Raw genomic sequence first — 456,411 nt, 5'->3', positions numbered from 1 at the left:
TGCGTCAGGCGCACCGCCGAGTCGGTGGTGTTGACGCTCTGACCGCCGGGGCCCGAGGACCGGTACACGTCGACCCGGATCTCGCCCTCGGGGATCTCGATGTGGTCGGTGGTCTCCACCACCGGCAGCACCTCGACCTCGGCGAAGGAGGTCTGGCGGCGGCCCTGGTTGTCGAACGGGCTGATCCGCACCAGGCGGTGCGTGCCCATCTCGACCGAGAGGGTGCCGTAGGCGTAGGGCGTCTTCACCGCGAAGGTGGCGCTCTTGATGCCCGCTTCTTCGGCGTAGGAGGTGTCGTAGACCTCGACGGAGTACTTGTGCCGGTCGGCCCAGCGGATGTACATGCGCATCAGCATCTCGGCCCAGTCGGCGGCGTCCACGCCACCGGCGCCGGAGCGAATGTTGACCAGCGCGTCACGCTTGTCGTATTCGCCCGAGAGCAGGGTGCGGACCTCCATCGCCTCCACGTCACCGTGCAGTGCGGCGCGTTCGGCGTCGGCGTCGGCGAGCGCGGTCTCGCGCGACTCGCCCTCTTCGCCCTCGGCCAGTTCGTACAGCACCGGTAGGTCGTCGAGGCGCTGCCGCAGTTCCTCCACGCGGCGCAGCTCACCCTGGGCATGCGAGAGCTCGCTCGTCACCTGCTGCGCGTGATCCTGGTCGTTCCACAAATCGGGATCTGCGGCTTGGTGCTCGAGCTCGTCGATACGTCGGCGCAGCTCCTCGATGTCGAGGACCGATTCGACCGTCTTGAGGGTGGCGTCGAGTTCGGCGAGATCAGCGGAAACGTCAGGATGCACGGTGGTCAAGCCTACTGGTTCGGCGTAGCCGCTATAGCAGTGGTGCGGCTCGAATGGGTTGCGTTCGTGGATCGATGATTTGGCGAGCACCCGAACGTGCGGACGGTGCCCAGGCTCGATGCGTCGCTTGGGTGCTGCTGCGGCGGGGTGCGTGGCTCCATCCGCCAGCCCGCGCGGCGTGCTCGGCCGGACTTACCGGCTAGACCGCGCGCAGGGCGCCGGGGCGGATACCCGTGAGCTTGTCGAGGGCGGTGGCGGTGGCTTCGTCGGCGGGCAGATGAACGATCAGGCGTTGATCGTCGTCCGCGGAGAGGTCGAGGGTCTCGAAGGCCAAGCGCAGTGGGCCTGCCTCGGGGTGGACGAGCCGGGTGATGCCGGTGGCGGCGGGCAGGCTGGGCACGGTCTCGACCCGATCGGTGAACTCCGGGCCGACGGTGACGGTGAGTTCGTCGGCGAGCGCCGCGATGTGCGGATCCTTGCGGAACGGACCATGTTTGAGAGTGGCGACCTCTTGGTCGGCGACGTGACTCCAGTCCGGGTAGGCCGTGCGGGCGCGGGGATCGGTGAACGCGAAGCGGGCCAGGTTCGCGGGACCGCTCTCGAACAGGCCGATCGGGGCCATCACACGGTGGTAGCCGGCCGTATAGGCGAGCACCTCGGTGAGTCGGTTCACAACCACTGCGGGCGCGGGTTCGAGGCGGTCGAGAATGGCGCGGACGGCGGGGCGTACCTCGCGCAGCGGTTGAGCACCGCCCATGCAGCTGAAGCCGAGGTCGGCGGATTTTGTGAGGCGGTGCAGGTGCACTCGCTCGCTCGGGGCGAGGCGCAGGGCGTCGGCGAGCGCGGAAAGCACCTGCGGTGAGGGGCGGCGGTCGCGGCCCTGTTCCAGCCGAGTGATGTATTCGACGCTGACGCCTGCCAACGTGGCCAGCTCCGCGCGGCGCAGGCCCGGCGTGCGGCGGCGTGCGCCGGTCGGCAGGCCGACCTGGGCCGGGGACACGGCCTCGCGCCGGGTGCGCAGGAACAGGCCCAGCTCGTTGTCACTCACCTCTCGAACCTAACAAGCGGCGGCGGCCGGAGGGTGTCCCTGCCACTACCACCCTTACGGCGGCCTTCCTGGTCGGCGCGGCGGCCAGCAGATTGGAGATGCGGCCGAAACCGGTCGCCCATCTGTTAGGAGGAAATCGATGTCGGCATTGAAACTCGCGGTGATCATCGGCAGCGTCCGGGAAGGCCGCTTCGGACCTGTGGTGGCCGAATGGTTCACCGAGCATGCCAGGAGCCACGGTGCGTTCGAGGTGGACGTCATCGATCTGGCCCAAGCTGACCTGCCGCTGGCGTTGCCCGCCGTCCCACCGTTGCTGGAGCCGAACCCCGAGCGGCCCGCCGGCATGCTCGATCTCACCGAGCGGCTCGCCGCGGCCGATGCGTTCGTGATCGTCACGCCCGACTACAACCGCAGCATCCCGGCCGTGCTGAAGGCCGTCATCGACTGGCATTTCACCCAGTGGGACGCCAAGGCAATCGGCTTCGTCGGTTACAGCGGCGGGAGCGGCGGGCTGCTCGCGATTGAGCATCTGCGGCAGATCTTCGGCGAGCTCAATGCGCATACCGTGCGCAACTACGTCTCGTTCCCGCGCTACTACCTGCTCTTCGACGAGGACGGCCGGTTGCGCGAGCCGGAGGAGCCTGCCGCGGCGGCGCTGGCGATGCTCGATCAGTTGCAGTGGTGGGCCGATGCGTTGGTCACCGCTCGCGCGGTTGCCGCGGTGGCGTGAGCCAGCACCACGGACTCCGTACCGCGGCATCCATTAAGGTGCGGGCGTGGCTGTGGACTCTTCTGACCTGGAACTTGCGCTGCGGTTGGCCGATGCGGCCGACGGCATTACCCGGGCCCGGTTCGGGGCGCTGGACCTGAAGGTGGATTCGAAGCCGGACCTGACGCCGGTCTCGGATGCCGATCTTGCGGTGGAGCAGGCGATCCGGCAGGTGCTCGCCGAGCAGCGGCCGGACGATTCGGTGCTGGGGGAGGAGTTCGGCGGGGACGCCGAGTTCAGCGGACGGCAATGGGTGATCGATCCGATCGACGGCACCAAGAACTTCGTTCGTGGGGTACCGATTTGGGCCACGCTCATCGCGCTGCTGGACGACGGCGTGCCGATGGCCGGGGTGGTGAGTGCGCCCGCGCTGTCGCGGCGCTGGTGGGCGGCGGCCGGGGCGGGTGCTTGGGCGAGCTTCGATGCCGAAGCGCCGAAACCGATTTCGGTGTCCGCCGTCGGCGAACTCGGGTCGGCCAGCCTGGGCTTCTCCAGCCTGTCCGGTTGGCGGGAGCGTGGGTTGCGGGAGAACTTCCTGGTGCTCACCGACGATGTGTGGCGAGTGCGGGGTTACGGCGACTTCTTCACCTACTGCCTGCTGGCGGAAGGGGCGCTCGATATCGCGACCGAGCCCGAGGTGTCGCTGTGGGATCTGGCTGCGCTCGACATTCTCGTCCGTGAGGCGGGTGGGCGGTTCACCTCGCTGGCGGGGGAGCCCGGTCCGCATGGTGGTGACGCAGTCGCGACGAACGGGTTGCTGCACGACGAGACGTTGCGTCGGTTGCGGGCCTGAGTCGTCCGCCGTGGCTGGCCGATGTAGCTCGCGTACCGTGCCACGACGATGGCCGCGTGCCGGTGCACGCGGCGGGCGATTTCGCGCAGCTCGTCGGCACCGTCGGGTGGCCGGCCGCCCAGTGGCGGGCCAGGTCGAGCTGCACCTGACCGCTCCGCACCTGCGTTTCTCAGAGGTGTAGCTCCGGTGGGTAGCCGGTCCAGCGCAGGTCCGGTGGTAGGTGACCGGTGTCGTTGAAGAACAGCACCGAATCGGGTCTGCCCGGGGCGTAACGGATCACCGTGAGCGCCGCATTGGCTGGGCTGATGCCTATCCACCGCCATCTCGGTGCGTCCAACGCGGCCCGCACCAGCCATCCGATGAGGAACGCGTGCGTCACCAGCAGTTCGTGCCGGGGAGTGTCGCCCGCGACCGGTCCGGTGAACTGCTCGACGGCTGCCTGCGCCAGCTGTGGTCCGCGGGCCCGCTGCTCGGCGGGGAACTGAGCGAGGAAGCCGAGGATGGCGTCTGCGGACGCTGCGGGAAGTTCGTCCTTGCGTGGCAGGTAGGGCAGGTAGTCACCGGCGGACTCGGTGGCCTGTAGCGGGACGCCTTCCAGGCGCTCGCCGATCAGCTGCGCCGTCTGCGTCACCTGGGGCAGCGGGCCGTGGTGGACCTGGGCGAGCGAACTCCCGCGCAACCGCTCACCGAGCAGCCAGGCCTGGCTGCGACCGCGTTCGCTCAGTGCACTCTCGTCCGGTGTCGCCTCGCCGTGCCGGGCGAGATAGAGATACCTGGGGGCCGTTCCGGTCATCAGGCCAGCATCTTCTCCATCAGGACGACGTGCGTCGTGCCGTGGAACTGGGGCGGCAACCGCGTCTCCCTGAGCTCGGTGAAACCCTGTGCGGTGTAGTACTTCCGGAGCACCGCGTTATCGGCGGCGGTGTCCAGGCGTTGCAGGGTGACGCCGTTGGCGAGGGTGTAGTCGGCGCAGAACTGGATGATTCGGGTACCGAGGTCGCGTCCGCGCTGTTCCGGCGCGACCATCAGCCCGTGGATATAGCCTGCCTCGGTGTCGTCGTCGGCGCCCCAGAAGTCCGGATCCCGCCAGACCACCCGGACCGCGGCGACCAGCGCGCCGGCCTCGCGCCAGACGAACCATTCGCCGCGTTCGGCTTCCGCGGCGACGAGCGTGCTCGGATACTCGCCCGGCACCCACTGGCCGATGCCGTTGTCGACCATCCACTGGGCGAGCCGATTACGCAGGTGAGCGATGTCCTCGGCATCGTCCGGGGTGGCGACGATCATGGGAGCCGGTTCCGGCATGCTGGTTCCTTTCCGCGCGGGTCCAACCCTTTTGTTCTACCGGCTCGGCGTGGCCGGGGTGAGGTCGATGCCCGCCGGTGGTCGTAGTCGGCGCAGCGTTCCGTCCATGCCGGTGATGTACAGCGCCCAGCTGTCGCCGTCACGGGCGATGCGTACCGAGGTGGTGCCGTCGGGTGGATTGCGCATCGGGCCGGGCTTTATCAAGCCGGTGATGATCGCGCAGGCGGCACCCGTCGCGGTGTTCACCTGGTTGATGGAGCCGAAGGCGTGGTCGGCGACGTACAGGGTGTCGGTGCGGGTGGCCTCCATGTCGTCGGGCATGGAAACGAGATTCGGCACCGCGGAGATGACCACCGGGCTCTCGGGAGCATCGAGGGGGATACGGAAGATCCGCATGGTCAGGTTGTCGGTGTAGATGGACTTGCCGTCCGGTGCGAGCGCGAGGCCGTTCGTCAGCGGCAGGCTGGACCAGGTTTTCGTGTAGGCGCCGGTGGACGGCCGGTAGCGTCCGATCCCGGTGGGCGCCTCGTTGACGCCGATCGTGCTGAACAGGAGGTCGCCGTCCGGCAGCAGTAGTAGTCCGTTCGGGCCGTTCAGCGCGGTCAGCAGGACCGTCGTCGCGCCGGTGGCGATCTCGTATCGCTGCAGAGTGCCGGGCTTCTCCGTGAGCCCGTCGCCGGTGAGGAAGTACACGTAGGGCCCGGCGACCCGGACCCCGGCCGGATGGTCGAGCCCGGTCAGGAGCTTCTCGAACCGGCCCGCGCTGTCGACGTGCGCGAAGTACCCGTCGAGGAGGCCGGTGACGTAGAAGCCGCCTTCGCCGTCGGAGTCGAGGTTCTCCAGATTGCCGACCCCCTCGACCAGCGTGGTCGCTTCCCAGCCGTCGGCGCACATCGACGGGACGGGGTCGGCGCCTGCGGTCGGTGCCGTCGCGACCAGCCCTGCGGCGACCGCGACCGCGAGCATCGCCGCGCGAATTCGATTACTCCCCAGCCCTGTTGCCATGTGCGTCAACCTAACAAAACCGCAATGCTCCGGCAGCGCGGCAAAATTCGGCTGTTGTGCGGAAAACCCAGGTCAGTGCGTCGGCAACGCGGATAGGCCTTCGATCTATCCACATGTGGAGCACTCGAGAACCGAGCTGGAGATTCTGACGGCGTACCGGTAGCGCCCTCGACACGCACTCGTAGGATGGGCCGGGTGACTCTCCCCGATGCATTCGCGGCCGCGGCGACCGACACCGATCCCGGTGTGGACGCCGGATCCGGTGCGGCGCAAGAGGTTCTACGCCGAGTCTTCGGCTACGACAGCTTCCGCGGCGACCAGCGCGACATCGTGGAGCACGTGGTCGCGGGCGGTGATGCGCTGGTGCTCATGCCGACCGGCGGCGGTAAGTCGCTCTGCTATCAGGTGCCCGCGCTGGTCCGGCCCGGCGTCGGCGTGGTGATCTCACCGCTGATCGCGCTGATGCAGAACCAGGTGGACGCGCTCAGCGCGCTCGGTGTGCGCGCCGGATTCTTGAATTCGACCCAGTTCCCGGACGAGCGCCGGGCCGTGGAGGCGCAGTTCGTGGCGGGGGAGTTGGACCTGCTGTACCTGGCGCCCGAGCGGCTGCGGCTGGAATCGACGGCACAGCTGTTCGATCGCGGCAAGGTGGGGCTGTTCGCCATCGACGAGGCGCACTGTGTCTCGCAGTGGGGCCACGATTTCCGCCCCGACTATCTGGCGCTGTCGATGCTGCACGAACGCTGGCCCGACGTGCCGCGCATCGCGTTGACCGCGACCGCCACCGCGAAGACCAGCGACGAGATCGTGCAACGCCTCGACCTCGGCAACGCCCGCCGCTTCGTCGCGAGCTTCGATCGACCCAATATCCAGTACCGGATCGAGCCGAAGAACAAGCCCGATCGGCAGCTGCTCGATTTCATCCGCACCGAGCACGCAGGCGACGCGGGCATCGTGTACTGCCTGTCCCGCAATTCGGTGGAGAAGACCGCGGCGTTCCTCACCGAGAACGGTGTCAGCGCGGTGCCGTATCACGCGGGCTTGGACAACCGCACCCGCGCGGAGAACCAGACGCGGTTCCTCCGCGAGGACGGTCTGGTTGTCGTGGCGACCATCGCCTTCGGCATGGGCATCGACAAGCCGGACGTGCGTTTCGTCGCACACCTCGATCTGCCGAAGTCCGTGGAGGGCTACTACCAGGAGACCGGCCGGGCGGGCCGCGACGGGCAGCCCTCCACCGCGTGGATGGTGTATGGCCTGAACGACGTTGTGCAGCAACGGAAGATGATCGACTCCTCGGAGGGTGACGCCGCCCACCGCCGCCAGTTGCAGCTGCACCTGGACGCCATGCTGGCGCTGTGCGAGACGGTGTCGTGCCGCCGGGTGCAGTTGCTCAACTACTTCGGTCAGCACGAGCAGCAGCCGTGCGGCAATTGCGATACCTGCCTCACCCCGGCCGAATCCTGGGACGGCACCGTCCCCGCGCAGAAGCTGCTGTCGACGGTGCTGCGGCTGAAACGCGAACGCGGCCAGAGCTTCGGTGCCGGCCACATCGTCGACATCCTGCTCGGCAAGAAGAATCCCAAGGTGCTGCAGCACGATCACCATGAGCTGAAGGTCTTCGGCATCGGCACCGATCTGCGCGATATCGAATGGCGCGGTGTGGTGCGGCAATTGCTGGCGGGTGGGTTGCTCGCCGTGCACGGTGACTACGGCGTGCTGACGCTCACCGACGCGAGCAACGAGGTGCTCTTCGAGGGCCGCCAGGTGCTGTTGCGCCGCGAGCGCGAACGGCCGATGAAACCGGCGCGGGCCGCCAAGGCGGGCAAGGCCGCGGCCGCCGCCGAGATGGCACCCGCGGATGTTCCGGTGTTCGAGAAGCTGCGCGAATGGCGGGCCGCGACCGCCAAGGAACAGGGCGTTCCCGCCTACGTCGTCTTCCACGACGCGACCCTGCGCGAGATCGCCGCCCGCAAGCCGACGAGCCTGGCCGAGCTCGGCACGGTCACCGGCGTCGGTGAGAACAAGCTCGCCAAGTACGGCGAAGGAGTGCTGGAGGTATTGGGCGCAGAGTGACATTCTGCACCTTCGACTCGATCCGGCAGACGGCTCGACCCGTCCGGCGGGTGGCATGAAAATCACTGCGTAGCAGTGATATTCGGCCACCCTGCAACGTGTTCACTTATGCGAACATGTGAATGAGTAATCGTGCGGTAACCATACGGTTGCTCGATGCACCCTTTTTGTTCAGACGGCCTCGTAAAGCTCCGAACATCCCATGTATCTACGAACAACGGAGTTTTCGCCGATGCCCTCTGTCTCGTCGCGTCCCATGCCCCGCCGGTTCCGTGCGGGTGCCGTGCTGGGTGCCGCCGTTCTCCTCGGAGCCCTGGCCGCCTGCGGTTCGTCCGACTCAACGAAGCAGGGCAACGGCGAACTGCTCAGCCCCGATGCCAAAGACACGCTGAGCGAGAACGGCGGCGCCCGCCGGACCACCGGCGACCGGACCGACGCCCTGCGCGCCTCGCTCAACGGTAACCAGGCCAAAAACGTCATCCTGCTGATCGGTGACGGCATGGGCGACTCCGAAATCACCGTGGCGCGCAACGTCGCCGAGGGTGCGGGCGGCTCCTTCAAGGGCATCGACGCCCTGCCGCTCACCGGTTCCTACACCCACTACTCCCTGGACAAGAAAACCGGAAAGCCGGACTACGTCACCGATTCCGCCGCCAGCGGCAGCGCATGGGCGACCGGAACCAAGACCTACAACGGCGCCATCGGCGTCGACCTGAAGGGCGCCCCGCAGACCAACCTGCTGGAGATCGCCAAGGCCAACGGTAAAGCCACCGGGAACGTCACCACCGCCGAGATCCAGGACGCCACCCCGGCCGTGCTCGGCGCGCACGTCACCGACCGCAAGTGTTACGGCCCGGAGGAGACGGCGCTCAAGTGCCCGACCAACGCGCTGGAGCAGGGCGGCCTCGGCTCCATCAGCGAGCAGCTGCTGAACACGCGCGCCGATGTCACCCTCGGTGGCGGCGCGAAGAGCTTCGACCAGAAGGCGGCCGCAGGCCAGTGGCAGGGCCAGACCCTGCGCGACCAGGCCAAGGCCCGCGGATACAACATCGTCGCCGACAAGGCGGGCCTCGACGGACTCACCAAGGCCGACCAGGATGCCCCCGTGCTCGGTCTGTTCACCCCCGGCAACATGCCGGTGCGCTGGACCGGCGACCTCGCCGTACCGAACGGCCTGAACCTGCCCGCGCAGACCTGCCGCCCCAACCCCGAGCGTGCCGCCACCCAGCCCGACCTGGCGACGATGACCCGCAAGGCGATCGACCTGCTGAAGCCGCGCAAGGACGGCTTCTTCCTCCAGGTCGAGGGCGCCTCGATCGACAAGCAGGACCACAACGCCAACCCGTGTGGTCAGGTCGGTGAGACCGTCGACCTCGACGAGGCCGTGCGGGCCGCGCTCGACTTCGCCGAGCAGGACGGCAATACCCTGGTGATCGTCACCGCCGACCACGCGCACAGCAGCCAGATCGTCCCGCTCGACACCAAGTCTCCGTCGCTGACCAGCAAGGTTGTCACCAAGGACGGTGCCGAGATGGGCGTCTCGTACGGCAACGCCGACGCGGGCGGCTCGCAAGAGCACACCGGCACCCAGCTGCGGGTAGCCGCGTACGGTCCGCACGCCGCGAACGTGGTCGGCCTCACCGATCAGACGGATCTGTTCTTCACCATGTCGGACGCGCTCGGTCTGGACCGGAGCAAGAAAGCGCTGGCCGCGGCAAAGTAGTCGAGTCCCGGCCCACCCGGCAGCGCCTTGGGCGAGGATGGTAGCCGGGTGGGTTACGGACTCTCGAGGACATCGCATGCATGACAACAGTTTTGGTCGCCGGGGCTTTATGGCCGGTGCGGCGGGGATCGCGACGCTGGTCGGCTTGACGCCCGCCCAGGCGGTACCGGTGGCGGACGGCGTCACCAAGTTCGGCTTCCCGACCGGAAATCGGTTGCGGGTGCTGGTGACCGGTGACGCCGGCACCGGAACGCGCACCCAGTGGGCGGTCGCCGACGCCATGCGTGCGTTTCACCGCCGGGAACCCGTCTCCCTCGCGCTCGGCCTCGGTGACAACATCTACGAGGCGGGCCCGAGCAGCGGCACCGACCGCCAGTTCGCCGACAAGTTCGAAAACCCCAATGCCGGACTGGATTTCCCGTGGTTGATGGTGCTCGGTAACCACGACACCAGCTCCGTCCTGCCCGGTGACGGCGGCTGGCTGCTGCGCGGCAACCACGAGGTCGAGTACCACGCGAACTCGCCGCGCTGGTGGATGCCGAGCCGGTACTACTCGGTGCGGGTGCCGGAGCACAACCCCGTCGTCGAGTTCTTCGTGCTCGACCTCAACCCGCTCGCCGCCTACATCCCGCCGATCTTCTCGCCTTACTGGGCGGTCGACGGACAGTTCATGAACGAGCAGCGGGCGTGGTTCGACCAGGCGGTCGCCGCGTCCACCGCCACCTGGAAGATCGCCTGCACCCACCACCCGTACCTCAGCAACGGCCCACACGGCGACGCCGGAAACTACGAGGGCCTGCCCATCGAACCGATCAACGGCATCCACGTGAAGCGCTTCATCGAGGACCACGTCGCCGGCACCTGCCAGTTCTTGCTGTCCGGGCACGACCATGCGCTGCAGGTGCTCGAGCCGACCATCGCCTCCAAGGGCACCAGGCAACTCGTGTCCGGGGCCGCCGCTAAGGTAGTCGGCGCCGAAGACGCCAGACACCGCGCCGGGAATCCCGCGCTGTTCGAGAACTATCACCAGCTCGGCTTCATGGTGCTCGATCTCACCCCGACCGCAGTCGACCTGCGCGTCTTCACCGTCGACGTCGCCAACGCGGCCCCCACGGAGGCCTTCGCCCGGCGTCTCGCCTGAGTACCAACTCTGTTGCGGCGCGCGGGAATTACGGCAATCGGCGGCAGCCCCCGCTACGGTGCTGGCTATGGCTACCGGTGATGGCCCTGACGATGCCGAAGCGTCGGGCAGTTCCCCTGGTTCCGAGGCCCCGGACGCACCGCCGAACGTCCGCAGGGAGACCGACCCGTCGGTGGAGAGCGTGTGGCTGCGCCATCGCCTGCCGCCGCGGCCCGGCAGACCTCGCGTTTCCACCGTCTTGCTCGTCGTCGCCTTCATCTCGTTGCTCGCGTTGTGGGTCGTCCTGCGCCCTGGCGGTTAGTGCCGCGCCGCGACCTGGGAATAATCCGGTTGCCGCGTCACTTAAGGTTGATCGTTATGAAGGAACAGGGGCGCAAGGTCATCGCGACCAACCGCCGGGCGCGGCACAACTACACGATCCTGGACGTCTACGAGGCCGGGATCGCGCTGGTCGGCACCGAGGTCAAGAGCCTGCGTGAGGGCAAGGCCTCGCTGGTCGACGCGTTCGCGACGGTCGACAACGGCGAGGTGTGGCTGCGTAACCTGCATATCCCGGAGTTCAGCCACGGCACGTGGACCAATCATTCGCCGCGCCGGACCCGCAAGTTGCTGCTGCACAAGCGGGAGATCGACCGCCTCGTCGGTAAGTCGCGCGAGGGCAACCAGACGCTGGTCCCGCTGTCCATGTACTTCTCCGACGGCAAGGTCAAGGTCGAACTGGCCCTGGCCAAGGGCAAGCAGGACTACGACAAGCGGCAAGATCTGGCAAAGCGCACCGCCGAGCGCGAGGTCACCCGCGAGCTAGGGCGGCGTATCAAAGGCATGCGCTGACCGCCATCCTGCTGTCGCTGGTAGCCGCCTTCGGCTACGGCGTCAGCGATTTCTTCGGCGGCGTCGCGGCTCGCAAGGTGACCGCACTGCGGGTCGTCATCTACTCCTACCCGATGTCGATCGTGCTGGTGCTGCTGCTCCTGCCGTTCGTCGACGGAACAGCGGACGCCGCGTCGATGGGCTGGGGACTGGCGGCAGGCGTGGCCAGCGGCGTCGCCGTCTGGTGGTTCTACGCCGCGCTCGCCAGCGGCCCGATGGCCGTGGTGTCGCCGCTGACCGCGGTGCTGGTGGCCGGCATACCCGTGCTCGTCGGCCTGATCGCCGGGGAGCGACCCGGGCCGCTCGCCTTCGTCGGCATCGTTTTCGCGTTGGTGGCGGTGTTGCTGGTCAGCCGGGAGTCGCCGGACGCCGTCACAGAGGAGATCACCGGCGGCCGCGAACTGCGGTTCACCAAGATGGTCGCCTTGCTGACCGTCGGATCCGGCTTGGCGTTCGGCCTGATGTTCGTATTCATGCACGAGACCGCCGCGTCCGCCGGGCTCTGGCCGCTGCTCGCGCAGCGGGTCGCGGCGACCGGTGTGGTGTGGGTGACCGCATTGACGCGCGGCGAGTTCAAGCGGTTACGTGGCGAACCCTTGCGACTCGCCTTCTACATCAGCGTGCTGGACGTGATCGGCAACGCGGCGCTGCTGTACGCCTTCCACGGCTCGATGCTCGCTCTGGTCAGCGTGATCGGCTCGCTCTACCCGGCGGCCACCGTGCTGCTCGCCATGGTGCTGCTCGGCGAACGCGTCGGCAGGCAGCAGCAGGCAGGCATGGTGCTCGCCCTCATCGCCGTCGGACTCATCGCCGCAGCGTGAGCCGGGTCGCCGGACACCGGCCCGATAATGGGAAGAAACGGTCCCTGGCCGGTGTTAATATGAACAGCCCGGCAAGGTGTCGGGACGTACGGGGCTGAACGGTTTCGACTTTGTACGTAGATTCAGGGGAAGCGTGTCGGTGCAGGCAAGAGACCACCGTAAGCGTCATTGCAACCAATTAAGCGCCGATTCCAATCAGCGCGAGTACGCCCTCGCTGCCTAAGTAGCAGGTCGTCTCTGTCAGCCCGGGTTCGTCCCTCGACCCGGGTCCTGGCATCAGCTAGAGGGACTTACCGTCCTGGCCGGTCGCGGACCAGGTTGGAACATCAAACAGCGACTGGGATCGTCATCTGAGCTTGTTCGCGAGACTCGGAGATCCAAGTAGAGACACAGCGAACTGCACACGGAGAAGCCCTGGAGACGCGGCGGAGGACCCGGGTTCGATTCCCGGCAGCTCCACTTCACTCGTGCGAGGCCCATGCTCATGGAGAGCATGGGCCTTGCTCGTTTCGTCGTGTTTTGTGGGGGCGCACCCCGCACGCCCCGCCCGGCGGGGGATCTTTCAGGAGCCGATGGCGACGCCGAACTCCGCCTCGATGAGCTCGAACATGAGGTTCCAGGACTTCCATTCCGTATTGGTGTGCGCGGCGAGTGTGTGCCGGTCAGCCGGGTCGGTCACCGCGAAGAACCAGGAGCCCCAGAGGCTGCCGCCGACGCCGCGCAGCGTCCGGCCGTCGGTGGCTGCTTTGTCGAACTCGAACAGGCCGAGACCGTAGCGGGCATGCGGCATCCAGTGACCACCTTCGGTGGAGACCGTGGTCCACATCTGGCGATGCTGATCCGGCGGCAGCAGGCTGCCGGTGGCCAGTGCGTCGATGAATCGGATCATGTCGCCGGTGGTCGAGACGACGTTGCCTGCCGAAAACCCGCCTGAGGTCTTGTATTCGGTGACGTCGAGCGGCTCGAGGCCGGGATCTTCCATCATCGACTCCCAGTTCTCCGGGGTGACCGCGGCCGGGTCCGCGCCTTCCTTGAAGAACAGGGTCGAGTACGCCCTCGGGTGCGGTTCGGGGTATCCGGTGTGTTCGGTGGGGCGCACGTAGGTGCCGGCCAGGCCGAGCGGCTGGACGACTCGGCGATCGACCTCGGCGGCGTAGCTGTTGCCGGTGACTTTCTCGATGATCGCCCCGGCAATGAAGAAGCCGCCGTTGGAGTACGCGAAGTGCTCGCCGGGCGCACCGATCGGTGGCTGCGAAACTGCAAGCCGCAGTAGCTCTTCGGTGGTGAACTCGTCGAGGCGGTGCTCGTCGAAGGCGGACCGGGTCGCGTAGCGGTAGCTCAATTCCGGTGCGAGGCCCGTGATGAAGAGACCGCTGGTGTTGTTGAGCAGGTGCCTGATGGTGATCGTGTTGCCGTCGTAGCCGTTGACGTTCAGCACGCCGGGGAGCCACTTCTCGACGGTGTCGTCGATGCTCAGGACGCCTTGGGCTTCGAGGGCCAGCAGCGTGGCGGCCGTGAATGCCTTTCCGGCGCTGCCGGTGTGCACGTGCTCTCCTGGCTTGCGCGGGGCGCCGGTCGCGCGGTCGGCCACGCCCGCGGCGCCGAACCAGGTCTGTTCGCCGTGCGTGACCTCGGCGACGATGCCGGGCACGTGGTACGTGGCCACCGCGCCGTCGAGAACTTGCTGAATACCAGTGTGGGTCATGTCGATTCGTCCTTGCTCTGGGAAACCTTTACGACATCACAAAAGTAGCGTTGCGTTCAGAGATGCTTCAATCAAACGTATCCATACAGGAAGGTGTATTAGCTGATGAGTCAGCGTATTTCATTGCACGACGACTGTCGCATAATGCAACGGTCTCGTTGCATTAAGCTGTAGCCCAGTCAGACAGCTGAGGAAAACTATGCCCGGTGCACGATTGACCGAACAGGATCGGCGACAGATCGCCGTAGGCCTGCGCGACGGACTGACCTACGCCGCGATCGGCCGCAGGCTCGGGCGACCGACCTCGACCGTGACCCGTGAGGTGATGCGTAACGGCGGCCCGAACCGCTATCGCGCCGAGCAGGCCCACCAGACAAGCACCCGATACCGGCGCAAGCGCCGGGGCGCTGCACCGACGCCGGGGACCGGGAGGGTCGAGGTCGGCGGCCGCGATCCACGCGTCGTGGAACAGGTCGCCGCGCAGACCATGGATCTGCTCATCGAGGCAGGGCTGCCGAACATGACGGCGCGGGTGCTGGCCGCACTCTTCACCACCGACAGCGGCAGCCTGACCTCGGCAGAGCTCGTGCGGCGCCTGCACGTCAGCCCGGCCTCGATCTCCAAAGCGGTGGGGTACCTGGAGGGGCAGGTGCTGCTGCGGCGCGAACGCGACCCTCGAGGTCGCGCGGACCGCTACGTCATCGATGATGATCTCTGGTACCAGACCATCATGGCCGGCTCGCGCGTCGATACCCGGATCGCCGCCGCCTGCATGGACGGTGCGCAGCGTCTCGGCGCCAGCACACCAGCCGGGGCGCGGCTGGCGAAGATGGCCGAGTTTCTCCTGCGCGTCAGCGAGGACCTGGTCCGCTCGGTGGAGCACTGGCGCCAGGTCTACGGCCTCGGCTCAGCTGTCGAGAGCGACGCCGACACGACCACCGATTCGTGACGCTGAGGAAACGACCGGGTGGTGGGCGCGCCGGACCCGCTGACCCTTCTCCCCAATCCCCGCGAAACCCTATGCACCCCAAAGAAATGCTTATTCTGGACCGATGTTCGACTCACGGCATGTTCGGGTGTTCGACGAGGTCGTGCGGACGGGCTCGTTTGCGGCGGCGGCGCGGAGTTTGGGGTATACGCAGCCGGCGATCAGTCAGCAGATGAAGGCGTTGGAGCGGTCGGTGGGGACGCCGCTGTTCGTGCGGGTGGGGCGGGGGTTGCGGTTGACGGATGCGGGGCAGGTGCTTGCGCAGCATGCGGCGGGAATTTTGGGGACGATCTCGGCGGCGCAGCAGCAGATGACGGCGATTACCCGGTTGAAGACGGGGCGGGTTCGGGTGTGTGCGTTTCCCAGTGCGAGTGCGACGTTGGTGCCGTCGGCGGTGGCGGCGATCAAGACGCGGCATCCGGGGATCCGGGTGGAGTTGTTCGATGCGGAACCGCCGGATTCGGTGGAGGCGTTGCGGCGGGGGGAGTGTGACATCACGTTGGCGTTCACCTATGACGCCTCGAGTGAGCAGCCGGAATCGGATGACCTGTACAAGGTTTCGTTGCTCGATGATCCGTTGATCGTGTTGCTGCCGAAGGGGCATGCGCTGGCTCGGCGGCGAACGGTGGAGTTGGCGCAGCTGGCCGACGAGCGGTGGATCGCCGGATGTGTGCGCTGCCGTAGCCATTTCATCGAGTCGTGCGCGACCGCCGGTTTCGAACCGCACATCGATTTCACGACAGACGACAACCTCGCGGTGCAGAGTCTGGTGGCGGCGGGTACGGGGATCGCGGTCATGCCGAGCATGGTGCAGTCGTTCATCCGCCATCCGAAGGTGGTGAGCCGTCCGGTGATTCCGGTGGACTCGCGGACGGTGGCGGCGTACGCACTGGCCGGTCACCACAACATTCCGGTCACCCGACTCATGATGGAGGCGTTGCAGGTCGCCGCCGATGAGATGAGCGGCAAGTAGCCGCCGCAACACATAACGGATCCTTTGGTTACGGCAACAAGGTCTAAGTAGACCGTAGCGTTGCCGCCATGCATGCTGGTCGACATAAGCCGACTCGACCACCTGGTAGTCAACGATCTTCCATTGCTGGACAAGGTGTTTCATGCGAGTCGGCCGCGCCGCTGAGTGAAGGGGCGGCGCGCGTTGGTCTACTTGTTCGATCGGAGTCGCCATGTCCATCAGTACCGCCGCCCCGTGTACGCCGGTCCTCACCGATCTGGTCGCCGCGGTGCGCGAAGTCGTCCGGCGTGAACGCCCACCTGCCGAGGCCGCACAGCTCGTCGCCAATCGGCTCGAAGGCTTTCTGGCGCAGCCGAATCTGCTGCCCGCCGAGTTCCGGGCGGGTTCGCCGGAGAAGTATCGGCAGCACCTCGTGCACACCGAAGACGACGGGAGTTTCTCCGTGGTGGCCCTGGTGTGGCTGCCGGGGCAGCAGACACCGATCCACGACCACGTGTCCTGGTGTGTCGCAGGGGTTTACGAGGGCGCCGAGACCGAATGGCGTTACGAACTGCGTGGTGAGGGCGAGTCCGCTCGGCTCGTCGCGGTGGATCACGTGGTCAACGCGGCAGGCACGGCTTGCGGTTTCGCCCCGCCCGGGGATATCCACCTGGTGCGCAATGCCGGTACCTCGACGGTGATCTCGATCCACATCTACGGCGCGCACATCGGCAAGCTCGGCACCAGTATGCGCCGCGAGTACCGCCTGCCCGTCACGGACGAATAGCCAAAGGCCCCAGCCGTTTTCGACCTCAGGAGATGACCCTTGGTACCGCGCTCGGCCACGCTGGCCCTCAACGAATCGATCAACGCACGCCGGGCGGCCGGCCAAGACATCCTGCATCTCGGGTTCGGTGAGGCTGGGCTGCCGGTGCTTCCCGAGATCGCCGCCGCACTGGCCGAGGGCGCGACGGAGAACTCATACGCCCCGGTGGCGGGGACCGTCCGGGCCCGCGAAGCCGCGGCGCGGTATCTCTCGCGGCGTGGTCTGCGCACGGACACCGAGCAGGTCATCCTCGCGCCGGGCAGCAAGGCGCTGCTGTATGCCGCCATCGCGGTGTTGCCCGGCGATGTGGTGCTGCCCATCCCGTCCTGGGTCACGTATCCAGCGCAGATCGGTTTCCTCGGCAAACGCGCCATCGGGGTGCCGATCCCGCGCATCGCGGGTGGCGTGCCGGACCCGGACCTGCTCGAACCTGCGCTGGCGAAAGCTCGGGAAGCGGGCGCCGACCCGCGGATTCTCATCCTGACCGTGCCGGACAACCCGACGGGAACCGTCGCAGGCGCGGACCTGATCGCCCGGGTCTGCGAGATCGCCGACCGGCACGGCATGACCATCATCTGCGACGAGATCTACCGCGACCTCGCCTACGACCCCGAGGCGATGCGCAGCCCGGCGACCCTGCTGCCGCACCGGACCATCGTCACCGGCGGACTGAGCAAGTCCATGGCGCTCGGTGGCTGGCGGATCGGCTTTCTCCGCACCCCGCCCGGCCGCGCGGGACAGGAGTTGGCGGCGCAGATCACCGGACTCGGCAGTGAAGTCTGGTCCTGTCTGGCAGGTCCGATGCAGGCGGCGGCGGTCTTCGCCTTCGACGCGCCTGCCGAGGTCACGGCGCATATCGCCGCGAGTCGGCGACTGCACGCCGCGGTGGCCCGCGCGGCACACACGGTGTTCGCGAAAGCGGGTGTCGCCTGCCGCGCGCCGCAGGCCGGGTTCTATCTCTACCCCGATCTCGAGCTGTTCCGTCCCGCATTAGCCGCCCGTGGCATCGAAACGGGCGTGGCGCTCGCCGACCATCTGCTCGACGAATACGGCATCGGCGTGCTGGCTGGCGAGCACTTCGGGGACACGCGGGACAGTCTGCGTTTCCGGGCGGCGACCAGTCTGCTGTATGGGCAGACGGCTGATCAGCGCTGGGAAGCGTTGGGTAGCAACGATCCGACGTCCCTGCCGTGGATCGCCGCGGCACTCGACCGGCTGCACACCGCACTGCAGTCGCTGGGCTGACCCCGACCGCCTCGCCGGAGTGGCCGCGACCCGAGGCTCGCCCCTCCGCCTGCCTCGCCTATGTTCGGCACTGACGTGCGACAAGGCGACTGGAGGTGCGGGTGGCGGGAGGCTTCGAGGCGAAACTGCGCCGCCGTACCGTCCTCGCTGCCGGGCTGGCCGCCACGTGGCTGGTCGCGGACAGCTCCTCGGCCGGCGTCGAAAGCCCGGATCCGGCGCACACCGACGTGTTGTTCATCGGTGCGCATCCGGACGACGAGTCGAGCAACCTGTCCACGTTCGGGCGGTGGCGCGACGAGTTCGGCTGGACCACCGGCGTCGTCACGGTCACGCGCGGCGAGGGCGGCGGCAATGCCGTCGGGCTGGCGGAAGGCCCCGAGCTCGGACTGATCCGCGAGACGGAAGAACGCAAGGCGAACGCTCTCGCCGGGATCGAGAACATCTACTACCTCGACAAACCGGACTTCTGGTACACCCTGTCCGCACCGCTGACCGCGCGCGTGTGGGACGAGCAGGACACCCTCGCGAGGCTGGTGCGGTTGGTCCGGCTCACCACACCGCACACGATCGTGGTGATGGACCCGCGACCGTTCGATCAGCATGGCGGACACCAACTCTCGGCGCGGCTCGGTATCGAGGCGTTCCGGCTGGCAGGCGATCGGCAGGTCTATCCGGAACAGCTCACCGACGAGGGACTGTCGGTGTGGCGGCCGACCAGGCTGCTCGCGCAGAACTACGGGTTCGGCTCGTTGCTCGGTCCAGAAGTAGCCGAACAGCGGCACACCGATCCCGGCACCGGGTTGCCGGTCATCGGCGTCTGGTCCGGTGTTCGCTCGCGCGCACACCACACGACCTGGGCGCAGGTCGAACGCGACGCCACTCGGCTATATCTGACACAGGGTTTCGCCGCGAAGCCTGCGCAGGTTCCGACCGATCCGAATCAGCTCGGTTCCGAGTGGTTCACGGTGCTGGCCGAGGACGGGCGATTCGTCGAGGTGCCGGTGCACCGGCAAACCGGATTGAAACCGCGCTACGCCGAGTTCGCGGCGTGGGCCGACCGAACCGGATTGCCGTGGTTGGCCAACCGGGTCCAGCCGGACTATCCACCGAACCCGAGGACTGTCGTCCCGTCTGTGGCGATCGCACCGATTCTGAACGGTATCGAGGGGCCAGGGGAGTACCCGGGACCTGAACTGCCGCTTGCTATTTGGCAGGGCGGCGGTGGGTGTGCAGCGACGGCAAAGCTTTCCAGGCACGACGATGACTTATACGTGCTGGTCAACGTGACCGATGACCGCGAAGGCGCTGCACTGGCAACCGACGACATCAAAAGGCATTGGCGCACAGACTCGGTCGAGATCGCCATCGACCCGAGCGGCAACTCCGACGACACCTCGACCACTGTCAAAACCGGCATCCTGCCGTACACCGCGGACCGCGGCGGGCCTGCCGCAGAGCGCGACGCCGACAACCACCAGGGCGCACCGCTACCGGGGATGCAGGTGGCTTCACTCGTCACCGAGCCGTACCGCGGCTACTCGATCGAGGTGAAAATCCCCCTCACCGCGCTGCCCGAACCGGTCGATCCCACCCGATTCGCGATGAACATCCTCGTCTACGACTCCGACACCGACGACAAAACCGGCCGAACTCGCCTGGCCTGGTCGCCATTCGGCAGCGCCCAAGCCGACCCCTACGTCTGGGGCACGGCAACCCTCGCCGACTACCGAGCGCACCCGGCCCCCGAGACGCCACCCGTCATCCCCCGAACCGCGGCCCGAAGCGCTGACTCGCCCGCCTCGTTGGCCCAGACCCGGCGCACCGGAGTACCGATCGCGGGCAACCCGAGACCCAAACCCGCACGCTAGCCGGCCGCGCTACCAGCGGCGGCGCACGGCTTGCCAAGCTCCACCCCGTTTCGCGCCGCCCGGGCGCACCAGGCAAGGTTTCTGCTGGCAGAAGGCCCAGAATCGGTCAACATCCAAGACTCACCACAACTTCCGGGTGCCGTCGAGACGGCTACCGGGGCGTGGCCCGGGAAGTAAGGTTTGGGGGACTGGACACTCCGAGCCTCGAAGGGGCGGCGCCGATGCTGACCGACGAACTTGTCGCGAAGGTTCACTCTGTCGATACGACCGCGCTGTGCGACGCGGACAAGTCGATGCGGGTGATGGACACCGGGATTCGGGCACGGTCGGCCGAGGTGCGGATTCTCGGCCCCGCGTTCACCGTGCGCTGCCGGGGCGACTTCTTCGCGGTACTGCGGGCGATCGAGTCCGCGACACCCGGCGATGTGATCGTCGTAGACGGCGACGGGAGCGAAATCGCCTTCGCGGGCGAGATTTTCGCGCGCGGCGCCCAGGTTCGGCAGCTTGGTGGAATCATCATCGACGGGGGATACCGCGACATCGGTTATGTCCGCCGCTGCGAGCTGCCGATCTACAGCCGATTCGTCACACCCATGGCGGGCACCACCGCGCAGCTCGGTGAGTTGCAGACCCTGGTGAACTGTGGCGGAGTCTCGGTGGCGCCCGGCGACGTGATCCTGGCCGACGAGGAGGGGGTCATCGTCATCGATCCGGATCGCCTCGAACACCTCGTCGATGCCGCGACGGCGGTCAAGGATGCCGAAGCCAAGGTGATCGCGAAGCTGGACGCCGGCGCGACATTGAGCGACGCGATCAACGTCGCCGCACACGCCGAGGCGCTCCGCAACGGTGAGCGCTCGTCCCTGCAGTTCCTGGTTTGATCGACGCTGAAAGCCTATAGCCCCGGCCCTATTTCGCGGATCACCTGAATCAGCAGGTCGGCTTCGGGCTCGGTGATGCGCCAGTTGACGAAAGTCGGGCGCAGAGCGGTCATGCCTCGATACGTGGTGGTGCCGACATAGACGCGGCCGTCATCGAGAATGGCCGCGCCGAGCCGAGCATTGAGAGCGTTCAGTTCGCCTTCCGGCACGCCCGGCGGCCGGTAGCGGAAACAGGTGACGCACAACTGAACCGGCGCCAAGAGCTCGAAGTCGGGCGCCTCATCGACAACCCGGCCGAGGTGCGCGGCCACGTCGAGGTGGCGTTCCACCATGTCGCGATAGCCCGCACGGCCGTAAGCGCGCAGTGTCGCCCAGATGGGGAATGCTCGTGCACGGCGCGAGGATTCGGGACCGTGCATGTTGTAGCTGACCTGTTCGTCATCGAGGGTCGGCAGGTAGGCGGCACCCCAGCCGCCGAAGGTCTTGCCGAGCACCGTGTTGTCCTTGACAAACGAAAATCCGCTCTCCTGCGGCACATTCAGCCACTTGTGGCCGTCTGCGGTGATCGAATCCGCGCGCTCGACGCCGCGGGCGAGGTGCGCCGTGCGCGGTGAGAGCGCAGCGAACAGCCCGAAAGCGCCGTCCACATGCAGCCAGGCCCGGTACTGCTCGGCCAGGTCGGCCAGCTCGTCGATGGGGTCGGAGTCGCCGGTGTTCACCTCGCCGAGGTTGCCGACGATCACCGCGGGCGCGCCGTCGAGCTCGATCAGCGACTGCTCCAGCGCGGCCAGGTCGATCCGTCCGGCATCGTCGCGGACGAAGGTACGCAAGGTATCTCGCCCGCACCCGAGGATCTGCAATGCTTTGCGGGTGCTGGCATGCACCAGTCCGCTGGTGAGCACCGGCAGCTGCGGTAGGCCGGCCAATCCTTGGGCGACCACGTCCACCCCGTGCCGATCGGCCCACCAGTAACGAGCCGCGGCCAACCCGGTCAAATTCGCGAACGTGGCGCTCGGGGTGAGCACCGCGCCGAAGTCTTGCGGCAGGCCGAACAGATCCTTCAGCCACCCGAGCACGACGGTTTCGGTGCGCGACGCCAGCGGCGAGGTGACCCACAGGCCCGAGTTCTGGTCCAGCAGTGCGGTTATCCAGTCCCCGGCCAGCGCCGCCGGTGTCGCCCCGCCTACCACGAGATGAAAGAAACGCGGCCCGGCCGAGTGCACCGACGCCTGCGTGCCGACCGCGAGCAACCGCTCGATCGCCGCCAGCGCACCATCGCCGTCTTCGGGCAGCGGACCGCCGAGGTCGTCGATCAGCGGGTCCTGGGTCGCATCGTGCACCGGTCGCTCCGGCAGGCTGTCCAGATACGGCCCCGCCGCCTCGTGTACTAATGCCAACGCGTGCGCCGCGACGTTCTGTTCTTTCCACGGATCAGCCATGCCCCAGCGAACCGCGCGTCGGCCGCCTTTGTAAATAGCCAGTCGGCCAAGGTGATCCGCCCTCGCCGTGGCCGAGACTCGCCGGGACTGTCTGCGCTCTACGGCCGCCGCCCAACCGGCACGGCCGCCGAAAACGCGGTTTCGAGGTTTGAGTGTCAAAGTAACTTCATAGGAGACTTCAAGTAGCTGTCTACACTGTGGTCCGTGACAGTGGACCTGCCTGAAGCAGACCTCGGTTATCGCCTGCTCGCCGAGCTCCGTACGGTTTCCGACCAGCTCGACGCCGCCCTCGTCAGCGTCCTGCGCGACCTGGATCTCACCGTGCCGTCGGCGAACATGCTCTGGCATCTCACCCCGACGGCCGCGCCGCCCTCGATGTCCGAACTCGCCCGCCGCACCTGTAGTGACCCGTCGACGGTCACCTTCATCATCGACAAGCTGGAGAAACGCGGCACCGTCGAGCGACTACCCGGCCCGGACGACAAGCGGGTGAAGGTGGTGGCGCTCACCATGGCCGGGGTGACGCAGCGCGAAAAGCTGGTCGACGCGATGACCCGGCATCTGCCGCTGCGCCGGCTGTCGGCCAGGGAGCAACGTCAGCTGCACCGGTTGCTGTCGAAAGCCACATCCAGCGCTTGAGCATCCGTGAGAGCTATTTGCTATCAATAGATTTCGTGATTGCCGGTGTTGTCGCCCATTAGCCGAACGAGAATCTTTCCGGCGCTTGAAGTTACGAAACCCCCGCTAATCTGAACCCATGATCACGCTCAAGAAAGAAGACGGCGCCGCGGATCTCGCCGGCGTCACCAAGCTCAGCGTCGGAGTGAGCTGGGATCCGTCGGCGGGTGCCAGCGGTGGGGCGCTCGGCTGGGCGCGCCGCAAGAAAGGCGTCGACCTGGACCTGATCGCCATCCTCATGCAGGGCGCCGAGCCGGTCCGGTTCGCCGGGCTCGACTCGCTCGACCCGCTGGGCAACGGCTCCGTGCTGCACAGCGGCGACGAACAGTCCGGCGCCGCCGCGGGCGACGACGAGACGGTGCACGTGACCTTCGCCGATGTGCCCGGCGGCATCGACGCCATCATCTTCGTCGCGGTGGCCTTCAAGAAAGGCAGCTCGTTCGAGAAGGCCAACAACATCAGCTTCAAGGTCTACGACGCCAGCGGCGGCACCAGTCAGCAGGTGGCCGACATCTGGCCGTCCCTGCTCGGCACGGACAACGCCAATGCCGTTGCCCGCGCGTTCCGTTCCGGCACCACCTGGCAGCTGGAGGTGCTGAACCGCAAGGGCAAGATCAAGCAGGGCGACAAGCAGGCGCTGCTCCGCTTCGCCATGGCGTAGGCCGTCGGCGCGGTCATGTGAGGTGCTCGGTGGTCGCGACGGAGACCGGGTCGCCCGCCGTGAAGACGTCGAGCAACATGTCTTCGTCGTGATACCCCGCCAATGCCGTCAAACCCTGGGTGGTACGGGCGATGGCGTGCACATGGTCACCGGAGAGCGGGTATTCGGGCACTTTGCGGCGCCAGTGCACGCAGAGCAGCGTGCCGCCCGGCTCGAGATGCTGCACCGCCTGCCCGAAAGCCGTACGCAGGGTGGTGGAGTCGAGGTAGTAGCAGACCTCGCTGAGCACGATCAGGTCGAAATGCTCGTTGGGCCATTGCTCACCGAGCGCCCAGCGGCGGAATTCGACTGCGCCGCGCTCGGATTCGGGCAGTCGATCGATGCGTTTGCTTGCCGAGTCGAGCGCCTGGGCTGCGATGTCGGTGCACACCAGCCGATCACAGCGGTCGGTGAGTTCGACCGAGAGGGTGCCGATCGAACAGCCGGGCTCGAAGGCGTTGTGGTAGCGGGCTTTCGGTAGCGCCCCCATGGTGAGTGCGCGTTTGCGCTGCTCGTACCAGCGGGTGGTGAAGCCCCACGGGTCGGGATCGTGGGCGTACATGTCCTCGAAATAGTCCGCTGCCAGCCCGGTCCCGTTCATACGAAGAACGTTTCCGTGTTGCCGGTGAACCGGTCGAGTACCGCGGCCGGCAGGATCGGCTGGTCGGCGGGATCGTCCGACATCGGCAAGATCTGGCTGCGGAATTGCGCGAGCGCGCGCACCTTGGCCTCGACCGCCGACCCGGGCAAGGTCAATGTTCGGGCCCGGCTGGCGGGCACCACCGGATGTTCCGGAGTTGCCCAGTGCCACATCCAGACCGGGAACTCCAATAGTCGGATCGCGGTGCCCGCGCAGGCCGCGGCGGTGGCCCGCCCGACAGCTTCGTGGTCCGGGTGGCCGTCGCGCCGCCAGGTCGTCGCGCACCAGGCGCCCGTGTGGCCGCACCTGGCGAAGATGTCCGACAGTGCGTCGGTGACCGCGGCCTCATCGGCGGCCACCCGGCCGTCGCCGATGCCGAGCCGGATCGGAGCGTCGACGCCCAGTTCGCGGGCCGCTCGACGCGATTCCCGCACCCGCAGATCGGCGAGCTCGGACGGCGAACAGGTGGGGGAGCCCGGATGCGACGCTTCACCATCGGTCACCGTGACTATGGTGACCGGCAGGTCGCGCGAGCGGGCCAGCGCGATCAGACCGCCGACCCCGAGCACCTCGTCGTCGGGGTGCGGCGCGACGACGATCAGGTGCCGCCAACCGGTCAGCGAGAGTTCCGGGCGACGGTGGCGCCAGCGGGCCCAGGTGCGCTCGGGTGTGCCCCGGGCGGCGAGATCGATCAGCGGTTCGGCAACCATGAGTACTCCCTTTCCGCGTAGTCACGGCCGAGCTGGGCCAGATCGCGCTCCGCGTGGCTCTGCCGGAGGTAGACGGTGAGATCCGCGACGCGTTGTGCGTGGTCGGCGTCGGCGCACAGCGGAGCAGCCCCGAGCGCCCGGCCGACCCGGTCGAGAGCTGCCGTCGCCGCGTCCTCGACCACGGCCCGGACCGTCCTGGCGCGCAGCCGTGCCGTTCCCGAGCGGTCGGTCGGGTCGGCGTCGGTCTGGTGCGCGGCCTCGGTCAAACACAGTGCGGCGGCTTGCAATCCGCTCATGACGGCGCCGAGGTGAGCCAATGCGTGCTCGTCGGTGGCGCGGTCGTGCAGGGTGCGGGCGACGGCACTGGCGCCGCCGTACCAGCACGCCGCCACGCCCATGGCGCCGTGCCAGAACCCGGGCCGGGCCAGGTACGTACCGGGGCCGCCGACCGGCTCGGCGGCGGCCGCGTGGAAGTCCACTGCGCCGGAGTCGGATTCCCGCATGCCGACGGCATGCCAGCTGCCGGGCACCGGCCGCACCGACGGCTGGCCGAGGTCGACGGCGAACAGCCTGCGTTCTTCCCCTGCGCGGGCGGTGACCAGGGCGTGGGTGCAGATCGTCGCGCCGGAGCACCACGGCTTACGTCCGTCCAGCGTCCATCCGCCCGGCCCGAATCGCGCTTGTAGCACCGGCTTCGGGGGCTCGGCGGCCCACACTCCCCAGATCTGGCCGCGCTCGACGACACCACCACCGAGCTCGGCCAGGATCGCCGCCGCGTCGGCGTGCGCCTCCACCATCCGCCCGACCACCACATTGCCGAAGGTGAAATCGGCGAGCGTGCGCCAGCGGTCGATGGTGCGGCCGGAGCCGGGAGGGGGGAGTTCGAGGCGTCCGGAATCGGCGAGCCGGCGTAGCGCGCTCGCCACCGTGCCGGTGGCCGCCGGTGCGGTCGAGTCCGCCGCAGCCGCTGACTGCAGGACCTCGGTCGGCGGCATCAGGCGCTCCTGCGCTCGGTGCTGGGCGAACTCTCGATTCGCCGCAAATGAGCAGCGAACCCTTGCGGTGCGCGTCCGGCCCGGCGCGCCGAAGTAGTGACACGGACGTCCTCGGCCCACGCGATCCGCGCGCCATCGGCCACCATGCGCGTCACCAAGTCGACGTCCTCACCGGTCCGCAGATGCTGGAAACCACCGACCCGCCAATAAGCATCGGCGCGAAAGCCCAGATTCGCGCCGTGTACGTGGCCGTGCGGACCGCTCGTGCGGTACTCGTCTTCGTAGCGTTGCCGGGTGGCGGTCGTATGTTCGGCCCAGTCGCGGACCTCGACGATGCCTGCGACTACATCGCTTCCGGCTCGGGCGTAATCGACCTGCCGCCGCAACCACAGCTCGTCCACTTGGGAATCAGCGTCGGTGGTCGCGAACCAGGTCTCGGCGCCACAGTGCGCACCGGCCTGCCGGAAGCCATGCGCACGGGCCGCACCGACATTGCGCTCCTCGACTCGGATGACCTCGATCTCCGGCGGCGGCACCCCCTCGGATTCGTCGGTGCAGGCGTCCAGCACCAGTTGGGTACGGACCGGGACTTCCACCTGCGCCGCCGCACGCGCCAATGCCGCCAGACAGTTCGGAAGCAGACGACCCTCGTTGCGTACCGGGACGACAACCACTATCCGGGCCACGGCATGGCCGGGCGCCGCGGCATCGTTCCGATCGGCACGCGGGATAGGGACCCCGTCGTCCGGACGTGCGTTGGTCATTGCTCCCGGCTACCCGGCAACGACCGGAGCAAACGGTCAGCGAGTCTCGATGTGGTGAAGCTCGCGGCGCTGCTTGGGCTCCGCTCGGCGGGGTATGACCGCCGCAGCGCGTTCTTTTCCGGCGTGCCAGAACCAACGTCAGGAGGACATCATGCTGGGTCTCGGGATCATCGGATGGATCATCATCGGCGGCCTCGCCGGCTGGCTGGCCAGCAAGATCATGAAGACGGACGCTCAGCAGGGGATTCTGCTGAACATCGTCGTCGGCATCGTCGGCGGTCTGCTCGGCGGCTTCCTGCTCAAGGCGTTCGGCGTCGACGTCGAGGGTGGCGGGCTGTGGTTCAGCTTCTTCACCTGCATCGGTGGCGCGGTGATCCTGCTGTTCCTGGTCAATTTGGTGACCGGACGGCGAGTGTCGCACTGATCGCCGAAACCGACTGACTAGAGGAGGAGCCGACGATGACCACTGTTGCGGAAATGATCGTCACTGCGCTGGCCGACCAGGGTGTCACCCAGGTCTGGGGCGTCGTCGGCGACGCACTCAATCCGATTACCGACGCGATCCGCCGAGAAGACCGGATCGAATGGATCGGCGTGCGACACGAAGAGGTCGCCGCCTACGCCGCGGGCGCACAGGCCCAGCTCACCGGCACCATCGGGGTGTGCATGGGAACCGTGGGCCCCGGCTCGATCCATCTGCTCGGCGGACTCTACGACGCGAAGAAGTCGCACGCACCGGTCCTGGCGATCTGCGGTCAGGTGCCGACCTCGGAGATGGGCAGCGAATACTTCCAGGAGGTCGACAACGACGCGGTCTTCCGCGACGTCTCCGAGTTCACCGCCACCGTCACCAGCGCCGCCCAGATGCCGCGGCTGTTGGAGCAGGCGGTGAACGCCGCGGTCTCCCGGCAGGGTGTGAGTGTACTGACCATTCCGGGTGATATCGGCGGTCTGAAGCTCGACTCCGACGAGCGTCCCCGGTTCGTCGCCCGCGATCGCACGATCGTGCCCGGTGCGGCCGAGATCGTGCAGGCCGCGGACACCCTCAACAAGGCGGACAAGGTCACACTGCTGGTCGGCATCGGGGCCAGGGAGGCGCGTGAGGAGGTGCTGCGGCTCGCCGAACAGCTCTCCGCGCCGATGGTGCTCACCATCAAGGCCAAAGAAGGGCTCGAGCACGACAATCCTTATGCGGTCGGCCAAACCGGTTTGATCGGCAATCCCGCCGCCAATTCGGCGCTCGAAGACTGCGACGTGCTGTTCATGGTGGGTACCGACTTCCCGTATCGGGACTGGTATCCCACCGGCAAGACCGTCATCCAGCTCGACGCCCGGCTCGACCACATCGGTCGCCGCACGCCGGTTGATGTCGCGCTGGTCGGTCACGCGGGTCCCGCACTGCGCGAACTGCTCTCGAAACTGGACGCCAAGTCCGCCGACAAGCACCTGAAGAAGGCGCAGACGGAGTACCAGCGCTGGTCCGGACTGCAGGATCGGCTGGCCGAGCCCAAGCATGATCGCAAATTCCTCGGCCGCATCCGCAAGCATCTGGACAACCCGGATCAGCTGATCCGCCCGGAAGCGGTTGCCGCCGCGGTGAATACGCACGCCGCCGACGACGCCATCTTCACCTCGGACACCGGCATGTCCACGGTGTGGCTGTCCCGATTCCTCAGCCTGCGTGGCACCCGCCGACTGCTCGGCTCCTACAACTTCGGCTCGATGGCCAACGCCATGCCGCAGGCGCTCGGCGCGCAGATCCTCGATCGCGAACGTCAGGTGGTGGCCTTCTGCGGCGACGGTGGTCTGATGATGCTGCTCGGCGACCTGCGGACGGCGGTCACCTACGACCTGCCGGTCACGTTGGTGGTGTTCAACAACGGCCGCCTCGGCATGGTCAAGCTGGAGCAGGAGGAAGGCGGCCTGCCCGAGTTCGGCACCGTGCTCGACAATCCCGATATCGCCGCCGTCGCGCAGGCGATGGGCCTGGAGTCACGGCGGATCACCGATCCCGATGATCTGGACGGGGCGGTCGCGGAGGCCTTCGCGCAGCGCAAGCCCGTGCTGCTCGATGTCGTCACCAACCCCGACGAGATCTCGATCCCCCCGAAACCGACCTTCGACCAGGCCTGGGGATTCGCCATCGCCAAGGTCAAGGAGACGTTGGAGAGCCGGACATAAGAGGTCGGCGCCCGCGGCGGCTCGCCGCGGGTCCGATCATCGGTGGATCCCATGACAACCGACGCCGGAATGGTTAGTGTCCGAGGACATTCCAAGGCAATCGGGTGGGGCCCCGATAGCCGGTTCGAAATCGGGAGAACGCGTGAGATTCACAAGAGCTGGTGCGCTGCTCGCGGCGGCACTGATGGCCACAAGCCTAGGGCTGACCGCATGCTCGTCGGATGACGGCGGCGACGCCGACATCGTCACGGTCAACGGCGGCGAGCCGCAGAACCCGTTGATACCCACCAACACCAACGAAAATATGGGCGGCCGCGTGGTCGACCGGTTGTTCGCGGGGCTGAAGTACTACGACGCCAACGGCGTGGCGCACAACGAGCTTGCCGAGTCGATCGAGTCGCCCGACCGCAAGAACTACAAGATCACCATCAAGCCGGACTGGAAGTTCTCCGACGGCTCACCGGTCACCGCGAAGTCGTTCGTCGATGCCTGGAACTTCGGTGCGCTGGCCACCAACGCGCAGTTGCAGAACTACGTGTTCGCGCCGATCATCGGTTTCGACGACGTGCAGGCGGAAAAGCCTGCGGTGCAGACGATGTCGGGGTTGAAGGTGGTCGACGACCGCACCTTCACCGTGGCGTTGAAGCAGCCCTCGATCGACTTCGAGGTCGGCCTCGGGTTCGCGCCGTTCTACCCGCTGCCCGAAGCCGCGTTCAAGGACCTGAAGGCGTTCGGGGAGAACCCGATCGGCAACGGCCCGTACAAGTTCGCGCGCCAGGGCGCGTGGCAGCACAACGTCCAGATCGACCTGGTGCCCAACCCGGAGTACAAGGGTGGCCGCGAGCCCAAGAACAAGGGCCTGCGGTTCGTGATGTACCAGTCCTACGACACGGCCTACGCCGATCTGACGGCGGGTAACCTCGACGCGCTCGACATCGTCCCCGACACCGCGATGTCCTCCTACGAAAAGGATCTCGGCGATCGGGCGATCAAGAAGCCGATCGCGTACAAGCAGGCGCTCGGCATCCAGACCAACGTCCCGCACTTCAGTGGTCCAGAAGGCGTGCTGCGGCGCAAGGCGATCTCGATGGCGATCAATCGGGAACAGATCTGCCAGAACATCTTCAACGGCACCCGGATTCCGTCGCTCGACTTCACCGCACGCACCCTGCCCGGATACAGCGACAAACTGGCAGGCAACGAATTCCTGAAGTACAACCCGGAAGAGGCCAAGAAGCTCTGGGCCCAGGCCGACGCCATCTCCCCGTGGTCGGGGCGTTACGAGATCGCCTACAACTCCGACGGTGGCCATCAGGCCTGGATCGAAGCGACGGCGAACAGCATCAAGAACACCCTCGGCATCGAGGCGATCGGTGCGCCGTACCCGACGTTCAAGAACATCAGGGACGCGATCACCGGCAAGACGATCGGTAAGGCGTTCCGGCACGGCTGGCAGGGTGACTACCCGACCATGCTGCAGTTCCTGACCTCGCAGTACTACAGCTTCTCGGGGACCAACAGCGTCACCTACGACAGCAAAGAGTTCGACGAGCTGCTGAACAATGCGCTGGCCGCGCCGACCCTGGAGGAGTCCTACCGGATCACCGCCAAGGCACAGGAACTGCTGTTCAAGGACATGGCCGACATCCCGATGTTCGACTACGTGGCCGCGGCGGGCCGGTCGGAGAAGGTGAAGAAGGCCGAACTCACCTGGAGTGGCCTGTGGGACTTCGAGGGTATCGAGAAGTAGTGCGCTGAACCGTGCACCCTAGGCCCGCTGACGCCGAATGCGTCAGCGGGCCTTCTACTTTCAGCCCTGCTGGGTCGGCACGACGATCACTTCGGCGACGTTCACCCGCGTCGGTGCCGTGACCGCGTAACCGATGGCGTCCGCGATGTCCTCGGAGACAAGGGTTTCCAGCGTGAGCTGGCCCGACCGGTGGTGCGGCGCAGGCGCACGCCGCAGCGGCCCGAGCGGGTGAGTCCCGGACTGCTGGCGCTGCTGCAGACATGGCCGAACACGCCTGCGCTGGTGCTCGGCAGGTATTTGGACGTGCTCGCCGCGAATCCGCTTGCGACCGCAGTCAATCCGTGTTCGGTGCCGGGTGCCAACCAGTTCAGGATGATGTTTCTGGATCCGGAGGCGCAATATCTATCCGGACTGGGCCAGCCACGCTGCGGAGACGGTAGCGAGCCTGCGCGCCACGGCGGGCGATCTCGACGACCCACGTCTGACCGAGCTTATCGGCGAGCTGTCGTTGAAAAGCGAGGACTTCCGGCGCTTGTGGGCGCGCCACGATATTCGGGGCAAGACCGGCGGCACCAAACGCTTCCGCAACCCGATGGTCGGCGAGTTGACACTGTCCTACGAAACGTTGTCCGTGAACGGTGCGCCGGGGCAGATTCTCATCGCCTACCATGCCGAGCCGGGGTCCGATTCCGAGCGTGCGCTGGCCTTGCTCGGGAGCATGGTCGCTACCGCGGAACCGGTCGTGCAGGACTCGAACGTGCCGTCGCTCGACTAGTACGTCGTTCGGCCGGCGCGGTCAGTCCAAGCGCTTGATGTAGCGATGCGCGGGTACGTCGACCGCGCCCGTCGGACCCGGCGCTGCATGGACGAACAAACCGTCGTCGGACCAGCCGCGCTTCTCATAGAACTTGCGGGCCCGAGTATTGCCCGGCACCACGGCCAGCCAGGCCCGCTGGTGACCGTCGGCGCGTATCCGGCTCTCCGCGGCGGCGAGCAGGCTTGCCGCGACGCCGGAGCCGCGGTGGTCACCGGAGACATAGACCTGGTCGACCTCGTCGCCGTGCACCATCACGAACCCGGCGACAGCCGCACCCACCGTCGCCACGGTGGTGTCCGGGACCCGTTGTGCCGCGCGCGTATCGAAGGATTCGCGCGGGCGGACCGTGATCAACTCGTCGGGGATGTTCCCCAGATGCGCGTCGCACCAGCCCGCGTACCAGATCTGGGCGATCGTCTGCACGTCCGTCGGGTCGGCCGACCGCAGCAGCACGGCCGCAACTCCCTCTGTCATTCGCGAACCTTAACAACTTCGGCAGGCGCGAGCGGGCCGAAGATTCCCTGACTCCCTGTCCGGTCTGCTGTCGGCAGACACAGCGGCATTCGGTGCTCGAAGGGCAGTAGACCTGAGTCATGATCGAAACATCGCACCTGGACTACCGGGGCCAACTAGCCGACCGATTGCTCCGGCATCGGACGATCCAACTGACCGGTGAGGTCGACGACGCGATGGCTGAGCGGGCGTGCACCGAGCTGGTGCTGCTCGCCGGCGAGAACGACAAGCGCGACATCGTCCTCTACATCAACTCCCCGGGCGGGTCGGTGCTTGCCGGCCTCGCCATCTACGACACGATGAAGCTCATCCCGAACGACGTGGTGACCGTGGCCGTCGGCTTCGCCGCGAGCATGGGGCAGGTGCTGCTTGCGTCGGGCACCAAAGGTAAGCGAATCAGCCTGCCGCACAGCAGGATCATGATGCACCAGCCGTCCGCCGGCATCGGTGGCACCGCCATGGATATCGCGATCCAGGCGGAGAATCTGGAGTACATGAAGTTGCAGTCGGAGCAGATTCTCGCCGCGGAGACGGGTCATTCGCTGGAGGAGATCAGGATCGACAGCGACCGGGACCGCTGGTTCACACCGGAGCAGGCGCGCGAGTACGGCATCGTCGACGAGATCGCCGCCAGCTTCGCCCAGATCGCACCATTCACCAACGCACACCGAGCGGGGTTGTGACCATGTCCCAGTACACGATTCCCCATGTCATCGAACGCACACCGAACGGCGAGCGCTCCTTCGACGTCTTCAGTCGGCTGCTCAACGACCGAATCATCTTCCTGGGCACCGAGATCGATGACGGCGTCGCGAATGTGGTGATGGCGCAACTGCTGCACCTGGAGTCGGAGTCGCCGGATCGCGAGATCAGTCTGTACATCAACTCGCCGGGCGGCTCGAACACCGCGATGCTGGCCATCTACGACACCATGCAGTTCATGCGCACGCCGGTCGAGACCTACGCCATGGGGCAGGCGGTGTCGGCCGCGGCGGTGCTGTTGGCGGCGGGCACGCCGGGGCGCAGGTACGTGCTGAACCACTCACGCGTGCTGCTGCATCAACCGTCGGCGCAGGGGCAGGGCACCATCTCGGATCTGGCGCTGCAGGCGGCGGAGGTGATGCGGGTGCGCGCGCAGACCGAGGCCATTCTCAGCAAGCACACCGGTCAGAGCGTTGAACAGCTGCGCAAGGACACGGCCCGCGATCGCGTGTTCACCGCGCAGGAGGCGGTGGAGTACGGCCTGGCCGACGAGCTGATCTTCACCCGCGACCGCTGACGGCTCAGGCCGCCAGCAGTTCGACGCGCGCTTCGGAGACCGGGCGGCGGCGCAGCTGCCGCTCTGCGCCCAGTTTCCGAGCGCCGCGAAAAAGCAGGGACTCGATGGGCAGCCCGAGCGCGAAGCAGATCGAACGCAGCATCTCCGAGGACGCTTCCTTGCGTCCCCGCTCGATCTCGGACAGGTACTGCTTGGACATGCCGACTTCGGTCGCCACATCGGCCAGTGTGCGGTCCTGATCCAGCCGCTCGTCGCGCAGCACTTCGCCGTAGACGGCGCGCAGCAGCGGCGACGCCGTTTCGACCCGGTCGCTGCGGGATTCGCCACGGCGGCGCGCATCGAGATCGACGACGACGCCATCTTCTTCTGCTGCCATACCGACGAGTCTGACACCCCGCCGCGCCGACCCGGACCATGTTCACGCAGGGCAGACAAACGCGGTCATGCCCCGTTGCTGCCGACGTATTCGATGCCGGTGATGATGTCCGGATCAATGACGATCAGCTGATTGTCCTGCGCGGCCGATGGTTGTAGGTGTGCCTGGTACTCGGCGAGTTCCTGACGGTCGGTGACGGTGTCGGCGACGCCGGTGATGATCACGCACCGGCCGAGCGTGGTCTGGTGATCGATGGTGTCGACCTCATAGGCGACGACCTGTCTGTGCAGCGTGCGGATCATCGCCGGGTCGGCGGCGATCACAATGCAGCCGTTGACGACTGTGTGCCGGACAGGCCGGATCGCGGGTAAGGCGTGCCGCGAGAACGCGATGCGGCCGAAGCAGACGCTGTGGAGCAGGTCCAGAGATTCCTCTACCGACAGCGCACGCGTCTCGCCTGCGTGGTTGGCGGGCATGCCTTCATTGTCCCACCTGTTGCGGATCGGTTTCGGGGCATGGACGCGATGGCGAAAATTGCTCGAGTAACCCTAAAATTAAAGATCTGGTCCGAGTCCCGAAGTGCGGCTCGCAGGCGTTTACCCACCTACCGACGAAGGAGGAGGACATGCCTGACTCCGCGCGACTCGACTACACCGGCAATTCCACGCGTGTGCGCCGCCCACAGCGATCCGACCTATTGTTCGAATCCCTCGGTGGTAACGCGCAATTCGCCGATGTCGGCGACCGGTTGGTCCGGCACCTGTTCGATGTGGGTCTGCGACTGCACCACGTACTCGACGTACTCGACCCCGCGACGCAACCCCAACTCCGCGAGACCATCACCGCTCTGGTCGATGACCTGGACATGTTGATCCGCGACACCGGTTTGGCCATGCTCGCCCTGACCAGTGCGCACAAGGGAGCGGCACCGGCCGGTGTTCGGCCCGCCAGAGTCCGGCTACGTCGCCGTTGACAGAAAATTCCGACAGCAGGTTTGCCTGTTGATGCCTGGGTATTCGATGCGCAGGAGGTGTGACATGCCGAAAGAGTGGAGTGACAAAAGGGAACGGCAGTACGAGCACATCAAGGACTCGGCCGAGGACCGCGGTGCGAGCACCAAGCGGGCGAAAGAAATCGCCGCTCGTACGGTCAACAAGAATCGCGCTCAGTCCGGCGAGTCGAAGACGGCGAGCCGGTCCTCGGTCCGGGACAAGTCCCCGCAGAGCCGGGGCGGGCAGCGGTCCGGTCGTAAGGGGCCCAGGGGGATGACCCGCGACCAGCTCTACAACGAGGCCCGTCAGCGCGGTATCAAGGGGCGCTCGAAGATGAACAAGGGGCAGCTCGAGAAGGCGCTGGGTCGGTCCTAGCACTGGTGCTCACGAGCTGAACGACCGCTTGAATACCTCGAAGACGGATAGGTAATTATTGGTGCGGTAGCCCCTGGCGCTCGCGCGTTCGCCGAATGTCCGCATCAGTTGTGGAAGGTCGGGCTGGATGCCCTGCTCCACACTGGTGCGGACGATGTGGGCGAGCCCGTTCAGGTTCATTTCCATGGTGCCGAAGTCGCCGGGGTAGTTCGCCTTGTCCAGGTTGGGTGCCTGCTCGACGAGGTAGGGAGTCACCACGAAGGGCAGGAACCAGTCGAGTGCGAGTTCGGCGAATGTTTCCGCGGTGACATTCGCCGAACCGACCAGCGCCGCGGCGTGCAGGAATCCGTTCATGGTGGCGTACATGAGGTCTAGGAGCGCCGTGTTGTAGAGGACGGCCAAGCCGGTATCAGCCCCGAGATAGCGGGGGTTGCCGAGCGTCGCGAGTATCGCGTGGTGTTGGTCGAAGACCTCGCGTGAACCGCTGTAGAGGAAGACTGATTCGGGATTGCCGACGAGGAAGGGCGGCACCATGATCGCACCGTCGAGGTAGGCGGCGCCTGCCTTCGCCGCCCACTCGGCCGCCGCGTGCGCCTCGCTCGGCGTGCCGGAGTTCAGATTCACCAGGACACTGCCCCGCAGCGCGTCGTCGGTCGCGTCGAAGATGTCATAGATGGTGTCGTAGTCCTTCAAGCACAGCAGGGTGACTGCGCTTGCGGAGATCGCCTCGGTGATGCTCCCCGCGCGGTGCACCCCGCGCGCGATGAGGCCGTCCGCCTTCTCTGGCGTCCGATTCCATACAGTTAACGAATGTCCTTGCCGCAGTAGTGTTTCGGCGAGCGCGATGCCCATCGGTCCGAGGCCGACGACGGTGACGGAACTGGTCGGTTGCGGAGCTGTCATACAAAAAACGCTAAAGTCTCACATAATGTGAGACTCAACCTCGAGACGATGTGGTGATCGACACGTGCGCATTGGAGCTCTGTCGCAGCGGACCGGCGTCAGCGTCCGCCTGCTGCGCTATTACGAGGAACAGCACCTGCTGAAGCCGGAGCGCAGACCCAGTGGCTACCGGGAGTACAGCGAGCGTGACGTGCACACCGTCCAGCACATCCGCATTCTCTTGTCGGCCGGGCTCGGGACACACACGATCGGCGAGTTGTTGCCGTGCATGGTCGATACCGGTGCCGGCCTGGCACCCGCCTGCCCCGACATGCTGCCCGACCTCTATCGCGAGCACGACCGAATCGCTGGTGCCATAGCGGATCTCGAAGCCGCCAAGGTGACGTTGGCGGCCATTATCGCGGCGACGCCGCCGGACGATATTCGGGTGGATGCCTGTCCCGCGGAGGACCCGCCGAACCTGCCCGCACGGCAATCGATCCGGGCGAAGTCGAGGTAACCGCAAGTGTTCTCGACGTAGCGGTGTTCGCGTCAAGCGGGGTGGGTCTGTACCCCTATGTTTTCTGGGTATCCGGAAAGGGGGAGGGTGCGGATGATGGGTAGTGGAGGGAGGGGATGTCGGGGTGGCGATCGACGTCGAGCGGGTGGGGATGGAGGGTGGGGCTCGGGGAGTGGTCGAGCGGGGGCTCAGCGGTGTGCCGCCTACTGCGTTGGTGCTGACGGGGATCGTCAGTGTGCAGGTGGGTGCTGCGCTGGCCAAGCAGTTGTTGTCCGCGACGGGGGCTGCGGGGGCGGTCAGTATGCGGCTGGTGTTCGGCGGGGTGGTGTTGCTGGTGGTGTGGCGGTCCGCATTGCGGGTCGGGCGGCAGGCGGTGCCGGTGGTGCTGGCGTGTGGCGCGGTGCTGGGGGTGATGAATCTGTTGTTCTATGCGGCGATCGATCGGATACCGCTCGGGATGGCGGTGACGATCGAGTTTCTCGGGCCGCTGGCCGTGGCGCTGGGCGGGTCGCGGCGCTGGATGGATCCGCTGTGGGTGTTGCTGGCCGGGGGTGGGGTGGTGTTGCTGACCCAGGTGGATGGGGCGGTCGACGGGGTCGGGGTGCTGTTGGCGTTCGGGGCGGGGGTGTTGTGGGCGTCCTACATCCTGTTGAGTGCGGCGCTCGGTGAGCGGACCAGCGGTGGGGGCGGGCTGGCGATCGCGATGGCGTTCGGCGGGGTGCTGATGGCGCCGCTCGGGATTGTCGACGCGGGGAATGCGTTGCTCGAACCCGGTGTGCTCGCAATGGGATTCGCGGTGGCGATGCTGTCGTCGGTACTGCCGTACTCGGTGGAACTGGAGGCGTTGAGGCGGATTCCACCTCGGGTGTTCGGGGTGCTGATGAGTTTGGAGCCTGCGGTCGCGGCGTTGGCCGGGCTGATCGTGCTCGGTCAGTTCATGAATATTCCGCAGTGGGTGGGGGTCATCTGCGTGGTGGCTGCTTCCGCGGGTGCGACACGCACTGCTGAGAAGCGTTGAGGGGCAGCAGTTCCGCGTGGGATGTCGCCCGCGCGGCTCGAGGATCCGACACACCTGCGGCGCGGGTATCGGTGATGTCGAAGGACGCCACCACGGTTCGTGGCTCGGGCCGGGTCTGCACGTGGACGGCGAGCGGATCGAGGACTGCTCCACCTACGCATCCGCTCGCCGTCTACACCAGATCCGCGACACCGTGGTCCGGGTGACCGATTCCACCGGTGCGGTCGGGGTCGGTCAGCCGATCAGCACCGGTGGTGACGAATCTCTGGGGTTGACCAAAGAGTCGTCCTTCATGTGAGTTCTAGGATCTGGACCGGGAATGCAGGGCCGGTCTGGCTTGCCGAGAAGCTACACCTCCCCAATCCACTGCACGCCGCTGTGCTGCGTGTTGAACTGGACATCATCGCTGAATGACACTGTCACGGTGCCCTTTCCGGGCTGTGACCACTTCATCCCTTCATCCGGCTCGACGGTGACTGTCCTGCGCTGCTCGGAGCCGTCGCACCCCTTCTCAGCGACTACGTCCTCCCCGGTGTCCGGGTCCTTCTCCGTGAGGTCGACGTCGGCCGTGCCCGTGCCTTCGGCAGGTGTATCACCCTCCTTGGCTTCTTCTTTCACAGCGACACTGATCATCGAGTGCTTCGCGCCTTCGGCGCAGGTGAAGACGACGTCGACCAGAAGGTTCTTTTTGCTCGAATCGAGAGCCACGGCGGCGACGGAGATGGACTCGTCGGCTGCGGACGATGCCGTTGCAACCATCCCGATCTGCAGTGCCGCGGCGATCGCCACCACGCTGCCGACCAAAACCTTTGATGTGCGCATAGAAACGCTACCTCCCATTGCTGTTTCGGCGACGCCGGTAGCCGAGCCCAGAGTTACCGGTACGTCAGGACTGCTGGCAGAACTGCCATCTGAAACGTGTAAAGCAGGCTCTTGGCACGCTCATGAGAAATGTGGAACAGCGTCCATCGCATTTTCCGGGGCCCCGAATACAAGCCGGAGTCGCGGCTGTATTCGGGGCGGGCAATGTGCGGCGGCCACATGCCTGACCATCGGAATGGAATGGATCGCGAAAAGGTTAGCGCATCGGGTCAGAGGCGGCAAAATGCCAGGTCGGCCGATGTTTTCAGGTCATGCATTCCGCACTCTGAAATTACCTGAAATTGCACCCATCCAGAACTGTCCTGGCAACGAATACATACTGTCGTTCGAATTGATTGCAGACTGACAGCTGTTCGTGGATTACTCTTCGCCGTTACGACACCGAGGGAGGTGCGGCGAGGGCTGCGCGAATCTCGTCGACGCTCGGATTCACCAGTTGGTGCCCGTTCGCCAGCACGGTAGGCGTGATCTCGTCCCCGCCGGTGATCGCCCGCACCTCGGCCGCGGCAGCCGGATCGCGAGTGATGTCCACTTTGCGGAAAGGGATGCCCGCCAGGCGAAGTCGGACACCTAGGCGCTGGCAGTACGGGCACCAGCGACGCCAGTAGATGGTGATCGGCGCGGTGCTTTCGGACGGTCCGGACTCGGTCATCGTTGGTCCCTGGTGCGCTCGTTGTTCGCGGGCGCACTGCGCCGCGCGGGGGTGTCATCCGAGCGTATACCTGCGGTCAGGCTCATGTCTGCGCTCGCGATTCTGGGTAGGCCGGACCTGATCTGCCCGGAAACCGCGCCGGAAATTCGGTCGATCCTGGCTCCCGCTGTATCTACGGTCAGGATGTGACCCGTCAGTTTTTGAGCGAGGCGCAAGCCACCAAAATCCTCCGTCCAGTGTGGCCGGATGTGGTCGTAGCCGACGTCTGCCCTCGGACGGGTGGGCAGTTGAGTTCGGTCTACGAGGTGCGCTGCGTGCAGCCTGCGGATGCGGTGATCGTGAAGATCTATGCCGAAGAATGGCGCTGGAAGCAGGCCAAGGAGGTCTCGGTGTACCGGCTGCTGAGTGCACACGAAGTCGACTCGGTCCCGCTGATCCTGCGGGTCGAGCCTGACACCGCCCTGTTCGGTTACGCCTTCACCGTCATGACCATGCTGCCCGGCGTGCCGCTTTCGCATGTCAGCGCTGATCTCGATGCTGCGCAGGTGACTCAGGTCTACCGTCAGCTCGGCGCGACGCTGGCGGCGATCCACCGGATCGGGCAGAGCTCCTACGGCTATCTGACGACCCGGATCTTGGATCCCGAGCCGGACAACACGGCCTATATGACGCGTCAGTTCACGAAGAAACTTGCCGAGTTCGAGGAGCTCGGCGGTGACCCGGAACTGCACGCCGGTATCCGGGACTTTGTCGCGAAACGGGCCCGCCTGTTCCGTCGCTGCGAAGCGCCGGTGTTGTGCCACAACGACTTCCATGAAGGAAATGTCCTTGTCGAACGCCAGGGCGACGGCTGGAAGATGAGCGGGTTCATCGATGTGGAGAATGCCGTCGCTGCGGATCCGCTCGTGGATCTCGCCAAGACCGATTACTACGCCGTACAGGGTGACCTGTTCAAGCGGACCGCGCTGGTGGAGGGTTATGGATGGCTGCCTGCGGATTGGTTGGCGAGGTTGGAGCTCTACCGGCTATATCACGCGCTGGAACTGTGGGACTGGTTTGCTTCTATCGGGGAGGGGGCGCCGTTGGCCGGGATCGCGGCCGACATTCGGCGGATGGTCTGAAACATTCGACGGTTTGTGTCACATGGCGGGGCTCGGGGGGTGAGGATGCTACGTACTCGCCGGGGTGCGGTGCTCCGGTGCCCAGGACTAGGACCGAATTCATGAAGGTTGTGCGGATGCGGGTGGGGGTTGTTGCGGGAGTTGTGGGGGTCGCGGCGGTGGCCGCGGTGGGGATGGCGCCGGGCGTGGGGGCGACGGTGACCCAGGTGGGGCTGGCGCCGGGGATCAGTTTCGGGTCGTCGACCAATTATGGGACGGGGTGCAGGTATCAGGCGCGGGCTACGGTGACCGACGTGGTGCAGCCGGTTGTGTTCTACGACAACGGGATTCCGTTCGCGGTGACACGGCCGTCCGGGGGGACGGCGTTGGTCGATTGGGTGCCTGCGACGCCGGGTTTGCACACGATCAGTGCGGTCCAGGCGCCGGATGACCGGATCGTCGCGGGGGTGGATATTCGCGTCGGGAACGGTATGCACGTGGGGAACGGCTGCGTCGTCGGCAACGGCTGAAACGGACAAACCGGCACTGCGTTCCGGGACAGTCGAATTGGGCCGCCGACCGAGTGGTGGGCGCGGCGTTGCGGGGCTACCATCTCCTCGTCGGGCGCCCGTGAGGAGGGCAGTGATGTGGGAAACTCCGTTCGGGACGGCCAGCGCCGATCCCGCTCGTGGCCCGCTGTCGCCGGGGGTACGGACATGATCAAAGTCGAACTCGACATCAATTCCGGCAGACCGAATCCGCGGTGGAAATTGACGCCGGGGGACGAGGCGCAGCTGCACGGATTGATTGCCGCAGCGCCGCGTGCGGCCGTCGGGGAGATCGAAAACCACAGTGAATACCGAGGTTTCGTCGCCCAGCTATCGGACGAGGAGACCCTGCGGGTGCATCGCGGGGTAATGGAGATCGCGCGCGGCGACCAGTGCTCATATCGCACCGACGGTGACCGCGCGGTCGAGCGGTGGCTGTTGGCGACCGGGCGACCGACGCTGGAGCCTGGCGACTACCAGACTGTTGTTGCGGCGCTGTGGGATTGAGGCGCGGAACGCTGCGGGACCGATGCGTGGCGCTGTGGGAATAATGTGCGGGTTGCTGTGAGGCTGAAGCGCGGGCCGGGCTGGGATTGCTCCTCGGGGCGCCAGGGGGGTTGCCGCCTGGGCGCCGTGAGATCGACGCGCGGTGCGTAATGGGATCGACACGTCGATATAGCCTTCGGTCGGCTCAAACCCTCGCCCGCTAACAGTAATGGGGCCGAATCGCCGACGGGGCCTGCACCTTTCGCGGTCGCTGCGCCACGCGTCCCGGCGCAGCGGACTCGGCTCATGGGTCCCGGGCACCCGGTAGGTGAACTTCATTTCCCGGCAACCGGTTCCGCCGCCTACTCTTGACGCTTTGAACACTTTGACGCAATATGTTCAACATGAGCAGTGCGGCGCAAGAAGCGCCCTGGGGTGCAGCACCCATCGAGCTGGTGGTCGGCGCGGCGGAATGCGTTCGACGATTCGGGGTCAACGGGTTTCGGCTGACCGAGGTCGCCAAGATCGCGGGAGTGTCCCGGGGCACGGTGTACAACGGGTTCGGCGACAAGGAAACCGCGATCAATGCGGGGCTCGCCTACCTGTGCAATGCCTTCATCGAGGGACTCGCGGCGGGGGTGCGCCCGCTGCCGAGTTTGCGCGAGCAGATCGGTGCGGCGGCGGCGATGATCTACCAGCACGTGCGGACACCGCAGGCCTTCTCGCCCGCGCTGCGCACCGAGAGCATCATCGCCACGCTGCTGGAACACTACGGCGACAACCTGTGCCACAGCTGGGCCGCGTTCTGGGCGGCCCTGGTCGCCGAGGCGCAGGACCGCGGCGAAGTCGACCGCGACCTGGTGCCGCTGCACGCGGGCGACTGGATCGTTCGTGTCTTGCTCAGCTTGGAGATCCTGCCGTTCGTGGTGGCCGGCTTCATCGACGCGGACGACGTGCGGGCGCGCACCGGCGACTTCCTGCTCAACGGGCTCGCGCCCCGCGCCGAGGAAGTGAAATCGGATGACAAGTGACGACTTCGAGGTCGCGATCATCGGTGCCGGGCCGGGCGGAATCACCGCCGCATATCACCTATTGCGTTCCGGCATAACGAATTTCGTCATCCTGGAGCGTGCCGGAGATTTCGGCGGCAGCTGGCGCGACAATGTGTACCCCGGCCTCGCCGTCGACATCCCGGCCCTCTTCTACCAGTTCCCCTTCGCCCGCAAGGCCGATTGGTCGCGACTGTTCCCGGAGGGGCCCGAGATCCAGGCGTACAACCAGCAGGTGGCCGCAGACCTGAACCTGGACAGGTACTTTCGCGGCAGCTGCACGGTAGAACGCGAAGTTTGGGACGACAGCGCACGAGTCTGGGTGCTTGACATCGCGGGGGACGAACCGGTTCGCGCTCGTTTCGTCATCAGTGCCGTCGGCGGATACATCAACGCGAAGTCGGCCGACACGATCGCGGGCACCGACGACTTCCGCGGGACGATCCTGCGCCCGAACTCCTGGGACCCCGAATACTCCTGTGGCGGTCGGCGAGTGGCGGTGATCGGCACCGGGTCGAGCTCGGTACAGATCGTCGCGGCGGTCGTCGCAGAGGCCGAGCGAGTGGATGTCTATCAGCGGACACCCTCGTGGATCCTGCCCAAGCCCGACTTCGCGTTCTCCCCGCGTGCGCAACGGGTGCTGGCCCTTCCGGGTGTCGCCGCCGCCATCAACGGAACCTTGTTGGCAGCCATGGAGATCCCGCTCCAACTGATCTGCCATGTGCTTGCACTGCTACCGCGCCGGTTGCTGGCCACCCTGCTGCCCCAGTACGACAAGATCTGGCGCGGTCTATATCGAATCTTGTTGCGGCACAAAGTCGGCAACGATGCCGATCGCAGAGCCCTGGTGCCGGACTACGGCATCCTCGCCAAGCGCCCTGTGTTGTCGAGTGGCTTCTTCACCGCGCTCGAGGCGGATTCGGCGGCGCTGGTCGTGAATCCGATCGAGCGAATCACCCCCGACGGTATCCGCACGGTGGACGGCACGGAACGTGCGTACGACCTCATCGTCCTGGCGACCGGCTACGAACTGTTTACCGACCCGGAAACCTACCAACTCGGTAAGACCATGGGCCCCAACGGTTTCGACCTTGCCGAAGAGTATCGCAAGAAGGGGCTGCGCAGCTACGGCGGCTCAGCACATCCCGGCCTGCCGAACCGCTGGTCGCTGGTAGCACCACAGGGCTTCGTCGGCGCAGCCTGGCACACCTTCGTAGACCTCACGGCTCGGCACGCGATACGGATCATCGCCGAGGCCGGCCGCCGCGACGCCGCTGTCGCACAGGTCCGTACCGAGGCGTTCGACCGCTGGGTGCGCAAGATGCACAGGCACAGCAAGGTCATCAGCACCTACACCGTCGACTGCAACCCCGGCCTGCGCACCTACTTCGTCAACTCGCATGGTGAGGCGCTGTACTACCGACCGCAAACCATCAGCGGCGCAGTCTGGTTCAGCCGGTTCTCCTCGCTCGACGACTACTCCTTCACGCCACACAATTGAATCCATCGAGAATCGAGGCACCCTATGACCGCACTCGCCGGAAAAGTCGCCCTGGTCACCGGAGCCGCACGCGGACAAGGCCGTTCGCACGCGGTCCGGCTGGCCCGCGCCGGCGCCGACATCGTCGCCCTCGACGTCTGTGCGCAGACCGCGACATTCAGCGGCTATCCGATGGCCGAACCCCAAGATCTGGCCGAGACCGCCCGCCTGGTCGAGGCGGAAGGGCGCACGGTGCTGACGAGTCAGGTCGATGTGCGCGACCTGGCCGGCCAGCAGGCCGCCGTTGCCGAGCTCATCGCCACTTTCGGTCGCCTCGACATCGTGGTTGCCAATGCGGGAGTGTGCAGTTGGGGCCGGCTCTGGGAGATCTCGGCCGAGCAGTTCCAGGAGGCCGTCGACGTCAACCTGGTCGGCGTCTGGAACACCATCAAGGCGACGGTCCCCGCGATGATCGAGGCGGGCAACGGCGGGTCGATCATCACCGTCAGTTCCTCCGCAGGGGTCAAGGCGCCGCCCGGCTGCGGTCATTACGCCGCAAGCAAATTCGGCGTCGTCGGCCTGACCAAATCGCTGGCCGTCGAGCTCGGTGAATACGGCATACGCGCGAATACGGTGCTGCCGTACGGGACCAACACCCCGCTGGGCAATGACACGTCGATGTACTCACTGTTCGAACAGCACCCCACCTTCGTCTACAGCTTCCAGCCGAACCTGTTGAAGACCGATGGACTGGTGGAGCCCGAGGAGATCTCCGAGGTCGTCGTCTGGCTGGCCGGGGACGCGTCGGGCGTCGTCACCGGTGCTCAGATACCGGTCGACAAGGGGTTCTTGGCCAGGTAGCCGATGGCTCGGCCCGGACCCATATGACCTCGACCACAGCTTCCGCGCAGGTAGTGTCGTTTTCGTGGAGTTTGCTACCTAACGGAATGGAGAAAGCTGTGCAGATCCAGATCAATACCGGAAGCGGCATCCACGGCGGCGAAGACCTGAATCGGTGGGCGGAGACCGAGATCGCCTCGGTGCTCGATCGTTTCAGCGATCAGCTGACGCGGGTCGAGGCCCACCTGACCGACCAGAACGGCGAGAAGGGCGGCCCGGAGGACAAACAGTGTGTGCTGGAGGCGCGGCCCGCCGGACAGCACCCGGTGGCGGCCACGCATCGTGCGGGCTCGGTCGAAGAGGCGGTGCGCGGGGCGGCGGACAGCATGGCGCACCTGCTCGACAGCAAGTTCGGGCGCCTGCACCACACCAAGGGCGGCGAGACGATCAGGCACATGCCCGCCCCCGATTAAGCCCCGGTCGTGGAGCCGGGCCGGACGATCATCAGCACGGTGACGACGACCCACAGCAGGTTGAAAACGCCTGTGTCCATGCCGAGTCGGCGGATCAGGGTGGGCGTCGCGCCGGGCAGGTCGGCGAGGATCTTGTGCTGGCCCGGCAGGATGAGCAGCGCGAGCACGCCAGCCGCGGCGGCGGTCAAACCGATGGAAATGATGAGCCAGGTGTCGGTGAGCACGCCGAGGCTGAGCGCGGTGAGCGCGCCGAAGATCGGGACGAGGATCCCGAGGTAGGCATAGACGCGGCAGATGCGGTGCAGCGTCGCGAGCACGGCGGGTTCGCTACCGTTGTCCGCGAGGGCACGGCGCGTGGTCGGCGGGAACATGCTCGCCGCGACCGTCACCGGTCCGACGGCGAGGATCACGGCCAGTACGTGGACCGACAGCAGAAACTTCGTCACAGCGGCGAGACTAGCCGCGATTCGATCGGCGAGGAACAGGCGAAACTGCCATACACCGGTCGATTCTGGCCAAAGGCTCTGAGCTCGTGCTTCGGACGATATGACCAGCTCATCGCTATTGGCGCGAATCTGCCAGCGACCTAGCATGGTGCCATGCATGTGGTGGCTGTTCTCGCACTGGACCGGGTCATCCCCTCCGACCTCACGACGCCCATCGACGTGTTCGGCTGCGCCAGGCTGCCCGACGGACGGCCCGCGTATCGGGTGCGGGTCTGCGGCGCCGCGCCGACGGTGGACGCCGGCGCGTTCACGCTGCAACCACCGTTCGACCTGACGGCACTGGCCGACGCGGACACGATCATCGTGCCCGGCCGCGCCGATCCCATGCTGCCGGTCGCCGACGACGTGCTCGACGCGCTGCGGCAGGCGGCGGCCGCGGGTACTCGAATCGCCTCCATCTGCGTCGGCGCCTTCGTCCTCGCCGCCACCGGCCTGCTCGACGGACAACGCGCGACCACGCACTGGGCCGCCGCCACCGAGTTCGCGGCCCGCTATCCCGCCATCGATGTCGACCCTGACGTGCTCTACGTGGACAACGGTCAGCTGCTCACCTCGGCGGGCGCCGCCGCGGGAATCGACCTGTGCCTGCACCTGATTCGCCGCGATCACGGCTCCGCGATCGCCGCCGACGCGGCCCGCCTTTCGGTCGTCCCACTGGAACGTGAAGGGGGACAGGCGCAGTTCATCGTGCACGACCAGCCGCCGACCCCGCGCGGTTCGGTGCTGGAGCCGATAACCCGTTGGCTCCAGGACAATTTCGCGAAGGACCTGACCTTGGAGGACATCGCCGCGCAGGCCGGGATGAGCACCCGCACGCTCAACCGCCGCTTCCGCGAACAGACCGGGACAACGCCGTTGCAGTGGTTGCTGCGGGCCCGCATTCGCCAGGCGCAGTACCTGCTGGAATCCACCGGTCATCCGGTGGACCGGATCGCGGGGCAGGTCGGCTTCGGGTCACCGACCGCGTTCCGCGATCGGTTCAAGCGAGTCGTCGGCACCAGTCCGCACAGCTATCGTGCGGCCTTCCACGGGCCGCAATCCACGGCTGACCAGCGCGGAAGTATGTCACGTCAACCGGAGTGACACGCTCCGTTTCTCGATAGAATTCATCCGTCGAATCCCGATCCACCATCAAGGCGAGGGACAGGTTAGCTATGACCGAGAATGACGGAACACCCCGAGTCGTCCCATCGACGATCGATTACGAACATGCCTATAGCAGCGGCACCCCCTTCGAGGGCGTGACCATGGACCGGCTCCCCTGGGAGATCGACCGGCCGCAACCATTGCTCGTCGAGTTCGAGCAGGCGGGCCGGATCACCGGCGATGTGCTCGACATCGGTTGTGGCCGAGGGGATACCAGTGTTTATCTGGCCGGCCTCGGCTACCGGGTCACCGGGTTGGATTTCGCGCCGACGGCGATCGAAGCGGCCCGCGCCCGGGCGGCAGAAAGTGGTGTGGCGGCGTCGTTCGCCGTCGCGGACGCCACCGTGCTCGCCGGTTACGACAACCGGTTCGACACCGTCGTCAGCAGCGCCCTCGCCCACTGCCTGGATCCGGAACAGCGCAAGGAGTACGTGGCGGCGCTGCACCGCGTGCTCCGGCCCGGCGGGCGGTTGATCCAATTCTGTTTCTGCGAAGCCGAATACAGCGACGCCTACGCCCCGTACGCGATCGCCGAGGACGAACTGCGCACCGCCTTCCGCGCCCCGGATTGGCAACTCACCGAGTTCCGCCGCGGCAAGCTCACCGCGATCAAACCGACCCCGACGTTGCAGGAGGTCTTCGAACGCGACGGCGTACAACTCGAGTACGACGCGGACGGCTCTATGCTGCTGCCCATCTGGGTGGTGGAGGCCGAACGGGTCTGAGCGCAGGCCGATGATTTTTCGATCGCCACCCCGTCAGATCAGGCAACACAGGCACTACTGATCCAGGAGTTGGACGATGAGGAAAATCACCGCAGGCTTGTTCGCCGCCCTCGACGGCGTTGTCGCCGATCCGCAGGACTGGCACTTCCCGTACTTCAACGACGAGATGGGCGTGGCGGTCACCGCCCAGATGGGCAACGCCGACACCATGCTGCTCGGCCGCGTCACCTACGAAGGTTTCGCGGCGGCCTGGCCGGACCGGGAAACCGCGGGTGGTGAGGACGCGGAGATGGCCAAGTCGTTCGGCGATGCTCGCAAGATCGTCGTTTCACATCAGGATCTCGACCTCACCTGGCGTAACTCGGAGGTGTTGAAGGGCGAGCTGATCGAGGCGGTGACCGCGCTGAAGAACGAGCCAGGCGGCGATATCGCCATGAGCGGGTCGGTCTCCGTCGTCCGCCAGCTGCTCGACGCCGGGCTGCTGGACGAGCTGCACCTGCTGGTGCACCCCATCGTGGTGGGCAAGGGCCTGCGGCTGTTCGAGGATCGGGACACGACGCTGCCGCTGCGGCTGCTCTCCTCGGAAACCTTCACCACCGGCGTGCTGCACCTGGTCTACACCAAGGACGAGGCGGCGCCCACCGGCGGCTACGAGGAAGCGAAGGCCAACCTGCCGCACGCGGATCAGTAGGTGATCCGCCGCGGGCCGTCCGGCACGGCCCGCGGCACGGGGGTGTCGAGCAGGTGCGCGAGCTGCTTGACGACCTCGCTGGCCAGGACGGCCTGGCTGGCGGTGGAGAAGTGAATACCGTCCGCGCTCAACAGGTTCGCGCGATCGTTCAACGGGTGGTCCCACATGTCGATCACCACGGCGTCGAATTCTGCGGCCAGCGCGCGGTTGATGTCGTTGAGTCGGCGGACTCGGTCGCGAAAGTCCGGAAAGACCGGCACGACATAGGCTTTGCTGAGGGTAAACGTGGTCAGCTGGGCACCCGTGCTCGCCGCCATCCGGTACATATCCTGCAGGATCTGCTCGATCTCACCGAAATCGGGTGTGCGGCGGACGATGTCGTTCGCACCGGAAGGCAGATGTAGAAGATCGGGGGCGAACTCGCGCATCCGATCCGCTTGGTGCCGCAGGGTTTCGGTGGTGGTCGCCCCGACCACCGCGGTGTTGAGATAGGCCAGGTCGGGCCGCACGCGGCGTAGGACATCGGCAACACGGTCGGGCCAGCCCAGGGTTGTGTAGCCAGGCGTCGGATCGCTGGTACCGGCGGACAAACTGTCGCCGATGACGGCAAATCGTTGCCAGGGTGCGTCGAAGAGCAGTGCTGCGGCTTCCAGGGGCGGGATGCAGAACGGATCGGTCTCTTCGGTGGTGGGGCTCGCCAAGGTCATGAACAAACAATACGTGCGTACGTATGTCTATATCAAGGGGTTGTCATCGCGTGCAGCAGGTCGCGTAGGGCTTGCTGTTGGGCGGGCGTGAGTGAGGTCAGCGGGGACTCGGCACCGAGCAGCTCGACCGCGCGGGCGCGCCGGCGCTTTCCGGCCGCGGTCAACACGATCTGCTTGGCCCGCCGGTCGCTCGGATGGGGTTCGCGGCGAATCAAATCCTGCTGTTCGAGCCGGTCGAGGACGAACGTCGCGTTGGACGGCTCGCAGGACATCCGGGTGGCCAGCTCGCGCGCGGTGATCGGCTCGGACAGCTCGCGCAGGGCGATGACCTGTGACGGGGTGAGGTCGAGCTGCTCGGCGACGCGGCGGACGTGCACGTCGAGCCGATGGGTGAACTGATGCACGAGTTTGCACACGTCCCGGTCGAGCTCGGTGTCGACCGTCGGGGGAGGCTGCCGCGTCATTGCATCGAGTCTAGCGCTCTTGGTTCGAACTGTGATAGTTCTAGTTCGGATCATTTGAGTTAGAACTATATGAGGGATGCTGTGATGCGGCCTGCCGTCTTTTCGTTGATGTTGGTGGTTTTCGGTCTCACCACCGGCGAGTTCGTGATCGCCGGGATTCTGCCGGAAGTTGCTGGGGGAGTGTCCGTTTCGGTATCGGCGGCGGGCATGCTGGTCACCGCGTACGCGATCGGCATGATCGTCGGTGGTCCGGTGGTCACCGTGCTGACGGCGCGGGTGCCGCGCAAACGGCTCATCGTCGGGCTGATGCTGGTCGCGGTGTTCGCCAATCTGGGGTCCGCGATCGCGCCGAACTACCCGGCCCTGTTGGCGACGCGGGCAGTCGCGGGGCTCGTGGTCGCCACGTTCTTTGCCGTGGCGATCGCTACCGCCGTGTCGACCGCGCCGCCCGGCAAGGAAGCAGCGGCGGTGGCGCGGGTGGCGCTGGGGATGAATCTGGGGATCGTGCTCGGGACGCCGATCGGCGCCATCATCGGCCAAAGTCTGGGCTGGCGGGCGACTTTCGTGGCCGTGGCACTGTGCGTGGCCGCCGCGCTGCCCTTGGTACTGCGGTTCATGCCGGATCGGCCGGGCACGGCGGCCGGATCGATCCTCGGCGAGCTGCGCGTGTTCGGCGACCGCGAGGTGTGGTGGGCGATCGGGCTCACCGCGCTCGGAAATATTGGTGTGGTCACTGTTTTCACGTTCATCACGCCGCTGTTGACCGATATCGCCGGCTTCTCGGCGCGTGCGGTGCCGGTGTTGTTGCTGGTGTACGGAGTCGGTGCGGTCGTCGGTAACCAGCTCGGTGGTTGGCTTGCCGACCGGTCACTGCTGGGGTCGGTGGCCGGTCTGCTCGCGGCGTTGATCGGCGCGCTGGCGCTGTTCTGGTTGGTCGGTGGGAATCGGATCGGCTCGACAACTTTGGTTTTCGTCATCGGTGCGCTCGCGTTCGCGATCATCCCCGGAATGCAGACGCGGGTTGTCGCCGCGGCGACCGTCGCACCGACGCTGGCTGTCGCGGTCAATGCGTCCGGCTTTCAGCTCGCCGCCGCGGGCGCGGGACGCCTGGGCGGCTGGGTGATCGACGAAGGGACCGGCCTGCGGTCGCTGCCGCTGGTCGGCGCGGCGCTCACGACAGTGGGCCTGGCCGTCGCGTCGGTGATGTGGTGGCGCGACCGCCGCAGGTCCCCCGAGCCGTTGGCGGAGATCGTCGAACAGCGTTAGCCTGCCAGTGCTTTGGAGACGATGCCGCCGGTGATCGCTTTTGTCAGGTAGTGCGTGGAGTCGTGTGGGCTCGCACCGTTGTCCAGCGGCTCCTCGGTGATCGGGGTGACGTCGGAGCCGGGGAACGGCGGGAAGTACGGGGCCAGGTCGAGGTGGGCGGCGACCAGGTCGTCGCGGTCGACCAGGTTGTACCAGTTGCCGACGGATTTGGGGACGGTGCACGGCTGGGGGCGGAGCCGGTCGTAGATGACGGTGCGCAGGCCGAGCGGCGAACCCATGGTCAGCAGGGTCACCTCCTGGTCGACCCGGTGCAGCGCCTCGTAGGCGACGACCGAGCCGAGGGAATGTGCGATGACGAGTTTGGTATCGGGGCCGACATGGGTGAGCACCTGTTGCTGGGCGTACTCGCGCACCTTTTCGTCGGTGAAGTAGCGGCTGACCTGGGAAAGCGCGCGCACCACGAACTTCTCGGCGAGCCCGACACCGAACGGCGCGAACCAGCGCAGCCGGACCAGCGCGTTGAGTGCCGGTCGCAGTGCGGCTTTGACGCCCTGCGGCCGAGCGTCCGGCGGGGGTACGGCGGTCAGCCGCTGGGCGGTCGCCCGGTCCCGCTGGTCGCCCGCGTGCTCGGCGGCGTTGGCCAACCACACCTCGGCGAGCTGCTCCATGAGCTCGAGCTGCTCGTCGTCGAGGTCGCCCACCGCGGTGCCCTGGGCGCCCTTGGCCAGGAACTGATTGCCGTAGTACGCCATTCGCGTCGAGATATCGCCGGGTAGGCCGTTGCGCCAGAGTCGATCGGCGAGCTCGTTGTCGCCGTGGTTGCGCACCCCGCCCGCCAGCCCGGGCAGCCATTGCGCTTCCAGTGTGTCCGCCGCGGCCTGCTCCTGCGCTATGCCGTGTACAAGGACGATAGTTGCCAACGTCCCCACCCCTTTCGTCGGACTTGTCAGGCCCTGTGACGTTGTCTTGCGATATTTTCGCCTACTCGGCGCCGCTTGTCGCGGGTGTTTCAGTCGGCCCGCCACTTGATCGAGCAGCCCATGCTGGGCTGGTGTGGTTCCGGTACGGGTTTCCCGCCGAGGACGGTTTCGATCGCGGTCCGTAAATCGTTTCCGGTCAATGGTTTTCCGTTGCCGGGCGTGGACTCGTCGAAGGCGCCGCGATAGGCGAGCGCGAGGGACGCGTCGTAAAGGAAGAAGTCGGGCGTGCAGGCGGCCTGGAAGGCGCGGCCCACCTGCTGCGACTCGTCGATCAGATAGGGGAACGTCCAGCCTGCGCGAATAGCCTGGTCACGCAGGTGGACCGGCGCGTCGTCGGGATAGGCCGCGGCGTCGTTGGTGCAGATCGCCACGGTCGGCATGGGCAGCGAGTCGACGAGCGCGCCGAGCGCCGCCTCGAGATGCTGGACGTAGGGGCAGTGGTTGGACGCGAAAACGACCAGCAGACCTGACCCGTTTTCGAAGTCCGCGCGCGAGTGCGTCTGCTGATCGAGGTCGGGCAGGGAGAAATCCGGTGCCGGGGTACCGAGGGGAACCATGCGGGATGCGAGCGCCATGGAAGTGCTTCCGTCGGGATCGAAGACGGTACGAGCGTAGCGCCGCGCGCTGGCGTTCGCCGGAAATCCGTGGGAGCAACGGCATCCGCAGCGGACTCATCGGGCGCATGACCGCCGGCTCGTCGGTCGCGCGACCGACGGCCGCGGACTGAGTGGCGCGGAAGTGCCTAGGTCGCCAGATCGGACGGGTCGGTATTCGCACCACACACCACGACGCACACCTGCTCGCCGGGCTCGGGCCGGTAAGCGGGCTGGTCGCCGAACACGGCGGCAAGTGCTGTCCCGGCACCGTATTCGACGGCGAGGCGGCGGTCTTCCCAACTGGCGCGGCGGGCTGCGACGATGTCCGCGTCGTCGACGAGCAGTGAGACGACGTCGTAGTTCTGCGCGGCATACAGCGCCAACTCGGTGGCCCGGCGCGCACCGAGGGAGTCGGCGGCGATCGAGTCGACGTCGACATCGACAAGCTGACCCGCCTCGATCGACGCATTGAGCGCACGGCAGTACCTCGGTTCCACCGCGACCGTCCGCACACCGTAATGGGCTGCGGCGGTGGCTACTCCAGCGAACAGACCGCCGCCACCGACGGCGACCACCACGGTGTCCAGGTCGGGCAGCTGTTGATGGATCTCGGCCATCAGCGTGCCCGCACCCGCGGCGATGAGCGGATTGTCGTAGGCATGGGACAGCAAAGCGCCTGTCGTGGCGGCGAATTCGCGACTGGCCGCGAGCGCGTCGGCGTACTGCGTGCCGATCAGCGTGACCTCGGCGCTGTAGGAGCGCAGGCGGTCCACCTTCACCTTCGGCGCGGTGGTCGGCAGGAACACGGTGGCGCGGACACCCTGTTCGCGGGCGGCCCACGCGCACGCCAGCCCGGCGTTGCCGCCGGAGGCGATCGTCACGCCCGCACCCGGCAGCGTGCCGTTCTCCTGGTGTGTCAGTAGGAAATTCAGCGCGCCGCGCGCCTTGAAGCTGCCGGTGTGCTGCATCGACTCCAGGGCCAACCACAACTGTCCCGCGCCGTCGTCGGCGGAGGCGACGGCGACCGGCCGAACTCGGCCTGCCACCCGCGCGACGGCGGCTTTGATATCGGTGTGGGTCAGTTCCATCGGCTTCCTCAGTGTTCGCGGCGGTGCGGTGCGAACTCCAGGGTAAGCAGCGCGGCGGCGGCGATGACGACCTCGCGCCAGCGGATCAGCACATACCGCTGGTCCGACAGCGCGTGGAACTTGCGCAGGAATCGATACAGCGACTCCAGTCGGATCAGCGGATCACCGAGGTGCACAAGCACATAGATGAGCTTCGCGGTGCGCGACTTGTGCTTGTCGGCGAAGAGCTCAGGAAAGGGCGCGAATGCCAACGAGATCCGGTGGATGTCGTGCTCGCGGGCGTAGTCGACCAGGTCGATGATCATCCGCTCGTCCAGGCCGTTCGGCGCGTCCTTGCGCCGCCACGGCACATCGAGGCTCAGTTCGCGGCCCCGGTTGGACATGCCGTAACGCTGGAAGCCGGACAGCGTTCCGTCCGCGTCCTTGGCCATCACCACCAGCATGTTCGGGTTCCGCCCGTCCAGCAGGTGATCGAGGATCATCGAGAAGCCGCGCGTCTGCCTGCCCCTGCCCCATTCGTCGACGATGGCGAGCAGGCCGTCGCGTTGCTGATCGGTGAGCGCGGACTCGTCCACGATCTTGGTGGTGACACCGAAATTGCGGGTGCGGCTGACGGCTTGGCGCAGATTGCGGTAGTGCCTGCCGACCATGGCGAAGTCGTCCACCTCGATGACCACGTCGCGACCGATCGGGACGGCATGCAGCCCACGGTGTTCCAGCGCGCGGCGCCGCCACAGCTCGGCCAGCGCCGGGCTGGCGCCGAGCACCGCGACGCGCCAGCCCTGGTTGACCGCGAAATCGGAGAACTCCGTGAGCAGTTCGGGGAACGCCGCGCGGTCACCGATCGGGTCGCCCGCCACCACGGCGATGCCGAAGCGGGTCCGGTAGCCGATCGCCGCAGTCGAATTCGAGTTGAAGAAATAGGTTTTCGAGGAATGCAGCGCGAACGGGGCCAGCGGGTCGCGTTCGGTGCGGCCGACCAGTTCGGCGACGCGATAGAGCTGGTCTGGCTGTGGCTTGCTCGACTGCGGCAGCACCAGGATGAAACCGCTGGCGGCGAGCAGCACGAAGCCGTAGCCCGGATGTTCCGCGCGGTAGGCGAGATGGGCGATCGCCAGCACCAGGATGGCGACCGTGAAGTGCGGCAGGGTGATCGGGCGCCGCAGATGCAGGCCGCGGGCCACGAAGACGCCGGCCACCGCGATACCGAGGAACCACGCGTGATCCGGCCCCTCCTGCGCCGCCGGGTGCGCCGCGTACACCAGCAGCACGCTGACGATCAGCGCGACGCCGATGAAGACTGGCCGGGTCGTGGTGGTGGTCGTCAGGGCTGCTTGGCGGTACCCGGTAAAAGCCGAGTAGCGCTGCGTCGCGGCGGCCGCGCCCTGGTCGTTACCCACGCGGATACTCCGCCCCGCCGTCGCGTTCCTCCATCCACACCAGCTCGGCCATGTGGTCCTCCCGATGATCGCCTGCCGACAACACTATGCGGAACCAGCGGTTCCGGGGATAACGCCCCCCGTAAACCGGCCGGTCGGTCGTGTGACGGCACAGCCGGCCCCGTGGCTGGAGTCGATACCGCCTCCAGCCGAAACATCGGATGATAGGGCCTTTATTCCGTGTCGAAGGCGCGACCGAGCAACGCCAGGAGATCGTGCAGGTGACGCTGGTATGCGTCCTCTTGATAGGTAGGCGTATCCCGCATGGTGAAACCGTGTGCGGCGTCCGGATAGGTGACCGACGTGTAGCGCACGCCGGCCTTGTCGAGGGCCTGTTCGAGGTGGGTGATCTGCTCCGGCGGCATGGACGAGTCGTGGTCGGCGTGCGCGATGAACAGTTCGGCGGTGATGTCGGCCGCGTTGTGGTGCGGGCTGTCCGGCCGGTCGTCGGCGGCGAGGAAACCACCGTGGAAGCTGGCCGCCGCGGCCACCTGCGCGCCGAACGTCGCCGCGGTGCGCAGCGCGAGCCTGCCGCCCATGCAGTAGCCCGTCGTCGCGAGCGCGCCCGGCGTCACCAGCTCGTTGCCGGACAGCCAGGCGAGGTAGCCGTGCGCGTCCTGCATGGCCTTGTCGGGCGTGAGGGCCTCGCGTATCGGCGCCAGCGCGGTGAAGAACTTCGCCTGGGCATCCGACTCGCTGAAGTCGGGCATGGGCAGGACCGGTGCGCGACCGGACCGGTAGAAGATGTTCGGCGCGAGCACGGCGAATCCGTGCGCCGCAATGGTTTCCACCATCTCGCGCAACCATGGCCGCAGGCCGAACGCATCGGGGTAGAACAGCAGACCCGGATGCCTTGCGCCGTCGTCGGGATGGGCGAAGTAGGCCTCGGCGGTGCCGTCGGGCAGGGAAATTTCGACCGCGTGGAACATGACAGGTGAAGTCATCAGGCGAGTCTCCGTGGGTAATGCGGACAACGAACGAGCCAACATTACTCCGGCAAATTACCGAATAAATTGGCGGTTTTCGGGCGCGTGTAGTCTCCATTCGACTCCGAAGTTGTCATGCTCTGTCTATTGGCGGCGTGCACGTGGTCAGGATGCGCACACCGCGGTGTTCGATCGCTGATCCGTACCAATCGCCTGGAGAGTGGGCGCGACGAGAGGGTTTGACCTGTGAAACTGATCTGGGTGTTGGTTCCGGCGCTGGTCGCACTCGTAGCGGGGTGCTCCGATGACAAGTCGGCGAGCCAGGAATCGACCTCGTCGAGTAACGCGGCGACATCCAGTTCGCCCGAGACCACACCGGCTTCCGGCGACGACAGCGAAACCGGCGGTGGCGTGCGGATCGCGCTCGGCGAGACCAAAAAGGTCGCCGTACCCGCCGACGCCGTGATGGATATTCGGGTGCCCGCCGACTGGGGTCAGGCCGCAAATGAGTTGCGCTGCACCGTGGTCGACAGTTCCGGCCGGAACGAAGACCTGCGGTCCTCGGACGTGAAAAAGACCGAATCGGTGAATGGCAAGGACTGGATGACGGTGTGGACGTTTTCCGCGGCGCCGATCGGTGATGTCACGGTCGGCTGCAAAGACCCGGAATCGAAAATCGCTGCCGCGCACCCCGATGCGTTCGTTCGCGTCGTCCCGCGCGGAGTAATGCCGGTTCCCGCCCAGCGCTGACCCGTTTTCCGGCGCCAGCGGTGGGACCGTGCCTACGGGCGATTCCGGGCACGGGATTACGTCGCCGGCGGCAAAGCGTGTCAGCGGGCGGAGGTAGCGTCGAGGAGTGGACGAGTCCTGGGATGGGCGGGGGTATCGGGAGCGGCCGTCGCGGTTCGAGCGGGCGGTGGTGTGGACGCGCACGGTGACCGGCGCGGACACCGCGCTGCCGGTGTTGCCGGACGGCTGCATCGACCTGCTGTGGGTGGATGGGGCGCTGAGGGTCGCCGGACCGGACACGCGAGCTTTCCGGCCGGTCGCGGCGATCGGGACACGGTATGTCGGGCTTCGGTTCGCGCCGGGGACAGCGCCCGCGTTGCTCGGAGTGCCTGCACACGAACTGCGGGACCAGCGGATCGAACTCGCCGATGTCTGGGCATCGGGGACGGTGCGGCGGCTGACCGAGCAACTCGGCACCGCCGACGATCCGGTCGCCGCGCTGGAACAGATCGCGCTGCGGCGGGCAGCCGAGGTGGCGCCCCCCGATCCGGTACTGCCGAAGGTGGTCGCGGCGTTGGATGCGGGCTGGTCGGTGGCGGCGACCGCCGAGGCAGCAGGGTTGAATGCCCGGCTGCTGCACCGGCGTTCGCTGGCCGCGTTCGGGTACGGACCCAAGACCCTGGCTCGGGTGCTGCGGATGCAACGGGCGCTGGCGCAGGCGCGTCGGGGCAGGTCGTTCGCCGATATCGCGGTGTCGACCGGGTTCGCGGACCAAGCTCATCTGGCGCGCGAGATGCGTGATCTCACGGGAATGCCGTTGGGGCAGGTGCTGAGTCGGTCTGCCGAGGCGCGAGAAGGGCTGTCGCTGGTCGGCTGACCGCCGGGTCCCTGGCCCGTGGGCTGCTCAGTCGGTGGCCGGAAGCGCGGCGTAGAGGTCGATGCCGTTTCCGTCCGGGTCCAGGACCACGGCATAGCGCTGCCCCCAGAACGTATCCCACGGCTTCATCTCACCGTGGTAGCCGGCCTCCACGAGGGCGGCGTAGACGGAGTCGACCTCGTCCGGGTCGGCGCAGCGGAAGGCGAGTCCGATGCGACCCGCGCTGCTCGGGGGTTCCCAGTCGGCATGGAACGACTTGATGGTGGCCTCGGTGTCGAGGGCCAGCCGGAAACCGTTGGGCAGGGCCGCTTCGGCGTGCGGCGCCTCTTCGGAACCCGCGGGGAAGTCGAGACCGAGGCGGCGGTAGAAGGCGACCGAGGCGCTCATATCGGTGACAACGATGCCGATGACGTCGAGTTGTGGAGTCATACCCGCACGGTAGTCAGCCGCGCCCGGCGCAGTCTTGAACGAATCGGACAGCGTTCAGCGGGCCAGCGCGGGGACCAGTTCGGCGATCAGGTTTTCCACGAGGATCCGGATGCGGTCGCGGATCGTGCGGACCACGTCGATGGTCTGGCCGGACGGGTCGGGGAGCACCCAGTCGCGGTAGCTGATGCCGGGGAAGAACGGGCAGGCGTCACCGCAGCCCATGGTGACCACCACATCGGAGATGCCCACCGCGTCCATCGTCAGCGGCTTCGGGGTGCGGCCCGAGATATCGATGCCGACCTCCGCCATCGCAGCGACCGCCGTCGGGTTGAGCGTGGCGGCAGGCGCGCTGCCCGCGGTGCGGACCTCGATCCGGTCGCCGGCGAGCGCGCTGAGAAACCCGGCGGCCATCTGCGATCTGCCCGCGTTGTGCACGCAGAGGAACAGCACGCTGGGCTTGTGGGGCATAGAAGCGCCTTTCGATGAGCGGAGCCGAGCAGGGTGTCTGTGCTGCCAGATAAGGGTTATCCGGCGTGTTGGGGCCGAAACGCTGTCGAAGCGTACGGGATACGTATACCAGCGCGGCGAAGATCGTTACTGCGGACAGGTGCTCGTCCGCATTGACACCTGTTCTGGGTCGGGCGCGTTACAGGTGCTTGATCTTGAAAAGTGTTGTTGCGCAGTGCATATGGGAAGCGTCAGCGATCTGCGCGGCGTATCGGGCGTGGGGCTCGAGCGAAGACCACTTTCGGACTGGACGGTTTGTCATAGCTGCGAGGCCCCGCTCGGATGGGGTGATCGAGGGCTGCTGAGAGATGTTGGCGCACAACGGCTTATGTCGGCGCCGCAGGTCAGGCATTCATACTGGTCGGTATCCGGAGCTGGGCCCGAGTGTGCGAGCAGTCGAAGCGCAGAGTTTCGCGAGCTCCTGAAAGCCGCTGCTGCACAACAAAAGGCGCTACGGCCGGGGTGGCCGCAGCGCCGTCGACGCCGAACGCTCAGATCGGACGGAAATCGATCATCTTGCGCAGCCGCGCCCGATCCCGCTCGAGCCGCCGCGCCTCATAGGCGATCGGGAAGTACCGCACGCGTTCCGGCAGCAGCGGCACCGCCCGGGCGAGCACCCAACCGAGCGCCCGCAGCTTGCGCTCATCGGACTCGCTCCAGGTCAGCCCGAGCTTGCGCCGGGCGACCTCGGGCGTCGTGCCCACGGTCACGAAGTACTGCATTCGCCCGACCGGTGCGATGGCGCGGCGCCAGAGCGGCGCGAGAACGCGCGGCAACTGCTTCGGTGGCGCGACGGACCGGATCACCCGCAGATAGTCGTGGGCGGTGCCGGTGGCCTCCAGGTGGTTGGCCACCATGTCGGCGAAGAACGTCTCGAATTCGGCGTAGCTCGCCGGAATCTCCTTGGGCGCCACCGAGAAGTTGCGCATCAGCTGCACCATCTCCTGGTAGACCGCCTCTTTCTCCGCCGGGGAGAGCGGGTTGCGGGCGAAGTACTTCGCGTTCTCGGCGAAGGCGAACGTCCCGGTGTGCAGCACCCAGGCCCACGGCCCCGAGGACAGTGCCGTGTGCCGGACACCGTGCGCGTCGGTGGTGTTGAGCGAGGCGTGCATGGTGCGCAGCCGGTCGGCCTCGGCGATGGCCTCCTCGCCGCCGTAGATCCACATCATCACCGAGGCGATGCTGCGCAGTGCGCGGCCCATCGGGTCGGTGCGGAAGGTGGAGTGCTCGTCGACCACGGCGGAGATGCTCGGCTCCATGGTTTGCAGGAGGAAGGCTGAACCGGCGGTCAGCGAGAAGGTGATCAGTCCGGTCTCGTCCCACAGGCGGGTGCCCGGCGCGAACGGACGTCGTGGTGGAAGCGTTCGGGCGCTGGTGGATTCGAGGGCGGCGGACGCGGTCATCGTGATCTCCTTTGATCAGCACCTCTAAAGCGATGAGATGATAACTGTAACATTCTCTCATCGTCTTGCGTAGGGTGAACGACGCAGTGGTTCAGTGCTGCCATGCGCCCTAGGCTCGGTGCTATGACGAGCGAGTGGCGCCGCCGCGACGGCCGCATCGGAGTGCTCACCGGGGCGGGCATCTCCACCGACTCCGGCATTCCCGACTTCCGCGGCCCGCGTGGGGTGTGGACGAAAGACCCGATCGCCGAACTGCTCTCGACCTACGACAATTACCTGGCCGATCCGGACCTGCGGCAACGCGCGTGGCTGGCCCGCCGCGACAATCCGGCCTGGCAGGCGCGCCCCAACGCCGCGCACGCCGCGCTGGCCGAATTGGCGCAGGCCGGTCGCGCGGTCACCATCATCACCCAGAACATCGACCGGCTGCACCAGCGCGCCGGTTTCCCGGACGACCGGGTGATCGAGATCCACGGCAACATGTTCGAGGTGGTCTGCGTCGAATGCGTCTACCAGACGACGATGGCGGCGACGCTCGATCGGGTCGCGGCGGGCGAGGCGGATCCGCCGTGCCCGGACTGCGGCGGCGTGCTGAAGTCGGCGACCATCATGTTCGGCCAGCAGATGGACCGCCGCACCATGATGAAGGCCATGCTCACCGCGCAGACCAGCGATATCTTCCTGGCGATCGGCAGTTCGCTCCAGGTCGAGCCCGCGGCCTCGATGTGCGCGATCGCGGTGGAGAACGGGGCCGATCTGATCATCGTCAACGCCGAACCCACGCCGTACGACTCGATGGCCACCGAGCTCGTCCGCGAACCCATCGGCACCGCCGTGCCGCGGCTGGTCGCCGAGATCCTCGACGGCCGCGCGTAACTCGGGTCAGTCGACCGGGCCGAGGACGCGGTCCAGATAGCCGTTGCTGAACCGGCCCTTCGGGTCGAAGCGGCGGCGCACCTCGGCGAAGCGGTCCCAATCGGGGTAGCGCCCGCGCAGTGTGTCCGCGGTCTGGAAGTGCCGTTTGCCCCAGTGCGGCCGCCCGTTGTACTTGTCGAACACGGCCTCGCAGGCCCGGAAGTACGGTTCGTAGGCCATGCCCCGGTACTGGTGCACGGCGATATAGCAGGTGTCGCGCCCGGTGGCGGGGGATAGGAACGCGTCGTCGGGCGCGACCCAGCGGACCTCGATCGGCATCGGCGTATCGAATCTCGTGGATAGTTCTTTGATCTCACGGATCGCCGCCGCGGAGTGTTCCCGCGGGATCGCGTACTCCATCTCGGTGAAGCGAATCAGGCGCGGGGACGCGAAGACTCGGTAGGAGCGGTCGACCTGGCGGCGGTAGCTGCCCGCGTACGCCGCGCCCCGGTGGATCAACGGCACTAGCCGCGGCTGCCAGCGGCCCAGCTTGCACAGCGCGTCGAAGGTGTAGTTCGACATCAGCATGTCGGCGAACCAGTCGACCGCTTTGCCGCGCGGCTGCTCCGCCAGTTCGACGGCGTTGTTGCGCTTGGTCATCGCCACCGGGCTGTGCGCGAACATGTAGAACTCGAAGTGGTCATTGGTGTCGATATGGGAGTCCAGATCGGCCAGGACGTCCTCGACGGGGACCGGCCGCTCGATCCCTTCGAGCACGAACGACGGCACCAGTTGCAGCGTCGCGGCGGTGACCACGCCCAGTGCGCCGACGCTGACCCTGGCCGCGCGCCAGCCCTCCGGATCGGTCTCGGCGTTCAACTCGACCCGGCTGCCGTCGGCGAGCATCAGTTCGATGGAATGCAGTGCGGCCGAGAGATTCTGTAGGGCGCCACCGGTGCCGTGGGTGGCGGTGGCGGTGGCCCCTGCCACGGTCTGCACGTCGATATCGCCCAGGTTGGGGAAGGCGAGGCCGTGCTCGTGCAGGGCGTTGCTCGCGGCGTTGAGGGTGATGCCCGCTTCGACCCGGACGCGACCGGTGGCGGCGTCCACGTCGAGAACCCGGTTGAGGTTGCGCAGGTCGAGCAGCACTCCATCGGTCAGCACGGCGTCGGTGAACGAATGTCCCGCGCCCGCGACGCGCACGGTCTGACCGGCGTCACCGGCCCGGCCAAGCAGCTCGGCGACCTCGTCGGCGGTGCGCGGGGTGGCGATGGTCGCCGGCGCGCACTGTTGATCCCCAGCCCAGTTCACCCACGAGTTGGTCATGTGTCCAACTGTAGGGGATCTGTGTGTGATCTGCGCTACCTATAACGCAGTTGTTACCTTCGGCGGCCTCCGCACGCGCCCTTGGCCTGCTCTACCTCGGAGTCGTTCAGTGGCGGCACCAACAGCTGCTGGGGTGGGGTGCCCTCGGCGCGCACGCCGTTGAGGACGATCGCCATGTAGCGCTGCCAGACGTCCGGGTTCACCGGCCTGGCGAACTCGGCGATGCCGTCGACCATGTGGATCAGCGCGAAGAAGTCCGACGGCTCGATGCCGGGGGCGAGCACGCCCGCCTCGCGGGCCCGGTCCACAATCGCCGTGACGGTCGGCTTGATCCGGTCGCGGACGACGACGAACCGGTCGATGTCGTCCTCCAGTTCGAGCATCACCTCGCTGAAGCCCCGGTTCTTCGCCATGTGTCTGCAGGCATATTCGAAGAACTCGACGAGTCCGAACCAGGGATCGGGATGCCGGTAGGCGGTGTCGGCCGCCTCGGCGAACTCGCCGATGCTCTGCTCGAAGACCTCGGTGATCAGTTCTTTCTTGTTGGCGAAGCGGCGATAGACGGTGCCGACGCCCACGCCCGCCCGTTCGGCGACGTCATCGAGGGTGATCTCGAGTCCGTGATCGGCGAAGAGCTCGCGCGCGGCGGCGATGATCCGCTGCTGATTTCGCGCGGCGTCGGCACGCAGGCGGCGGGGAGGAGAGACGGCCGTGGCGTGATTCACACCCACATCCTATCAAGTATCGGGATTAAGCGGAGGCGTTCTCTCCGTTATGGTGGTAGCTTCTAACGGTAACCGGAGGCGTCAACTCCGCATCAAACCTTGAGACAAAGGGGACAAATGACTACCACGTTCGACCGTGGGGCACCCGCCCCCGAAAAAACGGATCAGGGCCGTCGCGGCTCGCACGCCCTGCGTTGGTGGGTGCTCGCCGTCCTCGGCGTGGCGCAGCTCATGGTGGTGTTGGACGCCACCGTCGTCAATATCGCACTGCCTGCCGCGCAGCGCGACCTCGGCTTCAACGACGGCGACCGCCAGTGGGTGGTCACCGGTTACGCACTCGCGTTCGGCAGCCTGCTGCTGCTCGGCGGACGACTCAGTGACCTCTTCGGTCGCCGCAATACTTTCATCATCGGCCTGATCGGCTTCGCGGGGGCCTCCGCCGTCGGCGGCGCGGCAACCAGCTTCGAAATGCTGGTCGCGGCTCGGGTCGGGCAGGGCGTGTTCGGCGCGCTGCTGGCTCCGGCCGCCCTGTCGCTGCTCACCGTGACCTTCACCGAACCGGGTGAACGGGCCAAGGCCTTCGGCATCTTCGGTGCGGTCGCCGGTGCGGGCGGCGCGATCGGCCTGCTGCTCGGCGGCATGCTCACCGAATGGGCGAACTGGCGCTGGGTGATGTTCGTCAACCTGGCCTTCGCCGCCGTCGCGCTGATCGGCGCGGTGCTGCTGCTGGCCAAGCATGTCACCACTGATCGACCCAAGCTCGACATCCCCGGCACCGTCGTGGTGACCGCTGCGCTGTTCGGCATCGTGTACGGCTTCTCGCACGCGGAATCGACCAGTTGGACCAACCCGGTGACGCTGAGCTTCCTCATCGGTGGCGCGGTGCTGCTCGCGGTGTTCGCCTGGTTGGAGACGCGGGTCGCACACCCGCTGCTGCCGCTGCGCATCGTGCTGGACCGCACCCGCGGTGGATCGTTCCTGACCGTGTTCATCATGGGCATCGGGATGTTCGCGATCTTCCTGTTCCTCACCTACTACATGCAGCTGAGCATGGGCTACTCGCCGATCAAGACCGGCCTGGCGTTCTTGCCGATGGTCGCGGCGATGATCGTCTCCTCCACCACGGTGCCCTCGCTGGTGCTGCCCAAGGTCGGCCCGAAGGTCGTGATGGCAGGCGGCTTCCTGATCGCCGCGGGCGGTATGGCCTGGCTGACCCAGATCGGCCTGGACACCGGCTACACCTCGCACATCCTGCCCGCGCTGATCCTGCTCGGCCTCGGCCTCGGTGGCGCGATGTCGACCGCGTTCCAGGGTGCGACCTCCGGGGTGCACCACGAGGACGCGGGCGTGGCCTCGGCCATGATCAACACCAGCCAGCAGGTCGGCGGCTCGATCGGCACGGCGCTGCTCAGCACCATTGCCGCCTCGGCAGCCACGAACTACCTGTCCACCCGCACGCCGGACCCGTTGACCGTGGCGCAATCCGCAGTGGAGAGCTACACCACAAGCTTCTGGTGGGCGACCGCGATCTTCGTGGTCGGCGCGGTGATCATGGCGGCGCTGATGCCGAACACGGTGCCGGAGCCGTCGGAAGGCGAGCCGGTGCTCGCGCACTGACGTTCCGCTCGAACGACACAACGCCCCCGTTCAACGGTGAACGGGGGCGTTGTGCTGTGTGTGCGGTCAGCAGTTGCTCGGGGCCGGGAGGCCGGCGAAGCGGTCGCCGAGGTAGTTGAAGGCGTTCACCGAGCCCGGGGCGATCGCGGTGCCGTGGTCGGCCCCGGGGATTATGTCGAGCTGGACGCGCACGCCCTCAGCGCAGTACCGGCCTGCGACGTCGCGCACCAGCTGCGGGGAGACCTGATCGGAGCCGCCGTGCCATTCGTAGATCGGGGTGCGGGGGACGCCGGGGTAGATCTCGATGCTGTTCTCGTGCAGGATGCGGACGACGGTGGGGTCGGCGTCCATCGGGCCGTTGAAGACATCGCTGAAGCTCTTGTTCGCACCAGCATTGATGATTTCGTTGGTGCAGGCGTTGGCGATCTGGTCGCGCAGGGCGAAGCCGGCCGGGTTCAGGATCCGGTCCATCTGCAACTCGCCGGGGTATTCGCGCTCCAGGCCGATGGCGGCCGCGAAGCCGAGTCCGAACAGCGGGCTCCGCTGCATGCCGACGTCTTGGGCCAGCTTGCCGATGTTCATCGGGACGCCGCCCTGGGCCGCGCCGACGATCGGCAGCTCCGGCGCGTACTCGGGGGCGAGGGCCGCGGCGAATCCGGTCGCCATGCCGCCACCGGAGTAACCCGCCATGCCGACCGGACTACCCGCGAGATCGGCTGGGCCGAAGCGCTTTACGGCACGGATGCCGTCGAGAGTCAGCCTGCCGCCGAGGCGCGCGGCACCGTAGGCGCTGGTCGGGCCGAGATGATCGGGCACCGCGACCGCCCAGCCCCTGGCCAGCAGCAGGTTCAGCGCGGGCGCCTCCTGCATGGTGCCGTTGAAGATGCTGTGTGAGGGCGCGCACTGCATGCCGAGTGAATTGACGAACGGCTGGTACGACACGATCGGCCTGCTCATGCCGCCACCCGGCGGCAGCAGCAGCGTGGTCACCGCGCCGATCGGTTCGTCGGCCGAGTTGGTCGACCGGTACAGCAACTGCCATGCCGTGGCGCCCGGAAAACCGGCCGCGGGCACCGCCCTGCTGCGCATCACGTCGCCCGGCTGGAAGTTGGCGACGTCCGGCGGCGCGTTGTAGAAGCCGTCGCCGTCGGCGGCCGGATAGAGGGGTGCGGCCCCTGCGGGGGCCAGGTGACCGAGCCCGGCCGCGGCCGTCGCGAGTGCCACGATCGAGAATCGACGCAGAGTCCGGCCGACGGCTAGCCGCCGTCTGCCGTGGGTTTGCTGATGCCCCGGTCGGCGAGCTGCCGCCGTCTCCGGGTGCGCATTCGGTTGTGCCCGCTGTGCCGCCATCGTTGCTCCGACCTGAGTAAGGGGTGAATGGAGACGACTTCGGCCAAACCTTCAGGCCATTCGTACGCGGAACTCGCGCGGATGTCAATGAACAACGCTGTTCGTAGGGTCTCGACATGCGGGGTCCGGCGGACCGTACCGCGCGGTTCAACCGATAACATTGCGCAGGTGGCGTTCGGCGCGGGAGATCAGTGGGTGCGGCGCACCCCGCTCGTCGAACCGATGCTGCTCGCGGTGATCTCGGTCGGCGGTGGCCTCGGCGCGGTGGCCCGCTACGGCCTCGGCGTGTGGTGGCCCGTGCACGACGGGCACGTCCCCTGGTCCACGCTCACCGTAAATGTCGTGGGATGCTTTGCTATCGGGATTCTGATGGTTCTGAGCACCGAGGTGTGGGTAGCCCACAGACTGCTGCGTCCCTTTCTCGGTATCGGAGTGCTCGGCGGCTTCACCACGTTTTCCACCTACGGTCTCGAGATTCGTAGACTGCTCGAATCGGGCGCCGCGGTACCGGCGTTCGGCTATCTCGGGGGAACGGTGGTGGCGGCGCTGGGGGCTGTCGTGCTCGGCATCGGCCTGGCACGGTGGACAACTGGCATGGCTCGGCAGTCAACGGCAACGGCAGGACGGAAGGGGGCCAGGCGGTGATCGGTGCAGCGGGACAGTGGCAGCCTGCGGCGCGGCTGACGGTGCTGCTCGACGAGGACGACAAATGGCGGCACACGCCGCTGTACCACGAGATCGTCCGGCGCGCCCGCGACACCGGACTGGCCGGCGCGAGCGTGTGGCGCGGCATCGAAGGCTACGGCGCGTCCTCGCGCATCCACACCACCCGCATCCTGGACATGGCCGACCATCTGCCGCTGATACTGATGCTCGTCGACGAAGCCGACCGGTTGCGTTCGTTCGTCGAGCAGAACGCCGAACTGTTCACCACCATCAACGTCGCGCTCTCGCCACTGGAGCTGTGGCAGGGAGCCGCCCGATGACAGTCCTGCTCGTCGTGCTCGGCGGGATGCTCGGCGCGCCCGTTCGGTACCTCGTAGACCGTGTCGTATCAGCACGTTTCGATTCTCTGCTGCCGCTGGGCACGCTGACCGTTAACATTGTCGGTTCGGCGCTGCTCGGTGGATTGATCGGCGCGGGTGCGGGCAACTGGCTGCTGGCCGCCGCCGGTACGGGTTTCTGCGGCGCGCTGACCACGTTCAGCACGTTCGGTTACGAGACGATCCGGCTGGTGACGGACGGCGCTTACGCCTACGCCGTTGGCAACGTCGTGATCAGTGTCGTGGCCAGCCTGACCGCGGTCTTCGCCGCCGCGTCGACGACGCAGTGGTTGTGGACATGATCCTGATGACGAGCAGGGCACAGCCGATACGGAAGGGAGACCCGAGCATGGCCCATGATCGAGCCGGGCGTGTCGCGCGTCCCACCGACCTGGAAGACATCGCACATCTGGTCACGGCGTACTACAGCCGGATTCCGGATCCGTCGGATCCGGCACAGCAGGTGGTTTTCGGAACGTCGGGACATCGCGGCTCCAGCCTGGACACCGCGTTCAACGAGGCGCACATCCTCGCGATCACCCAGTCGATCGTGGAATACCGTGCGACCCGCGGGATTACCGGGCCGGTGTATCTGGCCAGGGACACGCACGCGTTGTCCGAACCCGCGCTGGTCACCGCGCTGGAGGTGCTCGCGGCCAACGACGTGACCGCGATGATCGACGCCCGCGACCGGTACACCCCGACGCCCGCGCTGAGTCATGCTGTGCTGCGCCACAATCGGGGCGGCACCAAGAACCAGGCCGACGGCATCGTGATCACCCCGTCGCACAATCCACCCCGCGACGGCGGCTTCAAATACAACCCGCCGCACGGCGGTCCGGCCGACAACACCGCGACCGACGCCATCGCCGCGCGCGCCAACGAACTGCTGCGCAGCGGGCTCAGCGGGATCAAGCGCACCACGCTGCAACACGCGCTGGAGACCAACGTGCAGCGCTACGACTACCTCGACCACTACATCGCCGACCTGCCGAATGTGTTGAACCTGGACGCGATTCGCGGCGCGGGCATCCGGCTCGGCGCCGACCCGATGGGCGGCGCGAGCGTCGACTACTGGGAGGAGATCGGGCAGCGCTACGATCTCGAGCTCGAGGTCGTCAACCCGTTCGTCGACCCGACCTGGCGTTTCATGACGCTGGACAGCGACGGCAAGATCCGGATGGATCCCTCCTCGCGCTACGCGATGGCCTCGCTGATCGCGATCAAGGACGACTACGACCTGTCCACCGGCAACGACGCCGACGCGGACCGGCACGGCATCGTCACCCCCGACGGCGGGCTGATGAACCCGAACCACTTCCTCGCGGTCGCCATCGAATATCTCGTCGCGAACCGGATGGGCTGGGACGCGCTCACCAAGATCGGCAAGACCGCGGTCACCTCGTCGATGATCGATCGGGTGGTCAGCGTGCTCGGCCGCGACGTGCACGAGGTGCCGGTCGGCTTCAAGTTCTTCGTGCCCGGATTGTTCAGCGGCAGCCTCGCTTTCGGCGGCGAGGAGAGCGCGGGCGCGTCGTTCCTGCGGATGGACGGCACCGTGTGGACCACCGACAAGGACGGCATCCTGCTCGCGCTGCTGGCCGCCGAGATCGCCGCGGTCACCGGCCAGAGCCCGTCGGCCCGCTACGTCGAACTCGAACGCCGCTACGGCAGTCCCGCCTACGCGCGGATCGACGCGGCCGCCACGACGGAACAGAAAGCGTTGCTCGGGAAGTTGACTCCGGACATGATCACCACCAAGGAGATCGCCGGTGAGCCCATCACGTCCGTGCTCACCAGGGCGAAGGGCAACGGCGCGCCGCTGGGCGGGCTCAAGGTGACCACCGAGAACGCGTGGTTCGCCGCCCGCCCGTCCGGCACCGAGGACAAATACAAGATCTACGCGGAATCGTTCCACGGTCCCGAGCACCTCGCGCAGGTGCAGGCGGCCGCGGAGGAAGTGGTGGGACAGGCGCTATCCGGTGAGTAGTAGATCGTCGGCAGTCGGCAAGGCACGGTCCAACGGCCGGGCGGAGCCACTGCCTATCGAGATCTGGGTGCTGGTCGGCGGCGCGTTCGTCATCGCCATCGGGTTCGGCCTGGTCGCGCCGGTGCTACCACAATTCGCGCGCAGCTTCGGGGTGGGCGTCGCGGCGGCCTCGGCGATCGTGAGTGCGTTCGCATTGATGCGGTTGCTGTTCGCGCCGGTGAGTGGCCGGTTGGTGCAGAAGCTGGGGGAGCGCTCGGTCTATCTGGGTGGGCTGCTGATCGTCGCGGTGTCGACAGGCGCCAGCGCGTTGGCCCAAAGTTACTGGCAGCTGATGGTTCTGCGGTCGCTCGGCGGGATCGGGTCGACCATGTTCACGGTGTCGTCACTGGCGCTGGTGATCCGGATGTCGCCGCCCGCCGCGCGCGGACGGGTGTCCGGGTTGTGGTCGACCAGCTTTCTGATCGGGTCGGTCAGTGGGCCGCTGGTCGGCGGGGCACTGTCCGGACTCGGGTTGCGCATGCCGTTCGTGATTTATGCGGTCGCCTTGCTCGCGGTGACCGTCGCTGTCTATCTGGCGCTGCGGAATTCGCAGCTGGCCGCGCCGGAACCCGTTGGCGGCGTGCGGATGATGTCGTTCGGGGAGGCGTGGGCGCGGCCGGAGTATCGGGCGGTGCTGTGGTCCAACTTCGCCAACGGGGCCGCGGTGTTCGGTGTGCGGATGGCATTGGTGCCGTTGCTCGTGGTCGAGGTGCTGCATCAGACGCCGGGGATGGCCGGGGTGGCGTTGACCGTGTTCGCGGCGGGTAACGTCGCGGTGCTTTTCCTGGCGGGCCGCTACTCGGATCGGTGGGGGCGCAAACCGTTTTTGATCGTCGGGTCACTGGTGTGTGCGCTCGGCACGGCCGGTCTCGGCATCTCCGACACGTTGCCGTGGTTGCTCATCACGTCGTTCGTGGCCGGTCTCGGGGCCGGTATGTTCACGCCGACTCAGCAGGCTGCGGTCGCCGACATCATCGGTCCGAACGCTCGTGGTGGGCCGGTGCTCGCCGGGTTCCAGATGGCGGCGGATCTGGGTACCGTGCTCGGTCCGGTCGCGGTGGGCGCGCTGGCGCAGCAGGCTTCTTATGGCCTCGCCCTCGCGGTCACCGGCGCGCTGCTTGCGGTGGCGGCCCTCGGGTGGGCGGTGGTGCCCGAGCCGTTGCGTAAGCGCGCGGAGCCTGCGGGCAAGCGTGCGGACGAGGCGGGTGCCGAATGCGAGCATCTCTGCGGACCGGACGGGGCCGATCATCAGTTGATGGCTCGCGATGCTCAGGTCGAGCATGCGGTGAACGATGCGGCGGGTGCGCCGGTGGCCGACAGTCCGGTGCCGGTCGAACCTGTTGTTGCCGAAGGTGAATCCGGGCAAGGTTCTGGACCGGCTGATGTGGATACGGAACCGACTTCGCGTGATTCGATCGCGCGGTAATTGACGGGGGCGTGCGCCGCAGAATGCCGAACCGGCTGTCGTGGACATCGGGCCCTACTGCTCGTGCCGACTGCGGCCGTCGCTTCGGGTCGGGCGCGGGTCGACCGTGGCTGCTGTGCGAGTCCGCGACCAGGTGTGTGGCGCGCCGCACCGGGTGGGGGTTGGCGGTGGGAGTGTGGCCGGGTTGCGGCAGAGTGGTGGGGTGAGCGAATCGCGTTCGAACTACACTCCTCGGCCCATGTCCAGCAAGACCACCTACGCGCTGGGCGCCGTTGCCCTCGCGTTGATCGCGGTGATCGTGATCGCGGTGATCGGCTGGGGGCACGACGAGCCGAGCGTGCGCAATGACGGGTACGGGTCCGCGCACGATCCCGGTGTGCGCGTGCTGCTGGAGCCGGACGGTTCGATCCTGCTCGGCAAGCCCAACGCCCCGAAGACGGTCGACTTCTACGAGGACCCGATCTGCCCCGCCTGCGGCAACCTGGAGCGCATCGCCGGCCAGGAGATCGCGCAGCGCATCGATGAGGGCAAGCTGGCCGTGCGCTACCGGCTGGTGAATTTCCTCGACAACCGTTCGCGGAGCAAGGATTACTCGACGCGCGCGGTCGCCGCCAATCAATGTGTCGCAGAAGGGGGCTCGGGTCCGGTCTACTCGAAATTCCACACCGAGCTGTTCACCACCAAACGGCCGAGCGAGGGCGGCGCCGATCTCGACAATGCCGAACTCGCCGCGATCGCCCGGGTCGCGGGCGCTGCGGAATCGGTGTTGCAGTGCATCTCAACCGGCGCCAGGGTCGAAGCGGCGCGGACCGACGCGACAGCCGCGATGACCGCTCTCGAAGCGGCGCTCGGCAAGTCCGCGGGTACCCCGTCCGTCTTCGACGGAAAGTCCAAAATCGATATCAGCAACGAGGACTGGGTGGACGCGCTCACCCGGTGATGTCGACTTGGTACAGATCGGGCAATAGCGCCACCCGCTATCCAACTACGTCGCTAGGCTTTTCGGTGGCGGTCAGGTGTCCGAGTATCGCGCGTTAGGGATGAGCGATGAAGAATTCCGAGTCGGCACATGTCGAGTTCGACGTGACCAAGCCGAGCATCTCCCGCGTCTACGATGCGATGCTCGGTGGCAAGGACTACTACCCCTCCGATGAACGGGTGCTCGATCATCTGCGCGAGGCCATGCCGGACGTCTACGAGCTGGCCAAACTGAATCGTGCGGTCCTCAAACGCGGGGTGCGCTACCTGGCCGGTACTGCCGGCTTGACGCAGTATATGGACCTCGGGGCCGGGCTACCCACGATGGAAAATACCCATCAGGTCGCGCAGGAACTGCAACCGGACGCCAGCGTCGTCTATGTCGACAACGATCCGATTGTGCTGGCGCACGCGCGCGCGCTGATGAGCTTGAACGGCCGGACCAGTGTCATCACCGCTGACCTACGTGACCCCGAGGGTGTGCTGGCGCATCCGGACGTCCAGCGGTTGATCGACCTTTCCCAGCCGGTGGCCGTCATGCTCGTCGGCATGCTGCATCACCTGCACGACGACGAAGACCCCGAAGGCGTTGTCGACGCGTATCTGGATGCCGTGCCCGTGGGCAGCCATCTGTTCATCACGCATTTCTTACACACCGGCGAGGAATCGCGGGCCTTGGAGAAGTCCTTCCTGGAATTCTTGGGCACCGGACGGTTCCGGACCTACGACGAGATCATCCGCTTGTTCCGCGGCTGCACACTGGTCGAGCCGGGTCTGGTGCCGTTATCGCATTGGCGACCGGACAGCATCGTGCGCGACAAGCTGACCCTCGTCGAAGAGATCATCGTCGGCGGGATAGCCGTCAAGTCCTGAGCTCGGGTGAGGGCTGGTCATTCGGTTGGCTCGGGGGCCGAGCCGACGATCGCGTCGTGGACTCGGCCCGCTCGGCGGGGATATCCGGCTACCCCAGTCGGCCGGACCCCGCCCGCCGAGCATTCGGTTGGTCAGGGGGCCGGACCGTCGCATCCACCACCCGACGGCCCGGCCCGTTCGACGGCGCGGCCCGAATTCCCCCTGGACCGCAGCGCGTCGTTTCGTGGGGCCGAGCCGCCGACTCCACCTGCCGGCGACTCGGCCCGTTCGACGGCGCGGTCCTGCTTCCCCAGTCGGCCGGGACCGCTGCGCGTCGAGTTTTCAGTTGGTCTGTGGGGGACTTGTGTGGTCCCCGCGGTGGTCTCGTTCAGTACGCGGTGTTGAGCACCGGAGTTGTTGTGTCGTCGGGGATCTCGTCCTCCGGCGCGATTCGGCACAGGTGACGGTGGACCAGCGGGTGGCCGCGGAACGGGTAGGCGAGATCGTCCGGGGCGTTGCGTGCGGGCTCGGTCTGCGGTGGGTTGTCGCTCCGGCAGGTGGGCGCGTCGATGTCTTTGTGCGGGAACAGATATCGGGCACCTTCACGCGAGGTGGTGTGCACATCGCCGGTCGGCGTGGTCCACTGCAACCGATCCGGATCGGCCAGCCAGGTTTCCCACGGGACTTTTCTCTTGTCCGCCAACGTCTTCAAGCGATGGTGTCGCGGGCACAGCACCGTCACTTCGGCGCGGGTGGCCGACTCTCGTTGATCCAGTTCGGATTCGGCGGCCGGCATCGTGCACCCCGGGAATCGGCACATGCCGTCCAGCGCCCGCACCTCTCGTTCCAAGCGTGCCGCACGCTCCACTCGTGCCGCCCGTGACCGCGCGACCTGTTCCTTGTCGACCGGTTCATCGGCATCCGGCTGCTCTGGAATCACTTGGAACCGAGCATTTTCCGCGAGCATCCGCGCCAACCCGGCATCGATCGGCCCGTACCCGGCCAGAAACGCGGGTGCGTCCTGCATGCCGAGCAAGCTGTCCGCGGGAATCCCGATCTGAATCAACGGCCGCCGCGGTGCGTCTCCAGTCACCTCCGCCTTCGGACATCGCGCACCGCGGCCACACCCGCACCGCAACCGCCCCGACCCATCGGCCAACGCCACCAGTGCATCGGCCCGCCGCTGCGGCATCGTCCGCGGATCCGCCGCGCACACCTGCGAGCTCATCTCCCGCAGCCGCATCGCCACCGTCTGCGCGCCCGGCGCAGGCAGCACACCGTCGAACACGGCCATACTGTCCTGCAACGCCCGAATCCGCACGTCCCGATCGTCCTGGCGCCGCTCCCGCCGCCGTTGCGCCCCACCGGGATCCAGCCGCGCCGCCCACCGCCGCGCCGCCTGCCGCAGCCGCACCGGCGTGGTCCGCCCCGCCGTCTCCAGCAACCGCGGCTCCAACTCGCCGAGCACGTCCCTGGCGACCGCACGCGTGCTGTCGATGATCACCCGCACCTTCGCCAGGTCGATCCGCCCCGCCGCGAACTCCGCCCGCGTGCGCGGCAACCAATCCTCCAGCGCCAAACCCACATCGATCATCGCCGCTGCAGACCCCTCATCGACCTGCAGCGCCACCGCCGCCTCCGCCGCCGCGAACTCACCCGCCCGCACTCCACCCGGCCCCGGCTCCGCACTCACCGCCCGATGTCGCCGATACAACTCGCGCACCGCGAACACCTCCGCCGCCTGCGCCGCCGCCGAAGCCCCATGTGCCGTCCGAAGGGCCTCGATCAACCCCTCATCGCTCATGGCCTGAAAGTCCAGCACCGAGGAACCGCTTCCTTCGAACATGCGTTCGATTCTACGACCGTCGGCCCCCCGCCGCTACCCCCGATTCAACGCGATTTGGCTGCCACCACACCCGTGGTGTAACTTCGTTCAGGCAGTCAGGGAAACCTGAAGGCAACCCACTCGGGGCTATGGCGCAGCTGGTAGCGCACCACACTGGCAGTGTGGGGGTCAGGGGTTCGAGTCCCCTTAGCTCCACTTTCTATACAGGTCGGGCCCGGCATTGCCGGGCCCGACCTGTTTCATTTGCCACATCCCCCATGTCTCGCCCTAGCGGAGCTTGTCGAGGGCGGCAGTAGAGTCGGGGCTTGCCGTGGCCGCTCGGTGATGTCGGCGCCGGTACTTATCACCGCGGACGTCTGGAGTTTGCAGCTGACGTCACCGAGTCCGCCGATGACTGCCACCGCGGCTCACCAAGGCTTCCGGTCGCTTTGCGGGGTCGGTCGAGAGCAGCTGAATTGCGGGCTGCCACAGGCGAAGCAGTATCGGTAGGTCGGGCACATCCGACCTGCATACGGTCGGTTCGTATGCCGGTTCGCCACCGTTTCCGGCGAGCTGGTCGGCCGCAATGACCAGCTCGGCGACCTGTCGTAGGTGTTCTTGGTCGATCTCGGCGACGGTGGTCTCGATCAGGTCGTCGATGGCGGCAGGCAGGGGACGCACGTATCTGGCGACGATCTGTGCCGCATCGTGGATTTCGATCCGTCGGCGGTGTAGACGCTCCTGCGATGATGCGTTCCAATCGTCGGCCCACTTCGGCCGGAATATGACCTGGGGTGCGGCGGCAGTCAAATCCCGCCAGAGCGGATACAGCCGTCGCGCGGTGCGCGAGTCGCGATCCAGTCGCAGCAGCTGCGCGACGGCCTGTGCCGTGGACCGGGCCGTCACCGCAACCAGCGCGGTGAAGAGAAACAGTCCTGGCTCGCCTGAGGCGAGTCCATCGGAGACGAGGTTGTAGGTGCGCTGCGTCAGCTCGCTGCTGACCCCTGCCGCGTCCAGCGCGGCGGAGACAACGATCGAGCACACGGGGAGAAAGTTGGCGACGCCGAAACACACCGTGGCGACCACCATGATCAATTCCCACCGCGTGGTCGCTCGCCAAGTTATAGCTCGATATCTCAGTGCACACAAGTAGCAAGAAACTACTAGCGGCAGAATCGAATACAACCCGATGTAGGCACCGTATCGCCAACCCCCGTAATCCGCGATCGATGCCATTCCGTGCGCTCGCGCCGGACTGCTCAACGCCAGGAATACGACGCCGACAACCACCGACAGCACGATCACGATCTTGAACCGGATTCGGAAATGCACCCGGCCGTATTCGCGGAACATCACTATCCCGAGTCCGCACGCCCAGGCCGTCACGGTCAGCCAGTGCCAGATATCGAAAACCGTGGGTAGGCCGCCGGGGACAACTCCGGCTATCCGGCGGGCGATGACCGGCTCACGCAGGATGGCTGCTGCCGCATCGAAGCCGAGCACGGTGTTGATCAGGCTGCCGAAAATGGTTGTGCGCGGTGTCAGGACGGGCCGAAGGATCGCGATGGCGACGATGAACACCGTCGCCGCCAACGTGGCCCAGGTCGGCAGGTGGTCGTCCGGCCACATGCACTACAGCTCTCTCATCATCGGGTCGCGGCGTGGTCCGATGCTTCGCGCCCGGGAGCCGATCAGGTTCGCGAACAGCTCCGCTTCATACTCTTCGCTCGAGGCGTAGCTGGATAGTCCACGGGCGGCGATGACTTCGGCGGGGTCGATCTCGTGGTCCAGCGCCAACTCACTGGCCAGTCTCGTCAATTCATCGGTGGGGATCGACGTGTCTTGCCCGTGGCCGAGCAGCATATGACCGACCTCGTGCAGAGCTACGTGCAGCTCTATAGCGGGATCGGACGACTGTCGAAGCAGGATCACGTCGCAGTCCACGCACGCCAGCCACAGCCCGCACAGCCCTACCGGGGCGGTCGGCGGGAGCAGCAATCGCACGATCCGGCGCCCGCGTGTGTGCTCGACCGACGCGATGAACTCCTCGACTGTCCAGTCCGCCGGCAGGTCTAGACGATAGATTATCGAATGCAGCCGGGCACGCGTAGAAATCTGACCTCGGATGAGTTTCCACTTGGCGGCGGATCGGGGTCCAATCACGATTTCCCCCTTACCCTTGCAGATCGGGTCTTACCAACCGCGCATCAACAACGGCGTCATTGCCGCTGGCACAGCGCTTATCGTAGAAGGGTCCATTCGACCGAACTCGACATCATTCCTTGTCCCCGAACTCAGGCTAGCACGTCGGTACCGGACGCGGTCTGTGATCTTGCGTCTGGTGGAATGGCTGTTTCAGCTGGTTGCCGCTGAGGTCGGTGATGTTGCTGGAGTGCGGATTTCGGCGCGCATGTACAGGCGTCGGGGGTGCAGCGTCACCGCAAGGGCAGGCCGCATATCGTTGCCAGGAAGCGCACGCAGGCGCCAGCGGGCGGCGATAGTGGCCAGCGCAATAGCGGCCTCGTCGAGGGCCAGCAGGTCACCGATGCATTTGCGGGCGCCGCCGCCGAAGGGGATCAGTGCGTTCTGCGGTGGCGGTGTGGTGGTATCCCAGCGGTCGGGGTCGAATCGATCGGGTTCGGCATAGACGTCAGGACAGTGGCCGACGAGGTAGCTGCTGTAGGCGACGATGGTGCCCTTCGGCAAGCGGCATCCGCCCAGCTCGGTGTCCTCGGTGACGTGCCGGGTGAGCAGCCACGCGGGTCCGCGCAATCGCAGTGTCTCGGTGATGAAGTGGCCGACGAGCGGCAGGTCGGGCAGATCGTCATAGGTGGCCGCGCGTCCCGCCAGCACACCGTCGACCTCGGCATGCAGGCGCCCGGCGATGTCGGGGTGCCGGTCCAGCTCGTACAGCGCCCAGGTGAGCGCATCGGCGGTGGTGTGGGTGCCCGCATTGAGGAAGGTGATCATTTGATCGCTGATCTCGGTGTCGGACAAGCCTTTTCCGTCGGTGTCGCGGGCATCGAGCAAGGCGGAGAGCAGATCTCCGTGGTCCACGTCCGCGGCGCGGCGGGCGGCAACGAGGTCGCCGAGGGTGCCGCGCAGCCGCTTGATGGATCGCTGGTAGGCGCGGTTGCCCGGGGTGGGCAGCCGGGTCAGCAGCTGCGGGACCAGGCTGCGGCGGAAGACTCCGACGAAGATGGCGTCGATATCGTCGATCGTCTGCGCCGCCGTGGATTCGGGCACCGCTCCGGAGAATACGACGGTCGCGGTCGCGTTCGCGAACTTCCCTGTCTCCATGAGGATGTCGAGATCCTGCCCGGATTGCCAGGCGCTGGTGATGGCATCGATCTGCGCCGAGATCGACGCCGCGTACGCGGGCAGCCGACTGCGGTGGAAGGCCGGTTGCAGCATGCGGCGCTGCCGTCGATGTCGGCTGTGTGGGCACGTGACAAGTCCGTCGCCGAGCGCGCGCCGACCTTGTTCGAACAGCGTTCCGCCGTCCTTGTCGAAGATTCGGTCGTGGCGCAGGACGTGCTGCACCAGCTCCCGGTCGCAGACCAGGATCGCCTCGAGCGGTCCCAGCTCGAAACGGACCAGCGCACCCTGGGCGGGGAGCGCGGAAAGGAACCCGAGCGGATCGCGTACCAGCGGCAGCAGATGCCCTATCAGCGGCAGCCGCCCCCGGGCCATGGGTATCGAAGCGATGGATTTCACTGTGCACCTGCCAGATTCGTGGTCAGAGCAAACTTCGGAGCGGGGTCGGCCGGCATTGTTTGCCGCGGGGTACGACGACGCTGAAACCCCGCTTGTCGGGCAAGGCCGTCAGGCGACGGCGGCAGGGCCGTCGCCTGACGAATCCGTTCGCGAACCTAGCTTTGCGAACCATAGCTGGCGAGGTGATCAGGATTGTCGACGAATTTGCGCATCTCGGTGAACATCTGCGCCGCGCCGCCGAGCGACCACCCGCCATCGACGGGAATGAGTGCGCCGGTGACGTAACTCGCCATCGGCGAACTCAACCAGAGGCAGCAGTCGGCGATCTCCTGCGCGGTCCCGTATCGGGCCAGCGGCACCGACTCGGTGATGACCTGCTCGATCTGTGGAGTTGGCGCCAGCCGCGCCATCCCCTCGGTACCGGTGATCGGACCGGGAATGACCGCATTCACTCGGACACCGGCTGCGCCCCACTCGATCGCGCACACTCGGGTCAGCATGTCGACCCCTGCCTTCGCCGAGCATGCGTGCACCTGCATCGGCATGGGGATCGATGATTGCGGTGCGGAGATGGTGATCACCGACGCGCCGGGTTTGCGGAGGTGCTCGTACCCCGCCCGCAGCACGTTGTACGTGCCGGCCAGGTCGATGCCGATGACGGCGTTGAATGCGTTCGACGACATGGCGGTGATCGGCGCGGGGAAATTGCCCGCCGCACCGGAGACAAGGACGTCCAGTTCACCGAATTGGTCCCGCGCTGAGGTCAACGCCGCGGCGACGGCGTCGAACTCACGCACGTCGGCAGCGAATCCGAGCACCGAGCCGCCGTGCTCGCGCAGTTCGGCGACGGCCGCGTCGACCTTCGCCTGTTTACGGGACAGCACGGCGACACTGGCTCCCGCCTTCGCATAGGCGTGTGCGATGCCGAGATTGATACCGCTCGTACCGCCTGCTACGAAAACGCTGCGGCCCGAGTAGTCGAACGGCTGACTCACAGTCATGGGGTTCCTCTGCATTACGAAGTCGGCACGGGCAGGACTTGCAACGTGCACGTCGCCGTCGCCACCAGCTTGTCGGATCCGTTGTGTGCTTCCGCGGCGAGGAAAATGGCCGTTCGTCCACTTTTGCGCACCACGGTGTGCAACCTCAGCCGTTCGCCGGCGAACACCGGGCGCAGGTAATGCGTCGTCATGTCCAAACTCGTCGTCGGACCGCGCGCGGTCAGGTAACTGAGCGCCCCGAAGAGGTCATCGATCATCGCCGAAAGAAATCCTCCCTGCAGCAGGCCGACGGCGTTCGCGTACTGCAGCGGCACTTCCACTGTCGCGGTCAACGATCGAGCAGGGACGTATTCTTCGAACTGCATGTCCAAGGTCTTCGTCGACGGCGGAGGAAGCAGGAGGTTGACTCCGGGTGGGGTCGGAAAACTGCGAAGCATTGCGAATGTGTGCTCGAGGATCTGTTCGTGCCCGTGGATTGCGTCATCGCTCATGAGTGCATCCTTCGTTATCGCGGCTGCGTTGCGCCGCTGTCAGAAATGATTCCAATATCGTGTTGAACCCCGTGCACGTGCGACGGCATGCCCGGCGCCGGGTACCTCGGCCCGCTGCGCACCAAGCCGCGGTGGCCCGGTCCCCGACCTTTGGATGAACAGGGGCGGCGCGGTGGATTCTGCGGTCATAGCCCCTCCTCACCCCGAACGATGGCGGCGTAGCGCTGTGGCATGAGCTCCTGGCCACCCCTTCCCGCAGCGCGAAACTTACGCTCCGCCAGCATGATCAGTTTAAGCGTCACTGTCGTTTCCAGTGCGAAACATCGACGAAGGAACTCGGGGCGGTTCTGCACGCCGTTCGCTTCCGGCCTGCCGTTACCGGACGACGGTCGCGGTCGGCTCCGGCTGGGGGAGGTCGTATCTCTTGGCGAGTTCTCGCTCGAACGACCCCGCCCACGATTCCAAACGGTCGACATTGCGCCGCATGTCGCGGAAGCACCGGTCGGCGGTCTTGTCGGTGATCAGGTCCAAGTGCAGCTGTGTGCAGATGGGTTCCTTGCTGTACTCGAGGAACATGTACTCGTCCGTCGGACGGGTTTGCGTCGCGAAGCCCCGCAGGTTCGCTTGCATGCGCTGCTGGATGCCATGGAATCGTTGTGCGATGGGATGGAATTCGGCGGCCGCGTCTTCGTCGGCGATCAGGCCGCGGAAGAGCAACTGGGCGGGCAGTGCCCAGTAGAACGAGGTGTCCCAAATGACCTTGGTGAACATGGCAGGAGCGTGTCCGAAGATCGGGTAGTTGTTCAAATAGACCGGAAAGTAGCTCTGCCAGAGATCTTCGAGCAGCAGCTGGTTGTACGTGTCGGCGACAGCCTCGGTCAGTTGGCCTTTGCGGTCGAGTTCGATCATCCGCGTGGTGATGGTGTTGGTGTAGGCGATCCAGTCGGAGCCCGGGCTGTAGAAGGCGTCGAGGAATACGGCTGCCTCGCCGACACAGGACCATCGATGGTGCGAAAACGCTTGCTTGGAAAAGTAACTCGCGTTGCGCACCTTGAGGAAGTCGATGATCTCGGCCTTCTCGACGAACTTGGCGAGCGTCGGTTCGTATTCGTCGAGCCAGCGGCGGGCCTTCGTCTCGGTCGAGTAGGTGCTGAAGGGGTGGACGTTCTCGTCGGTCACGATGCCGACGCTGGTGTTTCCCGACGACAGCGGGATCATCCACACCCAGTAGCCGGTACCCATCAGGTGATTGGTGGAAAACCACCGGCGCTCCTGGGTTTTCGGCGTCCAGGTCGGGCTGGTGGCCGCCGCCATCTTCTCTACGTCGTATTCACCGCGGAAGCGCCACCAGGCCGCGTTGATCTTGTGTGCGCTCGGCGTGCCCAGGCCGAGTTTGCGTTGGATCAGCCGGTGACGCCCCGAGGCGTCGACGATGAAGCGCGCCCGGACCGTGCGTTCGGTGCTTTCGCCTTCCAGTTCGTAGTGGACGACGTGATCCTCGTCGTCGCCGGCCAAGTCGACATCGGTCACCTTGGCCAGCTCGACGAGATCGACACCGAGTTCACGAGCGCCGCGCCGCAGCTCTCGTTCGAGGATGCCGCGGTCGATCTGATACGAGTGCACGCGCGGGAACCGCCGCGAACCGATCTCGGGCCGGGCCTCGAAGGGGCCGCGGGCATCGCCGAAGAACAAGCGCAGCCCGAGCTTGGGCAACTGCTGCCTGTTGAAATGCCCTCTGAGGCCGAGCTGTTCGGCGAAGTAGTGCGAACCGGCTTCGACCGCCGATTCACCCACCTTGTAGGCGGCGTCGGGGATGTCGCCGGTGCTGCGTTCCAGCACCAGCACGGTGCAGTCGGGCATGGCCCGCTTGATCTGCCTCGACGCGGTCAGGCCGGCTAAACCCCCGCCACATACCACGACGTCGTAACGTTCGATTTGATTCATGATTCTCCGTTCACGCTGTTCATCCCCGTTGGAGCTAGTCGGCGCCGACCACGAGACCCGTGAAACTCGGGAAGGTGTTCTCGGCAGACAGCTCCTCGGCGATCGTTTCCATCACTTGCGGGCTTGCGTTCTGGATGAACAGATGGCCACCGGGAACAGTCGTGAGCGAGAAGCCGCCGATCGTCAGCTGCTCCCAGCCGCGCAGCTGGGTCGGCTCGAACAGCGGGTCTTCGGCACCGCGCAGGACCGTGATCGGAGCCCGCAACGTGACACCGTTGTCGAAGCGATAGTTGCCGAGCATCTTGAGATCCGCCCGTACCGCCGGTATCAGCGGCTTGACCGCCGATTCGTCGTCGAAGTGTTCGGCGAACAGACCGTTGTCTCGCAACACTTCGAGTATCCGGCTGTCCGATTCGCGGTCCAGGTCGAAGCCGTCGCGGATGTGTTTCAGGTTCCGCACGTAACCCTCGACCAGCTCGGGCGAGGGCCATCCCCCGATGATGAGTTTCATCGGGACCTCGGCGAACTGCTGCTCGAGGTACTTGGTGAGCTCGTATGCGATCAGCCCTCCCATGCTGTGGCCATAGATGACGAAGGACCGGTCGAGGTACGGCAGCATGGCATCGGCCAGCTCCGCGATGAACGCGGGCATCGAGTCGATCGGAACCTCGTCGATGCGGTTGTCCCGGCCCGGGTACTGGATTGCCACCACGTCGACCGTGTCGGGCAGGCTGTTCGCCCACGAGGTGAAGGCCGAGGCGCTGCCGCCGACGAAGGGCAGCGTGAATACGCGCAGCGTCGCTGTGTCGGATCGGCCCTTCGTCGCGCGGATCCAGCGCTCCGGGCCTGCGGGTTCCGCCCCGGAGGCGGGGAGCGCCACGGACCCGGTGTCGAAGACGTGGGCGAGGACATCGGTGGCGAGCTCGACCAGGGTGGGCCCGCGCATCAGGCCCATGGTCGGGAAGTCGATGTCGAGTTGCTTGGCCAGCACGTTGCGGATCTGGCCTGCCATCAGCGAGTCCATGCCGAGGTCGGTCAGTGAAACGTCATGGGCCAGACGATCGACCGGCATGTCGAAGATCCGCGAGATCTGCTCGGACAGTGCCGTCACCAGCCGCGCTTCTCGCGCGTCCGGCGCAAGCTCGATGAGCTCGGCACGCAGGCTCTCGGTACCGAACGTGGTGGCCGAGCCCGATCCGCCGTCGACGGCGAGATGCGCGAGCCGTAGCGAGCTGCGGAACGACGGCATCACCTGACTCATCATCACGAAGTCCACGCCGAATACGCTTGCGCGGCTGACACCTTGCGCCAGGCACCGCCCGACGAAGCCGCACGCTGTGTCCGGTGAGATCGCCTTCCAGCCCATCCGAGCGAGCGTGTCGAGCTTGTTGCGCACAATGAACCCGACCTCCCCGATGGCGCCCCAGTTGATCGTCAGGGCAGGCAGTCCGAGGTCGCGGCGGTGTGCGGCAAGCGCTTCCAGGAACCCGTTCGCCGCTGCGTAGTTGGCTTGACCGGGCGTGCCGATGTACCAGCTCATCGACGAGTACATGACGAAGGCGTCCAGGTCCAGCGCACGCGTGTGGTTGTGCAGATGCCACGCGCCGTCGATCTTCGGCCGCACGGCGCGAAGGAACTGCTCCTCGGTCATCTGGGCCAGCGCCACGTCGTCGAGCACCATCGCGGCATGGAAGACGCCCCGCAGCGGCGGCAGTTCCGACAGCCGATCCAGCAGCCCGACGACCTCGGCCTCGCTCGACACGTCGGCCCGTTCGAGCACCACATCGGCGCCTGCCTCCCGCATCGCCGCGATCACCGACTCGTTCTCGGCATCGACCTGGGCCCGGCGCCCGACCAGCACCACGGTGCCCGCGCCCTTGTCGACCAGCCATTGGGCGGTCCACAGACCGAATCCCGTGTATCCGCCCGTGACCAGGTAGGTGCCATCGGCAACGAACGCCTGGTCCGCACTCGCGGCCGGATAGACGAGAAGCTCTGTCTCCGGCTCGAACTCGACAACGACTTTACCGATCTGCTTGGCGCCCGCCATGTATCGGAACGCGGAGACCACGTCGTCGGCGCCGAAGTCCGTGTGGGGGAGCGCAGGCAGCGTGCCCGCCGCGACACCGTCGAGCACCTTCGTCATGGACTCGCGGCACAGCGCCGGATCTTCCAGCAGCAGTCGGTCGATGTCGATCGCCGCGTAGATGAGGTTGTTGCCGAACGGCTTCAGACCCAGTTTGTAGTTGTCGTAGATGTCCTTCTTGCCGATTTCCACGAACCGCCCTCGCGGACGGAGCAGCTCGAGGCTCTTCGGAATGGTCTCGCCCTGAAGGGAATTCAGCACGAGATCGACCCCGTCGTAGCGCTGTCGAATCGCGTCGGCGAACGCCAGCGAACGGGAGTCGAAAACGTCCTCGACACCCAGCGTTCGCAGGTATTCCCGCTTCTCCTCGCTACCGGCGGTGGCGATGACCGTGGCGCCGAGCAGGTGTGCGATGTGGACCGCGGCGAGCCCGACACCGCCGGCGGCGGCGTGGATGAGAACCCGCTCGCCGCGGCGCAGCCTGCCCACCTCCACCATGCCGTACCAGGCGGTCAGGTACGCCATCGGCAGCGTCGCGGCATCGGCGGCCGAGAGGTCCGCCGGTGCCGCGAAGACCCGCCTGGCATCGGCGACCACCACCGAGCCGAAGCACCCGCGAGCAAAGGCGACAACATGATCCCCCGGGGCAATGCCCTCGACCCCGGATCCGACCTGCGTGACAACTCCGGCGCATTCGACACCGAGGTTGTTCTCGTAGAACCCGCCGAAGGTCGCGCCCTCCGACAGCACCCCGAGCGACAGCATGACGTCCCGGAAGTTCAGGCCGGTGGCGAGCGGCCGAATGGCGACCTCGCCCGGACCGATGACCGGCACGGCCTGCTTTTCGAACCGAAGCTGCTCGACCCCGGGCTCGGCGGGAGCGGCCAGCGTAAAGGGCGTCTCGTCCGCCACGCGGGCGAGTGTCGCCACCGACGCCTCGAACTCGGCGAGCGAGACGTGCTCGAGGCGGTCGATGAAGCGCTCGTCCGCGCGGAAGGCGACCTCCTCGTCTGCGGCCTGCACATGAAGTAGCTCATCGAAGAGCTGAGACGCGCGCTGCCCGGCGTCCGGCGTCGCCGGGTCGAAGTCGATGATCTTCGCGGGCAGGGTGACCTGCTCGTTCAACAGCACCCGGAGAATTCCCCAGCTCGGCAGCTGTGCGGGCACGACGCGGTCGGTCTCCTCGATGATCTGTGCCCCTGCTGTCGCCACCCAGAACCGCGGCGCCTTGGTCCAGTCCAGCTGCTGAACCGCCTGCGCCAGCGCGATCACGCTGTAGGCGCCATGAAGTTCCAGCTCGGGCAACAGCTCGGTGGTGAGATCCGACCCCGCGAAATCCAGGTTCCACAGATGCAGCACGCCGGCCACACCTGCGGTGTGTTCACGCACCTGCTCCAACACGCGCTGCATATCCGCGCTGCTCGTCGAGTGCACCCGGAAACTCCGCGCGTCGAGCTGCTCGAAGGCCGCGCCGCGCGTGACGACGACGCTCGCGGCGCCTGCCTCCCCGAGCATGGCGAGATAGCGTTCGGCGACACCGTCCGCGTCCGCGAGGACGACCCAGGCACCCGGCTCGGCGTGCGGCTGATACGGCTCGAGGTCCAGTGCCTGTCCGCGCGCCAGAATCACCGAGTTGCCGGACTGCTCCGCAGTGGCTCGCTCGGAGAAGACCTGGACGTGCTCGAAGCCCGCGGTCGGCAGAAAGTTGCGCCATGCCGCATCCGACAGCAGCGGGTAGTCCGGCCGCAGGTCGTGGTCGGCGAACCGCCACCACCCCTCGGTCATCCCGAAGGTCAGGTCGACCCAGTGCGGCGACACCGCTCCCTCGACGATCAGGAGCTGCCCCTGCGACGTCAGCAGACGTTTGACGTTGTCGAGGGTGGCCCGCAGACTCGCGGTGGCGTGCAGCACATTCGACGCCACGACGAGGTCGAAGTAGTGCGGATCGAAGCCCTGCGCCTCGATGTCGGACTCGATGTCGAGGATTCGGTAGTCCATGAAATCGCTGTCGGCGAACCGCTGGCGCGCCTTGGCAAGGAACAGCTCCGAGATATCCGAGTACACGTATTCCGCACGCTCGGCAGGCAGCTCGGCGAGCACATGGCCGGTCGTGCCGCCCGTGCCCGCACCGATCTCGAGCACGCGCACCGGTCGGTCGCCCGGCAGGGCCCGTAGCAACTCCGCGACGATGCGGCGGACGATGCGATTGGTCTTCTCGAACGAGAACGAGGTCCCGTAGAGATCGGCGACCGATTCGAACTCGTCCTCCGGGAAGATGAGCTCGACCGGATTGACCTCGTCGCGAAGGACGGCGGCCAGCTTCGTGCCACAGCGCTCCAGCACTGCGAACTCGCTCGCGCATTCCGAATGCTCCACGCGCAGCCGGGCAAGTATCGGTCCGGGATCGACCCTGGCAGGCGTAGTCAGCACCCGCCACGTTCCGGCGTCGTCTTCGATGATCCCCTGCAGCGACAGCAGCTCGAGTACGCGACCGAGGTACCGCCGATGTTTCTCGTGTACCCCGAGCTCCCGCGCGACCTCGTCCAGGGTGAAGCGCCGGTCGATGGAGAAGTTCATACCCAGCTGGTAAAAGGCCTCGGTCACATAATCGATGCACAGCCGGTCCATATCCACTTCCGTCACCGCGTGGTAGTGGTTGTTGACCGACCAGTCGCGCAGCTCGGTGATCAACGGATCGACGGCTACGTGCAAGTCTTCTTCCGAGGGCAGGAAATCGGCTGGGATGCGTGTCTTCGCGTGTACCGGTGCCGGGTGCCAACGGAAGTCGTAGAACGACTGCAGGAGGTCGTCGCTCGCATCGGTACTTTGAGTGATGGACTTGAGTCGCATGCCTTCGAACTCGGCCACGATCGTTCCGTCGTCGGCGACGATCAAGAAATCGCCCTCGCGATACATCGGGTCCCCGTGCAGGCGTGCGTTTCCGTAGCAGTACACGGTACCGCTGGGCTTGCGGTAATAGCTGAACCGTTTGACCTCGACCGGAAGGAAGAGCGTTTTGGCTTCGCCGTCGGGACGATTACTCGGCAGGACGTCGTCGTAGACCATGGCGAGCGAGGTGATGCACGAGTCGAGCAGTCCGGGATGGAACGCATGGCGCGGCGCCTCGTCCGCGGCCGCCGACGGCGTCTCGAGCAGCGCCAGCGATTGGCCGGGGGCGTGCGTGAACTTGATGGCCGCCTTGAACGTCGCGCCCAATGACAGGCCATTGTGTTCGAGGTCGGCGTAGAAACCCGCAGGATCGACCTCAGCGCTGCACTCGGCCTGGAGTTCCGCGAGCGGTTTGGGGAGCGCGGCGGCGGGAGCATCGCGGCGGAGGGTCCCCAGCGAATGCAAACTCCAGTCCTTGTCGCCGTCCTGGCGGCTGTAAACGGAAAACTGCAGCGCCGCGGTCAGCACCACCTGGACCAATGGGGCCGGGCGGTTGTCGAAAACGAAGAGGGCGCGCCGGAACTCGACATCCTCGAGCGAGTACGAGCCCGCGCCGAACGCATCTTCCGCGCAGCCGATCACCATGTCCAGGTGTCCCGCCGCGGGAAAGACGATGGGCCCTTGGACCCGGTGATCGTCGAGCCACGGGAATCGGACCGGGTCGAGCTTCAGTTCCCATACGTGTTTGCCCGGCTCGTCGGCGACTGCGACGCGGCTCCCGTCCCCGACGAGCGGATGCCCCAGCGACGGGAATCGCTTGCCGCGTGCGGTTGCCTCTTCCAGCCAATAGCTTTCGCGCTGCCACGGGTAGAAGGGCACCGGCACCCGTTCGGAGATACCGTCGAACAGGGTGTCCCAATCCGGGTCGAAACCTGCCACATACAGCGAAGCAAGCGAGTTCAACAGGGTGACGTAATCGCTGTTCTTGCGATTCAGTGACCCGACGACAGTTCCCTTGACTTGCCGCTTGTCGAGCAGCTCCGCAATGGCGGTCGCGTGAATGGGGTGCGGGCCCAATTCGACGAACGTCAGGTGCCCGTCTTCGATCAGGCGATCGATGGTCGGCGCGAATTGCACGGGCTCGCGCACGTTGTGCCACCAGTACTCGGCATCGAGCGCGCCGGTGGGGGCGATGGCTCCGGTGACCGTGGAGTACATCGGAATCGTCGCCGGACCGGACTCCAGCCCGGCGAGCGAGGAGATCAGCTCGTCCCGCAGCGGATCCATGTGGTGGCTGTGGAACGCCACACTGACCTGGAGCATGCGGCAGAAGATCTTGTCGTTATTGAGCTCACGCTCGATTTCCGCGAGCGCGTCGGGGTCGCCGGCGAGGGCGGTCGACTCCGGGCCGTTGAGCGCCGCGACGGCCACCCGCCCGCGATACGCGGCGATTCGGTCCTCCGCCGCGTCTCGCGGCAGACCCACCGCGAGCATCTTCCCTTTTCCGGAGGCTTTCTGCTGCACCCGGCTTCGATGGAAGATGACCCGTACCGCGTCCTCGAACGACAGCGCCCCCGATACGCAGGCGGCGGCAACTTCGCCGATGCTGTGGCCGACGACGGCCGCGGGGACGATTCCCCAGCTCTGCCACAACGCCGCCAAGCCGAGCTGCAATGCGAACACCGCGGGCTGGGCGATGAAGGTCTCGCCGATGCGGCTGTCGGCCTCTTCGCGGCGTAGCTCCTCGGTGACGGTCCAGTCGGCGTACTTGCCCAGCTCGGCATCGACCCGCTCGATCGTCTGCCGGAACACCGGACTCTGCGCGAGCAGCTCACGCGCCATGCCCCACCACTGCGGACCTTGACCCGAGAACACAAAGGTCACATTCGAAGCGACGTGCCCTTTGACACCGCTGCGAACCGACTCCGGCGACGAGCCCGCCGCCACGTCGTGCAGGGCGGTGCGCAGCTCGTCCACGGACGAGCACACCATGGCAAGGCGATGGTCATAATGCGAACGCGTCTGTGCCTGCGTGGCCGCGATGCCGGGCAGCGCCGCAGCTGCCGTGGGATCATCGAGGAAGTCCGCGTAGCTGTCGGCGTACGCGCGCAGCGCGTCCTTCGACTTGGCGCTGAGACTGAACAGCACCGGCTCGTGCGCCGCACGCTCCGTTACCTTGTCCGGCTTCGGCGCCTGATCCGGCGGACCCTCGAGGATCACATGGGCGTTGGATCCGCCGAACCCGAACGAATTCACCCCCGCCAGGCGCGGCCTACCGGCAGGCCACGGTTGACGGGCGGTAGCAAGCTGCAGGCCCAACTCGTCGAACGGGATCGCCGGGTTCGGCTCCGCCGCGTGAATGTTCGCGGGGATCTCACCTTTGCTGACAACCAGGCACGCCTTGATCATTCCGGCGATTCCGGCCGCAGGCTCGAGGTGCCCCAAATTCGACTTCACCGCGCCGACGATGCACGGCCCGTTCCCGTTACGCCCGGCCGACAGCGCTTTTCCGAGTGCGCGCGCCTCGATCGGGTCACCGACCGGCGTTCCCGTTCCGTGCGCTTCGACATAACCGATGTCGGACGGAGCAATACCCGCATCACGACAGGCATCCGCGATCATCTGCGTCTGAGATTCCTCGCCGGGCACGGTCATGCCATTCGTGCGACCATCCGAATTGGTCGCGCTACCGCGGATCACCGCGTAGATATGATCGTCGTCGGCAATGGCCGCGGACAGCGGCTTCAGAATAACCGTGCCCGACCCCTCGCTGCGCACATAACCATCAGCCGACCGACTGAACGACTTGGACCGGCCGTCGGGCGACAGAAATGTCCCCTGACTGAACGCAATGGTGGTCTCGGGCAAGATGTTCGCGCCCACGCCGCCGACGATCGCCATCGTCGCCTCGCCGGAGCGGATACTCCGGCACGCAAGGTGAACGGCGACCAATGACGACGAGCAGGCCGTGTCCACGATCATGCTCGGACCGCGCAGGTCGAGCAGATACGAGACGCGGTTGGCCACAATACAGTTGGTGATACCGGCCATGGTGTGGCCGCCGAGCAGGTAACGATTCTCGGGATTGAGCTGAATGATCCCGTAATCATGGCCGGAGACTCCCGCGTAGACGGCAGTCCTACTACCGGCGAGGCGTTCGGGAACGATACCGGCATCCTGCAGCGCTTCCCAGGTCGTCTCCAGAAACAGGCGCTGCTGCGGGTCGATCCGCTGCGCCTCGAGCGGGGTGATTCCGAAGAAGTGCGCGTCGAACGCCGTGATGTCGTCGAGGTATCCGCCCGCGCGGGTCCGAAGATGCCCCGGACGGGCCGCATCGCGGTCGTAGAAGGCGGCCTTCGTCCACCGGTCCGCCGGGACATCGCGAATGGCATCCCGCTCCTCGAGCAGGAGTTGCCAGAAGTCGTCGGTACTGGCGATTTGTCCTGGGAACCGGCAACCGATCCCTACCACGGCAATGCCCTCGTGTGCGGTCGCTACGTCCTCGATCGTGGAACTCTGCATAGAACTCATCGCGTTACCTTTGTTCGTAATACATGCATCAATGCGCCGAAAGGTATGGCCGATTTGCCGCCATCGACGGACGAAGCCATCCCCAACACGTCGTAGAAATCGATGCCCCTCGAGAAACGTCCAGCCGGCTCGGGAGGGGAAACATCTGTCGATGGCTCGAAATATCGGACACGACAGGCTTATTCGAGCAGCAAGCCGCGATACCGAACCAAGAAGCAGGCTTCCCTCGTCGATTCGCGTTGTTCGGGTGCCGAGGCCACGGCGAGGCAAGGGCAACGGGCCGATGGGGCTGATCAGCGCAGGCAAACGTAGTTACACCGGGACTCTGCTCAATCGTGCCGAACGTCCACATAGCCGATGTCTACCTCACGTCTGGTACCAAGACCTGCGCTCGTAGACGAACGTAACGACCCGCAGTGTCCATGTCAACGCATCAGTGTGCGTCGATGTGCACGATGCTCGGCAGCCTGCACTCTCACGCAGTCGGTACGCTGTCAGAAAACACCACTTGACCTGGGAAGATTGCATTGTGTCATTGGTTGAATGGAACGCCCTCCGGAGCTGAATTCAGCAGCTCGAAGCCAGCCACTTTGCACGTCTGCCGTGCAGTAGCGGCCTCGAATCGACCGAGGACGAGCGACGCGCGTGTGCATGATGACGCGGTGTGCATGTGCACGATGGGTAGCTCTGCGCAGCCAGTGGTATGGTGTTCGCCATGGGCGCCGAAGAGACCGCGAAGCGTCATAGCGTCGAGTCGGATGGACAACGATTCGGTCGGCAGTTGAAGGCGTTCCGGCAGCGCAATCTTCCCGATGAGCTGATAACCCACCAGCGCATCCACGACCTGGGTGGTCCCACCCGGAACGTCCAGTCTCGGATCGAGAGCGGGCAAGTCGACACCATCAGCTCCACCACGGCGGCCAAATACGACCGGGCACTCGAGGCGCTGGGATTACCGCCCGGGAGTGCGACTGCGGCTCTGTACCATGCTGCCCCGCTCGGATCGCCCTCCGGCGAGCAACCCGCCCCGGCGGCCGCGGACGACGACGTCGAGAGTGGCGTGAGCGCGCTGCAGAACCTGGCTCGCAAGCACAGGCCTGTCGTGGATCTCGTGACCGAGTTCGATCGGCTCGGCATCGAATTGAAGAAGGCCCGCAGCCACACAGAGGGCTATCAGCTGGTCTTCCCCAAGGCGGCGATCGAACAGCTGCTCCAGGCCCTGCAACATGTCGCTAAACCCGCACACACCAGGCTCGAATCGGACCCAGAAGATATCCGCCCACCCGATGAGAGCATCGAATGACGGGTGCTGGTCAGGGTTCCGAGGCCACCGACACCGACCCACCGGCACCGGTTCGACATTGTCGGGCTGCTACGCGGCGTCGATGGGCGCAGCCGACTCGCTGATCGCAGCGGTCCGACCGATCTTCGTCCTGAGCTGGAGACGACCCCGGCGGCGACCGTTCTGTCGCGGATCGAAAAGCGCTACACGACAGCAAATCTGACGCGTGCCGTGGCGAGACAGCTGCCGGCAACCCATTGCCGGATGTGCTGGCACGGCGAGGTACGCGCACGCCTACTGGAACTGATCGGCGACCGCATCGGCGCCATCAACAGCTATCAGCAGGCCGCGCAACTCGCCATGAGCGTCCCCGAGCAGCGGTACCTCAACTATCGTGTGCGTCGCCGCACCGACCCGGGTCGGCCGCGGACTACCCGTGCGGCGTCAGTTCCGCGCCGCCAGGATCTGGCTGAGGTAGTCCGGGGTGCCTTCGATGCGTTGCAGATGCGGGTAACGGAGGCCGTCGTGATAGTTCAGTTCGATGGTCCGTGTCTGATCGAAATCTTTCACCTGCAACCGGATCGGTGCGGGGTCGGTCTTGGCCGCCTCGATCGCGGCTTCCATGGTGGCTTGGGAATAGGGGGCGTCGTTGACCGAAACCACCGTCATCCCGGTGCCGATTTTCGCCTTGAATGCGGGTCCGTCCCATCGCACGTCGGTGACCTTGCCTGCACCGGATACGTTGAGACCGATCGAGTAGGTGTAGTTGACGGCGCCTTCAGCCTTCTTCATCTGCGCCGTGAGCAAGGCACCTGGGTTGTTGTCGTAGACCAACTTCCACCCCGTCTTCTCGACACTGGAGGCGAACGGTTCCTTTCCGTCGATGCGATCGCGCAGGTACTTCGCCCAATCGTCGGCGACCACGCCATTCAGCGTCGAGACGACTTCGTCGAAGTCGTAGGTGTTCTGTGACTCCCACTTACTGTCGTCGACACCGAAGAACGCGCGAGCGAAATCATCGAGTGACTTGGTGTTCCCGGTCAGTTCACGGATCCGCGCGTCCACTCCCAGCCACACCAGTTGCCCGCCCTGGTAGTAATCCTCGCTGAGCTGCCACGACCGATACGGCTTCGTACGCCGCTGAGCGATGATGGGATCGTTGGTGGTGTCCTGCAGAGTGCGCCAGGAGAGTCCGGGCCGGTTGTCGGTGTAGGCGGCGACTACCGAAGCCAACGCGTCACGCGAGACTTCCGCGGGTCGCAAGCCGGACCGGCCGGTGAGCACGTTGCCCCAATACTGCGTCTGTCCCTCGTAGACCCACAACAAGCTGTCTTCCATCGGGACGTTGTAGTTGGGTGTCCACAGGTCTGCCGGGCGTCGAAACTTGCCGTTCCAGGAATGGGTGTACTCGTGCCCGAGCAGATCGGCGCTGCCCACCGTGGGGTCCCAGCCGGTGAAATAGTCCGTGGGTTGGCCGTTCTCGCTGGATCGTTGGTGTTCCAGTCCGTTGGAGCTGAGCTGATCCGACAACGACAGCAGGAAGTCGTAGTGGTCGTAGTGTTGTGAGCCGTACAGTCCCAGAGCCTGTTGCACCAGCGCCTTGTGCTGCTCGATGTGCTCGGGCTTGGCTTCGAGCTGCTCCGGCGCGTCGGCGAATACCTGCAGCCGCACCGGGGTTTTCGCGCCGGGAGCCAGGTCGAACTCCTTGTGATAGCGCCCCGCATACACGGGCGAGTCGACGAGGATGTCCAATGGAACAGTCTTGTAATTCACCGTGTCGCCGTCCTTGCCGGCGACCTCCAGCGCGGTTCCGGCCTCGAATCCTGGCGGGTAGGTAACGCTCGCGGTGAAGGGAATCTTGCTGACCGGAGAACCAGCTGGATAGAGGACCACGGCATTCCACTGCAAATTCAGCATATTCGGCGTCATCACCACGCGCCCCTGAGTGGAATCGGTGGGGGTCATGTACTGGAAGCCCGCGTCGATCGATTCCACGCCGTCGGGCACAGTAACTTTGAACGCATATACGTTCCGCGGATCACGCTTCCACTCCAGCTTGTTCCCGGCGTCGGTGAAGGTGATGCCCGCGATCTTGTCGATCGGACCGGACGGAGAGTGGTTGCCGGGCAGCCACTGCGGAAAAAGCAGCTCGACCTCGCCCGGCTGAACGGGGATCGTTTGCTTCACCTGAATCACGCGTTGCGGGAGATTGGTCACGTCGACCGTCACCGAGATCGCCTTCTGATTCGCCGGGGCGTCATCGGGCTTGTCGCGCAAGACGAAGTAGAGCGAGCCGGCCAGGAGAAGGAGAACGACGACGCCGACAGCGCCGATAATACGAATCTTGGACAACAATACTCCCCGAGTCACAGACGATCTTGTCGACACTACGAAGTAGACGCAATGGCCGCCCCCCTGGCGGCTGGTGCTCATCGGCCAAGGATGGGAACTACCGATTGCCGTGATAAACAATGCAGCTTATGGCGGCAACAAATTTGCGTACGGTGCGGTCGCCGCGACCGCCTGCCCCATCCCCTCCTCCGGCGTCACGCTTCCAATACTTGTTCGGGTCGGCTGGCGACCCTTAGTTGCTGAACTGAGTGTCGATCCTACGAGGGTTGGTATCGCAGTGTGCGAGGAGCGAGTGTGGGCTGCGTCATACCTGTCGCATGGTGTGGTCGCCGACTGGCCGGGATCTGGCGTGGCCCGCTGGCAGACAACGGCGGTCGGGCTGCCGATGCCAACTGGGCGGTCGCGTCATTACTGGTCGCGCCGTGGGCAATCCGCGCCTGGCGTCGACGGCCGGAGGTATCGGGTCGATCGTGGCCGAGTCTGGCTGCCACCCCGTGACACGTCACGAAGGATCGGTGCGGGCGGGTGCGGGAGAACCTGGACGAGTTGCGCTGAGGTCGTTCGCAATGGTCACGCGAACTACCCGGCCGCGATAGACACCGACCGACAGATGTGGCTTCTACCGTGAATGGCGCTCGGGCCGTTAGTGGTTCGGCAAAAAGTCGGAGCCGGGCCGATATCCCGACTAATGTAACGTGTTGATGGACAACAGGCCTCAGTGTTTCAGATCGGTTGTCGTCTGTCCGTGCGGGAGTCCCCGTGCGGACTATCGGAGAAAGTCTGGAACCGAGGCCGGTTTGTCGAAGTTGTGAGGAGATCGTTGCCCGACACGCTGATCCAGGAGTTGGCTATGACCGACCTAGTCGGGGGGACCGCTTTTCGTAGCCGGGGCGTCCTGCGACATCGGCGGGGCAGTCGCCCAGCCTCGTGCCGCCGCCGAGTGATGGTGCATGGCAACAGCTGTGCCGTGGTGGTCGAGACACCTGCCTTTTCGGCACGAGCGCTCCTCCTGTGATGCTCGTCGGCAAGGTTGCTGCACAACCGGTCCACGCGGTCGACTGCGGTGAGGTCGCTGCTGTCCGTGTGGTGATCCGATCACTTGAAGTCTCTGGTTTCGAATCTGCCGAACGGAAGGCAACACGCAGTGGAACTTCGTGACGTCCCGAGTGTGCCCGGGCGTTTGCCGGTTCTCGGACACGGTTGGAAGATATCGCGTGACCCAGTCCAGTTCATGGTGGATCTGGTCGACGTCGGGAAAATAGTACGTGTCGATATCGGCAATCTCGTTGTCTACGTCATTACCGATTTCGAGCTACTCCACCGGGTGTTGGTCGAGAACTCCGAGGCCTACGAGCGAGGGCTCCTCTTCGAACGCATCCGTCTCATATTCGGAGATTCGCTGATCGTTGCGGATGGTCAGCAACACAGAGATCTTCGTCGTCTGCTGCAGCCGGCGTTCCACCGGACGGCGTTGGAAACCTACGCGCCCAACATAAAGCGCAACGCGGATGCGTTGGCGAGTTCGTGGCAGCCAGGCCAGATCATCGAGGCCCGTTCCGCACTGTTGGGGTTGGTGATCGCCAGCCTGCTCGGGTCGCTGTTCTCGCACGAACCCGATACCGAAGAGCTGCAACTCATCTCGGGTCTGATCGCGGACATAGGCGCGGGCGCCATAGTAGGCAGTGTGCTGCCCAAGAAACTGGCGAGCCTGCCATTGCCGGTGAACCGCAAATTCTTGTCGGCCGGAACGCAACTGCGGGACTACTGTCAACAGCTGATCGTCGCGCGCCGGGCCAGCGGCGAGCGTCGGAACGACCTGATCGACATCCTGCTGTATTCGTTCGGTGAGGAACACCGTAGTGACAAGTTCCTGGCAGAGCAGGCGGTGACCATCCTCTTCGGCGGGATCGACGCCACGACCGCCACGCTGACCTGGGCTATGTACGAGTTGGCACATCGTCCGGAGGTTGCTTCGAGACTGCAGCAGGAGATCTCCGCCGCCGGCGACCTCAGCCCACAGAGCCTCGACCAACTCGACTATCTGAACCGGTTCCTGAACGAGGTCACGCGGACCCATTCACCACTACTGCAGACGAGACGCACCGTCACCACGGTCGAACTCGACGGTTTCACATTTCCTGCTGGGACCGATATCGGGTACAGCATCGCAGCTATCCACCGCAACCCGCACATTTTCGCCGATCCGAGCACGTTCGACCCCGATCGGTGGCCGACCTCGAACAACTCCGGGTCGAAATGTAAGAGCTTCGTTCCGTTCAGTACGGGCAGTCAGATGTGTATCGGTAACAATTATGCCTGGATAGCGCTGCAAACTATTCTGCACAGTCTGCTGTCGAAGTGGGAGTTCCAGCCGGTCAAAACCAAGAAGCTGCCGCGAGCCCTTGGTCCGATCCCCGCGATGGGAAGGCTTCCGCTCGAGGTTCGGCCAGTCTCTGTGTTATCGCGCGACCGGAAGTTGTGACCCGCAGAGGGGCTCCGGACTTCGGTGCCATCAACAGGCTGGTTCATCGCTGCGCAGCGATGAACCAGCCAACGGGGCTCGGCTCAGGCTGCGCCTGATTTGCTGAGCGTCGTTCGGCGAAGTCCGGCCATCCGGCGAATGAGGACCGGTAGGACGGCTGTGATGACGAAGAGGCTCACGGCGACGAGGATGAAGTAGAGCAGAGATCCGTTGCGGCCGAAGCGCGGGAGGAAGGCAACTTCCTGACCGGTTGCGGCGACGGCGTTGAGGAACGGGGCGTAGGCCTGAATGGCGGACCCACGAGGCAGCAGATTGATGGAGTTCTCCGCTACATAGACCCAGAACAAGAGGACGGCGACAGCGGCGGACGGAGTGCGAATCAGTGACCCGACCGCGACACCCACTCCGCATGCGGCGAACGCGTAACACGGGACGGTCCAGAGGAAGCGGATGCCGGCGGAGTCGGTGATGTCCACATTCCCATAGATTTGAGGGAACAGGTTCGGCAGCGTGACCATCACGACGATGAGCAGCAGCACTGTCGAGAGTGCCGTGATGGCGCCGTAGTAGATCCACCGGGCCGACGCGACCGTCCAAGACCGGGGAAACAGGAAGGCATTGAGATCGCTTGTCTGACCGCGCCACTGGGTGGCGTGGGCGTAGGCGGTGGTAACCATCATGACCGACACGGACATGGTGATCACCCAGTACACGGAGTTGGTGGTGGAGACCGTGGCCAGGTAACTCTGGCCGGGGAGGCTGGCGAGTCGCTCCGCGACGGCGGCGATTCCGAAGGTGACGACCAGGGGCAGCACGAAGGTGAGTGGGACAGCTACGACCCACAGGAAGCTGCGTCCGGCGGTGCGGGTCCATTCGGCGGCGATGCCGCGGCGGATCAGGGTGGCCGGACCGGGGTTGGTCATGGGGCCACACCGATCGCGACGTCGGTGGGCAGGCCGGCGATGCGTAGGTAAGCGTCTTCGAGGTTGGTCTCGCCAGGACTCAGGGTGTTCATGAGGTGGGCAAACGGCTGGTCGGCCAGCACGCGCTGGTTTCCGACGATGACGATGTGGTCGGCGTTGCGTTCGACCTCATCGAGCAGGTGGGTGGCGACCAGGACACAGGTCCCGGCGTCGGCGAGCTGGCGCAGCAGCTCGCGTATCCAGCGGATGCCCGCGATGTCGAGGCCGTTGAGTGGTTCGTCGAGCAGCAGGGTTTGCGGCTCGGAGAGCAATGCGGCGGCGATGCCGACCCGTTGGAGCATGCCGAGCGAATAGTGCCCGAGCCGACGATCGGCGACTCGGCGGAGGTCGACGATCTCGAGGACGTCGGCGACCCGGCCCGTGGGTAGTCCACGAGCGCGGGCGATCCAGCGTAGGTGCCGACGTGCGGTGTGGCGTGGGTCGAAGGCTCGGTAGTTGAGGTGCATTCCAAGGGTTGCCGGTGTGGTGTGATGGGCCCGGATGAGGGTGCCGTCGACCCGGACGGTGCCGACCGCAGGCGCGATGACGCCACAGATACACCGCAGCAGCGTGGTTTTGCCGGTGCCGTTGAGACCGATCAGGTAGGTGAGTGCCCCGTCCGCCACGGTCAGTTCGGGTATTTCGAGGACGGTCACGCCCGGGTAGCTCAGGGTAAGGTCACGGATCTCGATCACGGCGCTCGGAGCCGGTCAGAAATCGCAGCCCATGGCCAGCCCCACGGCCCTGACGCCCTCGCACACGGAGCTGTTGGACAGCTTCCAGACGCCATCGATGCGCTTCCAGACCACTCGGGCAACCAGATCCGGCTTTCCCACTGACTTGCTGCGCAGCATAGCGGTGTGCACGTTGCCTTCGTGGGTCTCGGGACCGCTGATCGTGTTCGACCCTTGCGGAGCTCGGTACCAGCCGATGTTGTAGAGGGTGCGCGCGACCACGACCGCTCGCGTGCCGCCTTCCATATGGGCGGCCTTGGCGTCGTCGGAGCCGGGTAGTTCGATCAGGAACGCGACCTGGTCGTCGAGTTGGTCCACGGTGGGGACATCTGCGGTAATGAGGTCTCCGGGAGCGGCGGAGGCGACAGGGGCATTGACAACGGCGGCGCCGGTCGTAACCGCGGCGACCGATGCGATCGTCGACACGACACCAGCGACAGTTTTGAGGGTCTTCATTATTTCAACCTCGGATCGACTGGGACAGCACCTGACGCACGTTCGAATGTGCAGGCGGCCAACAACAAATTGGCGGGTTAGAGATTACTCCTGTTTGCGACGAATAATTCACGGTTTGCGGCCGATTGCTCCGAGCATGATCATTCGAGTGTCCGGTAAGTCGGGGCGGAGCCACTGCTGTACCGGCACGACGCCGGGTTCGAGCAACTCGAAGCCGGCCAACAATGCCTCTGCCTGCGCTGCTGACCGAAACTCGACTTGGGCGGAAGTGCCTTTGGTGCCGGCGAGCACCTGGAGTATCTCCGGGGCGGAATCAAGGGAGCCATGAGTCATCGCCAGGTAGCTGCCCGGGGCCAACTGATCGCGGAAGGCGGCGATGACCCCGGCGGGGTCCTCGGAGTCCATCACGTAATGCAGCACGCTGATGAGCGTGATGGCCACTGGCTCGCCGAAATCGATCAGGGAGCGGTTCTTCAACTGATCGAGGATGTCGTGGGGATGACGAACGTCGCCGAGCAGTGCGGTGACACCGTCCGGCTTGGCCAGCAGCGCGTCGCAATGGGTGTGCACGACCGGGTCGTAGTCGACGTACACCACCCGCGCGGACGGCACGATCTCCCGAGCCACCTCATGCACGTTGGGCGAGGTCGGGATGCCCGAGCCGAGATCGAGGAACTGACGGATACCGGCTTCCGCGGCCATCTGGACAGCTTTGATCCCGAAACTCCGGGTGAACCAGGCCAAGGTCTTGAGTTCGGGTGCGCGAGAGAGCATTTCATTGCCCATGTCTCGGTCGATCTCGCGATTGTCTTTTCCGCCCAACAGGTAGTCATACACCCGGGCAGAGTTCAGCTGACCATGCTCGAACGGTTGCGGCGTTCGGTTGTCGTCTGACACGGGCCCTTCGGTTCCTTCGACCACAGGTGTAACCGTAGCCGATCGATACCCCGGACGGGTGCTCCTCCGGAGATCTGGTGCCCAAATCTGGTGAAGTATGGGTTGTCCGAACGAGGCGCCGCGCCACCCGACCGAACCGGCCGCCCGGTCCGGGGCATTGATGAATCATGCTCCGAGACAACATGATCCAACCTTTTACGACAGGCCTACCAGCACTTACTCCCGCCCTCGGTAGCGGCCGAGGGCATCGGCGACGGCGCCGGCGAACTGTCGGCGCCGATACGGCTGGTCCGCACAGCGACCGACGCCGCCGTAGGGATCAGATGGGCCCATATGTCCGAAATATCCGCTGGTGCACACCGATTCGAGTCCGGCTGATCGTTCGGCGACTTTTCCTGCGCCCTTCAGGTCGCTGTTTCAGCCAAGGCGACTGCGTGTGCGACTGCGGACTGCGCCCGCTCGACGGTCTTATAGCGGCCCAGGCCGCACGGGGACGCGACGTCCAACCGGCCGCCGTAGGCCGACTCCGCCGCTGCCAGCCCCTGTCGTGCTTGCGCGATCGGCTGCGCCGGATGTGCAAGTCCGGCGACAACACGCGTAGTGGCAGGTAATTCGAGGCGGCCAAGGGGCGCGTAGTACCGCGGCCGAACCGGCGCCTGTTTGCCATCGCCGATGGGCAGATGAACGAAGTCGAGATGCCGTCCGGCGGGCCAGTATCGCGCTATCGCGTTGGCCAGCGCCACGACCGGGGCCGCCGATCTCGGCGCCACGACCGGCTTGTCTTCGAGGCTCCCGTAGCACAAGTGCACACCGAAACGGGAACCATGGGGCGCCCGTGCGACGAGGCGACCGATCGCTCGACCTGCCGCGGTAGCCGGGCCTTGCCGCAGCCCTGCGGGTAGCCCGCTGCAGAGCAGTGTCTCCGCGGCCAGCTCGAGCTGGAATACGACGTTGTCCTGCAACGCCTCGTGAATACGGACGATCTCCCTGACAGTGGCGTCGAGAATCGGACGGTAATAGGGAAAGCCTCGATCTCCCCGGCCCAGCGAGCCTCGACGCCACGTGAGCATCCGCGCCTCGAACGCGATGAAACCGATGACAAAGGGCGTCGGTATGCCCACCTGCAAGCGAAGTCCGGGATCGGTTCGGCGCAGCTCGGCCAACGCGTCCATGGCACGCCCGGCCTCCTCCGCATAGCCGAGCGCGGCGTCGACATCGGCTTCGGTCAGCGATCGGCCGGGCCGCAGGCGAAAGGTGTCGCGGGAACGCAGCGTCGACCAATCCCCGCGGCGCGCGGGAGCCAGCGCCGGGATGCTGTTGAACCGGTCGATGATGGGTCTGATGTACCACTGGGCGCGATATGGATCCGCTTCACCGCCCGGAACCATGCCGTCGAGGTATTCACCGGCTGTGTCGACGGCGAACGCCATTGCCTTCTCTGGGCTGTCCAACTGCGCGGGCAAGCTGCCCACGAAGTGGATCCTGCGCTTGGGCTGCACGGCGTCAGTGTCGCATATCGGCCGCCTCGGGACGTGGGCGTTCCCCGAGTGTCGGCTGGACGCACCGGGATTCGGGCGTTTCCTGGACAACGCGACCGACCGGCCTGTTCGCTACCGCTGGCCGCGGCACCCTGCGAGGGGCGGCCCTCCGTCGTAGGGGGTAGGTGCCGCTTCCTGCCTCAGTACACTGAATTCGCATGGCCGACACCGAGCTCGAGATCACCCCAGACCTGGTCCGCGACCTGCTGCGGGAGCAACATCCAGACCTTGCGGGGCTGACCATTCGCGAGGTGGCTGGCGGCTGGGGCAACCAGATGTGGCGTCTCGGTGACGAGCTGGCGGTGCGCATGCAGCGTATGGACCGAACCCCGGAGTTCCAGTTCAAGGAGCGGCGGTGGCTGCCCGTGCTGGCCCCGCGCCTGCCGCTGCCGGTGCCGCTGCCGGTGCGGTGCGGCGAACCGTCCGAACGCTTCCCCAAGCACTGGACCGTGATGACGTGGGTTCCCGGCGAGCCGCTGGACCATGGCACGATCAGCCGCAGCGTCCATGCGGCCGACACACTGGCGGGCTTCCTGCGGGCGCTACATGTGGCGGCACCCGCAGCGGCACCGATCGGCAGAGACCGCGGCGCCCATCCCCGGAACTGCACGGCCGGCTTCGAGAACTTCCTGCAGGCTGTCGTCCCCGACGACCTCGCTGCCGACGTCCGCGCCGTCTGGGATGACGCCGTGGCGGCGCCCGCGTGGGAGGGTCCGCCGGTGTGGGTGCACGGCGACCTCCATCCCGCGAATGTCGTCGTCCAGGACGGAACGCTCGCGGGCATTGTCGACTTCGGTGACATGTTCGCCGGCGACCCGGCGTGGGACCTCGCCGCCGCCTGGGTGCTGCTACCCGCGGGCACGGCCGCACGGTTCTTCGACCGGTACGCGCAGGCAGACGAGGCGGCGATCCGGCGCGCCCGCGGACTGGCCGCTATGAAGAGCCTCTTTTTGATGCTCATGGGGCAGAACGGAGATCGCGGCCTCCCCGGCGGCAAGCCGCACTGGGGATCTGCGGGCCGGGAGGCACTCGATCGTGTTCTGCAGGGCGTTCGATGAATGCCGACCAGCCCTGATTCCGCGTACAGGCACTCGTCGCACCACGATGGGGATACTGTCGGCAGATCGCCTCGGAGTTACCTGAGTCGGGTTGTGTGGTGCGTGGACGTGTCTGTTATCCGCGCACCGAAGAGAGGGACTCTCGTGCGTCGCAAACTGTTCGCCGCCGTCATGCTCACCATCGTCGCCGCCACCGGGCTCAGCGCCTGCGGAAGTGCCGACCCGAACGTGTTGAAGATCGGCACCGAAGGTGTTTACGCGCCCTTCAGCTACCAGGGCGCTGACGGCAAGCTCACCGGCTATGACATCGAGGTAGTGCAGGCGGTCGCCGAAAAGCTCGGCAAGAAGGTCGAATTCGTGATGATTCCATGGGACGCGATTTTCGCCGGGCTCGAGTCGAAGCGGTTCGACCTCATCGCCAACCAGGTGACGGTCAATGACGAGCGCAAGAACAAATACGCGCTGTCGCAGCCTTACACCTTCTCCGAGGGGGTGATTGTCACCCGAACGGACAACAGCAGCATCACCTCGCTCGCCGACCTCAACGGCAAGGTCTGCGCCGAGTCCGCGACAACCACCTGGGCCAAGGTCGCCACGAACGCAGGGGCGAAAATCGAGGCGGTGGAGGGCTTCGTGCAGGCCATCCAGCTGCTGAAGATCGGCCGGGTCGACGCCACAATCAACGACAACCTCGCCGTCGCCGAATACACCAAGAAGACCGGCGATACCAGCGTGCGGATCGCCGGCAAAACCGGCGCCGCCAGCCTGCAGTCGTTCGCGGCCCGCAAGGGCGATGCGCTGATGGCCGACGTCGACAAGGCGTTGGATACCCTGCGCGCCGACGGCACGCTGGCGAAGATATCCGAGAAGTACTTCGGCACCGACGTCAGCAAGTAGCCGTCTGCCGCCCGGACATCATGAACTGATTTCGAACGTCGCGTTCACTCCGGGCTGGCTGACCGCGGTGAATTTCGCCGAGTTGCTACCCGATCCGGTGTCGATCGCGCAGGGCAGGTTCGACTGGAAGTGGCTGGCGGACCTGGCAAAGACTCGATTCTGGCGGCATTGGGCAGCGACTCTTATGAACACCCGCCAGATCGCGATGCTCAACCGCCTGCTGGACGGATTCCAGGGCAAACTCACCACCCGCGAATGGTCGATCATCACGAAGTCCTCGCAAGACTCCGCGCTTCGTGACATCAACGAGCTTGTCGACCCAGGCCTTCTGCAGCGATCGAACTCCGGCGGTCGAAGCACCTCCTACGAGCTCGTCCGCCCCTGACCCGGCGGTCGTCTCGTCCATCTAGAGTGCCGCGGACCGGCGCGGCCCTCAGTCTCCGCTGAACCAGAGGTATCCGCGTTGCCGGATCGCGGTTTCGGCCGCATCGCGCAAGACGGTGAACAGTTCGCGCTCGTTGTCGTTCCTGGGCGTCAGGGCGGAAATTTCGTCGATAAAGGAGTTGAGCTGGGTGGTGTTGAACATCGTGTCTGCGTGCTTGTTGATGCCCCGTGTCAGTGAACCCATCGGCGCCTGCGAGATCACCTCGTCGAGCGTATGCGAGGCATATCCGGCAACTTCCGCAACGCGCTCATGGATCTGGTTCTGAATGAATACCGAAATTCCCACTGATTCTCCTTAAGGGATCGGATACATGGTGATGACGCCGCCGAAGCGATCGGTCACCACCTTGTAGCGGCTGGTCACGGCACCACCGAGTTCTTTCGACACGTTTCCAACGATGTCGGGAGCGGTTACTTCGCGTTCGAAATTGCCGTCGTCATTCGGGCCACGGGCCGGTGAGTTTTCAGCCGCTTCAACCAGGTCATCCAGATCCTCACCTGTGGTCCCGGCAGGCCAGGTGCCCTTCCTCGGGGTGTAGTCAGCAGCACCCTCGATATGCTTGCCCAGAATGTACTTTTCGGCCGCATCAGTGAGGCCTGGCGCGGGGTTGTCCGGTGCCGCGGGCAGATCGTCGAACGCGGTGGCTACGGTTTGACCCTCGTCGAGAAAGACCTTCATCACGATGATGGCGGAGAGCTCGAGGGCCTCTCGGGTGAGGTCGACGTCTTTGAACGCGGTGATCGCGGCGGCACCAGCGCCCGCTGCGGCCGCTGTCGCACCGATGATTCGGTAGAGCTTGCTGAGGTCGTAGGTGGTCTTGAGTACTCGGGCCGTGTTGCCGGCGATGACGACGACCCCGGCTCCGGCGGCGGCGGTGCTGAGGGCGGCAGTGATCCAGGCGGCGGCAATGCCGATGACGACGGTCGCTCCGGCCGCGATGAGTGCGTTGGTGACTGCTTCTTTGAATTTGTCGCGTACTTCGGAAGTGCCTTCGCTGTATGCCGCTACGGGTGCGGCGATGCTCGCTGATGCGGCGGCGAGTTGGGTGGCGCCACCTTTCAAGGTGGTCAGGTGTCCGAGAAGGCCTTCGAGGCCACCCTTTTTGTCCGTGATATCGGCGAAAAGGTTGCTGATTTCGGTGATACGGCCCGGGGCGCCGGTGATGGTGGCGTGTTCGGAGAAGGTTTTCCAGACGGACGCGGCCTTGGCAAGATCCTCTTTGTGGCCGTTCGGCAGCTTGCTTCCGAACTCTTCCTGGATCTTTCCGACAAGGGCGTCGTAGAAGCCGGGGACGCTGTTATCACCTTCGGTGATGCCGTCACCGTTGTTGCCGACCGAGGTCGGCAGCGACACCTTGTACTCGGTCATCGTGGTCACGGCCGGACGGTCGGGCATCGGGTTGGAGTTGTTGGACAATGCCCAGTTGTATCCGGCGGCCGAAAGCATATAGCCGAAATTGGTTAGTGCGTCAGCCAGATTCGTGCAGGTCTGCAACGTTCCCTGAACGGCTCGGTCATACTCCTTGCCCCAACTCTCGCAACCCGCAGTGTCGCCGGCCATGCCCGCGCACTCGCCTTTGAGTGCATTGTGGACCGGTTTGTCGGCGGTGCGGAGATCAGCGGCGAGGGCGTGGCATTTCTTGGCGGCGTCATAGTAGGTCTCCCAGTTGATGACGAGTACACCCATGCCGCTATCCCTGGTTGAACATTTTGTAGTTGGTATCGACCGCGCGCGTGTAACGGGTGTGCGCCGCCTTGGCTGCGTCGCTCATGTCCCGCACACCTTCGACGAATTCGCGTGCGCCGGTGACCCATTGCGAGTGGGCTTCGGCATATGCTTGCGCGGCGATACTTTCCCATCCAGTGCCGATCAGGGTGGCGACGCGGTCGTCGATTTCATCGAGATGCTCTCCGATGAATCCGGCCAACCCCGACAGCTTTGCCACGATCTCGTCGAGATGATCCAGGTCAACGGTGAATTCTGAACTCACGGCAGATCCAAACTCGAGGCATTCAGTCCGGCGGCATTGGATTCATCACGGGCCTGGTAGGTGTCGGCAGTGACGCCCAGCTTCCCCGCCATCCCGGTCAGGGCGCTCATGATCCGGGTGCCGCTGTCCCGGACTCCGTTCCAGCCGCCGGAGAACTCCGTTGCCGCGTCGCCAGTCCAGTTGCCATCGGTCAGCGTCGCGACTTCCTTCGCGGCCGAGTCCAGTGCATTGCCCAGTGCTTCGGATAGCTCGTAGACGTACTTGCCGACTTCGCGCACTCTGTCGGGCACCACCGATAGGTTTGGGCCAGGAGTGGGCGTCCCCCCGTCGTCACTCATGCGGCGAATGATAGTCGAGTGGCTTCGCCGCAGACCGCGACCGGTCCATGGCTGGCATCCCGACGCCGCGCGAGATTCCCCGCGCTACCGACGCGGTAGCGCCAACGCATAGGCGCGAATACGACGCCTGGCGGCGGTATCTGGGGAATCGCGCGATGGTCGACGACGCGCTGGTAGATGGTCGATCGCCGTGTCAGTGGGGGTGTCAGGTGGATGTCAGGGCCGTGTCAGTTGGTGCGGCGACAGTGTGTACATCGAACACAGCGACCGGGACAGACAAGGTTTCGGTTGGTGCCACAACCGATTTCGAGGAGTACACGACATGTCGAACATCATCACCCTGACCGATCAGGACAAGGCCACTGTGCGGACTGCTGCTTATGGGGCGGTGTCGTTGCTGGCGGCTGCTGGTGCGCCGCATAAGGGCAATGCGCAGGCTTCTATCGCGCTGACCTCGGCGACGGGGCTGGTGGGGCATGTGCTTTCGGCTAAGTCGAAAGACATTCGCCTGCCGGGTAAGTCGGTTGCCGAGCTGGCTGATCAGGTGCTGCCTGCTTTGACTGCGGCGGTGCGCCTGCTCGGCGAGCAGGATGGGAGTGAGGCCGACAACTTCCGTGGCACCGTGCTGGTCGCGGTCGAAGCCGTTGTCGGGTCGGGTAAGGGCGAGCCCAGTCCCGCCGTGGCGGCGATGGCTCGCAAGATCACCGCGGCTCTGGACGCCGCCTGACCGCTGCCAGCTGCACAACAGCGGGCACTGCCGGACGATCATCGAACCTCGGAGAGAGCATCTTGCCGCACCACTATTCAGTGTTACTATCTACTAGTAGTAAGTAACGCTTAGTAGCGGGAGGTGATCCGTGGGCAAGCAGATGACCGAGATGCTCAAGGGCACGTTGGAGGGCATCGTCCTGGCGATTTTGTCGGTGCGGGCCGCGTACGGCTACGAGATCACGGCATGGCTGCGGGAGCAGGGGTTCTCCGATATCGCCGAGGGCACCATCTATGCCCTGCTCGTCAGGGTCGAGAAAAAGGGGCTGGTGGACGTGGAAAAGGTCGCGTCGGAGAAGGGGCCGCCACGCAAGGTGTATTCCCTCAACACCCAGGGGCGGGAATACCTGGACGAGTTCCGCAGGACCTGGGATTTTCTCGCGCAACGGCTCGAACAGCTTCAGGTAGAAGGAGGCAGATGACCATGGTCGTCTCGAAGCTCATCGCAAATGTGGTCGGCGACATCGGCGAAAAGCGGCGGTGGTGGCAGTACAAGGCGCGCAAGGAGCAGCTTCCCGCGGGCTATCGCACAGCCGTCGATGCGCTCGAGCGATACCTGATGCATTTCGGTGTGGGAGGCGGGGTTTCGATGCTCGAGGACCTTGCCGATCTGTTCGAGCAGAGCGCGGCGGATCGAGTCCCGGTCCGCGACGTCGTCGGGGAGGACCCGGTCGAATTCATCGAGACGTTCGCGCGGAACTACGAGGAGTATTCGTGGCGAAAGCGGGAACGGGCACGGCTGATCAGTGCCATCGAGCGTGCTGCGGATGAAGGCACTGGAGAAGGAAGCTAGGGCCGTTCGATGACGACACGGCAGGCCGCGGCTGTCCACGTCGACAGCCAGGAGAAGCCCGGAAAGACGCCGAATGTGCGGGAAGGCTTCACGATCGACCAAGCGGCGGCGTTCGCCGGCGTCACGGTGATGACAGTGCGGGACTATCACCAGCGCCGGCTGGTCGATGAACCGGTATGTGACGCCTCCGGTCTTCGCCGGTACCGATCTGCCGAACTGCTACGGCTGGTGCAGGTTCGAACGCTGGCCGGGGCGGGCGTACCTCTTGCCGAAATCGGGGATCTCCTCGATTACCTCTCCGGCGTCGCGCACGTTCTCGACACTCGATAAATCTGCCTGGCGCATCACCGGGTGGTGTGGTGCGCAATCATGTTGGGCCCCAACCCTATACGGCCCGGTCTGCTCCAGCATTTTCAGATCTCTAGAAATGGATTCAGCAATGGTAGGCACAACGAACAAGACATCAGGGCAAGGAAACTTCGCCCGCGAGAACGGTGTCGAGGACGGCTGGGGGAAAGTCGCCGACGCGTTCCGGGCGAACTTCGACGCAAACCACGGTGAGGTGGGTGCGGCGTGCTGCGTTTATGTGAACGGCCGCCCGGTCGTCGACCTGTGGGACGGCCTCGCCGATCGGCAGGCGAACCGACCGTGGGATGAGAACACCATCGTCCAGGTCGCATCAACCACGAAGGGCGCAACCGCGATCTGTGCCCATATCCTGGCGGCGCGCGGTGAACTGGACCTGGACGCGCCGGTAGTCCAGTACTGGCCGGAGTTCGGCAATGCGGGCAAGGAGCAAATTCCGGTGCGCTGGTTGCTGTCTCACCAAGCCGGTCTGCCGGTTGTCGACGGCCCGTTGACGTTCGAGCAGGCGTGCGAATGGGATCCGGTCATCCGTGCACTCGAGGCGCAGCCGCCGCTGTGGCAGCCGGGCACCGAACACGTCTACCACGGCGTCACTTTCGGGTACCTGGTCGGGGAAGTCGTGCGCAGGATCTCCGGCAAGTCGCTCGGCACGTTCTTCGCCGACGAAGTCGCAGGCCCGCTCGGACTGCGCGCCTGGATCGGGCTGCCCGAGGAACAAGAGCAGTACGTGGCCCGGATCGAGTACGCCGCTCCGTTCAGTCTGGAGGAGCTGCTCGCGGGAATGGCCGAGGCTTCCGGGCTCGACAAGGACACGGTCACTGCGTGGGTCAATTCCGCATGGGGTCCCGACTCGGTTCAAATGCGCGCCGGTTCGCTCGGCGGTGCGTTGGACAACGCGGCCGACCCCGCGTTTGCGTACTACACCACGCGAGCCTGGCGCGCGGCGGAGTTCCCGGCGGCGAACGGAATTGCGGACGCGCACTCGGTGGCCCGGATGTATGCCGCCACGGTCAGCGATGTCGACGGCGTGCGATTGCTCGATCCGGCAACTGTCGAACGGGCGACGGCCGTCCAGACCGACAAGTCGCGGATGCACGGCCTGCCGCCGGAGTTGAACATCCCGGCAGACCGCTCGTTCAATATGTCGCTCGGGTTCTGGCGAGATTGCCCACCCATGCCGATGGCCGGACCGGGGTCGTTCGGCCACCCCGGTTCCGGCGGGTCGATCGGTTTCGCGGTCCCCGATGCCGGTGTCGGCTTCGGCTACGTCACCAACCTCTGGAACTTCCGACCCGACGACCCGCGGGCATCGAGCCTGGCCGAGGCCGTCCGATCCTGCCTCGGTTGAGGTCGGCCATTCAGGTGGGGTCGCGTTTGCGGCCCCACCTGACCGAATCCCAACCGGCGACTACTTTTCGACACCCTCGTAAGCGAAGAGACCATTCCAGGTCAGCTTCGCCTGCCGCACCTTGTCCGAATGTCCGGCGTTGTTGTTGTCGTTGAACACCGGAACATCAGGCATGTCCTGGAACAGAATGGCTTGCGCCTTTGCGATGTGTGCGTAGGACTCCTCCGGCGTGGGGGCGGCCAGCGCGGCGGTGATGTGCTTGTCGAATTCAGGATTGACGTAGCCGATGTCGTTGCTCGCCGAATCGGAGACATACTGCGGGATCAGGAAGTTCAGCATTGTCGGGTAGTCGCCCTGCCAGGCGTTACGGAACGCGGTGCGGATGGACTTGCTGGTGATCGCGTCGCGCAACGGCTTGAACGTCGGATACGGTGCGCCGATCGCCTCCACGCCGAGGGTGTTCTTGACGCTGTTGGCGACCGCCTCGATCCAGGCCTGGTGGCCGCCGTCGGAGTTGTAGGCGATCTCGAGGCGACCGGTCCACGGCGCGATGGCATTGGCCTGCGCCCACAGTTTCTTGGCCTCGTCCGGGTTGTATGCCAGCAGCTCCACTCCGGGGAGATTGTCGTTGTAACCGGGCAGGCTGGCGGAGGTGAAGTCGCGCGCCGGGACCTTGGTGCCGTGCCAGATGGACTCGGAGATCTGCGGCCGGTTGATGGCCAGCGAGATGGCTTTGCGGCGCAGCACGCCTTCCTCGCCGGCGAAATGCGGCACGGTTGGCTGGAATCCGATGTGCTCGTAGCGCGCGGTCTTCTTCTGGATGGCGCGGTCGCCGAGATCGTTCTTGAAGCTGGTCAGCGCGTTGTCGGGGATGGTGTCGAGCAGGTCGAGATTGCCGGCCAGCAGGTCGGCGTAGGCGGTGTCGAAGGACTGGTACATCACGAACCGCAGCCCTTTGTTCTTCGCCGGACGCTTGCCGCGGTAATCCGGATTCGGCACCAGATCGATCTGCACGTTGTGCTGCCAGGCATCCGGACCGGCGAACTTGTACGGGCCGTTGCCGATCGGGCGCTCGCCGAACGCCTTCATGTCCTGATACGCCACCGTGGGTAGCGGACGGAACGGCGTGAATCCCAGTGAGAGTTCGAAATCGATCGATGGGCGGGTGAGATCAACCGTGAACGTGCGATCGTCGACCACCTTCAGCCCCGACATCGTCTGCGCCTTGGGCGGAGCCGCCGAAACCTCGTCGTAGCCGACGATCGAGGCGAATATCCAGCTCTGCAACTGTGCGTTTGTGCTCAACGCACCGTAGTTCCACGCGTCGACGAACGACTTCGCCGTCACCGGGGAGCCGTCGGTGAACTTCCAGTCCGGCGCGAGGGTGATCCGATAGTGCTGCCGGTCGGTCGACTCGATCGACTGCGCCACCTCGTTGTGTGCCACGCCCTCGGTGTCGTAGTACTTCAGCCCGGCGAACAGGCGGTCGACCACGCGGCCGCCCTGGTTCTCGTTGGTATTCGTCGGAACGAGCGGATGTTGCGGCTCACCGCCGTTCACGGTGACCACGCCCTCCGCCGCATCACCTCCGCCGGAGGAACAGGCCGTCAAGCCCAGCCCGGTCGCCAAAACGACAGCCGCCAGTAACGCAGTCCATCTGGTGGATCTCAACACACTCTCCGTCCTCGAGTGGCCGAATCGAACGCGGCCCCCGTAATAAAGTCGGACAGTAGCTATTTCGTGCGGCGTTGTCCTCGAAATCCGCGCCCTGGGCTGGAGTGAAGGTTTAGTTCATGCCGTCCTGCGGCCACCGCAGCGGCGATCGTCCGGGTCGGCCATCATTGCGACACTGCAACCCTTTCGTCGCGTCTGCGTACGGTGCGCAGGCCGCATGCCTGCCCAACGCTCGCGCCTTCGAGGACGAACTGAAAAACGATGACCACGAAGCCGAACAACCACCGCCCCAGCGTCTGCCAGAAGCGCGGGCGGCGGCCGTCCTTCCAGCGCAGCACGCGCAGGCCGAACAGCAGTTTGGCGACGCTGCCGCGAAGCAGCAGCGTGCCGAAGACATGATTGACGAATGACGCTGCGAGCACACAGGGGATAAACGTAGCCAGAAACGCGGCGACACCATCGGTGGCGTGAAAAACCTTCTGTAACAACGTGATACCGATGAGGAGGGCTAGGAAGCCGTCGGTCATCGCCGCCAGTGCCAGCCGGTTGTCACTTGCCTGGTCCGGCAGCCACCCCTGTGCTCCGGCTCGTGCGGGGGACACTGCGGGTTCGGTATGCGGTGCGCTCATTCGACACATTGTGCCGGTGCGCGGCGGCCCGTTCCCAGCAGTGAAAACCAGTGGCTGGACAGATCATCGCTGCACGTCAGTTTGTCGCGGGGTTCAGAACTCCTTGAGGTAGATCTTGTCGTCGGTGCCGATGTGCAGCAGGTCCAGGCGGCCGCGGCCGCGACTGCCGACTGCCACTGCGTGGTCGGTGACTCCGCCCATGTCTTCCCAGCCGTTCCAGCCCGGCTCGTCCGCGTCCAACCATGCGTGGTAGATCGACGCGTCCGTGCCTCGGTGGAACAGGTCGATGCGGCCCGGGCCCCAGGAGCAGGCCGCGAGACCGTGTTCGGTGACGCCGCCGAGCGAGTGCCAACCGGACCAGTCGACGCCGGCGTTCTCGGTCCACTGGTGGTGGATTCCGTTGTCTCTGCCGACGGAGAAAACGTCGATCCGATCGGGGCCCCACGTGGTCGCCGCCGGGGTGCGGAATCCGTTATCGGGTGCGTCGTACCACTCGCCGCCGAGGGATTCCCAGCCCATGAATCCGTGGTTGTCGTCGTAGTACATGTGCAGCATTTCGAACGGTGGGCCGGTGGCCGACAGCGCGAAAATGTCCATCCGCCAACGGCTCCGGCACACCGCGGGTCCGGCGCCGATGCCTGCGGGCAGTGGGAAAACCGGCCCGAGGTCTTCCCATCGGGTCCACGACTGCGGCCTGGTGCAGGAGCGGTGCCGCAGCGAGAATCCGGCGTTGACGAACAGATCGCGCCGATCGGTGATGCAGGCCAAGGCAGGCACTCCGGACAGGCTCGCGCCGCCGGGTTGGCCGATGTTCTCGTTCGATGCCCAGTAGTTGTCGCCGAGGTACACCGCCTCGTGCAAGTCGTCGCGCTTGTCTCGGACTATGACGCGGAGTGCGTCTTCATCGCCGGCCGCAGTGATCCCCCTGGGCTGCATGTGCCACGCGACGCTGGTCTCTTGCCATTCTGACCATCCCATGGTCGATCTTCCTTCGCTGACGGCGACGTCGTCGCCGGGGATTCTGCTGCAATATTAGTCAGCTTATCTGACTAATATTGTCAGTCTCTCGTACTGAAGTCAAGAAGTGGAGAACGTCGAACGCATCTGCGACGTCAGCGGACTGCCGCTCGTGCCTCGTTCAGCTGACCGCTCGTAGGCGCAGCGGATCGAGCTCGTAGCGAGCCGCACAGGCTGGTCGGCGGCATAGAATCTGGACAACGCGCTACGGGATCGGGGGTACCGGTGGGGTTCTATTCGCGCAAGTCGGTGAATGCAGGTCCGTTTCGGGTCAACGTCTCCAAGTCGGGTGTCGGTGCCAGTGTTGGTGTTCGGGGATTCCGGGTCGGCAGTGGGCCGCGGGGGACCTATGTGCATGTCAGTGCACATGGTCTGCACTACCGGCGGATGCTGTCCTCGCGGCCTCGCGCGCAAGCTGATACGACGCCTAGGCAAGCGACGCAACTCGGCGGGATGGACCCGGCCGATGAAACCGGTTTCGACGCAACTCAACTGGTGCCCACGGGCCCTGGCGATCTGCTCGATCAGTTGAGCGCAGCGAGCCGCTACAACGCTCTATTGCCTTGGGGCGCAATCGCACTGGTGTTGACAGCCGCCGTCGCCGCAACATCGAAACTGCTGTGGATGCCGATCATCGTGCTCGCTGCCGGCGTCCCCGGATTGGTGTGGTTGTGGTGGTGGGACCGCCGTAATCGGACGGTCGCCGTGGCGTATGAGGTGACCGGCCCCATTTCGGACTGGTTCAACGAACTCATCGACGGCTACCGCTCTGTCGTGACACTCGGCGGAGCATGGCGCGTCGAGGCAGCTGTCTCTGTCGCAGGCACTTACGGATACAAGGTCAGCGGTGGCGCCGAAACTCAGATCAGCCGCAAGGCGGTGACGCGCAGCCTGAAACCGCCACGCATCCTTGCCACGAATATCGCCGTACCGACGATCTCCCACGACCGCCACACACTGCTGTTCCTCCCTGACCGAATCCTCGTCCGTTCCGCTGACCGCTGGAGCGACGTCGACTATCGGCATCTGCACGTGGAGTGCCACCGAAAGTGGGTGATCGAACCCGAACCACCACCCCGCGACGGGATTCAGGTCGACACAACGTGGCAGTTCGTGAACGTACGCGGCGGCCCCGATCGTCGATACCGCCACAACCCGCTCCTGCCGATCATGGAGTACGGGCACCTGACGTTGACCAGTCCGCACGGTTTGCACTGGATCATCGATTGCTCGCGCCCCGAGGTCGCAGAGTGGTTCGCCGCCGTGCTCGCACGCCGACCCTGCTGACACGGCCTACCTACTCGGCCGACGGATCGCCGTCAGTTGGCGTCCCTGCCTTAGGTTATTGAGTGGCTGGGTTGCGGTGTCGGTGTGAGGATCAGCGGCATGAAGTTGGAAAGGCCGGTGGATTGCCGTAGCCGTGAAGAGCTCGTTGCGGCGGTCCGCGGGGGTGCTCATCCGAAATGGCTGATGTTCTGGGACCATCGGCCTTCGAAGGGCGGGGGACTGGATGCGAACTGCTTGAGTCAGTGGTGGCCTGCGCCGTTCGTGATCGACGGAGTGACGTACCCCTGCGCCGAGCATTGGATGATGGCGGAAAAGGCGCGGATCTTCGGCGATGAGGAGACACGGCAGCGAATATCGACCGCGCGAAGTCCGGCAGCGGCGAAGAAGCTGGGTCGTGTGGTACGCGGTTTCGATGAGCAGACCTGGGCGGCTGAGAGTTTCGAGGTAGTCGTGGAAGGCAGCGTTGCCAAGTTCGGGCAGCATGCGCAGCTGAAGGCGTACCTTCTCGGCACGAGCAAGCGGGTGCTGGTCGAAGCCAGTCCGATGGACCGTGTCTGGGGTATCGGACTGGCCGCGACCGACGTACACGCGACCGACCCCGAGCGGTGGCGCGGCCGCAACTTGCTCGGTTTCGCCCTGATGGAGGCCAGATCACGGTTGAGTGGGTGACCGCCTGGTAAGAGCTGACGAGCTAGCGAAACCCGGTTTCAGACGGGCTGTCCTGAGTGCTCGGACGGTGCCAAACTGGTGCGATGAGGGGCGAAATGGCCGAGGCCGCTACGGATGTGGTTGCGTGAGACACAATGACAAGTCACTGGCCGAGAAGGTCGATGCCCTCTTTCTCGAGCGTTGGCCATGCGGGAGCCGTTCGGCAACTATCGAGGTGGCTGCGTTCGTTGCGAGCGAGACCGGCCGTGATATCGACCGGCAGTACATCTATCGGATTCGTGCGGGCAAGGTCCGGAAGGTCGATGGCCGCGTGCTCGAAGCCATTGCATTGTTCTTCGGCAAGCCGCTCGGGTACTTCTCCGTGAACGCCGATGACGAGATCGCCGCGGTATTACGCGAATCGAAGCTACAGTTGGCTGGCCTGCGTGCGATGCGGGATTTGACCCCGGAGGCGCACGCGGAGTTGCGCGAGTTGGTCGATATCGCGCAGCAGGTGCTCAGAGACGAGGAAGCGGGACCGGGGAGATAAATGAGCCCACAGTGGATCCGGATGGACGGCATTGTGAAGCACCTGGTGCCAAGGCCTTACACCATGACCGGTCTGCTGGAACGCGCGTCGGATGAGCTAGGAATCCGGCTGTTCGTGCTCCCGAAGGTACGACGAGGCACGCCGTTGACCGGGGTGGTGGTGCGCGATGGCGACCGCGGTGTCATTCTGGTGCCCGCCGACGCGGCCGAGGAGTTCCAGGTTCATATCGTCGCTCATGAGTTGTGGCATTTGTTCTGTGGGCACTCCTGTACGCAGCAGACGCTGAAAGGCTATAGGGCGACAACGCGATCGAGGTTTCAAGAAGCCTGTTGCGAGCGGTTCGCGCGCAAGGTCGGTTTGGAGATCAAGCGGCAGCGCTTGGAGCGCCGGGAGGCGATGCCGCAGGCCGCGCGCGGTTTGGCCGAAGCGTTCGGGATCCGCAGCTGGTGATACTGGGTAGTCGTTCGGAACTGATATCACGAAGCGCGGAGATCGCATAACTGGTGGGCGCGCAATGGGTTTCGGCCGTGTCTTGGCTCGGGTTCGGCGTAGGGGCGGTATTGTTCGGCCGCGGAATGTGGCGGGCGCGGCCGACCCAACAGCTACTCGGGGCCGGAATCGCTTTCTATGCATTGAGTTTGCGGATCTTCGCGCCCTTGGGCGTGGGCGGGGCGCGCGCGCCGCTGACCACCGACGGGCGCGTCTGGGCGGCGACGTTCGCGGTCGTCGCGGGGGCGGCGATGCTGGCGTTGCTGTTGCTCATCGAAGGGGCGCAACCCGCCGGGACCGGGACACATCGGCGCCTGCGACTGCTGTGCGGGGTGGCGGTGGTCAGCGCGGTGGTGTTGCGTGTGGTGATGTGGCTTCCCGGCCCGGATCTTCCCCCGAGCAGCGATTTCCTGAACGCATATGGGGGTGATGCACGGGTCGTGGTCTACGAGCTGGTGTTCGCCGCGTGGCTCGGGTTGCCGTTGGGGGCACTGGGAACGTTCGTGTTTCGTTTCCAGCGGGGTGTGACACGCTGGTGCACCTTCGCTGGGTGCCTAGCTGGAGTTGGATGGGCGGTTTGGAAGGTGGCCGGGGTCGCGGTGCGCTTCATAACTGGGGACGTGATTCCGTTGGCATCGCCGGTCAGTGTGGCCACGGGCGTGACTTCGCTGGCTCTCGTGGTGGGTGGGCTGGTGAGTGGGCAGTTGCGCGACGCCGTGCGGCAGGCTCGGGAGAATCGAGAATATGCCCTTGCCCGCCGCGCCGACGACGAACGTCATTGCACTCCGGCACCGGATTCGACGGATACGCCTGCGGCGTAGCGGTTTCGGATTTGTTGCTTGTAGACCTTGCCGCTGTCGTCACGCGGCAGGGAGTGCACGATCTCGATGTGGCGGGGCACTTTGTAGTCCGCGAGTTGGTCGGAAAGTGTTTCGCGGACGGCGTCTGCGGTGAGGTCCGCACCGGGGCGGAGCAGAATATGGGCGACCACGATCTCGCCGAGGTCACCCGTGTCGGGTATGCCGAGCACGGCCACGTCTTCGACACCATCCAAGGTGGCGATTGCGTTCTCGATCTCGGCGGGGTAAATGTTCACTCCGCCCCGGATCACCACTTCGGCGTCCCGGCCGGTCAGATACAGGTAGCCGTCCTTGTCGAGGTAGCCGAGGTCGCCGACCCACAGCATGCCCTCGATGGGCGAGTGTGGTGCTCCGTGGTTGAGGTACTCGAAGCGGGGCCAGTAGTCGGCGCCGCGTACCCACACGCGTCCGATCTCACCGACGGGCAGTGGGTTACCCTGCTCGTCGCCGATGTGCACCGCCGAGCCGTCCGTGGCGCGGCCGACGCTGCCGGGGTGTTCGAGCCATTCTGAAGCGCTGATCCAGGTGATCGTGCCTGCTTCGCTGCATCCGTAGAACTCCCAGAGCGCATCGCCGAACAGGTCGATGGCGGCCCTCTTCAACGCGGGCGGGCACGGCGCGGCGGAATGAATGACGTGGGTGAGGCTCGAGATGTCATAGGCAGCGCGTATGTCCGTGGGCAAGCTCAGAATTCGCGAGACCATGGTGGGTACGATCTTGACCTGCTGGATGCGGTGATGGTCGACCAGCTGCAGGAACTTGTGGGCGTCCCACTTCGGCATGATCACGATGTCGGCGCCCATGCGCAGCCCGAGAACGGCGACAGCGTTCGGCGAAGTGTGGTAGAGCGGCCCGGCGACCAGCATCGGCACACCCGGGGCGAGGCCCATCCGCTGTGCGGTAGCACCTGCGATGCTCAGCAGCTGCTGCGGCGTCATTCTCTCGCGCGCAACACCTTTGGGTTTGCCCGTGGTGCCAGAGGTATAGATGACGCCCATCGAGTCGGAAATCGCGCCTTCGATGTGCCCGACCGGCTCGGGGTGCGCGGCGATCCAGTCTTCCAGCAAGTCGTGGCGACCGGTGGGCTCGGCCAGGGCGAGATCCCATCCACCCTCAGCGAGAAGCTCTGGCGCCATGGCGATTTCGATGATCCGGGCATCGCTGCCTGCCCGTTCCTGAGCGGCCTCGAGAACCGGCACGAACTCGGTATGCGCGAAGATCAGGCGTACCTGTGCGTCGGTCAGGACGTGGGCGACCTCGCTCGCGGTCCATCGGGTATTGATCGGCAGCGGGTTACCTCCGGTGGAAGCGATGCCCACCGACACTTCGAGGAACTCGATGTCATTGCGCGCCATAATGACGCATTTGTCACCGCGGTTGATTCCCGCGGCCAGGAGAGCAGTCCCGAGCCGACCAGCGCGAAGCAGAGCTTCGGGTTGGGTCCGTGTGCGGGTGCCGCAGACGAGAGTGGGCGCTTTCGGCGGGGTGTCGGTCATGTCAGAGAGTCTGCCACCCCGGCGGTCATTTGTGATCGGGAGTTGAACCCTGCTGCGTGCGTGCACGAAATGCGTTCGGTGCCAACGGTAGTGGCTCGTCCGGTGTGAGGTCAGCATCCCTTCCCGTAGGAGGACGTCGACACTGCCTCTGTAGCAGTGGATTTCGTGCAGGATGAGCTTCCCTCGATGTTGCTGGATGTGATTTACTGTCTCTGCGATCAGAAATGATCGCGAATGTGTCACTGCCGGCTGGCCATCCTGCGGCGCAAGTGACCAAACGGATTCGGGTCCCAAGGAAGCGATTCGAATCCAGCTCCAGCTGATCTGAGACCCGATATGAAGGGGGTGTCGGGTCTCAGATCGGCGTGCAGCGAGGGGCGGGCAAGGTCGAGCGGGGCGTGCAAGTCCGCCTCACTGGGCGCCCGATTCGCCGTCGCATCGCTGGACAGGTTCGATTGCATCGGTGCCACCGTAGGGCACAGTGACGCAGGCCAGTGCGTACGTAACCCGCACGGGCTCTACGGTTTTCGATGAGTCGGGAGAGTCTTACCAGAGCGACCGGTTCGCCACCTGATGCGCGCCGGGCGCACATGGTGGATCCTGGCTGGATGGAGCAGGTGGGTAACCAGGATGAACGTGCGCGTACCGACTCGACTGGATACCGACCGCGTCAGGTGTCTTTTCTGGGGTGCCACTCGGTGGGGGAGTGGCCACGAAGTTGTATGGGCTTTCGGTTCCGGGGATAGCCGTTAGCGCGGAACTGGCAAGTGCTGCAGTGGAATTGGCTGCCGCTGCGTTTCCTGCGTCGGCGCGTTCGGATGGTCGGTATGCCGCCGGCTTTGTCATTGCACACCAGAGCACAGCGAGTTGCTATGTCCTCGTGCTGGTGGTCGGAGCACAATGAGGTGCACCAGAAGCTCTTCTCAGCACCGGGGTTGGAGACCGGCGAACTCGGCGTCCATCCCAGTCCGGCGATCGGATGTGTGTGGGAACTGGGCATTATCGACTTCGAGCGTCGCGCCTGGATCGAGCACGTGCTGGCACCGGCCGACGGGCCGGACCTCGAGCGCTACCTTGCGCGAACGCTGAATGGTGTTGTCTGACAACGAGTGCAGAGAATGCCTGCGTCATTTCGGTGATGGCTCACGACTGCTTTGCTTTGCGGGGCGAGGACATTTCTTCCCACAGCGGACCGAATACCAGCCACAGTCCGACGACGGTCCAGGACCGGCCGACCCACCACCACAGGCTGGTCGCCTGCTCGCCTTCCGCAACAGTGACGATGATCAATCCCAGCGCCACCGAGGCGATCGTCGCAGCGAGCACGGCGCGATTCCACTCCTGCCACAGGGCCGCCACCTTCTCGGGCGTACCCTTCGCCGGCTTCACCGGCGCCGGGCCTCCGGCGAATCGGTGTGCGAAACGCACGTCCGCCCAGCGCACGATGGCAGGACCGAAGGCGACACTGACACCGAGGTACACCCCGGCGAGTCCGTGGATCAGGCCCGGTTGCGCGCCGCGGTGCAGATCGACGGCGGCGGCGACGATAAGGGCGACGTCGAGCAGTGGAATTCCCCACAGCAGTGCAGCGCCCATCGACCGCAACCGCAACAGGTACCGCGCGATCATCCCCGCCGCCAGTAATACCCACAGCCCGACCTCGGATACCACAATCATGGTCGCGACCGGATTGTCACGAATAACGTCCAGCATTTCCGTCTCCACCTGTCGTGAATGTATTCGGCAATCGTGATGCCGCAGGCGGTATTTCGGGCCCGTCCTGCGCCGGGTCAAACGTAAGGCCCGAGCCGTTCCGACCGCGTCCTCCTATCGGAGGACGACCCCACCGACGTCCGGATGACATTCTTGGCATGCATAAAGGCTCATGCATGATGCGCATGAGCCTTCTATGCGAGCGGACGTGAACTGACCGGTCATAGACCTGCGGAACCTGTGGGCGGAGCCTCCGCTTTGCTGACCTCGACATTCCGGTCGAGCATCGTATTTCCGAAACCGCCGTTGATGCCGACGGTGATCACCACGCGGTGGCTACCTGGTCGGACATTCTTGATGACGTACGACGGGCCGACAATCCCCTCACCACCCGGCCCGAGCACGAAATCCTGGAGTTGATCGTCCACTTGCACCATCCCGACCCAGTATTTTTCGTCGGAATTCACCGACACCGTGATCTGCTCGGCGCCGCCGATGGCATTGGCGGTGGTCTCGGCCGCAGCGGTACTCGTCCCGGCCAACATGAGCGCGGTCGCGAAAACAGGGGCAACCCATAGGGAGTTTCGCATGATTCCTTTCAATGGATGACGTTGCGGACCGGCGCGTCCGCGGAACGCCTGTGACGAATCCATCAGCTCGACCGAGGATTGAGTTCGCCGACTCGGCGCCGGTGCAGTCGACGGGGTTGGCGACAACGTTAGGAAAGGCGGGGCGGCGGAGAAAGTCCCGAGTTGTCCTGCCCCTGATACTCGGGGGATACATGGATCGGCGCGATCAAGCGAATTCTGTTGGCGGAGTTGAACTTCAGAAGGGATTAGGTGGGGCTTAACTTGGCGCCGCGAGTCGGTTGTTTCGCTACGCTGACCCGTGAAACAACCCCGATACGCGATGGTGTGCGATCGGGGTGTCCGGCTGCGGTGAGTGGCGCTGCCACGAATGGTGTTATGTGGGAAGGGATATCGACTGATGTGGGCGCGGCGAATGGTGGCGGGGATAGTGTCGGCGGTGATCGGGGCGTTGGTGGCGGCGGCTCCGGCGCAGGCGGATCCGTTGCCGCAATTCACGACGATCGGCAGCACGCTCTACTCGTTCGGTGAGGCGAAGCTCTGTGCGGGCGCGATCGATATCGCGCTGGAGGCTGCGCCGGATCGTCCCGGTCATGTGCTGGCGCATGTGACGCCCCGGGGTTATCTGGGTGGGCCGTGCGGCAACCGGGTGAAGCTGGGATGGGTGGGTTCGGCGGGTCTGCGCACACAGGATGTCTACGTCCGGACCGGTGCGGCGCAGGGCGATACCGAAACGACTGATTTGTGGGTGGGGATGGGGCCTGCCAAGGTGATGGCGGTCTCCTGGCCCATTCGGGGCACGTTCGCGGAGTGGTATCTGCTGGTGCCGTAACGAGCGCTGATCACGGTGGTTACTTGCTGGGCGAGGATGGTGCGGGCCCGGCTTCGACAGCACTGGGGACAGGGCAGAAAACGCGGGCGACAGTTCTGAGGGAGAATACGGGCGTGAGCTATGCAATCAGGACGAAGTTCAAAGATCAGCTCGGGGTACCGGCGACAGTGGCGCTGACGAGTGCCACGGCATTCGTCGGCTGCTAGCTCGATGTCGGAGCGGGAAGTGCCTGGTCGCGACTCCTCGCCGGGGCCAGGTGAGAACAGATTCGATGCGGTGGAACGGGTGCGCAGAAAGCTGGAAGGTATGAAGACGGGTGAGACCGGTCGCTCCGAGGCGGGAGACGGCGCGTCGAAACTCATTCGGTTGCCGCATCGTCCGCGGCGGATGACGGAGGACGCGGGCGAGCGTCCGCGCAAAACGTGGCGTTCGGAAGGCGGCTCTGTCCACGATTCCGCCCCGACCAGGCCCGTTATGCGTTCAGAATTGCAGCGGGAGACCGGGGCATGGCCGGTCGACCCGGGCGCGACGTGGCACGCCCCGCCGGAGGGTGATCCGGGCAAAGCCGAACAGGACGCGAGTGTCATCGATCTCGGTGCGCTGCGGCGGAAACGAGCCGGCGACGATGCGCCGGCCGCAGGCGCGCGGCGCATGGTCAAGCCGCGCAGAATTGGTCCGGACAAACCGTAGAGCCCGCGCATCGCTACCAGCGCATGCGCTGAATTCGACCGAGCCTGAGCGTTCCGCCGTGGCGTTCCGTCTCTACCGGCACCCATCGAGCAGCAGTCGAATGGTGAGGCGCGGGTCGTACTGCGCGTCGACCATCTCCGCGCCCGCGCAGATGTCGCCGATCGCTCGAAGTAGCTGGTAGGCGGTGAATTCGGCAGTGACCTCGCCCGCGTTCCTTGCGGCGTTCAGCAGGTCGTCGAGCACCGGCACGAGGCGATCGAGGAACAGTGCGTGCAGAGCGGTGAAGGTCTCGGGGTCATTTCGCATCGCCGCGGCGAGCCCGTGTTTGGTGACCAGGAAGTCCGCGAAAAGTTCCACCCATTGACGCAGCGCGGTGAACGGAGACGCCGCTGACGCGAGCAGGGCGGGCCCGGCTTCGGCGCAGGCGTCGACCTGGTGTCGATAGACGGCGACGACGAGGTCCGCGCGGGTGGGGAAGTGGCGGTAGATCGTGCCCATGCCGACGCCTGCCGCGGCGGCGATCCGGCGAACGGGTGCGTCCACCCCGTCGGTGACGAAGACCGATGCCGCGGCATCGAGCAGCGCCTTCTCGTTGCGCCGGGCGTCCGCGCGTTTGCCGGTCGGCTCCACGCTGCCCTCCTTTTCCAGGGTTTCGAGTTCCTCTTGCTAAGCGGAACATCGCTCCGTATATTCGGAGCAGCGTTCCGATTAACACCTTATCCGGTGCTCCACGCCGTCGGAAGCTGCCGCGGCCCGGCTGCGGCATTCATCGTCGATCGAAGGAAACATCCCCATGTCCACACCTGTTACGAGCGCCGTCCCCGCTCTGACCACGCCGATCATCAGCGTCAAGCCGGTCGTCCTGTCCGCACCGCAGCGCGGCGTCGACCTCCAGGTGCGCGTGTCGGCGCCCACCGTCGGCACGGACCTCCCGGTCATCGTCCTCGCGCACGGCTTCGGCGAGTCGATGTCCGGGTACGACCCGCTGGTCGATTTCTGGGCGGGCAACGGCTTCGTCGTCCTCCAGCCCACGTTCCTCGACTCACGCACCCTCGGCATCACCCCAGCCGACCCGCGATACTCGGAGATCTGGCGCATCCGAGTCCAGGACGTCGGGCAGGTGCTCGACGAACTCGACCATGTCGTCGCCGCTGTTCCAGGCCTCGGCGATCGCATCGACCGCGAGCGCATCGCGGTCGCCGGCCACTCCTGGGGCGGGCAAACCGTCGGCATGCTGCTCGGCGCACGCGTTCTCGGCGCGGACGGCCAGCTCGGCCCCGACCTGACCGATTCGCGCGTCAAAGCCGGTGTGTTGCTTGCTACGACCGGTCTCGCCGGCGACGACTTGACGCCGTTCGCCGCACAGAATTTCGCCTTCATGCGGCCCGACTTCGATGCGCTGACTACGCCGACCCTCGTGGTCGCGGGCGACAACGACCAGTCGCACCTCTCGACCCGCGGCCCCGACTGGTTCACCGACGTGTACACCTACAGCCCCGGCGCCCAGAGCCTGCTCACCGTGTTCGGTGGCGACCACTCGCTCGGCGGAGTCCACGCCTACAACGCCAAGGACACCACCGACGAAAGCCCCGAGCGCGTGGCGCTGATTCGCACGGCGGCCTGGGCCTACCTCCGCAGTGCCCTCGGCATCGACGACACCGAATGGAAGCAGGTGCAGGTCGATCTCGCGGAGGCTGCCGACCCGATCGGGAAGATCGACAACAAGTAATTCCTACCCCCGGTGCGGGGTTCAGGGCTTATTGCAAAGCTTCTGGTGGAGTCTCGAACCCGAGGTTCATGACACGAAACGTGGTGTTCCCGCCCGCGCCCCCGACGCGATCTGCACGACGGCCAGCACCACCAACAGCACCAACACCGCAGTCCACGCATGGGTCAGATCGTGCAGCGCACCGGCCAGCACCGGACCGACCGCACACAGCGCGAACCCGGCGATCTGACTCATCGCAGTCAGCTTCGCCGTCGTCTGCGCATCACGCGACCGCAGCAGCGGCAGCGAATACCCGATCGCGGTGCCCGCCCCCAACCCCGCACCGAGCAGAATCATCCACACGATCGCCCCGCCGGTCGGTGAAATCAACAGTCCTGCAAAGGAGATGGCCAACACCGCCCCCGTCGACGTCGCGGCCCAGACCTGCCGTTCGCTCCGGTTCACCACAATGGACATGGCCAGCGCCGAGGGTACGGCGACCAGATTGGCCACCGAGAGCATGCCGCCCGCCCACGAAGCGTCCATGCCCGCATCTACGAGAATCGTTGGCAGCCAGGCGGACACGGTGTAGAACAGCAACGCGGGCATGGCGAAGAAGATGGTCACCGCCCAGGCCAGCGGCTGCAACCACAAGCTTCGCGGCGCGCCCTCAGACGCAGGACCGGCACCGGCATCGCTGCGGACCCGCACCTGGGGCAACCACACCAGCCACGCGACGACGACGGGTACCGCCCACAGACCCAGCGTCGCCCGCCAGCCGAGACCGGTGGCGTCCTGTAGCGGCAGCGTGATTCCGGACGCCGCGGCCGCCCCGGTGTACAGGGACATGGTGTAGAGCCCGGTCAACAGTCCGACATGTCCCGGGTGATCGCGCTTGATCGCGGCTGGAACCAGCACATTGCCCACGGTGATGGCCAGGCCGATGATCGCGGTCCCCGCGAACAGCGCCACCACGCCGGGCAGCAGCCGAATCCCGAAGCCCGCCAGCAATACCAGCAGCGCGAGACCGATCGTGCGGTTGAGACCCAGCTCGCGCCCGATACGCGGCGTGAGGCCGGAAAAGCCCACCCAGCAGGCGATCGGCACCGCCACCAGCAGGCTGGCCACGGTGCTGTTGAACCCCTCCTGCTGCTGCACCTGCGGCATCAGTGTCGCGATCGCCGTGATGGGCGGCCGCAGATTCAACGCGACCAGCGAGACGCCGACCGCCACCAACCAGATCGGCACCGCCACAGCGGATTTAGCCGCGAGCGCCGTAGTGTCACCCTCTGATTCGGCCCTCACTGTCCCTCGATCGTCACCGTGGACCAGTCGAACGTGAGCTCCTCGAGAATGTCCAGCTCGCTGCAGAACTTGTGCAGCCCACTGAAATTGGACAGCAGCCGCTTGGTCGACGTGTCGTGCTCGACCTCCCGCAGCATCTCGTGCCCGCCCTCCACCCCGACCAGATCGACGATGCGATGCCAGGTGGGGAAGTTGTTCGCGGCGAACGCTTCCAGCCCGTCGACCATCGCCTCCCGGAACAGCGCGCGTTGCGCCGGACCGAGCCGGTGGTACACGGCCTTGGCGACCTCGTCGGCGATCGAGGAGTGGCAGTACTCATCGCGGTTGTGCATGGTCGCGGTGACCTTGTTGATCGGCTGGATCTCGTCGTCCTCGGCGATCAGATCGAGGTAGGAGTTGATCGAGATCTCGGCGACCGTGGCGAAGGCGAGGGCGCTGAGATCGCGCTGCCAGCCCTCCTCGCTCCTGGCCATGCGCTGGCGGAGCCGAGCGGCCTTGTGCCCGAGCGGTAGTGCCGTCTCGGGCATCCGCCAGCCGCGGCGGCGCCGCATCACCGAACTGGCATTGAGGTGCATGAGGGTGTGGTACTGCTCGTCGAGCATCGCCTGCGTCATGGCGGTGGTCAGCATGTCCATGTCGAGGCCGGTGTCGAAGGTATCCTCGATGACCAGGGCGAAGGTGGGGTTCACCACGTGCTGTTCGGTGTCCATGATGTGTTTGTTGAAAGCCACCCAGCCCCAGCCGAGCATCCGCGCCTTGGTGTCGGGGTCCAGCGCACGGTAGGTCGGATGTTCCCGGAACGGGATCAGACCCTCCGGATAATCGGGGCGGGCGGGTTCGAACAGCTCGTCCAGGTCGGGCTCGGGGCGCTTCACCATCGCGCGCCGATGCCAGTTCCCGGTGAGCCTGCTGATCACCGCGTTCTCGACCGGGTCGTCGGGGTCGTGCTCCGGTAGCGACGGCATGGCAGGACCGCCTCCGGGATATTGCGGCAAAGTCACGGCTATCCCTCCATTTCTCTCCGGCCACCCGCATCCGGGTGGTCAGCGATGATCGCCTCGGCGAGGTCTTCGACGCTGGCGGCGAGCACCGCGCTCGACGAAATCTCGGTTCCCCACCGTTGTGCCAGCCTGGCACGTATCTCGACGGCGGCCAGCGAGTCACACCCGACGTCGCGCAAGGGCCGCCGACGCGGAATCCGTTGCGCCGGAAGGCCGAGTACCGCGCCGAGTTCGGCGGTCAGGGTGTCCAGCAGGCCGCCACCGGCCGGGACTTCCGGTGCCGGTGGGGCAGGCTGCGAGTGGACCGGTGTGTCCGCTACCGACTCGGCAGGAGTGAACCAGGTACGCCGCCGCTGCCACGGGTAGGTGGGCATCTCGTCCGGAATGCCGAGCGTCGGATAGATCGCGGACCAGTCCGGATCGACACCGGCGGTGTAGAGGCGGGCGACGATCTCGGCGAGGCGAGCGGTTTCGGAGGTGTCCCTGCGTAATCCGGCCACCGCCGTACCGGAGGCACTGTCGGCGAGGCATTGCTCGATGGCCTGCACCAGCACCGAATGCGGGCTGATCTCGAGGAAAACCGTTGGCCCCAGCGCATTTTCGGCGGTGATCGCGTCGGCGAACCGAACGGTGGACCGCAGGTTGTCGGCCCAGTACCGAGCGTCGAGATCAGGGCCGGACATGCGCGCACCGGTGACGGTGGACCGCAACGGTACAGTCACCGGTTCTGCCCGCAGCCCGGCTAACGCGGTGCTCAACTGCGGTCGCAGCGGATCCATGAACCGGCTGTGCGAGGCGAAGTTGATCCGCACCCGCCCGGCACGCACCCCGGTGTCGCGCAGGTCGGCGAGCAACTCGTCCAGCGCGTCACTTTCGCCGGACAGCACGGTCAGCCGCGGGCTGTTGCGCGCGGCCACCACGAGCCGGTCGCCGTAGCGCGCGGCCGCGGCCTGTGCCTCGTCGCCCGGCATTGCCACGGCGACCATGCCACCCAGGCCATCCGCCTGCGACGTGAGTTCGCCTCGGCGACAGATGAGTTCGGCCGCCGCGCGCAGATCGATGGCCCCGGCGACCGTGGCTGCGGCCACCTCGCCGAAGCTGTGACCGATGACTACATCGGGCTCGATGCCCCAGGAGCGCCAGTGTTGCGCCAAGGCGACCTGCATGGCCCACACGGCTGGTTGGATCACCGCGGTCTTCGCCAGCTCCGCCCCGTCGTCGTCGGCGAGCACCTTCAACAGGGACCAACCGGCCGCGGATTGGATTGCCGCGTCGCAGTTTTCGATCGTGGTGCGGAAGGCGGCGGAGCTGTCCAGCAGCTCGCGGCCCATGCCGACCCACTGGCTGCCGTGTCCGGGGAAGACGAAGGCGATGCGGACTCCGCCGGTCGGCCGCTGCGTGACCTCATCGGGCAGCTGGGCGCGTAACGCCTCGGCCAGCCCGTCGCCGTCGAGCGCGGTTACTGCCGAACGCCATTCGTGGTGTGCTCGACCGCGCGCGGCGACGGCGCACACCCGCCGCGCAGTGACCGGATCGGTGCCGTCGAGCCGGTCTGCGTAGGCGGCCGTAAGGACTTGTGCCGCATCACGATCGCGCGCAGACAGGGGCAGTACCAGGGGCTGTGGCTCGTCATCGTCGTCCGGTGTCGAATCAACAGGCGGCGCGGTGAGCACGACGTGCACGTTGGTGCCGGACAGACCGAAGGACGTCACACCCGCGACCGGTGCCGAACCATCCGGCCACGCAACAGGTTCGGTCGGCATCCGCAGCGGCGTGTCCGGCTCGAGCAGCACCGGATGCGGCTCGGTCAGCAGCGGATTCGCCGGAATCAGCCGATGATGCAGGCTCAGCACCGTTTTGATGAATCCCGAGATACCGGCAGCCCCCTCGGGGTGGCCGATATTGGTCTTCACCGAGCCGACCAGGCAGGGCCGCCCCGCCGGCCGCGTTCCAGCGAACACGCGGGACAGGGCCCGCAACTCGATGGCGTCACCGGTATTGGTGCCGGTGCCATGGGCTTCCACATAATCCACCGCGGCGGGATCGATCCCCGCCCGGTCCAATGCGTCACGCAGCAGCCGTTCCTGTGCCTCCTGCGCCGGAGCAACCAGCGAACCACCGCCGCTGCCATCGTTATTGCTCGCACTGCCCGCGATCACCGCGTAGACGCGATTCCCATCGGCGCGGGCCTGCGCCAGCGGTTTGAGCACCACCACGCCGACGCCTTCGGAGCGGACGAAGCCGTCACCGGTGGCGTCGCCGAACCGGCAGCGACCCCGCCGCGACATCAACCCGACCTGCTCGTAGATGGCGGCCAGCTCGGGCAGCAGCACCAGATTCGCTCCGGCCGCCAGCGCCAGGTCCGAATCCCCGAGTTGCAGGCTCTGCCAGGCTAAATGCACCGCGGTCAGCGATGACGAGCACGCGGTATCCACCGAGACACTCGGACCGCGCAGGTCCAGAGCGAACGAGATGCGGCCGGACAGGAACGAGGACAACCCGCCACCGGTCAGCGCGTGCAGGTCGAGTGAACTCTGCCGCGCCTGCAATTCCCAGTAGTCCCGGCCCATCTGCCCGACGAACACGCCGGTGCGCGTGCCTGCCAGCGCAGTCGGTGGAATCCCGGCGTCCTCCAAGGCTTCCCAGGCCACCTCCAGCAGCAGCCGCTGCTGCGGATCCATCCGGTCGGCCTCTCGGGGGGAGATGCCGAAGAAGGCGGCATCGAAACCCTCGACGTCGTCCAGGAATCCACCGAAACGGCGGAATCCGGACGGCACCGCGGGCAGCCTGCCGAACACAGCGGGGTGCTCGGTGCGCCGCTCCGGCACCTCGGTCACGGCATCCACGCCGTCGACGAGTAACCGCCAGAGTGCTTGCGGGTCATCGGCTCCCGGCAGCCGGCAGCCGATGCCGACGACGGCCACCGGTTCGATACGTCCGTGGCGGGCGGGCTCCGGGGCAGCGGCCGAACGTGGCCGGTCGACCGGCGGCAGGAAACGGCGCAGCTCGGCGGTGATCATCCTGGTCAGCTCGCGACGATGCGTCCGGACGAAGAAGTGGCCGCCCGGCAGCACGCGCGTTCGCAGAGTCCCGTCGGTGAGTTCACCCCACGCGGCGGCGGCGTCCGGTGCGGCCATGATGTCGTCCCGGCCGCTGAAGACCACGATCGGGCACTGCACCGGTGCGCCGGGCCGATGCTGGTAGGTGGAGAATATCGTGACGTCCGCGCGCAACGCGGGCAGCGCCGCGCGCAGCAGATCGCGCTCATCGCGCAATTCGGCTGGGGTGCCGCCCATCTCGAAGATCCGGTCGAGCAGCTCGTCGTCGGGCAGTTCGTGCATGGGGTCCGGGGTGAGCCGGTGCGGCGCGGCCAGACCTGCCACCAGCAGTGCGGTCGGTGCGGGTGCGCCGTCGCGGTGCAGCCGCTGCGTCACCCGGTACGCCAGCAGGCCGCCCAGGCTGTGCCCGAACAGCGCGAAGGGCGCGTCGAGATGTGGACGGAGCGCGTCGACGACCGCGTCGGTCAAGACATCCAGATCGGCCAGCGGCGGCTCGCCCGCGCGTTCTTCCCGTCCGGGCAGCAGCACCGGCAGCACGTCCACCCAACCCGGCAGCTCCTGATGCCAGCCACGGAAAACCGAAGCGCCGCCGCCGGAATGCGGGAAGCAGAACAGCCGCACCCGCGCCGAGCGGCGGGGCGGCCGCGACAGGAACGCGCTCATTTCGCCCGCCCCCGGCCGCCCAGCGAGCCCGCGATGATCATCTTCTGCACCTCGGAGGTGCCCTCGTAGATCCGCAGCGACCGGATCTGCCGGTACAGCCGCTCCGGCACGCTGTCGGCGACCAGTCCCGCGGCACCGAAGACCTGCACGCAGGCGTCCACGATGTGTTGCGCGTGTTCGGTGGCGTACAGCTTGGCGATGCTGGAGTGTTTCGCCGCCGCCGGATCGCCGCGGTCGGCCTCCCACGCGGCGCGGGCTACCAGCAACGCCGCGGCGTTCAGCTCCACCTCGATCTCCGCGAACGTCGCCTTCACCAGTTGCAGGTCGAACTGCCGAGCGCCGTACATCGACCGGTTCTTCGCGTGGGTCAGCGCTGCGTCGGTGGCCCGGCGCGCGAACCCGATTGCCGCGGCGCCCACGGTCATCCGAAACCGTTCGAGTACTTCCATCGCGATCACGAAACCGCCGCCCGGCCTGCCGAGCACGCTGTCCTGCGGCAGGTGGCAGTCCGCGAACTCGAGATCAGCGAAAGAACGGGGCGCGATCAGCGGAACTCGTTGCCCCACCGTCAGTCCCGGTGTGTTCGCGGGCACCAGGAACGCGGTCAAGCCCAGTGCGCCCGGACCCTCGCCGGTCCGCGCGATGACGCAGAACAGGTCCGCGATACCGCCGTTGGCGATCCACGCCTTGTTGCCGTTCAGCACATAACCATCGGCAACCCGCTCGGCCCGTAGGCCGATCGCGGCGACGTCCGAACCGACCTCCGGTTCGGAGATGGCGAACGCGCCGCACAGGGTGCCTTTCGCCATCGGCGCCAGATACCGCCGCTGCTGTTCTTCGTTGCCGTGCCGCATGATCGGCGTCGCGGCGAGGGCTTGGATCGAGAAGGCGAAGTCGGCGAGATCGTCGGCGTAGGCCAGCGCCTCGCGCAGCAGGCACAGCGAGCGGCAGTCGCCTGCCGCCAGGCCTTCCGGCCCCGCAGCGGGATCCAGCGCCGCCAGCCAGCCGTGTTCGCCCAGTGCCCGCAGGATCCGCAGCCCGGTCGCATCGGGATCGGCCGGGTCGTCCCACAGCTCGGCGTGCTCGGCGCACCAGCTCTCGATCTGCCTCGCGCGCTGCACATGTCGCGGCTCGTAGAAGGGGAGGGCGAGGATGCCCGCATCGAAGCTCATCGTTGCTCCTGGGACAGCGTGAAGATTTCGGTGGCGTGCACCGCGGGGTCACCCGGCCGCAGGTGCAGCCGTCCGCGACTCGGACACAGCACGACGGCGGCGACGGTGCGTTCGCGGCGGATGTCACCGTTGTCCGTGACGTTGATCGGCGGTGCGGACAGCACGGCGAAATGGTCTTCCGGGTCGGCGGGCACGGTGGCGAGCCGGGTGCGGCACTGCTCGAGTCTGCGGACCGACGAATTGCGGGCGAACACGTTGATCTCGTCCCGGGGTGCGAGGTCGGGATGCAGGAAATGATTGGTGTGCACGGTGTTCAGGCCGTACTCGACCCGGAAATCCGAGTCGAGCACCTCGACATAGGCGGCAGTGTCCTTGTCGCACAACACGATGTTGCGCGAACTCGCCAGCGGCAGCTTCCGCAACACGCGCACCGCTTCCTCGACGGAGCCCGCGTTGTCGAGCAGATGCCGGATGGCGAGGTAGGGCGGCACACCCGGATGCCACTCGCCGCCGAGCACGAGATTCAACCCGACCGCGAGACCGTCGCTGTTGAGGCCGAGGTAGCCGAGCAGGCCGCCGAAACTGAGCACGAGAACGCGCCGGGACGTCCCGGCACGCGCGATCTCCAGCACACTGATCTGATCGTCCAGATTGCCGTTGAGATCCACGGTCTGCGCCAGCACGGGCTCGGCACCGGCCAGCGCGTACGTGGTGCAGTCCCCGGCGGTCGGAATCTTCTGATAGCCGAGGATTTCGCGGCGCAGTTGCAGCAATGCGGCCTCGTACGGGTCGATAGCCGCCCCGGCGGCGAGGCCGCGGATCTCCTCGGCCAGATCCGGTGTCGCAGCGGTGATCTCGGCCAGATAGGCGTCGATCGTCGGCCGTAGCTGCGGCAGCGACACCGGCTCGGGCAGGATCCGGTTCAACCGGCACAACCCGTCGTCCAGGAAGGCCCGCAGGTCGGCGGCCCTGGCCTTGCCGTGCTGATAGCCGAGGGCGAAGGAATCACCCTCGGCTCGGACGAACGGAGTCCGCAGGACCGCGCTCATTCGACGGCGCCCGCCAATTGCACCTTCGGATACGCCGCCAATTTGCTTTTGACGCCGGGCCATTCGCCACGCAGCACGCTGTAGAAGATGGCGTCCCGGCGACGGCCGCCGGGCATCGGATTGAAGCTGCGCAGGACACCCTCCTCGACCGCTCCGATATTGCGCAGACCCCGGCGCGCCTGCTCGTTGAGCACGTCGGTCTTGAACTCCACCCGTTCCGCGCCGAGCCGCTCGAAGGCGTGTTCCAGCAGTAGATATTTCGCCCACCGGTTGAGCCCGCTGCCGCGGAAGTCTCGGCCGAGCCAGGACCAGCCGATCTCGAGCCTGCCGTCCCGCTCGGCCATGTTCCCGTAGCTCATGCTGCCCGCGGCCCGGCCGCTGGCCTTGTCCATGATGTAGAAGACCACCCGGCGCCCGGCCAGCTGATCATCCAGTGCCGCATCGAAGAACGCGTCGAAGTCCGCTTCGGTCTCCACCAGCGAGACGAAGTACCGCCAGATATCCGGATCCAGCGCGATCGCGCACAAAGCCGCCCGGTCCGTCGGCTCGATCGGCCGGAGCAGGACGTGGTCGTTCTCCAGCCGCGCGGGCGCCAGCTCAGCCCAGCCCATGTCAGACCGCGCTTTCGGAGTGGCGGGACAGCGCGGCCGTCACGTCGCGCAGGGTGCGCATGGCGGCCACGTCCTCCTCGGTGAAGCTCGCCAGCGAGATGCCCGTGTCATCGCAGACCGCGGTCAGGAACAGGACCTTGTTCAGCGAGGTGAGGCCGTAGTCGTCGACCATGTCGAGGTCCGGATCGAGCTCACCGGCTGCGTTGTTCGACGCGATCACCTTCCGGAAGTTGTCGTGCACGGCCTTGTCCAGATCAGGCATGTGTTCTTCCTTTCTCGCCGATTTCCCGTCGATACTGCTCGAGGATCTGCCGACGTTTCGGTTTGTATTGCGAACTGAGCAGCCCGTTTTCGATGCTGAACCGAGGTTGCGCGATCACCACCCTGGCGATGCGCTCATCGCGCTCCAGCGCTGCGTTGGTGCGCTCGAGGTGTTCGGTGATCGCCGCTTCGTCGGCGGGTTCGCTGGTCGGCGAGACGACCGCGACGAGTTGGGTCTGCGTCGGACAGAACAGCACGCAGTGCTCGATCGCCGCACTCGCGGCCATGCGTTCCTCGATCGGCCGGACGATGACCTTCTTGCCGTTCGCCAACACGATGACGTCGTCGGCGCGACCCTGGATGTACAGAAAGCCGTCGTCGTCCAGGTAACCGAGATCGCCGGTCCGGACCGTGCCATCCGCGGCGAACGCGCCCATCGAATGCGCGGTCGCGCCGTACTCGTACCGCCGTGCCACCGGGAAGTCGCTGCGCACACTGATGACGCCGTCGGCGTCGAACAGCACCTCCTTGCCGGGCACCACGCGTCCGACGCTGCCTTCCTTGCTCGCGCCCGGATAATTCTTGGCGACAATGCAGGTCTCGTTCATGCCGTAGCCCTCGTAGATGGGCAGGCCCAGGTTCGTGAAGAAACGCAGCATGTCCGGGCCGGCCGGCGCGGAACCGGTCCACAGGTACCGGATTCGGTCGCCGAACATCTCCTTGGCCGCCACCTGCGGATCGGTCTGTGCCGCCAGATGCCGTTTCACGGTCTCGTAGAAGCCCGGCACTCCCATCACTACGGTGGGCCGCACCTGTCGCATTGCCGTGAACGCCGCCTCGTAGGTGCTGACCGTGACGTCGTGGCCGAAACACAGCGCCGAGTAGATCCAGTACCGCTGCTGCAACAGGGCCAGCGGCAGGAAGACGAACAGGTGGTCGCCGGGGCCGTGCGCGAACATTGCCTGGACGGCGCGCAGTGAGCTGTCGATGCTGCCGACGCTGGCCGCCAAGCCCTTCGGCACGCCGGTGCTGCCCGAGGTGAACTTGAGGGTGGTCGCCTCTTCGCTGTCGTACCGGACCTCGGGCAGGGGGTCGGCCGGTTGTTCGGCGAGCACGCGCGCCTCGCTGATCGGCCGGACACCGGCGGCGGTGGACGGCTGATCGGTGAACAGCAGCTTCAGGTCGTAGCGGGCGAGCAGCGCCGCGTCGGGCTCGAACTTGCCGGGCTCGAGCCCCGCGGTCACCGCTTTGCACCGCAGCGCGGCCAGATCGAGCAGCACCCACTCCAGGCAGTTCGCAGCGAGGATGCCGATCCGATCCCCTTGCCCCACACCCAATTCGCGGAGCCGAACCGCCAGGCGTTCGGCACCGGCAGCCAGCTCACGCAGTTCGATGGATTCCGTCTTGCCCAGCCGCGCGAAGGTGGCGTGGTAGCCGGCCGGGGGCGGCGTCGCGACGATCTGGTTGATCACCGAATCCATCAAGCGCTCCCCACCCCGACCGGCTCCGCCACCTCGACCGAGGGCTCGGCGAAGAACTCGCGCACCAGGTCCACCCGGGTTCCGGCAGGCACGAGTTCCACGGTGTGTGGCCATTCGTTCGGGCGCTCCTCGTCGAGGGCTGCGCCGAGCCGCGCGGCGAACCGGGGCAGCAGCGGCGTGGCGCAGTGGGCGAGCAACCGCGCCGCGGCGAGTTCCAGCGCCACCGCGGTACGGGCCTCGTCGTGCCACTCCTCGGCCGTTGCCACGGCGCTTTCCTGGTCGACGAATCGGCGTGTGTCTGTGACGATTCCGTGCAGCTCTGCGGCCGCGACCGCGAGCGAGAACCCGTCTGGACCGAGGGCGGCGGTCACCGCGGACAGGCGCGCGCCCAGCCGACCGAGAAATGCCGTGTGCTCCGGGGTCCAGATGCCGGCGTCCGGGGCGTGGCCGCCGTATCGGGTCTGGATGCGGTGGCCCAGGTCGTTGAGCCACTGCTGCCAGGTGCCGATCAGTTCGTCGCGTACTGCGGCCGTATAGCTTTCGCGAGTGAAGTTGGTGCGCCTCGACTCCGGCCGCGTCCGGGAAAGGAAGTACCGCACTCCGTCCACGCTGTCCGGCGTCAGGATCTCCTTGCCCCAGACCGCGTGCCGTCGGCTGGTGGAGAATTTGCCGCCGTCCAGGAGATAGAACTCGTTGACGTGGTAGTCGATATCCGGCTGCCAGTCGGGGAAGGCCAGCCGGTACAGCACGGGGTACAGGATCGAGTGGTAGAAGCTGTTGTCGTAGCCGAAGAAATGCACGATCTTCCAGTCCTGCTCGGGCTCGTCCGCCCGCCAGTTCCGGCCGAGGCGGCGGCCCAGCGCCGAAATGCTGTGCAGGAAGCCGTAAGACATCTCCGGCCAGACCCAGATGACCTGTCCGGCCACGTCGGGTTCGGCGGGCGGCACGCCCCAGTTCGCGGGGTGGGTCATCGCCACATCGAGTCGGGGGCGAGCGAACAATCGGCCGGCCAGTTCGCGCAGCCGCGCCGGAACGCGGCCCAACCGGTGATGTGCCGCGAGTTCGGCGGCGAACTCGTGCAACGGGAGGGTGAACCTGGTGATCGTGTCGATGCGCGGGGTGTCCTGCGAGAGCTTCGACTGCGGATCGGTCAGGTCGACACAGGAATTGGGCTCGCCGCAGCCCTCGCAGATGTTTCCGCCGGTTACCGCGCCGCAGCCGGGGCAGCCGCCCGTCACGTCGGCCTCGTACAGGTAGTCGTGCGTCGTGGCATCGAAGAGCGCTTTACCTTCCTGCGGCGCAATAGATCCCGACTTCACGAGGCGGGAGAAGTACGCCTGCAGTCCGGCGCGGTAGGTGGGTTCCGTATCGGTCACCGTGTATTGGTCGGGCTCGATGTCCATCAGCCGCAGCGTTTCGGCGATCTCGGCGCTGTAGTAGGCCGCCGTCGCGGCGGGGTCCTTGCCCTCGCGCCTGGCCCGTTCGACCACGTAGCTCTGATAGTCGTCGCTGCCGGTGAGGTGCCAGGCCTGCGCACCGTTCATCCGCTGGAACCGGACGAAGACATCCGCCCCCAGATACGGGCCGGACAGATGCCCGAGATGCAGATCCCCATTGGGAGTCGGCGGCGTGGAGAACACGAAGATCGGCCGCTCGCCGAAACGCCGCCGGTCGCTGCGCCCGGTCGCCGCGCGGGCGGCCCGGCTCGGATCGCGCCAGTACAGGTCGAAGAACACCAGCTCGGTGGACCCGGTGTTCTCGACGACGTGGGTCTCGAACGGATCGAACAGCACGGCCATGCCCGGTGCGACGGGATGCCGGCCGCCGTCCACGATGACGTCGCCGTGACCGCTGACCACCAGGAACAGCTCGGTCTCGTCGTGCTGGTGCGGATCGGACCGGCCGCCGGGCGGAACCCGGACCCAGCCGGCGCCGAAGCCGAATCCATCGATCGAACTCATGTCGATGCCGAATGCGGAGTGCAGTTCGGCCGTGTCGAAACGATTGATGATCACGCGGGACTCATCTCCTTCGGTGGCTGACTTGTCTCCCCGTCCAGTTGCAGCAGGCCGACGGCCTCGGCCGCGATCGCCGGGGCGAGCCGGTAGCCCGACCCGTTGGCGGCACCGGCGAAGATCACCCGTCCGGCCGGGTCGAGCGCGCGCACCTGCGGCTCCCGATCGGCGCTGTAGGCGTCGCAGAACACGCGACCGCCTGCGGCGCGTTCGGCCAGCGTGGGTGAGTACCGGTGCAGCAGCGGCAGGGCCGCGTCGAGAACTTTCTCGTCGAGCCCGTCGGACACGGTGTCGGGGTCGACATCCCACTCCTGGTGGGTGTAGCTGAACAGCCAGTGCCTGCTGTGCCGCAGCGGCAGCAGGAAGGCGTCCTCGTCCTGGAACACGATGGCGCCGTCGTCGCGTCTCGGCTCCTGCTCGATGTGGATCGCGGCGACCTTCTTGACTCGCGCGTGCAGGGGGGCGACGAGCTCGCGCCATGCTGGATCGGCCAGCCAGGGGCCAGGGGCCAGCACCACGCGTCCGGCCGGGCACGTCTTCCCGGTGCTGAGCCGGATCAGCACCTCCGAACCCGCGTCTTCGACGGCGGTGACTCGCACGCCTTCCCGGAAGGTGACGTGCGGACGCAGCTCGCGGGCCACCGCCTGAGCGACCGCGGGTACGTCGGCGTAGTGGCATCCGTTGCCGCGCCAGGCGCGGGCGCCCGGTGGCAACCGGACGTCGGCAGGCACCGTTTCCGTCGGTGTCAGCGCGGCACGGTCGAGATAGACCGCATCGAGCTGTGCGGCGGTCTCTGTCGCCACCACGGTCATGCCGAGCGAATGTATGGGCAGGGCAGGATGTTTCGCGGCGAGGTCGGCGTAGAAATCGTGGCTGTACGCGGTCATCTGCCGCACCCGTTCGGTTGCGCCGCGCGGGAAATGCAGACCTGCGGAGCGTCTGCTGGCGCCGGTGCCGATCCCATCTCGGTCGAACACCACGACGGGGGTGTCGGGGGCGCGCGAAATCACCTCGCGCGCAACGAGGCAACCGACGATGCCCGCGCCCACGACGGCGACGGTGCTGTTCGTCATCGCTCTACGCTCCGGTCGTCGGGAGCCTTGGCCGACCATTCGAGAAACGAATCGTGTGGGTCGTCGGAGCGGATGCCGCGCAGGCGATCGGCTATCCGTTTGCTGCGCCAGGCGACGAGGCTCAGATTGGCGTCGGCCAAGCCGCGCTGCCGGCGGGCGCCGTTCTGCAGGAAAATGTTTCGGTCGGCGGGGCCGTCCCAGCACACCGCGAAATCCGAGTCGATTTTGTATTCGTCCCGATCGCGTTCCAGGCGGTCCGCGACGGGGGACAGGAACTCCATGTCGTCGGCGTGGAAACCGGTCGCCCAGACGATCACATCCGCCTCGGCATGTTCATCCACGCCCGGTTGGTCGTTGTGCGTGAAGGTGATATCCCAGCCCGAGTCGGGATCGCCTGTCACGCCCAGCACATCGCGGTTCGGGTACAGGGCTACCAGATCGGTGGCGCCGTCGACGAAGTGGTGCAGGTAGATGCGCTGGTAGATCTCGCGCAGCGTGGCCTCGGAGATGCCGTCGCTGGTCAGTACGTGGGCGGCGTTGAGCACGTCCCGGGATGCACCGGGTAAGCCGGCGAAGTACTCCGAGTAACCGGGCATGTAGTAGTCGTTCGTGAACGGCGAGTCGTCCAACGGAAAGTAGTTGCGGCGCCGGGATATCCAGCCGACCCGGCGCGGCAGCTCGGCGCGCGGACGGGAGATCAGCTCGAGAAATGCCTCCGCGCCGGACTGGCCGCCGCCGATCACCCACACCCGTCGTCCCGCGAGTCCGACTGCCTTGTCGGCGAATTCGCTGATATGGAACTGGGTCGGTCCGAGCAGCTTTTCGGCCACCGGAGGAACATAAGGCTTGCGGCCGACACCGATAACGACGTTGTCGGCCTTCACCGTGCGGTTGCCGGTGCGTAGCAGGAAAACATCATCGAATTCGATGGAGTGGACCTCTTCGCCGAATATCAGGTTCTCGTTCTTCGAGCTGACCCATTCGAGGTAGTTTCGGAATTCGCTGCGCGGCACCGCATCGAACTGCGCATTGAGGTAGTGGTAGACCCGGCCCTGGGCATGGAGATAGGACAGGAAAGAGAAGCGGTTCGTCGGGTCGGAGAGGCTGACCAGGTCCTTGAGCATGGAGACCTGGAGCGAGGTGTTGGGGAGGAGTTGCCCGTCGTGCCAACGGAAGTCGCGCCGCTTCTCGAAGAAACAGTTCGACACGTCAGGCTGTTCGTACAGTAATGAGGCCAGGCTCAAGTTTGCTGGTCCGATACCGATTCCCACGCATCGGTAATGTTCGCAATTGTCGGTGAGCGAGTTCCGGCTCATTACGCCTCCTGCCCCTCGGGGCCAGTCCCTCGGTGTGCATACCGAGTGAATCGTCGGTTGCGAATTCGCAATACTCGCCCCCGTGGGCGGCTTTGCTGCATGAATAGAACCCCCGTCGATCAGCTGGAGCCCTGTTTACCACTTCAGAATCCGCGGTAATATCCTCGAACTCAACGCTAGCGGGTGGGGGAGGCGTGCACAAGAACGGTGAAAGTTTTTGCCGGAGTTCGGTGCAACGCTGACGACGGTGCGTGTGATCGTCTAAGCGGTTGGCGCGGTAGGCCTTTGGGATGCGGCGGCGAAGGCGTAACCTTAGGCTCGAGCAACGACCGATGGGAAGCTGTCGGGGCCGCTGAAGTCTCCCCTCGTGCTGGCGCCTGTGCCTGTTGTCGCGGGGTGCCCAGGCAGCGGAAGGCATTGCCTGACAGCGTGTTTGGAAGCGCGTGGTTGCTGTACGAACGGCCGGGTTCGGCCCTCGAAGGCTCTTACGCGGAGAAGGCGCCGCGGGTGTGCTGCTCGAGTCGCTGTGCCAGGCGTTGCAGGTCCTGGGAGCGTCGCCGGGCGAGCTCGGCGACGCGCGGCGCGCAGTGACTCGGCACATTGCCGACGACGTCGTCCCATTCGATGTCGTCGTCGAACGGAAACTCCAGCCACCGCAGCAGTTTTCGCCCTGTTTCGGAGAAACGCAGCGACGGATCCTTGCGCAGCTGCTGCAGCATCTCCGCGGAGATCACCCGCTGCGGGGCCGGAGTTCGGGCATCGGACCGCTCGGCGGGTTCGGGTGTGGCCGTCGAACGCCGCGCCGAGCGGCGCAGCGGCACCGGATTCTGACCACTGTGCAGCCGTTTGCGCACATCCTTGGCGGTGGTGACCGAGATACCCGCTGCCACAGCCACTTTCCGCACCGACGCGGTGGGGTCGGCGGTGAACATCTCGGCGGCGCGTTGCCGGCCCTGCGGTCCGGACCGATGCCGCACGCCGTTGCGAGCAATCCGACCGGTCGACTGTGGAACTTCCACAGTCGACCGCCTGCGGATGGCGGAGACGGTCTTGGGCGAAACCCCCGCGATGGCGGCGATCGCTCGATCCGACCAGTCCGGATACGACATCAAAATCCGGAGCGCGGCGGCCTTCCGCTCGGCCAGCGACAGCGGCAGGCCGTGCGCCGTATTCAGCTTGACCGCCAGCACGAACGCTTCCTCGGGGCCACCCTCGAAAAACACTGCGGCGATAGTCTTTTCGCCGCGCAGCCGAGCCGCGCACAGTCGATGCCAGCCGTCGACAACCTGCATCGTCGCGCGGCGCACCACAATCGGCGCAAGCGCGGTCGTCGACTCGGCGAGAATGCGGGTGTGATCGGTGTTCTCGCCCGCCGTGCGTGGTGGCGAATCCGACGGCAGTAGCTCGCTGATCGGCAGTTCGACAATTTTCGAACAGTACGACGGCGAGCCCGTGAAGTTCGGTGCGGATAGGGTTCCCGCCCGGGACGAACCGACATTGCCCCCACTGGTCATAGATTCCCCTCCCGGGTTTCACATGCTTCCGATACGCCGCGCAGCCAAGTGCAGTCACGGCCACGGCGCAGGCAATCCGGTATCGAGTCCCACTTCAGGGTACTAGCGGCGCCGCCACCCTGGCTCCCCCGATCGGGGGTACCGCAGCACAGCGCCCACGCAGGTCATCGCCCTCTATCACGACCCCCTTCCGCATCGCCGCGAACCCCGACAACCCCTTCGGCGACGCCCGCTCGGGACGCCACACCGACTCTGAAAAGCTACCGCATGGAATCACTTAGGGGGTACGGAGTGGCGCATCTGTGACGGGTTTCCACGAAGGTATCGGCGTTCGTTGCGGTTGGGCGTTCAGCGCGTTTTGCCGGAGAGGCGGGCCAGGACGGCTAGGCCGGTGTCTCGGATCAGGCCGTCGAGGTCGTCGATGAGTTCTTGTACCTGGGCGCCTGCGGTGCGGAAGTGTTGGGGGGTGGGGTCGGGGTGGTCGAAGACTTCTTCGAGGTGGTGTAGGCGTAGACCTACGTCGAAGAGGTGTCGGACCAGGCGGGCGTCGAGGTCGTCGAATTCGGTTGAGTCGATGGGTAATTCGGCTTCGAGGCGCAGTGCCTGGCGAGGTGTCCGTTTCCGGGGCGACGTGGTGATGGGTCCACCGGGGTGCGGGGTAGTGGCCATCGGATTCTCCTGGTCCGGTCGAATCGACGCGACCGGTGTATGTCCGCGGCACGCTTTTCGACTCACGGACATACGGATCCCACTTTACGCCCACTCAGAGCTGGCGGCTATCAGTGGAGGTGACGAGTTCGCCGCTGTGCGTGAGATATTCGGCGACGTCGGCGAGCTTGATGTTGGTGCGCTGACTGGCCCGTACCAGCAGGGCGAAGGCTTGGTCGCTGGAGAGTTTGTGGCGTTCCATGAGGATGCCTTTGGCCTGGCCGATCAGGTCGCGGGTGCTCATCGCCCGGGACAGGCGTGCCCGTTGCTGGGCGTCGGCCATCGCGACCGCGGCATGCGTGGCGAAGAGTAGACCCACCTGCTCGGAGTCGTCGGTGAAGGCTTCGGTCCGGCGGGAGTACAGGTTGAGCGCGCCCAGGTCGTCGCCGGTGACGTAGAGCTGGAACGCGAGGATGCTGCCGATGCCGAGTTCGGCAGCGCGGGCGGCGAAATGCGGCCAGCGTTGTTCCTCCGCCATTTTCGGCAACAAGACGGTGTGCTTCTTGTGCAGCACATCCATGCACGGCCCCTGGCGGCAGTCGATCTGCGCCTGGTCCACCTGGTTGACCAGATCGGCGGAGACCGCGAGTGTGCGCATGGTTTCGCGCTTTTCGACGACCGACAACCCCGCGTATTCGGCGCCAGGTACGGTCTGCACCGCGGTATCGACGATGCACTGCAACGTCTCGTCGATGCCGCCCTGCTCCTGGAGGTAACGCGCCAGATCGCCCAACTGGAGGGCCAGATCGGCCAATCGCCGCGGTCCCGCAACGGAATCGCCCGACAACACGCGCTGGCCTGACCCGCTCTGCCCGTACTTCGCGTTGGTTGTCACATCTACTCCGTGTGTCCGGAGAAGCGCTGCGAGGGACTGTCGTGCCACGGTGTCGCGACAAGCCACTTCGGGTGAGAGTTTACGTGCTTCGCATGGCCTGCTTCGACGTTATCGCCCTGTTCGAGTAGTCGACCGGCGAGGGTGCCGTCTCGGAAATCGACTTCCCGTGGATTGCGTTGCAGCCCAGTTCCTTCGCGAGGACACGCTCACGAGGTGGCGTGCTCGGGCGGTGCGAAAACCAGCGGGCGACGAGCCCACCTGGCCGACATCTCAGCAGCCGCCGGTCAGATCGTCTCCCAGGCGAATCCGTCGGGATCGGCGAACGGGCCCGCGTTGCTGACGATGGCGAGGCGGTGCGAGCCGGTGCCTTCCTCGGGGACGCCCGCGTCCTTGGCGGCGGCGCGGCGGCCGTAGAGGGCGAGCTTGATCGCGGCGGCCGGGGCGTCGAACTCGACGTACTTGCTGCCGAAGCTCTTCGCCACGGTCAGGCCGTGGTCGACATAGAACTGCTTGGTCGCCTTGACGTTGTCCACGCCGAGCAGCACGACGAAATCGTCGACCTCGCGGGTGGCGGGTCCGGTGTCCTTCTTCGAGGAGGTCGCGATCTTCCAGAGAGCGCCGTCCGGCGCCTGGATGACGCCGCCGTAACCCCAGAAGCTCTTCTTGGCCGGCTTCACCGTGGTGGCGCCCGCCTCGAGCGCGGTGCCGATGAGGCTGTCGACGGTGCTCGGCTGCGACACCACGAGCGACAGGATGTAGCCGCGGAAACCGCTGGTCGGCGCCTCGGAGGTGCGGAAGCGGAGTTTGTCGCCGAGGCCGAACGCGGCGGCGTAGAAGGCCGCGGCGGCGGTGGCGTCGGGCACCTCGAGCAGGACGGAGTCGATGGTGATCTGTTCAGTGGTGGTGTTCATGGCACTAACGCTATGTGCTGGGCACTTCCTGGCGCTTCTCGATTCCTGACCGGTGTGCCGAGCCGGTTGCGGGCGTACCGGGTACCCAGTTGCGGCTGCGGTGGAAACCGCGCGGAGCTGCCACTAGCGTGGGTTGGCGCGAACGGAGTCCGATAGCTGGGAGTGGGTTTGTCGACATCGACGATCGAGCACACCGAAACGTCGTCCGCGCCGAACGTGCCCCGCAGCATCGCGCCGCCGGTGTGGTGGACGATCGTGCTCGCCGGGGTGGTCGCTGGTGGGTACTACCTGGTGCAGGTGCTCGAGCATCGGCAGGTGATGCTGCACCTGATCGATCTGAGCGTCTATCAGATCGCCGGCGATCGGGTGAGCCACGGGGTTTCGGTCTACGACAGTCCGCTGCTCGGGAACACCCGGGGCGTGTGGGAGTTCGTCTACACGCCCTTCGCCGCGGTGCTCTTCGTGCCACTGCGCTGGCTGCACGGTGACCTCTACACCCTCCTCGGCGGCTTCGGCAATTTCGCCATGCTGGCCGCGACGTGCTGGGCGGCGCTGTCGATGCTCGGCTATCGGCGAGAGCCACGGTCAGTGATGGCGGCTGTCTCTATCGCCGGATTACTGCTGTGGTGCGAACCCATCCGCCAGACCATGGCGTTCGGCCAGATCAATATCTTCCTGCTGCTGCTCGTCATCGCCGATATGGCGCTGCCCGACACGTCGCGCTGGAAGGGCGTGCTGACCGGTATCGCCGCCGGTATCAAACTGACTCCTGCCTTCTTCGTGCTCTACCTGCTGGTCACCCGCCGCTATCGCGCCGCGGCGACGGCGGTGGGTGCGTGCGCCGCGACGCTGGTCCTCGGTTTCGCCGTGCTGCCGAAGGATTCCGTGACGTTCTGGAGTGGCGCCTTCGTCGACCCGGACCGCGTCGGCGTGCCCGCGAACCTGTCCAACGAATCGCTGCGCGGCCTGATCGCCCGCTCGGTCGGCGTCGAGGGTGCCCACCAATTGCTGTGGCTCGCAGGCGCGGCCGCGATGGCGGCGACCTGCCTGTACCTGGCGCGGCGGTTGTCACAGGCCGGGCGCGAACTCGCCGCGGTGGTGTGCGTCGGTGTCACCATGACAGCGGTCTCGCCGTTCAGCTGGGTGCACCATTGGGTTTGGCTCGCACCCCTTTTGATCTGCCTGGGCGACCTGGCGCTGCGCCGCGGCGGTCTCGTCACACCCCTGGTTTTCCTGGCGACGGCCCTCGTCACCTCCGGCGGTGTCCTCGCCTTCCTCGATCCCACCCTGGTCAGCATCTTCGACTACGCCGCCCGCGCCCAGCCGACGGTGCTCTATCGCAATGCCTACATTTGGCTCACCGTCGCACTGCTCGCGGGCACCGCCCTAGCTCTGCGTCGATCGAGAGGTCCGGAGCAAGCACGTCCACCTCAGTCGCCTACCGGAGTCAGCGAGAGGTTCCAGAAGTCGGCGTAGCGTCCGCCGCGCTGTAGCAGTTCGTCGTGACTGCCTTGCTCCACGATGCGGCCGCCGTCCAGGAACACGATGTGGTCGGCGCGGCGCACGGTGCGTAGGCGGTGCGCCACCATCACCACGGTTCGGCCGGCCAGCAGACGTTCGATTCCCTCGTGCACGGCCGCCTCGTTCACCGGGTCCAGTGCGGAGGTGACCTCGTCCAGCAGCACGATGGGCGCGTTCTTGAGGAGGGCTCGGGCGATCGAAACGCGTTGGCGCTCACCGCCGGACAGTAGTGCGCCACCTTCGCCGACGTTCGTCGACCAGCCGGCGGGTAGTCGGTCGATCACTTCGTCCAGCCGCGCGGCGCTGACTGCTGCGCGCACCTCGGCCTCGTCGGCGTCGGGGCGGCCGAGGCGCACGTTTTCCTCGATGGTGCCGTCGAAGAGATAGACGTCTTGGAAGACGATGGCGATTCGCGCCATCAGTGCCTCGGTGCTGATCGAGCGGACGCCCACCCCGCCGACGCGCACTGCACCCTTGTCTACGTCGTAGAACCGGGCGAGTAACCGGAGCAGCGTGCTCTTACCCGCGCCGGATGGTCCGACGATGGCGAGCCGCTGTCCTTCGGGTAGGGACAGCGACACGTCGTCGACCAGGGTGCGGTTGTTCTGCCGGAAGGTGATCGACGCGAACTCCAGGTCATGGGTCACCGGCTGGATCGGGTCGTGGGGCTCCGGCAGCGGCTCGGTGCGCAACACCGTGTCGAGCCGGACCAGTTCGGCTCGCGCGCCGCGCAGTTTGCCGCCGATGTCCGACAGCGACAGCAGTGGATCGGCGCACCGGGCGGCGAGGACCAGGGTCGCCAAAAGCTCTGCGGCGCCGAGGGTTCCGCCGAGGGCGAGGTAGGTTCCGAGGATCAGCAGCGCGGTGAACATCGCCTGCACGGCGAAAGCGAGGCCGACTGCGCCGGGCAGCGCCGACAGAGTCGAACGGCGGGCCGCGCGCTGGACTTCGCGCAACGAGTGGTCGAGCAACTCGAAGCGTTCCCCGGTCCGGCCGCCGGCCCGCAGCACCGGTTGCGCCTGGAGGAATTCGATGACCCGCCCGGATGCGGTGTGGCTGCGTTCGGCGGCTTCGGCGTCGGTGACGGCCATCGAGCGGGCGGTCCAGATCTGGACCGCCACTACGACCGGAGCGGCGACCAATGCGGCCAGGCCCAGCTGCCAGTGGAAGGCGAGCAGTACGACAACGATCGTCAGCGGCGTCACCGAGGCGGAGACGAAGGGCGCCAGCAGATGTGCCGCCACGCTCATCGCTTGCAGCAGCCCGCGGCTGGCCAGGACGGACACCGCACCGACCCGGCCGCTGCTGTACCAGCCGATGGGCAGGCGGGCCAGGTGATCGCCGAGCCGGTGATACATCCCGCGCAACAGCGCGGCCCCGACACGGAAGCCGGACAAGTCACTGCGATAACGCAGGATCGCGTAGCCGGCGACTGCTGCCCCGAACGCGGTGAGCCAGGGCCACGCGTCCGCAGGCGTGCTCCCGAACAGGGCCCGCAGCACGGGAATCAGCAGCGCGTAGGACAAACCTTCGACCACCGCGGTGATCGTCATCAGCGCCACGGTGCGACGCATCGGCCGGGCGTACTCGTTGCCAAGCACCCGCAACAGCATTCGGATCATCGGAGCTCGTCTCCTTGTAGTGCGCCACCCGCGATCGCGCAGTGGTGGGATCGCCAGAACTCGGCGAACTTTCCGTTCTGGGTCAGCAATTCGGCAGGTCTGCCACGTTCGACGATCGCGCCGTCGGACAGCACGACGACCGTGTCCGCGTCGGCGACCGTCTCCAGGCGGTGGGCGATGACGAGAATCGTCCGATCGCCCGCCAGCGTCGCCAGCGCGCCGCGCACCGCCTGCTCGGTCTGCGGGTCGGCGAAGGCGGTCGCCTCGTCGAGCACCAGGACCGGCGCGGCGGACAGCAGTGCCCGGGCGAGCGAAACCCGTTGTGCCTCACCGCCGGACAGTTCCACATCGGTGCCGATCACCGACTCGTAGCCGCGCGGCAGCTCGAGAATCCGCTCGTGGATGTTCGCCAGCCTGGCGACTCGAACCACCTCGTCGAGGTCGGCCTCGGGTACCGCGAGCGCGATATTCTCCGCGATCGAGGCGCGCAACAGACGGACATCTTGGAAGACGAAGGAGACGGTCCGGTAGAGCTCGCGGCTACCGAGCTCGCGCAGATCGACCCCGCCCAGGATCACCGCACCGTGCGTCGGGTCGAAGAACCGCGGCAACAACTGAACCAGCGTGGACTTCCCACTGCCCGACGGCCCCACGATCGCGGTGACCGTCCCCGGCTCGAGTACCAGATCGATGCCGCGCAGCACTTCGCTGCCGGGTTCGTAACCGAATCGAACGTCCCGCAGTTCCACCCGGTGCCCGTTCGGCGCGACCGGGTGTGCGGGCTCCGGAAGTGGCTGTACCGCAAGCACATCCTTGACCCGGCCGAGTGCCCGCCCGGCGGTCTGCATGTCGTCGAACCCGTGGCCGAGCGCGGCTACCGGCGCGGTCAGCCCGAGGCCGAGCAGCAGGAAGGGCAGCAGGTCGGTGGGGGTCATCGAGCCGTTCGTGACCAGCGCCGTACCGCCGATCAGCACGACGAGCAACACGAACGGCGGCGAGAGCACCAACTGCATGCCCGCCGCGACAGCGGAGACGCCGCGCACCCAGCGCAGGAAGGTGTCTACGAAATCGTCTGCGGCGGTGCGGAACTTACTGTGTGCGCGCCCGGATCCGCCGAAGGCCTTCACCACGGAGATGCCTTGCACGAACTCGACGACCGAACTCGCGATCCGCCCCATCGCCGTATCGAACTCCGCCTGCTCACGCAGCCGGGTCGGCGTCATCAGCAAGGGCACCAACGCGATTGCCAGCAGCACCGGTATCAGCGTGATCAGTGTCAGCCGCCAGTCGATGGTGAACAGGTAGATCAGCGATACCAGCGGCACGACGAATGCGGAGACCAGTTCGCCGGGGGCGTGCGCGATGAACGGGTGCACGGCGCTGACATCCTCGCCGACCACCTTGGCCAGCTCGCCGGTGCGGCGCTGGGCGAACCAGCCGATCGGCACCCGGCCGAGCCGCGCGGCCAGCTGTCTGCGCAACGACAGCTGCACCTGGCTGTCGAGTAGGTGCCCGAGGCCGGACGAGGCGGCCGTGAACAGCAACCGGACGAACAAGCCCGCCGCGCCCGCGAGCACGACCGTCCAGACGTGGCCGTGCTCGATCGTGCCTGGCGACAACAGGATTCGCCCCAGTTCGACGATCGCGAGCAACGGCGCCAGGCCCGCGACCGCGCCGATCACCTGAAGGATCAGCACGGCGGCAAAACTCGGGAGATGCGGCCGCAGCAGCCTCGAAATGCTCGGGCCCGCTACGGAATCGGCATTCGAGGGTGGTCTGGACTGCTGTCTCGCCTCGGCAAGGTCGATCGCGGTCATCATGCTCCCGTTCGGTTTATATACGCGTATAAATAACCTACCTCGAGTACCCGCGACAGGCCACAGATCCCTCGTTCGAAGGGTTTGCGCGCAGACCTTTTGATAACTTGCGCTCGAGGAAGGGAAGTGGCCGGTGACCGATACGGACCAGCAGAGTTTCGACTACCAGGAACGGGCAGCGCTGGACCGACTACTCAGGGAGAGCGGCGACCCCGGCACTGTCCTCTCCTACGGTCCGGATCCGGACCAGCTGGCGGAGGTTTTCGGCGAACCCGGACCCACCGTGGTCCTCGTGCACGGCGGCTACTTTCGGGAAACCATCGATCGAACCCACGCTCGCCCGCTCGCCCGCGCCCTGGCCGAGGCGGGCGCGCACGTTTTGCTGATGGAGTATCGGCGTACGCCGGGCGACCCCACGACGGCGGTCGCGGACCTGGACCTACTCGAATCGCGCTTGACCGAGCCGGTGCTGTGGGTCGGTCACTCCGCAGGCGGGATGCTGGCGCTGACCCGGGCTTACGAACGCCAGGCCGCCGTGCTCGCCTTGGCGCCGGTCGCGGATCTCGCGCGCGCCTCCCGGCTGAACCTGGGCGACGGCGCGGTGACGGCATGGATGGGCGGGACTCCCGAACAGCAGCCGCGCCGATATGCGGACCTGGATCCGCAAGTGCGGCTGCCGCCCGAGCCGCCCAGTGTGCTCCTGGTGCACGGCAGCGACGATCAGACCGTGCCCGTCGCGCTCAGTCGGGACAGCCCGGCCGAATCGGTGGTGCTGCCGCACGTCCACCACTTCGATCTCATCGACCCCGAGGCCGAAGCATGGCCCGCGCTCTCGGAATTGGTGCGCTCGGCCTTGGCTCGGCTGCCCCGCGCCCGCTGAACTGCCGCGGCCGGTCATCGGAGCCCTTCGGCGTACCTCGGACCGGCGCGAACGCCGGCTCGTCGGCGCGGTGAAATACGGTGTCCATACGACGGCTAACGACAACGACGCAGGGAGACACATGCCGAGTCGGCAACCAACCACCTCGTTGACCAGCGCGGACGCCTTGGACCAGCTGGAAACGCGCTACCAGCGGTCCGTCGCCGCATTGCGGGATGCGATCCGGATCTTCGTCGAGAACGGCACGGTGCCCGACGACGCCGCCCGGGCCGACGGCCTGTTCGTCTATCCCGAACTGCGGATCAGCTGGGACGGCGACGCGCCGACGAAGAACCGCTCCCGCGCCTGGGGCCGCTTCACCAGACCGGGCAGCTACGCCACCACGGTCACCCGCCCCGACCTGTTGCGCCATTATCTGACGGAACAATTGGAGATGATCGAGGGCGACTACGACGTGCGGATCGAGGTGTCCCCGTCCCGGCAGGAGATTCCGTTCCCGTACGTCATCGACCGCAGCGAGCTCGCGCTGGACAGCTCGATGGCCGCGGTGATGGCGCGGTACTTTCCCACCACCGACCTGGCCAGCATCGGCGACGAAACCGCCGACGGCATCTTCAATGCCATCGACACCCTCCCGCTCAGCCATTTCGACGCGCTGCGGACCGATTTCTCGCTGGCGCGGTTGCAGCATTACACCGGAACGCCGGTGGAGCATTTCCAGCCGTTCGTGCTGTTCACCAACTACACACGGTATGTCGATGAGTTCGTGCGCTGGGCGTGCGCGCAGATCGCCGACCCGGACAGCCCGTACGACAGCCTCTCGTGCGCGGGCGGCACCGTGATCGATGCCGAAACCGTCGGCACGGCAAGCACTTCGGACGTCGCGTGGAAGAAGCATCAGATGCCGGCCTGGCATCTGCGCTCCGCCGACCGGCGCGGCATCACGCTGGTGAACATCGGCGTCGGGCCGTCGAACGCGAAGACCATCTGCGATCACCTCGCGGTGCTGCGCCCGCACGCCTGGCTGATGATCGGTCACTGTGGTGGCCTGCGGGAGAGCCAGGCGATCGGCGACTACGTGCTGGCCCATGCGTATCTGCGCGACGATCACGTGCTGGATTCGGTACTGCCGCCCGACATTCCGATCCCCAGCATCGCCGAGGTGCAGCGCGCGCTGTACGACGCCGCCAAGATCGTGAGCAACATGCCGGGTGAAGCGGTGAAGGAGCGGCTGCGCACCGGCACCGTCGTCACCACCGACGATCGGAATTGGGAGCTGCGGTACTCCGCGTCGGCGCTGCGGTTCAACCTCAGCCGCGCGGTCGCCATCGATATGGAGAGCGCCACGATCGCGGCGCAGGGTTATCGATTCCGCGTCCCCTACGGCACGCTGCTGTGTGTCTCGGATAAGCCGCTGCACGGCGAGATCAAACTGCCGGGGCAGGCGAACCGCTTCTACGAAGGCGCTATTTCCGAACACTTGCAGATCGGTATCCGTGCGGTGGAATTGCTGCGCGCCGAGGGTGATCGGCTGCATTCGCGCAAGTTGCGCACCTTCAACGAGCCGCCCTTCCGGTAGTCGCGCGGCTCGACCACTCGGTAGTCCACCGACGGTGCACTACCGAGTGGTCGAACTATGCCCGTGGTCGGTGGTCTCCGTCGTTGTGCAGCACGTCAGGTGCGGGTGCGGCCGGTCAGGTCCACCGCCAAGGCGGGCGTGCGGTCCGTCGGTTGTGATCCGATGTGATCAGGGTGTGATCGGTCCGTGATCGCCTGTGTCGCTGTTAATCAGCCCTCAACTCGATTTTAGAATTCGACTTAGAACTCGTGGGTTGCTGTGCCGAGTTCTACCCTCGAATGCGGGATCAACAATCTGGTGGCACCGGCGAGCAAGGCCACCCGACCAACGTTGCTCGGTGGTCCCGATATGTAGCTCGAACTCGGCAGCACCGAGCCTGTGCCGTTGGGGGACAGGCGATCCGACACGCGATCGACCACTCCGAAAGAAGCGTCTCATGGGTAAGCACAGCGCACCTAGCAAAAATCAAATGCCGGCCCGATTGGCAATTTTGTCGACGGCAACGTTGATCGGCTTGGGCATCTCGGCCAATACCGGTGCGGGACAGGCTGTCGCGGAATCGACGACGACCACCACGGCCAACCCGAGCGATCATGTTGCCAAGGTTCCGGCGAAGCGGGTCATGGCGGCGAGCGGGCAGCAGGTCAGCAAGCAGACCGGCCAGCACAGCCACACGGTTCGTGCCGCGAAGCCGCCGAAGAAGAAGCAGCCCGGCGCGGGCAAGCCGAAGGCCAAGCCGGCACCCTCGCAGGATCCGCTGGCGCTGCTGAACAGCGGCAGTGCCGCGCTCGGCGGGCTGGCGAAGAGCCTGGAGACGGGCAGTGCCGCGATCACGCCGCTGGCGAAGGCGCTCAGCACCGGCAGCTCGGCAGTCACCGGTAGCGCGGCGTCCGGCAGCAAGGCGGCGGGTGGGCTGGCCCCACTGCTCGGCCTGCTCACCGGCAGCGCCTGATCCCGAGCGCCACGCGGCGGCCAACCAGCAACCAGAAGGCATTTCATGGGTAAGCACAGTGCACCGCGAAAGATTTCGCCTTTTTCGCCGGCAACAATGCTCACATTGTCCACCGCTTTCGGAGTATCAGCTTTCGCTGTGACTATTGCTGGAGCTCCTTCGGCCTCGGCGGGCCCCGACGCGCCCGCCGATGAGGTGATCAGCCTGACCAACGCTGCACGCACCAAAGCCGGCTGCTCTGCTTTGAAGTCCGACAAGCACCTCACCGAAGCCGCGCAGGCCCACACCAAAGACATGGCGGCCAGCGGAAACCTGGACCACAACTCGTCGAAGGGCGACCCGGGCGACCGGATCACCGCGGCGGGCTACAAGGCGCAGACCTGGGCAGAGAACATCGCCGAGGGGCAGACGAGTGCGTCCGAGGTCGTCGATGCCTGGATGAACAGCGAGGGTCATCGCGCGAACATCCTGAACTGCGGGTTGAAGGACATCGGGGTCGGCTACGCCAAGAGCGGAGACGGAACCCCTTACTGGACCCAGGATTTCGGTGCGTCCAGTGAGTCCGACAAGGACAAAGACAAGGATAAAGAGAAGGACAAGGACAAGGAGAAAGACAAGGAGAAAGACAAGGGTAAGGAGAAAGACAAGGACAAGCCGTCCGGTGGTGATAAGGACAAGCCCTCCGAAGATGGTGGCAAAGATAAGCCTTCCGACGGAGGCGGCAAGGACAAGCCGTCCGACGGTGGCGGTGCGGACAAGCCGTCCGACGGCGGTGGCGAGGACAAGCCGTCCGACGGAGGCGACAAGCCTTCCGATGGCGGAGACGACACTTCCGAGCAACCTTCGGAGGAGGTCCCCTCGGACGGCGAGGGCGACTCGTCCGAGGATCCCTGGGGCGATGGTTCGGACGAATCTTCTGATGGTGAGGGTGATTCGTCCGAGGAACCTTCGGACGACGGTTCCGAGGTCCCCTCGGAAGGTGAAGATGATTCGTCCGAGGACCCCTGGTCCGACGGTTCGGACGAATCCTCTGACGAGGCAGGCGATTCGGCTGAGGATCCCTGGGGCGACGGTGCGGACGAGTCTTCGGATAGCGGAGGTGATTCGTCCGAGGACTCTTGGGGCGACGACTCGTCCGATGACGGGGGAGACTCGTCCGAGGACCCCTGGGCGGAAGATTCGGACGAACCCGCTTACGGCGCAGGCGATTCCCCCGAGGATTCCTGGAGCGACATCTTCTCCGACGATGCGGGCGAGGGGGCCGGTGACGGCGCTTCCGATGGCTTCGACTGGTTCTCGAAAGACGGCGGAGATTCGTCGTTCGACCCGTGGAGCAACGGATTCGACGCACCGACAGGGGATGGCCTCGACGCCCTGACCGGCGGCGGCGACGCCTTCGGCGGCTTCGGTGACCTCCTCGGCGGCCTCGGTGAGGCCGGCGATGCGTTCGGCGGACTCGGCGATGCCTTGGGCGGACTCGCCGGTGCGGGCGAAGGCCTCGGGGCACTGGCCGGTGGCTGGTAGCCGGTACCCCGACTCGATCGCCGAACAGGGTTCCTTCCACCCTGTTCGGCGATCAACGTTTATCAGCCGAGTTCGGCGAGCTGGGGGACTGCGGGTGCCATGCCGTCGATCCAGGCGGCGGGGGAGCCGGTGGTGGGGGTGACGATGACGGTGTGCGCGCCGAGGGCGGCGTAGTCGGCCATGGCGCGGACGAAGTCGTCGCGAGTGTCCGGGCTCGGACGGGGGTTGTTGGCCAGCAGGGTGATGCGGATCTGGTTGTAGTCGCGGCCGACATCGTCGCAGTGGCGGCGCAGTACGTCGAGCTTGTGCGCGACGTCCGCGGGGGAGGAGGCGAAAAGGTTGCAGGCGTCGCCGTACTGGGCGACCAGGCGCAGGGTCTTGCGCTCGCCGCCACCGCCGATGAGCACCTTGGGCTGGTTGATCGGCTGCGGCGAGCAGAGCGTCTCGGCCAGTTGGTAGTGCTTGCCGTCGAACGGCCCGTTGTTCGCGGGATCCCACATCTGCCGACAAATGCGCAGTGCCTCCTCCAGCCGCTCGAACCGCTCGGCGATCGGCGGGTACGGCACGCCGAGTCCGTGGTGTTCGCGCTCGAACCAGGCGGCGCCGATACCGAGCGTGGCCCGGCCACCGGAGAGCACATCGAGCGTGGTGACGATCTTGGCGAGCAGGCCGGGGTGCCGATAGGTCACGCCGGTGACCAGCAGGCCGAGCTCGATGCGGGAGGTGTGGGCGGCCAGGTAGCCGAGCGTGGTGTACCCCTCGAGCATGTTCGACTCGGCGGGCAGGCCGGTCGGCTCGATCTGAAAGTAGTGGTCCATAAAGGACAACCAGGTCGCACCGGACGCCTCCGCCGCGGCGCCGACCCTGGCGAGTTCGCCGGCGATCGCGGGGGTGCCCCCGTCGATGTCGAATATCGGAAGATGAAAACCGAGCTCCATGGCACGATCCCCTCGTAAGTCGGCAACGCGGATCCCTCACGCTACGACCTGGAGTGCACTCCAAGTCAAGTGCGCCGGACGCCCGCCGCAGTGCCCGTATGCCACGGTTCCGTGGTCGGCGAATGTACGTTCGTAGATGTTCCTGCCCCTGGGAGCCGGTCGACGAGGAAGTAGGTGCGATGCACTGGGACCAGATGACCGCCACGCCCGACGAGCTGCACGAGCACGCCACGCGGGTGCGCCGCGCCGTCGGGCAGCTCGGCGTGCTCGAATCGATCATCACCGCGGCGGACGGCCCGTGGCTCGGCGCGATGGACGCCGACGGGCGCGGCGCGGCGGAGCTGAAGATGCACCTGGCCGGGCGTTATCGGCTCACCGTCGTCGTGACGAGCGCCGGAAAAATCAGCCTGGTGCAGATGAACGCGCCCGCGGCGGGGCAGGCCGGCGAGCGGGTGCTCTCGTCGAAGCCCTCGATCCGGCGCGGCTGGGACGACACCGAGGAGATGCCCAAGCAGCCCGATTGGCTCGACTACGTGGTGGAGTGGGTCCGATCCGCGAGCGAGGACGTGGACCGCCGTGCCGTCGTCGAATGGCGGCTGACCGGAGCCGATCTGAAGCTGGCCGCGATGAACGACACCATCGACAGCATGCGCGCCAGCCTGGCGGAGCGGGAGCAGTTGCGCGACGAACTCGCGGCCGAGGTCGTGGACCTGCGGACCGAACTCGATGCGCTCGGCGCGCGGGAGTAGTGGGACGCGCCGCGTTCGATCGGCGGCGCGTCCGGTCGAGACCTACTGGGAGAGTTGCTTGATCAGCCGGTAGAGGAACTCGCGACTGGCCTCGAGGCCGGCGATCGGCGCTCGTTCGTTCACGCCGTGGATGCGACCGGCGTCGGCGGGCACCATGAACAGTCCGCTGATCCCGTACATCGGAATCCCTTTGCTGCGAGCGTATTTGCTGTCGGTGGCTCCGGTGGACATGAAGGAGCTCACTGCGGCGGTGGGGAACATTTCTTTCGTCAGCGACGTGATGGCGGACATGACCTCACCGTTGGTCGGCGAGATACCGCCTGCCGGATCCACTTTGGGGGTGATGGTCAACTTGGGCTCGGCGAGTGCCGCCCGGAACTGCTTGTCGATGTCGTCGGGGTTGTCCTGCGGCAGGATTCGGCAGTTGACGGTGGCCTTCGCCGTTTGCGGCAGCGCATTCTCGGCTTCGCCGGCCGCCAGCATGGTGGCCACGCAGGTGGTGCGCAGCTGGGCGTTGTAGTCGGGTGTCGCCGAGAGTCGATCCAACGCTTCCGGACTGGGATTGCCCGCGGCGACCGCACGCATGTCTTCGGCTTCCTGCCCGCTGCGCTGGGCCGCGAGCGCGCGGAAATTGTCCCGGGTCGGGTCACTGATCGAGGCTGGGAAGCGATACGCAGCAAGACGATTCAATGCGGACATCAGGGTATAAATGGCATTCTCCGGCGTCGGCACCGAACTGTGCCCGCCGGGTGCCTTGGCCTCTACCTGATAAGTGGCGTAGGTCTTTTCGGCCACCTGCACGCCTTGCAGCGCGGGCTTTCCGTCGACGAGTAGTGCCCGGCCGCCTTCATTGAGGCCGTACTCGGCGCTCATCAGGTCGGCTTTGTTCTCCATCAACCATTTTGCGCCGTTGTCTTTTCCGGCCTCTTCGTCGGCGGTCAAAGCGAGCACGATGTCGCGATTGGGCTTGAACCCTTCGCGCTTCATTTGGATCAGGTCGGAGATGAGGGCGGACACCATCGCCTTGTCATCGATCGATCCGCGGGCGGCGTAGAAGCCGTCGACCTCGGTCAGCTTGGCCGGATCGGTGGTCCAGCCGTCTTCCCGTTTGGCTTCGACGACATCGAGATGTCCCAAGAGCAGCAACGGTTTACGCTGCCCCGATCCGGTGAATCGGAGCACCAGGTTGCCCTTGCGCTGCACCGGCTCGAAGATCTGGATATCGGATTCGGCGAAGCCCGCGTCGAGCAGCCGTTGCTTGACGGCGTTCGCGGCCACCGTCGTGCTGCCGGTGGAGTGCGTGGTATCGGTTTCCACCAATTGCTTGTAGATGTCGTGGAAGAGTTTCGTATTGTCCTGCGTCGTAACGCTCGACGAGGCGGATGACGAGCTCGAATCGCTCTTCGGAGAATCGGAGTTACAGGCTGTTGCGGTGAGGGCCGCGATAAGTCCCAATGCGGCCACCGAAATGAGAGGATTGCGGCGACTTATATTAGACACGCTAAGAATTTAGCACGAAGCAGGGTTGCGTGGGCCCGGAATGAGTAGGCGGGTTCCCGAGTTCTGTTGTGCGCCGGATGGTTCGGCAATTAGGCCCGAGTCGCGTCGTATTGCCGATACCAAGGCTTACCGGTGCGTCGAGCCGCCGCCCCGCAACCAGCGGGCCGTCGGCGTGGACAGGGTCAACAGCAGCGTGAGCACCAGCAACACCAATCCCGCGACCATCGACAGCCCGGTGGTGCCGTCCGGGCTGTCGTAGTGGAATCTCACGGGAACCAAACTCACGAGAAAGCCCGCACTTCCCAAAACCACCATGGCGCGACCGAATCGCTTGCGGGCCAACAGGAGAACCGCGCCGCCGATGAGTAGGAATGCCGCACCCGCGGCCGCGGCACCCCCTGCGGCATACGGGGCGATGTCGAGGTCCCGATATCGGAGGACCACGCGGACGACGTGTGCCCGCGGATAGGCCACGACCCAGGCGGCCCAGCAACCGAAGAGGAGCGCGAGCACACAGGCTGCGAGCGCGGTGCCCCGGCCGCTGGGCGTGCGCCGATCGGTCTGTGGCGCACGCATGGGTGCAGGAGTATGGGCGGCAACCGGTGTCGCCGTCGCCTGGCTCTGACCGTGCGGCGCCTGACCGTGCGTCGACTGACCCTGACCGTGCGGCGACTGGCCTTGACCGTGCGTCGATTGGCCTTGACCGCGTGGCGACTGGTCTCGACCGTGCGGGGACTGGCTCTGACCCTGCTGATTGACCGCGGTCGCCGCCACCCGAACGGGTGCCACGGCGGTTCGAGCGGGGGCCGGTCGGCCGTGCCGGGCCTCCCACGCCGCCGAGGTGAACTCCCGGCAGCTGCCGAATCGTTCCTCGGGCCGCTTGGCCATCGCCCGGAAAATCACCTCGTCCAGCATCGGCGGCGCGTCGGGGCGAACGGCGCTCAGTCGCGGCACCGGTTTGCTGATGTGCCCGGCGACGACCTGGCCGGGATTGGTCGCCGCGAAGGGCGGATGTCCCGCCAGCAGCGTGAACAGCGTGCAAGCGAGCGAATACTGATCCGAACGGTGATCAACCTTTTCGCCGGAGAGCTGTTCCGGGGAGGCGTAGGCGAGCGTGGCATGGAAGGTGCCGCTCGAGGTGAGCTGGGTATTGGAGTCGAGCAGCCGGGCGATGCCGAAATCGGTGAGCACCGCGCGTTCCGCGCGACCGGTGTCCGGAGCGGCCAGCAAGATATTCGCCGGTTTGATGTCCCGGTGCAGCACGCCGCGGCTGTGCGCGTAGTCCAGCGCAGCACCGGTCTCCGCGACGATCCGCAAGGCGCGATCGATCGGCACCTCCCGCGGCGTCAACCTGGCGGCGTCGGACCCGTGAATATATTGCATGGCAATCCACAGGTGCCCGTCGTGCGTGCCCCGATCGTGAATGCCGACGATACCCGGATGATCCAGCCGCGCAACCACATTGGCTTCCTGCTCGAACCGCCGCCGCAGTTCCGGATCGGCGGAGACCTCCCGGTTGAGCAGCTTGAGTGCGACCTGCCGGGGTAGCCGAGGGTGCTGCGCCAAATAGACGGTGCCCATCCCACCCCGTCCGAGCACACCCTCGATGAGGTAGTCAGCGAACGACTCGTTCACTCCGAGCTGCTGCACCACGCCTACCCCTACTCCCTTCGAACACGACGATCCGCTGAGGAGTTAACCACCCCCGCCGACAACCCGCACCCAGCGAATTCGCTGCCCACCGCCGCGACGACGGCCGATTCGGTGCCGAATCGGCCGTCGAAGGGGCGCTGCGTGCGCCGTATTCAATGGCAAGCCGCCAGGTCAGCGGTCGCCGGCCGCGATCACCAGAGCGCCACCGACAGGCTGTTCGCTGCCGCCACCGGATCGGTTTTGACGTGCACGACGCCGCCGCGATCGTTCGGGTCGAACCACCAGCCGTTCGGTGCTCGATCCAGGTCCGCACGACTGGTCCGCTGCGGCAGCGCACCCGCCGACGTGTGCGCGGCCTTCGGCGCGGACTTGGTGTGCACCGTGAGTTCATAGCGACGGTCCGCCGGTTTGCCCGGATACGTTCCCGTGCTGGCACCGATGGTCACCTCGACAGCGCCCGGCGCGAGCGAGCGCACCGCGAAGTTCTGCGACGCTTGTTCGCCGCGCTGATAACCCCGGGTCACCCCGTCGTCCTCCACCAGCGTGAAGTTGCCCGCGGCCTGCGGGTAGACGTCCAGATTCAGCACGCTGCGGTCGCGGGTCCGCCACGACTGAGTGCCCTCCGGCCACATCGGCACCACCGCGCCGGCCCGCACGAACAGCGGAAGGGTGTCCAGCGGAGCGCGATAGCCGTTCACCGTGGTCGGCCCGGTCCAGGAACGGCCGGTCCAGTAGTCGATCCAGGTGCCCTCCGGCAGGTAGATGCCATCCCGCTGCTCGGCGTCGTTGTACACCGGCGCGACGAGAAAGTCTTTCCCGGAAAGGAATTCGTACCGGGCCTTGTCGCCCCAGGTCTCGGGATCGTTCGGGTACTCCAGTGCGAGCGGCCGGACCTGGCCTACTCCGGTGCGATTCGCCTCCACCGCATAGGAATAGGTGTAGGGCAGCAGTCTTTCCTTGAGCTCCAAGTACTTTCGGTTGATCGAGGTGTAGGGCTCGCCGTAGCGCCACGGCTGCTTGTCATTGGGCGCCCAGCCGTCCATCGACATGATGGTGGGCAGGAAGGCCTTCCACTGCAGGTCGCGGGTGTAGGTCTTCGGACTGCCGCCGAAGATGCCGTCGACGTCACCGGTGTTGTAAGCGATGCCGGACATCGTCGAACCCGCGTAGGTGGGGATCTGCCAGCGGATGTAGTCGTAGGACCCGGCCTGGTCGCCGCTCCAGAGCACCGCACATCGTTGCGCGCCCGCCCAGCTCACCGGGGTCCAGACGAAACCACGGGCATCGCTGTTCTCCTCGATGCCGCGGTGCGCGGTGTCGCAGCCGTCCAGCGCGAACTGGTAGCCGGGACCGACCCAGGCCACGTCCAGCTTGCGTACCCGCACACCGGCTTTGACCTCCTCGGCCTGATGTGGCAGTCCGTCCTCGGTCCACAGGCCGAGCTGCATGTTGTTCTTGCGCAGCCCCTCGCCGACCTGTTGCAGATTCTCGTACCCGCAGCCGTAGCCGTCGTTGACCAGCATCCAGCCGTTCGGCATCTTATTGCGCACATACCCCTCGGCAATGGCGACCGCGTCGAGGGTGTGCCGCTCGCCGCGATTGGCGTTGTGCAGGTAGCAATCGGAGTCGCCCATCTCCAGGCCGTAGATCGGCGGCAGGAACGGCCTGCCGACCAGCCCGGTGTAGGCGGAGATCACGCCCTTGGGGCCGTCGCCGACGACGTAGATCGCGTCGAAGCGGCGTTCCTGATGGGTGGTGCGCGCCGGATCGGTGAAGCTGTAGCTGCCCGGTGCGAAGGTATTGCGCAGCACGCCGTATCCGTTGCTGGACAGGTAGAACGGCTGGGAGTTCGGCGCGCCGCCGTCGTTCCAGTTGTAGTCGGCGAAGATCTTGATGGTCTGGTCGCGATGGCTGAACCGGCCGTTCTGCTCACCGCCGCCGAAGAACTGTTCGTGCTGACCACGGCCGAGGCTTTGTGTTGTCGCGTCCTTGGTCCAGGACAGCGGGGCGGTCTCGGCCCAGATCTGTTTCGTGTCGGCGCGGTCGTACAGGGCGAAGCGCAGCGGAGATTTGTAGGCGCGCAGGGTGAGATCGGTGGTGGCGATGGCCCAGTAGTCGCCCTTGTCGGTCCGTTTCGCGGTGGCGGGTGCGACCTTGGTCGGCAGGACGATCTTGTCCTTGGCCGGATCGGTGAACTGTCCGTCGGGCGCCAGTTGCACGCGCACCGCGCCGGGGTTGGGGAAGCTGACCCGGACCGCGGCCGCGCCGGAGCGCAACGTGGTTGTGGTGCCGTCGTCAGCGATGCCGCTGAGATCGGTGAGCCGACCGGACTCCGGCTCGGCCCAGGAGTTGGGGGTAGCGACGAGACTGCCGGCTACTACCAGCAATCCCAGGGTGATATGCGTGATTCTGCGCACTTCGGGAACCTTTCACGCGCGAATGAGCATGAGATGCCTTTCATGTATAGCTCGACGCCTGCCGCTGCGGAGCGAAATGCGTTGGGCGGCAATCAGATTCATCGACAATTCACTTGAACTCGCAACTACAGGTGCGGAAAAGTGTTGGGGCGCAACAAAATAAGCCTGTCGAAGGCGCGCTTCGGCCCCGGTGCGGACGATGGCACCGGGGCCGAATATCGGTTACTACTCCGACACGGCTGCGGCCGATCGTGTCGCACGCCGAGGTGTGCGTTGCATGATCAAGTAGAACCACACTCGCGCGGTCATTTCGACTGGCGCACAACTGGGGACGGATGGGGCGCCGGTCGTAATGCGCTACTCCGCGTAGGGCTGATCCTTTCCTTGGGCGCTGTAGCGGATGCCCCAGATGTATCCGTCCGGGTCGGCGAACGTGGCGCCGTATCCGCCCCACGGCAGCGCACCGGCGGGCATGAGGATGGTGGCGCCTGCCTTCTCGGCCTCCGCGGTGAGCTCGTCCACCCGTGCCTCGCTGCGCACGACATAGGTCAGGACCAGCCCGCTGAAGCCGTCACCCTCCGGGCTGACGCCCACCTGCTCGGCCAAGCCGTCCCGGCCGTAGAAGCCGATGGGAGTGGCGCCATCGGCGTCGAAGAACACCGAGACGCCGTAGTCGTTCTTTATCTTCCAGCCCAGCCCGTCGGTGTAGAACCGCTTGGCCCGCTCCATATCCCGGACGCTCAGCAGTATCGAGCTCGCGCGCGCTTCCATGGTGCATCTCCATCTTTTTCGAGGTGTTTGTGCTGTCGGAACCGGCAGGTCGGATGCCCGGACGAGCCCGGATGTCACATCAGCGGCCTTTCGCCGGTCAATGGGTATGACAGGCCGAGACGAAGGAATGTGACAGATGGACGAGCAAGACTGGCTGAGCGAGCGGTTCGCCGAGCATCGAAGCCACTTGCATGCGGTGGCATACCGGATGCTCGGCTCGCCCGGAGCAGCCGAGGACGCGGTGCAGGAAGCGTGGCTGCGGGTCAGCCGCGCCGACACCGGGCCGGTGGAAAACCTGGCCGGTTGGCTCACCACGATCGTGGCCCGGGTCTGCCTGAACATGCTCGAGGCCCGCCGCGCCCGGCGGGAGGATTCGGCAGGCGCGCTGCCGCCGGAGCCGGATGGGCTGCGCACGGCCTCGCCGGAAGACGAAGCGTTGCTGGCCGATTCAGTGGGCGTCGCGTTGCTGGTCGTGCTGGACACGCTGACGCCCGCCGAACGGCTCGCCTTCGTCCTGCACGACGTCTTCGGCGTCTCGTTCGCCGAGATCGGCACCATCCTCGACCGCTCTTCGGCCGCGACTCGGCAACTCGCCAGCCGGGCTCGACGCCGAGTGCAGGGCGCGGCGAGCGCCACCGACGCCGCCCGATCGGCGAAGCGGGAGATCGTCGAAGCCTTCCTGGCCGCCTCCCGCGGCGGCGACTTCGACGCCCTGCTGGCACTGCTCGATCCGAATGCGGTTGCGCTCGAGATCCACGGCGCGCAGGCGGTGGCGGCGTTCTTCGCCGGGCGGGCGCAGGCTGCCCGGCTTGCTCTGGTCGACGGTGTGCCTGCGGCCGTCTGGTGGCATCGCGGGCGGCCGAAGGCCGTCATCATGTTCACCGTCAGCGCCGGGAAGATCACCGCTATCACCGTCGACACCGAGGTGTACGACCTCGACATTGTTCTATTGCCCGCCGACAACCAGGAACGGCAATGAGTGGCTCTGCCCAGATAGCAGGAGTCGAGGCATGCACCCTCGCTGTCCACGATCTGGACGAAGCGCTCGACTTCTACTGCGGGGTGCTCGGCTTCGTCCTACGCGACGACATCGAAGCTCTGCACGAACAGTGGGCGAGCGTCGGCCCACCGTCGCAGCCGAGCATGCGGATCGTTCTCCATGCACCCGGTGCGGACCCGCATATCGCCCGGGCAGACCGGCAGACGATCGCGGACCTGATGAGCAAAGGTGTGCTCGGCCAGCGTCTGGTCTTCGCGACCGACAGCTGTGCCGCCACCTTCGAGCATCTGGAAGCCGCAGGCGCAGAAGTGGTCCAAGAGCCGATGAACAAACCCGACGGCACCCGCGACTGCGCCTTCTTCGACCCCTCAGGAAATCTCCTGCGATTCACCCAGTTGCGCTGGTAGTCGGCGTCGCCACGGCGGTCTAGCGTGAAACGCATGGCTGCGGTTCACTTCCCGCGTGTAGCGGAAGTATTCTCGGGTCTCGCCAGCGAGATGGCCGAACTGCCGGAGCTCGAGAATGAAGACAGATTGACGACACCGGAACGGATCTTGACGGCAGCGCGGAGGCTGTTCGCCGCTCGCGGCTACCGGGCCACGCCCATGCAGGCCATCGCCGATGAGGTGGGCATCACCAAGGCCGCGCTCTACTATCACTTCGATGCCAAGGATGCGATTCTGCATCAGCTCACGGTGCCGTTGCTCGACGAGCTGGATGCGGTTTTGGCCGCCGCCGAGTCGGCGCCGAGCGTCGCGGAAGTGCGCCGGCGGGCGATCGAAGGTTATGTCGATGTGCATCTGCGCCATCGGCACACCCTCACCATGCTGGTCCGGGACATGACCTTGCTGGTCCAAGCGCCTATTGCCGACCGTTTTCGTGCGGCTATCGCCCTGGCCAACGAACTGGTTGCCGGCCCGGGCAGCGGGCTCGAGGAGCGGGTGCGCGCTGCCCAGGTGGTCGCCGGTCTGGCCGATCCGGTGGTGTTGTTCCGCGACGAACCGGCCGAGGTATTGCGGCGACTGATCCTCGACGGCGCGCGAGCGCTGCTGGGCGAGCCGGTCGAGCCCCGGCCGCGGGGACGAGCCAGAGGGCGCAACGGCGGGCGGCGCGCGAAGCTGTCCGCCGAGGAGATCGGCCAGGCACGCGCTCTGGTCGCCGACGGCATCGGCGTCGAGGAGATCGCCGCCCGGTTCAAAGTGTCGAGGGCAACCATGTACCGGATTCTCAAGAACTAGAGTTTTTCGAGATCTGTTTCCAGACACGACCCGTTCCGGAGACTCGGCTTGTCGCCGTGGTGTACGGAATCCGGGCGACCAGCGCGTCGGCAGGTTCGTGGCCAGCCCCCGAGCATGCCCAGCAGTACGGCCACCGAGAGGGCTAGGCGCCGGAACACCATTGCGTCTCATACCGCTGCCGTGCTCCGGCGATAGAAGTCGATCTGGTCGGCGACCACACGGTCGCGGAAGCCCGGGTCGGTGTAAAAGGTGAAGTGGGTGCCCGGGTAGACCGACAGCTCGCCTCGTGGTGCGCGCTCGGCCAGCTCTCGGCCGGACTCCAGCGGTGTTTCTCGATCGTGTTCGGCGACGCACACCAGTAGCGGACACGCCAGCCGCGCCGCGGCCTCGGAGGGGCGATAGCGCATCATCCGCAGCAGCCCCCTTGGGGCTACGGTATTGCGCCACAGCGTGTTCCGGTCACCGGCCAAAGCCTGGATATGCTGATCGGCTTCAGCACTTGCGGCGACGGCCAGTTCGCCTGGGTGGCCCACCATGGGGATGTAGTAGGGGGTCGAGCCCAGGGCGCCCCGCAGCGCATCCCAGAGGATAGCGGCCAGCAGTTTCACCGTGGCGCCCGTCGATCGGCCCTCGACCTTCTTCGGGAATCCGTTGAACGGGATCTGCGCCACCACCGCCGCGATACCGGAATCGTCTGCGGCCACGGTGATTACGTGCGCACCGCCGAGCGAGTTGCCCCACAGCAGCACGCCGGCTGGGTCGACACCTGGGTGTCCGCGCGCGAAATCGACGGCGGCGGCGATATCGAGGAGTTGGCCGTTGATCTCGGGCAGTTGGCGCGGCTCGCCGTCGCTCTCGCCGAAACCTCGGTAGTCGAACACCAGAGCCGCGAAACCTGCGGCGACGAACCGCTCGGCATAGTCGAAGAGGCGGTCCATCGTTCCGCTGTATCCGTGGCAGAGCACGACACACGGCACGGGGGCGGAAGCATCGGGCAGGTAGAGATAGCCCCTGCACCGCACTCCGGCAGACGTGAATGACACCTTGGCTCGCATGACCACCAATCCCTGGGTATTCGACTGACTTTCAGTCGGCACTCTAGCTAAGAGACTTACCCAGGGTAAGTAGGTTCACGGCATACGCGCCGGGTTTTGGTGCGAGATGTCGCAATTCGCGGTCGTCTCGAAAACTAATTATGGCAAGACTTGTTTTTGATACAGAGACCGTGCACCGGGCATGCGGAGTTCGGGTATGTGCTATTCGAAAAGCACGCAGGTGGCGGCGGGGGCGTCCAGCGAGGCTGACGGTGCGGCGGGGAGGCCGGTGTTGCGGTGGAGGTTCAGCAAGGTCACCGAGTTCGACTTCTGGTTGGAGGCGTAGAGCCGCCGGCCGTCGGGGCTGAGGGTGAGGTCGCGGGGGAACTTTCCGCCGCAGGGGGTGGTGCCCATCGGGACGAGCAGACCGCCGAGGATGGCGAAGGTCGCGATGTTGTCGTGGCCGCGGTTGGCGAGGTAGAGGAAGCGGCCGTCCTTGGCGACCACGGGGGCGGACGGGTAGTTTCGGTCGCCGCCGCGATCGAGATCCGCGGGCACTGAGAGCCCGGCTCGCAATTCGCCGCGCTCGGACTGCCAATCCAGCACGGTGACAGTGGAATTCAGTTCGTTGGCGAGGAAGGCGGTGCGGCCGTTGGGGTGGAAGCAGAGGTGGCGTGGTCCGCTGCCCGGCGCCATGGCGACCTGCGCGTGCCGGTGCAGTTTGCCCGCGGCGAGACGGTAGACGTAGACCGAGTCGACTCCCAGGTCCACTGCGAGCACCCAGCGGCCGGAGGGATCGATCGAAACCTGGTGGGCGTGTGGTGCGGACTGCCGATCCGGATCCGGTCCGGTGCCGGTGTGTTGGGCGACGTCGGTCACCGTGCCGAGGCGACCGTCCGCGGCGACGGCGAGCACGCTGACGCTGCCCGATCCGTAGTTCGCGGTCAGTACGTGCCGACCGTCCGGGGTGACGCACAGGTGGGTCGGCCCCTCGCCTTGCACCGCAACGGTATTCAACACCGTGGGCCGCGGTGAGCGCAGGTCGATCGCGGTGGCCGTACCGGCCCCCGAGCCTTCGTTCACCGCGTACAGGTAACGCCGGTCGGGCGACAGCGCCAGAAAGGACGGGTCTGCTACCCGGACAACGCTTTCCACCGTCAGCCGACCGGTGCCGGGATCCGCAGTGGCGACGCCGACGCCGGAACCCCCTGCGCCACTGGAGGTATAGCAGCCCACGAACGCGCGCGTCCCGCTCGCCGCACCCGCCAGCGCGGGCTGGATCGCCCCGGTCGTCACTGCGACGCCGACGCCCACCGCGCCACCGAGCAGGCCGAGCAAACGCCGCCGTTCGAACTCACCATTGCGCACCGTTTTCTCCTTCCGTGCCGCGGCAGATCCCGCGTCGGGCCAGAATGTCCCACGTCACTTCAGTCCGCAAGTGGCGCAACTGATATTGCGCTGTTCGCAATCCGAGCTCCGGTGCGTTGCAACCCGTGCGCGGCAATCACGTAAAGACCTGCCCCCAGCTCCCCAGTCACAGTGGGGAGACCAGAGAACCTGCCGGTCTGCCACCGACATTCGCTGGAATAGGCCACTGCGGCACAACTTCCCCAGTTGAGCAGCTGGACGCGGCGGCGATCCCAGTGGAATCTGGTTGCTGCCAACATCAATAATCACGGGACCTGAGCTCAGGTGCTGTTCGGTGCAATACCGTTACAAGACAGGCGGTTTGAGACATGTCGACTCTCGTCAGCGTTATGGATACCGTTAACTTCATCGCCGCTGGTTCCGGGTCCAGTGAGGGCTCGGAATCGCTCAGCGGCGGCGGATCCTCGACCGGGTCACTCGGCACCGGACTGGATTTGCTCAAAGTGAGCCTCAAACTGCTCAGCTTGCTTGTCGGTAATTTGTCCTGACACGGATGCACGATATTCAGCGCGGCGCCAACGGTCGCCGCGCTGAATACGCGTAAACCGCTCCCTCGATAAATTCGCGATACCTCCTCGCCTGATTCCCCAGTTGTTCTCAGGTCGAGTCGGCCGACTCTGACGTTCGGCGATGAGCGACCCACCGAGCTCGGTAGTGAGGTTCACATGTCTGTCCTGCCTTTGTCCCATCGTTATGCGGTGGCAGTGCTGGTGGCCATGGGGGTGGCCGTCGCGCCCGTTACCGTCGCCGCCCCGGCTCTCGCGCGGTCCGCGCAGGCCGACTGCGCGCAGACCTTCAATCTGTTCATCCCCGGCACCTGGGAGACCAACGAAAAGGCCGACCCCGCAAAGCCGATCGGCATGCTCCGCCCGATCGCCGAGGCGATCCAACACCGGCAGGGCCCCAGCTCCGACATCTACTTCACGCCCTACATGGCGCGCGCCTTCGACAATGGTTACACCTACGCCGACAGCAAGAACACCGCGTTGGTCAACGCCCGCAAGGCGCTGCGCGACTACGGAAACCGTTGTCCAGAGGCAAAATTCACGATCACCGGCTATAGCCAGGGCGCGGACGCCGCGGGTGATGTCGCCTCCGAGATCGGCAACGATCGCGGCCCCGTGCCACCCGAGCGAGTGCTGGCCGTCGGGCTCATCGCCGATCCGGCTTCGGGTACCAAGGGCGAAACCGCCATCGGCCCGCACACCGCGGGCTCGGGTATCGCCGATCCGCGCCCGCATGGCATGGGCAAGCTCACCGGGCGAGTCAGCTCGATCTGCGACCCCGGCGATCTGTACTGCTCGATCAAGAAGAGCGACAACCCGCTGCTCGCGCGGCTCGGCTCGCTGCTGAGCAAGGCCGCCAGCAACTCCGGCTTCGCGAAGACGTTGGCAGTGAAGGACACCAAGATCGACCTCTCCGGCCTGGCCACCGCCGTCGACGAGCTGACCACCAGCCGTCATGCTCCCGGCGGCCTCGACCTGACGCACGTCCGCGACACCGCCGCCAAGTTGACCGACACCATCGAAACGCTCGCCGGTCTGCAAGACTCGGGGACCGCCGAGCGACTGGCCGCCGCCCCCGCCGGTACGGCCGAGCACAACGCGAGCCGGGTGCTGAGCAAGGCGGGGGAGGCCGATCTGGCCGGTGCCGCGTCGGCGGTGAACACCATCACCGACAGCGCGACTGCCTTGCTGAACAGGGGTATTCGCACAGTCCCAGCGGACTCACCCGATGCCACCGCACTGACGATCAAGGTCGACGCACTCATCGACCTGGTGGGACCGCTGGCCGAGATTCCGGCGGCCATCCTCGGATCGGCCACGAAGATCCTGGCGATGCTGAAACCCACCGTGCTTGTCGATCAGACCCTCGATGTCGTCGCCAACGTCACCGCCTTCGACTTCCGCGCGATCCTCGACAACCTCGCGTTGCTGTCGCAGAGGGTGGCGGCGATGGATGCCAAGGGCGCCCACCAGGTCGCCGGTGCGCTGAACAACCAGTTCCGGCCGCTGGTCGAACTCGTCGCGAGCGCCGACCTGAAAGCCGTCGCGCAGGTGCTCTCCACGATCCCGAACTCGCAGGGCTACACCCAGATCGCGACGTCGATGACCGCGATCCTGTCCAAGGCTGACGTCCTGCGGCTGGCCACCCTGGTCGGCCAGATCCAGGAAATCGCGTGGACGGTGCTGGAGAAGCTGGTCCCGCCGCCCGGGCAGGCCCCCGACCCGGCGGGCGCGGCGGCCGTGCTGTCCGGCCTGCTGCCGGTGGGTCTCGAGCTGGCCTCGGTCGCCACCGGATTGCTCGCCGAAACCAATACCGGCGACAACACTCAGCGCCTCGACCTCGAGGAGCTGACCGGAGCCCTCGCCAAGACCGCACCGGCCAAGGGCGGCATCAGCCTGCTCACAATGCTGCGCGACGGCCTCAGCGCCGCAAGCTTTTTCGCCTCGAGCGCGCACATCAACTACGGCGCCCTCATCGTCGACGACACGGGTCGCAACGCCATCCAGTGGCTCGGTGACTGGATGAACACCCAGATCGGACACGCCAACTGAACCACCGGGTGCGACGGCAAAGCCCTTGCGTATCGGGCAGTTTCGCTAGCATCGTGCCATGCGGATCGCTGCGGCCCAGGCCCGTCCTGCCTGGCTCGACCCCACGGCAGGCACGAAGATCGTCGTCGACTATCTGACCCAGGCCGCCGCGGCCGGGGTGCAGCTCGTCGCCTTCCCGGAGACCTTTCTCTCCGGCTACCCGATCTGGCTGGCGGACACCGGTGGGGCACGGTTCGACAACCCGGCCCAAAAAGCCGCCTACGCCCACTATTTGGACGCGGCGGTCACCTTGGACGGCACGCATCTCGCCACTGTGCGTGAGGCGGTCGCCGACCTCGGCGTGTTCTGCTACCTCGGCATCACCGAGCGTGTTCGCGGCACGGTGTACTGCACGCTGGTCGCCATCGACCCGGCCCGCGGCGTGGTCGGCGCGCATCGCAAGCTGATGCCGACCCACGAGGAGCGGATGGTCTGGGGGATCGGCGACGGGCACGGGTTGCGCGCGCACGACGTCGGCGAGTTCCGGGTCAGCGGACTGTCCTGCTGGGAGAACTGGATGCCGCAGGCCAGGCACGCGCTGTATGCCGACGGCGCCACCCTGCACATCTCCACCTGGCCGGGCGCGGTCCGCAACACCGAGGACATCACCCGGTTCATCGCCAAGGAGGGCCGGGTGTACTCCCTGGCCGTCGGCGCCGTCCTCGACTACACCGATGTGCCGTCGGACTTCCCGCTGCGCGACGAGCTGCTCGCACTGGACACGCCCGCGGGGTACGACGGCGGCTCCGCCCTGGCAGGCCCGGACGGCCGCTGGCTGATCGAGCCGGTAGCCGGCGACGAACGGCTCGTCATCGCCGACATCGATCCGGCCGCGGTCGCGCGGGAACGCCAGAACTTCGACCCCACCGGCCATTACGCCCGGCCCGACGTGTTCACGGTGAGCGTGGACCGTCGGCGCCGGAACGCGGCGACCTTCCTGGACGACTAGGCCCGGTGTCGAAGTCCCATCCGTCCGAGCTTCGACACCGGCAACCCGGCGCGGGTCAGACGCTGGACGTCAAGGACGGGGTCGCTTCCTGGCGGTCGGCCGGATCCGGTCCGGCTGCTTCTTCCGTCGGCTGCTCGTCCTCTGCGGGAACTTCCGAGCCCTGCCTGCGCTGTCGCAGAAATGCCCACTGCAACACGGCGATTCCGACGACACCGGCAACAGCGGTGCCGATGCCGACCTGCCAGCCCGGCGGGCGCCAGGTAGCCCTCAGATCGGCGCGGTCGGTGCCTGCCGGGATGTCGACGGCGAGGAAGGTGCTCGCCACCGTGGTCGACGGTATCTCCTTGCCGTTCAGAGTGATTCGGTAACCGGGCCAGGCGAGCCGGGAGAACACGATGCGTCCGCCGTTCGGTGCGGTGACCTTTGCGTCGATCGTGACCGAGTCACCCGAGGTGGCCGTGGCGCTGACATTCGCGGTATCGGCGATCGCCCCGTTGACGGTGGAGATCGGCCCGTTCTCCCGTTCCAGCACCCAGATGTAGCGCTCGTGGCCGGGGTAGCTCACCCACTTCCAGCCGGGCGGCGCCGGGTGGTTGCCCGCGTCGGGATATTGCGCTGTGTGCAGCACGACTCGGTCGACCTTCATCAGGTCGACAATCGTGCGCCCCGTGGATGGTTCGGCGGCGAAGGCCCGGCGGAACGCGTCGGTGCAGGTGCTGCCGTCCCAGGCCATGCACAGCATGCCCGCGAATGGGTAATGGCCGATGGGGGTGTAGCCGTTGACGTACTGCAACCCCAAATTCTTGGCGTAGTTGCCGATGGCGAGCGACCCGTAAGCACCTTCGAGGGTCTTGTCCTGCGGCGCAAGGATCGCCCGGTCCGCGAGTTGCAGGGTGACACCGGCGAAATCGGGGAAGACCGCGGTCATCTCCGACCGCCGTTCCGGGAAGTCATAGGACATCGGCGTCGGCGGCGCGGCCTGCACCTGGGCGAAGGCGATCGGGAACATGGTGACGATGATCAGCGCGCACGCCGCCGTTATGCCCTTGGTCCGGGCCAGCCACACCACCACGGCACCGATCGCGGCGACCACCGCCACCGCGACGAGGTGGCGCACCACGATCTGCGGGGCCGCCGAGAACGAGCGCAGGAACAGCACGCCGATCAACACGCCCGCGGCGATGGCCCGCCTGCGCAGCGAGGTGAAAGTGCCGTAGCGGCTGAGCAATACGCACACCAGCACGAGCAGCGCCATGGCGAGGATCGGCAGCACGCGGGCCGGCCAGCGCAGCGGGCCGATCGCACCCGGCCCCGCGGTCCACATCAGCACCGCCGCCGCGAACAACGCGATACTGCTGAACTCCCGGACCGACTTGCGGGCCGCCTGCCAGCCGACGAAGGCCAGCGCCGGAATCAGGAACCAGGCGATGTAGACCATCGGCAGCGGCTGGACATGCCCCCACCAGGCGGTGAACGCGGGCGTCGTGCTGGGCAGGCTGGCGTTGAGCGACTCCGACCACGGCACCGTCAGGAACGGATCGTTGTGAATCTTCGCGTTGCCCCGCCAGGTCACCTGCGAGGAGAGAATGCCGGGCAGGTTGGCGACCATGGCCGCGAGTGCCGCGCAGCTCGCCGCCGCGAGTAGTCGGGCCGAGGGCTGCCAGCGCCGCTGATAGATGAACTCACCGACGGCGACGCAGACCACCATCAACGCGGATTCGACCGCGGGGAAGGCGTATTGGACCGTGAGCGCCAGATACAGGAAGACGAACACCGAGATCGGGCTGCCGCGCCCGCGGGTGTAGCGCACCGAGGACGCCCACGCGTGCACCAGCCACGCGGTGGCGGTGTGCGAGGTCCACCAGCTGGCCTCGTCGAAGAACAGGAACCAACCGCTCAACGGGAAGGCGATGCCCGCGACCGCGGCCCACGGTGTGCGCGCGCCGTAGGCCAGGCAGACCCGGTACACGCCGAGCGCGGCGATGATCGAACAGACCAGCTTCACCACCGTGGCGTACACCGCGAGGTTGTCCATCGACGGCGCGAGCAGATGGACCAGCAGCTGGGGCGGGTTGTAGAGCCCGGCCTCCTCGAGCGCGTAGTTGCCCGCCATCCACTCGTAGGGCACAAGGGCGGAGAACTGACCGTCGCGCAGCCGGTTGCCGAGCATCACCCACATCGGGGCGTACTGGGCTTCGGTGTCGTCGGTGTAATAGTGCCGGGCGTCCGCAAGCAGGACCGCCACGTATCCGGCGATCACCCCCGCCGCGGTAATCAACCCCCACTTGAGTACATCTGTTCGCGATGCGATTACCGCACTAGGCCTCACGAGCGCGGGACCATATGCCAATGGAGTGAACAGAGCAAGTCTGCCGGTCGTGGTGTGCTCACTGCTGGGTCCAGTCCGGTTGGGTGAAGTGCGCGACCCGGGCGCCCGCGTGGTCGCGGCCGAGCAGCACGACCTCGCGGAACTGCCACAGCATCGCGCCCGTCGGGGCGTGGATGGTCATGTCGCCGCCGAGCCGCATCTGGAGCAGGCCAACGTCTTCGGGGACCGGCGGCGCGGTCCGGCCGCGGAGTTCGGGTTGCGGCACCGCCTCGTGCGGGGCAACCCAGTGCGGTACATCGTCGGCGGCCAGCCGCGCGAGCGGAACCAGGTGCGCGGAGTGCACCTCGTCGGGGCTCGGCTTCAGCTCGGCGGCCCCAGGTAGCGCCGCGACGAACGGGGTGATCACGAAGCCCGATGCCGCGGGAAAGTCGTCGAGTCGGCCGACCAGATCGGCCGGGGCGGCGCTCAAGCCGAGTTCCTCGTGTAGCTCACGCAATACAGCTTGCTCGGCGGTCTCGCCCGCGTCCAGCCGACCCCCGGGTAACCCCCATTGCCCGGCGTTGCGGCCACGGTAGGCGCGGCGGATGACGACCACCGCCGGTGTGCCGTCGTCCTGGGCGACGACGCACAGCAGCACCGCGGCCCGGCGGATACCCGGTGTGTCGGGAACTTCGGTGTGCGGAAATTCGCGCAGCCTGGTGCGCGCGAGAGCGCGGAAGTCGGCCACGGTCTCGGGAACCGGCGGTCCGGTGGTGGGGCCCATGGCCTCGATCTTGCCCCACCACCCGGCCGCTACATCTTGGCGTAGCGGGCCATGACGAAGCTGTAGAGGCCGTAGGTGATGATGCCGAGGCCGGCCACGATCAGCAGGATCACGCCATAAGGTTGTGCGCCAAGGGTTTTCAGTGCGCCGTCGAGCCCGGCGGCCTTATCCGGCTCGGACCGGGTCGCGGCAAGGATGACCAGCACGCCGATGGCGCCGACCGCGAGACCCTTCGCGAGGTAGCCTGCCATGCCGAGCCTGCGCACCAGATCACTGGTGTTGCCCTTCAGGTCTTTCAGGAATTTCTGGCTGATGCCCTTGTAGACGTGGTATCCGCCGACGCCGATGATGATCAGCCCGGCGACGACCAGCGCTACCGTGCCCGCGGTGTTCTGCATGAGTCGCGCGGTGATTCCGGCACTCTCTTGACCGCTGGACTTGCCTGCGCCACGGGCGAATCCGAACGCCGAGAACGCGAACGACGCATAGATCACCGCCAGGGCAAAGGCTTTGACCCGGCGGAACGCTTCGGATTTCTTGCTGTCCTTATCGGGTTTCGATGCGCTACCGAAGACCGTCTCGGCCAGTCGCCACAAGGCCATCAGCACAAACGCGACAACCGCCACCCACATGACGAAAACGCCACCCGGCTTGCTGACCAATTCGGCCATGGCGCCGGAGTGATCGGCATTGCCGCCCCGCCCGCCCAGCGCGATGCGGATGGCGATATAGCCGATGATCAGGTGCACGATGCCCGTCATCACGAAACCCGCGCGAGCAAACCGCTCGAACATCGGGTGCTGTGCGATCCGGCTGGCGTTGGCGGACGAAGTCCCCGACCATGCCCCTCCACCGCGGGTCCTGTCCGTACCAGCTGACAACCCACTCATCAGATTCCCTCATCTCCGTCGAACCGAACGTCGGGCAGATACCCGGCGGCGGCGTCTCGAAACAACCGTGTGGGCGGCGGATGGGGACCGTGTCGATGGTTCCGAGCAGGTGGGGCAGTGGATTTAACGGCATTTTGATGTCGCGGTGATCGTCGACATCCGCGCTCGGTGGTTACTCTTACGTAGGCGAAGGAATGCTTGCCTTCGCCGGGAGCTCGGCTCTCCAATCCGGCGGAGTGACAATCCGTGTCGGATGCGAATTCGTTCGGTGCACTCGCGCCGAATCCGCTCTGTGGGCATATCGCCCGAAATTCTCTATATCGGCGACGGCGGCGGACTCTATCGATCGCGCGGTCTGTCGCACAGGAGCGTTCATGGCAACCATCACTCGCGGCTTCCGGGCTGATCGGGACAGCACCGATCGATTCCATGCGCGCCCGTCGGCCAGCCCGGTGTATGTCAACCTCACCGACAAGGCCTTCCTGCGGCTGCACCACGGCTACGGACTGCCGGTGGTCACCCAGACGCTGACAATCCTGGGACGCCGTCCCGGACTCGATGAACTGAACGCGATGCACGCCCTACTGAAGGCCGGGCCGCTGGCGCGCCGGGTGCATCGCTCGGCGGTGCCGTTCGCGCGTGCGCGCTGGGTGCCCGCCGACACCGCACTGCCGCTCGCGGTGGACCCCGGCCCGATCGCCGAGACCGACGCGTTGACCTGGGCCAATGATCAGGCTCAGTACCCGCTCGCGCCCGATGCCGGATTCGGATGGCGATTGTCGGCCGTGCCGACCACCTCGGGCGGCATGATCGTCTGCCTGACCAAGTCGCATGCCGTCGCGGACGGTCACGCGGGACTGATGGCCGAGGCCGGGCTGGTCGATCCGGGGCTCGCCACGCAAGACGGCCTCGCCGCCGAGGTAAGCCGGTGGCGCGAACTCGCCGACGGTGCTCATCGCGGCATCGCCGTTGCGCGCCAGGCGGTTACGGAGCTGCGGCGGGCCTCGCACGATCCGGCGCACCGCGCGGCCTTGCGCGCGGCACTGTTCTCCCGCGCGCCGGAGCCCGAGCCTGACCCGCGCGGGTGGCGAGAACAGTCGGCGGTGCTCACTTTCGATGCGGCGCAATGGAAGTCGGCGGCTCAACGCGACGGCGGCACGACCAACACGCTGTATTGCGCGCTGACCGCCGACCTGCTCCGGCGTTGCCCGCTGATCGACAACATTCCGCCGGTCCTGACCCCCGCCGTGCGGATCCTGCGGGAAACCGATCAACCGGATTCGAACTCCTTCACCAGAGTGCCGATCGTGGTGCAGCGGGAATGGCTGGACGGCCACGACCTGACCACACTGCGCGCGGTGAGCAAGGCGGCGTTCGCGGCCGTGGCGACGGTCGGTTCCGGCGTGCTGTCGCAGCCGCGTCGGATGCCGCCCGATCTCCTCGACGTGCTGCCCGACAGCGTCGTGCACCGGCTGCTGGAAACGGTGCCGATCACCGTCGGAATGTGTTCCAACATGGGAGTTCTGGACGCTTTCGTCGCGCCGCAGCTCGCCGAGTTCGCGCCGTCGCTGCATATGAAGCGGGCCGTGGTGCAGGGCATCGACGTGCCGCGCACCGAACGCCAGCCGGTTGCGCTGGCGACCTGGCTCTCCGAATCCGGCGGCACCATGCACTGGGCGTTGGAGGCACTGAAACCGGAGATGGCGCACACCGCAGCGGAATTGGCCGACCTGGCGAAGAAGGTCGCCAGGTCTTGGGGCTTGCACCCGACGCAGATCTACACCGGTGACACGAACCTCTGATCGCGCTACTGGAACAGCTTGAGCAGGTTGACGATCAGGCGGTAGACGCCGTAGCCGAAGGGCGCGGCGACCCACAGCCAGGCGAAGACCAGTAGCGGAATGCGCCGCGGTGCAGCGGTTTCGGCGGTGCCGGGTTCGGTCATGCCGGGCTCCCCTCGGTGCGGACGTCCGGTGCGGCGGTCGGCCGGTGATGTTTCGCGGCGACCGGGCGAATCAGCTCGTTGGCGACGAAGCCTGCGCAGAGCAGCGTGATCATGACGGCGAACGAGGCGCCGTACAGTTCCGGCCCGGACTTTCCGTGCCCCGCACCGGAATCCGCGATGGCATTGACGATCAACGGCCCGGCCACACCGGCCACCGACCATGCTGTCAGCAGCCGGCCATGGATCGCGCCGACCTGGTAGGTCCCGAACAGGTCCTTGAGATACGCCGGTATCGTCGCGAATCCACCGCCGTAGAAGGACAGGATCACCATCGCGCCGAGAATGAACAGCGCCTTGTTGGTCTGCCCGACCGACCACACTACCGCGTAGGCGAGCGCACCGACACCCAGGTAGATCCGGTAGACGTTCTTGCGCCCGATCACATCGGACAGCGACGACCAGCCGATCCGCCCCGCCATATTGGCCGCGGACAGCACCGCGACGAAGCCTGCGGCGGCCACCGCCGTCACCGGGGTCGCGGTCTGTGCGAAGAAGTCGATCACCATCGGCGCGGCCTTCTCCAGGATGCCGATGCCCGCGGTGACGTTGCAGCACAACACGATCCACAGCAGCCAGAACTGCGGCGTGCGGATCGCGTCGTTGGCCGCGACGTCGTGCAGGCTGATCAGCTTGGCCGGTTTCTCCTGCGGCACCCAGCCCGCCGGCCGCCACCCCGGCGGCGGCACCCGCACGAGCAGCACACCCACCGACATGAACACCGCGTAGGTCAGGCCCATGACCAGAAAGGTCTCGGCGATGCCGACGTTGTCTCGGCCGAAGGTGGTGAGCAGCTGGGTCGTCCACGGTGACGCGATCAGCGCGCCGCCGCCGAAGCCCATGATCGCGAAGCCGGTGGCCATGCCCGGTCGATCGGGGAACCAGCGGATCAGCGTGGAGACGGGGGAGATGTAGCCGATGCCGAGCCCGATCCCGCCGACGAACCCGTAGCCGAAGACGATGAGCCAGTAGGCATTAGCGAACGCGCCGAGGGCCGAGATGAGCAGGCCGGAGCAGAAGCAGAGCAGCGAGACGGTCATCGCCCAGCGCGGGCCCCGGCGTTCGACGAGCGTGCCGCCGAAGGCTGCGGACAGTCCGAGCATGACGATGGCGATCTGGAAGGGCAGCGCGCTGCCGGTCCCCGAGATGTGCATCGAATTTTCCAGCGGCGGCTTGAACACGCTCCACGCGTAGGCCTGTCCGATGGCGAGGTGAATGGACAGCGCGGCGGGCGGAACCAGCCAGCGGCTCCACCCCGGTGGCGCGATGACGCGGGAATATCCGGTGGTACCGGCGGCGGCAACTGCGGTCATGCGGCGATCTCCACTCTCACTGTGTGGCGATCATAGGACCGGGACTGCCGCGCGATCACGGTTCTGTGGCAATAACTTTCACTCGCCGCCGCTGCATTGCCAGCGATGCGCCGAAACTGGGGTGCTACCTGCGGCGGCCGTGCCCGCCCAGCGTGGTCCGCGGGGCGGGCACGGTCCGCTGAGCGGATCAGGCGCCCGCGGTCACCGGGTAGTGGTCGGACAGGTTGGTGTAGGTGTACGAGGTGCCCTGACTGGTGACCGTCCACGCGGGAGCGGACTCCTTGACCACGTGGTTCTGCCAGCTCGTCGGCTTGGTGTGGCCTTTGCGGTGCAGGACGTAGTCGAGATCCTCCCGCGGGTCGCTGGGGTAGCGGTAGTTCGCGATCGAGTTCTCCTTGGTGTCGAAGGAGAACGGGTGTCCGGTGCGGGCGGTCGCGGGCTCGAGCCGGGCGTCGGCCAGCATCGACGCGTATTCGGCGCTGTGCGAGTCCACGTTCAGATCGCCGGCCAGCAGCACCTGCTCGGTCGCGGGAATCTTCTTCGCGGTGAGGAACGCGTCGATCTCCTTGAACTGCAAGGCGCGATCCTTCGCGGCCTCACCGTCCGCGCAGCCGGGGTCGGTCGATTGGCTGTGCGTGCCGACCACGTGCACCTTGCTGCCGTTGACCGAGAGCACCGCGTAGGCGATCCCCTTGTTCGCCCACCAGTCGGCGCCGCAGGCGTTGGCGAAGATGAACTGCTCCTGGCGGATGATGGGCCACTTGCTGAGGATGGTGACGCCGCCGTCCTCCGGCGTACCCGAGCTGTACTTGCCGCCGGTGGCGTCCCAGCCTTCCTTCGCGCGGCCGACAACCGGTGTCTGGTGCGGGTATTCGGCTTTGGCTTTGGCCTTCAGTGCGTCGGAGGCCTCGTTGTCGAACATCTCCTGCAGCACGACCACGTCGTTGCCCTTGAAGAAGGCGGTCTTCGGGATCTCTGCCGCGCGGTGGTCCTGACCCCAGTTCGGAAACAGGTTCTTGCTCATCAGGAAGGTGTTGTAGGTCAGCACCCGGAGCTCCGGGGTCGCTGCGGAGGCCTGCGGGGCATTCACCATGAGGGTGGTGGCGAGTGCTGCGATGATGCTGAGCCGGGTGGGCTGGGATAGCGGCATGGCACGTCCTCGGATCTCGTAGAACCTGGATATGGCAGAACTGATCGGACCAGGCGTGGATGACGCGCTCGTGACGTTTCCATGATCATTCGTCCGCTCGCGGACGTCGGATCGATGGCAGACTCGGCGAATCAGCTTGGCCCGAAGGGTTTCTCGGCGGTGGTTGTCGGACGTCAGCGCGGACGAACGTGGGAATAGGCCGCTCGCGCCGTGCCGTTCGCGGCGTCGACGGTGTAGGCGTCGAGGGTGACCGCGTTGCGGCGGATCTTCGCGATCATGAAGCCGAGGCTCGAAAAGTCTTGCCAAAACGCCTTATTGGTGACGGCTGACGAGCCGTCGCCCTGCTTGGCGGAGGCGCCGCAGACGATCTGCTGGGTGCCACCGGACGCACCGGCGGTATCCAGGATCTGCGAGGTGTGGTCGTGTCCGGAGAGGATGTAATCCGCCTTGCCGCAGACGAGTTCTTCGAACAGTTCCTTCAGATGCCGGCCGCTCATGTAGTCGCCGGTCGTGACGCCGTCGTAAGCGCCTGCGTTGCCGTGCTTTCCGTTGTTGCGGTAGGGGTGGTGGGTCAGCACGATCTTCCACGTCGCGCGGGACGCGGTCAGTGCGCGCTCCAGCCACTGGCGCTGTCCGCGCATGTACGGGCCGTTCCACTGGTAGTGCGGATCGGTCTGGAGGACCGTCGAGGAGACGGGAACGGTGTCCAGCGCGAAGAATTCGACCAGCGGTTCCGCTCCGGCGGGCAGCGCCACCTGGTAGTACCGGGACGGCATGTACCAGCGGGCCGAGCGCTGGTGGTAGGCGACCTCGTGGTCGCCCTTGCTCGGATTCCCGCCACTGCCCGCGAAGATCCCGCTGCAATCGTGATTGCCGAGCACCATCAACCAGGGCACATCGATGCCCGCGTTGGGTTGTTCGAACTTCGTGGCGAACTCGTCGTCGTCCGCGCTTTCCGCACCGTCCTCGTAGATGTTGTCGCCCAGCCCGACCGCCAGCGACACGCCCTCCGCCTGGCAGATCCGCTTCGCCGCGGCGGCCACCGCGCGTTGCCCGGCCTCGCCGGTTCCCGCGTCACCGGTGATCAGCACGTTGATGTCCGGGCCCGTCGGCATCGGAAACTTGCTGTCCGCGTTGGCGATACCGGGCAGTGCCAGGCTCCCGGCCAAGACACTCGCGCCGACGAGCAGCCCGCGCCTGGAAATACACAGCTGGTTGTTTCGGTCGTCCACTTACTGCCTCCCTGGGTCCGACAGATTGAAGTGACAACGTTTAACTGGGTCGGACGAACTGCGCGCGGTGAGCATGGGACGAATCCCCATCATTCGGGCAAACAGGAGGTGGTGTCCCGCTCGGACTCGGCAGTTGAGGTGTGCACCCACCCGCGCCTGGCGCAGTCGGCTACCGGATGCTTCGATCAAGACCATGACGGACAACATCGATTCATCGCGCACGGTAACCGCCAGCCGCGACATCGCGGCCGCATCGGCACAGGTCTTCGAGCTGATCGCCGACCCGGCGCAGCAGCCGCGCTGGGACGGCAACGAAAACCTCGCGACCGCCGCGGCCGACCAGCGGGTCCGCGCGGTGGGCGACATGTTCGTCATGACGCTCACCACCGGCGCCGACCGGCACAACCACATCGTGGAGTTCGACGAGGGCCGCCGCATCGCCTGGCTTCCCTCCGAGCCCGGCCAGCAGCCGCCCGGCCACCTCTGGCGCTGGGAACTCGAGCCCATCGACGAGAACAACACCCGAGTCACCCACACCTACGACTGGTCCCAGCTGACCGACGAGAAGCGCCTCGTTCGCGCCCGCGCCACCACTCCCGACAAACTCCAGGCTTCTCTCGACAGGCTCGCCGAAGTCGCCGAAAGCCGCTGACCTCGTATTTGGGGCCTTGCTCAAATTTGTTGACAGACAGCATGATTGATCTGGTCATGCGGAACCGTGCTGCGGTGGCGTCGACCTGTCGGAAAGAACCCGGCCCGGTAACAACCGGATCCGGGAGCACCTGCATTTCACGAGATATGTGGGTATGTCTGGGCGGAAGGCATTGCTATGAAACACATCGGCAAAGTATTGACAATGACCGGCGCGGTTCTTGTCGTGGTTCTCGGTACGACAGGTACTGCTCAGGCCGCGACCGGCGACTTCATCTACACGAGCCCTGATGGTACGCAGCAGCGACTGCAGGATCCGGAAGACGGCAAGTGCTACCGCATCGTAGGTGTCGACTACACCGAAAACGCCACCGACCGCGCTGCGGAAACGTTCCGGAACAGCGATTGCAGCGGAACATTCGGGGAGCTCTTTCCGCCCGGGACCCGCGAATACCGTTCGGACTTCCAGTCGGTGCGATTCGGACGTCCGATCTGATTCGGCCGACTCGTGGGCGGCCCCCGTTTGCCTAAGAGACGTCTTCGTCGGGGGTATTGCCCGCCGCCCAGATGCCGCGGACGTGGCCGATGTGTTTGCGGAGGAATTGTTCGAGTTCCTCGGCGCGGCCCTGCTCGATCAGGTCGATGATCGTGTGGTGTTCCTGGGCTGATTTGTCGAGCTCGCCGCGCTCGACGAGCGCGGCGAGACCGAACAGGCGGGTTTGGGCGCGTAGGTCGCCGACGATCTGGGACAGGCGCGGGTTGTGGCAGTAGTCGAGCAGCATCAGGTGGAATTGCCGGTCGGCATCGACGTATTCGACGAGATCGCCGCGCTTGGCCGCGTCGACGATCTTGTCGGCCTGCACCCGCAGACCCGGAATGTCGGACTCGGGAATGGTGCCGACGATCGCGCGGACACTCGGCGGCTCCAGCAGCATCCGGATCTTGGCGATCGAATCGAGGTCGGCATCGGAGATCTCGGTGACCCGAAAGCCCTTGTTCGGCACCGAGATCACCAAACCCTGCTTGACCAGATCCAGCATGGCCTCGCGCACCGGCGTGGGGGAGACCCCGAAGCGCTCCGACAGCCACGGCGCCGAGTAGAGCACGCCCGGCTCGAGCTCACCGGAGATGATCGCGGCACGCAGCGCGTCGGACACGTGATCGCGCAGCGTGGGCCGCTTGGGTATAACCAGCCGTTCGATCATCACTGCGCTCCGGGTTTCTCCTGTGTGCGAGCACCACTTCTATCAGATTAGAGAGCTGTCGCCGCTGTTCAGCTTCGAGTGCCGGTAGCTGAAGGCGAGGTAGACCCCAAGGCCGAGCAGCAGCCAGAGCACGAACCGGAGCCAGGTGACCCAGGTGAGGTGACTGATCAGCCAGATGGAGAAGACTATCCCGATCAACGGCACCACCGGCACCCACGGGGTCCGGAACGCGCGCTCGACCTCCGGGCGGGTCCGGCGCAGCCGCATGACGCCGAGCGCCACCACGATGAACGCCATCAGGATGCCGACATTGGTGAGCTCGGCGGCTTCCCGGATCGGCAGGAAGCCTGCGATCAGCGCCGACACGATGCCGACCGGCCAGATCACCCGGGTCGGCACCTTACGAACGGGGCTGGACTTGCCGAAGTAGGACGGCAGCAGGCCGTCGCGGCTCATCGCGAAACCGACCCTGGTCACCGCGAGCATGTTGGCGAACGCCGACGTGGTGACGCCGACCACCGCGCCGACCGCGATGACCAGGCCGAGGATGCCCATCCCTACCGAATCGAAGGCGCTGGCGAACGGCGAGGAGACGTTGATGTCGGTGTAGTTGACCATGCCGACGATGACGAGACAGACCAGCAGATAGACCAGCGACGCGATGCCGAGGCTGATCATGATCGCCTTGGGCATCAGCTTCTTGCCGTCCTTGGATTCCTCCGCGGCCGCGCTCATCGCGTCGTAGCCGTAGACCGCGAAGAAGGCCAGCGCCGCACCGGACACCGCGCCGCCGACACCGAACGGGAAGAACGGCTGGTAGTTGCCCGCCTTGATGTGGAACGCGCCTGCGACGACCACGATCGCGACGATCAGCATCTTCAAGACGACCAGACCCGTCTGCACCCTGGCGGATTCACGGGTACCCCGGGAGAGCAGGAAGGCCAGGAGCAGGCACAGCAGGACCGCGAAGAGATCGACCCGGTGCCCGTCCCCGGTGCCCGGTGCGCCGAGTGCCCAGGTGGGCAGGTCGAAGCCGAGATAGTGGGTGATGTAGTTGAGATAGCCGGACACCGCGATGGCCACGACGGACACGATGGCGGTGTACTCCAGCAACAGATCCCAGCCGATCATGAAGCCGATGATCTCGCCGAGCGCGACGTAGGAGTAGGTGTACGCCGAGCCCGCGCGCGGGACCATGCCCGCGAATTCGGCGTAGCAGAGCCCCGCCGCCCCCGACGCGATGATCGCGATGGCGAACGAGATCAGCACCGCCGGTCCCGCCACCTCGTTGGCCACCACACCGGCCAGTGAGAACACGCCCGCGCCGACCAGTCCGCCGAGGCTCAGCGCGACCAGTTGCCACAGCCCCATGCTCTTGGTGAAATCGCCGGTGTCGGCGACGACCACCGGCATTCGCCGCATGACTCCGCCCTTGGTGAGTGGTGGGCGGGCAGGTTTGGTGACGACGGTCTTCATTGACTGTGCCTTTCGGGGTGGAGCGGTGGAGCGGGTGGTTAGAAGACGAAGCCCTCGGGGAAAGGGTCGGTGGGGTCGAGCAGGTAGTTCGCTGTCCCGGTGAGCCAGGCCCGGCCGGTGATGGCGGGCACGATCGCGGGGCGGTCGCCGACCGTGGTGGCCTCGACGGCGCGGGCGTAGAAGGTGGTGCCGATGAACGAATCGTTCTGCAGCACTTGATCATCGGCGAGGAAGCCGCGGGCGTGCTGGCGGGCGAGCAGTGCGGAGGTGCCGGTGCCGCAGGGGGAACGGTCGAACCACCCGGGGTGGATGGCCATCGCGTGGCGGGTGTGCGCGGGCTCGGACGCCGGGTCGAGGAACAGTACGTGCTTGCAGTCGGCGATTCGCTCGTCCGTGAGATGGACGGGACGCTGGAACTCGTTGATGGCGGTCATGATTCGCAGACCGGCGTCGAGGATGCGGTCCTTGTGCGCGCGGTCGAACGGTAGTCCGAGCTTGCCCAGATCGGTGATGGCATAGAAGTTGCCGCCGTAGGCCATGTCGTAGCGGACGCGGCCGAGACCGGCCACCTCGACCTCGTTGTCGAGGCTGTCGCAGTAGGCGGGCACGTTGCGCAGGGTGACCGAGTCCGCGTGACCGCCGCTGACCGCGACCGAGGCTACGACGCGTCCGGCGGGGGTGTCGAGCCGGATCTCGGTGACCGGCTCGGTGACCGGCACCATGCCCGCCTCCACCAATGCCGTTGCGACACCGATGGTGCCGTGGCCGCACATCGGCAGCAGCCCGCTGACCTCGATGAACAGCACGCCGTAGTGGCCGTCGTCGGTGGTGGCGGGTTGCAGGACGGCGCCGCTCATCGACGCGTGCCCGCGCGGCTCGTTCACCAGCAGCTTGCGTAAGCCGTCGAGATGCTCGGCGAAGTACATGCGGCGCGCTGCCATGGTGTCGCCGGGGATGGTGCCGACGCCGCCGGTGATCACCCGGGTCGGCATGCCCTCGGTGTGCGTGTCGATCGCGGAAATGATGGTGTTGCTGCGCATGTCAGGACTGCCCTTCGGTGTCGAGTTCGGCGAGTTCACGCAATCGGACGGGCGCGGCGAGCGGTCGCCAGGCCGCGCCTGCCGCCGCGAGACCTGTTGTCGCCGTGAGTTGGTCGGCGTACGGCTGGTCGCGCAACGCCTCGATATTCGCCGCGCACATCCGTCCTTGGCACGGGCCGAGCCCGGCGCGGGTGGCCAGCTTGGCGGTGCGATAGCCGTCGCCCGCGGCGCCGGCCCAGGCGGTGGTCAGCTCGCCGCAGGTGGTGCCCTCGCACCGGCAGAGGACGGTGTCGGGCCGGGTCCAGGTGAGCACGCCGGGCCGGATCGGGTGCGCGGCGGCTAGGCGGGTCACGAATTGCCCGGCCGTACGGTGCCGCGCCAGCAGCGCCCCATCCGCGGTGCCGCCTGCTGCGGCCAGCCCGGCGACGGTCCCTTCGACGGCGGCGACCTGGGAGCCGCCGATGCCGGTGATTTCGCCTGCGGCCCAGACGCATTCAGCGCTGGTCTGTTGCTTGTCGTCGACGTATACGAAGCCGTTCTCGGTCAGTCGCGCCCCTGCCGCGACCGCAAGCTCCTGCTGCGGCGTGAATCCGTGCGAGACCGCGACCGCGTCCACCGCAATGGTGCGGTGGCTACCCGGGATCGGCGTCCAGTTCGCGTCGAGCCGGGCCACGGTGGCCTCTTCCACTCGGCCGTCGCCTGCTACCGCGACCACCGCCTGCGCGGTGCGCAATGGAATCCGATGCCGCACACCGCATGCCACGTACTCGAACAGTTCCAAAGCCTTACCCGTGCTGTGCCGCAGCTGCCAAGGGCGGGTGGCCCAGTGCCGCAGGATCGTGCGGCCCGGGTTGGCTTCCAACACCGCCCGCACCTCAGCCCCGTTCTCGGCCAGCGACTGTGCGACCGGAAGCAGGAACGGGCCGGTACCGGAGACCAACACGGAACGGCCGACCAGGAGGCGCTGGGTCTTCGCGAGCGTCTGTGCGGCACCGGCGGTGTAGACACCGGGCAGGTCCCACCCGGGGAACGGGCACACCCGGTCGTAGGCGCCGGTGGCGAGCACCAGCGCGTCGCCGCGGACTACCCGGTGCACCCGCCGGTCGCCCTCGGCGCCGATCAGCAATCGCACTGCGGGACAACCGCCTTCGGGGTGGCGCTCGATCTGATAGACGGCGGCCGAAGGAAGGTACTCGCAGCGCGGATGCTCGATCAGCAGGCGTGCGCGGCGTGCGGCCGCCGCGTAGCCGTGCCCGATATCGAGCGGTTGCCGGATACCGTACGCGGCCGGGATGCGCCGGTTGTACTGGCCGCCCAAGGCCTCGTTCGAGTCGATCAGCGTCACCGTCGCGCCGTGCCGCAGCGCGGATTCGGCGGCGGCGGTGCCTGCCGGACCACCGCCGATCACTACCACATGTCGGGTCACTGAGCGCTTCCTGTCAGTCGGGACTGGGTGGTGACGACGTCACCGTCCCGGGCCGGACGCCGGCACAGCCGAACATCCGGAACACCGTTGACGGTGGCGACGCAGTCGAAACACACACCGATGCCGCAGAACACACCGCGTGGGCCGCCGGTGGGCGCGGTGCGCCAGTGCGTGCGGCCGTCGGCCAACAGCACCGTGGCGAGGGTCTGACCGTGCACGCCCGCCACCGAGGTGCCGTCGACGGTGACCGTCAGCGGTCGATCGGCACGGCCGACCGGATCGGTCTCCGGTCGAATCAGATGGGGGCTCATCGGGATACCTGCTCCGGTGTGGTGATGACGGCGGGCCGGTCGACGGCGAAGGCTGCGAGGTCGACCTCGCCGGGATGACCCGCCAGCGCGGCGGAAATGAGTTGGGCGGTCCCGACCGACAGGCCGATGCCCGCACCCTCGTGCCCGGTCGCGTGCCACAGGCCGGGAAGGCGCGGATCGGGGCCGATGACCGGGAGGTGGTCGTCCACGTAGGGACGGAAACCGCCGTACGCCCGCATGATCGCGACGTCGGCCAGGATCGGATACAGCCGCAACGCCTTTCGCGCGATGGCGGCCAGGCTGTCGGGGCGCAGCCGGTCGTCGAAACCGCACTGGCGGCGCGACGAGCCGAGCAGCAGCGGGCCACCCCTGGTCGACTCGACAACCGCCGACGATTGCAAGGCCGCGTCCGAACTGCCCACGGCGCCCACATAATCCGCGTCGTAAACCTTGTGGAACACCGTCGGCGGCATGGGCGCGGTGATGAGCACGTCGCCTCGGCGCGGCTTGATCGCGATCGGCGCGCCGAGTAGCTCGGACACCACGCCGGACCACGGGCCTGCCGCATTGATCACGATGTCCGCGTGCCGTGGACCACGGGTGGTCGCTACGCCGATCAGTCGGCCGTCGCGGCAAAGCGCAGCGGTGACCTCGCAACGGGTCTCGATGATCGCGCCTCCCGCGATCGCCGCGCCGAGCAGTGCGGTCGCGGCACCCGCCGGTTGTACCTGCGCGTCCTCGGGGTAATACACGGCCGCGCACACGTCGCGGGTGAGAGCGGGCTCGGCGGCGGCCAGCTGAGCCGCGTCCAGGTGCTCGCACTGCACCCCGGCGCCGCGTTGGCCCGCGGCGAACGAGGCCAGGGCGGTGGCACCCGCGTCGGTGGTGGCAACGACGATGCCGCCCTTGGGTTCCCATTCGACGGCCGCCGCGTCGCGCGGTAGCCGCTCGGCGATCCGCGCGAGCACGGTGGGCCACAGTCGCCGGGACAGTTGGGCGAGCGCCAGTTCGGGACCCGGCCCCTTGTCCGAGACGAGCACATTGCCTTCGCCGTGCGCGGTGGTGCCCGAGGCGACCCCGCCCCGCTCGCAGACGCGGACCGAGGCCCCGGCGAGGGTGAGCTGGTCCGCGAGCGCGCACCCGATCATGCCGCCGCCGATGATCAGGACCTCTGTTCCCCGCAGGGGAGTGGCGCGAGGCGGGGCTGCCGTCATTGTGCGCGTGCTCCGTTCACCGAGCGCGGCACGGAAAGCGGGTTGTCCGTGCGCAATTCGAGTGGCAGCAGATCCTCGGGCACCGACTGGTAGGTCACCGGCCGGAGGAAACGGGAGATCGCCGCGGTACCCACCGAGGTCGCCGTGGGCGCCGTCGTCGCAGGGTAGGGCCCGCCGTGCTGCTGCGCGTAGGTCACCGAGAGCCCGGTGGGCCAGCTGTTCCACAGCACCCGCCCGGCCGCTGCGACCGCGGCGGCGGTGAGCGCGCGGGTGGTGTCGTCGACCTGGTCGCCGAAGATGGAGACGGTCAGCTGTCCGTCCACCGAGCGAGCCAGTTCGAGCAGTTCGGCGGTGTCCCGGTAGCTGACGAGCAGTGTTGCCGGGCCGAACATCTCGTGCATCAGCGCAGCGCGATCGGCGAGCACCGTGCGCGCGGTGGTGGCGAGCAGTATGGCCTCGCCTGGCCCGCCGCCGGCGAGCAGTTCCACGTTCGGGTGCGCGCGTACCTGCGCGACGGCGCGCGTGAAGCCCGCGGCGATGTCCTCGTTGAGCAGGTCCCCGGTCGGCACCGGGTTGCGCCGGATCAGCGCGGCCAGTTCGCTGAAAACCGGTGCCTCCTCGGGGATTGCGACCAGCCCTGGCTTGGTGCAGAGCTGACCGGCGCTGGCGCTCACCGCGGTCAGCAGTCCCGCCGCGATCTCCGTCGCCCGCGTCCGCGCGGCCGCCTCGGTGACGAAGACCGGGTTGATGGAGCCGAGTTCTCCGTAGAACGGGATCGGCACCGGCCGACGGGACGCCAGGTCGTACAGCGCCCGCCCGCCGGCGGTGGAGCCGGTGAATGTCGCGGCGGCGACCGCGGGATGGGTCAGCGCCTGCACTCCGGCGTCCCGACCGAAGACGAGTCCGAATGTGCCGCTCGGAGCGCCGTATTCGGCAAGCGTTGCCTCGACCAGGCGGCCGACCGCGCGGGAGAGTACGGGATGGCCCGGACTGGCTTTGACGATCACCGGGCACCCTGCCGCGAGCGCCGACGCGGTGTCACCGCCCGCGACGGAGAAGGCGAACGGGAAATTGCTCGCCGCGAAGTTGACTACCGGGCCCAGTGCGATATTCATCCGCCGCAGGTCCGGTCGCGGCGCACCCATCGGCCATTCGGCGTCGGCGGTGTCGATGCGCACGTCCAGGAAATCGCCGTCGAGCACCAGCTGCGCGAACAGGCGCAGCTGGAAACTGGTGCGTCGCAGCTCACCGGCCAGCCTCGGCTCGGACAGGTGCGTCTCCCGCATCGCCGCCGGGATCAGCTCGGCGGACTGAGCGTCGAGCCGGTCGGCGATGCCGCGCAACACCCCGGCCCGGTCGGTCAGCGTCATGGCTGCCCAGGGTCCCGCTGCCGCTGCTGCCGCGGTGGCAAGGGCATCGACCTCGTCGGCGGTGGTGTCGCGAACGGATTCGACCGCGCTTTCGGTCATCGCTAGCTCCTCGTCTTTCGTCTGCACCGATGATCTACCGACTGCTTACCGGTAGCCCTTGGCGAGCACGTCACGGGTGTCCTCGGTGAGCTTGGCGACCAGCTCGGGCGCCAGCGGAACACGCGGCGGGCGGCACTTGCCGCCTTGCCGTCCGGCCAGGTCCATCGACAGCTTGATCGCGTGCACGAACTGCGGCTTGGAGTCCCAGCGCAGCAGCTTGTGCAGCTCGCGGTACAGCGGAAGCGCCTTGTCCAGATCCCGGCTGACCGAGGCGTTGTACAGCTCGACCGTGGCCCGGGGGATGGCGTTCGGGTAGCCCGCGACCCAGCCGACCGCGCCGGCGATGCCGAGCTCGAGCAGTACGTCGTCCGAGCCGACGAGCACATCGAGTTCGGGTGCGAGTTCCTTGATCTCGTAGAAGCGCCGCACGTCACCGGTGAACTCCTTCACCGCGACGATCAGGCCCTCGCCGTGCAGTTCGGCCAGGATGTCGGGGGTCAGGTCGATGCGTGTGTCGAACGGGTTGTTGTACGCCACGATCGGCAGGCCGACCGCGGCCACCGTGCGGTAGTGATCGAGCACCGAGTCGCGCCCGCCGCGATAGGTATTGGGCGGCAACAGCATCACGGCCTGTGCCCCGGCCTCGGCGGCCTGCTCGGCCCACTTGCGGGCTTGCAGCGCCCCGTAGGCGGCGATGCCCGGCATCACCGTGAAGCCGTCCGGTGCGGCCGCGACGGCCGTGGTCACCACCCTGGCCCGCTCCTCGTCGTCGAGGGTCTGGTACTCGCCGAGCGACCCGTTCGGGCTCACCCCGTGGCAGCCGTTGGCGGCCAGCCACTGCACGTGCTGCGCGTAGGCGTCGTAGTCGACCGAGTAGTCCTCCGCGAACGGCAGGGTCGTCGCGACCAGGATCCCGTGCCAGGGCTTGGACCCGGCTGAGGTGATCGGTTCGGACATGGGAAGCCTCCATCTGCGCGAATGTTCCGGGCCGGGGAACCAGACCGAATGTCATGTGACGTGTGACATTGCACAAGGTAACGGAGTGACGGTGGTCACGCAAGAGGTGGGGAGTGACTGGGGATACGTTGGCGGATATCGGTGGAAGTTCTTGTAGCCCAGCTCCTTCCGTCCATCGGTGGGACGGCCGATGGTGCGGCTGATCGATTCACGATCAGCCGCACCATGGCAGAGCTGGGTTTTTGTTCGAGTGTTCGACTACTTCGGCACGGGGGTGACGGCGATCGGCGGGATGGCGTCCACGCAGGAGGTCGGGCCCGGGGCGCCGGTGCGGACGAAGCGGTTGACGATGCCTGCGATGCAGCCGGTGGGCTCCAGGTCCGGCACGTGACCGGTGTTGGGGACCGACAGGAAGGTCGCCTGCGGGAACCCGGCGGCTACGCGCTGGCCGTTCGCGTCGGGGGTGATGGCGTCGAGGTCGCCGGACAGCACCAGCACCGGAACATTCGGCAGGGCTTCGCGTGCGTGCACCGGTTGCGGGCGGGTGAACGCGGGCCACCGGATGCAGGCGTCGCCGCCGTCACGTTGTCCGGCGCTGAAGCCCGCGGCGCTGAAGGCGCCGACGCCGTCGGGGCCTGCCGCGGCGAGACCCTCGCGGTATTGCCGCTCGCGCTCGGGCAAGGCCGACTCGCGTGACCAGAGGTTGGGGTAGTCGTTGCAGGCGACGGTGATGTAGAGATCGATGCTCTCGGCGGTCGGCTCGGCGGCGGCACGTTCGGCCCACTGCCGCAGCGCGGTGTCATCGCCGTTCGCCGCCGTGTGCAGCGCGGCGGGCAGCATGCCGAGCAGGGTCGGTTGCCGCGGATCGGCGCCGACGCCGGTGGTCGCTACCTCGAAGGCTAGGGTGGCGAGCTTGCTTTCGCTGAGCTGCAAGGGATTCGGGCCGGTGATCGACAGGGGAGTGCCGGCCAGTCGTTGTGCCACCGTGCGCAGGTCGGCGACGGCCGTCGCGCCGTCACAGGCTCGGCTTCGGTCGCAGATGCGTTGTAGCGCAAGCGATACCGCTTCCGCGTTGGGTCGCGACAGCAGGTCGAAGTCGGGCGGGTAGGCGCCGGACAGCACGATGGACTGCACATGGTCGGGATGGCGTTCGGCATAGACCGGCATCAGGTAGGTGCCGTAGGAGATGCCGTACAGCACCAGCTTCGGGATGCCGAGCCGGGCCCGCACGGCGTCGAAATCATCGGCCGTCGCCGCCGAGGTGTATCCCGCCGCACGCGCGCCGAGCTGTTCGCCGCACGTCGCTACCGTCTGCTGCTGGTAGTCGCGGGTGCCGAGCTCATATCCGGCTTCGTCGGCGCCGCAGTCCACCGGGCTGGACAGGCCGGTGCCGCGCGGGTCGATGAGCAGCAGGTCGTGATCGTCGAGCAGCTGCGCGGCCAGTTGGGTGGCCTGTGCGGCGTGCGAGATCAGCGGTACCCCGGGGCCACCCGGATTCGGGGTGACGGTGCCCGCGGCGGGCACGTCCAGGTTGCTGCGCCGGATCAACGCGTAACTCACTGCGACCGTGCCCATTTCGGGTCGATCGGCCACCAGCGGTCGTGACTCCACGCCGCACTGGACCTGATGCCCGGGCACCGTCGGGCACCAGTCGGGACCGGGCGGCGGTGCACTGTCGCTGCCGCATCCGGTGACCAGCGTCGCGGCGGCCAGCGCGGCCAGCAAGCCCGCGAGCGACCGCATTCCCTTGCGCATCATCGAAATTCCCTTCGTTGGAGCATCTCCCGTATTCAGCGGAGTCGAGAGGAATCCTGCGTGGCAGACGTCAACGCTCAGCGAGGCCCGCGACAAAATTACGTAAGAATCCACCCGACCGAACGGCGCCGCACCCTCTCGCGGGATCCGCGCTGCCTAGGGGCCTCCGCAGTCGGTGCGGATCCCGCGAGAGGGTGCGGGAATTCTGGTCACTCGGCGGATGGGTGATGGCGGTCACGACGGGGGTGCTGGATCCGTTGGATTCGCTACTTACCAGCAACAATGTCAGCGTGACCAGATCGAGCTCGCCAGTGCCTGCCGCGTCCGTGCTCGTCGTCGAGGACGACCCGCATGTGCGCAGCACGCTGGATCAGTTGCTTCGCTTCGAGGGGTACCGCGTCCACCTGGCCGGTGACGGGCAGCAAGCGCTGGAGCTGCTCGAGCAGATACAGCCGGATCTGGCTGTGGTCGATGTGGTGATGCCGCGGTTGGACGGGTTGTCGCTGTGCAGGCTGCTGCGCCGACGTGGTGATCGGTTGCCGATTTTGGTGCTCACCGCGCGGCATCAGGTCGGTGATCGGGTGGCCGGGCTGGACGCGGGCGCGGACGACTACCTGGCCAAACCGTTCGCGACCGATGAACTGCTGGCCAGGCTGCGGGCGCTGCTGCGCCGCAGCACCCTGGACGAGGACGCGACCGTGCTTTCGGTCGCCGACCTGACGTTGCATCCGGCGACGCGCGAGGTGTTTCGCGGGCAGCGGCCGATCGAGCTCACCAAAACCGAGTTCGACGTGCTGGAGCTGCTGCTGCGCAATGCGCGAATCGTGTTGTCACGCAGCCGGATCTACGAGCACATCTGGGGATTCGACTTCGACACCGAGTCCCGCTCGCTCGATGTGTACATCGGCTATTTGCGGCGCAAGACCGAGCAGAACGGCGAACCGCGGTTGATCCACACCGTCCGCAACGTCGGCTACGCCGTGCGTCCCGCCTGATGTTGCGCGCCAGGATCACCCTCGTCGTCATCGTGGCCGTGGTGGCCGCGATCGTCGTCACCCTCGCCACGTCCTACCGCGGAGTCTCCGAGCTGGTCGCCGAGCAGATCGACCGCAGCCTCAACGACCGCGCCGACGCCGTGCTCGCGGTGTTGCCCGCCGTGCTGCCCGAGCGGTCCGACACCATCGAGCAACTGCTGTCGGCCGACGGCGCCGCACACCCGCTGATACCGGGGCACGTGTCGCTGCCGGTCGCCGAGGCCGACCGCGCGGTCGCCAGAACCGGCAGCGGCACCGCCGAGTACAACATCGAGCTGGACGGGCTGCCCTACGGCATCCTCACCAAGCCGCGCCCCGGTGGCGGCGCGGTGATGGTGGCGCAGCGGTACCAGGAACCCGAGCGCATCGATAACGAATTCCTGTGGCGCACCGGCGGTATCACCGCCATCGCGGTGGCGCTGTCGGCGCTGCTGAGCTGGCTGGCCATCGGCCGCATCCTGCGGCCGGTCCGGCGGCTGCTCGCCGCGACCGAGCAGATCAGCTCCACCCAGGACCTGTCGGTTCCGCTGCCACCCACGGGGCGAGACGAAATCGGCAGGCTCACCGGATCTTTCGACGCTATGCTCGGCGCACTACGCCGCTCCCGGGCCCAGCAGCAGCGGCTGGTCCAGGACGCCAGCCACGAGCTGCGGACCCCGCTGACCTCGATTCGCGGCAGCGCCGAATTGCTGCAACGGGCGCGGGGCCGGCTCGACCACGACGACGAGACCAAGGTGCTCGATACCTTGGTCAAGGAGTCCGCGGCGCTCGACGCATTGGTCGCCGAGCTGGTCGAACTCGCCACCGACCAGTACACCGCCGAAGAATCCACCGAGGTGGACCTGCCCACGCTGGCCGAGGACTGCGCGCAACGTTTCCGGCATCGCAGCGGGCGCGCCATCACCGTCACCGCGGACGATCCCACCCCCGTGCCGGCGCGGCCGCGGGCACTGGCGCGGTGTGTGGACAACCTGCTCAGCAACGCGATCAAGTTCAGCCCGCCGGACACCCCGGTCGAGGTGCACATCCGGCACACCGAGCTGACGGTGCGCGACCACGGACCCGGCATCGCCGCCGACGACACCACCGCGATCTTCGATCGGTTCTATCGCGCCGCGAACACCCAGGGCACACCGGGTTCCGGGCTCGGCCTCGCCATCGTCGCAGACATCGTCGCCGCGCACCACGGCACCGTTTTCGCCGAGCCCGGTCCCGGCGCGCGCATCGGTTTCCGGCTCCCGCCGATCGGGTCGTCCAGCGCGCACCGCCGCCGGCAGAGCTGAGGTCAGTCCTTGCGGCCGATGCCGCCGTAGATCACCAGCCGGGTAGCGGGCAGGCCGTCGACGAGCCATTCCTGCACCGGCGCCACACCGGGTTCGATCAGCTCGAACCCGTCGAAGAACTTCGCAGTCTGCTCCCGAGATCGGTAGACCACCTGGGATGGCGTGGCGTTGGTGTCCTCCTGCGACTGGCCGATGAAGTCCGGGTGGGTCTCGTTGGAGCCGTGGGTGATCGCGAGATAGCTGCCCGGCGCCATCACCTCACGGAGCTCGGCGACGATCCCGGCCGGGTCCTCGTCGTCCATCACGTAGTGCAGCACGCCGATGATCAGCACGGCTACCGGTTGGTCGAAGTCGATCTCGGCTTCGAGCTTCAGCCGATCGATGATCGTCGCCGGTCTGCGAATGTCGGCCTGCAACGCCGTCACGCCGGGCGCCGTGGCCAGCAGCGCGTCGCAATGCGCGTGCACGACCGGGTCGTTGTCGACGTAGGCCACCCGGATCGAGGAGTCGATCTTGCCGGCCACCTCGTGCACGCTGGGGGAGGTCGGAATGCCCGCGCCGAGATCGATGAACTGGCGGACACCGGACTCGGCGGCCAGCTCCACCGCCTTCACCAAGAACTGCCGGATGTACCGGGCCAGGGTTCTGGTGTCGGGGGCGATGGCGAGCATGCGTTCCGCGACCTCGCGGTCGATGTCGTAGTTGTCCTTGCCGCCGAGTAGGTAGTCATAGATCCGGGCCGAGCTCGGCACCTTCGGGTTGAGTCCTGGCGCTCGATCTATGTCAGACAAGGTTTCCTCCCGATCCTCGACCATAATCGTAGCGATCATCACCGCTGGATGGTTTGTCTAGTCTTGGTTCGACCGGCGTCGATGCGGGCCGGGTAGCGCGCTCGCGAATTACTCACTCGCCGTTAGTGTATTGGCTCGTGCCATCAGGTCGTCGGCCACCGCCCGTGGTCGGCGGCCGAGACCACAGGCGGTGGCCACGCCGTCGACCGGCCGGCCGAGTGCCTGCTCGATGAGCTGCAATGTCTGCCGCTGCTGCGCCTCGGTCGGCAGGTCGTGCACCAGGCCCGCATAGAAGGCGGTGCCCGCACGAAGCGTCAGCTTGCTAAGGGGCGCATAGAATTTCGGCTCGGCGGACGGTGGTTTGTCGCCCGCCGCGAACGGTCCGTGGAGGTACTCCAGGGTCCGGTCCGCAGGCCAATGCCGGACGACCGAGTTGGCCAGATCGACCAGCGGCCGGGCGGTGCGCAGGGTGGCCCTGGCTTTGTTGTTCATGCTGCCGAGACACAGGTGTACGCCGATGCGGGTGCCCGGCGGTGCCGCCGCCGCGAGTTCGGCGATGCCTTTGCCGAGGCCGAGTGCACCGTCGACCAGTCGGTGCAGTGGCTGAGTCTTGGCCATCAGCACCAGCTCCGCGGTGGCCTCGAGCTGGATGACGACGTCGTCACCGGCCAGTGCGCGGATCGCGACGATGTCGCGCACCGTCGCGTCGGTGAAGGCCTTTTTGTTCTGCAGCAGACCCGAAGCGCCCATCGCGATGAACGCCATGGTGAAATCGGTCGGCATGCCGATCTGTAACGCGAGGCCGGGCAAATCCCTTGCCGCGCGCAGCGATGCGAATATCGGTACCGCTTCCTCGGCCTCGCGGCGATAGCCGAGATCCATCATATCGCCGGTGAGCTTCTTGCCGCCTGCGGCGCGATAAATGGTGCGGTTCCGGCTGGTGTTCCACTGGCCGATTTTCTTCGTCTCCAAAGCGCCTTGCGTTACCAGATCTTCGATGATCGGGCGGATGTAGAACTCGTAGCGTCGCGTCTCGCCGGTGGGCAGTGTCCGTAGTCGTGATCCGGTGCTGTCGAGCATTGCTCTCATCGCTTCCGCAGTGCTCTCAGCCGGAAAACTTCCTACGAAGTGCACCGCTCGCGTACCCATGGGGCGGATACTAGACCGACGGTTTGCTGTGCGCGCTCCACAATAGGAGTCGTTGCCCTTCCGTTACGACCTACGCTGGGACGGGTGCGCAGGCGATCCGCATTACCACCTGGTCGCTGCGAAACCGTCTGCCCGGGGCCATCATTCGCCGAGTTATGGTGGACACGCCGACGGCGCGGGCCCCCCGAGGTCGACTTCGCGACTCTCATTCCACCGATGGCCGACTGAGCAACTGTCCAACTGGGTGGCGCGGTTTACCAAGTGGGGCAATGTATCTCCGTCGGTGTGGCCGACAGTGGGGGATCTCCCCCTAATCTCGGTGATAGGTATTGCGCATGGATGAGTTCGCGGGTTAGCCTCCGGGTTGATGACTCAACAATGGGTGCCACAATGGTTACCCTCGTGTATCTCCGAGGGGAGAGCGTCGCGTGCGGGCTTCGATCTGGTTATTTGTCGTATCAACAATCCTCTGTCTCGCGCCGGGCATCGCCCGTGCTGATCACCCTGCGTTATCCGAAAACTGCACTGCGATTTCCTTTCCGGTGCCACCGACCGGAAATCTAGCCGCCGACTTGTGTATGCCGGCCACGCCGACGGACATCATCATGGTGTTGATGCCGGGCTCCAATTACAACCACACCTACTGGGATTTCCCTTACGCCCCTGAGACTTATAACTTTCGGCGCGCGATGAATGCCGCAGGGTACGCGACACTGGTGGTCGATCGGTTCGGCAACGGAAACAGCACTCGGCCGCCGAGCGCGTCGCTGACCGCGACCGGTTCGGTGCAGGCCCTGCATCAGCTCGTCGGCGCGGTCCGGCAGGGGCTGCCCGGTGTGCAACCGTTCCGGAAGGTCATCACCGGCGGGCATTCGCTCAGCTCCGGCATCGCGGTCATCGAGGCCAGCACCTACCACGACGTCGACGGTGTGCTGCTGACCGGGTTTTCGCACAGTCTGAACATGGCCGGAACGCTCAGCGTGGTCGGCACCTATTATCCGGCGGCGCAGGATCCGCGCTTTGCCGGGCAGGGCTACGACCCCGGCTATCTGACCACGCGGCCCGGCACGCGGGCCTTCGATTTCTACGGTGAGGGTAATTACGATCCCGCGGTGCTCGCGACCGACGAGGCGACCAAAGAAGTCTTCTCACTGACCGAGTATCCGGACGGCCTGACCTCTACCCTGCCGCCGACAACCAACTTCATCGACGTACCGGTGCTGGTCACCAACGGTAGCGCAGATCGGTTGTGCCTCAACGCATGCGCGAACACCGCGGCCCTGGCCGCCGCGGAGGCACCGTACTTCGGCCCCGCCGCCAAGTTACGCACCTACGTGCTGCCCGGGAGCGGGCATTCGATGAATCTGGCCCGCAATACCGCTGAATATCAAGCAGCAGTCAAGGATTGGATGTCCTCGATGTTCAAGTGACGGGCCGGCCGGCCACGAACCGTGTATGCGGGCTCGTGGCCGGCGGGCCGGGCAGCGCCGCTCACGCGCTGGGCTCAGCGCCCGATCCGTTGCCCGGCTCGATGCGCGGGTCGGCGAAGATTTGGACATCGGGTCCATAGGTATTCACCCGAGCCGCCGCCGCATCGGTCACCCGCAGGGCGTACAGCCCGGCCTCCGGATCCACCGGGACCAGACCGAAGGCGATATCGACGTCGTCGACGGTGAGCTTCAGCTCGCGCAGCGCGGCGGTCAGGGTCGCCTCCCGGGGGAGCCGAATGGTGAGCAACGGCATGCCCCTACGTTACGCGCGGGACGTGGTTCGTTTCAGTTCCGCGAGGATCGCGGCCGCGTCGACGACGCCGTATCCGTAGTCGTAGTTGTACCCCCCGGCCTGCGCGGCCGCGGTCCGCTGCACCAGGGCCCGCAGCTGGGCGGGCGGCAACTCGGTCGCCGACCATTCGGTGCGGACGGCCGCGACCAGGCCCGCCGCGACCGGGCACGCCGCGGAGGTGCCGGTGTCCGGGTCGGTCGCGCCGAAGGCCGTCGACCCGAGGAAGTGGGTGTAGGCGCAGACGTCCGGCTTGCGTGCGGTCAACCGGCCCGGCCCCTGGGACGAGTAGCCCACCCGCTGGCCGGCGGTGTCGACGCCACCGATGGACAGGACGCTCGGATGCGAGTTGGCCCCGCCGATCGGCTTGTCCTTGTATGCGCAGCGGCCGTCCGGGCAGTCCCGCCCGCAGTTGCCCGCGGCGAAAAGGATGTCGGCGCCCGCGGTCTCGAGCGAGCCGACGATCACGTTGAACGGGTGGGATGGATTGTCGGAGTAGTTACCCGGCTGTCCGACCGGAAAATCCCAGCTGGGGGAGAACGAACCCCAACTGTTGCTGATCACCAGAGCGCGCGATGCGGCAGGCTGATCGGTGAGCACCGTGCGCAGGTGGGCGTAGGCGGCCAGCGCGTCCGACAGCAGCCCCTCCATCACCGTGCCGCCCGGTCGCCTGCTGCGCAGCACCGGAATGTCGATCAGCGCGGCCTTCGGTGCGCCGATCAGCGCGTCGAACGCGCACATCGTGCCGTGGTCGACGGGGAACTCTCCCGCAGTTCCGCTGACTCCCGGCGGGTTCCAGCTACGCGCCTTGTCGATCGTCACCGGCCCGCCCCGCACCTGCTTGACCCGTGCGGCATTGATGCCGGTGTCGACGATGGCCAGCGCCACCGACGCACCGTCCAAGCCTGCGGCCGTCAGATCGCCGTGATGCAGCAGAGTTTCGACATCGTGCCAGTTGCCGACGGCGGGCGTGTCGCCGCAGGTGAGATTGGTCTGAATGGCGGGATCGGCGAATACTCCGGTGACGCCACGCGAGGCAGACAATTGCGACAAACTTTCCGCGAGACCGTCGTCGTCGATCACCCCGCGCACCACGACCGACGCATTGTCCGGTGGCAATGCATAACTCAACTGATCGGATTCGGTCACGGCGGCAACACTTTTCGGTATCGCCACGGGCGCGAAGGAATCATCGAGCTCGATGCCGCGCAGATGCCCGGCAATGTCGGCGGAGGCGACCGGAACCGCGCGATCGGCCACTGCGGTAATCAGATCGACGGAAGGGCGAAGCTGAATAAGTACGCGCATGTCCGACATAATGCCGCCCTCCGGCCCGAAGTTCGCGTCGGCCACGCCACATACGGCCGAACTCGACACGGCTGTCCGGGCCGCCACGGCGAGAACCGCAAGCTGCCAGCAATTTCTCGGAACAGGGTGTCATATATCACAATACGCCGACCGCTACGCCCGACGGCGCCCCTGATCGAACCCTAGGGGCAGCGGGCGGGTGGGTTCCGAAGCGAGCGTCTCGCATCGTTTCCGCTAGTCATAGCCAGAACGGCTGTGGTGCAAACATATTGATGTCTTGTGGGCCGGGAAACCCTCTGCTAGCGCATCTTTCGGCGCCGAGCGACTGTCACGTCACCTTGACGATCGCTAGTCTCGAAGGGGGCGCCCGCCGCCGCTGGACCTATTGGCCGGTGCGGCAACCAGTTTGGACCAGTGCATCTCGATATTTGATGGGACGGTGTGATGAAATCACGAAAACTCTCAGGCTTATCGGTAATCGCCGCTATCTCGGGTATCACGGCAACGATGGTCGGTGCCCCCGCCGCCTTCGCCGCTCCGCCCGCGCCGTCGGACAAACTGTGCACCATGTCCTACCCCGTCCCGGCGGGCGACTTCACCACCCCGGCATCCAGCGATGTATTCGCGATCTCCAGTAACGGCACGCTCGATCTGAAGCTCCAGACGAATGCGGGAACGGATAACGCCTACGAACAGAAATTCTCCGTGGTCTGGGCGAATATCGACACCGGCAAGAGTGGCGTGGCGGATACCTCCGCCGTGGTGAAAGGCCCGGAGAACGTCCTGTCCATCCCCGCGGTCGAGACGAAACCCGGCCGACTTGCGTTGACCCTCAGCGTGTTCAACCACGGCGAGGGCCAGAACTACACCAACGGCGAATGCAGCGTCGAGTTCCAGGCGCAGTAACCGAACGGCCCGGCCGATGGTAGGCCGGGCCACTCGGGTCGAGGTTTCAGTCGGCCTTGATCTCGCTGCGGTCGCCGCTCCACAGCGTGTGGTACTTGCCAGGCAGGTCGATCCGCTCGTAGGTGTGCGCGCCGAAGTAATCACGCTGAGCCTGGGTGAGGGCGGCCGGGAGGCGCTCGGCGCGCAGGCCGTCGTAGTACGCGAGCGACGAGGCGAAGGCAGGCACCGGGATGCCGAGCTGGACGGCGGCCGAGACCACGCGGCGCCAGCTGTCGATCGCGTTCTCGATGGCCGCCTGGAAGAACGGGTCCAGGATCAGGCTCGGCAGCTGCGCGTTGGTGTCGTAGGCGTCCTTGATGCGGTTCAGGAAGCGGGCGCGGATGATGCAGCCGCCGCGCCAGATGGTGGCGAGGTCGCCGGGGCGCAGGTTCCAGTCGTATTCGGTGCTCGCCGCGGCGATCTGATCGAAGCCCTGGGCGTAGGCGACCACCTTGGACGCGTACAGCGCGCGCTCGATGTCCTTGGTGAACTGCTCGACGTCGGTGGGCTTGTCGGCGAGCCGGCCCGACGCGAGCCCGACGGCGGCGCGGCGCTGGCCGGTCGCCCCGGACAGAGCGCGGGCGAACACCGCTTCGGCGATACCGGTCACCGGGACGCCGAGGTCGAGGGCGGCCTTGACGGTCCAGCGGCCGGTGCCCTTCTGCTCGGCCGCGTCGAGGATGACGTCCACGAGCGGCTTGCCGGTCTTCGCATCGACCTGGTTGAGCACCTCGGCAGTGATCTCGACGAGGTAGCTCTCCAGCTCGCCCTGGTTCCAGCCGGTGAACACGTCGGCGATCTGCTTGGCGTCCAAGCCCAGCGCGTCGCGCAACAGGTGGTAGGCCTCGCCGATGAGCTGCATGTCGGCGTACTCGATGCCGTTGTGCACCATCTTCACGAAGTGACCCGAGCCGTCCGGCCCGATGTGCGTGCAGCACGGGGTGCCGTCGACCTGCGCGGCGATCGACTCCAGCAGCGGGCCGAGCACCTCGTAGGACTCCTTCGGCCCGCCCGGCATGATGGCCGGACCGTTGAGCGCGCCTTCCTCGCCGCCGGAGATGCCGGCGCCGACGAAGTGCAGGCCGCGCTCGCGCAGCGACTTCTCCCGGCGGATGGTGTCGGTGAACAGGGCGTTGCCGCCGTCGATGATGATGTCGCCCTCGTCCATGGCGGCGGCGAGTTCCTCGATCACCGCATCGGTCGGATCGCCGGCCTTGACCATGATGAGCACCCGGCGCGGCTGCTGCAGCGCGCCGACGAACTCCTCGATCGTCTCGGTGCGGACGAAATCGCCCTCGTCGCCGTGCGCCGCGAGCAGCGCGTCGGTCTTGGCGATGCTGCGATTGTGCAGTGCGACGGTGTGTCCGTGCCGGGCGAAGTTGCGCGCGATATTGCTCCCCATCACCGCGAGGCCGGTGACCCCGATGTGGGCGCGTGCGTTCGATCCCGCCGAAGACGTCATGCTGAAGGGCCTTTCACTCGGCGCGGACCCGGCCGCGCTCCACTGACTTCTCGACTTGTGAGCGTGCTGCTGATCGCCCTGGCAAGCGGTGCGCACCGAAGCCACAGGTAGCCGCTCCGGTGGTTCCGCTTGTGTCGCAAGAGAACCTGCCGTCCAACCTACATGGGTACCCTGCCGGGCTCGTCGGGTCGGCCCCGGTTCGAGAAGCTCGACGTTCGTGCAGGTCACCGGCGCGGCGCGGTGTGCAAGGGGCCTTGGCATAGGATCGCCGGGTGCCCCTACGTCGCTGGATAGTCGCGTTGACGGTGTTCACCACGGTCGCCATGACCGCGGGCTGTGGCGACGGGGGAAAATCCGCCGCGGACCCGGTCGAGGTCGGCGTGCTGGTCATCACGATGTTCGATCCGGAGACCGAACCGTGGTTGCAGCGGGAGTCGTTGCCGATCACCGTCGAGGTGCCTGCCGCGTATAAGCCGGTGCACTGCAACACCGACGGACTGTGCGTCGCCGAGACCGGGCAGGGCAAGACCAATGCCGCGGCCACCATGATGGCCCTGCTGGACAGCCCGAAACTCGACTTCACGAAGGCCCACTTCCTCACCGTTGGCACCGCGGGCGCGCCGCCGGACCAGGTCACCCTCGGCTCGGCGACCTGGGCCCGCTGGGTCGTCGACTTCGATCTCGGCAACCACCTCGTGCCCGCCGAGGCGCCGAGCCTGCCGCACGGTTACCGCCCCGTCGAGAGCTACAACACCGCCGCCTATCGGCTGAACGACAAGCTGGTCGACACCGCCTTCGGCCTGACCGAGCACGCCACGCTGGCCGACAGCCCCGAGGCCGCCGCCGAACGCGCGCTGTTCGGCCAGCCCGACCGCAAGCCGTCGGTGACCAAGTGCGACACCATGACCGGTGACGACTGGTTCTCCGGCAAGGAGCTCTCCGACACCGCCCGGCACATCATGGGTGTGCGCACCAACGGCCAGGGCAGCTACTGCACCACGCAGATGGAGGACAACGCGACGGCCGCCGTCCTGGACCGGCACGGCTACCTCGACCGTTACCTGACCCTGCGCACCGTCAGTAACTTCGACCAGCCCTACCCCGGCCAAACCGTGCTCGATCACCTCGAACAGCAGTCCGCAGGCTTTCGCCTCTCGCTGGACAACGGCTACACCCTCGGCCGCACCGTGGTGGACTACCTCCTGAAGAACCCGTACGAGCCCGCCCGCTGAGGCGCCGCTGTCCGAGGGCGCCGACCACCTTATTCGTCTCGGTCGTAGTCGGCGATGCCGCGCTTCCAGTACCCGGCGATCAGGTAGTCCTTCGCGGCGATGCCGAGGTCGTTGCGCACCCAGCGGCGCAGGGGTTTCAACACGCCCGACTCGGCGGCCAGCCACGCGTAAACCCGTTCTCCGGCAGGCACTTCGATACTGCGGACAGCCTTTTCGAAGGCGTCCCCGGTGCCGGGTTCGGCCGCGCCGCGATGCACCCAGCGCACGTCGACAGCGGCAGGCGCATCGAGGGGAATCTCCTCCTCGGATCCGCGCACCTCGATGACCGCCCATCCGGATGCCGTGCGCGGCAACCATTCCAACCAGCGAGCGATGGCGGGCAGGGCGGTGATGTCACCGGCGAGCAGATACTTGTCGTAGGTCTTCGGCACTACTTCACCGCCGGGCGGGCCCGCGATGTGAATCCTGGTGCCCGGCTGAACCTGCAACGCCCACTCCGAGGCGAGACCGCCGGGGTGAATGGCGAAGTCGATATCGAGTTCGCGGTCCTCGGCGCTGAAGCGGCGTACCGTGTATTCGCGCGATACCGGTCGCGGCGAGCCCCAGTGCAGGGAGAGCCCGTCCCTGCGGGGCAGCAGCAGCACACCCTGCTCGTCCGGAAAGATCAGGCGCACATGCTCATCCGGAACGTAGCTGTGGAATCCGGCGAGATCCTCGCCGCCGAAGGTGATGCGCAGCAGGCCGGCGCCGACCTTTTCCGTGCGGATCACCTCCACATCGCACAATCCGATCGGATATCCGACTTTGGCCCCGTGCTCACCCGACAGCACCTCGACGATGCGTTCGGCGTAGGCGGCACGATCCATCATGGCTTCTCCTTTCTCAACAGCGGCGCGGCGGCCAGCGACGCCAACGCGACGAGTACCAACACGGATAGCCCGTATGCCACGAGAGCGGTTCCAGGCGTGAAGAATTGGCCGACGACCCCGGCCACCATGGAGCCGATGGCGGCACCGGTGACGGACTGCACCATGAGCAGGCCCGAGAGGCGGCCGCGCAGCTCCTCGGGAGCGTCCCGCTGCAGAATCGCGTAGCGCAGCACCATGTTCAGCGCACGGGCCAGACCGAATCCGGCCAGGCCGAGGAATACGAGCGCGGCGTGCGGTGCGACCCCGGCGACGATGACTCCGATCGGCATGAGCGCCAACGAGATCAGCAGTGCGAGGCCCGGACGGCGAGTGCGGCCGATCCACCCGCTGGTGAGCGAGCCGAGTACCGCGCCGGCGCCGGGTGCGGCATAGAGCAGGCCGAGAGTGGTCTCCCCCACGCCGAGTTCGTCCTCGGCCAAGGCGGGCAGCAATACCAGCGGACCGCTCACCATCATGGCGATGGCGCCGGTCAGCAGGGCCGCACGAATAACCTTGTGCCGGGCCGCGAACGTGATGCCGACGGCCAGCTCACGCAGCGGATGCGCGATTTCCCGCACCGGCGGCGGCTGCGGCCCGATGGACCGGATGAGTCCCACGGTGGCCGCGGTAGCGCCCGCACAGAGGAAAAACGGCAGCGCCACACCGGTTTTCGCGATCAGCAAGCCTGCGATGGCCGGGGCGATCATGGTACCCAGATCGGTGGTGAGCGAGGTCAGCGCACCGGCAGCCGCCACCTTGTCCCGTCCCACCAGCATGGGGACGAGCGCCATGAGCGCCGATCCGCTGACCCCGCCGGCCAGGCCGTCGACCACGCCGGCGGCGTAGACGACGGCCAGCGATGGATGCGGCAGCAGCGCGTTCACCCCGAGCACGAGAAACCCGAAACCGGCCGCGCTGCGCGACCATTGGATGACGTCGCGCCGGTCGAACCGGTCCGCGATCACCCCGCCCGCCAGACTCCCGGCGAACAGGGCGATCGCGGTGATCGTGGTGACGCCTGCGACCTGCAGGGTCGATCCGGTGGCCTGGTAGACCTGCACGGGCAGGGCCACCATGAGCAGTCCGATACCGAGCACCGAGATCAGCCGGGCCGCAAAGGCATTGCGGAACTCCCGGCTGGCGCGCAGGGGCGAGGTATCGATCAGCAGGCCGCCGAGGGGTGTCACTTGAAGCGCTCCGCCAGCAGGTCGAGGGTGGACATGGCGCTGCGGTAATCCGGACGCTGGCTGGTGGTCGGCAGTTCGTAGACCTGGCCTGCCCGGAACGCAGGCAGTTGGGCCAGCATCGGGTCTTCCTTCAGCTGGGCGATGTTGCGGCCGCCGTCGAGCGTGACCACGAACAGCACCGGGGCGTCGACGACGGTGCTCAGCAGTTCGGGGCTGAAGCTCACCCAGTCGCCGGCCGCAGGGCGGGGCGGGTTGCCTGCCTTCGCCTCGACCTTGTCGTCCATGGTGATGCCGACCGAGGACAGCAGTGCGGCCAGCGGGGTGTTGGGGGCGACCAGGGTGGGCTTGTTGTCCTTGCGGGACTGCATCACCGCGGTAGCGCCCTGCGGCACCTTGATACCGGCCTTCACCTTCGCGACCTTGTCGTTGTACGCGGTGATCAGCTTGTCCACCTTCGCGGACTGGTTCACGATGTCGGCCACCGACTTCAACTGGTCCTGCCAGTTGGTGATGTTGGACGGCACCAGCGCGGTCGGGGCGATGGCGGTGAGCTTGTCGTAGTCGTTGATCGACTGCTGGCCCGGGTAGCCCGGTCCGCCGCCGATGATCAGGTCCGGCTGCTGGGCGGCGATGAACTCCAGGTTCATGCTGTCGCCGGACGGCACCGCCTCGGTGCCCTGTTGCTTGGCGTCGGCGGCCCAGGCCGGGGGGAACTCACCGGGCTTCAGCGTGACGCCGAGGGCGCGCGGATCCGCGGCCTTCACCTTCGCGCCGAGGTCGTAGAGGTATCCGGCGAGCGCACCGTTCACGACTACGATCCGCTGCGGATCGGCGGGCACGGTGACGACGCCCTTCGCGGTTTCCACCTGGCGGGTGCCGGACTTGCTCGACTCGTCGGAGGTCGAGTTTCCGCAGGCCGCCAGCACCGCGACCAGCGCGAGGATGAGCAGAGCTGCGGCGGCACGAACGCGTGCCGTCATTCGGTGAACTGACATGGATGGGTGTTCTTTCTGTCTTGTCGGGGGAGAGGTCATGCGCGAATCGCCGGATCCACGTCGAGTAGCGCCGCGACCTCGGTCCAGCCCTTCGGGGACACGATGTCGAAGTGCGAGTAGGGGAGTCGCCGTACCACCAGCCGGGCGCCGGCGGCCCGCCACCCGGTCAGCTGCGCCTCGACGCGTCCGGGTTCGGTGCCGGTGTCGGCGGCATACAGGGCCATCGGGCCGCCGTAGCACGGCGATTCGGACTCGGTGACCATACGCAGCAGCGCCGTCGCGGCCGAGCGGATGGCCGCCGCGAGCTCCGGCTGGTCCTCGGGAATTTCGGGCAGCAGCCGGTCCAGCTCGGCGGGGTCGGCGAGGCTGCGAACGGCCCGGTCGGTGAGATCGGACAGCGGATGCGAATCGATCAGGCCAACGTAGGCGAGTTCGTCGCCCTCGGCCGCCATGGCCGCGGCCAGTGCATGCACGATATTGCCGCCCAGTGAATAGCCGAGCAGATGGTACGGACCCTGCGGCTGGATGCGGCGGATGGTGGCCAGGTAGTGCCGCGCCAGATCATCGAGCGTGTGTGCTTGGAAATCGTTGTCGCTCGAGACCGGTAGCTGCAGACCCACGATCGGCCGTTCGGCGCGCAGCAGCCGGGCCAGCGGACCGAACTGCCATGCGGTGCCGCCCACCGGGTGGACGCAGAACAGCGGTGCGGCCGAGCCGCCCGTGCGCAGTTCCAGCACGTGATCGAGGCGCCGGCCCAGCATCGCGAGTCCATCGACCGACGGCGACACGCCCGGCGCGGCTGTGCCGAGGCGCGCCGCGAGCGCGCGCGGGGTGGGTGCGGCGAACACATCGTCGAGCACCGCAGCGATACCCGCACGACCGAGCCGTCCGATCAATCGCACGGCCGAGAGCGAATGGCCGCCCGCGGCGAAGAAGTCGTCGTCCGCTCCGATATCGGGGGCCGATAGCACAGCGGCCATGGCCGCGCGGACGACGTCGAGTCGGCCCGCGTTACGGACGACGGTCGTCGTCTCTACCGGCTCGGGTGCGGCGGAATCCGGCACCGGGAGCGCCTTGCGGTCGATCTTCTCGCTGGCGGTGCGCGGAATATGGTCCAGCACCAGGAGCGCGGCCGGAATCATGTACGCGGGCAAGACCGGACGCAGCTGTTCGCGCACCGCCTCGGTGTCGAGTTCGACCCCGGACCGGGCGATGAGATAGGCGACCAGGCGCTGATCGCCCGGGGTGTCCTCCCGCAGCAGCACGACGGCCTGGGCCACACCCGCGCAGGTGAGCAGTGCCGATTCGATATCGCCGAGCTCGATCCGCTGGCCGCGCAGTTTCACCTGGCTGTCGCCGCGGCCGACGTACTCGAGTTCACCGGCGGGGTTCCACTTCACCAGGTCGCCGGTGCGGTACATCCGGTCGCCGCGGCCGTACGGGTCGGCGAGGAATGAGCCTGCCGTGAGGTCCGGGCGGGCGAGGTAGCCGCGGGCCAATTGCACACCGGTGAGATACAACTCGCCGACCGTTCCGGCCGGGACCGGGCGTAGCCGCTCGTCCAGGACGCGAACGCCGGCTCCGCTCGCGGGGCGCCCGATGGGGACGGACAGGGTGTCGGCGTCGGTGGTCTCGTGGTAGGTGATGCACACGGCGGCCTCGGTGGGGCCGTAGAGGTTGTTGACGTGTGCGCCGGTGTCGGCCCGGACGCGGTGGGCGGTGGCGGGCGGGAGGGCTTCGCCGCCGGTGATGACGCAGCGCAGATCGTTGCCGGTGAGGTCGGTCTCTTCGGCCAGGACGGTGAGCATGGAGGTCGTCATCTGGACGGTGGTCACGTGCTCGTCGCGCATCAGCTGCGCCTGGTAGTACGGGTCCTTATGACCATCGGGCCGGGTCATGACGATGCGAGCGCCGACAAGCAGCGGAAGGAACAGTTCCAGCAGGGAGGCGTCGAAGATGGGCGGGGTGCGGTAGAGGACGGTGTCGGCCGGGCCGAAATGCTGTTGGCGCTGGAGCCATTCGAAGGTGTTGACGATCGCCGCGTGGGCGACCGTGACGCCCTTCGGGACGCCGGTGGAGCCGGAGGTGAACAGCAGGTAGGCGGAGTTCGCGGGGCGCAGCGGGGAAACCCGCTCGGCGTCGGCGATCTCGATGTCGGCGAATCCGGTGGTATCCAGCTGGTCGACGGCGACGACCTGGGCTCGGCCAGTAGCGAAACCATCGGCAGAGGTGCTGAGAACCAATGCCGGAGTCGCGGTTTCGAGGATGCTGTCGATCCGTTGCGCCGGCTGTTCCGGATCGATCGGCAGGTAGACGCCGCCGGATCGGATGATCGCGTGGGCGGCTACCACCGCGTCGAGGCAGCGATGCATTGCCACCGCGACCACTGTTTCGGGGCCGATAGCCTGTGCGATCAGCCAGCGAGCCAGGCGGTTCACCCGGGCATGGAAGTCGGCGTAGTCGACCGTGACGCCCTCGGCAGTGACGGCGGGAGCAGCGGGATCAATCACCGTCGTGCCCCAGGTTGCGAGGGTTTCGCCGTGGGTTTCCCGCGGCCGAACCGTCTCGGTGACCGCCGCAACGGTGGCATCGGGATCGGCGGTCAGCGCGGTGAGTACCGCGCCGAGTCGGTCCGCGAGCCGGGTGGCGACCGCCTCCGGCACTGCCGCCGGATCATGATGCAGCAGTAGGTCGAACGTTTCATTGGGCCGCGCGGTCACCACGATCGGGTAATGGGTGAGGCTGTGCACGGCGACATCGGTCACCCGCAGCTGATGGTGTTCGGGCTGTCGCAGACCGGATTTCGGGAAGTTCTCGAAGACGACCAGGCTGTCGAACAAGCGGCCGAGGCCGACGGCCCGCTCCACGGTGGCCAGACCGAGGTAGCCCCGGGTCTGCATCTCGAACGAGGTCCGCTGGAAGTCGGCGAGCTGATCCGGCAACGAGCGCCGCGAATCCAGGTGCAGCCGAACGGGAACCGTATTGCTGAACAACCCGACCGTGGTCTCGACATTCGCCAGCTCCGCGGGACGGCCGGAGACGACCGTGCCGAAGACGATATCGGTGCGGCCGAGATGGTCGGCCAGCACCATCGACCAGGCGCCTTGCAACAGGGTGTTCACGGTGAGCCCGAAGTGCCTGCTCACCTTCTCCAGGGCGGTGCCGAGGTCGTCGGGCAGCGGCACCCGCAGACCCACGGCGTGCGAGCGCTGTCCGGCGATGCCGACCAGCGACGGTGCGGGCAACCCGGTCAGATAGTCGCGCCAGCGTTGCAGCGCCGCCTCGGTATCGCGGGTACCGAGCCAAGCCAGATAGTCACCGTAATAGCCGGGTACCGGCAGTGTTTCGCCGTCGCCGTGGTACAGCGCGAGCGCCTCGCGCAGCATGATCGGCACCGACCAGCCGTCGGCGAGCAAGTGATGCGCCAGCAGGATCAGCCGCTGCGAGGTGTCGGTCATGCGAATCAGCAGGACCCGCAGTAGCGGTGGCGCGGAGATATCGAACCGCTCGCCACCGGCTTGCCGCTCCAGATCGCCTGCGGCCCGGTCGACCTCGTCGGCGGCGAGCGTGCGCAGATCCTCGACACGCCAACCCAATTCGGGCGAACTGGGTAGCACCTGCACCGGCTGGTCGAACTGCTGGTAGCAAAACGCCGCACCCAGATTAGGATGGCGAGCCAGCATCCGCTCGAAGGCCGTCCGCAGTCGATCCGGCTCGACCGCACCGGCCAGCTCGAAACGCGCTGTCATGGTGTAGATGTCGTCGTCACCATCGCGCAGCGCGTGGAACAGCAACCCTTCCTGCAATGGCGAGAGCGGCAGCACGTCGGCGACCGGGCCGTACCGCGCCGTCAGCTCGTCGATGCTCTGCTGCGGCAGCGCCATCGCGATACCGCGCGCCACCGCAGGGGCAGCGGGGGATGCAGTGCCGGACGCCGCCGCGGCAGCGGTGGCGGCGAGCTCGGCCAGCGGACGCCGAGTCAGCAGGTCCTGCGGCGACAGGATCAACCCCTGCTCGCGCAGCCTGCTGCTCACACTGATGGCGGTGATGCTGTCGCCACCGACACCGAAGAAGTCATCGTCGACACTGACTGCGTCATGGCCGAGCGCGGTCGAGACGACCGCGCAGACAGCCTCTTCGGCAGGCGTTTCCGGTGACCGCCCACCCGCATCGGACGGTGGTTCGGGCAGCGCCCGCCGATCCAGCTTCCCGTTGACCGTGTGCGGGAGCGCATCCAGCACGACCAGGCGCGACGGCACCAGATGGTCAGGCACCACATCAGCAAGCCGCGAGCGCAATTCGACGGAGTTCAACACAGTGGCGCCGACCGGCACCACATACCCGATCAAGGTGGGTCGCCCGGCGATCTCACGAATGTCGGCAGCAGCGGCCCGCACCTCGGGTAACGCGTCCAACGCCGCCTCGACCTCGCCCAACTCGACGCGATGCCCGCGAATCTTGACCTGATTGTCGACCCGTCCCAGGTATTGGTAGCCGAGCCCGGGAACCCACCGCGCCCGATCACCGGTGCGGTACATCCGCGCCCCCGGCGGACCGTATGGATCGGCGACGAACCGATCCGATGTCGCGTCGGGACGACCGAGGTAGCCACGGGCAAGCTGTTGCCCTGCCACGTACAACTCCCCGACTTGTCCATCCGCGACAGCCTGCAACCCGTTGTCCAGCAAGTAGATCCGCGCGCCGGGCAGCGGCTGCCCGATATACGGCACCTCGCCGCGCACCGAAGCCGCGATGGCATCGACGGTGGACTCGCTCGGCCCGTACAGATTGACCGCCGTGATCCCCGCTCGCTGAATGCTCTGCCACAACTCCGGTGAACAAGCGTCCCCGCCGAGCACCAGCAGCTGCGGCGCGATACCCGCTAGTCCATGCTCCAGCAGCCCGGCGGCAAAGGCGGGCGTTCCATCGATGACATCGATCCGATCCCGCCGCATCGCCGCGACGAGGCCGGCGGGATCCCGCCGAATCTTACTGTCGTACACCCGAACACAATGCCCGTCGAGGATCCACAGCAACGGATCCAGCGCCGCATCGAAGGCGAACGACGTCGTATGCGCCACCCGTAGCGCCCGGCCCCCGGCCCGCGCCGCTGTTTCGGCGTACATTCCGCCTCGATGTGCGGCCACCAAACGTGCCAGCGCACCGTGGTCCACCAGCACGCCCTTCGGCCGCCCCGTAGACCCGGAGGTGTAGATCAGATAGGCGCCGTGCTTCGAATGCTCTTGCGCCGCAACCTCGTCTACCGACCGAACGTCGGAATGCTCGGTCAGCTCGGCCTGGTACTCAGCGCTGTCGATATCCACCACGCGGACCTGATTTGCCGGGGTGAGGTCCACTGCCAGCGACCCGGCGCTCAACACCAATTCCGGTGCGGCGTCGTCGATCATGTCGAGCAATCGGGGTGTCGGATGTTCCGGGTCGAGGGGCAGGAAAATGCCGCCTGCCCGCCACACCGCGAACAGGGCCACCACGAACTCCGCCGAGCGCGGGAGGGCTACGCCGACGACCGATTCCGGGCGGATTCCGTTGGCGCGCAGGTAGTGCGTGAGGCGATCGACCCGGTGGGTGAATTCGGTGGCGGTCCACTCCACGCCATCGGCGGCGAGCACGATTGCGTCAGGGTGCTCGGTGACCATGCGGTCGAGGGCCTGCGGAACCAGCTCGATGGGCGCGGCGTCGGCCGGTACCGAGCGTGCGGCCAGCAGTCGGTCGCGCTCGGCGCGGTCGAGCAGCTCGAGGGCGCCGACAGGCGGCTTGTCCACGCCGGTGAAGGCGTCGATGACCCGCATCAGGCCGTCGACGCGGCGGCGGACGGAGTCGCCGTCGTTGGTGCGAGGGTCGGATTCGAAGCCCAGCAGGATCGTGTCGTCCGGAAGGGGAGTGACCACCAGGCCGAGGTCTTCGGGCGGGCCGCCTGCCACATTGCGGAGCACGCCCCTGGAGCCGTCGAAGTCGAGGGCGAAGTCGAAGATTTTGAGGTTCATCCCGACTCCGTGCAGGAGTTCACCGGCGCCGTAGCCGTGGAAGTCGCGGGCCAGGTCGTCACCGCTGTAGCGCTGATGGGCGCGGACCTCGCGCAGGGCGGCGGCTACTCGCACGGCGAGCTCGCCGAGGCGGTCGTCGGCGCGGACGGGCAGGCGAAGCGGGAGGACATTCACGGCCATGGCCGGAGTGGTCAGGGCGGCGCGGCCCACTCGGCCCATGAGCAGCATGGACAGGACCACATCGGAGCTGCCGAGCTCGCGCTGGAGATAGGCGGTGTAGCAGGCGATCAGGATGTCGGCCCAGGTGACGCCGTAGTTGTCGGCGCATTCCTTGAGGAGTGCGAAGGTCGCGGCGGAGAGGATGCCTTCGCCGCGGATCGTGTGCTCGACGGCGCCGCCGACATGGCGGCCGCGACCGTCCAGGTCCGGCCATGGCGTCAGCTGGCTGCGCCAGAACTGGCGGTCCTGTTCGAACTGTTCGCCCGCGCGATACTCCTGCTCCTCGGCGACGAGGGCGGCAATGGTGCCGAAAGTCTGTTTCGGAGGCTTGGTTCCGCGCCGCAGGGAGGTGTAGTGCCCGGCCACGCGGCGGGACAGCAGGGCAGCGCTGTAGCCGTCGACAATCAGGTGGTGGTAGAGCTGCACACACCAGACCTCGGTGTCGCTCAGCCGGATCAGTGTGTAGTTGTACAGCTGGCGATCGACCATGGCGCGGCAGTACTCAGCGGCGCGGTGGCGTTCGAGGGCTACCGCTTCGTGCGCAAGCGCCAATGGCTGGGCGGCTGCCCGCAGGTCGATGGTCGGCCGCAGTTCGGCTGCCGCATCGGTCACGAATTGCCGTGGGCCGTCGCCGGTTTCGCGGAACCGCAGCCGCATGTTCTCGGATTCGGCGACGGTGCGCCGGATGGCCTCAGCCAGCAGATCGACGTCGATGGTCGCCTCGCCGGAGATCTCGAGCACCTCACCGACGAGGTAGCGCCCGGATTCCGGATCGAATCGCTGGGCGTTCCAGATGCCCAGTTGCGCTCCGGTGAGCGGCAATCCGGGATGACCCGTGCTCTCGTCCCGTTCCACCACTCCCATGGCAACTCCTTCACCATCTACCTAGTGCGCCCCCCTCCCTCGGTCCACCCGGGCTCGATGAGAGTCCAGCAGGGAGGACTGAGGATAGGTTAACCTAAATTCAGTTTCAACAGAAAAAGGTGACCCTCCCCACCGGATCGGCCATTTCCCGGTGCCGTGTCAGCTCACGCCCGCCGCGTTCTCCGCAAGCGGAATCACGAGTGGCGCACCGGTTTCCGGGTCGTCGATGATCCGGCAGCCGAGGGCGAAGACCTCCCGCACCAGCTCGGCGGTCGCGATCTCGCGCGGCGCACCGGCGGCGATCACCCGGCCGTCCCGCATGGCGATGAGGTGATCGGCGTAGCGGAAGGCGTGGTTCAGGTCATGCAGGACGGCGACCACGGTCCGGCCGGAGTTGCGGTTCAGCGAGCGGCACAGATCCAGCAGTTGGATCTGATGCGCGATATCCAGGTAGGTGGTCGGCTCGTCGAGCAGAATGATCGGCGTCTCCTGCGCCAGCACCATGGCGACCCAGACGCGTTGCCGCTGCCCACCGGAGAGCTCGTCGACCGAGCGGGCCGACAGGTCGGTGACGCCGGTGGCCGCCATGGCCGCGGTGACCGCGTCTTCGTCCGCCTGCGACCACTGGCGTAGCAGGGTCTGGTGCGGATATCGGCCGCGCGCAACCAGATCCGCGACCCGGATGCCGTCCGGGGCGGTGGAGGATTGTGGCAGCAGACCGATGCGGCGGGCCACCTCCTTGGCTGGATAGTCGGTGATGGCCTTGCCGTCGAGCAGCACGGCACCGTCTTCCGGGGCGAGCAACCGAGCCAGCGCACGCAGCATGGTGGATTTTCCGCAGGCATTGGGGCCGATGATCACCGTGAAGGCCCCGTCCGGAATATCCACCGAGAGTTGGTCACTGATGGTCCGGCCGCGATAGCCGAGGCGCACCCGGTCGGCCCGCAATCGGACCCGATCCTGCTGTGCGCTGTGCTTGTCGTTCATCGTCGTTCCCCTAATTCCGTCGCGCCTCGGCGACCAGCACATATGCCAGATAGACCCCGCCTACCGAGACGGTGACCACGCCGACGGGCAGCGCGGTGGGTGCGAATATCCGCTGCGAGATCCAGTCGCAGGTCACCAGCAGCAGCGCACCCATGGCAGCGGCGGGAGCCAATGCGGTGGAGGCGGTGCGCGCCAGGCGGCGGCCCAATTGTGGTGCGGCCAAGGCCAGGAAGGCGATGGGTCCGGCGACGGCGGTGGCGACGGAGCAGAACGCGACGCTCAGCACGATCAGTAGTACGCGATCGCGTCCGACCCGGATGCCGAACGCCTGCGCCAGATCGTCTCCCAATTCCAGGACGTGCAAGCGGGACGCGGTGGCGAGAGCGGCCACGCCGAGGACTGCCAGCAGGATGAGCGTGGGCGCGACCTGCGCCGAAGTGGCCCTGCTCAGCGACCCCGCGCCCCAGGCGGCCGCCGACATGGCGGCGGTGAGATCGGCGCGCAGGATGAGCCAGGTATTGACCGAGGCCAGCATGGCGCTGACGCCGATGCCAACGATGATGAGCCGGAAGCCGGTGACATTGTGCCGGAAGGCCAGCAGCTGAATGGCGAGGGCGGCAGCCAGTCCGCCGACGAACGCGCCCGCCGAGGTCTGGAATCCGCCGCCGCCCAGCGTCAGCATGACGATGAGCGCACCGGTGTAAGCGCCGGTGTTGAAGCCGACCAGATCCGGGCTGCCGAGCGGATTGCGCGTCACCGATTGCAGAATCGCGCCGCTCACCCCGAGTGCCGCGCCCAACGCCAGGGCCAGCACCACCCGCGGAAGTCGCCAGTCCCACACCACGAGTCGGTCGAATCGCTGATCCCCGATGAACAGCGCGCGCAGTACCCGATCCGGTGGAATCGGGTAATCGCCGGTGCCGAGCGACAATACGGCCACGGACAGTGCCGCGACGACGAGAATCGCGCACACCACCACGGTGCGAACACTCACCCGAACGGCGAGGCGCCGGGTTCGGACCACCAGCACCGAGTGCCCGAAATCGATGGCGGTCATTGCTCGCTCACCCGGGTACGCCGCGCCAGCCAGATCAGGATGGGTGCACCGAGGAACGCGGTCACCAATCCCGCCGCCACTTCATCGGGCCGAACCAGTACGCGCCCCAGCATATCCGCGCCCAGCACCAGAATCGGCGCGAGCAGCATGGAGTAGGCGATGACCCAGCGCTGGTCGGGTCCGACGATCCAGCGGGCGATATGCGGCACCGCCAGGCCGACGAAGGTGATCGGGCCCACCGCGGCAGTCGCGGTGCCGCACAGCAGGGTCAGCGACGTGACGGTGAGCAGCCGGGTCCGCCTGATGTGCACCCCCAGTGCGTGGGCGAGATCGTCACCGAGGGCGACGGCATTGAGCGAGCGCGCGGCGATCACCGCCGCCACCAGGCCGAGGAGAATGAACGGCGTGGCACCGGTGATGACGTCGTAGCCGCGCCCGGTCAACGCTCCGGCATCCCAGTTCCGCATATGGTCGAAGGCCTTGGGGTTCAGCAGTATCAACCCCTTGGTGAGTCCGGACAGCACGGCCGTGATGGCGACCCCCGCCAGCGTAAGCCGGACCGGATCCGTCCCCTGCCTGCCCGCGGTGCCCAGCCGGTAGACCACGACCGAAGCCACTGCGGCGCCGATGAACCCGAACCACACGTACGACGTGATCTCGGTGACTCCCAGAAAAGCGACCGCCATCGCGATGACGAAGGCCGCCCCGGCATTGATGCCGAGCAGTCCCGGATCGGCCAGCGGATTACGCGTCAGCCCCTGCATGAGGCAGCCGGCCACGCCGAGCGCGAGTCCGGCGAGCAGCCCGAGCAGCGTGCGCGGCACCCGGTACTCAGTGATGACCAGCGCGTCCGCCGACTCGCTTGCGTTCCAGAGCGCATCCCACACCTGCCCGGCCGGAATGGCCTTGGTCCCGATCATGAGACTGAGCAAGCAGGCAGCGATCAGTACGGCAGCCGCCAGCAGCCACCCCGGCCAGCGCCTAGGCCGTACGCGCATACCTTCCATCTGGTAATTTCTCCACGACTTCCGAGCTGTAGCAGGGCCTCCGGAGCAGGTTTCGCCGGGCAGGCGCCGGGGTCTCCATCGAACAAGCCTTAAATTTAGGTTTGCCTACCCTAGCGTGTTATCTCGTCCGGCAGTAATCGCCCAGTAGGACGATCGGAGGGACCGAGGCGGCGGTAGCTGTCGATGGCGTGGCGCGGGTGGGCGGTGTCGCCGAGGGCGGCGCGGCAGCGGACGGTGCCTTCCATGGCGCTGGCCTGTTGGATCCGGCTGTCGATGTCGCGGGCTACGGCGAGCGCGTGGGTGAACATCGTCAAGGCCTCACCCGGCTCGCCGGCCGCCAGCAGCGCCTTCGCGGTGTTGTTCAATGCCTCGACTTCCTGGACGCGGTAGCCGGTCTTTCGCAACAGGGCCAGGGCTTGCCGGGAGAGGTCGGTGGCCTGCTCGTGGTTCCCGGTTTCGCGGCATACGGCGCTGAGGTTGACGAGTGCGTCGGCTTCCCCGATGCGGTTGCCGGTCTCCCGGAACAAGATCAGGGCCTGCCGGGAGAGGTCGGTGGCTTGGCGGTAATCCCCGGTGTCCCGGCGCACCTTACCGAGGCAGCTGAGGGCTCTGGCTTCGCCGACGCGGTCGCCGAGCTCCCGGAACAGCGTGGCGGCGCGCAGCAGCAAGTCGGCAGCGTGGTTGTAGTCCCTGGTGTACCGGCGCACGGTGCCGAGGAAACCGAGGGCGCTGGCTTCGCCGAAGCGATGGCCGGTCTCCCGGTACAGGGACAGCACTTGCTGGAACAGCTGCGCGGCCTGCTCGTAGTCGCCGTTGTCCCGGCGCACGCCGCCCAGGCTGGCCAGGGTTCTGGCTTCGCCGAGGAGATAGCCGGTGTCTCGATACAGGATCAAGGCCTGCCGGAGTAGGTCGGCGGCCAGGTCGTAGTTCCCGGTCTGCCACTGCACCATGCCGAGGTTGCGGAGCGTCTTGGCTTCGCCGAGGCGGTTGCCGGTCTCCCGGTACAGGGTCAGTACTTGCTGGAGCGGGTCGGCGTCTCGGTCGTAGTTCCCGCTCTGCCATTGCACGGTGGCCAGGTTGGTGAGGGCGTTGGCTCGGCCGAGGCGGTCGCCGAGACGGTCCGCGGCCGCGGCGGCGCGCTCATGCCAGCGAAGGGCCGATGACCACGGTCCCTCGCGCTCCAGAAACTCGGCCAGCACCTCGGTCAGCCCGACCATTCGCGCGGGATCGCGGTCGGCGGTGTATTCGAGGCAGGCGAGCAGGGTGGTCCGCTCCATCCGCAGCCACGCCAGCGCGTGCATCTCGGTGCCGAATTCCGGCAGGGCGGTACCGGTTATGCCGGAAATGTGCTGGTAGTCGGTGGGGTAGGGCTTGCGGGTCAGCCATTGGTCCGCCGCTGCGGCGGTGCTCAGGTAGTAGTCCAGCAATCGCCGCACCGGCGCGGTGTCGTCGCCGGACGACGCGGCGAGGGCGCGCGCGTATTCGCGTACCAGGTCGTGCAAGCAGTACCGGCCGGGGGTGGTCTCCTCGACGAGGTGGTCGGTGTACAGCGCATCGAGTTCGGTGCGCGCCTCGGCGAGCGGTATGTCGTTCAGCGCGGCGACGGCGTAGGCGTCGAAGTCGGTGCCGGGGTGCAGTCCCAGCGTGCGGAACAGGTGCTGCCTGCCGGGTGGCAGGCTTTCGTAGGACGCGGTGAACGCGGCACGCACTGCCCGTTGGCCGGCGTCGAGCTCACCGAGCCGGTCCTGGGCGGCGCGAAACTGCTCGGCCAGTCCGGCCAGCGTCCACACCGGATGGTGGGCGGTTCGGCCGGCCAGCAGCACGATCGCCAGTGGTAAGTACCCACATAGCCGGACGATCTCGGCGACGGCCGCGCTGTCGTCGCCCTGTGGGTTGCGTTGTGCCAGCCGGCAGAACAGGTCTTTTGCCTTGTCGGGATCGAGGGTGTCCAGCGGCAGTGGGACGGCGCTGTCGAGGGCGACGAGCCGGCGACGGCTGGTGATCAAGGTGAGGCAGTCGGGTCCGGTGGGGAGCAGTGGTTCGATTTGGTTGTGATCGCGGGCGTCGTCGAGTATCAGCAGCACTCGCTTGGCGGCGACGCGGTCGCGCCACAGGTCACGGCGGGCGTCGAGGGAGTCGGGAATGTGGCTGGGTGCGATGCCGAGGCCGGTGAGCAGGGTGGCCAGCACCTCGGCCGGATCGGCGGGTTCCTGCCCGGGTGTGTGGGTGTTCAGTTCGACGAAGAACCTGCCGTCGGGAAACGAGTCCGCGAGCAGGTGTGCCGCGTGGGTGACCAACGCGGTTTTCCCGACGCCGGGCATGCCGTCGACGGTGTGGATGGCGACCACCCGGCCCGGTCCTGCCGCATCCAGGATCCGCTGCACCTCGACGTCACGCCCGACGAAGGTGGGGACATCCCGTCGCAGCGAGGTCAGCACCGTGGGGCGGACCGGCTGGGTGCTGGCCGCCTTCCACAAATGTCGCCAGGCCGACCGGTTCGACAAGGGTGCGGGGACGGAGCCGGATGCTTGCCGGGCCAGCGAAATCAGTGTCACCAGAACCGGATCCAACGATTCGAAGCGGGAGGGCACGTTGCGCCCGGTCCGCCAATCGCTGATGCGCTGCATCAACGACCGATGGCTCTGTGCCGGTGTGCGGGTGGCCTTCCTGCGTTCCTCGGTCGCCGCCGCGACCCGCGCCAGCGTGGGATTGCCTGCGGCCTCCCAGAGTTCGGCGAACCTGGTCACGAAGAGCGCTCGTGGCGAAGGGTCTTCGCCGCCACCCCCGTTCCGACCGGTCTCGCTCGTCTCACCGCACACAACAACACGATAAGGGCATGAGCCGTTGCTTGTGGATCCGAGCTCGGCCGCCTTCGCTCCTGGATAGCGTCTGAGCCCGGCACAGCGGCAACGGCTTCCGTCGCCCGTCGCCCGTCGGCTTGGATCAGGTCGCGGCCGCTTGCTCGGTGAGCGCGGCCCGCAGCGTGCGCCTGCTGATCTTGCCGACGCCGGTCTGCGGGAAGCTGTCCACCACCTGGAGCAGATCGGGAATCTTCCAGGTGGCCACGCCGCGCTCCCGCACGAACTGGCGGATCTGCCCCAGTGCCGGGGGCGTCGCCGGGTCGGCGGCGAGCACGAATACGCAGCTGCGCTCGCCGAGTCGCTCGTCGGGCACCGACACGACGATGGCGTCGCGAATCAACGGATGATCGAGCAGATGCGCCTCGATCTCCTCGGCCGAGATCTTCTCGCCGCCGCGGTTGACGCGGTCGCCGAGCCTGCCCTTGACCACGAGGTTGCCGTCCGCGCGCAGGTTGACGACGTCGCCGGTGCGGTACCAGCCATCCTCGGTGAACGACGACGCGTTGGCCTCGGGATTACGGTAGTAGCCGCGAATCGTGTACGGCCCCTTGGTGATCAGCAGGCCGTCGGTACCGGGCGGGACGGGGTTGCCTGCTTCGTCGACCACCGCGACCTGATCGTGCTCGGACATCGGGCGACCCTGGGTCGAGAGCACCACTTCTTCCGGGTCATCGAGCCGGGTGTAGCAGACCAGGCCCTCGGCCATGCCGAACACCTGCTGGAGGGTGACGCCGAGGGCGGGGCCGATGCGCCGCGCCAGCTCGTCCGGGCAGCGGGCGCCACCGACGAGCAGCACGCGCAGGCTCGAAATGTCGTACTTGGCGCTGGCTTCCGCGCGTTCGACCCAGAGCCGGGCGAGCGGCGGGACCAGTCCGCTGATGGTGACCCCGAACCGTTCGATCGCTTGGAACGCGGTGGTGGGGGAGGGGTCGATCGCCAGCGCCACGGTGCCGCCCGCGTACAGCGCCCCCAGAATTCCCGGCGAGCTCATCGGGAAGTTGTGCGCCACCGGCAAGGCCGCGAGGTAGACGCTGGTGCTGTCGAGCAGGCAGAGCTCGGCGCTGCGGCGCACGCTGTAGAGGTAGTCGTCGTGCGTGCGCGGAATGAGTTTCGGTGTTCCGGTGCTGCCGCCGGACAGCTGCAGGAACGCGATATCGGAGGCGTCGACCGCAGGCAGGTCGCGCGGGGCGGCCCGCAGGTCGTCCAGCGCGCGGGTGCCGCCGGGCAGCGCGGTTCCGTCGTTGTCCGGGACAACGATCACGTGCCGCAAGGCCGGGGCATGGTCACGCAGAATCGCGGCGAGGGTGGCGTGATTGAACCTCTGGTGGTGATGACAGGTGATCATCGCCACCGCGCCGCTGGCCTGCGCGATCGGGACCAGCTCGGACTGCCGGTGCGCGGGCAGGCAGAAGACCGGCAGCGCACCCGCGTAGAAGAGTCCGAAGATCACCTCGACGAATTCGGCGATGTTGGGCAGCTGGACCAACACCCGATCGCCGGGCTGGATGCCGAGTTCGAGGAGACCGGACGCCAGCGATGTGGCGCGCTGCTCGAGCTCGGCGTACGTCCAGCGATTTCGGTCGTCTACCACGGCGATCGCGTTCGGCGTTGTGCCTGCGCGGGAGCTGAGCATGTCGCCGAAGGTCTCGCCGGTCCAGTACCCCAGCGCGCGGTATTGCGTGGCTTCGGTTGCTGGCCAAGGGGTTAGGTCGGATTGAGACGGCACTATCGAACTCCTTCTAGCCGAAACGTCGATGATTTACTTCTATCAAAAATTAAGGTTAGGCTAAGCATATGTCTAGGGAGAGTAAAGCCGGTAGCGGTGTGATAGTCACCGGCGCCGCCGGTGGTATCGGCCGGGCGGCGGCGGAGATCTTCGCGGCCAGGTCGGCGGCACCGGTCGTGCTGTGGGACCACGATCCGGCGGTGCACGACACCGCCGGTGCGATCCGCGCGACCCGGGCGGCGAGCATCACCCATGCGGAACAGGTCGATGTGACCGACGCCGACTCCGTCGACCGCGCCTTCGCCGCCGCTATCGATCGTATCGGCCCGATCGACGCCGTCGTCCATGCGGCGGGCGTCCTGGAAACCGGTGCGGTGTCGGAATTGACCGGGGCGCAATGGGATCGGTGCCTGGCGGTGAACGCCACCGGGACGATGAACGTCACCCGCCGGGCCGCCGCGGTGCTCGCCGCGAACGGCGGCGGCTCGATCGTGGTCGTCACCTCGAACGCGGCGACGACCCCTCGGGTCGGCATGGCCGCCTACGGTGCGTCCAAGGCGGCGGCGACGGCCTTCGCCATGGCGCTCGGCCTGGAGGTGGCCGCCGCGGGTGTCCGGGTGAACGTGGTGTCACCGGGCTCCACCGACACGCCCATGCTGCGCGGCATGTGGGCCGAGGACGCGGCCGAATTGTCCGCCGCTGCCCGCGATCACGTCCTGGCGGGTGATCCGGCGAACTTCCGGCTCGGCATCCCGCTGCGCCGGGTGGCACAGCCCGAGGACGTCGCCGAGAGCATCTACTTCCTGACATCCCCCGGTGCCCGGCACATCACCATGCACGATCTGCGTGTCGACGGCGGCGCCACCTTCGACGCGTGAGCGTCCCCATCATCGAACAGGAGAAAGACCGTTGGCCATCCCGCCGATAGCGCCGTATTCGATTCCGGCGCGCGAGGACGTCGAGGCGAATCAGGTTCCGTGGTCGCTGGATCCGTCGAGGTCCGCGCTGCTGATCCACGATATGCAGCGCTACTTCATCGACGCCTACCAGCCCGACCTCGACCCGATCGCGACCGTCACCGCGAACATCGCGCGCCTGCGCGAGCAGTGCAACGAGGCGGGCGTTCCGGTGATCTACACCATGCAGCCCGGCGACCAGCATCCTTCGCGCCGCGGCATTCTCGCGGATTTCTGGGGGAGCGGACTGAGTAACGGCCCGTCCGCCGCGATCATCGGCGAACTGACCCCCGGCCCGGCCGATATCCAGGTCACCAAGTGGCGCTACTCCGCCTTCCAGCGGACCGACCTGCGCGAGTTGCTCAATCACTACCACCGCGATCAGCTCGTCATCACCGGCGTGTACGCCCACATGGGCTGCATGCTCAGCGCCGCGGACGCGTTCATGAACGACATCAAGCCGTTCGTGGTGCTGGACGCGACCGCGGACTTCGGGCGCGACGAGCACGTGATGGCCATGAACTATGTCGCGCGCCGCTGTGGCGCGGTGACCACCACCGACGCGCTGGAATTCGCGCTGCGGCAATCGAATGCGGCCTGATCAGGCGCTGGAAATCTCGAGGAGAAACATGAGCGAGCCGGTTACCTTCGGCCGCCAGGACGTGATCGCCGATGTCGCGGCCGCGTTGGGTGTGGCACCACACGAGGTGCCTGAAGACGCGGATCTGACCGACGCGGGGCTGGATTCGGTGCGATTGATGTCGCTGGTCGAGAAGTGGCGTTCCGATGGCGCGGAACAGGCGGACTTCGCGACGTTGGCGGCCGAGCCGGTGCTGAGCGCCTGGCTCGAGGTTCTCGTGCCCGCCGATCAGTCATAACCGACGGGCCGGCGTTTTCGCTCGTCGCCATCGCGCGGATCGATCTCGGACTCCCGAAGTCGCGGACTGCCGCCCCGACTGGGCGCGTTTCCCCAGTTGCACCATGACAGGTTCGTCGTGAACGGACCGGGTAGCGGGTGGCAAGGAACACACTCACGGTCTTTCGTGCACCGCCATGCGACCAGGGGCGGAAGCGGACGGCGAAAAACGTACCTGTTGACAGGTTTAGGTCTGCCTAACCTAAGCTCAACGCATCCCGACCACACCTGAGAAGGAATTAAGAATGTTGATGAGGAACTTTGCCGCGACGGCCTCGCTGCTGATCGCCGCGCTAGGCGTCACGGCCGGCACGGTCAACGCGGCACCGGCGGCGGAAGCCGACGCGCCGATCAATTTCACCGCCGAGACCACCGACACCCAGGCCATCGTCTCCCTGGACGCGGGCTCGCTCGTGGTCGAGGACGGCGCGCTGAAGATCAAGGCCGCCAACGGCAATGTCGTCGCGGGCACCCCGCTGCAGTTCCGGCTCGACGACTTCACCTTCCCGATCGCCGCGGACATCTCCGGCCGCACCGCGACGCTGACCCCGCAGCTGGACATGGGCAAGGCCGTCTACACCCCGGTCGCCCTGCCCTTCGAGGACAAGGCGCCCTGGAAGACCGAGTACGACCGTGAGCAGGCGGCCTGGAGCCGGATGACGTCCACCATCAGCTTCGGCGCCAGCATCGCGACCCTGGTCGGCGGCCTCGGCGGCGCGGCCGTCGGCTGTGTCCTCGGCGGCGTCGTCGGCGGTGCCGTGATCGGTGGCACCATCGTCGGCCTGTTCGGTCCGTTCCTCGGTGGTATCGCCGCGGGTTGCCTCGCCGGCGCGGCCGCCATGGGCGCCCTCGGCACGGTCGCGGGCCAGATCTTCATCACCGCTCCGGTGGCGATCGGCGCGGTGATCCAGTACGTCACCACGATCAACCAGCCGTTCAACCCGCCGGCTCCGGCGAAGTAGTTCCGGCTAGCTCCACAGATATAGGTCAGGCCCCGCTTCGGCGGGGCCTGACTTGTTCTCCGCGCTGTCGCCGGAACCGGGGTCCGGAAACGCCGAGTGCGGCTGATCGTTACGAAGGCAGGGGGCCGACCGGCACCGGAGTGCGGTGCGACACTTCGGGTTCCGGGCGCCGGATCTCCAGCAGGCCCGCCGCGCCGAACTTCCGGACGAGTTCCGAGTCGCTGATGACCTCGAGGAACTTCTCCACATGCATCGACTTGTCGCGCGCGTGCACGGTCAATTCCCGGCGAATCGGACGGGACAGCCGAATGATGGACAGCAGCCGGGCCGATCCGTGCAGAGCCATCTTCGGCACCAGCGCGACGCCGACCCCGTGTTCCACCAGGCTCAGTGCGGTGGTCACATCGGGGGCGCGGACGGCGAACCGGACATGCACGCCGGCCCGGCCCGCCTCGCGCGAGACCGTATCGGTCAGATCGGAGTTCGCGCCGCACCGAATCCACGGCGCCTCGACCAGCTGTTTCCACGAGCCGTCGAAGCTGCTGCGCTGACTGGGATGGCAGACGACGACGAGTTCTTCCTCGCCGAAGCAGTGCACGACCCGCGAGCTGGTCTGCTCCAGCGGTCCCACGGCGAGATCGAGCGCGCCCTCTTCGAGCGTCGCGTTCAGCTCGCGCAGGTCGGTGAACGCCCTGACCTCGATGCTGTCGATATTCCGTTCGTGGCGCATCCGGTAGATCAGCGGCGGCAGCAGCTTCTGGGCAATCGTCGGCGTCGTGCCGACGGTCATCACGCCGTCGCCGAACGTCTGCCCCATGGCCATGGCCTGCCGGGCGGATTCGACGACATCGGAGGCCTGGGCGAAGAACTCTCTGCCGAACTTGGTGAGCCTCGACCTGCGCGACCGCGGATCGAACACCTTCCGGCCGAGCGAGGTCTCCAGCGCGTCGATCTGTTGCGACATCGCCGAGGGAGTTATTCCGAACCGCCGCGCGGCGGCGGACAGTGAACCCAGCTGCACTGCGTTCACAAAGTAATCGAACTGTCGGAGCGTGATCGTATTGGAAGTTAGCAAGGGGTAATCAGACATCGGCAACCTTTGTATCGAGCCGTCGGCTCATCCGCAGCACCTTCGGTCCATCACTGAAAATTAAGTGGCATTCCGTCACCGAGTCATGGCACGCGCCGGTCGACACGGACCGGCAATCACATCACATTCTTTCGTTAACTGTGCGTTCATCCGCGAATTGTGGCGAAGCCGGAATGGCTGCCATCGAGGTGTTGCGCCGACTTGTGTGCAAGCAGTATCTACTGCGGCGACTGCTACGTCAAACGTTACGCCAAGCTAAACCTCCGTGTAACCCAGATCACATTGTTGCTTCAATTGCATGACTCGGCCGCGCCCCGACCTGGGTCGATTGCGGACGAACGTTCCGTCTGCAACTGATGGCGTACGACCTTCCTTCGGGCTCGCAGGATGCGCGTCACGGAACCATTTTGACCACGAATGGCCTTGGTTTGGTGCTGATTCAAGGAAAATCTGAAGGGATATTAGCTCGCCTAACAACGCCTGTTGGGGGCCGTTATCGAGACCCTGCCGGAGCGTCGCGATGATTCGACAGTAGGCGTCGAACAGGGTTGCCGGGAGCCGTGCTGTGATCCGGAGGTGATCTGCGGAAGCAGTTCCTGTGATATGGCTGTGATCGGGTATCGGTACGACTGTTAATCGGACCTTGATTCGATGTAAGAATGTCCGTTCTGCTTGTTGGTCACACCCGCCGAGTTCTACGCTCCGAAATGGAAGCCGACAGCCCGCAGTACCGCGTAGATGACCGCAGAGCGGCGGTCGAACGGCTCCCGACCGGCAGTTCGGACCAGGTCGTACCCAGCGGTGGGCTGTCGGCTTCGCCAGCGATCCAGCATTTCGAAGGAAGGCATCTGATGGGGAAGCACAGCGCGCCGCGAAATAATGTCGTTCCCGCGCGACTGGCGGTGCTCTCGACGGCGACACTGATCGGCCTTGCGGTCTCGACCCAGGGCGGCGCCGGGCAGGCCATCGCGGAGGGGACGAACTCCGCCGCGGGCTCGGGTGACGACGTCTGGATCGCGCCGCCGAAGCAGGTGGTGTCCCCGGTGGTGGTGCCCGCGACCTATCAGCAGCAGGGACGGCCGAACGTCGTCGCGCCCGTCCGGGCCGAGCGACCGGCGCCGCGCAGCGAGCGTCCGGCCCCCAAGCCGGGCGGCACCGCGAAGCCGGGACCGGCGCCGAAGGGTGACGGGTCGCCGCTGGCCACCCTCGTGGACTCGCTCGCCACGGGCAGTGCGGCATTGCCCGCACCGCTGCGCACCGTGCTGGAGGCGCTGGCGAAGGAGGTCGGGCCGGTGCTGGCGAAAGGCTTGATCCAGTTGATCACCAGCAACAACGGGCCGAGCCCGAAGGGACGGCACGCGGCGCCCGCGCCTGCCGCTGATTACGCCGAGGATGCCGACTCCGATGTCGTCGACAACTCCGATGCCGTCGGCGACGCCGAGGAGACCGGCGACTCCGATGCCGGCGACGGCTCCGAGGAGACCAGCGTCGGCATCTACTCCGGCGCGGCAGGGGACGCCGAGACGGCCGAAGCCACCGATGACGCCGATGCCGCTGGTTACGCCGACGACACGGAGCTCACCGGTTACTCCGAGGGGCCCGACGCCGCCGGTTACGCCGAGGACGGCGACGACACCAGCGTCGCTGATTATGCCGACGTCGTCGACGCTGCCGACGCCGACGCCGACTGGAAACCGCTCGCGCTCGAGCCGAGCCCGGTCGGCTGATATTTGTTCTAAAAGTTCGACAACTCTCGAAGGAAATTGTGCGTTTCTCCCCCGCTACAATGCTGTCTTTTTCCACCGCTGTCGGCTTCTCTGCGGTCGCGTTCTGCGCCGTTGCCGGAGCACCCGCCGCGCAGGCGGCGCCCGAATCGCAGGCACCCGCCGACGCGGTCGTCAGTCTCACCAACAATGAACGTGCCAAAGCGGGCTGTCCCGCTCTCAAAGTTGAAAGCCGTCTTACCCAAGCCGCGCAAGGCCATTCGGAGGATATGGCCGCGGGCGGCTTCATGGATCACAACTCGTCGAAAGGCGATCCGGGGGATCGGATCAGGGCTACGGGTTATCGAGCGCAGACCTGGGCGGAAAACATCGCCGCCGGTCAGCGCAGCGCGACCGAGGTGGTCAACGCGTGGATGAACAGCGCGGGCCACCGGGCCAACATCCTCAACTGCGGCCTGCGCGATATAGGCGTCGGCTATGCCAAGAGTGGCAACGGCACGCCCTACTGGACGCAGAACTTCGGCACATCCAACGGATCGCCGGACGAGAAGCCGGCCGGTGGGGACAAGCCGGGGAAGCCGGGCGGGGAAAAGCCGGGCGGTGGCGACAAGCCGGGCGGTGGCGATAAGCCCGGTGGCGATAAGCCCGGCGGCGGGGACACACCCGGCGGGGACAGGCCCGATACGCCGTCCGACGGCGACGGCAATCCGCCGTGCGATCAGTGGAATCCCTGGGGTGACGGTTCGGACAATGGTGACAATTCGTCCTGGGACCCATGGGGCGACGGATCCGACAATGGTTCGGACAATGGCGACAATTCGTCCTGGGACCCATGGGGCGACGGATCCGAGACCACGCCGGATAGTGGCGAGGCGTCCTGGAACCCCTGGGGCGATTCGTCGTGGGACCCGTGGGCCGAGGCCAACGCCGGTGAATCCTCCTGGGATCCCTGGAGCAACGGCTTCGACAAGCCGGCGAACAATGCGGCATGGGACCCGTGGCGCAACGGCTTCGACGAGATCTTCGGAAAGCTCGTAGGTAAGGGCGCCTGGTAGCCCGCCACCCCCAGCGGTGCCGCCGGACTCGACGAGGAGTCCGGCGGCACTTTTTTGTCCGTGCGCGCTCGGCTCGGCTGTTGGTGTGCGCTCAGCTGTTGGGCGGGGTGCTGGTGCAGGTCGGGTGGGTGGTGTCGTCCGGGTCCAGTGCGTTCAACACGAGCTGGGCCACCACCTTGTCGTAGGGCAGCAGGAGATGGTCGGTCAAGTCGCCGGGGCAGTAATCCTGGACGACGTGGTTGGAAACGCTCGGCCCCTGCACGATTCCGCTGGAGTACGGCACCACGAACTCGTCGTGCTCGGTGACGATGTTGGTGTAGGTGACGCCGGGCACCGTGCTGCCCGCGCCGGCGAGCTTGCGCAGGAATTCCGAGCCGGTCTGAATCTGCAAGCAGGCCGCGCAGACCGGGTCCACGACGGCAGTCAGTGCGGGTGTCAGCCGCAGCCGGGCGGCCAGCGCGGTGAAGAGGGCGCCGAACCCGAGCGAGCTGGTGCCGTGCCAGCCCGGCCCGATCGAGATGAAGCGGTCGATCTTGTTCGCGCCACCGAGGAACTTGGCGTAATAGTCGGTGACCAGGCTGCCTTCGGAGTGCGCGACGATATCGACGCTCTGCGCGCCGGTCGCCGCCCGCACCTTGATGATGAAGTCGCGCAACTCCTGCGCGCTCTGCTCGATCGGCAACAGCCCGCCGAGCGCGCCGAGCGGTCCGGGCATCCCCGGAATCGCGCCATAGCTCAGGGCATACACGCAGTAGCCGTTGTTCGCCAGCAACGGCGCGAGCGCGCCCCAATCCAGGCGCACCGTCTCCGGGCCGCCGTGCACCAGCACGACTGGATTGGGGTGCAGCGCAGTGGGTTTGCAGGTCCAGTCGTTGGCGCCGACCGGCGCGGCACCGGGGTGGTCCATCTCGGCGTCCACCGCGTCGCTGAACAGGTAGGAGACGGGATACGGCGGTCGCGACCCGGCCGGACCGTTCGGCTCGCCGGTGGCGGCGGGCGCGGCCACCACCCCGGCGGCAATCGCGGCAATAGTCATCGAGACAATGGGATTACGGCGCATAACCTGGGCCCCTTTCTGCTGAATCAGTCCAGACCCAGCAGCTATCCGCGAAGTGACCACAACAGAACACCTCGGTGGACATCTTGTTGTGTTTGTCTCCGCTTGTCGACGAACATCACCGCGGCTTCATATGGTTAAGCGCGACAACGGGTTTGAGCGCGGATCCGCCCCAGCATCCGCCGTCAGGATCCGAGGAAGGCGAGTAGTTCGTCGGTGACGAACTTCGGGTTCTCCTCGGCCAGCCAATGCCCGGCCCGCGGCACGTCGACCGCGCGGGTCACCGTGGCAATCCGCGGCGCGACGGTCGCCATGGTCGAGTCGACCAGTCCGGCGGCGGTCAGCACCAGGGTCGGTGTGGTGATGGGCGACGCCGCGATATTGGCGGCGACGTCCTGGTCGAGGGTGCGATACAACTCGAACCCGCCGTGCAGCACCTCGGGACGCCGGTAAGTGCGGGTGTACTCATCGATCTCGGCGTCGGTGAACGGTGCCGCGGCACCGGAACCGCCGAATGCTGTGCCGCCGAAGGCGACTTGCGGATAGAACAAGCTGAGGTACTCGCGCACATCGTCGCCGACCACGGCTTCGGGGACTTGCCGCTGCGCGTGGAACGCGATGTGCCAGCTCATATTCCGATACTGCGCACCGCTGACCGCAGGTCCGGGTAGCGGCAGGTCCAGATAGCCGAGTTTGGTGATGTCCCGCGGGAATTGGGCGGCGTACTGGAACGCCACCGCCGCGCCCAGATCGTGTCCGACGACCCTGGCATCGCGCAGTCCGAGCTGTTCGGCGACGAGGGTGTGCACGTAGCGGGCCAGGGTCGCCTTGTCGTAGGACGGCGGCGATCCGGTGCTGTCTCCGAGACCGGGCAGGTCGAGGGCGTACACGGTGTAGCGCTCGGCCAGGGCGGGCATGATGGCGCGCCACTCGAACCAGGTCTGCGGCCAGCCGTGCAGCAGCACCAGGGCGGGGCCGGAGCCGCCGGTGACGTAGTGCATGCGCACGCCGTCGACGTCGGCGAACTCGTGCCGGAAGGTGCGGTTGAACTCCGCGTCGTCGCGGGTGGCGGCGTCGAAGCCGGACGTCTGTGGTGCGGCCACCGGGTCAGGGGTCGCCGGGTCGGTGGTGGATCCGCACCCGGTGATCAGCACGAGCGCGGCCGCGGCGGCCGCGATCAGGCGGACAGGATGTTTCGGGTGATGCATGGGTATCTCTCTGCTACAAGGGGTTTCAGCGCCCGGTGGCGCCATCGATGAGTTCACGCAGGATGTCGGCGTGCCCGGCGTGCCTGCCCGTCTCCTCGAGCAGGTGGGTCAGCGTCCAGCGCCAGGACGGCGCGGCGCGGCGCCCACCTGGACGTGGACCGGGTGCGGTGAGGTCGGCGCATGCTGTGATGACCTCGTTCGCCGCGGCGTTGGTCTGCCGGTAGGTGTCGAGGAGTTGCTGGGCGCTCTCGTCGGGCGTCGGGCGGAAGGTGGCTGCCCAGTCGGTGACCGGGTGCTCGAGCAGCCAGTAGCGCTCGACCGCTGTGAGGTGCTTGATCAGGCCGAGCAGATTCGTCCCGGAGTCGACACCGGGAGTGCGGATCTGCGGTTCCGGCACGCCGTCGGCCTTGGCGAGTACCGCGTCGCGCAGGTAATCGAGAAAGCCGAGCAGCACCTCCCTTTCCCCGGGGCCGGTCTGCGGCGGGCCCGCGTCGCGGCGGCGTCGTGGTGTGGGCATGGTCGGTCCCTCCGTTCAGGGTGAAAGTCGTTGGGGTCGGGTCAAGTTGCGCTGCGGCGGATGACCAGGACGTGGTCGACTACGGTCGCGGTCTGGCCGCCGGGGCCGGTCGCCCGCCGCCGCGGCATATCCGCGCGCTCGGTGGACCATTGCGTGGGATCGAGGGCCAGCTCGGCGGACACCTCGTCCGGGGTGGGGTAGCGGACCTCGGGATCCTGATTCCAGGACCACGGCGCGGTGGATCCGTGGTCGACGACCAGGAGCCGGCCACCGGGGGCCAGTGCGTGTGCCGCGGTGCGCAGGACGCGCGCCCGGCGCAGCGCGAACGGCGTGTGGAAGTACTGCGCCGACACCAGATCGAACGTGCCCGCCGGAAAGTCGTCGGCCAGGTCGATGCACTGCGCGGAAATCCTGGTGTGCAGGTCCAGCGACCGGGCCTTTGCGGCCAGGCGCCGCACTGCGGTGACCGCGATGTCGACCGCGGTGACCTGCCAGCCGCGGGCGGCGAGCCACAGCGCGTCGTCGCCGGGTCCGCAGCCCAAATCGAGCACGGTGCCCGGGGCGAGTGCGTCCGCGATCTCGGTGAGCACGGGGTTGGCCCGTCCGGTGCGGATGGGCCGTGGCGTGCGGTAATGCTCGTCCCAGAAGCGGGCGGCGTCGGTGTCGGTGGCGTGCGTGCCCATGCGGCCTCGTCCTTTCGAAGATCAACAGGAACCGTTTTCACTGTGGCTCCGGACCGCTCGTGATTGCACGCAAACTTGCCGTCTCGGCAAGATGGGGACATGGCCGATGACATCGATGAAGTACTGGATGCGGTCGGGCCGCGGCTGCGCGCGCTGCGCAGGCAGCGCGGCATCACCCTCGCCGAGCTCGCGGCGAAGACCGCCATCTCGGAGAGCACGCTGTCCCGCTTGGAGAGCGGGCGGCGGCGGGCCACCCTGGAGTTGCTGCTGCCGCTGGCCCGCGCCTACGACGTCCCGATCGACGACATGGTCGGCGCGCCACGCACCGGCGACCTCCGGATCCACCTGCACCCGATCCATCGCCACGGCATGACGTTCATTCCGCTGAGCCGCAGGCCCGGCGGCACCCAGGCCTACAAGATGCTCATTCCGGCCAGGAAGCAGCCTGCCGAAGTGACGCTGAAAACGCACAGCGGTTTCGAGTGGCTGTATGTGCTCAATGGAAAGCTGCGCTTGATAGTCGGCGATCAGGACATCACGCTGCCGCCCGGTGAGGCCGCGGAGTTCGACACCTCGCTGCCGCACTGGCTCGGTTCGGCCGACGGGCAGGCGGTGGAGCTGCTCATCCTGTTCGGCTTGCAGGGTGAGCGCGTGCACGTCCGTCCCCGGCACGCATGAAAAGACAAGGTGGACAACGTGACCGACCGTGACGTAGAACTCGCCCGCCGCGCCAGGGGCTGGGACGAGGCGGTGACCGGGTACGAGGCGTACTACGTCCCACGCTTCGCACCATGGGTGGCCGCGGCCGTGCGTGCGGTCACCGTCGACCCCCTGCCTGCGGGGCCGGTTCTCGTCCCGTGCTGCGGGACGTTTCCCGAGCTGGACGCGCTGGTCGAGCAGTTCCCGGAGCGTGAGCTGGTCGGCATCGACCTGTCCCCGGGCATGGTGCGCCGGGCCCGCGCACGCGCCGCCCCATACCCGCAGGTGCGCGTCGTAGAAGGGGACGCATCGACCCTGGATTCCCGTTGGACACAGCGGTGCGCGGCGGTGGTATCGGTCTTCGGACTCCAGCAGCTGCCCGAGCCCGACCAGGCGATCCGATCCTGGGCGGCGGCCCTACGCCCCGGCGGACGGCTGTCAGTTGTCTTCTGGCCGAGCGCAACCGAGACCGAAGGCCCGTTCGCCCTGCTCTCCAAAGTCTTGCGCGCCGAGGTACCCGCAGGCGACAGATCCTGGGAACAACGCCTCGCTCCCGCCCTGACCACACAGGGCACCCGTATCGAACGCGACGAGCACATCTCCTATCCGATGTCCCACCCCGACGCGGCAACATTTTTCGACACCCACACCACCTCCGGCCCCCTGCGCCCCCTGGCCACCGCCCGCGGCGCCACCTTCATCGCCCAGCTACGCGACGAATTCCTCCGCCGCGCCCCGACCGGCGAATGGCACCACCAACCCCGCGCCCGCCACCTCGTCGCCGACGCCGGACCGGCACCTATCCATCGGTCCGAAAGCTGCGGCGGATCAAGGTGATACCAATCCCGGTCACCCAGATCGTGGCGGCGCCGACGAAGGGGAGGACGACCTCGAACCGGAGGTCGTCCACCCTGGCGATCAGTGCCGCGCCGCCCAGAAACCATCCTGCGGCGCCGATGATGCCCAGCCAGCACAGGATTCGGGAGAATTCGCGTGTCAGTAGCAGCGCTGTCGCGTAGATCGTCAACCCGAGGCCCAGCAGTGCCTGGGACAACATCGAGGTGGCACCGACCAGTATCTCCAGCACCCTGGCGTCTGCGACGGCGTCGTTCGCGGTCAGATCGCCTGCGGCCCAACGCTCTGCGGTGACGCCGATGCTGAAGCCGTCATGGGCGTAGTCGACCGTGAAGACCGCGACCGCGACGATCAGCACCGGCTCGCCCATCCGCGCGACCACTCGGCCGATCGGGTCGCGCAGTGTCCGGCCGACCGTCGAGAACGCCACCATCCAGGCGAGCATGGCCAGAATTCCGGCCAGCCGCATCACGTACCAGGGACGTTCGTTGACGTGGTCCAGCACCGCGAGGTATTCGGTCCGCGGCACGTTTCCCAAGAGTGCGTTGACGAAGACGATCAGGACCACCCCGGTCAACGCCGCGATGCCGGCGACACGCAGTTGTAGCCAACGAAACTGTTCAGCGGCAACGGGTTTCGTGGTAGCGAGATCGGACATCGGCTGCCTCCCCGGTAGATTGATCGCACCAGGAAGTATCCGTCGACCCGCACCTGCCGCACATCGGGGAAACCACTTAAGGGCCGTTCCCGACCCCGCTGTCGATGGCTCGACAGCGGGGCCGGACTCAGCCGGCGAACAGACCGGTGTCGCCGAAGGCCAAGTCGGCGAAGCGTTCTCCGATGCGGCGGTGCGTGGCGGGGTCCGGGTGCAGGTGATCGGGCAGGGGCAGCTCCTGGAAATCCTTTTCGCCGTAGAGCGAACGGCCGTCGAGGTAGTGCAGGTTCGGGTCGTCGGCCGCGCGCTGCTTGGTGATGCGGGCGAGTTCGTCGCGGATGATGTTGAGGGTCAGCCGGCCGGTGGCGCGGTCCGCCGGATCGCCGGTGGCGCGGAAAGTCACTCTCGTGCCGTCGAATTCGAGGGCGCCCGGGCCGGGCGTGTCCTCGTGGATCGGACAGAGAATGGGGGAGACGACCAGCAGCGGCGTGCTCGGGTGCCCGTCCCGGATGGTATCGAGGAAACCGTGCACCGCGGGCCCGAAGGCTCGCAGCCGCATCAGGTCGGAGTTGACCACATTGATGCCGATCTTGAGACTGATCAGATCCGCGGAGGTATCGCGGATGGCGCGCGCGACGAACGGATCGAGCAGGCAGTTGCCGCGCAGACTCAGGTTGATCAGCTCGACCTCGCCGCGGGCGGCGGCCAGGGCGGGCCAGGTGGCCGTCGGGCGGTCGGCGTTGGCACCGTGACTGATCGAACTGCCGTGGTGCAGCCATGTTTTGCGGCCACGGTCCGGCGTCGGCTCGACCGGTGCGTCGGTGCGCAGGGCGATCAACTCGGTGATTTCGGTGTGCGGCAACCAGATTTCGATGTCCTTCGGATCGGCGGACAGTCCATCGAAGCGGAGCGTGCCTGCCGAGCCGGTCTCGGTGACCTTGGCCTGGGTGGCCATGTCGACGAGGTGGCGGGTGCCGCCGGGCACGGTGCCCCGGCCGGCCGGGCGGCCGTCCACGAGCAGCTCGTACACGCCGTTCGATGGCGCCGGGGCGCCTCGGTAGACGGTCCGAATGGGCAGCGTGTCCAGCTCGACGACGGTCGCGCTGGTTCGGAAGGCCAGCCGCACACCGGCGGGCTGGGCCTCGACCATCGCCAGATAGTCGTCGGGGAACTGCTTGCGCGCGCTCGCCGGAAGGCGATGCGGCAGCAGCCCTTTCGCGGTGCGCTCGAAATCGATTGCGCCACGGATAATTTCGGGTCGAATGGGGATGGTGATCATGGGGATGTTCCTTAGGAAGATCGCGGCGGCTACAGCGCCAGCCGGTACGTTCGGCGGGCGGTTCCCGCGAACAGCGCGGCCAGTTCGGTATCCGAGGCGCCGGCGGCAAGCCGTTTGAAGGCGTTCCACAGCGTCGCGTATCGGGTTCCCATTTTGTCGACGGGAAAGTTGCTTTCGAACATGCAGCGGTCCGGACCGAAGGCCTCGACGCAGGTGTCGAACCACGGACGCCACAGGGCGGCAAGCTCTTCCGAGCTCGGCGGCGCCGCGGCGGTGCGGTAGTCGAAGGCGGCGGCGGTGGCGAGCAGGCCGCCGAGCTTGCAGACGACGTTCGGTCGTTGCGCCACCTCCCGGATGCCGCGCGCCCAGGTGGCGAAGTGCGCCGCCCGGTCGGTGGCATAGGGTCCGAAGCCGAGAGGTGCGCCGCAGTGGTCGAGCACCAGGCGCAGTTCGGGCATCGCCTCGGCCAACTCGGCGGCGTCGGCGAGTTGGGGGGACAGGATCCACAGGTCGAGGGCCAGGTCGCGGTCGGCGACCACGCGTGCGCACGCCCGCACCGCCGGTTCGGCGAGCAGGTGCGGCCGGCTGTCCGGATGGCTGAGCTTGATGTCCGCGCTCGCGTCCCAGCTCGCCGCGAAGCGGAGACCACGGAAGCGGCCCTGCGCCGCGGCGAGGTGATGCTCGATGACGTTGTCGACGATGTCGGCCCCGAGGGCGAAGTCGGCCCGCCCGACGATTCCGGCGGCGACCCTGGTCGGGCCGCCCGCGGCGTCGTCGGCCGCGGCCAATGCGGCGATGCACTCGGTCTCGCCGACCGGTCGCAACTCGGTCGGCCCATCGGTGCGGTACGCCGACATGCACTCGATGTGGACGGTGCCGATCACGTTGTGCCCACTGCCGGTATCCGCCGTGAACTCCTCCAGCAGATAGCGGAATCCAGGGTGGTACCAGAGGTGATGGTGCGGATCGATGATCGGCAGGTCGGGCAGCAGGATCTCCTCTGGCCGCTGCCGCGCGAGCCAGCTGTCGTCCGGCGGGAAGATTCGGCCGAACTCCGTCGGGCGCGTCGGATGGGAAACCTGGGCGTTCATGGTGGAGGTCTCCCTTCGGTCGTACTCGCTAGCTGATTCAACAAGTAGATACGGTAAAGTACCTAGAGATATTAGGCAAATGTTTTAGGCTCTCGGTCGATGAGGAGAACGGTATGGCACGCGCACGGATGACCGACGAGAGCCTGGTCCAGGCGGCGGCGGAACTGGCCGACGAGATCGGCTTCGACAAGGTGACCGTCCCGGCGCTGGCCCGCAAACTCGGCGTGAAGGACGCGAGCCTGTACTCCCGCCTGGAGAACGCGCGTGACCTGCGGGTGAAGGTTGCGGTGCTCGCCCTGGCCGAACTCGCCGACCAGGTCGCGGACGCGCTGGCCGGCCGCGCCGGGAAGGACGCGCTGGTCGCGTTCGCCAACGCTTACCGGGACTACGCGAAGCAGCATCCGGGCCGGTACGCCGCGGCGCAGCTCGATCTCGACCCGGCAACGGCCGCCGCCAGCGCGGCCATGCGGCACGCGGAGATGACCCGCGCGATCCTGCGCGGCTACGACTTGGCCGAGCCCGACCAAACCGACGCGATCCGCCTACTGCACGGCACCTTCTTCGGCTACGTCAGCCTGGAAACCACCGGCCGCTACGACAGCCACCCGCGCAGTGTCGAAGACTCCTGGTCGCGGACCTTGGACGCTCTCGACGCGGTGCTGCGGAACTGGCCACCGGCCTGAGCGCGATCACCGGGCGTGCAGTTGCTGCCAGAACTGGCCGAGGGCCGCGGGATCGGCCCGGATGAGGTCGCGGAAGCGCTCGATGAAACGTAGTTCGGCTTCGAGCAATTCGATCCGGTAGTGGTATTCGATCTGGAACAGCGGTTCGACGTCGTCGGCGGCGTGCACGAACGCATGCTGCTGGTCGATCTGCTCCGCTAGCGCGCGTTGTCGCCGGTCGAGTAGGTCGGCCACGTCCGTCGGCGGCAGCACCACGATCAACGACAGAGCCGCCTCGAACTGCCGGTACTCCTTGGCGGGCACCGAAACCAGCTCCCGCATCCGCTCGTACAGGCGGGACTTTCCGGATTCGGTGGGCCGGTACACCGTGCGTTCCGGACGCTGACCCTCGCGTTCGGTGTGCTGCGGCGCGATGTATCCGGCCCTGGTGAGCTGCTCGACGACCATGTAGAGCGAGGCGTGTTTGTAGTCGATGCTGCGACCGGCGTTGCGCTCCTTGAGTAACTTGCCCAGTTCGTACGGGTGCATGGGTCGTTCGATGAGGTACGCGAGCACGGCGAGGGCCAGCGGATTGTGCAGCGGGTCGCGCCTGGCGGCCACCGGCCCTCCTTCGACTCCTACACGTCGAGCACGATGCGCTCGCCGCGTGCGCGAGATACGCAGGGGTAGATGATATCGACGCGATCGCGCTCGTCGGCGCGCAGGACATCGTCACGATGGTCGGGCGTCCCGGCCAGCACCCGGGTGGCGCAACTGCCGCACACGCCGTCCTCGCAGGACAGGTCGACCGTGGGATCGATGTCCTGGATGGCCGAGAGCAGGGTCCGATTCGCGGGCACCGGAACCACCACGCCGGACCGTCGCAGTTCCGCCTCGAACGGTGCATTCGTCCGCTCGGCGGCGCGATTGCTGGCGGCGAACCGTTCGGTGTGCAGGGTTGCGTGCGTACCCATCGCCGATTCCACTGCGCTGATGAGTCTTTCGGGCCCGCAGCAGTAGACCGCGACACCCTCGGTTGTGTTCCGGAGCAGCTCACCGAGGTCCGGTCGCGGATGGGTGTCGGCGGGCAGCAACGTCACGCGGTCCGGGTATTGCCGGGTCAGTGCGGTGGCGAAAGCCATTGTCGGCAGCGATCGCCCGCGATAGATCAACCGCCAGTCGGCACCCGATCGGTGCAGCCGGTCGATCATCGGCAGGAAAGGCGTGATGCCGATGCCACCCGCGATGAACAGGTAGGTGTCGGCGGCGACGAGCGGAAAGTTGTTGCGCGGTCCGCGAATACCGATTCTCGTGCCCACCCGTAAGGCGTGTATCTCGGCAGAGCCGCCACGTCCGTTGGGCTCACGCAGGACGGCTACCCGGTAGGTGCCGGTCTCGGCCGGGTCACCGTACAACGAGTACTGGCGCACCAGGCCGGACGGCAGCACCAGGTCGATGTGTGCGCCCGGTGCCCAATCCGGCAGTGTTGCAGCGCCATCGGGGGCAAGGGTGAGGGCAACCGTCCCGTCGGCGATCGGCCGCGTGTCGACGATGGTCGCTCGGATCTGTGGCTGTCCGCCGCGCCCCCCGGTCAGCACCCGACGACCGCGCCTGGTCTTGCCGCCGGGCTTGTACAGCGAAAGCAGCACTGCCGCAACGAGGCTGAGCATCGAGCCGCCGAAACCCCAGAACGCCACCTCGGCGGCCGCGCTGAGCTCCGCGGTCGTTGCGCCTACGGCAGCGAGATGCTCGGTTTCGGCGGCAGCCTGCTCCAGTGCGTCGTGCAGAAATCCGAACGCCACGAACAGAATTCCCACCGCGATGGTGAGCTTGGTGGCCACCCAGTAGTAGCGGAACAGGCCCCAACTCGTGGTGAGGCCGAGGGCCAGGCCGGTGAGGAAGGTGGCGAAGTTCGCCCACGGCAGCAGTGTCAGGTCGAAGATCGCCATCAGCTCATAGGTCACCCGGCTGGTGCCGATATCGCCGGTCGTCATCGCGACCACCGACATCGCCGCGACGGTGAGGGCGATACCGACCCAGCAGGCCGAGGCAACTACATGCGCGGCAACCAGTGCTTTGCGCGGCCTGGGCGTCAACTGGCCGGCCAGCAGCGCCAAAATCGGCACCACCAGCCACGTCGAGAACATCGCGGTCAGGTCGCCGACGACGAACGCCTGCAACACGGTCGCGGTGACCAGCAGCCAGCCGAGGCCGAGCACCACCGCGCGGGGCGTGGCCGGCCGCACGGTGAGGAGCGCGGCGAGCCCGCCGCTGAGCACGGCGAGCAAGCACCACATCGGAACTCGGGCCGCGGGCATGCTCGGCGGGAAGACCGACGGCAGCATGGCGGCGGCGACCGCGAGCAGCGCGAAGCCGGCCAGCATGATTCGGGCGCTGCGCGGCGGAAGGTGGGGTGTCCGTGCGTGATTCGGCAAGGGACGGGTCTGAACTGACATAAGACGTCTCCGCATGACTCATATAGTCGATATCGACTATATGAGTATGTAGACGCGGACCCCGTCGGCCATCAGGGATCACCCTGAATTCGGGCAACCGGTTCACCTGCGGCGCAACAGCACTCCCCGGATGAAGGCCGCTTGGCCCGCGTGCTGGATGTCGTCGTCGATGACACTGATCAGCCGGACACCGAGTGTCACGGGCGGATCCCACTGGGTGTCGACCACGCGGGGGAGGTCGGCGTCGGTGAGCTTCGAGACGTATTCGATGGTCTGGGCGTGCACCGCGTCGTAGTAGCCGAGGAGCAGATCCGCCGACGCGGCGGCGAGCTGGGCCACCTGGTCCGGGTTGTCGCCGTAGCCGGTTGCCGTGTCGTCGAACGGCAAGCCGAAGCGCTCGGCCCAGCCCGCCGCCGTCCACACCTGCTCGATCTCCGCGACGTCGGCGATGTGGTCGTCTTGTACCCGGGTGAGATGCCAGATCAGCCAGGCGATGGAGTTGGCGCCCGGATCGAGCCGGGTGGCCAGCTCGTCCCGGGTCAGGCCGGACACCGCCGCGTGCACGTGCTCCTGGACTCGGCCGAAGGCGTCGATCAACAAGTCAGCGCTGGTCATGATCGGGTCCAATCGTGGGGAGTGGTTCATTATTCCCGCCCGGGTACCCCGAAATCGTGTGGTGGCACAGCGATCGAAGAGGCGGGCTGGGGCTCCGCGTTCGCGCACGCCACCGACGCGCCATGAATTCCGGCGGAGCGCCGCGTTAGGGGCACATGAATTCTTCGCATCGGCGTGCGCACGGACAGACCGATTCGGTCTCCGTCATTACGCCGGTCGAGCAGCAGTGGCCGGGGTAGACAAATCGGTAGTGTGCGGTGTTCGGGTAATAGCCGGTAAACACGGGAAAACCTCTCAAGGAAAACTGAACGCGCTTTTAAGTCGCACTGAAAGGCTGTGTAGTTCCATTTGCGCCGGCGCGCCTGTGAGCCACTATGCTGACCAAATCGCCTGGCCAGCAAGCGCATTGCCGCTGGCGGCGACCCCGCCGGGCACCGTCGCCAGTGCGGGCGAGGCACTTGAGCACAACTGTAATCGGATGTAAGAGCGGCCATGTAATCTGCGACACTTCCACCCAGGATCGGCCGCGACAAGAAGCGAGCCGATGACTATTGTCGTTTCGCGCCCGTGAAATGCAGTTCGCCGGACACCTGAAAATTATCGCGATGCAGTGGAGGTACAACCCAGTGGGTAGACGACTTTTTCGGCAGGCAACCGGTGGCCCGAAACTGAGACCGATTCTCGCGGCCCTCGGTGCGCTGACGATCAGCGCGGTCATGGCCTCCGCGGGCACCGGCACCGCCAACGCCCAGCCGATCTATCCGAATCCGGACCCGGATCCGTTCTACGCCGCCCCGGCCGACATCGCGGCCAAGGCCCCCGGCGACGTGCTGGACGCCCGTCCGATGCCGCCGCTGTTCTTTTTCCCCGGCGCCTCGGTCACCCTGATCAAGTTCCGCTCGACCAACTCCCTCGGCAAGCCGATCGCGGCGACCACCACGGTGGTGACCCCGATCGGGCACCGGCCGGACGCGCCGCTGCTGTCGTTCCAGCACATCATCAACGGGCTCGGCACCCAGTGCGCGATCTCGCACTCGCTCTACGCCAACGATCCGAACTTCATCGTCCCGTTCGCGCCGATGCTGAACGTCGCGCTGCTGCGCGGCTGGTCCGTCGCGCTGCCCGACCATCTGGGCCCGAACAGTGCTTACGGCGCAGCGAAATTGGGCGGCCAGATCACCCTCGACGGCATCCGCGCCGCGCAGCGGCTGCCGCAGCTCACCCTCGGCAAGAGCCCGGTGGCGCTGTCGGGCTACTCCGGCGGCGGCATGGCGACCGCCTGGGCCGCCGCGCTGGCGCCGAAGTACGCGCCCGAGCTGAACATCGTCGGCGCCGCCGAGGGCGGTGTCCCGATGAACCTGACGACGATGGGCTGGGCCATCGGGCACAACCAGCACCCGGCGTTCGGGCTCGGCATGGCCGCGGTGCTCGGTATGGAGCGTGAATACCCGGACCGGATCCCGATCAGCAGCGCGTTGAACGAGAAGGGGCTCGCGGCGGCCAAGTCGATCGCCAACAGCTGCACCAACGATCTGCTGGCCCGCGGTGTCGGCCACAGCCTGCCGGAGTACGCGAAAGACCTTGTCCTCGCGCACGACCCGAAGGCCTGGGCGGTGGCGGACGAGAACAGCGTGGAGCTCTACGACGGCGTGCCCGAGACGCCGATCTTCGAGTGGCACTCCCCGCAGGACAATGTCATCCCGCTGGATGCCATCGCCAACACGATGCACCGGTATTGCCGGGCCGGCGTGCGGGTGGAGTCGGAGATCTTCCCCAGCCCCGACCATCTGACCGCCGCCGTGCTCGGCTTCCCGTCGATGCTCAACTGGCTCGACGGCCGCTTCGACGGCAGGCCCGCGCCGAGTAACTGCGCATAACAACCGACCCATGACCGACGGGGCATGGTGACGGGACGCCCACGGGCTACCGCCACCATGCCCCGTTGATCGTTCCGCCCCGCCCAGCTCCGGTCTAGAAATGTATGAGACAGACTGTTACGGTTAATCTGTGTCACATTAACCTCGACTGGATATGAGGTAGACGTCATGGCTACAAAGTCGGCAACGGCGCCGTCTCGGACCGCGGCGCACAGCGCGTACGCGGGGATCCTGACGACGCTCTCCGAAGGTTCGGTGAACAAGCACTTCGATCCGTACACCGAGATCGATTGGGATGCCCCCGAGTGGGCGGTCACACCGAACGACCCGCGCTGGATCTTGCCGCCGGACAGCGACCCGCTCGGCGCGCACCCGTGGTATCTCGCGCTGCCCGAGCAGCGCAAGATCGAGATCGGCATGTGGCGGCAGGCCAACATCGCGAAGGTCGGCCTGCAGTTCGAGGAGGTGCTGATCGGCGGAGTGATGAACTATCTGTTCGCCGTGGTGCCCAACGGATCGGCCGAATTCCGGTACCTCAACCACGAGGTCGCCGAGGAGATCAACCACACCCTGATGTTCCAGGAGATGGTGAACCGGATCGGCGCGGACGTGCCGGGCATGGGCCGGATCATGAAGGTGCTCGGCCCGCTGGTGCCGTTGCTCGGCCGATTCTTCCCGACCACCTTCTTCGTCGCCGTGCTCGCGGGCGAGGAGCCCATCGACCACGTGCAGAAGCAGGTGCTGCGCACGGGCCGCGACGTGCACCCGATCATGCGTGACGTGATGCGGATCCACATCGCCGAGGAGGCCCGGCACATCGCCTTCGCGCACGAATACCTGCGCCATCGGGTCCCGAAGCTGGGGTGGGTGCAGCGCGGCACATTGTCGCTGGCCTACCCGATCATCATGTTCATCGCCTGCGACCTGATCGTGAAGCCGCCGCGCTCGCTGTTCCGCGAGTTCGACATCCCGCTGAGCATTCGCCGAGAGTTGTTCTGGCGCAGCCCCGAAGCCCGCGCGCGCCGACGCGACTTCTTCGGCGAGGCCAGGATGCTCGCGGCGGACATCGGCTTGATGAACCCGGCAGCGAAGCTGACCTGGCGGCTGCTGCGGATCAACGGCGGACAGTCCAGGTACCGCGGCGAACCGGTGCGCAGCCGCTCCTGACCGCGCGGGACTCGGCGCTCACCCCCAGGCGCGCCGAGTCCCCGGCATCCCGGTGCGCCCCTGCGCATCCGGCACCACACCGAGCACCTGGTGCAGCCCCAGCCCGCCGTCCTCGAAGCCCAACGCCGAGGCGGCCATGTAGAGCCGCCAGATCCGGGCGCGGCCGGCACTGGTGAGCGAAACCGCTTGATCCCAAGCACTTTCCAGGTTGGCGACCCAGGCGCGCAACGTCAGTGCGTAGTGCTCGCGCAGTGCTTCGACATCGCGTACTTCGAAGCCGGCGCGTTGCATCGCCAACGCGACTGCACCGACATCGACCAGCTCACCGTCCGGGAAGACGTAGCGGCCGACGAACGAGTTTCTGCCCATGACCGATCCGCCCGCAGACGAAATCGCGTGATTGAGTAGTCGGCCTTCGGGGCGAAGCAACGCGCGCAGGGTCTCGAAGTACTCCGCGGCGCGTTTCGTGCCGACGTGCTCGAACATGCCGATCGAGGAGATGGCGTCGAACTCCTCGCCACGCAGATCGCGATAGTCGGCCAGCCGGATCTCGACGGCCGCGGCCAACCCCGCCTCGGCCACCCGCGCACGCGCCAGCTCCACCTGGGCACTGCTGATCGTCACGCCGACCACCCGCACGCCATAGGTAGCCGCCGCGTGGATCGCCATCGAGCCCCAACCACACCCCACATCGAGCAACCGCATCCCGGGCCGTAAACCGAGCTTGCGGCAGATCAGATCGTGCTTGGCGCGCTGGGCGTCCGCCAACGACACTCGCCCGTTCGCACCGCCGCTACCGTCGTCGTCCGGCGCGACGAACCGTGCGCACGAATACGTCATGCTCGGCCCGAGCACCAGCCGATAGAAGTCGTTGCCGACGTCGTAGTGATGGCTGATCGCCGCCGCGTCACGGCGTTTCGTGTGCAGCGGCCCGCGCAGCGGACGCACCTCCTCGGGCGGTGGCTTCGGCCGCCGCCCGAGCGCACCGAGCTGCCGAGCCGCGCCGATGGCCTGCCAGGCCGCACCGACACCCAGCGCGGCGTCGCTCGGCGCGGTCGAGGCCAGCGATCGCAGAATCGCGAAGATGTCGCCGTCGAGGTCAACCAGGCCGGACACGTAGGCCCGGCCGATCCCGAGTTCGCCCGGCGCCCAGACCATATGGCGCAACGCGTCTTTCGACCGGATGCGAATGGTTCCCGCGCAGGCACCCTCGGGTTCGACAGTGCTGCCGTCCCAGAATTCGAAACGCACCGACGAATGGGGCCCCAGCGCGGCCCGCGCCAGGGGTTCGAGCACGGCCGCAACCGTCGTCTTGTCGCCCATATGACCACTATGGCCCGCGCCGCCCGCCGAGGGCGGCAACGACTGGCCGCGCGGCGCGGGTTCGCTGCCACGAGTTCGCGAAGCCCGCAGGTTGCTTGGTGTTTCGGCCTGGGCCGAAACAGGGTGACCGCGCCACCTGCTCGTTCCTAGGCTGCTGAACAGCGACAACGAGGAGTTCGACATGGTGAAAGACGTAGCGGTGCAGGGTGAGGGTGGTGTCGCGCTGGCGGTGGCACGGATGACCGACAGCGTGCAGGCCGAGTGGCAGCGCGGACGGCAGCGGTGGCAGTCGAGGTGGTCGCGCCGGGACGAGCCGGTAGCGAAGGAGTCGCTGCTGCCGCCGAACGCCGCGGAGCTTTTGGTGCGGATGGATCCGCTCGTCGCGGTACGGTGGCGGGGTTCCTGGTGATCGGAGGTGCCGTGGTGCGGTATCGGGTGGACATGGTGCGCAGCGGGGGATCGGGCGCGGCCTGCGACGGCGCGGCCGCGCGGCGGCAAGGTGGCCGGGAATGAAACGGATCATCTGCACGCCTGACGATTTGATGCGGGTGCGCATCGGCGCTCCGCTCGGCGCCATCGCGGAGACAATGCTGGCCAGCCGGGTGGTGCAGCGCCGCAACGTCGCCGGTTTCGCGGGCTGGCGCAGCCAGATCCGCGGCGCGGTCCCGGCCAATTTCGGGGTGCTCACCGACATCCTGCCCGCCGACGATTCGTTCCTCGATCTGATCACGCCCACCCGCGGGGCTCGCACGATGTCCGCGGGTATCGAGGCACTGCACCTGGCCTCGCGCGACGAACTCCGGATGGAAGTGGAGAGCGTGCTCCGCCGCCGGGCGGGGAAGGGGCAACGGCCGCTGCCCTCGTGGACGGCGGAGCTGGCCGACCGAGATGGCACCGCGCGCCGCAATGTCGCCGACGCCGTCGAGGCCTTCCACTCGGTCGCGTTCGCCGGCCGCTGGGCGCATATCCAGTCGTATCTGGAGGTGGCCGCCGAACGGATGGCGCGCACCCTCGCGACCGAGGGCGTCGAGCGGTTGTTCGCCGGACTGCACCCCTACGTGAGCTGGCGCGCGCCCGTGCTCGAAGTGCACAGGACGACTCCCTGCCACGACGAGCACCTCGACGGCCGCGGGCTGATCATCATCCCCTCCATGTTCGCCTGGCCGGAACCGCTCACGCTGTACTCGTTGGTGGACAAGGACGCACCGATGACGGTGATCGTCCCGGTGCTGCGCGACATCGGCGACTTCGCGGCCGTCTGGGGTCCGCGCGCGCCCAACGAGGCGCTGACCGCCCTGCTCGGCCGGACCAGGGCCGCCGCCCTGCAGGTGATCGCGGAGGGGTGCAGCACCACCGAACTCGCACGCCGACTGGGTGTTTCACCCGCGACGGCCAGCGAGCACGCGTCGATTCTGCGCGAAGCCGGGCTCATCGAGAGCTGGCGGCATCGCAATGCGATGCGCCACGAGGTGACCACCCTCGGCGCCGCCCTGCTCGACGGCGATCTCACCACCAGCAGTCGCATCGCGTAATGGGCGACGTCCGAAAACCGCGTGAGTTCGCGCGACCGGTGATCTAGCGTTCGGTAAATGGAGCTAGTCGTTCGATCCAGCGATCGGAAAGCCGTACTCGCGGCCGCGGTCACCGTCGTGCTGTGGGCCTCGGCCTTCGTGTTCATTCGAGCTGCGGGAGAGGACTTTTCGCCGGGCGCGCTGGCTTTGGGCCGGTTGGCGACCGGGGCTATCGCGCTGGTGCTGATCCTGGTCGCCACGGGGGAGGGGATGCCTGCGCGGGCTGCCTGGCGCGGCATTCTGGTGTCCGGGGTGCTCTGGTTCGGGGTGTACATGGTGGCGCTGAACTGGGGTGAGCAGTACGTCGATGCGGGTACTGCCGCGATGGTGATCAATATCGGGCCGGTCATGATCGCGGTGCTGAGTGGACTGGTGCTGCGGGAGGGGTTTCCGGCGCGGCTGATGGCCGGGATCGCGGTGGCTTTCGCGGGTGCGGTCGTGGTCGGGCTGTCGAATTCGGGTGGTGGTAGTGCCGCGGCGCTCGGCGTGGTGCTGTGTATCACCGCCGCGGCGGCGTGGGCGGTAGCGGTGGTCGCGCAGAAACCCGCGCTCGCCCATGCGTCGGCGTTGCAGGTGACCACGGGTGGGTGTGTCATCGGTACGGTCGCCTGCTTGCCGTTCTCGGGTCAGTTGGTCAGCGAGGTTGCCGCTGCGCCGCTGTCCGCGACGTTGAGTGTGGTGTATCTGGGTGTGTTCCCGACCGCTTTGGCGTTCACCACGTGGGCTTACGCGCTGTCGCGCACCACGGCGGGGAAGATGGGCGTGACCACTTATGCGGTGCCTGCCCTGGTGGTGCTGATGGCGTGGATCGCGCTGGACGAGGTCCCCGGGCCGCTGGCGGTGGTCGGCGGGTTGCTGTGTCTGTCGGGTGTGGCGATCACGCGGTCCCGCGCGGACAAGCCGGTCGCCTCGATCGTAGAGGGCGAGTCCGGTGTGCCGGTCGGGCCAGGTATGCCGGTCGAGCAGACGGAGCCGGACGAGCCGGGTGACGCGGAAGGCGTTGCAGCACAACAGGTAGCGAACCCGAAGTAGTAGCCCGTCACTGCCTCGCGCGCAAGCCGCGATGCGCTGAGCTCACGGTGGCGTGGCGGCCGTCGGCGGTGACCGGCAGCGGCGCCTCACCTACGATTGTCGCGGCCGGCAACCCAGCGCCGCAGGCGTTGCCGGCCCGTGCACTGTCGGACCGACTGGAAGAGGTTGCCGTGGTAGACGACAGGACGCCACGGTCCGAGGGCAGTCGAAAGCGGCGATGGGTGCGCAGGCTGCTCCGTGCGACCGTCGCCGTGGCAGCGGGGCTGGTGCTGATCGTGGTCGGCGCGAATGTCCGGCTGTGGCTGGTCTCCGCCGGCCACCGGTTCGCCCCTGAGGCGGCGCCGACGGCTCCGGTGGTGATCGTGCCGGGTGCGAAGGTCAGCCCGGACGGTGCGCCGATGGCGTACCTGCGCGGGCGACTCGATGTCGCGATCGAACTGCTGCAAGCGGGCAAGGTCCGCGAGATCCTGGTGTCCGGCGATGCCGCCGGGACCTCGGGCGACGAAATCGCCTCGATGACAAAGTATCTCGCCGACCACGGAGTCGATCCGGCGCGCGTGCGCTCCGATGGCGATGGCTTGTCGACCCGCGCCACCTGTGCGCGCGCCAAGGAGCTGTTCGGCATCGATCGCGCGATCATCGTCACCCAGTACCGGCACGTGCCGCGGGCCGTCGCGCTGTGCCGCGCCGAAGGTATCGACGCCGACGGCGTCACCGCCTACTGCGACTGTCGGCGGATAACGCTGGTACGCAACAACATCCGCGAATGGCTCGCCGCTCCCAAAGCGGTCGCCGCCTTGATCGGACGCTGACCGGACCCGCTGGCAACCACCGAACGGAAAAGCCTCTGCACCTTCGATCCTGAAGGTGCAGAGGCTTTCGCGCTACGGCCCTACTTGTCCGGGTCCGGCGGGAACTGTCCCTGCGCCGTCACGGTGGTGCCGTTCAGGGTGTATGTCACGACGGTGGGTCCGCCGGACGGGCAGCACAGCGCGTCTTCGGGCTTCACCCAGCGGTACTGCACGGAGACCGTGTTCTTGGTCTTGCCGAGCACCGTGGTGTAGCCGTAGTACTTGGACGTGGCGGTGCCCAGGTACGTGCCGTTGGTGAAGAACAAGACGTGGTAGCCGGGATGGCTGCCGTTCCAGTTCACCAGCATCCAGGACAGGACGCCGGCACAGCCCGCCGCGATCGGGTCGTTGCTGGCCTCCAGGATGACCCAGGGGTATCCGCCCGCGTTCGGCGCCAACCGGCCCACCGCGTCGCGGGCGAGCTGGGAATTCGAGTCGAAGCACAGCCCGTGTCCGCTGCCGTTGGGTGGCTGGTTGGCCGGGGGCGGCGGCGGGCCAGGCGCGGGTTCTTGTCGATCGACCGGCACGGTGGCCGGCGGCGCCTTGGTGGTCTCCGGATTCGGTTGCGCCTGCGGTGGATTGGCGGGTTTATCGGTGTCGCCCGGCTGCTCGGGGGCCGGTGCGTTGCTCGGCCCGGCGGGCGCCGACGGAACCGCCGACGGGATCGGCGTCCTGGTCGCCTGCGGTGCCGAGCTCGAGTCGCACCCGCTCGCGCCGAGTACGACACTCGCGGCCAGTGCGGCAAAAGCCCATGACTTGACGTTCATTGAACCCCCGGAATCGGTGTGGTCGGGTATGGAGTTGTTGCGTCGTCTCCGCAGTCGCTCCGGTTGCCCGAAGCACGAACGCGGTCCTCCCTCCGCGCGCCTGCGACGACTAACTGAACATCGGGCTACTCCTTAGGCTTGTTACCGAGTTTCCGGCGAGCTCGGCCACGAGAAAGTTGGTGCCCCCACTGTCGGGGGCACCGGCGTGACGGCGTGAATTGCCGCCGCTGCCGAGTGTCGGGTTGCTCGGGTGTGCGCGGCTTGCCAAGATGGGCGAACGTCTAGTACCGCCGTTGACCTGCGTTTTCCGTCTGACGACACTGCGAAACGAGGGCGTTCATGCGGAAGTCGAGGTTTCCGGTGGTGCTGTCCGGTCTACTCGTCGCGGGCTCGCTGGTCGCCGCCGCCCTGATGCACGAGCCGCGTGGCGCAGCGCGCGCGAACCCGGTGCCGGAAGGCCCGGCGCGCGCGGCGATCGGTCCGTCGCCCGATTTCGATCCCGCGTTCCAGGCGCGGATCGCGCAGGCCGAGGCGTATGCGAAGAGCCGTCCCGGGTTCACCGGGATCGTGGTGCGCGACCGGCGCACCGGCGCGGTGTGGCGCAATGCCGATGCGGCGACGCCGATGTGGGCGTGCTCCACCCCGAAGCTGGCGATGGCGGTGGATCTGCTGCTGCGCGAGGACCTCGGCACGATTACGCTGACCGCCGAGGACCGCGAGCTGATGCACCGGATGCTGCATGCCAGCGACAACGACGCCGCGACCACGCTGTGGGACCGCTACGGCGGGGAGCAGGTATTCGCGCCGAGGTTCCGATCATTCGGCATGGCGGGCATCGAGTTCGCCGACCAGCATCCGGACTCCTGGGGGTGGATCCTGGCCACCGCGAACGACCTCGAGCACCTCATCGACTTCGTCCTGGAGAAGTTGCCCGCCCGGCACCGCGATTACCTGGTCGGCGAGCTGCGCACGGTCGACGGCGGGGAGTCGTTGGACACCGACCAGCGATGGGGCGTCTGGGGCGCCGGCGATAAGGCCTTGCCGGGCAACAAGAACGGCTGGGCCGACGACAACGACGACGGTTCGTGGCTGATGAACTCGGTGGGATTCGTCGGTCCGCGTGAGCGATTCACCGTCGCCATCATGAACAACACCCAGGTGGTCGAGGACGGCTACCAGGTCGGCCGGGAAACCGTGACCAAGATCAGCGAGATCCTGTTCAAGGATTACTTCGGCTAGGTCACGGCCGATACGGCGGCGCGACGCCCCAACCCCAGTGCGGCATAGGCGCTTCCAGCGGCGGCGTGGCATCCGGCTGAGAATTCGCGTGCGCAAGCCGGGTGCCCCACTCGATGTAGGAGGCGAAGGCGGCACGGAACTCGGGGTCGTCGGGCAACCCGACCTCGTCGGCGGCGTCCATCAGCAGGTTCACCCAACGGCGGCGCTGCGGCTCGCTGATCGCCTTGCCGAGGTGTTGCCGGACCATGTGCGCGTAGCCGCCGCGTTCGGTGCTGTAGCTGTCGGGTCCGCCGAAGACCTCGGCCAGCCACATCGCCACGTACTTCGGGTGTCCGGGATCCATGCCACGGAACAGCGGGCCGACCAGCTCGTCGCGCAGCACCTCCCGATAGAACACCTCGGTCAGTTTCTCGAAAGCCGCGGTGCCGCCGGCCCATTCGTACAGGCTCGGCACCGCGTCCACGGCCGCCGTTGCTTCGCTGGTTGTCTCCGACATCGACGACTCCGCTCGAGAACTCTGCTGCCCACGATCAGGCGAACGTCATCCTAACGGGCACAGTCGATTCGCGTCGGCTTGTCGGTTGTCGCTCAGTTCCACTGGGACTGCGTGTGCGCCCGGCCGGACGATCCGGTGTTCGCCATCGTCTCGAGGTCGTCGAGGAACCGCTCGACGGCGTCGGACTTGATCTGCGGCGACTGGACCTGATCGCGCACGCTGTCGCTGGTGTGCATCAGCACCTGCTGCGAGAAGTCGGCCTTGAGGTCGCGGATCAGCTGCCTGCGCATCAGCTCGATCTGGTCGCGACCCTGCTTGCGCACCCGTTCCACCTCGGCGGCGGCCGTCTCGCGCATCTTGACGACGATGTCCTCGGCGTCGGCGTGCGCGTCCTCGAGCAGTTGCGCGAGTTCGGCTTTCGCCTCGGCCAGCCCTTCGTCGTAGACCTTCTTGGCCTTGACGAGCCGGTCGGCCGCCTGCTGGTTCTCCTCGATCTGCTTCTGGATCTCGCCCTGCGCCTTGGTCATCATGCGCTTCACCGGTGGCGCAACGTATTTAACGATGACCCAGACGATGACCGCGAAGCCGAACAGCTGGCTGACGAAAACCTGCCATTCGAAATGGATCTGGTAAATGCCCTCGGCAAGGATGTCGCTACTAGGAGTCATGACGACGCCCGTCCTGTCTGCTGGCCTCGGCTCGTGCCTGCCCGCCGATCATCGACGCCGACCACTCGGTTGGCCAGTGACCGCGCGAGTGGTTCGACTGTTTCGCGCAACTCCGCGGCGACCTGATCTGCCTGGGCCCGCAATTGCGCCTCGGCCTCCGCGACAATCGCATTGGCTTCCTGTTGGGCCTGGCCGCGCATCTCCTCGAGAATTTCCCGGCCCTCGGCACGTGCCTTGCTCCGGATAGCAGCCGCTTCCGACCGCGCTTTCTCCAGTTCCGCTCGATGCTTGGCTTCGGCCTCGGCGAACAATTGCCGCGCCTCTTTGGTCGTCGCCATGGTCTCTGCGGTCCGCTCTTCGCGTTCCTCCAGCACCTTGCGGATCGGCGGAACCACGAAGAACCAGATGACCCCGAGCACGATCAGGAAGATCAGTAACTCGACGAAGAAGGTGCCGTTGGGGATAAGAAAGTTCCCCTCGGCCACCACATCGGTTCTGGGAGACATGCCCGGTTACTTGCCGGGAGTCGCGAATACGAAAAGGGCCATGAAGGCTAGATTGATGAAGTACGCCGCCTCGACCAGACCGACGGTCAGGAAGAAGATGCCGCGCAACCGACCCTCGGCCTCCGGCTGACGGGTGACACCATTGATCAGCGCCGCGCCCGCGAGGCCGTCACCGATGCCTGCGCCGATGGCACCGCCTGCCATGATGATGCCGCCGCCGATAAGGGCGCCCTGGATGATGGACGCGGTGGTTGGGTCTGCCATTTTCTACTTCCTATTCTCGGATGTGGACTCGATCGGCACTCGCCGATCAGTGGTGTTCGTCTTCCAATGACATCGACTGGCTGAAGTACAGGACAGTCAGCAGCGAGAAGATGAATGCCTGAATGGCGCCGACGAACAAGTCGAACAGCTTCCATACGGCATTGGGGCCCCAGCTGATCCAGAAGGGGAACAGCGTGATCACAGAGAGCATCACGCCGCCGGCGAACATGTTTCCGAACAATCGCAGTGACAGCGACAGTGGCTTGGCGATCTCTTCGATGACGTTGATGAACACCATCGGGCCCCAGCCCGTGTGCCCCTTGAGCAGCTGCTTCACGTGCCCGAACGGGCCGCGCCGCGCGATGCCCGCGGACTGGTAGGCGATGAACACGAACAGGGCGAGTGCATAGACGAAATTGACGTCCGCGGCGGGCGGTGCGAGCAACTCACCGTCGCCGACCTGTACCGGCAGCACCGAGAGCCAATTCGACAGCAGGATATAGACGAACAGGGTGACCGCGAGCGGCAAGGCGAACGGCGCGACCTTCATGCCGATCGCGCTCTCCACCTGATTGCGCATCTGCACCGTCACGGCCTCGAAGAACAGCTGCACGCCGTTCGGCACCCCGGAGGTGATCTTGAGCCGCAGGTAGAAGGCGAGACCGAGGACGATGGCGGCGGCGACCGACGTCGACACGATGGTGTCGACGTTGAAGGCGATGCCGAAGACATGGGCGACCGCGTGATGGCCGACCCGGATCTTCGGCTCCTCGGCGGGCGCCTCCTGGGCGAGCAGCGTGATGCTCGAGGAGACCTGGGCTAACGAAATGGCTGGGATCGTCATGGCGTCTGGCGAAGCCCTTTCAATTCAGGCAGGACGGTGTTGAAGACCAGGGCGACTTGAAAGAGCGCCAAGCCGAAGAAGATACCGACGCCATTGGGTCGCGCGAGGAAAGCCACCAGCAGGGCGACGGCGGTAATACCGAGCAGTCGTAGCGCCGAAGAACCTACCAAACGCTGCTTGCTCGGTGCCTCGGCACTGGCAATGCGGGTGATCGCCCACAGGGTGAGTTGGGCATTCAACCAACCGACCGCGAGCCCGGCACAGATGAAGGTGCCGAGCAACAGTCGATCGATCAGCCCGGTAATACTCAGGGCCAGCACACCCAGAGCGACTGCGGCAATGGCCGCGCGCCGTATCTGGAGCCTATTCACGTCCACACCGACACCGCCCTCGCCCATACCCCCACCTCATGATGGGGGAAGTGATGAATCGATAGCATACACATCCGAACCTCCCTGCGTGGCAAGGTTTTTGATCTTTATCGACATGATCTTGTAAATGGTCACAGACATCATCTGGTTACTCGCACGAGCCGTTCTTCGCGCACAACTCACACGAGTGCGAGGCCATTCCTGAAGTTGCGCAGAGCCTTTTCGAAATGAGCTGACGTGGGAGAAGCCTGCCGTCCACGGACTCAGCTCGCACACGATCGAGGAAGCCGGGGTCTGCGCTCGAGGAGTATAGCCAGTAGATTGGTGAATCGATGGCAACACAGCGACACTCGGCAAAGGACCTGCCGATGACGTGTCACGACAGTTTCGGGTTTGTCCGCACTTAAGAGTTTTGCCCGATTTGTCCATTTATTGGATGCTGATTACTTGCTGCCGGACCGCCCAGTTTGCGAACAAGATCGACAAACTCGGGAACTCACACCATTTCGGGCACGCGCGCGCTGTGACTGATCCCAGATCTGGCCTGCGACGCGTAATCCGCTGCATACCTCGGCCTTCCGTGGGCATTCGCCGTTAAGGGAGAATTCGAGTTACAGAGAGTTGGGCGCGATGAGGCCTGAGTTCGTGGTGCTGGCAAAGGGTTCCGAAGGCGGCGGCGCCGCATTGGATCAGGTCATCGTGTTGACCGGATCGGCGATGCTGGTGGCGGCGGGCTTGTTCTGGGTGGCCTATCTCCATCGCACGCGCCGCATCACCTGGCTGAAGAACGCGGCCGACCGACTGGGGCAGCTCGGTAACCGCCCCGGCTGGGTGGCGCTGCCGCTCGCGGTGTTCATCACCACCATCCTGACCGCGCTGCTCGGCTTCATCTGGGATGTGAGTTTGCACATCGGCAAGGGCCGCGACGTTGGGCCACTGGCCAATCCGGCGCACTACTTCATCATGATCGGCCTGTTCTTCCTGTTCATCGCCGGCATGCTGGCCGTGGTGCTGCCGCTCGACGAGAAACCCGGCCCGGCCGCCATCCGGATCACCCGCACCTGGTACGCGCCGGTCGGCGGGGTACTGATGGCCGCGGTCGGGCTCTACGCCCTCATCGGTTTCCCGCTCGACGACATCTGGCATCGGCTGTTCGGCCAAGACGTCACCCTGTGGGGCCCAACGCATCTCATGCTGATCGGCGGTGCCGGACTGTCGCTGGTCGCGGTGCTGCTGCTGGAGTTCGAAGGGCGCCTGGACCGTCCAGACCCGGACCGGGCGGACGGGCGGCTGCTGTGGATGTTCCGGGTGTTCGCCTTCGGCGGATTGTTGATCGGCATGTCGGTGTATCAGGTCGAGTTCGACTTCGGCGTGGAACAGTTCCGCCTGGTGTTCCAGCCGATGCTGATCGTGGCGGCGAGCACGCTGGCCTTGGTCTCGGCGCGATACACGCTGGGGCGGGGTAGCGCGGTGGTCGCGGTGCTGTTCGCCTTCCTGGTGCGCGGAGTCGTCGCGGTGCTGGTCGGCCCGATCCTCGGTGCGCCGCACAATGTCTTCCCGCTCTACCTCGGGGTCGCGGTGGTGGTGGAGCTGATGGCGCTGCTGCCGTTGATTCGGAAGCCCGTCTGGTGGGGCGCGGTCACCGGGTTGGCCGCCGCGACCGTCGGCCTCTGGCTCGAATCACTGTGGGTGGGAAGGATGTTCGTCGACCCCTGGCCGACGAACATGTGGCCGGAACTGCTCGCGATGGCGGTGCCGGTCGGGATCGCGGGCGGGGCGCTCGGCGCGCTGCTCGGCATGGTGCTGCGCGGTGAACCGCTGCCACGTCCTTCGGTGCGCCGTGGCCTCGTCGTCGCCGCGGTCCTGATCGCCGCTGCGGCAACCGCGAACGGCCTGCGGGTCGATGTCCCCGAAAATGCCTCCGCGACAGTGCGATTGCAGGACGCCGCACCCGCGCCCGGTGGCCGGATGGTGACCGCGGACGTCACGTTGACGCCCACGGATCTGGTCGGCGACGATCCGGAGTGGGTGCAGATTCTCGGCTGGCAAGGTGGCACCGGGGCCGACAGTCCCGGCCGGGGGTTGGTGATCGATCACCTACAGCGCGTCGAGCCCGGCCACTACGTAAGCACGAAACCTGTTCCAGCCTACGGTAACTGGAAGACCGTGCTGCGCGTGCACGACGGTTACCTGCTGACGGCGCTGCCGGTGTACATGCCGGAGGATCGCGGGATCGACGCCGCAGGGGTCCCCGCATCGAACGAGTTCAACCGCCCGTTCGTATCCGAAATAACGGTGCTACAGCGGGAACGGTCCTTCGACCATCCCTCGTGGTTGCTCGCCGCGGCCTCGCTCATCGTGCTGATCTGCTCGCTGCTGGTCATCTGGGCGCTGGCCTGGGGCGCCGCGCGGATCGTTCTCGCCTATCGCGCCGATGTCCGGGCGCAGGGACTGGCCACGGCGGTCCGCCGGTGAGGTACGAAGACGGCGTCGACATACTCGCCGGTCACTCTGCGCTGCTGGCGATCCCGGCGTTCGTACCCGCGCTCGCGGTGGTCGGCGTTGTCCTCGGTATAGCTGTGCGTGATCGGCGCGCCGAGCGTCGCGAGGCCGGGCAGCCGGCCGACGACGCAACAGTGCCCGATTCGCCTGAGCGGGAGGAGAATTCATGATTTACGCAAGCCGTATCGGCGTTGTCATCGCATCCCTCGTTGTGTCGGCGATGATGACTGCCTGTGGCACGGCATCGGTGGACACACCGGCGGCCCGCACGGCGGCGAGCCAGTCGGTCGACGTGCCCGCGGAGGTCACCATCGCGGTCCGTATCGCGGGCGGGTCGGTCACGCCGACGAACGCCAAGACCGAGGCCAGGCTGTACCAGCCGATCGTGCTGAAGGTGGACAGCGATGCCGCCGACGAACTGCACGTTCACTCGGAGCCGAGCCAGAGCTTCGCGGTCGAACCGAGAGCCGGGCAGGAGTTCCGCTTCATCGTCACCGTGCCGGGGCGGGTCGACGTCGAACTCCATCACGCCGGTAAGACGGTGACCACGTTGCTGATCCGGCAGTGACCCGGTCGCTGGCGCACGGGCTCAACGGCGCGGCCGATCTGCCGATTCCGTTGACGTACGCGCTGATCGGCGCCGCGTGGGCGTTGACGTTCTCGTTCGCGATCCTGCTGGTGGCCTGGCGGCGGCCGCGGCTGGACCCGGACACACCGGGCCTGCTCGTGCCGTCCGCCCTGCGCGCGGTGCTCGATGCCCGGCCGACCCGCATCGTGCTCGCCGTGCTCGGCGTCGCCGCTGCGGTGGTGGTCGGGCTGGTCGCGGTGTTCGGTTCCGCTTCGCCGCAACGCAATCCGGTGCCGGGCGTGTTCTACATCTATCTCTGGGTCGGTGTGATGCTCGCGTCGCTGGTGTTCGGTCCGGTGTGGAAGGTCGTCTCGCCGATGCGGGCGCTGCACCGGTTCGGGTGCTTCCTGCTGCGGCGTAGCCCCGAGGGCGGTGTGCGCCGGTACCCATTGTCGTGGGGGTACTGGCCTGCGGTGTTCGGGTTGTTCGCTTTCGTCTGGCTCGAACTGGCCTCGCCCGAGCCGGGTTCCGTTGCGGCCGTTGGCTGGTGGCTGCTGGGCTATGCGGTGCTCACCCTGACGGGACTGGTGGTGTTCGGGACGGCGTGGGCCGAGCGCGCCGACCCCTTCGAGGTGTACAGCAGTCTGTTGGCGCGGCTGAGTCCGTTCGGCCGCCGCACTTCGGGGGAACTCGTGCTCCGGTCGCCGCTGCAAAATCTCGCGGGAACTCCGGTGCTGCCGGGGGCGGTGGCGTTGGCGGCGACCCTGCTCGGCTCCACCGCCTTCGACAGCCTTTCGGCGATGCCCGGCTGGCGGAACCTGGTCGATTCGCTCGGTGGCGGTTCGGTTCTCGTCGCCACGCTGGTCCGCAGCCTCGGCCTGCTGACCGTCATCCTGATCGTCGGCACCGTCTTCACCGTCGCCGCCCGGGCAACGGGCGGCCTCACCCGTGCCGAGCGCGCGCGGCTGCCCGGCCTGCTCGCCCACAGCATCACGCCGATCATCGCCGGATACATCGTCGCGCACTACCTGACCTTCGTGGTGGAGAAGGGTCAGGCGACGGCGTTGCTGTTCGCGGATCCGTTCCAACGGGGCTGGAACATCGGGGGATTGGCGCACCGCGAGGTGGAGTACGTGCTGTCCGGCCATCCGACGGTGCTGGCCACCACCAAGGTGCTCGCGGTCCTGACCGGCCACATCCTCGGCGTCGCCGCCGCGCACGACCGGTGCCTGCGGCTGCTGCCACCCGAGCATCGCGCCACCGGCCAGCTCGCGCTGATGCTGACCATGGTCGGCTACACCTTCACCGGTTTGTATCTGCTGTTCGGCGGATGATCAACCGGGGACGTACGGTTCGCCGTCGGCCTTGGGCGGCCGGACCTGCCCGACCGCGCCCGCCACGGCGACCACCGTCAGCAGGTACGGCGTCATCTGCAACACCTCGGTCGGAATGGGCGTCGCCAGTACCTGGAGCTGACCCTGTAGCGCCTTGGTGAAGCCGAAAAACAGTGCCGCACACGTCGCGCCGATCGGATGCCAGCGGCCCATGATCACCGCGGCCAGCGCGATGAACCCGTTGCCCGCCGTCATCGCCTTGGAGAAGCCGCCGGTCGAGCCGATGGTGAAGTACGCGCCGCCGAGCCCGACGATCGCACCGGCCACCAGCACGGCCTCGTACCGGATGCGCAGCACGTTGATGCCGACGGTGGCGGCGGCGCGCGGATGTTCGCCGACCGACCGAACCCGCAGGCCCCATCGCGTCCGGTAGAGCACCAGGGTCACCACCGCGACCAAGACGACCATGGCGTAGACCAGCGCGGTTTGCTGGAACACCGTCGGTCCGAGAATCGGAATCGAGGACAGCACCGGAATCGCGATGGGCTGCAAGGTACCCGGGCTGTTGAAGCGGGCCGACCCGTCCGACAGTCCGGTGAGTTGATCGAACAGGAAGCCGGTGATACCGGTCGCGAACACCACCAGCAGCACGCCGAGCACGATCTGGTTGACCAGGTACTTGATCGAGAACACCGCGAGCAGCCAGGCGAGGAACACGCCGGCGATCATCGCCGCTACAGCACCAACGAGGAAGCTGCCGCTGACGGTCGCCACGATGGCCGCCGCGCAGGCGCCGGCGAGCAGTTGCCCCTCGAGTGCGAGGTTGATGATGCCCGCGCGTTCGCACAGCACTCCGGCCAGCGCGCCGAGGATCAGCGGCGTGGACAGGGCGAGGGTGCCTTGGATCTGATTGGTCAGCGGGAACAGTTTGCCCGAGGCGGCCCAGCAGATGAACGTCACCACGAACGCGAAACCGAACACCGCGAACGCCGCACCCGCCCACTTGCCCGTCAGCCCGCGCCACACGTGCGCGACCGCGATCGCCAGCGCGAGGATCGAGAGCACCAACGCCGCCGGTTTGGCGGGCACGCGCAGATCGCCGGGCCCGGAACCGTCCGGTGCCGACAACCGGAAGTCGACATTGCCCGACTTGGTGAACACCGCCAAGGCGACCGCCCCGACGGCGAGCACCAGCAGCAGGATGCCGAGCCGCAGCCGCCTGCGGCGGTGTTCGGGCGCTTCCAGTACGGGCGCGGCGGGTTCGGTGGTGGTGGTCATCAGTTCCACCCTTTCGCCAGCACGACATCCGCGCGTTCGGCGCGGATCCGGAACACCGCGCGCACCAGTGCGGGTGCGGCGACCAGCGCGACGATCACGGCTTGCAGCACGGTCACCAGGGTGAGCGGGGTGCCCGTCGCCGCCTGCATCTCGTTGCCGCCGGAGTTCAGCGCGCCGAAAAGCAGTGCCGCGAAGACGGTTCCGATCGGGCTGCCCCGCCCGAGCAGGGCGACGGTGATGCCGTCGAAGCCGAACGATCCCGCGATACCGTCGGTCAGCGGCAGATCGGTGCCGAGCACCTGCTGGGCGCCCGCCAGCCCGGCCAGGCCGCCGGCGAGCAGCATGGCCAGCACGTAGGCGCGGCCGATGTCCATGCCCGCGGTGCGCGCGGCGTCCGGATTGGCGCCGACGGCGCGCAAGCGGAAGCCGAGCGTCGAACGCGCCAGCAGCCACCAGACCAGGACCGCCGCCAGCAGCGCGATCAGCAGGCCGAGATGCAGCCGGGTGCCGCCGAATTGGGCGAGCTGCGCGTTGTGGTCGACCACCGGGCTGATCGGCTCGTTGCGGCCCGGACGTTGGAACGCCGAGGTGGTGAGCAGCCAGGTGAGACCGTAGAGCGCCACGTAATTGAACATGATCGTGGTGATGACCTCGTGTGCGCCGGTGCGCGCCTTCAGCAGTCCGATGATCCCGCCCCACACCGCGCCGCCCGCGACGCCGGCCAGCAGCGCGACCAGCACGTGCACCACCGGCGGCAGATGGAGCGCGAAACCGACCCAGCCTGCGCACAGCGCGCCGGCGATCAGCTGGCCCTGCCCGCCGATATTGAACAGTCCGGTCCGGAAGGCCAGCGTCACCGCGAGCCCGGTGCAGATCAACGGCGTTGTGGCAACGAGGGTTTCGGCGAGCTGCTGACGTCCGCCGAACGCACCGAGGAACAGCGCCCGGTAGGTGTCGCCGACCGCGTTTGCCGCCTCCGACACGGCATCCATCGGGCGGGCGAAGAAATACCCGAACGCCGACGTCACGTCGGGGTTGCTGACGATGATCAGCAGCGCGCCGACGACCAGCGCCAGCAGCACCGCGAGTGCGCTGACCACCAGTTCCCGCACCCAGGCCCGGTCTTTCATCGATCCCTCCCCGGTAGCGCACCGGCCATCATCAACCCCAGCTGATCGCGGGGGGTATCGGGACCGACAATGTCGACGATGCGCCCCTGGTACATGACGATGATCCGATCGGACAACGCGTAGATCTCGTCCAGCTCGGTGGAGACGATGAGCACCGCGGTGCCCTGATCCCGTTCGCGGACAATGCGTTTGTGCACGAACTCGATGGACCCGACATCGAGCCCCCTGGTGGGCTGACCGGCGATCAGCACCTCGAGCGGCCGCGACATCTCCCGGGCGAGCACCACCTTCTGCTGGTTGCCGCCGGACAGCGAACTCATCGGCTCGGTGGCCGACCGGGTGCGGATATCGAATTCCTCGATCCGCTTGGCGGCGTTGCGTTTCACCGCGCTCAACGAGAGCACGCCGTGCCGGGAGAACTCGGGCAGGTCGATCAGATCGAGGACCAGGTTCTCCGCGACACTGAACGTGCCGATGAAGCCGTCGTGCGCGCGGTCTTCGGGCACATAGCCCATGCCGGCCTGCAAATGTTGCCGCGGTGTCCGCCCGACCACTTCCCAGCCGCCGACGGTGACCTCGCCGCGCGCCGGTGTCCGCAGGCCGAGCAGCGCGTTGACCAGTTCCGACTGACCGTTGCCAACCACCCCGGCGATACCGACGATCTCGCCGCCGTCGACGCGGAACGAGACGTCGTCGACGACAACGGCGCCCGCCATGTCGACGACGGTCAGATCGGTGACGACGAGGGTGGCCCCGACCGGTTTCGCCGGGGTCTTGGCGACCACGAGTTCGACGGAACGGCCGACCATCAACTCCGCGAGATCGCTCTCCGCGGTGGTCGGTGCGACGGTGTCGATCACCGCGCCGCGCCGGATCACGGTGATCCGGTCGGCGATCCTGGTGACCTCCTTGAGTTTGTGCGAGATGAAGATGATCGAGGTGCCGCTCGCCGCGATCCCGCGCAGCACCTCGATGAGCTCCTCGATCTCCTGCGGGGTGAGCACGGCGGTCGGCTCGTCCAGGATGAGCACCTCGACATCGTTGGCCAGTGCCTTGAGGATCTCCACGCGCTGCTGTTCGCCCACCGAGAGATCGGCGACCAGCGCATCGGGGTTCACCGGCAGCCCGTACTGCTGCGACAGCTCGCGCACCCGGCGCCGGGCGGCCTCGCGATCGAGCGCGGCGAAGCCCTTGACCGGCTCGCGGCCGAGGACGATGTTCTCCGCGACGGTGAACACCGGAACCAGCATGAAGTGCTGATGCACCATGCCGATGCCCGCGGCGATCGCGTCGCGCGGGGAGTGGCAGCGGATGGCGCTGCCGTTCAGCAGGATCTCACCCTCGTCCGGCTGCAACAGGCCGTAGAGCATGTTCATCAAGGTGCTCTTGCCCGCGCCGTTCTCCCCGAGCAGGCAATGGATTTCCCCCGGCGCGACCGTCAGATCGATGTGGTCGTTGGCGAGGAAAGTGCCGAATCGTTTGGTCAGACCGCGTAATTCGAGTCGCATGGCCGGCCGCGCCTACTTGACCGCGGGCTGCGCCTTGGACGCGAGGGTGATCTTTCCGCTGGCGATATCGGTGGTCAGCGCCTCGATTTCGCTCTTCAGCTCGGCCGGGATGGCGGCGTCGAACTGGTGATACGGCGCCAGGCTGACTCCCTTGTTCGACAGCGTGCCGACATAGGGCGTGTTGTCGAACTTGTTGCGATAGGCATCGGTCACCGCCTGCTGCACCGCGACATCCATCGACTTCTGCACGCTGGTCAGCAGCGAGGCGCAGTACTCGGCGGCACTGACACAGCCGTCGGTGTCCACCCAGACCGCGTTGACCTTGCCGCCGGAGGAGTGCACGGCCTCGAGCGCGCCGAGACCGGCCGGACCGGCCACCGGGAGAATGACGTCGGCGCCCTGGCTGATCAGATCGTTGGCCTTGGTCTTGCCGACGTTCTTGTCCTCGAAGGTATTGGTGATCACGCCCTGCTGGGTCGCCGGATCCCAGCCGAGCAGTTGGACCTGCTTGCCCTTGCGCTGGTTGTAGTAGGCGACGCCCTCGGCGAAGCCGTCCATGAAGATCGCGACGGTGGGGATGTTGATCCCGCCGAAGGTGCCGACCTTGTTGGTCTTGGTCATCCCCGCGGCCAGGTAGCCGGCCAGGAACGACGGCTGTGCGGCGTTGAAGATCAGGCCGCGCAGGTTGGGCAGCGGCGGATTCTTCTGGGTGTCGGTGTAGGCGTAGTCCACGATCGCGAAATCGACGTCCGGATTGTCCTTGGCCGCGGCGTAGGTCACGTCGCCGAGCTTGAAGCCGACGGTGACGATGATGCCGCACTTCTGCCGGACCATGGTGTTGACGTTGGTCGGGTAGTCGTTGTCCGACCGGGACTCCAGCTGCGCCTTGCTGATACCGAGCTCGGCGACGGCGTCGGTGATGCCCTTGTAGGAGGTCTGGTTGAACGACTTGTCGTCGAAGCCACCGGAGTCCGACACCATGCAGGCCTTGAAGTCCTCGGCCCCCGGCTCGCCGGACTTGCGCTGCTCCGACGGCGGCGTACCGCATGCCCCGACGGTCAGCACCAGCACCCCGGCCGCGGTGAGCGTGCGTAGCCACCTGCCCATACTTGCCTCCTGAAACGCCATAGCCCGCAACTCAACTCGGCGGAAGTGCCGCGAGAGTGCAGTGGAGCAGGAGTTTAGGCCGCCGAACCGATCCTGGCTCGGTTTCCGGGCCATTCGCTGACCGGCGGCCGTTGCGCTATGTGCGCGCGGGCGCCGAACGCAGCACCAGGACGGTGATCTCACTCGGCGCGAAAACCCGCAGCTGCGGACCCCAGAATCCGGTGCCCCGGCTGGTGTAGAGCTGGGTGTTCGCGCCGTGCCTGCTCAGGCCCGCGACCACGGGCTGGTCGAGACGGACCAGGTAGTGGAACGGCCAGATCTGGCCGCCGTGGGTGTGGCCGGAGATTTGCAGCGCGACGCCCGCGGCCGCGCTGGCGGTGATCTGCTTGGGCTGGTGCGCCAACAGCACCACCGGCAGCCGCGGGTCCGCACCGGCGAGCGCGGTGGGCAGGTCGGGCCCGTGCCCGGGCAGCGTGACGCCGGTCGGGTCGTCGATGCCTGCGATGACCAGCTCGTCGCCGCCGCGGGTCACCGTCTGGTGCTGGTTGTGCAGCGGTTGCCAGCCGATCGAGGTCATGTGGTCGATCCAGCCCTGCGCGTCGCCGAAGTACTCGTGGTTGCCGGTGATGTAGAACCGGCCGAGCGGTGCGTCGATCTTGCCGAGCGGGTCGACCTGCGGGTGCCGCTTCGCGACCGAGCCGTCCGCGAGATCGCCCGCGTGACAAGCGATATCGGGGCGCTGCGCATTCACGACGTCGACCACCTTTTCCGACCAGCGCAGTCGGTTCAGTGCGGCGAAGTGGGTATCGGTGACGACCACCAGGCGCAGTCCGTCGAAACCCTGTCCGAGTCCGGGGATTTCCACGTCGACCGTGCGTACCCGGGGCACCCGGCGCGCCTCGATGATGCCCCAGACGACCAGGGCGGTCGCCACCGCCAGCACGCCCACCGCGACGATGCGCGAGCGGTCCGGATCGTGCACACCCGCCAGGGGCAGCACCAATCCGGCGATGTTGCCGAGCACCGACCAGCTGAACGCCACCCAGGCCACGCCGAGCAGTGTGTCGCCGACGATGGACGCGGCATCGGACTGTGCGGGCCCGTGCCCGAGGAACATCGCCGCGGGCAGGCAGGCGAAGGCGAGCAGGAAGATCGCCGAGCCGAGCCAGAACAGCGGACCGGTGCCCTCGGTGGGTGCACCGACCAAGGTCCACCACGGGACCACGAACAAGAGGGCGGGGATCGCCAAGAACAAGGCAACGCGGGGAACGTATTTCAAGAGACCATCCTCGTCGGCGCGGGTTGCTGCGCGCGGTCCCTCCGCCCGGCGCGGGCGCTATCGACGATAACAGCGCTGCCATGACAGCTCAGCGACGAACCACACCGCACGGTTTGTGCGATGTGGTTCGGGTCGAGTCAGGCCGTATCAGCAGGTTCCACTGCCGCTGCCTCCGGTCCCGGGTGCGCCTGCGACCAGGCCTGCGCCGCCGCTGCCGCCGTTGCCGCAGTTACCGAGGGTGCCGGTGCCGGTCTGGGCACCGCCGTTGCCGCCACCGCCGCCTGCCCCGCCGGTCCCGAGCGCGCCGCTGCCGCCGTTGCCGCCGCGTGCGCCGGGCCCGCCGTTGTTGTTCGCGCCGGAGGCGTCACCGCCGTTACCCGCTCTGCCGCCTTCGCCGCCGGTGTCGACCGCCACGGCGTTACCGCCGAGGCCGCCCGCGCCGCCTGCCGCGCCCGCGGTGCCTGCGCCGCTGGTGTCACCCGCGCCGCCGTTGCCGCCCGCGCCACCGGCTCCGCCGGAGCCGCCGTCGGGTCCGCCCAGGCCACCGATGCCGCCGAGGCCACCGGTACCGAGCACACCGAGTCCGCCGTTGCCGCCGATCCCGCCTGCGCCGCCCGCGCCGCCGCCGAAGCCTGCGCCGCCGCTACCGCCGTTGCCGCCCGGACAGCTCGGGGTACCGGCGCTGCCGTTGCCGCCGACGCCGCCGGCCGGCTGTGAGGCCGTGCCGGGAGCACCGCTGGCGCCGTCCATGGCATTGCAGGCCGCGAAAGCCGGTGGGGCGACAGCGATCATTGCGCCCGTGGTCATAATGATGCCACCGAAAAGGGCGGCGATACGGGTGCGTGTGTTGCGTGTAGTAGTCATGATAATGCTCCTGTATTGCTTATTCGCTGTGGCCGATATCGTGAAATCGGTCATGGTGGCGCGCGTCCTCGCTTTTCCGCATCGGTGTGAAGCAAGGCGAATGCGCAGCGCGTCGCGGCGCATTTCACCGGCTCGCCGTTTATTGGCAAGCCAATTACTTCGCCGGTTTCGTCAGCGGTGTGTGAGACTTGGAACTCTGTGGTGGACGTAGTTTTCGCCGTGTTCAGGCTGTCATGTTCTAATCCGTTGCTACGGAGGCTGTTACGGACGACCACATCGGGTGGTCACCATCTCGTACGAACGCCTCTGTGCCGGTAATGAAGCACTGACATCGGCGGATATTCATCCACGCTTTGACTCATCTGCCAGCAGCGACCATCAGATCTGATATCGGCCGGGCTGGAGCAGCAAATTCAGCCTACCTCTTTTTGGCGGCGATTACTACGGGGGCCGGCGCAGGCAAAGTGGATAATTGATTTTCACATTGTATTTTCGGAAATAAGTTACGGTTCGGGTACCGCCGCTGACTCTGTACTTTCAGGGCGCTGATCGGTCACGACCGAGTCAGTCGCGCGCCCCACCTGGTCCGCACGGTGGCCCCCGGCGTCAGCCGGATCACGCCGTCGCCGCTGTGAAAAGCATTGGGCGGGCAGGTCATCGGCTCGGCGGCCAGGCCGGTACGCCGGTGTGCCGGGGCGAGGGTATCGGCGGTGAACAGTTGCAGCACCGGATAGGAGTCGTCGACCCAGAGCTCGGCCACCGCGCCGTCTTTGCCGCGCAACCGGACCCACGCCCGTCCGTTGTCGTCGCGGGCCAGGTCGGTGAACGGATGATCGATGGTCAACGCGCCCAGCGGTTTCGGCGTGCTGAAGTCGAACGGTGTGCCGCGCACGGATTCGGTGCCGATCGGCAGCTGTCGGTCGGGGTCGGTGACGATCCGGGTCGCGGCGTCGAAATGCAGGACGGCGGCGTCGATCCCGCCCTCGCCCGGCGAGAGATACGGATGGTGGCCACAGCCGTACGGTGCCGCGGTCGCGCCGAGGTTGGTGGCCGTCGTGGTGACCGTCAGCCCGTTGTCGGACAGTGCGTAGCAGATGGCGAGGTCGAGATGGAACGGATAACCCTTGCAGGGATGCAACGTGGTGCGCATGGTGACCTCGTCCTCCTGCGCGTCGCAGGCCCGCCACGGCCGCCAGCGCAGCAGCCCGTGGATCGCGGTGCGCGTCGCCGGCTCGGACAGCGCGAGCTGATGGTCGACGCCGTCGAAGCGATACCTGCCGTCCGCCAACCGGTTCGGCCACGGAATCAACGCGGCGCCGCGGCCACCGTCGGCCATCGCCAGCACGTCGTAGGGCTCGAGCACATCGCGCCCGGCCACCCGGAACTCCCGGATGCCGCCACCGACCTCGACGATCACCGCCCGTTGGTCGCCCCGGCCGATGGCGAACTGCTGTCCCGACGGTGGCGGAGTCATAGGTGAGGACGGTACCGCCACCGGCCCCGCCGTCCTCTACCACCTCCGAGCTAACCCGGGCAGCCAATGAAAGTTAGTACTTTTCAAGGGTTTTGGGGGATGTTACCGTCGCTTCTTCCGAGGTGCAGTTCCTCGGTTACCCACAGGGGAGCTCATGGGCGATATCTTGCAGGCCGATCTCGACGCGCTGCGCGGGCTCGGCAAGGCCCTCACCGGACGTGCGACAACCATTGCCGGCATCAAAATCGACGCGCAGACAACCATGCCGGATTCGCCGGTGCAGCAGGCGATGACGGCCGTAGGCCCCGCCGCGCTCGCGGCTTATGGCGCACTGCGGAGCAACATCGAACAGATGGCGTCGGTCACGAACTCCGGCGTGAAGGCCTACAGCGACGTCGAACGAGCCTTCGTCGAGCAGTTCCGCAGAATCATGCCGCCGAACCCCGGTAAGGCGAAGCAATGACGACGACGATCAGCCACGTGCGCGCGTGCGTGCCGTCGACGATGGTCACCTACGGCACCCAATTGGCGTCGCGCACCGGTGATTTCGTGCGCGAGGTCGACGGCATGGGCCGGGACGTGGACGCGGTGGCGAAAGGCTGGAAGGGGGAGGGTGCGGCGGCGGCGTCGGTGCGCGCGCTCGGTGAGAAGCTCTCGGCCAACTACATCGACGAGGTGGCGGGCCGGATCGCCCAGTACTTCGCGACCTACGGCCTGCAACTGGATCTCACCAAGACCTCGTTGCTGACGATCGTGGACAACGAGGCGGCCGCCGCGGGCATGAAGGTCGCCGACAACGGTACGGTCACCGCACCGAGATATCCCGGCAGCCCACTGCTCGCACTCATCATGCAGGCGAAACTCGACAGCCAGGCCACTGGTTTCCAGACCAGGATCCAGACCTTGCTGAAGAGTTTCGCCGAGGACGAGCAGCAGGCCGCCGGATCCATCAACAAGGGCGTGGAGGGCTTGCAGGTGCTGACGAAGTCGCCCGGGGCGCCCATGCCCGAACTGCCCCCGCTGGCCCTGCTCCGCTCGGCCGACGGCCGCTACGAGATCGGCCCGCCGAAGATACCGGGCGTCCACCACGACGACACCTTCCTCTACAACACGAAGGAAGGCGGTTTCGGCGACTGGCTGGCCAAGCAGAAATGGCAGGCGAAGCTGGCGGGCGGCGAGGCCTTCAAAGATTTCGACGACGCCACCGCGTTGTACCGCCACTACTGGGACAACAACGGCAAGCCGATGAAGTTCGACTACGCCGAGGGCTACAACGAGGACAGGTCGATCAAGCAGGCGGTGGACTACGAGATCAGCCGAGCCGCTGCCGCCGCCGACCAGTTCGTCCGTAGTGGAAACAAGAACTTTCAGATGAATGGCAAACCGATCAGCGTCGGCAAAGACGCGGGGACGAACTACCCGGTGACCGAGAACTGGCAGAAGGCCATCGGCGGCTACCAGCAGTACAGCCATTCGAACGTGCGGGTCGAGGGCAATCGCGTGGTCATGGACGTCACGGTGTCGGCCCAGGACTACTACAACTTCGACAAGGGCAAGCACGACAAGGGCACCGGCGTCAGTGATGCCGAGAACGGGCGCTTCGCCGAGATCGGCTGGGCAAAGCCGTTCGAATCGAGCGGCAGCCTCACCCGGACCGTGTCGTGGGAGGTGGGACAACCGCCGTCGAGCGCGACCGTGGACGGCGGCTCCGACCCGCAACGCAACCCCGGGCGCGAGGATCGCAGCGACAGTCGCTACGACGGCGACGACGGACGGATGCCGGACAACGACCGCGAGACGGGTAGCGCCCGCCCGAAATGACCGTGCCCCGTAGAGTTTCGGCCGCTGCCGCCCTCGGGGCAGCGGTACTGGCCGTGCTCGGCTGCACCTCGCCGTTCTCCGACTCCGTCCCGCAGGAAAGGACCAGCCAGGTGTCCGACCCCGTTCGCTCCGACCCGGAAACTCTGATGAAGTACTTCCCGCTCATCGGGCGACCCGCGTCGGTCTCGTGGATCGACTGGGACAATTCCTCCGGCGCCCCGGGGCCCACGATCTACTGGGTGGACGCGGTAGTGGAACTGGAGCCGGCGACCGCGGCGGAGCTGCGGGGCCGGTATGCGCCCGCCGAGCCGGTCGCCGCACCGACGCTCAAAGACGGTCTGCAACAGGTGGTTCCGGCCGGGACCTACGTCACGGGGCCGGAATTCGACGCCGCGCTCGGCGGTTCCACCGAGTGGGGCGGCTCGGCGCGCGGATACCTGCACTCCGACCGGCCGCTGCTGATATTCCAAGCCTCGGCCGGCGGCTGAGCGCGCATTAGTTTTTCGATCGAGTGAGGTTTTTCCGTGCATCCTGCGCACGAAGAGCTGGGCATGAAAGTCCAGCGCGCCCAGTATGAATTGGCCCAGATCCGTGGTGTCGGCAAGGTCGACGGCGTGCGCGTGGAGGTCGATGCCGAAAACCGGCTGCTGTCGCTCAGCGTGCCGAATGCCGAGCGCATCCTCGCCGCTTACGAGGCCGCGGTGGCCGACAAGCAACCGCAGGTCGAGGCGGCGATGCGCGAACTCACCGAGGACCCGCAGGTGAGTTCCGCGCGAATTTTCGCCGAGGCCAATTCCGCGCGACTGGAGGCGGAGCGGCGCGGGCAGGCCGAACACGCAGGCAATGGTCGCTTCGAATCGGGGTGGTGAGTCGGCAGGGGTCGGGCACCACCTATGACGTAGTGTCAACGTCGTAGGTCTACGCCCCTGACCTATCGGAGATAGGGAATGAGGCCCACCCGGATGACCGAGCCCCCCGCAAAACGCGGCAGTTCCCGATCGGGCAGCGCGCGCAACGGAGGCGCGGCCCCCGGTCGGGGCGAAAGCCCGGTCACCAGGGCGGCCGTGCTGGACGCCGCGCTGGCGATCATCGACAGCGACGGGGTGGACGGGCTGTCCATGCGGCGACTGGCCGACGCGGTCGGCCGGGACCCCATGGTGATCTACCGGCATCTACCCAACAAGGCGGCCGTCCTCGACGGAGTCGCCGAGCTCCTGTTCGCCCAGCTGACGGTCGACGCCGCCGATCCGGACTGGCGGCACCAGTTGCGGGCGGTCGCACACGATTTCCGCGAACTTGCCCTCGCTCACCCGCGGGTGGTTCCGCTGCTGGTCACCCGACCGTTGGCGACGCCACTCGGGTTGCGCCCGCCCTCGGTGGTGCGGCCGCTCGAGCACATGCTGGCCTTGTTGACCAGGGCCGGCTTCTCGGGAGCCGACGCGCTGCACATCTATCGCGCGCTGTTCGGATTCCTGTACGGGCATGTTCTCAACGAGCTGCAGGAGATCGTCGAACGGCCCGAAGAGACTGACGAGGTGCTCCGACTCGGGCTGCACCGGCTGCCGATCAGCGAGTTTCCGCTGCTGCGCGAACTCGCGCCGGTGCTGGCCGCCTACGACGGCGCCGCCGAACTCGAACGCGGGCTCGACATCCTGCTCGCCGGACTCACCGCGACGCTGCCCGGTCCTGACTGAGGGATCGTGCGGCTCAGTTGGCCCCGCCCTCGGAGTCCCAGCGCTGCTGTGCCACAACTGATTCGGCGCTCTCGGGCGCGACGCCGGGTGTGACGGTGCCGGCGAGGCCATTGATCAAAATATCCAGGCCGAGTTCGAGTTCTGCGACACCGTCGTAGGCGGCCAGGTCCGAGGCGAGGCTGCGCAGTAGCGGAAATTCGCCGATGGGCAGCCGATTGAGGCCCATCCGCAGCAGATCGGTGATTTCCTCTGGTCGTTCGACGACTTCCTGCAGCTCGGTGAGGATGTGGCCATAGAGGAATCCGAACAGCGCCCGGTAGATGTGCAATGCGTCGGTGCCGCTGAAATCGGCGTGGGTGAGCAGCACGAGCAGGCGTTCGAGTGGCCGCAGCGTGCCCGTCGGCCGCAAGCCGATCGGCGTCGCCAACGGGCGGGTCACCAGCAGCGGCACCACATTCGGATGGGCGACGGCCAACCTGCGGAAGTCACGCGCGACGGCGCGCAGCTGATGCTGCCAGTCGGGGTCGGTGGTGTCGATGGTCAGTTGTTCGAGCACGATCTCGGCGACGCCGTCGAGCACCGCGGCCTTGTTCGCGGCGTGTCGGTACAGCACCATCGGGTCGCGCCCGAGTGCCGCGCCGAGGCGGCGCATGGACAGGTGGTCGACGCTGTCGCTGTCGATGATCTCCAATGCGGCCGCGAGCATTGCGGCCCTGGTCAAGGGGTGGTTCCTGCGGTTCTTGCGTGCGGGCAGACCCGCCTCGGCATCCGAGGGGTCGCCTGGCCCGGCCCTGATTCGATTCATCGAATCCAGCGCCTTTCCGGCTGAAGGGTGCGTTGTCAACAATGTAAGCCTACGCTGTAGACATACGCTGTTCGGGAATCCGAGGAAACGAAGATGGCAATTACAGAGGTCGCTGCTTACGCGCACCTGAGCACGGCGGATATCGAGGCGCTCGGGCTCGAGCTCGACGTGATCCGCCGCGACATCCAGGAGCAGCGTGGCGCCCGCGACGCCGCCTATATTCGTCGCACCATCGCGTGCCAGCGTGCCCTCGACGCCGCGTCCCGGCTGACGATCGCGCTCAGCCGCGGCCGCACCGGCTGGCTCGCGGGGACCGCCGGGCTGGCGCTGGCGAAGAGCATCGAGAACATGGAGATCGGCCACAACGTCTGCCACGGCCAGTGGGACTGGATGAACGACCCGGAGATCCACTCCAGCACCTGGGAGTGGGACATGGCGGGGGTGTCGGCGCAGTGGCGCTATTCGCACAACTATCGCCACCACGTCTACACGAATGTGCTCGGCATGGACGAGGACATCGGCTTCGGCGTCATGCGGGTGACCCGCGACGAACGGTGGAAGCCGGGCCATCTGCTGCAGCCGCTGCGAAACCTGTTGCTGGCCGCCACCTTCGAATGGGGCATCGCGCTGCACGGCCTGTACTCCGAACGCGAGCGGGCGATCGGCCCGATGCAGAAGGCCGCGCAGACCAAGACGTTCCTCGGCAAGATCGCCAGACAGACCGGCAAGGACTATCTGCTGTTCCCGGCGCTGAGCGGACGCCGCTGGCGGCGCACCCTCGCCGCGGACGCGAGCGCGAACGTGCTGCGGAATCTGTGGGCATATGTGGTGATCTTCTGCGGGCACTTCCCCGACGGCGCGGAGAAATTCGAGCCGACCGTGGTCGCCGACGAGACCAAGGGGGAGTGGTATCTACGCCAGATGCTCGGCACCGCGAACTTCGATGCGGGCCCGGTGCTGGCCTTCCTCAGCGGCAACCTCTGCTATCAGATCGAACACCATCTGTTCCCCGACCTGCCGAGCAACCGGTACGCCGAGATCGCGCTGCGCGTGCGGGAACTCTGCGACAAATACGACCTGCCCTACACCAGCGGCTCCTTGCTGCGCCAGTACCTGCTGACCCTGCGCACCATCCACAAACTGGCCCTGCCTGACAGCCTGCTGACCGCGACGTCCGACGACGCTCCGGAAACCGCCTCGGAACGAAAGTTCCTCGGTGTCAAAGCTTTCGACGCACCTGACAGCGTCCGGCCGCTCGGCCGGAGTGGGCTGCGTACCGCACTGCGGCGCGCAGAGAAGTCACGGGTAGCCATGCGGAGGTCACCGCGCCGTCCGCTCCGGATCAATCCGGCCGACACCAGGCCGCGGCAGGAGGATCGACCATGAGCGAGCGAACCCCGACACAGTCTGCTCCGCGCACGACGGAGCAGCGCACCGGCGAGGCACAGTCATGACGCGATCGACGACCCGCGCCGGGCAACGCGCACTGCGCCTGCGGCTGAAGCCGAAAGCGCCGAAGACCGGATACGTCGACGGGGCCTGGTGGCCGCACAGCGAAGATTTGGCGGCGGAGCTGCCCGCGCTGCTGGCCGCCGTCGCCGATCGGATCGGGCCCATTCATCACGTGGCTTATCCGCTCGACGAATGGGCGCGAACGACGGGTGAACTCGTCATCGCCGGTCGAACAGTGCGAGTCGAGGGGTTTCGGCAAGGGACACTGCACACGGTCGAGCTGCTCGGTGTGAAGAACCGCAGGGTGGTGCTGTTGGTCGTGCCGCCCGCCGCCGTTGAACTCGATGCCGCGGCGACGATGGTCTCCGCGTCCGCCGTCGACGACGAATCGGCGGTCGACGAGTTGCTGACGATCGGCACCCGCGAGCGCGGTGACCGCGCCGAAGGTGCCGCGGCGGTGCAACGCTGGGATTCCGAAGGCGGCGCCGACCGCGGCCCGCACTGATCAGCGGATGCGGGCCACCGCGCCGAGCATGGAGACCGCCTCCGGCCTCGGGTGTGGGCGCCACTCGCCCGGCCGCCACGTCATCACCGAGCCGATGCCGGGTGGGACGAGCTCCAAGTCGGTGAAGAAACGGGTGAACTCCTCGGTGCTGCGTAAGCGGAACGGAACTCCGCTGCGCAGGTTGGCGGCGTTCGACTCGGCGAGCTCCTCGTCGGTGAGATGGTCGCTGGTGGCATGGGTCATCACCAGGTAGCTGCCCGAGGGCAGCGCGTCGCACAGCTTGCGCACCAGCTCGTAGGGGCCGTCGTCGTCGGTGATGAAGTGCATGATGGCCACCAGCATCAGTGCCACCGGCTGGTCCAGGTCGAGGACCCGGGCCAGGTCGGGGTGGGCGAGGATGCGGTCGGGCTCGCGGATGTCCGCGTCGAGGTAGGCGGTCGCGCCCTCGGGTGAGCTGTTGAGCAGCGCGCGGGCGTGCACCAGCACGATCGGGTCGTTGTCGACGTAGACGACGCGGGACTCGGGGGCGATATCCTGCGCGATCTCGTGCACATTGCCCGCGGTGGGCAGGCCGGCCCCGATGTCGAGGAACTGCCGGACACCCGCGTCGGCCAGGTAGGCGACCACCCGCCGCAGAAAGCTGCGATTCTCCAGGGCGGCCAGGCGGACGGTGGGGAAGGCCTCGGCCACCATATCGGCCGATTCCCGGTCCGCGGGGAAGTTGTCCTTGCCGCCGAGCCAGTAATCGTAGCGGCGCGCCGGATGCGGCTTGGATACGTCGATCCGCGAGGCTGGGGGTTCCGAGTTCACAACGCCCTCAATTCATCTCGACTATTGTCATCATGTCAGTTCGAGTTGCGAACCGGTAGCGATGGTGCCGTCGCGCCGTCCGGAAGGCTTCATCATGCCACTGCAGTACAGCCCATACGACTTCGACGTCCACCGCGACCCGTACCCGTACTACGCGAGGCTGCGAACCGAGGCGCCGGTCTACCGCAACGAGACCGACGACTTCTGGGCGCTCTCCCGGTATGCGGATGTCCTTGCCGCACTGCGCGATTCGGACCGATTCTCCAGCGCGAACGGTGCCATCCGGATGGAACCGGCGTTCTGGGGCCCGCAGGCCGAGCAGATGTTCTCCTTCGTCGCGATGGACCCGCCCCGGCACACCCGGCTGCGCGGGCTGGTCGCGCGGGCCTTCACCCAGCACCGGGTGCAGGGGTTGGAACCCCGGTTACGCGAGATCGCCAGCGGGCTGCTGGCGCCCCTGCTCGAGCGCGGCAGCTTCGACATGATGGCCGATTTCGCGGGCCCCTTCCCGACCGAGGTGGTCGCCGAACTGGTCGGCGTGCCCGAGCAGGACCGCGAGATGCTGCGCAAACTCGGCATGGAAATCATGTACAACGACGAGGAGTCCACCGATCTGCGGCCCGAGGCCATCCAGGCGATCGGCGCCCTCATCGGCTACTACACCGAGTTGACCATCGCACGGAGCCAGGACCGCCGCGACGACCTGTTGTCCGGGCTGCTCGACGCGGCCGACGGTGACGATCGGCTCACCCCCGAGGAGATCGTCAGCGTGCTGATCCTGCTCGTCGGCGCGGGCATCGAAACCACCATGCTCACCCTCGGCAACCTCTGGCACACCGCATGGCAGCATCCCGACCAGCGCCGCAAGGCCTTCGACGGGCGGATCGCCGCCTGGATCGCCGAATCCATGCGCTACGAACCGTCGACCCAGACCACGCTGCGCACCGCCACCGAGCCGTTCGAGCTGCACGGGGTGTCGATTCCGGCCGGCGCGCGCATGCTGCTGCTCCTTGGCTCCGCCAATCGCGACCCCGCGGTCTTCAGCGACCCCGACACCTTCGACCTGGACCGGGACACCGGTGCGTCGCTGGTGTTCGGCAGCGGTCGCCACCACTGCCTCGGCGCCAACCTGGCACAGCTGGAGCTGCGGGTCGCCCTCGAGGAGATCGTCGGCAAGGTCGCCGACTACGACATCGACCCCGAGGGCGTGCGCCGCATCCACGCCTCGAACAACCGCGGCTTCGCCGCCCTGCCCACCACCGTCACGGCCCGCTGAGCGGACCGGGCGGGCACGTTCGCCCACCCTGCTCCCGATATTCGGAGCGGAGAGGAGGGCACCCATGACCCGTTACTGGCCCATGACTCGAGCAGCACTCACGATCGGCTCACCGTTCGGCCCACGCGAGGGCGGTTTCCACGCCGGGCAGGATTTTCCGGCGCCCGACGGGACGCCGATCTACGCGTGTGCCGGCGGCACCGTCCTGTTCCTCGGCGCCGCCGGTGGGTACGGCGAGTGGATCGTCATCGACCATCCGAACGCCGACGGTGGTGGGGTGAGCGAATACGGACACATGTGGGACGCGGGCGCGACCGGACTGTCGGTCGGTGACCGCGTCGAGGCCGGGCAGCTGATCGCCTACGTCGGCAACAACGGCGGATCCACCGGCCCGCACCTGCACCTGAGCGTCATGCCGCACGGGTACGACCCCGGTGCCAAGATCGACCCACTGGGGTGGCTGCGCGGCGCCGCCTATCCTGCGGATTTCCTCTGGGGGCTCGGCGAGGTCGAACAGCGTGAACTGCTCGACCGGACCCGCGAGGTGTGGACGCAACTGTGCGGTCCAGCAGGCCGGGGATGGGCCCAGCTCGGACAGAACGCGCAGGGGGAGAACCGGACTGTCGTCGATGCGCTCGCCGAGGTACGGCACGCGGTGCAGGCGGGTTGACCGCGCTGTCCGCGGCGGGCAAGGTGAGCCGATGGGCAGTGAAGAGGTCCGCGCCGGGGTGACGCTGACCAATCTGGACAAGCCGCTGTTCGACGGCGCCGAGGCGACCAAGCGCGATCTGGTCGACTACCTGGAGGCCGTCGGCGATCGACTGGTTCGACAGCTGCGCGACCGTCCGCTGTCGGTGGTGCGGGTGCGGCCGGGGCAGCAGCCGTTCATGCAGAAGAACCTGCCCAAGTACACCCCGGACTGGCTGCATCGGGTGACGGTGTGGGCCGAGAGTTCGCACCGCGAGGTGACTTACGCGCTGTGCGACGACGTCCGCACGCTGCTGTGGTTCGGCAATCAGCGCGCGGTCGAGTACCACACCACGCTGCTGCTCGCCGAGCACAGCAAAGGCCCGACCCATCTCGTGCTCGACCTCGATCCGTCGCCGGACCAGCCGTTCCGGCAGGCGGTGCTGGCCGCGAAGCTGGTCCGCGCCGCGCTCGCCGACGACGGGCTGGCCGGTGCGGTGAAAACCAGTGGCGCCAAGGGGGTGCACGTCTTCGTGCCGCTGGTGCCCGGTCTGTCGATCGAGGACGTCGCGGCGGCCACCCGGGCGGTCGCGGCCCGCGCCGAGCGGCTCGATCCGGACCTCGCCACCACCGCCTTCATCCGCGAGGACCGGGGCGGGCGGGTGTTCCTCGACTCCACCCGCGCGGGTGGCGGGACCGTCGTCGCCGCGTACAGCCCGCGGATCCGGCCGGGCACCACGGTGTCGTTCCCGGTCGGCTGGGCCGATATCGACAACGTCACGCCGCAGGATTTCACCGTCCGCACCGCGCTGAACCAGCTCGGCGAGCGCGACCCGTGGGCCGACGAAATGCCCGAACCCCAAACGCTGCCCGCCGATCTCATCGAGGAGGGCCACACCATTCCCATCGCCCGCGTTCAAGCAATGCACGAGGGCAAGCGCCGGGCCCGCGCGCGCCGGGAAAATCCGCAACCGGAGCAATAATTCGCGGCCGCACGGACTCGCTGCTGCTCGGCCTCGGGAATGTTCTGCCCACTCTCGATGGTTCCACCAATCCCGGCGCTCCGGCGCGGGATGTCGAGCTAGCAGAGAAGAGGGCAGCAATGCCGGTTAATGATCTACCTCGGGTCGAGCACAGGTTCGTCGAGGTCGATGGTGTTCGGGTGTTCTACCGGCAGGCCGGGCCCGAGGACGCGCCGGTATTGCTGCTCCTGCACGGATTTCCATCGGCGTCGCACCAATTCCGCAGGCTGATCGATGCCCTCGGCGGCAGCTATCGGCTCATCGCGCCCGACTATCCGGGCTTCGGGCACACCGACGCGCCCGAGTCCTTCACCTACTCCTTCGAGCGGCTGGCCGACATCGTCGAAGGGTTCCTGGAGCGCCTGGGACTCACGCGATTCTTCCTGTACGCCTTCGATTTCGGCGCACCGGTCGGCTTCCGCATCGCGACCCGGCACCCCGAATGGGTCGCCGGACTGGTCATCCAGAACGGAAACGCCTACGAGGAGGGCCTTTCCGACGGCGCCCGCGACTTCGTGGCCCTGCGCCCCGACCAGCCCGACGCCGAACCCGCCATCCGGGACCTGCTCACCCTCCCCGGCACCCGCGGCCAGTACGAGCACGGCGTCGGCGACCCCGAACTTCTCGCCCCGGACGGCTGGACTCTCGACCAGCACTTCCTCGACCTGCCCGGCCGCAAAGCAGCCCAGGTGGCGTTGGCCTTCGACTACCACTCCAACGTCGAGCAGTACCCGCGGTGGCAGGAATGGCTACACACGCACACCCCGCCGACCCTGATCGTCTGGGGCCGCAACGACCCCTTCTTCCCCGAGCCGGGTGCGCACGCCTACCTCCACGACCTCCCCGACGCCGAACTCCACATCTTCGACACCGGCCACTTCGCCCTCGAAGACAAACTCCCCGAGATCGCCCCGCTCATCGCCGACTTCCTGGACCGGCACTGGCCGAAGGATTGACCGCCTTGCGGCCCAACGGTTCTCAGTCGGGCAGCACGAGACCCGCGGCGGGCGGGGTGGCGTCGATCAGGTAGCCGACGATGGCGTCCCTGGTGCGACCGGGCCCCATGAAGGACGTGTGCCCGTCGCCGTCGCGGGTCAGCAGGACGGAACCGCGGATCTGGGTCAGCATCAGCTGCGCCCAGCCGTAGGAGGTCGACGGGTCGTGGGTGGCGTTGACGATCAGCGTCGCGATGGTGGGTTCGGCGACGGTCTCCCGCGCGGGATTGGCTCGGGCAGGCCAGCCCTGGCACCGCGCGAGGTACCGGTAGGACTGGCTGACGCCCCTGGTGTGCGGTGCGATGGTGGCGAGCAGGGTCTGCTGGGCTTTCAGCGCGGCGTAGCTGTCGAAGTCGGGGCGGAAGTCCGCGCAGCCGACGCCCAGGTCGGCGTGGTTGCTGTCGGCCGTGAACGCGGCCGAGGCGAAGCCGCTCGCGTCACCGTTGCGCGCCTGGTCGAGCCGGGCGGACAGGCCGGGCCAGCCTTCGTCGCCGATATTCGGGATGGGATCCCTGGACAGCAGCCTGCCCTGGAGGTTGGTCAGCAGGTCGTCGGTGGTGACCTCGCTGCGGCACTTACCGGTGCTCTGACAGGTCGGTGCCGGCAGCGGGTGCTGCTCCGCCTTGGTGACCAGATCGTCGAGGACCTGCGACGGATCCTGTTCGCGCACCGCGCATTCGGCCGCGGATCGGCACCACGCCGCGAAGCGATTCCAGCTGTCCTCGATCGCGACGGATTCGTAGAAGCTCATGGTGCTCGTCGGCTGGGAGTGCACGAGCGCGCCGTCCAGCGCCAGGGCGCGGCTCTTGTCGGGGAACAGGCGGGCGTACTCCGCGCCGATCTCGGTGCCGTAGGACAGGCCGAGGTAGGTCAGCGGCGCGCCGCCGAGGCGTTGGCGCAGCACCTCGAGATCGCGGGCGACGCTCACCGTGTCCACATGGTCGAGCAGATCGCCGGTCCGGCGACGGCAGGTGTCACCGAACGCCCGGTTCGCCGCGACCATCTCGTCGAATTCTTGCTGCCCGCGCGGGAATTGGCGGGGCAGCCGGTTGGCCAGGTCGGCGTCGCACTGGATGGACGGCCGGCTGGTGCCGACACCGCGCGGATCGAAGCCGATCAGATCGAAGCGCTGCCGGAGCCCGCCGGGGAACAGACCCGGCTCGGCGCCTTCGAGGGCGACGAACTGCGTGCCCGCGCCGCCGGGACCGCCGGGATTGACGACCAGGTCCCCGATCTTCTGCGCCGGATCGGTTGCGGGTAGTCGATTGACCCCGACCTGAATCTTCGCCCCGCCCGGGTTGTTCCAGTCCAGCGGCACGTCGATGCTCGCGCACTGAACGGCGGAGCTGGAACCGGGTGGACAGGCACCCCACTCGATCGGCTGCCGATTCTCGGTCGCGGAGTTGTCCGACCCGTTGTCGATCCCGCAGCCGACGCATACTGCGATGACGGCCGTGACACAGAGGGCCAGGCGTGCCGCGGTCGAGATACCCATTCGCGGGTACACCCCGCCTACCCGGCGCTGCCGACGGCGGTGCGCACGAACCCGTCGGCGCCGGCGAGCAGCCTGCGGGCCGCCGCCACATCGACGCCGGCCAGTTGCATGACGATCGCGGTTTTCGGGTGCCCGTCGGCGGCGTCCAGGAGGGCGGCGGCGGTGACCGGGTCGACGCCGGTGGCGTCCTCGATGATCCGGCGGGCCCGGTCGACCAGCTTGGCGTTGGTTGGCTTCACGTCGACCATGCGGTTGCCGTAGACCTTGCCCGATTGCACCATGGTGGCGGTCGAGAGCATGTTGCACACCATCTTCTGCGCCGTACCGGCCTTCAAGCGCGTCGATCCGGTCAATACCTCTGGGCCCGTTTCGATCTCGATACCGACGTCGGCGTGCTCGCTCAACTCGGCATGCCGATTGCAGGAGACGCCGACGGTGGCGGCGCCGATCGATCGGCCGTGCTGCAGCGCGCCGATCGCGTACGGGGTGCGGCCGCTGGCCGCCAGCGCCACGATCACGTCGTCGGCGGTCAGGTCGATATCGGCGAGATCCGCGACGGCGAGTGCGGGGTCGTCCTCGGCGCCCTCGACGGCGTGTGCGAACGCCTCGGCGCCACCGGCGATGATGCCGATGACCTCGTCGGGGGCGGTGCCGAAGGTCGGCGGGCACTCGACCGCGTCCAGCACGCCGAGCCTGCCGCTGGTCCCCGCGCCGACATAGATCAGCCTGCCGCCGGTCCTGCGGGCCGCGACGATCAGCTCGACCGCCCGGGCGATCTCCGGGATCGCCTCGGCCACCGCGGAAGCCACTACGGCGTCCTCGGAATTCATGGTGCGCAACAACTCGTCCACGGTCATGGAGTCGAGTGCGGCGGTCCGCGGATTCGCTTCCTCGGTGCTCAGTGTGCTGATGTCACTCATGACTGCGCCTCCTATGTCCATGCGGGAACTACGGTCGAACGTGTGGTGTGGTCCCGACCGAGTCGTGACTACCTATGGGGGTGGATCGTCGATCAGCGTGCCGCGGCTGCCTCACGGCGCCTTCCGCACCGTGCGGGAGATCCGGCGATCCGCTACCGCGTCATAGGTCCGGCGCAACGCCACCGCGGCCGACGGTGTGCGCTGCAGGACGCCGATATAGAGCGCGTCGACGATGAGGAGCTGGCTCATCCGGCTCGCCATCGCGGCGGACCGGAAACCGTCCTCGCGACCGGCGACGAGCACCGTGTGCGCGGCCGCCCTCGCCAGCCTGGACTGTGCGCCCGACGTCACGGCGACCGTCGTCGTCCGCCTGCCTGCGGCGCGATCGACGGCGTCGATGATGGCGGCGGTCTCGCCGGAGTGGGAGAAGGCGATGATCACGTCGTCGGCTTCGAGCAGGCTGGCTTGCACGAGGGCGTCGTCTTCGGAAGTACAAGCGACGCACCACATGCCGATCCGGGTCAGCTTCTGCGCCATGTCCATCGCGACCAGTCCGGAGGCGCCGATGCCGATGAGCTCCACCCGCCGTGCGCGCACCAGGGCGTCGACGACCGCCGCCATGGTCGACGGATCGGCGAGGTCGGCGGTGGCCACCATGCCCTCGGTCTCGAAGGCGGTGAGCTTGTGCAGCACCTTCGCCAGGGGGTCGTCGGCGTCGATGTCGGTGGCGAACACCGGTGAGCCGTCGTCCTTGCTGGTCGCGGCCAGCGCCAGGCGAAGCTGCGGATAGCCTTCGTAGCCAAGGGCTTTGGACAGCCGGACGACTGCGGACGTGCTGGTGGAGGCGCGCTCGGCGAGCTCGCTCACGGTCAATTGCGCTGCGGCGGCGGGGTCGTCGCGGATCACCTGGGCGACCCGCAGCCCGGTCGGGGTCAGCCGGGGGATCGCCCCGAGCAGGCGCGTGCGGACGTCGTCACCCTCGTTCATGGTTCTCCAACCTGAGCTGTCGCGGTGCCGCACCGGGAGTTTCGGGCAGTGTCAGCGGGGTGGCACCTGGCGTGATCGAACCGAGCACCCTCGCCCGCGTCGCGCCGGTGCAGACCGCGTCGGTGCCGGCGAGTCCGTGCATCGTGAGGAATCCGAGTACGGCGAAAGCGGCGCCTTCTTTGGCGGCGGACGGCAGACCGAGCTCGTCGGAGGTGCACAGGGTGGCGTTACCCAGCCGTTCGCCGAGCATGCTCAGCAGGACCGGATTTCGGGTACCGCCGCCCGAGACGATGACTTCGTCGGGTGCGAAAGGTGCCAGTGCGTCGGCGATGGTCTGTGCGGTCAGCGCGGTCACGGAGGCGACGATATCGTCGGCAGGCAGGGGATGGTCCCGCAACACCCGCTCGAGATAGGCTCGGTTGAACAGCTCCTTACCGGTCGTCTTCGGTGGCGTTGCCTGGTAGTAGCTGTCGGTCAGCAGGGTCTTCAGCAGTCGCTCGTCGATCCGGCCGCGCGCCGCGCGGTGGCCGTCTCGATCGATGTGTTCGGTGCCGCCGGTGGCCAGTTCGACGGCCGCGTCGATCAGCGCGTTGCCCGGGCCGGTGTCGAAGGCGACCGGGGCGTCGCCCGTGACGGTCGCGTTGGCGATGCCGCCGATATTGAGTGCGGCCGAACGCCCGGGCCGGCCCGCGAGCCACAGCAGGTCGAACAGCGCGACCAGTGGCGCGCCCTGGCCGCCTGCCGCGATGTCACGCGAGCGGAAGTCGCTGACGACGGGCAGCCCGGTCTGCTCGGCGATCCAGGCCGGCTGGCCGAGTTGCAGTGTGCCGCAGGTCCGTCCGCCGGCCACCCAGTGGTACACCGTCTGCCCGTGCGACGCGACGAGATCCGCTGAGCCATCGCATAACTCGTGTACTGCCTCGGCTGCGGTGGCGGCGAACTCCTGCCCGATCGCGGTATCGAGCCGGCACACCGTGGCCAGGTCGATCGTGCCGGGCGGGAGCGCGGCGATGAGTTCAGCGCGCAGGCGATCGGGGTAGGGGCGGCTCAGCAGCCCCAGTACCTCGACGTGAATAGTGCTGTCCCGCAGGTGGATATCCGCACCCACCGCGTCGATCGCGTCGTGCGAGGTACCCGACATCAAGCCGATGACGCGCACTAGGCCACCACCTCGACCGGTTTCGGCGGCTTGGGCGCCTGCGCCGGATGGAAGCGGCTCGCGATGCCGCCGACCACCAGTGTGACCAGCACGCCGATCGGCACCAGCCACTGCGCCGCGATACCCTTCTCGACCACCTTGCCCGCCACGGTGACGTCGATCTTGACCACCCGCACGATGAACGTCATCACGATCACCGTGACCACGAAGGCGAGCACCGCGTCGAACTGGTTGGCGCGCTTGACCAATCGGCCGAGCAGGAAGGCGCCGAGCAGCGCGCCGTAGGTGTATCCGGCGATGGTCAGCGCGGTGAGGTACACGTTGCCGGTGGTCGCGCTGAAGCCCATGGCGCACAACGCCATCAGCACCGCCCAGACGAGCGTCATGTAGCGCGCGAGTTTGAGCAGCGACTGATCGGAGATCTCGCGGGCGGAGAAGCTGCGGATGATGTCGGCCACCGTCGAGTTCGCCATCGAGTTCAGCGCCGCGGACAGCGAGCCCATGGCGGCGCCCAGGATGCCCGCGACCAGCAGACCGGAGATCACCACCGGCAGCCCGTGCAGGATGAAGTTGGGGTACAGATTGTCGGCGGTGGCGAGGCCGAGTTCCTTGGGCGACTTGCCCTCGTTGTACGACCACAGCAGCGCGCCGACCAGCGAGAACGCCGCGAACTGGATGGCGACGAAGATGCCGGAGCCGATCATCGCCTTCTGGCTGTCGCGCAGCGAGCGGGTGGCCAGGATGCGCTGCACGATCAGCTGGTCGGAGCCGTGCGAGGCCATTGCGAAGATGGCGCCGCCGATGATCGCGGTCGGCATGGCGAAGGTGTTGGTCAGAATGTGCGCAAGGCCGAAGTCGGTGTCGAAGATGCGGAACTTGCCGTTGTCCAGCGCGTCCGACCAACCCGATGCGCCGACGTGGCCGGTGAGCACGCAGATCGCGATGATCGCGCCGGACAGGTACAGACCCATCTGCAGCGCGTCGGTCCAGATGACCGCCTTGATGCCGCCGAGGTAGGTGTACACCACCGTGACCAGGGTCAGCACGATGATGATGACGTCGTATCCGAGGTCGAGGCCGAACTCGCTGAGCAGCAGCTTGATCGGGATGGCGGAGGCGAACAGGCGCACGCCCTCGGCGAGCAGCCGGGTGAAGACGAAGGTCACCGACGCGACACCCTGCAGGTAGCGGCCGAAGCGCAGCTCCAGATACTGATAGGCGCTGACGAATCCGCCGCGCTTGTACAGCGGGATCAGGGCGGTCGCCACGATCGTGCGGCCGATGATGTACCCGATGGCCAGCTCGACGTTGCCGAATGCCTGGTCGGTGTAGGCGCCGCCGGGAATCGAGATGACGGTGAGCACGCTGGTCTCGGTCGCCACCACGGAGAAGCAGACCGTCCACCACGGCATCTTGCCTTCGCCGACGAAGTAGTCGCTGCTGGACTTCTGCTTACCGGACAGGCGCAGGCCGATCCAGGCGATGACGATGAGGTAGACGACGATGACGGCGACGTTGAGTGCGTTCATCGCAGCTCCTCGGTAACGCGGCGAGCGGAATGCAAGTAAGTGTCAGGGCATGTGCATGTTCTGTCAATGAGTGTCACGTGATTCGCACCACTAATGCTTCCAGGGCTGTTGTCGTGTCGATGGCGAGCAGCGCGGCGCCGTCGATCGGGCCGCCGCGGGCGGGTCGGCGATCGATCACCTGCGCTATCGCCGCGTCGAGCGGGTCGAGCAGGGCCGCGCCGAGGTTGGCCAGTCCGCCGGTGATCGCGTAGGGCACGGGCGGGCGCATGCCGGACCGCTCGATGGTGGCGAGGACGGTGCGTGCGAGTGCGTGTCCGGCCGCGGTCATGATGGCGGCCGCGGTGTCGTCCGTGGCGGCGGCCGCGGCGACGACGGGGGCGAAGCGCGCCGCCAGCAGTGCCGGATTTTCGTGCTGTCCAAGGTGTTTCGGCAGTTCGGCGAGGGCGACACCGTAGTGTTCGGCGGCCTTCGCGGCGAGTTCGGTGGGTGCCGCGCGTCCGTCGTGCGCGCGCAGTGCCGCCCGCAAGCCCTCGGTGCCGATCCACGCGCCGCCGCCCTCGTCGCCGAGCAGCGGGCCCCAGCCGTCGGTCCTGGTGAATCGTCCTGCGTCGTCGACCGCGGTGGCCACGGCGCCCGTCCCGGCGGTCAGGACGACGCCCGGCGCGCCACCGAGTGCCCCGGCGTGCGCGGTCACGGCGTCGGAGGTGACGGCGACCGCTTGCGCGCCGGGCAGATCGGCCAGTTGACGCGCGAGCAGTGCGGCGGCGTCCGGTGCGGCGGCGGCACCCGCGGCGCCGATGGACAGGGTGAAGGTGTTCCCGCCGAGCGCTATCCGATCGACGACGGCGCGGATCGCCTGCTCCGCCGCCGCGACGCCGCCCGCGTTGGCCAGTCCGGGGGAGCCGGGCCCCTCGGCGGTGTGCGTCTCGCGTCCGTTGAGCCGCAGGGAGCCCCGGCAGCCCGTTTTGCCGAGGTCGATGGCGAGCACGTGGTCGGTCATGCCGACCATCCTCGCGCGATCACGCGCTTTTGTGGCGCCCAGTTGAGGTCGGGCCGCTCAGCGTGGCTCGGGCCATGGCGAGCCGCACCGGGACCGGAGCCGGTGTCTCGACCGGCGGACGCGCACCACCGTGCGGCGTACGCGTCCGCCGAGGTCAGCGAATTACGGTGTGGAATAACCGATCAGGGCGCCGATGCCCGCGCCGATGGGGATCGTCACCAGGGCGCCGACGCCGCCGAGGAAGAAGCCGATCACCGCGCCGATGCCGGCGCCGATGAGGGCGCCGACGCCCGCGTTGTACTGCTTGCGGGCGATGGTCTCGTCTTGCTGATCAATGAGTTGTGCCAGGTGGGCACTGGTTTCCGGGGCACCGACCGGCGTCAACGTCAAGGTACGTCCGGTGTCACTGATCTGTGGCCGCAGGGCGAAGGTGCGACCGTCGGCGGTGAAGGACGTCGGTAACGTGACGACGACGTTGCCCGCGTTGTCGGTCAGGGTGACCGCGGCGGCATCCCTGGTCAACGCGAAGGCGCCGGCATTGACGGTAGTGATCACCCCCGTGCCGTCGGTGGCCGTCGTATATCCGACGCCGCGATCGACGCTGGATACGCTGACCTGGGCCGATGGTTGCGCCAATGGTTGGGCGTTGACAATTCCCGCAGTGATTCCAGTAGCCCCTACTGCGAGAAGGGCGGTGGCAAATCCTTTGACTTTCATCGTGTTTCCCCACATGTTCTTCTCGGCCACGACAGCCGATACGTCCCGTGAAGCCGGATCAGGCCACCTCCATTCTCGCTTCGCGACCTGCGTAGAGTGATCGATTCCGCGAATTCCGCGCAACGAAATCCGGCGAATTTGCTGGCTGCCGAATCGATTAGGGCACCTGGTGCGCGCCGCTGGTGCCCTGCACTGCGGTATGGGTGCGATCGGCGCAGGCCTGCTGAGCGAAAGCGAAATCGGGAGCGGTGTTTTCGTGAGTTGCTGCGGGAACGCTGAAATCCGGTGCGGCGGCTGCGTCTCCCGGTATCCGCAGGACCGGTTGGTCGACGAGTCGGGTGGCAGCCCGGCCCGAATCGCCGGGAGATGTGGATCTCCTGACAGCGCTCGCCGGAATCGCTACTGTCCGAGGACATTCACGGCAGCTCATGTCGGCACGCGCTGGTGACCTCACGCGTGTCGCGGGTGCTGCCCCTGCTCGACCTGGGGAGAACGCAGTGAGATTCACCAGAGCCGGTGCGCTGACGGCGGCATTGTTACTGGCCACGAGCCTGGGACTGGCCGGCTGTTCGTCGGACGACAGTACCGACGCAGGCATCGTCACGACCAATATCACCGAGCCGCAGAACCCGCTGTTGCCTGCCAGCAACAACGACAACAGCGGCAGCCGCATCGTCGACCGGATCTTTGCCGGGCTGAAGTACTACGACGCCAACGGTGTCGCGCACAACGATATGGCGCAGTCCATCGAGACGACGGACCGAAAGAACTACAAGATCACCATCAAGCCGGACTGGACGTTCACCGACGGCACGCCGGTTACGGCGAAATCCTTTGTCGACGCCTGGAACTACGGTGCGCTCAGCACCAACGCACAGCTGCAGGGCTACGTCTTCTCCAGCATCGTCGGCTACGACGAGCTGGCTGCGGAAAAGCCTGCGGCACAGACGATGTCGGGCCTGAAGGTGGTCGACGACCGCACCTTCACCGTCGCGCTGAAGAGCCCGTCGATCGACTTCGAGCTCGCGCTCGCCTTCACCCCGTTCTATCCGCTGCCCGAGGCGGCGTTCAAGGACATCAAGGCGTTCGGCGAGAACCCGATCGGCAACGGGCCGTACAAGCTCGCGCGCACGGGTGCGTGGGAACACAACGTCAAGGTCGACCTGGTGCCGAACCCTGATTACAAGGGTGCGCGCCCGGCCAAGAACAAGGGTCTGCGGATGGTGATGTACCAGTCGTTCGACACGGCCTACGCCGACCTGCTCGCGGGCAACCTGGACACCCTCGACACCCTGCCGGACAGTGCGCTCGCAACCTACAAGAAGGACCTCGGCGATCGGGCGATCACCAAACCGACCGCGCAGAACCAGCACATCAGCAGCCAGACCAACATCCCGCACTTCGCCGGCGAGGAAGGGGTGCTGCGGCGCAAGGCGCTCTCGCGGGCGATCAACCGTGCGCAGATCTGCGAGAACATCTTCCACGGCACCAGGATCCCGTCGCGCGACTTCACCGCGATCACGCTGCCCGGCTTCAAGGGGGACCTGCCGGGTTCGGAGGTGTTGCAATACAACCCGGAGGAGGCGAAGAAGCTGTGGGCGCAGGCCGACGCGATCTCGCCGTGGTCGGGTCGCTACGAGATCGCCTACAACTCCGACGGTGACCATCAGGCCTGGATCGAAGCGGTGGCCAACAGCATCAAGAACACCCTCGGCATCGAGGCGGTTGGTGCGCCGTACCCGACGTTCAAAGACGTCCGATCGGCGATCACGTCCCGGACGATCGGTAAGGCGTTCCGGTATGGCTGGCAGGGCGACTACCCGACGATGCTGCAGTTCCTCACCGCGCAGTACTACACCGGCGCGGGCACCAACAACGTCGACTACAGCAACCCTGAGTTCGACAAGCTCATCGATGCCGCGCTGGCCGCCCCGACCTTGGAGGAGTCCTACAAGTTCGTCGCGCAGGCGCAGACCTTGCTGTTCCGGGACATGCCCGATATCCCGGTGCTCGATTTCATCGCCACCGCGGGTTACGGCGAGAACGTGAAGAAGGTCGAACTGGCCTGGAACGGCCAGTTCGATTTCGAGAATATCGAGAAGTAGACGCGTGGTCCGCCGCGTCGCCGGGGACGGTGGCGCGGCACACGGGTGTGCCCCGCTGCCGGTGTGCGCCGATCCGGGTAGGCTGACCCGTCGATCGGACACGCGCGCGTAAACGAGGTGGTGGCGGAATGAGTGAACGGGTATCCGAATCCGTGACGGGGACAACAACGGTCGCCGTCACGGTGCCCGCATCGCCGGAACAACTGACGATGCTGCGCGCCCTCGCCGAGACCGTGCTGCTGATCGCCGATTTCGGGCTCGACGAGGTCACCGATATCCGTCTCGCGCTCGATGAGATCGCGACCGTGCTGATGCAGGACGCGGCACCGGGGTCGACCATCGATTGCGCGTTCAGCTATCGCGAAGGCGTGCTCAACGCCACCATCCACGCGGTCGGCACGTCCGACGCCGAGGTCGGGTCCGGCAGCTTCGGCTGGCACATCGTGCAGACGCTCACCGACTCGGTCACGGCGACCAGGGCGCCGTTCGACGCCGCCGTCTCCGGGTACCCGACTGTCGTCGACTTCGTCTGGGCCCGGGGCGACCTCGATGAGCAATGACGCGACAGCGTCGGGCGTGAATCATGAGCCGCGCCGGCGTGGTGGGGACAGCTACGACAATATCGAGCCCCTGTTCGTCGAACTGAGCGAGCTCGACGCCGACGATCCGCGCCGCGCGGCCGTGCGCGAGGAGCTGATCAGCCGCTGCTTGCCGTTGGCCGAGCACATCGCCCGTAAGTTCACCGGTCGTGGCGAGAACTTCGACGACCTGCTGCAGATAGCCCGCGTCGGCATGGTGGCCGCGGTGGACCGTTTCGACGCCTCGCACGGCTCGCCGTTCCTGGCCTTCGCGGTGCCGACCATCATGGGCGAGGTGCGCCGCCACTTCCGGGACTACACCTGGTCGGTGCGAGTTCCCCGGCGGCTCAAGGAGATTCAGCAGACCATCGCGCCCGCCATCGAGACGCTCGCGCAGCGGCTCGGCCGGATGCCCAAGGCCCGCGAGATCGCCGACGAACTCGGCGCCGACCTGGTCGAGGTCACCCAGGCGTTGATCGCCCGCAACGCGTATCAGACCTCGTCGATCGATGTGGGTCTGGACAGCGACGACGACAACGCGCCGCGCTCGCCGCTGGACACCCTGGGTGCCGAAGAGCCGGAGTATCAGACCGTCGAGGACTACCTCGCGGTGAAACCGCTCATCGCGGCGCTGCCGGAACGCGAGCGTCAGGTGCTGATCATGCGGTTCTTCGAATCCAAGACCCAGGATCAGATCGCCGCGCAGTTGGGTGTTTCACAGATGCAGGTCTCGCGCATTCTGTCGAAAACGCTGAGTACGTTGCGGGAACAGGCATTACGTGATTGACACGGCCTGCTTCGGACCCGCGTAGGCGAGCAAGGACGGCGGGTGTTCCTGCGCTGTAGTTCATCACTGTAGGTCTACAGCGTTGACAGCCGGGCTCGAGGGGCGTGTACTGGGTAGACACCCATAGATCTGAGGATCAATATGCTCGTCATCATCGGGCTCGTCATCCTGCTCGCCGCCGTCATCGTCGGGGTCACCGGCGTCTTCGCCAACGGCGGCAGCACCCACGCCCTCACCGACAACTTCGCCGTCTTCGGCTACCACGTCACCGGCTCGACCGGAGTGTTGTTTCTCTACGGGATTGTCGTCGGTGCCATCGGGCTCGCCGGGCTCAGCTTGCTGCTGACCGGTGCTCGACGCAGCGCCCGCCGCGGCGCCAGCGCGCGCCGCGAGCTGAAGGCAACCCGCCGGACGCCGGTGTTCGGCAGCCGACGCACGCCCGACCAATACCCACCGAACCAGCCCGTTCGCTCCGATCGACCCGGCACCGAAGCCGGGGCCGTAGCGTCCAGCAACGTCGCCGGGCCGGGAACCGGCGGTCAAACCCTGCCCGGCGGCCAGGGGCGCCCGCCTGCCGGTTCGCCGGCGGTCGGCACTCAAGACGGTCCGCAGGCCGCATCCGGCGGCCTGCGCCGTCTGTTCAAGCCGAAGTCGGGCGAGCCGCAACCGGCCGACACCACGCGCCGGTAGCGCGGGTTCCGCCAGCAATCTTCAGGTAATCGAACGTAATTCGAAATCAGGTAACCGCCCATGATCGTGCTCGGAGTCGTTCTCCTCATCGCCGGATTCTTGCTCGGCATCCCTTTGCTCACGGTCGCCGGATTCGTCGCCCTCATCCTGGGTGCGGTCCTGCTGGTCGCGGGCAGCACCGGCCACCCGGTGGGTGGTAGGCGGCACTACTACTGAGTGGTCATCCTCGGTGCCATGTTGTGTGGTGTCGGTCGGTCGGCGCGGGGGTGGCGGGCTACCGTTGTCCGGTAGCCGACCGACGAAGGGGAATGCTTTGAGCAGCGACAACGCGACCCGGCTTGCGGTGCTGATCGACGCCGACAACGCCCAGCCCGGCATCGCCGACGGGTTGCTGGCCGAGGTGGCCAAGTACGGGACGGCGCACGTGAAGCGGGCCTACGGCGACTGGACCAGTACCAACCTGAAAGGGTGGAAGGATCAGCTGCTCGCGCAGTCGATCCAGCCGATCCAGCAGTTCGGCTACACCACCGGCAAGAACGCCACCGACTCGGCGATGATCATCGACGCGATGGATCTGCTGTACACCGGCAACCTCGACGGCTTCGTGATCGTCTCCAGCGACAGCGATTTCACCCGGCTGGCCAGCCGCATCCGCGAATCCGGGCGCACCGTCTACGGATTCGGCCAGCACAAGACCCCGAAACCGTTCGTTGCCGCGTGCGACAAGTTCATCTACACCGAAAACCTCACCGGCACAACGGAAGAGTCGCCGACCCCGGCCCGCCGCACCGCCGCCAATCAACTCAAAGGCGACGCCAAACTGATGAACCTGCTCCGCAACGCCGTCGACGCCGCCTCCGACGACTCCGGCTGGGCCACCCTCTCCAGCGTCGGCTCGATCATCAACAAACAGCGCCCCGACTTCGACCCGCGCACCTACGGGTACAGCAAGCTCGGCGAACTGTTCGCCGCCACAACGCTTTTCGATCTGGATACGCGCAGTCCCGGTGAGGGCAAGCAAGCCGTCACCTACGTTCGCGACATCCGTACCCGGCCGCCCACGAAGTAACAGTTTGCTCAGCCGTGGTGACCGGAGCCCGGATGGTTGCCCTCGGTGGTACCGTCGCCGGCCGCCATGCCGGGCATCTCCATCCGCATCGGGGCGGGCTGCTGGCCTGGTGCGAGCACCAGGAATTGACCCATCATGCCGTGGTCCTCGTGCAGCAGCAGATGGCAGTGGAACATGTACGGGTAGGTCGGGTCGCTGTGCTGGGCAAACTGCATCGCCAGCCGGTAGGTGGCTTGCGGCTCGGTGTAGAGGGTGTCTTTCCAACCGGCGAGGGCGGGTGGTGGGGCCTGGCCGTCGATGTCGACCACCTGGAACTGGACGTCGTGCACGTGGAAGTTGTGTGGCCAGTTGTCGTTGTTGCGCACCGACCACACCTGCGTGGTGTCGACCGGGATGGTCATGTCGATGCGGTTCATGTCCATCCGGCGGCCGTTGATCATGAACCACTTCAGCTCGAAGGTGTGGTCGGGGGTGGCACCGAGTGGTGCCAGAGCGGGGATGGCGGTGAGCGAATTCGGCACGGGCGCGGAGGTTTTCAGCGTCTTTGTCGCGCGGAGCTGCAGGATGTCGAAGGTGTCATCGAAGCCGAAGGCGGCGGCGCGGTCGATGTCCCTGCGCTGCCGAATCGGCAGTGCGCGCAGCATGATCCGCTCGCCGGCGTGCAGCTCGACCACCAATTCGGCGCGCTCGCCCGGGCTCAGCTGGATGTTGTGCAGCGTCGCCGGGGCCGCGAGCAGGCCGCCGTCGGTGGCGACGAGGTGGAACGGGCGGTCGTCGGCGAAGGCCAAGTTGTAGATCCGGCCCGACGATCCGTTGAGTATGCGCAGGCGGACCCGGTCGGTGCGGACATCCAGATGCGCGCCCGCGATGCCGTTGACGACAATGGTGTCGCCGAGCAGGCCGACATCGGTGGGATCGGCTTCGTCCAGTGCGCCGTCGGCGGTGAAGCGCCGGTCCTGGATGACGAGCGGAATGTCATCGACGCCATACTCTTTCGGCAGATCGAGGGTGTCGGTGGCGTCGTCGTCGACGATGAACAGGCCGGAAAGCCCGCGGTAGACATGCTTTTCCGTGGCGCCGTGCGGATGCGGGTGGTACCAGAGTGTCGCGGCCTGCTGATCGATGGTCCAAGCCGGTTCCCAGGTGCCTCCCGCGGCGATCGTCTGATGGGGGCCGCCGTCGCATCGCGCGGGTAGGTGCATGCCGTGCCAGTGCACGGTGGTCGGCTCCGGCAGGGAGTTCCGGATGGTGAACGCCACCGACTCGTGCCGCTCGGCCCGCAGCGTCGGGCCGAGGATGGACCCGTTGTAGCCCCAGGTGGGTGTGCGCGTGCCCGGCAGGATCTCCGACGTGCCCTGCTGGACGTCGAGGTGGAAGTGGCGGACGCCGTCGGCGTCCACCGCGGACGGTGCGAGCGGCGGTATCGGGAGTGGCCTGGTCACGGACGGCTTCGGGGTCGGCGAGGGTGATCGCGCGACACAGCCCGCGGCGAGCGGCACTACGGCGAGTCCGGTGAGCCCGGTGAGGAAGCCTCGTCTCGAGACCACGTTTGCTCCTTCGATCGGTGTCTATCCAGCTTCGATTGCCGTCGAGTAGCGGAGATCGTCCTCGCGGTCGGGTCTCGGGGGCATCGCCTCCGCCCGCGGGCCCTTGTAGAAGCGGTTGATGCGTGCTAGAGACACGGCGTTCGTCGGGTCGATGCTGAGGCGATCGGCGACCCTCGCGAGGTGTTCCCCTACCGTTGACGTGTGATGGAGATGCGGTTGCGGCGCGATCTGCGGCTGGTGGCGCGTTGGCTGCCGCTCGTGCTGGTCCCGGTGCTGCTGGTGGCGAGCACCTTCCCGGGGCAGTACCGGGTGCCGTGGGGTTACTGGTTGCTTGCCATGCTCGCCGGCGGGTTGTTCGTGGTGGGGGATCGGTGGCCGCTCGCCGTCTCGGTCGCGCTGTCGGTGCTGGCCGTCCCGCTGTTCCGGATGCCCGCGTGGGGGCTGTCGGGTTTGGTGCCGTTCCTCGGTGCCGTCGCCCTGGTCGAAGTCGTGATGCGCACCCGGCGCAACCGCGGGGTGCTGGTCGCGGTGGGGTGCTGGGCGCTGGCCGTGGTGCTCGGCCGGTGGGGCAGCCACGAAGCGAGCCTGTGGGGCGCGGCCACCGTGGTCGAGGCGGGCACGTATGTCGGTGTGCCGTTGCTGCTCGGGCTGTACCTGCGGGGCCAGCGCGATCTCGCGGCGAGCTTGCGGCTGCGCGCGGCCGATGCCGAAAACCGCAGGGCCGAAGCCGAATCGCGCACTCGGGCGGCCGAGCGCAGCGCCATGGCGCGGGAGTTGCACGATCTGATCGCGCACCACATGGCCTCGATCGTGCTGCGAGTCGGCATCGCCCGCCATGTGGTGGCCGATCAGGATCCCCGGGTGGACGCCGTGCTCGACGACGTACGGCAGACCGCCGCCGACGCACTCGCCGACATCCGCAGGTTGCTCGCCGCGCTGCGTGATCCGGCGCTCGGTGAAGTCGCGCTGGTGGACGCGGCCGCCGTGCGGACCGAGGTCGCGGCGGCGGTGCGGCGGGTGCAGGTGGCCGGGTTCCCCGTCACGGCCGAGATCGCGCCGGAGCTGGACGGCCTCGACGCGATCGGCAGGCTCACCCTGCTGCGGTTGGTGCAGGAATCGCTCACCAACGTGATGAAGCACGCCGAGCGCGGCACGCCGGTCCACGTGGACGTGGTCCGCGAGCACGCGGGCATCGCCGTTCGGGTCCGTAGCCGCGGGCGGCCCGGTGCCAACGCTGACGGGCACGGCATCATCGGCATGCGGGAACGGGTCGAACTCGCGGGCGGCTCCTTCGCCGCCGGGGCCGCAGCGCACGGCTGGGCGGTCGAGGCCTGGCTACCTCTTGTCGAGGTATCGACCGCGGCGGGTGTCGCCCGATGATCACGGTGCTGCTGGTCGACGATCAGCGTCTGGTCCGGGCCGGCCTGCGCATGCTCATCGAATCCATCCCCGATTTCGAGGTCGTCGGCGAGGCCGCCAACGGCATCGAAGCCATCCGCCTGAACGCGGAACTGTCTCCCGACCTGATCCTCATGGATCTACGCATGCCCGGCCTGGACGGCGTCGCCGCGACCGAACAGATCGTCGCCGCCCGCCCGCACGCAAAAGTACTGGTGCTCACCACCTTCGACGACGACGACCATCTCTTCCCCGCCCTGGCCGCAGGCGCCACCGGCTACCTCGTCAAGGACACCGCCCCCACCGACCTGCTCACCGCCATCCGCCGCACCGTCGACGGCGAAATCCTCTTCTCCCCACCCCTGCTGCGCCGCCTGATATCCCGCGCCATCGAAACCCGCCCCACCCCCGAACCCCCCGCCCCCAACCGAACCTCACCCCCGCGAACGAGAAGTCCTCACCCTCATCGCCGAAGGCTGGAGCAACCAGGAAATCGCCGACCATCTACACCTCGGCGTCACCACCATCAAAACCCACATAGCCAACCTGATGGACAAAACCGCCTGCGACAACCGCGTCCGCCTAGCCGTCTACGCCCACAAACTCACCTGAAGTGGTGCACCGGAGACTGTCCGAATCAGAGACTCCAGGTTCAGCGTTCGAGGGGGACGGGGCGGTTGTCGGCGCGGCGGCGGGGTGGGGTGCGGTCGTTGATCGCTTCGCCGACCATGGCGCGGACGGCGTCGCGGAGGCCGTAGAGGGGGTGGTTGGGGGCGGGGCCTGCGCCGGGGTCTTCGCGGAGTTCTTTCATGAGCGACCAGCAGAGGGCGAGCATGACGAGGACGAAGGGGAGGGAGACGAGGATGGTGGCGGTTTGCAGGGAGTTGAGGCCGCCTGCGACCAGCAGGACGGCGGCTACCGACGCCATCAGGATGCCCCAGGTGATGACCAACCAGGACGGGGGATTGAGGGCGCCGCGGCTGGTGAGCGAGCCCATGACGAGGGAGGCGGAGTCGGCGCTGGTGACGAAGTAGGTCATCACCAGGATCATCGAGACCCAGGAGGTGATGGTGCCGCCGGGCAGCGCGTCGAGCATGTCGAACAGCGAGGCCTCGGCGTCGGCGGCGTTCGCGGTGAGGTCGGCGACGCCGGTGGTGGTCAGCCGGATGGCGCTGCCGCCCATGATGCAGAACCAGACGACGGTCACCCCGCTCGGCACCAGCAGCACCCCGATGAGGAACTCGCGGATGGTGCGGCCGCGCGAGATGCGCGCGATGAAGGTGCCCACGAACGGCGCCCAGGACAACCACCACGCCCAGTAGAAGATCGTCCACGAACCGAGCCAGGCGGGGTCGGCGTAGGCGCCGGTCCGGGTGGCCATCGGCAGCAGGTTGGTCAGGTAGTTGCCGATGCTGGACGGAATGCTGTCGAGCACATACACCGTCGGCCCGAGCACGAAGACGAAGAGCATGAGCAGCCCGGCCAGCAGAATATTGACGGTGGACAGCCATTTGACGCCCTTGTGCAGCCCCGAGAACGCCGACAGCACGAAGGCGGCGCTGAGCGCGCCGATGATGATGAGCTGCACCGTCACCGTGTCCGGCGCACCCGCGGTGAGCTGCAAACCCTTCGCGACCTGCAAGGCGCCGAGGCCGAGACTGGTTGCCGTGCCGAAGACGGTCGCGAACACCGCGAGCAGATCGATGGCCTGCCCCGCCCACCCCTGCGCACGGCGCTCACCGAGCAACGGCACGAAGGCGGCGGACAATCGATTGCCGCGCCCTTTCCGAAAACCCGCGTAGGCCAAGGCAAGTCCGACGATGCCGTAGATCGCCCACGGCGTGAGCGTCCAGTGGAACAGCGAATACTGCAGTGCCGCACTGGCCGCCGCGGTGGTCTGCGGCTCGATCCCGGTCGACGGTGGCGGCTCGACGAAATGCTGCAGCGGCTCGCCGACGCCGTAGAACATCAGCCCGATGCCCATGCCCGCGCTGAACATCATGGCGATCCAGGCAAGGTTGCTGAATTCCGGTTCGGAGTCGTCCTTTCCGAGCCGGATCCGCCCGAAGCGACTGACCGCGATCACCACGCAGAGCACCAGGAAGACGTCGGCGGAGACCACGAACAGCCAGTCGAAGTTGCCGAGCACCCAGTCCAGCGCGGTCTTCGACGCGGAGCCGAAGCTGTCCTTGCCCAGGGCCGCCCAGCCGACGCCGGCGATCACCGTGGCGATGCCGATGCCGATGAGGCGAAGGTCGGGTCCGGTTGGGGTCGTGTCTGTGTCGGTAGCCATCGCCCTCAACTATTACGGGTAACGGCCGATTAGCCGAATGGACGCGCCGCTCCCAGCCGCAGGTGCGTGCGGCGGTATGGGCGGTGCGGGCGGTATTTTCCACAGGGAATCGCGCCGGTCCGGGCGCGGAGCGAGCGCGTGACCGGAGGGTTCGAGATGTTCACCACCAGGCCGACTTTGCGGGGCACCTTCGGGATGGTGTCGTCCACCCACTGGCTGGCGTCGCAGTCCGCGATGGCCGTGCTCGAACGCGGCGGCAACGCCTACGACGCGGCGGTGGCCGCCGGATTCGTGCTGCACGTGGTGGAGCCGCACCTCAACGGGCCTGCGGGCGAGGCGCCGATGATCCTCGCCCCGGTGGGTGAACCGGTCCGGGTGCTGTGTGGGCAGGGACCCGCTCCCGCAGGCGCGAGCGCCGCGCACTATCGCGGGCTCGGGCTCGAATTCATTCCGGGCACCGGGCCGTTGGCGGCCGCGGTACCCGGCGCGTTCGACGCCTGGATGGTGTTGCTGCGTGATTACGGCACGCGGTCGCTGGCCGAGCTGCTCAGCTTCGCCATCGGTTACGCGCAGGACGGGCACCCGCCCGTTCCGCGGGTGCGGCAACAGGTGGAGGAGGTCCGCGAACTCTTCACCACCGAATGGACTTCCTCGGCCGAGGTGTACCTGCGCGACGGCATCGCGCCGAAACCCGGTGAGTTGTTCCGCAATCCGGCGCTTGGCCGGACGTGGCGCCGGTTGATCGACGAAGCCGTCGCCGCGGGCGGTGGCGACCGGGTGGCGGAAATCGAAGCGGCCCGGCGCATTTGGCGCAGCGGATTCGTCGCCGAGGCGATGCTGCGGCAGTCGGCGCGGCCCACCCTCGACACCAGCGGCGAGCGGCACGTCGGCACCCTGACGGCGGCGGACCTGGCCGACTGGTCGGCGACCTACGAGGCGCCCGCGACCTACGACTGGCACGGCTGGACGTTGTGCAAGATGGGGCCGTGGAGTCAGGGACCGGTCTTCCTGCAGCAACTCGCGCTGCTGCCGACGGATCTCCCGGCTTATGGCTCCGCCGAGTACGTCCACCTGCTCATCGAGGGCGGCAAGCTGGCCATGGCCGACCGCGAGGCCTGGTACGGCGATGTGCCCGATGTGCCGGTGTCGGTGCTGCTTTCGGCGGAGTACAACGCGCAGCGGCGCGCGCTGATCGACGCGAAGGCCTCCTACGAACTGCGTCCCGGCAGCCCGGACGGGCGTACGCCACTGCTCAGCTCGCACATCGGCGGCACGGCTCCGGTGGCCGACGAGCCGGGTGCGGGGGAACCGTCACTGGCCAGTGCGGGCGAAGCACGAGGCGACACTTGCCATTTCGACATCGTCGACCAGTGGGGAAATATGATCTCGGCAACCCCGAGCGGCGGTTGGCTGCACTCCAATCCCGTCATCCCGGAGCTCGGTTTTCCGCTCGGCACCCGCCTGCAGATGGCCTGGTTGGACGAGGGCCTGCCGAATACCCTTGTGCCAGGCCATCGTCCGCGCACCACCCTGACTCCGACCTTGGCTTTGCGCGATGGCGTTCCGGTGCTCGCCTTCGGTACGCCCGGCGGTGACCAGCAGGATCAGTGGCAGTTGCACTTCTTCCTGTCCGTCGCCTACGGCGGCTTGGATCTGCAAGCCGCGATCGACGCACCGAATTGGCATGGCACGTCGTTTCCCAGCTCGTTCTACCCGCGGGACATGGAACCGGGCGGTGTCGTGGTGGAGTCCAGGATCGGCGAGTCGATCATCGACGACCTGCGCCGACGCGGACACGATGTCACCGTCGGCGAACCCTGGTCGGAAGGTCGGCTGTGCGCCGTGGCTCGGGACCCGGAGTCGGGTGTGCTGTCGGCCGCCGCGAACCCGCGCGGCATGCAGGGCTACGCCGTCGGGCGCTGAATATCGTGGCTGCGCGTCGGCTATTTCGAGGCGCTGACCTCTAGTTCGCGGAGCCCGGGATGGACGGCCGGATCGGCGGTCGTAACGTTCAGTCGGATGTAGCGGGCAGGGATCGGGTTCGCGGCCGCGCCGGTTGCCGGATCGACGGTTACCGGCGTCCAGGTCTGGTTGTCAGCGGACACCGAGATGGTGGACGTCGCCGGCGCGGGGTCCGACCAGCGTGGAAGTATCCGGCCGACAAGCGTTTCGGTGCCCAGGTCGACAGTGAGGCTGCCTTGTTCGGCGTCGGGAGCCCAGCCGGTGGCGTTGCTGCCGTCGACGGCGGCGTCGGCGTAGCGGCCGGGTTCGGCCGAACTCACCGAGACGGGCTTGCAGCGGGCGACGTTGTCGGTGGGCGTCAGGTCCGGTCGGCGGGTCTTGACGCTCAATGGCTGATCACGGCTGACCAGTTCGGTGCCGGTCGCGGTCTGGACCCGCATCTCCGCACCGTCCTTCAGCGTGAGCTTCGTGTCATCGGGTCCGATCTCGGCGTCGAAAGTTCTGCCTTGCCACCGCATGCCACGGATATGCAACCCCGAACTCAGATCCGGGGGCAGCATCGGATCGATGCGAACCTCGTCGGCCCGCAGTCGCAGCCCGAGCAGTCCGTTGGTGAACGTTTGCAGGAAACCGCCCGCGGCGGTGACGAAGGTGAACGCAGGCGCGCCCGCCAGGGGATCCTTGGCACCCGCCTTGCTGCCGCGGGCCTCCGCGAACTGCCCGAACGGCGCGCGCACGAACGGCCGCACCGCGCGCTCGAGGTAGGTATCGGTCGCACAACCCGGCGTGCCGATGGCCGCGGCGTCGATGGCATGCACCGAGTCGGTCATCGCGGGCCCGTCGGGATCGGTGCGCTCGGCGTAATATTCGAGCGTGTTGGTCGAAACCTCCCGCGACATAGGCCATTCCAGCGGATAGATCAGCAACACGGTGTCCGCCTGCTTGAGCGAGGTTCCGGGATAGCCGTCGTACTGGGCGAATATCTGCCGGGCCGGGTCGAAGGGCATGCGCAGGTGCTCGGCGATCGCGGTCCACTCGGGCGGGGCGGGCTCCCCGAGGATCGCTGCGGCCCGAGCCGCATTGCGCAGCGCCAGTGCGGCAACCGCGTTGGTGTAGACCCCGTCTTTGACGCCGTTGCTGTATTCGTCGGGGCCAGCGACATTGTCGATCGAGTAGCTGCCGTCGGGGTTCGGTGTCACCCGCGAGGCCCAGAATTCGGCCAGGTTCCGCATGATCGGCCAACTGCGATCGCGCAGATAGCCGGTGTCGCCGGTGGCGAGGTAGTACTGCCAGGCCGCGAGGGCGATGTCGCCTTGCAGATGGATCTGGGTGAGGCAATGCGGCGGATCCCAGCTGTGGCACTCCGCCAGGGCGCCCCGGCTCGCGCTGGTCCACGGGTAGAAGGCGCCGCGGTAGCCGAGCTGCTGGGCATTCGCCTGCGCGGCACGCAACGTCTTGTAGCGGTACTCCACCACGGATTTGGCGAGATCGGGCGCCAACTGGAGCAGGCCGGGGAACATCCAGATGTCGGCATCCCAGAACACCGCGCCCGCGTAGTTGTCGCTGCTGAGTCCGACGGGCGAAATGCTGTTGTCCTGTTGGGCATTCGTGCTCGAGTACAGCGAATACAGTGCGCCGCGGGTCCACGACTGTAGGTCGGGGTTGCCGGGTACCTCGAGATCGCCCTGCCACAACGAGCGCCAGGCCGCCGCCGTGCCCGCAAGCAGGTCCGGCCAGCCCTTGCGGGCCGCCCGCAGCGCGGCGTCGTGCGCGGCCGCAGCGGGATCGGCGGTGGTGAGTTCGGTGTCGACACCGACGAACTTCGTGACCTCGTAAGACTTTCCGGCTTGCACGGAGAGACGGGTCTGCTGGCTGGCGGTGAGATCCTGCGCCGTCGACTGCTGCGACGCGCCCGTACTCAGCACCGACGCGACCGCGCCGTCGACTCCGGTGCCGTCAGTGCGGAAGCCGACTCGGACGCCGTCAGCGCCCGCGTCGCCGTGGGTCTGGGTGATTCGGCGGGCGCCCGCGCCGTCGAGCACATCGGTCACGGTGAGCTCCCCGGACCAGTGCGGGACGAGGGTGAGATGGACCGCGCCCACGTGCTGGTCGACTCGATCCGTTACGACGTCGTACACCAGATCGGTGGCCTTGCCGTCCCGGTTGGTCCAGGTGAGCGCGGTGCGCACCAGCCCGCAGCGCAGGTAGCGGGTCTGGGTGAAGTTCGTGATCCGCTCGGCCGGTGTGTCCGCTGCGTAGGTGTCGGCGCCGACACCGACAGTGAGCGCCGACCAGTTCGGGATGGCGGCGGCGACCTCGCGATCGTCGGCCAGCGCAGGCGTGTGCCCGTACAGGCCGGCGACGAAAGCGCCGTCGTAGCGCGGGGTATACAGCGGCCAGCCGCTGGGCTCACCCGTCGACACGTACCCGGCGCCACGGGGTGGCACGCGCAACCCGAGATAACCGTTGCCGACGAACGGATGTCGCTCGAAACCGGCGTCCACCTCGGCGTTCGACGACATCCAGCCCGGCGCGGACGCGGCATCGTCATTCGGGCAGACGGACGCGGACCGCTCCTGCGGGTTGTGCCGGATGGCGAACACCACCCCGACAACCACCAACACGACCGCTGCGACCAGCGCGATACCGACCAGGAGCGTGGTGCGAGAACGCATTCCGTACCTCCATGTGACGCATGGACGATGGTGTCGTGCTCGGCTACGCGGGTCCGGGTCCAGAGAGGGAGATGACGGGGACAGCCGACCAGTAGTCATCCTATGATCGCCCGTCGGCGGCGATTCGGCCACGGTGATCCGCGGCGGGTGTCGCAGGGTCTCGTCGTCGCCTGGTTGCGGTGTCGCGCCCTTACGGCGTCGCGGTGCGGGCGTTCGGGTCGAAGCCACCGGGAATTTCGTAGATGAGGCCGGTGAAGGTGGCGCCGAAGAGGCGGCCCGCCGAGAACCCGCTGCTGCCGCGACCGTATGTGAGCACACTCGTCATCGGGTTGCCACCGCCGAGAACGCAGTATTGGTTCGGAGCGTCGATCCGGATGACCTGACCTGCCGTGTTGAGGGGGACCACCGGGCGGTCCAGCGAATCGAGCGTCAGACCGTCCGGCGCGGCGAGCGCGTCGCCGCCGCCGAGGTCGAGCAGCGACTGCGGCGCACCCGGGTTGGCGGTGGGGATCCGGCTCACCCCCGGATCAGCGAATGTCCTGCTGACATAGAGGTATTCGTCATCGGTGCCGAGAACCGCACCGTTCGCGCTCGGGAACGACGCCCAATCGGCCTGGACCGCGCCGTTCGGGTAGACCCGGCCGACCAGATTGCCGAAGTCGTTGGTGGCGTAGACGGTTCCGTCCTGCGCGACGTCCATGCCGTTCGCGGCACTGAGCCCCGCAGCGTAGGGCGCGGTCGCGCCGGTATCCGGATCGAGGGTGATGATCCCGGCGTGCCGCAGCGTGTCACCGGCGAACGAGCGCGCGTCCGCGCCATAGCCGACCAGCAATTTGTCGTCCGGCGTCCAAGCGAGGGCACCCCCACCGCCGCTCGGCACGGTGGCAATGGGCACCGGCACGGCGCCTGGCGCGTCGATGCGATACACCCGCCCGGTCGCCAGATCCGTGGTGAAGGCACGGCCGCGTGCATCGACGGTCAGTCCTTCCAGTGCCCCGGGCAGTGCCGCGGCAGGCACCGTCGGTTGTCCCGCGCCGCCGCACACCGGCGCGGCGTGCGCTGCGGGCGCGACCACCGCCGACAACCCGGCGAACGTCAGTGCGGCCACGGTGATCGCGGCTTTGTCCATGGTGCTCATGCATACCTCGGCTGTCTCTGGTGGGTGCGACTCGCCGCCACGGAGCCCGAAGCGCCGGAAATCCAGTGCAGTATGCGCTCCTGGCGGCGGGAGATCACGTACGCCGGTTGCCCCGGCGTGGCACCGGCAAACCTGCGAGACGGTCAGCGCCGCACCGCGTTTGCGAGCGGGCGGGCTACGCTTCGGGGAGATCGGCCGAGGTGGCAGAGACGAGGTGCTGGTCGCCTCCGGTGTGAAGGAGTGGTGCGCGATGAGTGACGAGGTGGAGACTCCGCCGTTCGCGGAGATCGTCAACGGGGCGCTGGAATTCACCATTCCGATCGCGCATCGGATGGGGGTGACCGCGGTCGACGTGCGGCGCGGGTTCGCGGCGACGACGGTGCCGATCGAGGGCAACGGCAACCACTACGGGGTGATGTACGCCGGGGTGCTGTTCACGGTGGCCGAGATCCTCGGTGGCGCGATCGCGATCGCCACCTTCGACAACTCCGAGTTCTACCCGCTGGTCAAGGACCTGCACGTGTTCTTCCGCAAGCCTGCGAAGACCGATGTGCGCGCCGAGGCGCGGTTGTCCGAGGACGAGATCGCGCGGATCGCCGAAGAAGCCGCTGCCACGGGGAAGTCGAACTTCACGTTGACCGCCGTGGTCACCGATGCCGACGGCGTTGTCGTCGCGGAGACCGAGGGGCTTTATCAACTGCGGGCGCACGGCAAGTAAGGGTTCGGCGCCGAACCGTTCGTCGCGGGGATTTACCCGCTTTTCGAGGCGTGCACAGCGAGGTTTTCTTTGTTGTCCCGCTGAGTGGGACACCGCCGTGTCGCCGTGCGACCGGCGCCACAATTTCGTGGTGATCTCGGGCACATAACGTAACAATCTCAGTGCTCGGCGGCGATTCTTCTTGCCTGCTCGAGATGCATAAACGGCATAACCCTCCAGTTGGGGTTCAGGAAGTTCCGGCGTGATCGGCACGTGATTAGTAGCGACTTCTTCGCTACCGTCGCCGGAGCCCGATCGATGACGGGCTCGAACTCGAACCGTTGAATGCCGGTGACCCTGTCCCACGGTTCGAGGATCCCCGACCTCCCTGGGGACAGGGGCACGGCGAGCAGATGCCGGGCCGGTAGGCGCAGGCAGGAACTCATATGTCGCATAATCGCAAGTTCAATACCCGCGTCCTCGGCTTCACCGCCGCACTGGGCGCCCTCGTGGCCGTCCCCTTCGGCCTGTCCACCGCCACCGCGTCGGCCCACGACTGGGACGCCGTCGCGCAGTGCGAGAGCGGCGGCAACTGGGGGATCGAGACCGGTAACGGCTTCTCCGGTGGCCTGCAGTTCACCCAGAGCACCTGGACCGCCAACGGCGGCGTCGGCAGCCCGAGCAACGCCAGCCGGGCCGAGCAGATCCGCGTCGCGGAGAACGTGCTCGCCACCCAGGGCCCCGGCGCCTGGCCGGTGTGCGGCGCCTACCTCTGATGCGTCTCCGGCGCCTACCGCGCAACGCGGTAGGCGCCGGGCTATTTCGGGGCGATTAGCGGGCGAACATTATTGCCCGACTACGAGAATGTTTCTCGCACGTCGAATGTCTTTCGCATTATCGAATCCGTGGATGATCGAGCGAGCGCTCAGATATTTCATCCCAGGATTTCGAACTAGAACACGTTTCGGTCTCGTGAGTCGAAATGCCTGCAGCCGGTGACGGGTATCACTAGCCTGTTGCCACCCGGCTTCCTTCGTGCTGGCTCGCCGTAGAACTGGACGAGATGCCGTGGCTAGAAAGGCATCTCGACCATGAGTTCGACCACCACCGCAGCCCCGCCGACCATTCTCACCGGGCTGTGGCAGCGCAAGCTACCGCACTATCCCGATACCCCCGCTCGCTCCTGGTATCTGGCCGTTGTCGTCATCACCTCGATCGCGCTCTACTACCAGTTGTTCGTCACCGGCGCGGTGGGCAATGAGCTGATCGCCTATTTCGACCTCTCGTTCGCCTACTTCGTCTGGATCTTCATCATCGGCGCCGCGTTCGGCGCGGCCGCCTCGGTGCTCGCGGGCGTGCTCGACCGGTGGGGACGGGCCAATATCGTCGCCTACGGCGTGGTGATCTGCTCGCTGCTGACCCTGTTCGCGGTGCCCGCGACCACCACGAAAGAGCAGTACCTCGTCGTCTACTGCCTGGTGAGCATCGTCGAAGGCGCCGTCCTGGTGGCCACGCCCGCGCTCATCCGTGACTTCTCGCCGCAGCTCGGCCGCGCCTCCGCCATGGGATTCTGGACTCTCGGGCCGGTCATCGGCGCCCTGGTCACCACCCAGATCTCCACCCGGACACTGGACGCGCATCCCGACTGGCAGTACCACTACCGGCTGTGCGGGGTGATCTGCCTGGTCATCGCGGTGATCGCGGTGATCGGCCTGCGTGAGCTGAGCCCGCAACTGCGCGACCAGATCATGGTGTCGCTGCGCGACCGGGCGTTGATCGAGGCGCGCGCCCGCGGACTGGATGTGCGCGCCCTGGAACAGGGGCAGTGGCGCCAGATGCTGCACCTCGACATCGTCGGGTCGGCGTTGGCCATCAGCCTGTTCCTGGCGTTCTTCTACACGATCGTGTCCTTCCTGCCCGTCTACATGGCCACGAATTTCGGCTTCAGCCCGGCCAAGGCCAATGCGCTCGGCAACTGGTACTGGACCGCCAACGCCCTCGCCCTGGTGCTGGCGGGCATCGCCTCGGACTACCTCAAGGTGCGCAAGCCGTTCATGATCGTCGGCGCGCTGATCAGCATCGTCGGCATGTATCTGTTCATCGGGTACACCGACGAGCCCGGCACCGGCTACTACACGTTCGCCTGGGTTTTCGTGATCATCGCCGTCGGCACCGGCATCGCTTACTCGACCTGGATGGCCAGCTTCACCGAGACCGTGGAGCAGCGCAATCCGGCGGCGACCGCGGTCGGCCTCGCGGTGTGGGGTGGCACGCTGCGCAGCGTCGTCACCGTGGTGCTTTTCGGCCTGCTCGTGGTGGTGAACGCGGCGGGTCCGCTGGTCAACCACGGTCCACGGCTGCACGAGATCCAGTCGAAGTACGGTCCGCAGTTGGCGACGATGCAACAGGTCGGGCCGGAAACGCTTGCGGCACTGGGTAAGAACCCGAACGACCAGGTCGCCATGGTGACGGCGCTGAACAAGCTGACCGGTGCGTCGCCCGCTGAGATCCAGCAGGCGTTCGTGCTCAGCGGCCGATACACCGACGAACTCGCGACGCTGCAGGCCATCGAACCGGCCACGCAGGCGGCGCTCGCCGCGAACCCGCAGGACGGGACCGCCGGGCTCGCGGCGGTGGAGCAGGTGGCGAAGAAGTTCGGTATCCCGCCGGATCAGGCGATCACCCGGCTCACCGCGGTCCAGCAGATTCCGGCCGCCGACCTCGCCGTCCTGGGCAGCGTGGGTGCGAAGCTCGAGCAGGCGGGGCGGCAACTCCAGGCGGTCGGCGCCATTCCCGCCGACGATCAGGCCTATTTGGCCGCGCACGCGAAAGAGGTCCAGCAGGCTCAGGCCGATTCGCCGAACCAGTGGGAGCGGTGGTGGTGGATCTGCCTTATCGCGCAGATCGCGTTCCTGCCGTTCGTTTTCCTGATGGCAGGGCACTGGAACCCCAAGAAGGCGGCGGCCCAGGCCGACGCGCACGATCGGCTGGTCCAGCGGGAATTGGCGGCGCTGACGCCGCTGCCGAGCGGGCGGTAAGCACTCGACACCGGGTCACCTCGCACAGCACCTGGACGCCGTCCGCGAGTTTCACCTCGTCGACGGCGTCCCAGGTGGTCAGCGGGGGATGGCGGAGGGTATCGGGTGGTCCGGCTCGAGCGCGGGCAGGCCGTCGAGGCTGGTCGCGTTGTCGCCGACGATGCGGCGGGCGAAGTCGTCGTCGCTGCGGCTGCCGTGCAGTTTGTCCAGCACCGGCCGTTCGTCGACGAGCTCGAGGTAGGGGACCGAGTAGCCGCAGGAGTCGGCGATGCGGTCGACGGTGACGACGATGGCGCCGCGGAGTCCGGGATGCTGGAGGCCGAAATGCGGTCGGAGGGTGTCGAATTCGGCGGAGTCCGGGCGCACCAGCCGGCCGGTGCCGAAGAGTCGCAGGATCCGCGAGGTGCGGGAGAACGAGCAGAACATCACCGTGATGCGCCCGTTGTCGCGCAGGTGCGCGATGGTTTCCGCGCCGCTGCCGTAGAGATCGAGGTAGGCGAAGGTATGGTCGTCGAGCACGGCGAAGGTGTCGCGGTAGCCCTTGGGGGACAGGTTGACTCGCCCGCCTTCGGAAGGGGCGGTCGCGACGAAGAACATCGACTGCTCAGCGATGAACTTGCGGAGCGCGTCGTCGAGATGCGAGAAGACCTTCGCCATCCGGGCCCTTTCCCTAGCCGTCCCATGACAGGACTCCGGGTTCGAGCGTAACTCCGGGGTGAGTGTCGATGGGCGGCTGAGGCTCAGATCACGTGCCCGCCGGTGACGCGGGTGCTGCGCGTCATCCGAGCGTTTCGAGCCCCGCGTCGAGCAGTAGCGGCACGGCCGCGCCGATCGTGGCGAAGCCCTCGCCCACCGTCTTGCCCGCGAGGAAGCGCTGGTGAATACCCTCCGCGATGACCGCCAACTTGAAGTAGCCGAGGGCCTGATAGAACGGCAGGTGCGTCAGCGAGTAACCCGTTGCGGCGGCGTAGCGTTCGGCGATCTCCGCGGTGGACAGGAAACCGGGGTTGGCGCTCGGCGCGTGCCGGACCCCGAGCACCGGCTCGCAACGATCGTCCCAATAGACCTGGAGCAGGCCGAGATCGGCGAGCGGGTCGCCGAGCGTGGCCATCTCCCAGTCGACCACGGCGGCGATCGTGCCGAAGTCGTCGCGGGCCACGATCGTGTTGTCCAAGCGGTAGTCGCCGTGCACGATGGTCTCGGCCGCCTGCTCCGGCAGCGCGGTGCGCAGCGCGTCGGTGAGGCGGTCGAGGGCGGCGAGCTCGCGGGTGGCGACGCGATCCCACTGGCCGCGCCAGCGTTTCACCTGGCGGCCGAGGTATCCGGCGGGGCGGCCGAATTCGGCGAGGCCGACGGCGGTGTAGTCGACCGCGTGCAGTGCGGCGAGGGTGTCGATGAGTGCTTCCGAGCAGGCCTTGGCCTGCTCGGTGGTGAGTGCGGCGGTCTGGTCGCCGTCCTGCAGGACGTGGCCGTCCACGAACGAGACCACCGCGAACGGGACACCGATCACCTCGGTGTCCTCGCATAACGTGACCGTCTGTGCGACAGGCACATCCGTGTTCTGCAACGCGGCGACGATGCGAAATTCGCGAGCCATGTCGTGCGCGGTGGGGGTGAGCGGGCCGAGCGGCGGGCGGCGCAGCACCCAGTCGTTGGTTCCGTCGTTCAGGCGGTAGGTGAGGTTGGATTTGCCGCCTTTCAGCAGCGATGCCGTCAGCGGCCCTGCGGTTTGCGGCACGTTGGCCTCGAAATACCGTTGCAGCACCGGTAGATCGAGGCCGGCCAGTGCCGCGGTCATCGGGTCACCAACTCGACCGGCCGGTGCGCGGTGCGCGTCATCCGAGACGCTCGATGATGGTGGCGTTGGCCAAACCGCCTGCCTCGCACATGGTTTGCAGGCCATAGCGGCCGCCGGTCTGTTCGAGATGATTGACCATGGTGGCCAGGATACGGGTGCCGGAGGCGCCGAGGGGGTGGCCGAGGGCGATCGCGCCGCCGCGCGGGTTCAGCTTGGCCGGATCCGCGCCCAGCTCGTGCTGCCACACCAGCGGAACCGGGGCGAACGCCTCGTTCACCTCATAGGCGTCGATGTCGTCGATGCTCAGGCCTGCCCGCTCCAGCACCTTGCGGGTGGCCGGGATGACGGCGGTCAGCATGAGCAGTGGGTCGTCGCCGACCACCGAGAAGGAATGGAACCGCGCCCTGGGACGTAAACCCAGCTTGTTCGCGGCTTCCTCGCTCATGATCAACGCGGCCGACGCGCCATCGGTCAGCGGGGAGGAGTTGCCCGGCGTGATCGACCACTCGATCTCCGGGAACCGCTGGGCGAACTGGTCGTCCACGAACGCGGGTTTCAGTCCCGCCAGGCCTTCGGCGGTGGTCGTGGGGCGGATCGTCTCGTCCGCGGTCAAGGTGCCCGCGGCGACCAGCTCGCTTCCGAATCCGCCTGCTGCGGCCGTTTCCGCGGCGAGCCGGTGTGAGCGTGCCGCGAACTCGTCGAGCGTGACCCGGTCGAATTTCCACCGCGCACTGATCACCTCGGCCGCGATGCCTTGCTGCACAAGACCTTCCGGATACCGATGCGCCAACGGACCCTTGTTCGCATCTTTGCCCTGGGCGTTGGAGAACATCGGCGCCCGGCTCATCGACTCCACGCCGCAGGCGATCGCGATGTCATACGCCCCCGAGATCACCCCCTGCGCCGCGAAATGCGCCGCCTGCTGACTCGATCCGCACTGCCGGTCCACCGTCGTCGCGGGCACCGACTCCGGGAACCCCGCGGCCAGCGCCGCCGTCCTGCTGATGTTGAACGCCTGCTCACCGCTCTGCGTCACGCACCCGCCGACCACATCATCGATCAGCGCCGGATCCAGCCCGTTGCGCGCCACCAACTCGGTCAGCACCCCGGCGAGCAAGGTGGCCGGATGTACCCCTGACAACCCACCCCCGACCTTCCCCTTGCCCGACGGGGTACGAACGACATCGACGATGACGGCGGACCTCATAGCCCTCTCCGATCAGCTAAGTTAGTTGCGATTCTCGTCTAAGTTAACACGGATTCGCGTGTGAGGGATCGAGAAGGCGGAGGTCTGCTGGAGGTTGCTCGATCAGTCTCCGAAGACCACATCGAGAGAATCAGCGACGGCCGCCTTGTCCATCCACGCTTCCAGCTGTTCGGTATCCGAGGTGGAAAGAATGCGCGTGCGGAGGTCGTCGGAAACTACGAACCCACGCGCGACTAGCGCCCGCAACAGCATCTTCGCTTCGCCTCGCGCTTCGCCTTCGGCGCGTCCCTGGTCGAGCAGACCGTCGACCCAGTCGTCACGGTAGGTAGGGCTGGCCATGAGTTCCTCCAGGCAATCGACGGGTCCGTCAACTGCCGAAGATCGCATTCAGCGAGTCGGCTGCTATCGCCTTGTCGCCCCATTCCTCCAACTGGACGGTATCCAGACACGATTCGATGCGTGTGCGGAGGTCGTCAGGGACAGCCCATCCACGTGCGGCAAGGACGCGCAACAACATCTTTGCCTCGCCACGGGCTTCGCCTTCGGCGCGTCCCTGGTCGAGCAGACCGTCGACCCAGTCGTCACGGTAAGTAGGGCTGGCCATGAGTTCCTCCAGGGCTTTTCTGGCCGCGTCCGAGGCGGCGTGCCGGACAAATCGAGTGTATGTCGTGCGGGTCTCGCGATCGAGGGTGGCGAGTTTATCGAGGACCAGGCGGCGGTTGGCGTCTTCGGTGAGGTCGAGGGCGTGGGTGAGGGCGGCTAGGACGGTGAGTTCGGGGGCGACGCCTGCGAAGGCCGGGTTGGTGGGGTCGGGGGTGTTGTGTGGGCCGATGACGATGGGGGCGAGGCTGAATCCGGGGTGGCCGGTGTGGATGGTGCGGCTGCAGGCGTGTGCGGTGGCTGGGTTCGCGGCGATGACGACCAAGACGGCGTCGCAGTCGTGCTGGGATTGGGCGACCGCGACGTAGGCCGGCCAGGCCCGCCGTTTGCCGCGTTTGGGTGGGGCGGATTGCGATTCGGTGATGACGGCGAGCTTGTCGCCGTCGATGCCGCGGAGCAGCGTGACGGCGTCGGCGCGGAACTCGGGCGGATTGCAGGTACTGAGGTTGCTGTCGCTGATCGTGGCTGTGGCTCCGGCGGGTAGCTGGATGCCGGTATCCGCCAGGAGCGCGGCAGCCAATTCCGGGTTGTGGCGCAACAATTCGAGGGGCGCTTCGTGGTGGATGCTCGGCATGGCGGGAACAGTGTCACCGCGTACCGACAGACTTTTCCGGCTCCGGCCGCGTCGAGCGCAACACGCCGCTGAGCACTGCACCCCGTTTGATCAGCGGTTTTCCGACAGCCGCTGGTCGCGTCGTCGAGGGTGTGGGAATTATGCTGAATAGGTATGAGTTTCAGTGGCTTTCAGCGCGGCCCAGAGTTTCAGGCCGGGGCGCAGGCGTAGGTCGGCGACGGTGGCGGGGGTCACGTCGGCGAGGACGGGTGGGGTGCCGTCCAGGCGCAGGCGGATGGTGTGGGCGTGCTGTTCGATGCCGGAGATGGTGACCGGCCAGGCGTTGCGCGGGCTGCCGGTGGGGTGGTCGGGGTGCAGGCTGACGGCGGTGGGGGCGAAGGCGACGTGCACCGGGCCGGTGCCGGGCTCGGCGACGATGAGGGTGCCGCCGGTGTCGAGCTCGACGGTGGTGCCGTGGGCGGTGCCGCGATACAGGTTGAGGCCCACCAGGTTCGCGACGTAGTCGGAGCGCGGTCGGCGGGCCACCTCGCTCGGGGAGCCTTCCTGGACGACGACGCCGTTTTCGAGGATGACGAGCCGGTCGGCCAGCACCATCGCGTCGAGCGGGTCGTGGGTGACCAGCACGGTGTGGCCGGGATAGTCGGTGAGATGGTGTGCGAGGTCGGAGCGCACGCGCAGACGGGTGCTCGCGTCGAGCGCGGCCAGCGGCTCGTCCAGCAGCAGCAGTGCGGGCTCGGTGGCGAGCGCGCGGGCGAGGGCGACGCGTTGGGCTTGGCCGCCGGACAGGGCACGCGGTTTGGCGTGCACGTGGTCGGCGAGGCCGACCCGGTCCAGCCACTGCACGGCGCGGGTTCGCGCGGCGGCGCGGCGATGGCCGCGGGCGCGCAGGCCGAACGCGACGTTGTCCAGCGCGCTCAGGTGCCCGAACAGCAGGTAATCCTGGAAGACCACGCCGACTTCGCGATGTTCGGCGGGTACGAACACCTTCGGCGGTGCGTCCCAAGTCTTTTCACCGACCCGAAGCACTCCGTCGGTGAGTGGCGTCAACCCCGCCAGCGTCCGCAACGCGGTGGTCTTGCCCGCACCGTTGGGACCGAGCAGGGCAACGACTTCACCAGGCGCCACCGACAATTCGATATCGAGGTCGAAATCGCCCCGGGTCACCCGTAATTGGGCATCCAACGTCATACGGCGCCTCGAATCCACCGCTCGCGCAAGGCGACAAGCACGGCGACCGACACGGTGAGCAGCACCAGGCTGAGCACGATCGCATCCGCCGGATCGGTTTCCAAGGCCAGATAGACCGCCAGCGGCATCGTGGTCGTCTTCCCGGGAAAGTTGCCCGCGAACGTGATCGTGGCACCGAATTCGCCGAGCGCGCGCGCCCAGCACAGCACCGCACCCGCCACGACACCCGGCAGCACGGACGGCAGCGTCACCCGCCGGAAGGTCAACCAGCGCGACGCCCCCAATGTCGCCGCCGCCTCCTCGAAGCGCGGATCCGCCGCCCGCAGCGCGCCTTCCACCGAGATCACCAGAAAAGGCATCGCCACGAAGGCTTCCGCGAGCACTACGCCCGCCGTCGTGAAAGGCAGTGAGACGCCGAACCATTCGTACAGATACTGACCGACCAGCCCGCGTCTGCCGAGCACCAGCAGCAGCGCGACACCGCCGACCACGGGCGGCAGCACCAGTGGCACCGTCACCAGCGCCCGCAACACGGCGCGACCGCGCAGCTCACCGCGCGCGAGCAGCCAGGCCAACGGCACGCCGAGGATCAGGCAGATCACCGTCGCGAGACTGGCGGTGACCAGCGAAAGCCGAAGGGCCTGACCGACTTCGGCATCGAGCAGGCGATCCGGCATACTGCGCCACGGCGCGCGAACCAGCAGCCCGACCAGGGGAACCAGTAGAAAGGCCAGTGCGAGCAGCGCGGGCAATACGAGCACCAGCGGGCGTCGTCCCCGCACCGCCCGGCGTCGCGTCACGGTGCGTCGAATCCCGCCTCGGCGAACACCGCCCGCGCCTGCTCGGACCGCACGAAGTCGACGAAGGCAACGGCGGCGGCCGAATTGGGCGCGTGCGCGAGCGGCGCGATCGGGTAGTCGTTGATCGCCGCGGCCGCCTCGGCGAAGTCGATGCCCTCGACCTGCGCACCCGCGGCCAGCACGTCGGTCCGATACACCAGCGCGGCATCCACCTCACCGAGCTTGACCTTGGTCAGCACCGCTTTCACGTCGGCCTCGCGGGTATCGGGCTGCGGCGTGACGCCCGCGGCCGCGAACACCGTCTTCGCGGCGGCCCCGCACGGCACCTGTTCGGCACACAGCGCGAGCTTCGGCTCGGTCCTACCGAAGTCGGCCAGGCCGGTGATGCGGCCGGGATTCCCCTTGGGTACCGCGATCGCCAGCCGGTTGCGGACGAAGGTGCTCGGCGCGACGGTCACTTCGCCCTTGTCTCGGACCTGCTGCATGTTCTTGGGCGCCGCGGCGGCGAAGACGTCGGCGGGTGCACCCTGATTGATCTGCTCGGCCAGCGCCGAGCTGGCACCGAAGCTGTAGACCACGCGAACGCCGGGGTGCGCGGCCTCGAATTGCCTGCCCAACTCGGTGAATGTCTCGGTCAGCGAGGCCGCGGCGAACACCGTGACGGTGCCGCCGAGCGCGCCGGTCTCCGCGGGCGCCGCTTGATCGTCCGAGCAGCCCACCACGGTCAGTGCGGTCACTGCGGCAACAGCAGCGGCGCTCAGCGCACGAATCATCCTCGACCTCATCAACTTTCCGGAATCTCGACTACGACATGGGTCGACTTGACCGACGCCACCGCGACGCTGCCGACCTCGAGCCCGAGCTCGTCGACCGATTCCCGGCTGAGCAGCGACACCAGCCGGAACGGCCCGGCCTGCATCTCCACCTGCGCCATCACCGTGTCCTTGAGTACCCGCGTCACGATGCCGCGCATCCGGTTGCGCGCGGACGCCGCAACGGTGACGCCTGGCTCGGGGGTTTCCGCGTTGGCCTGCAGGAATTCGGCCAGCTCGCGCCCGCGCACCCCCTTGCGCCCGTTGCCGAGCTGGATCGCGGTCAGCTTGCCCTGCTCGATCCACCGCCGCACGGTGTCGTCGCTGACGCCCGCCAGCACCGCCACCTCACTGATCCGCAAATCCGACACGATCAGTAGTTTATTGCCGCATCTGCGGAAAGCAAGGGGCAGTCACCTGGACAGTGCAGGCTTGGACGTACGTGTCCTGTCCCGGGGCACCTGCTCGTTCCGAGCCATCCGGCGCATCCGCGCGACCGCACGAAGGGCTTCGCGCTGGGGCCGTACCCGTCCTGAAGAGTGCACTCGATTACGTCCGCATGACCGCTTTTTCCGATATGTGCAGAATGTGATCGGTGTGGCGGAATTGTCGGTGAACTGTCTCACAACATACGTCGGCCGAACTATTGCCCGACTCGGCGGAAACCCCTGTCCACCATATGATTTCGCACCATCTTCGCGCATTCCGGCGGACCGTCCACCGGTGATCAACCGGCGCGGGCTCACCCGGCGATCATTACATTGGAGAGGATTTCGCAGTCCCATCTGATGGAGGAATTTCGGTGCCGCTTATCGATCTGGGTTCGTCCGCTTTGAATCTCGCGAACGTCGTGACGTCCATTGCCGCCAACATCACCTACCTGTTGCAGGCCTGGCACGTCATCTAATCGATCTTGTGACCCGGCGGCACCTCGGCCGCCGGGCGCAGGCTTAAGATCCGGGCCGGTTGGTTCGAACCGGCAGCCGGTTCGCTTATAGCCCTAATACGTTGTCTCAGAGCCGAATCCGGCTACTGCGCGCCCTGGTTGTTGTTATGGTGACGCCAAGCCCAGGGAGGCGATGCTTGGTGTTTGTGGGGCGCACCGATCTACTCGAATTGATCGACACATTGATCGAGGTTCCGGCGACCGATGCGGTCCGGCCGCCGAAGCCGGTCCTGGTCGTGGAAGGGTGCGGCGGCTCCGGTCGGACCGCCCTGCTGAACAAGGTGCTCGACAAGTGGAAAGGGCACACGCCCTCGGTGCTGGTCCGGCCGCTGGAACGCCCCTTCGACGTGCACAATCCGCTGCGCACCGTGCTGGCCGCGGCCATGCTCGGGCTGAGCGCCGACATCCCCGGCTACGCCGTCGCGTTCCATCGGGTGGTCATCGCGCAGATCGTCATCGCCGAGGATTTCCACGACGTCCCGCCGGCGGAGCAGCTCGACAAGCTGCACCTGCTGCTCAACCGATACAAGCGCCGCTCCGCCCTCATCGAGTTCGTTCGCAACCTGATCAATCTGGCCGGGTCGCTGGCCGCCAACATCCAGGTACCCGGCGCCCAGGTGATCGCACCGGGCGTGGCCAGTGCGATCTCCGACGCGGTGGTCGACCGGTTGATGGGCGGCCGGCTGATGAGCAGGTTCACCTGGGGTCCGAACGCGGCGTGGTTCGCCCACCAGGACCTGGGCCTGCGCCTGGATGCCGAGCACACGCTGATCGAACTCAGCAACAACGCCAGAAGCACCGATCCGATCATCCGACGTGGCGTCGACGACGTGCTCGTCGGCGCGTTCCTGGCGGATCTGCGGCACAGCGTCGCCAAGGTCAACTGGCGCACCTCGAATATTCTGGTGCTCATCGACGACGGTGACGCGTCGGCGGCCACCTCCTTCACCGGTTCCTTGCTGCGGGTCAGGCAGTCGATCGCGGCGACCAACGCCCGACTGTCCGATCCGCTCGCGCTGGTGACCGTCAGCTCCGGTGCGCTGGTCGACGGGCTGGTCGGGCAGGTGCCCGCGCCGACGGTGTTGCCCGATCCGCTCGCGCCGCCGCGGCTCGCGGCCGCCGGATCGCCGTGGGCGCGGGTGCGGTTGCCGGAACTCGGCCTGAGCGATGTCCAGTTGATGGCCAAGGATGTCGACCCGTACCAGTCGGAAAACATCGGCGCATCGATCTACCGGCTCACCCGGGGTCATCCCGCGGGCACGGACTACCTGCTGCGCCGGATCAAACACGACCGCGACCTGCTCGGCGACCTCGACGGCCTGCTGCGGAGCCCCGGACCCGAAACCGGCACCACCGTCGAGCAATATCTGTTGCGCGTTTTCGTGCGAGGCCTGAGCGTGCACAAACTCTTCCGCCGGGAGTTGGCGACCGCGCTCGTCACGGTCGCGGCGGCCAGGCACAAAACCGAGGCGCAAGGTCTGGTCGCGCTGCTGCCCGCCGGGGTCGAGCACGATTCGCCGCTGTTCCAGTTGCGGTCGATATGGTCCGCCGCCACTCCGGGCGGCGAGGATCGGCTGCCTGCGCTGGCGCGGCTGCTCGGCCTGCGCGCACTGGCCACCCGCACCGAAGGGCAGGACTGGGCAAGGGTTTTCGGCCATCTGCGCGACAACGTCGCCGCCGATGATCGGGCGAGCAGACTGCACCACGCTCGCCTGCTGAGTGGCCGCGATGCGGTGGTCGGCGAGCTCGCGGAGCTGTTGCCCGAGTTACCGTCCGCGCAGTGGCTGCGCCTGTTCGACGAGGTCGTCGAGACACCGGACCCGTCCGCGCGCGATCGCGATCTGATCGACGACGACGATCGCGCGCACACCTTGCACGAGTACCTCGCGGTCCTGGTCGCGCTGGTGCCCGCGTTCGAGTCGGATATCCGGATCACCGCGCCGGAGCAGAAGTCGCTGCTGTGTTCGCGGATCGAGCACAGCTACGAGAAGCTGGCCGACCACGCCCGGGACAAGCTGCCGTTCCTGGTGCGCGCCAACAGATATCACGGCCTCGCCGACCGATTCCAGTGACCCGCTGCGGCGGAAGGAGACCCGATCGTGGCATCGCGATACCGGCTAGGCATCTTCCCGAAGCGTGACCGGCCCTTCCCGCGCCCGTGGACCGACTGGGTGCGGTTGGGGCTGGTGCTGACCCTGCTGCTGTTGGCGGGTGCCGGGTTCGGCTTCCGCGGGCCGCTGCACCATGCGGTCACCTGCAACGAGAGCTGGCTGCCCGACTCCGACGCCTGGCAGGCCGGCGCGCGCTGTGTCGGATTATCCGAAGGGCCTTACGCTTTCGAGGTCGACGCGTTCGACCCGGTGATGGGCGTGATCGGTGCGCAGAATCGCGCGGCCGCCGAAGAATGCCCCGGGACCCCAGCTACCGTCGGCGTGCTGCTGACCATGACCGACGAGCTCGCGGGCAGCCGGGCCGTGCACGAACTGGAGGGCATGGCGGCCGGCCAGCGCCGGGCCAACGGCACCGGCTGCCTGCATCCGATGAAGCTGGTCGTCGGTCAAATCGGTGACTACAACGGCAACGGCGACCCGCTCGGGGTCGCCGGGAAGCTGGCCGACCGGGCCGATGTGGTCGCCGTCGCGGGCATCGGCCTCAGCGATCAGATCACCGCTGAGGTTGCGGAAGTGCTTGCCGCGGCGAAGATTCCGATGGTCTCCGATGTGGTCACCGCGGAAGGATTCGACCAGGACGGCTCGCGCGGCGACAACCCGGAATTCGACGGCTGCGACAAGGACATCTCCTATCCACGCGGCATCGCCAGGGACTACTTCTACCGAGTCGCGTTCCGGGTGGCGATTCAGGTGCAGGCCATCGGCGCGGTGGTCACCGCGCGGCCGGACTTCATCATGGTGCCGATCGGCGGCTCGGACCCCTACACCTGCACTACGCTGCCGTTCCTGCAGCGCCAGTACGGCGGCAATCTGCTCGAGGTCAAGTTCGACACGACGGAGCCGAGCACCGTGCCGCAGACGGCGAAACGCGTGTGCGCCACCGTGAAAGACGTGACGATCGCCTACATCGCCCGCGGTCGCGACCTGGGCAGACTGCTGTACGCGCTCGACGAGGCGTATTCGAACGGTCAGTGCGCCGCGACCTCGGTCACGGTGGTCAGCACCTCGGATGGCAACCGGCTGCGCACCGTCGAGTCGGATCCGGCGCTGGAAGATCTGCGGACCAAGGCGCTCGGCTCGCGCACCTTCGCCGACGGCCGGGTGCGGATGCTGTTCACGCTGGTGGCCGGTGCGGACGGACCGCAGGCGGGCAACCCGAACTGGACCGAATTCGAGCGGACTTTCGATGAGGCGGGCTTCGACCTCGCGCACGTCGGCGACGGCTGGGCGGTCAACGCCTACGACGCCGTGACCACCATCGCCACCGCCCTGCGCAGCCTGCCCGCCACCTCGCCGGTGCAGCGCAGTCAGGTGAACGCGACCATCAGCGGATTCTCCGCGCCGGACGCGGCGGTGCCGGGGGCGGGCGGGCCGATCATCTTCGACAACAGTGGCAACCGCACCGGTCCAGGCCCGCAGGTCGTGCGGCTGTGCCCGGTCACCACCTCGGTGGATCGGCCGCCGTACGTGCCCACGGTCGAGGCCAGGCCCGGTGAGTCCGTCCCGCAGTGTGCGCGCTGAACTTTGTGTGTCCGATCACAAATGCCCGTTCTTTGCTCTAGCGTGGGCACGGTTGGTGCCGAGAGGGGCTGTGGATGCGTAGCGGGATGTTGAGTCTGGCGCGGTTGCGCGAGCTGGTTGCGGTCGGGGAGATCGACACGGTGTTGGTCGCGATGACCGACATGCAGGGCAGATTGCAGGGAAAACGTTGCGCGGCACAGTATTTCCTGGATGAGGTGGTACAGCACGCAACCGAGGCGTGTAACTATCTGCTCGCCGTCGACGTGGACATGACGACGGTCGACGGCTACGCGATGTCGTCCTGGGACACCGGGTACGGGGACTTCGTGCTGCGCCCGGACCTGAACACGCTGCGGCTGGTGCCGTGGTGGCCGGGCACCGCGCTGGTGCTGTGCGATGTGGCGAAGGTGGAGCCGGCCGAGGAGCCCGTCGGGGTGTCGCCGCGGCAGGTGCTGCGCGCCCAGCTGAACCGGCTCGCGGCGCACGGGCTGCGCGCCTACGTCGGGACCGAACTCGAATTCCTGGTGTTCGACGACAGTTACGAGGCGGCGTGGTCGGCGGGCTACCGCGACTTGCGCCCGGCCAACCAGTACAACGTCGATTACTCGCTGCTCGGCACCGCGCGCATCGAGCCGCTGCTGCGCCGCATCCGCACCGAAATGGCGGGCGCGGGAATGTATGTCGAGTCGGCGAAGGGGGAGTGCAACCCCGGCCAGCACGAGATCACCTTCCGCTTCGACGAGGCGCTGGCGACCTGCGACAACCACAGCATCTACAAGACCGGCGCGAAGGAGATCGCCGCCCAGGAGGGGCGCAGCCTCTCCTTCATGGCGAAATACAATGAGCGTGAAGGCAACTCGTGCCATATCCATCTCAGCCTGCGCGGTGAGTCCGGCGAGGCCGTGCTCGCGGGTGACGAGGAGCACGGATTCTCCGCACTCATGCGGCATTTCGTCGCCGGTCAGCTGGACTGCTTGCGCGAGTTCACCTACCTGCTCGCGCCGAACATCAACTCCTACAAGCGATTCGTGCCGGGCAGCTTCGCGCCGACGGCGGTCGCCTGGGGCCGCGACAACCGGACCTGTGCGCTGCGCGTGGTCGGGCACGGGCCGTCGCTACGGGTGGAGAATCGGGTGCCCGGCGGCGATGTGAACCCCTACCTCGCGGTGGCCGCCGCCATCGCGGCCGGGCTGCACGGTATCGAGCATCGGCTGCCGCTGGAGCCGGAGTTCACCGGCAATGCCTATCGTTCGCAGCGGCCGCGGGTGCCGCGCACGCTGCGCGAGGCCGCGCAGCTCTTCGGGGACAGCAAGGTGGCACGAGCCGCGTTCGGTGATGATGTAGTGGAGCACTACCGCAATGCGGCGCAGGTCGAGCTGGATGCCTTCGACGCCGCCGTCACCGACTGGGAGCGAATTCGTGGATTCGAACGACTCTGAGGGTCTGCGCACCGGAGTTGTGAAAGACGGCGGGCCGCGGCCCGTGATCGGCCTGCCGACCTATGCGGAGCCCGCGCGGTTCGGCTCGTGGCACGTCGACAGTGCCGTGCTGCCTGCCAGTTATGTGCAGATGGTGGTGGCGGCGGGCGGCATTCCGGTGCTGCTGCCACCGGCCGGGGTGGCCCGCCCGGAACTGGTGGCGCGCCTCGACGGACTGGTGCTGACCGGCGGGGCCGACGTGGCGCCCGCCCGCTACGGCGCGTCCGAGCATGCCCTCACCTACACCCGGCCGGATCGTGACGAGTCCGAGTTCGAGCTGTTCGCGCTGGCGCGGGCGGCCCGGCTGCCGGTGCTCGCGGTGTGCCGGGGCCTGCAGGTGGTGAACGTGGCGTTGGGCGGCACGCTGGTCCAGCATCTGCCGGATGTGGTCGGGCATGCCGAGCACTCGGGCACCGTCGGTGGTTTCACCGTCACCGAGGTGGTGACCGTGGCCGGGAGCAAGGTCGCGGCCATCGCGGGGCCGCAGGTGAAGGCCAACTGCCATCACCACCAGGCGATCGACGTGCTCGCCACCGAATTGGTGGCCACCGCACACGCGACGGACGGCACGATCGAGGCGGCGGAGACGGCGGATGGACCGTTTCTGGTCGGTGTGCAATGGCATCCGGAGGTGGATGCGGTCGACCGCCGGTTGATCGGGGCGCTGGTCGCGGCGGCCGAAGACTATCGAAGGGAGCGGATTTCGTGACGACAGCGCAGGTGCTGAACCCGGCGACCGAGCAGGTCGTGGCGACGGTCGAGCTGGTCGGCGTGGCCGAGACCGACGCGGCGATCGAGCGGGCCCAGCGGGCCGCGCTCGGCTGGCGCGAGGTGGCACCCGGCGATCGGGCCCGGCTGCTGCGCCGGTTCGCCGAGGCCGTCGACGCGGATCTGGAGCGGCTGGCCCAATTGGAGGTCAGCAACTCCGGGCACACCATCGGCAATGCGCGCTGGGAGGCGGGCAACGTCCGCGACGTGCTGCACTATGCGGCAGGCATGCCGGAACGGTTGCTGGGCAATCAGATTCCGGTCGCGGGCGGGGTGGACATCACCTTCCACGAACCGCTCGGCGTGGTCGGGGTGATCGTGCCGTGGAACTTCCCGATGCCGATCGCGGCGTGGGGCTTCGCGCCCGCACTGGCGGCGGGAAACACGGTGGTGCTCAAACCCGCCGAGCTGACGCCGCTGACCGCGATCCGGTTGGGCGAGCTCGCGCTCGAAGCGGGGCTGCCGGAACACGTCTTCCAGGTGCTGCCGGGTAAGGGGTCTGTTGTCGGGCAGCGGTTCGTGACCCATCCCGCGGTGCGCAAGGTGGTGTTCACCGGCTCCACCGAGGTGGGCACCCAGATCATGGCGGGCTGTGCGCAGCAGGTGAAGCGGGTGACGCTCGAGCTCGGCGGCAAGAGCGCGAACATCGTGTTCGCCGATGCCGATCTGGCGCGGGCGGCGGCCACCGCACCATCCGGCGTATTCGACAATGCCGGTCAGGATTGCTGTGCGCGCTCGCGAATCCTCGTGCAGCGCAGTGTTTTCGACAAGTTCCTTGAGTTGCTCGAGCCTGCGGTGCGCGGGGTGCGGGTTGGCGATCCGACGCAGGAGTCCACCGAGATGGGGCCGCTGATCTCCGCCGCGCATCGCGACCGCGTCGCCGCCTACCTCGAGCCGTCGACGAAGGTCGCGTTCACCGGTACGCGCCCCGACGGGCCCGGATTCTGGTATCCGCCAACGGTTGTGCTGCCAGACGCGCCCACCGACCGGGTGCTCACCGAGGAGGTGTTCGGCCCGGTGGTCGCGGTGCTCCCGTTCGAGGACGAGGCCGACGCCGTCCGGATCGCCAACGACACCGAGTACGGGTTGTCCGGCTCCATCTGGACCAACGACGTCGGCCGGGCGCTGCGGGTCTCCCGCGCCGTCGAGGCCGGGAACCTGTCGGTGAATTCGCACTCCTCCGTGCGGTATTGGACCCCGTTCGGCGGGTTCAAGCAGTCAGGTCTCGGCCGCGAACTCGGCCCCGACGCCGCACTCGCGTTCACCGAGACCAAGAACGTCTTCATCGCCACGCAGTGAACCTTTCTCTACCCGACAGGAGATACCTTGCAGCGCTTACAGGATCGAGTCGCCGTTGTCACCGGCGGCGGTAGCGGCATCGGCCTCGCCACGGTCCGCCGCTTCGCGGCCGAGGGCGCGAAGGTCGTCGTCGCCGACATCGACGCAGGCACCGGTGAGGCGGCGGCCGCCGAGGTCGCCGGCTTGTACGTGAAGGTCGACGTGACCGACGAGGCACAGGTCGAGGCCCTGTTCCAGACCGCCGTCGACACCTACGGCGGACTCGACATCGCCTTCAACAACGCGGGAATCTCACCGCCGGAAGACGATTCGATCCTGACCACCGGCCTCGACGCCTGGCGCCGGGTGCAGGAGGTCAATCTCACCTCGGTCTACCTGTGCAGCAAATACGCCATCGGGCACATGCTGGAACGCGGCAAGGGGTCGGTCATCAACACCGCCTCGTTCGTCGCGGTGATGGGGGCGGCGACCTCGCAGATCTCCTACACCGCCTCCAAGGGTGGCGTGCTCGCGATGAGCCGCGAACTCGGAGTCCAGTTCGCCCGCAACGGCATCCGGGTAAACGCGCTGTGCCCCGGGCCCGTCAATACGCCGTTGCTGCAGGAGTTGTTCGCCAAGGATCCGGAGCGGGCCGCTCGTCGCCTGGTACACATCCCGACGGGCCGCTTCGCCGAACCCGAGGAAATCGCCGCCGCTGTCGCGTTTCTCGCCAGCGACGACGCCTCGTTCATCACGGCATCCCAGTTCCTGGTGGACGGTGGGATCTCCGGTGCTTATGTGACGCCGCTGTAGTAACTGGTGGCACGGTCGTCGCCGAGCAGCGGGCTCGGCGACGACCGACCATCGGGTGCTACTGAGGCGCGGCCGGGGGCGGGGGTGACTGCAGCAGATAGTCGAGCAGGCTCAAGCTATGTGTCAGCCTGTCCACTTTCTCCGCCAGGCCGATGGTAGGAGTCTGGGCGCCGGCGCCCGGGTCGGCAGCGTTGCCATCGGTGCCTGCAGCGGCCGGAGGTGCTTCGCTCGGGGCTTCCGCCGCGTTCGGTGTTGACTCGCTGCCTTGGACGTCCGCGCCCGGTGCAGGTGCGGCAGGTGCGGCAGGTGCGGCAGGTGCGTCCGGTGCTGGTGCTGCCGGTGCGGCTGGTACGGCTGGTGCGGCGGGAGCCGCTGGTGCGTTCGGTGCTGGTGCGGCGGGTGCTGCTGGTGCGGCGGGAGCAGCTGGTGCCGCTGGTGCGGCAGGTGCTGGTGCGTTCGGTGCTGGTGCGGCGGGTGCTGCCGGTGCACCAGGCGCAGGCCCGGTGGGCTGGGAGGCATTGGCTCCGGCCATGCCGGCGAACAACAGTGTCGTCGTCAGGCCTGCGATGGCCGCGGTTCCGATCGTGCGTTTCATGTAGAGCCCCTTCTTGATCTCGAAGTGGTCCAGGTAGTTCGAATATTCGACGCGCTGGGCGCGCATGACCGCGAGCAAGCCCTTCGACACCGAGTGATCGGATCGGCCCTGCTGGGGTTCACGTATTCCGCCGTCGGACTTGTGCCTGGTGGCCGTCGTCGCCGAGCGCGAGGCTCGGCGACGACGACGAACAGTTCGGGCTTCGCGTCGGCATCGGACAAAACCATCGACCGCCCGGCGGCGGTGCGGATTGTCGAGGAATGCGTCGGTGAACCGCTCGGCTGTTCGACTCGGAATTGCACCAGGCCTAGCGAGTGCTAGTTGAAGCCCGGAATCTGGGGCAGCTGCGGCACATTCGGGATCTGCGGCAGCTGGGGCAGCTGCGGCATATTCGGGACCTGAGGCAACTGCGGCGTGCTGCCCTGCGTGCCGCCCTGAGCACCACCTTGTGCCCCACCCTGCGGGGTTTGGACGCCGCCCTGTGCGCCGCCTTCGGCGCCACCTTGCGCGCCACCCTGGGGAGCCTGGGCGCCGCCTTGTGCGCCACCTTGCGCCCCGCCTTGTGCGCCGCCCTGCGGGGTTTGGACGCCACCTTGTGTACCGCCCTGAGCGCCGCCTTGTGCTCCCCCCGCCGGCGGGGCCGGGGCGGGCTGGTAGGCGCTGGCACCGGCGACGCCGGTGAGGAGCAGGGTTGCGGTCGCTCCTGCGGCGGCCGCGGCTGCGATGATCCGATTCATGTGTGTAGCCCCTTCTCGTGTTGAAGTGGTACATGCGTACATGCTGATCAAACGTTCAACACAGTAGTGGCTCAGATCACAATCAGCAAAACTGGTCGGTATGAAATGAGTTCGAAGTCGGGAATTCGGTCGGTTTCGGCGCGGTTCGCCGTCGTCGCCGTGCGGGTGGAATATCGAATAGTCGGGCGGTTACGGCCCGGAATGCCGGTCGGCTCAACGCGTTGGAACGCGGAGCCGAAGCCCGTGCGCGTCGCCGCCGCGCCGAAGCGCGGCGGCGACGCCGAACAGTGCGGTTTGCTGCGACGTCCGACCCCTACTGCGGAAAGGTGGTTACGCGAATTGGGGTGAACGCCGCAGGCGAGCCGATCGACTGCTCAGTCGCAAGACTGTACCGCAGTGAGATCCCCACGGATAAAGCGAAATTGCCGGGTTCAGGGCCGTTCTCAGCCCACTGTGCCGTTGCCTGCTCCGGGGCTAGTGCCTGTGCCCGCTCCGGTGCCAGTGCCTTCGCCCGCGCCGGTCCCGGTGCCTGCGCCAGGGCTGGTGCCGGTGCCGGGGCTGGTGCCGGTGCCGGGGCTGGTGCCGGTGCCGGGGCTGGTGCCGGTGCCTGCGCCCGGGCTGGTGCTGGCGCCGTTGCCCGTGCCGCCGTTGTCTGCGCCCTGATCAGCTTCGGTGCTCGGGCACTCCTCGACCGGTTCGGTCGACTCGTCGGCCGTCTCGTCGTCTTTGGCGGGCAGGCCGGCGCTGCCGGAGCTGGGCAAGCCGGCTGGCGCGCCACCCTGCGGAGTGCTGCTCTCGTCGTTGGCCCCGTTGCCGCTGTCACTGCCTGCGCTCGGGTCGGTCTCGTTGGTGCTGGGTTCGCTCGGCTGCTTTTTCTTCTTGGCCGGGTCTTCGGTGCCGCTCTTGTTCTCTGGGCACTTCTCGGGTCCGGTCTGGCTTACCCTGCTGAATCCGCCGACCGAATCATCGGTCTGGAATGTATTCGCCCCGGCGGCACCGGCTAGCAATAGTGTCGCGGTCAGCCCTGCGGCCGCGGCTCCGATCTTGCAAATCATATGTGTAGCCCCTTCTCGTTTCGAAGTGGTACATGCTGATCAAACGTTCAACACGTTAGTGGTGATCCTTCGAAATGAGCAGGACGTCGGTACCGTAGGCAAGTCACTTTCGCTTGCGCGCACCGGCCCACACAGCAGTAATTCCAATTGGCCCGGCACTTGCCATTGCTCCGGATATGCCTGTTCCCGAACTGCGGATAATTAAACCCCCGCAACCGAAATCATTGGCAATGAACGGAACATGACCGAACGGGTGCCCGGTCATGTTCCGTTCCGCGTCGAATTACGGAGCTATAGCCGCCTTGGCTGGGACCAGCGAGCCGAGCGTGATGTCGTCGCCCGCATCGGGAACCTCGGTGCCGCGCAGGGAGGTGCCTGCGGTTTCCCGGAGGAAGCACCAGGCGACCAGTCCGACGAGGCTCGCGCCGACCATGTAGACGGCCGGGAACAGTGACCAGCCGGTCCCCTCGATGACGGCCTCGTTGACCAGCGGGGCGGTGCCACCGAAGGCGGCGGTGGAGAGGTTGTAGGCCAGCGCGAACCCGGCGTAGCGGACGTGCGTCGGGAAGATCGCCGGAAAGGTGGAGCTGATGGTCGCCAGCTGCGGAACGTACAGCAGGCCGAGCACCACGAAGCCGGTGATGGCCCATACGGTGCCCTGACCCATCAGCCAATACATCGGGACGGCCAGGGCGGCCAGGCCGACCAGCGAGAACAGCCACATCGGGCGGCGGCCGACCCGGTCGGACAGCCGGCCGAAGAACGGCAGCACCAGCATCATCACCGTCTGGCCGATCAACATCATCGCGGTGGTGTCGGACTCGCCCATGCCGATGGTTTTCTGCAGGTAGGTCGGCTGGTAGGTGAGCAGGGTGTAGTTCACGACGTTGAGCGCGACGACCAGACCGGCCAGCGTGAGCAGCTCGCGCCGGTAGGTGGTGACCAATTCGCGCAGGCCACGCAGGCCGCCGGGCGGCTGGTTCTCCTCCTCGGCGACTTCGGTGAACACCGGGCTCTCGTCGAGTTTCGACCGCAGATACCAGCCGACCAGGCCGAGTGGCACGGCGAGCAGGAACGGGATGCGCCAACCCCAGTCGTGCATCGCGGCCGAGCCGAACGTGAGCTGGCAGGTGAGCACCGTCGCCGACCCGCCGACGAAGCCTGCGAGCGTGCCGAATTCGAGGAAACTGCCGAGGAAGCCGCGCTTCTTGTCGCTGGCGCATTCGGCCAGATATGTTGCGGCGCCGCCGTATTCACCGCCGGTGGAGAAGCCCTGCACGACGCGCAGCGCGATCAGCAGGATCGGCGCGAGAACGCCGACTTGGGAATGGGTCGGCAGCAGGCCGATGGCGCCGGTAGCCGCGGCCATCAACAGAATCGTGGTGGCCAGCACTGCTTTTCGGCCGATCCGATCGCCGAGCGGACCCCACACCATGCCGCCGAGCGGGCGCAGCAGGAACGAGATGGCGAAGCCGAGCATGGTGCCGAGCGTGCCCAACTCGCCCGGGAAGAAAGCGTCGGTCAGGTAGGTGGCCGTCGCGGCATACACGCCGTAGTCGAACCATTCGGTGGCATTGCCCATTGCGGAAGCGGCGACCGATCGCCGTAGTGGAAAACTCCCCGGGTCCCCATCACTCACGTACGCGTCCTCTCCAGCCCGTTGAACGGACCTCGTTTCGGCCCGCCTCCGGGTCCTGACACCAGAGACTGGGCACGAAATAGACCGATACCCACGTTTCATCCGATGCAAACAGGGCATCCCGGTGTGCCCACCTCTTACGAGTGCTGCGACCTGCGGAGGAGGGGCTGGCTGTGAGGATGGTCACGAATTGATAACGGACCGAGAATCGTCAGCGTTGGCGCGGTGAACACCTCGCGCACGTTTCTGTCGCCGAACTTTGCGTGGTCGCCCGCTCGGCGCCGACGACGGCCGAGTTCGGTCTCTCGCGTCCAGCAGGTCACCCGGTTGCCGCGGCGGCCCCCGGCTTGACCAAGCCTGCTTCATAGGCGAACACCACCGCCTGCACCCGATCGCGCAGACCGAGTTTCGACAGCACCGAGCTGACATGGGTCTTCACCGTGTGCTCGCTGACCTTCAGCGCCGCGGCGACCTCGGCGTTCGAGAGGCCACGGGCGAGCTGGCGCAACGTGTCTCGCTCCCGCTCGGTCAGCTCGTCCAGACGGCACGCCAATTCGGGCCGTGGACGCCCGCGCTCGGTGAGTTCGGTGATCAAGCGCCTGGTCACCGTCGGCGCCAGCAGGGCCTCGCCGGCGGCGACGACGCGCACCGCGTCGGCCAGCTCGTCGCGGCGAACAACTTCGAGCAGGGACCCGCCGGCTCCGGCCCGCAGGGCATCGTCGACATCGAACATGGTGAGCACCAACACTTTCGCCGAGGTCTCGGCACAGATCCGGTGGGTAGCGCCACGCCGTCCAGGGCGGCATTCATGACCGCCAGCGCATAGGTCTTCTCGATGGCCTCCAGTCCGTCGGCGGCGCCTGCGGTCCGGGTCGCCACACTGGTAAGCCGCACAAGCGCTCAGTCTGGTCTGCGCGCGAGCTTCGTCGCCTCACTCTGCGGTCTGATACCGTCCTCATCCCTACGGGTGAGGTTGCGCCGCTACGACTTCGGTGACTGCCGGTCCACCTGTTCGGCCAGAAACTGTTCCCACGTCCGTTGACCGCGTTGGGTGCCGTCGAAGGTCAGATTCGCGCCGGCGCGGTACAGCTTGCCGGTCCTTCCCGGCCACCGCACCGGCAGCAGCAGCCGTCGTTTGCCGCTCGCCCGCAGATAGTCGCGCAGCACCTCGGCCAGTTCGTACACCGTCGGCCCGGCCAGATTTGGCACCAGCCCGGCAGGTTCGTCCAATGTCAACTCCACCAGCCGCGCCGCGACGTCGCGCGTATCGACCGGCTGCAGTCGCACCCCACGGGGGACCGGCACCACCGGGAGTTTGGCCAGCACGTGCACTGCGGTCAAGGCCAGGTCGTGAAACTGGGCGGCGCGCAGTGTCGTCCACGGCACCCCGGATGTGGCGACGATCCGCTCAGCAGCTGTCTTGGTCCGGTAGTAGCGGAGCGGGATCTTGTCCGCCGCGATCACCGAGATGAACACGAAGTGCCGGACCTCCGCCCGCGCTGCCGCATCCACCAGATGGCGGGTCGCCACGTCGTCACCCTTCGGCCCGCCCGCGAGATGCAGCACCACCTCGGCTCCCGCGACCGCCGCCGCCACCCCGTCCCCCTGCAACAGATCACCCACCACATACTCGACGCCATTCGTCGACTCGTGTGCCTGACGGCTCAACAGCCGCACCGTCGCCCCCGCCCCCACCAGCAGCGGAACCAGCTGCCGCCCCAGCGTGCCGGTACCTCCGGTAACCAGAATCGTCCCAACCATGATCGTTCCCCTCTCGTCCGGACCGAGCGCCGCTCTCCCCGTGCCGCAACAGCTTGTGTACTGCTAGGACGGATCAGGTCGAACGAATGTGACGCACGGTGTCGCGGGTCACGACTTCCCGTTGGTCGTACGTAGCCAGGATTCGAGGGTCTGCCGGGGGTCCTCGCAGAGCGCGGCGGTGTCGATGGGTTCGTCGGGACCGCCATCGGCATCGACCACCCCACGGCGGGCCCCCTCGACCTCGAGCTCTTCCAACTCAGGCTGGTCGAGAACCCGTACCTGCCATTGGTTCAGCTGCCGTCGACCGAGGGTGACCGTGACCGCATCACCGCCGCGTCGGCTTGATCAGCCGCTCGCAGGCCAGTTTTCCTCGATGATCAGGCGACCGGCGCGCACCGCCGCCGCGTGGTGCTCGGCGACCAGGTCGGCCGGGTAGGTCGGCCAGAGGGTGATGGCGCCGCTGGCCTTGTCGATGGTGCTCACCGTGCCGCCGATGGGCAGCGGGCTTGGCGGAGTGCGGTTTTCGGTGGGCGGTGGTGGCGTGAAGATGGCGACGACGACGAAGCAGCTGTCGAATTCGGTGATCCGATTGGTGATCCCGCGCCCGGCGTCGTCGTCGAAGGACAGGTAGCGCTCGGTGAGACGTTCGGCCTCGGCGAGGGTCACCGGGGTGGTGCACTCGGTCGGGTAAGCATGGATGTCCATGGTGTCGACGGCGGCCACCGGCGGTGGCGCCAACTCCTTTCCGCAATCCTGGTGCCCCACTGTGCCGTACGCGCGCGGCGGCTGCTCGCGTTGTCCGGGATTTGCTATCGGACGGCAGAGTTTGCCGGTTAGTCGAAGTGCACGGTGGCGAGCATCCGGCGAGCCAGCAGTTCGGGGTCGGCCCCGTCGGCGAGGCTCGAATTATCCAGCGCCCCTTCGCGCCACAGCGCGGCGAATCCGTGTACCAGCGACCAGGCGGCCAGCTGGGTGGCCTGCTGCTGCTCGACGTCGCCGGGCTGGATGGCGGACACGCCGGAGCGCAGCGCCGCAGCGGACTTCGTGCGCGCCTCGGCCAGGCGCGGGTCGTCGGCCCGCAGCAGGCTGTGCCGGAACATCACGTCGAAATGCCCGGGGTGCTCGCGCGCGAAACGGATGTAGGCGACGGCTACCTCGCGGAAGTCGGCCCCGGCCTGCGTCAGTTCGGCGGCGAGCAGCTCGAATCCCTCGATGGCCAGCGCGGTCAGCACCCCCGCGCGATCGCCGAAATGGTGCGCGGGCGCCGCGTGCGAGACGCCGGCCCGGCGGGCCAATTCGCGCAGGGACACCGCGTCGACCCCGTCGCTCGCGATCTGGTCGGCCGCCGCGGCCAGGATGGTGGCCCGCAGATCGCCGTGGTGATAGCCGCTTTTCGCCATGCTTCGATGGTGCCCGAGAATCTAGTCATTGACAAGTTTGGCGCTCGATCCTAATCTTTCCAGTGTCAAGATTGATCGCTAGAAACGTAGGAGACCCTGATGGCACCGCTGGTTGTACTCGCCGTCGTCACCGCATTGGCCCGCCTGATCGGCTGGCTGGCCGGGCCGGACTGGCTCGACTCGTGGCCCCACGCCGTCGCACTCGGTCTCGCGGCCATGTTCGCGCTGACCGCCAGCGCCCACTTCCTCTCGCCGCGCCGCGAAGCACTGGTGGCAATGGTGCCGCCGAACCTGCCCAACCCAGCCGCCCTGGTCGCCCTCACCGGCGTCCTCGAATTGGCCGGCGCGGCCGGACTACTCATCCCCGCCACCGCGAAACTCGCCGCCGCAGCCCTGATCCTCCTACTGATCTCCCTGTTCCCGGCCAACATTCGCGCCGCGAAAGCAGACCTCGGCATCAAGACCATGCCGCTACCGCTGCGCGCCCTGGTCCAGGTTCTCTTCATCGCCGCACTGAGTGTGGTCCTCTTCGCCTGAGCAACAGACAAGCCGGCCTGCGCAACGAAAGACGTTGCGCAGGCCGGCTTTCTCCGGTGCAGCCAGTCGGCGTCAGCAGCTCCAGCCGGTTCGGTCATCCGTCGAAAAGAGACTCGCAGACCTGGAATGCATCGCGCCTGCCGAGGACAACAGGGGCTACAGCACGGCTTGGGTCTGGGTCACCTTGGCGACGAGCATGTTCGCGTCATCGCGAATTTCGGTCTCCACCACGATGAATGAACGGCCCGCGTGCAGCGGGGTGGACGTGGCTGTGGCATAGCCGGAGCGGACCGCTCGGACGAAGTTGGTTTTCGATTCGACGGTGGTGGTGCCTGCCTTGCCTTCCGGCAGGTTCAGGTAGGCGCACACCGCGCCGGTCGCGTCCGCCAGCGACATCAGTGCGCCGCCGTGCAGCACGCCGCCGAGCGTGCACAGGGACTCGTTCCAGGCGATGCGGCTGCGGACCAGGTCGGGGCCGTGCTGGAGCACCTCGATACCGAGCCGCTCGGTGAACGGCATGGTTTGGTGGAACAGTTTGGTGCCCGTCTCATCGATCATGGTCGCGATCCTCCCCGATCCGGTGCGTCCGGTCGATTACCCGCGAGGTAATGCTTCTCGGTCCGATCGGCTGCGCCGCATGGCGTGGGTGCTCACTACGACTATCACCAGGATCGCCGTGAGCCCGCCGTACAGCATGACGCTGGTGGGCGAGCCGCGGTCCACCACGAAGCCGCCGGCCAGCGCGCCGAGCGAGATCGTTGCCTGGAAGGAAGCGGTGAACAGCACCGAGGCCGCCTCCGGCGTATCAGGCGCGGCCTTGGTGAACCAGGCTTGCGACGACACCGGCACCGCGCCGTACCCGATACCCCAGACGATCAGGAGCACCAGCGCGCCGGCCTGCCACTGGCCGAGCAGGGGTAGTAGGAGGGTGGCACCCGCCAGAAGTGCGGCGGCGCAGCCGAAGGTGGCATGGGGATGCCGCTCGACCGCCGCGCCGCCCAGGAAATTACCGAGAATGCCTGCGGCACCGTAGATCAGGAGCAGCAGGGTGACCATGCCCGGTCCGAGACGAGTCACCTGTTCGAGAAACGGAGTGACGTAGGTGTAGGCGCCGAAATGCGCAAGTACTACGAGAAATGTTGTCAGCAAGGCGAATCGGACGTCTATGCCGCGGAGTAGCCCACGTAATACGGCAACTCGGATCGTCTGTTGAGCGGGCAGCGGCGGCAGGGACATCACCAGCATGCCCAGCACTCCGGTCGCGAGCATCCCGACCACCACGAATGTCGTTCGCCAGCCCGCGATCTCACCGAGCAACGTGCCTGCCGGCACGCCCAGCACGGATCCGAGCGGAACCGCGGCAAAGATCACCGCGTTGGCCCGGCTCACCGCAGCTTCGGGCACCAGCCGGTGGGCCAGCCCGGCCGCGATGGCCCAGAACCCGCCGATGGAGATGCCGACCAGCACCCTGGACGCCAGCACGACCAAGTACACCGGTGCGAATGCCACCAGTACGTTACTGAGCACAAGCAGAAACATGAACAGGCACAACATGATTCGCCGATCGATCCGCCCGGCGGCGACGATCGCGACCGGCGCGGCGACGGCGGCGACCAGTCCGGGCGTGGTCATCATCAACCCGGCCATACCGTCGGAGATGGTGAAGTCGGCACCGATCGAGGTGAGCAGGCCGATCGGCAGGATCTCGGCGGTGACGATCGAGAAGATGGCGAGCATCACCGAGACCACGGCGAGCCAGCCGGTCAGCGTGCTGCGGGGGGATACCGGAGGAGGTGCGAGAACGGTGGACACGGCGCCCAGTTCACCAGCGGGTCAGCCGTTGATCCGGCGGGTTTACGCCACCACCATATTCAGGGCGAAAACCCGCTCAGCCGCGCCCGGCGCGCATCGGGGCGAGGAATTCGGCGTTCGTCTCGGACTTGCGCAGCCCCTCCAGCAGCAGGTCGAGCGCCTGTGGGGCGTCCAGGGTGGCGAGGGTCTTGCGCAGGGTGTGCGTCGCGGCCAGCTCGTCGGGTGCGAGCAGCAGTTCGTCCTTGCGGGTGCTGGACTGACCGATGTCCACGGCGGGGAACACCCGGCGGTTCGCAGCGGCGCGGTCGAGCTTGAGCTCGGCATTGCCGGTGCCCTTGTACTCCTCGAAGATCACCGTGTCGGCCAGCGAGCCGGTCTCCACCAGGGCGGTGGCGATGATGGTGAGCGAGCCACCGTTCTCGATATTGCGTGCGGCGCCGAGGAACCGCTTGGGCGGGGCGAGCGCGGAGGCTTCCACGCCGCCGGACAGCACCCGGCCGGAGCCGGGGCTCGCCAGGTTGTAGGCGCGGGCGAGGCGGGTCAGCGAATCGAGCAGGACGACGACGTCGCGGCCCATTTCGACCAGCCGTTTGGCGTGTTCGATGGCGAGCTCGGCAACCGCGATGTGTTCGCGGGCGGGTTGATCGAAGGTAGCGGCGGCCACGTCCGCGGGGACGGCCCTGGTCAGGTCGGTGACCTCCTCGGGGCGCTCGCCGACCAAGACGAGCATGAGCTCGCACTCGGGGTGGTTCTTCGCGATGCCGTGCGATATCGCTTGCAGCACAGAGGTTTTGCCCGCTTTCGGGGGCGCGACGATCAAGGCGCGCTGTCCCTTGCCGATCGGCATGACCAGGTCGGTGACGCGGGTGGTCATGGCGTGCCGTTCGGTTTCCAGGCGGAGGCGTTGGTTGGGGTAGATCGGTACCAGGTCATTGAAGGCGGGCCGGTGGGCGATCTTGTCCGGGTGCTGCCCGTTGACCGTGTCGACGGTGCGCAGCGGTGCGGGTTTGCCGTTGGCACCGGCGGATTGTGTTGTGCCGGTGAGAAAGTCGCCGCGGCGCAGGTGATGTTCGCGGATCAGTCGGTGCGGCACGGGGATGTCGCTCGGTCCGGGCAGGTAGCCGTCGAGGCGCAGGGTGCCGCGGTTGTCGGTGAGGTCGAGGATGCCGGTGACGGTGCGGGCCGGGTCTTGTTCGGCCGCTCCGCCTTCGGCGGGGTTGTCGTTGATTGTGTTGGGGTTCATGGGTTTTCCTTACAGCGGAGTGAGTACGGCGAAACGGCCGTGAAGGCGACGACGAGCGTCGCGGAGCAAGATCCTCGGGGTACTCCGGAACGGTTCTGTCGACCGGGTCGGAGAGGGGATCTCAGAATTCTTGTGGGAGAACTAGCTACATCCACAAGTAGAAGACGTGGCCGAGAGTACAGGTTCGATCTTCGGCGCGCAATGGTGTCGTTCACCGGGGTCCGGACGGGCGGCAGCTGCCACACATCATCGTCTGCTATCAGCTCAACGGCCCCTGGTGGGTGAATATTCCCGTGACCCGGGCGAATGCCCTCTCCGGATACGGCAAAGCCCGGCAGATGACGTGGGGGACACGTCGCCTGCCGGGCTTCGGCGGTATGCGGTGCTGCTTATCCGTACACGGAGTTGTAGAACTGGATCGCGCTGGCGATGCCGACCGGAACGCCGAGCACGATCATGCCCGCCGCGGCACCGAGCGCGATGCCGACGCCCGCGCCCGCGATGCACAGACCGATCGGGCCGGCGAAGAAGGTCGGCACGACCAGCGGAGCGCCGATGATCGCACCCGCGACGCAGCCGAGCGCGCCGCCGACGATGGTGCCGACCAGGGTGCCGATGGCGGTGGCCAGGCCGAACTGGGTGGCGGCGGTGCTCAGCGCGGTGTTGAAGTCGGCGCCCGCGACATCCTTCGCGGCGACCGGTTGCAGCATCGACGCAGGGTGCGCGTCCGCCGCATCGGTGCTCGGGGTGAAAGTAGCGGTATTACCGTCGATTTGAGCCGCGATTGGCCATTCCATACCGTCTTTGAGATACGTCAGCGGCATGCCAGCAACCAGGCGGCCCTGATTGTCCAGCACCTGGAATTGGGTGCCCTGGGTCGTCAGTGACCCGGCGTCGGTCTTCAACACGACCGATTTGTCGACCACATTCGCGGTGTAGTGGATGCCGGGCAGAATGTCGGTTTGCACGGTCGATCCCGGGGCAGGGGCCGGCGCGGCAGGTTCCGCGTACGCGGTGCCGCTCGTGATCCCGATAGCCGCGATGACCAGGGTGGACGCGGCAGCAAACTTCTTGACCCTCATACTTTTCAGACACTTTCCTCAGCAGGAGCACCGTCGGCCCGCAGGGGGCTCGAGCCGGCGCGGCCCATCAATACGAACCTCTGAACAGGCTCGTCGTCCTTTGTTTCGAACAAGTAACAGGAGGCGCCAGGAAAGCGTCAAATAGAAGTGATCTGTGTTAAAGAAACATAAATTCAGACATTTAGCTAACTCTCAGCATCCATTAATGTGGCGCGCGACACGTTATTTCACAAATGGATGCGGCGGCTCAGCTGATGCGGCCGACGACCGCACCGGGCAGCACCGGCAGCACCAGACCCAGCAGTCGCCACGGCCACGCAGGCACGAACGCCCGCCGCCGTTCCTTCTCGATCGCACCGACCATCGCGGCGACGCCCTTGTCCAGCGGCGCCACCAGGCGCGCATCGCCCGCTTTGGCGGCCATATCGGTGGCGATGAACCCCGGCAGCAGCGTGGTGACCGCGATCGGCGACTTGGCCAGCTCGGTCGAGAGTGCCTGTCCGAGCGCGTCCAGGCCCGCCTTGCTCGCCGAGTAGGCGGCCTTCTTGCCCGGCAGTCCGCGCACCGCGCTCATCGACGACACCAGGACCAGGTGCCCGGCGTTCTGTGCGCGGAATATCTCCAGCGCCGCCTCCGCCTGCGCCAGCGCGCTGACGAAATTCGTTGTCGCGGTGGCGATATTGGCGTCGGCCCGGCCGCTGCCGATGACCGCGCCCTTACCGAGCCCCGCATTGACGATGACCCGGTCCAGTCCGCCGAGCTCGTCGCGCAGCTCGCCGAATACCCGCGGCACCGCCGCGTGCTCGTTCACGTCGAGCGCGCGGATCGCCACGGTGATCTCCGGATGGGCCGCGACGAGTTCGTTGCGCAGCGCCTCGAGCGCGGTCAGCCGTCGAGCGCACAGGGCGAGGTCGCGGCCCTTGCTCGCGAAGTCGCGCGCCATGCCTGCGCCGAGACCCGCGCTCGCACCGGTGATCAGAATCTTCGTCCTCGTCATGGGCTGACCCTAGCGAGGGGGTCGGGTCAGCCGCCTGCCGATCCGGTGCTCGGCTGCGGGGGCAGCAGGCGCCACCGGCCGCAATTCACGGTCTTGAAGGCCACGTCGGTCGCCTTGATCTCGGCGCGGATCGGACCGAGCCGGGTGAAGTTGTTGCCGATGATGTATCGCATATTCGTGTTGTCGCCCTCGACCTTCCAGAGCCTGCGCCAATCACAGGCGTAGGCCGGGTCGGGCGTGCCCGGGGCCTCCCAGATGCCGGGGAAGATGTCGATCCCGACCAGATAAAGGCCGTCCTCGGGCATGGTGTTCGCCGGCTCGGCCGCCGCCGTCGCGGCGCCGAGCAGGGTCATCGCGGACGTCATGGCGCCGGCGATCAGGAAGGCATGTGCACGCATGGCGACGTTCTCCTCGAGTCGTGCTGCAACCGCCACGCAGCGGCTGACCTGGGGATCCCCGAATCTCCGGGGCCAAGATCTACCAGACACCTCGGGTGAATGTGGGCGTATTCACTTTTTCTTGTGTCGGTGCATAGCCAAATCGCGCACGATGTTGTCATCGATCTGGGCCGCCGCGATATCGAGGTATGACATGTGCTCAGCTCAGGTCCGTCCGCAAGAATCGACGGCCGAGGTCCTGCGACGCGCAGTGCGCGGGTTTGTGCACCGACTCGGGATTGGCCGCGTTGCTGGCGACCGACCGGGCACTGCTGCACTGGCGAGCGATGCGTGCGCTGAACGATAGCGGGCTGGCCGAGCAAGCGGTGCAGGAGTCACTGCTGCGGGCCTGGCGTTCGTGCGCGTTCTTCGACGAGACCAAGGGCAGCGTCCGATCCTGGTTGCTGACGATTCTGCGCAACGTCCTCATCGATATGATCCGCGCGCGGGCCGCGCGGCCGGGCGACACCGGCTGGGACGAAGTGGGCGAGCTCAGCGACATCCGCTATGCCCACCCCGACTTCACGGATGGCCTGGTCGACGGGCTGCTGGTCGCGGACCTGCTGTCCCGGCTGCCCGCACCGCAGCGCGACGCCGTGGTCGAGGTGATCCTGCGCGATCGCGCCTATCAAGAGGTCGCCGATGACTTCGGGGTCCCGGTCGGCACGGTGAAGACGCGCGTGCATTACGCACTGCGGTCGCTGCGCAGCCTGCCGCGCGGCGCTTGATTCCGAGGGTTGCCGACGGCGGTCGGACCCGACGGCCGCATGTCTTCGGTTCGGGGACGCAGGTACAGGGTGGCGAGCAGGCCGACTGCTCCGCTGACCGAGACCACCGCGCTAGCGGGCGCGAATTGCGCAAGGGCCCCCGCGGTCACGAATCCCAGCCCCTGCCAGAACATCAGGCCTGCGGTTTGCACCGCGAGGGCACGAGACCGTAAGTGTTCCGGGGCCACTTCGATCAACAGTCGGTCGAGCCCGAGGTGGTAGGCGAAGCCCATCCCGGACAACAGCAGGATCGGCGCGACGATCGCGAAGCTGGGCTGGAACCAGAAGCTCAGCACCGGGACGAAGACCAATGCCGCGAGATAGGGCACCAGCCCGCGCTGCCGGCTCGCGGTGAGCCGCCACATGGCCAGAAACTCTCCCAGGACGGTCCCCAAGGGCAGCATGGCCATCATGATGCCGAGCTCGACGCTCGTGAAACCGCGCGCGTGGGCATAGGGATTGGCCAACGCTTCAGCGAAAACGGACAGGGCCGGGATCGCCCAGCCCAGAAACAAGACCCTCCGTAGCGGCCCGACGGCCAGAATCCCACGGAGCCCGGTGATCGAGTCCCGCAGCAGGGAACTGTCGGTGTGGCCGCTGGTGGGACGTCGTGCGGTGCCCACCCGTAGCAGCACCGCCGAGACGAGAAACATGGCCGACTGGATCCAGAGTGCGCTCGACGGCGACATCACAACGAGCAGCAAGCCGCCGCCGCCGAAACCGACGATCTGTGCTCCTTGGGCGACCAGGCGAAACAGACTTCTGCCTGGTACATACGCGGAATCCGGGAGAATCTCCGCGAGCGTGGCTGCTCGGGTGCCTGCGAATATCGGACTTATCGAGCCCATGACGAACACCAGGCCCAGCAAAGCGAAGACCGGCATTCCCGGCATCGCCATCGCGGCCGCCAGCAGTGTTGTGGCCAGGTTGCAGGACACCAGCAGCCGTCGCGCCGGAATTCTGTCCACGAGCGCGGAGAACAATGCTCCGGCGAACAGGTGCGGCGTGAACGCCAACGCGAAGACCAGCGCAGTGAGCAGCGGAGAGCCGGTGCGCCGATAAACCAGAACGCTCAGCGAAAACTCGGCTATCACCGTGCCCAGCATGGAAATGACGTGCGAAGCGAAAAGGACCCGGAACTCGGGCACCGCAAACGCATCGCGATATCTTAACCGGGAATCGTCTGCGTGTCCGGTAGTCGAAGTTCTACTCTTCACCATATCCGATATCCGTAGGTCTGCCGATTGCCGCTGCGATTTTCGATAATACTGTGCCGCACTCCGCTTCGGGAACATCGGACAACGGGCCTAGACCACACTGGCAACTTTATGCCAGCATGCGCGATGTGGTTGATCCCCGCTCTGTAGCGCTGGCAGACTCGTTGAGGCAATGATTCGGGTGTAAGCACCATTCGAGGGGGTGGCGGCATGCTGTACAGCGAGTGAGAATTAGCGCAGCCGGGCCCGGTCGAATCGGGTCCGGCTGCATTGACGTCGAATCTATAAGATCATTCCTCGCCACCTCAGGAGCTGGTGTGACGAAAATACTTGCGTACGATCCACTAGATCCTGCTGTGCTGGAGAATCCTTATCCCGTCTACGCGGCACTCCGGTCCGCCGGCCCGATATTCTGGCATGAGCGGATGCACTGCTGGGTCCTTACTCATTACCGTGACTGCCAGGCTGTTCTTCGCAACAACGGCGCTTTCGCTTCCGACTGGCGACGAATCGGAAAGGACGTGCCGGACCCCCAACTCGGCCTGCAACTGCTTGATCCACCGGACCACGGCCCGCTGCGAAGTCTGTTCACCAATGCGCTGCGGGCGCAGGATCTTGCAGGCCTCACGCGTCGGGCGGAGAACACCGCGGAGTCCTTGCTGAACGCCGTGCCTGCGGGCGAGACGTTCGACATGATCTACCGCGTTATCGCCCCCTTGGCGTTGCGCACGGTGTCCGACCTGGTGGGAACCCCGTGCCCGGCCGTTGACCTGTACGACCCCATCTCGGACGCCATTGTGCGCAGCATGGACGCCGGGCTGGATCCATCGGTCAAGCCGGCCGGTGTTGCGGCGCGTGCCCGGTTGAACGAGCTGGTCGATGCGTGGTTCGCGGCCGATCCCAGACCCGGCTTGCTGTCGGAAGTAACCAGAACAAAGGTTTTCACAGACCTGCCGGATACCTATATCAGGAATACGACGAGAATTGTTTTCCAGTCCGGGTACAGTTCGATCGTAGCCGGCGCAGGGAACATGATGCTTACCCTCTTGGCGCATCCCGGATCTATCGAACGCATGCGGGATCCCAAAATCATGTCCACCGGGTTCGAAGAGCTGATGAGATACGACTCCTCGGTCCAGGGCACCAGTAGGGCAACTACGGAAACCACGCTTATTCGCGATACCGTGATATCCGCTGGTGACATCGTTCTCATGCTGTTCGGATCGGCGAATCGAGATCCAGCGGAGTTCCATGATCCGGACACGCTACTTCTGGACAGGTCGCCGAACAAGCATCTTTCGTTCGGCCGTGGTCCGCACTCGTGTATCGGGAACTTATTCACCAAAATAGTACTTCAAGCGTTGATACGCACGTTGTTGCATCACCCTTCGAAATTGGAGCCGGCCGGTAGTCCAGTTCGTAAGCGTACGGCTACAGTGCGAAGTCTCGCTGAACTACCTGTGCGATTCATCCCCGCAGCAGCGTGATTTCATTACGGCTCTCGTCGTTAGCTAGAACTCGTGAAATCGCAGGTCGAGGTGCGAATCTTGCAAAGTGAAGGAGCATTCGACGCCGTAGCTGGGCAACCACCCTGCTCGGGCGACCATAAATCCCGCTTGGAAGCGTGTGTGCGCTTGCAGATCGGCCATGACTTCGGCGAACCGCCGCCGCATCGTTCGGACGCTCACATTCATAGCCCGTGCGACGACTTCGTCCCGGCTGCCTGTCGACAGCGCCCGCAGCATCTCGAATTCTTGGCGAGATAAACCGTTGGAAGCATGGTAATGCATGGATATCTTCTTCCGCTGACCAGCGCTGAGGTGCACCACTGCCATCCGCTGGGTGGCTGGTGACCAGGCTAGCTCGAAATGTTAGCAGCCTTTGAAGAGCCTTTATAGACAACACTTTCCGGGGGTTGACCGAGGGTTGATCTAGTCCGCAACCCCTATTCCGTATCGGCGTGTGTATTGATCGATAGCGGAAAGGAGTATCCCGTGTCGGCATGTTCGACTCGTCCGCGGGATTCGACGTTCGTCGGCGGTACACGTCCGCGCTGACACCGACACCGCTGCGAAGGCCGTGCGGAAGTGTCTTGCTCGTCGCGTGCCTGAGGAAGCGTATGTGCACCTCTGCAAGGTCACGAGTCGCGGACTCGCGAGGCGGTAGACGCTATGCTCTCCTGTAACAACAGCACCAGCAGTAACACCGAGAGCGATTCCGCTTAGCTCGACGGGCTGGAACGGCTCACGGGACCATCACGGGACTAGGGAGCTGCTTTGTCTATCTACCAGGCGTTCTATGCGAAATCAGGCATCGTCCGCGCCGGCCTCGGTTCCGCCGTCGCGACCGCGGTCACGGTGACGCTGTCCGGCGTGGTTCCGGGCACCGCTACTGCCACTCCGGCGCAGTCGGAGGCGGCGACCAAACTCGCGGGCAAGACCGTGTTCATCGATCCCGGCCATCAGGGATCCGGACACGGCGAGAACGTCGCCAAGCAGGTCAGCGACGGACGCGGCGGCATGAAGGACTGCCAGACGACCGGCATGACCACGGTGCACGGCGTGCCCGAGCACACCATCAACTGGAATGTCGCGCAGCTGGTGAAGACCTCGCTGGAGCAGCTCGGCGCGCAGGTGGTGCTGAGCCGCCAGGACGACGTGGGCTGGGGCGGCTGCATCGACGACCGCGCCAGGGCCGCCAACGAGTCCGGTGCCGCCGTCGCGGTGAGCATCCACGCCGACAGCGCGCCCGCCGACCAGCGCGGCTTCCACCTGATCGTGCCCGAGCTGCCCATTCCCGACCCGACGATCGACCACATCCAGTCCAGTGCCGGGCTGGCCGCCTCGACCGCGATGCGCGACGCGTACGTGCAGGCCGGATTCGTGCCCGCGACGTACGCGAGCCCGCACGGTTTGCAGTCGCGCCGGGATATCGCCGGGCCCGCGCTCACCGCGGTACCCGATGTGTTCATCGAGATGGGCAACGGGGCCAACGCCGAGGACGCCGCGCTGCTGGAGAGCCAGGAAGGGCAGCTCAGGCACGCTGTCGCCATCACCACCGGGCTGGTGAGTTATCTGCTCGGCCCGCAATCGGTGCCGCCGAATGTGGCGGGGGAGCAGCCTGTCGGGGCACCCGTGCCGCAGCCGGCGGTGACCGAGCCTGCGGTCGGGGTACCAGCGCCGCAGCCTGCCGCGGCCGAACCCGCACCGCAGACTGCGCCGGACTCGCAGACCCGAATTGCACCGCAGACCGTGCCGGACTCGCAGGCCCGAGCTGTGCCGCAGGCCGCGTCGGATCCGCAGGCCCAATCGGCACCGCAGACCGTGCCGGACCTGCAAGCCCAAGCCGTACCGCAGGTCGCGCTGGACCCGCAGGCGCAAGCCGTACCGGCCCCGCAGGCCCAGGCCGTACCACCGATGCAGACGGCACCGCAGGAACTGGCGCTCCCACCGGCGGACTCGCCGTCGCAGCCGTCTCCGCCGGCGATCGAACCGCAGTCGGCATCCAATCCGCCGCAGTTCCAGCCGCATCCGGCATCGACCGAACCGCCCGCGCAATCAGCGCCGGCCGCACCACAGCCGAACTCACCGCAACTCCAGCCGTATCCGGCATCAACCGAGCCGCCCGCGCAATCAGCACCGGCACCGCAGACCGCTCCGCAACCGAACTCGCCGCAGTGGCAACCGTCTCCGGCGTCGATTGATCCGCCCGCACAGTCCGCACCGGCACCGCAGGCGCAGACCGCACCGCAAGGCCAGTCCTCGCCGTTCACCCCGGGCCCGGGCACCCAGCAGTCGCCGACCGCACCGGGCACCCAGCAGAACCCGAGCCTGCCGGGAACCAAACCACCGGTGGACGAGTCGACCGACATGTCCGCCGTCCGCGAGATCATGGACATGGTGCTGACCCTGCTGATGCCGCTGGCGAAGGCGCTCGGCGTGGACAACAACATGGTCACCGCCGAGCTGATCAACCTCGCCTACGCCTTGGCGGCGAAGTTCATCGCTCCCGCCAAGTAACACCGAGCAACGACCGAACGTCACCCTCCCCGAGGGTGACGTTCGGCTTTTCCGAGGCCGTCGCGCCGCGCAGTATGGTGGTCGGCGTGGCTGACCGGATTCCTGTTGTCATCGTCGCGGGGTTTCTCGGTTCCGGGAAAACAACGCTGCTCAACCACCTGCTGCGCAATAGTCGCGGTACCCGAATCGGCGTGGTGGTGAACGACTTCGGCGCGATCAATATCGACTCGATGCTGGTCGCCGGTCAGGTCGACGCGATGGTCTCGCTCGGCAACGGCTGTGTCTGCTGCGCGGTCGACGTCGGCGAGTTGGACGACCTGTTCACTCGGCTCGCGCAGCCGCGCGCCAAGATCGACGTGATCGTGGTGGAGGCCAGCGGCCTGGCCGAGCCGCGCAATCTCATCCGGATGGTGGTGGGCAGCGAGAACCCGCGCATCCGATACGGCGGGCTGGTGGAGGTGGTCGATGCCGAGCAGTTCCCGGCGAGCAGTGCGCGCCATCCCGAGCTGACCACGCATCTGCGCCTGGCCGACCTGGTGGTGGTCAACAAGGCCGACCGGGTGCCCGCCGCGCAGGTGAACACCTTGCGGCAGGACATCGCGGAGCTGATCGGGCAGGTGCCGGTGTACGCGACCACGCACGGCCGACTCGAGCCCGGCTTGCTGTTCGACGAGCCGATGCGCGAAACCGCACGGGTCGCCGAGCAATTGAGCTTCGACGAGCTGCTCGACGACCACGATCACGACCACACCGAGCATCACCATCTGCACGACGACTACGTCACGGTCTCCTTCACCAGCGAACGTCCACTGGACCCGCGCGGCCTGATCGGTTTCCTGGAGGATCCGCCGCCCGGCCTGTTCCGTGCCAAGGGCTTCGTCGCCTTCCCCATCGCGGACGAGCGCCGGAAGTTCGTGTTCCACCTCGTCGGCAGGCACCTGGTGTTCGAGCCGGAGAACTGGGCGCGCGGCGAATCCCGCACGACCCAGCTGGTGCTGATCGGGGCCGGCCTGGACACCGACCTGGCGCTGAAGCGGTTGCAGGACGCCGTGCACCTCGACGACGACCCGCTCGATCCGCAGACCCTGCTCGGTGTGTGGCGCTATACGCCGCACTGACGACGAGGTTGGCGCGTTCGGTCCGAAACTGGCGCGTTCGGTGCTGGCGGCGGCGGCGGGCGGACACGAGACTGTCCTGGTGCCCGCCGCGTCGGCACGTGCGCAATGGTGCGAACTTGCCGTGCGTGGTGTCGGGTCGGCGCACCGAATCATGATCGAGACGTTTCGTTCTGCGACCGATGGGAGTTTTCCGTGTCAGATTCGTTGGAGAGCGCCACCGCGTACGTGATCGAAGTGCTGGAGGCCAAGGGCACTGCCACGCGCGACGACTTCGACGTTCCGGGCATCGTGGCCGAGTCACATGCGATCGCCAACAGCTGGAATTTCCGCGCGATCGAGAACGCCACGTTCTGGGGGATCGTGGCGCGTTTCCTGAAGTCGTGAGATCGCAAAGCCTTGTGCCGAATCCGGGGTTGGATCGCGCCTAGTCGAAGGCGGCAGCCTGCCGTCCGCGTGGTGTCAGGGACCACCGCCGTGCCGCGCGCCGCATCGAGCCCGCGTCGGAGTAGCCGAGCAACTCGGCCTGACGTGATCGGCTGAGCGGTCCGCCGGACGTCGCCGCGCTGAGCCGGGCCGTACGCGCCCGATCCAGCTCCCGCCGCCACGTCGTGCCCGCCTCCATCAGCCTGCGTTGCAGCGTGCGCGGACTGGTGGCCAGCCTGCGCGCCACCTGATCGAGCGAGACGTCACCGGTTTCCAGCGCGTCGGCCAGCGCCGCCGCGACCCGCTCCGGCCAGGCGGTGGCCAGCGGCGGCGGTGGCGGCAAGGCCTCGGCCAGCGGCTGCAGAATCGCGGCGAGCACCGGATCGCTGGTGGTCAGCGGGAGCTCCATGTCCGCTGCGCGGAAGACGATCGCGTCCACCGGAGCGTCGAAGTCGATCGCGGTGGTGCCGAACACCTCCACGAACGTGTCCACTCTGGCGGGTGCGGACTGGCGCAGTGAAACCCGCAGCGGGACAACGGGCTCGCGGACCACCCGTCGGGCACGGCTGAGCACGGCGGTCAGTCCCCACAGCTGGGTGAGGTCGCGGCCGCGGCCCTCACCTCGGATCATGTCGAGATAGAGCGTCACTTCGCCGTCGTTCTCGGCGATCAGGTCGAAGCGATGGTTGGTGGTGACCGCGGTGACGTACGGCCCGCAGGTCGCCAGGCCCGCGCCGAGGGTGGGGGCCGTGGAGAACAGGTAGTCGTACAGGCCGAGGGTCGGGAGTTGATAACGCCGGGCCACGTTCAGCGCGACGTCCGGATCGCCGAGACCGTGCTCGCCGAGTTCCCACAGCCGGGAAAAGGTATGGCTCGGCAGGTGCACGTCGGCACCGGCCATCGTCCACTCGGGCAGCCCGGTCTCGCGGATCAGCCGATCTCGATCGAGACCGGCCGCGCTGAGCTGAGAGATGACGAACCGGTGCAGCAAAACCTGATCGGTGCCCATCGCGTCCTCCCGCGCCGCCGCCGAACTGTGTGTGCGGCAACGCTATCGCCGGCGTGTTGAAACGTCATGGGGTTCATGTCACGGCTTGGTTAACCGCACGCGTTGACCCATTCGGATAGCCCGTCGGCGAACAACTGCCTTTTCCAGATCGGCACATCGTGCTTGATCCGGTCCACCAGTTCGGCGCAGGCGGTGAAGGCCTCGGCGCGGTGTGCGGCGGCGACCGCGACGACGATCGCCGCGTCACCGATGGTCAACGCGCCGACCCGGTGCACGGCGGCCACCGGCACACCCGAGGACTCGGCCAGCTCGGCGCAGATCTTGTGCAGGAAGCGCTCGGCGTCGGGATGCGCCGAGTACTCCAACGCGGAGACGGCTTGTCCGCCATCGTGGTCGCGCACCTTGCCGGTGAACACCACGACGGCGCCGTAGTGCGGACCGGTCACCGCCGCCTCGACCGCAGCGGGGTCCAGCGGCTGGTCGCTGATCCGGGCCAGCCGGACGGTGGGCTCAGTTGTTGTCATGGTTTCCGCCTCCGGCGACTTGCGCGAGCAGATGATCGAGCAGCGGTTCGAGCACCGCGATGCCGTCCTTGACGCCGCCGGGGGAGCCCGGCAGATTGACGACCACAGATCGACCGGCCAGTCCGGCCACGCCGCGGCTGAGCGCGGCCAGGGGGAACTTCGCGGTGCCGCGCTGGCGGATCGCCTCGGCGACGCCGGGCAGTTCGCGGGTCAGCACGGCGAGGGTGGCCTCGGGGGTGGCATCGGTGGGGGAGGCGCCGGTTCCGCCGGTGCTGATCACCAGCGCCGGTTCGAGGCGCAGCGCGTCGGCCAAGCCGACGGCGATGTCGGCGTCCGCGTAGACCAGCGGTCCGCGCACCGAAAAGCCGAGTCCGGCAAGCCATTCCACGAGCACCGGGCCGGTGGTGTCGATGCGGGTGCCCGCGGCGGCGCCGGTCGAGGCGACCAGAACGACGGCGGATGGCGAGTTGGCTTCGGTAAAGCTCTGCGAGGATTGGTGCTTCGCCTCGCTTGCTTCGGCTCCGGTTGCGCCGGGATGCGTTGCACTGGAAGCACTCTGGGCGGACTCCGGTCGCACCCAGTGCCCGTGCTTGCCACCCTCTTTGGTGAGCAGCCGCACTCCGTTCAGCGTCGCCGCCGGATCGACCGCCTTCACCATGTCGTGCAGCGTCAGCCCGGCCACCGCAACGGCGGTCAACGCCTCCATCTCGACGCCGGTGGGCCCCTTGGTCTTCGCGGTGGCCTCGATGGTGATCGAGGTATCGGTGAAACCGAACTCGACCTTCACCGAGGACAGGGCCAGCTGATGGCACAGCGGGATCAGTTCCGAGGTCTTCTTCGCACCGGCGATGCCCGCGATCCGTGCGGTGGACAACACGTCGGCCTTGGGCATGTCGTCGGCGCGCACCAGCGCGATCACCTCGGCGGTGGTCAGTAGCTCACCGGCGGCCACCGCGATCCGGGTGGTGTCGGACTTGGCACTCACATCGACCATGCGGGCACGGCCTTCGCCGTCCACATGGGACAACTCACTCATCGAATACTCCTGGGACACGGCGGATCACAGCGACCACACTCGCACAGCGGTGCCCGCGGGCAGCGCGGTGACCTCGGCCGGAACGTCGATCAGCACGTCCGCCCAGGCCATCCCCGCGACGAGATGCGACCCGGGTCCGGACACCAACTCCACCGCCTCCGGCGTGCAGAGGTGGTCGGACTGCGCGCGAATCAGCTTGCCGCGCAGGAACTGTCGCTTCCCCTGCGGTGAGCGAGCCACCTCGTTGCGCAGCGGCAGCTCGTAGCTGTCGACCGGCGCCAGCCCCGCGAGGCGCCGCAGGATCGGCCGGGCGAACACCTCGAACGACACCATGGTGCTGACCGGGTTACCGGGAAAGCTCAGCACCGGAACACCATCGACGACGGTCAACCCCTGCGGCCCGCCGGGCTGCATGGCGACCGAGCCGAACAGTCCGCCGAGCGGTTCGAGCACATCCTTGACCACCTCGAAGTCGCCCTTGGACACGCCGCCGGAGGTGAACACCACGTCGGCGGAGTCGGTCGCGGCGCCGAGCAGCTTGCGGAACTGGTCGGGATCGTCGGTGCTGTGTTCGACCGAGACGACGTCGACCCCGTTCGCGGTGAGCGCGGCGGCCAGCGCGATGCCGTTGGAGTTGTAGATCTGCCCGGGGCGCAGCGTACTTCCCGCCGGGACCAGTTCGTCGCCGGTGGTGATGACCGCCGCGCGCACCGCGCTGAACACCGACACGGTGGGCAGGCCGACCGCCGCGAGCGCCGCGATGTGCCGTGGCTCGAGCCTGGTGCCCGCGTCGATGAGCAGGTCTCCGGCGCGCACATCGGTGCCCGCCTCGCGCACGAATTCGCCGGTGCCGCGCCCACGTTCGATGGTGACGGTGCCGTCGTCGGCGTGGGTGTCTTCGACCGGGACCACGCAGTCCGCGCCGGGCGGGATCGGCGCGCCCGTCATCACCTTGATCGCGGCGCCGGGCGGCAGCGGTGTCTGCCCGGCATTGCCCGCCGCCACGATCCCGGCCAGCCGCAGCGTGACCGGCGCGGCCGCCACGGACTCGGCGCGCACCGCGTAGCCGTCCATCGCCGAATTACGGAACACCGGCAGGTCGACCGGCGAACGGACATCGTCGGCGAGCTGCCTGCCCAGTGCCGCGGGTACCGAGGCGGCTTCGACCGAGCGCGCGGCCAGTGGCCGCAGCAGCTGTTCGATGCTGTCCCGGTATTCGTCGACGGGCCGGGCCGAGACGCTGGCAGGCCGAGGGTTCATGTCGGCAAGCGTAACGTCCGTGCAACGGGGTCAATAGGCTGTCCGGCTTGTGCGAACCTCACAATCGCAAGGTGCGCGCAGTGCGCGATTCCGTACCTTCTGCGACTGACCAACGGCGAGCAAAGGTCATAATGGACAGGTGACTCTGGTCGAGATGGGGATACCTGCCGTGCGTTCCGGGCGTCCCTCGCTCGATGGGCGCCCCGATACGCCCTTCCTGCTGGACCGATTCGGCCGGGTGGCCCGCGATCTGCGCGTGTCCATCACCGAGAAGTGTTCGCTGCGCTGTACGTACTGCATGCCCGAGGAGGGGCTGCCCGCGATACCGCAGGACGAACTGCTGACCGTCGCGGAGATCGTGCGCCTGGTGAGCCTGGCGGTCCGCGAGCTCGGGGTGCAGGAGGTCCGGTTCACCGGCGGCGAGCCGTTGATGCGGCGCGACCTCGAACAGATCATCGCGGGCTGCCACGAACAGGTGCCGGACACGCCGCTGGCGATGACCACCAACGGCGTCGGCCTCGAGCACCGCGCCCGTGCGCTCGCCGCCGCCGGGCTGCACCGGGTGAACGTCTCGCTGGACACCGTCGACCGGGCCGGGTTCGCCAAGCTGACCCGTCGCGACCGGCTCGGCTCCGCGCTGGCAGGCATTCGGGCCGCCCGCGACGCCGGGCTGGCCCCGGTCAAGGTGAACGCGGTGCTCATGCGCGAAACACTGTCCGGCGCGGCGGATCTGCTGCAATGGTGCCTGGACGAGCAGTGCGCGCTGCGGTTCATCGAGGAGATGCCGCTCGACGCCGACCACGAATGGGCGCGCGCCAACATGGTCACCGCCGCCGAACTGCTCGACGTGCTCGGCGCTCGTTTCGAGCTCACCGCGGCAGGCCGCGCCGACCCCTCGGCTCCCGCCGAGACGTGGCTGGTCGACGGTGGCCCCGGAACCGTCGGGATCATCGCCTCGGTCACCCGTAAGTTCTGCGATACCTGCGACCGCACCCGCCTCACCGCCGACGGCATGCTGCGCTCCTGCCTGTTCAGCGACCAGGAATACGACCTGCGCCAGGCCCTGCGCACGGGCGCCGACGACGCCGAACTCGCCACGCTGTGGCGCGGCGCGATGTGGAACAAGTGGGCGGGTCACGGCATCGACGCCGAGGGCTTCGTCCCGCCGGAACGCACGATGGGAGCTATCGGTGGTTGAGATCCGCTATTTCGCCGCCATCGCCGACGCCGTCGGCAAGGACCGCGAGACGCTCGAGTTCCCGGCCGGCGCCACCGTCGCCGACCTGCGCTCGATGCTGTCCGCCTCGTACGGGCCGGACCTGGACAAGATGCTGTCCGTGTGCGCCTATTTGGTCGGCGACGAGCTGACCCGCGATCCGGAGATGGCGTTGACGCCACAGGTGGATGTGCTGCCGCCGTTCGCAGGCGGGTGACCGGGTACCGCATGTAGAGAAACCACTGTCGCGTTCGTCGTCCAGGTAGCGAGGGGTATCGGACTCCTCGGATTCCGGGAAGGATGACGATCATGCACTACCTGGCGACATTGGTAGGACGCGGCGACGAGCCGGAGGTGGAGCCCGGCTCGCCGGAGTTCGCGGCCGAGGTCGAGAAGTACGAGGTGTTCGAGGCGAACGCAGGTGCGGCGATCGCGGGCGGCGCTCCACTGTATCCGGCGGACACGGCGGTCAACATCCGGCACGCAGGCGGCCGCACGCTCGTCACCGACGGTCCGTTCACCGAGCAGGCCGAGGTGGTCGGCGGCTTCATCGTGTTCGACTGCAAGGATCTCGACGACGCCATCCAGCTCGCGCGCCAGGCACCCGCGGCCGAACAGGGTGCGGTCGAACTGCGACCGATGATCCAGTGGCAGTCGCAAGGCCTGCCGGGCCCGGACTGGTGGCTCGCGCTGCTCTGGGAGCGGCCGGAGAACGTCATCGCGCCGGGTACACCCGAATGGGATCCGGCCGTGGCCCGGCATCAGGAGTTCGGTACGGCCGCCGCGGCGGCGTTGCGCGGCAGCGGCGCGGTGCAGCCGCCGACATCCGCGACCACGGTGCGGGTCCGGGACGGCCGATTGCTGCTCACCGACGGCCCCTTCGCCGAGTCCGAGGTGATCGACGGGCTGTATATGTTCGTGGCGAAAGACCAGGCCGAGGCGACCGAGATCGCCGCCCGGATTCCGTGTGGCGAGACCGGACGGGTGGAACTGCGCCGGCTCGTCGACCTCGAAGAGTGACTGTGCCGACCGCGTACGTAGAGAAATGCACGCGCCGTTCGTCGTCTGAGTAGGAAGGGATCAGATCCCTCCATTCGAGGAAGGTTGGGCGACCATGCACTACTTTGCGACGATCGTGAGCAGTGAGGCGGACCCCGCAAACAAGCCGGGAACACCCGAGTTCGCCGCGGGGGTCGAGAAGTACGCGGCATTCCAGGAGCAAGCTGCGGCGGCGATCGCGGGCGGCGCGGCGCTGTTCCCGGTGGACACGGCGATCAATGTCCGGCGCGACGGTGACCAGCTCTTGGTCACCGACGGACCGTTCACCGAGCAGTCGGAGGTGGTCGGCGGCTTCTATGTCTTCGACTGCCCGGATCTGGATACGGCCGTCGAACTCGCCGCTCGGATTCCGACGGCCGCGCGGGGTTCGGTCGAGGTGCGTCCGATGGCGATGTGGACGCCGCACGAGCAGCCGGGCGCCGACTGGTGGACCGCGCTGCTGTGGGAGAGCGACGTTATCGAGCCGGACACCCCCGAATGGGCCGCGGCGGTCGTCGAACACGAGCGGTTCGGCGAACAGGTCGGTGCCGTGATCCGCGGCGGCGGCGCATTGCGGCCACCGGCGACCGCGGTCACCGTGCGGATGCGCGACGGGCAACTGTTGCGTACCGACGGGCCGTACACCGAGGGCGCAGAAGTGGTCGACGGCGTCTACATCTTCACCGCGACCGGTCCCGCACAGGCCGCGGCGATCGCGACCAAGATTCCGCGCGGGGCGAAGGGGCGCACCGAAGTTCGCCGCATCGTCGACGTCGGCTTCTGATCGTGCCGGGTCCGGCCGCATCGATCGACGGCGTCTACCGCGCCGAATTCGGCCGGGCCGTGGCCACGGTCGCCCGGCTGGTCGGCGATATCGGGCTGGCCGAGGACGCGGTGCACGAGGCGTTCGCCGACGCATTGCGCAGCTGGACGAGCCAGGGCATGCCGTCGAATCCGGGTGCCTGGATCACCACCGCGGCGCGTAATCGTGCGTTGGACCGGCTGCGGCGCGAATCGCTGCGGGGTGGCAAGGAGCAGGACGCGGTGCTGCTGACCACGCCGAGTCCGCTCGGCGCGCCGAACGAGGAGGTGGACGTGTCGCCGGTGGCCGACGATCAGCTGCGCATGATCTTCACCTGTTGCCATCCGGCGCTGTCGCCGGAGTCGCAGGTCGCGCTGACGCTGCGGCTGGTGTGCGGGCTGCGGACGGCGGAGATCGCCAGAGCTTTCCTGCAGCCGGAACATACTGTGGCCCAACGCCTCACCCGCGCGAAGGCGAAGATCAGGTCGGCGGGTATTCCGCTGCGGGTGCCGCCCGCGCATCTGCTGGCGGAGCGCACGCCGGTGGTGCTGGCGTGCGTCTATCTGGTGTTCACCGAAGGCTACTTCGCCACCTCGGGGCCGACCGCCGTCCGAGATGAACTGTGCGACGAGGCGATTCGGCTCGGCAAACTGTTGTGCGGGCTGTTGCCGGAAGACGCGGAGGCGCGGGCGCTGTTGGCGCTGATGCTGCTCAATGACAGTCGCAGAGGTCAACGCCGCAGTGCCGGAGGCGAATTGGTGCCGATCGAGGACCAGGACCGGTCCGCGTGGAATCGGGTCCAGATCGCGGCGGGGTTGCGCTGCCTGGTCTCCGCCGCCGCGGATGGCACGGGGCCCTACCTGGCACAGGCACGCATCGCCGCGGCACACGTCACTGCGCCGACGTGGGAGCAAACCGATTGGGCCGCAATAGTATCCGGCTACGACGAGCTGCTCGGATACTCGGATTCGCCGATGGTCGCGGTGAATCGGGCGATCGCCGTCGGATTCCTGCGCGGGTTCGACAGCGGTCTCGCCGCACTCGACGAGATCGCGGACCATCCGCGGCTGGCCGCCTCGCATCTCGTCGCCGCGACCCGCGCCGACCTTCTTCGCCGCGCCGGGCGCCATACGGAGTCCGCGACGCACTATCGCGTCGCGCTGGAGCGCACGGCCAACGAGCAAGTCCGCCGTTTCCTGTCTCGGCGCCTCGCCCAAGTAGAAACGGCTGCGGGACAAGATCTTACAAAGCCATAGACACATGCGCATTCATCTATATATCCTGGTGGCGACACAAGGAGGGAGAGTGCGATGGCAGTAGGCGCACTGGTTTTGTATGGGATCTTCGCCGCGGCGGCGTTCGGCTGGCGGAGTTGGTGGCAGTGGCACCGCACGGGGTCGAGCGGGTTCCGCGGCATCGGCGGCCGCCCGGGTTCGCTGGAATGGCTGGCCGGCGTGGGGGTGGTCGTGGCCGTCGCCGTCGGGCTGGCCGCGCCGATACTTCAGCTGATGGACGTGCTGGATCCGATTCCGTTGCTGGACAGGGGGTTCGTGTCCTGGGTCGGGGCCGTCGTCGCGGTAACCGGCATTGTGGGCACGCTGTACGCGCAGCGAGACATGGGGGAGTCCTGGCGAATCGGCGTCGACGCCACGGAGCGCACGACCCTGGTGCGATCCGGCGTCTTCGGCCTGGTGCGCAACCCGATCTTCACCGGAATGTTCACGTTCGCGGTGGGCGTCACGCTGATGGTGCCCAATCCCGTTGCGGTGGTGGGCTTCCTGCTACTCGTCGGCGCGATCGAACTACAGGTACGCGTGGTGGAGGAGCCGTACCTGCACAAGGTCCACGGCGACCACTATCGCTCCTACGTGGCTGAGGTGGGCCGCTTCGTACCCGCCGTCGGCAGGCGATAGGGCGAGCCGCACACACCTTGTTTTCCCGCACCGCAAATCGCGGTGCGGGAAAACAGAAGTGGTGTGGGTGCGGTTAGTCGCGCCACCAAGTGTCGAGCGGGGTGACCGGGACGGTTCGCTTGTGCCGGGTGTTGAGGTAGATGGACTCGATCCGCTCGGCGACCTCGGCGGTGACGTCCTTGCCTTCCAGGTAGTCGTCGATCTCGCGGTAGGTGAGGCCGAGGGCTTCCTCGTCGGGCAGCGAGGGCCGGTCGTCCTCCAGATCGGCGGTCGGCACCTTCGACCAGATGGTCCCCGGGGCGCCCAACTCCTGCAGCAGCGCCGCGCCCTGATGCTTGGTGAGGCCGGTCAGCGGGGTGAGGTCGACGCCGCCGTCGCCGTACTTGGTGAAGAAACCGGTGACCGCTTCCGCGGCGTGGTCGGTGCCGACCACGAGCAGATTCTCCTGCCCGGCGATCGCGTACTGGATCACCATCCGCTCGCGCGCCTTGATGTTGCCGCGCACGAAATCGCGCAGCTTGTCGATCTTGAGGGCGGAGGCCACCTCGCCTGCGGTCGCGTTCGCACTCGGCCGCACATTCACCGACACCGTCTTGTCCGGCTGGATGAAGCGCAGCGCGGCGCGTGCGTCGGCCTCATCGGACTGCACGCCATAAGGTAGGCGCACGGCGACGAACGTCGCGTCCGCGCCGTCGGCACGCAGTTCCTCGACCGCGAGCTGGCACAACCGGCCCGCCAGCGAGCTGTCCTGCCCGCCGCTGATGCCGAGCACGAAACCCTTTGCGGGAGTGGCGTTCAGATAGTCCTTGAGGAAATCGACCCGGCGCCGTACCTCGTCCTTCGGCTCGATGCTCGGTTGAACGCCCAACTCGGTGATGATCTGTTCGCGCAGGTTCCGCATGGCAGCCCACTTTACTGTCGATTCACCGTGAGACAACGCGACGAACGATTGCTTCCCAGTTGTCGCCGATCTGATCGCGGCTATACCCCTGCGCGCGCATCTGATGCATGACGAGCGCGGCGCTGAGCGTGCTGAGCAAGCTGTCGGCGACCAGCGCGGGCTCACCGGGCACTTTCGCCTCGCGCAGCAGCATCGAGACGTGCGCCTTGAGCAACATGTAGGGCGCGCCGGAGTAGCGGTCGCCCGCCTCGCCGACCTCCGCGGCGCGATACAGCTCGCCCTCCACATCGATGTCGAGCAGGCGGGCACGGCCGAACGCGACGAGCCGATCCACCGGCGCCGCACCGGGCCCCAGCGGCGGCGGCCCGAACATGAACGCCTGCTGGGCTTTGCGCTCGGAATGATCCAGCAGCGCCATCAGCAGTCCGGACCGACTACCGAATCGGCGGAAGACGGTGCCCTTGCCGACCCCGGCCCGCTTGGCCAGCGCGTCCATCGTGAGACCGTCGACCCCCTGCTCGCGCACCAGTTGTTGCGCGGCGTCGAGCAGCAACTGCCGGTTGCGTGCCGCGTCGGCGCGTTCGGTGGGTTCGGACGTGCCCGGGAGGGGCGCGCCGATGCCGAGCAGCGGACGCTCCCCTGGGGCGGGGAGATCCGAGGTGGGGTAGCTCACAGCGCTCACGCATTCTCCGCGGGAAGTAATCGGACCGTGGTCCGGTTATCTGTCAGTGAAAGTTCGGACACCTACTCATTCAGTACACCAGGAGTCGTCATGAGCCAGACCCGCATCCTCGCTCTCGTCGGAAGCCTTCGTGCGGCTTCGATCAATCGCCAGCTCGCTGAGACCGCAGTACAGACTTCTCCCGAGGGTGTCGAGATCACCCTCTTCGAAGGTCTTGCCGATATTCCTTTCTACAACGAGGACATCGATGTCGAGGGTTCCGTGCCCGCAGCGGCCCAGGCCCTGCGTGACGCGGTCGCCGCAGCGAACGGTCTGCTCGTTGTGACTCCCGAATACAACGGCAGCCTGCCGGGAGCATTGAAGAACGCCATCGACTGGGCCTCCCGCCCGTACGGCGCAGGCTCGATCAAGGACAAGCCGACGGCCGTGGTGAGCGCGTCGATCAGCCCCAACGCCGCGCAGTGGGCGCACGGCGACACGGTCAAGGTGCTCGGCGTCGCGGGTGCCCGCGTGGTGGAGTCCGCGCACCTGCACTTCGCCACGATCGGTGAGCGATTCGGCACGACACACCCGCGTGAGGATGCCGAAGCGCTCACCGAATTGGCCGCCACCGTGCACGAGCTGGTCCAGGCCACTCGCGGGGAATTGGCCGCCGTGTAAGCTTCCGCTCCGGTCTTCTCGAGGGTCATCTCCACGCGGTGGAGGTGGCCCTCTTCGTCTGCGCAGGAAGTTTGCTGGAAATCAGCTACGGTACGAAATTGTGATCTGCACCACGGTCGTGTCGGGTTGCGAATCGAGCATCCAGGTACTTACCACGTTCGAATTTCACCAATGTGACTCGCAACATGTCGTGTCGGATGAATCTGTCGGCCACTAGGTGTAGTGTCTTCGGTACTGGAAGACGGCATGACACCCCGCTCTGCGAGCCTCGGCCCGAAGGGGCTGAGCAGGGGATTCGCGGCCAGATCCAGGAGTTTGCGCAGCAAGTCGGATCGTGCACTGCATACGGATCACAGGCTGTGGATCAGGCACAAGGAGAAGAGGGATACCAATGACCGTCACCGTGTACACCAAGCCCGCTTGCGTCCAGTGCAATGCCACCTACAAGGCGCTCGACAAGGCCGGGGTGGACTACGAGGTGATCGACATCTCCGAGAACGACGAGGCGCGTGACTACGTCATGGCCCTCGGCTACCTGCAGGCCCCGGTCGTCGTGGCCGGTGAGGATCACTGGTCCGGTTTCCGGCCCGATCGCATCAAGTCGCTGGCCACCGTGGCGGCCTGACCGCTCGCGCACTCCGTCCTCCGAGAGGAGAGGTGACCGTGTCCGACGACAATGCTTACGGTCCCACCGCTCCGGCGCTGGTCTACTTCTCCAGCGCCTCGGAGAACACGCATCGCTTCGTCGAGAAGCTGGGTCTCCCGGCAACTCGCATTCCACTGCACACCGCCGATTCGCTGCGCGTCGACGAACCCTTCGTGCTGATCGTCCCCACCTACGGGGGCGGTCGGCACGTTCTGGGTGGGAACAGATCCGACAAGGATTTCGTGCCGCGGCAGGTCGCCAAGTTCCTCAACGACCCGCACAACCGCGCCCTGCTGCGCGGCGTGGTCGCGGCGGGAAACACGAACTTCGGCGATACCTACTGCTACGCGGGAGACGTGATCTCCCGCAAATGCGGCGTGCCGTACCTGTATCGCTTCGAACTCATGGGAACCGCCGAGGACGTCGAGCGCGTCCGAGAAGGATTGGGATTGTTTTGGCAACAACAACGACAGCACCGGCCGGAAAAACGGCTCGCTTAGAGCAGCCTGCCGCCCGCAGTGCGGACACCGCCGAGGTCATGGACTACCACGCCCTCAACGCCATGCTGAACCTGTACGGCCCGAACGGTGAGATCCAGTTCGACAAGGACCGCGAGGCCGCGCATCAGTACTTCCTGCAGCACGTCAACCAGAACACCGTCTTCTTCCACAACCTGGAGGAGAAGCTGGACTACCTGCTGAAGGAGAACTACTACGAGCCGGAGGTACTGGACCAGTACAGCCGCCCGTTCATCAAGCAGCTGTTCAAGCAGGCGTACGCCAAGAAGTTCCGGTTCCCCACCTTCCTCGGCGCGTTCAAGTACTACACCTCGTACACGCTGAAGACCTTCGACGGCAAGCGCTACCTGGAGCGGTTCGAGGACCGCGTCTGCATGGTCGCGCTCACCCTCGCCGCCGGTGACGAGGTGCTCGCGGGCAAGCTGGTCGACGAGATCATCGACGGCCGCTTCCAGCCCGCCACCCCGACCTTCCTCAACTCGGGCAAGAAGCAGCGCGGCGAGCCCGTGTCCTGCTTCCTGCTGCGCATCGAGGACAACATGGAGTCCATCGGCCGCTCCATCAACTCCGCGCTGCAGCTGTCCAAGCGCGGCGGCGGTGTCGCGCTGCTGCTCAGCAACATTCGCGAGCACGGCGCACCGATCAAGAAGATCGAGAACCAGAGCTCGGGCGTCATCCCGATCATGAAGCTGCTGGAGGACTCGTTCTCCTACGCCAACCAGCTCGGCGCGCGCCAAGGCGCCGGCGCGGTGTACCTGCACGCGCACCACCCCGACATCTATCGGTTCCTGGACACCAAGCGGGAGAACGCGGACGAGAAGATCCGCATCAAGACCCTCTCGCTCGGCGTGGTGATCCCCGACATCACCTTCGAGCTGGCGAAGAAGAACGAGGACATGTACCTGTTCTCGCCGTACGACGTGGAACGCATCTACGGCAAGCCGTTCGCCGACATCGACGTCACCGAGAAGTACTACGAGATGGTCGACGACAAGCGGATCCGCAAGTCGAAGATCAAGGCGCGCGAGTTCTTCCAGACCATCGCCGAGCTGCAGTTCGAATCCGGTTACCCGTACATCATGTTCGAGGACACGGTGAACCGGGCCAACCCGATCGCGGGCAAGATCACCCACTCGAACCTGTGCTCGGAGATCCTGCAGGTGTCGACGCCGTCGGTGTTCAACGACGACCTGTCCTACGCCAAGGTGGGCAAGGACATCTCGTGCAACCTCGGGTCGCTCAACATCGCCAAGACGATGGACTCACCCGACTTCGCGCAGACCATCGAGACCTCGATCCGGGCGCTCACCGCGGTGTCGGACCAGACGCACATCTACTCGGTGCCCTCGATCGAGCAGGGCAACAACGAGTCGCACGCCATCGGCCTCGGCCAGATGAACCTGCACGGATACCTGGCTCGCGAGCGGGTGCACTACGGGTCCGAAGAAGGCATCGACTTCACCAACATCTACTTCTACACCGTGGTCTACCACGCGATTCGGGCGTCGAACCTGATCGCGAAGGAGCGCGGCACCTACTTCGGTGGCTTCCCCGAGTCCAAGTACGCCAGCGGTGAGTACTTCGACAAGTACACCGAGCAGGTGTGGGAGCCGAAAACCGAACGGGTGGCCCAGCTCTTCGCCGACGCCGGGGTGCAGATCCCGACGCAGGCCGATTGGCTCGAGCTCAAGGCCTCGGTCATGGAGCACGGCATCTACAACCAGAACCTGCAGGCCGTCCCGCCGACCGGGTCGATCTCCTACATCAACCACTCCACCAGCTCCATCCACCCGGTGGCGTCGAAGATCGAGATCCGCAAGGAAGGCAAGATCGGCCGCGTCTACTACCCGGCGCCCTACCTCGACAACGACAACCTCGAGTACTACGACGACGCCTACGAAATCGGCTACGAGAAGATCATCGACACCTACGCCGCCGCCACCCAGCACGTGGACCAGGGCCTGTCGCTGACCCTCTTCTTCAAGGACACCGCCACCACCCGCGACCTCAATCGCGCGCAGATCTACGCGTGGCGCAAGGGAATCAAGACCCTCTACTACATCCGCCTGCGCCAAATGGCTTTGGAGGGAACCGAAGTCGAGGGTTGCGTGTCCTGCATGCTGTAGGAGACACCCGCGTTACTCACGAAAGCCTCAGTGCCTTGCCGCACTGAGGCTTTCGCGTTGTAGCGGCCGTTGTGGACATCCTGCCAGTCGATTTCGTCACGGGCGCTAGGTAGCACCGGACGGTAGGGCGCCTGAGGTCAAGGCAGCGGTAGCGGATTGTGCGACCGCGTCAGCGAGAACTGTTGTGCGAGTGGGGTCTTCGTCCAGCATGATCTGCCAGGCGAAGAGAGGGCCCAGGAGCAGGGCGTGCACGAGGGCGGGGTCGGGGCGGTGCGGTAGTTCGCCGCGCGCTACCGCGCGGTCGAGCAGCGTGGTGATGACCGAACGTTCCACGGCGAGATAGGAATCGGTGAAGCGGACCGCCAGCGCCGAATCGGCGTGGATGTCGGCGAGCAGCCCGGCCATCACGCCGGCGGCGGACTGGGCGAGCTGGTCGCTGATCCGGGTGACCAGTTCGGTGATGTCGCCGCGCAGTGAGCCGGTATCGGCCGGCGGGGCCTCGTCGAGGTCGTGCAGCAGGACGGCGAAGATCATCTCCTGTTTGGTCGCATACCTGCGGTAGATCGCCGCCTTGCTGATCTCGGCGCGCGCGGCCACGGCATCGACGGTGAGCGTCGCGTAACTCTGCTCGGCCAGCAGCGATCGGACCGCGGCGGCGATGGCGTGATCTACCCGACTATCCCGAGGACGCCCTCCCGCTTGTTTCGGTTTCGACATGCTGGCATCATACGAGACTGTCAGTATCGATACTGACGGTCTCGTATCTGGCCACGGCTTTTGCCTGGTCGGACAGATGGAGGACACATGGAACTCACCGAACAGCGCACCTCTGCCGGCTGGCGCGGCATTCGATCGACCAAGGTCGCCGGCTGGATCGCCACCGCCTTCGGCGCCGTGCACATCGTTCTCTCCCCGGTGGGCGTCCGCGACACGTGGTCGCAGGCCGTATCCGACGGCTGGTGGAACACCTTCACCCTCGACGAGTCGACCACCCTCGCCCAATACGAGCGCTCCGAAGCACTCTGGATCTCCCTCGCCAGCTTCGGCGTCCCCATCTTCGTCCTCGGCTGCTACATCCTCTGGTCAGCCCACCAAAACCACCGCGTACCAGGATGGATCGGCTGGCTCATCCTCACTTGGGCACTACTCCTGACCACCGCAGTCCCCGCCTCCCCGGCCTGGGCCCTCCTGCTCTGCGGAGTCTTCCTCATCCTCGGGGACGGCAAGCGAACCAACTCCACCCCTTCCCCCTCGGCACTGCCGCAACGCGTCGCACACTGAACCGTGCGCGTTCGCACAGCTGACGGACCCGGATGCCTGCCCCCGGGTCCGCCTGCCAATTAGTCACCTGATTCGGCCCCCGTTGTCGAGCGTGCGCCGTACCTCATCATGGAATGGGTTGTCGGGCAACGCTCACCGTCAGGGCTCAGGCAGGAGGGGGCGGGCAGGGCTTGCCGTTGAGGTCGGACGGGGGCGGCAGGGGGCGGCCGTCGGGGCCGAGGGGCGGGGGCAGTGGCTTGCCGTCGGCGCCTAGCGGCGGGGGCACGCAGCCGTTGTTCGGGTCGCCCTGCTGGTAGTCCAGCTGGGCGTGCAGACCTGGTGCGGCGGGGGCGGCGGCGGCCGATCCGGCGGCGATCAGGCCGGAGCCCATGATCGCGGCGGACGCGACGACGATGGCCGTGCGGAGTCTCATAGGAATTCCTATCTCGAATGCTGTTGTCTTTCATGGCTTTAGACGTGCAGCATCCGAGACGGTTCCATGGTGTTGAGTAATGTGTCCGGCATCACATTTCTGCCGGTTTGCTCTGGCCGCGTAGCGTGAACGCCCCAGGTGGTCACCCTCGGGCGACCATCTGGGGCACACACTCAGCGCAGAGCGGGCGCGACCTCGCGCTCGAACAGCTCGATACCCGAGGTGTCGTAGGCCGACTCGGGGAAGTTGAAAATGGCGTAGCCGAGGCCGAGATCTCGTATCGCGGACAGCTTTTCGATGACCTGCTCCGGGGTGCCGGTGGCGGCGGAGGTGCGGAACATGCCGTCGACGTAGCCCTTGGCCTGATCGTCGCCGATCGCCGGCGTCAACTTCGCCTGGATCACCGAAAGGCGTTCTTCGACTTCGGCTTCGGTGGCAGCGAGCACCGCGTTGAAGTTCGAGGAGCGCACGATGGCGTCGAAATCGGTACCGACGTCGGCACAGTGGGCGCGCAGGATCTCGGACTTCTGCGTGAACTCCTCCGGCACATTGCTGAAGTTGGTGTACTGGGCGTACTTCGCCGCGATCCGCAGCGTCTTCTTCTCGCCGCCGCCCGCGATCCACAGCGGAATGCCGCCTTCCTGCAACGGAAGTGGCCGCACGATGGCACCGTCGACCTGGTAGTGGACGCCGTTCAACGTGGCCTTGCCCTCGGTCCAGGCCTGCCGGAAGATCTGCACGCCCTCGTCGAGCCGGGCGAGCCGTTCGCCTGCCGACGGGAACCCGTATCCGTAAGCGCGCCATTCGTGTTCGTACCAGCCGCCACCGATGCCCATCTCGACCCGGCCGCCGGAGATCAGGTCGACGGTCGCGGCGACCTTCGCCAGGTACGCCGGATTGCGGTAGCTCATCGCGGTGCACATCTGCCCGAGCCGGATCCGCGAGGTGGACGCCGCGAACGCCGACATGAGCGTCCACGCCTCGTGCGTCGCCTCCTCGGTCGGCACCGGAACCGTGTGGAAGTGGTCGTACACCCACAGCGACTCCCAGATGTCACCGGCGTCCGCGCGTTGCGCGAGGTCCCGCATCACCCGCCACTGCTCCGCCGGTTCGATACCAACCAGATCGTGCCGCCAGCCCTGCGGGATGAAGATGCCGAAGCGCACAGATTTCTCCTTCGTGTATGTACCCCAAACCTAACCAATCATCCCGTGATGGGCCGACCGAGGCGCGGTAACAGGCGCAACGCAGGTCGCGCGGGACGGGGTGGGGGAGCGGTCGGCAGGTTGATCAGACTGCGGGTTTCTCCCAGATGGAGACGTGCTTGCGGCTTTCGTGGGTGAAAGGGGTGCGGGTCCAGTCTGTCCAGCGGTGGCGCAGGTGGAGGCCGGCGAGTTGGGCCATCAGGTCTAGTTCGGCGGGCCATACGTAGCGGAACGGGATGGATCGGAATTCGCCGCGGCCGTCGATCACTTCGATGTAGTTGGAGCTCATCTGCTGGGTGGCGACGTCGTAGTGGTCGAAGGCCCAGCGGGTGGGGCTGCGCTGGAAGGGGACCATGGTCTGGCCGGGTGGCAGGCTGCGCAGGTCGGGGACGCCGACCTCGATGACGAAGCAGCCGTCGGGTGCGAGATGGGTTGCGGCGTTGGCGAAACAGGCGACCTGATCGGCTTGGGCGGTCAGGTTCATGATGGTGTTGAAGACGAGGTAGGCGACGGAGAATGAGCCGTCCACGCGGGTGGTCGCGAAGTCGCCGATCGTGACATCGAGCGCGTCGCCGCCGGGCTTGGCGCGCAGCTGGGCGACCATCGCCTGCGACAGGTCGATGCCGTGCACCGGTACGCCGCGGCGTGCCAGCGGTAAGGCGATGCGGCCCGTGCCGATGCCGAACTCCAAGGCTCGGCCGCCGTCGGCGAGCTCCGCGAGGAGGTCGACAGCCGGTCCGACGACGTCCGGTTTGAACATCGCTGCAGACGACTCGTCGTACCGTGCCGCTACCTGCTCGCCGAAGTGATCGTCCATAGCCGGAACGTACCGCGCCGAATGCGCACGGCGCACGCGCTTTTCACGCGGTCGTGTCGAACGCACCCAGCTCGCGCCCGCGACATCGAAGTGCCGAAGGACCAGTGGTTCATCCAGTTACGTCGTCCGCGCGCCCGAATGGTCAGCTATATGCGCGGCTACGCGTCGGTCCCGACCGGTCAACGGTCACGACGCTGCCAAGTCGTCCAGTATTGATCATCGGTGGGCGGAGAATCCTTGGGCGGCAGGACAATCGGGTCCGGTTCGGGCGTGATCTCCGGCGCCGCCTCGTTCGTCGGATAAACGTGCGAGCTGTGCGTCGGCGTAGTTCCGGTCCACGCAGTGTGCTCGATCGCGTGCCCGGCGAAGTGCAGTTCCAGCAGCTCGGCCCCGCGCAATGTGCCGCCCGCCGCCGCGAATCCCGCGGCCACCCGGGCCGCACCGTCCCGGCGAGTCATCGCCTTTTCGATACCGGCACGCAGGTGCGCGACGGTGAGCCGCTTGGCGGACACCCAGGTGCCCGCCGCATTGGTGACCACCCGCCGCGCGACCTCGGACTGGCTCCGCCCGAACGGCACCACACACACCGGAACCCCTGCGGCCAACGCCTTTTGGGTGATGCCCATACCGCCGTGCGTGACCACGACGGCGGCCCGATCCAGCAGGAGATGGTGTGGCACGAACTGTTCGACTCGCGCATTCGGCGGAACAGTCAACGTCGCGGCGTCGACGGCACCCGCGGTGACGACGGTGTACAGCCCACTGTCGGCCAGCGCGTCCATCGCGACCTGTGCGAGTCTGCCGTCGTCCTGGAACTCGGTCGAGCAGGTGACCACTGCCAGCGGCCGGTCGATCTCGTCGAGCCAGCTCGGTGGCTCCGCGTCCGGCGCCCATAGGCCCGGCCCGATCTGGTGCACCGTCGGCGGCCAGTCGCTGTGCACATCGTCGAACGGCGGCGCGGTGAAGTTGAGCGTCAGCGTGGGCTGGCGCAGGTAGTCCTCGGTGTTGTCCAGCGGATCCAATCCGTAGTACTGGCGCATGTGATTGAGCTGCGGCAGCACTTCGTTCCATCGCCGGGTGAGGAACCAGCGCAGGCTGCGGTCGCGGACCCGGCCGAGCAGGTCCGTCCGCGGTCTGAGCCCAGGTCCGAACGGTGGCGTGTCGCGCGAGGGGATCGGCAGCAGCATCGCGGCCCACGACGCCCACGGCAGCCCACTGGCCGAGGCGAGAATCTGCGCGCCGGGTGCGGTGACATCGATCAGCAGCGCGTCCGGCCGCTCGGCGATGATCGCGCTGCGCAGGGCCTGGATCTCGTCCGGGATGCGGGCGACCAGTGCGCGGACGGCGGCGCGCAGGGCTGGGATCCGCGACGTGGTCGCCCAGTCGTCGAGCGTGTTCGCCGCCAGGGTGGGCGGCAGTTCGCGCACGGTGATGCCGAACGGATCCAGGGCCTCTTGGCTGCCGGGCAGCGTCAGCACGGTCACGTCGTGGCCGCGCGATACCAGCTCAGCCAGGACCGGCGCGACCGGATACAGGTGTCCTTCGGCCGGTGAGGTGAACGCCAGTATTTTGGTCATGACGACAGGCTAACTTGTAGCTAATAGCTACGTCACCCGTCTGGGCATGCGTTATCGGCCATAGAGCCGGATCGTTGCATGTGGTTTGATGAGGACTTTACACTTGATAGGACCGGTTATTCGGCGAGCTGACCACCGGTCGGTCTGTTGGTTGGCGACAGAAAAGGTGCACGGTCCGTAAAGCCGTTGAATACATCGCAAGCCTTCAGCAAATGACTGGCTGTCAGTGCTGGGCATGTCGTTTTCCCGGACCGCCGCGGTCGATGAACCGCTGCCGCCGTTGCGTGCCCGAATTTCACTAGCGCCGGCCGGGTAGTCCGAGTCATGCTCGAACGCACATGAAAACAGAGAAACAACCTCGACTCGGCGTCGATTTCGGCCGAGTCATCCAGGGGGCGGCCCTGCGGCCGGGGGATGACGACACGGTATTCCTCTCCGGCGGCCTCGACGAGGCACTGCGCACACCGCCCAGCCCCGACGCCTTCGACGTGCTGCCCCGGCTGGTCCGGCGCTTCGGTGGCCGAGCGTGGGTGATCTCCAAGTGTGGGGTGCGGATCGAACAGCGCACCCGGCAATGGCTCGACCATCACGATTTCTACGACCGCACCGGGATCCCGCGCGACAACCTGCGCTTCTGCCGCAAGCGCGCCGACAAGGCGGGGCACTGCGCGGCCCTCGGCATCACGCACATGATCGATGACCGCATCGAGGTGCATAACCACCTGCGCGAGCAGGTGCCACACCTCTTCCTGTTCGGCGCAGGCGGGTCAGGTGCCCTACTGGGTGCAGCACGTACCCACTTGGCTAGCCACGGAGACCGCCGTCACCGCCACGCTCACACCGGAGTGGTCAACTGACCAGCACGATCGTTCGTGGTGAGCACTTCAACCGATTGCCTGTATCCTGCACAGGGATGCTTTCGCATCCGATCAACGTTTCAGTGATGGTGCGGACACGTCAGGTCTGCGGCAGCGACGAGAAGGAGGTGGGGTTGCCATGCGCAGCGAACCTCCCAGTCGAAGGCCGCGCGGCGTCGCCCCTTCGCATTCCTGAGTAGTCAGCGACGGTGGGGGCCGACGCCCGCGCGGTGTGAATTTTCGCGCTCCCATTCACTCACGCTTATTGCTGAGGACACCCCATGTCGCAGACCGATGTCATCGAAGTACGTCCGTCGCTGTCCGAATCACTGCAGGACATCGCCGACACCCACCGCGTCGACGCCGCGCTGGCCTGGCTCGACACCCATCCGCCGCACGTCATCGCCGACCAGCTGGCCCGGATGGACGCCGTCCAGGCGGGCATGGCCTTCCGGCTGCTCGACAAGGACCTGGCGCTGGCCGTCTTCGAAGAACTCGAACCGGTCGACCAGCAGCAGATCCTGCAGGGCCTGCGCGACCAGAGCTTCCGCGACCTGATCGAGGGCATGGCGCCCGACGACCGGGCCCGCATGCTGCGCGAGGCCCCCGCCAAAGTCGCCAAGAAGGTACTCGCCGGGTTGAGCCCGCGCGAGCGCCGGATGACCGCCGCGCTGCTCGGCTACCCGGAGGGTTCGGCGGGTCAGTACATGACCCCCGAGGTGGTCGCGCTACCGCAGAACCTGACCGTGGCCGAGGCGCTGAGCATGGTGCGCGCCAAGGGTGCCAACGCCGAAACCGTCTACACGCTGCCCGTGGTGGACGCGGGCAGGCGGCTCACCGGCATCGTCGAGCTGCGTGAGCTGGTGCTCAGCAAGCCGGACACGATGATCGCCGAGCTGGTCGTCACCGAACCCGTCTGCGCCCGCGCCACCGACTCCGCGGAGAAGGCGGCCCGGCTGATGCGCGAGACCAACGACATCAACATGCCCGTCGTGGACAGCGAGAACCGGCTCGTCGGCCTGCTCACCATCGACGACGCCGTCGAGGTCATCGAGGCCGCGGACAGCGAGGACGTGGCCAGGCAGGCCGGCTCGGCGCCGTGGGAAGGCCACTACATGGCGGCGGGAGTGTTCCAGCTGGCCCGCTACCGCGCGATGTGGTTGCTGCTGTTGCTCTTCGCCGCCACCCTCACGGTCAGCGTCACCGACATGTTCGAGGGCACGCTGCAGCAGGCCGCCCATCTCGCGCTGTTCATTCCGCTGCTCATCGGCGCGGGTGGCAACGCGGGCGCGCAGGCCGCTACCGCTTGTGTACGGGCGCTCGCCGTCGGCGAGGTGCGGGTCACCGACCTGTTCAAGGTGATCTGGCGTGAATGCCGGGTCGGGCTGGTGCTCGGATCCATGCTCGCCGCGGCGGGATTGGTGATCGGCGGACTGTTCGTCGACCTGCGCGTCGCGCTGGTCGTCGGCATCACGCTGGTGCTGATTTGCGGGTGGGCCGCCACCATCGGCGGCACCATGCCGCTGCTCGCCAAGAAGCTGCGGATCGACCCTGCGGTGGTGTCCGCACCCATGGTCACCACCCTGGTCGACGCCACCGGGCTCATCATCTACTTCACCACCGCCAAGCTGGTCCTCGGTATCTGAGCGCTGGTCGGCGCACGCTCGACTCGCGCTGACCGGATCTCCCAGGCAAGCCGCGGCTACCGGTACCAAGGTGGCCGCGGCTTCGGCATGTAGCGGAACTTCAGGTGACAGCACATACCCCGCAGGCTTGCTAACGTCGTGCATTCGCGAGGGCGATCTCGACGCTCGGCGCTGCGTGGTGCGATCCGCAGCGGTGGCCGGGCGGCTGGGCCGTGAAAACGAGTCCGCGCGTTGATGTTTCAATGAACGAAGAGTCCGATGACGGCCGCATGAGGGGCGAATGAGACAGATCTTGTTCTCGGCGATGATCGCGCTGGCGGTTTCCATCACCTTGACACCATTGCTGATCATGCTGTTTGCCAGGCGAAATGTCGGGCAGGAGATCCGGGCCGACGGACCGGTCAGTCACCAGGCCAAGCGCGGTACGCCGACGATGGGTGGCATCGCGATCCTCGTCGGCATGTGGGCGGGGTACCTGGGGGCGCATCTGATCGGGATCCGGCACGACGGGGAGGGGGTATCCGCCTCCGGGTTGCTCGTGCTCGGGTTGGCCACCGCGCTGGGCGTGGTCGGCTTCCTCGATGACTCCATCAAGCTGCGCAGGCAACGCAATCTCGGCCTGACCGCGACCGGCAAGTACATCGGCCAGCTCACCGCCGCAGTGGTTTTCGGTGTGCTCGCGCTGCGCTATCCCGCCAGCTCGGGTCTGACGCCGGGCAGCAGGCACATGTCCTATGTCCGGGACGTTGCCACCGTGTCGTTCGGGGTGATCGGGTTTCTGCTCGTCGTCAGTTTCCTCGTGGTGGCCTGGTCCAACGCGGTGAACATCACCGACGGACTCGACGGCTTGGCCGCCGGATCGATGAGCTTCGCGCTCGGCGCCTACGTGATCATCACCTTCTGGCAGTACACCAATGCCTGCGCGGTCACGCCCGGCGCAGGCTGCTACAACGTGCGCGATCCGCTCGATCTGGCGGTGGTCTGTGCCGCCGGTGTCGGCGCCTGCACCGGCTTCCTGTGGTGGAACGCCGCTCCGGCCAAGATCTTCATGGGTGACACCGGTTCGCTGGCGCTGGGCGGCCTGCTCGCCGGTCTGTCCATCACCACCCGTACCGAGTTGCTGATGGCGGTGGTCGGCGCCCTGTTCTTCGCCGAGATCCTGTCGGTGCTCCTCCAGATCGTGGTGTTCCGCACCACCCGCAACCGACTGTTCAAGATGGCACCGTTCCACCACCACTTCGAACTCAGCAAGTGGGCCGAGACCACCGTGATCATCCGCTTCTGGTTGCTGGCCGGCGTCGCCGCCGCCGTCGGCCTGATGCTGTTCTACGGTGAATACCTCGCCGCCATCGGCTGATTCAGCGAGACGTTGCCATTGTTCGACGGCAGAATCGGCCCCGGCATTCCGATGCCGGGGCCTAGTCCTATTCCGCCGTCATTCCGGGATGGCAACGCTCAGCGGAACATTGAGCCAGCTCGGCTGGTCGGGGTCCAGTCTCAGGCGTTGGGGGGCGAGTCCACTGTCGGCCAGAATCGGCATGGGCGGCAACCCTTTTGGCAAATTGCTGGCGTAGACGTTTAGGCGGAGACGGTGACCGGGTTCCAGTACCGCCTCGGTCGGATCGATCCCGATGTCGAGGGTGAGTGGCTGTCCGGGGACGACGAGCTCGCGGCGGTCGAGCTCGAGGTAATACTCGGGATTGATGTAGTCGCCGTTCGGCGCGATCGTGCTCTTGGCGTCATTGATCTGTCGTAGCGACGAAACGAGCTGGCCGGAGCTGATTTCGCGCGAGCGACCGTCCGGAAAGACATCGTTGAGGGTGACCACCCAGTAGCCGTCGGGACGGTCGAGCACGGTATTGAGGTGGGCGTTGACAGCTCCGGAGATCACGGTGCGTTCGGCCACCGGATTGCTGGTGAACGTCAGGCCATGGAGTTCCCAGATCTGTGAGTCCTGATCGCAGGCCATGATGATCGACGGCACACCGGCCCAGATCCGGGAGGTGTCGCGCGAGCACAGGCTCAATACACTAGGCGCCACGGTCAGCTCGGTGACGGCATGCTGTGCCGGTGTGGCGGCCAGGCCGCCGTCGTAGGCGGAGTTCGCGGTGCCGGAGGGGCGATCGTCGAGGTACATCCGCCGATGTGCATGCCCGGAACGGGGGAACGACAGCGCCGAAGTCCAGTGCCCGCCTTGTTGTTTGAGGGTGAGCGGGCTGTAGTAGTCGATGCCGTTGTCGATTCCTTTGAGCCACTTGTCGAACCACGATCGCTGCAGCACATCAACGCGAGGTGGCATACCGCTGTGCCCGAAACCGGCGAGACCGCCGCCCGCGTGGTAGCCCTCGCCGACGATCAGCTTTTTCCGGTCGGACGATTGCGCGATCTCGTTGTACGTTTCCGTCGCCGTACTGCCGAAAACGTCCCACCACGCGCTGATCAGGAACGTCGGCGCGGCAATCTGTGGCATGTTCGCCTGCAACCCGTTGCGCAGATCGGAGTTGGGCATGATGAGCTCGCGGGTCTTCGGTGCGAGCTGACCGGTGTCCATCGCGGTGAACGCGTTCGCCACCACATCCATGAAGGTCAGCGGGTCGGCGAGCCGGTCTTTGAGCCACTGCAGCTGCTGGGCGGGGTCGAAGCGGCCCGCGATGACCGCTTCGACATCGGGAGCGAATTTGGCGAGGTTCACCGCCATGGGCCAGAACGCCGCGAAACCGAATCCCACTGCGCCACCGGGGATCACGATGTCGTCGACGAGGTCGCCGCTGGCGATGTAACTGAAGATCGCCTTGATCGCCGGATTGCCGCGGTCGGCGGCGCGCAGGGCCGCGATACCGGTAGCGGAGGTGCCTTTCAACCCGACGGACCCGTCGCTCCACGGTTGTCCGGTGACCCAGTCGATCACCTCGGCCGCGTCGTCGCGTTCCTTGGCGCCGAACATCTGCCACTGGCCCTCCGAGGTGCCTGTGCCGCGAATATCGACGTGTACCAGGTTGTATCCACCTTTGACGAGGTCGAAATTGTGTGCGGCGGCCTGCACCAGGCCGGAGTCGAGTTGCCTACTGAGATCGGTCAAACCCTCCAGGCCGGAGCCGGGCGGTGCGCCGACGGAGGCCAACGCGGGCAGTAGCACGTCATCGATGCCCGGGATCTGCAGAAGCGCGGATGCCAAGTTGACCGCGATCTTGCTGTAGGTCTCGAATTCGATGATGGTCGGCAGCTTTTCGTCGGTCGGTCTGTCACCGTTACCGGGTCGCTGGACATCGAGCTTGAGCACCGTGCCGTCGCCCATCGTGACCGGTATCGCGAGATCGGAAAAGATCCGTGTGTACGGCTGTGGGCCGTCGGTCGCGGCCGTCCAGCCGGCCGCGTACCGGCCACCGTCGATGTCGGTGAACCCGGTCGGCGGTTCCGCCGTTGCCAGTGGTGTGACGAAGTGGGCGCATACGACGGCGGTGACGATCATCGTTGCGCGTGGGGCGAACCGCTTCGTTCGTGCCCGCAATCTCATCTCGATCCATCTCCAAGTCGACGCTGAATCCCGCTGCCGGATCGCTGGTAGGCGGTCGCGTGCAGCAAGTGGCTGGTTGCTGATCTCGAGCCGCCTGATTATGTCCAGCTCGACAGCACGCCGGATTGCTCTGAGACGACAAAGTCTTGCTCCTGCCCGGTACCGCCCTCCGTTACGATCCGGCGATCGGATCCATCCAGCCGTCGGCCGGGATGGCTCGGTCGGATCGAGGAGTCGGCGATGGTGGTGATGACACGGGCGGGGGCGCTGCGCGGGTATCAGGCGCTGGCAGATGAACTCGGCGGTGACGGTGCGGCATTGCTCGACCGCTTCGGCATCACACCTGCGGCGATCGACAGCGAGGTCGCCGTGGTGTCGAGTGAGGCGGTGGGTTGGGCGCTCGAGATCGCCGCCGCCGAGCTGAGCTGCCCCGATTTCGGTCTGCGACTATCCGATCGCCAGGTCGGCTCGACGACCGGACCATTGGCGATGGCCGTCGCCAATGCCGCGACGGTGGGCGCGGCCATCGCCTGCGCCTCTCGCTACCTGTTCACCCACCACACCGGCGTCGCGCTGCGGCTGGTCGCCGATCCCGAACATCGGCCGGGCATGGTCGCGATCAACTTCCGCGATCCAGGTGAATCCAACGGCTTCGCCCAGGGCATCGATTTGGCCGCAGGGACTATCCACCGGGCCCTGCGACATGCGGTCGACGGTGACTACGGTCTGCGCTCTATCTGCTTGCCGCACCCACCGTTGGCGCCTGCGGCGCGCTACGCCGAATTCTTCGACGCCGAAGTCCGATTCGGCGCCGACACTACGCTGCTCCGAATACCGGCGGAGTTGCTGACGCGGCCGATCGCGAACAGCAGCGCCACCATGTACTCCGTGGCGCTGCACTGCCTCTCCGAAAAGCCTTCCGAGCTAGCAGAATCCGTGGCGGCCCAGGTGCGGGTGGCGATTGAGGGGTTGATCACGAGCGCCAAGCCGGATATCGAGGCGATCGCAAGGCGGTTGTCGATACACCAGCGCACCTTGCAGCGGGCACTCGCCGCCGAGGGCACCACCTTTACCGAGATCCTCGACGGTGCCCGCCGCGACGCCGCCTATCGCCTGCTCTGCGAGACCGACATGTCGATGTCGCGCATCACCAACCTGATCGGCTTGCGTGAACAGTCCGCGTTCACCCGTGCGGTTCGTCGCTGGTTCGGCGCGACACCACAGCAGATCCGCCGGGCTGCCCGCGCCCGCCGCGGCGGCGAACCGCGAGTCGTGGTGCGGCACCGCGACAGTGCCGTCTCGTTCGCGAAGAAGCCGACTGATCGCGTCGCGCGTGACTGAGCGGGTCCCGGCCTGGGCGGCGATCTCTGAAAGCGTCTGAGATCGGTGGTGGCGCCGGAAGCACGAGACCCCCACGAGTAGTGGGGGTCTCGTCGAACGGTGGATTTACGGACTGTCGAGATCACCTTGCGCGAGGCTGGAGGTGAAGGTGTCCCATGCGGCGGGGCTGAAGACGAGGGCGGGGCCGGTGGGGTTCTTGGAGTCGCGAACGCCGACCGATCCGCCGTCGAGATGTGCTACCTCGACACAATCTTTCACAGCGCTGCTGTGGGTGCTCTTGAACCAGTGTGCGTCAGTCATATCGTACATGCGGAGAACTCCTCTGCTATTTCTCGAATGAGAGTGCGACTTTCGGTCTCACCCAACGCCAGACGCTTGAGGTCTGTGTACACAACACGATACGCCGCAATCTCCTCCGGGCGTTCTAAATACAAATCTCCGGTGAAACCTTGGACGTAAACCACCGGTGGCTCAGTCAAATACGCGGTCGGGTGCGGCGGGAACTCCAGCAATACGAATGTTCCAACTGTCAAACCCTGATACGTTCCAGTCGATGCCGGCATCACGCGCACCGAAACATTCGGCAGCTGTGCGACATCGGCGAGATGCCGCAATTGGCCGGCCATAACCGCGGTGCCGCCGGTCGGACGGCGCAGCGCCGACTCGTCGATCAGCACATCCAGGGTCACGGGATTGGTATCACTGTGGAGCCGGTCCCGGCGCAGCGCGGCAATCCTTATTGTCGTCTCTACCTCTGGTGACGGCATATTGGGAAATTCCACCCAAATCATTGCGCGCCGGTACTCATCGGTCTGCAACATTCCAGGTATAAACGTCGTCTGATACGAAATGATGTGGTGCGCCGCGTCTTCCAAGCCGACGAACAGCCCGAAGTCCCTGGGTATCGACTCGTCGAAGGTGTGCCACCACCCCTTTGTCTTCGTCTCCTCGGTCAGCGCCAGCAGCACCTGGGTCAGCCCCGGCGATACCTCGTAGAGCTCGCATAACCGTTTGACGAACAACGGGTTCAACCTGATCGGAATCCCGCTCTCCATTCGCCAGAACGTTTGCTTGCTGACGCCGATGGCGTTCCGTGCGGTTTCCGAGCTGACCTTCGCCGCTGCGCGAGCTCTGCGGAGCTCGCGGGCCAATAGCCTACGGGGAAGGGTCGAGCCAGTCGTCATAGCTGTATCTCCGAGGGGTCGCTGAAGAATGGCGGTCTATTTTGGAACCCAAGTGCGGCAGCGACTGTGGAACCTCACCGAAATACCGACAGAGCTCAGTCTCGGAAGGGTGCCGACGGTGTGGCTGCGGTGTTGCACTGCATGTGTTCGGAAAGCCGACCAGCCCCTACACCCGGCGAATCGGTTTCCGCGCTCATCCAACCAGCAGACTGTAATGGAGGTTTACGGATTCGCCGAATTGCTCAGTGCGACAACACAACAGGAACAATCCAGAATATAAATTCCTTCCAGGAAAGGCGCTGTATAACGATGGACGCGGACCTGAAATGGCAGCTGGAAGCCATGGAAAATCGCGAGGCCCACATGGAGTTCGGACTGTCGACACTGGCCGACCGAGCACGAAGAATGGATGAGCAACTGCGCTCGCTGACCGTCACGGTCGGTGCTATCCGGTTCGCCGTCGACGGCCTCGCCGCGGACAGCGCGGACGTGCTGCACATTCTCCGGAGTGTCTATGGCGAGGGGTGGTTCGAGGAACGCGACTCGGCATAGGTGCGCGTGGGCGGCAGGGACGAAACTGTCGCGGCGCACACCGACGCCATCGGCCGCCGCCGGAGACATGGCGGCGGCCGGGGTCGGTGGGTCAGCCGCCGAGCTCGAATCGTTCGGCGAAGCGCGACATCTCGTCGAACGGGTTGTCGGGGTCGGTGCTGCCGACGACGATCCGGGTCACCCCCGCCGCGGCGAGACCGTCGACGCGTTCAGCAGGCATGTCGATCGAACCCCAACGGGTGTACTCGAGTGCTCCCGGATCACGGCCCGCGGCAACGGCTTCCGTCCGGGCAAGGTCGAGTTGCTGCGCCCGTTCGTGCGGCCCGACCATGCCGCCGGGCACGCGTCGCCGCCCGCCATCCCCGAAACGCGAAACGGCGGCGGAAAGCATCCGCCGCCGTGTCGAGCCGGGTATCGCTCAGAACTCCCAGTCTTCGTCTTGGGTGTTCACAGCCTTGCCGATCACGTAGCTCGAACCCGAACCCGAGAAGAAGTCGTGGTTCTCGTCCGCGTTCGGGGACAGGGCCGACAGGATGGCGGGGTTCACCTCGGTCTCGTCCTTCGGGAACAGTCCCTCGTAGCCGAGGTTCATCAGCGCCTTGTTCGCGTTGTAGCGCAGGAACTTCTTGACGTCCTCGGTGAGGCCGACCTCGTCGTAGAGATCCTGGGTGTACTCGACCTCGTTGTCGTACAGCTCGAACAGCAGCTCGAAGGTGTAGTTCTTCAGCTCGTCGCGCTCGGCCTGGCTGACCAGCTCCAGACCCTTCTGGTACTTGTAGCCGATGTAGTAGCCGTGCACGGCCTCGTCGCGGATGATCAGCCGGATCAGGTCCGCGGTGTTGGTGAGCTTGGCCCGCGAGGACCAGTACATCGGCAGGTAGAAGCCGGAGTAGAACAGGAAGCTCTCCAGCAGCGTCGAGGCCACCTTGCGCTTGAGCGGATCGTCGCCGTTGTAGTAATCCAGCACGATCTCGGCCTTGCGCTGCAGGTTTCGGTTCTCCTCCGACCAGCGGAACGCGTCGTCGATCTCCCTGGTCGAGCACAGCGTGGAGAAGATCGAGCTGTAGCTCTTGGCATGCACCGACTCCATGAACGCGATGTTGGTGTACACCGCCTCCTCGTGCGGGGTCAGCGCGTCCGGGATCAGGCTCACCGCGCCGACGGTGCCCTGGATCGTGTCCAGCAGCGTGAGGCCGGTGAAGACCCGCATGGTCAGCTGCTTCTCGTCGGTGGTCAACGTGCCCCACGAGGGGATGTCGTTGGACACCGGAACCTTCTCGGGCAGCCAGAAGTTGCCGGTCAGCCGGTCCCAGACCTCGGCATCCTTCTCGTCGGGCACCCGATTCCAGTTGATGGCCGATACCCGATCGATCAGTTTCATCCTGCCTCCACACCTTTCCCGAGCCCGCTGCCATGACGGATCTTCTCTCCACCGGACACTACTCCTAGTGGGTGACAAGTCCGTGCAGCACAACACCTTGTGTCGCAGCGATGCGTGTCACCGAGGCGAGAAACGCCGGGAGCCATCGCGTGCGGCCCCTATTCTGCGGCACGATCGCGCGAACAGCCACATCGGTGCTGGCGCGCCGCGTGAGATCGCCAGCTATTTGCCAATGGTTCGTCCGTGGCTCGGCGCCCGCGAGCACCACGACCTGATCGGGGCGCGGCACGTTTGCCCGGCCCGGCCCGGTAGTCGGCGCTCGCCGATGACCCACCCGCCCACCTGCCCCGGTTTTGCCTGATCAGGGGCTACGTTGGGCGGATAGAAGCATCACGCGTTTCGGAAGGAGTGTGTGTTATGACTAGTCCCGGCCCCGTCCGGACCGGCCCGGTGCTCAACGACATGACCATCTTCGCCGGTGTGCTGATCCTCATCACCGGCGTGCTGCACCTGCTGACCGCCGTCGCCGCCATCGCAGGCCGCGACATCTTCGTGGTCACCGAGGATCAGGTATTCCTCGTCGACGTCTCGGCCTGGGGATGGATCCACCTGGTGATCGCCGTGCTCGTGCTGATCGCCGGCTTCGGCATCGTCACCGGCAAAACCTGGGGCTACCTCGCCGGCATCGTCATGGCGTCGGTCAGCATCCTGGACAACTTCCTCTTCGCCCCCATCTACCCCTTCTGGGCACTGGTCATCATTGCCATCGATGTCCTGGTGATCTGGGCCCTGGCCCGCCAACTCGCCGCCCGGTAGCTCTCGAACCCTCGGCCCCGGCACCCCGTTTCGGCGTGCCGGGGCCGATTCACGTCCTCGCCTGCTCGTCGAATGGCACACCATGGAGATGTCTTGTCACTGAACGCCGCAACCATGTGCCACTCGCCGAGCGGCCGCGGCCTACTATTCGCTGGAATAGAGCGATAGGCAGATCATGTCCGGTTCGAACCCGAGACCGACCCAGAAGCGGTGGTCAGCATGGGCCTGAGCGCAGGATAGGTAGCGAATCGGGTCGGCGCCCCGGTCGCGCAACCAGGCGACAGCGGCCTCCGCCAGCGCTCGGCTGATTCCCGAACCGCGGTGCCCGGCAACCACATACAGCGAGTCGATCTCGCCGCTCATCCCGGGCAGCAGCCCGTCACCGGTGTCGACCCGCCCGTTGACGAACCCGACAATCGTCGAATCCACCACCGCGACAAGGCAGAACGCGTCCCGATGCCACGCACTCATATCGAGCATTCGCGACAGCTCTGCCAATCCGCGCTCGGTCAGCGGGCCGCCGTCCACCACTTCCCGGCACATGCGATCCCACAGCTTGCCGACCACATCACCCTCACCCCGTGCAATCCGCCTGATCTCCATAGCAATCCCTTCGTCTCGTTTCATCGGTCAGCGACTGAACGGACGAACGGCGGAGCCCGGGGCCACCGGACGTATCGAAATCTCTAGCGTCAACCTGGCATACCGCAACGGTATCGAGGCGGGGCGACGCGAGCAACGGATTTCAGCCCAGCGGGGGCGACGTGCCTCGATCGATCGAAGGTGTCGGCTCCGACGGAATCCCGTCGGGAAGTGTCAGCGCCTGCTCGCCCGGCGGTAGCCGATGGTGGCGGGGATGGCGAAGAGAAGGATCGCGCCGAGGGACCAGAGGAGGGTGAGGGTGAGGGGGCGGGCTAGGGGGCCTTCGAGGGCCAGGGCCTTCATGGCGTCTACGGCGACGGACATGGGTTGGTTGCGGACTACGGGTTGGATCCACTGGGGGTAGGCGGCGAGGGGGACGAAGCCGGTGCTGAAGAACATCATCAGGGAGGTGAGGATGGTGATGGCTTCTACCAGGGTGGCTTTGGCGGTGAAGACGGCCACGGCGGTGACGACGGTGGCGAAGGCGAGCCCGAAAAGTACTGGGATGAGCAGGAATACGAGGGTCGCGAGGATGCCCTGGTGGAAGCGGAAGCCGAGCAGGTAGCCGACGAGGATGATGGCGAGGGTGCCCGCGAAGATGCGGCACCCCTCGGCGAGGATGCGCGAGGCGAGCCCGGACGCGCGGTGCACGGGCAGCACCCAGAACCGGGCGAGTAGCCCCGCATCCCGCTCGCGGCCGAGCAGGACACCACCGGCGACCGCGCCGGACAGCGCACCGACGAGGGTGACCATCGGTACCGAACCGAAGAGAGCGCTCTCCCCGGTGAACTTACGGATCTGGCCGCCGATGACGGTCTCCAGCATGATCAGCAGCAGGCACGGGATGATCAGGGTTTCCAGCAGCGTGATCGGATTGCGCGTCCAGCGCAGCAGCAACCGCTGGGTCTGAATCATGGTGTGCTGCAACAAAGACGCTGCCGACACCTCCGAACCGGTGCGGGTGTCTGCGGTGTGTTGAGCCAGCAGCGCCATCACGCCCTCCTCGAACTCAGTCGGATGGTCAGCGGAATACACAGGGCGAGAATGGCGATCGCCCACGCCAGCGGCGGCCCCATCAACGACCAGGTCACCTGGCCGGCGTTGCCCACCGTGTCCCCGGCCAGCGCACGCAACCCGATCGCGAATTGGGACACCGGCTGATTGCGCACGAAGGGCTGCACCCAGGCCGGAAACTGATGGGCCGGCGCCAGACCCGTCGAGAGCATGCCGAAGATCAACGGCGGCAACACCAAGGCCTGGGTCGTCGCCTCCGGACTGCGCGACACCGTGCCGATCACATCGGCGCCGAGCATCAGTGCGAGCCCGACGAGCATCGCGAACAACAGGAAGCCGATGGTGTGCACGCTGTCGAGACGGAACCGGAAGCCGATCACATGACCGCAGATAACCGCGGTGACCAGCGCGATCGCCAGCCGGAACAGGTTTCCGGACATGCGCGCGGCGACGGGCACGAGCGGCCCGACCGGCATGGACCCGAAGCGCCGATTGAGTCCCGCGACCGAGTCGGTAGCGGCCCGGAACGCGGCCGAGATGGCCGTGAACGCGGCGGCCTGCAACACCACGATGGGCATCATGAACTGGGCATAGCTGCTGAATCCGGTGCCCGCGAAGGTCATCACCGTCTTCAGCGGTATGTAGAAGCTGGCCGTGAAGGCCGCGGGCGCCAGGATCGAGGCGAGCACCTCACCGGTTTTCACCGACGGCACGATCAGTCGCGTCGTCAGCACCCACCACTGCTGTGCCCGCACCGGCGTGGCCCGGGTCTGCGTCAACCAGGTGCCTACGGTCATGAGACCCGCTCCGCATCAACAGCTTTCAGGTCAGCGTCGGCTCCGTCAGCGGAGGCCAGGTGACCGGTCAGCTGGAGGAACACATCATCGAGCGACGGCCTGCGCAGCGCGATATCGACCAGTTCGACGTCCGCGCCGTCCAAGCGGCGCAATGCTTCCGCGAGGGTCTTCGCGCCGTCCGGCGCCGGGATCGCGATCCGGTCCGAGTCCGGCGTCATCGCGGCCCGAATATCCTCCGGCAGCAGCGAACCGAGCGCATCGGCGATGACCGGCAGATCCTTCAGATCCAGCGGCACCACCTCGCAGTAACTTCCACCGGTCCTGGACTTCAGCTCGTCCGCGGTGCCCTGCGCGATCACCACACCGTGGTCGATCACGATGATCCGGTCGCTGAGCGCGTCCGCTTCCTCCAGGTACTGCGTGGTGAGCAGGGTGGTGATGCCCGCCTTCTTGAAGCTGGTCACCAGATCCCAAACCCCTTGCCTGCTACGTGGATCCAGGCCGGTGGTCGGCTCGTCCAGGAACACCACATCCGGGCGAACAACGAGACCGCACGCGATGTCGATGCGCCGCCGCATGCCGCCCGAGTACGTGCCGACCCGGCGGCCCGCCGCGCCAACCAGATCGAACTCGGCGAGCAGTTCGTCCGCCCTGGACCGGGCGGCGCGCTTGCGCAAACCCATCAGCCTGCCGAACATCACCAGATTCTCGTAACCGCTGAGCATGTCGTCGAGCGCGGCGTACTGCCCGGTCAGCATGATGGACCGGCGCACCGCCGCCGGGTCGGCGACCACGTCGTGCCCGGCGACCACCGCGCGTCCCCGATCGGGGGTGATGAGCGTCGACAGGACGTTCACCATGGTCGTCTTCCCGGCGCCGTTCGGGCCGAGGATGCCGAGCACCTCGCCCGGCTCGGCGACGAAATCGACGCCACGCAAAGCTTTTACGGCGCCGAAGGACTTCTCGATCCCTTCGACGACGACTCCTTGTTCGGAATTCATCCTCGGCCTCCCAGATGTTCGTCGAGCACGCGCGCGATGATCGGCAGCACGTGCGGTGCGGTCAGTTCGTCGTGGGTGACCTCGACGTCGTGGTTGCTGATCTCACCGGTTACGTACGGCCGCCAGCCGTCGGGACCGAAGATGTCGGAGGTATCGATGGTCGCGCTGAAATACACGATGTCGCCGTCGAATACCGGTCGTCGATAGCCGGTACGGGTCCGCGCCGACGCGTTGTAGGACGCGGCCATCCGCTCGATGGTGTCCGCGTCGATGAGCGAAACACCGCCCAGCCGTTCCCGAATCAGGTCGGCGGCCTGCTGCGCCGTCGCCTCGGCGGGGACGTCGTCGATGCCGAAGACCGAGCCGAAGGAGTTGACGAACGCGCCCGCGCTGAGCCGTTCGATGCTGTCGCCGTCGATATCGGCGGTGTCGGCGTCCAGCAGTGCCACGACGCCGACGGTCTCGCCCGCCTGCTGCAGCTCGGCAGCGATGGCGTGCGCGATGAGCCCGCCGAACGACCAGCCGAGCAGGTGGTACGGGCCGCTCGGCTGGATGGCGCGGATCTCGCGCACGTATCGGTCGGCGAACTCCTCGATCGAGCGGGCCGGTGGTTCGTGGCCGCCGAGATCGGGCGCTTGCAGGCCGTAGATCGGCCTGCCCGGCCGCAGGGCATCCGCCAATCCCAGGTAAGTCCACGACATCCCGGAGGACGGGTGAACGCAGAAGAGCGCGGGTTCGGTACCGTCGGGGCGGATCGGCAGCACCACGTCTAGGCCGAGTCCGGTGGGTGCCGCCGGGGTGGGCTGTGCGGCGGCCTGCGCGGCGATGGCGGCGGTCTCCTCGTCCGCCGCGGTGCGTGCTGCCGGAGACTGAGCGAATTCGGCGGCGGCACACAGCGTGTCGACCCACAGGTCGGCCAACTCGGCGACCTCGTCCTGCGACAGCAGCTCTGCCGGGAAGCCGAAGCTCGCCTGCAACCGGTCACCGACCACTACAGCGTTCACGTCGATCGCTGATTGCAGTGGCACAGCGGGATGTTCGGTGGCATGCAGGTCGCCGAGTTCGTCGGTGGGCAGCCAGCCGAGTCCGTCGAGCCCGGCGGGAATGTCACCGGTCGAGTACCGGCCGAGGTAGTTGAAGCTGACCTGGCCGGGCAGTCCGGCCGGAAGTTGTTCGGCCGTGGCCGGATTCAGGTAGCGCAGCAGACCGAAGCCGATGCCCTTGTCCGGCACCGCGAGCAGCTGATGCTTCACGGTGCGGATAGCCGTGCCCATCGCCGGACCACCGGCGAGTGCGTCGTCGAGGTCGATGCCGTCGAGGTTCAGCCGGACGGGGTAGATGCTGGTGAACCAGCCGATCGTGCGGGACAGGTCGGCACCGGGAATCACTTCCTCTTGCCTGCCGTGCCCTTCGAGCCGCAGCAGTGCCTCGGTGGTTCCGGCGGCACGAGACCGCCAGCGCACCAGCGCAATCGCCAACGTGGCGAGCAGCGCGTCGTTCACCCCACCCTGGAACAACCCGGGCAACGTGGTGAGCAGCGCGGTGGTGACCTCCGGGGAGACCTCGCGGTCGAGCATGCGCAACGTGTGCGCCTGGTCGATGGTGGGGTCCAGCGGGCGGGAACCGATCAGCGGATCGGGCCCGGTGATGACGTCCTGCCAGTAACCGAGCTCGGAAACCCGCTTGTCCGTGTGCGCCGCGTCGACCAGGGCGTACGCCCACCGCCGCATCGACGTGCCGGTCTCGGCGAGCACCGGGGTGTTGCCGACCGACACCTGCGCCCACGCGGCGACCAAGTCCGGCACCAGGATGCGCCAGGAGACACCGTCGATGACGAGATGGTGTGCCACGACGATCAACCGTCCGGCGCGCGTGCGGGTTCCACCATCGCCCACCGGGTCGAGCCAAATGAACTGGAGCACAACACCGTCGACCGGATCGAGCCGGTTCATCGCGGCGTCCAGCTCGGTCACCGCGTACTCACGCAGCTCGACCGAGTCGGCGGCGGCGTCGAACTCGATGCGGTGCACGAGCGCGTCCACCTCGACCGAACCGACTTCGCCGACCCGCAGGCCCGGCGCACCGTGCTCGTCCGGGGAAAGCCGGGCGCGCAGCATGTCGTGCCGGTCGATCACCGCCGCCAGCGTGGCGACGATCTGCGCTCGATCGATGCCGACGGGCAGCTCCAGCACCGCCGTCTGTGCGAAGCGGCGGTAGTCGCCGCCGCGTTCGAGCATGTAGTGCACGATCGGCGTCAACGGCAGCTCGCCGACACCGCCACCGGGCAGCTCGTCCAGTGTGACTACCGCCCCCGCGGCGTCGGCCGCCGCGGCCAGTGCGGCCACGGTCCGGTGCTCGAACACCTGCAGCGGTGTGCAGTGCACGCCGTGTTGCTTTGCGCGGGAGACGAGTTGGATGGCGAGGATGCTGTCGCCGCCGAGCGCGAAGAACGAGTCGTCGGCGCCGACCTTGTCGAGTCCGAGCAGCTCGGCGAAGATACTGGACAAGGCCTCCTCGGTCGGGGTTGACGGCGCGCGGTACTCGGTGCGATCGGCCGTGAACTCCGGTGCGGGCAGCGCCTTTCGGTCGAGCTTGCCGACCGCGGTGAGCGGGATGGCGTCCAGCACAACGAAGGCGGACGGAACCATGTAGGCGGGCAGCGTGTCGGCGGCGACGGCGCGGACCCGTGCGAGGTCGAGCTCGGCGCCCGGCGTACGCACCAGATAGGCAGCCAGCGCGGTCGCCCCGGCCGGACCGGGGACACCGAGCGTCACCGCGAAATCGACACCGTCGACCCGGCCGAGCACAGCGTCGATCTCGCCGAGTTCGATGCGCTGACCACGCACCTTGACCTGGAAGTCGGTGCGGCCGAGATACTCCAGGGCCAAGCCGGCGGTGGTCCGCGTCCAGCGGACCAAGTCGCCGGTGCGGTACATCCGCTCGCCCGCTTCGCCGAACGGATCGGCGATGAAGCGGCCCGCCGTCAAACCGGGTCGAGCGTGGTAACCGCGGGCCAGGGCGGGCCCCGCCAGGTACAACTCGCCCGCGACGCCGACCGGCACCGGACGCAGCCGGTCGTCCAGAACGAGGGCGGCAGCACCGCGCACCGGCGTGCCGATGGACACCGGTTCGCCGACGACCAGTGGCGCGGAACCCGTTGCCCAGATGGTGAATTCGGTCGGACCGTACAGGTTGACCATGGTGCGATCGGCGGCCCAACGCTCGACCAGTTCGGCCCCGACCGCCTCACCCGCCACCGCGAGCACCCGCACACTCGATACCTCGCCGGGATCGAGGGTGGCCAGCGCCGACGGTGTGATCACAAGGTGGGTGACCTGCTCTGCCGCAATCAGGTCGGCGAGGGCGCTGCCACCGAATACCTCCGGCGGAGCGACCACCGAGGCGCCGCCGGAGCCGAAGGCCATGAGCGCCTCGAAGACCGAGGCGTCGAAACTCGGTGAAGCCACCTGCAATACCCGGGAGTGCTCGTTGAGCCCGAGCGACTCGCGTTGCGCGACAATCAAGTCGGCGATGCCGCGGTGCGACACCGAGACACCCTTCGGCGTTCCCGTCGAACCGGAGGTGTAGATCATCCACGCCGGGTTGTCCGGTCGGATCGGGCTCGGCAGTTCGCCGTCGTCCAGCGGACTCGCACTCGCCTGGCACCAGCGCCCGACCAGGTCAACGTCGTCCAGCACCAGCCAGTGCGTGCTGTCCGGCAGCAGCGGCCGGTAGGCGGCCACCGTGAGACCCACGCGGGCCTGAGAATCGGTGAGCATGTGGTCGATGCGCTCCACCGGATGCTTCGGGTCGACCGGAAGGAAGGCCGCTCCGACCTTCGCCGCCGCCCACATGCCGGTCAGCAGTTCGGCCGAACGGGGAAGACCGAGGGCGACCACGGATTCCGCGCCAACGCCGGCCTCCAGCAGGAGGCGGGCCAGCCGATTGGTGTGTGCGTCGAGCTCCCGATAGGACGTGGTGTGTCCGGCGGCGACCACTGCGGGCCGGTCCAGGTACCGGTCCATGGTCGCGGCGAGCAGCGCGGGAAGCGTTGTCGTCCCGGCACTCTCGGGGCCACGCACCGGCACCAGGGTGGCGCGTTCGGTGTCGTCGAGGATGTCGATATCGGCGAGCCGGGTGTCCGGCTCGGCCAGCACGGTCGCGAGTACGCGCCGCCAGCGAGTGGCGAACGCCGCTACCGTTGCCGCGTCGAACAGGTCCGTCGCGTAGGTCAGCACACCGGACAGCCCGGCCGGACCCGTCTCGCCGAAACGCTCGCGCAGGTCGAGGGTCAGATCGAATTGTGAAGTGCGCCGGTCGAAGTCCTCCACCTCGAACCGCAACCCGGGCAGCTCCAGCACCGGCTCTACGAAGTTCTGCAACGTCAGCGACACCTGGAACAGGGGATGATGCGCCGTCGATCGGGTCGGATTCAACACCTGCACAAGGCGTTCGAACGGCACATCGGCATGCGCGAACGCATCCAGATCCACGGCACGCACCGCGGTCAGGAAGTCGCCGAATCCGGCGCCCGGGTCGACCGGCGTGCGCAGCGCCAGGGTATTGACGAACATCCCGACCAGCTCGTCCAGCGCTTGCTCACCGCGTCCGGCGACCGGCGTGCCGATCACCACGTCGTCGGTGCCGCCGAGTCGCGCCAGCAGCACCGCGAGCGCCGCATGCACGACCATGAACAGGCTGACATTGTGCGCCGACGCGAATTCGACCAGGGCACGGTGCAATTCGGCATCGATGGTGAATTCGACGTCGGCACTACGCATGGTCTGCACTGCGGGCCGAGGCCGATCGCTGGGCAACTCCAGCACATCCGGCGCCCCGGTAAGCGTGTCGTTCCAGAACTGAAGCTGCCGCGCCGCCATCGAGTCCGGATCCGACTCGCTACCGAGCAGCTCGCGATGCCACAGCGCGAAATCGGCGTACTGCACGCCCAGCGGAACCCTGGTCGTCTCGGCGCCACCGACCCGCGCCGAATACGCGGCGACCAGATCGGCCGCCAGCGGCGCCATGGACGCGCCATCCGCGCTGATGTGGTGCACCACCAGGACGACGATGTGCACGGCAGGGGTAGCGGTGTCGGGGGAGTCGCCGACCACTACCGGCGTTGTCGCCATCGAGTAGCCGGACGATACCGGTGGGGTGCCTGCCGACGGGCTGGACGCCACGGGTGCAACGCCTGCCGATGGGCTCGAGGTGACGGGTGGGCCGCCCGCGGAAGGGCTGGACGCCCCGGATGGGGCGCCTGCGGAAGGACTCGATGCCACCGGCGCGGACACCGCGAACGTGCCGGCCCAGGCCGGGTCGGAATGCGCGTTCTCCGCGTCCGCCGTGACGATCCGGAACAACCCGACACGCAGCGGCGGCTCCTTGGCGATGTCGAACCCATTGCCCGCCAACGCGTTGATTCGAGCGCGGAGCGGCGCACCGTCCGCGCTGTCCACCAATGTCAGGGTGGGCGCGGCCGTCTCGGTGCTCATCACCACCTGCCGGGGGCCGTCGGAGTCGGCGGGGTAGATCGTGCGCAGGCTTTCGTGCCGGTCGACGACGTCGGCGAGGGCCAACCGCATGGCGTCCACGTCGAGCGCGCCGGTCAGGCGCAGCGCGACGGCGATGTTGTACGCCGACGAGGTGGGGTCGAGCCGGTTGAGCACCCACATCCGTTGCTGCGCGGGGGACAACGGGATGCGGTCCGGCCGGATCCGCGGCGCGAGCGCGAAGCGGCCGGGCTTGCCATCCGTCGCGGGGACCACTCGGCCGGACAGCTGGGCGACGGTGGGCGCGTCGAACAGGTCACGCAGCGCGATCGTCGATCCCAGCGCCGAATTGACCCGGGCGACAACCTTGGTCGCGCTGAGCGAGTTGCCGCCGAGTTCGAAGAACGATTGGTCGACACTGACCCGCTCGCGGCCGAGCACGTCACCGAACACCTCGGCCACCGCCTGCTCGACCGGTGTGCGCGGCGCGAGGTAGGGCCGGTTGGTGTCTGAGAAGTCCGGCACGGGAAGGGCTTTGCGATCCAGCTTGCCGACCGGCGTCAACGGAATCGAGTCCAGCACGACGAGATAGCCGGGCACCATGTACCCGGGCAGCTCGGCGGCCACCTGGACGCGCAGTCGCTCGGTATCCAGTTCGACCCCCTCGGCGGGCAGCACATACGACACCAGCACGGTCGCGCCCGCCGGCCCGGTCCGCCCGATCGTCACCGCGTACTCGACCTGCTCGTCCCGCGAGAGCACCGCGTCGATCTCACCGAGCTCGATGCGCAACCCGCGAATCTTGACCTGGAAGTCGCTGCGCCCCAGGTACTCCAGCTCGTAGCCGCCGTCGCGACCAACCACCCAGCGCACCATGTCGCCGGTCCGGTACATCCGCTCGCCCGGCTCGCCGAACGGATCGGCGACGAAGCGACTCGCGGTCATCTCGAACCGGTTGAAGTAGCCGCGGGCAAGGGCGGGCCCGGCCAAGTAGAGCTCGCCCGCGACGCCCACGGGCACCGGCCGCAACCAGGTGTCGAGCACCATGTTCGCCGCGCCGCGGATCGGCCCGCCGATGGTGATCGGCTCGCCTGCAACGAGTTCCGCCGGTCCGGTGGCCCAGATGCTGAACTCCGTCGGACCGTACAGGTTCACCATCCGCCGCCCGACGGACCAGCGTTCGATGAGCTCGGGCGTGGCCGCCTCGCCGGCGACCGAGAGCACCCGCAGGTGGTCGAGATCGGTCGGGTCCATGGTGGCGAGCGCGGACGGCGTGATCACCGCGTGGGTGACCCGTTCGGTACGCAGCAGTTGTTCGAGTTCGCTGCCGCCGTAGACATCGGGCGGGGAAACGACCAACCTGCCACCCGAGCCGTGCGCGGTCAGCAGTTCGAACACCGAGGCGTCGAAGCTCGGTGACGCCACCTGCAACGCACTCGCCGTCGGATCCAATGCCAGCGAGTCCCGCTGGGTGGCAACGAGGTTCGCGATACCCCGATGGCTGAGCAGCACGGCTTTGGGCTTGCCGGTGGAACCGGAGGTATAGATCAGGTACGCGGTCTGATCGACATCGATCGGACCGCCGCGCTCCTCGTCGGTGATCGGATCGGCGGACACCGTCATCACCCGGCGGATCGTGTTGAGGTCATCGAGCAGCAGCCAGTCGATGCTGCCCGGCAGCGTCTCACCGGTCGCGGTGACCGTCACGCCGATGGGCGCTTTCGAGTCGGACAGCATGTGCTCGATCCGCTCGACCGGATAGTGCGGGTCCAGCGGCGCGAACGCCGCGCCCGACTTGGCCAGCGCCCACACCGCGACCACCGACTCCAGCGAGCGCGTGAGGGCGAGCACGACGAACACCTCCCGCCCGACGCCCCGGCTCAGCAGCAGCCGCGCGAACCGGTTCGACCAGGCGTCGAGCTCCCCGTAGGACATGGTGAGCTCGCCCGCGCTGACCGCGATGGCGTCGCCGTCGATGGCCGCACCGGCGGCGAGGATGTCGGGCAGCGTACGCACGGGCAGCGACTCCGGTCCACGCACCGGCAGCAGCGCGGCACGTTCGGCGTCGTCGCAGTACTGCACCTGCGAGACCAGGGCGCGCGGGTTGTCGGCCAGCTGGGTGAGCAACCGGACGAAGCGATCCAGCAGCGGTCGCGCGTCCGCGGCATCGAGCTGATCGGCCATGAATTTCAGGCTGACGCGCAAGGTGTCGTGACCGTCCGCACCGCGCAGCGGAATGATCATGAGATTCAACGGGTATGGCGTCGCGTCGGTGCCTTCGACGTCGAGCACCCGCATGCCCGCGATGTCCAGCGCCTGCGAGAGCGCCTCCCGGTCGATCGGGTAGGACTCGAAAACGGTGAGGGTGTCGAACAATTCGGCGAGACCGACGGCCTGATGGATGGCGGCCAGCCCGACATGCTGATGATCCATCAGCCGGGCCTGCTCGGCTTGCACGCGGGCGAGCAGGTCGGCCACCTTCTCCGCCGGATCGAGGCGCACCCGCACCGGCAACGTATTGATGAACAGGCCGACCATCTCTTCGACACCGGCCAGCTCCGGCGGCCGCCCGGAGACCGTGCCGCCGAACACCACATCGGTGCGGCCGGTGCGCATGGCGAGCAGCATCGCCCAGCTCGCCTGCACGAGAGTATTGACCGTGGCACCGGACTCGCGCGCGGTCGCCGCCAAGCGGGCGACGGTGGCGGCGGACAGCTCGGTGGACAGCATGCCGGTCTCGGTCGATTCGATGCCCGCCAAGGTCGGCACCGCACGGGTAGGGGTATCGATGCCGGCGAGCGATTCCCGCCACGCGGCAATCGATTCGGCGTCGTCCCGCTCGTCCAACCAGGACAGGAATTCGCGATAGGAGTGCGCGGGCGGCAGCGCCGAGGCGTCACCCGCGGTGACGTACAGCGTGAGCAGCTCGCGCACCAGCAGCGGCGTCGACCAACCGTCCAGCACCAGATGGTGATTGGTGAGCACGAATCGGTAGGCGTCGGGGGCGGTGCGGATCAGCGTGAAGCGCACCAGCGGTGGCCGGGTCAGCTCGAAGCGGGTGCGCGCGTCCAGCGCGATCACCCGGTCGAGTTCGCGCTGCCGCAGCTCGGCATCGTCGATCTCGGCGAGATCTACTTCCTGCCACTGTATTTCGGCATCGCCTAGGACGAGCTGGCGTGGACCGTCGTCGGTTTCCACATAGGCGACCCGCAAGTTCTCGTGCCGGGCCACCAAAGCCTGTGCGGCGGCCCGCAACCGGGTCGCGTCGACGGTGCCCGCGAGGGTGAGCAGCGACTGCACCGTGTAACCGTCGGCGGTATCGGAGTCGTAGAGCGCGTGGAACAGCAGGCCGTATTGCAGCGGCGAGAGCGGCCACACGTCGGTGAGAGTGGGATAGTCGCTTTCCCAGGTGTCGATCTGCGACTGGGTCACCGGGACGAGCTCGAAGTCGGACGGTGTGCGGCCGCCCGAGCCTGCGGACTCGGCATGCGCCGCGAGCGCTCGGAGCGCCTCGGTCCACAGCTCGGCGAGCCGGTCGACGTCGGCTGCGTCGAGCAGCCGAGATGCGTACGCCCAGGTCACTTCCAAGCCGGTGTCGGTGAGCACCGCGTTGATATCGACGACGGCGGCCAGCGGCGCCCGATCGTCCTGGGTGGCCGCAAAGCGTTGCGGCAGCCACGGCCCGGTGTCGGCGCCGGTGGTCGCCCGGCCCAGGTAGTTGAAGCTGATCTGCGGCGCGGGCCCTGCGGCGAGGACAGCGGCGGTGTCGTCGGTGAGGTAGCGCAGCATGCCGTAGCCGACACCCTTGTCCGGTACCGCCCGCAGCTGTTCCTTGGTGGACTTGATGGCGGTGCCCGCCGCGGCGCCACCGGTGAACGCGTCGGCGAGATCGACCCCGGTCAGGTCGACGGCCACCGGATACACGCTGGTGAACCAGCCCACCGTGCGCGCGACATCGGCGCCGGGCAGGATCGCCTCCGTCCGTCCGTGCCCTTCCAGGGTGAACAGCGTCGCGGTCCGCTCGCGCCACCGCCCGATCGCCATGGCGAGCGCGGCGAGCAGCACATCGTCTGCGCTGCAATGGAATCGATCGGGTGCGGTGCTGAGCACGGTGTGCGCGATATCGGGCGTGATGACGGTCTGCCGGTGCGCCATGGTCGCGACGACATCGACGGCCGGGTCCAGGGTGTCCGCACCGAGCGCCGGATCGGGGGTCGCCAGGATGCGTTGCCAGAGCGGCAACTCGGCGGCCCGTTCGCCCGCCTGCGCCACCTGGCCGTGGGCCCAGCGCCGGAACGAGGTACCGACCGGTGCGAGGGTGCCGCCCAGCGCCGCGGTGGCGAGATCGGGCAGCAGGATGCGCCAGGAGACACCATCGGTCACCAGGTGGTGCAACACCAACCAGAGCACGGGCTCCGCATCGCTGTGCTCGATCAGCACGAAGCGGGCGACCACCCCTGCGGCGGGATCGAGCAGATCGGCGGCGCGCTGCAATTCGCGCTCGTACGTTTCCTCGCTATCCGGTCCTGCCGCGACGACATCCACCAGGGCTTCGGCAGTCACCGAACCACGGTCGGCCACCACCCATTCCCAGTTCCCCGCGGTGTGCCGCAGCGACGAACGCAGCAGATCGTGCTGGTCGAGCAGCGCCTGTACGGCCGGGACGAGGCGAGCTCGCTCGAACCCGGCGGGCAGTCCGACGAGCACCGCCTGAGCGAATCGTCGCCAGCTGTCGCCCTGATCCAGCATGGCGTGCACGATCGGCGTGAGCGCGACCGCGCCGACCCCGCCACCGGGCAGCTCGTGCACCACCTGTGCCCGCACCTCGGTGGCGACGGCGGCCAGCGCGGCAACGGTCTTGCGCTCGAACACATCCCGCGCAGTGAGCCCGATACCCGCGGCTTTGGCCCGCGACACCAGCTGGATGGACACGATGCTGTCCCCGCCGAGCGCGAAGAAGCTCTCGTCGACCCCGACCGACTCCAACCCGAGTACCTCGGCGAACAGCGCGGCCAACGCCGCTTCGCGCGGGGTGGACGGCGCGCGGCTGACGATCTCCCGCGCCCCGAAATCCGGTGTTGGCAAGGCTTTGCGGTCCACCTTGCCGAGCGGTGTGAGCGGGATGCTGTCCAGCACCATCACCACCGCGGGCACCATGTAGGCCGGAAGTGTCTGTCCGGCAGCTGCTTTCAGCGCCTCGGGATGCACCTCGGCGCCAGGCTTCGGCAGTACGTAGGAAACGAGCGCGGTGGCACCGGATCCCGTCTCGGCCCCGACCGTGATCGCGAAGTCGACATCCGGCTGCCGTTGCAGCGCGGCATCGATCTCCCCGAGCTCGATGCGGAAGCCGCGGACCTTCACCTGGAAGTCACTGCGCCCCTGGTACTCAAGCTCGAGGCGACCGCCGCGATTGGTCCAGCGCACCAGGTCGCCGGTGCGGTACATGCGCGCCCCGGCCGCATAGGGGTTCGCCACGAAACGCTCCGCGGTGAGCCCATTGCGCCGGTGGTAGCCACGGGCGAGCCCGGCACCGGCCAGATACAGCTCACCGATGGTGCCGAGCGGGACCGGCCGCAACCACGGGTCGAGCACCACAGCCTCGACACCGGGCACCAGACTGCCGATAGTGACCGGTGCGCCAGGGGCGAGCCCTTCGCTCAATGTCGCGGTCACCGTGGTTTCGGTCGGGCCGTACCCGTTCAGCAGGGTGCGACCGGACCACTTGGCCACCAGCTCGGGCGGGCAGGCATCGCCGCCGACGATCACGGTGCGCAGTTCCGGCAGGGTCGCCGGATCAAGCGATCCCACAACTGTCGGCGTGACGTTGAGATGGGTGACGCGATGGGTGCGCAGAACTTCGGCCATCTCCTCGCCGGCGTACGCGGCGGGCGGCACGACGGCCAGGGTGGCGCCGCACGCCAAGGTCACCAGGATCTCTTCGACCGAAATGTCGAAACTCGGCGAGACCGCATGCGCCACCACGGAATCGGCGGTCACGCCGAAGCCTGCCCCGGAGCCGGAGGCGAGGTTGGCCAGTCCGCGATGCGAAACCAGCACGCCCTTGGGCAATCCGGTCGATCCCGAGGTGTAGATGATGTACGCGACCTGATCGAGGTGCATGGCGACGGTGACGGCGGTCGTGTCCTGCTCGCGCACGCTGCGCGTGGTCACCTCGTCATCGAGGATCAGCCAGGTCACCCGCTCCGGCAACGACTTCCGGGCGGCCGCGACGGTCACCCCGGCGACCACGCCGCTGTCGCCGACCATGTGCTCGATCCGGTCGGCGGGATAGGTCGGATCGATCGGCACGAACGCCGCACCGGTCTTGGCCACCGCGATCATCGCGAGCACCGACTCGGCCGAGCGGGGGATCGAGATCGCCACGGCGCGTTCCGGTCCGGCGCCGTTCGTGATAAGCACCCTGGCCAGCTGGTTCGTGTACTCGTCGACCTGACGGTAGGTCAATGCGGTAGCCCCGGCTCGGATCGCCACCGCATCGGGATCGAGTGCCGCACCGGCCGCGAGGACTTCCGGCAGCGTGCGGGGCGCAACGCCCACGGGCCCACGGGCAGGCACCAGCTCGGCGCGCTCGTCGTCGGACACGACCGGTACCGTCGAGAGTGCGGCATCCGTTCCCGCAGCGAGGAATTCGTGCAGGAACAGCAGGAACCGGCGATGGTGCGCCGCCAATTCCGCATCGCTGTACAGGTTCCCGTTGGCCTGGAAATCGATATGGGTACTCTCGCCGCCCACACCGGGATACACATTGACGAACAGATCATCGATCAACCCGGAGGTCAGCACGTGCAGGCGACCGGTCACCGCACCGAGCTGAATCCTGGTGTCCACCATCATCAAATTCACCGAGGGCCCGAACGACGCGGTCTCGTCCATCGGCCAGCCCAGGTCCCGGAAGATGTCCTCCTGGCGGTAACGCTGCCGCCGCAGCGCCCCGGTCAGCTCACCCTGGGCCGCTCGAATGACATCGCCGACCGTGGTGGTCGGCGTCATGGTCAGCCGCAGCGGAACGACATTGGCGATCATGCCGCCGGACCGGCGCAGTACCGCCGTGGTACGCGCCGAAACGGGCAGGCTCAGCACAACTTCGGGCGCGCCGGTCATCGCGGCGAGATACGCCCCGAACGCCGCGACCACCGTCGGCGCGACACCAGAGGAGGCCGCCTTCGCGACGTCGTCGAGCAGCGCGGTGGTCGCTGCGGGCAGCGCACCCGCGACGCGACTCGGATGCGCGTCGACAGCGGCGGTGCGACCGGCGAGACTCACCGGATCGGCCATCCCGTGCAGATGCTCGAGCCAGTACTCGCGGTCGGTGCCGAACCGATCCGAACTGCGGTACGCCGCATCGGCCTCGACGATCCGGCGCAGATCCTCGGCCTTCGCGGCGGGTGGCTCCTTGCCCTCGACTGCCGCGTTGTAGAGCTCCCCGGTGCGCTGCACCATGGTCAGCGCGCCCATGCCGTCCAGCACGATGTGATGGATCCGGGAGTACCAGTACCAGCGGTCGTCGGCGACCCGCAGCATGACGACGCGCACCAGCCGGTCGCGGGTCAGGTCGAGCGGAGCGTCGTATTCGGCCCGCATCCACGCCTGTGCGGCGGCCACCGGGTCGCGCTCGCCGCGCAGGTCCAAGGTGTCCAAGGTGTCGTCGAGGGTGGTGTCCACGAACTGGTAGGGATGGCCGTCGACCTCGACGAGCCGCAGATACCCGGTGCCGAACTCGCGGCCCGCCTGGCGCGCCGCATCGGCGAGCAGGTCCAGGTCGATCGGCCCGCTCAACTCGACGTACTGGGCGATGGAGATCGGAGTGTCGCCGGCGATGTGCTGGGCGAACCAGATGCCGCGCTGGGCCGCGGACAGCTCGAAGGCGTCTTCGGGCAGATCGGGGGTGTCCATGGGCAGCGCGCTGCCGGATTCGGTGGGCGAGGGGAGAGGCTGTTGCATGAATAGTCCTACGTTTTTACCGCCCGCAGCTGCCGCGGAGTGACCGCCGCTGAGCCACCGCGGTAGTGGTAGTACTTGCCGCACAGCTCGCGACAAGATTCATTCTGAACCGATGCCGTGTGCACCGATGGCGTTTGCCGACATGAGGGGAGAACATGCCGACAGGCGCGTCCCGAACGGACATCGTCCGGGACGCGCCTGGGGAAATCAGGCCGACTTCGGCAGTGCGAACTCGGCCGCGGTCAGCGGTGCGTCGGAGCCCGCGAGGTAGCGCTGCAACGTCGAGCGGTCGTCCAGCATCAGCCAGGAGATCGCGTCGGTGAGCTCGCCGCGCTGCAACTTGGTCGTCACACCGAGGGCGGTACCCAGCGCGAACGAACCGTCGTCGGTGATCGGCGCGGGAGTGGCGCCGATCTTGACGATGGCCCGCTCGGCGACCACGGACTCGATCTCATCGGTGATCGCGATCGCGATCCGGGTGTTGGCCGCGGCGCCGATCCCGAGCAGCAGCCGAGCCAGCCGGTTCGACCAGCTGTCCAGTTCGGCGTAGGTGAGCGTGCAGTCGCCGGTGGACACCACAACCGCGTTCGGATCGACCTCGGCGACGGGCCGCGCGAGCGGGAGCAGGCGGATGTTGTCGAGCGATTCGGTCAGCGTATGCATGGTGGTTGTTCCTCGAAGTCTCGGTGAAGAGGTTCTCTTGCGTACCTCTAAATCTCGGCTACGAGGCGAAACTTCGACAGCAACCCAAGCGCTGGTCGAGGTACCTCCCAGGGTGGGGAAAATTTCACCCCAGGGGTACTGCGGAGCTGGACGGGCTCAGTCGGTGACGAACCCGTTGAGCGTGCCGCTCAGATCGGCGAGCAGCGCGCGGGCGGCGGTGAGGCCGTTGCCGTGCCAGACGGTGTCCTCGACGGCGAACACGCGCTTGTCGGTCGCGGCGCCGAGGTCTTTCCACTCCTCGGTGCGCAGCACCGTCTCGCCGCGCTTCTTGCCCTCTTCACCGGCCAGGAGCACGTAGATCAGGTCGCCCTCCACCTTGGTGGCGAACTGGTCCGGGGTGACGTCGAAGGAGGGGCCGCGCTGCGCGGCAGGCCGCTGCACACCCGCGTCGCCGATGACCTGACCCGCGAAGCTGTTGTTGCCCTGAACTTCGTTGGTATCGGCGGTGAATCGGATGAGCGAGGCCTGAGTTTGATTGGCGGCGATGTCGTTGCCGGTGGTGGTTGCCTGGGTGCGGTAGTCGTCGAGCGCGGTGTCCGCGGCCGCGCGCCGACCCAAACCCGCTGCGAGCGCGGTGAATTCGGCCTGCCAGCTGTTGTTCGCGCCGACCAGCACAGTGGGCGCGATGGCCCGCAATGTGTCGAAACTCGCGGTGGCAGTGGGGATATCGCCGAGGATGAGGTCGGGGTGCAGGTCGGCGATGAGCTTCGGATCGGGCTGCGCGGCGGAGCCGACGCCCGGGATCTTCAGCACGCCGGTGCCGAGATAGGCGGGCTGCGGGCTCGGGCCGTCCAGGGTGACCGCGCCGACGACGCGTTCCCACAGACCGACCGCGCACACCGCGTCCAGCGCCGAGGTGGTGAGCACGACGATGCGCTGCGGGTCGGCGGGCACCTCCGAGACGCCTGCGGCGTGCGTGACGGTGCGCGTGCTGCCGTTGGCTGGATCGGGTGCGCTCGGCAGCGCACAGGCCTTGCTGGTGTCGCGTTCGAGCCCGACCACGCCGGCACCGGCGATATTCGTGGTGGTGCGCACGATGCTGCTCGCGTCGTCAGGTGTGCTGCTGCACCCCGCCACGACGACCGTCGCGCATAACGCAGCGACGGCGACGATCCGGCGCCGTGCCACGCGGGCGGTGCCGGATCGGGGAGAGGCTGTGCGGTTTCCGGTGCGAACGTAGGCGCTCAGCGGCATGCGGGTGAGGGTACATGCGTGCCGTGGGCACGGCGGGAAGTGCCCACCGTGCCCGCGGGCCGATAGCGATGGCTGCGCCAACGGCCGCGCGGAACCCTGGGTGCGCCAAAGGATTCCGTGCGGCCGCCGCCTCAGTCGCTGTCCCCGCCGATGCTGAACCGCGCGCCGGTGACATCGGCGACCGACGCCATCCGGCCGTACGGGGTGTCTTGCGGCGCGGACAGCACCGTGCCGCCGAGCTCGACGACCCGCGCGGCCGCCTTGTCCACGTCATCCGCGCCGAAATACACGGTCCAGCTCGCGGGCACACCCTCGGGCAGGAACGCGGCAGCGTCCATCACCCCGCCGAGCATCGGGCTTTCCGAGTGGATCGTGGTGTAGCGGAACTCGGGTGCGTCGGAGATGGTGAACGGGTCCTGCCAGTCGAACACGGTGCGGTAGAAGTCGAGCGAGGCGTCGTAGGCGCGAGTGTGCAGTTCGAACCAGGACGGCGCGCCCGCGTGGTCGCGCCACTTCCCGTCGTTGACCAGGGCCTGGGTCTCGAAACCGGCGAATTGGCCTGCCTGCCAGATGCCGATGCTGGCGCCACCCACATCGCCGATGACCGCCATCCTGCCGACCTCGCCGACCGGCATCGGCGCCAAGGCCACCGAAGCGCCTTGCGCGACCGCCTTTTCCACGGTGGCCTCGACGTCGGGGCTGGCGAGGTAGATCGTCCACAGCTCCGGGCTGTCGACGTCGCCGTCCATCCGCCCCATCGCGCCCGCGACGGCGCGGCCGTCCTTGCGGAAGGTGACGTAGCCGCCGAACTCCGCGCCGGCCCGCTCGGCGGTCCAGCCGAACAGCTCGCGGTAGAAGGTGATGCTGCGGTCGAGGTCGGAAGAGTAGAGATCGACCCAGCAGGGATCGCCGGGCTTGGGCTGGTTCTGGTCGGTCATAGCTGGTCTCCTGGGCGAGGGTGGAAGACTGATCACCGATATAGACGCCCGCCGCGCACGAAACTCATCGCGGCGGCCCGGTCCACCCGGACCAACGAAATACGACACAGAGTAGGACCCGTGCGGATTGCTGCGGCAGCACGGTTTACGATTCCAGAAGCGCAAGCGAACTGTCGTCTGTTCCGACATGGGGATGGATGCAAGCAGCGGAGCCTGCGGAGCGACCTAAAGGCACCTTCAGGAGGATCAGTGACTGCGGTAGAGCCCCAGCCAGTCCAGCAGTTGGAAGCGACTCGGCCGTATCCGGCGCGGACCGGGCCGAAGGGTTCGTATCTCTACAAGATGGTCACCACCACCGACCCGAAGGTCCTGGGCACCATGTACCTGGTGACCGCGATGAGCTTCTTCCTCATCGGTGGTCTGATGGCGCTGTTGATGCGGGCCGAGCTGGCGCGCCCCGGTCTGCAGTTCCTCTCGCCCGAGCAGTTCAACCAGCTGTTCACCATGCACGGCACGATCATGCTGCTGTTCTACGCGACGGCCATCGTGTTCGGCTTCGCCAACATCGTGCTGCCGCTGCAGATCGGCGCCCCCGACGTGGCCTTCCCCCGACTGAACGCGTTCAGCTACTGGCTGTACCTGTTCGGCGGCACGATGGCGACCGCGGGCTTCATCACCCCGGGTGGTGCCGCGGACTTCGGCTGGACCGCCTACACCCCGCTCACCGACATCCTGCACTCGCCCGGCGTCGGCGCCGACCTGTGGATCCTCGGCCTGGCCGTCTCCGGTCTGGGCACCATCCTCGGTGGCGTCAACATGCTGACCACGGTCGTCTGCCTGCGCGCGCCCGGCATGACCATGTTCCGGTTGCCGATCTTCACCTGGAACATCGCCGTCACCAGCGTGCTTGTCCTGCTTGCCTTCCCGCTGCTCACCGCCGCGCTGTTCGGACTCGCCTTCGACCGTCACCTCGGCGGCCACATCTACGACCCGGCGACCGGCGGCATCCTGCTCTACCAGCACCTGTTCTGGTTCTTCGGCCATCCCGAGGTGTACATCATCGCGCTGCCGTTCTTCGGCATCGTGTCCGAGATCTTCCCGGTGTTCTCGCGGAAGCCGATCTTCGGTTACACCACGCTGGTCTACGCGACGCTCGGTATCGCCGCGCTCTCGATCGCGGTGTGGGCGCACCACATGTACGCCACCGGTGCGGTGCTGCTGCCGTACTTCTCGTTCATGACGTTCCTGATCGCCGTCCCGACGGGTGTGAAGTTCTTCAACTGGATCGGCACCATGTGGCGCGGTCAGTTGACGTTCGAGACACCGATGCTGTGGTCGATCGGCTTCCTGGTCACCTTCCTCTTCGGTGGTCTGTCCGGTGTCATCCTGGCCAGCCCGCCGCTGGACTTCCACGTCACCGACTCGTACTTCGTGGTCGCGCACTTCCACTACGTGCTCTTCGGCACCATCGTGTTCGCCACCTTCGCGGGCATCTACTTCTGGTTCCCGAAGATCACCGGCCGGATGATGGACGAGCGCCTGGGCAAGTGGCACTTCTGGGCCACCTTCGTCGGCTTCCACACCACCTTCCTGGTGCAGCACTGGCTCGGCGCCGAGGGCATGCCGCGTCGCTACGCCGACTACCTGCCCAGCGACGGCTTCACCGTGCTGAACACCATCTCCACCATCGGCGCGTTCATCCTGGGCGCCTCGATGCTGCCGTTCGTCTGGAACGTCTTCAAGAGCTTCCGGTACGGCGAGGTCGTCACCGTGGACGACCCGTGGGGCTACGGCAACTCGCTCGAATGGGCCACCACCTGCCCGCCGCCGCGGCACAACTTCTACGAGCTGCCGCGGATCCGGTCCGAGCGCCCGGCCTTCGAGCTGCACTACCCGCACATGATCGACCGGATGCGCGCCGAGGCGCACGTCGGCTGGGGTTCGGGTAAGCACGCCACCGAAGTGCACGAAGGCGCAGTGGCAACGAAGTAGAGATCAGTAAGACGACGAGTGTGCACCTGCTGGTGACCAGCGGGTGCACACTCGTTTGTGCAGTACCGGAGCGCGTGACAACGAGGTCCAGCAACAGCTACGGCAACTTCGAATCTGGAGTACACACAGTTGGCCGACACAACCGTTCTCGTCACCGTCACCGGGCCCGACCGTCCCGGTGTGACGTCCGTACTGCTCGCGGCGATGTCCCGGCACCAGGTGAGCCTGTTGGACGTCGAGCAGGTCGTCATCCGCGGTCGGCTGACCCTCGGCGTGTTGGTCACCTGTCCGGGTGACCCGGAGTCGTTGCAGGACGAACTCGAGGAAGCGATGACCACCGTCGGCATGCACGTCGACGTCGAGGTCGACGCGGCGATCGGCAGGCAGCCGATGTCCACCCACGCGGTGGTCGTGCTCGGCGCGCCGGTCACCGCGCACGCGTTCAGCACGGTGTCCCGGCGGCTTGCTGCCCTCGGCGCCAATATCGACTCCATCCGTGGCATCGCGGACTACCCGGTCACCGGGATGGAGCTGCTGGTCACCGCGGCCGACACCAGCGCGGACACCGACGCACGGCTGCGCACGGCGTTGGCCGAGATCGCGGTCGCCGAGCAGGTCGACGTCGCGGTGGAGTGGGCCGGACTGGCCCGCCGGGCCAAGCGCCTCATCGTGTTCGACGTCGACTCGACGCTCATCCAGGGCGAGGTGATCGAGATGCTCGCCGCGCACGCCGGGGTGGAGGAAGAGGTTCGCAAGGTCACCGAGGCCGCCATGCGCGGCGAGATCGACTTCGCCGAGTCGCTGCGGCAGCGGGTCGCGACGCTCGAGGGTCTGGACGAGTCGGTGATCGAGGAGGTGGCCGACCAGATCGAGCTGACCCCCGGCGCGCGGACCACCATCCGCACGCTGCGTCGGCTGGGTTTCCGCTGCGGCGTGGTATCGGGCGGGTTCCGTCAGGTGATCGAGCCGTTGGCGCACGAACTCGAGCTGGACTTCGTGCAGGCCAACACCCTGGAGATCAAGGGCGGCAAGCTGACCGGCCGGGTGGTCGGCGAGATCGTCGACCGCGCGGCCAAGGCCACCGCGCTGCGCAAGTTCGCGGCCGAGGCGGGCGTGCCGATGGAACAGACGGTCGCGGTCGGCGACGGCGCCAACGACATCGACATGCTCAACGCGGCGGGGCTCGGGGTCGCGTTCAACGCCAAACCCGCGCTGCGCGAGATCGCCGACGCGGCTCTGTCGCATCCGTTCCTGGACGCGGTGCTGTACGTCCTCGGCGTCACCCGGCACGAGGTGGAGGCCGCCGACGCCCGTGACGGATTGCTGCGCCGGGTACCGCTGAGCTGACCACGGCGTACCCGGTGTCGTAGACCCGGTCCGGTCGTGGCCGTCGGTAGGCTGGCGCCGACCAGGATCGTCGGGTGAATCGGAGGGTGCGTTGCGGAAATCTCTGCTTGTGCTGCTGCTCGGCTTGTCTGTAGTGGGTTGCGGCAACAACGATTCGACCGACGGGGACGCGACCTCCTCGGCCGCTTCGACGTCGGCCCCCGGGCCTGCCGCGGTGACGGCCACCGAGCCCGACAACGGCCAGGAGCGACGGCTCGCCGTCGGACAGCACCTGGTGGTGACGCTGCCCGCGAATCCGTCCACCGGCTACCTGTGGCAGATCTCCGAACTGGATGCGAATGTGCTGCAGGCGCAGGGCGATCCGGGGTTCGAGACGGACCCGAACGTGCCGGTCGCCCCCGGTGCCGGTGGCAGTTCGGTGTGGACCTTCGCCGGTAAGGCCCCGGGCAGCACCAAGCTCTCGATGCAGTATCTGCGACCGTGGGAGCAGGGTGTCGAACCAGCGCAAACGTATTCGTTGACGATCAAGGTGGAGTGATGTCGAGCATCCCGGAATGTGGTGCCGGAGTCCGGGACGCCGTGGCAGACCCGATCGAGCCGGCCGAGTTCGACGAGGCAGGCTTCCGCGTCCGGCACGCGGAACTGGCGCAGGGCTACGGCGGCGCGGGCGATCCCGACGACCCGGCCATGGTGCAGGCCATGCAGATCGTGCTGCATCTGCCCAAGGTGGACCCGCCGCCGCGCAGTGCGGTGCTTGCCGCGGCGGCGACCGCGTCGGTGGCGCTGTGCCTGGACGAGCGGGTCGGTCCCGGTGGCGAGTGGGCGCAGCGTTATCTGGCCTGGAAGCGCTCCCGTATTCGCAAAGTCAGTCGGCGTGCCCGCGGTGCTCAGTGGCTCGCGGCCAACGAGGTGGACGGCGTCACGGTCGAGGTCGAGGGCGCGCAGGCCAGGGCGCTGGTCCCGGGGCCGGTGGGCGAGGTGGACCCGCGGATCAAGCGGTTGCAGATCGGCGGCACCGACCTCGAGCACGACGAACCCGGCCCCGCCGACCCGAAACTGCCGGTGCTGTGGGTGAATTCGGCGCTCGGCATGACCGTGGGCAAGGCGGCCGCGCAGGTCGGGCACGCGAGCATGCTGCTCGCGGGTGCGTTGACCGCGGCGCAGGCGCTGCGGTGGTCCGAGCGGGAGTTCCGTTGCTCGGTACGGGACGCCGACGCACGACTATGGCGGACGCTGGCCGATGAGGTCGCGCGTGGCACGGCGGTGGCCGTGCGTGATGCCGGGTTCACCGAGGTGGCGCCCGGCTCGATGACGGTGATCGCGGTACCCGCGCGATCCTGGTGAGGGGTAGCCCTGGTGCGTCGCGGATGTGCGAGGCCGCTGGGCGCGTGCGCGCAACTGCCGCACACCGGAAAAACACCTGCGTGGATTGCGCGTTGCGCAAGGCCGATTGGGGTATCTCTCCGGTCTACTCCTCTGAGGACGTTGTGCCCTACCCGCGCTGAGCTCTCCAGGCGGAGGCTCGTCGTATCGAGGCATCGCGGCCTCGCCGACCGAAGGAAGGACCAGCTATGACGACGCTGCTGGTGATTCTCGTCCTGTGGGTGCTCCTCTCGGTTCCACTGGCCCTTCTCGTGGCCCGGCTGCTACACAAGTCCGACGGTGAGGAGCATCCGGAGCCCGATCTGGGCGACGACCAGCGGCTCCACGACGACTTCGTGCTCGATCGCCGCCGCTGACCCGAGCGACACGCTGCCCGCACCCCGCCCGCGTTGGCGAGCAGCCCCTGGCGTGGGCCAAGATGGACCGCGTGCCGCAACCCGATCCCGATCTGCTCATCGATTTCACCGACGTCACCGTTCGCCGCTCCGGTCACACTCTCGTTGGCCCCGTCACCTGGCAGGTAGAGCTCGACGAACGCTGGGTCGTGCTCGGCCCCAACGGCGCGGGCAAGACCTCCCTGCTGCGGATGGCCGCCGCCGAGCTGCACCCGACCTCGGGCACCGCGCACCTGCTCGGTGAGGTGCTCGGCAAGGTCGACATCAGCGAGCTGCGCCCGCGGATCGGCTTGTCCTCCGCCGCGGTGGCCGGCCGGGTGCCGCGCGACGAGAAGGTCAGCGATCTGGTGGTGTCGGCGGGCTACGCGGTGCTCGGTCGCTGGCGCGAACGCTACGACGACATCGACACCGACCGTGCCGTCGACATGCTGGAAAGCCTAGGTGCGGAACATCTTTCGGACCGCACCTACGGCACCCTCTCCGAGGGTGAGCGCAAGCGGGTGATGATCGCCCGCGCGCTGATGACCGACCCCGAGCTGTTGCTGCTCGACGAACCGGCGGCCGGCCTGGACCTGGGCGGGCGCGAGGAGCTCGTGGAGCGGCTCGGCGATCTCGCCGCCGACCCGGACTCGCCCGCCATCGTCCTGGTCACCCACCACGTCGAGGAGATCCCACCCGGCTTCACCCACGGCCTGCTGCTCAACGAGGGGGAGGTGGTCGCGCAAGGTCTGCTCACCGACGTGTTGACCTCGGAGAACCTCAGCGACGCCTTCCGTCAGTCGATCGCCCTCGACCGGGTGGACGGCCGCTACTTCGCCCGCCGCGCACGTCGCGCGGGCAAGCACCGCACTCGCTGACCCGCCGCCGTGACGGCGCTCACCGTGCGCGGGTTAGTGTGCAGGAGTGAGTGAGACAAACCCGCAGGCCGACTCTCAGCCGTCGGCGCCGAAGGACGCGTCGACGGTGATGCTGGTGCGCGACGGCGCTGCCGGGCCGGAGATCTTCCTGCAGCGCAGGGTCGGCGCGATGGCGTTCGCGGCGGGGATGACCGTGTTCCCCGGCGGCGGCGTCGACCCGTCCGACGGGACCGCTGAGATCGAGTGGGCAGGTCCCGAACCCGGTTGGTGGGCAGCGCGTTTCGCCACCACCGAGCCGCGGGCCAAGGCGCTGGTCTGTGCCGCCGTGCGCGAGACCTTCGAGGAATGCGGTGTGCTGCTTGCCGGTCCGACCGCAGACAGCGTGGTCTCCGACACCGCGGGCTACCGCGAGTCGCGCGGCAAGCTGGAACGGCGCGAGCTCTCGCTGGCCGATTTCCTCGCGCAGGAGAAGCTGGTGCTGCGCGCGGATCTGCTTCGGCCGTGGGCGAATTGGATCACCCCGGTGGTCGAGCCGAGGCGCTACGACACCAGGTTCTTCGTCGCGGTACTGCCCGAGGGGCAGCTGGCCGACGGCGCCACCTCCGAGGCCGCCGAAGTGCACTGGCGCACGCCCGCCGAGGCACTGGACCGGTGGCGGGCGGGTACCGACATTCTGCTGCCGCCCACCTGGTCGCAGTTGTTCGCGCTCGCCGAGTTCGGCTCCACCGCAGAGATTCTCGCCGCCGACGTGGTGATCGAGCCGATCATGCCGGTGCTGCGCGAAGGCGAGGGGCGGCGCGGGCTGGCCTTCCCGGGCAATGAGCAGTACTTCGCCGGTCTCCCGGATGCGAGCAGGCTCAAGGGATCCGTCCGCAAGTAAGTCGCCCAGCGACCGGTAGCGTGGCCTCCCATGGCCGAATTCGTGACCCTGGATCTGCTCGAGGGTGCCGGCGCGCGCCGCGTCGCCGTCCTCCGGATCGCCCGCCCGCCGATGAACCTGCTGAACGCACAACTGGTGCGCGAGCTGGCCGCAGCGGCCGAGACGGTCGCCGCGGACCCGACGGTGGCTGCGGTCATGCTCTACGGCGACGAGCGGGTGTTCTCGGCGGGTGACGACCTGACCGAGCTGGCCGGCCTGAGCGAAGATCAGGCGCGGGCGATGGCGGCTGATGTGCAGCGCGATTTCGGCTGTTTGGCCCGGCTGCCGCAGCCGACGGTCGCGGCGATCAGCGGCTACTGCCTCGGTGGTGGGCTGGAGCTCGCGCTCGGTGCGGATCGGCGCGTCATCGGCGACAACGTCAAGCTGGGTCTGCCGCAGATCAAGGCGGGGCTGATCCCGCTCGCCGGGATCCGTCGCCTCGCTCTGCTGATCGGGCCGGGCCCGGCCAAGGACCTCGTCTACAGCGGTCGCTTCGTCGAGGCCGAGGAGGCCCGCACGCTCGGACTGGTCGACGAGGTCGTGCCGCCCGACGACGTCTACACCGCCGCGCTCGACTGGGCGCAACGCTTCACCGACGGCCCGGCCCGCGCCCTCGCCGCCGCGAAAGCCGTCTTCGAGGCGGGTCCGCACGGCCTGGATCGTGCCCAGACCGAATGGTCTGCTTTATTCGCCACCGAAGACCGTCGCATCGGGACCGAGTCCTACCTGGCCGACGGCCCCGGCTCGGCGGCCTTCGTCGGCCACTGAGCCTTGCTCGGGGCCGGCGCGACAGCCATGTGGTGTTGATCACGCGGGTGCGCTGAAAATGGCACACGTTCCTGTCTCCGGCCGGGGTCCCGGATGCGCGCCACGGCTGGGCTGTCGGGCGCCGATATGCGGGGGTGACCACGGATTTCGGCAGTACATGGGTAACTCGCCGTGCCCGCCCGAACCGGACCATGTTCGGGTCCGCCGGCCCGCCGCGCGACGGGCGTGGCTCTTACTCGTATGGCCTAAATCGCGGAGCAGAGGGTCGGCTAGGCTTAGCCTCCATGACGGTACGTCCCGACGACCCAGCGCCTAACCCGCATGCGACCGAGGCCGAGGTCGAGGCAGCGCGCAAGGATACGAAGCTCGCCCAGGTGCTTTATCACGACTGGGAAGCCGAGACCTACGACGACAAATGGTCGATTTCCTATGACGAACGCTGCATCGAATATGCCCGCGGCCGGTTCGACGCGGCCGTCGGCCCCGCCCCGCTGCCGTACGAGCGGGCCCTCGAACTCGGTTGTGGCACCGGTTTCTTCCTGCTGAACCTGATGCAGGGTGGCGTGGCCAAGACCGGCTCCGTCACCGACCTCTCGCCGGGCATGGTCAAGGTCGCGCTGCGCAACGCCGAACACCTCGGCTTGGACGTCGACGGCCGGGTCGCCGACGCCGAGACCATCCCGTACGAGGACGACACCTTCGATCTCGTGTGCGGGCACGCGGTACTGCACCACATCCCGGATGTCGAACTCGCGCTGAAGGAATGTCTGCGCGTGCTCAAGCCGGGCGGGCGCTTCGTCTTCGCCGGCGAGCCGACCACCGCCGGTAACTTCTACGCCCGCTGGCTCGGCCGGATCACCTGGAAGGCCACCACCACCGTCACCAAGCTGCCGCAGCTGGCCGGTTGGCGGCGGCCGCAGACCGAGCTCGACGAGTCCTCGCGGGCCGCGGCGCTCGAGGCGGTCGTCGACTTGCACACCTTCGACCCCAGCGACCTGGAGCGGATGGCGAGCTCGGCCGGTGCCGTCGACGTCAAGGCGACCACCGAAGAGTTCGCGGCCGCGCTGTGGGGCTGGCCGGTGCGCACCTTCGAGGCGGCCGTGCCCGACGAGAAGCTGACCATGGGCTACCGGCTGGCCATGTACAACGCGTGGCTGCGGCTGAGCTGGCTGGACGAGAACGTCATGCGCCGGGTGGTGCCGCGGCAGTTCTTCTACAACGCGATGATCACCGGCGTGAAGCCCAGGGGGATGGAAGCCGGCGAAGCCGGCGGGGTGGGTGAACACAGCACGTCTGCCAAGTAGTGGGTTACGGCTTCAGTCGCGAGGATGTCGCCTACCTCGGCAGTTCGACGGGCACAGCCGCGCTGACCGAGGTAGACCGGCTGGAGCTGACCCAGGCGACGCACCTGCGCGATCTGGCGCGGGTGCGGCGCGACCACGGGGATCGGGCCGCGGCGCTCGTCGAGACGGTGCGCCTGCGGCGTAAGGCGGGTGCCAAGCTCGTCGGCGCGGGGGAGTGGCTGTTCACCGACGATGCGTTGCAGCAGGCGACTCCGACGCTGGTCGCCCGGCACCGGGCCGCCCGATTGGCCGGGCGCGCGGTGCACGACGTGACGTGTTCGATCGGGGCGGAGCTCGCCGAGTTGGCGCGAGTCTGTCCCGCTGTGCTCGGTAGCGACCTGGATGACGCGCGGCTGTCGATGGCCGCGCACAACCTCGCCGGACGCCGAAATGTGTTGCTGGCCAAGGCGGATGCGCTGGTGCCGGTGAGCAGGGACGCCGTCGTCATCGCCGATCCGGCCCGCCGGGCCGACGGCAGGCGCACGCACGATCCGGCCAAGCTGCAACCGCCGCTGCCGGACCTGCTCGCCGCCTATCCCGGTCGGGATCTCGCGGTGAAGTGCGCTCCCGGACTGGATTTCGATCGACTCGACTGGACCGGGGAGATCGAAGTCGTCTCGCTGGACGGCGCTGTTCGTGAGGCGTGTCTGTGGTCGGCGGGTCTGAGCGGTCCGTCAGTCACCCGCCGCGCGACCGTAACGTCCTCGGCTGGAACGTCTTTCACCCTCACCGACGCGGACTCCGACGACATCCCCGAACAGGAACCCGGTGACTGGGTCATCGATCCCGACGGTGCCGTCGTGCGGGCCGGTCTGGTCCGCCACTACGCCGCGAAACATGGCCTCTGGCAACTGGATCCGCGCATCGCGTACCTCACCGGCAATGCCGTGCCGCCCGGCACCCGAGGCTTCCGCATCGTCGACCGCCTCGACTACCGGGAGAAAACTCTCCGCGCCGAACTCCGCCGCCACGACTGCGGCCCCCTGGAGATCCTGGTGCGCGGCGTGGACGTCGACCCCGACAAACTCCGCCGCACCCTCAAACCCCAAGGCAGCCAACCGTTCACCCTGGTGATCACCCGGATCGGCCGCACGCCGACGGCCTTCCTGTGCACGGCTGTCGCAAGCACTCAGCTGTCGGCTACTCCATCTTCTTGACCACCCGCTGCACCGTGAGCCAGGTGCGGGTGGTGATGTCCTTGCCGTAGGTCTTGTCGAGCCAGGTCATGAAGTCGGGGGTCTTACCGGGGTCGCTGTTGTCGACCACCGCGAGGAAGGTGTCGCACGCCTTGTCGTAGCCGACGACCCGGGTGAGCGGGTCGGGTTGTTCGGGCAGCTTGCCCGGGGCCTTCTTGCGCTGCTTGCGGAACGTGGCGACGAGGTAGGTGCCGCGTCCGTGGGTGAGGCCGGGGAACGGGTCGGTGTCGAGCAGTGCACGCAGTTCTTCGTAGCTGCGGATGATCGTTCCGCCTGCGATGCCGAGTTCCGCGTTGAGCGCCTGCTGTATCCGGGTCTCCAGCTCGCTGACGTCGGTGTCCGCGCTCTGGAACACGATGTTGCCACTGGCGAGCACCGAGGCGACCTTCTCGAAGCCGAGCCCCTCGAAGACGCCGCGCACCTTCTCGTTGCTCATATTCGGATTGCTCGGCGCGATCCCCCGCAACAGTGCGGCATAGCGATTCATATCGGGCAACCTACCCAACGCCACGGACAGACTGCGCGAACCGACGCTAGGCGGTCTTTGCGCCGTTCTTCTTGCGCTCGATATCTTCCAGGGCCGCAAGGTATTTCGCGCGCTCCTCGGCGCTCGCCTCCCAGGCGGCCTTGCGGTTCTTGACCACCTTGGCCGGCGCGCCGACCGCGATGCTGTAGTCCGGGATCTCCCCCTTGACCACGGCGTGCGCGCCGAGCACACAGCCGCGGCCGACCCGGGTCTCGCGCAGCACGGTGACCTTGGCGGCGATCCAGGTATCGGGGCCGATCCGGACGGGGCTCTTCACGATGCCCTGATCCTTGATCGGCAGCGTGATGTCGTCCATCTTGTGGTCGAAGTCGCAGATGTAGCACCAGTCGGCGACCAGGGTGGATTCACCGATCTCGATGTCGAGGTAGGTGTTGACCACGTTGTCCTTGCCGAACACCACCTTGTCGCCGATGCGCAGCGAACCCTCGTGGCAGCGGATGGCGTTGCCGTCGCCGATGTGCACCCAGCGGCCGATCTCCATCCGGCCCAGCTCGGGCGTCGCGTGGATCTCCACCCGCTTACCGAGGAAGACCATGCCGCGCAGCACGATGTGCGGGTTGGCCAGCCGGAACTTGAGCAGCCGGTAGTAGCGCACCAGATACCAGGGCGTGTACGCCCGGTTCGCGAGCACCCAGCGCAGCGACGCCACGGTCAGAAAGCGCGCCTGCTGCGGATCCCGGCGGCGCGATCCCCGCCAGCGCGAGCGCAACGGTGCGCCCCACATGCTCGTCACGAACGGCTCTCCTGTCGTGGTCCAACGGCTCGCCGCCCGCCTCGGCGGGCGACGGGTAGAGCATAACGGGCGCGCTCGGGGGCGATCCGGGCACGCGGGTGCGGACAACCCGCGCTGCGCAACGGCGGGACTCGCACACCCGCGCGGGCCCCTACCGTACAGTGACTGCGGCGCCGCGGGCGGCGCCCGGCGAATCCACCACGCGTACACCCGAACCGGGTCGCGCCAGCACGGTGGTTCGGCACGCTTTAGTCTCGGGCGAGCGGAAACGACGACAGGAGTGCAGCAGGTGCGAAGCGGCGTACTGGCTAGTTCCATGTGGCGACCGTCCCGGCTGCGGGTAGTTGCGTCGCTGGCCGCGGTCGGTGCGCTGGCGTTGACCGGGTGCGGCACCGACGTCGACGACATCACGGTCGGCTCGGGCAAGGGCTGGCCCGCCGCGTATCACGACGGCCGCAACGGTGGCAGCAGCCCGGTGGTCGGCGCCAAGAAGGTCGCGCTGAGCTGGTCACGCCCGATCGGCGGGCCGGTCGCCGAGCCGGTGACCATCGGCCCCGACGGGCAGATGTTCCTCACCACTCGCGCGCCCGGCTGCTCGATCTTCTCCTTCCAGATGGCCACCGGGCGCAAGCGTTTCTGCACTCCGCTGGGCGCGACCGCGGTCGCGACCCCGTCGGTGGTGGACGGCATGACGAACGTCTACGTCGGCGACGACACGGACAACATCGGCGCGGTCATGTCCTTCAACTACCTCGGGCAACCGAGGTGGCGCACTCCGGTCGCCGGTGCCCCGGTCTCCTCGCAGTTCACCGGTGACGGAAACCTGCTGACGGTCACCCAATCCGGTCAGATCGACGTGCTCTCGCGCCAGACCGGCCAGCGCATCGTGCCCACGGTGCAGCTGCTCGGCCAGCCCGACTTCCTGGACAACCCCAACCTCGACTGGCCTGCCGCCGGACAGGGCCTGGACGACTGCCACGCCGGCGAACCGCAGTGCCCGGTGGCGAACATCTCGGCCGTCGACACCGCGAGCGGACGCTTCTTCGTCACGGTGTGGAAACCGGGCAAGCCGACCGCCGCGCTCGTCGCACTTCGCTACGCGGACAACAAGATCGAGCAGGAGTGGAGCGCCGACCTGCTGTTCGGCGGTAGCGCGACCAGCCCGACCCTTTCGCCCGACGGCAAGACCGTCTACGTGGGGGACAACAGCAACCGGCTGATCGCCGTCGACGCCGCCGACGGTCGTACCAAGTGGGTGCAGCCGCTGGAATGGACTCCGCGCGGCGGCATTTCGGTGTCCGGTGACGGCCTGATCATTCCGTCCGGCGACGACGGCTATCTGCTCGCGCTGCGCGACAAGGGTGATGTCGCCGAACTCGCTTGGGAGCGTAAGGATTTGGGCCTGCGTGGTGTCCCGGTGCAGACCGCGGGCGGTACCGGCTATACCCCCGCCGCGATCGGCGAGGGCCTGAACCTGATCACCTTCGACACCAGGACCGGCGCAACCATCGATTCCGATGTGCTGCCCGGGGCGCAAGGCAGCACCACCGGCACCTCCGTCGGCGCGCAGGGTGAGGTGGTCGTCGCCACCCGCATCGGTGAGCTCTTCGTTTTCAAGCCCGAACGCTGACTCCGACGCGGGATCGGCTCGGCGGCAACCTAGTTCGAGAAGCCGATTCCCGCACAGGTCAGCTCGGCGTAACTTACTTCGGATCGCGCTCCGGAAGAGGGCGCTCGATGATGGTCGGGCGGCCCAACGGATTGCGGACTCGGCGCTTGGCCGAGTGGTAGACCTGCGCGGTCTCGGCCGCAACCACGTCCCACGCGAAGTCGGCGGTGAGCCGCTCGCGGGCAGCGTAGGCGCGATCCTGAGCAGCAACGGGATCATCGAGGGTGGCACGCGCGGCCTCCACCAGGCCGTCGACATCCGCGGGCGCGAAGGACGCGCCGGTGACGCCATCGATGACCGCCTCACCGAGCCCGCCCGCGGAGGACGTGATCAGCGGGGTGCCCGCGGCGGCCGCCTCCAGCGCCACGATGCCGAAGGGTTCGTAGCGGCTCGGCAGCACGATCGCGTCGGCGCCGTGCAGCCAGCCGAGTAGTTCGGCGTGGTCGAGCTGGCCCGCGAAGTTCACCGCACGGGCCACCCGGTGCACCCGCGCCCGCTCTCGCAACCACTCGAACTGGGTGCCGACACCGGCGATGGTGAGCGTCGTGCCGGGGTGCGCGCGACGGATGCGCGGCAGCGCGGCGATCGCGTCCTGCACGCCCTTCTCGTATTCGAGCCTGCCGACATACAGCAGCCGCGGCGGGCCGGTGCGCGGCACGCGCGGCCGAAAGGTCCAGGCGCCCACGTCGATTCCGTTGCGGATCACCGTCATCGGCACCCGCTCCGGGCCGTACAGCCGCTCCACCTCGTCCTGCATCGAGGCCGAGCAGGTGATCAGCGCGTCCGATTCGTTGGCGAGCCACCACTCGACCGAATGCACCTGCCGGTTGACCTTGCCCGCGACCCAGCCGCTGTGCCTGCCCGCCTCGGTGGCGTGGATGGTCGACACCAGCGGCACGTCGTAGTACTCGGCCAGCGCGATACCCGGGTGGGCGACCAGCCAGTCGTGCGCGTGCACCACGTCGGGCGCCCAGCCGTCACCGATGCCCGGCTTGCCGAGCGCGATGCCTGCCCGCACCATCGCGTGGCCCATGGCCAGCGTCCAGGCCAGCATGTCCTCGCCGAAGTCGAAGACCGGCGGATCCTCCGCGACCGCGACCACCAGCACGCCCTCGGCGATGAAGGAGTGGGTGGGATGGGTCGAGGAGTCGGTGCCGGAGGGGCGCCTGGCCAGCACGACGACCTCGTGGCCGGCCACGGCCAGCTCGGTCGCCAGGTGGTGCACATGCCTGCCCAACCCGCCGACCACGACCGGCGGGTACTCCCACGACACCATCAAAATCTTCATGCATGTCCTTCTGCGCTGGACGCGGCGTGCTGAGCAGCCACGGCGAAGCTTCCTCCGGACCCGGCGCCGCCGAGCCGTCGCGCATCCACACCGGGGAAGAGTCCGTCAGCCGCCCCCCATCCTGCCGCCAACTGCTGTGCTTTCGCGAGTTGGCCCGCTCCGACGGCGGCCGCGATCTCCCGCACGGCGTGCGCGTGCCGGTGGGCGCGGTCACGCGCGTAGCCCGCGGCGGAGTCCTTGCTGACCATGAAGGCCCAGTCGCTGGACACGGTGAGGATGGCTTCGCGCAGCAACTGGTCGGCGACGTTGTCGCGCAGGCCGGGCGCGCCGTCGGCGGCGCGCATCTTGTCGATCGTGTCGAGGGTGAGCCGCACGATGTCGGCATTGAGTTCCACCAGGTCGCGCACCTGGTCGCCGGCCCAGACCCGCCAGTCCTTGCCCGAGCCCCAGGACGAATCGGCCAATGGCACCGGCGCACCGACGAATCCGCGTTCGCGCGCGTCGGCCAGGGTGCCGATCGTGACGCCCGCTTCGGGCAGCGCCCGCAACACCTGGGCCAACCACTGCGGCCCCTCGTGCCACCAGTGGCCGAACAGTTCGGTATCGAAAGCGGCGACCACGAGCGCGGGTCGACCGATGCGCTCGGATTCGCTGATCAGTCGCTGGCGCACCGTCTGGACGAAGTCGTCGACGTCGCGGCCGATCGCGGCGGCCGCGAGTTCCGGGTCATAGGGCGCCTTGTCCGGACCGTCGACGGTCTTGCCGGTGACCCGGGACGGCTTGAGTCCGGTCGCGTGGTCGTAGTGATGAAAGTCACGGTAGGCGCTCTGGCCCGGGTAGCCCGATTTCGGCGACCACACCCGGTAGCTCACCTGGAGATCCCGCCCGAACGCGACCACATCGGACTCGCGCACCGGTCGCCCGAGGGTGGTGTCGCCGCGCAGTGCGGGTCCGTCGACCATGAAATGGGTCACACCGGCGGCGGCGTAGCCGTGCTCCATGCCCGGGGTGTAGCCGCACTCCGGAGCCCAGATGCCGGTGGGGGTGTGGCCCCAGCGGTGTTGCGCGTCGTCCAGGCCTTCGACCAGCTGGAACTGACGCAGACGCGGATCGAGCAGCGGCTGGAACGGATGGGCGAGCGGACCGCCGAGCAGTTCGATGGTGTCGGCGTCGATGAGCTCGCGCCAGACCGGGGCGGCGCCGTGTCGCCAGCGCTGCTCGAAGTCCGCCAAAGCCGCTGTGGCCAAACGATGTTCGTGCCTGCCGAGCGCGATGTTGCCCGCCATCGCGGCCTCGTCGGCGCGCAGCTGCCAGTTGCCGAGCCAGTGGTGCATCCCGGCCAGGCAGTGCGGGTCGTCCAGCTGGGCCGCGAGCACCGGCGTGATCCCGAGGCTGAGCAGATGTGAACGTCCTTCGGCGGCAAGGGTTCTCAGGACCTGGACCAGCGGAAGATATGAGGCGGCCCAGGATTGGTAGAGCCATTCCTCGCCGACCGGCCAGCGGCCGTGGTGCGCCAGCCAGGGCAGGTGGGAGTGCAGGACCAGGGTGAACTGGCCGGGAACCGCTTTACTCAAGGCTTCACCGCGATGGCGACCAGATCGAGGCTCGCGTCGATGTCCTCGGCGATCAGGACGAAGTCGTCGATGGTGACGGCCGCGACGTCGGCGGTGAGGTCGGCGGGCCACGGCTCGCCTGCCAAGGCTCGCTCGATCTGCGCATCGATGAACGAGCCACCGTGCTTGGCGTCCAACGCTTTCAGGCTCGGACCGTGGTGCACGCCGGTCATCTGCGCGACCTCGAACCCGGCCTCGACCAGCAGTTCGGTGAGCTCGGCGGCGTTCAGTTCGCGGGTGTGGAACGGATTGAGCGGGGTATCGCGGCCGGGGGAGAAGGTGATCCGGTTCGGCGTGCTGATCAGCAGCTCGCCGCCGGGACGCAGCACCCGCAGGCACTCCCGAAGGAACTGACCCTGGTCCCAAAGATGTTCGATCACTTGGAAATTCACCACGACGTCGACCGAGGCGTCGGGCAGCGGCAGCGCGGCGAGGTTGCCCTGGATCATCTCCACCCGCGGGTACCTGGCGCGCACGTGCTCGACCGCGCCGGTGTCGTAGTCCACGCCGGTGACCTTGGTGGCCACCGCGGCGATCATGTCGGCGCCGTAGCCTTCGCCGGATCCGGCCTCCAGCACGGTTTTTCCGGCGCAGCGGTCCAGCAGCCGGGCATAGGCGATCTCGTGCCTGCGGAACCAGTAGTTCTCCTCGGCGATGCCGGGGACGGTGCGCTCGCCGGTCAACGGCAGCGGTTCGACGGCGCCGCCGGTTGTCTCCGGGGCGTCGGTCATGCCCGTCAAGTCGTCCACTGCGGCAGGGATCACAGCCTCGCTCATCGTTCCGACGTTACTGGTACCGGAGGTTCGCGGGATACCCGCACCCGGTCACCGGGACACCCCTACCCAGTACCGATGCGCCGCCGAGCGGGGGTCGCGAGGCTGGGCTCCAGCCCGGCACGATATCGCCGGGACTGGCGTTGTGAGAGAGAAGCGACTAAGTTACCCATGAGTAACTTAACGTAGGGTAGTGTCACGCCCTGAGCTACTCACACGGACGTACGGCCCGCTCGTGCGACCGCCCATACGTGTAACCAGAACAGGAGGTCGACGAAGACCGATGCCGAACATCGTCGTACTCATCAAGCAGGTTCCCGACACCTGGTCCGAGCGCAAGCTGACCGATGGTGACTACACCCTCGATCGCGAAGCCGCCGACGCCGTCCTCGACGAGATCAACGAGCGCGCCGTCGAAGAAGCGCTGCTGATCAAGGAGGCGCAGGGCGGCGAGGTCACCGTGCTGGCCGCCGGTCCGGACCGGGCCACCGAGGCCATCCGCAAGGCGCTGTCCATGGGCGCCGACAAGGCCATCCACATCAACGACCCGGCGATCCACGGCTCCGACGCCGTGCAGACCGCCTGGGTGCTGGCGAGCGCGCTCGGCCAGGTCGAGGGCGTGGAGCTGGTCATCGCGGGCAACGAGGCGACCGACGGTCGCGCCGGTGCGGTGCCCGCCATCATCGCCGAGTACCTCGGCCTGCCGCAGCTGACCCACCTGCGCAAGCTCACCGTCGACGGTGACAAGGTCACCGGCGAGCGCGAGACCGACGATGGCGTCTTCAAGCTGGAGGCCACCCTCCCGGCCATCGTCAGCGTGACCGAGAAGATCAACGAACCCCGCTTCCCCTCCTTCAAGGGCATCATGGCCGCGAAGAAGAAGGAAGTGCAGACCTTCACGCTGGCCGATCTGGGTGTCGACCCGTCGACCGTCGGTGTCGCGAACGCGGGCACCACCGTCACCGGCGCCACCCCGAAGCCGCCGCGGACCGCGGGCGAGAAGATCGCGGACGAAGGCGACGGCGGCACCAAGATCGCTCAGTACCTCGTCGGTCAGAAGATCATCTGAGTTCGCCGGTCCGAGACTGCTTAGGAGAGAACACAAATGGCTGAAGTACTTGTGCTCGTTGAGCACGCAGACGGTGCGCTCAAGAAGGTCAGCACCGAGCTCCTGACCGCCGCCCGCAACCTGGGTGAGCCCGCCGCCGTCGTGCTCGGCACCGCGGGCACCGGCGAGAAGCTGGCCGACGCGCTCGCCGCGGCCGGTGCGGAGAAGATCTACATCGCCGAATCCGACGACGTGGAGAACTACCTGCTGACCCCGAAGATCGACGTGCTCGCCGCGCTGACCGAGCAGGTCTCCCCGGCCGCCGTCATCGTCGCCGCCTCGGCCGACGGCAAGGAGGTGTCGGGCCGCCTCGCCGCCCGCATCGGCTCCGGTCTGCTGGTCGACGTCATCGACGTCAAGTCCGACGGCACCGCCGTGCACTCCATCTTCGGTGGCGCGTTCACCGTCGACGCCAAGGCCACCGGCGACGTGCCGGTGATCTCGGTGCGCCCGGGTGCCATCGAGGCGTCCGCGCAGGCCGGTGCTGGCGAGAAGGTCACCGTCGAGGTGCCCGCGCAGGAAGACGGCGTGGTCAAGGTGACCGCGCGCGAGCCGATCGTCGCCGGTGACCGCCCCGAGCTCACCGAGGCGAACATCGTCGTCTCCGGTGGTCGTGGTGTCGGTTCCGCCGAGAAGTTCTCGGTCGTCGAGGAGCTGGCCGACTCGCTCGGCGCCGCCGTCGGCGCCTCGCGTGCCGCCGTCGACTCCGGCTACTACCCGGGCCAGTTCCAGGTAGGCCAGACCGGCAAGACCGTCTCGCCGCAGCTCTACATCGCCCTCGGCATCTCCGGCGCCATCCAGCACCGGGCAGGCATGCAGACCTCGAAGACCATCGTCGCGGTCAACAAGGACGAAGAGGCCCCGATCTTCGAGATCGCGGACTACGGCATCGTCGGCGACCTGTTCAACGTCGCCCCGCAACTGACCGAAGCGGTCAAGTCGCACAAGGGCTGAGATAACCTCAGCTCGCTCGAACATGGTGGCCCCGGCTGAATTTCAGTCGGGGCCACTTTTCGTTGCTGGGTGATCGGGTGACGAGAGCGGCTACTGTTTTCCAGGAACACGCGCTCCGCGGGTTCTGCGGATTCGGGGGAGGGCTGCATGGTTGATGGCAGGGGAAGTCTGCAAACGGCGTCGGCGGTACCGACTCTGGATGGTGGCCTGCCGATGACTGCTCGACAGGAACAATTCAGTCTCGCCTTTATCCGTATGGTTGCCGCCGCTGCAGGCTGTTCGATCAAGGGTCATGAGACCGACTACGACGGAGTCGACATCACGATCGTCGCGTCTGCGGAGTATGCGAGATACTACTGCCCAGAATTCGAGATGCAGCTCAAGTGCACCACACAGAGTCGGCTGCTTCAGGCCGACCACCTGGCATGGTCGCTGAAGCGCGACCGCTTCCTCAAACTGGTGAGCCCCAAACGCTTCACGCCCGCGCTACTGGGCGTTCTGCTCATACCCGAGGATCCTGATCAGCTACTCGACCTTTCCGAAGCAGGCCTGGCCAGTTCGAGCCGCATGTACTGGGAGCATGCGAAGAAGCTCGGTGGGATCGAGGATGGTAAGGCCAGTAAAACGGTCCACCTCCCCCGAAGCAATCTGTTCGACGTGGGCAGTCTTCAGGGCATCATGCAAGTAATCGGCGAAGGAGGTCAGTGGTGAGGAAGATCCCGCTCGATGCTCTCCAGGAGATCGCGTCCTCTTTGTCGCCTCCAGCCGTGTCCCAATATCTTGCGAGCCACGATTGGCAGCTGGAAGCTCGTGACCACAATGTCAAGGAGATCTGGCGGTTGCCGGGAGATGATGGCCTACTCGGTCGGGTGATGCTGCCGTTGGCTACCGATTACGTCGACTTTCCAGTGCGTTTCCGGGACACTCTCCAAGCTCTTGCCTCGATCTACGATTGGGACCCTGCGCAACTGGCGGAACGTATCGCCGCAGCGCGTGCCGATCTCTTCTTCGTGCGGCTCGACCAGGAAATGACCGACGGGACGATCCCGTTTCGGCAGGCAGAGGCGACGCTGGAAGCATTACTCACGATGATGCGGGCCGCCGCGACCACTGCTGACGACCCGACTCATTCGCACCGCGGCAGAAGGTCGGCTACGGTCACCGAATTCCTGGAAGAGGATGTCCGTCTCGGGCACACGAAACCCGGCAGCTTCGTATTCACAGTCGTAACCCGTCTAGGTGATGTCCTGCCACCACAGGAAGACGGGTCGCCGACCGTACCTTTCCCGCGCAAGGTGATGACAACGTTGGCCACTGGTCTGCAGTCCACCAAGCAGCTGGCGCTCGATTGGGACGAGAGCGCGCTCGACCGGTCCGGGCAGCTGGGGCTCAGCGCCGGTTTGGTGGAGTCGGTGCTGGAGTTGACTCAGCCGGAAACGCTACGCGCACTTGACCTATCGTTCGATTGGGCGGCCGCGGAGCCGCCACCCGAGGTCAGCACGTCGCGGATCATCGTTGATCGCAATGCAATGGCCGGCTTGCCTCGCGTCCGGGAACGGTTGGTCCGACGCGAGGAGCCGCCGCGCTACACGACGCTGCTCGGCACTGTGCGCACACTCAACCGGGATGACCTCGGCGACGAGGATCAGGAAGCCACCAGCATTGTGCTGTCGACACATGTGGACGGCCGTCCGCGAAAGGTCCATGTCCCATTGGCGGGCCAGGAATACGCCTGGGCGATTCGTGCGCACCAGAGCAGGCAGCCGATCGTTGTGTCGGGTGATTTGATCTTCGAACGGGGCGTTTGGCGGCTTACCGGGGACATCAGCGTGGACCCGAGTTTCATAGACCGCCAGCCCTGACACTCTTCTGCGCAGGGCTGGCGGTGGCCGGTGGTTCAGGTGCGGTGTAGGGCGGCGAGCAGGGTGGTGAGGATGGGGGAGCGGCGGGCGTCGCTGCGCAGGACGGCGGAGACGGGGATGCGGAGTTTGTGTTCGGCCAGTTTCAGGACGACGAGGCCCTCGGTGGGGCTTTCGGCGTAGAGGACCGTCCAGGCGTCGGGGCGGTTGATGAGTTCCATGGTTGCGGTGTGGTCGGGTGGGATCGGGGGGCCGAAGGTGGGGCCGGTGGGGAGTTCGGCGAACGCGGACCGAATCACGGTGTGCAGCAACACTTGTTCCTGCTCCGGCGGCAGCAGTAGCGGATACCGGCTGAGGTCGGACAGGGTGACGGTTTCTCTGGTGGCGAGCGGGTGGGCACTCGAGGTGGCGATGACCAGATCCTCGACCCACAGCTGTTCGACCTCGAGGCCGGGCTGATCGACGCTGCCGCGGATCAGGGCGAGGTCGCAGTCGCCGTCGGCCACCGCGGTGATCCGCTGCCGGAACGGCTTGATCACGAACTCGATCTCCGCCTCGGGGTGTGTGGCGCGGGCGCCCGCGATCGCCGAGAGCGATCTCGTCGCGAAGGACATGTTCGCGGCGAGCCGGATGCGCGGCCCGACGGTGCGCACCGCGGCCCGGATGGCCGACTCGAGGCTCAGCATCTGTTTCGCAAGGGGAAGTAGCCGTGCGGTGGCGTCGGTGGGTACGACTGATCTTGTGGAGCGTTCGAACAAAGAGACGCCCAGATCGCGCTCGAGCCGGGAGATTTGATGGCTGATCGCGGACTGTGAGATAAAGCACCGTGCGGCGGCACCGCTGAAGCTGAGCTCCTCGCAGACGGCGACGAAGTAGGTGAGCTGCCGAAGTTCCACAGCGCCTCCGATTAATGACGGATCGAGATAAGAGTCATCTGCATTATGCGCCCTAACACCTGAAATATCTCGCTTCCCGATGACGGTTGGTAATGAGAGAAGGAGGCTGTCATGCAGTACGTGGATGCGGGAATCGAAACCGCGGGTGTCGTCATCGTCGGATCGGGGTTCGGCGGACTCTCCGCCGCCAAGCAACTTGCCAAGTCGGGTATCGATTACGTGCTGATCTCCAGCACGCCGGAGCACCTGTTCCAACCGTTGTTGTACCAGGTAGCGACCGGTGTGCTGGCATCGGAGGAGATCGCGCCGCCGATCGCCTCCATTCTGCGCCGTCACCGCGAGGCCGATGTGCGTCTCGGCAAGGTCGTGGCGATCGACCCGGACAAGGCGATCGTCACTTATGAGCACGACGGCGAGCAGCGCCGCATCCGGTACGGCTCGCTGATCGCCGCCACCGGCGCCAGCCAGTCCTACTTCGGCCGTGACGATTTCGCCGAGAAGACCTTCTCGCTCAAGACCATCGACGACGCGAAACTGCTGCGCGCGCAGATCCAGCGGGTCTTCGCCGAGGCCGCAGGCGCCGACGAGGAGACCAGGCGCAGGCTGCTGAGCTTCGTGGTCGTCGGCGCGGGCGCGACCGGCGTCGAGGTGGCCGGTCAGCTGAAGGAACTGGCGAAAAGGTACTACCACCAAGAAGTTTCGGTCACCCTGGTCGAGGGTGCCGGTGAGGTGCTGCCACCGTTCGGCGGCGGGCTGTCGGAGTACGCGAAGAAGTCGTTGACCCGCACCGGCGTCGACGTGCTGCTCGGCACCTTCGTCACCGACATCGAGCACGGCAAGGTCACCGTCAAGGACAAGAGCGGTGTCGAACGCGGCATCGCGGCGGAGACCATCGTCTGGTCGGCCGGTGTGCAGGTGGGCGGGTTCGCCAAGGTGCTGGCCGAGGCCACCGGCGTCGAAACCGACCGGGCCGGACGGCTGTTGATCAACCCCGACCTGACCGTCGGCGGCTACGCCGACATCTACGCGATCGGCGACATGACCTCGCTGAACGGCTACCCGGGCCAGTCGCCGGTGGCCATGCAGGAGGGCAGGCACGCCGCCGACATCATTCGCCGAAAGAAGCAGGCGGGCACCGCGTTCAAGTACTGGGACAAGGGCAGCATGGCGGTGATCAGCCGGTTCAGCGCGGTGACCAAGCTGAACGACAAGATCACTTTCCGCGGCCTGATCGCCTGGTTCATGTGGCTCGCGGTGCACCTGTTCTACCTGGTCGGTTTCCGTAACCGCTTCGCCGCGGTGGCGTCGTGGCTGGTCGCCTTCATCGGCACCGGGCGGCCCGGGTTCGCCGAGGTGGACAAGACAGCCAAGCTGTCGCCGGTATCCGAACGCACGGCCGCTTAGCGCCCGTTCGTCTGCTGAAAGCCGCGTCGCGATCACCGTGCGACGCGGCTTTCGCGCTGTCGGGGCGCTCGAAATACGCCGCTGAGAAGTGATCAGCGCCAGGACACGCTCGAAATGCGTTCGCCGACAAGGCTGGTCAGCGGCACGACACGTTGGGAGTACGCTCGCCGCGAAGGTTGGTCAGCGGCAACTCGCGCTCGGAATACGTTCGCCGCGAAGCCGTTGATCAACCGAAGAACGCGATTTCGGCGCTACCGCGCGAACACGTCGCGACGGTCTGATGAACGCTCGGTGTGATCCCTACCTCGTTCACCGAGTCGGCATCATCGAGACACTTCGAGGTTGCTCCAGCGCAGTCTCGGACTGGCTTCATCAGCCATATGACTATTACGTCCGTGTTGACAGCCCCGGCGCGCTCGACGGACTCCGGGGTGGAACGGTCACGGTACTCGCTGGTCGTCTCGTCCGACGCAGAGCATCGCGCGGCGGCGCAACGACTGCGCTACGGCGTGTTCGCCGGCGAGCCCGGATTCCATATCCCCGACAACGGCACCGGCCTCGATGCCGACCGATTCGACGACCACTGCGACCACCTGCTGGTCCGCGACGACCTGACCGAAGACTTCGTCGGCTGCTACCGCATGCTGCCGCCGGACAAGGTCGCCGCGGCGGGCGGCTACTACACGGCCACGGAATTCGATCTGACCCAACTGGATCCGGCAGGCCGCCGGATCGTCGAGATGGGTCGCGCCTGCGTGGTGCCCGATCACCGCAACGGTTCGGTGCTGACGCTGATGTGGGCGGGCATCCTGCACTACATCCAGCTCACCGGTTACGACTGGGTGATGGGCTGCGTCTCGGTGCCGATGCAGGACAGTCCGGCCGACGAGCCCGGCGTGAACGTGCGCGGCGTCCGCGACATGCTGCTCGGCAGGCACGCCTCGGATCCCGAACAGCGGGTGCACCCGCTGCGCCCGGTAGTGGTCGACGGCAAGACCCTCGACGACATGACCCCGCCCGCACGCCCCAAGCTGCCGCCGCTGCTGCGCGGTTACCTGCGCCTCGGCGCCGAGATCTGCGGCGAGCCCGCGCACGACCCCGACTTCGGCGTCGCGGACTTCGTCGCCATCCTCGGCCTGGACACCATCAACACCCGCTACCTGAACCGATTACAAGACGCCGCCGCGACCTTCGACGGGGGACGGTGAGGACCGTGGTCTTCGACGCGCCGCCTGCAAAGGCCACCGCACACGCGTGGATGCCGTCGAGCCCGTGTGGGGCCGGCTGCATCGAGTCGATCGATGAGGTCGGCACCGGCCGGGTGCTCGGCCGGCTACTCGGCGTCGCCGGGTTGTTGATCAGCTTTCCGATGGTGAATCTGGTGACCCCACCGAGCAAACGGGAAAGCGTGCAGCGCGGGTACGCGCGCACCTTGTTGAGTTGTCTGGGAATGGAATTGCGGATCGTCGATCGCCGGATCGACCAGAACACGCGCGGTGCTGTCGGTGAGGGCAGCACCGCGCGTTCCGTTTACGGGGAGCCCGGAAACGGTGTCATGGTCGTCGTCGGGCACATCGGCTGGACCGATATCGTCGCGCTCGCCGCGGTGCAGCCGCTCGGCTTCGTCGCCCGCGCGGACATGGTCGACTGGCCGGTGCTCGGCAAGCTGGCGACGCTGATGCGGGTCATCCCGATCGAACGGGAGAAGCTGCGCGCGCTGCCCGGCGTGGTGGCGCAGATCGGCGCCAGGCTGACGGCGGGCGATCGAATCGCGGTGTTCCCCGAGGGCACCACCTGGTGTGGTCGCGCGTACGGCAGCATGCGGCCCGCGTTGTTCCAGGCGGCGATCGACACCGAGACTCCGGTGCAGCCGGTGCGGTTGCGCTACCTGGATCGGCATGGGGCTCAGTGCACTGTGCCGGGATTCGTCGGTGCGGACTCGTTCGGCTCGTCCGCCCGCCGGGTGCTTCGCTCGCGCGGCATGGTCGCGGAGATCGTGCTGGAAGAGGTTGAGCAGCCGGGCAGTGATCGGCGAGATCTTGCGCGGCGCTGCGAGGCCGCGGTGCGGGGTACCGAACAGTCGCGCCACGGCGTGCGGGATGCCACGGTGTGGATCGAGGCGGGCAAGACGCGGGTGCAGGACCCGACGGTGGCCTCGGACGCACCGGAGGTTCGCAGACCTTCTCGGCGACTCCGGCCCGTATTGCGTGGTCGCAGTCGCAAGGGCGAATCGGCGGATAGCAGCGCCTGATCTTCGACGCGCGAGCAGCCGCAGGTCGATGACCTGCGGCTGCTCCGTCGTTCGATGACTATCTGGCCCATTGCAGCGCGAGCGTGGCCGCCGCCGGGACCAGGTACAGCACCGGGAACACCGCAGTTTGGTACGAGCGTGCCCGAATGGCGGTCGCCGACGCACCGACGAAGTACAGGATCAGGCCCACCGCCGCCGCGACACCGATCACGGGCACGAAGAACCCGACGATCAAGCCGAGCGCCCCAGCTGATTTGGCCATTGCTAGCCAGTTCCACCACGCCCGCGGCACCCCGTACTGCTCGAGCGGTTCGACCACGAACTGCTGCTGCGAGAACAACGAGTACCCGGAGAACCCGATCCACAGGGCAGCCAGCACACCGACGATGTAGTAGGCGACGTCCATTGCAATCCTCTTTCCTCATCAGGCTTTCTGCCCGTTCGCCTGATGGACGACGCAGCCCGCGCGGGTGTGACATCCACTCCGGGCAACGCGCGCCGGAGTGACGCTGATCATGCGGCGCGGCAGCGGGCAGCGGGCGAGCTGGTTGCTTACCTCGACGTGCGTATTCGACCGAAAAGTGCGTACTTGTCGGCTGTTCCGGCGCCACCGAGGCTTGTTTCGCACGGGGGCAAACGATTTGGAAGGCGAACACGATGACCGATGGCACGCGGGTACCGGTGACCGTTCTCGGATTGGGATCGATGGGGCGGGCGCTGGCCGAGGCGTTCCTCGCGGCCGGGCACCCGACCACCGTGTGGAACCGGAGCCCGGACAAGGCGGCACCCTTGATCGCCGCGGGAGCGATCCACCGGTCCACGATCGAGGACGCGGTGCGCGAGAGTTCGCTCGTCGTCTCCTGTTTGACCACATTCACCGCCACGCAGGCGGCCTTGGCCCCGGCGAGCGCCGCGTTGCCCGGCCGGACAGTGGTCACGCTGAACAGTGGAACCCCCGCAGCGGCAAGGGGATTCGCTGACTGGGTGACCGGGCACGGCGCCCGCTACCTCGCGGGCGCGATCAAGAACGTGCCGACGGCCGTGGGAAAGCCGGACACCCTGCTCTATTACGGCGGTGACTCGACGACCTTCGACGAGCACGTGGCAACCCTGCGCGTACTCGGCGGTGACACCGTCCACCTCGGTCCGGAACCCGATCTCGCCGCGCTGTACGAGTCTGCGGTCGGAGCGACGCTGCTGCCGGCCTTTCTCGGCTTCTTGGAGGGTGCCGCCGTGCTGGCAGCGCGCGGGCTGACCGCCGGTTCGATGGTGCCCTACGCGATCAAATGGCTGCAGATGATCGAGTCGCTGTTGCCGATCATGGCCGACGAGATCGACACCGACGACTACACGAAACTCGGGGCGTCGGTCGGCGTGTTCCACGAGGCCATCGGCAACGAGGCCGAACTCGGTGCGGAAGCCGGGGTCGACATGTCCTGGCACGCACCGATGGATGACCTGCTGCGGCGCGCGGTCGCGGCGGGGCATCGGGAGCACAGCGTCACGGCGTTGATCGAGGTACTCCGGAAGCCGGCACCCGCATAGCGTCGCTCGACCGGGCGGCAACCCGGATGGCTTCGGTCTCCGAGGGCGCCCACCTCCGCCGTGTGACCTGCACAGCCGAATTCATCGGGGTACCGCGATGTCCTGGTGGTGACCTTCACGACGCGCCGAACCGGGCGACACCCTGGTGCGGGAATACCGCGCTGCGCTCAGCGGGTTACGACTCGTAAGCGAAGTTCTGCAGAATTCGCAGAAACCGGGGGGCTACCCCAAAGAAGCGCAGGTCAACGGTGGGATAGGCTTTATCGGTCATGAAGGCGGCTTTTGCGGGTCCGGTCCACGGTGCGGCGGCCCATACGGTCTACCTCGATCATGCGGCTACCACCCCGATGTTCCCGGCCGCCATCGAGGCGATGACGGCCGCGCTGGGCACCGTGGGGAACGCGTCGTCGCTGCACGGGTCGGGTCGCGCCGCCCGGCGCACGCTGGAGGAGGCGCGGGAGTCGATCGCCGCCGATCTGGGCGCCCGGCCCTCGGAGGTCATCTTCACCTCCGGCGGGACCGAGAGCGACAATCTGGCGATCAAGGGCATCTACTGGGCGCGCCGCGACGCCGAGCCGCGCCGGACCAGGATCATCGCCAGCTCGGTCGAGCATCACGCGGTGATCGACGCGGTCGAGTGGCTGGAGCGGCACGAGGGCGCCAGGGTGACCTGGTTGCCGGTGGACGCCGAGGGCACCGTCTCGCCGCGCACGCTGCGGTCCGCGCTGTCGGCGAACCCCGACGATGTCGCGCTGGTGACCGTCATGTGGGCCAACAACGAGGTCGGCACCGTCCAGCCGATCGGTGAATTGGCCGCCGTGGCCCAGGAATTCGGTGTACCCATGCACAGCGACGCGGTCCAGGCCGCGGCGCAGCTGCCGATCGACTTCGCCGCGAGCGGGTTGTCCGCGGCCAGTTTCGCCGGGCACAAGGTCGGCGGGCCACACGGGATCGGCGTGCTGCTGCTCGGCAGGCAGGTGCCGTGTGTGCCGCTGCTGCACGGCGGCGGACACGAACGTGACCTGCGCTCGGGCACTTCGGACACCGCGGCGGCGGTCGGCCTTGCCACCGCGCTGCACCAGACGGTGACCGAATTGCCGACGCGCACCCCCGAATTGATTGCGCTGCGGGATGCGCTGATCGACGGCGTGCTGGCCATCGAACCGGATGCCGTGCTCAACGGCGCGCCCGGTGATCGGCGGCTGCCCGGCAACGTGCACTTCACTTTCCCTGGCTGCGAAGGAGATTCGCTGCTGATGCTGCTGGACGCGGCGGGGATCGAGTGTTCGACCGGGTCGGCCTGTACCGCGGGCGTCGCGTCGCCGAGTCACGTACTGATCGCGATGGGTGTCGAGCAGTGGCAGGCCCGCGGGTCGCTGCGGTTTTCGTTGGGGCACACCTCGACTCGCGCCGATGTGGACGCGCTGTTGGGTGTCTTGCCCCAGGTGGTTGATCGGGCCAGGGCCGCGGGTCTGGCCGGTGCGAAGGGAGGTGTTTGATGCGAGTACTTGCCGCGATGAGCGGTGGTGTTGATTCGGCGGTAGCGGCGGCACGTGCTGTCGACGCTGGTCACGAGGTGGTAGGCGTGCATCTGGCGCTGTCCGCGTCGCCGGGCACGTTGCGCACCGGGTCGCGGGGCTGCTGCTCGAAGGAGGACGCGGGCGACGCCCGGCGGGCCGCCGATGTGCTCGGCATCCCGTTCTACGTCTGGGATTTCGCCGATCGCTTCAAGGAAGACGTGATCGACGATTTCGTCGCCGCCTACGCGGCCGGTGAGACGCCGAACCCGTGCCTGCGCTGCAACGAGAAGATCAAGTTCTCCGCCCTCGCCGACCGCGCCCTCGCACTCGGCTTCGACGCCGTGGTCACCGGTCATTACGCGCGACTCGACGACGGCGTGCTGCGCCGGGCCGTCGACGCAGACAAGGACCAGTCCTACGTGCTCGCCGTGCTGAACGCCGAGCAGCTCGCCCGCGCCATGTTCCCGGTCGGCGACACCCCGAAGCCACGGATTCGCGAGGAGGCCGCCGAGCGTGGGCTGGCCGTCGCGAACAAGCCGGACAGCCACGACATCTGCTTCATTCCGTCCGGCGACACCCAGGCCTTCCTCGGCGCGAAGATCGGCATCCGGCCGGGTGCGGTGGTCGACGCCGACGGCCGGAAGCTCGCGGATCACGAAGGCGTGCACGGGTTCACGATCGGTCAGCGCAAAGGGCTCGGACTGCCAGGGCCCGCCGCCGACGGCAAGCCGCGCTACGTGACCGGTATCGATCCCGACTCCGGCACCGTCCGGGTCGGCTCGGTCGAGGACCTGCAGGTGTGGACCGTTACGGCGGAGCGCGCGATCTGGACCTCCGGCGCCGCGCCGGACGGGCCGATCGAGTGTGTCGCGCAGGTGCGCGCGCACGGCGGCACCGCTCCCGCGATCGCCGAGGCGGTCGGCGACGGGCTCTCGGTTCGCCTGCGCGAACCGCTGACCGGCGTCGCACGCGGCCAGGCGGTCGTGCTGTATCGCCCGGATCCGTTGGGGGACGAGGTGATCGGCAGCGGAACCATCTCCGGTACCGGCGGTGTCGACAGCACTCCGGTGGGCAGCGACGCGGGTTCCGCCACGCGGTGAGCCGCGCCGGTGTACCGGTGTGGGAGGGTGAGCCGGACCGATTCGGTCCGGACGCGGTGATCCGGGTCGGATTCCGCCGGCTCGGCGAATCTGCCTGGTGCGCATAGTGGTCAGCGCGCATCCGGGCAGTTGGTGCGCACGATGATCGACCAACGGAGCGGACTACGGTGAAGCAAGACGGCACAGTGGATAAAGATTCCGGCGTCACGGACAACAGCGAGCTGTTGCGCGGTGGCACCGCGACCGCGGTCGGCTCGTGGCCCGGCACCGAGCCGCGGGAGTCGGCCGCGACCATCCTCGGTGAACTGCCCGATCTGCCGCACCTGGTGGAACTGCCCGGCCGTGGCGTCGGCGCGGATCTGATCGGGCGGATGTCGGCGTTGCTGGTCGACATGCGATTCGACACCACCACCCGGGGATACCGGCTTGCCCCACGCCCAGGCGCCGTGTCCCGGCGCGCCCGCGATCTGCTCCGCGCGGACCTCGACACGCTCGAAGAAGCTTGGGAGACAGCGGGTTCGGCGGGCACGGGCCGTCCGATCAAGTTGCAGGTGGCCGGTCCGCTGACGCTCGCCGCGCAGGTCGAGCTGCCCAGCGGGCATCTCGCGCTCACCGATCCCGGTGCGCTGCGCGACCTTTCGGAATCCCTCGCCGAGGGGTTGCGCAACCACGTCGCCGAGGTGCGTAAACGCCTCGGCGCGGAAGTCGTTCTGCAACTGGACGAACCGTCCCTGTCGGCGGTGCTCGAGGGTTCGCTCAGCGCGGTCAGCATGCTCGACAGCGTCCGCGCGATGCCCGAACCCGAAGCACTCACCGTGCTCAACACCGTGATCGCGACCCAGTCCGCACCGGTGCTGATCCACAGCTGCGCCGCCCCACCCGCCCTCGCCTTCCTGCGCGGCACTACCGCAGCCGCCGTCGGCTTCGACATCACCACCATCGGCACCTGCGAACTCGACAGCATCGGCGAACTCCTCGACGCCGGCAAACATCTGGTACTCGGCCTGGTCCCCACCACCGCCCCCACCACCCCACCCACCTGGCGCGACATCGCCGAACCCGGCGTCCGCCTCATCGACCGCCTCGGCTTCCCCCGCACCACCCTCGCCACCCAAGTCCTCGTCGCCCCCGCCTGCGGCCTCGGCAACACCCCCCTCACCTGGGCCCGCAAGGCCCTGACCCTCGCCACCGAGGTAGCCCGCGCCTACGCCGAAGACCCCGAATCCCTCACCTTCGAGGAGCCATCGAGCACCGCCTGACCCACCCCTTCACCCGCACCCGGCCGGTCTGACAGCTGCCACGGCTCAACTGCATATCCAGTGCGGCGACGTGCGGGAACAGTGCCGGGAGATGTCGGTGGGCTGCGCTAATGTGCGTTGGGTGAGTGAGAGCGGTGCGGTAGGGAAAGACGCGAGCCCGGCGACGGCGGAGCAGCGCGTCGAGTGGCAGCGGCTGGCGGACGAGGTGCGCGAGCATCAGTTCCGCTACTACGTGCGGGACGCACCGATCATCTCCGATGGGGAGTTCGATGCGTTGCTGCGCCGGTTGCAGGCGATGGAGGAGCAGCATCCCGATCTGCTCACGCCGGACTCGCCGACCCAGCTGGTCGGTGGCGGGTTCGCTACCGATTTCACCGCCGTCGATCACCTCGAGCGGATGTTGTCGCTGGACAACGTGTTCGACTTCGACGAGCTGCGCACCTGGGCGAGCCGGGTGGAGGCCGAGACCGGGCCGAACCTGCACTACCTGTGCGAGGTGAAGATCGACGGTGTCGCGCTGAACCTGGTCTACGAGAACGGGCGGCTGGTGCGCGGCGCCACCCGCGGCGACGGGCGCACCGGCGAGGACGTCACCCTGAACGCGCGCACCATCGAAGACATCCCCGGCGAGCTGATACCCACCGACGAATTTCCTTTCCCCACTCTGCTCGAGGTGCGCGGCGAGGCGTACATGCGGCTCGAGGACTTCGAGACGCTCAACGCGTCGATCGTGGCCGAGGGCAAGCCGCCGTACGCGAATCCGCGCAACACGGCGGCCGGCTCGCTGCGACAGAAGGACCCGTCGGTCACCGCGCGCCGCAGGCTGCGGATGATCTGCCACGGGTTCGGCCGGATCGAGGGCTACACCCCGGCCTCGCAGCACGAGGCCTACCGCGCGCTCGCCGCGTGGGGCCTGCCGGTGTCCGAGCACACCAAGCTGGTGCAGGGCATCGACGCCGTCATCGAGCGCGTCGAATACTGGGGCGAGCACCGCCACGATATCGAGCACGAGATCGATGGCCAGGTGATCAAAATCGACGAGATGGCGTTGCAACGCCGCCTCGGTTCCACCTCACGAGCCCCGCGCTGGGCGATCGCCTACAAGTACCCGCCCGAGGAGGCGACGACCAAGCTGCTGAACATCGCGGTAAACGTCGGCCGCACCGGCCGGGTCACCCCGTTCGCGGTGATGGAGCCGGTCTCCATCGCAGGCTCGACCGTTTCGATGGCCACGCTGCACAACGCCTCGGAGGTCAAACGCAAGGGCGTGCTGATCGGCGACACGGTCACCATCCGCAAGGCGGGCGATGTGATCCCGGAGGTGCTCGGCCCGGTGGTCGACGCCCGCACCGGTGACGAACACGAATTCGTGATGCCCACGCACTGTCCGGAATGCGGCACCGAGCTGGCGCCGCAGAAGGAGGGTGACGCCGACATCCGCTGCCCCAACCAGCAGTACTGCCCGGCACAGCTGCGGGAGCGGGTCTATCACGTCGCAGGCCGCGGTGCGTTCGATATCGAGTCGCTCGGCTACGAAGCCGCGAACGATCTGCTGAAGTCGGGTGCGATCACCGACGAGGGTGATCTGTTCGACCTCGATGAGGCGACGCTGCTCACCACCACGTTGTTCGTCAACAAGGACGGCGGTCTGTCCGCCAACGGCAAACGGCTGCTGGAGAACCTGGCCACGGCCAAGAATCGGCCGCTGTGGCGGGTGCTCGTCGCACTGTCCATCCGGCACGTCGGTCCTACCGCCGCTCGGGTACTCGCCCGCGAATTCGGCAGCCTCGACCGGATCCAGGACGCCTCGGCCGAGGAACTGGCTGCTGCCGACGGCGTCGGGCCCACCATTGCGGCCGCGGTGGCGGAATGGTTCACCGTCGATTGGCATCGTGCGATCGTGGACAAGTGGCGCGCGGCGGGCGTGCGGATGGCCGATGAGCGCGACGAGTCCATCGCGCGCACGCTCGAAGGTCTGTCGATCGTGGTGACCGGGTCGCTGGAGGGGTTCTCGCGCGACGGAGCCAAGGAGGCGATCCTGATGCGCGGCGGGAAGGCCGCCGGATCGGTGTCGAAGAAGACTGCGTTCGTGGTGATCGGTGATTCGCCGGGGACGAAGGCGGCGAAGGCGGAGGAGCTCGGCGTGCCGATTCTCGACGAAGCCGGCTTCCGATTGCTGCTGGAATCGGGGCCGGAGGCGGTCGCACCAGCCGCGGAAGACGCCGATGCTGAAGCGGAAGAATAAGCGAGCCAACGCTTTTAGCTGATTTATGCGCGCGGTCGACGGCGAGTGCTTGACCTGAACCTCACTTCAGGTATGAGGATTGAGCGGTAGGCAACTACCAGGAGGTTCTCATGGCTCGTTCCACCGCACTGGTCACCGGCGCGTCCGCCGGGTTCGGGCTGGCGCTCACTCGCGCACTCGTCGAACGCGGGTGGCGCGTGATCGGCACCGCCCGGCGGACCGATCGGTTGGCGCGGGTCTCCGAGGAGCTCGGCGCCGCCTTCATCGCGGTCCCCGGCGATGTGACCGACCCGGCGCACCGGTCGCTGCTGGCCGAAACGGTAAGCGGCACCAGGGAACTCGCGTTGGTCGTGAATAACGCGAGCAGGCTCGGTCCGAGCCCGCTCAGCAAGCTCGCCGACTACCCGCTCGATGAGCTCGAACTGGTGTATCGGACCAACGTCCTCGCCCCGCTGGCGATTCTGCAATTCGCGTTGCCGCTGCTGACGCCAGGTGCCAGCGTGGTGAACATCAGCTCCGACGCCGCCGTCGAGCCGTACCCCGAATGGGGCGGCTACGGTTCGTCGAAGGCCGCGCTCGATCAGCTGACCGCGATTCTGGGTGCAGAGCATCCGGAGCTGTCGGTCTATGCCTTCGATCCGGGCGATATGCGTACCGAGATGCATCAGGCGGCGTTCCCCGGTGACGACATCTCCGACCGTCCGGAACCCGGCACGGTGGTGCCCGCGCTGCTGCGGCTGCTGGCGGACAAACCCCAGAACGGACGATATGCGGCCGCCGATTTCGCGGTCGGACGCGCGTCATGACGATCACGCTGGCACAGCCTTCATTTGTCCTGCCACCCGAACGCAATGCGGTCGCCCCGCCGGAGGCGCGCGGGCTGGCCAGGGACGAGGTTCGGCTGCTCGTGGCGGGAGATGGCTTGACCCACGCGCGTTTTCGTGAGCTGCCGCAGCATCTGACACAAGGCGACCTCGTGGTGGTGAACAATTCGGCGACCCTGGCGGCGGCGATCGACGGACGGATGAACTGCGGGCCGATCGCTGTGCATTTCGCGACGTGGCTGGACGACGGTGGCTGGGTGGTCGAGCTCCGCACCACTGCACGCACTCCTGTTCCCGTAGAAGAGCTTTCGGCAGGTATGCACATTCAGCTGCCGGAGGGCGCGCACGCGACGCTGCGCGAACCGTGGCTGGCCGGTGCCCGCCGCCTATGGATCGCCGACATCACCACTGATCCGCGCCGCCTACTGGACGTTTACGGCTACCCGATCACTTATTCCTATGTGCCGCAACGATGGTCCGCGTCCTACTACTCAACCGTCTTCGGTCGCATCCCGGGAAGCGCGGAAATGCCCAGCGCCGCAAGGCCGTTTACTGAGCATTTGGTGCTGGACCTGATTGCCGCGGGCATCGGGATCGCGCCGATCACGTTGCATACCGGGGTGTCCTCGCCCGAAGCGGGTGAACCCCCGAGCCCGGAACGTTTCGCTGTCCCGGACTCGACCGCCCGCACGGTGAACGACACCAAAGCCGCCGGCGGCCGCGTCATCGCGGTCGGCACCACGGTCACCCGAGCCCTGGAGACCGCTGCCGACCCGTCGGGCCGAGTTCATCCGGCGCACGGGTGGACCGAACTGGTGCTCGGCGAAGATCGCCCGGCACGCGTGGTCGACGGCCTGATCACCGGCTGGCACGCACCCGGCGCCTCACATTTGGATCTGCTGGTCGCAGTGGTGGGGGAGACCACCGTCCACGCGGCTTATTCGGCGGCGTTGGACACGGGATATCTCTGGCATGAATTCGGCGACAGCGCGTTGCTGCTGCGCGGCTGAGCTGTTGCTTCCTCGTGGGTGAGGCGAGAAGCCCAGGCGCCCAGTGCGCAGGAAACCCGCAAGCAATGGCGTGCCGCGAGCACAAGGTGCCGCATCAGCTACTCGGCTGTGCGGGCGAGTGTGCTGAGGGCGCGGGCCGCGGCGGCCAGGTGTGTGCGCGGAAGGCTGTGCCGGCTAACTCAGTTCGGGGTGACGGAGACGGTGGCGCTCTGCTGGCCGGCGATCTCGAATCGCCCGCAGCGCCCGTTGCTCAGTTCGAGCCGCTGGGTGACGGTCTTCTTCCTGGTGTTCAGGTAGGTGGCCTCGGCGACCACGTCGGCGCCCGCCATCGAGCACACCTTCACGATCGTCTGCTCGTGGTAACTCGCGCTGCCCGTCTGACACGAGGGCTCGCTGTTGGCGAAGAAGATGCGAGCGGAGCCGTCGGCGCACGTCTCGGCGGCGGCCTGTGGCGCGATGACCACGATCGACCCCAAGGCGATGGCGGCGGCGACGGAGCTTCGGACTGCAATACGACGAACCGTCATACCTATCGTTACCCATCAGTTTCGAACGTTTCCAGCAATAACGGCACACGAACAAGTCGTGGCGCCCAGTATGCTAACCCGTAACCAGCGTCTTTGTCGGGCGATCGACGGGCAGCACCGGCCGACGCTCGCGATATGCGCATTAGCTATGAATGCGTTTCCGGCCTGCTCGATGCGCGGATAAGCCCTGCCGTCGCGGCGTGGCGGCCAGGACGAAAGGATGTCGGGATGCTGCGCAGTTTTCAGGTGACGAATCACAGATCGCTGGCCGAGGGGCAGGAACTACGGCTGACGAAGGCGAGCGGGCCGGTGGCCGTGCCGGTGACCGCGATCCACGGTGCCGCCGCGGCGGGAAAGACGAACCTGATCGACGCGCTCGCGCAGATGCGCGACGCCGTGCTGCATTCGGTGACCGGCTGGGATCCCTACGCCGGGCCGGTCCGCGCGCCGCACCTCGGATTCCCGGACCGCCCTTCGGAATTCGTCGTCGGCTTCGTGGCCGAGGGCGTGCCCTACACCTACGGCTTCCGGCTCGACAACGCCGACGTCACCGCCGAGTGGCTCTACACCCAGCCGCGCTCGCGCAAGCGAATCGTGTTCGAGCGCAACGGCGAACAGATAAAGATCGGTCCGATGTTCGAGGCCGCGCGTTACGGGATCGCCGCGCTGGTGCCGCTGGTGCGCCCGAATGCGTTGCTGCTCAGCCTCGCCGGGCAGATGTACGCCGACGCGTTGGTGCCCGCCTACCGCTGGTTCGAATCGATGCTGGAAGTGCAGCTCGGCCCGGCCGATCCGGCCGCCATCGCGCACCGGCTCGGCAGTCACCTCTCGCGGTCGTCGGAGAACGCCGGACGGCTGCTCCTGCTGCTGCGCACCGCGGGCCTCGGCATCACCGATCTGCTGCTCGCCGAGAACGATCCGATGTACGCCGACTATCTGCGCGATCTGGACGCCGACATCGTCGCGCTCGGCAAGCAGATCGAACTGTGCGCCACCTCGCCCGATTTCGCCGATCGGCTGTTGCAGGAGAACGGCTTCACCCCGCTGCTGCTGGAACGCGAACTGACCAATCTGAAAGCCGCCAGGGACGCGCTGTACGCACGGATGGTGGCCCGGCGCGGCGTCGGGCTCGGCCTGGTCCACGACGGCATTGCCAACCCGTTCGACATCGCCGACGAATCCACCGCGACACAGTCGCTGCTGCGCGCCCTGCCGACCATGCTCGACGCCCTCGACTCCGGCCGTGTCCTGGCCGTCGACGACATCGGCGCGCACCTGCCCGCCGAGGAGACCGACCGGCTCATCCAGCTGTTCCAGAACCCGGAAACCAATTCCCGTGGCGCCCAATTGATCTACACCACGAACAATCGTGCCCTGATCGATCGCGGCAACGGGCGGTCGTCGCGCACCCGCAGCGCGGTCTGGCAGATCCGCCGGACCGAGCACGGCACCAGCGAGCTCGCCACGGTGTAGGCGGGCGTTCCGGCTTTGTCCGCCGGGCGCAATAGCATGGGGCCATGCTGGAGTTCGGAATGCTGCTGATCATGATCGTCGCCGCCGTCGGCATCGCCATGATCTATCTGCGCGGGCGCGGCAAGCTCCGCCCCGCGCAGGGCGAAACCGGCACGCTCTACGTCACCGGCGTGAGCCCGCCACCGGACGGCGCCGTCGGCGAACAGTACGTGACGATAACCGGCAACCTGACCGGCCCCACCGAACCCGGCACCGTCGTCTACGGCCGGTTCGCCTGGGACGTCAACGCATGGCCCTCCATCGGTGATCTGATCACCGTCGTCTACCCCTCGGGCAAGCCGGAACGCTGGCAGATCGCGCACCCCGGCGCCCACCCCGGTCTCGGTTCCTGACGCCGCGCGCCGCGGCAGGCCCGTAGCTCCGCTACGGGCGTTCTTCAGCTCCGCGCACGTGCCCACGGCATGTGTGACGTAGACCGTTCTACGGCGAATGGCACGATGCCCCGTATGGATGCGAAGGACACGGGATTGGTCATCCGGACGGCCGAGCCGGACGAGTACGCGGCGATCGGCGCGCTGACCGTGGACGTCTACGTCGGCGAAGGCTTTGTGCAAGAAGGGAGTCCGTACGCGGCGGCCCTGGCGGACACCGCGCATCGCGGCGCCTCGGCGCAGATTCTGGTTGCGATCCACGCCGACCGTATCGTCGGATCGCTGACCGTCGCCCGCCCCGGCACGCCGTACGCGGAGATCGCCCGCCCCGGCGAACTCGAATTCCGGATGCTCGCGGTGTCGAAGTCGGCCCGCGGTCTCGGCGCCGGAACCGCCTTGGTACGCACCGTGATCGAGATGGCCGAGGCCGAAGGCTTCCACGCCGTCGCCCTCACCACCATGGCCGCCATGTCCGACGCCCGCCGCATCTACGACCGCTTCGGCTTCGTCCCCACCCCCGACCGCGACTGGCGCACCGAAGCAGGCGAACTCCTCAACGTCCTCCGCCTAGACCTGCAGCCCTAGCGAACGGGAGTCGCCACTCGCGGGAGCTACCCCAGAACGGTGGCGACGATGCCGGCGAGGTACCCGAGTCGGGCCACTTCCGAGGGGCGGAAATCCGGCCCGCCGGGGCGGCCGAGGAGCAAAACCTTGCCGGTGTTGCCGAGGGGGGCGGCGGCGAGTTTGGTGTCCATGTCGCGCCAGATCTCGGGGACCCATTCGGATTCAGGGTCGAGGATCGCGGGCTTCTCCAGCGGCATCCATGGTGCCGAACCTGCCTGTGTCTCCGGCGCACTCGGGCTGCCGACCACGCGGTAGGCGCCTTGCGGCCCCATGTCGATGATGGTGCTCCAGCCGACGCGCAGCACCCGCGGCACGCCGTCGACGAGCACCTGCAGCCGGTCGTCCTTGGCGCTGGCCACCTGGTCGATGAGTTCGAGTTCGCGGTGGGTGTCGAGCACGCCGGAGTACGGGCGGATGGAGTCGACCCGTACATCGCCGATCGATTCGGCGGCGGTGATGAGGGTGTCGGGCAGCGCGCCCTGCGGCACCTCGACGACGAGGTCGTCGACGGCGAAACCGGCGCCGCGTTCGACCACATCCAGCGAGAGAATGTCGGCGCCGACGGAGCCGAGTGCGAGCGCGAGAGCGCCGAGGCTTCCCGGTCGATCCGGAAGTTGCACGCGGAGCAGATACGACACGTGCGTTCCTTTCCTAAAGCGGCCGAGGCTCTGAACGGATACCCGGGTCACGCAATCCTTACACTCCCGCGCCCCGGTAATCGACTGGAAGTGCGGCCAGTGATGTACGCCACGCGGCGATTTCGTGACAATACGGCGTGTCGAGCTAGTTGGGAAACCGTGTCGACGAATCGGATCGTCCGATTCCAGCGCCGTGGGCGACGCGATCAGCCTACCGCCGGGCTCCGACACGGGTTGTTCGGTGTGCGGTTCACGGTCCGTCGGGCAGCGTCCGGCAGTGCGCCCGCACCTCGGCTCCACCCGCGCGCGGACTGCGGCCGGACTCCGTCCGGCACCGCCCTCTAAGCTGTACGGGTTGCGCCGCCCGACGTGTGCGGCGATGTGAACTGTTGAAACCGAAGCCGAAAGGGGTCCCGCGGTGCCCGCCATCTCCCGTGACGAGGTAGCACACCTCGCCCGGCTGTCCCGGCTCGCGCTGTCCGAAGCCGAACTGGATCAGTTCGCCGGTCAGCTGGATTCGATCCTGAGCCACGTGCGGACCATTTCCGAGGTCGCCGCCGCCGATGTCCCGGCCACCGCGTCGCCGAACCCGACGACCAACGTGACCCGTCCCGACGTGGTCGTGCCCTGCCTGACCCCGCAGGAGGCGCTGTCCGGCGCGCCCGCGGCGGAGGAGCAGAAGTTCGTGGTTCCGCAGATCTTGGGAGAGGCCGAATGAGTTCAGCATCGCGTAGCGATTCGGTGAGGGGCGGCGGCCGGGAGACGGGTGGGCGTGACTTGACTACTTTGTCGGCTGCCGAATTGGCCGACAAGATCCACGGTGGCGAGGTGTCCTCGGTGGAGGTCACCCAGGCGCACCTGGACCGGATCGCCGAGGTCGACGGCCAGTACCACGCCTTCCTGCACGTGTCGGGGGAGCAGGCGCTCGAAGCCGCGGCGGCCGTGGACTCCGCGATCAGCTCCGGCACCGCGCCCGCCTCGCCGCTGGCCGGAGTTCCGTTGGCGCTCAAGGACGTTTTCACCACCACCGACATGCCGACCACCTGCGGGTCGAAGATCCTCGAGGGCTGGGTATCGCCCTACGACGCGACGCTGACCACCCGGTTGCGCGCGGCGGGCATCCCGATCCTCGGCAAGACCAACATGGACGAGTTCGCGATGGGTTCGTCCACCGAGAACTCCGCCTACGGCCCGACCCGCAACCCGTGGGATGTCACCCGGATTCCCGGCGGCTCGGGCGGTGGTTCGGCGGCCGCGCTGGCGTCGCATCAGGCACCGTTGGCGATCGGCACCGACACCGGTGGGTCGATCCGGCAGCCCGCCGCGGTCACCGCCACGGTCGGTACGAAGCCGACGTACGGCACGGTGTCCCGGTACGGGCTGGTCGCGTGTGCGTCCTCGCTGGACCAGGGTGGCCCCTGTGGGCGCACCGTGCTGGACACGGCCCTGCTGCACGAGGTGATCGCGGGACACGATCCACGCGATTCCACCTCGCGCAATGTGCCGGTGCCCCCGGTGGTCGCCGCCGCTCGCGAGGGCGCCAAGGGCGACCTGAGTGGCCTGAAAGTCGGTGTGGTGAAGGAACTTCACTCCGACAGCTACCAGCCGGGCGTGCTCGAATCCTTCGACGCCGCCGTAGCGGTGCTGAAGGAACTCGGCGCCGAGGTGATCGAGGTGTCGTGCCCGAACTTCGAGTACGCGCTGTCGGCCTACTACCTGGTGATGCCGTCGGAGGTGTCCTCGAACCTGGCCCGGTTCGACGCGATGCGCTACGGCATGCGCGTCGACGACGACGGGCAGCACAGCGCCGAGCAGGTCATGGCGGCCACCCGGGCCGCCGGGTTCGGCCCGGAAGTCAAGCGCCGCATCATGATCGGCACCTACGCGCTGTCCGCGGGTTACTACGACGCCTACTACGGTCAGGCGCTCAAGGTCCGCACGCTGATCGCGCGCGACTTCGACAAGGCCTACGAGCAGGTCGACGTGCTGGTCTCGCCGACGAGCCCGTTCACCCCGTGGAAACTGGGTGAGAAGGTCGACGACCCGCTGGCCATGTACCTGTCCGACCTGTGCACCCTGCCGACCAACCTGGCGGGCCACCCTGCCATGTCGGTGCCGTCCGGGCTGAGCAAGGACGACGGCATGCCGGTCGGCCTGCAGATCATGGCTCCCGCACTGGCCGACGACCGGTTGTACCGCGTCGGCGCCGCCTACGAAGCTGCCCGCGGCGCCATCGCCTGACCTGCTTTCACACGCCTAGGACTTCGCACACCGGATAGCCGGCCACCGTGTGTGCGAAGTCCTGGCGCTCAATAGTCAGACCGGCCAGGTGAATTCGGGATCCGTAAGATAGTCCTGACGGCGGTGCTCCAACGCCATCGAGACCATCTGCTGCGCCCCGGGCCCGATGATTTTGCGGACCGGCGGGTTGGGCATGTTCACCAGCTCGATGAGCCCCGCCGCGCCGACTTCCGGCGCGGCCTCCTGCCATTCGGATTCATAGTCGGTGGCCGGCGGCGGCGCGCTCGGGTCCGGGTAGTCCGGCATGCCGAGGATCGCGGTGCGTACCTGCTCGTAGGCGGGTAGCGCGGTGCCGAACTGCATGCTCGTCTTCGCCCAATCGGTGTCGAAACCGCCCATCTGCGCGAGGGTTACGGCGATGCCGAAAGGTCGCAGCTCGTCGGCGAGCGACGCGCTGAATCCTTCCAGTGCCCACTTGCTCGCGTTGTACATGCCGAACAGCGGAAGGCTGCCCACCGCGCCGACCGTCGAGATCTGCACGATGTGGCCGGAGCCCTGCGCGCGCAGGTGCGGCACGGCCGCTTGCGAAACCCACAGGGCACCATAGAAATTGGTGTCCATCTGATCGCGGATCTGGGGCTCGCTCAGTTCCTCGATCGCGCCGACCAGGCCGTAGCCTGCGTTGTTCACGATCACGTCGATCGTGCCCATCAGCGCGAAAGCCTTGTTCACGGTGGCGATTACGTCTTCGCGACCGCGAACGTCCAACGGCAGCACGGTCAGTCGATCCTGGGCCAGGTCGGCCATGGATCGCGGGTCGCGAGCGGTCGCGACGACGCGGTCACCCTCGGCGAGCGCGGCCAGCGTAAAGGCCCGGCCGAGTCCGCGGTTGGCGCCGGTGATGAGCCAAGTTCTGGTCATGGGGGAGATCCTTTCGTCGCGAGACGCTCCGTCTCGTTTGAAGAGAATGCACCGCCGATTCGGCATTGTCAATACGAGACGTATCGTCTCGTTCGTGTTAGCCTGACCGCATGCCGGACACCCCCAGCGCCACCCGCCGCAGCGAACGCGCTCGGGCTGCGATCATCGCCGCAGCCACCGAGCTCATCCGCGAAGTGCCCTACGCGAAGCTCACCGTCGAGGCGATCGCGGCCCGCGCGGGCGTCGGCAAACAGACCATCTACCGCTGGTGGCCGTCCAAGGGTGCGGTCGTCTTCGACGCCATGCTCGAACTCGACGCGGGCCCGGACGGTCTCGCTCTCCCGAACACCGGCGACATCGCCGCCGACCTGCGCGCCCTGCTGCGCGGCTCGATCGCCGCCCTCACCGACCCCGGCTTCGAATCCTTCCTCCGCGCGATGTACATCGAGATCCAGCAGGACCCGGAAATCGGTGCCGCCTATCGCGAACGCCTCTTGCTTCCGCAGCGTGCCGCCGTCGCCGACCGCCTCGCCGCCGGCGTGCAATCCGGCGAGCTCCGCCCAGACCTCGACCTCGACCTGGCCACCGACCTCCTGCTCGGCCCGATCCAGAGCCGCTGGTCCCTAGGCCTCGGCGGCCTCACCGAGTCCTACGCCGACGCCGCCCTCGACGCGGCCCTAGCCCACCTCCGCGCCTGACTGCGCCGAGCGCTTGGGGGAATGCCTCGCGACTCCGCAGTCCGGCGGCCCACCACATCGCGAGCCCACATGTGACCGTGCTTGGTGAGATCAGCTGGCGCGCAGAGCTTCCGCTCGCTGTTTGACCCCTGCGGTCATCCCGGCGAAGCCGCGCTGGAGGTGTTTGCCCAGCAACGCCACCACCACCGGTCGCAACCAGCCGTTCAGCTCGAAGTGGGACTCGTACCGAGTATGTTCCCCGTCGATCGGTGTGATCGTGTGCGAGCGGAGGCTGCTGAGCGTGCCCAGCGGCACCGGCTTCATCGAATAGCTCAACTCGTGTCCCGGTGTGTGCGAGCGGATCCATTCGCGCTGCCGACGCGGCCGCGGTCCGAGGTGGACGACCATGTCGATCGGCTCGCCGGGTACCAGCGAACTGCGGCATTCGCTGACGAAGGGGTTCCACTCGCCGTAGCGAGGGAAGTCGGTGATCACCTGCCAGGCGAGCTCGGCGGGCGCGTCGATGTCCACGGTGGCGTCGATGACAAAGGCCATGGGCATTATTAGAACACGTTCTATGTCAGCAGCTGCCCATGGCGGTGCCCTGATCGGTGCCGTAGCGGTGACCGTGTCCCGCGGGCGCGTTCAGTGCGGCGAGCAGGTCGGCGGTCGCCTGCACGAAGCTGACCACCGGAAGCCACTGGGGCAGCGGCGCATCCGGGCGTGCGCCGGTCAGGTCGGGTGCGCGCCACAGCAAGGCGGGGGACCAGTGGATCACCGGGTCCGAGGTGTTGGCCAGCACGGTCGCGCCCGCGCGATGGACCTGCCCGGCGGGCGGTCCGGCCCAGAGCGTGGCGCAGGTGCGCCGATCCTGATCGGCGTCGTCGGCGAAGACCGAGCTGCCGCCGATCGCGCCGAGGCTCTGCCCGTACAGGTAGAGCTTGGGCTTGTGCTCGAGCGTGCGGATCCGGTCTTCCACGGCGGTGAACAGCGCCCGCGCGGCATCGACGGCATCGTCACGGCCGAAGACGAAGGTCACCCAGCTGGGTGCATAGGCGTACTGCAAGCCGACGAGGGCGACGTCGCCACCGAAGCGTTGGTCGAAGCCGCGCACCGCGTTGCTGTCGATCCAGCCCGAACCGGTCGGCACCATCACCACCAGATTCGATCGCTCGAAACCGCCGGAGCGTTCCAACTCCCGAACGGCCAGCGCGACACGGGAATCCAGATCCGGCGCCGACTCCACCCCGACGTACACCCGGGGCGGCCCGGCAGGCGCACCGCTGACGAACTTGCGCCCCTCGGCGCCGAGTGACGACCAGCTCACCGCCGACCTAGAACTACCGGACCTGGCGTCCGAGTCCGGCTGCACCAGCGCCGGATCCAGCGCGGCATTGGCACCGGCGTAGGCGGCCTGCCGCCAACCCACCGCCGCCGGTGCCGCGACGAGATACAGGAACCCCGCCACGACCACCGCCAGCGAAATCCCCCGCGCCCACCCGAGTTTGCGGAATACCCACCCGATCGAACGGGTGACCCCCAGCAGCACGCCGACGATCAGCACCGACTCGATCAGCCACCGCAGCCAGTAGCCTGCCCCGATCGGCGCCGTACTCATGGCCGCCCGCAACGAGTTCTGCCAATCCCCGGCCAGTACTACCGCGCCGAGAACCAGCGAGACGGTCCCGATCAGCAACGGCAGCCGGGCCCGCGCCGGCTTGCGATCGACATCGAAACCCGAGCGCCGCACCACGAACCGAGCGACCCCTGCCAGACCCAACGAAAGGACCACGAGCAAACCGGTCAATATCGCCTGCGCCCCAGGCGTCCGCGGCAGCAGTCCCGGAGCGAGGGAGACCAGCGTGCCCACGCCGATCGCCACCGTAGTACCGGCACGTGGCACCGAGAACCGTTGTGCCGCAGCCGATAGCGCGGTACCCAACTTCCGGTGGACAGCACCGTGCCGCCTGCGTGCCCGCAGGTCATCGAAGCCGAGCACCGCCCCATCGGCAAGCGCATCGTCCATGACTTCGGTGTCGACAGCTCTCGACAGTGTGCTGGTCATCACTGAACCCCCTGTACCGCAGTAGCTTTCATCGTCCAAGGAACACCGGCGCGCTGCGTCGCCCGCCGCACCGTGAGCACCGCACCGAGCCCGGCCACCCCGGCACCGGCCACCCCGAGCAACCGCCAGTTCGTCGCCGAATCAGCCTCGGCCGCACCGAAGGCCGACTCCACCACCGGCGCCCCATAGCCCTGCCGACGCGAATTCAGATCCACGAACGTGCTCGCGATAGCCGCCATGGCATTGCACCTGGTCCGCGAGAACGGATCCGCCCGGCTCTCGCACGACTCGTGCATGTGCCGATCGAGCGTGCTGTCCAACGCCTGCCGCGCCCACGGCCCGAGCGGCTCACCGCGCTGCTCGGCATAGCGCAGCAGGTCGTACCCCAGGTCGTGCGCCTTGCACGCCGTCTCGAACTCCACGGGCAACGTGACCGGCGACGAGCAGTCACCCTGCGGGTTCGCCAGCAATCCGTCGACGGTGCTCGGCATATACCCGAATTGTGTGGCGAAGTCGTCCGGCATGGCGGCGGGGGAACCGGGACCGCCCGAGGTCAGGTCGGCCACCGCCGCACCCGCCACCGCGTTCTCGACCGGTGCGGACACGCTCGCCGCCGCGGCGTGCGGTGCGGGCGCCAGGAACACGGCGGCGGCCATGGTGGTCAGTGCTGCGGCGGTCAGTGCCGCCGCCCGTCGCGTCGCGGAACCGGTTGCGGCGGAGGAAGAACGGGGGGCGCCTGCGGCCTGTGCGGACCGCGCCGTTGCGGGTCCTGCGGTGGTCGGTGTGCTCATGAGCTAGACGCTAGGAATCCGACCCGCTCGCGGGCCTCACGCCGGGGACCGGTTTCCGGGGCGGTGCCTCCGGGGGAGCCCGGTCATGCCCTCCCACCTGGGTACGGGGTGCGAAATCACCCGGGGGTATGACGTGGTAGCACGCTGGACTTTCTAGGGTCGTAACTATGAAGCAGCAGAGCCGTGCCTGGGTCCGGCAAATGAGCGCCCAGATGTGGTTCGACACCACCACCGTGGTCGTCGCCCTCATCTTCTTCACGGTGGCCTGGCCGACCCTGCACATCACCCATGCGGTGCCGCCCGCGGTGCAGCCGTTCATGGCGGCGCTCGCCGCGTTCCCGGTGCTGCTGGTCCGGATCAATCCGGCGCTGGGCTGGGCGATCTCGGCGGGCTCCGGCATGCTCATCGCCCTGGCGATCCCGCACCAGCCGAACAACGACATGCCGATGCAGGTCGTGCACATCCTTTCGCTGTTCGTACTGCTGCTTGCTGTGGCGGTGCGGACGACGGTGCCGATCATCGGCGTCGCCTGGGTCGCGACGTCGCTGCTGCTCGGCACCACGATGGCGAACGAGGGCGGAGTGGCGAGTTCGGTGTGGGGCTGGCCGATCGCGCTCGGCGCGGTGGTGCTGTTCGGCCTGCTCGTGCGGTGGCTGGTGCAATCACGCAAACAGTTGGTGCGCCAGGAAGAGGAGAACGAGGTCGAGCGGGCCCGCCGGGCGATCCTCGAAGAGAAGGCTCGCATCGCCCGCGACCTGCACGACGTGGTCGCGCATCACATGTCGCTGGTGGTGGTGCAGGCACAGACCGCGCCGTACCGGGTGGAGGGCGTAACCCCGGCCGCCCGAGCGGAATTCGAATCGATCGGCGCCACCGCCCGCGAGGCGCTCAACGAGATCCGCGGCATGCTCGGCGTGCTGCGCAGCGACGGCCAGGCGCCCGAGCACACCCCGCAGCCGAAGGCCACCGATGTGCCGAGCCTGTTCGAGGGCGCGCTGCGGGCGGGGGTGCGGATCGCCTGGACGATCGACGGCGAGCTCGAGACCGTCCCCGACGGCGCAGGCCTGGCCCTGTACCGGATCACCCAGGAGTCGCTGTCGAATGCGTCACGGCACGCACCGGAGGCGCCGGTCCAGGTGCACCTGCGCGTCGGCACGCTCGTGGAGCTTGTCGTCGGCAACGGCCCCACCGCCACGGTCGCGCGCCCGGTCGGCAACGGCGGCCACGGCATCGCGGGCATGCAGGCCAGGGCACTCGCCGTCGGCGGCGACCTGACCGCGGGCCCGCGCCCCGACGGCGGCTTCGAGGTGCACGCCCGGATTCCGCTCAACCCGACCACCACACTGGACCCGGTCCTGGTCGAGCAAGCCGCCAACTGAACCGTCTCGCTGTCGAGCACTACCTCCCCTTAGGGTAGGGCGGTGGCAATAACGGTGTTGATCGCTGATGATCAGGCAATGGTGCGGCAGGGCTTCGGTGCGCTGCTCGCGGCCCAGCCCGACATCAGCGTGGTGGGGGACGCGCAGGACGGGAAGATCGCGGTGGCCGAAGCCAAGCGGTTGCGCCCCGACGTGGTCCTGATGGACGTGCGCATGCCGGAGATGAACGGACTGGACGCCGCGCGGCTCATCCTGGCCGCCGGGTTCGAGCCGCCGGTGCGGGTGCTGATGCTCACCACCTTCGACATCGACGACTACGTGTACGAGGCGCTGAGCATCGGGGCGAGCGGCTTTCTGCTCAAGGACGCGCCCGCCGAAGAGCTCGTGCGCGCGGTCCGGGTGGTCGCCGACGGCCAGGCCTTGTTGGCGCCGACGGTCACCCGGCGGCTCATCGCCGACGTGACCCGCCGCCGCTCCGCCGCCCGCGCGAAGCCGGCGCCCGCGCTGACCTCGCTGACGCCCCGTGAGCGGGAGGTGCTGGAGCTGATCGCGAAGGGCATGTCCAACACCGAGATCGCGGAATCGCTGTTCGTCGCCGAGCAGACCGTGAAAACGCACGTCTCCAAGGTCTTTTCGAAGCTGAACCTGCGCGACCGGGCGCAAGCCGTGGTGCTGGCCTACGAATCCGGACTGGTCACGCCCGGCTGACGGGTCACGGCGTGCAGCTGCCGCCGCGCAGTTCGTTCAGGTGCCGTCCGAGCAGCACGGCCAGCCGGCTCAGGATGGCGGTAGCGTCGTCGTAGGTCCCCGAATCGGCCTGCGCCGCAAGGGCTACGGCGACCATCCCCGACTCCGTCGGCACCACCCCGAATTGCCGGACCGTGTAGATACCGGTGTCGTCGTCGGGACCCCAGCCCCCTTTGAACGCGGCACCCGGCAAAGTGCCCAGCCCCCAGGACTGTTCGGGCGTGATCTCCGACATCAGCTCGGTCACCTCGGACGTCCGCGGCAGGCACGGCAGCCGCGAGGCGAACCGCACCTGGTTCGCCAGCGTCCACTCGGTCTGCCCGAATGCCGTGTAGTCCAACCTGGTTCGCGGCCCGGCCACCCCGGTCGTGGAGTCGCCGCCCTCGTCGATCACGTCCTGCACCGCCTGGGCGGCCTCCAGACCGTCGCCGAGCGATTGCCAGAGTTGCTCGGCCGCATCATTGTCGGAGACGGTGATGGCGGCAACGGCGTCTTCGAGGATGCTGCGGTCCGAGTCGTGCCGCAGCGCCGCGATGGCCAGCGGGACCTTGATGGTGGACCAGGCGATGCCGCTGGTCCAGTCGCCGAAGATGGTCATCCGGCCGCCGCCGACCGGCATGATCGCCAGGCCGACCTGTCCGCCGAGGCTCGGTTGCAGCTGGGTGAAGTCGGCGGCCAGCGAGTCGGGGATGGACACCGAGAGGCCGGGCCGGAAGGATCCGGCGGTGTCGACGACCACAGCGGGCCTGCTGTCGTGGCCGCGGTCGCCGGGGAGCAGTGCGCACGAGGTCAAGGCGAGCAGGGTGACCAGGGCGGTGCCGCGCAGTAATCTGCGCAGCACAGATCCGGTTCCCGTCGACTTCACCACGCGTCCTCCCCACCACCCGCTATGCGTGTCATCGCTGTCAGTCGGCGGTGCAAAATTTAGCTCATCCGGTCGACCCGATCGGTAACCGGGCGTGCGGACATTATGAACGCGTCATAGATCGTTGACGTGACCATGATGTCTCCACCATAGTTTCACCGATTTCCCGTAAGAATTCGAAACGGCGTGGCCACGGGGTTACCGGTTATGCTCCAAGCTCTGTGTGACGCGCTCGGACGTGACATCCGGGGGCCGCGGTCGACCTGAAGGGAACGTGTTGCTGACCAGCGGTGAGGTTTTCGCCGGATTCACCATCGAGAAGCTGCTCGGGCAGGGCGGCATGGGCTCGGTGTATCTGGCCCGCCATCCCAGGCTGCCACGGCAGACCGCGCTGAAACTGCTCAACCGTGAGCTGTTCACCGATACCGAGGTGCGGGCGCGGTTCGAGCGGGAAGCCGACCTGGCCGCCCAGCTCGATCATCCGAATATCGTCGCGGTGTACGACCGCGGCACCGAGGACGACCAGCTGTGGATCTCCATGCAGTACGTCGACGGCATCGACGCGGCGACGGTGACGCCGCAGAAGCTGCCGCCGGAACGGGCCGTACAGATCATCGAAGGCGTCGCCGGGGCACTGGACTACGCGCACGGCATGGGCGTGCTGCACCGCGACGTGAAGCCGGCCAACATCATGCTGGCCCGGTCCAGCGGCGGGCACCGCGAGCGGGTGTTCCTCACCGACTTCGGCATCGCCCGGCTGCGTGAGGATTCCACGCACCTGACGCAGACCGGCATGTTCACCGCGACCCTGGCCTACGCCTCGCCGGAGCAGATGACCGGCGCGCACCTGGATCACCGCTCCGACCAGTACTCGCTGGCGTGCGCGCTGTACTGGTTGCTCACCGGGGTCGCGCCGTTCGACGCGCCCGCCCCGGCCGACATCATCCGCGGGCACCTGCAGTTACCGCCGCCGTCCGGGTCCGCGCTGCGGGCCGGTCTGCCGCCCGCGTTGGACGCGGTCATCGCGGTGGCGATGGCGAAACGTCCCGATCAGCGGTTCGCGTCGTGCCTCGACTTCGCCACTGCCGCAAAGCAAGCGCTCGCCGGGCAGCTGCCGCAGTTGCCCACCGCGGTGCAGTACACCGCGCCGCCTGCCCCGACGGTGCTGGCGCAGCCGCCGAGCCAAGGTTCGTACCAGGCGGCACCGCCGTCGTACGCAACGCCGCTCGCCGGCTCGGCCCCGACCTACGCCGCGCCGCAGTACACGTCGGGCTCTGTTGCCGGGCAGCAGTTCCCGTCCGCAGGCACGGGTTACTCGCCGCAGAACTCCATGGCAGGGCAGCCGTACACCCCGGTCGGTTATCCGTCGCCTGATTCCGCTGCTGGACAGTCCTTTCCGCCGGCGAGCCAGGCCGGCGGTGGTTATCCGCCCAATTCCGGTGCCGGGCAAGCCTTCCCACCGATGGGTTACAGCCCAGCCGCCGCGGGCTACCCGGTCCCGCAGGCCCGGCGCTCGAACACCGGGCTGATCGCGGTGATCGCCCTGATCGTCGTGGTTGTGCTCGTCATTGCCGGGGTCGTGCTGGCGAAACTGATGGATTCGGACTCGGCGGCCCCGCTGGACGTCGGTAAGCCCCCCACGGCGGACACGTCCGCCGATCCGTCGCTCGTCGCCAAGGCCTTCCCGAAGATCCTTCCGCAGGGCGTCGACACCCAATACGGAATCGGCACCGGCAAGGGCTATCACGACAAGACCTGCTTCCTCGACACCGCCAAGGCGGGCGAGAAGATCTCCAGCGACGACGACGTGCCCGCCTTCCCGAAGTGGGAGACGGGCTGGAACTGCTGGGGCGTGCCGATCGCCGAGCCGGACTTCATCGTGGTCGCCTTCAAGACGCCCGAGGATGCCAAGGCCGCCGTGCGCGACCTACCGTCCAACACCAAGGCGACCGAACGCAACGGCGGCAAGTCCTACACCACCTATCGGTGGCAGAAGACCGACAGCGGATTCCCCGACGGGTTCCTGGTGGTGAGCTTCGAATCCGATCCGACGCGGTCGAACTACCTGTTCTTCGCCAAGGTGACGCTCACCGACAGCCAGCCGGAATCCGGATTCGGCATGACCCAGCAGAAGTTCAAGGCCTGGTTCAGCGGATTGCCGCTGTAGCGAACGGTATTCAGTCGACCGCCAGCGCCGCCACGATCGGCAGTCGTCCCGCCCGCAGTGCGGGCGGGATCGAACCGAGCAGTGCGAGCGCGAGCGCGATGGTTGCGTAGACCAGCAGCATCGGGCTCGGCTGGTAGACGACGTCGATGGTGAGCGCGTGCGCCATGGCGAGGGTGGCCAGGTACTGCACGGCGATGCCGACGACGAGACCCAGTGCCGCGCCGATCAATCCGATGCCCGCCGCCTCGGCGAGCACCGAACGCATCAGGAATTGGCGGCTGGTGCCCATGGCCCGCAGCACGCCGAGTTCCCTGCGGCGTTCGAGCACCGACAGCATCAACGTGTTCAGCAGGGCCACCGTCGCTACCAGCACCACGATCCAGAGGATGGCGTTGCTCATCGCCGAGCCCTGTTCGATGCTGGAGGTGGCCGCGGTGACCGTGTTGGCTCCGGTGTCCACATGCATCTCCGGCGGTACCAGTCGCCGGATCGCCGCCTGCACGGCCGCGAGATCCGCGCCGGGCGCGATATTCACGGCGACGATCGTTTCGCCGGGCCGCTCGTACCACGTGCGCAGCAGGTCGAGGTCCAGCATGACCACGCCGGAGATCGCCGAGAAGTACGGAATCACTTGCAGCACAGTCACGGTGCGTGGGCCGGTCGGGGTGGGCAGGGTCAGCTGGGCGCCGGCGTCCACGCCGAGCGACTTCGCCACGTCACGCGAGATCGCCACGCCCGCACCGGCGGACAGCCCGGCGGCGGCCGCGTCGTCCAGCATCCGCATTCGGGTCTGCCGTGCGCTGGGCGGAAAGCCCTGCAACATCACCCGTCCGCTGCCGAGGGTGGCGAAAGCCATTTGCGCCGGACTGACCTCGGCCACGCCGGGCACCGCCGCGATCCGATCGGCCAGCCCGGCGGGCAGCAGCGGGCCGGTCGGGAACTGTGCCATCGAGGCGGGGCTGACGTACAGATCGGTCCTGGCCAGGTCGTCGAACGTGGTGGTGGCCGAATCCACCATGTTGTTCGACGCCCCGCTCATCGCGACGGTCGCCGCGACTCCGATCAGCACGGTCATCGCGGTCGCCCACACCCGGCGCGGTGCGCGTTCCAGCGTGGTCGCGCCGAGCGCGCCGGGCGCGCCGAACGCACGCGCGATGGCCGCGGCCGCTCGGACGAGCGGACCGGTCGCGGCGAAACAGAGCGCGATGGCCGCCACGAACGCGGTCGAGATGGCGCCGAGCGAGTAGCGGCCGAGGTCTACCGCGGCGATCGCGACCGCCAGCGCGGCCAGCCCGAGACCCGCGGCGACCGCGGCCCAGCGCAACAGCGGGCTCGTCGCATCGGCACTGTTGACACCGACCGGCACCAACGCCTCGATGGGCTCCACCTTGTACACCTGACGGGTGGCCAACCCGGCGGCGGTGACACTGGCGACCACACAGGCGGCGATGGCGACCGGAATCGCGTAGCCGGGCACCAGATACTCGGTGCGCGCCTCCACCGACGACATGATGGCGACCGGCAACTGGTCGATCGCGAGGCGCCCCATGAAGATACCGAGCACCGCCCCGACGGCGCCGCCGAGCAGACCGAGCAGCGCGGCCTCCGCGAGCAGATCGCGCACCATCGGACCGCGCTTGCCGCCGATGGCCCGCAGCAGCGAGAGCATGGGTCTGCGCTGGGCGATCGCCATGCTCATGGCGTTGTAGATGAGGAAGGCCGAAACGATCAGCGCCGCAGCCGAAGCCATCATGGTGGAGTACCGCACCAGTTGCACGGCGCCGCCTGCCTGGGCGGTGCGCAGGCTCGGGTCGGCGACCACCGCGCGACCATCGACGGCCTCGGTGAGTTCGGCACGCAAGGTCTCGACCGACATGCCCTGCGCCGCAACGACTTGAATGGAATCCAATCGGCCGCTCCGCCCGGTGATCTGCTGGGCGAGCCCGAGCGGTGCGGCGACGAGATGACCGCCGTTGAGCTGCTCGGACGTCTCCTTGTCGAGAACGCCTGCGACGGTGACGGTTCCGGAACCCAGCGGGAACCGCGCGCCCTCCGCATGTCCCATGGCGGCACCGACGAGGACGCCGTTGGGCACCGTGAGCAGCTTGCCGACGTGCGCCGTCATCGGCCCGGCCAGCTCACCACCCAGCGCGCCGATATTCTGGTCGGCCCCGATCAGCAGGGCCCGGTCCGCGCCCGCGCCGATCTGCGCGCGCACCATCGGCACCGCCTTGTCCACCCCGGGCGTGGCCGCAACGCGTTGCAGCAGTTGCTGATCGAAGCCCGCGTCGGTGACGCCGGTGACCTCGAGCGCGGCCCGGCCGCCGAGGCTGTGCGTGAGCCGGTCCACCGACCCGGTGACCGAGCCGGAGATGCTCAGCACCGCGACGAGCAGCCCCGCCGATACCCCCATCACCGCGAGGGAAAGGACGGTGCGCCCGCGATGGACGAGGAGTTCCCCGATATTGAACAGCCGCAAGCGATCCCATGCGGCGCCGATCATGCGCTGACCGACCGCTCGGCGGTATCGTCGGACCCGATCCTGCCGTCGCGCAACGTGATCACCCGGTCGCAATAGGTCACCGCGCCCATGTCGTGGGTCACCATCACCACCGAATTACCCGAACCGGCGATCTCGCCGAGCAGCTCCAGGATCGATGCGCCGGTCTTGGAATCCAGGTTGCCGGTGGGCTCGTCGGCCAGGATCAACGGCGGATCCATGATCATCGCCCGGGCCACCGCGACCCGCTGCATCTGACCGCCGGACAGCTCGGCAGGCCGATGGCTGGCCCGATCGCTCAGCCCGACGCGGTCGAGCAGTTCCAGCGCGCGCGGCTTGGCTTTGCGTAACCCGGTACCGTCCAGCAGCTTCGGGACCGCGACGTTCTCCCATGCGGACAGCGTGGGCAGCAGGTTGAAGAACTGGAAGATGAAACCGACCCGGTGGCGGCGGAACTCGGACTGACGCTCATCGTCCATGCCGCCGATCTCGGTGCCCTGGAACAGGATCGAGCCCGCGTCGGGAGTATCGAGCGCGCCGAGCAGGTGCAGTAGCGTGCTCTTGCCGGAGCCGGACGGCCCGATGATCGAGGTGAACTCGCCCGGCTCGATGCGCAGGCTGATCGCGTCCAGCGCGCGGACCGTCTGCCCGCCGACTCGGTATTGCTTGCTCACGTCGGACAATTCGAGCATGGCCGGCTCCGGCATCGCTGCCCCCACTCTGTTCGGTCGGTCAGATATTCGTCCGCCGCGCTAGCGCGCCATTGCCGTCGGCGCGTGTTGGCGGCGACGATACTGGGCATCGAGGACGGCGCGCAGCACCGGCTGCTCGGCGGCCAGCTCCAGATAGGCATCGATGGCCGACTGTCCTTGGGCCATAGCCTGATCCAGCTTCGCGTCGAGGTGGATGTTCCAGCGATAGCGCAGGGCGAGCAGCAGACCCTCCGCGCCGCCGAACAGCCGCTCCAGCTCCGGTATCCCGGTGAACAGATGCGGATCGCCCGGATCGACGGCGGCCCGGGCCAGGACGGTGTGCACAACTTCGGTGCGGGCGTGCTGATCTTTCCAGGACATGAGCCTCGCCTCCCTGTGACGCTGCGACTCACGTTACGGACGAGCCGGTCCGCCTGTCTTCGTGCCACGGACCCGAATCGATCTCCGCCCACGGTAGGAGAAGCGACCCGCTCCAGGAACGATGTACGGGCCGTAACCGGGCGGTTAGCCTTACCGCATGGGTGTGATCGGCGTCTCCGCCCCGGCCGGCGAGCCGAGGCCGGTGACCCGCGTGTGGCGGCGCGTGGTCGTCGGTCTGCGCCGCAGCGGGGACCGGATCGCCGAGTTCGCCAGACAACCGGTGGCCTCGTTCCAGCGCCGGGTCGAGGAACTGCCGTTCGACTATCCGCCCTCGGTCATCATCGTGGTCGATCTGGCGTTGGTCATCGTCGCCATCGGCGCGGCGATCCAGCGGCACAGTTACTTTCCGACCGCGCTCCCGATTCTCGCCGTGCTGCTGACCTCCGCATTCGGCCCGATGTACGCGTTTCTCGGGGTGATGCCACGGCCGATGACGCTCGGGCTGTTCGCGATGGCGGCCGAGGCGCTGTTCCTCCTTCAGCCGGTCTCGCCGGATCTCGCACCTTTCGTGCTCGTCGCCGCGGCGGGTGAGGTGTCGGCGATCGCGGCCAAGTGGATCAGCGTGCCGGTGGCCGCCGCGATGATGCTCGAACTCATCCTGTTCGACATTTACGGGAACTTGTCGGAAAATCTGCCGTCCTATCTCGTCAGCGTCGCGTTCGGGTGGATGGCCGGTGTGCTGCTGCAATATCAGCGTCGCTTCCTCTATCAGGAGCGTGGCTACCAAGACATCCGCGCGGCCCAGGCCGCCGACGAGGAACGCCGCCGGATCGCCCGCGAGGTGCACGACGTGATCGCGCACTCGCTGAGCATCACGCTGCTGCATCTCACCGCGGCACGGCACGCACTGCAGACCGACCGCGACGTCGACGAGGCGGTGGAATCGCTCACCGACGCCGAGCAACTCGGCCGTCAGGCCATGGCCGATATTCGGCGCACCGTCGGGCTGCTCGACGCGCGACCGTCCAAACACGTCCCGGAACCGGGCGTGGAGGACCTCGCGGCGTTGGTCGGCGACTTCGCCCGAGCGGGACTGGACGTGCGCTACGTGTGCGCCGGGGACCTGCGTGCGGTGTCGCCCGCGGTCGGGCTCGCGCTGTATCGGATCGGGCAGGAGTCGCTGGCCAATGTCGTCAAGCACGCGCCGGGCGGATCCGCGCTCGTGCAGGTGGCGGTGGACGCGGCCGCGGTGGCACTGAGGGTGCACAACACCTTGCCCGCCGGCCTGCCCGCGCAACGGGGCACCGGAATGGGCCTGTCGGGGATGGTGCAGCGGGCCGAACTGCTCGGTGGCCGCATCATCGCGGGCCCGGACGACGGTGGCTGGTCGGTCCGCGCAAGCATTCCACTGGCCCCGGTCCGCGGCGCGTGCCCGCTATCGGGCATTCCGCTCGGCGGCTCTGCGGCGAGCCGGGAGGCGGGATGACGACCCGCCGCACAAGACAGCCGGGGTGCGTTCCCCGCAACGCACGGGAGGCTCTGTGACAGCGGCATCACCCGCGGGCGCCGAGGACGCGGTGACCGTCCTGGTGGTCGACGACCAGGAGTTGGTTCGCGGCGGACTGCGCCGGATCCTGCGCCGCCGGGACGGATTCATCGTCAGCGAATGCGCCGACGGCGATGAGGTGCTCGCCGCGGTGGCGGCCGCGCGGCCCGACGTGGTGCTGATGGATCTGCGGATGAAACGGGTCGGCGGCATCGACGCCACCCGCCTGCTGCGCTCGCGCGCCGGAGCACCGCCGGTGCTGGTGCTGACCACCTTCGACGATGATCAGCTGCTGTCCGGTGCGCTGCGCGCGGGCGCGGCCGGGTTCATTCTCAAGGATTCGCCCGCCGAGGATCTGATCCGCGCGGTGCGGATGGTCGCCGGGGGTGGCGCCTGGCTCGACCCGTCGGTCACCGAACGGGTGCTGTCGGCCTATCGCACCGTGCGGCCGAGCGCGACACGCACGAGCGCGAGGTTGTCCGATCTCACAGCGCGCGAGTACGAGGTGCTCGAATTGATCGGGCGCGGCCGGGTGAACGCGGAGATCGCCCGCGAACTGGGTATCTCGGAAGTGACCGTGAAAAGCCATGTCGGACACATATTCGGCAAGCTCGAGCTGCGGGATCGGGCCGCCGCGATCGTCTTTGCGTTTGACCACGGGGTGGTGACACCCGGAGAATCCACTCTTTGACGGGCCGGTGTTGCGAGAGTTATGCGTGCACATCCGGCCCGGGATGTGGAGGATTGACGGGGTGGAGGCACCTGGGCCCAGAACCGGTACACGGTTCGGGCCGTACGAATTGCGGTCACTGCTGGGCAAGGGGGGCATGGGCGAGGTCTACGAGGCCTACGACACGGTGAAAGACCGAGTGGTGGCGGTCAAGCTGCTGCACGAGGAACTCGCCGGTGACCCCGCGTACCAGGTGCGGTTCCGGCGTGAATCGCAGGCGGCCGCGCGGGTCGCCGAGCCACACATCGTGCCCATCCACGACTGGGGCGTCATCGACGGCGTGCTGTTCATCGACATGCAGTTGGTGCCCGGCGTCGATCTGCGCACCCTGCTGCGCAAGGAAGGACCGCTGAGTCCGGTTCGCGCGGTGAACATCGTCGAACAGATCGCCTCGGCGCTGGACGCCGCGCACGCGGGCGGACTGGTGCACCGCGACGTCAAACCGGCCAACATCCTGGTCACCGCTGCCGATCACGCGTTCCTCGCCGACTTCGGCATCGCGCACACCGAGGGCGACAGCGCCGTCACGATGGTCGGCATGGCCGTCGGCTCCTACATCTACATGGCGCCGGAACGATTCGACGTCGCCCAGGTGACCGGCCGGGCCGACATCTATTCGCTGTCCTGCGTGCTGCACGAGTGCCTGACGGGGGCTTCGCCTTTCCCGGCCGCCAGCATGAACGTGCTGATCCGGTCGCATCTTTCCGAGACGCCGCCGCGGCCGAGCTCGCAGCAGGCGGGCATCCCGGCCGGACTCGACGCGGTGATCAGCCGCGGCATGGCCAAGGATCCGGCCGATCGGTGGCCGACCGCGTCCGCCATGGCCTTGGCGGCGCGGGCCGCGCTCAGCAGTGCGCCCTCGACCGGCGTGCCGCAGGCGAGCGCACCGGCGGCGGGGGCGAATTCGGCGGGTGCGCCGAATGTGTCGCCGCCGATCGGGGCGCCCAACGTGCCGCCGCCGACCGGTCCGATGCTGGTGGTTCGCGCGCCCGGCGCGGGCGGGGTGCCGCCGGAGTCGACGGGGGAGATCTCCGCCGTGATCCTGCCCAGCGCGCCGACCGTGGTGCGGCCGACCGAGATCCAGTTCACGACACTGTCGTCCGCGCAGGAACCTGCGCCGCCGCTCGGGCCGACGCCGCGGTGGACACCCGATCAGGGTCTGCCGCCGGTGCGGCCGTTCCCGGATGCGCATCTGTACTCGGAGGAGTCCGGGGGACAGGCGTATTCCGAGCATGGTGGGGGGCCGCAGTATCCGGATCAGTCCGGGCAGCCGTATCCGGGGGCTGCCGGGGGACCGGCTTACCCCGAGCAGCCCGGTGGGCAACGGTACTCGGATCAGTCTGGCGGACAGCCGTACTCGGAACAGCCCGGACGGAATCATTCGGAGCCGTTCGGCGCAGAGCCGTATTCGGGTCCGGCTGGAGGACCGCCATCTTCAGATCCGGCCGAGGGACAAAGGTACTCGGACGGGCCCGGAGGGCCGCCGTACTCGGAGCAGCCTGAGGGGTCACCGTACTCGGATGGACCCGGGGGACCGCCGTACTCGGATCAGTCGGGTGGGCGGCAGTTCTCGGATGGCTCCGAGGGTCCGGGGTACTCGGGTCAGCCTGGGCGGCAACCGTATTCGGAGCAGCCTGGCGCGCCGTACTCGGATCGTCCTGGCGGACAAGCGTATTCGGCTTACCCTGACGGACCGTCGTTCGCGGGTGAGCCCGACAGACGGCAGTACCCGGATCGTGCCGGTGACGGACCGTATTCGGAACAGTCCGGCGACCAGCCGTATTCGGATCGTCCGGGTCAACCGTATCCAGGGCATCCAGGTGCGCAGGCATATTCGGCCGAGCCCGGTCCACCCTATGCGGAACACCCTGGGGCGCAGGCATATTCGGAGGACAAGCCCTTCGTCGGCGGTCAAGCATACTCGGCCGCTCAGCAATACGAGACGACGCGCTTCCCCGATGAACCCGGCTTCGGGCGACCCCCGGGCGCCGACGACTATCCCTCCGATCACCAGCCCACCGAGGTCTATGCGGCGCCGGGCGGGTACACGCCGCCGGAAGCCTATTCCGCACCGGACGAGTACTACGACCCCGCAAGGTTTTCCGAGCCGGGCGGTCACGCTCGCGCCGACTATCCGCCACAGAGCAACTACGCGAGCCGTAGCGAGTACCCGGATCAGGGCTACGCGCCGGAGTACGACGACTACGACCCGGAGGAAGAGCCCTACTCGACCGGCAGGCGCCGATCCATCGTGCTGCCCATCCTGATCGCGGTGGTGGTGATCGTCGTGGTGGCGGTCGTCGGAGTGGTGGGCTGGCAGGTGTTCACCTCCACCAATGTCGCAAAGCCCACCGACCAGCAGGCCAGCGCTCCGGTGCCGACGGCCAGTCCGCAACCGCAGGCGCCGGGCAGTCCGTCGGCACCGCCGGCCACCTCCTCCACCCCGGCCAAGACGACCACGGCGGTTCCCCTGCCCGCCAGTGCGAAGCCGTGTACCCAGGGCGATTCGGGCTCGGGTGCGTTCACCAAGTCCGCCACCGGCTCCGCCGCGACGACGTGCGCGTTCGCCGAGGAAGTCCGGCGGGCGTACGCCCAGGCAAGCCCAGGGAGCACCACCTCACGGAACGCACCGCGCACCGTGGTGGCGACCAGCCCGGTGACCGGCCGGACCTACACGATGAATTGCCTCAGTGAAGGCCAGCTCGTCACGTGCAGTGGCGGCGAAAATGCGGTGGTGTATGTATATTGATCGATCCCGCGCGGCTCGTGTTCGAAAAGCATTGAGCTGTGCGGCATTAGCCGTGTTCCTGGTGGCCGGATGCGGGTCGGGCGCCGACCGTTCGGACGCGGACGAAACCAGCATTACCGCGGCCGCGTCGCACGCGGACCAAAAAGGTCTGTCCATCACCGTCCCCGGCACCCTGGCCGCGAGCGTCGCGGAACTACAGGCCGGGGTGCGCGGAAAACTCGGTCTGGCGATCATGCCGGTCGGCGGTGACCAGGTGGTCAGCTTCGGCGACTGGACCACCGGCCCCGCCTGGTCGACCATGAAGGTGCCGTTGACCATTGCCGCGCTGCGGCGCAATCCCGGAAATGCCTCCTATGCCGTGTCGGCCGCCATCACCGCGTCCGACAACGCCGCCGCCGACACGCTGTGGCAATCGCTCGGCACGAATCAGGAAGCGGCGCAGGCGGTTCAGTCGGTGCTCCGGGAGGGCGGCGACAGCAAGACCACCGTGCCCGCAGCCAGAACCAGGTCCGAGCATTCGGCCTTCGGCCAGGCGGAATGGTCACTGGCCGAACAGGTTCGGTTCGCCTCGCGACTGCCCTGCCTGCCGCAGTCGGCGACCGTGATCAACCTGATGGAGCAGGTCCAATCGGCCCAGCGCTGGGGCCTCGGCGCGTTCAGCGGCGCCGAGTTCAAGGGTGGCTGGGGTCCGGACGCCTCGGGCGCGTACCTGGTCCGGCAGTTCGGCTTGATCTCGACGCCGTCGGGACAGATCGCGATCGCGTTCGCGGCACAGCCGGATTCCGGTGCGTTCTCCGACGGGATGACGATGCTGGACAAACTGTCCACCGTTATCTCCCAGCACTTGGACGAGCTGTCCGGCGGTCGCTGTCCTGCCTGATCAGCCGAGTTCGACCGGGTAACGGCAACCCCTGAAAATCCCGACGTATCGGATGTAGGCCACCGGGCTTACAGTGCGCCGGGTCGCGCAGGTGAGGTGGAGGTGACGGGTGGACGGACCGCGGACCAGAATCGGAACTCGATTCGGTCCTTACGAGCTGCGCTCGCTGCTGGGCCGCGGGGGCATGGGCGAGGTCTATGAGGCCTACGACACGGTGAAGGACCGGGTCGTCGCGGTCAAGCTGTTGCCGACCGAGCTCGCGCAAGATCCGATGTTCCAGCAGCGGTTCCGCCGGGAATCGCAGGCGGCCGCGCGGGTGGCCGAGCCGCACGTCATCCCGATCCACGACTGGGGCGAGATCGACGGCGTGCTCTACATCGACATGCGGCTGGTGCGCGGCCACGATCTGCGCTCGGTGCTGCGCGGTGAGGGACCGCTGACACCGGCGCGCGCGATCGGCATCGTCGAGCAGATCGCCGCCGCGCTGGACGCCGCGCACGCGGAGGGGTTGGTGCACCGGGACGTCAAGCCCGCCAACATCCTCGTCACCGCCTCGGACTTCGCGTACCTCGCCGATTTCGGCATCGCCAGGTCCGCCAACGATCCCAACATGACCGGCACCGGCGAGGCCGCGGTCGGTTCCTACAGCTACATCTCGCCGGAACGCTTCGAGAACGGTCCGGTCACCGGCACCGCCGACGTCTACTCGCTGGCCTGTGTGCTCTACGAATGCCTCACCGGCACAACACCGTTCCGGGCCGAGGCGATGAGTGTGCTGATCCACTCGCATCTTTCGATGCCGCCGCCGCGCCCGAGTGCGGTCCGGGCGGGGGTGCCCGCCGCCTTGGACGAGGTGATCGCGCGGGGCATGGCCAAGCGGCCGACGGACCGTTACTCGACCGCGGGCGGGCTGGCGTCGGCGGCGAAGTCGGCGCTCACCGGTCGGCCGGTCGTCGCGGTCACCGAGTTGCCGACCGACCAGATGGGCGCAGTGCTGCCGAAAGCGCCGCCGACGGTGGTGTTTCCGAATGTCGGTCCCGAACAGCTCAATGCGAACGCCGTGCCGACCGACGCGATCGCGCGGCCGCCGGTCAACGGCCGGCTCGGTGCCGGACGGATCATGCCGCCGGAACCGAATCGCGGGCCGGGCCCGCGAGGCGAAGTCGTTCTGCGCGAACCACATCGCGTCCTGGAGCCGAGCCCCGATGTTGATACCGGCCCGAAAGCCGCGGTGACCCCGGCAAGGGAGGCCACGCCGCGCAAACGTCGATCACGGCGTAGATGGCTGCCGGTGGTCGGCGCGCTCATCATCGTGCTCGCGCTGACCGGTGTCGTCGGCTGGCTGGGGCGGGGTTCCTTCAGCTCCGGCCCCGCGTCGCTGACGCTCGCCCCGGTCCCGGCCACCGCAAGGGGTTGCGAGACGAAGTACCCGCCGGCCGGCCGTTTCCTCTACTCGGCGATCGGCTCCGAGGTCACCTCGTGCGAGTTCGCCGAGGAACTGCGCAAGGCCTACGGCGAGGGATCCGACGCCGCGGGCACCCGCCAGGTGACCGCGTTCAGCCCGCCCCTGCGGCAGAACTTCACCATGGAATGCGTCACCCTGGACGGCCTGGTCACCTGCACCGGCGGGCAGAACGCGATCGTCTACATCTACTGAGTTTCGCGAAAGAGGTTGGCCCACTGTCCTGGAATGATCACCGTTATCCGAGCAACCCGGGGGTCGGCCTGCCGAACCGGGCCGGGCGGGGCAAGATAGCGGCCATGCGCATCGGAGTCTTGACCGGAGGCGGAGACTGCCCCGGACTGAACGCGGTCATCCGTGCTGTCGTTCGCACCGCGAACGGACGCTACGGCGACGCGATCGTCGGGTTCGAGGACGGCTGGCGCGGTCTATTGGAGGATCGCAAGATTCAGATCCACAATGACGACCGCACCGACCGGCTGCTCACCAAGGGCGGCACCATCCTCGGCACCGCCCGCACCAATCCCGACGTGCTGCGCGCCGGGCTCGGCCGGATCAAACGGACCCTGGACGACAACGGCATCGACGCGCTCATCCCGATCGGCGGCGAGGGCACGCTCACCGCGGCCAGCTGGCTGGCCGACGAAGGGGTGCCGGTCGTCGGCGTGCCCAAGACCATCGACAACGACATCGACTGCACCGACGTCACTTTCGGCCACGACACGGCGCTGAGCATCGCGAGCGAGGCGATCGACCGGCTGCACACCACCGCGGAGTCGCACCAGCGCGTGATGCTGGTCGAGGTGATGGGGCGGCACGCGGGCTGGATCGCGATCAACGCGGGCATGGCGGCGGGCGCACACCTGACCCTGGTGCCCGAGGTGCCCTTCGACGTGGACGAGGTGTGCGCCATGATCAAGCGCCGCTTCCAGCGCGGTGACAAGCACTTCATCTGCGTCGTCGCCGAAGGCTCGCATCCCGCCGAGGATTCCGGGTTCGCATTGCGGGCGGGCGGTATCGACGAATTCGGGCACGAACGGTTCACCGGTGTCGCCCAGCAGCTCGGCGCGGAGATCGAACGGCGCATCGGCAAGGAGGTCCGCACCACGGTGCTCGGCCATGTGCAGCGTGGCGGCAGCCCCACCCCGTACGACCGGGTGCTGGCCACTCGATTCGGCCTGCACGCCGCCGAGGCCGTGCACGCGGGTCAGTTCGGGCAGATGGTGGCGTTGCACGGCAGCACCATCGAGCTGGTGCCGCTGGCCGAGGCCACCAAGCAGCTCAAGCGGGTGCCGGACGAGCGTTATCGCGAGGCCGAGGCCTTCTTCGGCTGACCCGAATTCGCCAGGTACACAGCCGATCAGCGGATGCTCGGCGGTGCGGCCGGGGCCGCCGGGTTACGCTGGCGGGCATGGCCGACTTACACGTGAACGACCTGCCGGACGCCGACGTCGCCGTGCTGCGGCGTCGGGCAGGCGCCGCCGGACTCCCGCTGCTGGGTTACGTGCGCGAAGAGCTCATCGCGCTGGCCCGTAAGCGCACCGCCGACGACACGGTCGTGGAGTTCCTGGAGTCCGAAGGCCGCGAGCTCATCCCGGAGATCGATGCGGCCGCCGTCGCCCTCATCGACATCTACGACCTGCCCGCCGACGCCCTCGGCATCTTCGGTCGCCGCGCCTACGCCACCGGCCTGCCGCTCAGCGACTACGTCCGCCAGTCGCTGATCACCTCCGCCCGCCGCAGCACATTCGACGACGTCATGCTCGAATTCCGCGAGGCCCAAGATCGCGACCCGAGCCTGAACCTCGACATGGACGCCGTCGCCGCCTCGGTCCGCTACGCGCGCGGGGAATAGCGCGTTCCGGACGGTCGACTCCGTACGGAACCAGTAGGTAAACTCCGCCCCCGACGGACTGGTCGGTCAGTAGGGGGCAGTGTTGATATCGCCGCTCTCCGGGCTCATCGCGTGGCCGGTGATCGGGTACGTCGCCGTCGTCGGCGCGGGCAGGCTGCTCTTCACCAGGAACACGATCGCCGACCAGCTGGTCAATCGTTCGTTCCTGTGGGGTTTGAGCGGCTTGGTGTTGTTTCGCTGCACGCAGACCACGAGCATCAGCAGTGTGGCGAACCAGCTCGCGCTGGGCTGCATCGTCATGTTCGTCATGCACCTCTACGGTCTCGCCCGGTTGTGGGAACCCGGTGCCGACCCGGCCGTGACTTGGCGGCGTCAGCGGATCTACAGTGCGGTCGGCGTGGTCGCGGCGGTGCTGACACTGATCGCCGGACCGGCCGCCGGACGTGCCGAACAACTGCCCGACCCGAACCCGAACTGGGGTGGGCTCGTCGTCTGGGCCGCACAGGGGGTTCCCCTGGCGGCGACGACGCTGGTGCAGACCCGGCTGGCTATCCGAGAACTCCGGATGGACAACCGGAAACCGCTGGCGAAAGTGGTTGGTTCGCTGATGTTGCTGGCCTACGTGCCCACCTACGTGGCGCTGGTGCTCATGGCCGGCGAGATGGTCCTCGGGTGGGACCTCGGATATCCACCGGTCGGCCGGACGGAGATCGCCTTCACCTTCGCCGCTGTTCTCGCCACCACACTCGTCGCAGGCCCGGTGGTCGGGCATCTGCTGGAATACGCGGGTCTGGACCGTGACGGACGGATCTGCCGCCGCTTGCGTCCGCTGTGGCGCGACGTCACCGCGGCCGTGCCGGAGATCGTGATGTTTCCCGCCGGCGACGGGCTGACCCGGCGTGACACGACTGCCCGTCTCTTACGGATGACTGTCGAGATACGCGACGCGTTACTGCATCTCGGGCCTTACCTGCCTCCCGCGCATACCGGGTCCGCGGCGACTCACCAGGATGTGTCAGAGCCACAGCTGAGGGACTATGCGCACCGCCTCGCGCAGGCGGCCGGTGCCCGGCGGGCCGGAGTTCCGCCGTCCAACACAGGTCTTGTGCAGCAACCCTTTCCGCCCGCGCAGGATTTCGACACCGAACTCCGCCAGCTGCTGGACTTGGCGCGGGTCTGGTCGTCCGCCCGCGCCACGCCGAAGGTGTCACCGGGGATCGGTACTGTTGGGACATGCGCACTGGGCGACTGATCGCGTTGGCACTGTTCGTCATTGGGATGCTGGTTGCGGGCTGCACGTCGGGATCGGACTCGAATCCGCCCGAGCCGACGACCGGCGACTGGCACGGTGCGATCGAGGTGCCGGGGCGACCGACCCAGATCGGCGTGACGTTCACCGACAAGGGCACGGCCACCATCGACATCCCGACGCAAGGGGTCAAGTCGGTGGAGCTGAAGGACGTGAAGACCGACCGGAACGGGGTGTCCTTCGCGATCGCCGATGTCCCGGGCGACCCGAAGTTCCGCGGCGAATACGAACAAGGCCCCGACCAGATCACCGGCGATTTCCTGCAGGGCGGCGAGACGTTCCGGCTCGTGCTGCAGCGCGGCAAACTGCCACCACCGGTCCGCCCGCAGGAGCCGAAGCCGCCGTTCCCGTACCGGGCCGAGGACGTCACCTACCGCAACGGTGACCTCACCATCGCGGGCACCCTGACCAAGCCCGAGGGCACCGGGCCGTTCCCCGCGGTCCTGTTGATCACCGGCAGCGGACCACAGGACCGCGACGAAGAACTGCTCGGCCACAAGCCTTTCCTGCTGATCGCGGACACGTTGACCAGGGCGGGATACGCCGTCCTCCGGGTCGACGACCGCGGCGTCGGCGGCACCGGCGGCAAGCTGGACGACGCGAACTACACCGACCTGTCCAATGACGCCGCGGCCGGCGTCGGCTTCCTGCGTGGTCGCCCGGACATCGACCCGGCCCGCGTCGGCTTGTTCGGGCACAGCGAAGGCGGCTACCTCGCGCCGATGGTCGCCGCGCGGCCCGACAGCGGTGTCGCCTTCCTCATCCTGATGGCCGGACCGGGCGTCTCGGGTGCCGACGTGCTCGTCGAGCAAACCCGGCTGATCACCACCGCCACCGGCGCCCCCGCCGACGCCGTCGACAAACAGGTCCGGGAAACCGCCGAGCTGGCGGCACTGTTGAAAGCGGGTGACCTGGCGGGGGCAAAGGACTTGGTGCGCAAGCAGAACGAGGCCAAGCCCGCCGACCAGCGGGCACCGGAATCCCAGGTCACCGCCGGGATCACGCCATACCTGGCCGCTCTGGTCGCCTACGATCCGGCCCCGGCGTTGTCGGCGCTGCGCGTTCCGGTGCTCGCGTTCTTCGGCGAAAAGGACCTGCAGGTGCCGCCCGGCCAGAGCGAGCCTGCGATGCGCGCCGCCCTCGCCGCCAATCCTGATGCGACCGTCCATGTATTCCCCGGTCTGAATCACCTCATGCAACCCACCGAGACAGGGCGGCCCGACGAGTACAGCGAGATCGAGACGACTGTCTCGCCGGAGGTGCTCACCTATGTCACCGGCTGGCTGACCCAGCGGGTCCAACCGAAGTAGGAGTGGGATGTGAGCCCGTGCGTTCTAGTCCGAGGGCTTACATAGAATGTTCCGCATGAGCGAGCGCAGCGAGCGAAAATCAGGCACAGCCACCTGTGGGGTCATGGCGGAGCCGAGCGTCAGCGAGGCGCAGCCATGAGCACACCCACACTCGACTTGATGGATTACTCCGATGTCATCGCCCGGTTCGAGCCGGTGCTTGGCATGGAGGTCCACGTCGAGCTGTCCACCGCGACCAAGATGTTCTGCGGGTGCCCGACCGAATTCGGTGCAGGCCCGAACACCCAGGTGTGCCCGGTGTGCCTCGGTCTGCCCGGTTCGCTGCCGGTGGTAAATGAGAAGGCCGTCGAGTCGGCGATCCGCATCGGGCTCGCGCTGAACTGTTCGATCACCCCGTGGGGCCGGTTCGCGCGCAAGAACTACTTCTACCCGGACCAGCCGAAGAACTACCAGATCAGCCAGTACGACGAGCCCATCGCCACCGAGGGCTACCTCGATGTGCTGCTCGACGACGGCAGCACCTTCCGGGTGGAGATCGAGCGCGCGCACATGGAAGAAGACACCGGCAAGTCGACCCATGTCGGCGGCGCGACCGGTCGCATCCACGGCGCCAGCCACTCGCTGCTCGACTACAACCGGGCCGGTGTGCCGCTGGTCGAGATCGTCACCAAGCCGATCACCGGCGCGGGGGAGCGCGCGCCCGAGGTGGCCCGCGCGTACGTCACCGCGCTGCGCGAGGTGCTCCGGTCGCTCGACGTCTCCGACGTGAAGATGGAGCAGGGTTCGCTGCGCTGCGACGCCAACGTGTCGCTGATGCCGATCGGCGCCAAGGAATTCGGCACCCGCACCGAGACCAAGAACGTGAACTCGCTGCGCAGCGTCGAGGTCGCCGTCCGCTTCGAGATGCGCCGCCAGGCCGCCGTGCTGGCCGGTGGCGGCACCATCGTGCAGGAGACCAGGCACTTCCACGAGACCGACGGCACCACCTCCCCGGGCCGGGTCAAGGAAACCTCCGAGGACTACCGCTACTTCCCCGAGCCCGACCTGGAACCCGTTGCGCCCGAGGCGGAATGGGTGGAGCAGCTGCGCGGCACCATCCCGGAGTACCCGTGGCTGCGCCGGTCCCGCATCCAGTCCGACTGGGGCCTGTCCGACGAGGTGATGCGCGACCTCGTCAACGCGGGCGCGCTCGACCTCATCATCGCCACCGTCGACGCGGGCGCCCCCGCCAACGAGGCGCGCTCCTGGTGGGTCGCCTACCTGACCGAGAAGGCCAAGGAGCGCGAGGTCGCGCTGGAGGACCTGCCGATCACCCCGGCCCAGGTCGCCGAGGTGATCAACCTGGTCGAGGCCAAGACGGTGAACAACAAGGTGGCCAAGCAGGTCGTCGATTTCGTGCTGGCCGGCGAGGGCGAGCCCGCCCAGATCGTCGATTCCAAGGGGCTCGGCATGGTCAGCGACGACAGCGCTTTGCAGGCCGAGGTGGAGAAGGCGCTCGCCGCGAACCCGGATATCGCCGAGAAGATCCGCGCCGGCAAGGTCCAGGCCGCGGGCAAGATCGTCGGCGACGTGATGAAAGCGACTCGCGGGCAAGCCGATGCGGCGCGCGTGCGGGAGCTCGTGCTGGCGGCCTGCAGCTGAAACCTGCTGGCCTGCCACAGGTTGCAGGCATTGACGAGGTCGGTCGCGCCATCCGGTAAGCAGTTCGATGCGATGTGGACTGCCGACTGGGTTGAGTTGCCTCGCGAAGGTTGGGCTGTCGTCGGGCGCTGCTGACTCTCGTCTGCGTCCGTTGCACGAGATCGGGTTATCCGCCGAACCTGTTCGGGCGCAACCACCTTCGTAACGTAAAGGGCCGACTCCACCGGAGTCGGCCCTTTATCGTTCGCCGGAGTCTAGTCCGGTCCGTTCCCACCGGCCTGCGGCGGCGGAATGCGTACTACCCGATCGTCATTCGGCCCCGGCTGGCCGTCGGTCTTGTTGACGGTGCCCACCCAGATGGCGCCGTCCGCGCCGACCGTGGCGCCGCCGAGCTGTCCGTACTTGTCCTGCGCGATCAGGGTCGGTGCCGAGGTGACCTCGTGGGTGTTGGCGTCGGCCGCCGCGATGGCGAGGGCCTTTGCCTTGGTCAGCGCGATCGCGACGCCGTCGGTCGCGGCGGCGCAGCCCGCGACGCCGGGGCGGTCGGGCCAGGTCCACGCCGTGGTGACCGCGCCGTCGCCGCCGAGCCGCTGCAACCGGTCCTCGACGGGGGTGCGATCGGTGATCCAGACGCTGTCCTTGCTGTCCCGGCAGATATCGCCGGCGACGCCGATGCCGGACACCGCGATCTCCGCGGCGGCGCCCGGCGCGGGGGAGTTGACCCGCAGCAGCTTGCCCGCTAGCGAGGACGGCGAGTTCGCGGCGTCGGGGTTGCCCGCGTCGCCGGTCAGCACCAGCATCTGGGTGGGCGTGACGAAGTCGATGGCGCCGTGGTTTCCGGTGGCGCCCTTGGGGATTCCGGTCAGGATGTCCTTCGGCGGGCCGCCGCCCTGGGCGATGCGGACCACCCGGTTGTCGCTGGGCGTGGTGATGTAGGCGTAGATCAGGCCGTCTTCCCGGAACGTCGGGGAGAGCGCGAGGTCGCTGAGACCGCCGTCGCCGGA

At 67.2% G+C, this 456,411-nt stretch carries 419 protein-coding genes, 1 tRNA gene, 1 other RNA gene and 3 pseudogenes (2 of these 424 running past the window's edge); 208 read left to right on the top strand and 216 right to left on the bottom strand.

Features of this window, described 5'->3' with window-relative positions; genetic code table 11:
* Both prfB and DMB37_RS12875 read right to left on the bottom strand, forming a co-directional pair.
* A protein-coding gene (gene prfB / locus DMB37_RS12880) for a peptide chain release factor 2 (RefSeq protein ID WP_135232900.1) crosses the window boundary here: on the bottom strand, positions 1 to 797 show its 5' portion. 319 nt of this gene lie to the left of the window's left edge; the window shows 797 of its 1,116 coding nt (coding positions 1–797); its start codon is at positions 795 to 797; its stop codon lies beyond the left edge, outside the window.
* Between the two features lie 199 nt (positions 798 to 996).
* Positions 997 to 1,845, bottom strand: a complete 849-nt coding sequence (locus tag DMB37_RS12875; protein WP_135232899.1) for a helix-turn-helix transcriptional regulator — start codon at positions 1,843 to 1,845, stop codon at positions 997 to 999.
* Between the two features lie 139 nt (positions 1,846 to 1,984).
* Between DMB37_RS12875 and DMB37_RS12870 the strand changes: the two genes are divergently transcribed.
* Together DMB37_RS12870 and hisN are read left to right on the top strand one after the other, a co-directional pair.
* Positions 1,985 to 2,575 (top strand): NADPH-dependent FMN reductase, encoded by a 591-nt coding sequence (locus DMB37_RS12870; RefSeq protein ID WP_135232898.1) that lies wholly within the window; start codon positions 1,985 to 1,987, stop codon positions 2,573 to 2,575.
* 46 nt (positions 2,576 to 2,621) lie between these two features.
* On the top strand, positions 2,622 to 3,407 hold the full coding sequence (hisN, locus tag DMB37_RS12865; RefSeq protein ID WP_135232897.1) for a histidinol-phosphatase: 786 nt from the start codon (positions 2,622 to 2,624) through the stop codon (positions 3,405 to 3,407).
* 169 nt (positions 3,408 to 3,576) lie between these two features.
* Here the strand turns inward: hisN and DMB37_RS12860 are convergent, their stop codons facing one another.
* From DMB37_RS12860 to DMB37_RS12850, 3 genes are read right to left on the bottom strand one after another with little or no spacing between them, the layout of a single operon-like run.
* Positions 3,577 to 4,200, bottom strand: a complete 624-nt coding sequence (locus tag DMB37_RS12860) for a histidine phosphatase family protein (protein ID WP_135232896.1) — start codon at positions 4,198 to 4,200, stop codon at positions 3,577 to 3,579.
* A complete protein-coding gene (locus DMB37_RS12855; RefSeq protein WP_240772375.1) occupies positions 4,200 to 4,712 on the bottom strand; it encodes a GNAT family N-acetyltransferase in 513 nt (170 codons plus the stop codon). The genes DMB37_RS12860 and DMB37_RS12855 overlap by 1 nt, the downstream gene beginning before the upstream one ends.
* Before the next feature lie 36 nt (positions 4,713 to 4,748).
* A complete protein-coding gene (locus DMB37_RS12850) occupies positions 4,749 to 5,717 on the bottom strand; it encodes an SMP-30/gluconolactonase/LRE family protein (protein WP_135232895.1) in 969 nt (322 codons plus the stop codon).
* A 195-nt stretch (positions 5,718 to 5,912) separates the two neighbouring features.
* Here DMB37_RS12850 and recQ point away from each other — a divergent pair, with 195 nt between their 5' ends.
* The 7 genes from recQ to ssrA all read left to right on the top strand — a co-directional run bounded on the left by recQ (position 5,913) and on the right by ssrA (position 12,810).
* Positions 5,913 to 7,793 (top strand): DNA helicase RecQ, encoded by a 1,881-nt coding sequence (gene recQ / locus DMB37_RS12845; protein WP_135232894.1) that lies wholly within the window; start codon positions 5,913 to 5,915, stop codon positions 7,791 to 7,793.
* 256 nt (positions 7,794 to 8,049) lie between these two features.
* Entirely contained in the window at positions 8,050 to 9,516 is a 1,467-nt protein-coding gene (gene phoA / locus DMB37_RS12840; RefSeq protein ID WP_135232893.1) for an alkaline phosphatase, read from the top strand.
* 76 nt (positions 9,517 to 9,592) lie between these two features.
* A complete protein-coding gene (locus tag DMB37_RS12835) occupies positions 9,593 to 10,657 on the top strand; it encodes a metallophosphoesterase (protein WP_135232892.1) in 1,065 nt (354 codons plus the stop codon).
* A 67-nt stretch (positions 10,658 to 10,724) separates the two neighbouring features.
* Positions 10,725 to 10,958 (top strand): hypothetical protein, encoded by a 234-nt coding sequence (locus tag DMB37_RS12830; RefSeq protein ID WP_135232891.1) that lies wholly within the window; start codon positions 10,725 to 10,727, stop codon positions 10,956 to 10,958.
* A 56-nt stretch (positions 10,959 to 11,014) separates the two neighbouring features.
* A complete protein-coding gene (gene smpB, locus DMB37_RS12825) occupies positions 11,015 to 11,488 on the top strand; it encodes an SsrA-binding protein SmpB (RefSeq protein ID WP_107658851.1) in 474 nt (157 codons plus the stop codon).
* 8 nt (positions 11,489 to 11,496) lie between these two features.
* Positions 11,497 to 12,348, top strand: a complete 852-nt coding sequence (locus DMB37_RS12820; protein WP_135232890.1) for a DMT family transporter — start codon at positions 11,497 to 11,499, stop codon at positions 12,346 to 12,348.
* Between the two features lie 90 nt (positions 12,349 to 12,438).
* Positions 12,439 to 12,810: a transfer-messenger RNA gene (gene ssrA, locus DMB37_RS12815) on the top strand.
* Positions 12,811 to 12,910: 100 nt separating this feature from the next.
* On the opposite strand, the gene DMB37_RS12810 is transcribed toward ssrA, so the two are convergent.
* Positions 12,911 to 14,053, bottom strand: coding sequence for a serine hydrolase (locus tag DMB37_RS12810; RefSeq protein ID WP_135232889.1), 1,143 nt, complete (start codon positions 14,051 to 14,053; stop codon positions 12,911 to 12,913).
* A 199-nt stretch (positions 14,054 to 14,252) separates the two neighbouring features.
* Here DMB37_RS12810 and DMB37_RS12805 point away from each other — a divergent pair, with 199 nt between their 5' ends.
* From DMB37_RS12805 to DMB37_RS12780, 6 genes are all read left to right on the top strand, one after another.
* A complete protein-coding gene (locus DMB37_RS12805) occupies positions 14,253 to 15,002 on the top strand; it encodes a helix-turn-helix domain-containing protein (protein WP_135232888.1) in 750 nt (249 codons plus the stop codon).
* Between the two features lie 103 nt (positions 15,003 to 15,105).
* Positions 15,106 to 16,014: a LysR family transcriptional regulator gene (locus DMB37_RS12800; protein WP_135232887.1), complete on the top strand. Its 909-nt coding sequence runs from the start codon at positions 15,106 to 15,108 to the stop codon at positions 16,012 to 16,014.
* A gap of 211 nt (positions 16,015 to 16,225) precedes the next feature.
* Positions 16,226 to 16,780 (top strand): cysteine dioxygenase family protein, encoded by a 555-nt coding sequence (locus DMB37_RS12795; RefSeq protein WP_135232886.1) that lies wholly within the window; start codon positions 16,226 to 16,228, stop codon positions 16,778 to 16,780.
* 39 nt (positions 16,781 to 16,819) lie between these two features.
* Positions 16,820 to 18,064 carry a pyridoxal phosphate-dependent aminotransferase gene (locus tag DMB37_RS12790; protein ID WP_135232885.1) on the top strand — a complete coding sequence of 415 codons (1,245 nt, stop codon included), beginning with the start codon at positions 16,820 to 16,822 and terminating at the stop codon, positions 18,062 to 18,064.
* Between the two features lie 95 nt (positions 18,065 to 18,159).
* Positions 18,160 to 19,932, top strand: coding sequence for a sugar-binding protein (locus tag DMB37_RS12785; protein ID WP_240772374.1), 1,773 nt, complete (start codon positions 18,160 to 18,162; stop codon positions 19,930 to 19,932).
* Positions 19,933 to 20,153: 221 nt separating this feature from the next.
* Positions 20,154 to 20,813, top strand: a complete 660-nt coding sequence (locus DMB37_RS12780; RefSeq protein WP_135232884.1) for an RraA family protein — start codon at positions 20,154 to 20,156, stop codon at positions 20,811 to 20,813.
* Between the two features lie 14 nt (positions 20,814 to 20,827).
* Here the strand turns inward: DMB37_RS12780 and DMB37_RS12775 are convergent, their stop codons facing one another.
* Complete coding sequence (locus DMB37_RS12775; RefSeq protein WP_135232883.1) at positions 20,828 to 22,252, bottom strand: pyridoxal-dependent decarboxylase; 1,425 nt, start codon at positions 22,250 to 22,252, stop codon at positions 20,828 to 20,830.
* A gap of 204 nt (positions 22,253 to 22,456) precedes the next feature.
* On the opposite strand from DMB37_RS12775, the gene DMB37_RS12770 reads away from it, so the two are divergent.
* On the top strand, positions 22,457 to 22,891 hold the full coding sequence (locus DMB37_RS12770; RefSeq protein ID WP_135232882.1) for a MarR family winged helix-turn-helix transcriptional regulator: 435 nt from the start codon (positions 22,457 to 22,459) through the stop codon (positions 22,889 to 22,891).
* Between the two features lie 118 nt (positions 22,892 to 23,009).
* Complete coding sequence (locus DMB37_RS12765; RefSeq protein WP_135232881.1) at positions 23,010 to 23,591, top strand: TerD family protein; 582 nt, start codon at positions 23,010 to 23,012, stop codon at positions 23,589 to 23,591.
* 13 nt (positions 23,592 to 23,604) lie between these two features.
* Here the strand turns inward: DMB37_RS12765 and DMB37_RS12760 are convergent, their stop codons facing one another.
* Genes DMB37_RS12760 through DMB37_RS12745 form a run of 4 tightly spaced genes read right to left on the bottom strand, consistent with a single transcriptional unit; the run spans position 23,605 to position 26,739 of the window.
* Positions 23,605 to 24,231, bottom strand: coding sequence for an SAM-dependent methyltransferase (locus tag DMB37_RS12760; protein ID WP_135232880.1), 627 nt, complete (start codon positions 24,229 to 24,231; stop codon positions 23,605 to 23,607).
* Positions 24,228 to 24,980 carry a PIG-L deacetylase family protein gene (locus tag DMB37_RS12755; RefSeq protein WP_135232879.1) on the bottom strand — a complete coding sequence of 251 codons (753 nt, stop codon included), beginning with the start codon at positions 24,978 to 24,980 and terminating at the stop codon, positions 24,228 to 24,230. The genes DMB37_RS12760 and DMB37_RS12755 overlap by 4 nt, the downstream gene beginning before the upstream one ends.
* Complete coding sequence (locus DMB37_RS12750; RefSeq protein ID WP_240772373.1) at positions 24,962 to 25,975, bottom strand: acyl-CoA dehydrogenase family protein; 1,014 nt, start codon at positions 25,973 to 25,975, stop codon at positions 24,962 to 24,964. Before DMB37_RS12750 ends, DMB37_RS12755 begins: the two co-directional genes overlap by 19 nt.
* The gene (locus DMB37_RS12745) at positions 25,975 to 26,739 is read right to left on the bottom strand and encodes a glycosyltransferase family 2 protein (RefSeq protein ID WP_135232878.1); all 765 of its coding nucleotides are present in this window, start codon (positions 26,737 to 26,739) and stop codon (positions 25,975 to 25,977) included. The genes DMB37_RS12750 and DMB37_RS12745 overlap by 1 nt, the downstream gene beginning before the upstream one ends.
* 151 nt (positions 26,740 to 26,890) lie before the next feature.
* Between DMB37_RS12745 and DMB37_RS12740 the strand changes: the two genes are divergently transcribed.
* The 4 genes and pseudogenes from DMB37_RS12740 to DMB37_RS41920 all read left to right on the top strand — a co-directional run bounded on the left by DMB37_RS12740 (position 26,891) and on the right by DMB37_RS41920 (position 31,445).
* On the top strand, positions 26,891 to 27,163 hold the full coding sequence (locus tag DMB37_RS12740) for a GlsB/YeaQ/YmgE family stress response membrane protein (protein WP_135232877.1): 273 nt from the start codon (positions 26,891 to 26,893) through the stop codon (positions 27,161 to 27,163).
* 35 nt (positions 27,164 to 27,198) lie between these two features.
* The gene (locus DMB37_RS12735) at positions 27,199 to 28,920 is read left to right on the top strand and encodes a thiamine pyrophosphate-dependent enzyme (RefSeq protein ID WP_135232876.1); all 1,722 of its coding nucleotides are present in this window, start codon (positions 27,199 to 27,201) and stop codon (positions 28,918 to 28,920) included.
* Between the two features lie 184 nt (positions 28,921 to 29,104).
* Positions 29,105 to 30,670, top strand: coding sequence for an ABC transporter substrate-binding protein (locus DMB37_RS12730; RefSeq protein ID WP_135237540.1), 1,566 nt, complete (start codon positions 29,105 to 29,107; stop codon positions 30,668 to 30,670).
* A 189-nt stretch (positions 30,671 to 30,859) separates the two neighbouring features.
* Positions 30,860 to 31,445 (top strand): annotated as a pseudogene (locus tag DMB37_RS41920) (hypothetical protein).
* Between the two features lie 21 nt (positions 31,446 to 31,466).
* Here the strand turns inward: DMB37_RS41920 and DMB37_RS12715 are convergent.
* The gene (locus tag DMB37_RS12715) at positions 31,467 to 31,961 is read right to left on the bottom strand and encodes a GNAT family N-acetyltransferase (protein ID WP_135232875.1); all 495 of its coding nucleotides are present in this window, start codon (positions 31,959 to 31,961) and stop codon (positions 31,467 to 31,469) included.
* 119 nt (positions 31,962 to 32,080) lie between these two features.
* Between DMB37_RS12715 and DMB37_RS12710 the strand changes: the two genes are divergently transcribed.
* On the top strand, positions 32,081 to 32,683 hold the full coding sequence (locus DMB37_RS12710) for a ClpP family protease (RefSeq protein WP_135232874.1): 603 nt from the start codon (positions 32,081 to 32,083) through the stop codon (positions 32,681 to 32,683).
* 2 nt (positions 32,684 to 32,685) lie between these two features.
* The gene (locus tag DMB37_RS12705; protein ID WP_135232873.1) at positions 32,686 to 33,279 is read left to right on the top strand and encodes a ClpP family protease; all 594 of its coding nucleotides are present in this window, start codon (positions 32,686 to 32,688) and stop codon (positions 33,277 to 33,279) included.
* 4 nt (positions 33,280 to 33,283) lie between these two features.
* Here the strand turns inward: DMB37_RS12705 and DMB37_RS12700 are convergent, their stop codons facing one another.
* Together DMB37_RS12700 and DMB37_RS12695 are read right to left on the bottom strand one after the other, a co-directional pair.
* Positions 33,284 to 33,655 carry a helix-turn-helix domain-containing protein gene (locus tag DMB37_RS12700; protein WP_135232872.1) on the bottom strand — a complete coding sequence of 124 codons (372 nt, stop codon included), beginning with the start codon at positions 33,653 to 33,655 and terminating at the stop codon, positions 33,284 to 33,286.
* A gap of 65 nt (positions 33,656 to 33,720) precedes the next feature.
* Entirely contained in the window at positions 33,721 to 34,131 is a 411-nt protein-coding gene (locus tag DMB37_RS12695; RefSeq protein WP_135232871.1) for a pyridoxamine 5'-phosphate oxidase family protein, read from the bottom strand.
* Between the two features lie 149 nt (positions 34,132 to 34,280).
* On the opposite strand from DMB37_RS12695, the gene DMB37_RS12690 reads away from it, so the two are divergent.
* Positions 34,281 to 34,628, top strand: coding sequence for a hypothetical protein (locus DMB37_RS12690; protein ID WP_135232870.1), 348 nt, complete (start codon positions 34,281 to 34,283; stop codon positions 34,626 to 34,628).
* Between the two features lie 64 nt (positions 34,629 to 34,692).
* A complete protein-coding gene (locus DMB37_RS12685) occupies positions 34,693 to 35,022 on the top strand; it encodes a plasmid stabilization protein (RefSeq protein WP_135232869.1) in 330 nt (109 codons plus the stop codon).
* Positions 35,023 to 35,031: 9 nt separating this feature from the next.
* Here DMB37_RS12685 and DMB37_RS12680 read toward each other — a convergent pair whose 3' ends face one another.
* Positions 35,032 to 35,925: an NAD(P)-dependent oxidoreductase gene (locus DMB37_RS12680; RefSeq protein ID WP_135232868.1), complete on the bottom strand. Its 894-nt coding sequence runs from the start codon at positions 35,923 to 35,925 to the stop codon at positions 35,032 to 35,034.
* A gap of 64 nt (positions 35,926 to 35,989) precedes the next feature.
* Here DMB37_RS12680 and DMB37_RS12675 point away from each other — a divergent pair, with 64 nt between their 5' ends.
* From DMB37_RS12675 to DMB37_RS12665, 3 genes are all read left to right on the top strand, one after another.
* Positions 35,990 to 36,424 carry a MerR family transcriptional regulator gene (locus DMB37_RS12675; protein ID WP_135232867.1) on the top strand — a complete coding sequence of 145 codons (435 nt, stop codon included), beginning with the start codon at positions 35,990 to 35,992 and terminating at the stop codon, positions 36,422 to 36,424.
* A 124-nt stretch (positions 36,425 to 36,548) separates the two neighbouring features.
* Positions 36,549 to 37,442, top strand: coding sequence for a DMT family transporter (locus DMB37_RS12670; protein ID WP_240772372.1), 894 nt, complete (start codon positions 36,549 to 36,551; stop codon positions 37,440 to 37,442).
* 121 nt (positions 37,443 to 37,563) lie between these two features.
* Entirely contained in the window at positions 37,564 to 37,740 is a 177-nt protein-coding gene (locus DMB37_RS12665; RefSeq protein ID WP_206055246.1) for a hypothetical protein, read from the top strand.
* Positions 37,741 to 37,790: 50 nt separating this feature from the next.
* On the opposite strand, the gene DMB37_RS12660 is transcribed toward DMB37_RS12665, so the two are convergent.
* Together DMB37_RS12660 and DMB37_RS12655 are read right to left on the bottom strand one after the other, a co-directional pair.
* The gene (locus DMB37_RS12660; protein WP_135232866.1) at positions 37,791 to 38,264 is read right to left on the bottom strand and encodes a hypothetical protein; all 474 of its coding nucleotides are present in this window, start codon (positions 38,262 to 38,264) and stop codon (positions 37,791 to 37,793) included.
* Between the two features lie 433 nt (positions 38,265 to 38,697).
* Positions 38,698 to 38,976: a glutaredoxin domain-containing protein gene (locus DMB37_RS12655; RefSeq protein WP_135232865.1), complete on the bottom strand. Its 279-nt coding sequence runs from the start codon at positions 38,974 to 38,976 to the stop codon at positions 38,698 to 38,700.
* A 185-nt stretch (positions 38,977 to 39,161) separates the two neighbouring features.
* Here DMB37_RS12655 and DMB37_RS12650 point away from each other — a divergent pair, with 185 nt between their 5' ends.
* From DMB37_RS12650 to DMB37_RS12620, 7 genes are all read left to right on the top strand, one after another.
* Entirely contained in the window at positions 39,162 to 40,097 is a 936-nt protein-coding gene (locus DMB37_RS12650; RefSeq protein ID WP_206055245.1) for a phosphotransferase family protein, read from the top strand.
* Between the two features lie 101 nt (positions 40,098 to 40,198).
* On the top strand, positions 40,199 to 40,606 hold the full coding sequence (locus DMB37_RS12645; protein WP_135232864.1) for a hypothetical protein: 408 nt from the start codon (positions 40,199 to 40,201) through the stop codon (positions 40,604 to 40,606).
* Positions 40,607 to 40,792: 186 nt separating this feature from the next.
* Positions 40,793 to 41,131, top strand: coding sequence for a hypothetical protein (locus DMB37_RS12640; RefSeq protein WP_135232863.1), 339 nt, complete (start codon positions 40,793 to 40,795; stop codon positions 41,129 to 41,131).
* A gap of 383 nt (positions 41,132 to 41,514) precedes the next feature.
* Positions 41,515 to 42,141 carry a TetR/AcrR family transcriptional regulator gene (locus DMB37_RS12635; protein ID WP_167768828.1) on the top strand — a complete coding sequence of 209 codons (627 nt, stop codon included), beginning with the start codon at positions 41,515 to 41,517 and terminating at the stop codon, positions 42,139 to 42,141.
* On the top strand, positions 42,131 to 43,660 hold the full coding sequence (locus DMB37_RS12630) for an NAD(P)/FAD-dependent oxidoreductase (protein ID WP_135232861.1): 1,530 nt from the start codon (positions 42,131 to 42,133) through the stop codon (positions 43,658 to 43,660). The genes DMB37_RS12635 and DMB37_RS12630 overlap by 11 nt, the downstream gene beginning before the upstream one ends.
* Positions 43,661 to 43,684: 24 nt before the next feature.
* The gene (locus tag DMB37_RS12625; protein WP_135232860.1) at positions 43,685 to 44,500 is read left to right on the top strand and encodes a mycofactocin-coupled SDR family oxidoreductase; all 816 of its coding nucleotides are present in this window, start codon (positions 43,685 to 43,687) and stop codon (positions 44,498 to 44,500) included.
* A gap of 98 nt (positions 44,501 to 44,598) precedes the next feature.
* Positions 44,599 to 44,952, top strand: a complete 354-nt coding sequence (locus DMB37_RS12620; RefSeq protein ID WP_107660848.1) for an HPF/RaiA family ribosome-associated protein — start codon at positions 44,599 to 44,601, stop codon at positions 44,950 to 44,952.
* Here the strand turns inward: DMB37_RS12620 and DMB37_RS12615 are convergent.
* Positions 44,949 to 45,398, bottom strand: coding sequence for a hypothetical protein (locus DMB37_RS12615; RefSeq protein ID WP_135232859.1), 450 nt, complete (start codon positions 45,396 to 45,398; stop codon positions 44,949 to 44,951). The genes DMB37_RS12620 and DMB37_RS12615 overlap by 4 nt on opposite strands.
* Before the next feature lie 153 nt (positions 45,399 to 45,551).
* Between DMB37_RS12615 and DMB37_RS12610 the strand changes: the two genes are divergently transcribed.
* The 3 genes from DMB37_RS12610 to DMB37_RS12600 all read left to right on the top strand — a co-directional run bounded on the left by DMB37_RS12610 (position 45,552) and on the right by DMB37_RS12600 (position 48,020).
* Entirely contained in the window at positions 45,552 to 46,541 is a 990-nt protein-coding gene (locus DMB37_RS12610) for a GlxA family transcriptional regulator (RefSeq protein WP_135232858.1), read from the top strand.
* Positions 46,542 to 46,612: 71 nt separating this feature from the next.
* Entirely contained in the window at positions 46,613 to 47,329 is a 717-nt protein-coding gene (locus DMB37_RS12605; RefSeq protein ID WP_135232857.1) for a class I SAM-dependent methyltransferase, read from the top strand.
* A gap of 76 nt (positions 47,330 to 47,405) precedes the next feature.
* The gene (locus DMB37_RS12600) at positions 47,406 to 48,020 is read left to right on the top strand and encodes a dihydrofolate reductase family protein (protein ID WP_135232856.1); all 615 of its coding nucleotides are present in this window, start codon (positions 47,406 to 47,408) and stop codon (positions 48,018 to 48,020) included.
* Here the strand turns inward: DMB37_RS12600 and DMB37_RS12595 are convergent.
* Positions 48,014 to 48,727 carry an SGNH/GDSL hydrolase family protein gene (locus tag DMB37_RS12595; RefSeq protein WP_135232855.1) on the bottom strand — a complete coding sequence of 238 codons (714 nt, stop codon included), beginning with the start codon at positions 48,725 to 48,727 and terminating at the stop codon, positions 48,014 to 48,016. The two genes, DMB37_RS12600 and DMB37_RS12595, sit on opposite strands and share 7 nt — an antisense overlap.
* A gap of 32 nt (positions 48,728 to 48,759) precedes the next feature.
* Positions 48,760 to 49,191 (bottom strand): MarR family winged helix-turn-helix transcriptional regulator, encoded by a 432-nt coding sequence (locus tag DMB37_RS12590; RefSeq protein ID WP_135232854.1) that lies wholly within the window; start codon positions 49,189 to 49,191, stop codon positions 48,760 to 48,762.
* Positions 49,192 to 49,275: 84 nt separating this feature from the next.
* On the opposite strand from DMB37_RS12590, the gene DMB37_RS12585 reads away from it, so the two are divergent.
* Positions 49,276 to 50,457 carry an MFS transporter gene (locus tag DMB37_RS12585; protein WP_135232853.1) on the top strand — a complete coding sequence of 394 codons (1,182 nt, stop codon included), beginning with the start codon at positions 49,276 to 49,278 and terminating at the stop codon, positions 50,455 to 50,457.
* On the opposite strand, the gene DMB37_RS12580 is transcribed toward DMB37_RS12585, so the two are convergent.
* The 5 genes from DMB37_RS12580 to DMB37_RS12560 form a co-directional block, all read right to left on the bottom strand.
* On the bottom strand, positions 50,454 to 51,386 hold the full coding sequence (locus DMB37_RS12580; protein ID WP_135232852.1) for a hypothetical protein: 933 nt from the start codon (positions 51,384 to 51,386) through the stop codon (positions 50,454 to 50,456). The genes DMB37_RS12585 and DMB37_RS12580 overlap by 4 nt on opposite strands.
* An 80-nt stretch (positions 51,387 to 51,466) precedes the next feature.
* Positions 51,467 to 52,012, bottom strand: coding sequence for a thioredoxin family protein (locus tag DMB37_RS12575; RefSeq protein ID WP_135232851.1), 546 nt, complete (start codon positions 52,010 to 52,012; stop codon positions 51,467 to 51,469).
* A gap of 167 nt (positions 52,013 to 52,179) precedes the next feature.
* Positions 52,180 to 53,121, bottom strand: coding sequence for a threonine/serine dehydratase (locus DMB37_RS12570; RefSeq protein ID WP_135232850.1), 942 nt, complete (start codon positions 53,119 to 53,121; stop codon positions 52,180 to 52,182).
* 8 nt (positions 53,122 to 53,129) lie between these two features.
* On the bottom strand, positions 53,130 to 54,521 hold the full coding sequence (locus tag DMB37_RS12565) for a bifunctional lysylphosphatidylglycerol flippase/synthetase MprF (RefSeq protein ID WP_135232849.1): 1,392 nt from the start codon (positions 54,519 to 54,521) through the stop codon (positions 53,130 to 53,132).
* Between the two features lie 212 nt (positions 54,522 to 54,733).
* Complete coding sequence (locus DMB37_RS12560; RefSeq protein ID WP_135232848.1) at positions 54,734 to 55,504, bottom strand: dienelactone hydrolase family protein; 771 nt, start codon at positions 55,502 to 55,504, stop codon at positions 54,734 to 54,736.
* A 228-nt stretch (positions 55,505 to 55,732) separates the two neighbouring features.
* On the opposite strand from DMB37_RS12560, the gene DMB37_RS12555 reads away from it, so the two are divergent.
* Both DMB37_RS12555 and DMB37_RS12550 read left to right on the top strand, forming a co-directional pair.
* Complete coding sequence (locus DMB37_RS12555; RefSeq protein WP_135232847.1) at positions 55,733 to 56,236, top strand: hypothetical protein; 504 nt, start codon at positions 55,733 to 55,735, stop codon at positions 56,234 to 56,236.
* Between the two features lie 106 nt (positions 56,237 to 56,342).
* Complete coding sequence (locus DMB37_RS12550; RefSeq protein ID WP_135232846.1) at positions 56,343 to 57,092, top strand: helix-turn-helix transcriptional regulator; 750 nt, start codon at positions 56,343 to 56,345, stop codon at positions 57,090 to 57,092.
* 27 nt (positions 57,093 to 57,119) lie between these two features.
* Here the strand turns inward: DMB37_RS12550 and DMB37_RS12545 are convergent, their stop codons facing one another.
* From DMB37_RS12545 to DMB37_RS12535, 3 genes are all read right to left on the bottom strand, one after another.
* Positions 57,120 to 57,521, bottom strand: coding sequence for a VOC family protein (locus DMB37_RS12545; RefSeq protein ID WP_135232845.1), 402 nt, complete (start codon positions 57,519 to 57,521; stop codon positions 57,120 to 57,122).
* Positions 57,522 to 57,575: 54 nt separating this feature from the next.
* Complete coding sequence (locus DMB37_RS12540; protein ID WP_135232844.1) at positions 57,576 to 57,989, bottom strand: arsenate reductase ArsC; 414 nt, start codon at positions 57,987 to 57,989, stop codon at positions 57,576 to 57,578.
* Positions 57,990 to 58,519: 530 nt separating this feature from the next.
* Positions 58,520 to 59,431 (bottom strand): oxygenase MpaB family protein, encoded by a 912-nt coding sequence (locus DMB37_RS12535; RefSeq protein ID WP_135232843.1) that lies wholly within the window; start codon positions 59,429 to 59,431, stop codon positions 58,520 to 58,522.
* Between the two features lie 123 nt (positions 59,432 to 59,554).
* Between DMB37_RS12535 and DMB37_RS12530 the strand changes: the two genes are divergently transcribed.
* Complete coding sequence (locus DMB37_RS12530; protein WP_135232842.1) at positions 59,555 to 60,307, top strand: Sir2 family NAD-dependent protein deacetylase; 753 nt, start codon at positions 59,555 to 59,557, stop codon at positions 60,305 to 60,307.
* A gap of 6 nt (positions 60,308 to 60,313) precedes the next feature.
* Here the strand turns inward: DMB37_RS12530 and DMB37_RS12525 are convergent, their stop codons facing one another.
* Complete coding sequence (locus DMB37_RS12525; RefSeq protein ID WP_135232841.1) at positions 60,314 to 61,612, bottom strand: D-arabinono-1,4-lactone oxidase; 1,299 nt, start codon at positions 61,610 to 61,612, stop codon at positions 60,314 to 60,316.
* A gap of 53 nt (positions 61,613 to 61,665) precedes the next feature.
* Entirely contained in the window at positions 61,666 to 62,337 is a 672-nt protein-coding gene (locus DMB37_RS12520) for a TetR/AcrR family transcriptional regulator (RefSeq protein WP_135232840.1), read from the bottom strand.
* A 117-nt stretch (positions 62,338 to 62,454) separates the two neighbouring features.
* Here DMB37_RS12520 and DMB37_RS12515 point away from each other — a divergent pair, with 117 nt between their 5' ends.
* Positions 62,455 to 63,954 (top strand): MFS transporter, encoded by a 1,500-nt coding sequence (locus tag DMB37_RS12515; RefSeq protein WP_135232839.1) that lies wholly within the window; start codon positions 62,455 to 62,457, stop codon positions 63,952 to 63,954.
* Between the two features lie 66 nt (positions 63,955 to 64,020).
* On the opposite strand, the gene DMB37_RS12510 is transcribed toward DMB37_RS12515, so the two are convergent.
* Positions 64,021 to 65,178 (bottom strand): lipase family protein, encoded by a 1,158-nt coding sequence (locus DMB37_RS12510; RefSeq protein ID WP_240772371.1) that lies wholly within the window; start codon positions 65,176 to 65,178, stop codon positions 64,021 to 64,023.
* A gap of 294 nt (positions 65,179 to 65,472) precedes the next feature.
* Between DMB37_RS12510 and crcB the strand changes: the two genes are divergently transcribed.
* From crcB to DMB37_RS12475, 7 genes are all read left to right on the top strand, one after another.
* The gene (gene crcB / locus DMB37_RS12505) at positions 65,473 to 65,949 is read left to right on the top strand and encodes a fluoride efflux transporter CrcB (RefSeq protein ID WP_370465368.1); all 477 of its coding nucleotides are present in this window, start codon (positions 65,473 to 65,475) and stop codon (positions 65,947 to 65,949) included.
* Positions 65,946 to 66,290 (top strand): DUF190 domain-containing protein, encoded by a 345-nt coding sequence (locus DMB37_RS12500; RefSeq protein WP_240772370.1) that lies wholly within the window; start codon positions 65,946 to 65,948, stop codon positions 66,288 to 66,290. Before crcB ends, DMB37_RS12500 begins: the two co-directional genes overlap by 4 nt.
* Positions 66,287 to 66,649 (top strand): CrcB family protein, encoded by a 363-nt coding sequence (locus DMB37_RS12495; protein ID WP_107658790.1) that lies wholly within the window; start codon positions 66,287 to 66,289, stop codon positions 66,647 to 66,649. Before DMB37_RS12500 ends, DMB37_RS12495 begins: the two co-directional genes overlap by 4 nt.
* Positions 66,650 to 66,696: 47 nt before the next feature.
* Positions 66,697 to 68,337, top strand: a complete 1,641-nt coding sequence (pgm, locus tag DMB37_RS12490; protein WP_135232836.1) for a phosphoglucomutase (alpha-D-glucose-1,6-bisphosphate-dependent) — start codon at positions 66,697 to 66,699, stop codon at positions 68,335 to 68,337.
* Positions 68,330 to 69,802, top strand: coding sequence for an MFS transporter (locus DMB37_RS12485; protein WP_370465367.1), 1,473 nt, complete (start codon positions 68,330 to 68,332; stop codon positions 69,800 to 69,802). The genes pgm and DMB37_RS12485 overlap by 8 nt, the downstream gene beginning before the upstream one ends.
* Before the next feature lie 238 nt (positions 69,803 to 70,040).
* Positions 70,041 to 70,742 carry a thioredoxin domain-containing protein gene (locus DMB37_RS12480; RefSeq protein WP_135232835.1) on the top strand — a complete coding sequence of 234 codons (702 nt, stop codon included), beginning with the start codon at positions 70,041 to 70,043 and terminating at the stop codon, positions 70,740 to 70,742.
* Positions 70,743 to 70,849: 107 nt separating this feature from the next.
* A complete protein-coding gene (locus DMB37_RS12475; RefSeq protein ID WP_135232834.1) occupies positions 70,850 to 71,653 on the top strand; it encodes an SAM-dependent methyltransferase in 804 nt (267 codons plus the stop codon).
* Between the two features lie 367 nt (positions 71,654 to 72,020).
* Here the strand turns inward: DMB37_RS12475 and DMB37_RS12470 are convergent, their stop codons facing one another.
* On the bottom strand, positions 72,021 to 73,478 hold the full coding sequence (locus tag DMB37_RS12470; RefSeq protein ID WP_135232833.1) for a DUF222 domain-containing protein: 1,458 nt from the start codon (positions 73,476 to 73,478) through the stop codon (positions 72,021 to 72,023).
* Between the two features lie 122 nt (positions 73,479 to 73,600).
* On the opposite strand from DMB37_RS12470, the gene DMB37_RS12465 reads away from it, so the two are divergent.
* Positions 73,601 to 73,673 (top strand) — tRNA-Ala (locus DMB37_RS12465).
* Positions 73,674 to 73,853: 180 nt separating this feature from the next.
* On the opposite strand, the gene DMB37_RS12460 is transcribed toward DMB37_RS12465, so the two are convergent.
* From DMB37_RS12460 to DMB37_RS12430, 7 genes are all read right to left on the bottom strand, one after another.
* Positions 73,854 to 75,086, bottom strand: a complete 1,233-nt coding sequence (locus DMB37_RS12460; protein ID WP_135232832.1) for a DUF6545 domain-containing protein — start codon at positions 75,084 to 75,086, stop codon at positions 73,854 to 73,856.
* Positions 75,087 to 75,089: 3 nt separating this feature from the next.
* A complete protein-coding gene (locus DMB37_RS12455) occupies positions 75,090 to 75,461 on the bottom strand; it encodes a hypothetical protein (protein WP_135232831.1) in 372 nt (123 codons plus the stop codon).
* 351 nt (positions 75,462 to 75,812) lie between these two features.
* The gene (locus tag DMB37_RS12450) at positions 75,813 to 77,174 is read right to left on the bottom strand and encodes a cytochrome P450 (protein WP_240772369.1); all 1,362 of its coding nucleotides are present in this window, start codon (positions 77,172 to 77,174) and stop codon (positions 75,813 to 75,815) included.
* Positions 77,175 to 77,329: 155 nt separating this feature from the next.
* Positions 77,330 to 78,175, bottom strand: a complete 846-nt coding sequence (locus tag DMB37_RS12445; RefSeq protein ID WP_206055244.1) for an SDR family oxidoreductase — start codon at positions 78,173 to 78,175, stop codon at positions 77,330 to 77,332.
* A 14-nt stretch (positions 78,176 to 78,189) separates the two neighbouring features.
* Positions 78,190 to 78,540: a PaaI family thioesterase gene (locus DMB37_RS12440; RefSeq protein ID WP_240772521.1), complete on the bottom strand. Its 351-nt coding sequence runs from the start codon at positions 78,538 to 78,540 to the stop codon at positions 78,190 to 78,192.
* Positions 78,541 to 79,041: 501 nt separating this feature from the next.
* Complete coding sequence (locus DMB37_RS12435; protein ID WP_135232829.1) at positions 79,042 to 80,610, bottom strand: NAD(P)/FAD-dependent oxidoreductase; 1,569 nt, start codon at positions 80,608 to 80,610, stop codon at positions 79,042 to 79,044.
* A 34-nt stretch (positions 80,611 to 80,644) separates the two neighbouring features.
* Entirely contained in the window at positions 80,645 to 89,116 is an 8,472-nt protein-coding gene (locus tag DMB37_RS12430; RefSeq protein ID WP_135232828.1) for a type I polyketide synthase, read from the bottom strand.
* A gap of 715 nt (positions 89,117 to 89,831) precedes the next feature.
* Here DMB37_RS12430 and DMB37_RS12425 point away from each other — a divergent pair.
* Complete coding sequence (locus DMB37_RS12425) at positions 89,832 to 90,419, top strand: hypothetical protein (protein WP_135232827.1); 588 nt, start codon at positions 89,832 to 89,834, stop codon at positions 90,417 to 90,419.
* A gap of 423 nt (positions 90,420 to 90,842) precedes the next feature.
* On the opposite strand, the gene DMB37_RS12420 is transcribed toward DMB37_RS12425, so the two are convergent.
* Complete coding sequence (locus DMB37_RS12420; RefSeq protein WP_240772368.1) at positions 90,843 to 92,831, bottom strand: peptidase M61; 1,989 nt, start codon at positions 92,829 to 92,831, stop codon at positions 90,843 to 90,845.
* Between the two features lie 1,063 nt (positions 92,832 to 93,894).
* On the opposite strand from DMB37_RS12420, the gene DMB37_RS12415 reads away from it, so the two are divergent.
* Entirely contained in the window at positions 93,895 to 95,232 is a 1,338-nt protein-coding gene (locus DMB37_RS12415) for a cytochrome P450 (RefSeq protein WP_167768825.1), read from the top strand.
* A gap of 83 nt (positions 95,233 to 95,315) precedes the next feature.
* On the opposite strand, the gene DMB37_RS12410 is transcribed toward DMB37_RS12415, so the two are convergent.
* The 5 genes from DMB37_RS12410 to DMB37_RS12390 all read right to left on the bottom strand — a co-directional run bounded on the left by DMB37_RS12410 (position 95,316) and on the right by DMB37_RS12390 (position 99,780).
* Complete coding sequence (locus DMB37_RS12410; protein ID WP_135232825.1) at positions 95,316 to 96,155, bottom strand: ABC transporter permease; 840 nt, start codon at positions 96,153 to 96,155, stop codon at positions 95,316 to 95,318.
* Positions 96,152 to 96,850, bottom strand: a complete 699-nt coding sequence (locus DMB37_RS12405; protein WP_240772367.1) for an ABC transporter ATP-binding protein — start codon at positions 96,848 to 96,850, stop codon at positions 96,152 to 96,154. Before DMB37_RS12405 ends, DMB37_RS12410 begins: the two co-directional genes overlap by 4 nt.
* 54 nt (positions 96,851 to 96,904) lie before the next feature.
* The gene (locus tag DMB37_RS12400) at positions 96,905 to 97,384 is read right to left on the bottom strand and encodes a hypothetical protein (RefSeq protein ID WP_135232823.1); all 480 of its coding nucleotides are present in this window, start codon (positions 97,382 to 97,384) and stop codon (positions 96,905 to 96,907) included.
* 108 nt (positions 97,385 to 97,492) lie between these two features.
* Positions 97,493 to 98,281, bottom strand: coding sequence for an SAM-dependent methyltransferase (locus DMB37_RS12395; RefSeq protein ID WP_240772366.1), 789 nt, complete (start codon positions 98,279 to 98,281; stop codon positions 97,493 to 97,495).
* Positions 98,282 to 98,685: 404 nt separating this feature from the next.
* Positions 98,686 to 99,780, bottom strand: coding sequence for a hypothetical protein (locus DMB37_RS12390; protein ID WP_167768824.1), 1,095 nt, complete (start codon positions 99,778 to 99,780; stop codon positions 98,686 to 98,688).
* 197 nt (positions 99,781 to 99,977) lie between these two features.
* Between DMB37_RS12390 and DMB37_RS12385 the strand changes: the two genes are divergently transcribed.
* The 3 genes from DMB37_RS12385 (at position 99,978) to DMB37_RS12375 (ending at position 102,159) form a co-directional block, all read left to right on the top strand.
* Positions 99,978 to 100,877 (top strand): aminoglycoside phosphotransferase family protein, encoded by a 900-nt coding sequence (locus DMB37_RS12385; RefSeq protein WP_135232820.1) that lies wholly within the window; start codon positions 99,978 to 99,980, stop codon positions 100,875 to 100,877.
* Between the two features lie 144 nt (positions 100,878 to 101,021).
* Entirely contained in the window at positions 101,022 to 101,774 is a 753-nt protein-coding gene (locus DMB37_RS12380) for a transporter substrate-binding domain-containing protein (protein WP_206055243.1), read from the top strand.
* A gap of 67 nt (positions 101,775 to 101,841) precedes the next feature.
* Entirely contained in the window at positions 101,842 to 102,159 is a 318-nt protein-coding gene (locus tag DMB37_RS12375; RefSeq protein ID WP_206055242.1) for a hypothetical protein, read from the top strand.
* Positions 102,160 to 102,207: 48 nt separating this feature from the next.
* On the opposite strand, the gene DMB37_RS12370 is transcribed toward DMB37_RS12375, so the two are convergent.
* From DMB37_RS12370 to DMB37_RS12355, 4 genes are read right to left on the bottom strand one after another with little or no spacing between them, the layout of a single operon-like run.
* Positions 102,208 to 102,504 carry a hypothetical protein gene (locus DMB37_RS12370; RefSeq protein ID WP_135232819.1) on the bottom strand — a complete coding sequence of 99 codons (297 nt, stop codon included), beginning with the start codon at positions 102,502 to 102,504 and terminating at the stop codon, positions 102,208 to 102,210.
* 9 nt (positions 102,505 to 102,513) lie between these two features.
* Positions 102,514 to 103,905 carry a hypothetical protein gene (locus tag DMB37_RS12365; RefSeq protein ID WP_240772365.1) on the bottom strand — a complete coding sequence of 464 codons (1,392 nt, stop codon included), beginning with the start codon at positions 103,903 to 103,905 and terminating at the stop codon, positions 102,514 to 102,516.
* A gap of 4 nt (positions 103,906 to 103,909) precedes the next feature.
* Positions 103,910 to 104,209: a WXG100 family type VII secretion target gene (locus DMB37_RS12360; RefSeq protein ID WP_135232818.1), complete on the bottom strand. Its 300-nt coding sequence runs from the start codon at positions 104,207 to 104,209 to the stop codon at positions 103,910 to 103,912.
* On the bottom strand, positions 104,206 to 104,547 hold the full coding sequence (locus DMB37_RS12355; RefSeq protein WP_135232817.1) for a WXG100 family type VII secretion target: 342 nt from the start codon (positions 104,545 to 104,547) through the stop codon (positions 104,206 to 104,208). Before DMB37_RS12355 ends, DMB37_RS12360 begins: the two co-directional genes overlap by 4 nt.
* 322 nt (positions 104,548 to 104,869) lie before the next feature.
* On the opposite strand from DMB37_RS12355, the gene DMB37_RS12350 reads away from it, so the two are divergent.
* The 5 genes from DMB37_RS12350 to DMB37_RS12330 all read left to right on the top strand — a co-directional run bounded on the left by DMB37_RS12350 (position 104,870) and on the right by DMB37_RS12330 (position 107,822).
* Entirely contained in the window at positions 104,870 to 105,274 is a 405-nt protein-coding gene (locus tag DMB37_RS12350; protein WP_135232816.1) for a hypothetical protein, read from the top strand.
* Between the two features lie 130 nt (positions 105,275 to 105,404).
* Positions 105,405 to 105,737 (top strand): PadR family transcriptional regulator, encoded by a 333-nt coding sequence (locus tag DMB37_RS12345; RefSeq protein WP_135232815.1) that lies wholly within the window; start codon positions 105,405 to 105,407, stop codon positions 105,735 to 105,737.
* Positions 105,734 to 106,108 (top strand): DUF1048 domain-containing protein, encoded by a 375-nt coding sequence (locus tag DMB37_RS12340; RefSeq protein ID WP_135232814.1) that lies wholly within the window; start codon positions 105,734 to 105,736, stop codon positions 106,106 to 106,108. The genes DMB37_RS12345 and DMB37_RS12340 overlap by 4 nt, the downstream gene beginning before the upstream one ends.
* Positions 106,109 to 106,117: 9 nt before the next feature.
* On the top strand, positions 106,118 to 106,438 hold the full coding sequence (locus DMB37_RS12335; protein ID WP_135232813.1) for a MerR family transcriptional regulator: 321 nt from the start codon (positions 106,118 to 106,120) through the stop codon (positions 106,436 to 106,438).
* 109 nt (positions 106,439 to 106,547) lie between these two features.
* Positions 106,548 to 107,822: a serine hydrolase gene (locus DMB37_RS12330; RefSeq protein WP_135232812.1), complete on the top strand. Its 1,275-nt coding sequence runs from the start codon at positions 106,548 to 106,550 to the stop codon at positions 107,820 to 107,822.
* A gap of 60 nt (positions 107,823 to 107,882) precedes the next feature.
* On the opposite strand, the gene DMB37_RS12325 is transcribed toward DMB37_RS12330, so the two are convergent.
* From DMB37_RS12325 to DMB37_RS12315, 3 genes are all read right to left on the bottom strand, one after another.
* Positions 107,883 to 109,496 carry an ABC transporter substrate-binding protein gene (locus DMB37_RS12325; protein ID WP_167768823.1) on the bottom strand — a complete coding sequence of 538 codons (1,614 nt, stop codon included), beginning with the start codon at positions 109,494 to 109,496 and terminating at the stop codon, positions 107,883 to 107,885.
* A 164-nt stretch (positions 109,497 to 109,660) separates the two neighbouring features.
* A complete protein-coding gene (locus tag DMB37_RS12320) occupies positions 109,661 to 110,125 on the bottom strand; it encodes an RDD family protein (protein ID WP_206055241.1) in 465 nt (154 codons plus the stop codon).
* A 93-nt stretch (positions 110,126 to 110,218) separates the two neighbouring features.
* Complete coding sequence (locus tag DMB37_RS12315) at positions 110,219 to 111,103, bottom strand: hypothetical protein (RefSeq protein ID WP_135232811.1); 885 nt, start codon at positions 111,101 to 111,103, stop codon at positions 110,219 to 110,221.
* Positions 111,104 to 111,367: 264 nt separating this feature from the next.
* Between DMB37_RS12315 and DMB37_RS41915 the strand changes: the two are divergent.
* From DMB37_RS41915 to DMB37_RS12290, 6 genes and pseudogenes are all read left to right on the top strand, one after another.
* A pseudogene (locus DMB37_RS41915) lies at positions 111,368 to 111,514 on the top strand (DUF4236 domain-containing protein); the annotation flags it as partial.
* Between the two features lie 123 nt (positions 111,515 to 111,637).
* Positions 111,638 to 112,429 carry a hypothetical protein gene (locus tag DMB37_RS12310; protein ID WP_240772364.1) on the top strand — a complete coding sequence of 264 codons (792 nt, stop codon included), beginning with the start codon at positions 111,638 to 111,640 and terminating at the stop codon, positions 112,427 to 112,429.
* Between the two features lie 84 nt (positions 112,430 to 112,513).
* A complete protein-coding gene (locus tag DMB37_RS12305) occupies positions 112,514 to 113,098 on the top strand; it encodes an NADAR family protein (RefSeq protein ID WP_240772363.1) in 585 nt (194 codons plus the stop codon).
* Between the two features lie 214 nt (positions 113,099 to 113,312).
* On the top strand, positions 113,313 to 113,627 hold the full coding sequence (locus DMB37_RS12300; RefSeq protein WP_135232810.1) for a hypothetical protein: 315 nt from the start codon (positions 113,313 to 113,315) through the stop codon (positions 113,625 to 113,627).
* 21 nt (positions 113,628 to 113,648) lie between these two features.
* On the top strand, positions 113,649 to 114,077 hold the full coding sequence (locus tag DMB37_RS12295) for a hypothetical protein (RefSeq protein WP_135232809.1): 429 nt from the start codon (positions 113,649 to 113,651) through the stop codon (positions 114,075 to 114,077).
* 188 nt (positions 114,078 to 114,265) lie between these two features.
* On the top strand, positions 114,266 to 114,937 hold the full coding sequence (locus DMB37_RS12290) for a hypothetical protein (protein ID WP_135232808.1): 672 nt from the start codon (positions 114,266 to 114,268) through the stop codon (positions 114,935 to 114,937).
* Here DMB37_RS12290 and DMB37_RS12285 read toward each other — a convergent pair.
* Complete coding sequence (locus DMB37_RS12285) at positions 114,892 to 116,766, bottom strand: AMP-binding protein (protein WP_240772362.1); 1,875 nt, start codon at positions 116,764 to 116,766, stop codon at positions 114,892 to 114,894. The genes DMB37_RS12290 and DMB37_RS12285 overlap by 46 nt on opposite strands.
* Positions 116,767 to 117,344: 578 nt before the next feature.
* Between DMB37_RS12285 and DMB37_RS12280 the strand changes: the two genes are divergently transcribed.
* Positions 117,345 to 117,575 (top strand): hypothetical protein, encoded by a 231-nt coding sequence (locus DMB37_RS12280; RefSeq protein ID WP_135232807.1) that lies wholly within the window; start codon positions 117,345 to 117,347, stop codon positions 117,573 to 117,575.
* A 40-nt stretch (positions 117,576 to 117,615) separates the two neighbouring features.
* Here DMB37_RS12280 and DMB37_RS12275 read toward each other — a convergent pair whose 3' ends face one another.
* Together DMB37_RS12275 and DMB37_RS12270 are read right to left on the bottom strand one after the other, a co-directional pair.
* On the bottom strand, positions 117,616 to 118,197 hold the full coding sequence (locus DMB37_RS12275) for a hypothetical protein (protein ID WP_240772361.1): 582 nt from the start codon (positions 118,195 to 118,197) through the stop codon (positions 117,616 to 117,618).
* A 209-nt stretch (positions 118,198 to 118,406) separates the two neighbouring features.
* On the bottom strand, positions 118,407 to 118,775 hold the full coding sequence (locus tag DMB37_RS12270; RefSeq protein WP_135232806.1) for a hypothetical protein: 369 nt from the start codon (positions 118,773 to 118,775) through the stop codon (positions 118,407 to 118,409).
* 436 nt (positions 118,776 to 119,211) lie between these two features.
* On the opposite strand from DMB37_RS12270, the gene DMB37_RS12265 reads away from it, so the two are divergent.
* Positions 119,212 to 119,604, top strand: a complete 393-nt coding sequence (locus tag DMB37_RS12265) for a hypothetical protein (RefSeq protein ID WP_206055240.1) — start codon at positions 119,212 to 119,214, stop codon at positions 119,602 to 119,604.
* A gap of 276 nt (positions 119,605 to 119,880) precedes the next feature.
* Positions 119,881 to 120,294, top strand: a complete 414-nt coding sequence (locus DMB37_RS12260) for a hypothetical protein (RefSeq protein WP_135232804.1) — start codon at positions 119,881 to 119,883, stop codon at positions 120,292 to 120,294.
* A gap of 72 nt (positions 120,295 to 120,366) precedes the next feature.
* Here DMB37_RS12260 and DMB37_RS12255 read toward each other — a convergent pair whose 3' ends face one another.
* The gene (locus tag DMB37_RS12255) at positions 120,367 to 120,924 is read right to left on the bottom strand and encodes a TetR/AcrR family transcriptional regulator (protein ID WP_167768821.1); all 558 of its coding nucleotides are present in this window, start codon (positions 120,922 to 120,924) and stop codon (positions 120,367 to 120,369) included.
* A 163-nt stretch (positions 120,925 to 121,087) separates the two neighbouring features.
* Between DMB37_RS12255 and DMB37_RS12250 the strand changes: the two genes are divergently transcribed.
* Positions 121,088 to 122,023, top strand: a complete 936-nt coding sequence (locus DMB37_RS12250) for an alpha/beta fold hydrolase (RefSeq protein WP_135232802.1) — start codon at positions 121,088 to 121,090, stop codon at positions 122,021 to 122,023.
* 66 nt (positions 122,024 to 122,089) lie between these two features.
* On the opposite strand, the gene DMB37_RS12245 is transcribed toward DMB37_RS12250, so the two are convergent.
* The 15 genes from DMB37_RS12245 to DMB37_RS12175 form a co-directional block, all read right to left on the bottom strand.
* On the bottom strand, positions 122,090 to 123,250 hold the full coding sequence (locus DMB37_RS12245) for an MFS transporter (protein WP_135232801.1): 1,161 nt from the start codon (positions 123,248 to 123,250) through the stop codon (positions 122,090 to 122,092).
* A gap of 53 nt (positions 123,251 to 123,303) precedes the next feature.
* Positions 123,304 to 124,272: a diiron oxygenase gene (locus DMB37_RS12240; RefSeq protein WP_135232800.1), complete on the bottom strand. Its 969-nt coding sequence runs from the start codon at positions 124,270 to 124,272 to the stop codon at positions 123,304 to 123,306.
* 38 nt (positions 124,273 to 124,310) lie between these two features.
* Positions 124,311 to 128,030 (bottom strand): type I polyketide synthase, encoded by a 3,720-nt coding sequence (locus DMB37_RS12235; protein WP_135232799.1) that lies wholly within the window; start codon positions 128,028 to 128,030, stop codon positions 124,311 to 124,313.
* The gene (locus DMB37_RS12230) at positions 128,027 to 129,202 is read right to left on the bottom strand and encodes an acyl-CoA dehydrogenase family protein (protein ID WP_135232798.1); all 1,176 of its coding nucleotides are present in this window, start codon (positions 129,200 to 129,202) and stop codon (positions 128,027 to 128,029) included. Before DMB37_RS12230 ends, DMB37_RS12235 begins: the two co-directional genes overlap by 4 nt.
* Positions 129,199 to 130,251, bottom strand: coding sequence for a C45 family peptidase (locus DMB37_RS12225; protein WP_135232797.1), 1,053 nt, complete (start codon positions 130,249 to 130,251; stop codon positions 129,199 to 129,201). The genes DMB37_RS12230 and DMB37_RS12225 overlap by 4 nt, the downstream gene beginning before the upstream one ends.
* Positions 130,248 to 130,862 (bottom strand): GNAT family N-acetyltransferase, encoded by a 615-nt coding sequence (locus DMB37_RS12220; RefSeq protein ID WP_107658749.1) that lies wholly within the window; start codon positions 130,860 to 130,862, stop codon positions 130,248 to 130,250. The genes DMB37_RS12225 and DMB37_RS12220 overlap by 4 nt, the downstream gene beginning before the upstream one ends.
* Position 130,863: 1 nt before the next feature.
* On the bottom strand, positions 130,864 to 131,124 hold the full coding sequence (locus DMB37_RS12215) for an acyl carrier protein (RefSeq protein WP_135232796.1): 261 nt from the start codon (positions 131,122 to 131,124) through the stop codon (positions 130,864 to 130,866).
* Complete coding sequence (locus DMB37_RS12210; protein ID WP_135232795.1) at positions 131,117 to 132,604, bottom strand: AMP-binding protein; 1,488 nt, start codon at positions 132,602 to 132,604, stop codon at positions 131,117 to 131,119. Before DMB37_RS12210 ends, DMB37_RS12215 begins: the two co-directional genes overlap by 8 nt.
* Positions 132,604 to 134,619 carry a class I tRNA ligase family protein gene (locus DMB37_RS12205; RefSeq protein ID WP_206055239.1) on the bottom strand — a complete coding sequence of 672 codons (2,016 nt, stop codon included), beginning with the start codon at positions 134,617 to 134,619 and terminating at the stop codon, positions 132,604 to 132,606. The genes DMB37_RS12210 and DMB37_RS12205 overlap by 1 nt, the downstream gene beginning before the upstream one ends.
* Positions 134,616 to 135,692, bottom strand: a complete 1,077-nt coding sequence (locus DMB37_RS12200; RefSeq protein WP_135232794.1) for an FAD-binding oxidoreductase — start codon at positions 135,690 to 135,692, stop codon at positions 134,616 to 134,618. Before DMB37_RS12200 ends, DMB37_RS12205 begins: the two co-directional genes overlap by 4 nt.
* On the bottom strand, positions 135,689 to 137,008 hold the full coding sequence (locus DMB37_RS12195; protein ID WP_135232793.1) for a lysine N(6)-hydroxylase/L-ornithine N(5)-oxygenase family protein: 1,320 nt from the start codon (positions 137,006 to 137,008) through the stop codon (positions 135,689 to 135,691). The genes DMB37_RS12200 and DMB37_RS12195 overlap by 4 nt, the downstream gene beginning before the upstream one ends.
* Positions 137,009 to 137,493: 485 nt before the next feature.
* On the bottom strand, positions 137,494 to 138,522 hold the full coding sequence (locus DMB37_RS12190; RefSeq protein WP_135232792.1) for a ParB N-terminal domain-containing protein: 1,029 nt from the start codon (positions 138,520 to 138,522) through the stop codon (positions 137,494 to 137,496).
* Positions 138,523 to 138,870: 348 nt separating this feature from the next.
* Positions 138,871 to 139,191 carry a hypothetical protein gene (locus DMB37_RS12185; protein WP_135232791.1) on the bottom strand — a complete coding sequence of 107 codons (321 nt, stop codon included), beginning with the start codon at positions 139,189 to 139,191 and terminating at the stop codon, positions 138,871 to 138,873.
* Positions 139,192 to 139,285: 94 nt separating this feature from the next.
* A complete protein-coding gene (locus DMB37_RS12180; RefSeq protein ID WP_206055237.1) occupies positions 139,286 to 140,065 on the bottom strand; it encodes a GAF and ANTAR domain-containing protein in 780 nt (259 codons plus the stop codon).
* Positions 140,066 to 140,349: 284 nt separating this feature from the next.
* Entirely contained in the window at positions 140,350 to 140,976 is a 627-nt protein-coding gene (locus DMB37_RS12175; RefSeq protein WP_135232790.1) for a glyoxalase, read from the bottom strand.
* Between the two features lie 168 nt (positions 140,977 to 141,144).
* Here DMB37_RS12175 and DMB37_RS12170 point away from each other — a divergent pair, with 168 nt between their 5' ends.
* Positions 141,145 to 142,452, top strand: a complete 1,308-nt coding sequence (locus DMB37_RS12170) for a glycosyltransferase 87 family protein (protein WP_240772360.1) — start codon at positions 141,145 to 141,147, stop codon at positions 142,450 to 142,452.
* Here the strand turns inward: DMB37_RS12170 and DMB37_RS12165 are convergent.
* Together DMB37_RS12165 and DMB37_RS12160 are read right to left on the bottom strand one after the other, a co-directional pair.
* Entirely contained in the window at positions 142,407 to 144,119 is a 1,713-nt protein-coding gene (locus tag DMB37_RS12165; protein WP_135232789.1) for an ABC transporter ATP-binding protein, read from the bottom strand. The genes DMB37_RS12170 and DMB37_RS12165 overlap by 46 nt on opposite strands.
* Positions 144,116 to 145,816 carry an ABC transporter ATP-binding protein gene (locus DMB37_RS12160; protein WP_240772359.1) on the bottom strand — a complete coding sequence of 567 codons (1,701 nt, stop codon included), beginning with the start codon at positions 145,814 to 145,816 and terminating at the stop codon, positions 144,116 to 144,118. The genes DMB37_RS12165 and DMB37_RS12160 overlap by 4 nt, the downstream gene beginning before the upstream one ends.
* 253 nt (positions 145,817 to 146,069) lie before the next feature.
* Between DMB37_RS12160 and DMB37_RS12155 the strand changes: the two genes are divergently transcribed.
* From DMB37_RS12155 to DMB37_RS12140, 4 genes are all read left to right on the top strand, one after another.
* On the top strand, positions 146,070 to 146,816 hold the full coding sequence (locus tag DMB37_RS12155) for an alpha/beta hydrolase (protein ID WP_206055236.1): 747 nt from the start codon (positions 146,070 to 146,072) through the stop codon (positions 146,814 to 146,816).
* A 121-nt stretch (positions 146,817 to 146,937) separates the two neighbouring features.
* Positions 146,938 to 148,395, top strand: a complete 1,458-nt coding sequence (locus DMB37_RS12150; protein ID WP_135232788.1) for an AMP nucleosidase — start codon at positions 146,938 to 146,940, stop codon at positions 148,393 to 148,395.
* A 469-nt stretch (positions 148,396 to 148,864) separates the two neighbouring features.
* The gene (locus DMB37_RS12145; RefSeq protein ID WP_135232787.1) at positions 148,865 to 149,347 is read left to right on the top strand and encodes a hypothetical protein; all 483 of its coding nucleotides are present in this window, start codon (positions 148,865 to 148,867) and stop codon (positions 149,345 to 149,347) included.
* Between the two features lie 195 nt (positions 149,348 to 149,542).
* Positions 149,543 to 150,871: a CAP domain-containing protein gene (locus DMB37_RS12140; RefSeq protein WP_206055235.1), complete on the top strand. Its 1,329-nt coding sequence runs from the start codon at positions 149,543 to 149,545 to the stop codon at positions 150,869 to 150,871.
* Between the two features lie 62 nt (positions 150,872 to 150,933).
* Here the strand turns inward: DMB37_RS12140 and DMB37_RS12135 are convergent, their stop codons facing one another.
* Entirely contained in the window at positions 150,934 to 151,809 is an 876-nt protein-coding gene (locus DMB37_RS12135) for an LLM class F420-dependent oxidoreductase (RefSeq protein ID WP_135232785.1), read from the bottom strand.
* A 179-nt stretch (positions 151,810 to 151,988) separates the two neighbouring features.
* Here DMB37_RS12135 and DMB37_RS12130 point away from each other — a divergent pair, with 179 nt between their 5' ends.
* A complete protein-coding gene (locus DMB37_RS12130) occupies positions 151,989 to 152,558 on the top strand; it encodes a hypothetical protein (protein WP_135232784.1) in 570 nt (189 codons plus the stop codon).
* Positions 152,559 to 152,600: 42 nt separating this feature from the next.
* Here DMB37_RS12130 and DMB37_RS12125 read toward each other — a convergent pair whose 3' ends face one another.
* From DMB37_RS12125 to DMB37_RS12110, 4 genes are all read right to left on the bottom strand, one after another.
* Entirely contained in the window at positions 152,601 to 154,022 is a 1,422-nt protein-coding gene (locus tag DMB37_RS12125; RefSeq protein WP_135237521.1) for a M20/M25/M40 family metallo-hydrolase, read from the bottom strand.
* Positions 154,023 to 154,184: 162 nt separating this feature from the next.
* On the bottom strand, positions 154,185 to 155,711 hold the full coding sequence (locus DMB37_RS12120; RefSeq protein ID WP_240772358.1) for a serine/threonine-protein kinase: 1,527 nt from the start codon (positions 155,709 to 155,711) through the stop codon (positions 154,185 to 154,187).
* 191 nt (positions 155,712 to 155,902) lie between these two features.
* Complete coding sequence (locus DMB37_RS12115; protein ID WP_206055234.1) at positions 155,903 to 158,128, bottom strand: TIM-barrel domain-containing protein; 2,226 nt, start codon at positions 158,126 to 158,128, stop codon at positions 155,903 to 155,905.
* Between the two features lie 357 nt (positions 158,129 to 158,485).
* Positions 158,486 to 158,899 (bottom strand): VOC family protein, encoded by a 414-nt coding sequence (locus DMB37_RS12110; protein WP_135232783.1) that lies wholly within the window; start codon positions 158,897 to 158,899, stop codon positions 158,486 to 158,488.
* A gap of 136 nt (positions 158,900 to 159,035) precedes the next feature.
* Between DMB37_RS12110 and DMB37_RS12105 the strand changes: the two genes are divergently transcribed.
* From DMB37_RS12105 to DMB37_RS12095, 3 genes are read left to right on the top strand one after another with little or no spacing between them, the layout of a single operon-like run.
* The gene (locus DMB37_RS12105; protein WP_135232782.1) at positions 159,036 to 159,878 is read left to right on the top strand and encodes a sigma-70 family RNA polymerase sigma factor; all 843 of its coding nucleotides are present in this window, start codon (positions 159,036 to 159,038) and stop codon (positions 159,876 to 159,878) included.
* Complete coding sequence (locus DMB37_RS12100; RefSeq protein ID WP_135232781.1) at positions 159,875 to 160,306, top strand: VOC family protein; 432 nt, start codon at positions 159,875 to 159,877, stop codon at positions 160,304 to 160,306. The genes DMB37_RS12105 and DMB37_RS12100 overlap by 4 nt, the downstream gene beginning before the upstream one ends.
* Before the next feature lie 33 nt (positions 160,307 to 160,339).
* The gene (locus DMB37_RS12095; RefSeq protein WP_240772519.1) at positions 160,340 to 161,137 is read left to right on the top strand and encodes a TetR family transcriptional regulator; all 798 of its coding nucleotides are present in this window, start codon (positions 160,340 to 160,342) and stop codon (positions 161,135 to 161,137) included.
* A gap of 167 nt (positions 161,138 to 161,304) precedes the next feature.
* Here DMB37_RS12095 and DMB37_RS12090 read toward each other — a convergent pair whose 3' ends face one another.
* Positions 161,305 to 162,192 (bottom strand): alpha/beta hydrolase, encoded by an 888-nt coding sequence (locus tag DMB37_RS12090; RefSeq protein ID WP_135232779.1) that lies wholly within the window; start codon positions 162,190 to 162,192, stop codon positions 161,305 to 161,307.
* A gap of 201 nt (positions 162,193 to 162,393) precedes the next feature.
* Positions 162,394 to 163,539, bottom strand: a complete 1,146-nt coding sequence (locus DMB37_RS12085; RefSeq protein ID WP_206055233.1) for a lactonase family protein — start codon at positions 163,537 to 163,539, stop codon at positions 162,394 to 162,396.
* A gap of 368 nt (positions 163,540 to 163,907) precedes the next feature.
* Between DMB37_RS12085 and DMB37_RS12080 the strand changes: the two genes are divergently transcribed.
* The 3 genes from DMB37_RS12080 (at position 163,908) to DMB37_RS12070 (ending at position 167,145) form a co-directional block, all read left to right on the top strand.
* The gene (locus tag DMB37_RS12080; protein WP_135232778.1) at positions 163,908 to 164,087 is read left to right on the top strand and encodes a hypothetical protein; all 180 of its coding nucleotides are present in this window, start codon (positions 163,908 to 163,910) and stop codon (positions 164,085 to 164,087) included.
* Between the two features lie 210 nt (positions 164,088 to 164,297).
* Positions 164,298 to 166,157 (top strand): cutinase family protein, encoded by a 1,860-nt coding sequence (locus DMB37_RS12075; protein WP_370465366.1) that lies wholly within the window; start codon positions 164,298 to 164,300, stop codon positions 166,155 to 166,157.
* 58 nt (positions 166,158 to 166,215) lie between these two features.
* Positions 166,216 to 167,145: a carbon-nitrogen hydrolase family protein gene (locus DMB37_RS12070; RefSeq protein ID WP_135232776.1), complete on the top strand. Its 930-nt coding sequence runs from the start codon at positions 166,216 to 166,218 to the stop codon at positions 167,143 to 167,145.
* Between the two features lie 55 nt (positions 167,146 to 167,200).
* Here DMB37_RS12070 and DMB37_RS12065 read toward each other — a convergent pair whose 3' ends face one another.
* From DMB37_RS12065 to DMB37_RS12055, 3 genes are all read right to left on the bottom strand, one after another.
* Positions 167,201 to 169,423, bottom strand: coding sequence for a hypothetical protein (locus tag DMB37_RS12065; protein WP_240772357.1), 2,223 nt, complete (start codon positions 169,421 to 169,423; stop codon positions 167,201 to 167,203).
* A 109-nt stretch (positions 169,424 to 169,532) separates the two neighbouring features.
* On the bottom strand, positions 169,533 to 170,237 hold the full coding sequence (locus DMB37_RS12060; RefSeq protein WP_135232775.1) for a CoA pyrophosphatase: 705 nt from the start codon (positions 170,235 to 170,237) through the stop codon (positions 169,533 to 169,535).
* A gap of 29 nt (positions 170,238 to 170,266) precedes the next feature.
* Positions 170,267 to 171,031, bottom strand: a complete 765-nt coding sequence (locus DMB37_RS12055; RefSeq protein ID WP_240772356.1) for a DUF1206 domain-containing protein — start codon at positions 171,029 to 171,031, stop codon at positions 170,267 to 170,269.
* Positions 171,032 to 171,501: 470 nt separating this feature from the next.
* Between DMB37_RS12055 and DMB37_RS12050 the strand changes: the two genes are divergently transcribed.
* Positions 171,502 to 172,929: a hypothetical protein gene (locus tag DMB37_RS12050; RefSeq protein ID WP_135232773.1), complete on the top strand. Its 1,428-nt coding sequence runs from the start codon at positions 171,502 to 171,504 to the stop codon at positions 172,927 to 172,929.
* A 5-nt stretch (positions 172,930 to 172,934) separates the two neighbouring features.
* Here DMB37_RS12050 and DMB37_RS40485 read toward each other — a convergent pair whose 3' ends face one another.
* From DMB37_RS40485 to DMB37_RS12035, 4 genes are all read right to left on the bottom strand, one after another.
* Entirely contained in the window at positions 172,935 to 173,072 is a 138-nt protein-coding gene (locus DMB37_RS40485) for a hypothetical protein (protein WP_167768820.1), read from the bottom strand.
* A complete protein-coding gene (locus tag DMB37_RS12045; RefSeq protein WP_135232772.1) occupies positions 173,069 to 174,442 on the bottom strand; it encodes an OFA family MFS transporter in 1,374 nt (457 codons plus the stop codon). The genes DMB37_RS40485 and DMB37_RS12045 overlap by 4 nt, the downstream gene beginning before the upstream one ends.
* A gap of 187 nt (positions 174,443 to 174,629) precedes the next feature.
* Positions 174,630 to 175,592: a sphingomyelin phosphodiesterase gene (gene sph / locus DMB37_RS12040; protein WP_135232771.1), complete on the bottom strand. Its 963-nt coding sequence runs from the start codon at positions 175,590 to 175,592 to the stop codon at positions 174,630 to 174,632.
* 173 nt (positions 175,593 to 175,765) lie between these two features.
* Entirely contained in the window at positions 175,766 to 176,824 is a 1,059-nt protein-coding gene (locus tag DMB37_RS12035) for a metallophosphoesterase (RefSeq protein ID WP_206055232.1), read from the bottom strand.
* Positions 176,825 to 177,017: 193 nt separating this feature from the next.
* On the opposite strand from DMB37_RS12035, the gene DMB37_RS12030 reads away from it, so the two are divergent.
* Positions 177,018 to 177,476: an SRPBCC family protein gene (locus tag DMB37_RS12030; protein WP_135232770.1), complete on the top strand. Its 459-nt coding sequence runs from the start codon at positions 177,018 to 177,020 to the stop codon at positions 177,474 to 177,476.
* 177 nt (positions 177,477 to 177,653) lie between these two features.
* The gene (locus DMB37_RS12025) at positions 177,654 to 177,971 is read left to right on the top strand and encodes a hypothetical protein (RefSeq protein ID WP_135232769.1); all 318 of its coding nucleotides are present in this window, start codon (positions 177,654 to 177,656) and stop codon (positions 177,969 to 177,971) included.
* 31 nt (positions 177,972 to 178,002) lie between these two features.
* On the opposite strand, the gene DMB37_RS12020 is transcribed toward DMB37_RS12025, so the two are convergent.
* The 9 genes from DMB37_RS12020 to DMB37_RS11980 all read right to left on the bottom strand — a co-directional run bounded on the left by DMB37_RS12020 (position 178,003) and on the right by DMB37_RS11980 (position 188,331).
* Positions 178,003 to 178,680 carry a GntR family transcriptional regulator gene (locus DMB37_RS12020; RefSeq protein WP_135232768.1) on the bottom strand — a complete coding sequence of 226 codons (678 nt, stop codon included), beginning with the start codon at positions 178,678 to 178,680 and terminating at the stop codon, positions 178,003 to 178,005.
* 42 nt (positions 178,681 to 178,722) lie between these two features.
* Complete coding sequence (locus tag DMB37_RS12015) at positions 178,723 to 180,156, bottom strand: amino acid permease (RefSeq protein WP_135232767.1); 1,434 nt, start codon at positions 180,154 to 180,156, stop codon at positions 178,723 to 178,725.
* Positions 180,157 to 180,194: 38 nt separating this feature from the next.
* Entirely contained in the window at positions 180,195 to 181,196 is a 1,002-nt protein-coding gene (locus DMB37_RS12010; protein WP_135232766.1) for a proline racemase family protein, read from the bottom strand.
* A 1-nt stretch (position 181,197) separates the two neighbouring features.
* The gene (locus DMB37_RS12005) at positions 181,198 to 182,622 is read right to left on the bottom strand and encodes an FAD-dependent oxidoreductase (protein WP_135232765.1); all 1,425 of its coding nucleotides are present in this window, start codon (positions 182,620 to 182,622) and stop codon (positions 181,198 to 181,200) included.
* Positions 182,619 to 182,933 carry a (2Fe-2S)-binding protein gene (locus tag DMB37_RS12000; RefSeq protein ID WP_135232764.1) on the bottom strand — a complete coding sequence of 105 codons (315 nt, stop codon included), beginning with the start codon at positions 182,931 to 182,933 and terminating at the stop codon, positions 182,619 to 182,621. The genes DMB37_RS12005 and DMB37_RS12000 overlap by 4 nt, the downstream gene beginning before the upstream one ends.
* Positions 182,930 to 184,147: an FAD-binding oxidoreductase gene (locus tag DMB37_RS11995; RefSeq protein WP_135232763.1), complete on the bottom strand. Its 1,218-nt coding sequence runs from the start codon at positions 184,145 to 184,147 to the stop codon at positions 182,930 to 182,932. The genes DMB37_RS12000 and DMB37_RS11995 overlap by 4 nt, the downstream gene beginning before the upstream one ends.
* Entirely contained in the window at positions 184,144 to 185,616 is a 1,473-nt protein-coding gene (locus DMB37_RS11990; protein ID WP_135232762.1) for an aldehyde dehydrogenase (NADP(+)), read from the bottom strand. Before DMB37_RS11990 ends, DMB37_RS11995 begins: the two co-directional genes overlap by 4 nt.
* Positions 185,617 to 185,661: 45 nt before the next feature.
* Entirely contained in the window at positions 185,662 to 186,573 is a 912-nt protein-coding gene (locus DMB37_RS11985) for a dihydrodipicolinate synthase family protein (RefSeq protein ID WP_135232761.1), read from the bottom strand.
* Positions 186,574 to 186,831: 258 nt separating this feature from the next.
* Positions 186,832 to 188,331: an alpha/beta fold hydrolase gene (locus DMB37_RS11980; protein ID WP_240772355.1), complete on the bottom strand. Its 1,500-nt coding sequence runs from the start codon at positions 188,329 to 188,331 to the stop codon at positions 186,832 to 186,834.
* 224 nt (positions 188,332 to 188,555) lie between these two features.
* On the opposite strand from DMB37_RS11980, the gene DMB37_RS11975 reads away from it, so the two are divergent.
* Both DMB37_RS11975 and DMB37_RS11970 read left to right on the top strand, forming a co-directional pair.
* Positions 188,556 to 189,323: a response regulator transcription factor gene (locus tag DMB37_RS11975; RefSeq protein WP_135232760.1), complete on the top strand. Its 768-nt coding sequence runs from the start codon at positions 188,556 to 188,558 to the stop codon at positions 189,321 to 189,323.
* The gene (locus DMB37_RS11970; protein ID WP_135232759.1) at positions 189,323 to 190,645 is read left to right on the top strand and encodes a HAMP domain-containing sensor histidine kinase; all 1,323 of its coding nucleotides are present in this window, start codon (positions 189,323 to 189,325) and stop codon (positions 190,643 to 190,645) included. The genes DMB37_RS11975 and DMB37_RS11970 overlap by 1 nt, the downstream gene beginning before the upstream one ends.
* A gap of 2 nt (positions 190,646 to 190,647) precedes the next feature.
* Here DMB37_RS11970 and DMB37_RS11965 read toward each other — a convergent pair whose 3' ends face one another.
* Both DMB37_RS11965 and DMB37_RS11960 read right to left on the bottom strand, forming a co-directional pair.
* Positions 190,648 to 191,436 (bottom strand): SAM-dependent methyltransferase, encoded by a 789-nt coding sequence (locus DMB37_RS11965; RefSeq protein ID WP_240772354.1) that lies wholly within the window; start codon positions 191,434 to 191,436, stop codon positions 190,648 to 190,650.
* A gap of 108 nt (positions 191,437 to 191,544) precedes the next feature.
* On the bottom strand, positions 191,545 to 192,585 hold the full coding sequence (locus DMB37_RS11960) for a hypothetical protein (RefSeq protein WP_135232758.1): 1,041 nt from the start codon (positions 192,583 to 192,585) through the stop codon (positions 191,545 to 191,547).
* A 428-nt stretch (positions 192,586 to 193,013) separates the two neighbouring features.
* On the opposite strand from DMB37_RS11960, the gene DMB37_RS11955 reads away from it, so the two are divergent.
* On the top strand, positions 193,014 to 194,015 hold the full coding sequence (locus DMB37_RS11955; RefSeq protein ID WP_240772353.1) for an alpha/beta hydrolase: 1,002 nt from the start codon (positions 193,014 to 193,016) through the stop codon (positions 194,013 to 194,015).
* 61 nt (positions 194,016 to 194,076) lie between these two features.
* On the opposite strand, the gene DMB37_RS11950 is transcribed toward DMB37_RS11955, so the two are convergent.
* Both DMB37_RS11950 and DMB37_RS11945 read right to left on the bottom strand, forming a co-directional pair.
* A complete protein-coding gene (locus DMB37_RS11950; RefSeq protein WP_135232757.1) occupies positions 194,077 to 194,328 on the bottom strand; it encodes a hypothetical protein in 252 nt (83 codons plus the stop codon).
* Between the two features lie 9 nt (positions 194,329 to 194,337).
* Entirely contained in the window at positions 194,338 to 195,624 is a 1,287-nt protein-coding gene (locus DMB37_RS11945; protein ID WP_240772352.1) for a S8 family serine peptidase, read from the bottom strand.
* 555 nt (positions 195,625 to 196,179) lie between these two features.
* Here DMB37_RS11945 and DMB37_RS11940 point away from each other — a divergent pair.
* A complete protein-coding gene (locus tag DMB37_RS11940) occupies positions 196,180 to 196,578 on the top strand; it encodes a hypothetical protein (protein ID WP_135232756.1) in 399 nt (132 codons plus the stop codon).
* 46 nt (positions 196,579 to 196,624) lie between these two features.
* Here the strand turns inward: DMB37_RS11940 and gndA are convergent, their stop codons facing one another.
* Entirely contained in the window at positions 196,625 to 198,079 is a 1,455-nt protein-coding gene (gene gndA / locus DMB37_RS11935; protein WP_135232755.1) for an NADP-dependent phosphogluconate dehydrogenase, read from the bottom strand.
* Between the two features lie 272 nt (positions 198,080 to 198,351).
* Between gndA and DMB37_RS11930 the strand changes: the two genes are divergently transcribed.
* Positions 198,352 to 199,311 (top strand): purine nucleoside permease, encoded by a 960-nt coding sequence (locus DMB37_RS11930; protein WP_135232754.1) that lies wholly within the window; start codon positions 198,352 to 198,354, stop codon positions 199,309 to 199,311.
* Between the two features lie 29 nt (positions 199,312 to 199,340).
* Here DMB37_RS11930 and DMB37_RS11925 read toward each other — a convergent pair whose 3' ends face one another.
* The 9 genes from DMB37_RS11925 to DMB37_RS11885 form a co-directional block, all read right to left on the bottom strand.
* A complete protein-coding gene (locus DMB37_RS11925) occupies positions 199,341 to 200,180 on the bottom strand; it encodes a siderophore-interacting protein (RefSeq protein WP_370465365.1) in 840 nt (279 codons plus the stop codon).
* The gene (gene entS / locus DMB37_RS11920; protein ID WP_135232753.1) at positions 200,177 to 201,406 is read right to left on the bottom strand and encodes an enterobactin transporter EntS; all 1,230 of its coding nucleotides are present in this window, start codon (positions 201,404 to 201,406) and stop codon (positions 200,177 to 200,179) included. Before entS ends, DMB37_RS11925 begins: the two co-directional genes overlap by 4 nt.
* Positions 201,403 to 202,386, bottom strand: coding sequence for an ABC transporter substrate-binding protein (locus tag DMB37_RS11915; protein ID WP_240772351.1), 984 nt, complete (start codon positions 202,384 to 202,386; stop codon positions 201,403 to 201,405). Before DMB37_RS11915 ends, entS begins: the two co-directional genes overlap by 4 nt.
* A 50-nt stretch (positions 202,387 to 202,436) precedes the next feature.
* Positions 202,437 to 209,489 (bottom strand): non-ribosomal peptide synthetase, encoded by a 7,053-nt coding sequence (locus DMB37_RS11910; protein ID WP_135232751.1) that lies wholly within the window; start codon positions 209,487 to 209,489, stop codon positions 202,437 to 202,439.
* A 159-nt stretch (positions 209,490 to 209,648) separates the two neighbouring features.
* Positions 209,649 to 210,476, bottom strand: a complete 828-nt coding sequence (locus DMB37_RS11905; RefSeq protein ID WP_135232750.1) for an ABC transporter ATP-binding protein — start codon at positions 210,474 to 210,476, stop codon at positions 209,649 to 209,651.
* 10 nt (positions 210,477 to 210,486) lie between these two features.
* The gene (locus DMB37_RS11900; RefSeq protein WP_135232749.1) at positions 210,487 to 211,533 is read right to left on the bottom strand and encodes an iron chelate uptake ABC transporter family permease subunit; all 1,047 of its coding nucleotides are present in this window, start codon (positions 211,531 to 211,533) and stop codon (positions 210,487 to 210,489) included.
* Complete coding sequence (locus DMB37_RS11895) at positions 211,530 to 212,531, bottom strand: iron chelate uptake ABC transporter family permease subunit (RefSeq protein WP_255508376.1); 1,002 nt, start codon at positions 212,529 to 212,531, stop codon at positions 211,530 to 211,532. The genes DMB37_RS11900 and DMB37_RS11895 overlap by 4 nt, the downstream gene beginning before the upstream one ends.
* A 119-nt stretch (positions 212,532 to 212,650) precedes the next feature.
* Positions 212,651 to 215,287: a tetratricopeptide repeat protein gene (locus tag DMB37_RS11890; protein ID WP_135232747.1), complete on the bottom strand. Its 2,637-nt coding sequence runs from the start codon at positions 215,285 to 215,287 to the stop codon at positions 212,651 to 212,653.
* 196 nt (positions 215,288 to 215,483) lie between these two features.
* Positions 215,484 to 217,034, bottom strand: a complete 1,551-nt coding sequence (locus DMB37_RS11885; RefSeq protein ID WP_240772517.1) for a (2,3-dihydroxybenzoyl)adenylate synthase — start codon at positions 217,032 to 217,034, stop codon at positions 215,484 to 215,486.
* Between the two features lie 161 nt (positions 217,035 to 217,195).
* Here DMB37_RS11885 and DMB37_RS11880 point away from each other — a divergent pair, with 161 nt between their 5' ends.
* The 4 genes from DMB37_RS11880 (at position 217,196) to DMB37_RS11865 (ending at position 219,961) form a co-directional block, all read left to right on the top strand.
* Positions 217,196 to 218,005: an SDR family oxidoreductase gene (locus DMB37_RS11880; RefSeq protein ID WP_167768818.1), complete on the top strand. Its 810-nt coding sequence runs from the start codon at positions 217,196 to 217,198 to the stop codon at positions 218,003 to 218,005.
* A gap of 31 nt (positions 218,006 to 218,036) precedes the next feature.
* Positions 218,037 to 218,684, top strand: coding sequence for an isochorismatase family protein (locus DMB37_RS11875; RefSeq protein WP_135232745.1), 648 nt, complete (start codon positions 218,037 to 218,039; stop codon positions 218,682 to 218,684).
* Positions 218,685 to 218,712: 28 nt separating this feature from the next.
* Positions 218,713 to 218,961 carry a phosphopantetheine-binding protein gene (locus tag DMB37_RS11870; RefSeq protein WP_135232744.1) on the top strand — a complete coding sequence of 83 codons (249 nt, stop codon included), beginning with the start codon at positions 218,713 to 218,715 and terminating at the stop codon, positions 218,959 to 218,961.
* A gap of 283 nt (positions 218,962 to 219,244) precedes the next feature.
* On the top strand, positions 219,245 to 219,961 hold the full coding sequence (locus DMB37_RS11865; RefSeq protein ID WP_135232743.1) for a hypothetical protein: 717 nt from the start codon (positions 219,245 to 219,247) through the stop codon (positions 219,959 to 219,961).
* Between the two features lie 109 nt (positions 219,962 to 220,070).
* Here the strand turns inward: DMB37_RS11865 and DMB37_RS11860 are convergent, their stop codons facing one another.
* On the bottom strand, positions 220,071 to 221,051 hold the full coding sequence (locus DMB37_RS11860; RefSeq protein WP_107658685.1) for a LysR family transcriptional regulator: 981 nt from the start codon (positions 221,049 to 221,051) through the stop codon (positions 220,071 to 220,073).
* Positions 221,052 to 221,902: 851 nt separating this feature from the next.
* Between DMB37_RS11860 and DMB37_RS11855 the strand changes: the two genes are divergently transcribed.
* Complete coding sequence (locus DMB37_RS11855) at positions 221,903 to 222,778, top strand: hypothetical protein (RefSeq protein ID WP_135232742.1); 876 nt, start codon at positions 221,903 to 221,905, stop codon at positions 222,776 to 222,778.
* Positions 222,779 to 222,816: 38 nt separating this feature from the next.
* Positions 222,817 to 223,830, top strand: a complete 1,014-nt coding sequence (locus DMB37_RS40970; protein WP_206055231.1) for a CAP domain-containing protein — start codon at positions 222,817 to 222,819, stop codon at positions 223,828 to 223,830.
* Positions 223,831 to 223,921: 91 nt separating this feature from the next.
* Here DMB37_RS40970 and DMB37_RS11845 read toward each other — a convergent pair whose 3' ends face one another.
* From DMB37_RS11845 to DMB37_RS11830, 4 genes are all read right to left on the bottom strand, one after another.
* Positions 223,922 to 224,866 (bottom strand): triacylglycerol lipase, encoded by a 945-nt coding sequence (locus tag DMB37_RS11845; protein WP_167768817.1) that lies wholly within the window; start codon positions 224,864 to 224,866, stop codon positions 223,922 to 223,924.
* A gap of 206 nt (positions 224,867 to 225,072) precedes the next feature.
* The gene (locus tag DMB37_RS11840; RefSeq protein WP_135232740.1) at positions 225,073 to 226,095 is read right to left on the bottom strand and encodes an alpha/beta fold hydrolase; all 1,023 of its coding nucleotides are present in this window, start codon (positions 226,093 to 226,095) and stop codon (positions 225,073 to 225,075) included.
* A 25-nt stretch (positions 226,096 to 226,120) separates the two neighbouring features.
* The gene (locus DMB37_RS11835) at positions 226,121 to 226,612 is read right to left on the bottom strand and encodes a DinB family protein (protein ID WP_135232739.1); all 492 of its coding nucleotides are present in this window, start codon (positions 226,610 to 226,612) and stop codon (positions 226,121 to 226,123) included.
* A gap of 41 nt (positions 226,613 to 226,653) precedes the next feature.
* Entirely contained in the window at positions 226,654 to 227,295 is a 642-nt protein-coding gene (locus DMB37_RS11830) for a bifunctional 2-polyprenyl-6-hydroxyphenol methylase/3-demethylubiquinol 3-O-methyltransferase UbiG (protein WP_135232738.1), read from the bottom strand.
* Positions 227,296 to 227,394: 99 nt separating this feature from the next.
* On the opposite strand from DMB37_RS11830, the gene DMB37_RS11825 reads away from it, so the two are divergent.
* Complete coding sequence (locus tag DMB37_RS11825) at positions 227,395 to 227,973, top strand: helix-turn-helix domain-containing protein (protein WP_135232737.1); 579 nt, start codon at positions 227,395 to 227,397, stop codon at positions 227,971 to 227,973.
* Positions 227,974 to 227,991: 18 nt separating this feature from the next.
* Positions 227,992 to 228,831 (top strand): trans-aconitate 2-methyltransferase, encoded by an 840-nt coding sequence (locus DMB37_RS11820; protein WP_135232736.1) that lies wholly within the window; start codon positions 227,992 to 227,994, stop codon positions 228,829 to 228,831.
* Here DMB37_RS11820 and DMB37_RS11815 read toward each other — a convergent pair.
* The 3 genes from DMB37_RS11815 to DMB37_RS11805 form a co-directional block, all read right to left on the bottom strand.
* Positions 228,794 to 229,507 carry a DUF4386 domain-containing protein gene (locus DMB37_RS11815; protein ID WP_135232735.1) on the bottom strand — a complete coding sequence of 238 codons (714 nt, stop codon included), beginning with the start codon at positions 229,505 to 229,507 and terminating at the stop codon, positions 228,794 to 228,796. The genes DMB37_RS11820 and DMB37_RS11815 overlap by 38 nt on opposite strands.
* A 127-nt stretch (positions 229,508 to 229,634) precedes the next feature.
* Complete coding sequence (locus DMB37_RS11810; RefSeq protein ID WP_135232734.1) at positions 229,635 to 230,783, bottom strand: GDSL-type esterase/lipase family protein; 1,149 nt, start codon at positions 230,781 to 230,783, stop codon at positions 229,635 to 229,637.
* 29 nt (positions 230,784 to 230,812) lie between these two features.
* Entirely contained in the window at positions 230,813 to 231,874 is a 1,062-nt protein-coding gene (locus DMB37_RS11805) for an amidohydrolase (protein ID WP_135232733.1), read from the bottom strand.
* 113 nt (positions 231,875 to 231,987) lie between these two features.
* Between DMB37_RS11805 and DMB37_RS11800 the strand changes: the two genes are divergently transcribed.
* Positions 231,988 to 232,557, top strand: a complete 570-nt coding sequence (locus DMB37_RS11800; RefSeq protein WP_135232732.1) for a TetR/AcrR family transcriptional regulator — start codon at positions 231,988 to 231,990, stop codon at positions 232,555 to 232,557.
* Between the two features lie 6 nt (positions 232,558 to 232,563).
* Here the strand turns inward: DMB37_RS11800 and DMB37_RS11795 are convergent, their stop codons facing one another.
* The 3 genes from DMB37_RS11795 to DMB37_RS11785 all read right to left on the bottom strand — a co-directional run bounded on the left by DMB37_RS11795 (position 232,564) and on the right by DMB37_RS11785 (position 235,607).
* Entirely contained in the window at positions 232,564 to 233,157 is a 594-nt protein-coding gene (locus DMB37_RS11795) for a PadR family transcriptional regulator (protein WP_135232731.1), read from the bottom strand.
* Between the two features lie 17 nt (positions 233,158 to 233,174).
* Positions 233,175 to 234,992 carry a PDR/VanB family oxidoreductase gene (locus DMB37_RS41340; RefSeq protein WP_240772349.1) on the bottom strand — a complete coding sequence of 606 codons (1,818 nt, stop codon included), beginning with the start codon at positions 234,990 to 234,992 and terminating at the stop codon, positions 233,175 to 233,177.
* A 102-nt stretch (positions 234,993 to 235,094) separates the two neighbouring features.
* Entirely contained in the window at positions 235,095 to 235,607 is a 513-nt protein-coding gene (locus DMB37_RS11785; protein WP_135232730.1) for a DUF664 domain-containing protein, read from the bottom strand.
* A gap of 716 nt (positions 235,608 to 236,323) precedes the next feature.
* On the opposite strand from DMB37_RS11785, the gene DMB37_RS11780 reads away from it, so the two are divergent.
* Positions 236,324 to 237,484 carry a lipase family protein gene (locus DMB37_RS11780; protein ID WP_240772516.1) on the top strand — a complete coding sequence of 387 codons (1,161 nt, stop codon included), beginning with the start codon at positions 236,324 to 236,326 and terminating at the stop codon, positions 237,482 to 237,484.
* Between the two features lie 168 nt (positions 237,485 to 237,652).
* A complete protein-coding gene (locus DMB37_RS11775; RefSeq protein WP_135232728.1) occupies positions 237,653 to 238,651 on the top strand; it encodes a diiron oxygenase in 999 nt (332 codons plus the stop codon).
* Between the two features lie 18 nt (positions 238,652 to 238,669).
* Here DMB37_RS11775 and DMB37_RS11770 read toward each other — a convergent pair whose 3' ends face one another.
* Entirely contained in the window at positions 238,670 to 239,974 is a 1,305-nt protein-coding gene (locus DMB37_RS11770; protein ID WP_135232727.1) for a cyclopropane-fatty-acyl-phospholipid synthase family protein, read from the bottom strand.
* A gap of 181 nt (positions 239,975 to 240,155) precedes the next feature.
* On the opposite strand from DMB37_RS11770, the gene DMB37_RS11765 reads away from it, so the two are divergent.
* The 4 genes from DMB37_RS11765 (at position 240,156) to DMB37_RS11750 (ending at position 243,389) form a co-directional block, all read left to right on the top strand.
* The gene (locus DMB37_RS11765; protein ID WP_135232726.1) at positions 240,156 to 240,383 is read left to right on the top strand and encodes a hypothetical protein; all 228 of its coding nucleotides are present in this window, start codon (positions 240,156 to 240,158) and stop codon (positions 240,381 to 240,383) included.
* A gap of 100 nt (positions 240,384 to 240,483) precedes the next feature.
* Positions 240,484 to 241,506 (top strand): helix-turn-helix transcriptional regulator, encoded by a 1,023-nt coding sequence (locus DMB37_RS11760; RefSeq protein ID WP_135232725.1) that lies wholly within the window; start codon positions 240,484 to 240,486, stop codon positions 241,504 to 241,506.
* 57 nt (positions 241,507 to 241,563) lie between these two features.
* The gene (locus DMB37_RS11755) at positions 241,564 to 242,577 is read left to right on the top strand and encodes a DMT family transporter (RefSeq protein ID WP_135232724.1); all 1,014 of its coding nucleotides are present in this window, start codon (positions 241,564 to 241,566) and stop codon (positions 242,575 to 242,577) included.
* 170 nt (positions 242,578 to 242,747) lie between these two features.
* Positions 242,748 to 243,389, top strand: a complete 642-nt coding sequence (locus DMB37_RS11750; protein ID WP_240772348.1) for a vancomycin high temperature exclusion protein — start codon at positions 242,748 to 242,750, stop codon at positions 243,387 to 243,389.
* Between the two features lie 80 nt (positions 243,390 to 243,469).
* On the opposite strand, the gene DMB37_RS41335 is transcribed toward DMB37_RS11750, so the two are convergent.
* Complete coding sequence (locus tag DMB37_RS41335) at positions 243,470 to 244,195, bottom strand: LppP/LprE family lipoprotein (protein WP_240772347.1); 726 nt, start codon at positions 244,193 to 244,195, stop codon at positions 243,470 to 243,472.
* 339 nt (positions 244,196 to 244,534) lie between these two features.
* On the opposite strand from DMB37_RS41335, the gene DMB37_RS11740 reads away from it, so the two are divergent.
* Positions 244,535 to 245,434 (top strand): serine hydrolase, encoded by a 900-nt coding sequence (locus DMB37_RS11740; protein ID WP_167768816.1) that lies wholly within the window; start codon positions 244,535 to 244,537, stop codon positions 245,432 to 245,434.
* Between the two features lies 1 nt (position 245,435).
* Here the strand turns inward: DMB37_RS11740 and DMB37_RS11735 are convergent, their stop codons facing one another.
* The 6 genes from DMB37_RS11735 to DMB37_RS11710 all read right to left on the bottom strand — a co-directional run bounded on the left by DMB37_RS11735 (position 245,436) and on the right by DMB37_RS11710 (position 248,610).
* Positions 245,436 to 245,930, bottom strand: coding sequence for a group II truncated hemoglobin (locus tag DMB37_RS11735; RefSeq protein ID WP_135232723.1), 495 nt, complete (start codon positions 245,928 to 245,930; stop codon positions 245,436 to 245,438).
* Between the two features lie 92 nt (positions 245,931 to 246,022).
* Complete coding sequence (locus DMB37_RS11730; RefSeq protein WP_135232722.1) at positions 246,023 to 246,598, bottom strand: hypothetical protein; 576 nt, start codon at positions 246,596 to 246,598, stop codon at positions 246,023 to 246,025.
* On the bottom strand, positions 246,595 to 247,104 hold the full coding sequence (locus DMB37_RS11725; RefSeq protein ID WP_167768815.1) for a F0F1 ATP synthase subunit B: 510 nt from the start codon (positions 247,102 to 247,104) through the stop codon (positions 246,595 to 246,597). Before DMB37_RS11725 ends, DMB37_RS11730 begins: the two co-directional genes overlap by 4 nt.
* 6 nt (positions 247,105 to 247,110) lie before the next feature.
* Positions 247,111 to 247,368, bottom strand: a complete 258-nt coding sequence (locus DMB37_RS11720) for a F0F1 ATP synthase subunit C (protein WP_040742384.1) — start codon at positions 247,366 to 247,368, stop codon at positions 247,111 to 247,113.
* Between the two features lie 46 nt (positions 247,369 to 247,414).
* Positions 247,415 to 248,212, bottom strand: coding sequence for a F0F1 ATP synthase subunit A (gene atpB, locus DMB37_RS11715; RefSeq protein ID WP_240772346.1), 798 nt, complete (start codon positions 248,210 to 248,212; stop codon positions 247,415 to 247,417).
* Positions 248,209 to 248,610: a hypothetical protein gene (locus tag DMB37_RS11710; protein WP_135232721.1), complete on the bottom strand. Its 402-nt coding sequence runs from the start codon at positions 248,608 to 248,610 to the stop codon at positions 248,209 to 248,211. The genes atpB and DMB37_RS11710 overlap by 4 nt, the downstream gene beginning before the upstream one ends.
* A 603-nt stretch (positions 248,611 to 249,213) precedes the next feature.
* Between DMB37_RS11710 and DMB37_RS11705 the strand changes: the two genes are divergently transcribed.
* From DMB37_RS11705 to DMB37_RS11690, 4 genes are read left to right on the top strand one after another with little or no spacing between them, the layout of a single operon-like run.
* Positions 249,214 to 251,058, top strand: a complete 1,845-nt coding sequence (locus DMB37_RS11705; protein WP_135232720.1) for a hypothetical protein — start codon at positions 249,214 to 249,216, stop codon at positions 251,056 to 251,058.
* Entirely contained in the window at positions 251,055 to 251,255 is a 201-nt protein-coding gene (locus DMB37_RS11700; protein WP_135232719.1) for a hypothetical protein, read from the top strand. The genes DMB37_RS11705 and DMB37_RS11700 overlap by 4 nt, the downstream gene beginning before the upstream one ends.
* Entirely contained in the window at positions 251,252 to 251,653 is a 402-nt protein-coding gene (locus DMB37_RS11695) for a hypothetical protein (RefSeq protein ID WP_135232718.1), read from the top strand. Before DMB37_RS11700 ends, DMB37_RS11695 begins: the two co-directional genes overlap by 4 nt.
* Positions 251,650 to 252,987 (top strand): hypothetical protein, encoded by a 1,338-nt coding sequence (locus DMB37_RS11690; RefSeq protein WP_135232717.1) that lies wholly within the window; start codon positions 251,650 to 251,652, stop codon positions 252,985 to 252,987. The genes DMB37_RS11695 and DMB37_RS11690 overlap by 4 nt, the downstream gene beginning before the upstream one ends.
* Here the strand turns inward: DMB37_RS11690 and DMB37_RS11685 are convergent, their stop codons facing one another.
* The 7 genes from DMB37_RS11685 to DMB37_RS11655 all read right to left on the bottom strand — a co-directional run bounded on the left by DMB37_RS11685 (position 252,988) and on the right by DMB37_RS11655 (position 261,627).
* Positions 252,988 to 254,265, bottom strand: coding sequence for an ABC transporter permease (locus DMB37_RS11685; RefSeq protein ID WP_167768814.1), 1,278 nt, complete (start codon positions 254,263 to 254,265; stop codon positions 252,988 to 252,990).
* Positions 254,265 to 255,395, bottom strand: a complete 1,131-nt coding sequence (locus tag DMB37_RS11680) for an ABC transporter permease (RefSeq protein ID WP_135232715.1) — start codon at positions 255,393 to 255,395, stop codon at positions 254,265 to 254,267. Before DMB37_RS11680 ends, DMB37_RS11685 begins: the two co-directional genes overlap by 1 nt.
* Complete coding sequence (locus DMB37_RS11675; protein WP_135232714.1) at positions 255,392 to 256,903, bottom strand: ABC transporter ATP-binding protein; 1,512 nt, start codon at positions 256,901 to 256,903, stop codon at positions 255,392 to 255,394. Before DMB37_RS11675 ends, DMB37_RS11680 begins: the two co-directional genes overlap by 4 nt.
* 12 nt (positions 256,904 to 256,915) lie before the next feature.
* Positions 256,916 to 258,010, bottom strand: coding sequence for a BMP family protein (locus DMB37_RS11670; protein ID WP_135232713.1), 1,095 nt, complete (start codon positions 258,008 to 258,010; stop codon positions 256,916 to 256,918).
* Between the two features lie 136 nt (positions 258,011 to 258,146).
* Positions 258,147 to 259,289 carry a metallophosphoesterase gene (locus DMB37_RS11665; RefSeq protein ID WP_135232712.1) on the bottom strand — a complete coding sequence of 381 codons (1,143 nt, stop codon included), beginning with the start codon at positions 259,287 to 259,289 and terminating at the stop codon, positions 258,147 to 258,149.
* Positions 259,290 to 259,436: 147 nt separating this feature from the next.
* The gene (locus tag DMB37_RS40480) at positions 259,437 to 260,153 is read right to left on the bottom strand and encodes a hypothetical protein (protein WP_167768813.1); all 717 of its coding nucleotides are present in this window, start codon (positions 260,151 to 260,153) and stop codon (positions 259,437 to 259,439) included.
* A 553-nt stretch (positions 260,154 to 260,706) separates the two neighbouring features.
* Positions 260,707 to 261,627 carry an aldose 1-epimerase family protein gene (locus DMB37_RS11655; RefSeq protein ID WP_240772345.1) on the bottom strand — a complete coding sequence of 307 codons (921 nt, stop codon included), beginning with the start codon at positions 261,625 to 261,627 and terminating at the stop codon, positions 260,707 to 260,709.
* Positions 261,628 to 261,781: 154 nt separating this feature from the next.
* Here DMB37_RS11655 and DMB37_RS11650 point away from each other — a divergent pair, with 154 nt between their 5' ends.
* The 5 genes from DMB37_RS11650 (at position 261,782) to DMB37_RS11630 (ending at position 265,142) form a co-directional block, all read left to right on the top strand.
* Complete coding sequence (locus tag DMB37_RS11650; RefSeq protein WP_135232711.1) at positions 261,782 to 262,090, top strand: hypothetical protein; 309 nt, start codon at positions 261,782 to 261,784, stop codon at positions 262,088 to 262,090.
* Positions 262,087 to 263,448, top strand: a complete 1,362-nt coding sequence (locus DMB37_RS11645) for a hypothetical protein (RefSeq protein WP_135232710.1) — start codon at positions 262,087 to 262,089, stop codon at positions 263,446 to 263,448. The genes DMB37_RS11650 and DMB37_RS11645 overlap by 4 nt, the downstream gene beginning before the upstream one ends.
* Entirely contained in the window at positions 263,445 to 263,936 is a 492-nt protein-coding gene (locus DMB37_RS11640) for a hypothetical protein (RefSeq protein WP_135232709.1), read from the top strand. Before DMB37_RS11645 ends, DMB37_RS11640 begins: the two co-directional genes overlap by 4 nt.
* A 36-nt stretch (positions 263,937 to 263,972) precedes the next feature.
* Entirely contained in the window at positions 263,973 to 264,317 is a 345-nt protein-coding gene (locus DMB37_RS11635) for a hypothetical protein (RefSeq protein WP_135232708.1), read from the top strand.
* Positions 264,318 to 264,410: 93 nt separating this feature from the next.
* Positions 264,411 to 265,142: a TetR/AcrR family transcriptional regulator C-terminal domain-containing protein gene (locus tag DMB37_RS11630; protein WP_135232707.1), complete on the top strand. Its 732-nt coding sequence runs from the start codon at positions 264,411 to 264,413 to the stop codon at positions 265,140 to 265,142.
* 13 nt (positions 265,143 to 265,155) lie between these two features.
* Here the strand turns inward: DMB37_RS11630 and DMB37_RS11625 are convergent, their stop codons facing one another.
* Positions 265,156 to 265,947: a TetR/AcrR family transcriptional regulator C-terminal domain-containing protein gene (locus DMB37_RS11625; protein WP_135232706.1), complete on the bottom strand. Its 792-nt coding sequence runs from the start codon at positions 265,945 to 265,947 to the stop codon at positions 265,156 to 265,158.
* A 93-nt stretch (positions 265,948 to 266,040) separates the two neighbouring features.
* Here DMB37_RS11625 and DMB37_RS11620 point away from each other — a divergent pair, with 93 nt between their 5' ends.
* Both DMB37_RS11620 and DMB37_RS11615 read left to right on the top strand, forming a co-directional pair.
* Positions 266,041 to 267,333, top strand: a complete 1,293-nt coding sequence (locus tag DMB37_RS11620; protein WP_135232705.1) for an acyl-CoA desaturase — start codon at positions 266,041 to 266,043, stop codon at positions 267,331 to 267,333.
* 64 nt (positions 267,334 to 267,397) lie between these two features.
* A complete protein-coding gene (locus DMB37_RS11615) occupies positions 267,398 to 267,904 on the top strand; it encodes a DUF5994 family protein (RefSeq protein WP_206055230.1) in 507 nt (168 codons plus the stop codon).
* Here DMB37_RS11615 and DMB37_RS11610 read toward each other — a convergent pair whose 3' ends face one another.
* Entirely contained in the window at positions 267,905 to 268,714 is an 810-nt protein-coding gene (locus tag DMB37_RS11610) for an SAM-dependent methyltransferase (RefSeq protein WP_135232704.1), read from the bottom strand.
* Positions 268,715 to 268,808: 94 nt separating this feature from the next.
* Here DMB37_RS11610 and DMB37_RS11605 point away from each other — a divergent pair, with 94 nt between their 5' ends.
* From DMB37_RS11605 to DMB37_RS11590, 4 genes are all read left to right on the top strand, one after another.
* The gene (locus DMB37_RS11605; protein WP_135232703.1) at positions 268,809 to 269,990 is read left to right on the top strand and encodes a cytochrome P450; all 1,182 of its coding nucleotides are present in this window, start codon (positions 268,809 to 268,811) and stop codon (positions 269,988 to 269,990) included.
* Positions 269,991 to 270,054: 64 nt separating this feature from the next.
* Entirely contained in the window at positions 270,055 to 270,660 is a 606-nt protein-coding gene (locus DMB37_RS11600; RefSeq protein WP_240772344.1) for a M23 family metallopeptidase, read from the top strand.
* Positions 270,661 to 270,691: 31 nt separating this feature from the next.
* Positions 270,692 to 271,660 carry a non-homologous end-joining DNA ligase gene (ligD, locus tag DMB37_RS11595; protein ID WP_135232702.1) on the top strand — a complete coding sequence of 323 codons (969 nt, stop codon included), beginning with the start codon at positions 270,692 to 270,694 and terminating at the stop codon, positions 271,658 to 271,660.
* Between the two features lie 119 nt (positions 271,661 to 271,779).
* Positions 271,780 to 272,655, top strand: a complete 876-nt coding sequence (locus DMB37_RS11590; RefSeq protein WP_135232701.1) for an alpha/beta fold hydrolase — start codon at positions 271,780 to 271,782, stop codon at positions 272,653 to 272,655.
* Between the two features lie 22 nt (positions 272,656 to 272,677).
* Here DMB37_RS11590 and DMB37_RS11585 read toward each other — a convergent pair whose 3' ends face one another.
* The 7 genes from DMB37_RS11585 to DMB37_RS11555 all read right to left on the bottom strand — a co-directional run bounded on the left by DMB37_RS11585 (position 272,678) and on the right by DMB37_RS11555 (position 280,501).
* Positions 272,678 to 274,189 carry an alpha/beta hydrolase gene (locus DMB37_RS11585; protein WP_135232700.1) on the bottom strand — a complete coding sequence of 504 codons (1,512 nt, stop codon included), beginning with the start codon at positions 274,187 to 274,189 and terminating at the stop codon, positions 272,678 to 272,680.
* Positions 274,190 to 274,206: 17 nt separating this feature from the next.
* Positions 274,207 to 275,109: an N-acetylmuramic acid 6-phosphate etherase gene (murQ, locus tag DMB37_RS11580; protein ID WP_135232699.1), complete on the bottom strand. Its 903-nt coding sequence runs from the start codon at positions 275,107 to 275,109 to the stop codon at positions 274,207 to 274,209.
* A gap of 111 nt (positions 275,110 to 275,220) precedes the next feature.
* Positions 275,221 to 276,096, bottom strand: a complete 876-nt coding sequence (locus DMB37_RS11575; protein ID WP_107658645.1) for a MurR/RpiR family transcriptional regulator — start codon at positions 276,094 to 276,096, stop codon at positions 275,221 to 275,223.
* Positions 276,083 to 277,255: an anhydro-N-acetylmuramic acid kinase gene (locus DMB37_RS11570; RefSeq protein ID WP_135232698.1), complete on the bottom strand. Its 1,173-nt coding sequence runs from the start codon at positions 277,253 to 277,255 to the stop codon at positions 276,083 to 276,085. The genes DMB37_RS11575 and DMB37_RS11570 overlap by 14 nt, the downstream gene beginning before the upstream one ends.
* Positions 277,255 to 278,784 carry a sodium:solute symporter gene (locus tag DMB37_RS11565; RefSeq protein ID WP_135232697.1) on the bottom strand — a complete coding sequence of 510 codons (1,530 nt, stop codon included), beginning with the start codon at positions 278,782 to 278,784 and terminating at the stop codon, positions 277,255 to 277,257. Before DMB37_RS11565 ends, DMB37_RS11570 begins: the two co-directional genes overlap by 1 nt.
* A gap of 73 nt (positions 278,785 to 278,857) precedes the next feature.
* Complete coding sequence (locus tag DMB37_RS11560) at positions 278,858 to 279,784, bottom strand: N-acetylglucosamine kinase (RefSeq protein ID WP_135232696.1); 927 nt, start codon at positions 279,782 to 279,784, stop codon at positions 278,858 to 278,860.
* Between the two features lie 162 nt (positions 279,785 to 279,946).
* Entirely contained in the window at positions 279,947 to 280,501 is a 555-nt protein-coding gene (locus DMB37_RS11555; protein ID WP_167768812.1) for a hypothetical protein, read from the bottom strand.
* 497 nt (positions 280,502 to 280,998) lie between these two features.
* Here DMB37_RS11555 and DMB37_RS11550 point away from each other — a divergent pair, with 497 nt between their 5' ends.
* The 6 genes from DMB37_RS11550 to DMB37_RS11530 all read left to right on the top strand — a co-directional run bounded on the left by DMB37_RS11550 (position 280,999) and on the right by DMB37_RS11530 (position 285,730).
* Positions 280,999 to 282,606, top strand: a complete 1,608-nt coding sequence (locus DMB37_RS11550) for an ABC transporter substrate-binding protein (RefSeq protein ID WP_240772343.1) — start codon at positions 280,999 to 281,001, stop codon at positions 282,604 to 282,606.
* Positions 282,607 to 282,734: 128 nt separating this feature from the next.
* Positions 282,735 to 283,166, top strand: a complete 432-nt coding sequence (locus DMB37_RS11545; protein WP_135232694.1) for an anti-sigma factor — start codon at positions 282,735 to 282,737, stop codon at positions 283,164 to 283,166.
* The gene (locus DMB37_RS11540; protein ID WP_135232693.1) at positions 283,156 to 283,971 is read left to right on the top strand and encodes an RNA polymerase sigma factor SigF; all 816 of its coding nucleotides are present in this window, start codon (positions 283,156 to 283,158) and stop codon (positions 283,969 to 283,971) included. Before DMB37_RS11545 ends, DMB37_RS11540 begins: the two co-directional genes overlap by 11 nt.
* A 141-nt stretch (positions 283,972 to 284,112) precedes the next feature.
* The gene (locus DMB37_RS41330; RefSeq protein WP_240772342.1) at positions 284,113 to 284,661 is read left to right on the top strand and encodes a hypothetical protein; all 549 of its coding nucleotides are present in this window, start codon (positions 284,113 to 284,115) and stop codon (positions 284,659 to 284,661) included.
* Between the two features lie 60 nt (positions 284,662 to 284,721).
* Positions 284,722 to 284,877, top strand: coding sequence for a DUF6131 family protein (locus DMB37_RS40475; protein WP_167768811.1), 156 nt, complete (start codon positions 284,722 to 284,724; stop codon positions 284,875 to 284,877).
* A 97-nt stretch (positions 284,878 to 284,974) separates the two neighbouring features.
* Positions 284,975 to 285,730, top strand: coding sequence for an NYN domain-containing protein (locus DMB37_RS11530; protein WP_135232692.1), 756 nt, complete (start codon positions 284,975 to 284,977; stop codon positions 285,728 to 285,730).
* An 8-nt stretch (positions 285,731 to 285,738) separates the two neighbouring features.
* Here DMB37_RS11530 and DMB37_RS11525 read toward each other — a convergent pair whose 3' ends face one another.
* Positions 285,739 to 287,277 (bottom strand): multicopper oxidase family protein, encoded by a 1,539-nt coding sequence (locus DMB37_RS11525; protein ID WP_135232691.1) that lies wholly within the window; start codon positions 287,275 to 287,277, stop codon positions 285,739 to 285,741.
* A 204-nt stretch (positions 287,278 to 287,481) separates the two neighbouring features.
* Between DMB37_RS11525 and DMB37_RS11520 the strand changes: the two genes are divergently transcribed.
* The gene (locus DMB37_RS11520; protein WP_370465406.1) at positions 287,482 to 288,657 is read left to right on the top strand and encodes a sensor histidine kinase; all 1,176 of its coding nucleotides are present in this window, start codon (positions 287,482 to 287,484) and stop codon (positions 288,655 to 288,657) included.
* A pseudogene (locus tag DMB37_RS41910) lies at positions 288,654 to 289,287 on the top strand (response regulator). Before DMB37_RS11520 ends, DMB37_RS41910 begins: the two are co-directional and overlap by 4 nt.
* A gap of 40 nt (positions 289,288 to 289,327) precedes the next feature.
* Here DMB37_RS41910 and DMB37_RS11510 read toward each other — a convergent pair.
* The gene (locus DMB37_RS11510) at positions 289,328 to 290,968 is read right to left on the bottom strand and encodes a BCCT family transporter (protein ID WP_135232690.1); all 1,641 of its coding nucleotides are present in this window, start codon (positions 290,966 to 290,968) and stop codon (positions 289,328 to 289,330) included.
* A 156-nt stretch (positions 290,969 to 291,124) separates the two neighbouring features.
* Between DMB37_RS11510 and DMB37_RS11505 the strand changes: the two genes are divergently transcribed.
* On the top strand, positions 291,125 to 292,891 hold the full coding sequence (locus DMB37_RS11505) for a gamma-glutamyltransferase family protein (protein ID WP_135237500.1): 1,767 nt from the start codon (positions 291,125 to 291,127) through the stop codon (positions 292,889 to 292,891).
* Between the two features lie 20 nt (positions 292,892 to 292,911).
* Here the strand turns inward: DMB37_RS11505 and DMB37_RS11500 are convergent, their stop codons facing one another.
* Both DMB37_RS11500 and DMB37_RS11495 read right to left on the bottom strand, forming a co-directional pair.
* Complete coding sequence (locus DMB37_RS11500) at positions 292,912 to 295,605, bottom strand: discoidin domain-containing protein (RefSeq protein WP_135232689.1); 2,694 nt, start codon at positions 295,603 to 295,605, stop codon at positions 292,912 to 292,914.
* Positions 295,606 to 295,795: 190 nt separating this feature from the next.
* Positions 295,796 to 296,743 carry a hypothetical protein gene (locus DMB37_RS11495; RefSeq protein ID WP_240772341.1) on the bottom strand — a complete coding sequence of 316 codons (948 nt, stop codon included), beginning with the start codon at positions 296,741 to 296,743 and terminating at the stop codon, positions 295,796 to 295,798.
* 250 nt (positions 296,744 to 296,993) lie between these two features.
* On the opposite strand from DMB37_RS11495, the gene DMB37_RS11490 reads away from it, so the two are divergent.
* The 3 genes from DMB37_RS11490 (at position 296,994) to DMB37_RS11480 (ending at position 300,478) form a co-directional block, all read left to right on the top strand.
* Positions 296,994 to 297,461, top strand: coding sequence for a PaaI family thioesterase (locus DMB37_RS11490; protein WP_135232688.1), 468 nt, complete (start codon positions 296,994 to 296,996; stop codon positions 297,459 to 297,461).
* A 425-nt stretch (positions 297,462 to 297,886) separates the two neighbouring features.
* On the top strand, positions 297,887 to 298,216 hold the full coding sequence (locus tag DMB37_RS11485; RefSeq protein WP_135232687.1) for a transglycosylase family protein: 330 nt from the start codon (positions 297,887 to 297,889) through the stop codon (positions 298,214 to 298,216).
* Positions 298,217 to 298,531: 315 nt separating this feature from the next.
* The gene (locus DMB37_RS11480; protein ID WP_135232686.1) at positions 298,532 to 300,478 is read left to right on the top strand and encodes an MFS transporter; all 1,947 of its coding nucleotides are present in this window, start codon (positions 298,532 to 298,534) and stop codon (positions 300,476 to 300,478) included.
* Positions 300,479 to 300,556: 78 nt separating this feature from the next.
* Here the strand turns inward: DMB37_RS11480 and DMB37_RS11475 are convergent, their stop codons facing one another.
* The 9 genes from DMB37_RS11475 to DMB37_RS11435 all read right to left on the bottom strand — a co-directional run bounded on the left by DMB37_RS11475 (position 300,557) and on the right by DMB37_RS11435 (position 307,888).
* Positions 300,557 to 301,135, bottom strand: coding sequence for a pyridoxamine 5'-phosphate oxidase family protein (locus DMB37_RS11475; RefSeq protein ID WP_135232685.1), 579 nt, complete (start codon positions 301,133 to 301,135; stop codon positions 300,557 to 300,559).
* A 121-nt stretch (positions 301,136 to 301,256) separates the two neighbouring features.
* The gene (locus DMB37_RS11470; RefSeq protein ID WP_135232684.1) at positions 301,257 to 302,276 is read right to left on the bottom strand and encodes a phosphotransferase family protein; all 1,020 of its coding nucleotides are present in this window, start codon (positions 302,274 to 302,276) and stop codon (positions 301,257 to 301,259) included.
* A gap of 37 nt (positions 302,277 to 302,313) precedes the next feature.
* Positions 302,314 to 303,483, bottom strand: coding sequence for a thiolase family protein (locus tag DMB37_RS11465; protein WP_135232683.1), 1,170 nt, complete (start codon positions 303,481 to 303,483; stop codon positions 302,314 to 302,316).
* 102 nt (positions 303,484 to 303,585) lie between these two features.
* Positions 303,586 to 303,822, bottom strand: a complete 237-nt coding sequence (locus DMB37_RS11460; RefSeq protein WP_135232682.1) for a hypothetical protein — start codon at positions 303,820 to 303,822, stop codon at positions 303,586 to 303,588.
* Between the two features lie 28 nt (positions 303,823 to 303,850).
* Entirely contained in the window at positions 303,851 to 304,717 is an 867-nt protein-coding gene (locus DMB37_RS11455; protein ID WP_135232681.1) for a hypothetical protein, read from the bottom strand.
* A gap of 138 nt (positions 304,718 to 304,855) precedes the next feature.
* Positions 304,856 to 305,905, bottom strand: coding sequence for an ABC transporter ATP-binding protein (locus DMB37_RS11450; RefSeq protein WP_135232680.1), 1,050 nt, complete (start codon positions 305,903 to 305,905; stop codon positions 304,856 to 304,858).
* Positions 305,902 to 306,705 carry a molybdate ABC transporter permease subunit gene (modB, locus tag DMB37_RS11445; protein ID WP_206055229.1) on the bottom strand — a complete coding sequence of 268 codons (804 nt, stop codon included), beginning with the start codon at positions 306,703 to 306,705 and terminating at the stop codon, positions 305,902 to 305,904. Before modB ends, DMB37_RS11450 begins: the two co-directional genes overlap by 4 nt.
* On the bottom strand, positions 306,702 to 307,478 hold the full coding sequence (modA, locus tag DMB37_RS11440) for a molybdate ABC transporter substrate-binding protein (protein WP_135232678.1): 777 nt from the start codon (positions 307,476 to 307,478) through the stop codon (positions 306,702 to 306,704). The genes modB and modA overlap by 4 nt, the downstream gene beginning before the upstream one ends.
* Before the next feature lie 11 nt (positions 307,479 to 307,489).
* Positions 307,490 to 307,888: a molybdopterin-binding protein gene (locus DMB37_RS11435; protein ID WP_135232677.1), complete on the bottom strand. Its 399-nt coding sequence runs from the start codon at positions 307,886 to 307,888 to the stop codon at positions 307,490 to 307,492.
* Positions 307,889 to 308,600: 712 nt separating this feature from the next.
* Here DMB37_RS11435 and DMB37_RS11430 point away from each other — a divergent pair.
* From DMB37_RS11430 to DMB37_RS40470, 7 genes are all read left to right on the top strand, one after another.
* Positions 308,601 to 310,535, top strand: coding sequence for a hypothetical protein (locus DMB37_RS11430; protein WP_135232676.1), 1,935 nt, complete (start codon positions 308,601 to 308,603; stop codon positions 310,533 to 310,535).
* A gap of 27 nt (positions 310,536 to 310,562) precedes the next feature.
* A complete protein-coding gene (locus DMB37_RS11425; RefSeq protein ID WP_240772340.1) occupies positions 310,563 to 312,155 on the top strand; it encodes an ABC transporter substrate-binding protein in 1,593 nt (530 codons plus the stop codon).
* Positions 312,156 to 312,229: 74 nt separating this feature from the next.
* A complete protein-coding gene (locus DMB37_RS11420) occupies positions 312,230 to 313,594 on the top strand; it encodes a glutamine synthetase family protein (protein ID WP_135232675.1) in 1,365 nt (454 codons plus the stop codon).
* The gene (locus DMB37_RS11415) at positions 313,575 to 314,342 is read left to right on the top strand and encodes a gamma-glutamyl-gamma-aminobutyrate hydrolase family protein (RefSeq protein WP_240772339.1); all 768 of its coding nucleotides are present in this window, start codon (positions 313,575 to 313,577) and stop codon (positions 314,340 to 314,342) included. The genes DMB37_RS11420 and DMB37_RS11415 overlap by 20 nt, the downstream gene beginning before the upstream one ends.
* Positions 314,339 to 315,700 (top strand): aldehyde dehydrogenase, encoded by a 1,362-nt coding sequence (locus DMB37_RS11410; protein ID WP_135232673.1) that lies wholly within the window; start codon positions 314,339 to 314,341, stop codon positions 315,698 to 315,700. Before DMB37_RS11415 ends, DMB37_RS11410 begins: the two co-directional genes overlap by 4 nt.
* Positions 315,701 to 315,727: 27 nt before the next feature.
* A complete protein-coding gene (locus DMB37_RS11405) occupies positions 315,728 to 316,492 on the top strand; it encodes a 3-oxoacyl-ACP reductase (protein ID WP_107658621.1) in 765 nt (254 codons plus the stop codon).
* Between the two features lie 297 nt (positions 316,493 to 316,789).
* Positions 316,790 to 317,104 carry a hypothetical protein gene (locus DMB37_RS40470; protein ID WP_167768810.1) on the top strand — a complete coding sequence of 105 codons (315 nt, stop codon included), beginning with the start codon at positions 316,790 to 316,792 and terminating at the stop codon, positions 317,102 to 317,104.
* Positions 317,105 to 317,404: 300 nt separating this feature from the next.
* Here the strand turns inward: DMB37_RS40470 and DMB37_RS11395 are convergent, their stop codons facing one another.
* The 8 genes from DMB37_RS11395 to DMB37_RS11360 all read right to left on the bottom strand — a co-directional run bounded on the left by DMB37_RS11395 (position 317,405) and on the right by DMB37_RS11360 (position 323,679).
* A complete protein-coding gene (locus DMB37_RS11395) occupies positions 317,405 to 317,824 on the bottom strand; it encodes a hypothetical protein (RefSeq protein ID WP_135232672.1) in 420 nt (139 codons plus the stop codon).
* Between the two features lie 443 nt (positions 317,825 to 318,267).
* Positions 318,268 to 318,879, bottom strand: a complete 612-nt coding sequence (locus DMB37_RS40465; RefSeq protein WP_167768809.1) for a hypothetical protein — start codon at positions 318,877 to 318,879, stop codon at positions 318,268 to 318,270.
* A 283-nt stretch (positions 318,880 to 319,162) separates the two neighbouring features.
* Positions 319,163 to 320,461 (bottom strand): MFS transporter, encoded by a 1,299-nt coding sequence (locus DMB37_RS11385; protein ID WP_135237497.1) that lies wholly within the window; start codon positions 320,459 to 320,461, stop codon positions 319,163 to 319,165.
* Between the two features lie 376 nt (positions 320,462 to 320,837).
* The gene (locus DMB37_RS11380; RefSeq protein WP_370465364.1) at positions 320,838 to 321,251 is read right to left on the bottom strand and encodes a LuxR C-terminal-related transcriptional regulator; all 414 of its coding nucleotides are present in this window, start codon (positions 321,249 to 321,251) and stop codon (positions 320,838 to 320,840) included.
* Positions 321,252 to 321,499: 248 nt separating this feature from the next.
* Positions 321,500 to 322,279, bottom strand: a complete 780-nt coding sequence (locus tag DMB37_RS11375) for an SDR family oxidoreductase (RefSeq protein WP_135232670.1) — start codon at positions 322,277 to 322,279, stop codon at positions 321,500 to 321,502.
* Between the two features lie 108 nt (positions 322,280 to 322,387).
* Entirely contained in the window at positions 322,388 to 322,534 is a 147-nt protein-coding gene (locus DMB37_RS40460; RefSeq protein ID WP_167768808.1) for a hypothetical protein, read from the bottom strand.
* A gap of 90 nt (positions 322,535 to 322,624) precedes the next feature.
* A complete protein-coding gene (locus DMB37_RS11365) occupies positions 322,625 to 323,017 on the bottom strand; it encodes a hypothetical protein (RefSeq protein ID WP_135232669.1) in 393 nt (130 codons plus the stop codon).
* Positions 323,018 to 323,112: 95 nt separating this feature from the next.
* Complete coding sequence (locus DMB37_RS11360; protein ID WP_135232668.1) at positions 323,113 to 323,679, bottom strand: TetR/AcrR family transcriptional regulator; 567 nt, start codon at positions 323,677 to 323,679, stop codon at positions 323,113 to 323,115.
* A 99-nt stretch (positions 323,680 to 323,778) separates the two neighbouring features.
* Between DMB37_RS11360 and DMB37_RS11355 the strand changes: the two genes are divergently transcribed.
* Positions 323,779 to 324,216 (top strand): DoxX family protein, encoded by a 438-nt coding sequence (locus tag DMB37_RS11355; protein ID WP_135232667.1) that lies wholly within the window; start codon positions 323,779 to 323,781, stop codon positions 324,214 to 324,216.
* Positions 324,217 to 324,372: 156 nt separating this feature from the next.
* Here the strand turns inward: DMB37_RS11355 and DMB37_RS11350 are convergent, their stop codons facing one another.
* The 6 genes from DMB37_RS11350 to DMB37_RS11325 all read right to left on the bottom strand — a co-directional run bounded on the left by DMB37_RS11350 (position 324,373) and on the right by DMB37_RS11325 (position 329,748).
* Complete coding sequence (locus DMB37_RS11350; RefSeq protein WP_135232666.1) at positions 324,373 to 324,774, bottom strand: PaaI family thioesterase; 402 nt, start codon at positions 324,772 to 324,774, stop codon at positions 324,373 to 324,375.
* Between the two features lie 36 nt (positions 324,775 to 324,810).
* Entirely contained in the window at positions 324,811 to 326,028 is a 1,218-nt protein-coding gene (locus DMB37_RS11345) for an MFS transporter (RefSeq protein ID WP_240772338.1), read from the bottom strand.
* Between the two features lie 76 nt (positions 326,029 to 326,104).
* Positions 326,105 to 327,271: a transcription termination factor Rho, short form gene (locus DMB37_RS11340; RefSeq protein ID WP_135232665.1), complete on the bottom strand. Its 1,167-nt coding sequence runs from the start codon at positions 327,269 to 327,271 to the stop codon at positions 326,105 to 326,107.
* Positions 327,272 to 327,660: 389 nt separating this feature from the next.
* Positions 327,661 to 328,353: a hypothetical protein gene (locus DMB37_RS11335; RefSeq protein ID WP_135232664.1), complete on the bottom strand. Its 693-nt coding sequence runs from the start codon at positions 328,351 to 328,353 to the stop codon at positions 327,661 to 327,663.
* A 247-nt stretch (positions 328,354 to 328,600) separates the two neighbouring features.
* Complete coding sequence (locus DMB37_RS11330; protein ID WP_135232663.1) at positions 328,601 to 329,350, bottom strand: SDR family oxidoreductase; 750 nt, start codon at positions 329,348 to 329,350, stop codon at positions 328,601 to 328,603.
* Between the two features lie 26 nt (positions 329,351 to 329,376).
* Positions 329,377 to 329,748 carry a hypothetical protein gene (locus DMB37_RS11325; protein ID WP_240772337.1) on the bottom strand — a complete coding sequence of 124 codons (372 nt, stop codon included), beginning with the start codon at positions 329,746 to 329,748 and terminating at the stop codon, positions 329,377 to 329,379.
* A 260-nt stretch (positions 329,749 to 330,008) separates the two neighbouring features.
* On the opposite strand from DMB37_RS11325, the gene DMB37_RS11320 reads away from it, so the two are divergent.
* Positions 330,009 to 330,515, top strand: coding sequence for a sigma-70 family RNA polymerase sigma factor (locus tag DMB37_RS11320; RefSeq protein ID WP_135232662.1), 507 nt, complete (start codon positions 330,009 to 330,011; stop codon positions 330,513 to 330,515).
* Here DMB37_RS11320 and DMB37_RS11315 read toward each other — a convergent pair.
* Positions 330,473 to 331,774: an MFS transporter gene (locus DMB37_RS11315; protein ID WP_167768806.1), complete on the bottom strand. Its 1,302-nt coding sequence runs from the start codon at positions 331,772 to 331,774 to the stop codon at positions 330,473 to 330,475. The genes DMB37_RS11320 and DMB37_RS11315 overlap by 43 nt on opposite strands.
* 314 nt (positions 331,775 to 332,088) lie before the next feature.
* Here DMB37_RS11315 and DMB37_RS11310 point away from each other — a divergent pair, with 314 nt between their 5' ends.
* Positions 332,089 to 333,258: a cytochrome P450 gene (locus DMB37_RS11310; protein WP_135232660.1), complete on the top strand. Its 1,170-nt coding sequence runs from the start codon at positions 332,089 to 332,091 to the stop codon at positions 333,256 to 333,258.
* Positions 333,259 to 333,282: 24 nt separating this feature from the next.
* On the opposite strand, the gene DMB37_RS11305 is transcribed toward DMB37_RS11310, so the two are convergent.
* The gene (locus tag DMB37_RS11305) at positions 333,283 to 333,561 is read right to left on the bottom strand and encodes a LuxR C-terminal-related transcriptional regulator (RefSeq protein ID WP_167768805.1); all 279 of its coding nucleotides are present in this window, start codon (positions 333,559 to 333,561) and stop codon (positions 333,283 to 333,285) included.
* Between the two features lie 486 nt (positions 333,562 to 334,047).
* Between DMB37_RS11305 and DMB37_RS41905 the strand changes: the two genes are divergently transcribed.
* From DMB37_RS41905 to DMB37_RS11290, 3 genes are all read left to right on the top strand, one after another.
* Positions 334,048 to 335,790, top strand: coding sequence for an N-acetylmuramoyl-L-alanine amidase (locus DMB37_RS41905; protein ID WP_370465363.1), 1,743 nt, complete (start codon positions 334,048 to 334,050; stop codon positions 335,788 to 335,790).
* Positions 335,791 to 335,864: 74 nt separating this feature from the next.
* Positions 335,865 to 336,908 carry a GTP-binding protein gene (locus tag DMB37_RS11295; RefSeq protein ID WP_135237493.1) on the top strand — a complete coding sequence of 348 codons (1,044 nt, stop codon included), beginning with the start codon at positions 335,865 to 335,867 and terminating at the stop codon, positions 336,906 to 336,908.
* A gap of 192 nt (positions 336,909 to 337,100) precedes the next feature.
* The gene (locus tag DMB37_RS11290) at positions 337,101 to 337,292 is read left to right on the top strand and encodes a hypothetical protein (RefSeq protein ID WP_107658601.1); all 192 of its coding nucleotides are present in this window, start codon (positions 337,101 to 337,103) and stop codon (positions 337,290 to 337,292) included.
* A 40-nt stretch (positions 337,293 to 337,332) separates the two neighbouring features.
* Here DMB37_RS11290 and DMB37_RS11285 read toward each other — a convergent pair whose 3' ends face one another.
* The 4 genes from DMB37_RS11285 to glp all read right to left on the bottom strand — a co-directional run bounded on the left by DMB37_RS11285 (position 337,333) and on the right by glp (position 341,160).
* Complete coding sequence (locus tag DMB37_RS11285; protein WP_135232658.1) at positions 337,333 to 338,340, bottom strand: AraC family transcriptional regulator; 1,008 nt, start codon at positions 338,338 to 338,340, stop codon at positions 337,333 to 337,335.
* Positions 338,341 to 338,429: 89 nt separating this feature from the next.
* Positions 338,430 to 338,864: a molybdenum cofactor biosynthesis protein MoaE gene (locus DMB37_RS11280; RefSeq protein WP_135232657.1), complete on the bottom strand. Its 435-nt coding sequence runs from the start codon at positions 338,862 to 338,864 to the stop codon at positions 338,430 to 338,432.
* A complete protein-coding gene (gene moaCB / locus DMB37_RS11275) occupies positions 338,851 to 339,900 on the bottom strand; it encodes a bifunctional molybdenum cofactor biosynthesis protein MoaC/MoaB (RefSeq protein WP_135232656.1) in 1,050 nt (349 codons plus the stop codon). Before moaCB ends, DMB37_RS11280 begins: the two co-directional genes overlap by 14 nt.
* Before the next feature lie 24 nt (positions 339,901 to 339,924).
* Entirely contained in the window at positions 339,925 to 341,160 is a 1,236-nt protein-coding gene (gene glp / locus DMB37_RS11270; protein ID WP_135232655.1) for a gephyrin-like molybdotransferase Glp, read from the bottom strand.
* A 139-nt stretch (positions 341,161 to 341,299) separates the two neighbouring features.
* Here glp and moaA point away from each other — a divergent pair, with 139 nt between their 5' ends.
* From moaA to DMB37_RS11240, 6 genes are all read left to right on the top strand, one after another.
* Positions 341,300 to 342,358 carry a GTP 3',8-cyclase MoaA gene (gene moaA / locus DMB37_RS11265; RefSeq protein WP_240772336.1) on the top strand — a complete coding sequence of 353 codons (1,059 nt, stop codon included), beginning with the start codon at positions 341,300 to 341,302 and terminating at the stop codon, positions 342,356 to 342,358.
* A complete protein-coding gene (locus DMB37_RS11260; RefSeq protein ID WP_135232654.1) occupies positions 342,351 to 342,593 on the top strand; it encodes a MoaD/ThiS family protein in 243 nt (80 codons plus the stop codon). The genes moaA and DMB37_RS11260 overlap by 8 nt, the downstream gene beginning before the upstream one ends.
* A 92-nt stretch (positions 342,594 to 342,685) precedes the next feature.
* A complete protein-coding gene (locus DMB37_RS11255; protein WP_135232653.1) occupies positions 342,686 to 343,396 on the top strand; it encodes a YciI family protein in 711 nt (236 codons plus the stop codon).
* 94 nt (positions 343,397 to 343,490) lie between these two features.
* Positions 343,491 to 344,198, top strand: coding sequence for a YciI family protein (locus DMB37_RS11250; RefSeq protein ID WP_135232652.1), 708 nt, complete (start codon positions 343,491 to 343,493; stop codon positions 344,196 to 344,198).
* A 2-nt stretch (positions 344,199 to 344,200) separates the two neighbouring features.
* Positions 344,201 to 345,472, top strand: a complete 1,272-nt coding sequence (locus tag DMB37_RS11245) for an RNA polymerase sigma factor (protein WP_135232651.1) — start codon at positions 344,201 to 344,203, stop codon at positions 345,470 to 345,472.
* Between the two features lie 54 nt (positions 345,473 to 345,526).
* Positions 345,527 to 346,129, top strand: coding sequence for an isoprenylcysteine carboxylmethyltransferase family protein (locus DMB37_RS11240; RefSeq protein ID WP_135232650.1), 603 nt, complete (start codon positions 345,527 to 345,529; stop codon positions 346,127 to 346,129).
* Positions 346,130 to 346,202: 73 nt separating this feature from the next.
* Here DMB37_RS11240 and nadE read toward each other — a convergent pair whose 3' ends face one another.
* Positions 346,203 to 347,030, bottom strand: a complete 828-nt coding sequence (gene nadE, locus DMB37_RS11235) for an ammonia-dependent NAD(+) synthetase (protein ID WP_135232649.1) — start codon at positions 347,028 to 347,030, stop codon at positions 346,203 to 346,205.
* A gap of 22 nt (positions 347,031 to 347,052) precedes the next feature.
* Entirely contained in the window at positions 347,053 to 347,658 is a 606-nt protein-coding gene (locus DMB37_RS11230; protein WP_234391438.1) for a TetR/AcrR family transcriptional regulator, read from the bottom strand.
* Positions 347,659 to 347,802: 144 nt separating this feature from the next.
* On the opposite strand from DMB37_RS11230, the gene DMB37_RS11225 reads away from it, so the two are divergent.
* From DMB37_RS11225 to nrdE, 4 genes are all read left to right on the top strand, one after another.
* Positions 347,803 to 348,372 (top strand): NAD(P)H-dependent oxidoreductase, encoded by a 570-nt coding sequence (locus DMB37_RS11225; RefSeq protein ID WP_135232648.1) that lies wholly within the window; start codon positions 347,803 to 347,805, stop codon positions 348,370 to 348,372.
* A gap of 391 nt (positions 348,373 to 348,763) precedes the next feature.
* Positions 348,764 to 348,997 (top strand): redoxin NrdH, encoded by a 234-nt coding sequence (locus DMB37_RS11220; RefSeq protein ID WP_069163300.1) that lies wholly within the window; start codon positions 348,764 to 348,766, stop codon positions 348,995 to 348,997.
* Positions 348,998 to 349,035: 38 nt separating this feature from the next.
* Entirely contained in the window at positions 349,036 to 349,518 is a 483-nt protein-coding gene (gene nrdI / locus DMB37_RS11215; protein ID WP_135232647.1) for a class Ib ribonucleoside-diphosphate reductase assembly flavoprotein NrdI, read from the top strand.
* A 38-nt stretch (positions 349,519 to 349,556) separates the two neighbouring features.
* Positions 349,557 to 351,662, top strand: a complete 2,106-nt coding sequence (gene nrdE / locus DMB37_RS11210) for a class 1b ribonucleoside-diphosphate reductase subunit alpha (protein WP_240772513.1) — start codon at positions 349,557 to 349,559, stop codon at positions 351,660 to 351,662.
* Positions 351,663 to 351,767: 105 nt separating this feature from the next.
* On the opposite strand, the gene DMB37_RS11205 is transcribed toward nrdE, so the two are convergent.
* On the bottom strand, positions 351,768 to 352,379 hold the full coding sequence (locus DMB37_RS11205; RefSeq protein ID WP_135232645.1) for a TetR-like C-terminal domain-containing protein: 612 nt from the start codon (positions 352,377 to 352,379) through the stop codon (positions 351,768 to 351,770).
* An 87-nt stretch (positions 352,380 to 352,466) separates the two neighbouring features.
* Between DMB37_RS11205 and DMB37_RS11200 the strand changes: the two genes are divergently transcribed.
* Complete coding sequence (locus DMB37_RS11200) at positions 352,467 to 352,943, top strand: DUF6463 family protein (RefSeq protein WP_135232644.1); 477 nt, start codon at positions 352,467 to 352,469, stop codon at positions 352,941 to 352,943.
* Positions 352,944 to 353,088: 145 nt separating this feature from the next.
* Here the strand turns inward: DMB37_RS11200 and DMB37_RS11195 are convergent, their stop codons facing one another.
* From DMB37_RS11195 to DMB37_RS11180, 4 genes are all read right to left on the bottom strand, one after another.
* Complete coding sequence (locus DMB37_RS11195; RefSeq protein WP_135232643.1) at positions 353,089 to 353,355, bottom strand: hypothetical protein; 267 nt, start codon at positions 353,353 to 353,355, stop codon at positions 353,089 to 353,091.
* 173 nt (positions 353,356 to 353,528) lie between these two features.
* Positions 353,529 to 354,521 carry an LLM class F420-dependent oxidoreductase gene (locus DMB37_RS11190; protein WP_135232642.1) on the bottom strand — a complete coding sequence of 331 codons (993 nt, stop codon included), beginning with the start codon at positions 354,519 to 354,521 and terminating at the stop codon, positions 353,529 to 353,531.
* Between the two features lie 124 nt (positions 354,522 to 354,645).
* Positions 354,646 to 355,377 carry a class I SAM-dependent methyltransferase gene (locus tag DMB37_RS11185; RefSeq protein WP_135232641.1) on the bottom strand — a complete coding sequence of 244 codons (732 nt, stop codon included), beginning with the start codon at positions 355,375 to 355,377 and terminating at the stop codon, positions 354,646 to 354,648.
* Between the two features lie 179 nt (positions 355,378 to 355,556).
* Positions 355,557 to 356,954, bottom strand: a complete 1,398-nt coding sequence (locus DMB37_RS11180; RefSeq protein ID WP_135232640.1) for a glycosyltransferase — start codon at positions 356,952 to 356,954, stop codon at positions 355,557 to 355,559.
* A gap of 338 nt (positions 356,955 to 357,292) precedes the next feature.
* Between DMB37_RS11180 and DMB37_RS11175 the strand changes: the two genes are divergently transcribed.
* The 3 genes from DMB37_RS11175 (at position 357,293) to mraY (ending at position 360,814) form a co-directional block, all read left to right on the top strand.
* Positions 357,293 to 357,811, top strand: coding sequence for a hypothetical protein (locus tag DMB37_RS11175; protein ID WP_240772335.1), 519 nt, complete (start codon positions 357,293 to 357,295; stop codon positions 357,809 to 357,811).
* A gap of 281 nt (positions 357,812 to 358,092) precedes the next feature.
* The gene (mgtE, locus tag DMB37_RS11170) at positions 358,093 to 359,457 is read left to right on the top strand and encodes a magnesium transporter (RefSeq protein ID WP_135232639.1); all 1,365 of its coding nucleotides are present in this window, start codon (positions 358,093 to 358,095) and stop codon (positions 359,455 to 359,457) included.
* A gap of 280 nt (positions 359,458 to 359,737) precedes the next feature.
* On the top strand, positions 359,738 to 360,814 hold the full coding sequence (gene mraY, locus DMB37_RS11165) for a phospho-N-acetylmuramoyl-pentapeptide-transferase (protein ID WP_135232638.1): 1,077 nt from the start codon (positions 359,738 to 359,740) through the stop codon (positions 360,812 to 360,814).
* A gap of 78 nt (positions 360,815 to 360,892) precedes the next feature.
* Here the strand turns inward: mraY and DMB37_RS11160 are convergent, their stop codons facing one another.
* Positions 360,893 to 362,971: a CocE/NonD family hydrolase gene (locus DMB37_RS11160; RefSeq protein ID WP_240772334.1), complete on the bottom strand. Its 2,079-nt coding sequence runs from the start codon at positions 362,969 to 362,971 to the stop codon at positions 360,893 to 360,895.
* A 240-nt stretch (positions 362,972 to 363,211) separates the two neighbouring features.
* Here DMB37_RS11160 and DMB37_RS11155 point away from each other — a divergent pair, with 240 nt between their 5' ends.
* Positions 363,212 to 364,312: an AraC family transcriptional regulator gene (locus DMB37_RS11155; RefSeq protein ID WP_135232637.1), complete on the top strand. Its 1,101-nt coding sequence runs from the start codon at positions 363,212 to 363,214 to the stop codon at positions 364,310 to 364,312.
* A gap of 105 nt (positions 364,313 to 364,417) precedes the next feature.
* Here DMB37_RS11155 and DMB37_RS11150 read toward each other — a convergent pair whose 3' ends face one another.
* Together DMB37_RS11150 and DMB37_RS11145 are read right to left on the bottom strand one after the other, a co-directional pair.
* Positions 364,418 to 364,621, bottom strand: coding sequence for a DUF397 domain-containing protein (locus tag DMB37_RS11150; protein WP_240772333.1), 204 nt, complete (start codon positions 364,619 to 364,621; stop codon positions 364,418 to 364,420).
* The gene (locus DMB37_RS11145) at positions 364,609 to 365,496 is read right to left on the bottom strand and encodes a DUF5753 domain-containing protein (RefSeq protein ID WP_135232636.1); all 888 of its coding nucleotides are present in this window, start codon (positions 365,494 to 365,496) and stop codon (positions 364,609 to 364,611) included. Before DMB37_RS11145 ends, DMB37_RS11150 begins: the two co-directional genes overlap by 13 nt.
* A gap of 309 nt (positions 365,497 to 365,805) precedes the next feature.
* Here DMB37_RS11145 and DMB37_RS11140 point away from each other — a divergent pair, with 309 nt between their 5' ends.
* A complete protein-coding gene (locus DMB37_RS11140; RefSeq protein ID WP_135232635.1) occupies positions 365,806 to 366,048 on the top strand; it encodes a hypothetical protein in 243 nt (80 codons plus the stop codon).
* Between the two features lie 91 nt (positions 366,049 to 366,139).
* Here the strand turns inward: DMB37_RS11140 and DMB37_RS11135 are convergent, their stop codons facing one another.
* Both DMB37_RS11135 and nrdF read right to left on the bottom strand, forming a co-directional pair.
* Positions 366,140 to 366,439, bottom strand: coding sequence for a hypothetical protein (locus DMB37_RS11135; protein WP_135232634.1), 300 nt, complete (start codon positions 366,437 to 366,439; stop codon positions 366,140 to 366,142).
* Positions 366,440 to 366,466: 27 nt separating this feature from the next.
* The gene (gene nrdF / locus DMB37_RS11130) at positions 366,467 to 367,429 is read right to left on the bottom strand and encodes a class 1b ribonucleoside-diphosphate reductase subunit beta (RefSeq protein ID WP_107658570.1); all 963 of its coding nucleotides are present in this window, start codon (positions 367,427 to 367,429) and stop codon (positions 366,467 to 366,469) included.
* Between the two features lie 417 nt (positions 367,430 to 367,846).
* On the opposite strand from nrdF, the gene DMB37_RS11125 reads away from it, so the two are divergent.
* Positions 367,847 to 368,245: a hypothetical protein gene (locus tag DMB37_RS11125; protein ID WP_135232633.1), complete on the top strand. Its 399-nt coding sequence runs from the start codon at positions 367,847 to 367,849 to the stop codon at positions 368,243 to 368,245.
* A 144-nt stretch (positions 368,246 to 368,389) separates the two neighbouring features.
* Here the strand turns inward: DMB37_RS11125 and DMB37_RS11120 are convergent, their stop codons facing one another.
* From DMB37_RS11120 to DMB37_RS11085, 8 genes are all read right to left on the bottom strand, one after another.
* A complete protein-coding gene (locus DMB37_RS11120) occupies positions 368,390 to 368,848 on the bottom strand; it encodes a GNAT family N-acetyltransferase (protein WP_167768803.1) in 459 nt (152 codons plus the stop codon).
* 213 nt (positions 368,849 to 369,061) lie between these two features.
* Positions 369,062 to 369,880 (bottom strand): ABC transporter permease, encoded by an 819-nt coding sequence (locus DMB37_RS11115; protein WP_135232631.1) that lies wholly within the window; start codon positions 369,878 to 369,880, stop codon positions 369,062 to 369,064.
* Complete coding sequence (locus tag DMB37_RS11110; protein WP_135232630.1) at positions 369,880 to 370,698, bottom strand: antibiotic transporter; 819 nt, start codon at positions 370,696 to 370,698, stop codon at positions 369,880 to 369,882. The genes DMB37_RS11115 and DMB37_RS11110 overlap by 1 nt, the downstream gene beginning before the upstream one ends.
* Positions 370,695 to 371,699 carry an ATP-binding cassette domain-containing protein gene (locus DMB37_RS11105; protein WP_135232629.1) on the bottom strand — a complete coding sequence of 335 codons (1,005 nt, stop codon included), beginning with the start codon at positions 371,697 to 371,699 and terminating at the stop codon, positions 370,695 to 370,697. Before DMB37_RS11105 ends, DMB37_RS11110 begins: the two co-directional genes overlap by 4 nt.
* Entirely contained in the window at positions 371,696 to 385,153 is a 13,458-nt protein-coding gene (locus DMB37_RS11100; protein WP_135232628.1) for a non-ribosomal peptide synthetase, read from the bottom strand. The genes DMB37_RS11105 and DMB37_RS11100 overlap by 4 nt, the downstream gene beginning before the upstream one ends.
* Before the next feature lie 207 nt (positions 385,154 to 385,360).
* On the bottom strand, positions 385,361 to 385,816 hold the full coding sequence (locus DMB37_RS11095; RefSeq protein ID WP_135232627.1) for an AMP-binding protein: 456 nt from the start codon (positions 385,814 to 385,816) through the stop codon (positions 385,361 to 385,363).
* 156 nt (positions 385,817 to 385,972) lie between these two features.
* Positions 385,973 to 387,070, bottom strand: a complete 1,098-nt coding sequence (locus DMB37_RS11090; protein WP_135232626.1) for an ABC transporter substrate-binding protein — start codon at positions 387,068 to 387,070, stop codon at positions 385,973 to 385,975.
* 131 nt (positions 387,071 to 387,201) lie between these two features.
* A complete protein-coding gene (locus DMB37_RS11085) occupies positions 387,202 to 388,008 on the bottom strand; it encodes a VOC family protein (RefSeq protein ID WP_135232625.1) in 807 nt (268 codons plus the stop codon).
* A gap of 249 nt (positions 388,009 to 388,257) precedes the next feature.
* Between DMB37_RS11085 and ctaD the strand changes: the two genes are divergently transcribed.
* From ctaD to DMB37_RS11040, 10 genes are all read left to right on the top strand, one after another.
* Entirely contained in the window at positions 388,258 to 390,000 is a 1,743-nt protein-coding gene (gene ctaD, locus DMB37_RS11080) for a cytochrome c oxidase subunit I (protein ID WP_135232624.1), read from the top strand.
* Positions 390,001 to 390,129: 129 nt separating this feature from the next.
* A complete protein-coding gene (serB, locus tag DMB37_RS11075) occupies positions 390,130 to 391,347 on the top strand; it encodes a phosphoserine phosphatase SerB (RefSeq protein ID WP_107658561.1) in 1,218 nt (405 codons plus the stop codon).
* Positions 391,348 to 391,438: 91 nt separating this feature from the next.
* Positions 391,439 to 391,885 carry a protease inhibitor I42 family protein gene (locus DMB37_RS11070; protein ID WP_135232623.1) on the top strand — a complete coding sequence of 149 codons (447 nt, stop codon included), beginning with the start codon at positions 391,439 to 391,441 and terminating at the stop codon, positions 391,883 to 391,885.
* Positions 391,885 to 392,691 carry an aminoacyl-tRNA hydrolase gene (locus tag DMB37_RS11065; RefSeq protein WP_135232622.1) on the top strand — a complete coding sequence of 269 codons (807 nt, stop codon included), beginning with the start codon at positions 391,885 to 391,887 and terminating at the stop codon, positions 392,689 to 392,691. The genes DMB37_RS11070 and DMB37_RS11065 overlap by 1 nt, the downstream gene beginning before the upstream one ends.
* 227 nt (positions 392,692 to 392,918) lie before the next feature.
* Complete coding sequence (locus DMB37_RS40455) at positions 392,919 to 393,086, top strand: hypothetical protein (RefSeq protein ID WP_167768802.1); 168 nt, start codon at positions 392,919 to 392,921, stop codon at positions 393,084 to 393,086.
* Positions 393,087 to 393,148: 62 nt separating this feature from the next.
* Entirely contained in the window at positions 393,149 to 393,982 is an 834-nt protein-coding gene (locus tag DMB37_RS11060) for an ABC transporter ATP-binding protein (protein ID WP_135232621.1), read from the top strand.
* Positions 393,983 to 394,091: 109 nt separating this feature from the next.
* Positions 394,092 to 394,862 carry an NUDIX hydrolase gene (locus DMB37_RS11055; RefSeq protein ID WP_240772511.1) on the top strand — a complete coding sequence of 257 codons (771 nt, stop codon included), beginning with the start codon at positions 394,092 to 394,094 and terminating at the stop codon, positions 394,860 to 394,862.
* A 30-nt stretch (positions 394,863 to 394,892) separates the two neighbouring features.
* Positions 394,893 to 395,669: an enoyl-CoA hydratase-related protein gene (locus DMB37_RS11050; RefSeq protein ID WP_135232619.1), complete on the top strand. Its 777-nt coding sequence runs from the start codon at positions 394,893 to 394,895 to the stop codon at positions 395,667 to 395,669.
* Between the two features lie 284 nt (positions 395,670 to 395,953).
* Positions 395,954 to 396,973: a class I SAM-dependent methyltransferase gene (locus DMB37_RS11045; protein WP_135232618.1), complete on the top strand. Its 1,020-nt coding sequence runs from the start codon at positions 395,954 to 395,956 to the stop codon at positions 396,971 to 396,973.
* Positions 396,973 to 398,169 (top strand): class I SAM-dependent methyltransferase, encoded by a 1,197-nt coding sequence (locus DMB37_RS11040; RefSeq protein ID WP_135232617.1) that lies wholly within the window; start codon positions 396,973 to 396,975, stop codon positions 398,167 to 398,169. Before DMB37_RS11045 ends, DMB37_RS11040 begins: the two co-directional genes overlap by 1 nt.
* Here the strand turns inward: DMB37_RS11040 and DMB37_RS11035 are convergent.
* Both DMB37_RS11035 and DMB37_RS11030 read right to left on the bottom strand, forming a co-directional pair.
* A complete protein-coding gene (locus tag DMB37_RS11035; protein WP_135232616.1) occupies positions 398,153 to 398,695 on the bottom strand; it encodes a DUF1697 domain-containing protein in 543 nt (180 codons plus the stop codon). The two genes, DMB37_RS11040 and DMB37_RS11035, sit on opposite strands and share 17 nt — an antisense overlap.
* A 46-nt stretch (positions 398,696 to 398,741) precedes the next feature.
* Positions 398,742 to 399,488 (bottom strand): acyltransferase, encoded by a 747-nt coding sequence (locus DMB37_RS11030; RefSeq protein ID WP_135232615.1) that lies wholly within the window; start codon positions 399,486 to 399,488, stop codon positions 398,742 to 398,744.
* 316 nt (positions 399,489 to 399,804) lie between these two features.
* On the opposite strand from DMB37_RS11030, the gene DMB37_RS11025 reads away from it, so the two are divergent.
* Positions 399,805 to 401,118: a PQQ-binding-like beta-propeller repeat protein gene (locus DMB37_RS11025; protein WP_135237489.1), complete on the top strand. Its 1,314-nt coding sequence runs from the start codon at positions 399,805 to 399,807 to the stop codon at positions 401,116 to 401,118.
* 73 nt (positions 401,119 to 401,191) lie between these two features.
* On the opposite strand, the gene DMB37_RS11020 is transcribed toward DMB37_RS11025, so the two are convergent.
* Genes DMB37_RS11020 through DMB37_RS11010 form a run of 3 tightly spaced genes read right to left on the bottom strand, consistent with a single transcriptional unit; the run spans position 401,192 to position 404,789 of the window.
* Complete coding sequence (locus DMB37_RS11020) at positions 401,192 to 402,445, bottom strand: glycosyltransferase family 4 protein (RefSeq protein ID WP_135232614.1); 1,254 nt, start codon at positions 402,443 to 402,445, stop codon at positions 401,192 to 401,194.
* Positions 402,442 to 404,019, bottom strand: a complete 1,578-nt coding sequence (locus tag DMB37_RS11015) for a glycoside hydrolase family 57 protein (protein ID WP_135232613.1) — start codon at positions 404,017 to 404,019, stop codon at positions 402,442 to 402,444. The genes DMB37_RS11020 and DMB37_RS11015 overlap by 4 nt, the downstream gene beginning before the upstream one ends.
* Positions 404,016 to 404,789: a bifunctional 2-polyprenyl-6-hydroxyphenol methylase/3-demethylubiquinol 3-O-methyltransferase UbiG gene (locus DMB37_RS11010; protein ID WP_240772510.1), complete on the bottom strand. Its 774-nt coding sequence runs from the start codon at positions 404,787 to 404,789 to the stop codon at positions 404,016 to 404,018. The genes DMB37_RS11015 and DMB37_RS11010 overlap by 4 nt, the downstream gene beginning before the upstream one ends.
* Positions 404,790 to 405,114: 325 nt before the next feature.
* On the opposite strand from DMB37_RS11010, the gene DMB37_RS11005 reads away from it, so the two are divergent.
* The 4 genes from DMB37_RS11005 to DMB37_RS10990 all read left to right on the top strand — a co-directional run bounded on the left by DMB37_RS11005 (position 405,115) and on the right by DMB37_RS10990 (position 408,755).
* Complete coding sequence (locus DMB37_RS11005; RefSeq protein WP_107658547.1) at positions 405,115 to 405,900, top strand: electron transfer flavoprotein subunit beta/FixA family protein; 786 nt, start codon at positions 405,115 to 405,117, stop codon at positions 405,898 to 405,900.
* Between the two features lie 36 nt (positions 405,901 to 405,936).
* Complete coding sequence (locus DMB37_RS11000) at positions 405,937 to 406,893, top strand: electron transfer flavoprotein subunit alpha/FixB family protein (protein WP_107658546.1); 957 nt, start codon at positions 405,937 to 405,939, stop codon at positions 406,891 to 406,893.
* A 147-nt stretch (positions 406,894 to 407,040) separates the two neighbouring features.
* Complete coding sequence (locus DMB37_RS10995; protein WP_135232611.1) at positions 407,041 to 407,604, top strand: DUF4365 domain-containing protein; 564 nt, start codon at positions 407,041 to 407,043, stop codon at positions 407,602 to 407,604.
* The gene (locus tag DMB37_RS10990; RefSeq protein ID WP_135232610.1) at positions 407,601 to 408,755 is read left to right on the top strand and encodes a hypothetical protein; all 1,155 of its coding nucleotides are present in this window, start codon (positions 407,601 to 407,603) and stop codon (positions 408,753 to 408,755) included. Before DMB37_RS10995 ends, DMB37_RS10990 begins: the two co-directional genes overlap by 4 nt.
* Positions 408,756 to 408,790: 35 nt before the next feature.
* Here the strand turns inward: DMB37_RS10990 and DMB37_RS10985 are convergent, their stop codons facing one another.
* Positions 408,791 to 409,648 carry a LysR family transcriptional regulator gene (locus tag DMB37_RS10985; RefSeq protein WP_135232609.1) on the bottom strand — a complete coding sequence of 286 codons (858 nt, stop codon included), beginning with the start codon at positions 409,646 to 409,648 and terminating at the stop codon, positions 408,791 to 408,793.
* Between the two features lie 111 nt (positions 409,649 to 409,759).
* Between DMB37_RS10985 and DMB37_RS10980 the strand changes: the two genes are divergently transcribed.
* The 3 genes from DMB37_RS10980 (at position 409,760) to DMB37_RS10970 (ending at position 413,303) form a co-directional block, all read left to right on the top strand.
* On the top strand, positions 409,760 to 411,052 hold the full coding sequence (locus tag DMB37_RS10980; RefSeq protein WP_135232608.1) for an NAD(P)/FAD-dependent oxidoreductase: 1,293 nt from the start codon (positions 409,760 to 409,762) through the stop codon (positions 411,050 to 411,052).
* 380 nt (positions 411,053 to 411,432) lie between these two features.
* Positions 411,433 to 412,260, top strand: coding sequence for a GNAT family N-acetyltransferase (locus DMB37_RS10975; RefSeq protein ID WP_135232607.1), 828 nt, complete (start codon positions 411,433 to 411,435; stop codon positions 412,258 to 412,260).
* The gene (locus tag DMB37_RS10970; RefSeq protein WP_135232606.1) at positions 412,257 to 413,303 is read left to right on the top strand and encodes a 1-acyl-sn-glycerol-3-phosphate acyltransferase; all 1,047 of its coding nucleotides are present in this window, start codon (positions 412,257 to 412,259) and stop codon (positions 413,301 to 413,303) included. Before DMB37_RS10975 ends, DMB37_RS10970 begins: the two co-directional genes overlap by 4 nt.
* Positions 413,304 to 413,361: 58 nt before the next feature.
* On the opposite strand, the gene DMB37_RS10965 is transcribed toward DMB37_RS10970, so the two are convergent.
* Complete coding sequence (locus tag DMB37_RS10965; RefSeq protein WP_135232605.1) at positions 413,362 to 413,709, bottom strand: DoxX family protein; 348 nt, start codon at positions 413,707 to 413,709, stop codon at positions 413,362 to 413,364.
* A gap of 251 nt (positions 413,710 to 413,960) precedes the next feature.
* Here DMB37_RS10965 and DMB37_RS10960 point away from each other — a divergent pair, with 251 nt between their 5' ends.
* The 7 genes from DMB37_RS10960 (at position 413,961) to DMB37_RS10930 (ending at position 422,806) form a co-directional block, all read left to right on the top strand.
* Positions 413,961 to 414,848 (top strand): NAD(P)-dependent oxidoreductase, encoded by an 888-nt coding sequence (locus DMB37_RS10960; protein WP_135232604.1) that lies wholly within the window; start codon positions 413,961 to 413,963, stop codon positions 414,846 to 414,848.
* Positions 414,849 to 415,117: 269 nt separating this feature from the next.
* Positions 415,118 to 416,347 carry a cysteine desulfurase family protein gene (locus DMB37_RS10955; RefSeq protein ID WP_135232603.1) on the top strand — a complete coding sequence of 410 codons (1,230 nt, stop codon included), beginning with the start codon at positions 415,118 to 415,120 and terminating at the stop codon, positions 416,345 to 416,347.
* Complete coding sequence (gene mnmA / locus DMB37_RS10950; protein ID WP_135232602.1) at positions 416,347 to 417,468, top strand: tRNA 2-thiouridine(34) synthase MnmA; 1,122 nt, start codon at positions 416,347 to 416,349, stop codon at positions 417,466 to 417,468. The genes DMB37_RS10955 and mnmA overlap by 1 nt, the downstream gene beginning before the upstream one ends.
* Positions 417,469 to 417,653: 185 nt before the next feature.
* Positions 417,654 to 418,727, top strand: coding sequence for a methionine synthase (locus DMB37_RS10945; protein WP_240772332.1), 1,074 nt, complete (start codon positions 417,654 to 417,656; stop codon positions 418,725 to 418,727).
* A gap of 121 nt (positions 418,728 to 418,848) precedes the next feature.
* Positions 418,849 to 420,972, top strand: coding sequence for an NAD-dependent DNA ligase LigA (gene ligA / locus DMB37_RS10940; protein ID WP_135232601.1), 2,124 nt, complete (start codon positions 418,849 to 418,851; stop codon positions 420,970 to 420,972).
* Between the two features lie 110 nt (positions 420,973 to 421,082).
* Complete coding sequence (locus tag DMB37_RS10935; RefSeq protein WP_135232600.1) at positions 421,083 to 421,778, top strand: SDR family oxidoreductase; 696 nt, start codon at positions 421,083 to 421,085, stop codon at positions 421,776 to 421,778.
* The gene (locus tag DMB37_RS10930) at positions 421,775 to 422,806 is read left to right on the top strand and encodes an S-adenosylmethionine:tRNA ribosyltransferase-isomerase (RefSeq protein ID WP_135232599.1); all 1,032 of its coding nucleotides are present in this window, start codon (positions 421,775 to 421,777) and stop codon (positions 422,804 to 422,806) included. Before DMB37_RS10935 ends, DMB37_RS10930 begins: the two co-directional genes overlap by 4 nt.
* Positions 422,807 to 422,985: 179 nt before the next feature.
* Here DMB37_RS10930 and DMB37_RS10925 read toward each other — a convergent pair whose 3' ends face one another.
* Entirely contained in the window at positions 422,986 to 423,333 is a 348-nt protein-coding gene (locus DMB37_RS10925) for a hypothetical protein (RefSeq protein WP_135232598.1), read from the bottom strand.
* A 228-nt stretch (positions 423,334 to 423,561) separates the two neighbouring features.
* Here DMB37_RS10925 and DMB37_RS10920 point away from each other — a divergent pair, with 228 nt between their 5' ends.
* From DMB37_RS10920 to DMB37_RS10910, 3 genes are all read left to right on the top strand, one after another.
* Positions 423,562 to 424,806, top strand: a complete 1,245-nt coding sequence (locus DMB37_RS10920) for an ATP/GTP-binding protein (protein WP_135237487.1) — start codon at positions 423,562 to 423,564, stop codon at positions 424,804 to 424,806.
* A gap of 44 nt (positions 424,807 to 424,850) precedes the next feature.
* Positions 424,851 to 425,198: a hypothetical protein gene (locus DMB37_RS10915; protein WP_135232597.1), complete on the top strand. Its 348-nt coding sequence runs from the start codon at positions 424,851 to 424,853 to the stop codon at positions 425,196 to 425,198.
* 105 nt (positions 425,199 to 425,303) lie between these two features.
* The gene (locus DMB37_RS10910) at positions 425,304 to 425,822 is read left to right on the top strand and encodes a GNAT family N-acetyltransferase (protein WP_135232596.1); all 519 of its coding nucleotides are present in this window, start codon (positions 425,304 to 425,306) and stop codon (positions 425,820 to 425,822) included.
* A gap of 26 nt (positions 425,823 to 425,848) precedes the next feature.
* Here DMB37_RS10910 and DMB37_RS10905 read toward each other — a convergent pair whose 3' ends face one another.
* On the bottom strand, positions 425,849 to 426,499 hold the full coding sequence (locus DMB37_RS10905) for an amino acid-binding protein (protein WP_014987212.1): 651 nt from the start codon (positions 426,497 to 426,499) through the stop codon (positions 425,849 to 425,851).
* A 418-nt stretch (positions 426,500 to 426,917) separates the two neighbouring features.
* Here DMB37_RS10905 and gatC point away from each other — a divergent pair, with 418 nt between their 5' ends.
* The gene (gene gatC, locus DMB37_RS10900) at positions 426,918 to 427,217 is read left to right on the top strand and encodes an Asp-tRNA(Asn)/Glu-tRNA(Gln) amidotransferase subunit GatC (RefSeq protein ID WP_135232595.1); all 300 of its coding nucleotides are present in this window, start codon (positions 426,918 to 426,920) and stop codon (positions 427,215 to 427,217) included.
* Positions 427,214 to 428,740, top strand: a complete 1,527-nt coding sequence (gene gatA / locus DMB37_RS10895) for an Asp-tRNA(Asn)/Glu-tRNA(Gln) amidotransferase subunit GatA (protein WP_135232594.1) — start codon at positions 427,214 to 427,216, stop codon at positions 428,738 to 428,740. The genes gatC and gatA overlap by 4 nt, the downstream gene beginning before the upstream one ends.
* 75 nt (positions 428,741 to 428,815) lie before the next feature.
* Here the strand turns inward: gatA and DMB37_RS10890 are convergent, their stop codons facing one another.
* Positions 428,816 to 429,661 carry an SDR family NAD(P)-dependent oxidoreductase gene (locus DMB37_RS10890; protein ID WP_135232593.1) on the bottom strand — a complete coding sequence of 282 codons (846 nt, stop codon included), beginning with the start codon at positions 429,659 to 429,661 and terminating at the stop codon, positions 428,816 to 428,818.
* A 110-nt stretch (positions 429,662 to 429,771) separates the two neighbouring features.
* On the opposite strand from DMB37_RS10890, the gene DMB37_RS10885 reads away from it, so the two are divergent.
* A complete protein-coding gene (locus DMB37_RS10885) occupies positions 429,772 to 430,359 on the top strand; it encodes a TetR/AcrR family transcriptional regulator (protein WP_135232592.1) in 588 nt (195 codons plus the stop codon).
* A 90-nt stretch (positions 430,360 to 430,449) separates the two neighbouring features.
* Here the strand turns inward: DMB37_RS10885 and DMB37_RS10880 are convergent, their stop codons facing one another.
* The 3 genes from DMB37_RS10880 to DMB37_RS10870 are packed head-to-tail and all read right to left on the bottom strand — an operon-like array spanning position 430,450 to position 433,194.
* On the bottom strand, positions 430,450 to 430,893 hold the full coding sequence (locus tag DMB37_RS10880) for an SRPBCC domain-containing protein (protein ID WP_135232591.1): 444 nt from the start codon (positions 430,891 to 430,893) through the stop codon (positions 430,450 to 430,452).
* A 25-nt stretch (positions 430,894 to 430,918) separates the two neighbouring features.
* On the bottom strand, positions 430,919 to 432,403 hold the full coding sequence (locus DMB37_RS10875) for an alpha/beta-hydrolase family protein (protein ID WP_240772330.1): 1,485 nt from the start codon (positions 432,401 to 432,403) through the stop codon (positions 430,919 to 430,921).
* Positions 432,403 to 433,194, bottom strand: a complete 792-nt coding sequence (locus DMB37_RS10870; RefSeq protein WP_167768801.1) for a hypothetical protein — start codon at positions 433,192 to 433,194, stop codon at positions 432,403 to 432,405. Before DMB37_RS10870 ends, DMB37_RS10875 begins: the two co-directional genes overlap by 1 nt.
* 167 nt (positions 433,195 to 433,361) lie before the next feature.
* On the opposite strand from DMB37_RS10870, the gene DMB37_RS10860 reads away from it, so the two are divergent.
* Together DMB37_RS10860 and DMB37_RS10855 are read left to right on the top strand one after the other, a co-directional pair.
* On the top strand, positions 433,362 to 434,573 hold the full coding sequence (locus DMB37_RS10860; RefSeq protein ID WP_240772329.1) for a sensor histidine kinase: 1,212 nt from the start codon (positions 433,362 to 433,364) through the stop codon (positions 434,571 to 434,573).
* Between the two features lie 42 nt (positions 434,574 to 434,615).
* Positions 434,616 to 435,281, top strand: coding sequence for a response regulator transcription factor (locus DMB37_RS10855; protein ID WP_135232589.1), 666 nt, complete (start codon positions 434,616 to 434,618; stop codon positions 435,279 to 435,281).
* Positions 435,282 to 435,285: 4 nt separating this feature from the next.
* Here DMB37_RS10855 and DMB37_RS10850 read toward each other — a convergent pair whose 3' ends face one another.
* Positions 435,286 to 436,185 carry a hypothetical protein gene (locus DMB37_RS10850; protein ID WP_240772328.1) on the bottom strand — a complete coding sequence of 300 codons (900 nt, stop codon included), beginning with the start codon at positions 436,183 to 436,185 and terminating at the stop codon, positions 435,286 to 435,288.
* Positions 436,186 to 436,459: 274 nt separating this feature from the next.
* Between DMB37_RS10850 and DMB37_RS10845 the strand changes: the two genes are divergently transcribed.
* Positions 436,460 to 438,352, top strand: a complete 1,893-nt coding sequence (locus DMB37_RS10845) for a serine/threonine-protein kinase (protein WP_240772327.1) — start codon at positions 436,460 to 436,462, stop codon at positions 438,350 to 438,352.
* A gap of 10 nt (positions 438,353 to 438,362) precedes the next feature.
* On the opposite strand, the gene DMB37_RS10840 is transcribed toward DMB37_RS10845, so the two are convergent.
* Genes DMB37_RS10840 through DMB37_RS10830 form a run of 3 tightly spaced genes read right to left on the bottom strand, consistent with a single transcriptional unit; the run spans position 438,363 to position 441,925 of the window.
* Positions 438,363 to 440,855: an FtsX-like permease family protein gene (locus tag DMB37_RS10840; RefSeq protein ID WP_135232587.1), complete on the bottom strand. Its 2,493-nt coding sequence runs from the start codon at positions 440,853 to 440,855 to the stop codon at positions 438,363 to 438,365.
* Positions 440,852 to 441,559, bottom strand: coding sequence for an ABC transporter ATP-binding protein (locus DMB37_RS10835; RefSeq protein ID WP_135232586.1), 708 nt, complete (start codon positions 441,557 to 441,559; stop codon positions 440,852 to 440,854). The genes DMB37_RS10840 and DMB37_RS10835 overlap by 4 nt, the downstream gene beginning before the upstream one ends.
* Before the next feature lie 45 nt (positions 441,560 to 441,604).
* On the bottom strand, positions 441,605 to 441,925 hold the full coding sequence (locus DMB37_RS10830; RefSeq protein WP_135232585.1) for a hypothetical protein: 321 nt from the start codon (positions 441,923 to 441,925) through the stop codon (positions 441,605 to 441,607).
* Between the two features lie 157 nt (positions 441,926 to 442,082).
* Here DMB37_RS10830 and DMB37_RS10825 point away from each other — a divergent pair, with 157 nt between their 5' ends.
* The 10 genes from DMB37_RS10825 (at position 442,083) to gatB (ending at position 455,407) form a co-directional block, all read left to right on the top strand.
* Positions 442,083 to 443,411: a sensor histidine kinase gene (locus tag DMB37_RS10825; RefSeq protein ID WP_135232584.1), complete on the top strand. Its 1,329-nt coding sequence runs from the start codon at positions 442,083 to 442,085 to the stop codon at positions 443,409 to 443,411.
* Between the two features lie 55 nt (positions 443,412 to 443,466).
* Positions 443,467 to 444,162: a response regulator transcription factor gene (locus DMB37_RS10820; RefSeq protein WP_135232583.1), complete on the top strand. Its 696-nt coding sequence runs from the start codon at positions 443,467 to 443,469 to the stop codon at positions 444,160 to 444,162.
* 43 nt (positions 444,163 to 444,205) lie between these two features.
* Positions 444,206 to 446,950: a protein kinase gene (locus tag DMB37_RS40965; RefSeq protein ID WP_206055228.1), complete on the top strand. Its 2,745-nt coding sequence runs from the start codon at positions 444,206 to 444,208 to the stop codon at positions 446,948 to 446,950.
* Between the two features lie 52 nt (positions 446,951 to 447,002).
* A complete protein-coding gene (locus DMB37_RS10810) occupies positions 447,003 to 447,830 on the top strand; it encodes a hypothetical protein (RefSeq protein ID WP_135232582.1) in 828 nt (275 codons plus the stop codon).
* Positions 447,831 to 447,939: 109 nt separating this feature from the next.
* Positions 447,940 to 449,487 (top strand): serine/threonine protein kinase, encoded by a 1,548-nt coding sequence (locus DMB37_RS10805; protein ID WP_206055227.1) that lies wholly within the window; start codon positions 447,940 to 447,942, stop codon positions 449,485 to 449,487.
* Positions 449,488 to 449,591: 104 nt separating this feature from the next.
* Complete coding sequence (locus DMB37_RS10800) at positions 449,592 to 450,626, top strand: ATP-dependent 6-phosphofructokinase (protein ID WP_135232581.1); 1,035 nt, start codon at positions 449,592 to 449,594, stop codon at positions 450,624 to 450,626.
* Between the two features lie 77 nt (positions 450,627 to 450,703).
* Positions 450,704 to 451,147, top strand: a complete 444-nt coding sequence (locus DMB37_RS10795) for a hypothetical protein (protein WP_135232580.1) — start codon at positions 450,704 to 450,706, stop codon at positions 451,145 to 451,147.
* A 79-nt stretch (positions 451,148 to 451,226) separates the two neighbouring features.
* On the top strand, positions 451,227 to 452,399 hold the full coding sequence (locus tag DMB37_RS10790; protein ID WP_135232579.1) for an MAB_1171c family putative transporter: 1,173 nt from the start codon (positions 451,227 to 451,229) through the stop codon (positions 452,397 to 452,399).
* A complete protein-coding gene (locus tag DMB37_RS10785; RefSeq protein ID WP_135232578.1) occupies positions 452,381 to 453,766 on the top strand; it encodes a S9 family peptidase in 1,386 nt (461 codons plus the stop codon). The genes DMB37_RS10790 and DMB37_RS10785 overlap by 19 nt, the downstream gene beginning before the upstream one ends.
* Before the next feature lie 135 nt (positions 453,767 to 453,901).
* Positions 453,902 to 455,407: an Asp-tRNA(Asn)/Glu-tRNA(Gln) amidotransferase subunit GatB gene (gene gatB, locus DMB37_RS10780; protein WP_135232577.1), complete on the top strand. Its 1,506-nt coding sequence runs from the start codon at positions 453,902 to 453,904 to the stop codon at positions 455,405 to 455,407.
* A 254-nt stretch (positions 455,408 to 455,661) separates the two neighbouring features.
* Here gatB and DMB37_RS10775 read toward each other — a convergent pair whose 3' ends face one another.
* Positions 455,662 to 456,411 carry the 3' portion of a sorbosone dehydrogenase family protein gene (locus tag DMB37_RS10775; protein ID WP_135232576.1) on the bottom strand. The gene runs 354 nt beyond the window's last position, so the window shows 750 of its 1,104 coding nt (coding positions 355–1,104); its start codon lies off the right edge, out of view; it ends in the stop codon at positions 455,662 to 455,664.

Source organism: Nocardia sp. CS682 (assembly GCF_004634405.1).
In the GTDB taxonomy this organism is placed as follows: Bacteria; Actinomycetota; Actinomycetes; order Mycobacteriales; family Mycobacteriaceae; genus Nocardia; species Nocardia ninae.
Note: the sequence above shows the minus strand (reverse complement) of the source record. Positions and strands in the feature narration are given on the sequence as shown.

What these genes read in the sequence shown, in the direction of transcription:
- DMB37_RS12610 (WP_135232858.1), top strand. Translation starts at nt 45,552, where the DNA reads ATGCATGTGGTGGCTGTTCTCGCACTGGACCGGGTCATCCCCTCCGAC.
- DMB37_RS11915 (WP_240772351.1), bottom strand. Translation starts at nt 202,386, where the DNA reads ATGACGGCACGCGTTCGTGCCGCCGCAGCTCTGCTCATCCTCGCGCTG.
- DMB37_RS11220 (WP_069163300.1), top strand. Translation starts at nt 348,764, where the DNA reads ATGACCGTCACCGTGTACACCAAGCCCGCTTGCGTCCAGTGCAATGCC.
- DMB37_RS12025 (WP_135232769.1), top strand. Translation starts at nt 177,654, where the DNA reads ATGAAACACATCGGCAAAGTATTGACAATGACCGGCGCGGTTCTTGTC.
- DMB37_RS12215 (WP_135232796.1), bottom strand. Translation starts at nt 131,124, where the DNA reads ATGCCTGATCTGGACAAGGCCGTGCACGACAACTTCCGGAAGGTGATC.
- DMB37_RS11760 (WP_135232725.1), top strand. Translation starts at nt 240,484, where the DNA reads ATGAAACGGATCATCTGCACGCCTGACGATTTGATGCGGGTGCGCATC.
- DMB37_RS11035 (WP_135232616.1), bottom strand. Translation starts at nt 398,695, where the DNA reads ATGAATCGCTATGCCGCACTGTTGCGGGGGATCGCGCCGAGCAATCCG.
- DMB37_RS12280 (WP_135232807.1), top strand. Translation starts at nt 117,345, where the DNA reads ATGTCCTCGTGCTGGTGGTCGGAGCACAATGAGGTGCACCAGAAGCTC.
- DMB37_RS12810 (WP_135232889.1), bottom strand. Translation starts at nt 14,053, where the DNA reads ATGACCCACACTGGTATTCAGCAAGTTCTCGACGGCGCGGTGGCCACG.
- DMB37_RS11375 (WP_135232670.1), bottom strand. Translation starts at nt 322,279, where the DNA reads ATGGTTGGGACGATTCTGGTTACCGGAGGTACCGGCACGCTGGGGCGG.
- DMB37_RS11000 (WP_107658546.1), top strand. Translation starts at nt 405,937, where the DNA reads ATGGCTGAAGTACTTGTGCTCGTTGAGCACGCAGACGGTGCGCTCAAG.
- DMB37_RS11280 (WP_135232657.1), bottom strand. Translation starts at nt 338,864, where the DNA reads ATGACAACAACTGAGCCCACCGTCCGGCTGGCCCGGATCAGCGACCAG.
- DMB37_RS11020 (WP_135232614.1), bottom strand. Translation starts at nt 402,445, where the DNA reads ATGAAGATTTTGATGGTGTCGTGGGAGTACCCGCCGGTCGTGGTCGGC.
- DMB37_RS11065 (WP_135232622.1), top strand. Translation starts at nt 391,885, where the DNA reads ATGTCGAGCATCCCGGAATGTGGTGCCGGAGTCCGGGACGCCGTGGCA.
- modA (WP_135232678.1), bottom strand. Translation starts at nt 307,478, where the DNA reads ATGATTCGTGCGCTGAGCGCCGCTGCTGTTGCCGCAGTGACCGCACTG.
- DMB37_RS10965 (WP_135232605.1), bottom strand. Translation starts at nt 413,709, where the DNA reads ATGGACGTCGCCTACTACATCGTCGGTGTGCTGGCTGCCCTGTGGATC.
- DMB37_RS11910 (WP_135232751.1), bottom strand. Translation starts at nt 209,489, where the DNA reads ATGGGAGTGGTGGAACGGGACGAGAGCACGGGTCATCCCGGATTGCCG.
- DMB37_RS12710 (WP_135232874.1), top strand. Translation starts at nt 32,081, where the DNA reads ATGATCGAAACATCGCACCTGGACTACCGGGGCCAACTAGCCGACCGA.
- DMB37_RS12150 (WP_135232788.1), top strand. Translation starts at nt 146,938, where the DNA reads ATGCCGAGTCGGCAACCAACCACCTCGTTGACCAGCGCGGACGCCTTG.
- DMB37_RS12515 (WP_135232839.1), top strand. Translation starts at nt 62,455, where the DNA reads ATGACTACCACGTTCGACCGTGGGGCACCCGCCCCCGAAAAAACGGAT.
- DMB37_RS11865 (WP_135232743.1), top strand. Translation starts at nt 219,245, where the DNA reads ATGTTGATGAGGAACTTTGCCGCGACGGCCTCGCTGCTGATCGCCGCG.
- DMB37_RS12185 (WP_135232791.1), bottom strand. Translation starts at nt 139,191, where the DNA reads ATGGCCACTACCCCGCACCCCGGTGGACCCATCACCACGTCGCCCCGG.
- DMB37_RS12385 (WP_135232820.1), top strand. Translation starts at nt 99,978, where the DNA reads ATGGCCGACACCGAGCTCGAGATCACCCCAGACCTGGTCCGCGACCTG.
- DMB37_RS11830 (WP_135232738.1), bottom strand. Translation starts at nt 227,295, where the DNA reads ATGGGCACGCACGCCACCGACACCGACGCCGCCCGCTTCTGGGACGAG.
- DMB37_RS11340 (WP_135232665.1), bottom strand. Translation starts at nt 327,271, where the DNA reads ATGAACCCCAACACAATCAACGACAACCCCGCCGAAGGCGGAGCGGCC.
- DMB37_RS11470 (WP_135232684.1), bottom strand. Translation starts at nt 302,276, where the DNA reads ATGACCGCGGCACTGGCCGGCCTCGATCTACCGGTGCTGCAACGGTAT.
- DMB37_RS10920 (WP_135237487.1), top strand. Translation starts at nt 423,562, where the DNA reads ATGCTGCGCAGTTTTCAGGTGACGAATCACAGATCGCTGGCCGAGGGG.
- DMB37_RS12830 (WP_135232891.1), top strand. Translation starts at nt 10,725, where the DNA reads ATGGCTACCGGTGATGGCCCTGACGATGCCGAAGCGTCGGGCAGTTCC.
- DMB37_RS12740 (WP_135232877.1), top strand. Translation starts at nt 26,891, where the DNA reads ATGCTGGGTCTCGGGATCATCGGATGGATCATCATCGGCGGCCTCGCC.
- DMB37_RS12365 (WP_240772365.1), bottom strand. Translation starts at nt 103,905, where the DNA reads ATGGGTGTACTCGTCATCAACTGGGAGACCTACTATGACGCCGCCAAG.
- ligD (WP_135232702.1), top strand. Translation starts at nt 270,692, where the DNA reads ATGGGCAGTGAAGAGGTCCGCGCCGGGGTGACGCTGACCAATCTGGAC.
- DMB37_RS11785 (WP_135232730.1), bottom strand. Translation starts at nt 235,607, where the DNA reads ATGACCAGCGCTGACTTGTTGATCGACGCCTTCGGCCGAGTCCAGGAG.
- DMB37_RS11975 (WP_135232760.1), top strand. Translation starts at nt 188,556, where the DNA reads ATGGCGGTCACGACGGGGGTGCTGGATCCGTTGGATTCGCTACTTACC.
- DMB37_RS11680 (WP_135232715.1), bottom strand. Translation starts at nt 255,395, where the DNA reads ATGAAAGACCGGGCCTGGGTGCGGGAACTGGTGGTCAGCGCACTCGCG.
- DMB37_RS11835 (WP_135232739.1), bottom strand. Translation starts at nt 226,612, where the DNA reads ATGCCCACACCACGACGCCGCCGCGACGCGGGCCCGCCGCAGACCGGC.
- DMB37_RS11880 (WP_167768818.1), top strand. Translation starts at nt 217,196, where the DNA reads ATGTCTAGGGAGAGTAAAGCCGGTAGCGGTGTGATAGTCACCGGCGCC.
- DMB37_RS10915 (WP_135232597.1), top strand. Translation starts at nt 424,851, where the DNA reads ATGCTGGAGTTCGGAATGCTGCTGATCATGATCGTCGCCGCCGTCGGC.
- DMB37_RS12045 (WP_135232772.1), bottom strand. Translation starts at nt 174,442, where the DNA reads ATGACCGCAGTTGCCGCCGCCGGTACCACCGGATATTCCCGCGTCATC.
- DMB37_RS11980 (WP_240772355.1), bottom strand. Translation starts at nt 188,331, where the DNA reads ATGATGCGCAAGGGAATGCGGTCGCTCGCGGGCTTGCTGGCCGCGCTG.
- DMB37_RS11005 (WP_107658547.1), top strand. Translation starts at nt 405,115, where the DNA reads ATGCCGAACATCGTCGTACTCATCAAGCAGGTTCCCGACACCTGGTCC.
- DMB37_RS12630 (WP_135232861.1), top strand. Translation starts at nt 42,131, where the DNA reads ATGACAAGTGACGACTTCGAGGTCGCGATCATCGGTGCCGGGCCGGGC.
- DMB37_RS12000 (WP_135232764.1), bottom strand. Translation starts at nt 182,933, where the DNA reads ATGAGCCCCCATCTGATTCGACCGGAGACCGATCCGGTCGGCCGTGCC.
- nrdE (WP_240772513.1), top strand. Translation starts at nt 349,557, where the DNA reads ATGGACTACCACGCCCTCAACGCCATGCTGAACCTGTACGGCCCGAAC.
- DMB37_RS10880 (WP_135232591.1), bottom strand. Translation starts at nt 430,893, where the DNA reads ATGGCCTTTGTCATCGACGCCACCGTGGACATCGACGCGCCCGCCGAG.
- DMB37_RS11330 (WP_135232663.1), bottom strand. Translation starts at nt 329,350, where the DNA reads ATGACGAGGACGAAGATTCTGATCACCGGTGCGAGCGCGGGTCTCGGC.
- DMB37_RS11775 (WP_135232728.1), top strand. Translation starts at nt 237,653, where the DNA reads ATGGCTACAAAGTCGGCAACGGCGCCGTCTCGGACCGCGGCGCACAGC.
- DMB37_RS12105 (WP_135232782.1), top strand. Translation starts at nt 159,036, where the DNA reads ATGGACGAGCAAGACTGGCTGAGCGAGCGGTTCGCCGAGCATCGAAGC.
- DMB37_RS12760 (WP_135232880.1), bottom strand. Translation starts at nt 24,231, where the DNA reads ATGAACGGGACCGGGCTGGCAGCGGACTATTTCGAGGACATGTACGCC.
- DMB37_RS11335 (WP_135232664.1), bottom strand. Translation starts at nt 328,353, where the DNA reads ATGAGGGTCAAGAAGTTTGCTGCCGCGTCCACCCTGGTCATCGCGGCT.
- DMB37_RS12870 (WP_135232898.1), top strand. Translation starts at nt 1,985, where the DNA reads ATGTCGGCATTGAAACTCGCGGTGATCATCGGCAGCGTCCGGGAAGGC.
- DMB37_RS11685 (WP_167768814.1), bottom strand. Translation starts at nt 254,265, where the DNA reads ATGACCACCACCACCGAACCCGCCGCGCCCGTACTGGAAGCGCCCGAA.
- moaCB (WP_135232656.1), bottom strand. Translation starts at nt 339,900, where the DNA reads ATGAGTGAGTTGTCCCATGTGGACGGCGAAGGCCGTGCCCGCATGGTC.
- DMB37_RS12595 (WP_135232855.1), bottom strand. Translation starts at nt 48,727, where the DNA reads ATGACCTTGGCGAGCCCCACCACCGAAGAGACCGATCCGTTCTGCATC.
- DMB37_RS11105 (WP_135232629.1), bottom strand. Translation starts at nt 371,699, where the DNA reads ATGAATTCCGAACAAGGAGTCGTCGTCGAAGGGATCGAGAAGTCCTTC.
- DMB37_RS11485 (WP_135232687.1), top strand. Translation starts at nt 297,887, where the DNA reads ATGTCGCATAATCGCAAGTTCAATACCCGCGTCCTCGGCTTCACCGCC.
- DMB37_RS12855 (WP_240772375.1), bottom strand. Translation starts at nt 4,712, where the DNA reads ATGCCGGAACCGGCTCCCATGATCGTCGCCACCCCGGACGATGCCGAG.
- DMB37_RS12735 (WP_135232876.1), top strand. Translation starts at nt 27,199, where the DNA reads ATGACCACTGTTGCGGAAATGATCGTCACTGCGCTGGCCGACCAGGGT.
- DMB37_RS12745 (WP_135232878.1), bottom strand. Translation starts at nt 26,739, where the DNA reads ATGACCAACGCACGTCCGGACGACGGGGTCCCTATCCCGCGTGCCGAT.
- DMB37_RS11555 (WP_167768812.1), bottom strand. Translation starts at nt 280,501, where the DNA reads ATGAAAGTCAAAGGATTTGCCACCGCCCTTCTCGCAGTAGGGGCTACT.
- DMB37_RS40480 (WP_167768813.1), bottom strand. Translation starts at nt 260,153, where the DNA reads ATGACTACTACACGCAACACACGCACCCGTATCGCCGCCCTTTTCGGT.
- DMB37_RS11185 (WP_135232641.1), bottom strand. Translation starts at nt 355,377, where the DNA reads ATGGACGATCACTTCGGCGAGCAGGTAGCGGCACGGTACGACGAGTCG.
- DMB37_RS12210 (WP_135232795.1), bottom strand. Translation starts at nt 132,604, where the DNA reads ATGGATTCGGTGATCAACCAGATCGTCGCGACGCCGCCCCCGGCCGGC.
- DMB37_RS12560 (WP_135232848.1), bottom strand. Translation starts at nt 55,504, where the DNA reads ATGACTTCACCTGTCATGTTCCACGCGGTCGAAATTTCCCTGCCCGAC.
- DMB37_RS10910 (WP_135232596.1), top strand. Translation starts at nt 425,304, where the DNA reads ATGCCCCGTATGGATGCGAAGGACACGGGATTGGTCATCCGGACGGCC.
- DMB37_RS11305 (WP_167768805.1), bottom strand. Translation starts at nt 333,561, where the DNA reads ATGCATTACCATGCTTCCAACGGTTTATCTCGCCAAGAATTCGAGATG.
- DMB37_RS12850 (WP_135232895.1), bottom strand. Translation starts at nt 5,717, where the DNA reads ATGGCAACAGGGCTGGGGAGTAATCGAATTCGCGCGGCGATGCTCGCG.
- DMB37_RS40465 (WP_167768809.1), bottom strand. Translation starts at nt 318,879, where the DNA reads ATGATTTGCAAGATCGGAGCCGCGGCCGCAGGGCTGACCGCGACACTA.
- DMB37_RS12795 (WP_135232886.1), top strand. Translation starts at nt 16,226, where the DNA reads ATGTCCATCAGTACCGCCGCCCCGTGTACGCCGGTCCTCACCGATCTG.
- DMB37_RS11295 (WP_135237493.1), top strand. Translation starts at nt 335,865, where the DNA reads ATGGTGGTCGGCGTGGCTGACCGGATTCCTGTTGTCATCGTCGCGGGG.
- DMB37_RS12340 (WP_135232814.1), top strand. Translation starts at nt 105,734, where the DNA reads ATGACCATGGTCGTCTCGAAGCTCATCGCAAATGTGGTCGGCGACATC.
- DMB37_RS12860 (WP_135232896.1), bottom strand. Translation starts at nt 4,200, where the DNA reads ATGACCGGAACGGCCCCCAGGTATCTCTATCTCGCCCGGCACGGCGAG.
- DMB37_RS12575 (WP_135232851.1), bottom strand. Translation starts at nt 52,012, where the DNA reads ATGGCGCTCGCATCCCGCATGGTTCCCCTCGGTACCCCGGCACCGGAT.
- DMB37_RS11175 (WP_240772335.1), top strand. Translation starts at nt 357,293, where the DNA reads ATGAAAACAGAGAAACAACCTCGACTCGGCGTCGATTTCGGCCGAGTC.
- DMB37_RS11475 (WP_135232685.1), bottom strand. Translation starts at nt 301,135, where the DNA reads ATGGCGAAGGTCTTCTCGCATCTCGACGACGCGCTCCGCAAGTTCATC.
- DMB37_RS12600 (WP_135232856.1), top strand. Translation starts at nt 47,406, where the DNA reads ATGAGGAAAATCACCGCAGGCTTGTTCGCCGCCCTCGACGGCGTTGTC.
- DMB37_RS11135 (WP_135232634.1), bottom strand. Translation starts at nt 366,439, where the DNA reads ATGCTTTCCGCCGCCGTTTCGCGTTTCGGGGATGGCGGGCGGCGACGC.
- DMB37_RS11725 (WP_167768815.1), bottom strand. Translation starts at nt 247,104, where the DNA reads ATGTCTCCCAGAACCGATGTGGTGGCCGAGGGGAACTTTCTTATCCCC.
- DMB37_RS11620 (WP_135232705.1), top strand. Translation starts at nt 266,041, where the DNA reads ATGGCAATTACAGAGGTCGCTGCTTACGCGCACCTGAGCACGGCGGAT.
- DMB37_RS12705 (WP_135232873.1), top strand. Translation starts at nt 32,686, where the DNA reads ATGTCCCAGTACACGATTCCCCATGTCATCGAACGCACACCGAACGGC.
- DMB37_RS11560 (WP_135232696.1), bottom strand. Translation starts at nt 279,784, where the DNA reads ATGACCGACCACGTGCTCGCCATCGACCTCGGCAAAACGGGCTGCCGG.
- DMB37_RS11995 (WP_135232763.1), bottom strand. Translation starts at nt 184,147, where the DNA reads ATGACGGCAGCCCCGCCTCGCGCCACTCCCCTGCGGGGAACAGAGGTC.
- DMB37_RS10995 (WP_135232611.1), top strand. Translation starts at nt 407,041, where the DNA reads ATGGTTGATGGCAGGGGAAGTCTGCAAACGGCGTCGGCGGTACCGACT.
- DMB37_RS11810 (WP_135232734.1), bottom strand. Translation starts at nt 230,783, where the DNA reads ATGATCACCATCCCCATTCGACCCGAAATTATCCGTGGCGCAATCGAT.
- DMB37_RS12195 (WP_135232793.1), bottom strand. Translation starts at nt 137,008, where the DNA reads ATGAGCCGGAACTCGCTCACCGACAATTGCGAACATTACCGATGCGTG.
- DMB37_RS11145 (WP_135232636.1), bottom strand. Translation starts at nt 365,496, where the DNA reads ATGACGACTGGCTCGACCCTTCCCCGTAGGCTATTGGCCCGCGAGCTC.
- DMB37_RS11250 (WP_135232652.1), top strand. Translation starts at nt 343,491, where the DNA reads ATGCACTACTTTGCGACGATCGTGAGCAGTGAGGCGGACCCCGCAAAC.
- DMB37_RS11800 (WP_135232732.1), top strand. Translation starts at nt 231,988, where the DNA reads ATGGCACGCGCACGGATGACCGACGAGAGCCTGGTCCAGGCGGCGGCG.
- DMB37_RS12100 (WP_135232781.1), top strand. Translation starts at nt 159,875, where the DNA reads ATGAGTGGCTCTGCCCAGATAGCAGGAGTCGAGGCATGCACCCTCGCT.
- DMB37_RS41340 (WP_240772349.1), bottom strand. Translation starts at nt 234,992, where the DNA reads ATGTCAGTTCAGACCCGTCCCTTGCCGAATCACGCACGGACACCCCAC.
- murQ (WP_135232699.1), bottom strand. Translation starts at nt 275,109, where the DNA reads ATGAGTGACATCAGCACACTGAGCACCGAGGAAGCGAATCCGCGGACC.
- DMB37_RS12480 (WP_135232835.1), top strand. Translation starts at nt 70,041, where the DNA reads ATGTCCAGCAAGACCACCTACGCGCTGGGCGCCGTTGCCCTCGCGTTG.
- sph (WP_135232771.1), bottom strand. Translation starts at nt 175,592, where the DNA reads ATGCCGCTATCCCAGCCCACCCGGCTCAGCATCATCGCAGCACTCGCC.
- DMB37_RS11420 (WP_135232675.1), top strand. Translation starts at nt 312,230, where the DNA reads ATGCGTAGCGGGATGTTGAGTCTGGCGCGGTTGCGCGAGCTGGTTGCG.
- DMB37_RS11045 (WP_135232618.1), top strand. Translation starts at nt 395,954, where the DNA reads ATGACGGTACGTCCCGACGACCCAGCGCCTAACCCGCATGCGACCGAG.
- DMB37_RS12530 (WP_135232842.1), top strand. Translation starts at nt 59,555, where the DNA reads ATGACGAGCGAGTGGCGCCGCCGCGACGGCCGCATCGGAGTGCTCACC.
- DMB37_RS12755 (WP_135232879.1), bottom strand. Translation starts at nt 24,980, where the DNA reads ATGGTTGCCGAACCGCTGATCGATCTCGCCGCCCGGGGCACACCCGAG.
- DMB37_RS10960 (WP_135232604.1), top strand. Translation starts at nt 413,961, where the DNA reads ATGACCGATGGCACGCGGGTACCGGTGACCGTTCTCGGATTGGGATCG.
- DMB37_RS11640 (WP_135232709.1), top strand. Translation starts at nt 263,445, where the DNA reads ATGACCGTGCCCCGTAGAGTTTCGGCCGCTGCCGCCCTCGGGGCAGCG.
- DMB37_RS11730 (WP_135232722.1), bottom strand. Translation starts at nt 246,598, where the DNA reads ATGACTCCTAGTAGCGACATCCTTGCCGAGGGCATTTACCAGATCCAT.
- DMB37_RS11505 (WP_135237500.1), top strand. Translation starts at nt 291,125, where the DNA reads ATGTTCACCACCAGGCCGACTTTGCGGGGCACCTTCGGGATGGTGTCG.
- DMB37_RS11490 (WP_135232688.1), top strand. Translation starts at nt 296,994, where the DNA reads ATGAGTGACGAGGTGGAGACTCCGCCGTTCGCGGAGATCGTCAACGGG.
- DMB37_RS12050 (WP_135232773.1), top strand. Translation starts at nt 171,502, where the DNA reads ATGGCAACCATCACTCGCGGCTTCCGGGCTGATCGGGACAGCACCGAT.
- DMB37_RS10840 (WP_135232587.1), bottom strand. Translation starts at nt 440,855, where the DNA reads ATGATCGGCGCCGCATGGGATCGCTTGCGGCTGTTCAATATCGGGGAA.
- DMB37_RS12190 (WP_135232792.1), bottom strand. Translation starts at nt 138,522, where the DNA reads ATGACCAGTGGGGGCAATGTCGGTTCGTCCCGGGCGGGAACCCTATCC.
- DMB37_RS10860 (WP_240772329.1), top strand. Translation starts at nt 433,362, where the DNA reads ATGAAGCAGCAGAGCCGTGCCTGGGTCCGGCAAATGAGCGCCCAGATG.
- DMB37_RS12775 (WP_135232883.1), bottom strand. Translation starts at nt 22,252, where the DNA reads ATGGCTGATCCGTGGAAAGAACAGAACGTCGCGGCGCACGCGTTGGCA.
- DMB37_RS12240 (WP_135232800.1), bottom strand. Translation starts at nt 124,272, where the DNA reads ATGCCGTCGCTACCGGAGCACGACCCCGACGACCCGGTCGAGAACGCG.
- DMB37_RS11695 (WP_135232718.1), top strand. Translation starts at nt 251,252, where the DNA reads ATGATTTACGCAAGCCGTATCGGCGTTGTCATCGCATCCCTCGTTGTG.
- DMB37_RS12540 (WP_135232844.1), bottom strand. Translation starts at nt 57,989, where the DNA reads ATGCCCCACAAGCCCAGCGTGCTGTTCCTCTGCGTGCACAACGCGGGC.
- phoA (WP_135232893.1), top strand. Translation starts at nt 8,050, where the DNA reads ATGCCCCGCCGGTTCCGTGCGGGTGCCGTGCTGGGTGCCGCCGTTCTC.
- gndA (WP_135232755.1), bottom strand. Translation starts at nt 198,079, where the DNA reads ATGACGTCTTCGGCGGGATCGAACGCACGCGCCCACATCGGGGTCACC.
- DMB37_RS12495 (WP_107658790.1), top strand. Translation starts at nt 66,287, where the DNA reads ATGACAGTCCTGCTCGTCGTGCTCGGCGGGATGCTCGGCGCGCCCGTT.
- DMB37_RS12220 (WP_107658749.1), bottom strand. Translation starts at nt 130,862, where the DNA reads ATGGGCTGGGCTGAGCTGGCGCCCGCGCGGCTGGAGAACGACCACGTC.
- DMB37_RS11885 (WP_240772517.1), bottom strand. Translation starts at nt 217,034, where the DNA reads ATGCTCAGCTCCCGCGCAGGCACAACGCCGAACGCGATCGCCGTGGTA.
- DMB37_RS11815 (WP_135232735.1), bottom strand. Translation starts at nt 229,507, where the DNA reads ATGTCCGATCTCGCTACCACGAAACCCGTTGCCGCTGAACAGTTTCGT.
- DMB37_RS11500 (WP_135232689.1), bottom strand. Translation starts at nt 295,605, where the DNA reads ATGCGTTCTCGCACCACGCTCCTGGTCGGTATCGCGCTGGTCGCAGCG.
- DMB37_RS10785 (WP_135232578.1), top strand. Translation starts at nt 452,381, where the DNA reads ATGCGCACTGGGCGACTGATCGCGTTGGCACTGTTCGTCATTGGGATG.
- DMB37_RS11960 (WP_135232758.1), bottom strand. Translation starts at nt 192,585, where the DNA reads ATGGGTACGCGAGCGGTGCACTTCGTAGGAAGTTTTCCGGCTGAGAGC.
- DMB37_RS41335 (WP_240772347.1), bottom strand. Translation starts at nt 244,195, where the DNA reads ATGAACGTCAAGTCATGGGCTTTTGCCGCACTGGCCGCGAGTGTCGTA.
- DMB37_RS12175 (WP_135232790.1), bottom strand. Translation starts at nt 140,976, where the DNA reads ATGAACACCACCACTGAACAGATCACCATCGACTCCGTCCTGCTCGAG.
- DMB37_RS11140 (WP_135232635.1), top strand. Translation starts at nt 365,806, where the DNA reads ATGGACGCGGACCTGAAATGGCAGCTGGAAGCCATGGAAAATCGCGAG.
- DMB37_RS11630 (WP_135232707.1), top strand. Translation starts at nt 264,411, where the DNA reads ATGACCGAGCCCCCCGCAAAACGCGGCAGTTCCCGATCGGGCAGCGCG.
- DMB37_RS12355 (WP_135232817.1), bottom strand. Translation starts at nt 104,547, where the DNA reads ATGAGTGACGACGGGGGGACGCCCACTCCTGGCCCAAACCTATCGGTG.
- DMB37_RS12110 (WP_135232783.1), bottom strand. Translation starts at nt 158,899, where the DNA reads ATGGAAGCGCGCGCGAGCTCGATACTGCTGAGCGTCCGGGATATGGAG.
- DMB37_RS10835 (WP_135232586.1), bottom strand. Translation starts at nt 441,559, where the DNA reads ATGCCGGAGCCGGCCATGCTCGAATTGTCCGACGTGAGCAAGCAATAC.
- DMB37_RS11860 (WP_107658685.1), bottom strand. Translation starts at nt 221,051, where the DNA reads ATGTCTGATTACCCCTTGCTAACTTCCAATACGATCACGCTCCGACAG.
- DMB37_RS12235 (WP_135232799.1), bottom strand. Translation starts at nt 128,030, where the DNA reads ATGAGCGCGTTCCTGTCGCGGCCGCCCCGCCGCTCGGCGCGGGTGCGG.
- DMB37_RS11705 (WP_135232720.1), top strand. Translation starts at nt 249,214, where the DNA reads ATGAGGCCTGAGTTCGTGGTGCTGGCAAAGGGTTCCGAAGGCGGCGGC.
- DMB37_RS11160 (WP_240772334.1), bottom strand. Translation starts at nt 362,971, where the DNA reads ATGAGATTGCGGGCACGAACGAAGCGGTTCGCCCCACGCGCAACGATG.
- DMB37_RS11010 (WP_240772510.1), bottom strand. Translation starts at nt 404,789, where the DNA reads ATGACCGACGCCCCGGAGACAACCGGCGGCGCCGTCGAACCGCTGCCG.
- DMB37_RS11940 (WP_135232756.1), top strand. Translation starts at nt 196,180, where the DNA reads ATGGTCGGTGCCCCCGCCGCCTTCGCCGCTCCGCCCGCGCCGTCGGAC.
- DMB37_RS11025 (WP_135237489.1), top strand. Translation starts at nt 399,805, where the DNA reads ATGTGGCGACCGTCCCGGCTGCGGGTAGTTGCGTCGCTGGCCGCGGTC.
- DMB37_RS10935 (WP_135232600.1), top strand. Translation starts at nt 421,083, where the DNA reads ATGGCTCGTTCCACCGCACTGGTCACCGGCGCGTCCGCCGGGTTCGGG.
- DMB37_RS12730 (WP_135237540.1), top strand. Translation starts at nt 29,105, where the DNA reads ATGGCCACAAGCCTAGGGCTGACCGCATGCTCGTCGGATGACGGCGGC.
- DMB37_RS11605 (WP_135232703.1), top strand. Translation starts at nt 268,809, where the DNA reads ATGCCACTGCAGTACAGCCCATACGACTTCGACGTCCACCGCGACCCG.
- DMB37_RS12090 (WP_135232779.1), bottom strand. Translation starts at nt 162,192, where the DNA reads ATGCGAGCCAAGGTGTCATTCACGTCTGCCGGAGTGCGGTGCAGGGGC.
- DMB37_RS11585 (WP_135232700.1), bottom strand. Translation starts at nt 274,189, where the DNA reads ATGGGTATCTCGACCGCGGCACGCCTGGCCCTCTGTGTCACGGCCGTC.
- smpB (WP_107658851.1), top strand. Translation starts at nt 11,015, where the DNA reads ATGAAGGAACAGGGGCGCAAGGTCATCGCGACCAACCGCCGGGCGCGG.
- DMB37_RS12525 (WP_135232841.1), bottom strand. Translation starts at nt 61,612, where the DNA reads ATGACCAACTCGTGGGTGAACTGGGCTGGGGATCAACAGTGCGCGCCG.
- DMB37_RS11740 (WP_167768816.1), top strand. Translation starts at nt 244,535, where the DNA reads ATGCGGAAGTCGAGGTTTCCGGTGGTGCTGTCCGGTCTACTCGTCGCG.
- DMB37_RS11720 (WP_040742384.1), bottom strand. Translation starts at nt 247,368, where the DNA reads ATGGCAGACCCAACCACCGCGTCCATCATCCAGGGCGCCCTTATCGGC.
- DMB37_RS11985 (WP_135232761.1), bottom strand. Translation starts at nt 186,573, where the DNA reads ATGTCCGAACCGATCACCTCAGCCGGGTCCAAGCCCTGGCACGGGATC.
- DMB37_RS12475 (WP_135232834.1), top strand. Translation starts at nt 70,850, where the DNA reads ATGAAGAATTCCGAGTCGGCACATGTCGAGTTCGACGTGACCAAGCCG.
- DMB37_RS11990 (WP_135232762.1), bottom strand. Translation starts at nt 185,616, where the DNA reads ATGACCGAAAGCGCGGTCGAATCCGTTCGCGACACCACCGCCGACGAG.
- DMB37_RS11590 (WP_135232701.1), top strand. Translation starts at nt 271,780, where the DNA reads ATGCCGGTTAATGATCTACCTCGGGTCGAGCACAGGTTCGTCGAGGTC.
- DMB37_RS11565 (WP_135232697.1), bottom strand. Translation starts at nt 278,784, where the DNA reads ATGAACGCACTCAACGTCGCCGTCATCGTCGTCTACCTCATCGTCATC.
- DMB37_RS11200 (WP_135232644.1), top strand. Translation starts at nt 352,467, where the DNA reads ATGGAACTCACCGAACAGCGCACCTCTGCCGGCTGGCGCGGCATTCGA.
- DMB37_RS11600 (WP_240772344.1), top strand. Translation starts at nt 270,055, where the DNA reads ATGACCCGTTACTGGCCCATGACTCGAGCAGCACTCACGATCGGCTCA.
- DMB37_RS12315 (WP_135232811.1), bottom strand. Translation starts at nt 111,103, where the DNA reads ATGGGATGGTCAGAATGGCAAGAGACCAGCGTCGCGTGGCACATGCAG.
- DMB37_RS12835 (WP_135232892.1), top strand. Translation starts at nt 9,593, where the DNA reads ATGCATGACAACAGTTTTGGTCGCCGGGGCTTTATGGCCGGTGCGGCG.
- DMB37_RS12435 (WP_135232829.1), bottom strand. Translation starts at nt 80,610, where the DNA reads ATGAATCAAATCGAACGTTACGACGTCGTGGTATGTGGCGGGGGTTTA.
- DMB37_RS11770 (WP_135232727.1), bottom strand. Translation starts at nt 239,974, where the DNA reads ATGGGCGACAAGACGACGGTTGCGGCCGTGCTCGAACCCCTGGCGCGG.
- DMB37_RS12430 (WP_135232828.1), bottom strand. Translation starts at nt 89,116, where the DNA reads ATGAGTTCTATGCAGAGTTCCACGATCGAGGACGTAGCGACCGCACAC.
- DMB37_RS11540 (WP_135232693.1), top strand. Translation starts at nt 283,156, where the DNA reads ATGAGCAATGACGCGACAGCGTCGGGCGTGAATCATGAGCCGCGCCGG.
- DMB37_RS12425 (WP_135232827.1), top strand. Translation starts at nt 89,832, where the DNA reads ATGGGCGCCGAAGAGACCGCGAAGCGTCATAGCGTCGAGTCGGATGGA.
- DMB37_RS11285 (WP_135232658.1), bottom strand. Translation starts at nt 338,340, where the DNA reads ATGGGCACCGATCAGGTTTTGCTGCACCGGTTCGTCATCTCTCAGCTC.
- DMB37_RS10795 (WP_135232580.1), top strand. Translation starts at nt 450,704, where the DNA reads ATGGCCGACTTACACGTGAACGACCTGCCGGACGCCGACGTCGCCGTG.
- nadE (WP_135232649.1), bottom strand. Translation starts at nt 347,030, where the DNA reads ATGCGGAACCTGCGCGAACAGATCATCACCGAGTTGGGCGTTCAACCG.
- DMB37_RS11125 (WP_135232633.1), top strand. Translation starts at nt 367,847, where the DNA reads ATGACTAGTCCCGGCCCCGTCCGGACCGGCCCGGTGCTCAACGACATG.
- DMB37_RS12715 (WP_135232875.1), bottom strand. Translation starts at nt 31,961, where the DNA reads ATGACAGAGGGAGTTGCGGCCGTGCTGCTGCGGTCGGCCGACCCGACG.
- DMB37_RS40475 (WP_167768811.1), top strand. Translation starts at nt 284,722, where the DNA reads ATGATCGTGCTCGGAGTCGTTCTCCTCATCGCCGGATTCTTGCTCGGC.
- DMB37_RS12030 (WP_135232770.1), top strand. Translation starts at nt 177,018, where the DNA reads ATGACGGACAACATCGATTCATCGCGCACGGTAACCGCCAGCCGCGAC.
- DMB37_RS12135 (WP_135232785.1), bottom strand. Translation starts at nt 151,809, where the DNA reads ATGGAGCTCGGTTTTCATCTTCCGATATTCGACATCGACGGGGGCACC.
- glp (WP_135232655.1), bottom strand. Translation starts at nt 341,160, where the DNA reads ATGAACCCTCGGCCTGCCAGCGTCTCGGCCCGGCCCGTCGACGAATAC.
- mraY (WP_135232638.1), top strand. Translation starts at nt 359,738, where the DNA reads ATGAGACAGATCTTGTTCTCGGCGATGATCGCGCTGGCGGTTTCCATC.
- DMB37_RS11805 (WP_135232733.1), bottom strand. Translation starts at nt 231,874, where the DNA reads ATGAACGCCCAGGTTTCCCATCCGACGCGCCCGACGGAGTTCGGCCGA.
- DMB37_RS41330 (WP_240772342.1), top strand. Translation starts at nt 284,113, where the DNA reads ATGCTCGTCATCATCGGGCTCGTCATCCTGCTCGCCGCCGTCATCGTC.
- DMB37_RS11840 (WP_135232740.1), bottom strand. Translation starts at nt 226,095, where the DNA reads ATGCATCACCCGAAACATCCTGTCCGCCTGATCGCGGCCGCCGCGGCC.
- DMB37_RS11895 (WP_255508376.1), bottom strand. Translation starts at nt 212,531, where the DNA reads ATGCGCGTACGGCCTAGGCGCTGGCCGGGGTGGCTGCTGGCGGCTGCC.
- DMB37_RS11460 (WP_135232682.1), bottom strand. Translation starts at nt 303,822, where the DNA reads ATGGCCAGCCCTACCTACCGTGACGACTGGGTCGACGGTCTGCTCGAC.
- DMB37_RS10925 (WP_135232598.1), bottom strand. Translation starts at nt 423,333, where the DNA reads ATGACGGTTCGTCGTATTGCAGTCCGAAGCTCCGTCGCCGCCGCCATC.
- DMB37_RS11385 (WP_135237497.1), bottom strand. Translation starts at nt 320,461, where the DNA reads ATGGGCAATGCCACCGAATGGTTCGACTACGGCGTGTATGCCGCGACG.
- DMB37_RS11710 (WP_135232721.1), bottom strand. Translation starts at nt 248,610, where the DNA reads ATGGGCGAGGGCGGTGTCGGTGTGGACGTGAATAGGCTCCAGATACGG.
- DMB37_RS12685 (WP_135232869.1), top strand. Translation starts at nt 34,693, where the DNA reads ATGCCGAAAGAGTGGAGTGACAAAAGGGAACGGCAGTACGAGCACATC.
- DMB37_RS12635 (WP_167768828.1), top strand. Translation starts at nt 41,515, where the DNA reads ATGAGCAGTGCGGCGCAAGAAGCGCCCTGGGGTGCAGCACCCATCGAG.
- DMB37_RS10955 (WP_135232603.1), top strand. Translation starts at nt 415,118, where the DNA reads ATGAAGGCGGCTTTTGCGGGTCCGGTCCACGGTGCGGCGGCCCATACG.
- atpB (WP_240772346.1), bottom strand. Translation starts at nt 248,212, where the DNA reads ATGACGATCCCAGCCATTTCGTTAGCCCAGGTCTCCTCGAGCATCACG.
- DMB37_RS11465 (WP_135232683.1), bottom strand. Translation starts at nt 303,483, where the DNA reads ATGAGGTCCGCCGTCATCGTCGATGTCGTTCGTACCCCGTCGGGCAAG.
- DMB37_RS12605 (WP_135232857.1), top strand. Translation starts at nt 46,613, where the DNA reads ATGACCGAGAATGACGGAACACCCCGAGTCGTCCCATCGACGATCGAT.
- DMB37_RS11050 (WP_135232619.1), top strand. Translation starts at nt 394,893, where the DNA reads ATGGCCGAATTCGTGACCCTGGATCTGCTCGAGGGTGCCGGCGCGCGC.
- DMB37_RS12440 (WP_240772521.1), bottom strand. Translation starts at nt 78,540, where the DNA reads ATGCAGTTCGAAGAATACGTCCCTGCTCGATCGTTGACCGCGACAGTG.
- DMB37_RS12200 (WP_135232794.1), bottom strand. Translation starts at nt 135,692, where the DNA reads ATGACGAACAGCACCGTCGCCGTCGTGGGCGCGGGCATCGTCGGTTGC.
- DMB37_RS12060 (WP_135232775.1), bottom strand. Translation starts at nt 170,237, where the DNA reads ATGGGCCCCACCACCGGACCGCCGGTTCCCGAGACCGTGGCCGACTTC.
- DMB37_RS12400 (WP_135232823.1), bottom strand. Translation starts at nt 97,384, where the DNA reads ATGAAGACCCTCAAAACTGTCGCTGGTGTCGTGTCGACGATCGCATCG.
- DMB37_RS12460 (WP_135232832.1), bottom strand. Translation starts at nt 75,086, where the DNA reads ATGTGGCCGGACGACCACCTGCCGACCTGGGCCACGTTGGCGGCGACG.
- DMB37_RS11240 (WP_135232650.1), top strand. Translation starts at nt 345,527, where the DNA reads ATGGCAGTAGGCGCACTGGTTTTGTATGGGATCTTCGCCGCGGCGGCG.
- DMB37_RS11225 (WP_135232648.1), top strand. Translation starts at nt 347,803, where the DNA reads ATGAGCCAGACCCGCATCCTCGCTCTCGTCGGAAGCCTTCGTGCGGCT.
- DMB37_RS11870 (WP_135232744.1), top strand. Translation starts at nt 218,713, where the DNA reads ATGAGCGAGCCGGTTACCTTCGGCCGCCAGGACGTGATCGCCGATGTC.
- DMB37_RS12640 (WP_135232863.1), top strand. Translation starts at nt 40,793, where the DNA reads ATGATCAAAGTCGAACTCGACATCAATTCCGGCAGACCGAATCCGCGG.
- DMB37_RS12330 (WP_135232812.1), top strand. Translation starts at nt 106,548, where the DNA reads ATGGTAGGCACAACGAACAAGACATCAGGGCAAGGAAACTTCGCCCGC.
- DMB37_RS11155 (WP_135232637.1), top strand. Translation starts at nt 363,212, where the DNA reads ATGGTGGTGATGACACGGGCGGGGGCGCTGCGCGGGTATCAGGCGCTG.
- DMB37_RS11120 (WP_167768803.1), bottom strand. Translation starts at nt 368,848, where the DNA reads ATGGAGATCAGGCGGATTGCACGGGGTGAGGGTGATGTGGTCGGCAAG.
- DMB37_RS11455 (WP_135232681.1), bottom strand. Translation starts at nt 304,717, where the DNA reads ATGCCGAGCATCCACCACGAAGCGCCCCTCGAATTGTTGCGCCACAAC.
- DMB37_RS12625 (WP_135232860.1), top strand. Translation starts at nt 43,685, where the DNA reads ATGACCGCACTCGCCGGAAAAGTCGCCCTGGTCACCGGAGCCGCACGC.
- DMB37_RS12680 (WP_135232868.1), bottom strand. Translation starts at nt 35,925, where the DNA reads ATGACAGCTCCGCAACCGACCAGTTCCGTCACCGTCGTCGGCCTCGGA.
- DMB37_RS12470 (WP_135232833.1), bottom strand. Translation starts at nt 73,478, where the DNA reads ATGTTCGAAGGAAGCGGTTCCTCGGTGCTGGACTTTCAGGCCATGAGC.
- DMB37_RS12295 (WP_135232809.1), top strand. Translation starts at nt 113,649, where the DNA reads ATGGACGGCATTGTGAAGCACCTGGTGCCAAGGCCTTACACCATGACC.
- DMB37_RS12410 (WP_135232825.1), bottom strand. Translation starts at nt 96,155, where the DNA reads ATGACCAACCCCGGTCCGGCCACCCTGATCCGCCGCGGCATCGCCGCC.
- DMB37_RS12015 (WP_135232767.1), bottom strand. Translation starts at nt 180,156, where the DNA reads ATGAAGACCGTCGTCACCAAACCTGCCCGCCCACCACTCACCAAGGGC.
- DMB37_RS12695 (WP_135232871.1), bottom strand. Translation starts at nt 34,131, where the DNA reads ATGCCCGCCAACCACGCAGGCGAGACGCGTGCGCTGTCGGTAGAGGAA.
- DMB37_RS11100 (WP_135232628.1), bottom strand. Translation starts at nt 385,153, where the DNA reads ATGCAACAGCCTCTCCCCTCGCCCACCGAATCCGGCAGCGCGCTGCCC.
- DMB37_RS40965 (WP_206055228.1), top strand. Translation starts at nt 444,206, where the DNA reads ATGTGGAGGATTGACGGGGTGGAGGCACCTGGGCCCAGAACCGGTACA.
- DMB37_RS12545 (WP_135232845.1), bottom strand. Translation starts at nt 57,521, where the DNA reads ATGACTCCACAACTCGACGTCATCGGCATCGTTGTCACCGATATGAGC.
- DMB37_RS11545 (WP_135232694.1), top strand. Translation starts at nt 282,735, where the DNA reads ATGAGTGAACGGGTATCCGAATCCGTGACGGGGACAACAACGGTCGCC.
- DMB37_RS11675 (WP_135232714.1), bottom strand. Translation starts at nt 256,903, where the DNA reads ATGCGACTCGAATTACGCGGTCTGACCAAACGATTCGGCACTTTCCTC.
- DMB37_RS10890 (WP_135232593.1), bottom strand. Translation starts at nt 429,661, where the DNA reads ATGACCAGAACTTGGCTCATCACCGGCGCCAACCGCGGACTCGGCCGG.
- DMB37_RS11060 (WP_135232621.1), top strand. Translation starts at nt 393,149, where the DNA reads ATGGACCGCGTGCCGCAACCCGATCCCGATCTGCTCATCGATTTCACC.
- DMB37_RS11900 (WP_135232749.1), bottom strand. Translation starts at nt 211,533, where the DNA reads ATGACCGCCATCGATTTCGGGCACTCGGTGCTGGTGGTCCGAACCCGG.
- DMB37_RS11650 (WP_135232711.1), top strand. Translation starts at nt 261,782, where the DNA reads ATGGGCGATATCTTGCAGGCCGATCTCGACGCGCTGCGCGGGCTCGGC.
- DMB37_RS10830 (WP_135232585.1), bottom strand. Translation starts at nt 441,925, where the DNA reads ATGTCCTGGAAAGATCAGCACGCCCGCACCGAAGTTGTGCACACCGTC.
- DMB37_RS11355 (WP_135232667.1), top strand. Translation starts at nt 323,779, where the DNA reads ATGGCACCGCTGGTTGTACTCGCCGTCGTCACCGCATTGGCCCGCCTG.
- DMB37_RS12010 (WP_135232766.1), bottom strand. Translation starts at nt 181,196, where the DNA reads ATGCGCAGCAACACCATCATTTCCGCGATCGACACGCACACCGAGGGC.
- DMB37_RS12130 (WP_135232784.1), top strand. Translation starts at nt 151,989, where the DNA reads ATGCACTGGGACCAGATGACCGCCACGCCCGACGAGCTGCACGAGCAC.
- DMB37_RS11780 (WP_240772516.1), top strand. Translation starts at nt 236,324, where the DNA reads ATGGCCTCCGCGGGCACCGGCACCGCCAACGCCCAGCCGATCTATCCG.
- DMB37_RS12070 (WP_135232776.1), top strand. Translation starts at nt 166,216, where the DNA reads ATGCGGATCGCTGCGGCCCAGGCCCGTCCTGCCTGGCTCGACCCCACG.
- DMB37_RS10800 (WP_135232581.1), top strand. Translation starts at nt 449,592, where the DNA reads ATGCGCATCGGAGTCTTGACCGGAGGCGGAGACTGCCCCGGACTGAAC.
- DMB37_RS10975 (WP_135232607.1), top strand. Translation starts at nt 411,433, where the DNA reads ATGACTATTACGTCCGTGTTGACAGCCCCGGCGCGCTCGACGGACTCC.
- DMB37_RS12055 (WP_240772356.1), bottom strand. Translation starts at nt 171,031, where the DNA reads ATGTTCGAGCGGTTTGCTCGCGCGGGTTTCGTGATGACGGGCATCGTG.
- DMB37_RS12765 (WP_135232881.1), top strand. Translation starts at nt 23,010, where the DNA reads ATGATCACGCTCAAGAAAGAAGACGGCGCCGCGGATCTCGCCGGCGTC.
- DMB37_RS12535 (WP_135232843.1), bottom strand. Translation starts at nt 59,431, where the DNA reads ATGACCGCGTCCGCCGCCCTCGAATCCACCAGCGCCCGAACGCTTCCA.
- gatA (WP_135232594.1), top strand. Translation starts at nt 427,214, where the DNA reads ATGAGTTCAGCATCGCGTAGCGATTCGGTGAGGGGCGGCGGCCGGGAG.
- DMB37_RS12445 (WP_206055244.1), bottom strand. Translation starts at nt 78,175, where the DNA reads ATGACTGTGAGTCAGCCGTTCGACTACTCGGGCCGCAGCGTTTTCGTA.
- DMB37_RS10870 (WP_167768801.1), bottom strand. Translation starts at nt 433,194, where the DNA reads ATGAGCACACCGACCACCGCAGGACCCGCAACGGCGCGGTCCGCACAG.
- DMB37_RS12335 (WP_135232813.1), top strand. Translation starts at nt 106,118, where the DNA reads ATGACGACACGGCAGGCCGCGGCTGTCCACGTCGACAGCCAGGAGAAG.
- DMB37_RS11495 (WP_240772341.1), bottom strand. Translation starts at nt 296,743, where the DNA reads ATGAGCACCATGGACAAAGCCGCGATCACCGTGGCCGCACTGACGTTC.
- nrdF (WP_107658570.1), bottom strand. Translation starts at nt 367,429, where the DNA reads ATGAAACTGATCGATCGGGTATCGGCCATCAACTGGAATCGGGTGCCC.
- DMB37_RS12270 (WP_135232806.1), bottom strand. Translation starts at nt 118,775, where the DNA reads ATGCGAAACTCCCTATGGGTTGCCCCTGTTTTCGCGACCGCGCTCATG.
- DMB37_RS11845 (WP_167768817.1), bottom strand. Translation starts at nt 224,866, where the DNA reads ATGACTATTGCCGCGATTGCCGCCGGGGTGGTGGCCGCGCCCGCCGCC.
- DMB37_RS12780 (WP_135232884.1), top strand. Translation starts at nt 20,154, where the DNA reads ATGCTGACCGACGAACTTGTCGCGAAGGTTCACTCTGTCGATACGACC.
- DMB37_RS11205 (WP_135232645.1), bottom strand. Translation starts at nt 352,379, where the DNA reads ATGTCGAAACCGAAACAAGCGGGAGGGCGTCCTCGGGATAGTCGGGTA.
- DMB37_RS11315 (WP_167768806.1), bottom strand. Translation starts at nt 331,774, where the DNA reads ATGGTGAAGAGTAGAACTTCGACTACCGGACACGCAGACGATTCCCGG.
- DMB37_RS10875 (WP_240772330.1), bottom strand. Translation starts at nt 432,403, where the DNA reads ATGACCAGCACACTGTCGAGAGCTGTCGACACCGAAGTCATGGACGAT.
- DMB37_RS11520 (WP_370465406.1), top strand. Translation starts at nt 287,482, where the DNA reads ATGGAGATGCGGTTGCGGCGCGATCTGCGGCTGGTGGCGCGTTGGCTG.
- DMB37_RS12655 (WP_135232865.1), bottom strand. Translation starts at nt 38,976, where the DNA reads ATGACCGAGTCCGGACCGTCCGAAAGCACCGCGCCGATCACCATCTAC.
- DMB37_RS12645 (WP_135232864.1), top strand. Translation starts at nt 40,199, where the DNA reads ATGAAGGTTGTGCGGATGCGGGTGGGGGTTGTTGCGGGAGTTGTGGGG.
- DMB37_RS11450 (WP_135232680.1), bottom strand. Translation starts at nt 305,905, where the DNA reads ATGACGTTGGATGCCCAATTACGGGTGACCCGGGGCGATTTCGACCTC.
- DMB37_RS10825 (WP_135232584.1), top strand. Translation starts at nt 442,083, where the DNA reads ATGGGTGTGATCGGCGTCTCCGCCCCGGCCGGCGAGCCGAGGCCGGTG.
- DMB37_RS12080 (WP_135232778.1), top strand. Translation starts at nt 163,908, where the DNA reads ATGTCGACTCTCGTCAGCGTTATGGATACCGTTAACTTCATCGCCGCT.
- DMB37_RS11825 (WP_135232737.1), top strand. Translation starts at nt 227,395, where the DNA reads ATGGCCGATGACATCGATGAAGTACTGGATGCGGTCGGGCCGCGGCTG.
- DMB37_RS12570 (WP_135232850.1), bottom strand. Translation starts at nt 53,121, where the DNA reads ATGGAACTGACCCACACCGATATCAAAGCCGCCGTCGCGCGGGTGGCA.
- DMB37_RS12750 (WP_240772373.1), bottom strand. Translation starts at nt 25,975, where the DNA reads ATGCCGCCGACCGAGGTCCTGCAGTCAGCGGCTGCGGCGGACTCGACC.
- DMB37_RS10885 (WP_135232592.1), top strand. Translation starts at nt 429,772, where the DNA reads ATGCCGGACACCCCCAGCGCCACCCGCCGCAGCGAACGCGCTCGGGCT.
- DMB37_RS11755 (WP_135232724.1), top strand. Translation starts at nt 241,564, where the DNA reads ATGGAGCTAGTCGTTCGATCCAGCGATCGGAAAGCCGTACTCGCGGCC.
- DMB37_RS11970 (WP_135232759.1), top strand. Translation starts at nt 189,323, where the DNA reads ATGTTGCGCGCCAGGATCACCCTCGTCGTCATCGTGGCCGTGGTGGCC.
- DMB37_RS11480 (WP_135232686.1), top strand. Translation starts at nt 298,532, where the DNA reads ATGAGTTCGACCACCACCGCAGCCCCGCCGACCATTCTCACCGGGCTG.
- DMB37_RS11625 (WP_135232706.1), bottom strand. Translation starts at nt 265,947, where the DNA reads ATGAATCGAATCAGGGCCGGGCCAGGCGACCCCTCGGATGCCGAGGCG.
- DMB37_RS11350 (WP_135232666.1), bottom strand. Translation starts at nt 324,774, where the DNA reads ATGATCGATGAGACGGGCACCAAACTGTTCCACCAAACCATGCCGTTC.
- DMB37_RS11360 (WP_135232668.1), bottom strand. Translation starts at nt 323,679, where the DNA reads ATGGCGAAAAGCGGCTATCACCACGGCGATCTGCGGGCCACCATCCTG.
- DMB37_RS11645 (WP_135232710.1), top strand. Translation starts at nt 262,087, where the DNA reads ATGACGACGACGATCAGCCACGTGCGCGCGTGCGTGCCGTCGACGATG.
- DMB37_RS11055 (WP_240772511.1), top strand. Translation starts at nt 394,092, where the DNA reads ATGCTGGTGCGCGACGGCGCTGCCGGGCCGGAGATCTTCCTGCAGCGC.
- DMB37_RS12020 (WP_135232768.1), bottom strand. Translation starts at nt 178,680, where the DNA reads ATGATCGAACGGCTGGTTATACCCAAGCGGCCCACGCTGCGCGATCAC.
- DMB37_RS11110 (WP_135232630.1), bottom strand. Translation starts at nt 370,698, where the DNA reads ATGACCGTAGGCACCTGGTTGACGCAGACCCGGGCCACGCCGGTGCGG.
- DMB37_RS11180 (WP_135232640.1), bottom strand. Translation starts at nt 356,954, where the DNA reads ATGACCAAAATACTGGCGTTCACCTCACCGGCCGAAGGACACCTGTAT.
- DMB37_RS11510 (WP_135232690.1), bottom strand. Translation starts at nt 290,968, where the DNA reads ATGGCTACCGACACAGACACGACCCCAACCGGACCCGACCTTCGCCTC.
- DMB37_RS11195 (WP_135232643.1), bottom strand. Translation starts at nt 353,355, where the DNA reads ATGAGACTCCGCACGGCCATCGTCGTCGCGTCCGCCGCGATCATGGGC.
- DMB37_RS10980 (WP_135232608.1), top strand. Translation starts at nt 409,760, where the DNA reads ATGCAGTACGTGGATGCGGGAATCGAAACCGCGGGTGTCGTCATCGTC.
- DMB37_RS11855 (WP_135232742.1), top strand. Translation starts at nt 221,903, where the DNA reads ATGGGGAAGCACAGCGCGCCGCGAAATAATGTCGTTCCCGCGCGACTG.
- mgtE (WP_135232639.1), top strand. Translation starts at nt 358,093, where the DNA reads ATGTCGCAGACCGATGTCATCGAAGTACGTCCGTCGCTGTCCGAATCA.
- DMB37_RS12250 (WP_135232802.1), top strand. Translation starts at nt 121,088, where the DNA reads ATGTCCACACCTGTTACGAGCGCCGTCCCCGCTCTGACCACGCCGATC.
- DMB37_RS12420 (WP_240772368.1), bottom strand. Translation starts at nt 92,831, where the DNA reads ATGAGCACCAGCCGCCAGGGGGGCGGCCATTGCGTCTACTTCGTAGTG.
- DMB37_RS12320 (WP_206055241.1), bottom strand. Translation starts at nt 110,125, where the DNA reads ATGAGCGCACCGCATACCGAACCCGCAGTGTCCCCCGCACGAGCCGGA.
- DMB37_RS11905 (WP_135232750.1), bottom strand. Translation starts at nt 210,476, where the DNA reads ATGAACGACAAGCACAGCGCACAGCAGGATCGGGTCCGATTGCGGGCC.
- DMB37_RS12660 (WP_135232866.1), bottom strand. Translation starts at nt 38,264, where the DNA reads ATGCGCACATCAAAGGTTTTGGTCGGCAGCGTGGTGGCGATCGCCGCG.
- DMB37_RS11090 (WP_135232626.1), bottom strand. Translation starts at nt 387,070, where the DNA reads ATGCCGCTGAGCGCCTACGTTCGCACCGGAAACCGCACAGCCTCTCCC.
- DMB37_RS12350 (WP_135232816.1), top strand. Translation starts at nt 104,870, where the DNA reads ATGTCGAACATCATCACCCTGACCGATCAGGACAAGGCCACTGTGCGG.
- DMB37_RS12225 (WP_135232797.1), bottom strand. Translation starts at nt 130,251, where the DNA reads ATGAGCGCGGTCCTGCGGACTCCGTTCGTCCGAGCCGAGGGTGATTCC.
- DMB37_RS12805 (WP_135232888.1), top strand. Translation starts at nt 14,253, where the DNA reads ATGCCCGGTGCACGATTGACCGAACAGGATCGGCGACAGATCGCCGTA.
- DMB37_RS11085 (WP_135232625.1), bottom strand. Translation starts at nt 388,008, where the DNA reads ATGACCGACCAGAACCAGCCCAAGCCCGGCGATCCCTGCTGGGTCGAT.
- DMB37_RS12690 (WP_135232870.1), top strand. Translation starts at nt 34,281, where the DNA reads ATGCCTGACTCCGCGCGACTCGACTACACCGGCAATTCCACGCGTGTG.
- DMB37_RS11615 (WP_206055230.1), top strand. Translation starts at nt 267,398, where the DNA reads ATGACGCGATCGACGACCCGCGCCGGGCAACGCGCACTGCGCCTGCGG.
- DMB37_RS11325 (WP_240772337.1), bottom strand. Translation starts at nt 329,748, where the DNA reads ATGCGTGCACATGCCTTCCTGATCGCCGGCGCCATGACGTCCGCGATG.
- DMB37_RS12585 (WP_135232853.1), top strand. Translation starts at nt 49,276, where the DNA reads ATGCGGCCTGCCGTCTTTTCGTTGATGTTGGTGGTTTTCGGTCTCACC.
- DMB37_RS40455 (WP_167768802.1), top strand. Translation starts at nt 392,919, where the DNA reads ATGACGACGCTGCTGGTGATTCTCGTCCTGTGGGTGCTCCTCTCGGTT.
- DMB37_RS11925 (WP_370465365.1), bottom strand. Translation starts at nt 200,180, where the DNA reads ATGATGGATCGTGCCGCCTACGCCGAACGCATCGTCGAGGTGCTGTCG.
- DMB37_RS12165 (WP_135232789.1), bottom strand. Translation starts at nt 144,119, where the DNA reads ATGATCCGAATGCTGTTGCGGGTGCTTGGCAACGAGTACGCCCGGCCG.
- DMB37_RS11150 (WP_240772333.1), bottom strand. Translation starts at nt 364,621, where the DNA reads ATGTACGATATGACTGACGCACACTGGTTCAAGAGCACCCACAGCAGC.
- DMB37_RS12145 (WP_135232787.1), top strand. Translation starts at nt 148,865, where the DNA reads ATGCCGGCCCGATTGGCAATTTTGTCGACGGCAACGTTGATCGGCTTG.
- DMB37_RS11115 (WP_135232631.1), bottom strand. Translation starts at nt 369,880, where the DNA reads ATGGCGCTGCTGGCTCAACACACCGCAGACACCCGCACCGGTTCGGAG.
- DMB37_RS40485 (WP_167768820.1), bottom strand. Translation starts at nt 173,072, where the DNA reads ATGACCGAACCCGGCACCGCCGAAACCGCTGCACCGCGGCGCATTCCG.
- DMB37_RS11735 (WP_135232723.1), bottom strand. Translation starts at nt 245,930, where the DNA reads ATGTCGGAGACAACCAGCGAAGCAACGGCGGCCGTGGACGCGGTGCCG.
- DMB37_RS12095 (WP_240772519.1), top strand. Translation starts at nt 160,340, where the DNA reads ATGGCTGCGGTTCACTTCCCGCGTGTAGCGGAAGTATTCTCGGGTCTC.
- DMB37_RS11670 (WP_135232713.1), bottom strand. Translation starts at nt 258,010, where the DNA reads ATGGGCAGGTGGCTACGCACGCTCACCGCGGCCGGGGTGCTGGTGCTG.
- DMB37_RS12590 (WP_135232854.1), bottom strand. Translation starts at nt 49,191, where the DNA reads ATGACGCGGCAGCCTCCCCCGACGGTCGACACCGAGCTCGACCGGGAC.
- DMB37_RS12800 (WP_135232887.1), top strand. Translation starts at nt 15,106, where the DNA reads ATGTTCGACTCACGGCATGTTCGGGTGTTCGACGAGGTCGTGCGGACG.
- DMB37_RS11095 (WP_135232627.1), bottom strand. Translation starts at nt 385,816, where the DNA reads ATGCATACGCTGACCGAATCGCTCGACAACATCCGCCTGCTCCCGCTC.
- DMB37_RS11255 (WP_135232653.1), top strand. Translation starts at nt 342,686, where the DNA reads ATGCACTACCTGGCGACATTGGTAGGACGCGGCGACGAGCCGGAGGTG.
- DMB37_RS11575 (WP_107658645.1), bottom strand. Translation starts at nt 276,096, where the DNA reads ATGAACGAGGGTGACGACGTCCGCACGCGCCTGCTCGGGGCGATCCCC.
- DMB37_RS12700 (WP_135232872.1), bottom strand. Translation starts at nt 33,655, where the DNA reads ATGGCAGCAGAAGAAGATGGCGTCGTCGTCGATCTCGATGCGCGCCGC.
- DMB37_RS11655 (WP_240772345.1), bottom strand. Translation starts at nt 261,627, where the DNA reads ATGACTCCGCCACCGTCGGGACAGCAGTTCGCCATCGGCCGGGGCGAC.
- DMB37_RS12230 (WP_135232798.1), bottom strand. Translation starts at nt 129,202, where the DNA reads ATGAGCTTCGATGCGGGCATCCTCGCCCTCCCCTTCTACGAGCCGCGA.
- mnmA (WP_135232602.1), top strand. Translation starts at nt 416,347, where the DNA reads ATGCGAGTACTTGCCGCGATGAGCGGTGGTGTTGATTCGGCGGTAGCG.
- pgm (WP_135232836.1), top strand. Translation starts at nt 66,697, where the DNA reads ATGGCCCATGATCGAGCCGGGCGTGTCGCGCGTCCCACCGACCTGGAA.
- DMB37_RS11380 (WP_370465364.1), bottom strand. Translation starts at nt 321,251, where the DNA reads ATGTTCGATGTCGACGATGCCCTGCGGGCCGGAGCCGGCGGGTCCCTG.
- DMB37_RS10930 (WP_135232599.1), top strand. Translation starts at nt 421,775, where the DNA reads ATGACGATCACGCTGGCACAGCCTTCATTTGTCCTGCCACCCGAACGC.
- DMB37_RS11765 (WP_135232726.1), top strand. Translation starts at nt 240,156, where the DNA reads ATGGTGAAAGACGTAGCGGTGCAGGGTGAGGGTGGTGTCGCGCTGGCG.
- DMB37_RS11395 (WP_135232672.1), bottom strand. Translation starts at nt 317,824, where the DNA reads ATGAATCGGATCATCGCAGCCGCGGCCGCCGCAGGAGCGACCGCAACC.
- gatB (WP_135232577.1), top strand. Translation starts at nt 453,902, where the DNA reads ATGAGCACACCCACACTCGACTTGATGGATTACTCCGATGTCATCGCC.
- DMB37_RS11950 (WP_135232757.1), bottom strand. Translation starts at nt 194,328, where the DNA reads ATGCCGTTGCTCACCATTCGGCTCCCCCGGGAGGCGACCCTGACCGCC.